The organism is uncultured Polaribacter sp. (genome assembly GCF_947503875.1).
Lineage (GTDB): Bacteria > Bacteroidota > Bacteroidia > Flavobacteriales > Flavobacteriaceae > Polaribacter.
In genome coordinates, this window is sequence record NZ_CANNFH010000005.1 from 57,672 (window position 1) to 399,522 (window position 341,851).

Annotated in this window: 276 protein-coding genes, 5 tRNA genes, 1 pseudogene and 1 riboswitch (1 of these 283 running past the window's edge); of the genes and pseudogenes, 159 read left to right on the forward strand and 123 right to left on the reverse strand. The window is 30.9% G+C overall.

The genetic code is table 11. From position 1 onward, the window contains the following. From Q0684_RS09260 to truB, 7 genes are all read left to right on the forward strand, one after another. Positions 1–1,498, forward strand: the 3' portion of a protein-coding gene (locus tag Q0684_RS09260) for a TonB-dependent receptor (protein WP_299015698.1). The gene continues 1,262 nt to the left of window position 1, outside the view; the window shows 1,498 of its 2,760 coding nt (coding positions 1,263–2,760); its start codon lies off the left edge, out of view; it ends in the stop codon at positions 1,496–1,498. A gap of 3 nt (positions 1,499–1,501) precedes the next feature. Beyond that, positions 1,502–2,941, forward strand: a complete 1,440-nt coding sequence (locus tag Q0684_RS09265) for a DUF5689 domain-containing protein (protein WP_299015701.1) — start codon at positions 1,502–1,504, stop codon at positions 2,939–2,941. 125 nt (positions 2,942–3,066) lie between these two features. Next, positions 3,067–3,480: a methylmalonyl-CoA epimerase gene (gene mce, locus Q0684_RS09270; RefSeq protein WP_299015704.1), complete on the forward strand. Its 414-nt coding sequence runs from the start codon at positions 3,067–3,069 to the stop codon at positions 3,478–3,480. Between the two features lie 279 nt (positions 3,481–3,759). Continuing rightward, positions 3,760–4,638, forward strand: a complete 879-nt coding sequence (locus Q0684_RS09275) for a permease-like cell division protein FtsX (RefSeq protein ID WP_299015707.1) — start codon at positions 3,760–3,762, stop codon at positions 4,636–4,638. A gap of 4 nt (positions 4,639–4,642) precedes the next feature. Further along, on the forward strand, positions 4,643–4,885 hold the full coding sequence (locus Q0684_RS09280) for a DUF3098 domain-containing protein (RefSeq protein WP_299015709.1): 243 nt from the start codon (positions 4,643–4,645) through the stop codon (positions 4,883–4,885). 5 nt (positions 4,886–4,890) lie between these two features. Next, positions 4,891–5,685 (forward strand): undecaprenyl-diphosphate phosphatase, encoded by a 795-nt coding sequence (locus tag Q0684_RS09285; RefSeq protein ID WP_299015712.1) that lies wholly within the window; start codon positions 4,891–4,893, stop codon positions 5,683–5,685. 51 nt (positions 5,686–5,736) lie between these two features. After that, complete coding sequence (gene truB, locus Q0684_RS09290; RefSeq protein WP_299015715.1) at positions 5,737–6,429, forward strand: tRNA pseudouridine(55) synthase TruB; 693 nt, start codon at positions 5,737–5,739, stop codon at positions 6,427–6,429. Positions 6,430–6,431: 2 nt separating this feature from the next. Here truB and Q0684_RS09295 read toward each other — a convergent pair whose 3' ends face one another. Together Q0684_RS09295 and Q0684_RS09300 are read right to left on the reverse strand one after the other, a co-directional pair. Then, positions 6,432–7,289: a DMT family transporter gene (locus Q0684_RS09295; RefSeq protein WP_299015718.1), complete on the reverse strand. Its 858-nt coding sequence runs from the start codon at positions 7,287–7,289 to the stop codon at positions 6,432–6,434. Between the two features lie 403 nt (positions 7,290–7,692). Further along, positions 7,693–8,166, reverse strand: a pseudogene (locus tag Q0684_RS09300) (TRCF domain-containing protein); the annotation flags it as partial. Positions 8,167–8,400: 234 nt separating this feature from the next. Here Q0684_RS09300 and Q0684_RS09305 point away from each other — a divergent pair. The 4 genes from Q0684_RS09305 to Q0684_RS09320 all read left to right on the forward strand — a co-directional run bounded on the left by Q0684_RS09305 (position 8,401) and on the right by Q0684_RS09320 (position 12,561). Further along, complete coding sequence (locus tag Q0684_RS09305) at positions 8,401–8,709, forward strand: hypothetical protein (RefSeq protein WP_299015721.1); 309 nt, start codon at positions 8,401–8,403, stop codon at positions 8,707–8,709. A gap of 29 nt (positions 8,710–8,738) precedes the next feature. Continuing rightward, positions 8,739–9,044: a hypothetical protein gene (locus Q0684_RS09310; RefSeq protein ID WP_299015723.1), complete on the forward strand. Its 306-nt coding sequence runs from the start codon at positions 8,739–8,741 to the stop codon at positions 9,042–9,044. An 83-nt stretch (positions 9,045–9,127) separates the two neighbouring features. Continuing rightward, positions 9,128–9,925, forward strand: coding sequence for a GLPGLI family protein (locus Q0684_RS09315; protein WP_299015726.1), 798 nt, complete (start codon positions 9,128–9,130; stop codon positions 9,923–9,925). Beyond that, entirely contained in the window at positions 9,925–12,561 is a 2,637-nt protein-coding gene (locus tag Q0684_RS09320) for a hypothetical protein (protein WP_299015728.1), read from the forward strand. Before Q0684_RS09315 ends, Q0684_RS09320 begins: the two co-directional genes overlap by 1 nt. Positions 12,562–12,592: 31 nt before the next feature. On the opposite strand, the gene mfd is transcribed toward Q0684_RS09320, so the two are convergent. The 3 genes from mfd to Q0684_RS09335 form a co-directional block, all read right to left on the reverse strand. Continuing rightward, complete coding sequence (gene mfd, locus Q0684_RS09325; RefSeq protein ID WP_299015730.1) at positions 12,593–15,964, reverse strand: transcription-repair coupling factor; 3,372 nt, start codon at positions 15,962–15,964, stop codon at positions 12,593–12,595. 112 nt (positions 15,965–16,076) lie between these two features. Then, positions 16,077–16,565, reverse strand: a complete 489-nt coding sequence (locus Q0684_RS09330; protein WP_299015733.1) for a DUF255 domain-containing protein — start codon at positions 16,563–16,565, stop codon at positions 16,077–16,079. A 10-nt stretch (positions 16,566–16,575) separates the two neighbouring features. Beyond that, on the reverse strand, positions 16,576–18,933 hold the full coding sequence (locus tag Q0684_RS09335) for a TonB-dependent receptor (protein WP_299015736.1): 2,358 nt from the start codon (positions 18,931–18,933) through the stop codon (positions 16,576–16,578). 148 nt (positions 18,934–19,081) lie between these two features. On the opposite strand from Q0684_RS09335, the gene Q0684_RS09340 reads away from it, so the two are divergent. Genes Q0684_RS09340 through Q0684_RS09350 form a run of 3 tightly spaced genes read left to right on the forward strand, consistent with a single transcriptional unit; the run spans position 19,082 to position 21,395 of the window. Next, positions 19,082–19,735 carry a metal-dependent transcriptional regulator gene (locus Q0684_RS09340; RefSeq protein ID WP_299015739.1) on the forward strand — a complete coding sequence of 218 codons (654 nt, stop codon included), beginning with the start codon at positions 19,082–19,084 and terminating at the stop codon, positions 19,733–19,735. Between the two features lie 6 nt (positions 19,736–19,741). Then, positions 19,742–20,650, forward strand: a complete 909-nt coding sequence (locus Q0684_RS09345) for a zinc ABC transporter substrate-binding protein (protein WP_299015742.1) — start codon at positions 19,742–19,744, stop codon at positions 20,648–20,650. 4 nt (positions 20,651–20,654) lie between these two features. After that, positions 20,655–21,395, forward strand: coding sequence for a metal ABC transporter ATP-binding protein (locus Q0684_RS09350; RefSeq protein WP_299015745.1), 741 nt, complete (start codon positions 20,655–20,657; stop codon positions 21,393–21,395). A 25-nt stretch (positions 21,396–21,420) separates the two neighbouring features. Here Q0684_RS09350 and Q0684_RS09355 read toward each other — a convergent pair whose 3' ends face one another. Then, positions 21,421–21,597 carry a hypothetical protein gene (locus Q0684_RS09355; protein ID WP_299015747.1) on the reverse strand — a complete coding sequence of 59 codons (177 nt, stop codon included), beginning with the start codon at positions 21,595–21,597 and terminating at the stop codon, positions 21,421–21,423. Positions 21,598–21,603: 6 nt separating this feature from the next. On the opposite strand from Q0684_RS09355, the gene Q0684_RS09360 reads away from it, so the two are divergent. The 12 genes from Q0684_RS09360 to Q0684_RS09415 all read left to right on the forward strand — a co-directional run bounded on the left by Q0684_RS09360 (position 21,604) and on the right by Q0684_RS09415 (position 35,294). Further along, positions 21,604–22,731 carry a metal ABC transporter permease gene (locus Q0684_RS09360; protein ID WP_299016421.1) on the forward strand — a complete coding sequence of 376 codons (1,128 nt, stop codon included), beginning with the start codon at positions 21,604–21,606 and terminating at the stop codon, positions 22,729–22,731. Continuing rightward, positions 22,724–23,884 carry a metal ABC transporter permease gene (locus Q0684_RS09365; protein ID WP_299015750.1) on the forward strand — a complete coding sequence of 387 codons (1,161 nt, stop codon included), beginning with the start codon at positions 22,724–22,726 and terminating at the stop codon, positions 23,882–23,884. Before Q0684_RS09360 ends, Q0684_RS09365 begins: the two co-directional genes overlap by 8 nt. Positions 23,885–23,922: 38 nt before the next feature. Continuing rightward, a complete protein-coding gene (locus Q0684_RS09370; protein WP_299015752.1) occupies positions 23,923–27,060 on the forward strand; it encodes a UvrD-helicase domain-containing protein in 3,138 nt (1,045 codons plus the stop codon). 253 nt (positions 27,061–27,313) lie between these two features. Next, positions 27,314–28,672 carry an OmpA family protein gene (locus Q0684_RS09375; RefSeq protein ID WP_299015755.1) on the forward strand — a complete coding sequence of 453 codons (1,359 nt, stop codon included), beginning with the start codon at positions 27,314–27,316 and terminating at the stop codon, positions 28,670–28,672. A gap of 175 nt (positions 28,673–28,847) precedes the next feature. Beyond that, positions 28,848–30,356: a F0F1 ATP synthase subunit beta gene (atpD, locus tag Q0684_RS09380; protein ID WP_299015760.1), complete on the forward strand. Its 1,509-nt coding sequence runs from the start codon at positions 28,848–28,850 to the stop codon at positions 30,354–30,356. A gap of 78 nt (positions 30,357–30,434) precedes the next feature. Continuing rightward, positions 30,435–30,713 (forward strand): hypothetical protein, encoded by a 279-nt coding sequence (locus Q0684_RS09385; RefSeq protein ID WP_299015762.1) that lies wholly within the window; start codon positions 30,435–30,437, stop codon positions 30,711–30,713. A gap of 320 nt (positions 30,714–31,033) precedes the next feature. Beyond that, positions 31,034–31,648, forward strand: a complete 615-nt coding sequence (locus Q0684_RS09390) for a hypothetical protein (protein WP_299015768.1) — start codon at positions 31,034–31,036, stop codon at positions 31,646–31,648. 307 nt (positions 31,649–31,955) lie between these two features. Continuing rightward, positions 31,956–32,300 (forward strand): hypothetical protein, encoded by a 345-nt coding sequence (locus Q0684_RS09395; protein WP_299015773.1) that lies wholly within the window; start codon positions 31,956–31,958, stop codon positions 32,298–32,300. After that, the gene (locus Q0684_RS09400; protein WP_299015776.1) at positions 32,279–33,028 is read left to right on the forward strand and encodes an ATP-binding protein; all 750 of its coding nucleotides are present in this window, start codon (positions 32,279–32,281) and stop codon (positions 33,026–33,028) included. Before Q0684_RS09395 ends, Q0684_RS09400 begins: the two co-directional genes overlap by 22 nt. Then, the gene (locus Q0684_RS09405) at positions 33,025–33,669 is read left to right on the forward strand and encodes a response regulator transcription factor (RefSeq protein WP_299015779.1); all 645 of its coding nucleotides are present in this window, start codon (positions 33,025–33,027) and stop codon (positions 33,667–33,669) included. The genes Q0684_RS09400 and Q0684_RS09405 overlap by 4 nt, the downstream gene beginning before the upstream one ends. Before the next feature lie 20 nt (positions 33,670–33,689). Next, entirely contained in the window at positions 33,690–34,085 is a 396-nt protein-coding gene (rbfA, locus tag Q0684_RS09410; protein WP_299015781.1) for a 30S ribosome-binding factor RbfA, read from the forward strand. Between the two features lie 39 nt (positions 34,086–34,124). Then, entirely contained in the window at positions 34,125–35,294 is a 1,170-nt protein-coding gene (locus tag Q0684_RS09415; protein WP_299015783.1) for an FtsX-like permease family protein, read from the forward strand. A gap of 3 nt (positions 35,295–35,297) precedes the next feature. On the opposite strand, the gene dusB is transcribed toward Q0684_RS09415, so the two are convergent. Further along, the gene (gene dusB / locus Q0684_RS09420; protein WP_299015786.1) at positions 35,298–36,299 is read right to left on the reverse strand and encodes a tRNA dihydrouridine synthase DusB; all 1,002 of its coding nucleotides are present in this window, start codon (positions 36,297–36,299) and stop codon (positions 35,298–35,300) included. 116 nt (positions 36,300–36,415) lie between these two features. Continuing rightward, positions 36,416–37,639 (reverse strand): M28 family peptidase, encoded by a 1,224-nt coding sequence (locus Q0684_RS09425; RefSeq protein WP_299015789.1) that lies wholly within the window; start codon positions 37,637–37,639, stop codon positions 36,416–36,418. Between the two features lie 125 nt (positions 37,640–37,764). Here Q0684_RS09425 and Q0684_RS09430 point away from each other — a divergent pair, with 125 nt between their 5' ends. After that, positions 37,765–38,040 carry an EF-hand domain-containing protein gene (locus tag Q0684_RS09430; RefSeq protein WP_299015792.1) on the forward strand — a complete coding sequence of 92 codons (276 nt, stop codon included), beginning with the start codon at positions 37,765–37,767 and terminating at the stop codon, positions 38,038–38,040. Here Q0684_RS09430 and Q0684_RS09435 read toward each other — a convergent pair. Then, a complete protein-coding gene (locus Q0684_RS09435; protein ID WP_299015795.1) occupies positions 38,037–38,798 on the reverse strand; it encodes a LytTR family DNA-binding domain-containing protein in 762 nt (253 codons plus the stop codon). The genes Q0684_RS09430 and Q0684_RS09435 overlap by 4 nt on opposite strands. Continuing rightward, positions 38,791–40,662 (reverse strand): histidine kinase, encoded by a 1,872-nt coding sequence (locus tag Q0684_RS09440; RefSeq protein ID WP_299015798.1) that lies wholly within the window; start codon positions 40,660–40,662, stop codon positions 38,791–38,793. The genes Q0684_RS09435 and Q0684_RS09440 overlap by 8 nt, the downstream gene beginning before the upstream one ends. Before the next feature lie 193 nt (positions 40,663–40,855). Between Q0684_RS09440 and lepA the strand changes: the two genes are divergently transcribed. Then, the gene (gene lepA, locus Q0684_RS09445; protein ID WP_299015801.1) at positions 40,856–42,652 is read left to right on the forward strand and encodes a translation elongation factor 4; all 1,797 of its coding nucleotides are present in this window, start codon (positions 40,856–40,858) and stop codon (positions 42,650–42,652) included. A gap of 422 nt (positions 42,653–43,074) precedes the next feature. On the opposite strand, the gene Q0684_RS09450 is transcribed toward lepA, so the two are convergent. From Q0684_RS09450 to Q0684_RS09470, 5 genes are all read right to left on the reverse strand, one after another. Next, positions 43,075–43,392: a type II toxin-antitoxin system RelE/ParE family toxin gene (locus Q0684_RS09450; protein ID WP_299015804.1), complete on the reverse strand. Its 318-nt coding sequence runs from the start codon at positions 43,390–43,392 to the stop codon at positions 43,075–43,077. After that, complete coding sequence (locus Q0684_RS09455; RefSeq protein ID WP_299015808.1) at positions 43,383–43,625, reverse strand: hypothetical protein; 243 nt, start codon at positions 43,623–43,625, stop codon at positions 43,383–43,385. The genes Q0684_RS09450 and Q0684_RS09455 overlap by 10 nt, the downstream gene beginning before the upstream one ends. Positions 43,626–43,725: 100 nt before the next feature. Continuing rightward, complete coding sequence (locus Q0684_RS09460; protein WP_299015811.1) at positions 43,726–44,226, reverse strand: hypothetical protein; 501 nt, start codon at positions 44,224–44,226, stop codon at positions 43,726–43,728. 74 nt (positions 44,227–44,300) lie between these two features. After that, entirely contained in the window at positions 44,301–44,525 is a 225-nt protein-coding gene (locus Q0684_RS09465) for a hypothetical protein (RefSeq protein WP_299015813.1), read from the reverse strand. Further along, positions 44,509–45,198, reverse strand: coding sequence for a zinc metallopeptidase (locus Q0684_RS09470; protein WP_299015816.1), 690 nt, complete (start codon positions 45,196–45,198; stop codon positions 44,509–44,511). The genes Q0684_RS09465 and Q0684_RS09470 overlap by 17 nt, the downstream gene beginning before the upstream one ends. 147 nt (positions 45,199–45,345) lie before the next feature. On the opposite strand from Q0684_RS09470, the gene Q0684_RS09475 reads away from it, so the two are divergent. From Q0684_RS09475 to Q0684_RS09500, 6 genes are all read left to right on the forward strand, one after another. After that, entirely contained in the window at positions 45,346–46,383 is a 1,038-nt protein-coding gene (locus Q0684_RS09475; RefSeq protein WP_299015819.1) for a type I asparaginase, read from the forward strand. Between the two features lie 201 nt (positions 46,384–46,584). Further along, positions 46,585–47,310, forward strand: a complete 726-nt coding sequence (locus Q0684_RS09480; protein ID WP_299015822.1) for a MotA/TolQ/ExbB proton channel family protein — start codon at positions 46,585–46,587, stop codon at positions 47,308–47,310. A gap of 10 nt (positions 47,311–47,320) precedes the next feature. Further along, positions 47,321–47,782: a hypothetical protein gene (locus Q0684_RS09485; protein WP_299015825.1), complete on the forward strand. Its 462-nt coding sequence runs from the start codon at positions 47,321–47,323 to the stop codon at positions 47,780–47,782. Between the two features lie 4 nt (positions 47,783–47,786). Then, complete coding sequence (locus tag Q0684_RS09490) at positions 47,787–48,413, forward strand: biopolymer transporter ExbD (protein WP_299015828.1); 627 nt, start codon at positions 47,787–47,789, stop codon at positions 48,411–48,413. An 18-nt stretch (positions 48,414–48,431) separates the two neighbouring features. Then, positions 48,432–48,893 carry a biopolymer transporter ExbD gene (locus Q0684_RS09495; RefSeq protein ID WP_299015831.1) on the forward strand — a complete coding sequence of 154 codons (462 nt, stop codon included), beginning with the start codon at positions 48,432–48,434 and terminating at the stop codon, positions 48,891–48,893. A 114-nt stretch (positions 48,894–49,007) separates the two neighbouring features. Next, complete coding sequence (locus tag Q0684_RS09500) at positions 49,008–49,688, forward strand: porin family protein (RefSeq protein ID WP_299015834.1); 681 nt, start codon at positions 49,008–49,010, stop codon at positions 49,686–49,688. Here the strand turns inward: Q0684_RS09500 and Q0684_RS09505 are convergent. From Q0684_RS09505 to rplM, 10 genes are all read right to left on the reverse strand, one after another. Further along, positions 49,683–50,285: a hypothetical protein gene (locus tag Q0684_RS09505; protein ID WP_299015836.1), complete on the reverse strand. Its 603-nt coding sequence runs from the start codon at positions 50,283–50,285 to the stop codon at positions 49,683–49,685. The two genes, Q0684_RS09500 and Q0684_RS09505, sit on opposite strands and share 6 nt — an antisense overlap. Continuing rightward, complete coding sequence (rpoN, locus tag Q0684_RS09510) at positions 50,285–51,742, reverse strand: RNA polymerase factor sigma-54 (protein ID WP_299015838.1); 1,458 nt, start codon at positions 51,740–51,742, stop codon at positions 50,285–50,287. Before rpoN ends, Q0684_RS09505 begins: the two co-directional genes overlap by 1 nt. 24 nt (positions 51,743–51,766) lie before the next feature. Beyond that, positions 51,767–53,200, reverse strand: coding sequence for an asparagine--tRNA ligase (gene asnS, locus Q0684_RS09515; protein WP_299015840.1), 1,434 nt, complete (start codon positions 53,198–53,200; stop codon positions 51,767–51,769). Positions 53,201–53,406: 206 nt separating this feature from the next. Then, on the reverse strand, positions 53,407–55,785 hold the full coding sequence (locus Q0684_RS09520; RefSeq protein ID WP_299015842.1) for an MMPL family transporter: 2,379 nt from the start codon (positions 55,783–55,785) through the stop codon (positions 53,407–53,409). A gap of 102 nt (positions 55,786–55,887) precedes the next feature. Next, on the reverse strand, positions 55,888–56,442 hold the full coding sequence (gene frr / locus Q0684_RS09525) for a ribosome recycling factor (protein ID WP_299015844.1): 555 nt from the start codon (positions 56,440–56,442) through the stop codon (positions 55,888–55,890). Between the two features lie 67 nt (positions 56,443–56,509). Continuing rightward, a complete protein-coding gene (gene pyrH, locus Q0684_RS09530) occupies positions 56,510–57,220 on the reverse strand; it encodes a UMP kinase (RefSeq protein WP_299015847.1) in 711 nt (236 codons plus the stop codon). A gap of 154 nt (positions 57,221–57,374) precedes the next feature. Further along, a complete protein-coding gene (gene tsf / locus Q0684_RS09535) occupies positions 57,375–58,340 on the reverse strand; it encodes a translation elongation factor Ts (protein ID WP_299015850.1) in 966 nt (321 codons plus the stop codon). Between the two features lie 48 nt (positions 58,341–58,388). Then, positions 58,389–59,171: a 30S ribosomal protein S2 gene (rpsB, locus tag Q0684_RS09540; protein ID WP_299015853.1), complete on the reverse strand. Its 783-nt coding sequence runs from the start codon at positions 59,169–59,171 to the stop codon at positions 58,389–58,391. A 179-nt stretch (positions 59,172–59,350) separates the two neighbouring features. Then, positions 59,351–59,737 carry a 30S ribosomal protein S9 gene (gene rpsI, locus Q0684_RS09545; protein ID WP_298767222.1) on the reverse strand — a complete coding sequence of 129 codons (387 nt, stop codon included), beginning with the start codon at positions 59,735–59,737 and terminating at the stop codon, positions 59,351–59,353. A gap of 2 nt (positions 59,738–59,739) precedes the next feature. Beyond that, complete coding sequence (rplM, locus tag Q0684_RS09550) at positions 59,740–60,195, reverse strand: 50S ribosomal protein L13 (RefSeq protein WP_299015856.1); 456 nt, start codon at positions 60,193–60,195, stop codon at positions 59,740–59,742. A 225-nt stretch (positions 60,196–60,420) separates the two neighbouring features. Between rplM and Q0684_RS09555 the strand changes: the two genes are divergently transcribed. Both Q0684_RS09555 and Q0684_RS13525 read left to right on the forward strand, forming a co-directional pair. Then, positions 60,421–62,673 carry a DUF5916 domain-containing protein gene (locus tag Q0684_RS09555; RefSeq protein ID WP_366140202.1) on the forward strand — a complete coding sequence of 751 codons (2,253 nt, stop codon included), beginning with the start codon at positions 60,421–60,423 and terminating at the stop codon, positions 62,671–62,673. A gap of 39 nt (positions 62,674–62,712) precedes the next feature. Then, on the forward strand, positions 62,713–63,069 hold the full coding sequence (locus Q0684_RS13525; RefSeq protein WP_366140203.1) for a hypothetical protein: 357 nt from the start codon (positions 62,713–62,715) through the stop codon (positions 63,067–63,069). A 333-nt stretch (positions 63,070–63,402) separates the two neighbouring features. Here the strand turns inward: Q0684_RS13525 and Q0684_RS09560 are convergent, their stop codons facing one another. From Q0684_RS09560 to polA, 5 genes are all read right to left on the reverse strand, one after another. Then, positions 63,403–65,070: an RluA family pseudouridine synthase gene (locus Q0684_RS09560; RefSeq protein ID WP_299015858.1), complete on the reverse strand. Its 1,668-nt coding sequence runs from the start codon at positions 65,068–65,070 to the stop codon at positions 63,403–63,405. Between the two features lie 24 nt (positions 65,071–65,094). After that, a complete protein-coding gene (locus Q0684_RS09565; protein WP_299015859.1) occupies positions 65,095–66,054 on the reverse strand; it encodes an L-threonylcarbamoyladenylate synthase in 960 nt (319 codons plus the stop codon). Between the two features lie 78 nt (positions 66,055–66,132). Next, positions 66,133–66,516 (reverse strand): hypothetical protein, encoded by a 384-nt coding sequence (locus Q0684_RS09570; protein WP_299015860.1) that lies wholly within the window; start codon positions 66,514–66,516, stop codon positions 66,133–66,135. Positions 66,517–66,524: 8 nt separating this feature from the next. Next, positions 66,525–67,499 (reverse strand): PDDEXK nuclease domain-containing protein, encoded by a 975-nt coding sequence (locus Q0684_RS09575; RefSeq protein WP_299015862.1) that lies wholly within the window; start codon positions 67,497–67,499, stop codon positions 66,525–66,527. Positions 67,500–67,985: 486 nt separating this feature from the next. Continuing rightward, on the reverse strand, positions 67,986–70,832 hold the full coding sequence (gene polA / locus Q0684_RS09580; RefSeq protein WP_299015864.1) for a DNA polymerase I: 2,847 nt from the start codon (positions 70,830–70,832) through the stop codon (positions 67,986–67,988). Positions 70,833–71,434: 602 nt separating this feature from the next. On the opposite strand from polA, the gene Q0684_RS09585 reads away from it, so the two are divergent. Both Q0684_RS09585 and Q0684_RS09590 read left to right on the forward strand, forming a co-directional pair. Further along, positions 71,435–72,655 carry a metallophosphoesterase gene (locus Q0684_RS09585; RefSeq protein ID WP_299015867.1) on the forward strand — a complete coding sequence of 407 codons (1,221 nt, stop codon included), beginning with the start codon at positions 71,435–71,437 and terminating at the stop codon, positions 72,653–72,655. A gap of 88 nt (positions 72,656–72,743) precedes the next feature. Continuing rightward, entirely contained in the window at positions 72,744–73,037 is a 294-nt protein-coding gene (locus Q0684_RS09590) for a thioredoxin family protein (RefSeq protein WP_299015870.1), read from the forward strand. 44 nt (positions 73,038–73,081) lie between these two features. Here Q0684_RS09590 and Q0684_RS09595 read toward each other — a convergent pair whose 3' ends face one another. Then, complete coding sequence (locus Q0684_RS09595; protein ID WP_299015873.1) at positions 73,082–73,693, reverse strand: polysaccharide deacetylase family protein; 612 nt, start codon at positions 73,691–73,693, stop codon at positions 73,082–73,084. 37 nt (positions 73,694–73,730) lie between these two features. Next, positions 73,731–76,877, reverse strand: a complete 3,147-nt coding sequence (locus Q0684_RS09600; RefSeq protein WP_299015876.1) for a DUF2723 domain-containing protein — start codon at positions 76,875–76,877, stop codon at positions 73,731–73,733. A gap of 168 nt (positions 76,878–77,045) precedes the next feature. On the opposite strand from Q0684_RS09600, the gene Q0684_RS09605 reads away from it, so the two are divergent. Further along, positions 77,046–77,117 (forward strand) — tRNA-Gln (locus Q0684_RS09605). Between the two features lie 57 nt (positions 77,118–77,174). Here Q0684_RS09605 and Q0684_RS09610 read toward each other — a convergent pair. The 3 genes from Q0684_RS09610 to dinB are packed head-to-tail and all read right to left on the reverse strand — an operon-like array spanning position 77,175 to position 81,713. After that, positions 77,175–77,342 carry a hypothetical protein gene (locus Q0684_RS09610; protein ID WP_299015879.1) on the reverse strand — a complete coding sequence of 56 codons (168 nt, stop codon included), beginning with the start codon at positions 77,340–77,342 and terminating at the stop codon, positions 77,175–77,177. A 59-nt stretch (positions 77,343–77,401) separates the two neighbouring features. Then, a complete protein-coding gene (dnaE, locus tag Q0684_RS09615; protein ID WP_299015881.1) occupies positions 77,402–80,449 on the reverse strand; it encodes a DNA polymerase III subunit alpha in 3,048 nt (1,015 codons plus the stop codon). Positions 80,450–80,498: 49 nt separating this feature from the next. Continuing rightward, on the reverse strand, positions 80,499–81,713 hold the full coding sequence (gene dinB, locus Q0684_RS09620) for a DNA polymerase IV (protein WP_299015884.1): 1,215 nt from the start codon (positions 81,711–81,713) through the stop codon (positions 80,499–80,501). A 52-nt stretch (positions 81,714–81,765) separates the two neighbouring features. On the opposite strand from dinB, the gene Q0684_RS09625 reads away from it, so the two are divergent. The 5 genes from Q0684_RS09625 (at position 81,766) to pdeM (ending at position 88,682) form a co-directional block, all read left to right on the forward strand. Continuing rightward, on the forward strand, positions 81,766–82,539 hold the full coding sequence (locus Q0684_RS09625; protein ID WP_299015887.1) for a LexA family transcriptional regulator: 774 nt from the start codon (positions 81,766–81,768) through the stop codon (positions 82,537–82,539). A gap of 118 nt (positions 82,540–82,657) precedes the next feature. Continuing rightward, positions 82,658–83,677 (forward strand): ligase-associated DNA damage response exonuclease, encoded by a 1,020-nt coding sequence (locus Q0684_RS09630; protein ID WP_299015890.1) that lies wholly within the window; start codon positions 82,658–82,660, stop codon positions 83,675–83,677. A 3-nt stretch (positions 83,678–83,680) separates the two neighbouring features. Then, positions 83,681–85,267: an ATP-dependent DNA ligase gene (locus Q0684_RS09635; RefSeq protein WP_299015892.1), complete on the forward strand. Its 1,587-nt coding sequence runs from the start codon at positions 83,681–83,683 to the stop codon at positions 85,265–85,267. Between the two features lie 300 nt (positions 85,268–85,567). Then, entirely contained in the window at positions 85,568–88,018 is a 2,451-nt protein-coding gene (locus Q0684_RS09640; RefSeq protein WP_299015895.1) for a ligase-associated DNA damage response DEXH box helicase, read from the forward strand. Positions 88,019–88,022: 4 nt separating this feature from the next. Beyond that, positions 88,023–88,682, forward strand: coding sequence for a ligase-associated DNA damage response endonuclease PdeM (pdeM, locus tag Q0684_RS09645; protein ID WP_299015898.1), 660 nt, complete (start codon positions 88,023–88,025; stop codon positions 88,680–88,682). Positions 88,683–89,109: 427 nt separating this feature from the next. On the opposite strand, the gene thrC is transcribed toward pdeM, so the two are convergent. The 3 genes from thrC to thrA (Q0684_RS09660) form a co-directional block, all read right to left on the reverse strand. After that, on the reverse strand, positions 89,110–90,396 hold the full coding sequence (thrC, locus tag Q0684_RS09650; RefSeq protein ID WP_299015901.1) for a threonine synthase: 1,287 nt from the start codon (positions 90,394–90,396) through the stop codon (positions 89,110–89,112). Between the two features lie 165 nt (positions 90,397–90,561). Then, a complete protein-coding gene (locus Q0684_RS09655; RefSeq protein ID WP_299015904.1) occupies positions 90,562–91,485 on the reverse strand; it encodes a homoserine kinase in 924 nt (307 codons plus the stop codon). 77 nt (positions 91,486–91,562) lie between these two features. Next, a complete protein-coding gene (thrA, locus tag Q0684_RS09660; RefSeq protein WP_299015906.1) occupies positions 91,563–94,001 on the reverse strand; it encodes a bifunctional aspartate kinase/homoserine dehydrogenase I in 2,439 nt (812 codons plus the stop codon). A gap of 532 nt (positions 94,002–94,533) precedes the next feature. Between thrA (Q0684_RS09660) and Q0684_RS09665 the strand changes: the two genes are divergently transcribed. Together Q0684_RS09665 and Q0684_RS09670 are read left to right on the forward strand one after the other, a co-directional pair. Continuing rightward, complete coding sequence (locus Q0684_RS09665) at positions 94,534–95,436, forward strand: DUF1338 domain-containing protein (protein WP_299015909.1); 903 nt, start codon at positions 94,534–94,536, stop codon at positions 95,434–95,436. After that, positions 95,433–96,494, forward strand: coding sequence for a saccharopine dehydrogenase C-terminal domain-containing protein (locus Q0684_RS09670; protein ID WP_299015912.1), 1,062 nt, complete (start codon positions 95,433–95,435; stop codon positions 96,492–96,494). Before Q0684_RS09665 ends, Q0684_RS09670 begins: the two co-directional genes overlap by 4 nt. 80 nt (positions 96,495–96,574) lie before the next feature. Here the strand turns inward: Q0684_RS09670 and Q0684_RS09675 are convergent, their stop codons facing one another. Continuing rightward, positions 96,575–98,134, reverse strand: coding sequence for a hypothetical protein (locus Q0684_RS09675; RefSeq protein WP_299015915.1), 1,560 nt, complete (start codon positions 98,132–98,134; stop codon positions 96,575–96,577). 129 nt (positions 98,135–98,263) lie between these two features. Between Q0684_RS09675 and Q0684_RS09680 the strand changes: the two genes are divergently transcribed. The 11 genes from Q0684_RS09680 (at position 98,264) to infB (ending at position 114,839) form a co-directional block, all read left to right on the forward strand. Further along, the gene (locus Q0684_RS09680; protein WP_299015918.1) at positions 98,264–99,439 is read left to right on the forward strand and encodes a 2-isopropylmalate synthase; all 1,176 of its coding nucleotides are present in this window, start codon (positions 98,264–98,266) and stop codon (positions 99,437–99,439) included. Between the two features lie 91 nt (positions 99,440–99,530). Next, positions 99,531–100,652 carry a 3-isopropylmalate dehydrogenase gene (gene leuB, locus Q0684_RS09685; protein WP_299015921.1) on the forward strand — a complete coding sequence of 374 codons (1,122 nt, stop codon included), beginning with the start codon at positions 99,531–99,533 and terminating at the stop codon, positions 100,650–100,652. A gap of 375 nt (positions 100,653–101,027) precedes the next feature. Beyond that, positions 101,028–102,704, forward strand: coding sequence for a dihydroxy-acid dehydratase (gene ilvD, locus Q0684_RS09690; protein ID WP_299015924.1), 1,677 nt, complete (start codon positions 101,028–101,030; stop codon positions 102,702–102,704). A 161-nt stretch (positions 102,705–102,865) separates the two neighbouring features. Continuing rightward, positions 102,866–104,599 carry a biosynthetic-type acetolactate synthase large subunit gene (gene ilvB / locus Q0684_RS09695; RefSeq protein WP_299015927.1) on the forward strand — a complete coding sequence of 578 codons (1,734 nt, stop codon included), beginning with the start codon at positions 102,866–102,868 and terminating at the stop codon, positions 104,597–104,599. 94 nt (positions 104,600–104,693) lie between these two features. Further along, positions 104,694–105,224 (forward strand): acetolactate synthase small subunit, encoded by a 531-nt coding sequence (ilvN, locus tag Q0684_RS09700; protein ID WP_299015930.1) that lies wholly within the window; start codon positions 104,694–104,696, stop codon positions 105,222–105,224. Between the two features lie 78 nt (positions 105,225–105,302). Further along, a complete protein-coding gene (gene ilvC / locus Q0684_RS09705; protein ID WP_299015932.1) occupies positions 105,303–106,778 on the forward strand; it encodes a ketol-acid reductoisomerase in 1,476 nt (491 codons plus the stop codon). A gap of 247 nt (positions 106,779–107,025) precedes the next feature. Further along, complete coding sequence (ilvA, locus tag Q0684_RS09710; RefSeq protein WP_299015934.1) at positions 107,026–108,288, forward strand: threonine ammonia-lyase IlvA; 1,263 nt, start codon at positions 107,026–107,028, stop codon at positions 108,286–108,288. Between the two features lie 128 nt (positions 108,289–108,416). Then, positions 108,417–110,009, forward strand: coding sequence for an NADP-dependent glyceraldehyde-3-phosphate dehydrogenase (locus Q0684_RS09715; RefSeq protein WP_299015936.1), 1,593 nt, complete (start codon positions 108,417–108,419; stop codon positions 110,007–110,009). 192 nt (positions 110,010–110,201) lie between these two features. After that, the gene (rimP, locus tag Q0684_RS09720) at positions 110,202–110,663 is read left to right on the forward strand and encodes a ribosome assembly cofactor RimP (protein ID WP_299015937.1); all 462 of its coding nucleotides are present in this window, start codon (positions 110,202–110,204) and stop codon (positions 110,661–110,663) included. Positions 110,664–110,674: 11 nt separating this feature from the next. Next, complete coding sequence (nusA, locus tag Q0684_RS09725) at positions 110,675–111,931, forward strand: transcription termination factor NusA (protein WP_299015939.1); 1,257 nt, start codon at positions 110,675–110,677, stop codon at positions 111,929–111,931. 73 nt (positions 111,932–112,004) lie between these two features. Further along, the gene (infB, locus tag Q0684_RS09730) at positions 112,005–114,839 is read left to right on the forward strand and encodes a translation initiation factor IF-2 (RefSeq protein ID WP_299015940.1); all 2,835 of its coding nucleotides are present in this window, start codon (positions 112,005–112,007) and stop codon (positions 114,837–114,839) included. 88 nt (positions 114,840–114,927) lie between these two features. Here infB and Q0684_RS09735 read toward each other — a convergent pair whose 3' ends face one another. Beyond that, the gene (locus Q0684_RS09735; protein ID WP_299015941.1) at positions 114,928–115,293 is read right to left on the reverse strand and encodes an SPOR domain-containing protein; all 366 of its coding nucleotides are present in this window, start codon (positions 115,291–115,293) and stop codon (positions 114,928–114,930) included. 193 nt (positions 115,294–115,486) lie between these two features. Here Q0684_RS09735 and Q0684_RS09740 point away from each other — a divergent pair, with 193 nt between their 5' ends. The 14 genes from Q0684_RS09740 (at position 115,487) to Q0684_RS09805 (ending at position 132,405) form a co-directional block, all read left to right on the forward strand. Then, the gene (locus tag Q0684_RS09740) at positions 115,487–116,788 is read left to right on the forward strand and encodes a c-type cytochrome (RefSeq protein ID WP_299015944.1); all 1,302 of its coding nucleotides are present in this window, start codon (positions 115,487–115,489) and stop codon (positions 116,786–116,788) included. 72 nt (positions 116,789–116,860) lie between these two features. Next, on the forward strand, positions 116,861–119,920 hold the full coding sequence (locus tag Q0684_RS09745; RefSeq protein WP_299015946.1) for a TAT-variant-translocated molybdopterin oxidoreductase: 3,060 nt from the start codon (positions 116,861–116,863) through the stop codon (positions 119,918–119,920). A gap of 21 nt (positions 119,921–119,941) precedes the next feature. Next, complete coding sequence (nrfD, locus tag Q0684_RS09750; protein ID WP_299015947.1) at positions 119,942–121,663, forward strand: NrfD/PsrC family molybdoenzyme membrane anchor subunit; 1,722 nt, start codon at positions 119,942–119,944, stop codon at positions 121,661–121,663. Positions 121,664–121,665: 2 nt separating this feature from the next. Next, positions 121,666–122,193, forward strand: a complete 528-nt coding sequence (locus tag Q0684_RS09755; RefSeq protein ID WP_299015949.1) for a DUF3341 domain-containing protein — start codon at positions 121,666–121,668, stop codon at positions 122,191–122,193. Between the two features lie 10 nt (positions 122,194–122,203). Next, positions 122,204–122,752: a cytochrome c gene (locus Q0684_RS09760; RefSeq protein ID WP_299015951.1), complete on the forward strand. Its 549-nt coding sequence runs from the start codon at positions 122,204–122,206 to the stop codon at positions 122,750–122,752. A 26-nt stretch (positions 122,753–122,778) separates the two neighbouring features. Continuing rightward, on the forward strand, positions 122,779–124,167 hold the full coding sequence (locus tag Q0684_RS09765) for a quinol:cytochrome C oxidoreductase (RefSeq protein WP_299015953.1): 1,389 nt from the start codon (positions 122,779–122,781) through the stop codon (positions 124,165–124,167). Between the two features lie 37 nt (positions 124,168–124,204). Next, positions 124,205–125,215 (forward strand): cytochrome c oxidase subunit II, encoded by a 1,011-nt coding sequence (locus Q0684_RS09770; RefSeq protein ID WP_299015956.1) that lies wholly within the window; start codon positions 124,205–124,207, stop codon positions 125,213–125,215. Between the two features lie 35 nt (positions 125,216–125,250). Further along, entirely contained in the window at positions 125,251–127,032 is a 1,782-nt protein-coding gene (locus tag Q0684_RS09775; RefSeq protein ID WP_299015960.1) for a cbb3-type cytochrome c oxidase subunit I, read from the forward strand. A gap of 72 nt (positions 127,033–127,104) precedes the next feature. Further along, positions 127,105–127,287 (forward strand): hypothetical protein, encoded by a 183-nt coding sequence (locus tag Q0684_RS09780; RefSeq protein WP_299015963.1) that lies wholly within the window; start codon positions 127,105–127,107, stop codon positions 127,285–127,287. A 132-nt stretch (positions 127,288–127,419) separates the two neighbouring features. Then, a complete protein-coding gene (gene ruvB, locus Q0684_RS09785; protein WP_299015964.1) occupies positions 127,420–128,442 on the forward strand; it encodes a Holliday junction branch migration DNA helicase RuvB in 1,023 nt (340 codons plus the stop codon). Positions 128,443–128,545: 103 nt separating this feature from the next. Further along, positions 128,546–130,270: a solute carrier family 26 protein gene (locus Q0684_RS09790; protein WP_299015968.1), complete on the forward strand. Its 1,725-nt coding sequence runs from the start codon at positions 128,546–128,548 to the stop codon at positions 130,268–130,270. An 84-nt stretch (positions 130,271–130,354) separates the two neighbouring features. Beyond that, positions 130,355–131,761, forward strand: a complete 1,407-nt coding sequence (locus Q0684_RS09795; protein ID WP_299015971.1) for a rhodanese-like domain-containing protein — start codon at positions 130,355–130,357, stop codon at positions 131,759–131,761. Positions 131,762–131,768: 7 nt separating this feature from the next. After that, a complete protein-coding gene (locus Q0684_RS09800; protein WP_299015974.1) occupies positions 131,769–132,134 on the forward strand; it encodes a rhodanese-like domain-containing protein in 366 nt (121 codons plus the stop codon). Position 132,135: 1 nt separating this feature from the next. Beyond that, positions 132,136–132,405 (forward strand): heavy-metal-associated domain-containing protein, encoded by a 270-nt coding sequence (locus tag Q0684_RS09805; protein ID WP_299015977.1) that lies wholly within the window; start codon positions 132,136–132,138, stop codon positions 132,403–132,405. Positions 132,406–132,612: 207 nt separating this feature from the next. On the opposite strand, the gene Q0684_RS09810 is transcribed toward Q0684_RS09805, so the two are convergent. The 10 genes from Q0684_RS09810 to Q0684_RS09855 all read right to left on the reverse strand — a co-directional run bounded on the left by Q0684_RS09810 (position 132,613) and on the right by Q0684_RS09855 (position 152,979). Next, complete coding sequence (locus Q0684_RS09810) at positions 132,613–133,476, reverse strand: RNA polymerase sigma factor RpoD/SigA (protein ID WP_299015983.1); 864 nt, start codon at positions 133,474–133,476, stop codon at positions 132,613–132,615. A 303-nt stretch (positions 133,477–133,779) separates the two neighbouring features. Then, positions 133,780–134,685: an ABC transporter substrate-binding protein gene (locus Q0684_RS09815; RefSeq protein ID WP_299015986.1), complete on the reverse strand. Its 906-nt coding sequence runs from the start codon at positions 134,683–134,685 to the stop codon at positions 133,780–133,782. An 11-nt stretch (positions 134,686–134,696) separates the two neighbouring features. Further along, positions 134,697–137,036, reverse strand: a complete 2,340-nt coding sequence (locus Q0684_RS09820; RefSeq protein ID WP_299015989.1) for a TonB-dependent receptor — start codon at positions 137,034–137,036, stop codon at positions 134,697–134,699. A 461-nt stretch (positions 137,037–137,497) separates the two neighbouring features. Then, positions 137,498–139,204: a T9SS type A sorting domain-containing protein gene (locus Q0684_RS09825; protein WP_299015992.1), complete on the reverse strand. Its 1,707-nt coding sequence runs from the start codon at positions 139,202–139,204 to the stop codon at positions 137,498–137,500. Positions 139,205–139,356: 152 nt separating this feature from the next. Then, positions 139,357–142,770, reverse strand: coding sequence for a T9SS type A sorting domain-containing protein (locus Q0684_RS09830; RefSeq protein WP_299015998.1), 3,414 nt, complete (start codon positions 142,768–142,770; stop codon positions 139,357–139,359). A gap of 95 nt (positions 142,771–142,865) precedes the next feature. Next, a complete protein-coding gene (locus Q0684_RS09835) occupies positions 142,866–145,622 on the reverse strand; it encodes a family 78 glycoside hydrolase catalytic domain (protein WP_299016001.1) in 2,757 nt (918 codons plus the stop codon). A gap of 85 nt (positions 145,623–145,707) precedes the next feature. Further along, positions 145,708–148,308 carry a glycoside hydrolase family 2 TIM barrel-domain containing protein gene (locus tag Q0684_RS09840; RefSeq protein ID WP_299016004.1) on the reverse strand — a complete coding sequence of 867 codons (2,601 nt, stop codon included), beginning with the start codon at positions 148,306–148,308 and terminating at the stop codon, positions 145,708–145,710. Positions 148,309–148,334: 26 nt separating this feature from the next. Beyond that, complete coding sequence (locus tag Q0684_RS09845; protein WP_299016007.1) at positions 148,335–149,777, reverse strand: alpha-1,4-L-rhamnosidase; 1,443 nt, start codon at positions 149,775–149,777, stop codon at positions 148,335–148,337. Positions 149,778–149,846: 69 nt separating this feature from the next. Further along, positions 149,847–151,238 carry a cellulase family glycosylhydrolase gene (locus tag Q0684_RS09850; protein ID WP_299016010.1) on the reverse strand — a complete coding sequence of 464 codons (1,392 nt, stop codon included), beginning with the start codon at positions 151,236–151,238 and terminating at the stop codon, positions 149,847–149,849. 1 nt (position 151,239) lies between these two features. Beyond that, positions 151,240–152,979 (reverse strand): sulfatase, encoded by a 1,740-nt coding sequence (locus Q0684_RS09855; protein ID WP_299016013.1) that lies wholly within the window; start codon positions 152,977–152,979, stop codon positions 151,240–151,242. 510 nt (positions 152,980–153,489) lie between these two features. Between Q0684_RS09855 and Q0684_RS09860 the strand changes: the two genes are divergently transcribed. From Q0684_RS09860 to nhaA, 5 genes are all read left to right on the forward strand, one after another. Continuing rightward, complete coding sequence (locus tag Q0684_RS09860) at positions 153,490–153,669, forward strand: hypothetical protein (protein WP_299016016.1); 180 nt, start codon at positions 153,490–153,492, stop codon at positions 153,667–153,669. An 81-nt stretch (positions 153,670–153,750) separates the two neighbouring features. Further along, entirely contained in the window at positions 153,751–154,596 is an 846-nt protein-coding gene (locus tag Q0684_RS09865) for an MBL fold metallo-hydrolase (protein WP_299016022.1), read from the forward strand. A gap of 8 nt (positions 154,597–154,604) precedes the next feature. After that, positions 154,605–156,248, forward strand: coding sequence for a S8 family serine peptidase (locus Q0684_RS09870; protein WP_299016024.1), 1,644 nt, complete (start codon positions 154,605–154,607; stop codon positions 156,246–156,248). 59 nt (positions 156,249–156,307) lie between these two features. Then, positions 156,308–158,158 (forward strand): M1 family metallopeptidase, encoded by a 1,851-nt coding sequence (locus Q0684_RS09875; protein WP_299016028.1) that lies wholly within the window; start codon positions 156,308–156,310, stop codon positions 158,156–158,158. Between the two features lie 90 nt (positions 158,159–158,248). Continuing rightward, the gene (gene nhaA / locus Q0684_RS09880) at positions 158,249–159,565 is read left to right on the forward strand and encodes a Na+/H+ antiporter NhaA (RefSeq protein ID WP_299016031.1); all 1,317 of its coding nucleotides are present in this window, start codon (positions 158,249–158,251) and stop codon (positions 159,563–159,565) included. 5 nt (positions 159,566–159,570) lie between these two features. On the opposite strand, the gene Q0684_RS09885 is transcribed toward nhaA, so the two are convergent. From Q0684_RS09885 to Q0684_RS09895, 3 genes are all read right to left on the reverse strand, one after another. Beyond that, positions 159,571–160,236: a LysE family transporter gene (locus Q0684_RS09885; RefSeq protein ID WP_299016034.1), complete on the reverse strand. Its 666-nt coding sequence runs from the start codon at positions 160,234–160,236 to the stop codon at positions 159,571–159,573. Between the two features lie 345 nt (positions 160,237–160,581). Next, on the reverse strand, positions 160,582–161,628 hold the full coding sequence (locus Q0684_RS09890) for a ferredoxin--NADP reductase (protein ID WP_299016037.1): 1,047 nt from the start codon (positions 161,626–161,628) through the stop codon (positions 160,582–160,584). Between the two features lie 110 nt (positions 161,629–161,738). Beyond that, positions 161,739–162,728, reverse strand: a complete 990-nt coding sequence (locus Q0684_RS09895) for an aspartate-semialdehyde dehydrogenase (protein ID WP_299016040.1) — start codon at positions 162,726–162,728, stop codon at positions 161,739–161,741. A 386-nt stretch (positions 162,729–163,114) separates the two neighbouring features. On the opposite strand from Q0684_RS09895, the gene Q0684_RS09900 reads away from it, so the two are divergent. The 13 genes from Q0684_RS09900 to Q0684_RS09960 all read left to right on the forward strand — a co-directional run bounded on the left by Q0684_RS09900 (position 163,115) and on the right by Q0684_RS09960 (position 176,008). Then, on the forward strand, positions 163,115–164,155 hold the full coding sequence (locus Q0684_RS09900; protein ID WP_299016043.1) for a rhodanese-related sulfurtransferase: 1,041 nt from the start codon (positions 163,115–163,117) through the stop codon (positions 164,153–164,155). Between the two features lie 36 nt (positions 164,156–164,191). Further along, entirely contained in the window at positions 164,192–164,440 is a 249-nt protein-coding gene (locus Q0684_RS09905; protein WP_299016046.1) for a type II toxin-antitoxin system prevent-host-death family antitoxin, read from the forward strand. Positions 164,441–165,702: 1,262 nt separating this feature from the next. Further along, on the forward strand, positions 165,703–167,124 hold the full coding sequence (gene ricT, locus Q0684_RS09910) for a regulatory iron-sulfur-containing complex subunit RicT (RefSeq protein ID WP_299016049.1): 1,422 nt from the start codon (positions 165,703–165,705) through the stop codon (positions 167,122–167,124). 22 nt (positions 167,125–167,146) lie between these two features. Further along, positions 167,147–167,599, forward strand: coding sequence for a gliding motility lipoprotein GldH (locus tag Q0684_RS09915; RefSeq protein ID WP_299016051.1), 453 nt, complete (start codon positions 167,147–167,149; stop codon positions 167,597–167,599). Positions 167,600–167,661: 62 nt separating this feature from the next. Next, entirely contained in the window at positions 167,662–169,971 is a 2,310-nt protein-coding gene (locus tag Q0684_RS09920; RefSeq protein WP_299016053.1) for a transglycosylase domain-containing protein, read from the forward strand. A 35-nt stretch (positions 169,972–170,006) separates the two neighbouring features. Next, on the forward strand, positions 170,007–170,708 hold the full coding sequence (locus Q0684_RS09925; RefSeq protein ID WP_299016055.1) for a CoA transferase subunit A: 702 nt from the start codon (positions 170,007–170,009) through the stop codon (positions 170,706–170,708). Between the two features lie 3 nt (positions 170,709–170,711). Further along, positions 170,712–171,368, forward strand: a complete 657-nt coding sequence (locus Q0684_RS09930) for a 3-oxoacid CoA-transferase subunit B (RefSeq protein WP_299016058.1) — start codon at positions 170,712–170,714, stop codon at positions 171,366–171,368. 1 nt (position 171,369) lies between these two features. Continuing rightward, positions 171,370–171,600: a hypothetical protein gene (locus Q0684_RS09935; RefSeq protein ID WP_299016063.1), complete on the forward strand. Its 231-nt coding sequence runs from the start codon at positions 171,370–171,372 to the stop codon at positions 171,598–171,600. 6 nt (positions 171,601–171,606) lie between these two features. Next, entirely contained in the window at positions 171,607–171,843 is a 237-nt protein-coding gene (locus Q0684_RS09940; RefSeq protein WP_299016065.1) for a hypothetical protein, read from the forward strand. Between the two features lie 220 nt (positions 171,844–172,063). After that, positions 172,064–172,825 (forward strand): exodeoxyribonuclease III, encoded by a 762-nt coding sequence (locus Q0684_RS09945; RefSeq protein ID WP_299016067.1) that lies wholly within the window; start codon positions 172,064–172,066, stop codon positions 172,823–172,825. Between the two features lie 42 nt (positions 172,826–172,867). Next, on the forward strand, positions 172,868–174,277 hold the full coding sequence (locus Q0684_RS09950) for a lytic transglycosylase domain-containing protein (protein WP_299016070.1): 1,410 nt from the start codon (positions 172,868–172,870) through the stop codon (positions 174,275–174,277). Positions 174,278–174,404: 127 nt separating this feature from the next. After that, a complete protein-coding gene (locus Q0684_RS09955) occupies positions 174,405–175,388 on the forward strand; it encodes a DUF4837 family protein (RefSeq protein ID WP_299016073.1) in 984 nt (327 codons plus the stop codon). A 119-nt stretch (positions 175,389–175,507) separates the two neighbouring features. Then, positions 175,508–176,008 (forward strand): DUF1761 domain-containing protein, encoded by a 501-nt coding sequence (locus Q0684_RS09960; protein ID WP_299016076.1) that lies wholly within the window; start codon positions 175,508–175,510, stop codon positions 176,006–176,008. A gap of 413 nt (positions 176,009–176,421) precedes the next feature. Here Q0684_RS09960 and trpS read toward each other — a convergent pair whose 3' ends face one another. Beyond that, the gene (gene trpS, locus Q0684_RS09965; protein ID WP_299016079.1) at positions 176,422–177,390 is read right to left on the reverse strand and encodes a tryptophan--tRNA ligase; all 969 of its coding nucleotides are present in this window, start codon (positions 177,388–177,390) and stop codon (positions 176,422–176,424) included. 294 nt (positions 177,391–177,684) lie between these two features. Here trpS and Q0684_RS09970 point away from each other — a divergent pair, with 294 nt between their 5' ends. Both Q0684_RS09970 and Q0684_RS09975 read left to right on the forward strand, forming a co-directional pair. Then, positions 177,685–178,278: a lysophospholipid acyltransferase family protein gene (locus Q0684_RS09970; RefSeq protein WP_366140205.1), complete on the forward strand. Its 594-nt coding sequence runs from the start codon at positions 177,685–177,687 to the stop codon at positions 178,276–178,278. After that, positions 178,275–178,913 carry a hemolysin III family protein gene (locus Q0684_RS09975; protein ID WP_299016084.1) on the forward strand — a complete coding sequence of 213 codons (639 nt, stop codon included), beginning with the start codon at positions 178,275–178,277 and terminating at the stop codon, positions 178,911–178,913. Before Q0684_RS09970 ends, Q0684_RS09975 begins: the two co-directional genes overlap by 4 nt. 165 nt (positions 178,914–179,078) lie before the next feature. On the opposite strand, the gene Q0684_RS09980 is transcribed toward Q0684_RS09975, so the two are convergent. Then, positions 179,079–179,603, reverse strand: coding sequence for a CYTH domain-containing protein (locus Q0684_RS09980; RefSeq protein ID WP_299016086.1), 525 nt, complete (start codon positions 179,601–179,603; stop codon positions 179,079–179,081). An 87-nt stretch (positions 179,604–179,690) separates the two neighbouring features. Between Q0684_RS09980 and Q0684_RS09985 the strand changes: the two genes are divergently transcribed. From Q0684_RS09985 to Q0684_RS09995, 3 genes are read left to right on the forward strand one after another with little or no spacing between them, the layout of a single operon-like run. Continuing rightward, the gene (locus Q0684_RS09985) at positions 179,691–182,015 is read left to right on the forward strand and encodes a two-component regulator propeller domain-containing protein (protein ID WP_299016088.1); all 2,325 of its coding nucleotides are present in this window, start codon (positions 179,691–179,693) and stop codon (positions 182,013–182,015) included. A gap of 1 nt (position 182,016) precedes the next feature. Then, the gene (recO, locus tag Q0684_RS09990) at positions 182,017–182,739 is read left to right on the forward strand and encodes a DNA repair protein RecO (protein ID WP_299016091.1); all 723 of its coding nucleotides are present in this window, start codon (positions 182,017–182,019) and stop codon (positions 182,737–182,739) included. Next, a complete protein-coding gene (locus Q0684_RS09995) occupies positions 182,739–185,225 on the forward strand; it encodes a TonB-dependent receptor (RefSeq protein ID WP_299016094.1) in 2,487 nt (828 codons plus the stop codon). The genes recO and Q0684_RS09995 overlap by 1 nt, the downstream gene beginning before the upstream one ends. A 1-nt stretch (position 185,226) precedes the next feature. On the opposite strand, the gene Q0684_RS10000 is transcribed toward Q0684_RS09995, so the two are convergent. The 3 genes from Q0684_RS10000 to Q0684_RS10010 form a co-directional block, all read right to left on the reverse strand. Then, positions 185,227–185,580 carry an SdpI family protein gene (locus Q0684_RS10000; RefSeq protein WP_299016097.1) on the reverse strand — a complete coding sequence of 118 codons (354 nt, stop codon included), beginning with the start codon at positions 185,578–185,580 and terminating at the stop codon, positions 185,227–185,229. A 186-nt stretch (positions 185,581–185,766) separates the two neighbouring features. Next, positions 185,767–186,636 carry an acyl-CoA thioesterase II gene (locus Q0684_RS10005; RefSeq protein WP_299016100.1) on the reverse strand — a complete coding sequence of 290 codons (870 nt, stop codon included), beginning with the start codon at positions 186,634–186,636 and terminating at the stop codon, positions 185,767–185,769. After that, on the reverse strand, positions 186,637–187,806 hold the full coding sequence (locus Q0684_RS10010) for a peptidogalycan biosysnthesis protein (RefSeq protein WP_299016103.1): 1,170 nt from the start codon (positions 187,804–187,806) through the stop codon (positions 186,637–186,639). It lies immediately after the preceding gene. 214 nt (positions 187,807–188,020) lie between these two features. Between Q0684_RS10010 and Q0684_RS10015 the strand changes: the two genes are divergently transcribed. The 4 genes from Q0684_RS10015 to Q0684_RS10030 all read left to right on the forward strand — a co-directional run bounded on the left by Q0684_RS10015 (position 188,021) and on the right by Q0684_RS10030 (position 194,069). Beyond that, on the forward strand, positions 188,021–189,136 hold the full coding sequence (locus Q0684_RS10015) for an HlyD family efflux transporter periplasmic adaptor subunit (RefSeq protein WP_299016106.1): 1,116 nt from the start codon (positions 188,021–188,023) through the stop codon (positions 189,134–189,136). Positions 189,137–189,182: 46 nt separating this feature from the next. Beyond that, entirely contained in the window at positions 189,183–192,515 is a 3,333-nt protein-coding gene (locus tag Q0684_RS10020; RefSeq protein WP_299016109.1) for an efflux RND transporter permease subunit, read from the forward strand. A gap of 10 nt (positions 192,516–192,525) precedes the next feature. Further along, positions 192,526–193,869 carry a TolC family protein gene (locus tag Q0684_RS10025; protein ID WP_299016111.1) on the forward strand — a complete coding sequence of 448 codons (1,344 nt, stop codon included), beginning with the start codon at positions 192,526–192,528 and terminating at the stop codon, positions 193,867–193,869. 65 nt (positions 193,870–193,934) lie between these two features. Continuing rightward, entirely contained in the window at positions 193,935–194,069 is a 135-nt protein-coding gene (locus Q0684_RS10030) for a hypothetical protein (protein ID WP_299016114.1), read from the forward strand. An 87-nt stretch (positions 194,070–194,156) separates the two neighbouring features. Here the strand turns inward: Q0684_RS10030 and cdaA are convergent, their stop codons facing one another. The 3 genes from cdaA to Q0684_RS10045 all read right to left on the reverse strand — a co-directional run bounded on the left by cdaA (position 194,157) and on the right by Q0684_RS10045 (position 196,647). After that, positions 194,157–194,933 carry a diadenylate cyclase CdaA gene (gene cdaA, locus Q0684_RS10035; RefSeq protein WP_299016117.1) on the reverse strand — a complete coding sequence of 259 codons (777 nt, stop codon included), beginning with the start codon at positions 194,931–194,933 and terminating at the stop codon, positions 194,157–194,159. 309 nt (positions 194,934–195,242) lie between these two features. Beyond that, the gene (gene folP / locus Q0684_RS10040) at positions 195,243–196,064 is read right to left on the reverse strand and encodes a dihydropteroate synthase (protein WP_299016120.1); all 822 of its coding nucleotides are present in this window, start codon (positions 196,062–196,064) and stop codon (positions 195,243–195,245) included. 1 nt (position 196,065) lies between these two features. Beyond that, complete coding sequence (locus tag Q0684_RS10045; RefSeq protein WP_299016123.1) at positions 196,066–196,647, reverse strand: TIGR00730 family Rossman fold protein; 582 nt, start codon at positions 196,645–196,647, stop codon at positions 196,066–196,068. 90 nt (positions 196,648–196,737) lie between these two features. Here Q0684_RS10045 and Q0684_RS10050 point away from each other — a divergent pair, with 90 nt between their 5' ends. Together Q0684_RS10050 and Q0684_RS10055 are read left to right on the forward strand one after the other, a co-directional pair. Further along, positions 196,738–197,271 (forward strand): DUF1599 domain-containing protein, encoded by a 534-nt coding sequence (locus tag Q0684_RS10050; protein WP_299016126.1) that lies wholly within the window; start codon positions 196,738–196,740, stop codon positions 197,269–197,271. Positions 197,272–197,402: 131 nt separating this feature from the next. Beyond that, positions 197,403–198,371: a BT_3928 family protein gene (locus tag Q0684_RS10055; RefSeq protein WP_299016129.1), complete on the forward strand. Its 969-nt coding sequence runs from the start codon at positions 197,403–197,405 to the stop codon at positions 198,369–198,371. On the opposite strand, the gene Q0684_RS10060 is transcribed toward Q0684_RS10055, so the two are convergent. Beyond that, positions 198,366–199,673 (reverse strand): voltage-gated chloride channel family protein, encoded by a 1,308-nt coding sequence (locus tag Q0684_RS10060; protein WP_299016132.1) that lies wholly within the window; start codon positions 199,671–199,673, stop codon positions 198,366–198,368. The genes Q0684_RS10055 and Q0684_RS10060 overlap by 6 nt on opposite strands. Positions 199,674–199,799: 126 nt before the next feature. Between Q0684_RS10060 and Q0684_RS10065 the strand changes: the two genes are divergently transcribed. Beyond that, the gene (locus Q0684_RS10065) at positions 199,800–200,501 is read left to right on the forward strand and encodes a crotonase/enoyl-CoA hydratase family protein (protein ID WP_299016135.1); all 702 of its coding nucleotides are present in this window, start codon (positions 199,800–199,802) and stop codon (positions 200,499–200,501) included. 400 nt (positions 200,502–200,901) lie between these two features. Here Q0684_RS10065 and metK read toward each other — a convergent pair whose 3' ends face one another. Beyond that, the gene (metK, locus tag Q0684_RS10070) at positions 200,902–202,191 is read right to left on the reverse strand and encodes a methionine adenosyltransferase (protein WP_299016138.1); all 1,290 of its coding nucleotides are present in this window, start codon (positions 202,189–202,191) and stop codon (positions 200,902–200,904) included. A gap of 463 nt (positions 202,192–202,654) precedes the next feature. After that, positions 202,655–202,779: riboswitch (SAM riboswitch) on the forward strand. Between the two features lie 192 nt (positions 202,780–202,971). Here metK and Q0684_RS10075 point away from each other — a divergent pair. The 3 genes from Q0684_RS10075 (at position 202,972) to Q0684_RS10085 (ending at position 208,996) form a co-directional block, all read left to right on the forward strand. Then, a complete protein-coding gene (locus Q0684_RS10075; protein ID WP_299016140.1) occupies positions 202,972–204,246 on the forward strand; it encodes an O-acetylhomoserine aminocarboxypropyltransferase/cysteine synthase family protein in 1,275 nt (424 codons plus the stop codon). A gap of 111 nt (positions 204,247–204,357) precedes the next feature. Next, positions 204,358–207,759 carry a bifunctional aspartate kinase/homoserine dehydrogenase I gene (gene thrA, locus Q0684_RS10080; protein WP_299016142.1) on the forward strand — a complete coding sequence of 1,134 codons (3,402 nt, stop codon included), beginning with the start codon at positions 204,358–204,360 and terminating at the stop codon, positions 207,757–207,759. Between the two features lie 76 nt (positions 207,760–207,835). Next, positions 207,836–208,996, forward strand: a complete 1,161-nt coding sequence (locus Q0684_RS10085) for an aminotransferase class I/II-fold pyridoxal phosphate-dependent enzyme (protein WP_299016145.1) — start codon at positions 207,836–207,838, stop codon at positions 208,994–208,996. A 97-nt stretch (positions 208,997–209,093) separates the two neighbouring features. On the opposite strand, the gene Q0684_RS10090 is transcribed toward Q0684_RS10085, so the two are convergent. From Q0684_RS10090 to Q0684_RS10110, 5 genes are all read right to left on the reverse strand, one after another. Further along, complete coding sequence (locus Q0684_RS10090; protein ID WP_299016424.1) at positions 209,094–209,588, reverse strand: regulatory protein RecX; 495 nt, start codon at positions 209,586–209,588, stop codon at positions 209,094–209,096. A 78-nt stretch (positions 209,589–209,666) separates the two neighbouring features. Continuing rightward, positions 209,667–213,146: an efflux RND transporter permease subunit gene (locus Q0684_RS10095; protein WP_299016148.1), complete on the reverse strand. Its 3,480-nt coding sequence runs from the start codon at positions 213,144–213,146 to the stop codon at positions 209,667–209,669. Positions 213,147–213,330: 184 nt separating this feature from the next. Then, positions 213,331–214,497 carry an efflux RND transporter periplasmic adaptor subunit gene (locus Q0684_RS10100; RefSeq protein WP_299016150.1) on the reverse strand — a complete coding sequence of 389 codons (1,167 nt, stop codon included), beginning with the start codon at positions 214,495–214,497 and terminating at the stop codon, positions 213,331–213,333. A 10-nt stretch (positions 214,498–214,507) separates the two neighbouring features. After that, positions 214,508–215,914, reverse strand: coding sequence for a TolC family protein (locus Q0684_RS10105; RefSeq protein ID WP_299016153.1), 1,407 nt, complete (start codon positions 215,912–215,914; stop codon positions 214,508–214,510). 2 nt (positions 215,915–215,916) lie between these two features. Continuing rightward, the gene (locus Q0684_RS10110; protein ID WP_299016156.1) at positions 215,917–216,516 is read right to left on the reverse strand and encodes a TetR/AcrR family transcriptional regulator; all 600 of its coding nucleotides are present in this window, start codon (positions 216,514–216,516) and stop codon (positions 215,917–215,919) included. A gap of 195 nt (positions 216,517–216,711) precedes the next feature. Between Q0684_RS10110 and Q0684_RS10115 the strand changes: the two genes are divergently transcribed. The 3 genes from Q0684_RS10115 (at position 216,712) to Q0684_RS10125 (ending at position 218,138) form a co-directional block, all read left to right on the forward strand. Further along, complete coding sequence (locus Q0684_RS10115) at positions 216,712–217,683, forward strand: polyprenyl synthetase family protein (RefSeq protein ID WP_299016159.1); 972 nt, start codon at positions 216,712–216,714, stop codon at positions 217,681–217,683. Positions 217,684–217,743: 60 nt separating this feature from the next. Next, positions 217,744–217,817, forward strand: a tRNA-Ile gene (locus tag Q0684_RS10120). A gap of 141 nt (positions 217,818–217,958) precedes the next feature. Then, the gene (locus Q0684_RS10125; RefSeq protein ID WP_299016162.1) at positions 217,959–218,138 is read left to right on the forward strand and encodes a hypothetical protein; all 180 of its coding nucleotides are present in this window, start codon (positions 217,959–217,961) and stop codon (positions 218,136–218,138) included. Between the two features lie 2 nt (positions 218,139–218,140). Here Q0684_RS10125 and Q0684_RS10130 read toward each other — a convergent pair whose 3' ends face one another. Continuing rightward, the gene (locus tag Q0684_RS10130; protein WP_299016164.1) at positions 218,141–218,725 is read right to left on the reverse strand and encodes a riboflavin synthase; all 585 of its coding nucleotides are present in this window, start codon (positions 218,723–218,725) and stop codon (positions 218,141–218,143) included. 57 nt (positions 218,726–218,782) lie between these two features. On the opposite strand from Q0684_RS10130, the gene pdxA reads away from it, so the two are divergent. The 9 genes from pdxA (at position 218,783) to Q0684_RS10175 (ending at position 225,290) form a co-directional block, all read left to right on the forward strand. Further along, complete coding sequence (gene pdxA / locus Q0684_RS10135; RefSeq protein WP_299016167.1) at positions 218,783–219,820, forward strand: 4-hydroxythreonine-4-phosphate dehydrogenase PdxA; 1,038 nt, start codon at positions 218,783–218,785, stop codon at positions 219,818–219,820. Positions 219,821–219,904: 84 nt separating this feature from the next. Next, the gene (locus Q0684_RS10140; RefSeq protein ID WP_299016170.1) at positions 219,905–220,447 is read left to right on the forward strand and encodes a DUF177 domain-containing protein; all 543 of its coding nucleotides are present in this window, start codon (positions 219,905–219,907) and stop codon (positions 220,445–220,447) included. A 1-nt stretch (position 220,448) separates the two neighbouring features. Continuing rightward, the gene (rpmF, locus tag Q0684_RS10145; RefSeq protein ID WP_299016173.1) at positions 220,449–220,643 is read left to right on the forward strand and encodes a 50S ribosomal protein L32; all 195 of its coding nucleotides are present in this window, start codon (positions 220,449–220,451) and stop codon (positions 220,641–220,643) included. Positions 220,644–220,797: 154 nt separating this feature from the next. Next, positions 220,798–221,793: a beta-ketoacyl-ACP synthase III gene (locus Q0684_RS10150; RefSeq protein WP_299016175.1), complete on the forward strand. Its 996-nt coding sequence runs from the start codon at positions 220,798–220,800 to the stop codon at positions 221,791–221,793. A 27-nt stretch (positions 221,794–221,820) separates the two neighbouring features. Then, entirely contained in the window at positions 221,821–222,306 is a 486-nt protein-coding gene (accB, locus tag Q0684_RS10155) for an acetyl-CoA carboxylase biotin carboxyl carrier protein (protein WP_299016177.1), read from the forward strand. A 75-nt stretch (positions 222,307–222,381) separates the two neighbouring features. Continuing rightward, positions 222,382–223,722, forward strand: a complete 1,341-nt coding sequence (gene accC / locus Q0684_RS10160) for an acetyl-CoA carboxylase biotin carboxylase subunit (protein ID WP_299016180.1) — start codon at positions 222,382–222,384, stop codon at positions 223,720–223,722. Between the two features lie 83 nt (positions 223,723–223,805). Then, positions 223,806–224,255 carry an Lrp/AsnC ligand binding domain-containing protein gene (locus tag Q0684_RS10165; protein ID WP_299016183.1) on the forward strand — a complete coding sequence of 150 codons (450 nt, stop codon included), beginning with the start codon at positions 223,806–223,808 and terminating at the stop codon, positions 224,253–224,255. A 37-nt stretch (positions 224,256–224,292) separates the two neighbouring features. Then, on the forward strand, positions 224,293–224,592 hold the full coding sequence (locus Q0684_RS10170; protein ID WP_299016188.1) for an Hpt domain-containing protein: 300 nt from the start codon (positions 224,293–224,295) through the stop codon (positions 224,590–224,592). Further along, on the forward strand, positions 224,589–225,290 hold the full coding sequence (locus Q0684_RS10175) for a LytTR family DNA-binding domain-containing protein (RefSeq protein WP_299016191.1): 702 nt from the start codon (positions 224,589–224,591) through the stop codon (positions 225,288–225,290). Before Q0684_RS10170 ends, Q0684_RS10175 begins: the two co-directional genes overlap by 4 nt. A gap of 283 nt (positions 225,291–225,573) precedes the next feature. On the opposite strand, the gene Q0684_RS10180 is transcribed toward Q0684_RS10175, so the two are convergent. From Q0684_RS10180 to Q0684_RS10190, 3 genes are all read right to left on the reverse strand, one after another. Further along, positions 225,574–225,659, reverse strand: a tRNA-Leu gene (locus Q0684_RS10180). Positions 225,660–225,680: 21 nt separating this feature from the next. Further along, positions 225,681–225,752: transfer RNA gene (locus tag Q0684_RS10185), tRNA-Gly, on the reverse strand. Between the two features lie 22 nt (positions 225,753–225,774). Continuing rightward, positions 225,775–225,848: transfer RNA gene (locus Q0684_RS10190), tRNA-Asn, on the reverse strand. A 188-nt stretch (positions 225,849–226,036) separates the two neighbouring features. Here Q0684_RS10190 and Q0684_RS10195 point away from each other — a divergent pair. The 11 genes from Q0684_RS10195 (at position 226,037) to Q0684_RS10245 (ending at position 243,918) form a co-directional block, all read left to right on the forward strand. Next, complete coding sequence (locus Q0684_RS10195) at positions 226,037–228,772, forward strand: 2-oxoglutarate dehydrogenase E1 component (protein ID WP_299016194.1); 2,736 nt, start codon at positions 226,037–226,039, stop codon at positions 228,770–228,772. A gap of 179 nt (positions 228,773–228,951) precedes the next feature. Beyond that, the gene (odhB, locus tag Q0684_RS10200) at positions 228,952–230,175 is read left to right on the forward strand and encodes a 2-oxoglutarate dehydrogenase complex dihydrolipoyllysine-residue succinyltransferase (RefSeq protein ID WP_299016197.1); all 1,224 of its coding nucleotides are present in this window, start codon (positions 228,952–228,954) and stop codon (positions 230,173–230,175) included. Positions 230,176–230,541: 366 nt separating this feature from the next. After that, the gene (locus tag Q0684_RS10205; protein ID WP_299016200.1) at positions 230,542–231,765 is read left to right on the forward strand and encodes an outer membrane beta-barrel protein; all 1,224 of its coding nucleotides are present in this window, start codon (positions 230,542–230,544) and stop codon (positions 231,763–231,765) included. A 34-nt stretch (positions 231,766–231,799) separates the two neighbouring features. Continuing rightward, the gene (locus Q0684_RS10210; protein ID WP_299016202.1) at positions 231,800–231,928 is read left to right on the forward strand and encodes a hypothetical protein; all 129 of its coding nucleotides are present in this window, start codon (positions 231,800–231,802) and stop codon (positions 231,926–231,928) included. A 212-nt stretch (positions 231,929–232,140) separates the two neighbouring features. Then, positions 232,141–232,791, forward strand: a complete 651-nt coding sequence (locus tag Q0684_RS10215; protein ID WP_299016205.1) for a hypothetical protein — start codon at positions 232,141–232,143, stop codon at positions 232,789–232,791. A gap of 245 nt (positions 232,792–233,036) precedes the next feature. After that, positions 233,037–233,597: a hypothetical protein gene (locus Q0684_RS10220; protein WP_299016208.1), complete on the forward strand. Its 561-nt coding sequence runs from the start codon at positions 233,037–233,039 to the stop codon at positions 233,595–233,597. 141 nt (positions 233,598–233,738) lie between these two features. Continuing rightward, a complete protein-coding gene (locus Q0684_RS10225) occupies positions 233,739–236,135 on the forward strand; it encodes a helix-turn-helix domain-containing protein (RefSeq protein WP_299016210.1) in 2,397 nt (798 codons plus the stop codon). Between the two features lie 275 nt (positions 236,136–236,410). Next, the gene (locus tag Q0684_RS10230; protein WP_299016212.1) at positions 236,411–238,012 is read left to right on the forward strand and encodes a phosphatase; all 1,602 of its coding nucleotides are present in this window, start codon (positions 236,411–236,413) and stop codon (positions 238,010–238,012) included. Between the two features lie 186 nt (positions 238,013–238,198). Beyond that, complete coding sequence (locus Q0684_RS10235; protein ID WP_299016213.1) at positions 238,199–240,052, forward strand: cytochrome c peroxidase; 1,854 nt, start codon at positions 238,199–238,201, stop codon at positions 240,050–240,052. 236 nt (positions 240,053–240,288) lie between these two features. Next, the gene (locus Q0684_RS10240; RefSeq protein ID WP_299016215.1) at positions 240,289–242,784 is read left to right on the forward strand and encodes a zinc-dependent metalloprotease; all 2,496 of its coding nucleotides are present in this window, start codon (positions 240,289–240,291) and stop codon (positions 242,782–242,784) included. Between the two features lie 180 nt (positions 242,785–242,964). Then, positions 242,965–243,918, forward strand: coding sequence for a tRNA-dihydrouridine synthase family protein (locus tag Q0684_RS10245; RefSeq protein ID WP_299016217.1), 954 nt, complete (start codon positions 242,965–242,967; stop codon positions 243,916–243,918). Between the two features lie 80 nt (positions 243,919–243,998). On the opposite strand, the gene Q0684_RS10250 is transcribed toward Q0684_RS10245, so the two are convergent. Further along, positions 243,999–245,657: a mechanosensitive ion channel family protein gene (locus Q0684_RS10250; RefSeq protein WP_299016218.1), complete on the reverse strand. Its 1,659-nt coding sequence runs from the start codon at positions 245,655–245,657 to the stop codon at positions 243,999–244,001. Positions 245,658–245,748: 91 nt separating this feature from the next. On the opposite strand from Q0684_RS10250, the gene Q0684_RS10255 reads away from it, so the two are divergent. After that, the gene (locus Q0684_RS10255; protein ID WP_299016219.1) at positions 245,749–246,138 is read left to right on the forward strand and encodes a hypothetical protein; all 390 of its coding nucleotides are present in this window, start codon (positions 245,749–245,751) and stop codon (positions 246,136–246,138) included. 191 nt (positions 246,139–246,329) lie between these two features. Then, positions 246,330–246,803, forward strand: a complete 474-nt coding sequence (locus Q0684_RS10260) for a hypothetical protein (RefSeq protein ID WP_299016220.1) — start codon at positions 246,330–246,332, stop codon at positions 246,801–246,803. Positions 246,804–247,038: 235 nt separating this feature from the next. Here the strand turns inward: Q0684_RS10260 and Q0684_RS10265 are convergent, their stop codons facing one another. The 3 genes from Q0684_RS10265 to Q0684_RS10275 all read right to left on the reverse strand — a co-directional run bounded on the left by Q0684_RS10265 (position 247,039) and on the right by Q0684_RS10275 (position 250,889). Further along, positions 247,039–247,554, reverse strand: coding sequence for a gamma carbonic anhydrase family protein (locus Q0684_RS10265; RefSeq protein ID WP_299016223.1), 516 nt, complete (start codon positions 247,552–247,554; stop codon positions 247,039–247,041). Between the two features lie 155 nt (positions 247,555–247,709). Then, positions 247,710–248,441: a LytTR family DNA-binding domain-containing protein gene (locus tag Q0684_RS10270; protein ID WP_299016225.1), complete on the reverse strand. Its 732-nt coding sequence runs from the start codon at positions 248,439–248,441 to the stop codon at positions 247,710–247,712. Between the two features lie 267 nt (positions 248,442–248,708). Then, the gene (locus Q0684_RS10275; protein WP_299016227.1) at positions 248,709–250,889 is read right to left on the reverse strand and encodes a histidine kinase; all 2,181 of its coding nucleotides are present in this window, start codon (positions 250,887–250,889) and stop codon (positions 248,709–248,711) included. Positions 250,890–251,098: 209 nt separating this feature from the next. On the opposite strand from Q0684_RS10275, the gene Q0684_RS10280 reads away from it, so the two are divergent. Further along, a complete protein-coding gene (locus Q0684_RS10280) occupies positions 251,099–251,797 on the forward strand; it encodes an SIMPL domain-containing protein (protein WP_299016230.1) in 699 nt (232 codons plus the stop codon). 5 nt (positions 251,798–251,802) lie between these two features. Here the strand turns inward: Q0684_RS10280 and Q0684_RS10285 are convergent, their stop codons facing one another. Both Q0684_RS10285 and Q0684_RS10290 read right to left on the reverse strand, forming a co-directional pair. Then, positions 251,803–252,642, reverse strand: a complete 840-nt coding sequence (locus Q0684_RS10285; protein WP_299016232.1) for a glucosaminidase domain-containing protein — start codon at positions 252,640–252,642, stop codon at positions 251,803–251,805. Beyond that, entirely contained in the window at positions 252,642–253,598 is a 957-nt protein-coding gene (locus Q0684_RS10290; protein ID WP_299016427.1) for a pyridoxal-phosphate dependent enzyme, read from the reverse strand. The genes Q0684_RS10285 and Q0684_RS10290 overlap by 1 nt, the downstream gene beginning before the upstream one ends. Positions 253,599–253,691: 93 nt before the next feature. Here Q0684_RS10290 and Q0684_RS10295 point away from each other — a divergent pair, with 93 nt between their 5' ends. From Q0684_RS10295 to Q0684_RS10310, 4 genes are all read left to right on the forward strand, one after another. Further along, entirely contained in the window at positions 253,692–254,180 is a 489-nt protein-coding gene (locus Q0684_RS10295) for a hypothetical protein (protein ID WP_299016235.1), read from the forward strand. A 109-nt stretch (positions 254,181–254,289) separates the two neighbouring features. Then, positions 254,290–255,306, forward strand: a complete 1,017-nt coding sequence (locus tag Q0684_RS10300; protein ID WP_299016240.1) for a T9SS type A sorting domain-containing protein — start codon at positions 254,290–254,292, stop codon at positions 255,304–255,306. 18 nt (positions 255,307–255,324) lie between these two features. After that, a complete protein-coding gene (locus tag Q0684_RS10305) occupies positions 255,325–255,945 on the forward strand; it encodes a Crp/Fnr family transcriptional regulator (protein WP_299016243.1) in 621 nt (206 codons plus the stop codon). A gap of 108 nt (positions 255,946–256,053) precedes the next feature. Next, positions 256,054–256,260, forward strand: coding sequence for a DUF2892 domain-containing protein (locus Q0684_RS10310; protein ID WP_299016246.1), 207 nt, complete (start codon positions 256,054–256,056; stop codon positions 256,258–256,260). Positions 256,261–256,606: 346 nt separating this feature from the next. On the opposite strand, the gene Q0684_RS10315 is transcribed toward Q0684_RS10310, so the two are convergent. Further along, on the reverse strand, positions 256,607–258,526 hold the full coding sequence (locus Q0684_RS10315) for an ATP-binding cassette domain-containing protein (protein ID WP_299016255.1): 1,920 nt from the start codon (positions 258,524–258,526) through the stop codon (positions 256,607–256,609). Positions 258,527–258,572: 46 nt separating this feature from the next. Between Q0684_RS10315 and Q0684_RS10320 the strand changes: the two genes are divergently transcribed. Continuing rightward, positions 258,573–258,983: a DUF983 domain-containing protein gene (locus Q0684_RS10320; protein WP_366140206.1), complete on the forward strand. Its 411-nt coding sequence runs from the start codon at positions 258,573–258,575 to the stop codon at positions 258,981–258,983. Here the strand turns inward: Q0684_RS10320 and Q0684_RS10325 are convergent. From Q0684_RS10325 to Q0684_RS10340, 4 genes are all read right to left on the reverse strand, one after another. Further along, a complete protein-coding gene (locus Q0684_RS10325; protein ID WP_299016257.1) occupies positions 258,980–260,020 on the reverse strand; it encodes an FAD-binding oxidoreductase in 1,041 nt (346 codons plus the stop codon). The two genes, Q0684_RS10320 and Q0684_RS10325, sit on opposite strands and share 4 nt — an antisense overlap. A gap of 58 nt (positions 260,021–260,078) precedes the next feature. Continuing rightward, on the reverse strand, positions 260,079–261,764 hold the full coding sequence (gene recJ / locus Q0684_RS10330) for a single-stranded-DNA-specific exonuclease RecJ (RefSeq protein ID WP_299016259.1): 1,686 nt from the start codon (positions 261,762–261,764) through the stop codon (positions 260,079–260,081). A gap of 123 nt (positions 261,765–261,887) precedes the next feature. After that, complete coding sequence (locus Q0684_RS10335; protein ID WP_299016262.1) at positions 261,888–262,856, reverse strand: hypothetical protein; 969 nt, start codon at positions 262,854–262,856, stop codon at positions 261,888–261,890. 30 nt (positions 262,857–262,886) lie between these two features. Beyond that, positions 262,887–263,318 (reverse strand): OsmC family protein, encoded by a 432-nt coding sequence (locus Q0684_RS10340; protein WP_299016264.1) that lies wholly within the window; start codon positions 263,316–263,318, stop codon positions 262,887–262,889. An 81-nt stretch (positions 263,319–263,399) separates the two neighbouring features. Between Q0684_RS10340 and Q0684_RS10345 the strand changes: the two genes are divergently transcribed. Together Q0684_RS10345 and Q0684_RS10350 are read left to right on the forward strand one after the other, a co-directional pair. Next, positions 263,400–265,574, forward strand: coding sequence for a T9SS type B sorting domain-containing protein (locus Q0684_RS10345; protein ID WP_299016267.1), 2,175 nt, complete (start codon positions 263,400–263,402; stop codon positions 265,572–265,574). Positions 265,575–265,589: 15 nt separating this feature from the next. Then, positions 265,590–266,192 (forward strand): carboxymuconolactone decarboxylase family protein, encoded by a 603-nt coding sequence (locus tag Q0684_RS10350; RefSeq protein WP_299016270.1) that lies wholly within the window; start codon positions 265,590–265,592, stop codon positions 266,190–266,192. Positions 266,193–266,279: 87 nt separating this feature from the next. Here Q0684_RS10350 and Q0684_RS10355 read toward each other — a convergent pair whose 3' ends face one another. From Q0684_RS10355 to Q0684_RS10370, 4 genes are all read right to left on the reverse strand, one after another. Then, positions 266,280–266,618 carry a HopJ type III effector protein gene (locus Q0684_RS10355; protein WP_299016272.1) on the reverse strand — a complete coding sequence of 113 codons (339 nt, stop codon included), beginning with the start codon at positions 266,616–266,618 and terminating at the stop codon, positions 266,280–266,282. A gap of 45 nt (positions 266,619–266,663) precedes the next feature. Further along, entirely contained in the window at positions 266,664–267,650 is a 987-nt protein-coding gene (locus Q0684_RS10360) for an aldo/keto reductase (protein ID WP_299016274.1), read from the reverse strand. Between the two features lie 18 nt (positions 267,651–267,668). Continuing rightward, positions 267,669–268,346, reverse strand: coding sequence for a 16S rRNA (cytidine(1402)-2'-O)-methyltransferase (gene rsmI / locus Q0684_RS10365; RefSeq protein ID WP_299016276.1), 678 nt, complete (start codon positions 268,344–268,346; stop codon positions 267,669–267,671). 90 nt (positions 268,347–268,436) lie between these two features. Continuing rightward, positions 268,437–268,796, reverse strand: a complete 360-nt coding sequence (locus tag Q0684_RS10370) for a cupin domain-containing protein (protein ID WP_299016278.1) — start codon at positions 268,794–268,796, stop codon at positions 268,437–268,439. Positions 268,797–269,130: 334 nt separating this feature from the next. Here Q0684_RS10370 and aspS point away from each other — a divergent pair, with 334 nt between their 5' ends. The 3 genes from aspS (at position 269,131) to Q0684_RS10385 (ending at position 273,517) form a co-directional block, all read left to right on the forward strand. After that, a complete protein-coding gene (aspS, locus tag Q0684_RS10375; RefSeq protein WP_299016280.1) occupies positions 269,131–270,885 on the forward strand; it encodes an aspartate--tRNA ligase in 1,755 nt (584 codons plus the stop codon). Between the two features lie 46 nt (positions 270,886–270,931). After that, positions 270,932–271,639: a DUF6503 family protein gene (locus Q0684_RS10380; RefSeq protein WP_299016282.1), complete on the forward strand. Its 708-nt coding sequence runs from the start codon at positions 270,932–270,934 to the stop codon at positions 271,637–271,639. A gap of 96 nt (positions 271,640–271,735) precedes the next feature. Further along, a complete protein-coding gene (locus tag Q0684_RS10385) occupies positions 271,736–273,517 on the forward strand; it encodes a chloride channel protein (RefSeq protein ID WP_299016284.1) in 1,782 nt (593 codons plus the stop codon). Between the two features lie 225 nt (positions 273,518–273,742). Here the strand turns inward: Q0684_RS10385 and glpQ are convergent, their stop codons facing one another. After that, the gene (glpQ, locus tag Q0684_RS10390; RefSeq protein ID WP_299016286.1) at positions 273,743–274,720 is read right to left on the reverse strand and encodes a glycerophosphodiester phosphodiesterase; all 978 of its coding nucleotides are present in this window, start codon (positions 274,718–274,720) and stop codon (positions 273,743–273,745) included. 74 nt (positions 274,721–274,794) lie between these two features. Here glpQ and Q0684_RS10395 point away from each other — a divergent pair, with 74 nt between their 5' ends. After that, positions 274,795–275,034: a hypothetical protein gene (locus Q0684_RS10395; protein WP_299016287.1), complete on the forward strand. Its 240-nt coding sequence runs from the start codon at positions 274,795–274,797 to the stop codon at positions 275,032–275,034. Here the strand turns inward: Q0684_RS10395 and Q0684_RS10400 are convergent. Further along, on the reverse strand, positions 275,031–276,005 hold the full coding sequence (locus tag Q0684_RS10400) for an endonuclease/exonuclease/phosphatase family protein (RefSeq protein ID WP_299016288.1): 975 nt from the start codon (positions 276,003–276,005) through the stop codon (positions 275,031–275,033). The genes Q0684_RS10395 and Q0684_RS10400 overlap by 4 nt on opposite strands. A gap of 137 nt (positions 276,006–276,142) precedes the next feature. Between Q0684_RS10400 and Q0684_RS10405 the strand changes: the two genes are divergently transcribed. From Q0684_RS10405 to hflX, 3 genes are all read left to right on the forward strand, one after another. Next, complete coding sequence (locus Q0684_RS10405; RefSeq protein ID WP_299016289.1) at positions 276,143–276,832, forward strand: DUF2490 domain-containing protein; 690 nt, start codon at positions 276,143–276,145, stop codon at positions 276,830–276,832. 20 nt (positions 276,833–276,852) lie between these two features. After that, the gene (locus tag Q0684_RS10410; RefSeq protein ID WP_299016291.1) at positions 276,853–277,605 is read left to right on the forward strand and encodes a carbonic anhydrase family protein; all 753 of its coding nucleotides are present in this window, start codon (positions 276,853–276,855) and stop codon (positions 277,603–277,605) included. 275 nt (positions 277,606–277,880) lie between these two features. Continuing rightward, positions 277,881–279,095, forward strand: a complete 1,215-nt coding sequence (gene hflX, locus Q0684_RS10415) for a GTPase HflX (RefSeq protein ID WP_299016293.1) — start codon at positions 277,881–277,883, stop codon at positions 279,093–279,095. Positions 279,096–279,374: 279 nt separating this feature from the next. Here hflX and Q0684_RS10420 read toward each other — a convergent pair whose 3' ends face one another. The 6 genes from Q0684_RS10420 to Q0684_RS10445 form a co-directional block, all read right to left on the reverse strand. Further along, complete coding sequence (locus Q0684_RS10420) at positions 279,375–280,493, reverse strand: CNNM domain-containing protein (RefSeq protein ID WP_299016295.1); 1,119 nt, start codon at positions 280,491–280,493, stop codon at positions 279,375–279,377. 187 nt (positions 280,494–280,680) lie between these two features. Further along, positions 280,681–281,583, reverse strand: coding sequence for a DUF3078 domain-containing protein (locus Q0684_RS10425; RefSeq protein ID WP_299016297.1), 903 nt, complete (start codon positions 281,581–281,583; stop codon positions 280,681–280,683). Positions 281,584–281,644: 61 nt separating this feature from the next. Next, positions 281,645–282,508 carry a DUF3078 domain-containing protein gene (locus tag Q0684_RS10430; RefSeq protein ID WP_299016299.1) on the reverse strand — a complete coding sequence of 288 codons (864 nt, stop codon included), beginning with the start codon at positions 282,506–282,508 and terminating at the stop codon, positions 281,645–281,647. Positions 282,509–282,556: 48 nt separating this feature from the next. Then, a complete protein-coding gene (locus Q0684_RS10435) occupies positions 282,557–283,066 on the reverse strand; it encodes a DUF2480 family protein (RefSeq protein WP_299016300.1) in 510 nt (169 codons plus the stop codon). Positions 283,067–283,169: 103 nt separating this feature from the next. Beyond that, positions 283,170–283,490, reverse strand: coding sequence for a DUF59 domain-containing protein (locus tag Q0684_RS10440; protein WP_298766987.1), 321 nt, complete (start codon positions 283,488–283,490; stop codon positions 283,170–283,172). Between the two features lie 46 nt (positions 283,491–283,536). Continuing rightward, positions 283,537–283,959: a SufE family protein gene (locus Q0684_RS10445; protein WP_299016301.1), complete on the reverse strand. Its 423-nt coding sequence runs from the start codon at positions 283,957–283,959 to the stop codon at positions 283,537–283,539. Positions 283,960–284,128: 169 nt separating this feature from the next. Here Q0684_RS10445 and Q0684_RS10450 point away from each other — a divergent pair, with 169 nt between their 5' ends. Next, complete coding sequence (locus Q0684_RS10450) at positions 284,129–285,055, forward strand: PfkB family carbohydrate kinase (RefSeq protein WP_299016303.1); 927 nt, start codon at positions 284,129–284,131, stop codon at positions 285,053–285,055. 65 nt (positions 285,056–285,120) lie between these two features. Further along, on the forward strand, positions 285,121–287,019 hold the full coding sequence (locus Q0684_RS10455; RefSeq protein WP_299016305.1) for an amidophosphoribosyltransferase: 1,899 nt from the start codon (positions 285,121–285,123) through the stop codon (positions 287,017–287,019). 275 nt (positions 287,020–287,294) lie between these two features. Here Q0684_RS10455 and Q0684_RS10460 read toward each other — a convergent pair whose 3' ends face one another. Next, positions 287,295–288,140 carry an OmpA family protein gene (locus Q0684_RS10460; protein ID WP_299016307.1) on the reverse strand — a complete coding sequence of 282 codons (846 nt, stop codon included), beginning with the start codon at positions 288,138–288,140 and terminating at the stop codon, positions 287,295–287,297. A 122-nt stretch (positions 288,141–288,262) separates the two neighbouring features. Between Q0684_RS10460 and Q0684_RS10465 the strand changes: the two genes are divergently transcribed. Together Q0684_RS10465 and Q0684_RS10470 are read left to right on the forward strand one after the other, a co-directional pair. Continuing rightward, complete coding sequence (locus Q0684_RS10465) at positions 288,263–289,255, forward strand: FAD:protein FMN transferase (RefSeq protein ID WP_299016310.1); 993 nt, start codon at positions 288,263–288,265, stop codon at positions 289,253–289,255. A gap of 73 nt (positions 289,256–289,328) precedes the next feature. After that, on the forward strand, positions 289,329–290,639 hold the full coding sequence (locus Q0684_RS10470; protein ID WP_299016313.1) for a hypothetical protein: 1,311 nt from the start codon (positions 289,329–289,331) through the stop codon (positions 290,637–290,639). A gap of 1 nt (position 290,640) precedes the next feature. Here the strand turns inward: Q0684_RS10470 and Q0684_RS10475 are convergent, their stop codons facing one another. From Q0684_RS10475 to Q0684_RS10505, 7 genes are all read right to left on the reverse strand, one after another. Continuing rightward, the gene (locus Q0684_RS10475; protein WP_299016316.1) at positions 290,641–291,408 is read right to left on the reverse strand and encodes a class I SAM-dependent methyltransferase; all 768 of its coding nucleotides are present in this window, start codon (positions 291,406–291,408) and stop codon (positions 290,641–290,643) included. Between the two features lie 38 nt (positions 291,409–291,446). Beyond that, on the reverse strand, positions 291,447–292,250 hold the full coding sequence (gene map / locus Q0684_RS10480; protein ID WP_299016319.1) for a type I methionyl aminopeptidase: 804 nt from the start codon (positions 292,248–292,250) through the stop codon (positions 291,447–291,449). Between the two features lie 58 nt (positions 292,251–292,308). After that, the gene (locus tag Q0684_RS10485; protein WP_299016322.1) at positions 292,309–292,707 is read right to left on the reverse strand and encodes a BT0820 family HAD-type phosphatase; all 399 of its coding nucleotides are present in this window, start codon (positions 292,705–292,707) and stop codon (positions 292,309–292,311) included. After that, positions 292,708–293,238, reverse strand: coding sequence for a thioredoxin family protein (locus Q0684_RS10490; protein WP_299016325.1), 531 nt, complete (start codon positions 293,236–293,238; stop codon positions 292,708–292,710). It lies immediately after the preceding gene. A 10-nt stretch (positions 293,239–293,248) separates the two neighbouring features. Further along, positions 293,249–294,766 carry a 2,3-bisphosphoglycerate-independent phosphoglycerate mutase gene (gpmI, locus tag Q0684_RS10495; RefSeq protein WP_299016328.1) on the reverse strand — a complete coding sequence of 506 codons (1,518 nt, stop codon included), beginning with the start codon at positions 294,764–294,766 and terminating at the stop codon, positions 293,249–293,251. A 248-nt stretch (positions 294,767–295,014) separates the two neighbouring features. After that, complete coding sequence (locus tag Q0684_RS10500) at positions 295,015–296,088, reverse strand: family 10 glycosylhydrolase (protein WP_299016331.1); 1,074 nt, start codon at positions 296,086–296,088, stop codon at positions 295,015–295,017. Positions 296,089–296,101: 13 nt separating this feature from the next. After that, positions 296,102–297,169 carry a carbohydrate-binding family 9-like protein gene (locus Q0684_RS10505; protein ID WP_299016333.1) on the reverse strand — a complete coding sequence of 356 codons (1,068 nt, stop codon included), beginning with the start codon at positions 297,167–297,169 and terminating at the stop codon, positions 296,102–296,104. Positions 297,170–297,286: 117 nt separating this feature from the next. Between Q0684_RS10505 and Q0684_RS10510 the strand changes: the two genes are divergently transcribed. Beyond that, a complete protein-coding gene (locus Q0684_RS10510; protein WP_299016336.1) occupies positions 297,287–299,029 on the forward strand; it encodes an aromatic amino acid hydroxylase in 1,743 nt (580 codons plus the stop codon). Between the two features lie 47 nt (positions 299,030–299,076). Then, positions 299,077–299,355, forward strand: coding sequence for a rhodanese-like domain-containing protein (locus tag Q0684_RS10515; protein WP_299016339.1), 279 nt, complete (start codon positions 299,077–299,079; stop codon positions 299,353–299,355). 140 nt (positions 299,356–299,495) lie between these two features. Here the strand turns inward: Q0684_RS10515 and Q0684_RS10520 are convergent, their stop codons facing one another. From Q0684_RS10520 to alaS, 4 genes are all read right to left on the reverse strand, one after another. Beyond that, positions 299,496–300,464, reverse strand: coding sequence for a GSCFA domain-containing protein (locus tag Q0684_RS10520; protein ID WP_299016342.1), 969 nt, complete (start codon positions 300,462–300,464; stop codon positions 299,496–299,498). A gap of 58 nt (positions 300,465–300,522) precedes the next feature. Next, positions 300,523–302,100 carry a DUF1501 domain-containing protein gene (locus Q0684_RS10525; protein ID WP_299016345.1) on the reverse strand — a complete coding sequence of 526 codons (1,578 nt, stop codon included), beginning with the start codon at positions 302,098–302,100 and terminating at the stop codon, positions 300,523–300,525. A 1-nt stretch (position 302,101) separates the two neighbouring features. Next, on the reverse strand, positions 302,102–303,724 hold the full coding sequence (locus tag Q0684_RS10530) for a DUF1800 domain-containing protein (protein ID WP_299016348.1): 1,623 nt from the start codon (positions 303,722–303,724) through the stop codon (positions 302,102–302,104). A 111-nt stretch (positions 303,725–303,835) separates the two neighbouring features. After that, on the reverse strand, positions 303,836–306,454 hold the full coding sequence (alaS, locus tag Q0684_RS10535) for an alanine--tRNA ligase (protein WP_299016351.1): 2,619 nt from the start codon (positions 306,452–306,454) through the stop codon (positions 303,836–303,838). Positions 306,455–306,625: 171 nt separating this feature from the next. On the opposite strand from alaS, the gene Q0684_RS10540 reads away from it, so the two are divergent. From Q0684_RS10540 to Q0684_RS10565, 6 genes are all read left to right on the forward strand, one after another. Next, positions 306,626–307,594, forward strand: a complete 969-nt coding sequence (locus tag Q0684_RS10540; RefSeq protein ID WP_299016354.1) for a M23 family metallopeptidase — start codon at positions 306,626–306,628, stop codon at positions 307,592–307,594. Between the two features lie 221 nt (positions 307,595–307,815). Next, positions 307,816–308,145: a MerR family transcriptional regulator gene (locus tag Q0684_RS10545; RefSeq protein WP_299016357.1), complete on the forward strand. Its 330-nt coding sequence runs from the start codon at positions 307,816–307,818 to the stop codon at positions 308,143–308,145. Positions 308,146–308,256: 111 nt separating this feature from the next. Beyond that, on the forward strand, positions 308,257–308,856 hold the full coding sequence (locus Q0684_RS10550; RefSeq protein ID WP_299016360.1) for a LemA family protein: 600 nt from the start codon (positions 308,257–308,259) through the stop codon (positions 308,854–308,856). Positions 308,857–308,859: 3 nt separating this feature from the next. Further along, positions 308,860–309,297, forward strand: a complete 438-nt coding sequence (locus tag Q0684_RS10555; protein WP_299016363.1) for a TPM domain-containing protein — start codon at positions 308,860–308,862, stop codon at positions 309,295–309,297. Continuing rightward, a complete protein-coding gene (locus Q0684_RS10560) occupies positions 309,294–310,133 on the forward strand; it encodes a TPM domain-containing protein (protein ID WP_299016366.1) in 840 nt (279 codons plus the stop codon). The genes Q0684_RS10555 and Q0684_RS10560 overlap by 4 nt, the downstream gene beginning before the upstream one ends. Positions 310,134–310,182: 49 nt before the next feature. Beyond that, positions 310,183–311,025: a hypothetical protein gene (locus Q0684_RS10565; RefSeq protein WP_299016369.1), complete on the forward strand. Its 843-nt coding sequence runs from the start codon at positions 310,183–310,185 to the stop codon at positions 311,023–311,025. A 5-nt stretch (positions 311,026–311,030) separates the two neighbouring features. On the opposite strand, the gene Q0684_RS10570 is transcribed toward Q0684_RS10565, so the two are convergent. The 12 genes from Q0684_RS10570 to msrB form a co-directional block, all read right to left on the reverse strand. Beyond that, positions 311,031–311,408 (reverse strand): DUF423 domain-containing protein, encoded by a 378-nt coding sequence (locus tag Q0684_RS10570; protein WP_299016372.1) that lies wholly within the window; start codon positions 311,406–311,408, stop codon positions 311,031–311,033. A gap of 5 nt (positions 311,409–311,413) precedes the next feature. Beyond that, positions 311,414–315,112 (reverse strand): metallophosphoesterase, encoded by a 3,699-nt coding sequence (locus tag Q0684_RS10575; protein ID WP_299016374.1) that lies wholly within the window; start codon positions 315,110–315,112, stop codon positions 311,414–311,416. A 13-nt stretch (positions 315,113–315,125) separates the two neighbouring features. Beyond that, positions 315,126–315,722 carry a nucleotidyltransferase family protein gene (locus tag Q0684_RS10580; RefSeq protein ID WP_299016377.1) on the reverse strand — a complete coding sequence of 199 codons (597 nt, stop codon included), beginning with the start codon at positions 315,720–315,722 and terminating at the stop codon, positions 315,126–315,128. A 3-nt stretch (positions 315,723–315,725) separates the two neighbouring features. Then, a complete protein-coding gene (locus tag Q0684_RS10585; protein WP_299016380.1) occupies positions 315,726–316,745 on the reverse strand; it encodes an XdhC/CoxI family protein in 1,020 nt (339 codons plus the stop codon). 115 nt (positions 316,746–316,860) lie between these two features. Beyond that, complete coding sequence (locus Q0684_RS10590; RefSeq protein ID WP_299016382.1) at positions 316,861–318,078, reverse strand: bifunctional alpha/beta hydrolase/OsmC family protein; 1,218 nt, start codon at positions 318,076–318,078, stop codon at positions 316,861–316,863. A gap of 12 nt (positions 318,079–318,090) precedes the next feature. After that, the gene (locus tag Q0684_RS10595; protein WP_299016385.1) at positions 318,091–318,609 is read right to left on the reverse strand and encodes a peptide-methionine (S)-S-oxide reductase; all 519 of its coding nucleotides are present in this window, start codon (positions 318,607–318,609) and stop codon (positions 318,091–318,093) included. After that, positions 318,600–319,544, reverse strand: coding sequence for an aldo/keto reductase (locus Q0684_RS10600; RefSeq protein WP_299016388.1), 945 nt, complete (start codon positions 319,542–319,544; stop codon positions 318,600–318,602). The genes Q0684_RS10595 and Q0684_RS10600 overlap by 10 nt, the downstream gene beginning before the upstream one ends. Positions 319,545–319,667: 123 nt before the next feature. Next, complete coding sequence (locus tag Q0684_RS10605; RefSeq protein WP_299016389.1) at positions 319,668–321,224, reverse strand: protein adenylyltransferase SelO; 1,557 nt, start codon at positions 321,222–321,224, stop codon at positions 319,668–319,670. A 2-nt stretch (positions 321,225–321,226) separates the two neighbouring features. Further along, positions 321,227–321,661 carry a PIN domain-containing protein gene (locus Q0684_RS10610; protein WP_299016391.1) on the reverse strand — a complete coding sequence of 145 codons (435 nt, stop codon included), beginning with the start codon at positions 321,659–321,661 and terminating at the stop codon, positions 321,227–321,229. After that, positions 321,662–321,859, reverse strand: a complete 198-nt coding sequence (locus tag Q0684_RS10615; protein WP_299016393.1) for a hypothetical protein — start codon at positions 321,857–321,859, stop codon at positions 321,662–321,664. It abuts the gene before it with no gap. A gap of 14 nt (positions 321,860–321,873) precedes the next feature. After that, complete coding sequence (msrA, locus tag Q0684_RS10620) at positions 321,874–322,416, reverse strand: peptide-methionine (S)-S-oxide reductase MsrA (RefSeq protein WP_299016396.1); 543 nt, start codon at positions 322,414–322,416, stop codon at positions 321,874–321,876. A gap of 33 nt (positions 322,417–322,449) precedes the next feature. Beyond that, entirely contained in the window at positions 322,450–322,896 is a 447-nt protein-coding gene (msrB, locus tag Q0684_RS10625; protein WP_299016399.1) for a peptide-methionine (R)-S-oxide reductase MsrB, read from the reverse strand. A 162-nt stretch (positions 322,897–323,058) separates the two neighbouring features. On the opposite strand from msrB, the gene Q0684_RS10630 reads away from it, so the two are divergent. Beyond that, positions 323,059–324,261, forward strand: coding sequence for a Pycsar system effector family protein (locus tag Q0684_RS10630; RefSeq protein ID WP_299016401.1), 1,203 nt, complete (start codon positions 323,059–323,061; stop codon positions 324,259–324,261). Here Q0684_RS10630 and Q0684_RS10635 read toward each other — a convergent pair. Continuing rightward, entirely contained in the window at positions 324,258–326,645 is a 2,388-nt protein-coding gene (locus Q0684_RS10635; protein ID WP_299016403.1) for a GAF domain-containing protein, read from the reverse strand. The genes Q0684_RS10630 and Q0684_RS10635 overlap by 4 nt on opposite strands. 64 nt (positions 326,646–326,709) lie before the next feature. Then, complete coding sequence (gene der / locus Q0684_RS10640; protein WP_299016405.1) at positions 326,710–328,020, reverse strand: ribosome biogenesis GTPase Der; 1,311 nt, start codon at positions 328,018–328,020, stop codon at positions 326,710–326,712. Positions 328,021–328,100: 80 nt separating this feature from the next. Between der and Q0684_RS10645 the strand changes: the two genes are divergently transcribed. After that, positions 328,101–328,619 carry a GTP-binding protein gene (locus tag Q0684_RS10645; RefSeq protein ID WP_299016407.1) on the forward strand — a complete coding sequence of 173 codons (519 nt, stop codon included), beginning with the start codon at positions 328,101–328,103 and terminating at the stop codon, positions 328,617–328,619. A 126-nt stretch (positions 328,620–328,745) separates the two neighbouring features. Here Q0684_RS10645 and era read toward each other — a convergent pair whose 3' ends face one another. Both era and Q0684_RS10655 read right to left on the reverse strand, forming a co-directional pair. Then, positions 328,746–329,630 carry a GTPase Era gene (gene era, locus Q0684_RS10650; protein WP_299016409.1) on the reverse strand — a complete coding sequence of 295 codons (885 nt, stop codon included), beginning with the start codon at positions 329,628–329,630 and terminating at the stop codon, positions 328,746–328,748. A 250-nt stretch (positions 329,631–329,880) separates the two neighbouring features. Next, positions 329,881–330,987 (reverse strand): AraC family transcriptional regulator, encoded by a 1,107-nt coding sequence (locus Q0684_RS10655; RefSeq protein WP_299016412.1) that lies wholly within the window; start codon positions 330,985–330,987, stop codon positions 329,881–329,883. Between the two features lie 410 nt (positions 330,988–331,397). Here Q0684_RS10655 and Q0684_RS10660 point away from each other — a divergent pair. Continuing rightward, positions 331,398–341,851 (forward strand): FG-GAP-like repeat-containing protein (locus Q0684_RS10660; protein WP_299016415.1); only part of this gene is annotated, 10,454 nt, incomplete at its 3' end.

Here is a 341,851-nt window from a genome sequence, read left to right on the forward strand (position 1 = left end):
AGATTGGAATTCCATCTTTGATGCAAACATTACCAAAGCCTCTCAAGGTAAAAACGCTGCTTACGTTTTGTATGAAGATAGAAATGACGATCAGCAATTTACAGCCAACACTATTTTTACTTCAGAAATTAATGATAACATAAGCATCAATGGAAAATTTGCTTACAGACAGTTAAATTCACACAATTTTGCAGAAGTTATTGATTTGTTAGGCGGTATTGGGTATTTAGATATCAATCCTTTTGCAGACAATACTGCTGCAATTGATAAAAGGCAAAATAACCTGCAAAATCCCAATAGAAGTGTTGGTGTTGGAGATGCTTTTAAATACAATTTTAAATTAACATCTACTGTGCTTAGTAGTTTTGCGCAGGCACAGTTTAAGTTCAAAAAAGTAGATTTTTATACAGCAGCTAGTTTTACGCAAACAAGCAGTCAAAGAGAAGGTTTATACCAAAATGGTAGGTTTGTAGATACTTCCTTTGGGAAATCTGAAGCAGTAAATTTTACCAATTATGGTTTAAAAGGAGGTCTAACTTATAAAATTAACGGTCGGAATTTAATAGATTTTAATGCAGGTTATATAACTCAAGCACCAACTATTAGAAATACCTTTTCTAATTCTAGAGAAAACAATACAGTTGTAGATAATTTACAAAGTGAAAAAATTAGCACTGCAGATGTAAGCTATATTTTTAGAAGTCCTATGATTACTTCCAGATTAACGGCTTACTATGCCAATGTTACAGATGCTACAGAAATTTCTTTTTATTTCGCAGACGGAGTTGGTGGAGATAACACAGCCTTTGTACAAGAAGTTTTATCTGGTATAGAAAGAAATAATTTGGGTTTAGAGTTAGGTATAGAAGCACAGATAACACCTACTATTAAACTAAAAGGAGCAGCTTCAATTGGGCAATTTACTTATGGTAACAATCCAAATTTGTACTTAACTTCTGATGTTGCCAATAATGGTGGTTTTGATAGTAATTTTAGGTCTAAAGATTATGTGGCACAATTAAAAAATTACAAATTAGCTGCTGGTCCACAGAATGCTTATTCTTTGGGTTTTGAGTATAGAGACCCAAATTATTGGTGGTTTGGTGCCACCACAAATTTCTTTTCAAACATTTATGTTGATGTTGCACCACTTACAAGATCCTCCAATTTTTATGAAGATGCAGACGGTTTGCCTTTTAATGATTATGATCCAGTTTTGGCTAGAGATTTACTGCAACAAGAACGTTTTGACGATTATATGGTGGTAAATGCAGTAGGTGGTAAATCTTGGCAAATTAATGGAAAATATATTAGTGTATTTGCAACTGTAAATAATTTATTAGGAACAGCCTATATATCTGGTGGTTTTGAGCAAGGTAGAAACGCAAATTTTAGACAATTAAGAGACGATAAAGCGCTAGAAAAACCTGTTTTTGGAAACAGATATTGGTATGGTAGAGGTACAACCTACTTTTTAAATCTAAATTTAAGTTTATAAAAAATGAAAAGATTAAAGAATAAAATAAAAATAGTGTCAGGAATTAAAATCTTATTAATTGCCTTAATTTCTTTTACAGCTTGTGTAGAAGATGGAGATTTTACCGTTCCTGAAAATTTAGGTGAAGCAGAAAATCAAAAATTAACGGTATTGCTAGATAGTATAGATCAAGGTTTTATTGAATTAAAATCTATTAAAGATTTAAAAAAATTATACATTTCTGGTAATAATCCAAAGGAAATAGTATCTAATATTGTAGTAAAAGGATACGTTGTTTCCGATGATGAAAGTGGTAATTATTTTAGAGAATTTTACATGCAAGACGCTCCAGAAAACCCAACATCTGGTATTAAAATTGTTCTAAATTTAAATAATATTCACACAAAATATAATTTTGGTAGAGAAGTATACATTCGTTTAAAAGGGCTGTTTATAGGTGAAACCAATTCTGGAGATGGAGTTACAGCAATAGGAGGTAAGGCTAAATTTTTTGATACTAGAGAAATTGATAATATTACTGGAAATCAATTAGAAAATCATTTTTTTAGAGCTAAAACAACAGCGGTTATTGTGCCTAAACTTATTACTTTGGGTGGACTTAATAGACCAGAAAATTTGGGTACTTATGTACGTGTAGAAAATTCTTTTTTTGCAGGTGAAGTTGATGGTAAAGCATATATAGATCCCATAGAAGATTTTGATACCAAACGCATTATAGCAACTTGTGAAGGTTTAGGTGTTGTACAAGCTTTTGTAGAAACAAGTTCTTTTTCAGATTTTTCAAATTTGGCTTTGCCAAAAGGTGGTGGTTCTATAAATGCAGTAGTTACCAAAGATTTTGGTGGTGATTTTACGGTTATGGTTTTAAATAATGCAACTGAAGTAAATATGAATGAAGAAAGGTGTACGCCAAAATCTATAGAAGATTTTCAAACAATTTTATTGGAAGAAGATTTTGAAGAAACCGCTGGAAATATAAATATTGAAGGTTGGACAAACTACAATGAAAAAGGTACTAAACTCTGGCGTTCTTATTTTGACGATGACTCACAAAGTAGAGCTGCAAATATTGGTTCTTTTCGTTCAAGGAACGATGAAACAATTTCTTGGCTTATAACAAAAGCAGTAGATTTAGATACAACTGCAGAAGAATATCTTTCTTTTGAAACGTCTACATCATTTGCAGATGGTAGCACTTTAGAAGTTTTAATTTCTGAAGATTGGGATGGATCAACAGCTAACATATCAAATGCAAATTGGGAAGTATTACCTGCAAGAATAGCTACTAATACAGATGATTTTTCGGCTTTTATAAAATCAACTTTTATAGATTTATCTCAATATAATGGCAGCGTTTCTATTGCTTTTAAATACGTAGGAAATGGCAATGAAGATTTTGATGGAACCTATGAATTAGATAACGTAAAAATAAATGCGCGATAGTTTTTTGAAAAATACTAGATAAGAAGCTAATTTTTATTTTTTAGATAATGTGTATTTAACAGTTTACTAATTTTAAGAATCGAAGTTGTATAAAATTATACTGTAAGAATTACTACTTTTACTACATGAATAAAATAGAACACATTGGCATTGCAGTAAAAGATTTAGAAGTTTCTAATCAATTATTTGCATCACTTTTTGGAGAAGCACATTACAAAATAGAAGAGGTAGCTTCAGAAGGAGTAAAAACTTCGTTTTTTAAAACAGGACCAAATAAAATAGAATTGTTGCAAGCAACAAATTCAGAAAGTCCCATTGCAAAATTTATCAATAAAAAAGGAGAAGGCATACATCACATTGCCTTTGCTGTAGACGATATATTATCAGAAATAAAACGCTTACAGAACGAAGGTTTTACGGTTTTAAATGAAGTACCAAAAAAAGGAGCAGATAATAAATTGGTTGCTTTTTTGCATCCAAAAACTACAAACGGAGTTTTAATAGAATTGTGTCAGGAAATTAGTGAAACTCAACTTTAAAATGTTGCAAAGCAACTTTTTAAAGTTGTAAGTTGAACTAATCCCGCTTTTACAGCGGGATCTCGTATTACAATTATCTAATTTTATAAGTATACACAAAGCATCTTTTTAAAGTTGTAAGTTGAATTCATCCCGATTTTTATCAGAATTTTTAAAAGAAATCACCAATTAGCATTTAAGATTTTTATAATCATCTAATGTTCGTTAAAATACTGCTAAGAGTTACTGCCAACTGCCTACTAATTATTATATTGCCAGCATTTAAAAATCAATCTAAAAATGGCTTCTAAATTTGAAAAATATCAAAAAAGACGCTTAGCATCTTCTTACATATCTGTTGTAATTAGTATTGCTTTGGTGCTTTTTATGGTTGGTATTTTGGGTTTAATCTTGTTAAAATCTACTTTAGTTTCTAACCGCATTAAAGAAAAAGTAGCCATTACTTTATTCTTAAAAGATAATGTAAGCAAGAAACAAATAAACAGTTTTAGGAAGACATTAGAAAAAGAACCTTTTGCAAAAAGAATTATTTATACTTCTAAAACGCAAGCGGCTAAACAATATAGCAAAGAAATTGGTGAGAATTTTATGGAGTTTTTAGGTGAAAATCCGTTAAAAAACGGAATAGATATTTACTTAAAAGCAGATTTTGTAACTACAGAGAAAATGCAAGTTTTAGAGGCTAAATTTATTAAAAATGCATTTGTAGCAGATGTTACTTATGATAAAGTTTTAATCGGTTTAATTACTAAAAATATTAAAAGAATTAGTTTTTGGTTGCTGGTAATAAGTAGTTTTTTTGCTTTAGTTGCTATTATACTCATCAACAGTTCTATTCGCTTATCTATTTACGCTAAACGTTTTAATATAAAAACCATGCAAATGGTAGGTGCAACAAAAGGTTTTATTAGAAAACCGTTTATTTGGCAAAGCATAAAACTAGGTTTTATTGGCGCATTAGTGGCGTTAATTGGTTTGGGAGCTGTAATTTTTTATCTAGATAAATTGGCACCAAGTTTAGGGCTTTTAAAAGATTATGTTACTTTAGGGTATTTAGTTGGTGGTGTTATACTTTCTGCAATAGTAATTACTTATTTAAGTACATTTTTAGCAACGCAACGTTTTTTAAATTTAAGAACAGACGAACTTTATTATTAATAACATGAAAGAAGAAAACACACAAAAACCAGAGTTTTTATTTGGTAAAAAGAATTATATAATTATGCTTATTGGCTTAGTTGTAATTGCTTTAGGCTTTATTTTTATGGCAGGTGGCGGTAGTGATGATCCTAATGTTTTTAATGAAGAAATTTACAATTGGCAAAGAATTAGGTTAGCACCAACTTTGGTTATTTTAGGCTTGGGAATAGAAATTTATGCCATTTTAGCAAATCCAAATAAGTAAAAATAATGGATATTTTAGAAGCCATAATTCTTGGAATTGTACAAGGATTAACTGAGTTTTTACCTGTTTCTTCTAGCGGACATTTAGAACTTGCAAAAGCTATTTTAGGAGACACTTCTGTACCCGAAGAAAGTTTAACGTTTACTGTAGTTTTACATTTTGCAACCGCTTTAAGTACCATTGTAATTTTTAGGAAAGAAATTTTAGAAATTTTTAAAGGATTATTCCAATTTAAATGGAATGAAGAGTTTCAGTTTTCATTAAAAATAATCATTTCTATGATTCCTGCAGTTTGTGTAGGTTTACTTTTTGAAGAGCAATTGGAATCTTTTTTCGGCGGAAAAATATTATTGGTTGGTGTTATGCTTTTAGTAACTGCTGTACTTTTATTACTAGCAGATAAAGCAAAAAATACCGATAAGAAAGTTTCTTTTGGAAATGCTGTAATTATTGGTGTTTCTCAAGCAATTGCTATGTTACCAGGTATTTCTAGATCTGGAGCAACTATTTCTACATCTGTTTTGTTAGGAATTGATAGAACAAGAGCTGCAAAATTTTCTTTTTTAATGGTAGTGCCATTAATTTTTGGTAAAATTGGTAAAGATGTTTTAAGTGGCGATTTAAATTTCCAAACATCAGAAATGTTACCGATTTCTTTAGGTTTTATAGCGGCATTTTTATCAGGTTTATTGGCCTGTAAATGGATGATTGCATTGGTTAAGAAAAGCAAACTATCGTATTTTTCTATCTATTGTGCAATTGTGGGTGCTATTGCTATTGGTTATGCTTTGCTAAGTTAATGGGTGTTTATAATCATAATTAAAAGATACTGAAACAAGTTCAGCATAAGAATGACAGAAGAAGATTACAAAAACGGACAAGTTTTACTAATTGATAAACCCTTAACTTGGACTTCTTTTCAGGTAGTAAACAAACTGCGTTGGGAAATAAAGCAACGCTTCAATATTAAGAAAATAAAAGTTGGGCATGCAGGTACTTTAGATCCTTTAGCAACTGGTTTGCTAATTTTGTGTACAGGCAAACAAACCAAACAAATAGACACCTATCAAGGGCAAATAAAAGAATATACAGGTACCTTTACTATTGGTGCAACCACACCAAGTTACGATTTGGAAACAGAAATCGATCAAACATTTCCTACAGCACATATTTCAGAAGAATTATTAAAAGAAACTACGCAACAGTTTGTTGGCGAAATTCAACAAAAACCACCCATTTTTTCTGCAATTAAAAAAGATGGCAAACGTTTGTATGAATTAGCTAGAAAAGGAGAAACTACAGAAATAAAGGCAAGAACAGTTACTATTACTGAGTTTGAAATCACAAACGTAAACCTACCAGAAGTAGAATTTAGAGTAGTTTGTAGCAAAGGAACGTATATTCGTTCTTTAGCGTATGATTTTGGTTTGGCTTTAAAGTCAGGAGCTCATTTATCTGTTTTAAGAAGAACAAAAATTGGTAATTTTTCTGTGGATAATGCGCTTTCTGTTGATGAATTTATAGCGAAAGTAAAATCAGAGTAACTTTATTTTTTACTTCGAATACTTTCAATTACCACTGTTAAAAGTATTAAACTACCACCAATATAAGTATTTACAGAAGGTATTTCATTCACAAATAGAAAAGCAATTATAATTCCAAAAATTGGCTGAACACTGCTAATAATACTTGCAGTTGCAACAGAAAAATGTTGTAGTGAATTTACAATCATTGTATGTCCAATTGCTGTAGTTAGCAATGCAATTAACACTAATAAAGGCAACTGACTTTGTATATTAGAAACATCACTTAAAAACAACACAGGCAATAATAAAGTAGCAACAATTATTAATTGGTATAGCATAATCATACTGCCATTGTAATTTTTTACGTGCTTTTTTGTGGTTAAATTTCTTAGGGCATAGCATAAAGCAGAAAACACACCTAGTAAAATTCCTTTAGCTTCATCATTTTCTAAAGAGAAGTTTGGTACTAAAATGTATACACCAATCAACACTAAAATACCCAATAAAACATGAATTCCGTTAAGTTTTTGTTTTGAGAAAAAAGGTTCTAGAAGTGCTGTCATTACAGGAAAAGTATACATAGAAAGCATACCTAAAGCTACATTAGAAAGTTTAAGTGCATAAAAATAAGAAACCCAATGTGCAGCTAAAAAAAAGCCACTAACTAGAAAAGAAGAAATATCTTTTTTAGATTTTATTTTTAAATCTACTTTTTTAAACCTGCAAAAAAGGTAGATAAATAATGCACCAAAACTACCTCTAAACCAAATAATTACTTCTGCAGGCAATGCAATATATTTTCCTAAAACACCAGAAGTACTTATAAAAAGTGTGGCTAAAAGCAATAATGCTAAATTTTTTATGTGTGAATTTTCCATTTATTTTACAGCGTTTGTCATTTCAACTTTATGGAGAAATCTCGCATAAATTATTTGGTTAATTTTAGATTTTCTTTTAAACTAGAATACTCTTATTTATTAATATTTTATAATGAATTTGTACGTGTTGAAAACCTACTTATTCGAGAACAAAAATAGAACACTTTAACAAGCTTAGTAAGTCTTTTTGATTTTTATTTTGAAGTATTAAGTCATTAAAATTCGTAATTAAAATTTTGATTTAGGAAAGCTTTATAAATAGTACCATAGTTAGTCTGAGCCTGTCGAAGACCACATTCTATTGATAACGTAATAAAAAGCACTTCGACAAGCTCAGTTTGAATGTAATCGTTTTAATTACAATTTGATGGGTATTAAAATTATGAGATTTTTTTATTGTCACTTAAACTTTCTGCAAAACAGACAAAGCTGTTTTTACAGAATCTATTCTAATAAAAGTAATTAATAAGCGCAATCCGTTTTTGGTTTGCTTTTCTTTCATTACACAACTTTTAGGATTGTTTTTTAAATAATTTAGCATACTGGAAAACGCTGCTGTTTGGTAAAAATCACTTTGCTGATCAGATACAAAGTAACCCAACATTCTTTTTTGCTTTAAAATAACTTTTTCTAAACCTAGCTTTTTTCCCAACCATTTTATTCTTACAGAATCTAATAAATCTGCCACTTGTGTTAGGTATTCTCCAAATCTATCTGTAATCTCAGTTTCAAAAACTTGCAATTCTTCTTCAGTTTCTAATGTACCTAATTTGTTATATAATGCTAATCTTTCTGTTATTGAATTGATATAATCATCAGGAAACAAAATCTCAAAATCGGTATCAATGGTTACCTCTTTTACATGTTCTTTTGGTTTAAATGTATTTTACATGGTTTATGATTACTCTAATATAAACTTAAATTACTTATAATAAATTTAAAGAAAACACTACTATTGCTAATTAATTTGCAATTAATTTAAATTTTATTAGGTAATTCTTTTTTTTTTTTTAAAATTTGTTTAAGTTAAGAAAAATTGCGCAAAATTTCTTCTATCTACCTCTATTAGGTAAGGTATTATCAACTTAATAACAATTTAAATTAGAGAATTATGAAAAAAATTATTTTTTCTTTTATCTTTCTTTTGGTCGCATCAGTGACTTTAGGAAACGAGAAGGAAATTAAACCAACTAACAAAGTAAAAGAAATTAAAGTTTCCAGTTTCGATTTTGATATTAATGGAGAAATCTTAAATTTTGATTTTGCCCGAGCATTTTGTACAGAAACACGTGATGGTGTGACCTATGAAGCAAATGTGGGGTGCTTTTTGTGTAGTCCCTCAAAAGCTAAACAGAGATGCGCAAGAGTATTAAGCAGAAGAATTGATGATATTAATCCTGTCGTTCAGGAGATTTATTAATATATTTATTAATCATTAAAATTTAAAAAATGAAAATTAACAAACTAGTCTACGTTTTTATTTTCTTGCTATTGTCTAGTATATCTATGATTGCGAATGAGAAAGAATTAAAAATTGAAAATAACAATACTATAGATTTTTCGGAACTAGAGTTCAGTGAACAGGGATATATAGAGGATATTTATTTTGCTCAAGCTACTTGTAAAGAGAAAAGAGATGGGGTAACTTACTCTACAACTGTAGGTTGTTTTTTATGTGGTGAAGAAAGATCACAAGCACGATGCGAAAAAGTTTTATCCAAAAAAATAGATAGGTTAAATCCCCAACGTTTATAAGTAGGGTTCACTTAAAAAAATTAATAAAAAGAAATATGAAATGATTTTATTTAAATCGTTTCATATTTTAATTTAAGATAAATATGAAATATTTTTTTATACTATTAAGTACTTTAACATTTGCCCAAAAAGGTGTAAATGTAGAATATCAATCTCAGATAAACAGAATTAATTCTGAATCAACAGAGAATGAAGTTTATATTTTAAATATTAATAAAGGAAAATCTCTTTACAAACCTAAGATTAGTAATAATACTAAAAAATATATAAATGCTTCCTCATTAGAAAAAAAATGGTACAGTAAGAAGCAAAGAATAACAGCATATAAAGTGTCTTCTCAAAATACCGTTTATTCTACTGATAAATTGGTTTATAAAGATCTTATAAATAATAACTTGTATACTAATAGAATATTAATAACCTCTAGAGCTGTTATAGATGAATCGGATATAAAGTTTTCTTGGGACATAGTTAGTAGTAAAGATTCTACAAGTATACTTGGTTTTAGCTGTCAAAAGGCATTTACCAATTTTAGAGGAAGAACTTATTTCGCTTATTTTACTACAGAACTTCCTTTTACAGACGGACCATACAAGTTTAACGGTTTGCCTGGTTTGATTTTGAAAATTGAGAGCACTGATGGATATTACAAAAATGAAGCTTTAAGAGTTAGTATTCCTAATGAGATTAACGTTATCAAAAACCCTTTTTCTGATGAAAGGATATTGTCTCTAGAAAAATATAAGGATATCTATAAATCTACACTTATCAAAAGGCTAAAAGCATCTAAATCACTTCGTGATGAAGACGAGGGTCCTTTAGTAATTAAGTTTGATGACAAATTAGAAGATATTGGGATGGGGATTATTACTGTTGAATAATGAGTATTTATAAATTTAAATTTATAGCCCTTTTTGGGCTATTATTTTTTATTGAAATTTGTTTTTCTCAAACCATACAGGGAACTATAGCAAATAAACCTTTAAATCTTAACGTTAGTCTTATTACAAAATTTGGAAGTTCAGAAAAAATCAAAGAATTCAAAATCATTAGAGAAAATTCCTTTGTCTTTAAGCTTAAAAATGAGTATGATACACTAAGAATATCTTGTAGCGTAAATGGCTATGTAAGTAAAGAAAAGATTTTTGTAAAACCCAAAAGGAATGAAACATTAAAAGTAAATTTTTTACTTATTAAAGATTCTATTCAGACTCTTGAAGAAGTTGTGGTTAAAGCGAAAAGAAGATTTTATCAAAAAAAAGATACCATAGGTTATATCGCATCAGAATATATGGATGGTACTGAACGTAAAGTAAAAGATTTGCTTAAAAAACTACCACAAATTGAAGTGAATGAAAGAAATGGTATAGTTAGATATAAAGGGAAAGAAATTGAAACGATAACTTTAGATGGTGATAATCTATTTGGTAGAAACTATGCAATTGCAACTAAAAATATAAATGCAGATATTATCAAGGCTGTTGAAGCTATAGATAATTATGAAGAAAATGTCTTAATGAAAGGCATTTCAAGTGGTGGCAAGGTATCGTTAAATTTGATTTTAAAAGAGAGAAAAACTGATATTTCTGGCAGTGCTGAAATTGCAGGAGGGAGTTTAGGTGAAAGTAAATTTGCTAAAGGTTTAAATGTTTCTTTGCTAGGTATTAATAAAAAACATAAAAGTTTCTTTACAGTAAGTAACAATAATTTGGGGGTTAACAATAGCCCTTTAGACTTGGAAAGTGGCAATGAAACCTATAATAGTTCAAAAGATAAAAAATACTTCGTTAATTCTTTATTTACTTCATCAAATACATTTTTAGATTTTGGTAATGAACGTGGAAATATAAATGATCAAACTTTTAGTAGTTTGAATACCTTAATTCCAATAAATAAGAAAGTAAAAATAAAATTAAATGGATTTTATTTAATAGACAAAATTAGAGGTGAAAATCTTTTTCAGCAAACGCTTTTTGGTTCTGAAGATAACTCTAATATTTCTATATTTGATAATACTAATTTCTTAAACAAACCTAAGGCTTCTAGTGGAGAATTTGATGTGAATTACAAAATAAATAAAAGGTCTTTACTTACGTATTTTTCAAAATACCAAAGTATAGGTTTTTCTGAAGTAAGAACTATAAATTCTAATAATGACAATTTTAATATTAATATAAATTCTAAAAATAGATTTCATAAAAATCAATTAAATTATACATACAAATTAAATGACAGTACATTGTTTCAATCTAAAATTCATTATTCATTTAATAATCAACCTCAAATTTTAAACCTAAAAAACGATACTTCACAAAATATTTTTTTAGAAAATAATCAGTTAAGTAATTTTTCAAATAAGTATTTTAGTTTTAGTAACCATCTCATTGGGAAAATAGGTAGATTTAAATATGGTACAGAGTTTAGCTTTTATTCTAATAAAATTAATTACAAATCGAATTTAATTGAAGATGACAGCATTGAAAAAACAAATATTAATAATGTAACGAGACAAAATATAGCGTTTTTAAATAGATCTTATATTGCTTTACAGTATAACCAATGGCGTTTTTCAATTAAAAACAAATTGGAGTATTTAAAACAAGAGTTAAAGGATTTTTCTGAAGAACCAAATTTTATAATTAACCCTTCTTTGGCTCTAGCCTATTCACTTGGTGAGGGTAAAAGTATTTCTTTATTTGGGGGTTTTAACAAAGCACCTACTCAATTAGAGAACCTGTTTTTAAAACCAGTAATAATTAATAATAGAACAGCACTTTTAAATACACCAAGCTTAGAATTACAAGAAAGAATTAATATTGGTTTAAACTACTTTAGTAATAATTTATATAAGCAGATAAGTATTACAAGTAGTATAGAATATTCACAAATACATGGGGATTATTTTCAAGATGTAAGTTTTGATTCTAGTAGAATACAAATCAGGAATTTTTATCTTGCAGAAAAAAGTGAAAATTATTCATCAAATTTCTCAATTCAAAATTATATAGATGGCTTAAATTCTAATATTACATTAAGTATAGGAGGTAACTATAGTCAATATTTCAATATAATAAATGCTTCTGATTTAAGAAATAATGAAATGTATAGTTTTAATTCAACATTAGAATTCAATACTACTTTTAATTTCCCAATAAATTTTGGTAGTGAAGTATCTTATTCTTATAATGAAAATAGATTTGAGAATATTAAGAATATATTTAAAACTTTCACCAATAGTGGAAAAATCATAATCAAACCAAAAGCTGGCATGGTTGCAAGTATTAGCTCAGATTTCTTTAATCCAAATCTAGATAATTCTTTAAACACAGTTAATTTTTTAGATTTTAGGTTTAACTATAAACCAATAAATAAAAATTTCACAATTGGGTTTATTGCAAATAATATATTGGATAATTCCGTTTATAACAGAATAGAAGTTTCAGATTTTTCTAGATCAAGATATCAAAATAAACTACAAGATAGACTTTTTTTAGTTTCCTTTGAGTTTTCTTTTTGATTCACAAACTAATGTTTAATTTTGATTTAAATTATATTTTTTTCAATATTTCTAAGGCCGTTTTTACAGAGTCTATTCGTATAAATGTAATTAATAAACGCAATCCGTTTTTGGTTTGCTTTTCTTTCATTACACAACTTTTAGAATTGTTTTTTAAATAATTTAGCATGCTAGAAAATGCTGCTGTTTGGTAAAAATCACTTTGTTGATCAGATACAAAATACCCCAACATTCTTTTTTGCTTTAAAATTACTTTTTCTAAACCTAGTTTTTTGGCCAACCATTTTATTCTTACAGAATCTAATAAGTCTGCTACTTGTGTTGGGTATTCTCCAAATCTATCTGTAATTTCAGTTTCAAAAACTTGTAATTCTTCTTCAGTTTCTAAAGTGCCTAATTTGTTATATAATGCTAATCTTTCAGTTATTGAATTGATATAATCATCAGGAAACAAAATCTCAAAATCAGTATCAATGGTTACCTCTTTTACATATTCTTTTGGTTTGCTATTGTCTGTAGGATATAAATCTGCGAATTCATTTTCCTTCAATTCTTCAATAGCCTCCTGTAGTATTTTTTGATAGGTATCAAAACCAATATCGTTTATAAATCCACTTTGTTCTCCGCCCAATAAATCACCTGCACCTCTAATTTCTAAATCTTTCATGGCAATGTTTATTCCACTTCCTAAATCAGAAAATAATACGAGTGCTTCTATACGTTTTCTAGCATCATCTGTCATCATATGGTAAGGTGGTGTTATAAAATAACAGAATGCTTTTTTATTAGAACGCCCAACTCTACCTCGCATTTGGTGTAAATCAGACAAACCAAAATTGTTGGCATTATTTATAAAAATAGTATTGGCATTTGGCACATCTAAACCACTTTCTATAATAGTTGTAGAAACCAAAACATCAAAATCTCCTGCCATAAAACCAAGCATTAATGCTTCTAGTTTTTTGCCTTCCATTTGGCCATGGCCAATTCCAATTTTTGCAGATGGTACTAATCTTTGCAGTAAACCTGCCACTTCATTTATGTTTTCTATTCTATTATGAATAAAAAATACTTGTCCACCTCTAGAAACTTCATAAGAAATAGCATCTCTTATCGTTTCTTCGCTAAAGCGGATGACGTTACTTTCTATAGGATGTCTGTTTGGTGGTGGCGTTTTAATAACCGATAAATCTCTAGCTGCCATTAAACTAAACTGTAAAGTTCTAGGAATGGGCGTTGCAGTTAAAGTTAAGGTATCTACATTTTCTTTTAACGTTTTTAATTTATCTTTTACTGCAACCCCAAATTTTTGCTCTTCATCTATAATTAAAAGTCCTAAATCTTTAAATTGTAAACGTTTGTTGGTTAATTGATGTGTACCAATAATAATATCTACAGAACCATCATTTACACCTTCTATTGCTGCCGTTTTTTGTTTCGCAGTTCTGAAACGGTTTAAATAATCTATTCTTACAGGAAAATCTTTTAAACGCTCAGAAAAGGTTTTGTAATGTTGAAAAGCCAAAATAGTAGTAGGTACTAAAATAGCAACTTGTTTGCCATTATCTACTGCTTTAAAAGCAGCTCTTACAGCAACCTCTGTTTTACCAAAACCAACATCTCCACAGACTAATCTGTCCATAGGTTGTTCTTTTTCCATATCGTTTTTTACATCTTGCGTAGCAGTAAATTGATCTGGAGTATCTTCATACATAAAACTACCTTCTAATTCATGCTGAATGTGTGTATCTGGCCCAAAAGCAACGCCTTTTTGTAGTTTTCTTTTGGCATATAACTGAATTAAATTAAACGCAATATGTTTAACTCTTGCTTTGGTTTTTTGTTTGATTTTTTTCCAAGCGCCAGAACCTAATTTGTAAATTTTAGGCGTTTTACCATCTTTACCATTAAATTTAGAAATCTTATGAAGCGAGTGAATACTTACATATAAAATGTCTCTTTCTCCATACACTAATTTTATAGCTTCCTGCTTTTTGCCTTGAACATCTATTTTTTGCAAACCACCAAATTTCCCAATTCCGTGATCCATGTGGGTTACATAATCGCCAATTTCTAATTTGTTAAGTTCTTGTAAGGTAATGGCTTGTTTTTTTGCATAACCATTTTTTAGACGAAATTTATGATAACGTTCAAAAATTTGATGATCTGTATAACAAACTAATCTATTGTCTACATCTACAAAACCTTGGTATAAAGGAAAAACAACGGTTTCATAATGTACTTTTTTTTCTGAATCGTCAAAAATATCTTGAAAACGTTTGGCTTGTTGCTCGTTTGCACAAAAAATATAATTGGTAAAGCCGCCTTTATGATATTCTTCTAAATTGTCTATTAATAAGTTGAATTGCTTATTAAAAGAAGGTTGAGGTATGGTGTTGAATTTAATACTATCTTCTGCGTTATTTAACGCCAATTCTTTAGAATCTGAAACAAGTTTAGCGTGTTGCTTTGTGCCAAGATTAACTAAACTAAATGCTTTTAATTGGTTGATGATAAAATCGCCATCACAAAACAATTCCGATGGTTTTGCATGTTTTATTTCTTTGGATAACTTCTCAAAAGCTTCATTCGATTTTTCATAAAACTTATCTAAATTTCCTTTTAATAAATCGATATTTTTGGTAAAAACGATGGTTTTAGAGGGAATGTATTTTAAGAAACTCTCTCTGTTTTCTTGTAAGGTTTTGTTCTCTACATTGGGCATAATAGAAACTTTTTTAAGTTTCTCTGTAGACAATTGTGTTTCCACATCAAAAGTTCTGATACTGTCTATTTCATCGCCAAAAAATTCTATTCTGTAAGGTTCATCATTAGAAAAAGAAAACACATCTATAATTCCACCTCTCACAGAAAAATCTCCGGGTTCTGTAACAAAATCTACTCGTTTAAATTTGTATTCAAACAAAACTTCGTTTACAAAATCTAAAGACAAATTTTCGCCAACAGTAACTTTTAAGGTGTTTTTGTCGAGTTCTTTTTTAGTAACTACTTTTTCAAATAAAGCAGTTGGATAGGTAACAATTACAGCAGGTTTTTTACGTGAATTTATACGGTTTAAAACCTCTGAACGTAATAAAACATTGGCATTGTCTGTTTCTTCTATTTGATAAGGTCTTCTGTAAGAACCAGGATAAAAAAGCACATTATTATCACCTAATAATTGCTCTAAATCGTTTAAATGATACGCAGCTTCTTCTTTATCATTAAAAATTAAAAGAAAGGGTTTTTCTGCTTTTTTAAAGGTTTCAGAAATCACAAAAGACAACGAAGATCCTACCAAATTCTGCATTTGAATTTGGTTTTTTTCTTGTTGTAGTTGTTGAATTAACTGCGAAACATTCGCAGACGTTTGGTATTGGTTTACAATATGCTGCTTGCTCAACTCGGTAATTTTTATGCAAATGTAATACCAATATCAGTAAAAACCCATTAAAAAGCACTTTCCAATTTTATTTAAAGTTAATTATTAGATTTCTTAACTTTAATTTTAAGATTTAATGGTTCGCTTCCTCTAAAATAGCAATCATTTTTTTAGAAGAAATGTATTGAAAATCTCTTTGAAGTACTGTAAAATCTGGATTTAAAATTAGAGTTAAAGGCAAAGAAAAATTTGCATTTGGTCTTTGGCCTAAAAGTTTTGGAATTTCGTGCGTTGGTCTTCTGCTTTTACCAATTTCTTTGTTTTTAAATACTTTTCCACCAAAGGAGATGTTTTCTTTGTATTCTGCATCCATTTTTACAGCGTAAAAATTAGTGTTTAGAAGATTAATAACCGTTTGATTTTTAAATGCAGCAGCATCCATTTTTTTACAATAGGCACACCAATCTGCATAAAAATTTATAAATACTTTTTTGGGTTTAACCGCTAAAGAATCTTCTAATTGCTCAAAAGTTAGCCAATTAATTTTCTGGTTTTGTGCTTTTATTTCATCCGAAGAAAAAATAACAAAACATAGCAAGAGAAAACCAAATGTAAATTTCATGGATTTGTGTTTAATGTAATTTACCAAATTTTATACCAATAAATACTGTTCTTGGAGCTGCAGGTCCATAAACATAGTCAGAATCTCTTGTTGGTCCTGTATCAAAATCGTCTTGAAAACTATTAAATATATTTTTTACACCACCAGAAAAAGTAATCATAAAATCATCAGAAAAATCGATATGAGATTCTAATTTTATATTTAAATCGAAAAAAGATTGGGTTTCATTTAACTGTAAAAAACCAGTATCGCTGACTACCAAAGGCACTATCATGCTACCTGTATAGGTACCTGTAAGATCTACATTAAATTTTTCTGAAGGAATATAAGTTGTGTTTACATAACCGTATAAATTAGGTGTTCTTGTAAATTCGTCTATAATAATATCTGTTTCTCCAATAGTTCCATCAGTTTCAAAAATAACTTGTGGCTCGTCATAAATAGCTTTTTGTAAAGTTCCACCCAATTGAAATTGCCATTTAGGATTAGGAGAATAACCAGCTTCAAAATTAGTACCATAAACTTTTGCGCCAGAACCATTTCTAACTTCTTCTAAAATAGAACCATTTGGCAAAACACTACCTGTGCTAACTAAGGTAAACGGATTTTCTAAAACCGTGTAAAAACCTTCCACTAAAAAATCCATTTGTGCCAAGCCTTTGGATTTAGAGTAATTGAAAGAACCTGTGTATGCGTTAGAATATTCTGTATTTAAATCGTCTGAAAGAATTACAAATTGTGGCTCGCCACCAACACTAGAAATGTGCAAATCTTCATTAAAAGCTTGTGGTGCTCTAAATCCACGAGCATAACCACCTCTAAATTTTAAAGCCTCTGTAAATAAGTAGGAAAAGGTAAGTCTTGGTGAAAGCGCAGTTTGATTTAGAGAAATTTCTCTTTCTACATTTCCAACAGTATATTCTCCATCTACATTTACATTGTCTAATCTTGCGCCCAATAAAGCTGTAAATTTTGTGGTTGGTTTCCACTCATATTGTGCATAGGTACCAAAAGCATTTACAGTTTGGTCTATTAATCTGTTATAACCTGCAATAATATCTTCTGTTGCAGTATGGTTGCCTTCTAAACCAACCGTTAAAACATCATTGGTGAAATTTTTTGTAAACTGTAAACCATTTACCCAAGCCAAATCTTTGGTGGTACCAAAAGCATTGTTTGCAGTTATGCTGTCTTGCCTTGTTCTTCCACCACCTAAACCGCCATAATAACTATCTCTATTGGTGTTGGATACAGAAGTGTACAATTGTAATTTCTTAGAATAATCTTTACTATTTAATTCATATTCTGCGCCACCAATAAAAGTATCATGACTTAATTCTTCTGTAATGTCTGTAAATTGCGGTGCTAAATCTAGGTTGTTTCCACCACGTCTATACTCATTAATTGCATTTAAATTTATAGAAATTTTACTTCTATCATTAGGTTTTAAAAAAGCTTTTGCACCAACAGTATTGTTTCTAAGTGCTACTAATTCTGTAAAACCATCGCCATCAAAATCTAAACTTTCTCTATTTCTGTAATTACCAAATAAAGTAAAGCCACTATTGAGATCGTCTGCCACAACAGAACTATTAAAAGTAAGTACTTTATCTGCTGCTTCACCATTAATTAATGCCAAATTAGAACCAACTTCCCAAGTATTTAAAATAGGATCTTTAGTAATAATATTTACAGTTCCTGCAATGGCATTTGAGCCAAAAAGGGCAGAACCACCACTTCTAACCACTTCTATTCTGTCTATAATATTTGTAGGAATTTGCTCTAAACCATAAACTCCAATTAGAGAAGAAAATACAGGTCTACTATTTAATAAAACCTGTGTGTAAGCCCCTTCTAAACCATTTAATCTTACTTGTGTAAAGCCACAATTTTGGCAGTTATTTTCTACTCTTACACCAGGTGCAAAATTTAAACCATCTGCTACAGAAAGCGATTGTGTTGCATTTAATAATCTTGGTTTTATAGAAGAAACAATAACAGGTGCATTGCGTTTTTCTACTCTATTTCTAGTGGCACTAACCACAACTTCATCTAAACCCAAACGATCTTCAATAAGTACAAAATCTATTTTTCGTTGCTCATTTTTTTTGATTGTTATTTTTTTTGAAATTTTTCGATACCCTTGAGAACTTACCTCTATTAAGATGTCTTTACCTGGTTTTAAATTTAGAGTGTATGCTCCATTAATATCTGTATTTGTGCCTTCTGCACCGCCTTTTACATAAACAAACGTAAACGGAATTGGTTCTCCTTTTGCAGTTACTGTACCAGAAATAGTAGTGTTTTGTGCAGTTAATTTTGCAGAAAATACTAATATAAATAAAGTTAAGAGTGTTTTAAGTTTCATTTGTTTGAATCAATTTTAAAATACTTTATTGTATTTATTTAGAATTAATAAAATTTATTTTCTGCAAATATAATAAAATTTTTAGGTTAGTCTAAAAATTATTTTTATAAGAATAAAAAGTTTATCTTTGTTATCTAAATAAAATTTGATGTTTACACATTCAGAAGAAAATTATTTAAAGACCATTTACCATTTAGAGTTAGATTCTAAAAAGGGAATTAGCACCAATGCAATTGCAAAAAGTTTAGCAACAAAAGCATCTTCTGTAACAGATATGGTTAAAAAACTTTCTGAGAAAGAAGTTGTGGTTTATAAAAAATACAAAGGGGTTACATTAACAGCTTTTGGAAAAAAAACAGCAGCTAATATTGTTAGAAAACATCGTTTGTGGGAGGTGTTTTTGGTGGAAAAATTAAATTTTTCTTGGGATGAAGTGCATGAGGTTGCAGAACAATTAGAACATATAAAATCGCCAAAATTAATTAATCAATTAGATGCTTTTTTAAGCTTTCCAACGCATGATCCTCATGGAGATCCAATTCCAGATAAAGATGGAAATTTAAAAACGATAGAGAAAAGTTTATTATCAACTTTACAAAAAAACGAAAGTGGTATTTGTGTTGGTGTAGATGATTCTTCGTCTGAATTTTTACAGTTTTTAGATAAAAAAGGCATTGTTTTAGGTAAAAAGATAGCTGTTTTAGAAAAAGAAGAGTTTGATGATTCTTTGTTGATAGTAATTGAAGATAAAAAATTGTCAATCTCAAATAAAATAGCAAACAACCTTTATATTAAGAAATAAATAAAGATGAAACAATATATAATTTTAGTGTTCTTGGTAACTTTTTTTTCTTGTAAACAAGAGGTAAAAAAGAATGGCAAATTACAAGTGGTAACTACAACTACCATGATTACTGATTTGGTAAAAAATATTGGTGGCAATAAAATTGATGTGCAAGGTTTAATGGGAGCAGGCGTAGATCCGCATTTGTATAAAGCAAGTGAAGGAGATGTAAGTAAATTATTTAATGCTGATGCCATTGTGTATAATGGCTTGCATTTAGAAGGGAAATTAGAAGATGTTTTTGAGAAAATGCGTCATCAAAATAAAAAAACAATTGCAGTTGCTGATATTATTGATAAAAATACCCTAATAGGTTCTGAATATTTTGCTTCTAATTATGATCCTCATATTTGGTTTGATATTAATAATTGGGAGTTGATTACCCAATTTGTGGTAGATCAATTAGTGGTTTTGGATGCTAAAAATGCTGCAACCTATAAAGAAAACGGTACAGAATATTTAAAAAAATTAGCAGCTTTAAAAGCTGAAATTCAGCAAGAAATAAACAAATTACCTGTAGATAAGCGAATTTTAGTAACTGCACACGATGCTTTTAATTATTTTGGGAAAGAATTTCAATTTAATGTTGTGGGCTTGCAAGGTTTATCAACAGCAACAGAAGCTGGCGTAAAAGACGTTCAAAAAATGGCTGCTTTTATTGAAGAAAATGAGGTGAAAGCAATTTTTGTAGAAAGTTCTGTGCCAAAAAGAACGGTAGAAGCTTTGCAAGAAGCTGTAAGGGCAAAAGGCAAAGAAGTTTTAATTGGTGGTACTTTATATTCTGATGCTTTAGGAAGTACAGGAACTTTAGAAGGTACTTATATTGGAATGTATAAACACAATGTAAATACCATTGTAAACGCTTTAAAATAACACTATGGAATCTCAAAAAATAGCGATTGCTGTAGATGATTTAACAGTTGCTTACAACTACAAACCTGTTTTGTGGGATATTGATTTGGTAATACCAGAAGGTGTTTTAATGGCAATTGTAGGGCCAAATGGAGCTGGAAAATCTACATTAATAAAGTCTATACTAGGAATTATAGATCCAATTGCAGGTAGTATTTCCATTTATGGAAAATCGTATGATAAACAACGAAAATTGGTGGGTTATGTACCACAAAAGGGAAGTGTAGATTGGGATTTTCCAACAACGGCTTTAGATGTTGTAAAAATGGGAACGTATGGAAGTTTAGGCTGGATTAAAAGACCAGGTAAAAAAGAACAAAAAACGGCTTTAGAATCTTTAGAAAAAGTGGGCATGTTGGCTTTTAAAGACCGACAAATAAATCAGCTTTCTGGAGGACAACAACAACGTGTTTTTTTAGCCAGAGCTTTGGCGCAAGATGCAGCTATCTATTTTATGGATGAACCTTTTCAAGGAGTTGATGCCATTACAGAAATTACAATTATAAATATTTTAAAAGAATTACGAAAAGCAGGAAAAACGGTGGTTGTTGTGCATCACGATTTACAAACCGTGCCAGAATATTTTGATTGGGTTACTTTTTTAAACGTAAAAAAAATAGCAACAGGTCCTGTAAAAGAAATTTTTAATGATGATAATTTAACAAAAACCTACGGAATTAATTATAAGGTTAGTGTGCAGCAGTAAGTTAATAATTATCAATTATGAATTGTTAATTACAAGTTTGGAGTTTTAATTTAATTATTTTAAATTCCATAAACCATAAACCATAAACCATAAACCATAAACCATAAACCATAAACCATAAACCATAAACCATAAACCATAAACCACAAACCACAAACCACAAACCACAAACCACAAACCACAAACTAACAGTCAAAACCAAAAAACCATCGATTTTACAGAATACATACAATTAGTTTTTACAGATTACACCTTAAGAACAATTACTTTAGGTACTGCAGTATTGGGTGCCATTTGTGGTATGTTAGGTAGTTTTGCTGTGCTAAGAAAACAAAGTTTGTTAGGCGATGCTATTTCACACGCAGCTTTACCAGGAATTGCAATTGCGTTTTTAATTACAGGCACAAAAGAAACCAACGTTTTGTTAATTGGAGCTTTAATTAGTGGTTTATTAGGTGCATTTTGGATTCGTGGAATTACAAAAAGAACACACTTAAAATCAGACACAGCTTTAGGTTTAATTTTATCTATTTTCTTCGGATTTGGAATGTTGTTGCTTACCTATATTCAAAAACAACCCGATGCAAATCAATCTGGATTGGATAAATTTTTATTTGGTCAGGCAGGAACTTTATTGGCAAGAGATGTTTGGTTTATGGCAATTGTAACAGCAATCTGTTTGGTAGTTTTATTGTTGTTTTGGAAAGAATTTAAAATTCTATTGTTTGATGCAGATTATGCAAAAACACTAGGTTTTAATACAGGTTTAATAGATATTTTAATCACCTCTTTTATTGTAATTGCAATTGTTTTAGGCTTGCAAACTGTAGGTGTTGTATTAATGAGTGCCATGTTATTGGCGCCAGCAGCAGCAGCAAGACAATGGACAAACAGTTTGGGAGTTATGGTGATTTTAGCGGCGTTTTTTGGAGCTATTGCAGGTGTAGTTGGCACAGGAATAAGTGCTAGTCAGAATAATTTATCTACAGGACCTGTAATTGTTTTGGTAGCAGCAGTTTTTGTAGGATTTTCCTTTATTTTTTCCCCTTCAAGAGGTTTGTTGTTTAAACAAATTCGGTTTATTCAGAATAGAAAAGATTTAGAACTGCATAAAACATTGGCTTTTATGTTTGAGATTGTAAAAGGTCATGAGAATATTTCACATCCACATGCTGTAAAAATATTGAATAATTTTCAAGGTTATACAAGAAAATCGTTAGGGAAATTAGAACAAAAAGAATACATAAATGTAGAAGGTGCAATGTGGTCTATGACTGCAAAAGGATATCATTTTGCAGCAAATTTATACAATCAACAAGCCAACGAAAATGAGTAGTGCACAAATAGAAATACAGTTAATTGCAAGTATGGTGGCAATTGCTTGTGCAATTCCAGGTACATTTTTGGTGTTAAGAAAAATGGCACTAATAAGTGATGCCATTAGTCATTCTATTTTGCCAGGTTTGGTGTTAGGTTTCTTTATTACGCACAATTTAAATTCGCCATTATTAATAATTATGGCAGCTATAACTGGTGTAATTACTGTTGTTTTGGTGGAGTTTATTCAGAAAACAAAATTGGTAAAAGAAGATACAGCTATTGGTTTGGTTTTTCCTGTTTTGTTTAGTATTGGTGTTATTTTAATTGCAAAAAATGCAAATGATGTGCATTTAGACATAGATGCTGTTTTATTGGGAGAATTGGCTTTTGCGCCTTTTGATCGCTTTTTAGTTGATGGATTAGATTTAGGGCCAAAATCTTTATGGGTTATTGGCACAGTTTTATTGATAACCATTGGTTTGTTATTGGCTTTTTTTAAAGAATTAAAAATTAGCACTTTTGATGCTGGTTTGGCAACCACTTTAGGTTTTTCGCCAATAATTATTCATTATGGTTTAATGAGTGTTGCTTCTGTAACCATTGTAGGTTCTTTTGATGCTGTTGGCGCAATTTTAGTGGTAGCTTTAATGATAGCGCCAGCTGCAACTGCCTATTTATTAACAGACAATTTAAAAAAGATGTTGGTATTGTCAGTTTTATTTGGTGTTTTTTCTGCCATTGCTGGCTATTGGCTGGCACATGGTTTAGACGCTTCAATTTCTGGATCTATGACCACAGTTTTAGGAATTTTATTTTTATTAGTCTACTTATTCGCTCCAAAAAAAGGTTTAATTTCTGTTTTGTATCGTAATAAACAACAGCAAATAGAAGTCTCTTTATTAACGTTTTTATTGCATTTAAACAATCATCAAGAAATAAAAGAGCGTCATATAAATCATTTAAATGAGCATATTAATTGGCAACGCGTAAAATCGAAGTCTGTGGTAGATTTGGCTCTGAAAAATAATATGATTACCATAGAGAAAGACATTATTTCTTTAACTAAAAAAGGAAAAAACTTTACAGATAAAGCAATTGATTACATCATAACAAATGATCATTCTAAAATAGAATCTATAAAAGATGATTTCTTTTTATTTAGAGGATAATACTTACTATATTTTGTATTTTGCATAAAAAATAAATTGTGCAAATACCTTCAAATTTTCAAGTCTATAATGCTTCTGCAGGAAGCGGAAAAACCTTCACTTTAGTAAAAAAGTACCTTACAGTATTATTAACTTCTGATGATATTTTTATGTTTCAGAAAGTGTTGGCAATTACTTTTACCAACAAAGCTGCTGGTGAAATGAAAGAAAGAGTTTTAGAAAACTTAGAAGCTTTTTCTGAAGGTAAAACCAACGATTTATTGCCACACATTATTAAGGAAACCAATTTAGACTTTAGTAAAATTGAAGAGCGAAGTAAAAAGATTTTAGATGCGATTCTTCAAAATTATTCGGCTTTTTCTATTACTACTATAGACAGTTTTACGCATAAAATTATAAAGAGTTTTGCTTACGATTTGGGTTTGTCGCTAAATTTTGAAGTAGAAATGGATGCAGTTTCCTTATTAAATGAAGCTGTAGATATTTTAATTTCTAAAATTGGTACAGATAAAAAGTTAACCAAATTACTTATAGATTATACTTTAGATAAAACCGATGATGACAAATCTTGGGACATTTCTAGAGACTTAAATGAATTTGCCAAAATTCTTTTAAATGAAGACGATACCAAACATTTTAGAAATTTAGCAGATAAGCAGTTAGATGATTTTACGAACTTAAAAAGTAAATTAAGTACACATCAAAAGGCGTTAAAAAAGAATTTGCAAGAAGTAGGGGCAAATGTTGGTGCTTTAATTGCTAATGAAGGCTTAGATCAAAAAGATTTTTTAAGAGGTACAATTCCTAAGTTTTTTAAGGAATTAAATGATGAAACTTTAGGTGGAAAATTTATTGGTAGAAGTGAAACTATAGATAAAGCTATTGAAAACAATCAATTTTATGCCAAATCTAAATCTGCAGAAATCGCAAATACTATTGATGGATTAATGCCAAAAATAATTGTTCAATTTGAAGAAAGCAAAACAATTTATAGGCAAATTTTAATGAATAATTTAGCGCTCAAAAGCATTATTCCTTTAGCGGTTTTAAATAATATTAATAGCGAGCTTAACCATATAAAAGAAGACAATAATATTCGATTAAATGCAGAATTTAATCAACTAATTTCAGACAATATAAAAGATCAACCAGCACCTTTTATATATGAAAGAATTGGGCAACGTTTTATGCATTATTTTATAGATGAAATGCAAGATACGTCTGAGTTGCAATGGCAAAATTTAATTCCTCTTATAGACAATGCTTTAGCGCAAGAAAACAGTAATTTATTGTTGGTTGGCGATGGTAAACAGGCCATTTACAGATGGCGTGGAGGAAAAGCAGAACAATTTATAGACTTAGGAATAACTGGAGATTTAGGTAAAAACCCTTTTCAAATTGATAAAAAAGTAGAAGAATTAGATACAAATTATAGAAGTTATTCAAAAATTATCAATTTTAATAATAATTTCTTTCAGCATACTGCTAATTTTCTTCAAAATGAAGCTTATAAAAATATTTATTTAGAAGGAAATAAACAAAAAGAGAACATTAAAAAGGGTGGTTATGTTTCTTTAGAATTTTTAGAGAAATTAGAAGATAAAGAAGAAAAAAAGCTAAAATACCCCACTAAAGTTTTAGAAACCATTCAAAATTTAGAGCAAAATAATTTCAGTTTAGGCGAAATTTGTGTGCTTACAAGAACTAAAAAAGACGGAATTGCAATTGCAGATTTTTTATCTGAAAAAGAGGTGCCTATTGTTTCTTCAGAAACCTTATTATTAAATAATGATGTTAAAATTAAGTTCATCATTAATATGTTACAAATTTTGCAAAATATGAATGATGAAGAAACAAGATTTGAAATTTTATATTTTTTACACGAGCACTTAAAAATCAAAGAACAGAAACATCAATTTATTCAAGCGCACATTAAATATGATAACGTTTTATTATTTACCTGTTTAGAAAAGTACAATGTAAAGTTTGATCTTTCTTATTTTTTTCAGCTTCCTTTTTATGAAAAAGTAGAAACTATTATTAGAAGTTTTCAACTGATTGAAACTTCAGATGCCTATGTTCAGTTTTTCTTAGATGTTGTTTTAGAGCAGCAACGTAAAGAAACCAGCATTCAAGATTTTTTAGATTTCTGGGATTTAAAAAAGGATAAATTGAGTATTGTTGCGCCAGAAAGTACAGATGCTGTGCAAATAATGACGATTCATAAATCTAAAGGTTTAGAGTTTCCTGTGGTTATTTTTCCTTGCGATGTAGATATTTACAGACAAATAAACCCTAAAGTTTGGTTAGATAGTTTGCCAGAAACCTACGAGTTTAAAGAGTTGTTAATCGATTTTAAAAAAGATTTGGGTTTTATAAACAGCAGAGGTTTAGAAATTTACAATCAACAAAGACAAGCGTTAGAGTTAGATAATTTTAACTTGCTTTATGTAGCCTTAACAAGAGCTGTAGAACAGTTACACATTATAACAGATTACAAAATATCTGCAAAAGGAGAAGAAAATATTAATTTTTATGCGGGTATTTTTATCAATTTTTTAAAACAACAACATCTATGGAATACAGATAAATTACACTATAATTTTGGGGATTCAGAAAGAGCAAGTAAAAAAGAAATCAACGCTAGTTGTACAGAAGAACATCAAAAATTTATAGCCACACCTTGGCAAGAACATAATATTGTCTTGTTGGCAAGTTCTTCTAAGCTATGGAATACAGAACAAGGTAAAGCAATAGACTTTGGTAATTTGTTACATGAGATTTTTGCAAAAATTAGAGTAGCTAAAGACGCAGCCTTTGTAGTTACTAATTTCTATAATCAAGGTTTTATAGAAAAGGAAGATTTAGAGTTTATAAAAAGAATTGTTTTAGCTGTTGTAAATCATCCACAATTGAAAAAATATTACACAGAAGAAGTGCTTACATATAATGAGCGTGAAATTGTGGACGTAGATAACCAAATTATAATTCCAGATCGTTTAGTTTTTAATCAGGACAAAGAACTAACTATTATAGATTACAAAACAGGTGCATCCTCAAAGGAGCATCATCAACAATTATTAAAGTACGAAAAGGTTTTAAATACTATGGGCTTTGTAGTAAAAGAAAAATTACTCTTGTATCTTGGAAAAGAACTAGAGATTGTTGAGGTTTAACTAGCAATACAAAATTTTCAAAAAATATTATTGTAGTTTCTAATTACTTAAAAAAAGTTAAAAACTCTCACCATTTAAAGAAAAATTGTTAAAAAGTAATACTATTTTTCTATTTTAAAAGATAGAAATCTAATTTAGAGTTGCTAAAAACTTGTGATTATTTTGAACTTTTTGTAGATTTGTCTTTGAAGATAAGTTAGAACAACTTACTTTTGCGCTTAAAATAACAAACTTTTAATTTAAAAATTTGATAATGAAACACTTAAAATTGGCTGTGATAGCTCTGTTTATGTTTGCTACAATGGGAAGCATAAATGCACAAGATGAGAACAATCCATGGGCTATTGGCTTTGGACTTAACAATGTAGATATTTATGGAAGTTCTGATTTTGGAACTCAAGTAGAAGATTTACTTGGTAATAGAGACTGGAATGTTTTACCTTCTATTTCTAGAATTACTGGAGAAAAGTATTTAGATAAAGGTTTTTCTTTACAGCTTGCAGGTTCTTTAAATAAGATTGAAACACTTATCGAGGAAAATGATTCTGATTTATTATATTGGGCTGTTGATGCGATCGTGAAGTATGATTTAAATACTTTGGTTGGAGAAACAGGTTGGTTTGATCCTTATGTATACTTAGGTGGTGGTTACACTGCTATAGATTCTGATGGAGAAGCAATGTTAAACGGTGGTGTTGGTTTTAATGCTTGGTTTAATGATAATTTAGGATTAAACTTTCAAACAGGAACTAAATATGGTTTTGCTGATAATATTAGAACACACTATCAAACAACTTTAGGTCTAGTTATTAGATTTGGAGGAAAAGATACAGATGGTGATGGAGTATATGATAAAGATGATGCATGTCCAGAAGTTGCTGGTTTAAAAGAATTCAACGGATGTCCAGATGCTGATGGTGATGGGATTAAAGATTCTGATGATGCTTGTCCAAATGTTGCTGGTTTAGCAGCAATGAATGGTTGTCCAGATTCTGATGGTGATGGAGTTGCTGATAAAGATGATATGTGTCCAAATGCTAAAGGAACAAAAGCTAATAAAGGTTGTCCAGATGCTGATGGAGATGGAGTAGTTGATAAAAACGATAAATGTCCTAATGTAGCAGGTCCTTCTTCTAATGGTGGTTGTCCTTTTAAAGATTCTGATAACGATGGTGTATTAGATAAAGATGATAAGTGTCCTACTGTAGCTGGTGTTGCTTCAAACAACGGATGTCCAGCAGCAGTTATTACTAAAGAAGCAGAAAACTCTTTAGGAGAATTCGCTAAAGCGATTTTATTTAATATAGGTAAATCTTCTTTCAAGCCAGGAGTTACTAATAAACTAAATGAAATTGTTAAAGTAATGAAAAATTACCCTAACGCTAATTTTGTAATTGAAGGTCATACAGACAGTACAGGTTCTGCTAGTACTAACTCTAGAATTTCTGATAGAAGAGCGAAAGCAGTAAGAGATTATTTAGTAAGTAACGGTATTTCTGTCTCAAGATTATCTGCAGTAGGTTATGGTGAAGATCAGCCAATTGCTTCTAATAAAACAAGAGCAGGAAGAGCACAAAACAGAAGAGTTGTTGTTAAAGTATCAAACAAATAATAGTACTCTTTAATTTATATTTTAAAACCTCATCTTTTAGATGAGGTTTTTTTATGCAATATTGTTTCGTTTTAGGGTCAAAATATTTTTTTAGTTACAATCAAAACATTTACCTTTGCCTCCTTAAAATGAGATGTTAAATCTCAAAACAATTAACAAATTTAATTAGATACAAATGTCTACAGCAACAGGAAAAGTTTCTCAAATTATTGGGCCAGTAATTGATGTTGAATTCAATACAGAGAATGAATTGCCAAAAATTTACGATTCATTAGAAATTAAAAAAGCAGATGGTTCTATTTTAGTTTTAGAAGTACAGCAACATATTGGTGAAGATACCGTAAGAACCATTTCTATGGATGCTACTGATGGTTTAAGTAGAGGTGCTGAAGTTATAGCTACAGGTAACCCAATACAAATGCCAATTGGTAATGATATCTATGGGCGTTTATTTAACGTTACAGGAGATGCTATTGATGGTTTAGGAAACTTAGCAAAAGAAGGTAAAGACGGTTTACCAATTCACAGAAGTGCACCCAAATTTGAAGATTTATCTGTATCTACAGAAGTTTTATTTACAGGTATTAAGGTAATCGATTTAATTGAGCCTTATGCAAAAGGTGGTAAAATTGGTCTTTTTGGTGGAGCAGGAGTAGGTAAAACAGTTCTAATTCAAGAGTTAATTAATAACATTGCAAAAGGTCATGGTGGTTTATCTGTGTTTGCAGGTGTTGGAGAGAGAACTCGTGAAGGAAATGATTTACTTCGTGAAATGTTAGAATCTGGAATTATAAAATACGGAGACGATTTTATGCACTCTATGGAAGATGGAGGATGGGATTTATCTAAAGTAGATAAGCCAGGTATGAAAGATTCTAAGGCTACTTTTGTTTTCGGACAAATGAATGAGCCACCAGGAGCAAGAGCACGTGTAGCATTATCTGGTTTAACAATAGCAGAATATTTTAGAGATGGAGCAGGAGATGGTCAAGGAAAAGATGTACTTTTCTTTGTAGATAATATTTTCCGTTTTACACAAGCAGGTTCAGAGGTTTCTGCCTTACTAGGTCGTATGCCATCTGCCGTAGGTTATCAGCCAACATTAGCAACAGAAATGGGTGCAATGCAAGAGCGTATTACATCTACCAAAAAAGGTTCTATTACATCTGTACAAGCAGTTTATGTGCCTGCAGATGATTTAACAGATCCAGCACCAGCAACAACGTTTGCGCATTTAGATGCAACAACTGTATTGTCTCGTAAAATTGCAGAGTTAGGTATTTATCCAGCAGTAGACCCATTAGATTCTACTTCTCGAATTTTAACGGCAGACATTTTAGGTGATGAGCACTATGATTGTGCACAGAAAGTAAAAGAAATCTTACAACGTTATAAGGAATTACAAGATATTATTGCCATTTTAGGTATGGAAGAATTATCCGAAGAAGATAAATTGGTAGTACATAGAGCAAGACGTGTACAACGTTTCTTATCTCAACCTTTTCACGTAGCTGAGCAATTTACAGGTATACCTGGTGTTTTAGTAGATATTAAAGATACTATTAAAGGGTTTAACATGATTATGGATGGTGAGTTAGATAAGTATCCAGAAGCTGCATTTAACCTTAGAGGTTCTATACAAGATGCCATAGATGCAGGAGAAAAAATGTTAGCTGAGGCGTAAACAAGTTTTGAGTTATGAGTTTTGAGTTATGAGTGAATAACTAAAGACTAAAAACTAAAGACTAAAAACCAAAAAAATATGTTTTTAGAAATTGTAACACCAGAGGCTATCTTATTTTCATCAGAAGTAGATTCTTTTTCTGCTCCTGGTACAGATGGTGAGTTTCAAATATTAGACAATCACGCACCAATTGTGGCAAACTTAATGCAAGGTAATATTGCAATAAAGGCGTTAAATCCTAATATTACAGAAAAGTTTAAAGAGAAGTTTACAAGTGAAGGAGATAAGTTAATTTTAAAGATTAACTCTGGTACTTTAGAACTAAACGATAACAAAGCAATTATTTTAGCAGATTAATTTGTTAAAATACTTAAATAAAAAAACCTCAAAACAATTTTGTTTTGAGGTTTTTTAGTTGTTATTAAAAATGATTTGCAATTTCCCCTAATAACTTTTTCTTAATTAATTCATGCCTCAAAAATCACAATTTTATTTGTTTTAAGATCAAGTATAAAGCTCCTAATGTTTAGGGGAAAAACACCCTTTTTTTTTACGAAATAATCATGTTTAAATATATAATCAACTTATTTTCAATTAGTTGTGATATTGTGTAAAGATGAAATATTGAAGTTCTAATTTAAATTGTATTTTTAAAGAATTAACTAAAACCTTATTTTATGAAACTTATTTTAAAATTTACCGTTTTTTTATTTGTATTATTTTTAGCAATTGGTTGTACTCCTGAGTGTGCTCATAAAGAGCATTTAGTAAATGATTCACGACCAGAAAATGCAATTACATATAAAGAAATGGCAGGTATGTTCCATCAATATGATGTTGGGCAGAAAAAGGTATTAGATAAGTATAGAAAAGAATTTACAAGAAACAAACAAGATACTATTGAAAGTATTTCTCATTTTTATGAAATTGCGCAACTAAAACAATACATTGCTTATTTAGAGAGATTGTCTAAAGAAAAAGATATTGAATTAACAGGCGTTAGAATTTTTTCTGCGGCATATCCTAGAGACCACAGTACTATAGCTAAAAGAGGAAGACAAACTTTAATTTTTATGCCAACTGCTAAAATTGGAAATAAAAATAGTGTAGCTTTTGAACCCTTATATTCTGAAAAAGGAACACCAATTAAGTTTACAGAATTTTTAAATAAATTTAGCAGTAATGCAACTAAACGAATACAAAGAGCTTCCTTTTTACCATTTCAAATATTAGATGGTGAGGATCTAGAAAGTTCTGGGACAAATAGATTAGAACACACACCACCTTATTAAAATGCTAAAGAGTTTATTTCTTTTATTATATTTAATAACCATAATAATATACTCACTAAAATATTTTAAGAAAAAGTTTGAGGTAAACTTGAAGTTTTTTCTTGGTTTTTTGGTTTCTATGCTTTTTTTTGAATTATTAGCTCATTTTGTTGGACCTTTTAGAAGGGCTCGTAATACTTGGGTTTATAACTTACTTACGTTAGCAGAATTCAATTTTTTATTGCTTTTTTTAAAAGAAATTTTGTTATTTAGGTTTAGTAAAAAAATAGTTAAATATTTTATAATTATTTTTAATATTATCTATTTCTTGTCAAGTTTCTACTACACTTATAAAGGTGTTTATTTAATAACTTATAACAGTCTAGCTTCAGTTTCTGGTGGTTTTATTGTTACAGTTGCTGTCTTTTTGTTTTTTAAGGATTTTATAAATTCTGATAGAGTTATGAATCTTAGAAGGTCACTACCATTTTGGATTTCCGTTGGTTTATTACTTTATTATCTAGACGCTATACCTGGTACTTTAATGATGAATGCCTTTTCTAAATTAGAAAAAAAAGATATTATTTTTATTAAGAATATAGCACCATTTTTAGCATTGGTAATGTATTGTGTTTTTATATTTGGAGCGTTATGGAGTCAGAAGAAAGAGTAATAATACTTTTAGTCACAACAATAATAATTGTTGTATTTGTTGTTTTTGTAGTATTGCTATTTGGCTTTTATCAAAAGAGAAAAAATACACTTTTAATCCAAAAGGAAGAAGATAAAAAACGTTTTGAACGAGAAATTTCAGAAACGCAAATTGAAATTAGAGAAGAAACGTTAAGAAATATTAGTTGGGAGTTGCATGATAATATTGGTCAGTTATTAACCTTAGCTAAAATTCAACTGCAAAATACATCTTCAGAAAATATACATGAGGTTTCTGAAACCATAACAAAAGGCTTAACAGAAGTTAGAGCATTATCTAAACTAATTAATCCAGAAGTTATTAAAAATATTCGTTTAATAGAAGCAATTCAATTAGAAATAGATCGTTTTAATCGACTGAACTTTATAAAATCTGTATTAAGAATAAAAGGAAAAGAATTTGCAATAGACAAAAAGGCAAGTATTATTATTTTTAGAATCTTACAAGAATTTTTTTCGAACACTATAAAACATTCAAAAGGAAAAAATTTAAATGTAGCTTTAGATTTTAAACAAAATGAGCTAGAAATTATTGCAAAAGACGACGGTATTGGTTTTGCTTCAGAAATTATTTCTAAAGGTATAGGTTTAGAAAACATAAAAAATAGAGCAAAATTAATTGGAGCAACCGCTGTTTTTACATCCGAAGAAAATAAAGGAACAACCTTAAAAATAACGTATAAATTATGATAAATTATACTGTAGTAGTGGTAGATGATCATAACCTGTTATCGCAAGCAATTGCAGGTATGGTAAATGGTTTTAGTAAGTTTAAAGTACTATATACTTGTGCAAATGGCCAGGAATTGGTAGATAAATTTACCAAATCACCAGAGTTTATACCAGATGTAGTTTTAATGGATATAAATATGCCCATTTTAAACGGAATTGAAACTACAGAGTGGATTACCAAAAACCACGAAACAGTAAATGTAATGGCGCTTTCTGTAGAAGATGAAGATCTTACCATTTTAAAAATGTTAAAAGCAGGTGCCGTAAGTTATTTATTAAAGGATACTAAAAAGGAAATCTTAGAAAAAGCACTAGTAGAAATTGTAGAAAATGGTTTTTACCACACGCAAAATGTTACTAATTTATTAATGAAGTCTGTTTCTGGTAATAAGACTAAAGAAATTGTTTTTAAAGATAGAGAACTTACCTTTATGCAATATGCTTGTTCTGAACTTACTTATAAAGAAATTGCCGATAAAATGTGTTTAAGCCCTAAGACAATAGATGGTTATAGAGATGTTTTGTTTACCAAACTAAATGTGAAAAATAGAGTTGGTTTGGTAATGTATGCTATTAAAAATAAGATTTATACTCCATAAAAATATTGTAAATTTGTACTATGGAAGAAACAAACAGACAGCGTAAAATTGCAGGAGTTTTACAAAAAGATTTGGTAGATGTGTTGCAAAAAGCAGCACAAGATGGAATGAAAGGAGTAATTATCTCTGTTTCTAAAGTACATGTAACTTCAGATTTGGGTATTGCTAAGGTGTATCTAAGTGTTTTTCCTTCAGAAAAAAGAGACGAAATAGTAAAAGGAGTGCAATCTAACACACCTTTAATTCGTCATGAAATGGCAAAAAGAACGAAAAATCAACTGCGTAGAATGCCAGAATTGTTGTTTTTTGGAGACGATACTTTAGATTATATTGAAGAAATTGACAAATCTTTACAAGGTAATGATGCAGATCCAATTAAAAACCCAGAAGTTTTACCAAGACGTCAAAAAAAATAAACACTCATTAATTTCTCTTACTACATCGCAAAGCGATACTTGTTTTCTAAAACAAGTAACAATGCCATAAATATAATTACCTTAATTGCATCTTTTGGTGTAATTGTAGGTGCTTTAGCTTTGTTTATTATACTTTCTGGTTTTTCTGGTTTAAGAACTTTTAGTGATGGTTTGTTAGAAGTATCTGACCCTGATATTAAAATAACTACAACAAAAGGCAAATCTTTTTTTGTTACAGAAGCAATTACTAAGATTTTAACTGAGAACAAAAGTATAAACGCAATTTCTAAAACCATAGAAGAACGTGTTTTTTTAGAGTATAATGAGAAAACAGAAATTGCTTATGTAAAAGGAGTAGATACTAACTTTACAAAAATATCTAAAATAGATTCTTCTTTGTATGTAGGTACTTGGTTGCAGCCTAGCTTAAAAAATATTGCAGTAATTGGTAGAGGAATCTCTAATAAATTATCTTTAGGTACTTATAATTATGGCAATCCTTTAAAAATTAGAATACCAAAATTTGGTACAGGTTTTATAAACCCTAGAAACCCTTTTTATACCTTAGAAACCCAAATTATAGGAGTTTATGCAGGTACAGAAGATTTTGAAAATAAGTTTGTATTTGTGGCTATAGATGAAGCTAGAGCATTACTAAAATTCAAGAAAAATCAGGTAACCAGTATAGAGGTTGATTTGGTAAATGGCAAGCGTGCAGATGAAGTTGCCAAAGTACTAAGAAATAGTTTAAACACAGATTTAAAAGTACAAACCAAAGAACAATTAAATGAAGTTTTTTATAAAGTGATAAATACAGAGAATTTTATCTCATATTTAATATTTACACTAATTGTAATTATAGCCTTGTTTAATGTTATTGGCGCTATTATTATGATGATTATTGATAAAAAAACCAACTTAAAAACCTTATTTAGTTTAGGCACTTCCCTAAAGGAAATTAAAAATATATTTGTTTTTCAGGGATTTTTACTAACTTTTATAGGAATGTGTGTTGGTTTATTTCTAGGAGTTTTACTAGTTTTTGTACAGCAAAAATTTGAATTGTTTATGATTGTGCCTGGTATCGCTTATCCTGTAGAATTTCAATTTGCCAATTTATTTATTGTAATTGGTACGATAACTGTTTTGGGCTTTATAGCCGCAAAAATTGCAAGTAGTAGAATTTCTAAAGACTTTATAGAAAAGTAAGATTTAACCGATTTCAGGAATTACAGCATTTCCAAATTTTGTTTCAACTTCATTAAAAGCTTCAAAAACATCTTTTGGATCATCAGAAGTTACCATTTTCATGCGGTAATCTTTAAAATGTGGTATTCCTTTAAAATAGTTGGTGTAGTGTCTTCTTGTTTCTACAACACCCAAACGTTCGCCTTTCCAGTCAATTGCCATTTGTAAGTGTCTTCTAGCAACTTGTGTTCTTTCTGCAATAGTAGGTTTTGCCAAATGCTCGCCAGTTTTAAAAAAGTGTTTTACTTCATTAAAAAACCAAGGATACCCAATAGAAGCTCTACCAATCATTGCGCCATCTAAACCGTATTTATCGCGCATTTCTATAGCTCTTTCTGGTGTGGTAACGTCTCCATTACCAAAAACAGGAATGTGCATTCTCTGGTTGTTTTTTACAGCTGCAATTGGTTTCCAATCAGCATCACCTTTATACATTTGGGCACGTGTTCTACCATGTATAGCAATGGCTTTACAACCTACATCTTGCAAACGTTCTGCAACTTCTACTATTCTTATAGAATCATGGTCCCAACCCAAACGTGTTTTTACGGTAATTGGCAAATTGGTATGTTTTACCATGGCTTCTGTAAGTGAAACCATTAAATCGATATCTTTTAAAATTCCTGCGCCAGCTCCTTTAGAAACCACTTTTTTTACAGGACAACCAAAATTAATATCAATAATATCTGGCTTTGATTTTTCTACAATTTCAATGGTTTTAAGCATCGAATCTAAATTGGCACCAAAAATCTGAATTCCAACAGGTCTTTCTTTTTCGTAAATATCTAGTTTGATAACGCTTTTTGCAGCATCACGAATTAAACCTTCACTAGAAATAAACTCGGTATACACAACATCTGCACCATTTTCTTTGCATAATGCTCTAAATGGTGGGTCAGAAACATCTTCCATTGGTGCTAATAATAATGGGAATTCTGGTAATTGTATGTTGCCTATTTTTGCCAAAACGGATTATTTTTTGGCAAAATTAATCATTTTTAATCAAACTTGGTTTTTTAAAATGAATGAAACCTTTACGAGGTGCATAACTTACTCGTTTTATTCATTTGAAAACGTAAAGTTTAAAAGTTGATTTTTTTCTCTAGTAGTACTTCTTTTCTTTTTACCACAACTTTAGTGGAATCTCCCTTTTTAAAAACAGCCAATGCACGCATATAACTCATCATATCTACAACAGTACTGTCTCCTAATTGTACAACAATATCTCCTTTTTGCAAACCTGCTTTTTGTGCGGGTTTTTCTTCGGAAACACCATCAATTCGCATGCCTTTACCACTAAAAAGATAATCTGGTACAACACCTAAACCTACCTTAAAACGCGGCGTTTCTTCACTTTCGTTTTTTGTTTGGGTAAAGGGTAGTTTTTCTTTTTTGTTTAAAGCACTAATAATATTAAAAATGTAATTAGAAATGGTTTCCATTCCTTCATAATTCAACTTTTCAGCGTCGTCTTCTGGTTTATGATAATCTTCATGCTGGCCTGTAAAAAAATGTAAAACAGGAATATCTGCCAAATAAAAACTAGTATGATCACTAGGTCCAACACCAGATTCTTTTTGAATAAGATTTAAATTTGTGTTTTCAGTTTTTAAAACTTCTTTAAAAACGGGTGAAGTTCCTGTGCCGTAAATGGCCAAGGTTTTATTTTCTCTTAGGCGGCCAACCATATCCATATTTATCATATAGGACACATTTTTAAGATTTATAGTGGGATTTTTTACAAAATAATTAGAACCTAAAAGACCCATTTCTTCGCCAGAAAAGGCGATAAACAGATAATTATTATTAGTGTTTTTAGTTTTTAATTTAGAAACTAAATTTAGCATAACAGCAACTCCAGAAGCATTGTCATCTGCACCATTATGTATTTTTTTTATAGAATCTCTGTATAAAGAATTTTTACCACCAAAACCTAAATGATCATAATGTGCGCCAATAATTATTGTGTTTTCTGCCTCATTATCTATGTAACCAATTACATTGTTGCCTGTAATTGCGCCATCTGCATTTACATTAAACTTTACATCATCATGCGGATTTGTTTTTTGTTTAAACGTAAATGGCTGCAAGTATTTTTTGGTTCCTTTAGGTGTTAGCTCTAATTTTATATAACGATTTGCAATATAATTAGCCGCTTTTTGCTCTCCTACTGTACCTGTTTGTCTGCCTTCTAAAGCATCAGAAGCCAAGAAAGTAACATCTTCTTTTATGGTTGTAGACTTGTTAGAGTTTGTTTTACAGGAGATTAGCGTTGCAATAAAAATTAAAAAAACGAAGTTGCGCATAAAAAGAGTATTTATGTACAAAGTTAATTAATAAAATAAGACGGTAAAAATTGTTTATCTGTTACTATTTTTAGGTTTTAACCCACTTTTTTTCTTAACTTTATAATTCAATCAAAAAAATAAAAATGGGAGCTAAAGAAAATGTACTAAGAAAAATTAGAATTTTAATTACAAACGAATTCGATTCGCCAGAAGAAGCGTTTCAATTTTTTGATTCTAATGAAGATGGAAGGTTAAACAAATCTGAAATTAAGAAGATGCTAAGATCTGCAGAAATAAACGGATTTATATCTAGTTTTGTTGCCAATGAGCTTTTAAAAGGATATGATAAAAATAGCGATGATACCATAAACTGGGAAGAGTTTAAAGTTGCTATTGCAGAGTTGGAGAGGGATGCTTAATTATTTATCCAACTTTTAATTACTTCATTATAACTTCTACCAGAAGTAACACTAGATTGTTTTTTATTATTTAGGGTGATGTTATATCTGCTGTTAAAATACTTTTGAATATCGTTTACAAATTCTTTATTAATAATAATGCCTCTATGAATGCGTAAAAAGTTATCGGGTAACTTTTGCGCTAAACTGCTAACGGTTTCATTACTTAAATACACTCCAGATGCTGTGTAAATTTTGGTGTAGGTATTGTCTGCTTCAAAATGAGAAACATCTGCTAACTTTATAAAAATTAAACGATCATTTTTCTTTACGGTAATCGAAGTCATTTTTTGCACTTCTTTTTTATTGGCAATATCTTTTAAAACACTTAAAATTTCTTTTTGAGATGTGTTTTTTTGAACAGCAGCTAATTTTTTAACTGTTTTTGCAATGCGTTCTTTTTTAACCGGTTTTACAATATAATCTATACTATTGGTTTCAAAAGCTTCTAATGCATATTGATTGTAAGCCGTACAAAAAACTACAATGGGTATTTTGTCTAGTTTTGCCAACAACTCAAAACCAGAACACTCTGGCATTTCAATATCTAAAAAAATAAGATCTGGTTGTAAAGTTTCAATTTTTTCTTTGGCTTCAAATGCGTTTTGTGCAGTTCCTAGAACATGAAAAGTCTCAGGAAATTCTAACAGTAAGTTTTGTAATCCTGCTCTTGCAGGCGCTTCATCATCAATAATTAAGGTGGTATATAAATTATGCATTAGATGTATTTTTAGGAATGGTAATAGTCATTGTTTTTTCTGGGGCGTTTGTCCAGTTTACAAAAGCATTTTCTCCGTAACTTAAACGCAGTAAATCGTAAACGGTTTGCAAACCATGGCCACTTACCAAACCTTCTGGAAAGTTAGGGCCATTATCTGTTACCTCTATTAATAAAGTAGTTGCTTTTGTAGTTATTTTTAATTGAATTTCTCCTTTTTCTCTATTTTTAGAAATGCCATGTTTTACAGCATTTTCTACCAAAGGTTGCATAATAAACAAAGGAATTTCGTAATTTAAAAGTGTTTCATCTACTTGAATTGTAAATTGTAATCGCTCACCAAAACGTATTTTTTCAATCTCTAAATAAGCTTGTACCATTTCTATTTCGTCTTTTACGGTACTCATTTTTTGTCCTTTTCTGTTGATGGAATATTTAAACAAATCCGATAAAGAATGGGCCATTTTCTGTGTTTTTTCAGCATCAATTGGCGCTAAACTCGCAATAGAATTTAAAGAATTGTATAAAAAATGTGGGTTTATTTGAGATTGTAGGGATTTTAATTCGGCTTTTGTTTTGAGTTCTCTAAGTGCAGATAATTTTAATTCATTATCTATAATAAGTTTACTTTCTTTAAAGTAGAAATAACTTACTAAAGTTCTTAGTGTAGCCAGTATCATTAAGAAAACAAAAATATTTGCTAAGGTTGCGTAAACTTCTTGTTTATTATTTTCGACAAAACTTGTAAGAAAAAACAATAAAAACATCAGCATAAAAGGTAAAAAACCTGTAGAAATAAAAATTAAGGCTGTTTTCTGTACAATTGAATTTACTTTTTTTTGTATTCTTAATTCTATAGCTCTCATTAAAAGTAAAATAGGCATAGAGAATAATGAGAAAACTACAGTTGTTAAAATAGTATCTTTTCTTATCAGAGGCACTTTACTGTAATCATCAGGAATGGTTAAAAAATCAAATGCAGAAATGGATAAAATAATCAAAACAGCAGTAAGAAATACAATGCCAAATAATAGTATTAAAAAACGAGCTCTACTATTTTTAATTTTATAAACTAAAAAGTTATTTATTTTTTTAAGTAAGTAGATTGAAAATAGAATAAAAAGTAACGCTGGTAAAATAATTATGGCTATTGGGTTTTTTACCCACCAAAGAGATTTATCTCTTCTTAAGGATTTAGCATTTTCCATATTTTCGATTACATATGAAAATTCTTTTTTAGCTAGTTCAAGTTTTTTTTCGAAATTAGGTTTATAAATTTCTTTAAGAATTGCAATGTCTTTTTCATCTAGAGTTTTTGTAGATTTCCCTTTTCCAAATATTGGGTTAAAAATACTTTTCCTTTTTGCTGGTTTTAGGTCCCTTATATGATAGAATTCAAAACTTCCTTGAATTAATTGTTGAGCAATTCTAGACTCTAAAGTGTGTAGGTAATTATTATTGGTATTATCAGTATTATGAATAAATAATTTTGTGCTTCTAATATATGTAGTTGTATTTGTAGGACTACTACTTGTTACCCTTTTGTAATTTTCTTTAATTTTATCACCATCTTTTAGAAATATGATTTTAAAATTAGGTTTATCATCGCTAGATAATTTAATTGAAATAGTTTCTGTAATACTATCTAATTTGTTAGCAATTCTTACAATAGCAATTGAGTCATTTTTTGAATAGTTGCCTATTAATTCAATTTTTATATCTGTATTCCATTTTAAAATTGGAAATCGTTCATTATGATTAATCTCAACAATTTCTTCCCAAACTTCTTTTGGTAATTTTTCTTCTTCTTGAGCAAAACTCAAAAAACTTAAAAATAAAACTAAGTAAACAATCAATTTCTTCATCAGTGGTAAATTTAAAATTTTATACCACAAAAGAACTGGTAAAGTTCAGTTTATAAAACTACTTTTTTGTAAACTGCACAAAATGGCTGTAAACTGCACAAAAAAGGCAATTATTTTTCTGTAGTTAAGTTTCCTAAAAAATAGCAACTATATCGTATCTTTGTAAACAACAATATCATTATACATTTAACGAATGAAGAATATTAGAAACTTTTGCATTATCGCACATATAGATCATGGTAAAAGTACATTAGCAGACAGATTGTTAGATTATACAGGCTCGGTAACTGAGCGCGAAAAGCAAAATCAGTTATTAGACAATATGGATTTGGAGCGAGAACGTGGTATTACCATAAAATCGCACGCCATACAAATGGATTATGAGTTTGAAGGCGAGCAATATATTTTAAACTTAATAGACACACCAGGTCACGTAGATTTTTCTTACGAAGTTTCTCGCTCAATTGCCGCTTGTGAAGGCGCATTATTAATTGTAGATGCAGCACAAAGCATACAAGCGCAAACCATTTCTAACTTGTATTTAGCTTTAGAGAATGATTTAGAAATTATTCCTGTTTTAAATAAAGTAGATTTACCAAGTGCAAATCCAGAAGAAGTTACAGATGATATTGTAGATTTATTAGGTTGCGATCCAGAAGAGGTAATTCACGCCAGTGGAAAAACAGGTTTTGGAGTAGATAATATTTTAAAGGCAATTATAAACAGAGTTCCTGCACCAAAAGGAAATCCAGATGCGCCTTTAAAAGCCTTAATTTTCGATTCTGTTTTTAATTCTTACAGAGGTATAGAAACTTATTTTAGAGTAATTGATGGTTCTATAAAAAAGAATCAGCAAATAAAATTTATGGCAACAGGCAAGCAATATGGTGCAGATGAAGTAGGTACTTTAAAGCTAGAACAAGTTGTTAAAAAAGAAGTAAAAACGGGTGATGTTGGGTATTTAATAACAGGTATTAAAACCGCAAAAGAAGTAAAAGTAGGAGATACCATAACCGATTTTGCAAACCCTACAACAGATTTAATAGAAGGTTTTGAAGATGTAAAACCAATGGTTTTTGCAGGAATTTATCCTGTAGATACAGAAGATTACGAAGAATTGCGTAATTCTATGGAAAAACTGCAGTTAAATGATGCTTCTTTAGTGTTTCAACCAGAAAGTTCTGCCGCTTTAGGTTTTGGTTTCCGTTGTGGATTCTTAGGAATGTTACACATGGAAATTATTCAAGAACGTTTAGAACGTGAGTTTAATATGACAGTTATTACAACTGTTCCCAACGTATCTTACCACGCCTTTACAAATAAAAATCCAAAGGATGTTTTAATTGTAAACAATCCATCAGATTTACCAGAACCAAGTAAATTAAATAGAGTAGAAGAGCCATTTATTAAAGCGTCTATTGTAACAAAAGCAGATTTTGTTGGGCAAGTAATGAGCTTGTGTATCGAAAAACGTGGGCAAATTGTAAATCAGACCTATTTAACAACCCAAAGAGTAGAATTAATTTTCGAAATGCCATTGGCAGAAATTGTTTTCGACTTTTACGATCGTTTAAAAACCGTTTCTAAAGGATATGCTTCTTTCGATTATCATCCAATTGGTATGAAAGAATCGAAATTGGTAAGAGTAGATGTACTTTTAAATGGAGATCCTGTAGATGCACTTTCTGCTTTATTGCATGCAGATAATGCCTATACAATTGGTAAAAAAATTGTAGAAAAACTAAAAACATTAATTCCAAGACAACAGTTTGATATTCCTATACAAGCTGCAATTGGAGCTAAAATTATTGCCAGAGAAACTACAAAAGCTTTGCGTAAAGATGTTACTGCAAAGTGTTATGGTGGAGATATTTCACGTAAACGTAAATTATTAGAAAAGCAGAAAAAAGGTAAAAAACGTATGCGTCAAGTTGGTAATGTAGAAATTCCACAAGAAGCATTTATGGCTGTTTTAAAGTTGAATGATTAATCCTATCTGTCACTACGTGACATCTTTCCAAAGGAAAGAAATAGGTTAGTTTTTATTAATTTTGGTTCGCATTAAAATCTAAATTTCATTCTGAGCATAGGCGATAAATTTTAGTAGTAGATTCTTGATTTTTTTAATTATTAAAATCAATATTAAAAGTGAGTTATTAATTAGTTTATCTAAAAAATAATTTCAATTTGTCATTTCGACTTTATGGAGAAATCTTAGTTTTATTTTGAAGCTAATTCCTGCTTTCCACTATATCTTTTTGTCGAAAAAGCCAAAAAGGATGTCGTTTCAATCAGGGCTAGACCTGTTTGCCAGCTTTTTGCTTTAAATTCTAGTTATTTTTGTTTCAGAAGCCTATTTGTGTAGGCCATTAATAGCAATAAAGTTTATACACTATTGGCAACTAGCTTTACTTATTTTGTTCGTTTGATTATAGGTGGATTTTGCCTTGTGTCAAAAACATCAGTTATTTCCACTTGATTTTTCTCAAAATTTATCCAATAAATTAATTTGTAATTTTTATGAACTAAATATCTAAACCCTTCTTTTCTTTTTTTTAATAATTCCTCAATTTGTCCTAATTCAGGTTGTTTTTCTAAAATTAGCGCTGCATTATAAATCTCCTTTACAATCTTTTTAGAAACTTTAATTCCTGCCTTTCTTTTAAAATATTTATAGATTTCTTTAAGCTCGTCTTGAGCAAATTTAGTCCAAAATATATTTAATTCCATTCTTCAATTTTGGCTTTCAATTCATTAGAACTTATAAGTCTGTCATTTTTTGAGTCATCCATAGACTGGTCAATTCTAGAATTTAATTGCTCAACACTCATTGGAGTAAATTCCGTTTGTATAGAACTCACACTTTCCTTTCTTAATATTTTTTCAAAACGAGATATAACTTCTTCGCTTTGTAGTTTAAGAAATTCTTGAACAAATTCTATTTTTCTCGTTTGTAAATCCATTGTAATTCCTTTTGATCAAAGATACTAAATTTCATTTTGTTATCTAAATTTTCATTGAATGACGAATTTTTATTTGTTTGTAGCCAACAGCTTTTAAAAATTAAATCCGTTTTAATAATTTTTGTTTCTTTTTAGGCTTTTCTTTTTTAGATAAATTACCAGGAAAAACTAAAGATGTGCTAGAAAAAGTAGTACCAAAATTAATATGAGCATAATATACTTGGCTCACTGCACTTAAAACTTGATTTTCTGTAAGTTCTTTTAAAGGATGCACAAAGATAGACCACAAAATATCATCTGAAATTGCATATTTTACGTCTAATGCTGTATGAAAATTAGCCATTAAAGTAGCTGTTTTTAATTCTTCAGTTATACGATTACTATCTAAAATTGGCGAAATAATACGCATTCTATTGTGAAGAGAATCTGCAATGCAAATAAAAGGAACCTGTTTAATTTTAAACTGCCATTGACTTTTATGGCTTACAATACTATCGCTAATTTCAGTTAGCATTTTATCTAGTTTATTTAAACTCATTTCTTGTGCAGACAAATGGTTTAATGATAAAATAAGTATGCAACTAAAAAGAAACTTTCTCATAATAATAGGGTTTATAAAAAAGTAGTCGTGTTATTTTAAAGATGCTTTCAAAAAGTAATTTTTAAATGAATTATCTATTTTTTAGAATGAAGAATTTGTATTTTAGATTTTTCATAAATTTTTATCACCAACGTATTGTTTTGAGTTTCAGGCTCAGCTTCCAAAGAAAAATAATTTAAAAGATAAATTTTAGACTTTAAATTTTTTGAACAAAAAAAATACTCTTGAAATTCATCAAGAGTATTGTAATTAGTAAGATTTTTAAAGCGGTTAATAGCAAAATTAATTTCTATTTCCAAGAATTTGCAATCCCCAATAAATTAGCATTGCCAAAGAACCTAATGCCGCAACTAAATACGTTCTGGCAGCCCATTTTAAGGCGTCTTCAGAGCCGGCGAATTCTTCTCTAGAAACTATGTTTTTATTTTTTAACCAAGCTAAAGCTCTATTACTGGCATCGTATTCTACAGGTAAAGTTATAAAGCTAAAAAGCGTTGCCATTCCCATAAGTACTAAACCTGCTACTGCAACATAAAACCCTAAACCAGAGGCTGCACCCAAAATTAATCCACCAAATACCAACCATTGAGAGAATTTAGAAGAAACGCTAACAATAGGTACCAATTGAGAGCGCATTTTTAAGTAACTGTAAGCAGTTGCATGTTGCACCGCATGCCCAACTTCGTGTGCTGCAACAGCGGCTGCAGCTGCGTTTCTTTGGTTGTAAACACCTTCACTTAAATTTACGGTTTTATTTTGCGGGTTGTAATGGTCTGTTAACATACCTGGCGTAGAAATTACTTTTACATCAAAAATACCATTATCAGCCAGCATTTTTTCTGCAATTTCTGCTCCAGACATTCCATTTCTAAGCTGAATTTTAGAATATTTTTTAAATTTACTTTTTAGTTTGTTACTTACTACCATGCTTACAACAGAGATAAGGCCTACTAGTACATAAAATCCCATCATAATTTATATTGTTTTAAATTTTTATATTGTTTTGTTTCATAAATTTACAACATAAAGTATTCCAATTTATTTTTTTGAGGTAAAAATTTAATTTTTGTCAGTAATAAAAATAAAAAATGTATTTACTTTTTTTAAAATAATGACAAAATGACAAGCAAAATAAACATACTAATAATATACACAGGTGGTACAATTGGTATGATTAAAGATTACAAAACCAATGCTTTAAAAGCATTTGATTTTAGTAGAATTGTAGAGAAAATTCCTGAGTTAGAGCAGCTAAAATGTAATATAAGTAGTATTTCTTTTGAAGAACCAATAGATTCTTCTAACATGAACACAGATTATTATGCTACTCTAGTTACAATTATTGAAGAAAATTATAAGAATTTTGATGGTTTTGTGGTTTTAACAGGTTCAGACACCATGTCTTATATAGCGTCTGCTGTAAGTTTTATGCTAGAGAATTTACAAAAGCCAGTAATTTTTACAGGTTCTCAATTACCTATAGGAGATTTAAGAACAGATGCAAAAGAAAACCTAATCACTTCTATAGAAATTGCTGCCTCTAGAAAGAATAACAAGCCTATAGTTAAAGAAGTGGGTTTGTATTTTGAGTATAAACTGTATAGAGCAAATAGAACTACAAAAATTAGTGCAGAGCATTTTGAGGCTTTTGCAGCTATGAATTATCCGCCTTTGGCGGAAAGTGGTGTACATTTAAAGTTTAATGAACACCTGTTGCTTGAAAATAAAAACCAAAAAGCACCTTTAATAGTAAGAAAAAAATTAGTTACAGATGTTGTTGTTTTAAAGCTATATCCTGGTATTACAGTGCAAGTTGTGGCAACTATACTACAAATAAAAAATTTAAAAGGTGTAGTTTTAGAGACTTATGGTTCTGGTAATGCACCAAATACATCATGGTTTTTAAATTTGTTAGAAAAGGCAATTCAGCAAAATATTAAAATTGTAAATGTTACACAATGTTCTGGAGGTAGTGTAATTTTGGGGCATTATGATACTAGTTTTGGTTTAAAAGAGATTGGTGTTATAAGTGGTTTAGATATAACAACAGAATCTGCCGTGGCAAAATTAATGTATTTATTAAATGAAGATTTAAGTACAGAAGCGTTTAAAACATATTTTCAAAAATCATTAAGAGGAGAGATTTCCGAGAAATAAATAAAAAAAAGTTGTGGCAATTAAAAAATCCTTATTTTTACCACAAATAAGGATTGTTTTTTTTTGAGAGACAAATTTTTTTTTGTTACTTGCCAATCCATTTCATAAAATAGTTATAAGACTGCGCTAGTATTTTTATCACTATGAAATTAAAATTTATATCTTTAACCCGTTAACTATTAAAAATTAATTACAACAACGATGAAAAAAGTAGTAAATGTCCTATCTGTAACAGGATTCATGTTTTTTGGAGCTATTCAATCAACTTTCGCACAAGATGCAGCTGAAACAACTGAAAAAACGTTTCACCAGATTTTAAAAGAAAATTTTATTGATGGTGGTCCAGGTTTTATGGGTATTGTATTAGTAGCATTAATTCTAGGTTTAGCAATTGCTATCGAAAGAATTATTTATTTAAACTTAGCAACTACAAATACTAAGAAATTAGTAGCAAATGTAGATGATGCATTAAGTTCAGGTGGTGTAGAGGCTGCAAAAGAAGTTTGTAGAAATACAAAAGGGCCAGTAGCATCTATTTTTTACCAAGGGTTAGATAGAGTAGACGAAGGTGTAGAAGCTGCAGAAAAAGCGGTAGTTTCTTACGGTGGAGTTCAAATGGGACTTTTAGAGAAAAATGTTTCTTGGATATCTTTATTTATTGCTTTGGCACCAATGCTTGGTTTCATGGGAACTGTAATTGGTATGATTGGAGCCTTTAATGATATTGCAGTTGCAAATGATATTTCTCCAGCGGTAGTAGCAGGTGGTATTAAAGTTGCCTTATTAACTACAGTATTTGGTTTAATAGTAGCAATTATTTTACAGATTTTTTATAATTACATTGTTGCAAAAATTGATGGAATTGTAAACAACATGGAAGATGCTTCTATTCAATTAGTAGATTTATTAGTTAAGTATAAAAAATAAAACCCAACCAATGAAAAGCAATAAAATATTAAATATTATTATAGCTGCAGTTGCACTGGTTGGTGCTTTTCTTTTCGTGAAAATTTTCATGGAAGATACAGAAGCAATAGAAACTAGTGTAGAACTACAAAATAGTGTAATTAGTCCTATTATTTATTATTCGACTTTTTTACTTATTGCAGGTGTAGTTATCGCAGTATTACTCTCTTTATGGAGTTTAATTAGAAACCCAGAAAACTTAAAGAAAACTTTATTAGGATTAGCTGTTTTAGCTGTACTTTTAATTGTAGCCAACTTCTTATCAGACTCAGAAGCTGTTATTAATGCTGCTGGTGGTATTAGTCCTGGTGGTGAAGAAGGTTCTTCTATTAACAAATGGGTAGGTACAGGTATATGGTACAGTTTAATTTTAGGAGGTATAGCTTCTTTATTTTTTGTGTACGATTTAGTTAAAGGCTTAATAAAATCTTAATAAAATGGCAAGAAGAGAGAATCCAGAAATTAATGCAGGTTCTATGGCAGATATTGCCTTCTTGCTATTAATTTTCTTTTTAGTAACCACAACTATGAATGTAGATTCTGGGGTTTCTAAAAAGTTAGCAGAAAAACCACCCAAAGATTACGTTCCTCCAATTATTAAAAAGAAGAACATTTTTGAAGTGAATTTAAACTTTAAAAACGAGCTTCAGGTAGAAGGAGAAAGAATGGAAATTAAAGATCTAAAAGAGGCTGCTAAAGCGTTTATAGATAATGGTGGTGGCGTTGGTAAAATTGTAGAAGGTGTTGTATCTGGTCCTTGTGATTATTGTAAAGGAGAAAGATTAGATGAATCTTCAGATCACCCAAACAAAGCAGTTATTTCTGTTTTAAGTGATAGAGGTACAGAGTATGGTGTGTATTTAAAAGTACAAAACGAATTACTTAGAGCCTATTCTGAACTTAGAAATAGATTGGCTAAAGAACGTTATGGTGTTACATATACTGAGCTAGAAGAAGCTTATAAAAATGCAAGAGATAACGAAAGCTTAAAAAGAAAGGTAGAAGATATTAAAAAAGCCTATCCTCAAATTATTTCTGATGCAGAACCAACTTCTGCAAATTAATTTTTAAAATCTAACAATATGTCTAAATTTAGAAAGAAGAAAAAAGGAATGCCAGCAGTAAATACTGCAGCTTTACCAGACATCGTTTTTATGTTGTTATTTTTCTTTATGGTTACAACAACTATGAGAGAAACTGATTTAAAGATAGAAAATCCAAGATTACCAACAGCAACAGAAGTTAAAAAGTTAGAGCATAAAAGCTTAGTGAGTACAATTTATGTAGGTAAATCAAATACTCCAGAAAAGCATGGTACTGGTTATAATAGAATTCAATTAAATGATAAAATTGCAAGTTCAGAAGATGTACCTGCTTTTATTATTAATGCAAGAACTAAAGTTTCTGAGGCAGAAGTACCTTTTATGACTACTTCTATTAAAGCTGATAGAGAATCTAATGTAGGTACTATTACAGATATTAGATTAAAACTTAGAGATGTAAATGCACTTAAAATAAGTTATTCTGCAGGTAAAGGAGAGTAATTTATAAGTAAACTATAAAAAAGGGATAATTCTTAAGAATTATCCCTTTTTTGTTTTTTAGTTTTTGTTTTTTAAAAACAGAAAATTGTATCTTTATAGTAAGTTATTATTGCTATGCATAAGATTTATATTGTTTTATTTACTTTTCTATTCAGTTCAGGTTTATGGGCTCAAAAAGATTCTTTACAATTAGGTGATAAGTATGCAGAAGATCAATTATATATTTCCCTTACTTACGGGCAACTAACTAATCAGCCTGCAGGTGTGCTTAAAAGTAATTTTTCTTATGCTTTTTCTACTGGTTTTATTAAAGATTTTATTCTAAATAAACGGGGTTCAGTTTCTATAGCAGGTGGTTTAGGTGTTAACTATAATTCTTTTAACCATAGCTTAAGGGTAGATGAGGTTAATGGCAATACTACAACGTTTAGTATAGACAATGCTATAACTTCTAATAGCTTTAATACTTTTAATTTAGAATTACCTTTAGAGTTAAGATGGCGCACATCTACAGCACAAAAGTTTAGTTTCTGGCGAATTTATACAGGTGTTAAACTGTTATATAACCTTAGCAATACGTTTTCTTTTGTAGATAGTAATGAAGCAGAGATTTCTTATAATAATGTAAGTGCTTATAATAATCTGCAGTTGGGTTTAACCTTATCTGCGGGTTATGACGCTTTTAATATACATGCCTTTTATGGATTATCTCCAATTTTTAAAGATGCCAATTTAAATGGAGTAGCAATTCATACAAAAATATTGCAATTTGGTCTAATTTATTATTTGTTATAAATAATGATAGACAGCAAACGGAGCGATAAAACCTATAAAATAGCCTAAATAAACTTCTATAGCAGTATGCGCTTTTAAGTGTAATCTTGCATTTCCTAATAATCCAGATAATAATAAGCTAGCTATAATAATACTATAGTACTGTTGATTATAAATAGATCCTATCAGTAGAAAAAACCCAGTAAAACAGCCTAATGAGAGTAAATGAAGGCTAGTTTTTATTTGTAGACTAAATAGTAAGTATACAACTACTAAGGCAATGCTAGTAGCGTAAAATAGGATTCCAATATCTATTAAGAAATAACTATTAATAATATTTTTACCCAATAAGTAAAAGACCACAATCATTATTAAAACAGGTATCTTTCGTTCTTTTATGGTTTTTGCGTTGAAACTTTTAATTAATTTTAAACGCTTAAAGAATATCAAAATTACTAATGGAATTAAATAAGTGAAAATAAAAATTAGACCAAGAAGTCTTAGTTTCTCGTTACTATTAAAAGGTGTTGGAATTAATAAGAAATAAAGCATTATACCTGCAGTAGGCACTACAATAGGATGAAAAATTATAGATATTGTTTTGTAAAATTTAAGCACTAAATTTCTTTTCTTAATCGGGCAACAGGTAAATCTAATTGCTCTCTATATTTGGCTACTGTTCTTCTGGCTATTGGATATCCTTTTTCTTTTAAAATTGCAGCTAATTTTTCGTCTGTAAGTGGTTTCTTTTTGTTTTCTTCGGCAACCACGTTTTCTAAGATTTTTTTAATTTCTCTGGTAGAAACGTCTTCTCCTTGATCATTTTTCATAGATTCAGAGAAGAATTCTTTTATTAGTTTTGTACCATAAGGTGTAGAAACAAATTTGCTATTGGCTACTCTAGAAACTGTAGAAATATCCATATTAATTTTATCTGCAATATCTTTTAGAATCATGGGTTTTAGCTTGCGCTCATCTCCCGTTAAAAAATATTCATATTGATAATGCATAATAGTATTCATGGTTACTAAAAGCGTTTGCTGACGCTGTTTAATAGCATCTATAAACCATTTAGCAGCATCTAATTTTTGCTTAATAAAGAATACGGCATCCTTTTGAGATTTTGTCTTTACAGTAGATTCTTGATAACCCTTTAACATGTTGTTGTATTCTCTAGAAACATGCAATTCTGGAGCGTTTCTAGAATTTAAAGTCAAGTCTAACTCGCCATCTATTAATTTAATAGAAAAATCGGGTACAATTTGCTCTGCTATTTTGTTATTCCCTGCATAAGAGCTTCCTGGTTTAGGGTTTAGTTTCCCAATTTCTGTATTTACTGCTTTCAGCTCGTTTTCAGAAATATGAAATTTTTCTTGTAATTTTTTGTAATGTTTTTTTACAAAATGATCAAAAGCGTTTTCTAAGATATCTATAGATAAACTTCTAATTTTATTTTCTTCTTTTGCCTTTAATTGTATAATTAAACACTCTTTTAAATCTCTTGCACCAACTCCTAAAGGATCTAAAGTATGTACTACCTTTTTAAGTATACCAACCACTTTTTCTTCGGTTGTAAAAACGTTTGCTGTAAAAGCAAGGTCGTCTACCAAATCTAAAATATCTCTTCTAATATAGCCACTATCATCTATACTACCTACCAAAAATTCTGCTATACTGCGCTCTTCTTCGTTTAAACGAAAAGTATTTAGTTGGTCCTTTAAAGATTGATGAAAACTTGTACCAGCTGCATAAGGCACATTTTTCTCTTCATCGTCGGCAGAATAGTTGTTGGCTTGCGTTTTGTAGGATGGTATTTCATCATCACTCAAGTATTCATCTATATTAATGTCTTCTGCCTCTATTTTTTCTGTACCAGCATCATCATATTCATCTGCTAAACTATCTTCAAAAGATTCTGGTTCTTCTTTACCTGTGTCTAATGCTGGGTTTTCTTCAATTTCTTGTTTTAAACGCTCTTCAAAAGCTTGTGTAGGTAACTGAATTAGCTTCATCAGCTGTATTTGCTGAGGAGATAATTTTTGAAGTAGTTTGTATTGTAAACTTTGTTTTAGCATGAAATTAAATGTACGAAATTTAGATTAAAATTCTGCGTTTTGAGGTGTTCTAGGAAAAGGAATTACGTCTCTAATATTACCCATTCCTGTAGTGAATTGCACCAACCTTTCAAAACCTAAGCCAAAACCAGAATGTACAGCTGTACCAAATTTACGCAAATCTAAGTACCACCACAATTCTTTTTCATCAATATCCATGGCTTTCATTTTTTCCACTAAAACATCATAACGTTCTTCACGTTGTGCGCCACCAACCATTTCTCCAATTCCTGGAAATAATACATCCATGGCTCTAACTGTTTTTCCATCATCATTTAAACGCATATAAAATGCTTTAATATCTGCTGGGTAATCAAATAAAATTACAGGACATTTAAAATGTTTTTCAACTAAATAACGTTCGTGTTCAGATTGTAAATCTACGCCCCATTCATTTACAGGAAACTGAAATTTTTTCTTTTTGTTGGGTTTAGAGTTTCTTAAAATATCAAAAGCTTCTGTGTAAGAAACGCGTTTAAAATTATTATCGGCCACAAACTTTAATTTTTCTAACAAGCTCAGATCACTTCTTTGCGCCTGTGGTTTGCTTTTTTCTTCTTGGGTAAAACGTTGATCTAAAAAAGCTAAATCGTCTTTACAGTTTTCTAAAACGTAATTTAAAACAGACTTTATAAAATCTTCTGCTAAATCCATATTGCCATCTAAATCCATAAAAGCAACTTCTGGCTCAATCATCCAAAACTCTGCTAAATGGCGTGTTGTATTTGAGTTTTCGGCTCTAAATGTTGGTCCAAAAGTGTATACTTTACCCAAAGCCATAGCATAGGTTTCTGCCTCTAATTGCCCAGAAACGGTTAAGTTGGTTTCTTTACCAAAAAAGTCTTTAGCGTAATCTATTTTACCATCTTCTGTAACGGGTGCTTTGTTGTCTTCAAAAGCAGTAACTCTAAACATTTCTCCTGCACCTTCTGCATCTGAACCGGTTACAATAGGTGTATTTACATAATTAAAGCCATTGTCTTGAAAGTATTTGTGTACTGCAAAAGATAATTTAGAACGTACGCGCATTACTGCACTAAACGTGTTAGTTCTAATACGTAAATGTGCATTTTCTCTTAAGAATTCAAAACTGTGTTTTTTAGGTTGAATAGGATATTCATCTGGATTAGAATCTCCAAGTATTTCTATTTCTGCTACTTTAACTTCTATAGCTTGCCCTTTTCCTTGGCTTTCTGCTAATGTACCTTTTATAGCAATTGCAGCACCTGTTGTTATTCTTTTTAAAGTTTCCTCTGCTGTGTTTTCAAAATCGATAACACATTGTATATTTTTAATGGTAGAACCATCATTTAAAGCAATAAAACGATTGCTTCTAAATGTTCTAACCCATCCTTTTAAATTTACTTCTTGTAATATTTTACCTGTTTCTAAAATTGCTGCAACGTTGTTGTTCATCATCATTTAAAAAAATAAAAATTTATAAAAAATAGTTGATTATAGTTTAAAACAAATATACTTTATTTGAAAGGAAATTATTCTTAAAAAAAGGAATATCTATATGTCTTAATTATATTGTAAAATGCTGCATACTAATTGAGTTTGGGCTTAAAAACTACTGTAGAGAAAAATATAGTTTAATACATAATACAAAAGAGAATCAAAGTTTAATGTTTATTCTCTTCTTCGTCATTTTTAGGAAATATAGCTATTTTAGGCTCTTTAAATACCTTTTTATTCGCAATTTTCTTTTCGAAAGTAAGCAGTAAAGATGGCAGTAAAAGCAAGTTAGAAACCATGGCTAAAAGCAAGGTTACAGAGACTAAACCACCTAAGGCAATTGTACCTCCAAAACTGGATAAGGTAAAGGTTAAAAACCCGAAAAATAACACAATAGAAGTGTAAAACATACTAACACCTGTTTCTCTTAAGGCAGCGTAAACAGAAGGTTTAATTTTCCATTTGTTGGCAATTAATTCTTGCCTATATTTGGCTAAAAAGTGAATGGTATCGTCTACAGAAATACCAAAAGCAATGCTAAATACTAAAATGGTAGATGGTTTTATAGGAATGTTTAAAAAACCCATTAAACCTGCTGTAATTAGTAAAGGTAATATGTTTGGTATTAAAGAAATTAGAATCATTTGTGGTGAGCGAAACATCCAGGCCATAAAAATGGCGATTAACAAAATGGCTAGTGATAAAGAAATAACTAAATTTTTAATTAAATAATTTGTTCCTTTTATAAAAACCAAGGCTTTACCTGTTATAGATACTTCAAACTTTTCTGATGGAAATTCTTTTGCAATAACCGTTTTTAAACGTTCCTGAATTACATCCATTTTATCTGTTCCAATGTCTTTCATAAATGTAGTTATGCGGGCATAACGTCCTGTAGAGTCTACAAAAGATTTTAGCATACCAGCATCACTATTAGAGTTTTTAGTGTAAGAAAAAATATAACTCTGCTCTTGATTTGTAGGCAACTGATAATATTTAGGATTTCCTTTATAATAAGCTTGCTTAGAGTATTTTACAATATTAGTTACAGAGATTGGTTTCGATAATTCTGGGAAACTTTCTATAGTTTCATTCAACTCCTCCATCTTTTTTAAGACAGAAAGTTTCATAACTCCTTTTTCTTTTTTGGTATCAATTAAAATTTCTAAGGGCATTATGCCTCCAAATTCTTTTTCAAAGAATTTAATATCTTTATAAAAACCAGCTTTTTTAGGCATGTCTTCTATTAAACTACCAGAAACTTTTATTTGATAAACACCAATAATACCTAAAATTATAACGATTACCGTAGCAAAATATACTCCAATTCTGTGGTTTCTCACCATTCTTTCCATCCAATCTACTACATTCTCAATCCATTTTTTTTCTAAATGATTCAAATGCTTTTTCTTAGGAAGTGGCATAAAACTGTAGATAATTGGAATAATTAACAATGCCAAAATAAAAATACTAATAATATTTACAGAGGCTAAAATTCCGAATTCTCTAAGTAAACTACTTTTTACAAAAACAAAAGTGGCAAAGCCAGAAGCTGTAGTAATATTTGTCATTAACGTAGCATTACCAATTTTTGCAATTACCCTTTGTAATGCTTTGGCTTGCATACCGTGTTTTTTTACTTCTTGTTGATATTTGTTAATAAGAAACACTGCATTAGGCACACCAATCACAATAATTAAAGGCGGAATTAAAGCAGATAAGACTGTGATTTCATAACGAAACCAGCCAATAAAACCAAAAGCCCAAGTAACACCAATCATTACCACTAAAAGCGTAATAAATGTGGCTCTAAAAGACCTAAAGAAAAAGAAAAAGATAATTGCTGTAATTAATAAAGCACCAACTACAAACAACATAATTTCGTCTTGTATGTTTTGTGCATTTAATGTTCTAATATAAGGCATACCAGAAACACGAACATCTAAACCTGTTTCTTTTTCAAATTGTTCTATAGTAGGTTTTAAATAGTTAAATATAAAATCTCTACGTTTTGGAGTGTTTACAATTTCTTTTTTAATGTAAATTGCAGTTTGTAAAGTACCCGTTTCTTTGTTGTAAAGTAAATTATCATAAAAAGGTAGTTTTGTAAAAAGCTCTTTTTTTATCGTATTTACTTCTGCTGCTGTAGTAGGGTTTTTCTCGTAAAGTGGTTCTAAAATGAATTTTCGTTGTTTTCTATCTGCTTTTAGTTTTTGTACGTCTGCAATAGAAACAGTAAAGTCAATTTCTTCTTTATTATTAAATTTTTCTACTAAATTATTCCAAGCATTAAATTTTTGTGGTGTAAAAACTGTAGTGTCTTTTATACCAAGAATTACTAGGTTGCCTTCTTCTCCAAAAATTTCTAAAAATTTGTTGTATTCTAAATTGGCTTCATGATCTTCTGGTAATAAATTAGCCTCAGAATAAGAGAATTGCATATACTTCATTTGTGTGGCTAACAAACCAGTAACTACTGCAATTAAAAATAAAACTAAAAAGCGATTTCTAAGAATTAAACCTGCTGCTTTTGGCCAGAAATTCATGTGTAAAAATTTGCGACAAAGGTAATTAAATTAGCAGGGTATTTCACAAAAAAAAGAGTGTTTTAAAAACACTCTTTTTTTAATTTTATAAATTAAAGAAGATTATATAGTCATAATTTCTTTTTCTTTAACGGCTAATTTTTCTTCTATGGTTTTTACAAACGTGTCTGTTAATTTCTGCACGTCATCTTCTGCAATTTTTTTCATATCGTCAGAAATATCTACTTTCTTAATATCGTTATTTGCATCTTTACGTGCGTTTCTTACACCTACTTTTGCATCTTCCGCTTCTGCTTTAGCTTGTTTAGCTAAACCTTTTCTGCGTTCTTCTGTTAAAGGTGGCACGTTTATCATAATTAAATCTCCATTATTCATTGGGTTTAGCCCTAAATTTGCTATTTGAATTGCTTTTTCAATTTCTTGTAGCATATTTTTTTCCCAAGGCTGAATACTTAAAGTTCTAGCATCTGGAGTATTTACATTGGCTACTTGCCCTAAAGGAGTTTGTGCGCCATAATAATCTACCATAACTGTGCTTAACATTGCAGGAGTTGCTCTACCTGCTCTAATAGAGACTAGTTCTTTTTCTAAATGTGCAATGGCTTTGTTCATTGCTTCTTTAGCAGTATCTAATATAAATTCAACTTCTTCGTTCATCTTAAAAATGTTTTGTGGTGCTCTTTTTACTTTCCCATTTACAAGAAAAGTATAAGAACATATTTACTTAAATATTATCAACAATAGTACCAATTTTTTCTCCAGAAACCAACCTTAACAGATTTCCATTGGTATTCATATCAAAAACAATAATTGGTAATTTATTTTCTTCACTTAATGTAAAGGCAGTCATATCCATTACTTTTAAGCCTTTAGAAATAACGTCTTTAAAAGAAATACTTTCAAATTTTATTGCATTTTTATCTTTTTCTGGATCTACATTGTAAATTCCGTTTACACGAGTACCTTTTAAAATAGCATCTGCATCTATTTCTATTGCTCTTAAAACTGCAGCTGTATCTGTTGTAAAGTAAGGGTTACCTGTTCCTGCACCAAAAATAACAACACGTCCTTTTTCTAGGTGACGAATAGCTTTTCTTTTAATATATGGTTCTGCAACTTCTTTAATTTCTAAGGCAGTTTGCAAGCGTGTATAAACACCTTCTTCTTCCAATGCGCTTTGCAATGCTAAACCATTTATACAAGTGGCTAACATTCCCATATGGTCTCCTTGTACACGGTCCATACCATTTGCAGCACCTGCAACACCTCTAAAAATATTTCCACCACCAATTACAATGGCAACTTCTATACCTTTTGCAACTACTTGTTTGATTTCTTTTGCATATTCTGCTAGTCTTTTAGGATCAATACCATATTGTCTATCACCCATTAAGGCTTCACCACTTAGTTTTAAAAGAATTCTTTTGTATTGCATAATTTATTTTAAGAGTTTGGCAAAATTACTGTTTCTTTTTTTGAAACACAAAAAAACCTCACAATTCTAAAAATAGAATGTGAGGCTTAAAATATTTAGATTCCTGCATTTGTACTGAACTTGATTCAGTATCTACAGGAATGACAAAATTGTCTTATCCTAAAGTAACTCTTTTAAAAGTAGAAACTTCTACATCACCATACGTTTTAACGTATTGTGCAACGTTTTTCTTTTCATCTTTAATAAAAGCTTGATCTAAAAGACACTGCTCTGTATCTAAGGTGGTGTTATCCGAAATAAATCTTTCCATTTTACCTGGTAAGATTCTGTCCCAGATTTGTTCTGGTTTACCTTCTGCTTTCAACTCTGCTTTTGCAGCTTCTTCAGCGTTAGCTAAAACTTCTGGAGTTAATTGAGACATAGAAATAAATTGAGGAACATTTTTTAATGTTTTTCCTAATCTACCTAACTCGATATTATCTTTTTCGATTACTGCAATTCTAGCTTCAGTTTCTGCAGCTACATAAGCAGGATCAAAATCTTTGTAAGATAAAATACTAGCACCCATAGAAGCAACTTGCATTGCAATATCTTTAGATAACTCATCTGCTTTATCAACTGCACTAGATAAACCTACTAAAGCAGCAATTTTACCAATGTGAGTATAAGCACCAACATAAGCAGCACTTACTTTTTCAAAAGCAGTAATTTCTAATTTTTCTCCAATAACACCAGTTTGTTCAACTAATTTATCAGCAACTGACATACCACCAAAATCTGCAGCTAAGAAATCTTCTTTGCTATCATAATTCAAAGCGATATCTGCAAATTCACCACCTAAAGCAACAAACTTTTCGTTTTTACCAACAAAGTCTGTTTCACAAGCTAATACTATTGCAACACCTTCTGTTTTTGCGTCGTTAATTCTAGTTACTGCAACACCTTCTGTAGATTCTCTATCAGCTCTTTTTGCAGCAATTTTCTGTCCTTTTTTACGTAAAACGTCTATTGCTTGATCAAAGTTACCTTCTGCCTCAACTAATGCCTTTTTACAGTCCATCATTCCAGCTCCAGTAGCTTCTCTTAATTTTTTAACATCAGCAGCACTTACTTTTACCATGTCACTTATATTTTTAAAGAAACGTAACGTTCCTAAATTGTTATTAAATTATTTTTTTTCTTCAGTAGCTTTTTCAGCAACTTCTGCTTTAACTTCTTCTTTTACAGGAGCAGCTTTAGCTTCTTTTGTTTTCTCTTTATCCGCTTTTCTGTCAGATAAACCTTCTGCGATAGCATCAGTAACAAAAGATAATACTTTGTCTATAGACTTAGAAGCATCATCATTTGCTGGTATTACAAAATCTACCTGTCTTGGGTCTGAGTTTGTATCTACCATTGCAAAAATTGGAATGTTTAATTTTTGCGCTTCTGCAACTGCAATGTGTTCTTTTTTAATGTCTATTACAAATAAAGCACCAGGTAAACGAGTCATATCAGAAATAGAACCTAAATTCTTTTCTAATTTTTCTCTCTGACGGTTAATTTGTAACTTTTCTCTTTTAGACAATGCGTCAAAAGATCCATCAGTCTTCATTCTATCAATTTGAGCCATTTTTTTAACAGCTTTTCTAATAGTAACAAAGTTAGTTAACATACCACCTGGCCATCTTTCTGTAATGAAAGGCATGTTTACAGCTTTCGCTTTTTCTGATACGATGTCTTTTGCTTGCTTTTTTGTTGCAACAAATAAAATTTTACGACCAGAGTTAGCAATCTTTTTTAAAGCTTCTGAAGTCTCTTCTATTTTTGCAGCAGTTTTATACAAATCGATGATGTGTACACCATTACGTTCTGTATAAATGTAAGGTGCCATGTTTGGATTCCACTTTCTTGTTAAGTGACCAAAATGTACACCACTGTCTAATAATTCTTGAATGTTTACGTTTGCCATTTTTTAAAATGTGTTTACTTTCTGTTTTTGAAATCAATAATTAAGTAGTCTTACGAGTCTTAATTATTTAGATACTAAACTGTTTAATATTAAAATAATGTAATAATAACAGTTCTCTATAAAGTTTAATAAATCTTGAAATACACTTCGACAAGCTCAGTGTGACTTTCAGAAAAATATTAACGCTTAGAGAATTGAAATTTCTTACGTGCTTTCTTCTGACCAAATTTCTTACGTTCAACCATTCTTGGGTCTCTCGTTAATAATCCTTCTGGTTTTAAGACTGCTCTATGGTCTGCATCTATAGCAACTAATGCTCTAGTAATTGCTAAGCGAATAGCTTCTGCTTGACCTGTAATACCACCACCATAAACATTAACTTTAATGTCATAAGACTCTAAGTTTTCTGTTAACATTAATGGCTGTTGTACTTTATATTGTAAAGTTCCTGTCGAAAAATAATCTTTGTAATCTTTCTTGTTTACAGTAATGTTACCTTTACCTTCATTTAAGTAAATACGAGCAACTGCTGTTTTTCTTCTACCTATTTTGTGAACTGTATCCATTGTTATATAAGATCGTTAAGGTTAATAGCTTTAGGCGATTGCCCATCTTGTTTGTGCTCTGTGCCTGCATATACATACAAGTTTCTAAACAAAGCGCTACCTAAAGTATTCTTTGGTAACATACCTTTTACTGCTTTTTCGATTAATCTTGTAGGATCTTTCTCAAACATTTCTGTTGCAGTTAATGATCTTTGTCCTCCTGGGTAACCTGTGTGACGAATGTAAGATTTGTCTCTCCACTTGTTTCCAGTTAGGTTAATTTTTTCTGCGTTGATAATAACCACGTTGTCTCCACAATCTACATGAGGAGTATAATTTGGCTTGTATTTACCTCTAATTAGTTTTGCAACTTTAGAAGCTAGACGACCCAACGTTTGACCGTCCGCATCAACTAAAACCCACTCCTTGTTTACGGTAGCGCTGTTTGCCGATACAGTTTTGTAACTTAATGTGTTCATAATTACACTTTTAGTTTTTGTTTATTAATAATTAATTTTTCCTTAAAAAAGGAGTGCAAATGTATAGCTTTTTATTTGATTGACAAATAGTGTTTTACAATAATTTCTTCATTAAAAATAATAGAGAAAATAAGAAAGCACGAATTAACATAACCTTAATAAAAAAGTAAACTACTTTTGTACCTTGTTTTCTTTGAAAAATTCATAAAAAAATAAGCTTTTACAATGAAATTTATACATTTTTCTCTGTTTTTAAGTATTTTCTTTGCATTAAATAGTGTTACTCAAGAGTTAACGGCTGTAGAAGATATCTTCATAGAAAAACGAATTTATACAACTAAAAAATTAAAGAAAACACCGATTATAGACGGTAGTATTAATGAAGACGCTTGGGAAGCTGTGTCATGGTCTTCAGACTTTGTAGAAAGAGTACCAGATGAAGGCACGCCACCTTTATATCAAACAAAATTTAAAATAATGTACGATGCTAAGTATTTGTACATTGCTATTCGTGCTTTTGATGGCGAGCCAGATTTAATAGAGAAAAGATTAAGTAGAAGAGATGGTTTTGCAGGAGATCGTGTAAACGTAATAATAGACAGTTACCATGATAAAAGAACTGCCTTTGTTTTTACAACAACTGCAGCAGGTGTTAAAGGTGAAGAATTTGTGTCTGAAAATGGTAATAATTGGGACGATAGTTGGAATCCTGTTTGGTACACAGATGCCAATGTAGATGACAAAGGCTGGACTGCAGAAATGAAAATTCCTTTTAGTCAATTAAGATTTGGGAAAGCGAAGGAACAAATTTGGGGTTTTAATATCAATAGAACTATTTTTAGAGTTCAAGAACGTTCTCTTTGGCAAAGAATACCCAATAATCAAGCTGGTTTTATTAGTGAAGCAGGTGAGTTGCATGGTTTGGTAGATTTGCCATCGCAAAAGCAATTAGAAATTCAACCTTACACGGTTTTACAATATGATAATTATCCAGCAGAAGCTGGAAACCCTTTTAGAACGGGTTCAGATTTTAAAGTAAATGTGGGTTTAGATGCTAAAATTGGTGTTACTAATGATTTAACTTTAGATTTAACTGTAAATCCAGATTTTGGTCAAGTAGAAGCAGACCCTGGAGCGATTGCATTAGACGGTTTTCAAATTTTCTTCAGAGAGCAAAGACCCTTTTTTGTAGAAAACAGAAATATTTTCGATTTTCAGTTTGCCAACGGACAAGACAATTTATTTTATAGTAGAAGAATTGGAGGAAGTCCCAATAGAAGAGCCAATTTAGAAGAAGGTGAATTTGCCAACGAACCTTTAAATTCTAGAATTTTAGGTGCGGCAAAATTTTCTGGAAAAACACAAGACGGTTGGTCTTTAGGTATTTTAGAAACGGTAACTGGCAATGAATTTGCAGAAATTAGAGAAGTAAATGGAGATACAAGAGAAGAAATTGTAGAACCTTTAACCAACTTTTTTGTGGCAAGAGCACAAAAAGATTTTAACGAAAGAAATTCTTTTTTAGGTGCAATTTTTACAGCAACCAACAGAAATTTAAATGGTAATTTTAACGAATTGCATAAGGCTGCTTATTCTGGTGGAATTGATTTTCAGCACAACTGGAAAAACAGAGATTACTTTTTAGATGGTAATGTAATTTTCAGTCATGTTTTGGGTAGTGCAGAAGCTATAGAAAGAACACAAAGATCTATAACACGTTTGTTTCAAAGACCTGGTGCAACACATGTTACTGTAGATCCTACTAGAACTTCATTATCTGGTTCTGGTGGTAGAATAGAATTGGGTAAAGCAGGAGGTGGAAATTGGCGTTACAATGGAGGTGTAATTTGGCGTTCTCCAGAGTTAGAGTTAAATGATGTTGGTTTTTTAAGAAATACAGACGAAGTAATACAATTTGCAAATGCCTCTTATTTGTGGCAAATTCCTACAGAAACGTATAGAAATGCAGGTGTAAATGCAGAGGAATTAACGGAATACGATTTTCAAGGGAATTTAAACAGACTGCGTTTTGAAGGTTCTGGAGATATTAATTGGATAGATAATTCAAGAACAAGAATTGGTTTTGGCGCTAATTTTAAACGATTTTCTAACTTTTTTTTAAGAGGTGGTCCAAGATGGAGACGTGCTAATAGTAGATACGTTTTTGCTTCTTTTGGTTCTGATAATAGCAAAATTTTTAGATATTCTTTAAACTATTTAAATGTACATTCAGACGAAAATGTATTGGGTAGAAATCGATACACAATAGGTTTGGCGTATCAACCTACAGATGCTTTCAATATTTCTTTTGAAAACGAATTTGAAGTCACTAAAGATAGATCTCAATATGTTACCGTTAGCAATTTTATGGGGAATAATAGATACATTTTAGGGAATATTAAAAATGATCAATTTACGTCTACATTAAGGTTTACTTACAGTATCAATCCAGATTTTTCTATTCAGTTTTATGGGTAACCTTTTATTTCTAGAGGAAGGTTTTCTAACTTCAATTTTGTGAATGAAGCCACTGCAGAAAAGTTTACAGATCGTGTAAATTTCTATGATGAAAATCAAATTCAGGAAATTACAAATACTTCTGGTCGTTCTATTTTTAGTGTTGATGAAAATAGAGATCAAATAGAAGATTACAGCTTTAATAATCCTAATTTTTCTTTTGCACAATTGCAAACCAATTTGGTTGTGCGTTGGGAATATATACCAGGCTCTGAGTTGTTTTTTGTTTGGGCAAGAGGTTCTGTTGGTAACAGAGATGCAGCAGATTCTTTAAGAGATGGTATTAGAGAACAGGTTTTGAATGCACCAGCAGAGGATACTTTTTTAATAAAAGCTACGTATAGATTTGTAAGGTAATATCTTTTTTCAATGCTTTTGTCGTTTCAAACAATAGATAGAAATCTTACAAGATTACAAACTTTATGTGAGCTACTTTATGCGACTTCTCATAAATTCGAAGTGACAAATTTTCTAGGATTACTGGCCTTTTAAACTTTTAACACTCGAATCCTGTCATTTCGACGTTAGGAGAAATCTCATAATTTTGGATTGTAATTCATACTCTTCTCTTAAGAAATGCAAATTGGTTTTTAAAATTTGAATATCATCATACAATGCAAAAGATTAAAAATATTTGATGTACTTGTGAGACTTCTCATAAATTCGAAGTGACACTTGAATAGAAGAATCCTAAAATTCTGGTGCAATTCTAAAACTCATTTTTTCTCTTGTTGATGGATGTAAAAAACAAATAAATTCTGCATGCAAATGTAGTCTATTTTGTTTTTTACCATACAAATCATCACCAATTATGGGCGAATTTAATCCGTTTTTGTGTGCAGCATGTACTCTTAATTGATGTGTTCTGCCTGTTATTGGATAAAAATAAATGCTGGTTTTGTTGTTTTTTCTTTCGATGACTTCGTAGTAGGTTTCTGCATTTTTACCATGTTCAAAACAAACGAGTTGTTTTGGTCTATCATCTAAATCTACGCGTAAAGGTAGTTTTATAGTGCCTTTTTCTTTGTTGATGTCGCCATCTAATAAAGCAACATAACGTTTTCTAACCGTTCTATTTATAAACTGACTTTGTAAAATCTTATTTGCTTCTTTGGTTTTGGTTAACACTAAAATACCAGAAGTAGACATATCTAAACGATGCACAATTAACGGGCCAGTTGCATTGGGGTATTTTTCTTTAATTCTAGAATATACAGAATCTGTCAATTCTTTTCCAGGAACTGATAAAAATTCAGCTGGCTTGTTCACTACAATTATGGCATCATCTTCAAAGATAATTTCTAATTCTAAATTTTCAGCAGCTTGTTGTAATAGTAAATTCTCATCCATTTTAATGCCTTTTAACATGTGATTTAAAATGGGTTTACATCTGCTTTGGCAAGCAGGATAATAGTTTTTGTGTTTTCTAATTGCTGAATTTGGCGAAATTCCCCACCAAAACTCTGCCATACAAATAGGCTTTAAATCGTTTAAAAAAGCAAACTGTAAAAGTTTTGGTGCAGCACATTCTCCAGCACCTGCAGGTGGTTTTATTTCAGGATTGTTAAAGATTTCAATTAATGCTTTAGATTCTTTTTGTTGATTTAGAAATTGAAACTTCTCAAATAACGTTTGTTGTAAATTCGCAGAAATTCTTTTGCGTTCACTTTTTAAGAAAGCAATTTTTTCTTCTAGATGGATGAGTTGTTTTTTGTCTTTAGCAATTTTATCGTCATAATAAGTAACCAATTCTTTATAAAAAAACTGGTCGTTAAAACTTTCTTGTTCTAATTTTTGAAGTAACAATGCAAACTCTTTTTTAGAAAGTGTATTTGAACCTTCTTTTTTTCTGAGTTTTCTATCTTTTTTAGCAACCTTCATTTTCTTGCGCTGAAATGCTAAATCTTCTTCAATAGCTTTGGTTAGTTTGTTAACCTTCTTTTTAAGTTTTAAATAATCAATATTACTTTCTAAGGATGCTAAATCTTCACTTAATTGCTCAATTTCAATTTCTCCCTTTCTATAGAAACTATTTTTACTTCTTAAATTAAAAACAGGTGGCACAAAATAATCAGGACAAGTTTCATCTGCTAATTTACCAGAAAAAGCGGCTAAAAACCCAAAATTATTATGGTTATCCTTAACCACTAAAACACCAAACATTTTACCAATAGCATTGGTTTTATCATCAAAAAAAACAAAATTGTGTTTAAAATCTTGCTGCTTTTCTAAATAATCTTGCAATTGTTTTGCTGCAATTTTTGCTAGTTGATGAGGTTGGTAGTAAAAAGGAAACGTAAAATTTTCTGGAGTTTTTATTCCAGAAAGATCAGTTGAAAAAGAATGCAATTGTTTCAATAAAAAGATATTAAGTAAAAAATACTAACTACTAAAAGTAGCTCTTTGCAAACGATCGTTTATCGATTTTCCTAAACCATCTTCTGCAAAACGCTCTGCAATAATTACATCTAAATTTAAATGGTCTAACGTATGCATGGTGTCGTATAATTTTGCAGCCGCTTCTTGTTTAGAGCCGTTTTTAGACAAAATAAATTCGGTAATATTTGTGTTGTTTGTGGATTTTTCAAAAACAATAACACCTATTTTTTTGCCAATATGTTTTGTAATTTCATTGGCAACATCATCAACCAAAAAAGTAGTAGTTTTTGGTGCGTAATGTCTTGCCAACATTCCAGGAGCATCTGGTTTGTCTTCTTTTTTGTTTTTCACTTCAATTTTGCCAATAACAACTTCAATATCTTCTAAAGCTAAAGCACCCAATCTGTAAATTATAGGTTTTTCACCTTCAAAACCAATTATGGTAGATTCTATTCCATTTTGGCAAGCACCACCATCTAAAACCATTTTAATATCGTTTTCAAAATAGTTTGCTACGTGTTTTGCTTTTGTAGGGCTAATACTCCCAAAGGGATTTGCACTTGGTGCAGCCAAAGGAAAAGGCAGTTGTTTTAATAATTCTAAAGTTACAGGATGATTAGGAACGCGAACTGCAACTGTATCTTTGCCAGCTGTAATTAAATCGGGTATATTTTTGTGTTTTTTTAAAACCAAAGTCATAGCACCTGGCCAAAAAGCTTTTGCCAATACTTTTGCTTTTTCTGGAATATGCGTTACAATTCCATCTAAACTTTCTATAGAAGGAATGTGCACAATTAAAGGATTAAAAAACGGACGTTTTTTAGTAGAAAAAATACTTTTTATGGCTTTTTCGCTAAAAATATTTCCTGCCAAACCATAAACGGTTTCAGTAGGAATTGCCACAACGTTTTCTTCGGTTAAAAGTGCAACTGCTTTTTGTATGTCTTTAGAAATAATGCTCATGATTCGGGCGCAAAATTACAATTAATTTAAAGAATTTTAAACAGATTGTATTTTATTCAATTTTAAATTTAAACTCATTTAAATAGCAGTTGCATAGGGCGCGAACAACAAATCTGTTGGTGTATCTAAATCATATAAATATTGATGTGCTTTAGTGTCTTTCACACAAAAAGGCGCTAAAAGGCGCAACATTTCTTTAAAACCGTTTAAAGTTAAAATGCAAAAAAAGGTTCTGTAGTCTTTGGTTAAAATTCCTTCATCTGTTTTAAATAAACCAAAAATTAAATTGTAATCTTCGGTATTTATAAAATCGATTTGAGACAAATCTAATTTCTGTTTTTGCTCAATAACTACATTCTGAATTAAATCTCTAAATTGTATGGCTTCTGCTTTATTAAAATCAAATAAGCGAACAATGTTTTCGTGTAAACCGTTGTAATTGTCTATGTAGTCTAATTCCATTTCGTTGGCTATTCTGAATCTGTAAATATTTTATGTAATTTTTCTTGTAGTAATTTTTTGTTCGGTAACTGGGTTTTGTATTCTGAAATCATAGTTGGTGATAGGCTTCTGCTTAAAGCATACTCAACAACTTCTTTGTCCTTATCCTTACAAAGTAAAATTCCTATACTTGGGTTTTCGTTATCTTTTCTAATATCTCTATCTAGCGCTTCTAGGTAAAAGTTGAGTTGCCCTAAATGTTCGGGTTTAAATTTATCGGTTTTAAGTTCGAAGGCAACTAAACATTGCAAACCACGATGGTAAAAAAGTAAGTCAATAAAAAAGTCGCTATTTCCAACTTGAATTTTATATTCTTTTCCAATAAATAGAAAGTCTTTACCTAATTCTAGAATAAAATCTTTCATTTGATTTACTAGAGCATTTTGTAAATCGCTTTCGCTATGCGTTTCCTTTATATTTAAAAATTCAAATACATAACTATCTTTAAAAGAGTTTAATACATTTTCATTAGATTCTCTCAACGTTGTTGAGGTTTTTAAGTTTCCAATTAAAGTTCTTTCAAAAAGACTTGCAGAGATTTGTCTTTCTAGCTCTCTAACACTATAGTTCTCTTTTTCAGAGATATTTAGGTAAAATTCTCTTTCTTCCTTTGTTTTACACCTAGAAAATATAGCTAAATTATGAGACCAACTTATTTGTCTCAATGCTGTGGAGAGTTTTGGAGTATTGTTGTAGGTTTCATAAAACTTCTTCATTCTCCAAATGTTTTTATCAGAGAATCCTTTTATTTCTGGCTCGTTTGTTTTTATATATTTTGCTAAATCTGCAACCACACCATCTCCCCACTCTGATTTTTCAATTTTTTGACTAACATATTTTCCAATATTCCAATATAGATTTATGAGTTCTGCATTTATAATTCTAATTGCACTAGCGCGAGATTGTTTAATTATTTTAACGATGTCTACAAAACGATTATCCATTATTTAAAATATTAAAAAGTAAAATTAAGTTGTGGTTTTTTGATGAAATCAAACAAACGTAGAATGTTTTCGTGTAAACCGTTGTAATTGTCTATGTAGTCTAACTGCATGTTTTTTTATTCTTTCACTTGTATTTACTTGTCATTTCGACCTTGTGGAGAAATCTCACACAACAAAAATAAAACAATTAAAACCAACATAGATTTTTCGGTTTCACTATCGTTTCACTCAAAATGACATACACCAAGGTAATTTCGTCCCTGTGTAAAAATCTCAAGAATGCAAATTTGCAATGTTTACATAATAGAGAATTTTAGGTTCCACTATCGTTTCTCTCAAAATGACATACGCCAAGGTAATTTTGTGCTTGTGTAAAAACCTCAAGAATGCAAATTTATAAAGTTTCCTTGTTAGAGATTTTTCGATTCCACTATCGTTTCACTCAAAATTACAATTTGTTTTGTTGTTGCTAATTTGTGGAGAAATCTAATGCGCCTCTAACCAATTTTGCCCAATTCCCATTTCAACATCTAAAGGCACGCTCATTTTAAAAGCGTTTTCCATTTCGTGCTTAATAATTGGTTTTATGGTTTCTAATTCGTCTTTATGCGCATCAAAAACCAATTCATCATGCACTTGCAGTAACATTTTAGATTTAAAATTTTCTGCTGTAAAACGTTTATGAATATTAATCATAGCTAATTTAATAATATCTGCAGCAGAACCTTGTATAGGTGCATTTACAGCATTACGTTCTGCACCAGACCTTACCATTGCATTTCTAGAATTAATGTCTTTTAAATACCTACGTCTGTTTAAAATGGTTTCTACATAACCATATTCTCTGGCAAATTCTACCTGTTTTGTCATGTATGCTTTCAACTTTGGGTAAGTTTCATAATAGGTGTCTATCAATTCTTTGGCTTCACCTCTAGATAAGTTGGTTTGGTTGCTTAACCCAAATGCAGAAACCCCATAAACAATACCAAAATTTACCGTTTTTGCATTGCTACGTTGCTCTCTAGTAACTTCTTCTAAAGGCACATTAAATACTTTTGCGGCGGTAGAAGCATGAATATCTTCACCGTTTTTAAAAGCATTAATCATATTTTCTTCTTCACTTACAGCTGCAATAATTCTTAATTCTATTTGGCTATAATCTGCTGCTAGTAACACATGATTTTCGTTTCTAGGCACAAACGCTTTTCTAACTTCTCTTCCTCTTTCTGTTCTAATTGGTATGTTTTGTAAATTCGGGTTGTTAGAGCTTAAACGGCCTGTTGCAGCAACAGCTTGCATGTATTGTGTATGCACTCTGCCCGTTTTTGGATTAATCTCATTAGGTAAAGCATCTACATAGGTGCTTTGCAGTTTTTTATACTGACGATATTCTTGAATATTTCTAATAATTTCGTGTTCTTTCGCTAAAGCGGATAAAATATCTTCTCCGGTTTTGTATTGCCCAGTTTTTGTCTTTTTTGGTTTTTTTACTAACTCTAATTTTTCAAAAAGAACAATTCCCAGTTGTTTTGGCGATGCAATATTAAATTCTTCACCAGCTTCATTATAAATACTTTTTTCTAGTCTGTTAATGTCTTCTGTGAGTGCTACAGAAAGTTGCTTTAGAAAATCGGTATTTAGATTAATCCCTTCAATTTCCATAGCCGTTAAAACGGATACTAAGGGCAACTCAATCTCATTAAATAATTTTGTAACGTTTCCAGATTCTAATTCTCTTGTAAATAATTGTTTCAATTGAAAGGTAATATCTGCGTCTTCTACTGCATATTCTGTTTGGTCTTTTATAGGAACAACACGCATAGAAAGTTGGTTTTTCCCTTTTTTACCAATCAATTCTGTTATAGAAACTGGTTGATAATTCAAATACGTTTCTGCTAAAATATCCATATTATGGCGCATATCTGGGTTAATCAAATAATGCGCAATCATGGTATCAAACAATTTTCCTTTTACTGGAATGTTGTAATTGGATAATACTTTAATATCGTACTTTAAATTATGTCCAATTTTTTCGATTTTAGATTCGAAGAAAGGTCTAAATTCTTCTAAAATAGCTAAGGTTTCTTCTTGGTTTTCTGGAAAAGAAACGTAGTAGCCTTTACCAATTTCAAAAGAAAAAGCAATACCAATTAATGCTACTTCTAAGGCTTTTAAACCGGTAGTTTCTGTATCAAAACAAACCGAAGTTTGTTGCATTAATTTCTGAATTAATAGTTTCCTAGAAAAAGGAGAATCTATATGTTGGTAAAAATGATCTGTATTTGCTATGGTTTTAAATCCGCTTGCAATTTCTGTTTCTGAAACATTACCAGCACCAGGAGCAGCAAATAAATCAAATTGACCTTCTGGGGCGTTTGTAGAAGACTTCTCGACTGCGCTCGAAGTGACATTTGGAGAATCTTCAACAGAATTTACTCTTGCTGCATTTTCTACTGCAAACGTTTTTAAGAAATTGGTTAATAAATTTCTGAATTCTAATTCGTTAAAAAGTTCGGTTACTTTTTCTGTGTTGGGTTGTTCTAGCTCAAAATCTTCAGCATTAAAAGTTACAGGCACATCTAGCATTATAGTGGCTAGTTTTTTAGAAAGTAAACCTAACTCGCCATTAGCTTCTAATTTTTCCTTCATTTTACCTTTTAGCTCATGTGTGTTTGCTAAAAGATTTTCCATAGAACCATAGGCTGCCAAAAACTTTTTTGCTGTTTTTTCTCCAACACCTGGTAAACCAGGAATGTTGTCTGCAGAATCGCCCATCATTCCTAAAAAGTCAATCACTTGTTCTGGCTTTTCTACACCAAACTTTTCTTGTACTTCTGGCACGCCCCAAATATCATAACCACCACCAAAACGTGGTTTGTACATAAAAATATTTTCAGAAACCAACTGTGCAAAATCTTTATCTGGTGTAACCATATAGGTTTTGTAGCCTTCTTTTTCTGCTTGCTTAGAAAGTGTACCAATAACATCATCTGCCTCAAAACCTTCTTTTACCATTATAGGAATATGCATGGCATTTAAAATCTCGTAAATGTAAGGCACTGCTAATTTTATAGCTTCTGGGGTTTCATCTCTATTGGCTTTGTAAGCTTCAAACATTTCTACTCTGTCTGTACTGCCACCTTTGTCAAAACAAACGGCTAATTTATCTGGTCTTTCACGTTTAATTACGTCTAAAAGCGAGTTCATAAACCCCATAATTGCAGAGGTATCTAAACCCTTAGAGTTTATTCTTGGGTTCTTTATAAAAGCATAATATCCTCTAAAAATTAATGCATAAGCATCTACTAAAAAAACTCTTTTTTGGTCTGACATTGTATTTTATGTTGAGATCGATAAAATTACGAAATATAACGTCCATATAAAAAAAAATGAGGAAATTTGAAACAAAGGAATCAAACCCAAATTGTATACTTTAATTATAAAAATTTTTTAAAAAATAGTAGTTGCTTTAATTCTAGTATTTTTAATAGGAGCAGGTGTTGCTGGTTTTGGGTGTATGGTAAAATAGTAAAAGTTGGTGTTTTGGAGATTGTTGCAAACAATTTTGAACAACAAGTGAAGCCTTTAAAAAACCAATTCTTAATAATGGTACACAATCTAGTTATGGTTTTGGATGGGTTATTTTAAATCCAGTTGCACATTCTCATGATTATGCTTGGTTAGGTGTAAGAACACTAATTATCAGAAATGAACAATTAAAAAATTGTTTGGTAATTCTTGATAATTCTTCTAGTTTGGCTATAAATAATATAAGTATAGAATTGGTAAAAGTTTTAAAATAAGAGACATACTAAAATTTTAAAGGCAATTATCAAATATGAAAAGCGCCTAATTTGAGTTCTTTTTTGTTAAAGTCTTCCAAAAATAAAATAGTTACGGGTTTATTAGAAGTAAATTTGTAAAAAACAAATTTTATGCCTCGTTGGTTAATTCCTTTATTGTTATTAATTGTACTTATTGTTGCAGTAGAATTTTACACATTTCAAGCTTTTAAAACCTTTTCTAAGAATAGATTTATTCGTTTTTCTTTTGTGGCGATAAGTATTGTAGTGTATCTCAACTTTTTTATCACTTTAATTACTTATGATAGAAGCAATGGGCAAACGCCACAATTTCAAATGGCTATGGGTTTGTTGCTTACCATTTCTATACCAAAATTGGTGGTTATTTTAGTGCTTTTTGGTGAAGATATTTACAGGGGAGTTTTAAAGTTGATAGCTGTAATAACAGGAGAAACAAAACCATTAGTAGGTAGAAGAAAGTTTATTTCGCAAATTGCTTTAGGTTTGGCAGCTATACCTTTTGCTAGTTTTATCTACGGCATTATACAAGGTAAATACAATTATAAAGTTATAAAATACCAGCTAAGTTTTAAAGATTTGCCAGATGCTTTTAATGGTTTTACAATTACGCAAATTTCAGACATACATTCAGGGAGTTTCACTAATAAAGAAAAAATACAATATGGAGTAGATTTAATTAATCAGCAAAAATCTGATGTGATTTTATTTACTGGAGATATTGTAAATAATAAAGCAGATGAAATGGACAATTGGTTGGATGTTTTTGACAAGTTAGAAGCGAAAGAAGGTAAATATTCTGTTTTAGGAAATCATGATTATGGAGATTATATGAATTGGAAGAACCCACAAGATAAAATAGATAATTTTCAGAAAGTAAAAGACATACATCAAAAAATTGGTTTCGATTTATTACTAGATGAACATAGATATTTAGAAAAAGACGGACAAAAAATTGCACTTTTAGGTGTAGAAAATTGGGGCAAAGGTTTTAATCAGGCTGGAGATTTGAAGCGAGCATCTTCTGGTGTGAATAAGGAAGATTTTAAAATATTAATGTCTCACGATCCTAGCCATTGGCAAGAAAAAGTAAAAAAAGATCCTTTAAATTACCAACTTACATTAAGTGGCCATACACATGGTTTGCAAATGGGTATAGAAATTCCGGGTTGGTTTAAATTTAGTCCTTCTCAGTTTGTGTACAAACAATGGGCAGGTTTGTATGAAGAAGCAGGTAGATATATAAATGTAAATCGTGGTTTTGGGTATCATGCATTTCCTGGTAGAGTAGGTATTTGGCCAGAAATTACAGTTATTGAGCTTAAAAAAAAATGATAATCAGGTTTTTAAATAAGAATTATTATCTTTACAACATAACCAAACTTTAGTTTTTAATGAATTCCCCATAAAAATTACAGTTTAAATGAAAAAATTTGGAGAGTTAATTAGTACACAAAAACCCGTTTTATTAGATTTTTATAAAGAGTTTGATGGTAAAAATGATAATCTTAAAATTTTAAGAAATCTTGCTGCCATTTTTGGGAGTAGGGCAAAGATTATTAAAATAGACATTTCTAAAAATGAGTTTTTAGCAGACGCTTTGGATATTAACACAAACCCCACTTTTATGATTTATAAAAATGGAGAAATGAAATGGCGTGAAACAGGGGTACAAGATGAAACTGCACTTATTAGTCTGCTCAACAAGTACATATAAAAAGACACCTTCTTTAAAGATATCGCCTTCTTGTAAGTGTTTTTTTAGGTATTAATACTCTTAAAAACATAACCTTTCTTGGAAAAGTAATCTAATACTTTAGGCAATACAAAGCGCAGTTTTTCTGAAGCTTTAATACTATCATGAAAAACAATAATACTACCGTTTTTTGTGTTTTTTAATACGTTTTTTAAGCACGTTTCTTTTGTTATGTTGGAGTCAAAATCTGCAGAAAGTACAGACCACATTATAATTTTGTAACCTTTTTTAATTAGTTGTTTTGCTTGCTTTGTTTTAATCTTACCATAAGGAGGTCTAAATAATTTTTGTGTGGTTGGGTTTTTGCTAAATTGTTGAATTGTTGCGTCACACTTTAAACAATTATCAATATAACCTTTAGTATTATTTGTCCAACCATTTACATGATTTTGAGTGTGATTGCCAATAACATGACCTTGTTCTATTAATTCTTTAAAAAGCTCTGGGTGATTTTTAATGTTTTTTCCAATACAAAAAAAAGTAGCTTTTGCATTGTGTTTTTTTAATTCTTGTAAAACAAATGGCGTAATTTGTGGAGTAGGACCATCATCAAAAGTTAAAAATATTTCTTTTTTTTCCATAGAAAAACGCCAAATATAATTAGAGAAAAATCTCATAATAATACTTGGCGTTTTTGGTAAATAAAATCTCAATTTATTCCTTTATAGGTTCAAATTCTGTAGGTATTTCTTCTTCCTCATCTGGCATTAAATCACTAAAAAGGTTAATGGTGGCCATAAATTCTTGTTGTATATTAGATACAAACTCCTTATCATTACTGCCGCTTTCTACTTGATCTATTAAATTTTTAAACATGTATAAAGAAGTATCTATTTCATCAAAAATCACTTCATTTTGTATGTCATCAAAAGTACTTAGCCACGCTAACTTTTCTTTAATTAAGCGCATTAAAGTATTTGTGGTTTGCTCTGCTTTTTCTACTTCACCTAGCTTGTAATACTTTTCTGGATAGCCTAAAGATAAACTGTAATGATCAAAATCTTCTATAGGCATTTTATCTAAAGATAAATCTAAAACTTCTATGGCTTTTATGGTGTCTCCTTCTTTTGAAAAAGCGTCAGACAAACGCATTAAACTATTTCTTAAAGAAATGGCATTTCTTTTGGTTTGTTCGTCTAAGTAAATTTCTCCACTATTTATATTTCTCCATTCTAATTTTTGAATGTTTGCATACATTTTTTGGGTATCTATTCTGCCAATATCAAACAAACTCACTTCTCTTGGTCTGCCATTTGCATCTAAATATTTGGCAGGTGTTCTAATAGGTACTAATTTAAATGCCAAACCGTCTAATTGCAGGTAGTCTTTTAACCAAATGTATTCTTCGTCTGCATTTGCACCACCTGTAAAGTAAATAGGCCTAACCCAATCATTATTTGCTAAAATATCTAGCATTAAAATTCGGTTTTTGGTTAAACCTCTATCAATAGTAATATCTATATAGGGTACAATTTTATCTGCATCTTCTGGTTTTACAACTCCGTTTTTTAATACATTTTCTTTGTTAACAGGAATCCTAATTTTATTTGCAGGTAATATTTTTTCTGGAATACCATTATCGTCTAAATCGTAAAAAGTACGTTTGTTATCACTTTCTATCCAACGCATAAAATCGCTAATAGAAATAACAGAATCTTTAGGCACTGCTTTTAATTCATCAAAATAATAAGCAACATCTAAACTACCATATTTGTACTTGTCATGCGTTAATTGTGATGGTATTGGAGGTGCATCATAAGTGGCACGTTTCATTTGATCTATGTACCAATCTGTTGCAAAAAGACTGGTGTTTACCAATTTTACATCGGTTCTAATACCTTCAACTTCTTGCATGTACCAAAGTGGGAAAGTATCATTATCTCCAATAGTAAACATAATGGCATTTTTGTCTGTGCTTTCTATATAAGCTTGTGCATTTAAACGTGTTGTATATCTTTCAGCTCTATCATGGTCGTCCCAATTTTCTGAAGCCATTAAAGTGGGTACTGCTAAAAGAGAAATTACACTTACTGCAATTGCTATGGTTTTTTTATTGGCGAAGTTTTTTAAATATTCATAAAGAGCAAGTACTCCAAAACCTATCCAAATTGCAAATATGTAAAAACTACCTACAACTGCATAATCTCTTTCTCTTGGCTCAAAAGGTTTAGGGTTGGTATAAAAAATAATTGCTGCTCCTGTAAACAGGAAGAAAAGTAAGAGCACAAAAAAGTTTTCTTTGTCCCATTTTATTTGAAAAAACAGACCAATTAGCCCTAAAATTAAGGGTAAAAAGTAGTATCTATTTCTTCCTTTATTTTCTAAAACCTGACTTGGTAATTGTTTTTGAGAACCCAAACGCAATTCATCTATAGCATCTATACCACTAATCCAATTTCCATTAAAAATGTCTAATCTACCTTGTATATCATTTTGTCTTCCTACAAAATTCCACATAAAATAACGCCCATACATGTAGCCAAACTGAAAGCTCATCATAAACTTAATGTTTTCTGCAAAAGTTGGTCTTCTTTTAGAATTGGCAGGAATACCAGCAATAGCCTTATACATTTTTTCTGAAGCAGGGTTTACCATTCTTGGAATAAAACCTTTGTGTTTGCTAGACCAATTTCTGTTTACATTTTTGTATTTGTTTACAATAACATATTTGCCGTTTTGTTTTTCATATTTTGGCTTATCATCTGTAAATGGTTCATCTGGATCTGTGGCATTATTGTAAGTGTTAGAGTAGTAGGTGTCGTAAAAAACGTTGGCATCACCATATTGTTCACGTTCATAATACGCTAATAGTTCTCTTGCACTAGAAGGGTTGTTCTCGTTTATTGTAGTGTTTGCGTTTGCTCTAATTGGTAGCATCATCCAAGAAGAGAAACCAATCATTATAAACAAAACAGATAAAATTAAAGTGTTTGCGTGTACCTTGTTTTTTTTGCGAGTTTGTTTTAAACCAAAGTAAAACAATGCAATTAAAATAAGCCCAGCAATTATAGAACCAGAATTGTAAGGTAAACCTACGGTGTTTATAAAAAATAACTCAGATGCACTAAAGAATTTTAAGGTAAACGGAAACAAAAACTTAAATACAAATGCCAATACAAAAACTGAAATTATAGTAGCTATTGCTGTAGTTTTAATATTGATGTTTTTATAAGTTTTAAAGAAATACAACATTACAATTGCAGGAATAACCAGTAAAGAAAGTATGTGTACACCAAAAGATAAACCTACTACAAAACTGATTAATATTAACCATTTGTTGCCTCTAGCACTAGTTATTTCGCTTTCCCATTTTAAGCCTAACCAAAATAATAAAGCCATTAAAAAAGAAGACATTGCGTATACTTCTCCTTCTACGGCGCTAAACCAAAAACTATCTGAAAATGTATAGGCTAAGGAACCTACAACGCTGCTGCCTAAAATAGCAATGGAAGAACCATCTGTTATTTTACCTGATTTTTTTGCTAGTTTTTCGCCCAAATTGCTAATAGTCCAAAACATAAATAATATGGTAAAAGCACTAGCTAAGGCAGACATGAAATTTACCATTTTAGCAATTTCAGAAACATCTGAAGTAAACATTGCAAAAAATGCACCTAGCATTTGAAAAAGAGGTGCTCCTGGAGGATGCCCAACTTGTAATTTAATAGCGGTTGCTATATATTCTCCCACATCCCAAGAACTTACTGTAGGTTCTATAGTTAAACCGTAAGTAATTAATGCAATAGCAAAAGTTAACCATCCTAAAATGATGTTCCACTTTTTAAAGTTGTCTGGTGTCATAAATAAACAAATAATGTGTGGCGAATTTAATAATAAATCTTAATAAAAGGTTGATTTAAGGTGCTATTGACTATAAATAGCTCACAAAACTTTGTTAAAGTCAAAATTTTTAAAAAAATGTTTGCAAGATTAAAAGAATAGATTAAATTTGCACCCGCATAAAAGCATTGGCCTATGGTGTAATTGGTAACACACCGGTTTTTGGTACCGACATTCAAGGTTCGAGTCCTTGTAGGCCAACTTTGAAACCTCGTAATCTTTTGATTATGAGGTTTTTGTTTTTTAAAGAAATTACGCTTATCGTTTCCAAGTACCTCCATAAGTATACAAAGGATTGTCTTTTTTTACTTTTACCAAGCAAGTTTTGCAAACAAACACCCAAGTTTTAGGGTTTTTGTGCTGTATGCGATACATGGTATCAAAAGCAGTATTACAAATTGCACAATCTTTGCTTCTTTTTTTCATTTGATTTGAAACGGTTTAAAATAGTTGATAAAGATAATAATTATTAAAAATTAATGGCACTACAAACCTCTAGGATCTCCTAAGATACTAACTTTCTTAGATTTTAAAACATTCATACTACAAAATCCAAATCGGTTGGTAATTTTACCATAACAAGCATAAATTCCCATTCCGTTTACGGGATATTGGTGTACAACATCTGTAAAATGAACTGCATCAAAATAATTACCTTCTGTATCTATAAAAGTGCTTAAACGCATGAGTTTACCTTGTGATGTTTTGTTGTAACGAGTGGTTACCAATTGCCCGTATAACAATACATTTTTATCTGCAAATTGCACCATTTCTTTTGCTTTTATATGCTTGCAAAACGTTTCTGAAACCAAAGAAAAATAATTATGAATAGTAAAGCCTAACAATTCCATTTCATCATAAATAATTTCTAACCAATGCGTTTGTAAATTAGGTAATGTAAATTTTTGACGTTGGATAGGAAATAACTTTTCTTGGTCGTGTCCTTTTTTATTTTTGGTTGCATTCAATCTAAAAGTAGCTTGCCATAACAAGTTTTTTTTAGGTTGATTTGTAAAGCGAAATGCATTAATACGTATTAAAATAGATAATTGTTCTATAGAAATTAAAATCCGATTTAGAAAATCTTCCAGAGAACTAAAAACTCCGTTTAATTGTCTTTCTGTTAAAATTCTTTGAATAACCAAAGCCTCTAAACTTTTTAAATAACCAAAACCCAGATAAATGGTTTTCCCCTTTACAATATTGGCATGATCGCTAGTGTTTATGCATGGCAACTCTACAATTGCACCACACATTTTTGCTTCATGTATATAATGTTCTGCACTATAAAATCCACCACCATTATTTAAAACTGCCACCATAAATTCTATTGGATAATAACATTTTAAGAACAAACTTTGGTAACTTTCTACGGCGTAAGATGCGGAATGTCCTTTGGCAAAAGCATAGCCTGCAAAGCTTTTAATCTGATTCCATACTTCAAAAATCAACTTATCTTTATATCCTTTTTTACGGCAATTGGCAACAAATTTGTGTTCTACGGCTTTAAATTCTGCCAAAGAACGGTACTTTCCACTCATTCCTCTTCGTAAAACATCTGCTTCACCCAAAGACAAATCTGCAAATTGATTGGCAACTTTTAAAACATCTTCTTGGTAGACCATAACACCATATGTTTCTGGCATAATTTTTAATAAAATAGGATGCGCTTCTTTTCGTTTTTCAGGAAACCGGTGTCTTTTTATAAATTCTTCTTTCATGCCAGAACCAGAAACACCGGGTCTAATTATAGAACTTGCAGCTACCAAACCTAAATAATCTTGAGTTTGCAGTTTTTGCATTAAGCCACGCATTGCTGGAGATTCTACATAATATGCGCCAATTGCACCACCTGTTTTTAAAAGGTTGTTAATATTTTTATCGTTTTTAAAACGCTCAACATCAGTAATATCAATTGCAGGTGCTTTAGGGTTGTTTTTTTTGATAATTTCTAAAGCATCTTTAATTTTTGCCAAACCTCGCTGGCCTAAAATATCAAACTTAAAAATACCCACATCATCTGCAATATTCATATCAAATTGAACGGTTGAAAAACCTTTTGGAGGTAAACTTGTTGCAGAAAAGTAATGAATAGGTTTGTCTAAAATTAAAATTCCTGCAGAATGTACACTCACATAATTGGGGAAACCTTCTATAAGTTTGCCATATTTTAACACCAACTGCGCCATAGAATCAAACTGATTTTTTGATGCCGTAATTTGTTGTGTATTTTCTGTTGATGAAAGGCTAAAAACACTGGTAGATTTTGGCGCAGAAGATTGGGTTTTCTTTTCTTTAATACCTTTGCTTAGTTTGTCTATTTCTTCTTTTGGCAAACCAAAAACTTTACCCAATTCTCTAACAACAGCTTTGTATTTAAAGGTAACATAGGTTGCCAATAACGCAACATTTTTAAACCGATTAAAAATATATTGTGTAACAGTATCTCTATCTTTCCAAGAAAAATCAATATCAAAATCTGGCGGAGAAGCTCTGTAAGGATTTATAAAACGCTCAAAATACAAATCTAATTCTATAGGATCTACATCTGTAATGCCAATAATATAAGCAACAATACTGTTGGCGCCACTTCCTCTTCCTACATGAAAAAAGTTGTTTTTTTTTGCATAAGAAACAATATCATAATTAATCAAAAAAAAGGAAACGAATTTTAAATCGATAATTACTTTGAGTTCTTTTTGAAGTCTGTCTTTTATTTTTTGCGTAATTACCTTGTAGCGTTTGTGAATTTTAGCATCGCAAAGTGCTACTAACTTTTTACAGTCTTCATTAAAACTATGGTAATACAATTGCTTATTTTGATTTTCTCTTTTTTCATCAAAATTAAAATGTATTTCGCATTGGGCTTGTATATTTTTGGTGTTGTTAATGCTATAAGGCATTTCTTTATAAACTTCTTCTAATTCTTTTGCTGTGTACATTACATCTGTTTTCAAACACTGTTCTGTAGCACATAATTTACTTAGCAATACATTTTTATCTATAGCACGTAACAAACGGTGTGCGTTAAAATCTTTTTTATTTCTGATGGTAACTTGCTGCTGTATTACAATTTTATCTTTTAAACGATTAAGGTGAGAAAACTTAAGTTTATGAACTTCAGCAACAGAAACACCAATAAATTCGTTTTTACAAAACGATGTAATCTCTAATTCTAAAACTTTTTCAAAAGGATAAATAACAAAAACATCTTCTAAAAAAGGAATTTTGTCTGGAAAATTAAGTTTTGACTCTAAATGATGTGATAAAAAAGTATTAATCTGCTGAAAACCATTATTATTTTTAGCAATAGCAACATATTCTTGTTTGTTTCCATTTCTAAAATCGACACCTAAAATAGGTTTAATATTGTATTTTTTTGATTGTTTTACAAAACGCATGCATGCAGATGTATTATTAATATCTGTTAAAGCAAGTGTTTTAACGCCATTTTTTACGGCAAGTTCTAACAATTCTGTTTCTGAAAACGTACCAAAACGTAAAGAATAATAAGTATGGCAATTTAAATACATTTAAAATATGGTTTGCAATAATTTTATTAAGAAGCATTGTAAAAAACAATTACTGTTTTCTGTGTGCCAAAACCAAAGGAGGTTCTCCACTAAACGGATTGCTAAATCTACCAATGGTTTTTGCGCCCATAGAAGTGGCTCGCATTACACTTAACTCGCCATATTTATTGCGAATAGTATCCATGGCATTATACAAATGCAACATTTGTTCAGTATCATCAAAAAGGTTAATTTGGTAATTTCCACTTACAATATCAGAAACCTTAACACCAACTAATCGTATTAATAAACGTCTGTTATATAACTTTTTAAAAAGTTCTAAAACCTTTGGTATAATAATATGATCTGCACTTGTGTATGGTATTTTAATCTGTTTGCTGTAGGTATTAAAATCTGCATATCTAATTTTTACACTAATTGTTCCTGTTAATTTATCGCCTTTTCTTAGCTGATAAGCTAAGTTTTCTGCCATTGCAAAAATGGTTTCCTTTAGTTTATTTACGTCTATGGTATCTCTATTATAAGTACGTTCTGTAGACAAAGATTTGCGTTCGTGAAAAGCAATAATTGGCGGATTATCAATACCATTGGCACGTTTCCAAATGGTTCTTCCATTGGCACCCAAAACGCTCATCATCATTTCTAAAGGCATTTCTTGTACTACTTTTACTTTATCTACACCTAAATTTCTAAGTATTTTGTATGTTTTTTCTCCTACGGATGGAATTTTACGTATAGATAAAGGCGCTAGAAAAGATTTCTCAAAACCCTGATCTATTTTTAATTGATTGTTAGGTTTGGCTTCTCCTGTAGCCACTTTAGAAACAATTTTATTTTGAGACAAGCCAAAAGAAATGGGCAAACCACTTTCTTTAATAATGCGCTGTCTTAATTCTGATGCATATTTGTAACTTCCAAAAAAAGCATCCATACCAGAAAGATCTGCATAAAATTCATCAATACTTGCTTTTTCAAAAACGGGTACTTTTTCTTTAATAATTTCTGTAACAATATTAGAAAATTTAGAGTACGTACCTGTGTTGCCTCTAATTACAGTAGCTTCTGGGCACAATCTTTTGGCTATTTTCATAGACATGCCAGAGTGTATACCAAAACGCCTAGTTTCATAACTACAAGCAGCAACAACACCTCTATCTCCTGTACCACCAACTAACAAAGGTTTTTTTTGCAACCTACTATCAATTAAACGCTCGCAGGAAACAAAAAAAGTATCTAAATCGAGATGTAATATATTTTTTTTCACGTTGTAAAATTAGCTACAAATTAATACATTTGTTGCTCAAAATTGTAGCATTATGATTAATTTATCAAAAAACATAAAACATTTAAGAAATCTCAAAAAGTTAACGCAAGAGGTTTTGGCAGAAGAATTAAAGGTAACAAGAAGTAGAATTAGCTCTTATGAAGAAAATAGATCTTCGCCTACAATTGAGTTTTTAATCGATTTTTCTAAATACTTTAAAATACCAATAGACATTATTGTTAAAAACGATTTAACCAAAGCTACCGATGTTTCTTTTATAGAAGTAGGTAACAAAAGAGTATTATTTCCTATTTCTGTAGATAGTGATAATGAAAATTTAATTGAAGTTGTACCTTCAAAAGCATCTGCAGGCTATTTATTAGGTTATGACGATCCTGAATATATAGAACAATTAGAAAAAATAAAACTCCCGTTTTTACCCACAGGAAAACACAGAGCTTTCCCTATAAAAGGAGATTCTATGTTGCCTATGAAAGATGGTTCTTACGTAGTTGCAGAATTTGTAGAAGACATTAAAAACGCAAAAAGCGGGCAATCTTATATTGTAATTACTAAAGATGATGGTATGACGTATAAACGGGTTTACAATCAAGTAGAAGAAAAGCAAACTTTTTTATTAAAACCAGACAATGCTGCTTACCAACCTTATGAAATTTCTGTTTCTGAGGTTTTAGAATTATGGCAATTTACCTGCAGCATTAACACACAAGAGTATGAAGAACACGAACTAAAAATTAGTAGCATTATACAAATGTTTAACGGTTTAGGTGTAGAGTTAGAAGCTTTAAAAAAGGCAATGCACTAGGTTTTTTGCTTGCTGTAATTTGTATGGAAATTAAAAACTTAAAGAATTACTAAATTTTTTAATAATAGATTCCATTCCTTTATAAACCTTTATTTTTATAGAAACAAAAAAACGTTTTTTGAAACTTATAAAATTCACAAAAAAAGGAATTTATTGCATACCAGGAAAGTTTTATTTAGATCCCTGGTATCCTGTAGATTATGCTGTTATTTCTCACGGTCATGCAGATCATTCAAGATGGGGAAATAAGCATTATTTATGTCAGAATGATTCTAAAGCCATTATAAAACACAGGTTAGGGCAAGATATTTCTATTGAAAGTTTGGCATATAATGAGCCAAAAAATATAAACGGAGTTCAAGTTTCATTTTTTCCTGCAGGTCATATTATTGGTTCAGCTCAAATTCGCTTAGAATACAAAGGCTATGTAGTTGTTTTTTCTGGTGATTATAAAACGCAATCAGATTTTTTAACCACACCTTTTGCCCCTGTAAAATGCCATACATTTATTACAGAAAGTACTTTTGGTTTGCCAGTTTACAAATGGAAAACAGAGCAAGAATTACAAACTGAAATTCAAGATTGGGTATTGCAAAATCAGCAAAATAATAGAACCAGTGTTTTTTTAGGCTATAGTTTAGGTAAAGCACAAAGAATGATGAGTTTGTTAGATGGAGTAGCTGATATTTATGTACACAATGCAATTAATCATTTAAATAATGCCATTACAAATTCTGGAATTGCGTTGCCCAAAACAACCTTACTAACGCCAGATTTTAAAAAGGCAGCTATTCAGAATAAAATCGTCATTTTACCACCAGCACTTTTAGGCTCTAAAATGTTAAAAAGAATACCAAATGCAGCTACTGCAATTTGCTCTGGTTGGATGCATATTCGTGGCAACAGACGTTGGAAAGGTGTAGATGCAGGTTTTGCTGTTAGCGATCATGCAGATTGGGATGGACTTTTACAAGCCGTAAAAGCCACAGAAGCCGAAAAAGTGTATGTAACACATGGTTCACAAGCCGTTTTTTCTAAATATTTGAATGAAATTGGCATAGAAGCACACGAACTAAAAACAGAGTTTGGTGATGATGAAATGACGAAAGAAGGTGAAGGTAAAAAAGAAACTGCATAACGTATGAAAGACTTTTCTAACTTAATTAGCGCCATAGAAATCACCAATAAAACCAATGCCAAAATAGAAGCTTTGGTTAATTATTTTAAAACAGCACCAAACAAAGATAAACTGTGGTTAATTGCTTTATTTACAGGAAAAAGACCAAGCAGACCCGTAAAATCTAATCTAATGAAAAGTTGGGTAATGGAGATTACCAAACTCCCTGAATGGTTGTTTTTAGAAAGTTACAGTTCTGTAGGAGATTTAGGAGAAACCATTGCACTTTTGTTACCAAATCCAGAAAATACAATAGAAAAACCACTACATGTTTGGATTGAGGAACTCATCAACCTAAAACCAAAAACAGACGAAGAAAAAAAAGCGTACGTTTTAGAGGCTTGGAATGGTTTGCAAGCGCAAGAAAGATTAATTTTTAATAAATTAATTGGCGGAAATTTTAGAATTGGTGTTTCTAAAAAAACTTTGGTAAATGCTTTGGCAAAATTATCGGGTATAGATGCCAATCAGCTTATGCACAGTATTATTGGTAATTGGACGCCAAATTCCATTTCTTTTGAAGATTTACTGAATGGGACACATATAAATTACGATAATTCTAAACCTTATCCGTTTTGTTTGGCCTATGCTTTAGAAAAAGAATTACCAGATTTAGGAGCTGAAAACGATTGGCAAGTAGAGTACAAATGGGATGGAATTCGCGGACAAATCATCAAAAGAAAAGAAGAGGTTTTTATTTGGAGTAGAGGTGAAGAGTTGGTTACACAGCAGTTTCCAGAATTGGTAGCAGCCATTGCCCAATTAAAAGGCGATTTTGTAATTGATGGCGAAATTTTAGCCATAAAAGACAGTGCAGTTTTACTTTTTAACGATTTGCAAAAACGTTTGAACAGAAAAAATGTAACCAAGAAACTGCTAGAAGAAGTACCTGTTGGTTTTTACGTTTATGATATTTTAGAGCTAAACACCATAGATTTACGCGAGTTTTCTATGGAAGAAAGACGCCGTAAATTAGAAGAATTATTTCAACAAGAGACAGACGAATTGTTACAACTTTCAGAAGTGATAAATTTTAAAAACTGGAACGAATTAGACGCACTAAGAAACGAAGCCAGAAGTTTTAATTCTGAAGGTTTAATGTTGAAGAAAAAAACGTCTTTATATCACGTAGGAAGAAAAAAAGGCGAGTGGTGGAAATGGAAAGTAGATCCTTTAACCATTGATGTGGTAATGATTTACGCTCAAAAAGGAAGTGGAAGAAGAAGTTCTAAATACACAGATTATACCTTTGCTGTTAAAAACGAAGACAAATTGGTAACAGTTGCCAAAGCCTATTCTGGTTTAACCGATAAAGAAATTACAGAGGTTTCTAAATGGGTAAATAAAAATGCAATCGAAAAATTTGGGCCAGTAAGAACTGTAAAGCCAGAATTGGTTTTCGAAATTGCTTTTGAAGGCATTGCCTACAGCAAAAGACACAAAAGCGGTGTTGCCTTACGTTTTCCAAGAATTAAACGCTGGCGACAAGACAAAACCGTAAAAGATATAGATACTATTGAGAGTGTAAAAGCGTTGATTGATGCTAATTAAGTGGGCAGTTTTCAGTTGGCAGTCTTCAGTTTTCAGTAGGCAGTTTAAAAATGAGGATAAATAATAATGAGTTAACAGTGAAAATAAAATATAATTAACGATTGTCATTTCGAAATGAGCCTTTTTATGCGATTGAGAAATCTCATAATTATATTTTAAAAATTATGAGATTTCTCCTATCGTCGAAATGATACTAAAAACCAACAACGAAACACAAAAAACCAACAAACAAAACCCAAACAATCCACAACAGTAAGAGTCCCTTCCCTTTGGGAAGGTTAGGATGGGAAAACACTTTTAATGAGCAACTTCAAACAAACCCAAGGCTATAAAATCATCCAAAATTGGATGGAAGAAAAAGGGCAAACGCCCTTTAGTTTTCAGGCGCAAACTTGGGAACGTTACCACAATAATTTTAGTGGAATGGTGGTGGCGCCAACAGGTTTTGGAAAAACATTTTCAGTTTTTTTAGCAGTGGTTATCGATTATTTAAATCAACCTGAAAAATACAAAAAGGGCTTAAAATTAATTTGGATTAGTCCTTTGCGTTCTTTGGCAAAAGATTTGGCAAAAGCAATGGCAACTGCTGTAGAAGAAATAGGTTTAGATTGGGAAGTGGCTGTTAGAAATGGAGATACACCAACCAACATCCGCAGAAAACAAGAACGTTTAATGCCAGATGTTTTGCTAACTACTCCAGAAACCTTGCACTTGTTATTTTCTCAAAAAAGAAACTCGCGTTGGTTTAAAAACGTAAACTGTATTGCAGTAGATGAGTGGCACGAATTGTTAGGTTCTAAAAGAGGTGTTTTAACTGAAATTGCTATTGCAAGAATCAGAAATTTATCAGCTAAAACAAGAATTTGGGGAATTTCTGCAACCATTGGCAATTTAGAAGAAGCCAAAAATGTGCTGATTCCTTATGATGTAAAAACAACCATGATTCGTGCCAAAGAAAAGAAGAAAATTAATATTACTTCTTTATTGCCAGATCAAGTGGAAGAGTTGTCTTGGGCAGGTCATTTAGGAAAAACAATGAGCTCTAAAATTATTCCTATAATTTATGAAAATACAACCACTTTAATTTTTACAAATACTAGAAATCAGAGTGAATTATGGTATCAAATTCTCATTGAAGAAGAACCAGATTTAATTGGGCAAATTGCCATTCATCATGGTTCTATAGACAAAGTACAGCGTAATTTTATAGAAGATGCCATTTCTAACGGTTTGTTAAAAGCTGTAGTTTGCACATCTTCTCTAGATTTGGGTGTCGATTTTAAACCTGTAGATTGCGTTATTCAAATTGGTTCTGCAAAAGGAATTGCACGCTTTATGCAAAGAGCAGGTAGAAGTGGGCATTCGCCTTTTGAAACCTCTAAAATGTACGCAGTTCCCACACATTCTTTACAATTGATAGAAGTTGCAGCCGTAAAAGAAGCCGTAAAACAACATCAAATAGAGTCTAGAACGCCAATGGTGTTAACCTATGATGTTTTGGTGCAGTTTCTAGTAACTTTAGCCGTTGGCGAAGGTTTTAAAACTGATGAAACTTTTGAAATGTTGCAAGAAATTCATGCGTTTCATTATCTCACTTTAGAGGAATTCAATTGGTGTATTCATTTTATCACCAAAGGTGGAAAAACGTTGCATGCTTATGAAGAATTTCATAAAGTAGTTTTAGATGAAGAAGATGGTTTGTACAAGGTAAAAAGCAGGCGAATTGCAATGATGCACAGAATGAACATTGGCGTTATTGTAAGTGAAGTAATGCTCTATGTAAAATTCTTTTCTGGCGGTTATATTGGCATGATTGAAGAGTTTTTTATATCTAAATTAAAAAAAGGAGATGCTTTTATTTTAGGCGGAAGAGTTTTAGAAGTAAAACAAATAAAAGACATGACTGTTTTGGTAAAACGAAGCAAAAAAAAGAAAGCGATTACACCAAGTTGGTTAGGTGGTAGATTGCCTTTAACGTCTTATTTAACTCATTTTTTAAGGTTGAAGTTAAGTGACGCTTTAACACCAAATAATAGAGAAAAAGAGTTGAAATTTTTACATCCTTTATTAAAAAGGCAAGAACGAAATTCACACATTCCAAAACACGATGAATTTCTGGTAGAAATGATAGAAACCAAAGAAGGTTTTCATTTGTTTGCGTATCCTTTTGAAGGAAGATTGGTGCACGAAATTATGGCCTCTTTAATTGCGTATAGAATTAGTCAAATTAAAAAGTTAACCTTTACAATTGCCATGAATGATTATGGTTTTGAGTTGTTAAGCGATCAAGAAATTCCCTTAAATGAAGGAAATATTACAGCGATTTTCTCAAAAGAAAATTTAATAAAAGACGTTACAGCAAGTATAAATGCTAGTGAAATGGCATCAAGAAAATTTAGAGATATTGCAGTGGTTGCAGGTTTGGTAATTCAAACACAACCAGGAAATAAAAAAACGAGCAAAAGTTTACAATCTTCCTCAGGTTTAATATTTAGAGTTTTAAATGACCATGAACCCAATAATTTATTGTTGAAACAAGCCTATAATGAAGTGTTTGATTACGAGCTAGAAAAAGTACGTTTGCAAGAAGCATTTCAACGGATTTCTGAGAGTAAAATCATTTTGAAAAAAGCCAATAATTTTACACCTTTGAGCTTTCCTTTAAAAGTAGATAGTTTAAGAGGAACCATGTCTAACGAAGATTTAAGTAAGCGAATAGAACGCATACAAAAGCAAGCGTTAAAAGCCTAAAAAAATGCAACCTTTAACTATAGTTACTAAAGAAATTACAGTAAAAAACGAAATTTTACAAGTTACTAATCAGCGTGTTTTGTATTGGGAAACCCAAAAAAGTTTAATTTTAAGTGATTTGCATATTGGTAAAGCTGCTCATTTTCAAAAAAGCGGAATTCCAATTCCTAAAAGCGTTTTAACAACAGATTTAGAACGATTAAAACAATTAATCATCCATTTTAAAGCAGAAAATTTAATTATTGTGGGCGATTTATTTCACGCAGGGTACAACAAAGATTTAGACGAATTTAAAACATGGTTGCAACAATTTAATAACCTAAAATTGCAATTGGTAAAAGGAAACCACGATCGTTTATCTAATACTATTTACGAGAAGTTTCATATTGAAGTTTTTCCTTCACAATTAAGCATTAACAATTTAAAATTTGTGCACGATGCTGTTGAAGAAAATGAAGAAGTTTTTACTATTTCTGGACACATTCATCCAGGAGTTTTTATAAAAGGAAGAGGAAAACAACGAATTAAATTACCCTGTTTTCAGATGAGTAAAAATCAGTTAATTTTACCTGCTTTTAGTTTGTTTACGGGTTTAAATACAAGAAATTTGTTGGCAAATTGTAAAAATTTCGCGTTTACAGATGATGGTGTTTTTGTGGTTTAGTTTGTCATTCCTGCGAAGGCAGGAATCCAAAGTATGCTAATTATAGATTTTTGCTTGAACAGGAATGACACGCACTCTAAAAGAAGTCATAAGTTTATTAAAAGACTTTTTTAAGCATCAAAAAAAAGACCTTACAGGTTTTGAAAACTTGTAAGGTCTGAGAATTTTAGTTTATATATTATTTCGAATAATAGTGAGAAATCTCACAAGAATTATAAAACGTTGTGTGAGCTAGGTTATGTGACTTCTCATAAATTCGAAGTGACAAATGTTGAAGGTTACAAATAATTTTAAGTTTTAAAACCCTTTACACTCGAATTCTGTCATTTAGACTTTATGGAGAAATCTTATAGTTTTTAGATTATAATGGTGAGATTTCTCGATTCCACTCCATTTCACTCGAAATGACAATCGTACTTTTTATTTATTATTCCTTCAGCAAAAAAGCTTTCAAATCTTCATAAGAACTTGCTTTTATAGCAACTTTCTTGTTGTCAATTACTTTTTGAATTTGTGGTGGAATGGCAACTGTTACTGGCAAAGTTTCTTCAACTACATCTAAAAACTTTACAGGATGTGCAGTTTCTAAAAACACACCATATTCGTTTTCGTTTAAGTTGTATTCTTCCAATCCTAAATAACCTACAGCTCCATGAGGATCTGCAACATAACCAGAATTTTTATAGATTTCTTTCATTTTTACACGCGTAGCATCATCAGAAAAACTAAACGAAGAAAACGTACTTTTTAAAGTTTCTAAATCGTTATTAAACAATTCTCTAATTCTAATAAAATTACTTGGGTTACCAACATCCATTGCATTAGAAATAGTTGCTTTTGATTTTTTTGGTGTGTATATACCATCTTTTAAGAAATTAGGAACTGTATCATTTACATTCGTAGAAGCTACAAAGTGCTTTACAGGTAAACCTAGTTTTTGTGCCATAATTCCTGCACAAATATTACCAAAATTTCCACTTGGTACAGAAAATACAATTTCTTTATTCAGTTTTTTTAGTTGCTTGTATGCAAAGAAAAAATAGAACATTTGTGGCAACCAACGTGCAACATTAATAGAATTTGCAGAGGTTAAGGTTTTGGTGATTTCTTCATCTAAAAAAGCAGTTTTTACCATGTCTTGGCAATCGTCAAAAACACCATCTACTTCTAAAGCAGTAATATTTTGCCCTAAAGTAGTCAATTGTTTTTCTTGAATATCACTTACTTTTCCTGATGGATATAAAATAACCACATTAATGCCTTTTGCGCCTAAAAATCCGTTTGCAACAGCACCACCAGTATCTCCAGAAGTGGCTACTAAAACCGTAACTTCCTCTTTATTTCCTTGGTTAAAATATTCTAAACATTGTGCCATAAATTTAGCACCAACATCTTTAAAAGCCATTGTTGGGCCATGGAATAACTCTAAAGAACCAATATTTTCTGATACAGAAACTACAGGAAAATCAAAAGAAAGTGTGTTTGCAATAATGTCTTTTAATTTTTCTGTCGGTATTTCATTACCTACAAATTGTTTTATGGCTTCATAAGCAATTTCATTGTTAGAATAATTCTCTATATTTTCAATAAAATCTTTAGATAAAGGTGTAATATTTTCTGGGAAATAAATTCCTCTATCTTTTGCCAAACCTTCTACAACTGCATTTTTAAAAGTTGTTTTTGGCGATTTATGGTGTAAACTGTAGTAGTTCATATTATATACTTTAATCCCATCCTAACCTTCCCAAAGGGAAGGGACTCTTACTCTTATAAAGAGCTTTGTCTTGGACTTTATTTTATGTTATTATAATTTTTTAGAATTAGGTTTTTAGTTTTTAGTTGATGAGCATACCAACAACCAAAAACTAATAACCAACAACTATTCTAATATTTTCATTCCTGCTGCATTTACTTTAGAAGTAAATAGGGTGAAATCTATGTTTGTTTTTTTATACGTTTCGTTTATGGCGTTGTATACGTTTTCTGTATTTTCTTTTCCTTCGCACAAGGCATAAATAGTTGGGCCAGAACCAGAAATTCCTGCACCTAAAGCACCTGCTTTTATGGCACTGTTTTTCACTTCGTCAAAAAACGGAATTAAAGCTTTTCTGGCAGGCTCTGCAACCAAATCTACCAAAGAATTACTTATTAATTGGTAATTATCTGTATACAAACCACTAACCAAACCACCTACATTTGCCCATTGTGTAATGGCATTTTTTAGCGGAATTTCAGTTGGTAAAACTGCTCTAGCGTCTTTTGTTTTTATTTCCACTTGTGGATGAATGGCTACAACTCTTAACTCTTTAGGAACTGGTAATTTAATAATTTCTAAAGGCTCGTAACTTCTAACCAATACAAAACCACCGTAAATTGCTGCAGCAACATTGTCTGCAATTGGTGTTCCACAAGCTACTTGTTCGCCAAACATGGCAAATTTGGTTAATTCTAGTTCAGAATACTTATGCTCTAAAAACTTATTTGCACCAAAAGCAGCACCAGCAGCACTTGCAGCAGAGCTTCCTAAACCACTTCCAGGAGAAAACCCTTTATGAATGGTTAATGCAATACCAAAATCTGCATTGGCGTCTTGTAACATTTTTTTTACTACAGCACTTGCAGCATTTTCATCAACATTATAAGTTAAATCAGCACCTGTAATATTTGTTATTTTTACTCCTTTTGCTGCTGTTTTTGTAAATGTCATTTCATCGCCAATTTCATCTACGGCAAAACCCATAGAATCAAACCCACAAGAAACATTAGCAACAGTTGCTGGAGAAAATATTTTTAAATAATCCATTTTTATTAGTTCTCAGTCTGCAGTATTCAGTAGGCGGTCAGTTTTTTACTGATTACTGCCAACTGAATACTGCCAACTTATTTATTAGCAATTCTAATCACATCAGCAAAAATACCAGAAGCAGTTACATCTGCGCCAGCACCAGCACCTTTAATAATTAGTGGGTTTTCTGGGTATCTGTCTGTAAAAAATAAAACAATATTATCACTTCCTTCTAAATTGTAAAATGGATGATCTGAGGCAATGTGTTGCAAGCCAACATTTGCTTTTCCATCTACAAATTCAGCAACATATTTTAGCCTGCAATTTTTGTCATTTGCGTCTTTAAATATTTGTTGAAAATGCACTTCGTTTTTAGTTAAAGAAGCATAAAAATCATCATTATTAGTTGTGCTTAAACTTTCTTCCGTTAAAAAAGAATTGTTGGCAATGTCTTCTAATTCTAATTGATAACCACTTTCTCTAGCTAAAATTAAAATTTTTCTAGCAACATCTACACCACTTAAATCTATTTTAGGATCTGGTTCTGTAAAACCTTCTTTTTGTGCTTGTGCAACAACATTATGAAAAGTTGATTTTTCATTAAAATTATTAAACACAAAATTTAAACTACCAGACAAAACTGCCTGAATTTTATGCACTCTATCACCAGAATTTATTAAATTTTTAAGCGTATCAATTATTGGTAAACCTGCACCAACATTCGTTTCAAATAAGAAATCTGCATTGTATTTTCTAGAAACTTCTTTTAAGGTTTTATAATTGTCATAATTAGAAGCACAAGCAATTTTATTACAGGTAACTACAGAAATGCTATCTCTTAAATATTTCTCATAAACCTCAGAAACTGCCTGATTTGCTGTGTTGTCTATAAATACACTATTTCTATGGTTTGCTTTTTTAACCTCGTTATAAAAATTATCTAAACTTGTTGGTTCTCCATTTTCTAAGGCTTCTTTCCAATTTTTTAAATCGATACCAGAATTGTTAAAAACCATTTTTCTAGAATTAGAAAGACCAATTACTCTAATTTTAAGTTTTAAGTTTTTCTTTAAAAAGCTTTTTTGTTGCTCTAATTGCGCTAAAAAGCGTTCGCCAACATTACCTACACCTGTTACAAACAGATTTAACTGTTTTGTTTTTTCTTCAAAAAACTGCTCGTGTAATGTGTTTAAAGCTTTTTTTGCATCGTATTTGTTAATTACTGCAGAAATATTTTTTTCTGAAGAACCTTGTGCAATTGCCCTAACATTTACATTGTTTTTACCCAAAGCGCTAAACATTTGTCCGCTTAAACCTTGGTAATTTTTCATGCTTTCTCCAACTACAGCAATAATTGCCAAATTGTTTTCTACATGAATGGGTTGTATTTTTTTACGATCTATTTCTATACTAAAAGTTTCGTTTAATAACTCTTGTGCTTTTAAAGCATCGTTTTCATAAACACCAACGCAAATAGAGTGTTCAGAAGACGCTTGGGTTATAAAAACTACATTTATTTTGGCTACTGAAAGTGTAGCAAATAATCGTTTAGAAAAACCAGGAATTCCAATCATTCCTCCACCTTCTAAAGTGATTAAGCTAATGTCTTCTATATGAGATATTCCTTTAACTTCGTTGCCGTTTTTAGGATTTTTACAAATTAATGTACCTACATTTTCTGGTTCAAAAGTGTTTTTAATACGAATAGGAATTTCTTTTCTTAAAGCTGGCTGAATTGTTGGCGGATATAAAACTTTTGCACCAAAGTGCGATAATTCCATTGCTTCTTCATAAGAAATCTCTGAAATGGCATAAGCCTGTTTTACAACTCTAGGATTTGCAGTAAACATGCCAGGCACGTCTGTCCAGATTTGTAATTCGTTAGTGTTTAAAGCTGCTGCATAAATAGCTGCAGAAAAATCAGAGCCACCTCTACCTAAAGTAGTGGTTTCTCCTTTATCGTTTGCAGAAATAAAACCACCTAAAAGGGTAACTTGATGTTTGTTTTCTTTAAAAAACGCCTCAATATTTTTGTTAGAACGCTCAAAGTTTACTTGTGCGTTTAGAAAATCGTCATTGGTAATAATTAACTCCCTACTCTCTTTATGTGTAGCATCTAAAGTTTCATTCGCTGCGTTTGCAATAATATAAGACGATAATCTTTCGCCAAAACTAGAAATTTTAGCCAATGTTTTGTCAGACAATTCTTGTAATAAAAAAACGCCTTCGTAAATAGAATATAAGTTATCAAAGAGGCTAGTTACTTTATCTATAACAGTTGTTTTGTTGTTTGGAATTAAATCTTCCACAATTTGGTTGTGTAAATCTTCAACTTCTGAAAGGTTCTCTTTTGCTTTTTTAACATCACTTAAGGCTAAACTTGCTCCTGCTAAAAGATTGTTAGTGGTTTTACCAAATGCTGAAACTACAACTGCAACTTTTTCTTTTTGAGATGCCTTTGCAACAATTGCCAATACTTTTTTTATGTTTTCTGAGTTTGCGACAGATGAACCGCCGAATTTTAATACTTTCATTTTGTATAATGTAAAATAATGAAAATTAATGTTTTATGAGTTTTATTTCGATTTTATCGAAATAAATGTAACCTGAGTTTGTATAATAATTGCGAAACCCCTAAAGGGTAATGGTAGTAGAAGTGCGTGTAATATTTCCCATAGGAATAGTAACTACAGTAGTAGTTTGAAAATTTTTTATGTTTATTTTTGAAATATCCACAAAGCAAAAATAATGGTATTAATTAAAACAACTTTAGGTATTAAAGATTTTTTTCAGGTTTGGGTTAATTAATATGAATTTAATAATATAAAGCATCTTAAATATAAAAAATTTATTTTTTAGGTATTTTATTTAAATTTCCTATAATGTCTAAAAAGCAAGCGTTTTAAGGATTTGTACATTTTTAAGAAACTTATTTTGTGTTTGTGTACGTTTTGAGAAGCTAATTTTAAGTTGTATGCGATAAGGGTAATAGTCCTATATTTTTGTTAAATATGATGAATTAATTACAAAATAACGATATTTTTATAAATAAAATTTAAATGATTTATGAGTGTATTAGAACAAGTTTTAGATAAGTTAATGACTACTTATAGAGAAAAGGTGCCAAGTGTTTCTATAATTAATAAGGCATTAATAGCAAAAGGTGTTATTGCAGTACCAGAAGATATTGAAAATGATCATATTGCTTTTCGTACAATGGGTGTTGCTCATTTAGGCATACAATCTTTAGAGAAAATTTTTCTGCATTATGGTTATAAAGCAGAAGATCATTATGTTTTTGAAAAGAAAAAACTAAAAGCGCGTTGGTATGCTCCGCCAGAAAATAAATTTCCTAGAATATTTATTAGCGAACTTAAAGTAGCAGAGCTTTCTGAGGCAACGCAACAAATTATTAAATCTTACACTAATGAAGTTAAGGCTGACCCTGTAGATGATCTCAATTTGAATGATGCAAATGCTGTAGGACAATTCTTGCATTCTCCTTTATGGAGAACTCCCTTATCCGCTGATTATAAAAGTTTACTTGCAGAAAGTGAATATGCTGCTTGGGTAATTTATAATCGATATTATTTAAATCATTATACTATAAATGTAGATAATTTACCTGAAGGTTATAATAACTTAAAAGATTTTAATACTTTTTTAGTGGATATAGGGGTTGTTTTAAGTGATGCAGGCGGAATTATAAAAGAAAGTAAAGACGGGTTGTTATTGCAATCTTCAACTGTATCAGAATTGTGTAATGCTACTTTTTCAGCAGGAGATCAATTTGAAATAGCTGGAAGTTATGTAGAATTTGCAGAAAGAAGAGTGTTACCTGAATTTAGTCATTTACCTAAAAATGAAATTAAAAGAATATATAGAAGAGAAGGTTTTGAAGCAGCAAATGCAGACAAAATTTTTGAAAGTACCTATACAAGTCAAACTAAAAACAACAAACTAAAATGATAAAAAAAATAGTAACCTTAGGTTTAGGAAAAGTAGGTACTTTAGTTGGTGTTTTATTAAGTGAAAAATATGAGGTAACAGGTGTAGATCTTAAAAAGCCACATTATGATTTTGAGATGCCTTTTAAGGTTCTTGAAGGAGATGTTACAGACGCATCTTTTATGACAAAATTGATTGCTGACCATGATGCTGTAGTATCTGCACTTCCCTATTTTTTGAATAAAGAAATTGCAAAAATAGCACACGAAAAAGGTGTGCATTATTTTGATTTAACAGAAGATGTAATCACAACAAATTACATAAGAGACTTAGCAAAAACAGCCACAGCAGCAATGGCACCACAATGTGGTTTGGCTCCTGGTGTTATTGGTATTATTGGTGCACATTTAGCCAACGATTTTACTAAATTAAGAGATATTGAACTAAGAGTTGGTGCCTTGCCAAAATACCCAAATGGCACGCTAGCTTATTCTTTTACTTGGTCTCCAGAAGGTGTGGTTAATGAGTATATAAATGATGCTGAAGCCATACATAATGGTAAAAGAAAAATGGTAACTTCTTTAGATAGCATAGAATATATTAATATTGAAGGAAAAGAATTTGAGGCGTTTACAACCTCTGGAGGTTTAGGCACTATGTGTGAAACTTACGAAGGTAAATTAGACACTTTAAATTATAAAAGTATTAGATATCCTGGCCATGGTAAGCTTATGAAATTTTTAATACATGAGCTTATTTTAAAGGATGATAAAAAAGCACTTACAGAAATTTTAAAGAACGCAAAACCACCTGTAGAAGAAGATGTTGTTTATGTTTATGCTGTAGTAGAAGGCTGGAAAGGAGAAAAATTAGCTAGAAATGAGTTTTACAAAGCCTATTCTCCAAGATCCATTAAAGGGGAAAAATGGAGAGCTATTTCTTGGACAACAGCAGCGTCTATAGCAGCAGTTATAGAAATGGTAGATCAAGGCACACTGCCATCTAAAGGATTTATAAAGCAAGAAGAAATTCCTTTTGATAAGTTTTTAGAAACAACGTTTGGTAGTTTTTACAGATAATTCGTTTAAACTAAATAAAGAAAAATTTTATTTCCTTTATTTAGTGTTCGTCGTTCTTTTTTTTCTGAAATTAAAAGTAATTATTTAATTCTGAGTCTATTTTTTTCTTTTATAATCTCAGCAATAGGTTTGTTTTGTATTTTACTCTCTAACCAAGACAAAATGTCTAAGTATAAAAATGCTCTTTTTTCATAAGGATGATTTTCGAAAACTTTTAATTTGGCATGAATTTTTTTGAATTCATTCTTAATTTCATGCGGAAAAACATCATTTAAATCTTTAATAGAAGTTAAAAATACTTTTTGTACCTCTTGTAAATTTTCCATTTTTAAAAGGTACTTATAGGTTTCTACAAATTGTCTTTCTAAATCATAATCTAAACCACACTCATAATGCGCAATTAAATTTAAAATACGTGCAAAACATTGTAAATCTTCTGCAGCACTAATGTTTTTTGAACGAATAATTTTCTGTAAATAAGCTATACAAAGCTTGTTTTTACCCATTCCAAAATACAAACAAGCAATTTTATAGTATAATAAAACTACATAATGATTGTCTAGTCTGTTCTTAAATTTGTCAATCTTATCATTAATAATACCTACTAAATATTCTCCTTTTTCAAAATTTCCTTTTAAAAAGTGAAGGTGTAACTTGTTAGAATACAAATACAAGAAAATTAACAATTCTGTATTGGTATTCATTGGTATTAATTTCTGATCAATCTCCTTCTCAAAATGAGTTAATTCTTGCGTAAAAACAGTTAAGTTTTTTACTAAAAAAGAGGCTTCTAAAAAGTAATTTTTAGATTTTAAATAAAATACAGGGTGTAAATTGATGAGTTTTGAATTGTCAAAAAGGTCTACACATTTTTTTGCGTATTTGTAACTCAATAAAAAATCTTGCACCAAAAAACTATGCCATAAATGCGCCTTATTTAGCCACAAACGCTCTCTAAAACCCAATTCTGTATAATTGTATTTTGGCATTCTATCACTAAAATAGGTGTTTACAAACTGCAACTCGTCTTCATTTTTAACATAACCATTTTGTAACAAGTGGCTGTATAGTTGTAATGATAAGTTAGAAAGTTTACTAGCAATTACATTATGCTGACTTAGTTTTTTTGCCTGTATAGATAGTTGGTCTGCTCTATTGCTTAGACTTCTGGTGATGTATTGCGTTTCTATTACTTTTTCTAATTCTACAATTTCGTAAGCAATATTTTTTTCTTCATTTTCTAAAGCCATGTTTTTGGCTTTGTCTAATAGCTTTAAACTTTGTTTATACAGTCCTTTTTGGTACAAAACTGTTGCAAAATCTAATTGTTCACGTATTTGAATTCGTACATTTTTATGAGCAGGATTTAAACGTAAACTAATTAATATTTGCTTGTATAAATGTGCTTTTAAATTAGAGAGTTGCTGTTTAGAAACAATACCTGTTCCAATAATAACCTTTTCGTCGTAAGCTTTTAGTTTTTCTAAAAACTTAAATAAGGAGAAAAATTTAGCATCAACATTGCCACCTAATCTACCTACATAAAGGTTAAATTGACGCTTTTCAGATTTGGTTAAAGATTTAATTAAAACAAAAAGAGCGTCATTTTGTTGATTGGCTGATGTAACATATTTACTCATAAAATACTGATAATAAAATACTTATATTTTCTATTAGGTTATTAGAAATCGTATGGTTTTGTAAAAATAACTAAATAATATTATCTATTTATATAGATTTGATTAATAATAAGATAATCTTTAAATATTATGCAAGATAATAAAGTGCAAATTTTTGATACTACACTAAGAGATGGCGAGCAGGTTCCTGGTTGTAAGTTAGATACTAAGCAAAAATTAGTAATTGCAGAAAGATTAGATGTATTAGGTGTAAATGTAATAGAAGCCGGTTTTCCTGTTTCTAGCCCTGGTGATTTTAATTCAGTTTCAGAAATTGCAAAAATTGTAAAAAATGCGACGGTTTGTGGTTTAACAAGAGCTGTAGAAAATGATATTAAGGTTGCTGCAGAGGCACTAAAATTTGCAAATCACCCCAGAATTCATACAGGTATTGGTACAAGTGATTCTCATATTAAGTTTAAATTTAATTCTACTAGAGAGGCAGTTATAGAAAGAGCAGTAAAAGCTGTTTCTTATGCAAAAACTTTTGTAGAAGATGTAGAGTTTTACGCAGAAGATGCAGGTAGAACAGATAATGAGTTTTTAGCTAGAGTTTGTGAAGCTGTAATAAAAGCAGGCGCAACTGTTTTAAACATTCCAGATACCACTGGTTATTGTTTGCCAGAAGAATATGGCGCTAAAATTAAATATTTACGTGATAATGTTAAAGGAGTAGAAAATGTAACACTTTCTTGCCACTGTCATAATGATTTAGGTATGGCAACTGCCAATTCAATTTCTGGAGTAATTAATGGTGCAAGACAAATAGAGTGTACTATTAATGGTATTGGAGAACGTGCAGGAAACACAGCTTTGGAAGAAGTAGTTATGGTACTAAAACAGCATCCTTACTTAAATTTAGAGACTTCTATAAATACCAAACTACTGTATGATACTTCTATAATGGTTAGAGAAAGTATGGGTATGCCTGTGCAGCCAAACAAAGCAATTGTAGGTGCCAATGCTTTTGCGCATAGTTCTGGTATCCATCAAGATGGCGTTATAAAAAACAGAGAAACTTATGAAATTATGGATCCTGAAGACGTTGGCGTTACAGAGAGTGCTATTGTTTTAACCGCAAGAAGTGGTAGAGCAGCATTGGCTTATAGGGCAAAAAAGATTGGTTACGAGTTAACCAAGGTGCAATTAGATACTGCTTACACCTCTTTTTTAAATACAGCAGATAAGCAGAAGGAAGTTAAAGATAAAGATATACATGCAATTATGGCAGAGGTAAATAAAATCTCTAAAATTGCAATGTTGTAAAATAAGATCAATCAGAGTACATTAAACCTATAATGGGTTATTTATTAAAGTTAAATATCCTCTTAGGTTGCTATACAAATGGTGCAACACAATGAAATATACAATTGCCGTACTTCCTGGAGATGGGATTGGTCCTGAAGTAACCAATCAAGCAAAAAAAGCGCTAGATGCAGTAGCAGAGGCGTATGACCATATTTTTTTATACAAAGAAGCACAAATAGGCGCTGTCTCAATTGAAGGTTCTGGAAATCCATTACCAGAGAAAACAATAGAAATTTGTAAAAATGCAGATGCCATTTTGTTTGGTGCTATTGGTGATGTAAAATATGATGAGGATCCTACATTAAGAATAAGACCAGAGCAAGGATTGTTAAAGTTAAGAAAAGAATTAGATCTTTTTTGTAATATAAACCCATCAAAAGCTTATGATCAGTTAATTAAAAACTCTCCTTTAAAAAGAGAAATTATTAAAGGAACAGATATTGTTATTTATAGAGAGCTAAGTGGTGGTAGTTATTCAGGTAAAAAAGAATTGAGCAAAGATGGTACAGTAGCATCTGATGTTTCTGTTTATTCTGTAGCACAAATATCTAGAATTACACATTTGGCTTTTAAAGCAGCGCAAACAAGAAGAAAAAAGGTGACTTTAATAGATAAGTCTAACGTTTTAGAAACTTCTCGTTTATGGAGAAAAACCGTTAAAGAAATTGCAAAGTCTTATAAAAAGGTTAAGGTAGAATATTTGTTTGCAGACAATGCTGCAAAAGAGCTCATCTTAATGCCTAAGAAGTTCGATATTATTTTAACAGATAATTTATATGGTGATTTGTTATCGGATGAAGCTGCTGTAATTACAGGTTCAATAGGTATGTTGGCTTCATGTTGTATTGGAGAAGAGCATGCTCTGTTTACTCCTGTTCATGGTACATATCCTAAAGCAGTTGGTAAAGATATTGCAAATCCATTAGCTTCTATTTTATCTGCAGCTTTAATGTTAGAACATTTAGGTTTGTTAGATGAGGCAGAGGCAATACAGAAAGCTGTAGAAAAATCTTTAGATTTGGGCATTACTACGCAAGATTTAAAAGGTAAAAATAAATATGCAGCTTCTACTTCTAAAGTAGGTGATTTTATAGCGGATTATATTTTAAATCAAGAAGATAGTAACATGAATTTTATTAACATTCATGCAGGGCAAAGTACAATTATTTAAAAGTAAAGGTTAATTTATAGATTTTTAAAGAAGTAATGGAGCATTAAATGTTCAGTAAAAATATAAAATTTTTGTATCAATAAATGAATTGTAATAGCGCACATATTAGTTCCGTTTTAAAAGTCATCGTAATTTTTACGAAATGATTTAGGAAGGGTTTTGCGAAATATTTAAAAAGAACCTTCCTATTATTGGAAGGTTTTTTTATTAAATTATTTTAAGCATTGGATATCATAATTAATTAGGTTTAAATAACTGTAAATAAATAAGTTAATTGTTTTAGTGAGTACCTGAATTTAAAGAATAGTATTGCGTTTTATGCAAAGAAATTAGAGAAATAGAATAATTTCGTCAATAATTTTAAGATTTTGATAAATGGAATTAAATAAACATAGCAAAAGGTTAACACAAGACCAATCTCAACCAGCTTCTCAGGCCATGTTGTATGCAGCAGGATTAACAGATGATGACATGCGAAAAGCGCAAATTGGTATAGCTAGCACAGGTTATGATGGTAACCCATGTAATATGCACTTAAACCGTTTAAAAGATGAAGTTAAAGTAGAGTGTAACATTGCAGACATGGTAGGTTTAGGGTTTAATACTATTGGTGTTTCAGACGGTATTTCTATGGGAACTTCTGGTATGAACTACTCTTTAGTATCTAGAGATATTATTGCAGATTCTATGGAAACTGTAATGAACGCCCAAAGTTATGATGCTTTAATAGCAATTGTTGGATGTGATAAAAATATGCCAGGTTCTATTATTGCCATGTTGCGTTTAAATAGACCTTCTATAATGATGTATGGAGGCTCTACAGCGTCAGGAAAATACAAAGGAAAAAAATTAAATATTGTATCTGCTTTTGAAGCTTTAGGACAAAAAGTTGCTGGAGAAATAGATGAAGCAGAATATAAAGAAATTATTAAAAGAGCTATACCAGGAGCTGGGGCTTGTGGTGGTATGTATACTGCAAACACAATGGCATCTGCAATAGAATGTATGGGTTTTGCACTGCCTTATAACTCATCAATTCCGGCAGAAAACCCTAATAAATTATCTGAGGCAGAAAGAACAGCAAGAGCCATAAAAAACTTGTTAGAACTAGATTTAAAGCCAAAAGATATTATTTCTAAAAAGTCTTTAGAAAATGCGGTTACTTTAGTAAACGCTTTAGGTGGTTCTACAAACGCAGTACTGCATTTTTTAGCCATTGCACACGCTGCAGATATCGATTTTACCTTGGATGATTTTCAAAGAGTTTCTGATAAAACTCCTTTAATTGGTGATTTAAAACCGTCTGGAAAATATCTAATGGAAGACGTTCATGGTATTGGAGGTATTCCTGCAATTATGAAATATTTACTAGAAAACGGATATTTACATGGAGATTGTATGACGGTTACAGGTAAAACCTTAGCAGAAAACTTGGCAGATATAGAAGCTATGGAGTTTGAAGAACAAGACATTATTTATCAAAAGGAAAACGCTTTAAAGAAATCTGGGAATTTACAGATTTTATACGGTAATCTTGCAGAGGAGGGTGCTGTAGCCAAAATTTCTGGTAATGAAGGTTTGTTGTTTGAAGGAAAAGCCGTTGTTTATAATGGGGAACAAGCTGCCAATACAGGTATTTCTAATGGAGAAGTAGAAAAAGGAGATGTAGTTGTCATTAGATATGTAGGACCAAAAGGAGGACCAGGGATGCCAGAAATGTTAAAGCCAACTTCTTTAATTATGGGAGCAGGTTTGGGTAAATCTGTGGCATTAATTACAGATGGTAGATTCTCTGGCGGAACACACGGTTTTGTAGTGGGTCATATTACACCAGAAGCAATTAGTGGTGGTGCAATTGGTTTAATAGAAACTGGAGATAAAATTAGAATTAGTGCAGAAGACAATTCTATTAACGTTTTAATTTCTGACGAGGAATTAGCAGAAAGAAAAGCAAAATGGATTGCTCCAGAACCCAAGCATAAAAAAGGAATTTTGTATAAATACGCAAAAACAGTAGCCTCAGCATCTAAAGGTTGTGTTACCGATTTGTAAAAAACTTTTTAAGTTTTTTCTACTGAAGTTTTTTCAGTGGGAGAATTTTAGAAAGTAAATTAAATAGACTAAAGACAAAAGAAGAAAGATAAAAGACAATAGACATAAGCCAAGAAAGTTTTAATTCTTCTGTCTCCAATCCTTCATTTAAAATTAAAAACATGGAAACACAAACCATAAAATCAACAGAAAATACTACCAAGATTACAGAGCGTATTTCTGGTAGTGAGGCAATTGTTAAATGTTTAATTGAAGAAGAAGTAAAGATAATTTACGGTTATCCTGGTGGAGCAATTATGCCTGTTTATGATGAATTGTATAAGTATCAGAATGAAATTCATCATGTATTAACACGTCATGAGCAAGGAGCTACACATTCTGCACAAGGTTTCGCTAGAATTTCTGGTAAAGTGGGTGTTGCTATTGCAACTTCTGGTCCTGGAGCAACTAATTTAATTACAGGTATTGCAGATGCTCAAATAGATTCTACACCAATGGTGTGCATTACAGGGCAAGTACCCTCGCATTTGTTGGGAAGTGATGCTTTTCAAGAAACTGATATTGTTGGTATTTCTACACCGGTAACAAAATGGAATTGCCAAGTAACCAAAGCAGCAGATATACCTGCAGCAATAGCTAAAGCATTTTATATTGCAAAAAGTGGCAGACCTGGTCCTGTATTGGTAGATATTACAAAAGATGCTCAATTTGAAGAATTTGACTTTTCTTACGAAAAATGCACAAAAATTAGAAGTTATAATCCCATTCCAAAAACAGATATAGAGGCTGTAAAAGAAGCTGCAAAATTAATTAATAGTGCTAAAAAACCATTTATTATCTGGGGACAAGGTGTTATTTTAAGTGAAGCAGAAAAAGAATTAATTGCTTTAGTAGAAAAAGCAGGTATTCCTGCAGCATGGACAATTTTAGGAGCCTCTGCAATACCAACTTCACATCCTTTAAACGTTGGTATGTTGGGTATGCATGGTAATTATGCGCCAAATAAATTGACTAATGAATGTGATGTTTTAATTGCCATTGGTATGCGTTTTGATGACAGGGTTACTGGCGATTTAAATAAATACGCAAAGCAAGCTAAAGTTATTCATTTTGAAATAGATCCTGCAGAGGTTAGTAAAAATGTAAAAGCAGACATTGCAGTTTTAGGAGATGCAAAGACTAGTTTAACTGCTATTTTACCTTTAATTCAAGAGAACTCTCACACAGCGTGGCATCAAGAATTTAAAGATTTATATGAAATAGAATATAATAAAGTCATTAAAAACGATATCCATCCAACCAAAGAAGGTCTAACAATGGGAGAAGTTATTAATGAAATTAACATACAAAGTAAAGGTGAAGCTGCAATTGTAACAGATGTAGGGCAACACCAAATGATTGCTTGTAGGTATGCAGATTTTAACAAAACCAAAAGTAACATTACTTCTGGTGGTTTAGGTACAATGGGCTTTGGTTTACCAGCAGCAATTGGCGCAAAAATGGCTGCGCCAGAAAGAGAAGTAGTTTCTATTTCTGGAGATGGAGGTTATCAAATGACGTTGCAGGAGTTGGGTACTATTTTTCAACAAAAAGCAGCAGTAAAAGTTGTGGTTTTAAATAATGAATTTTTAGGTATGGTGCGTCAGTGGCAACAGTTGTTTTTTGACAAACGTTACGCATCAACAGAAATGATAAATCCTAATTTTGTTGCAATAGCAGAGGCTTATTATTTAAAAGCTAGAAAAGTTGTTGAAAGAGCAGATTTAAAAGAAGCGGTAAAAGAAATGATGGAGAGTAAAGAACCATATTTTTTAGAAGTACGTGTAGAAAAAGAGGGAAACGTTTTTCCTATGGTGCCTTCTGGAGCAAGTGTTGCAGACATTAGATTAGAGTAATAAATAATAAAAAGAAAAGAGAAAAAAAGAGTAAAGAATATAAAGAAGCATAGTAGTTTTTAAACTTTATATTTTGAACCTTCAACTTAAAAGTATGGATACAGAAAAACAATTGCATGCAATATCAGTTTATACTGAAAATAATATTGGATTGTTAAATAGAATTTCAGCAATTTTTCAAAGAAGACACATTAATATAGAGAGTTTAAACACTTCACCATCAGAAATAGATGGGGTTTCTAAATTTACTATTGTGGTAAATATGAATGAAGTAGGCATAAAAAAAATTATAGGTCAAATAGAGAAACAAGTAGAGGTTATTAAGGCTTATTATCACGGTTTAGATGAAATTATATACCAAATTGCAGGCCTGTTCAAGATTAAATCTGAATTGCTATTCGAAGAGCGTCAAATTCAAAATATAATTAAAGAAAGTAACGCAAGAATAGTAACTGTAAATAAAGAGTTTTTTGTATTAGAAAAATCTGGAAAGAAAGAAGAAATTGTAGATTTATATGAGCAGTTAGCTCCTTTTGGAATTATGCAGTACACACGTTCTGGATTAATTTCTGTTACAAAAGACGAAATGAGAATTACAGATTTATTAGCAAAATTTAACAACTAAAATAAGATACAAAAGCATAGATTTAGAAAAAATCTTATTTACATTCTTTGCTTTTATCAACAAACTAAAATTAAAAAAATGTCAAATTATTTCAATACGTTACCATTAAGGAAACAATTAGAACAATTAGGAAAATGTAGATTTATGGATTCTTCTGAATTTGCAGAAGGAGTAGATGTACTTTTGGGTAAAAAAATAGTTATTGTAGGTTGTGGTGCACAAGGTTTAAACCAAGGTTTAAATATGAGAGATTCTGGTTTAGATATTTCTTATGCTTTGCGTCAAGCAGCCATAGATGAAAAAAGAGCATCTTATGAAAATGCAACTTCTAATGGTTTTACTGTTGGTACTTATGATGAGTTGATTCCTACTGCAGATTTGGTATTAAATTTAACACCAGATAAACAACATACCAAAGTAGTTAATACAGTAATGCCATTAATGAAAAAAGGAGCAACATTAAGTTATTCTCATGGTTTTAATATTGTTGAAGAAGGTACACAGGTTAGAAAAGATTTAACAGTAATTATGGTGGCACCAAAATGTCCTGGATCTGAAGTACGTGAAGAGTATAAAAGAGGTTTTGGAGTACCAACTTTAATTGCAGTTCACCCAGAGAACGATCCAGAAAACAAAGGTTGGGCTCAAGCAAAAGCATACGCAGTGGCAACAGGTGGAGATAGAGCAGGAGTATTAGCTTCTTCTTTTGTAGCTGAAGTAAAGTCTGATTTAATGGGAGAGCAAACTATTTTATGTGGTTTGTTGCAAACGGGTGCTATTTTATCTTTTGATAAAATGGTAGCAGAAGGTATTGATGCAGGTTATGCTGCAAAATTAATTCAGTATGGTTGGGAAACTACCACAGAAGCTTTAAAGCACGGTGGAATAACAAATATGATGGATAGATTATCTAATCCTGCTAAAGTAGAAGCATTCCGTTTATCTGAAGAATTAAAAGATATTATGCGTCCATTATTTGAAAAGCATATGGATGATATTATATCTGGTCATTTCTCTAAAACCATGATGGAAGATTGGGCAAATGATGATAAAAACTTATTAACTTGGAGAGCAGCAACAGGAGAAACTGCTTTTGAAAAGCAAGAAATTACAAGTGCTGAAATTTCTGAGCAAGAATATTTTGACCATGGTACATTATTAGTTGCTTTTGTTAGAGCTGGTGTAGAGTTGGCTTTTGAAGCAATGACAGAGGCTGGTATTATCGCAGAATCTGCTTATTATGAGTCTTTACACGAAACGCCGTTAATTGCAAACACAATAGCACGTAAAAAATTATTTGAAATGAATCGTGTAATTTCTGATACTGCAGAATACGGTTGTTATTTATTTGACCACGCTTGTAAGCCTTTATTAACAGACTTCATGAAAACGGTTTCTACAAATGTAATTGGTAAGCCATTTAGTTCGGATAATGGTGTAGATAATCAAGAATTAATTAAAATTAATAGCATTATTAGAAATCACCCAGTAGAAATTGTAGGAGCAGAATTAAGAGCTTCTATGACTGCAATGAAAGTAATAAAATCTGCATAGATTATTTTATAATAAATTATTATTTAAAAGGTACAGTTTTTTAAACTGTACCTTTTTTTTGATAAGACTGTATTCAAAAGATTGGTTAGTACCAGAAAGTCATTTAAAATATTCAACAGATTTATTGACTAAAAAAAAAGTAGAATCTATTTATTTCTGAAAATATCAAGAATAAATATTGTTTTTTATCTTTAAAAGAATGTACTTTGGTTATTAGAAATTTGAATAGTTATTATATATTTTTAATATGCAGACAAAAAAAGTTTATTTCCCAAGTTTAGAAAATGTAAAATCTGCTGTAAAAAAATTAGAAGGTGTTGCTTATAAAACTCCGTTAAATAACAATAGCACATTTTCTAAAGAATTCAATGCAAATATTCTTTTTAAAAGAGAAGATTTACAAGTAGTACGTTCTTATAAAATTAGAGGAGCTTATAATAAAATGTCTTCTTTAACTTTAGAGGAAAAACAAAAAGGTATTGTTTGTGCAAGTGCAGGTAATCATGCACAAGGCGTTGCTTTATCTTGTAAATTACTACAAATAAAAGGTACTATTTTTATGCCTTCGCCAACTCCAAATCAAAAAATAAACCAAGTAAAAATGTTTGGTGAAGATTTTATTGATATTGTTATAGAAGGAGATACTTTTGATGATGCTTTTAACGCAGCCAAATTAGAGTGTGACACAAAAGAAAAGACATTCATCCATCCTTTTAACGACGAAAAAGTTATAGAAGGGCAGGCAACAGTAGGTTTAGAGATTTTAGAGCAATCAAACGTAAAAATAGATTATGTTTTTGTAGCAATTGGAGGTGGTGGTTTATCTGCGGGTTTGTCTTCCGTTTTTAAATATTTATCGCCAGAAACAAAAATAATTGGTGTAGAGCCAACAGGTGCTCCTTCAATGCTAACTTCAATAAAAAACAAAAAAAATACAGCGTTAGAAAAAATAGATACTTTTGTAGATGGTGCTTCAGTAAAAAGAGTAGGCGATTTAAATTTTGAAATCTGTAAACAAAACCTAACTGATGTAATTTTAGTTCCAGAAGGTAAAGTATGCCAAACTATTTTAGACTTGTATAATAAAGATGCTATTGTAGTAGAACCTGCAGGTGCCTTAAGTATAGCTGCACTAGATTTTTTTGCTGAAGAAATTAAAGGTAAAAATATAGTATGTATTGTAAGTGGTAGTAATAATGATATTACTAGAACTGCAGAAATTAAACAAAGAGCACTTTTGTATGCCAATTTAAAGCATTACTTTATTGTGAAATTTCCGCAAAGGGTAGGGGCTCTTAAAGAATTTGTGGTAGAAATTTTGGGCCCAGATGATGATATTACACATTTTGAGTATACCAAAAAAACAAATAGAGAAAACGGAGCAGCAGTAGTTGGTTTACAGCTAAAATCTTCGGAAGATTTACTGCCATTAGTTCAAAGGATGAAAGCCCGTAATTTCTTTGGAGAATATTTAAATGATAAACCAGATTTGTTTCAGTTTCTGGTGTAAGCAAGGTATTGTTATTTTAATTTAAGCCGAAAACCTTTTCGTGATAAAAATTTCATTTCATTTAAGAATAGCTTAATTTTGTTAAATAAGTGTAATAATGGCAATAATGCCTATATGCAGATAGCAATATGAAAAAACAATTTAAAGAAATTCCTGAAGCTTATCAAATTAAAAACCTTTTGCACCAAAAGAGTTATTTAGTAAATGGCGAATTAAAAGAATGGAAAGGAGAGTTTACCGACGTTTATTCTACTATTTCTTCTACCAAAGAATATAAACCTACATTGTTAGGTACCGTGCCAAATTTAACAGAAGATGAAGCTTTAGAAGCTTTAAATGCAGCTTACAGAGCTTATGATAAAGGACAAGGTTTATGGCCTACAATGCGTGTTGCAGATAGAATAGAATGTATGGAAGAGTTTGCAGAGCAAATGAAAACCAAACGAGAAGAAGTTGTAAAGCTTTTAATGTGGGAAATTGGTAAATCTTTACCAGATTCTGAAAAAGAATTTGATAGAACTGTAGATTATATTTACGATACTATAGAAGATTACAAACAAATGGATAGAGATTCTGCTAAGTTTGAAAAAAATAGTGGGGTTTACGCACATGTTAGGCGTGGTCCTTTAGGTGTGGTTTTATGTTTAGGGCCTTACAACTACCCTTTAAATGAAACTTTTGCTTTATTAATTCCTGCATTAATAATGGGGAACACCACTGTTTTTAAACCAGCAAAGCATGGTGTTTTATTACTTTCGCCAATAATAGAAGCTTTTCAAAATAGTTTTCCAGAAGGTGTGGTAAACATTATATATGGAAGAGGTAGGGTTTTAGCAACTCCAATTATGAAAACCGGTAAAGTAGATGTTTTAGCATTAATAGGAAACAGTAAATCTGCAAATGCAATACAGGCCAACCATCCTTACAAAAATAGATTGCGTTTGGTATTAGGTTTAGAGGCTAAAAACCCTGGTATTGTATTGCCAGATGCAGATTTAGATTTGGCAATTAACGAGTGCATTACAGGTGCTACCTCTTTTAATGGTCAAAGATGTACAGCTCTAAAAGTATTGTATGTGCATGAGCATATTGTAGATAAATTTAATAAAAGGTTTGCAGAAAGAGTAGATGCTTTAAAATTTGGAAACCCTTGGGAAGATGGCGCTAAGTTAACACCATTACCAGAACCTGGTAAACCAGCATACATTCAAGAATTAATAGATGATGCTATTGCTAAAGGTGCTAAAATCATCAATAAAAAAGGTGGAGAAACTACAGAAAACTATATTTTTCCTGCTGTTTTGTACCCTGTATCTAAAGAGATGCGCGTTTATGAAGAAGAACAATTTGGTCCAGTAATTCCTGTAGTTTCTTTTAAAAATATTCAAGAACCTTTAGATGATATGGCAGAATCTAACTACGGACAACAAGTAAGTGTTTTTGGTAGCGAAGTAAAAACTTTAGCGCCATTAATAGATACTTTAGTAAATTTAGTGTGTAGAGTAAACTTAAATAGTGCTGCACAAAGAGGGCCAGATGTTTATCCTTTTACAGGTAGAAAAGATTCTGCAGTAGCTACTTTAAGTGTGCATGATGCTTTGCGTTCTTTTTCTATTAGAACCTTTGTGGCTTCTAAAGATACTCCGTACAACAATGCAATTTTAGAAGAATTATTAGATAAAAAATCATCTAATTTTATTAGTACAGATTATATTTTATAAAGTGTTTTTTTAAGTGTTGCAAACTTAGAGTTGTTCTATTTTAGCCATTGCTATTATGCTGATAAAAGATTGAAGTAAACATAACTTTGATAAATCATAAACAATTTGTATATTTGCATCGGAAATTAAGGTAAATGAAGAAAGAAGGGGACTAAATGTCCCCTCTTTTTATACTTTATTTTAAGGTGTAAAATGGATCAGAAAAAAGTAAAAAACTTAGTAGAGGAAGCGTTACAAGAGAATGATAGCTTGTTTTTAATAGATTTAAAAATCTCTGAAAACAATAAAATTCAAATAACGGTAGATGGAGATAATGGTGTTCCTTTAAGCGAATGTATTAGAATTAGCAGAAGTGTAGAAAATAATTTAGATAGGGAAGAAGCAGATTTTTCTTTAGAAGTTACCACACCAGATATTGCACATCCTCTTAAAGAAAAAAGACAGTATATTAAGAATGTAAATAGAATTCTTAAAGTTAAAACTGCTACAGAAGAATTAGAAGGTACTTTAGTAGAAGCAGACCAAAACCAAATCGTTTTAAAGTGGAAAGCTAGAGAACCAAAACCAATAGGTAAAGGAAAAGTTACTGTAGAAAAAACAGCAACTATAGCATACATAGATATTAAAGAAGCAAAAGTGAAGATTGTATTTTAAGCAAAAATGTAATGGAAAATATAGCGTTAATTGATTCGTTTTCAGAATTTAAAGATAATAAAAGTATAGACAGAGTAACTCTAATGTCTATTTTAGAAGAAGTTTTTAGAGCTGCCTTAAAACGTAAATTTGGTTCAGATGATAATTTTGATATTATTATTAACCCAGATAAAGGAGATTTAGAAATTTGGAGAAATAGAGTAGTAGTTGCAGATGGTTTTTCTGAAGATGATAATGAAGAAATTGAATTAGCAGAGGCAAGGTTAATAGAGCCAGATTTTGAAATTGGCGAAGACGTTTCTGAAGAAGTAAAGCTAATCGACCTTGGAAGAAGAGCTATTTTAGCATTAAGACAAAACTTAATTTCTAAAATATACGAACACGACAGCACTAATATCTTTAAACAATTTAAAGAATTAGAAGGTGATTTATACAGTGCAGAAGTGCACCACATTCGTCACAACGCAATTATTTTGTTAGATGATGAAGGAAATGAAATTGTTTTACCGAAAAGTGAGCAAATTCGTTCAGACTTTTTTAGAAAAGGAGATAATGTAAGAGGAGTTATTAAAACAGTAGAATTAAGAGGTAATAAACCTGCAATTGTATTGTCTAGAACTTCGCCAGCATTTTTAACCAAATTGTTTGAGCAAGAAATTCCTGAAGTATTTGACGGATTAATTACTGTAGAAGGTGTTGCAAGAATACCTGGCGAAAAAGCCAAAGTTGCTGTAGATTCTTATGATGATAGGATAGATCCTGTAGGAGCTTGTGTAGGTGTTAAAGGATCCAGAATTCATGGTATTGTGCGTGAACTAGGTAATGAAAACATAGATGTAATTAATTATACTAAAAATGAGCAATTGTTTATTTCAAGAGCCTTAAGTCCTGCAAAAGTGACTTCAATGGAAATTGAAATGTATGAAGAAGAAAAAAATGGTAAAAAAGGACGTGTTAGCGTTTTATTAAAGCCAGAAGAAGTTTCTAAAGCAATTGGTAGAGGTGGTGTTAATATTCGTTTAGCAAGTGAATTAACTGGTTACGAAATTGATGTTAAGAGAGAAGGTTTAGAAGAAGAAGATGTAGAATTAACAGAGTTTATAGACGAGATTGAAGACTGGGTAATTACAGAATTCAAAAAGATTGGTTTAGATACTGCAAGAAGTGTTTTAGATACAAGTGTAGAAGAGTTGGTAAAAAGAACCGATTTAGAAGAAGAAACTATTTTAGACGTTCAAAGAATTTTAAAAGAAGAATTTGAAGACTAGATAATTAGTTTAAAAGTATAGAGTAAACGTAAAAAGTGATATTTTTACAAAATTAAAGGCTAAAAAATAATATATGTCTGAAGGCAAAACAATGAGGCTTAACAAGGTTTTAAGAGAATTAAACATTTCTCTTGATAGAGCAGTAGAATATTTAGCAGATAAAGGGCATGAGATAGAATCTAGACCTACTACTAAAATTTCTGGTGGCGTTTATCAAGTGCTTCTTGATGGTTTCCAAACAGATGCAAGCAAAAAAGCGGCATCCAAGGAAGTTGGTGAAGAAAAGCGTAAAGAGAAAGAAGCAATTCGTTTAGAACTAGAAGCTAAGCAAGAGAGAAAAAAAGCAGAAGACGCTAAAAAAGAAGAAGTTCTTAAAGCAAAAGCCGAAAAATTAGAGTTTAAAACTGTAGGTAAAATAGATATAGATAAAGTTGGTAAACCTGATCCTAAGAAGGAAGTAGAAAAGCCTGCTGTTCCTGTTAAAGAAGCAAAGGAGCCTGTTGTTGAAAAACCAGAAGTGAAAGAGGTAGAGGTTGTTAAGGCGAAAGCTCCAAAACTAGATGGTTTAGTTATAAAATCTAAGTTAGAACCTAAGAAGAAAGAAACGCCTAAAGAAACTTCAAAAGAAGTTAAAAAAGAGGTTGTTGAGGTTGTAAAAGAACAAGTTGCAAAGCCAGTAGAAGAACCTGTAGCAAAAAAAGAAGAAGTAACTGCAGAAAATGCAGAAGCTATAAAAACACAATATAAAAAGTTAGATGGCCCTAATTTTACAGGTAAAAAAATTGACTTAAAGCAATTTGAAAAGCCGAAGAAGAAAAAGCCAGAGGTTAAGAAAGAAGGGAATTCAGACCCTAGAAAAAAGCGTAAACGTATTGTAAATAAAGCTAGTGGTCCAGGTAGTAGAACTGCTGGTAAAGGTTCAGGTAGCAGAGGTCCTGGTAATAATAGAGGTGGTTTTAAAGGTAGAGGAAACCAAAGACCTGCTAATGTTAAAAAAGAAGAGCCTACAGAAGCAGATATCCAAAAACAAGTAAGAGAAACCTTAGAAAAATTACAGGGGAAATCTTCTAAAGGGAAAGGTGCTAAATATAGAAGAAACAAAAGAGACGCTCGTAGAGAACAATCGGAAGCTGAACAAGAAGCACAAGCATTAGACAACAAAATCTTAAAAGTAACCGAGTTTGTTACAGTAAGTGAAGTTGCTACAATGATGGAGGTTCCTGTAACCAACATTATTTCTGCTTGTATGTCTTTAGGTATGATGGTAACTATGAATCAGCGTTTAGATGCAGAAACATTAGTTATTGTTGCAGAAGAATTTGACCACAAAGTAGAATTTATTGGTGCAGAAGTAGAAGAATCTATAGAAGAAGTAATAGATAAGCCAGAAGATTTAGTAACACGTGCGCCTATTATTACAGTAATGGGTCACGTAGATCATGGTAAAACTTCATTATTAGATTATATTAGAAAGGCCAATGTAATAGAAGGTGAAAGTGGAGGAATTACGCAACATATTGGAGCGTATTCTGTAAACGTGGGAGATCAAAAAATTGCATTTTTAGATACTCCAGGTCACGAAGCCTTTACAGCAATGCGTGCGCGTGGAGCACAAGTAACAGATTTAGTTATTATTGTAGTGGCAGCAGATGATGATGTGATGCCACAAACAAAGGAGGCTATTTCTCACGCTCAGGCAGCAGGAGTACCAATTATATTTGCAATAAATAAGATTGATAAGCCAAACGCAAACCCAGATAATGTGAAAACACAATTATCTTCTATGAATTTATTGATAGAAGAATGGGGTGGAAACATTCAATCTCAAGATATTTCAGCAAAAACGGGTCAAGGAATTGATGAGTTATTAGAGAAAGTATTGTTAGAGGCAGAGGTTTTAGAGTTAAAAGCAAATCCAGAGAAAAACGCAGTTGGTGCTGTAGTAGAAGCATTGTTAGATAAAGGTAGAGGTTACGTAACCACTATTTTAGTACAAGCAGGTACCTTAAAAATTGGAGATTATATCTTAGCAGGTAAACATAGTGGTAAAGTAAAGGCTATGTTTGATGATAAAGGTAATAATTTAGAAATTGCAGGTCCATCAACACCAGTGTCTATATTAGGTTTAGATGGTGCACCACAAGCAGGAGATAAGTTTAATGTATTTGAAGACGAAAGAGAAGCAAAACAAATTGCTTCTAAACGTTCTCAATTACAGCGTGAACAATCTGTAAGAACTCAGAAAACATTAACGTTAGATGAAATTGGTCGTAGAATTGCATTAGGAGACTTTAAAGAATTAAATATTATCTTAAAAGGTGATGTTGATGGTTCTGTTGAAGCTTTAACTGATTCTTTCCAAAAGTTATCTACAGAAGAAATACAAGTAAATATTTTACACAAAGGTGTAGGTGCAATTACAGAGAGTGATGTATTATTAGCAACAGCTTCAGATGCTATTATTGTTGGGTTTAATGTGCGTCCGCAAGGAAATGCAAGGGCAGTAGCAGATAGAGAAGAAGTAGATATTAGAACATATTCTATAATTTATGCAGCAATTAACGATCTTAAAGATGCTATGGAAGGTATGTTATCTCCAGAGATGAAAGAGGAAGTTACAGGAACTGTAGAAATTAGAGAAATTTTCAAAATATCTAAGGTAGGTAATATTGCAGGGTGTATGGTAATGTCTGGTAAAATCTTTAGAGATTCTCAAATTAGAATTATTAGAGATGGTATTGTAGTGCATGACGGAACTTTACAAGCTTTAAAACGTTTTAAAGACGATGTTAAAGAAGTTGCAAAAGGATATGATTGTGGGGTTCAAATTAAGAACTACAATGATATTTTAGAGGGCGATGTAATTGAAGCTTACAAAGAAGTTGCAGTAAAAAAGAAACTAAAATAAAAAGTTGATCACCAAATAAATAAAAAACCGAAATTCATTTAAATTTCGGTTTTTTTTATGTCTAATTTGTTTTTAGCCTAGTAAAAAGTTAGAAAGTTTTATTTCCCTTTGGTACAACTATAATACCCGAAAACTCTTTTTTAAATAATAACATTGCTCTATCTGCTTCTAGTCTAGATTTGTAATTTCCTACTTGTACCTTCCAGTCTGGTTCGTTGTAAACAAGCTTTGTTTTTACATTTGGATATAGCATTTGAAATTTAGCGCGTTTACTTTTTGCTGTCCGCTCATAACCGTTGTAAATTTGTACTGTAAATCCAAAATTATCAGCCTTGTTATAGGCTTTTTTTTTCTTTAGTAAATGAATTACATTATCACTAATTTTGGTTTTGTTTTGAGCATTTGTTATGGTTATAGCACCCAGGAAAGCCCCAATAAATAAGATATTTTTCATTTTTATCATATCGTACAAAAATAGATACTTAGTTGTTAATATAGTCATAAAATCCGTTATTTAGAATTATTATAAATTATTATTTAACTCGATATTCTCTTTCCTAAATTTAGCAATATGTAGTACTTTTGTGTAACTGTTTAAAATAAGAATTTAGACCAATTTATAAGATATTAAATTATAGTTTGTAAATATGAAAAGCGTAGGATTGTATAATAGATTGTTTTCAGTATTTCATAAAAGTTTTACATTACTTTTAGTTTTGGCATTTAGCATTTCTACTTATGCGCAAGATGTAGATGAAGCTCGTCAAAAAGCGGGAAAAAAATTATTTAAGTCGCAATGTGCTTCTTGTCACAAATTAGATAAGAAGTTAGTAGGACCAGCTTTAGGTGGTGTTGAAGAGCGTAGAGAAAATGCTTGGTTAAAAGCTTGGATTAAGAATAATGCAGAATTTCAAAAAGTAAATACAGAGGCAGCAGAAGCGGCTTTGTATGCAACTAGTGCAATGAATGCCTTTCCTCAGTTAAGTGATGCTGAGATTGATGATATTTTGTATTACACAACTGTAGGTGAAATTAAGAAAGCTGCTGTTGTCGGTGAAGTTGCTGTAGGAGGTCAAGTGTTACAGAAATCAGGCGCGCCTGAATGGTTAATATATTTATTGGCTGCAGCAATTGTAGTTGCGTTTTTAATGATTGCTAGTTTGTTGAAACAGGTAAGCGAATTAAAAGGTGGGGCAAAGCCAGGTGTTGAATCTAACTTGAAAAGAGATTTACAAGAACTATGGGTAGGTGCTAAAAATAATACTTTCTTAAAAGTTTTATCTACAATCTTTTTATTGTTGATTGGTGCTTATATTACCTTTGGAACGTTATTTAAAGTTGGTGTGGATCAGGGTTATCAGCCAATACAACCTATTGCTTTTTCTCATAAAATTCATGCTGGTGAAAATAAAGTAGATTGTCAATACTGTCACTCTTCAGCAAAACACAGTAAGCATTCAGGAATACCATCATTAAATGTTTGTATGAACTGTCATAAAGCAATTGCAGAGGTTGCAGAGACTACAGAAATCCAATGGAATGGACAGACTTATGGAAAAGCGCAATTAGATTTAGAAATAGATAAATTGTATGAGGCTGTAGGTTGGGATAAAGATGAATTGGTTTATACTGGAGAAGAAAAGCCAGTAAAATGGATTCGTTTACATAATTTACCAGATTTCGCGTACTACAATCACGCACAACACGTAACAGTTGCTGGTATTGCTTGTCAGAAATGTCACGGTCCTGTAGAGGAAATGGATGAAATGTATCAATATTCTCCATTAACAATGGGTTGGTGTATTAATTGTCACAGAGAAACAAATGTAGATCTAAAGAGTAATGAGTACTATGAAAAAATTCATGATCAATTAGCTGAAAAATACGGAGTAGAGAAAGTTACTATTTCGCAGTTAGGTGGTTTAGAATGTGGTAAGTGTCATTATTAAATAAAGAAGAAAGATAGTTTAGTTTAGGCGCAGGCTTTAAACAATTAACTAAAAACTAATAACTAAATATAAATGGCTTCAAACAAAAAATACTGGAAAAGTGTTGAGGAACTGCAAGGTAGTTCTGTTGTTGAAACGTTGGCTAAAAATGAATTTGTAGAAAATATACCTACAGATGATTTTTTAGGTGATAAAGAGACGTTAGAGAATTCTTCTACATCGCGTAGAGATTTTTTAAAGTACGTTGGTTTTACCACCGCAGCGGCTTCATTAGCAGCTTGTGAAGGACCAGTTGTAAAATCTATACCTTATGTAGTGCAACCAGATGATATTATTGCTGGTGTTGCTGATTGGTATGCGACTTCTATAGCAGATGGTTTCGATTATGCAAATGTATTAGTAAAAACGCGTGAAGGTCGTCCTATCCAAATCATGCCAAACAAAGAGGCAGATGGTTCTACAAGTGCTAGAGTACAAGCTTCTGTTTTATCATTATATGACGAGACTTTGCGTTTAAAAGAGCCAACTAAGAATGGTTCAGCTATTTCTTGGGCAGAAGCAAATAAAGAGATTGCTGCAGAATTATTAAAATTAAAAGACGCAGATAAGTCAGTTGTTTTATTAACAGGAACACTTGCTAGCCCATCAACGTCAAAAATAATATCAGAATTCATTGCTGCAAACCCTAATGTAAGTCACGTAGTTTATGATGCTATTTCAGAATCTGGAGCTGCAGATGCTTTTAAAGCAATGTACGGCAAAAGAGCATTGCCTAATTATAAACTAGAAAATGCTAAAACAATAGTTTCTTTTGGCGCTGATTTTTTAGGAGATTTTCATGGAGGATTTGAGAAAGCATATATAGCTGGTAGAAAGCCAGAAACTGGAGCTATGTCTTATCATGTTCAGGTAGAGAGTAATATGTCTTTAACCGGTGCAAATGCAGATAAGCGTATAGTGGCAAAACCTTCTGACGTTGTTTTCGCTCTGTTGAATTTGTATAAAGAAATTACAGGCAACGTTGTTGCATCAAAAGCAACGCCTGTAGATGCAGAAATTAAAAAATTAGCTAGGATTCTTAAAAGCGCAGGTAGTAAAGCAGTTGTAATGACTGGTGTTAATGATGTAAATGCACAATTAATATCTTTAGCTATAAATCAAGCTTTAAATAGTGAGATTTTAGATACCACAAATACAATTAATATTCGCCAAGGTAATTTTGAAGAAGTTCAAAATGTAATTTCAGATATGAAATCTGGAAAAGTTGGTGGTTTATTAACTTACAACATAGATCCTGCTTACACATTACCTAATGCTTCAGAATTTACAACAGCTTTAAGTAAAGTTTCATTAAAAGTAGGTTTATCTACAGAAAATAATGCAACTGTAGCCGCTATGGATTACGCATTACCAATTGCTCATTTTTTAGAATCTTGGGGAGATACCAATTTTTCAGAGGGTAAATATGGTTTAATGCAACCAACTATTCAACCTTTATTCAATACGAAACAAGTACAAGACGTTTTATTAAATTGGTCTGGTAATACTATTTCTTATTATGATTATCTAAAGAATTATTGGTCTACAGAAATTTTAGATGGCGCTTCTTGGAACAAAGCATTACACAATGGTTACCATTCAGCTAATGTAACTTCTAGTGCTACCGATTTTGTCTCAGAGGTTGTTATTAGTGATGTTGCTAATCAATTAAAGAAAAGTAATTCTTCTTCAGGAATGGAGTTGAACTTATATATAATGACAGGTTTGGGAGATGGTAGACAAGCGAATAATCCTTGGTTACAAGAATTTCCAGATCCTATTACAAGAACTTCATGGGATAATTACTTAACAATGTCTATGGCAGATGCCAAGGCGTTAGGTTTTTCTAATCCTGTTAAAGATAATGGCGCTATCAATGGAGATTACGCAAAAGTTTCAGTTAATGGGAATGATGTTGTAGTTCCAGTAATGATTCAACCAGGACAGGCCAAAGGTTCTGTTGGTTTATCATTAGGTTTCGGTAAAACATTTGGTTTAAAGGACGAAATGAAAGTTGGTGTTAACGCGTATCCTTTTTATAAGGATGGTAATAACGTCCAATATAATGTGAGTATAGAAAAAGTATCGGGAGTGCATAAGTTTGCTTGTACACAAGTACAAAAAACAATTGCAGGTCGTCATGATATTTTAAAAGTAGCTTCTTTAAAAGAATTTAAAACTGTGGATCCTAAAGATCATAAGAAAGGATGGAACAAGCCTGCTTATGTATCTTATGATCACCAAGAAGTAGAGGCAAATACCATAGATTTATGGGATGAGCACAATAGAGATATTGGGCATCATTTTAATCTTTCTATAGATCTAACATCTTGTACAGGTTGTGGCGCATGTGTAGTAGCATGTCATGCAGAAAATAATGTACCAGTTGTTGGTAAAAATGAAGTTAGAGTTGGTAGAGATATGCACTGGTTGCGTATAGATAGATACTACTCTTCTACAGTAGAAACAAGAGAAGATGCAAAGGAATTAGGCTTAAGTAGAGGAGATACTTACGAAGCATTAGAAACGGAGGCAGAAAATCCAGAAGTTACTTTTCAACCTATGATGTGTCAGCATTGTAACCATGCACCATGTGAAACTGTTTGTCCTGTAGCGGCAACAACTCATGGTCGTCAAGGTCAAAACCAAATGACATATAACAGATGTGTGGGTACAAGATATTGTGCAAACAACTGTCCTTATAGAGTACGCAGATTTAACTGGTTTGAGTATGCGAACAACAATGAGTTCGATTTCAATATGAACAACGAATACGGTAAAATGGTGTTAAACCCAGACGTAGTTGTTCGTGGAAGAGGAGTTATGGAAAAATGTTCTATGTGTATTCAAATGACTCAAGCTACAATTCTTAAAGCTAAAAAAGAAGGAAGAAAAGTAAACAAAGATGAATTTTCAACAGCATGTTCATCTGCTTGTACTACTGGTTCTTTAGTTTTTGGTGATGTAAATAACAAAGAAGACAAGGTTGCTGCTTTAGCAGTAGACAAAAGAGCATACAATGTATTAGATTACCTTCAAACGAAGCCTAATGTAATATATCAAGTAAAAGTAAGAAACACAAACGAAGCGTAATTAAATTTAAGATATAAAAATATGTCTCATTACGAAGCACCCATAAGGGAACCTTTAGTTTTAGGTGATAAAAGTTACCATGATATTACTGAAGATATTGCAAAACCTATAGAAGGTAAAGCGAATAAGCATTGGTATATAGCATTTGGAATTTCATTAGCAGCAATGCTATGGGGATTTGGATGTATTTTTTATACTGTAGGAACAGGTATTGGAGTTTGGGGTCTAAGCAAAAACATTGGTTGGGCTTGGGATATTACAAACTTTGTATGGTGGGTAGGTATTGGTCACGCAGGAACATTAATTTCCGCAGTACTTTTATTATTCCGTCAGAAATGGAGAATGGCAATTAACCGTTCTGCAGAAGCAATGACAATTTTTGCTGTATTTCAGGCAGGATTGTTTCCTATTATTCACATGGGACGTCCATGGAATGCGTTTTGGGTATTACCAATTCCAAATCAATTTGGATCTTTATGGGTAAACTTTAACTCGCCTTTACTTTGGGACGTATTTGCAATTTCTACGTATTTATCGGTTTCATTAGTATTCTGGTGGACAGGTTTATTACCAGATTTTGCAATGATTAGAGATAGAGCTGTAAAACCATTTCAGAAAAAGATTTATGCTTTATTAAGTTTTGGTTGGTCAGGTAGGGCTAAAGATTGGCAGCGTTTTGAAGAAGTGTCTTTGGTACTTGCTGGTTTAGCAACGCCATTAGTACTTTCTGTGCATACAATTGTATCTATGGATTTTGCAACATCCATTAATCCAGGTTGGCACTCAACAATATTTCCTCCTTATTTTGTGGCAGGAGCTATTTTCTCTGGTTTCGCAATGGTTCAAACCTTATTAGGTATTATGCGTAAAGTAACCAATATGGAGGATTATATTACTAGGCTTCATGTGGAATATATGAACATTGTAATTATTCTTACAGGTGGTATTGTAGCAGTAGCGTATGCAACAGAATTTTTTATTGCATGGTACACAGGTTCACCTTACGAATATTATACGTATTTATCTGTAGGGGCTGCAACAGGTCCTTATGCGTGGGCATTCTATTCTTTATTGTTTTTTAACATTTTAACGCCTCAGTTATTATGGTTTAAGAAAATAAGAAGAAGTTTTATATGGTCTTTTATCATATCAATTTTTATTAACATTGGGATGTGGTTTGAGCGTTTTGATATTATTGCAATTGTATTAAGTAAAGGTCATTTACCCTCAACTTGGTGGCGTTTTGAGCCAACTTTTGTAGATGTTGGTATATTTATTGGAACAATTGGTTTCTTCTTTGTACTATTTTTATTGTATGCAAGAACTTTCCCAGTAATTGCGCAAGCAGAAGTAAAAACAATTTTGAAATCATCTGGTGAGTTTTACAAAAAAAGAAGAGAACAAGGAATTCCATCTAAACCAGCTATTAATGTAACTTCAAGCACTCCTGAAATTAGTGTTGTGGTTTCAGAGGAAGAGAAAGAGGAAAAATTAAACAGTCTATTTAGTAAAGTAGGTATTTTTGACCCATCTACTCAAACTGCAGACGACTTAAAGAAGATAAGTGGTGTTGGACCTAAACTAGAGGGTGTTTTAAACGGTATTGGTTTATATACTTTTGAACAGGTTAGTAAAATGACAAAACAAGAATATGATTTGTTAGATTCAATTACGGGTTCTTTTCCTGGTAGAGCAGAGAGAGACAATTGGGCGGAGCAAGCTAAAAATTTATTAAACGGATAATTATGGAATCATCAAAAGTTATACATGCGTTTTATAATGATGACGAGGTTCTGATGGATGCAGTTAAGGCTGTAAAAGCAGATCATCATCATATAGAAGAAGTTTTTTGTCCTTTTCCTGTGCATGGTTTAGACAAGGCTATGGGTTTAGCACCAACAAAATTGGCTATCACAGCTTTCTTTTATGGTATTACAGGATTATCTGTAGCCATCTGGATGACTAATTATATGATGATTGAAGATTGGCCTCAGGATATTGGTGGTAAACCAAGTTTTTCATGGATGGAAAATATGCCTGCATTTGTGCCAATAATGTTTGAATTGACAGTATTTTTTGCGGCGCATTTAATGGTTATTACCTTTTACATGAGAAGTAGAATATGGCCGTTTAAAGAAGCAGAAAATCCTGATCCTAGAACAACAGATGATCATTTTTTAATGGAAATTCCTGTTAATAATAACGAAGAAGAATTGACTGAATTGTTGGCTAGAACAGGTGCCGTAGAAATTAATATAGTAGATAAGCACTAATATATAGATGATGAAGAATTTTAAATTAATTATTGCTTTAGTAGTTCTAACAAGTCTTGTAGCTTGTAATGATAAAACGAAGAGACAATATCAATACATGCCAGATATGTATGAGTCTATACCTTATGATGTAGATGCAGAAAATGGCTTAGGGGGTAAACCTGTAAATAGTAAACCGGTTTCAGGAACTATACCTAGAGGTGGAACGCCTGCATATGATATACCTGATACGATAGAGGGTTATGAATTGGCTAAAACAAGCTTAAAGTCTCCGTTAGAAAAAAATGAGAAAAATTTAGATAATGGTAAGAAGATGTATACGATTTACTGCATTTCCTGTCATGGTAAAAAAGGTGCTGGTCAAGGGTATTTAGCTACTTCAGAGAAATTTGCAGGTATACCAAGTTATAAAGATAGAGATATTACAGAAGGTAGTATTTATCATGTTTTAATGCATGGTAAAAACTTAATGGGGTCTCACTCAGGTCAGTTAACATATAAAGAACGTTGGCAAATTGCGCAGTATGTAGAAGTTTTGCGTGCAGATTTGTTAAAATAGAGTTATAAAGATAGAATATTAAAGATATGTATCAATTCTCAGGTAAATTAAAAACATTCTCAATAGTCCTAATTATTTTAGGTGTTGTTGGTATTGCATTAGGTTTTTATAATGGTTCAAATAAAACAATAGATGATGCTAAGCACGCTATTGAGGCTTCTCATGCAGGTGGTCATGGTGATAGTACGCACGCAGTGGCTAACAGTGGTGAAGCTGATTCACATTCGGCGCACACTGCTGCAGAGATAGCAAAACATGAAGAACATGTTTTACATCAAATGCACAACAGACCATGGTCTGCGTTTTATGTGGCTTTATTCTTTTCTTTAGGGCTTACGTTATTAGTTTTGGCATTTTATGCCATACAAAGAGTTGCGCAAGTAGGTTGGTCTGTGGTTCTTTTAAGAGTTATGGAGGCAATTACGGCTAATTTATTACCAGTATCTATTTTTATGATTATTATATTGGTATTGTCTGCAATGCATTGGAATCATTTATTTCCTTGGATGAAAGAGGGAACTTTTGATCCGACAAGCGAGAATTATGATGCGGTTGTTGCTGGTAAGGCTTGGTGGATTAACACTCCAGGATTCATTATAAGAAGTATTGTATATTTAGTAGTTTGGAATGTATACAGATTTTTCATTAGAAAAAGTTCTATTAAAGAAGATACTGCTAATGATGGACTTAAAACGTATAAGAAAAATTATAATGCATCAGTAATATTTTTATTCTTATTTATGATAACAGAGTCAATGATGGCATGGGACTGGATTATGGGATTTGACCCTCACTGGTTCTCAACTTTATTTTCTTGGTATGTATTATCTACTTTATTAGTAAGTGCTTTAACTGTTATTGCATTCTTCACAATCTATTTAAGATCTAAAGATGCTTTACCAGGGATAAATGATAGTCATATACACGATTTAGCTAAATTCATGTTTGGTTTCTCAGTATTTTGGACTTACCTATGGTTTGCACAGTTTATGTTAATATGGTACGCAGATATACCTGAAGAGACAACGTATTTCGTTGCGAGATTTACAGATTATAAACTTCCTTTTTTAGCAATGGTTGTTATGAACTTTGTTTTTCCAGTATTACTTTTAATTAATAGTGATTTTAAGAGTAAACCATGGTTTGTATTTATAGGAGGTGCAGTTATTTTGGCTGGACATTACATAGATGTCTTCATTATGGTTATGCCAGGTACAGTAGGTTCACAATGGTTTTTTGGTATTCCAGAGATTGGAGCAATTTGTTTCTTTATAGGGTTGTTAATTTACACTACTTTAAATGCATTCTCGAAGGCAAATCCAATTCCAAAAGCGAATCCATTCTTAAAGGAAAGTGAACATTTTCACTACTACAATATAGAACATACAGGAGAAGACTCAGGAGATCATCATTAATAAATAATTGAATAAAAATAATTAAGACAAGATAAATATGCTAGCTCTATTTTATATTTTCATAGGTGTTGCAATTGGTGTAAGTGTTTGGCAAATTACTAGGATTTTAAATCTTAGAGAATCTATTGCTACAGATAAGGATAATGCTGCTCAGGGTAAATATGCCATGGCATTTATGGCATTCTTTTATGCAATGATGATTTATTGCTTAATCTACATGAACGTAATAATGTTACCAGAATCTGCTTCAATTGAAGGAGAGCATGATGATAACTTATTTGATATAACTTTTTGGTTAATAGGTATTGTACAGTTTATTATGCAATTCTTAATTTTTTACTTCACTTTTAAGTACAGAGGAAGTAAAGATAGAAAAGCTAAATTTTATGCAGATAGTCATAAACTAGAATTTATATGGACTATAACTCCTGCCATTGTATTAGTAGGTTTAATTGGATATGGTTTATGGCAATGGAATAATGTTATGGATCTTTCTTCGGATGAAGATGATGCGATTGTTATAGAAGTTTACTCGCAGCAGTTTAGATGGGATGCTAGATATGCAGGCGCAGACAATACATTAGGTTTAGGTAATGTCAATTTTATTAAGGGTATTAACACTATGGGGGTAGATATGTCTGATAAAAATTCTGCGGATGATAAGCAGGTTACAGAACTATATTTACCCAAAGGTAAAAAGGTTCATTTTAAATTCCGTTCTCAAGATGTATTGCACTCGGCATATATGCCGCATTTTAGAGCACAAATGAACTGTGTACCAGGTATGGTTACGGAGTTTGGTTTTACACCAAAGTACACCACAGAAGAAATGAGAAATCAACCAGAGGTGATAGAGAAATCTATTGGTATCAATAAAATTAGAAGAGCTAAAGGAGAAGATCCTTATATTTTCGATTATTTATTGCTATGTAATAAGATTTGTGGAGCTTCACATTACAACATGCAAATGAAAATTACTGTTGTAGAAGAAGATGAGTATAATAAGTGGTTGTCAGAACAGCCAACTTTATCAGAGGTAATTCAATAAATTTAAAAAATTAAAATACAAATAAAATTAAGGTTATGTCAGATCATCATCATAAAGAGACGTTTGTAACAAAATATATTTTCAGTCAAGATCATAAAATGATTTCTAAGCAGTTCTTAGTAACTGGTATGTTTATGGGAATCATTGCAGTATTAATGTCAATGTTGTTTCGTTTACAACTTGCTTGGCCAGATACTTCATTTTCGGTAGTAGAAGCATTTTTAGGACCACATCAAACAGATGGTATTATGAACCCAGATATTTATCTGGCTTTAGTTACCATACATGGTACAATAATGGTATTCTTTGTACTAACAGCAGGTTTAAGTGGTACATTTTCTAATTTACTTATTCCATTGCAAATTGGAGCAAGAGATATGGCTTCAGGATTCCTTAACATGGTTTCTTATTGGTTGTTTTTCTTATCTAGTATTATAATGGTTATTTCACTATTTGTTGAAGCAGGTCCAGCATCTGCAGGATGGACAATCTATCCTCCATTAAGTGCATTGCCACAGGCAATACCAGGTTCTGGAACAGGTATGACTTTATGGTTAGTTTCTATGACAGTGTTTATTGCTTCTTCTTTAATTGGAGCTTTAAATTATATAGTTACTGTTTTAAACTTAAGAACAAAAGGAATGAAAATGACAAGATTGCCATTAACAATTTGGGCATTCTTTGTTACAGCAATTATTGGTGTAGTTTCTTTTCCAGTATTATTATCAGCAGCATTATTATTAGTGTTTGATAGAAGTTTTGGAACATCATTTTATTTATCAGATATTTTTATTTCAGGAGAAGTATTACACTATCAAGGTGGATCGCCAGTATTATTTGAGCACTTATTTTGGTTCTTAGGGCATCCAGAGGTATACATTGTATTGTTACCAGCTTTGGGGATTACTTCAGAAATTATATCTACAAATTCAAGAAAACCAATTTTTGGTTATAGAGCAATGGTAGGTTCAATTATGGCAATTGCATTTTTATCAACAATTGTTTGGGGTCATCACATGTTTATTTCAGGTATGAATCCTTTCTTAGGATCTGTATTTACATTTACTACATTGTTGATTGCTATTCCTTCTGCTGTAAAAGCGTTTAATTATGTAACTACACTTTGGAAAGGTAATCTTCAGTTAAACCCTGCAATGTTATTTTCTATTGGTTTAGTTTCAACATTTGTAACGGGTGGTTTAACGGGTCTTGTTTTAGGAGATTCAGCATTAGATATTAACATACATGATACTTACTTTGTAGTGGCTCACTTCCACTTGGTAATGGGTGTATCTGCTATATTTGGAATGTATGCAGGTATTTATCACTGGTTCCCTAAAATGTACGGTAGAATGATGAACAAAACATTAGGATATTGGCACTTTTGGGTTACAATAATTTGTGCTTATGGTGTATTCTGGCCAATGCACTTTATTGGATTAGCTGGTTTACCTAGAAGATATTATACAAACACAAACTTTCCTATGTTTGATGATTTAGCAGATATAAACGTTGTGATTACTATTTTTGCTTTAGTTGGAGGTATTGCACAGATTTTCTTCTTAGCAAACTTCTTTATCTCTATGTATAGAGGCGAAAAAGCAACACAAAATCCTTGGAAATCGAATACTTTAGAATGGACCACTCCTGTAGAACACGTTCACGGAAACTGGCCAGGCAAATTACCTGAAGTACACAGATGGGCTTATGATTATAGTAAGCGTGTAGATTCAGAAGATGATGATAGTGATTATTTACATGGTCAAGATTATGTGTTACAAACTACACCATTATTAGAAGGAGAAGAACCTTCGTAGTTAAAAGAATATTTATAAGAAAACCTTTCCATTATTGGAAAGGTTTTTTTGTTGTTAAAAGTTTTCTATAGTTTGTTTATATTCACTAGTGATTGGGATGTTACTGTAATTAGAAAAATTGTGGAGGAAGTGGCGGTTACCTCTAGATATTTAAATATTGATAGGCTGGTAAACATTATGATCTTTTATCATTTTGATGATCATTCTGTAATAAAAGTAGTAGTAAAGGCGTATGTTTTAGATTTGCGTAACTAAAACTATTCGAGGGTGATGTAATAGAAATTTATAAAAAAGGATTATCGCCAAATTAATTTACAATTCGTCACCAGCTTTTTTGAGTAATAAAAGTTGCAATAATTTAGCCTAAAATAAATTATCTTTGTTTGTATGAATGAAAACTTAAATCCTGATAACGAAAACTTATCCAACGAAGATTTGGACGTAGAAAAAAAATTACGTCCGCTCTCTTTCGAAGATTTTACAGGGCAAGACCAAGCCATTGAAAATTTGAAGATTTTTGTTGAGGCTGCAAATCAAAGAAGTGAGGCCTTAGACCACACACTTTTTCACGGTCCTCCAGGATTAGGTAAAACCACATTAGCACATATTTTGGCAAATGAATTGCAAGTTGGTATAAAAGTTACCTCAGGCCCAGTTTTAGACAAACCAGGAGATTTGGCTGGCTTATTAACTAACTTAGATGAAAGAGATGTGCTTTTTATAGACGAAATTCATCGTTTAAGCCCAATTGTAGAAGAGTATTTATATTCTGCTATGGAAGACTATAAAATTGATATTATGATTGAGTCTGGGCCAAATGCAAGAACAGTTCAAATACATTTAGAACCTTTTACATTAATTGGTGCAACTACGCGTTCTGGCTTGCTAACAGCGCCAATGCGCGCAAGGTTTGGTATAAGTAGTAGACTGCATTACTATAAAACAGAACTTTTAACTACTATTATACAAAGAAGTGCACATATTTTAGGTGTACCAATATCTATGGAAGGTGCCATTGAAATTGCAGGCAGAAGTAGAGGGACGCCAAGAATTGCAAATGCTTTGTTAAGAAGAGTAAGGGATTTTGCTCAAATAAAAGGAGATGGAAGTATTAATATAGAGATAGCAAAATATGCCTTAAAAGCTTTAAATGTTGATGCGCATGGTTTAGATGAAATGGATAATAAGATTTTAGCAACCATCATAGATAAATTTAAAGGAGGTCCTGTTGGAATTTCAACGATTGCAACAGCAGTTAGTGAAAATACAGAAACTATAGAAGAAGTGTACGAACCTTTTTTAATTCAGCAGGGTTTTATAATGCGTACACCTAGAGGAAGAGAAGTCACAGAATTAGCCTATAAACATTTGGGCAGAACTAAAGGTAGAAATCAAGGAGAGTTGTTTTAGGTTTAAGAGACAGGAGGCAAGACAATAGAAACAGGAGATCAAGAGTGATAAACCAACAGTAAGCGTCCCTTCCCTTTGGGAAGTTTAGGATGGGAAAGTATCAATGAATATAAAGAAACTAATTCCAATTTTAGAATGGTTACCCAACTACAATACCTCTTTATTTAAAGGAGATTTAGTTGCTGGTTTAACTGTGGGTATTATTTTAATTCCACAAGGTATCGCCTATGCACTAATTGCTGGTTTACCACCAATATATGGCTTATACTGTGCACTTGTTCCACAAGTTATGTACGCCATTTTTGGTTCTTCTAGGCAGGTAGCAGTTGGTCCTGTAGCCATGGATTCTTTAATAGTTGCCACTGGTGTATCTACTTTAGCAGTTGCAGGTTCAGAAAGTTATATTGCAATAGCCATTTTGTTGGCTTTTATGGTTGGCGCTATTCAGTTAATCATGGGTTTTTTTAGTTTAGGTTTTATTGTAAATTTTTTATCTAAACCCGTAATTACAGGTTTTACTTCCGCAGTTGCCTTAACTATTGGTATCAATCAATTGGGTAATTTGTTAGGTGTAAATTTTGTGCAAAGCGATAAAATTCACATTATTTTAAAAGATATTTGGATGCAAATATTAGACTACAATGGCTACACTACTATAATTGGTTTGGTAGCAGTTTTAATAATTATATTCTTTAGAAGCATTCATAAAAAAATACCAAATGCTTTAATTGTGGTAATTTTAGGAATTCTAGTTGTAAAATTCTTTCAAGAAACGCTTGTAGATGTTGCTATTGTAAAAGATATTCCATCTGGTTTGCCCAGTTTTAGTATACCAGCATTAGAATTTACCCAAATTAAACAACTATTACCTATTGCATTTACATTAGTTATGGTAGGTTATTTAGAAACCATTTCTATAGGTAAATCTTTAGAAGCCAAACAAGATGATTATAGAGTAAGACCAAATCAAGAATTAATTGCTTTAGGTTTTGCAAATTTATTTGGCTCTTTTTTTAAAGCTTTTCCTAGTACTTCTAGTTTTTCTAGATCTGCTATAAATCAAGAAAGTGGTGCAAAAACAGGTATGGCAGCCTTAATAGCTGTAATAATGGTAGTTTTTACACTGCTTTATCTTACACCCTTATTTTACTATTTACCAAAAACTGTTTTAGCCGCCATAATTATAGTTGCTGTTGTTGGTTTGGTAAATGTAAAAGAAGCAAAATTTTTATGGAAAGCGAATCAATTAGATTTTTACTTAATGCTAATTACCTTTTTAGCGACACTCATTTTAGGTTTAAAATACGGCATAATTGTTGGGGTTGGTTTGTCTTTGGTTGTTTTAATATATAGAACATCTAGGCCGCATATTGCGGAATTAGGTAAAGTACCAAACTCTTATTTTTATAGAAATAAAGTGCGCTTTGAAGATGTAGAAATTAAAGAAGATATTTTAATTTTTAGATTTGATGCCCAATTGTTTTACGCCAATTCTAGCTATTTTAGAGATAAGTTAGACGAGATGATGCATAGCAAAGGAGCACAATTAAAATTAGTGGTTCTTGATGCTGAGAGTATAAATAGAGTAGATAGTACAGGTATAGAAATGCTAAAAGAACGTGTAAAATATTGCCAAAAAAAGGGAATTACCTTTTATTTCGCAGGCGTAAAAGGTCCTGTTAGAGACGATTTTTTTAGAAGTGGTATGTTAGATATTATAAGTAGTAATCATTTTTTTATGCGTGTAAACCAGGCAGTAAAATGTTACAGAACTGGAGATAGATCTCAACAAGAAAAATTTGCAAAATACATACACCAAGCATATTAGCATTTATTACTCTGTAATAAATGTTACCAACAAAAAGTATTAATTAGCGTTACTTTGAAGTCTAATTATTAGTTTACAATTATTATGGTTATAGAACAAATTTACACAGGTTGTTTAGCACAAGGAGCTTATTATATAGAAAGTAAGGGTGAAGTTGCTATTATAGATCCACTAAGAGAAGTACAAGACTATATCGATAAGACACAAAAAAATAACGCTAAAATAAAATACATTTTCGAAACTCATTTTCATGCAGATTTTGTGAGCGGTCATGTTACATTAGCAGAAAAAACTAATGCACAAATTATTTTTGGGCCAACTGCAAAAACAAACTTTAATGCGATTATTGCCGAAGATAAACAAGTTTTTACTTTAGGAGAATTAACAATTACTGTTTTACACACTCCAGGACATACTATGGAAAGTACCTGTTATCTTTTAAAAGATGAAAACGGCAAAGATCATGCATTATTTAGTGGAGATACCTTGTTTTTAGGTGATGTAGGAAGACCAGATTTAGCACAAAAAGGAACTTTAACAGAAAATGATTTAGCGGGTTATCTTTTTGATAGTTTACGCAAGAAGGTTATGCCTTTGGCAGATGATGTTATTGTATATCCTGCTCATGGTGCAGGTTCTGCTTGTGGAAAAAACTTAAGTAAAGAAACTGTGGGCACAATTGGCAATCAAAAAGCAACCAATTATGCTTTAAGGGCAGATATGTCTAAAGACGAATTTATAAAAGAAGTAACAGACGGTTTATTGCCTCCTCCTGCATATTTTCCTTTAAATGTAAAGTTGAATAAAGAAGGATATCAAGATGTGGATAAAGTAATTGAAAGAAGTGCAAAACCTTTAAATGCTAAAGAATTTGAGGTGCTTGCAAATGAAACAGATGCAATTATTTTAGATGTAAGGCATCAAGAAGATTTTATAAAAGGATTTATACCACAATCTATTTTTATAGGAATTAATGGCGGATTTGCACCATGGGTTGGGGCTTTAATTAAAGACATTCATCAGCCTATTTTATTGGTAACGCCAGCAGGCAAAGAAGAAGACACAATTACCAGATTATCTCGTGTTGGTTTTGATAATGTTTTGGGTTATTTAGATGGAAGTTTTAACGCTTGGAAAAGTACAGGAAAGGAAATTGATGCTTTAGAATCTGTTTCAGCTTTAGCGTTAGCAGAAAAAATAAAGGAAAATGCTTTTGTCTTTGACGTTAGAAAACCAGGAGAATTCAATAGTGAACATATAGAAAATGTACCCAATACTCCTCTAGATTTCATAAATAATCACATTACAGAATTTCCAGAAAAAGCACCTTTTTATGTGCATTGTGCAGGTGGTTATCGTTCTGTAATTGCGGCTTCTATTTTAAAAGCTAGAGGTTTTCATAATGTTATAGATGTTGCTGGAGGTTATGCAGCAATTAAAAAAACAGCAATTAAAACAACTGCTTTTGTTTGTCCATCAACTTTAAAATAATAGTAGTATGAAATATTTTTTAAATTTATTTATTTGTAGCTTATTTTTTATGAGTTGTAATTCACAAGAAGATATAAAAACAATTACTACAGCGCAATTAAAAGTACTTTTAAAGAAAGAAAACATTCAACTTATGGATGTGAGAACACCGAAAGAAAGAAAATTGGGTGCAATACAAACTGCAATTTTCACTAATTATTTTGATGCTGATTTTTTAAGAAAAGCGACAAAAAAATTAGATAAAAATAAAACGGTTTATTTGGTTTGCAGAAGTGGAAACAGAAGTGGAAAAGCTTGTAAATTACTAAAAAAAGAAGGCTATGATGTGGTAAATGTTTTAGGAGGTTTTAATCAATGGAAAAAAGAAAATTAAGATGACAACAACAGCAATACAAATAGAAAATTTAAAATGTGGTGGTTGTGCAGCAACCATAAAAAAAGAAATTTTAACTATAGAAAACGTAAAAGAGGTATCTGTTAATGTTGATAAATCTTTAGTTATAATTACTCAAGAAAATGCAGATTTAGGTGTAATAAAAGAAAAATTATCTAAATTAGGTTATCCAGAAGTGGGACATAAAAATACCATTGTACACAAAGCAAAGTCTTTTGTAAGTTGTGCTATTGGTAAAATGGATGGCTAAAATAAGAGACTGTCTAAAAAGTGGTTTTAAATGGTCATTTTATTATTTAGTAGAAATCTAAACGATTTAATTTAAATTAAATCGTTTTTTGGGCTTTATCGCTAATATACTATTTGTTTTAAACGAAACACATTTGATTGTACTTATGCTAAAATGTAAAAATTCAACGCTTTTTAGACAAATTCTTTTTATTTATGTTAGTAATATTTAGCCTAAATATGTACGTAACATTTGTGTTTTAGATGTAGATCTTAAACGTATGATAGCTTTTTGTTTTACCTGCCTTACACGCTCTCTAGATAGGTTAATTTGTTCACCAATTTCTGTTAAGCTAGAAGGAGTTTCATTACCAAGTCCAAAAAACATTTTTAAAACCTTAGCCTCTTTAAAAGTAAGTGTTTGTAAAGCCCTATTTACTTCAATATCTAAAGATTGCTTCATTAAATTTTTATCTGGTTTTGGTGATTCGTCAGATTGCAGTACATTATATAAATTAGATTCTTCTCCGTCTTTAAAAGGAGCATCCATAGATATATGTCTTCCAGAATTTTTCATGGCTTGCTCTACATCACGCTCTGTCATGTCTAGTTTTTGCGCAATTTCTTTGTATGTTGGTTCACGTTCACCATTTTGCTCTAGACTAGCGTAAATTTTCTTTATTTTACTTATACTTCCTATCTTATTTAAGGGCAATCGCACAATTCTAGATTGTTCTGCAAGCGCTTGCATTATGGCTTGTCTAATCCACCAAACAGCATAAGAAATAAATTTAAAACCTCTAGTCTCATCAAAGCGTTTTGCAGCTTTCACTAAACCTAAATTACCTTCATTTATTAAATCAGATAACTTTAAACCTTGCCCTTGGTATTGTTTAGCCACAGACACTACAAATCTTAAATTTGCGCTTACTAAAGTATCTAAAGCACGGTTGTCTCCCTTTTTTATTTTTAAAGCAAGTTCCACTTCTTCATCAGCAGTAATTAAACCAATTTTACTAATTTCTTGAAAATATTTTTCTAAAGATTTTGCGTCTCTATTGGTTACTTGTTTAACAATTTTAAGTTGTCTCATGTGTTTACTATTTAAGTGAAATTAATTTAGAAGTAGAAGAACAAATGTTCTATGAAATAAAAAAATGGTACTAAAAAAGGATGAAAATAAATCGAGTTAGAAAGCAGAAATTCTAAAGGAATTTAACGACACTAAGAACGTGGTTAAATTAAACTGATACGTTTTTGTGAAAATAGATTGTAGTGTATTCATCCTATAATGTAAAAATACAAAAAACGAGTCATTTATACAAAAAATGACTCGTTTTATATGATTTTTAACCTTTTTTGACTAAAAATTGAAGTTTTTAAAGTAAAACCGTAATTATAGTAAATTCTGATATAAGTTTTGATTAAGAATTTTTTGATTTTCTAATTTACGAGAAACCAACCAGTTTAAAAAAGAACTTACTCTTTCAGAATTCATAAAACCACAGGTTTTTTCTGTTCCAAAATAAGCTTTTGTAGCAAGTATAGTTTCTTTTAAATTGATATTTTCTTTATCATAATCAGTTACGTATTTCTCTAAAATCTTTACAGATTCATCTATATGGTCACCTGCAAAAAGAAATCCTTTTTTAGTGGCTTTTATAAAATTAAGACAAGCTTCTTTTTTGCGTTCCAATACTTCTTTTTTTGCAAGAACTACAGGAGAATATCCGTAAGGAATATCACTATCTTTTAAAGACCATGTATGTAAAGCTATGTTTTTGCCTTTAGCCTCTATTCCTTCCCAATTGTCAAAAATCCAAGTGGCATCTGCTTCACCGTTTATCAATCTATTCCAAATGCCTAATTTATCTGGATATGTAATTTTAAAGTTGCCAGTACCACCATTATTTTTTACCAATTCTTGTATAATTTTATCTTCATAACGCGCTTTGTACGAAGCATAAATTTTACCATCTAATAATTTAGGACTTGTTAAATTATTAGATTTTAAAGAAGCAATACTGCTTAAATCTTCTTGTAAAATTGCATAAATTGCTACAGCATTTACTACATTTTGTTTGTTATTTAAACTAATAACGGTTTCAAATGGCGCAATTGCAAAATCTGCAATTTCTAATTCTAATTTTTTACCAGGTGTAAGTTTATAATTGTCATCTAAAGGGTTTATAATGTCTAAAGAAATACCTTCAGCATTATAAAACCCTTTTTCTTTTGCAATAAAGAAACCTATATGATTTACATTTGGTGTCCAATCTAAAGCTAGTTTTAAAGTAGTCATTCTTTTTAGCTTTAGAAACGTAAGTTTAAACCAACCAAAAAGTTTCTAGTTGCTTGCGGATAAAATCCTGCAAAGTCACCAGTAATTGTATTTCCATTTCCACCATCAAAATCAAACGTTCCATAATAACCTCTATCTACATACTCTTCACTAAAAATATTATTTATTAAAGCCGTAATTGTAATCGATTTAAAAATCTTTTTTGGATTAATTTGATAAACAATATTTAAATCACTTGTAAAAAAGTCTTCTAAAAGATCTGCATCTGAAACAGCACTGTTTAAATTACTCATAAACTGTTGTCCTACATATTTAGATAGGAAAGAGATTTGAAAATTATTTACGGGTTGATAAGTAAAAATATTACCAGCTACAATGTTTGGCGAAAAGGAGATGTTTGTACTTCCTAAATCTTCTAAATTTCCATTAATTGTAGATACAAAGTTTCTGTTTCTATTCTGACTAAAAGCTGCATTTGGTCTAATTGTAAATTTGTCTGAAATTTTAATATCTGCATCAATTTCTAAACCTAGTCTATAACTACTTCCAGAAGTAGCTCTAACAGGCTGACCAACATCATCAATAGCACCAGTTAACACCAATTGGTTTTTATAATCCATGTAATATAAATTGGTATTTATTTTTACATTTTCTTTGTTTAAACGCCATCCAAACTCATAATCATTTAAAGTTTCTGGTGTAGAAACTCCATTTTCAAAATCGTTTCTATTGGGTTCTCTATTGGCAACTGCAAAAGAGGCGTATAATTTATTATTGCTATTAATTTTAAAGTTTGCACCAAACTTTGGATTAAAGAAATCAAAATTTGCATCTACATCTACAGGTATTCTGTCTGAAGTTAAACCTGCCGTTTGGTAACTTACAAACCTTCCTTGTAAATCTAAATAACCAGAAAATTTTTCTGAGATTGCAAAAGTAGCTTTAGAAAAAACAGAAATATCGCTTTTTGAAGCATCAGAAAAATAATAACGATCTCTAATATTGGTGTTTGGCGCTAAATTTTCTCCCCAAATTACTTCTCCAAAATGATCTCCAGTATAACTAGAGTAAGAAACACCTGAAATTAAATTAATGTCTTCTGTTTTGTAATTGGTGTTAAAATTAATTACGTAAAAATCATTATCTAACCAACGTCTTACAATAACATCACTGCCTTCTTCAATTAAATTATTAAAGTCTGCAGCACTCTCTTCTTCTCTAAATTGTTCAAAAAAACCAGCACCTTTAGTATAATTTAAACCTAAATTTGTAGACCAGTTTTTGTTTATTTGCTCATTCCAGTGCAACTGATAATGGTCTTGTTGGTAATTATCCGTTTCATTGTCATAAGTATATGGGTTTTGCCTTCTATCTTCTTCCAATTGTTCTGCGGTTAAACCAAACCAAGCTTGGTAAGTTTGTTCTGTACCACCAAAAGTAATGGCTTTAATTAAGGTATTTTCATCTGTATAACTTCCTTGTAAAAAATAAGATTTTAAATCTGCAAAAGCTCTATCTACATAACCATCAGAATAAATATTAGACAAACGTCCTGCAATTTCTATATGATCGTTAATTTTACCTGTGCTAAATTTTACCGTATTTTTTCTGGTATTAAAAGAACCAAAAGAGTTATTAACTTCTGCATAAGCTTCTGTAGAAATGGCATCTGTTAAAATATTTAAACTTGCACCAAAAGCACCAGAACCATTTGTAGATGTTCCAACACCACGTTGCAATTGCAAGTTTTCTGTAGAAGAAGCAAAATCTCCTAAATTTACCCAAAAAGTACCTTGACTTTCAGCATCATTATAAGGAATACCATTAATGGTTACATTAATTCTTTCAGAATTAGAACCACGCACATTTAAATAGGTATATCCTATACCTGCGCCTGCATCTGATGATGAAACTACGTTAGGTAAGTAATTTAATAAGATAGGAATGTCTTGCCCTAAATTACGTTTGGCAATTTCTTCTTTAGATAAGTTAGAAAATGTTACAGGTACATCTGTATTTACACGAACCGCAGAAACTAAGATTTCATCTAAAACAGAAAATGCTGCGTTTAGTTGAATTAAATAATACTCATCTTTACCAATTGTAATTTTTTCAGATACTTTGTTGTAACCTAAAAAAGAAACTTCAACAGTATATGTTCCTTTTTGTAAGTTAAAATTAAAGTTTCCTAATTTGTCTGTAGAAGTACCTTTTCTAAGCTCTTTAACTACTATAGACGCGCCTGATAAAGGTTTCTTGTTTTGATCTACAACTTTACCAGAAAGTGTAAACTGTTGGGCGTTTGCAATAATGTTTGCAAACAAGAATAAAAGAAATGTAATTTTCTTCATTTTAAATGGTTTATTAAAACGAATAAAAAGAGGTAATTATTCTTGTAATTAATATTGAATAATTAGTTTTTGCAACTTAAAAAAGCTGCAGTTTTCCTAAACAGCATTACCTGTTCTAGGTTCAACGGGTATGATCTCAGCCGGTAAAAGTCTACAGTCTATAGTTTGCAGTTTACAGTTTTACTGCCTACTGCCCACTAACAACTGCTTACTAAAAACAGCACCCCTTTATGAGAACGGCGCAAAATTAAGTCGTATTATTTTAACGTGAAATAAAAAACTGGTTTATTTACTGAAACCACATTATTAATTTAGGGTTTACTTGAGAGGTATTTACATTTAATTGTATTGTAATTTTATTCGGTAAATTAAATGAAATTTATAAACAGTTGATGTCTAGTTGATAACATTAAAACGAACCAGATATATTGCCATAAAACTAATTGTTTTTAAGATTGTAATTAATTCTTAATAACTTTTACATAAACAGGTTTGTCTAAATTTAGTTTCACAAAATAAATACCTTTGGCAAAATTAGAAAGGTTTAAACTGATTTTATTGTTATCAGAAGCTTGCTGATTTGACGAAACTAACTTGCCTTTTATATCGTAAATTACGGAACTTACATTTTGATATTGCTTAGGAATATTAATTTCAAAGAAACCAGTTGTTGGGTTTGGATAAGCAAAAATAGATGTAGTGTTAAATACGTTATCGTTGGTAGATAAAGTTTCTACATTAAAGATTTGTGAAATTTTATTAACCGATAATGGAGGCAGTGTAATTGATCCTGAGCCTTCTTTAACGATTTCTAATTGGTTGCTATTGTAAGGAACACTATTTACCAAACCTAAATTGTCAAAAATTAACGCTTCGTGTTTAAAGTCTTCTGCATAATTCGCTCCATTAAAATTTAGTTGAAAACTTACGGGTTTATTGGTTAAATTAACGGCTATTACTTTTGTTTCTCCAGCTTCATTGGTAGTTGCACTTGCATTTACTGCGTTTACTGAGCCTCTAGAAACGGTTAACTTTGCAGAGGACGTAATTGTGCTTTGCAGCATTGTAGCATCTCTGTAAACGTCTTGTATAATTTCATAGGTTGATAAATAGCCTCTTTTTTGTAAGGGATAAACTGGTTGTCTTCTATCACCTACAACTACCATAGCATTTAAAACACGATTAAAACTAAACCAATTTGCTCTTTCATAAATATCTTGGTTTTCTGCCATAAACATAAATACATCTGCCATTCCTAAACAGGCTCCTCCATGTACATTACTACCTGCAGAAACTCCCCATTCTGTTAACCAAACCGGTTTTCCTGGCGCAAAACTTCTTACCCAATTTACATCTTCTGCCAATTCTAATTTTGCAGTTAACAAAGCACTATATGCATTATTACTTTCTCCAGGAATATCTGGGTCTGAACCTAAATATTTGTGAATGGTAATGGCATCAAAAAAATTACCATCACCTTTTATAGTATTGTTATAATCTTGGTGAGTTCTTCTCCAACTTAAGGGCAGTGATAATTTAATATCTGGGAATTCTGCTTTTAATGCTGATGAAACTTCGGTTGCAGCTGCTAAGTACATTTCTGGTGTTTCTGTTCTTAGTGCTCTTTGTCCTCTCCAAAAATGTTCGTTTCCTAATTCTATAGCTTTTACTTCTAAGCCTAAACCAATATCTTTTTTGGCTCTTGCAACACTGCTTGCTCCATCATCAAAATTAATGGTATAGGTCCACATCATGTCATAACCTTCGCCTCCTGTTCTGTTCTTTTTTCGGGTATTTAATGCTGCAATACCATTGATATGTCCTTTTATAAATTTAACGTAGTTATTTAATACTGCTTGATGATTTCTATTATCGTAACTGTCTTGTTGATAACCATCTGTTTCCCAATCGTAGAAATTTGCCCAAACACCATGAGGAAATCTGATGGTTACTGGGTTAACCAATTCTAAAAAATCTTTTTGAGTTCTCGTATCAAATCCTTCTATATTATAACCAATCAATTTATTGTTAAACACTTCTTTTTCAGCCGTATTTACATCTAAAGTAGCTGTAATTGTATTGGGTAAATTAAAAGGGTATTCCTGTGCGTTAGTTAAGTGAATAACAAAGCTAAAAAGAAAACATAAGACTATTGATTTATGTATCATATAAAAAAATTTTAATGCCATAATAAAGTTCTGCAAAATACTTCAACAAACTCTTATTAATATCCTGTACAGTACTGATTGATACTATGTAAACTAACAAATAGGTATTACTTTAGAAGTCTAGTGCTTTTTTTAATAAAGTTAATTGACAATTATTTTTTAATCACTTTTACAAAAACTGGCTTGTCTAAATTTACCTTCACAAAATAAATGCCTTTGGCAAAATTAGAAAGGTTTAAACTGATTTTATTGTTATTAGATACCTGGTGATTTGACGAAACTAACTTGCCTTTTACATCGTAAATTAGAGAACTTACATTTTGATATTGCTCAGGAATTTTAATTTCAAAAAAACCAGTTGTTGGGTTTGGATAAGCAAAAATAGATGTGGTATTAAATGCGTTATCGTTGGTAGATAAAGTTTTGTTAACCACTTCTAAATATGCTTTATTATTTGCATCTGTATTTAAAACTTCGTCTAAAAAAGTAAGTTGTTGTCCTTCGCCTATATACATAGAAACAGTTGCAGTTTCTTTATCTGCTGCCTCTTTTGTTCTTACAATGGCAAATCTTCCTGTAAATTTAATTCCCAAAGCAACAGATTCATAAGTACTCCAATTATATTCATTTGAAATGACATAATCCGTAATTAAAATATCATCAACTTTAGAGACTACTTTAACCCCAACTATTTTGTCTTCTTCATACAAATGCTCAGCTGATTGTATCGTACTTTCACTATTGCCAGAAGGTTCATATATGGCTATAAAAGGTTTATCCCAAGCTTCTCCGTATTTTCTTAAAACAAGTAGTTGTGTGTCTTTTTTATCATAACCATTTTTTACAGCTTTTGTTGGTGGCGCTAAAGCGGATGTATATTCTCTAGCTACACCTTTTGGTATAGTAACATGCAAGTATTTATTATCAAATGCTATATCAAATCTAGCAGAAATACTTGCATCTGTCAATCCAGAGGTTTTGGCTTCTGAAAACCAACGCCAACCTGGTTGTTTTCTAGAATCTCCAACATCATTTTGATAACGGTTTGGTGTACTTGTTAACATTAGTGGATTGTTTTCACTATTAATCTGCAAATCATCTCCTAATCCGTGAAATAAATAATCATGAAAATTATTAGATGCATATGAAAAAGATCTATACATATCAACATAATAGCCTGTTGTAGGGCTAGTTCTAATAATACTATTTGTTCTTTGTTGATTTACATTATTGATATTATCATCTAAAAATTGTGTAGCAAAACTAAAATTACTGCTAATAGGATCTTCATAAACTGCAGGTTCACTAGCTTTTAAAACAATAGGGTCTACTATATTTTGCCACGTACTGTTTCCATTTAATTTTGGTCCTCTACCTGATGCTCCGTTTACAATTATAGTGTTATGAGCAGCATAAGAAACTGCATATTGCTCGTGAATATCTGAACCATAATTAGAACTTCCATAATCTGGACCAATTACATAACCAGCTCCATAAATTTCCATATCTAAACCTGTTGCATGTGTATGCACGTAGGTACCACCACCTGTGTAATACATTAATCCGTAATCTATATTATTTGTTGCAACATCATTTCTTTGCATTACAACACCTGCATGTGTTGCTTTTGCAGTAGTATATATTTTATCTCCTGCATCACTTACAGTATCTTCTAAATTTATACCCCAAAGTAATTGTAAAGGATTATTCCATTCTAATCTTTGGGTTTCGATTACAGGAATGTAACCACCGTCTTTAGCATATATTTTTTTAAGTGTTGTTGCTGCTCTATTTTTTAAAGCTGCATATCCTTTTCTATCTGCAATTTTTAAAACGGTTCTAAAAATATGTGCATGGTCTGCAAAATCTCTGTTTATGTCTCCATAAGCCATAGTTGCTCCATTTGGATACAAGAAATTCTCATAAATAAAAATACTTTCTAAAAGATCTTTGTTGTTTTCTACGATGTTTAAATCAGGTTTATATTGGTCTACAGCATTCATCATTTGAATAAAAAGCGCGTGCGTAAATTTTGCATAACCAGCAGATTCTGGCCATAAACTTTCTTCACTAAATCTATCTATCATCCAATTGATGCCTGGTTGTCTAGAGTTTCCTGCACCATTTAGTAATTTATCAAACAAATTATCTCTTACAGTTTTATCTTCAATGGCTAATGCACTATACAAACCTCCTGGCAATTCTAAAACTGGATGATTGGAATTGTTACCTCCCACATTTATAACATTATTTGCCATAACTTCAAATGCTTTTTGGGCTGTATTAAAGTTGAAAGGAATATTTGTAGCTGTATCTAAATCATACACTTTAGTTTCTGATTTTGATAGAAAAGGTTGCACAAAATCGTAAATCATTGCAACTCTTGTAAACAATTCTCTACACTGAATTAAATGACTGAAATTTGGCTGATAAAATTGTAAAGTGCTAGGATTTTTATCACTTAATAATCCTACATAATGATGTAAAATATCTGAAGCAAATTGGGCATAAGTATCATCATCAGTTAAAAAATATAATATTCCAGCTTCTACAGCAGCATTTAAGGTTTCTCTGTAAATGGTTCTATCTCCTGGAATATCTGGAATGGTTGCTAATATTGCAGCTGGATTGCTAGTGTGATTGTTTTTTGCTGTTTCTTGTCTTGAGACTAATTGTGTGTATAAAGACAAAGCCCATTTGTGCTGGCGAATATTATCTACAATATCTTGCCTTTCTGCGTAAGAAGTCCAAATATTTGGAAACTTTCTGGTTACATATTCTTCTGGAGTATCTTGTAAATCGATGTTTGGTTTTGTTATTCCATCAGCTAACAAATCTAGCATTTCTATATTATCGAACTCAAAAATACCTAAACCTGATAGGGAAGTGGCTTGAAATTTAAAACCACTGATTGCTGCTTTGGGTAAAGCTGTGTTTTTTAAAGAAAAATCATTAATTACTCTGGTTGTTCCAACCCAAACATCCATTTTTTCATTGGGTACAAATTCTACACCTCCATCAGGAGAAATGTAAGTTTGATTCTCTCCAGAATTGTTAACTACAAATGTTATGGTTTGTTTTCCAGAAAAAAAGTTGGAACCACCAACTCCTCCAATATTGTCTACTGTAGATATTCTAAATTGATTAGAATTATCTTTTCCTATTAAACCAATTCTACTAGCATACGTAGAACTTTGCCCAAAAGAAGCAGTAGAAAAATTGGAACCTATAAATACGGTAAAAGATGGGTTTTGTGTGCCTTGTTGATAATTGTTTAGCTCAAAATCAAACTTTAGCTGAACAAATTTTGGGTCTGTTTCAAAGTCAAAATTGCGGTAAGCAAACATACTAGCTCTGCCAGTTCTTTCAAACTTTAAGGCTCCGTTTGCAATGCTATTTGTAGCACTAGAACCTGAACCTATATTATTAAACTGACCAATATTTGGGTTTGCACTTTCGTAGGCTGAAACAGCTGTTGAGCTTTCGAAATCTTGCGTAAATATTTGGGCTTCAATAGTTATTGAAGCAAATAGTAAAATTGCAATTAGAAGTATCTTTTTTTTCATATTAACAAAATATATCTAAAGATACAATTTTATGAACCCAAACTTATCCTGTACTATCCTTAATAAAAAAAGCATCTAGATACATCTTAATCGTGTTAATTTAATTTTACACTATACTTAAATGACCCCGATTTTATAATCTCCATTTTATTTGGCAATTGTACTTTCGCCGAACAATTTGGTGGAATAACAACAAAATATTCATAAGTAGTATCATCTATTTTTTTCCATTCCGCTTTAATTTCTCCGTGAATGGAGTTGTAACTTGCTTTCGCAAAATCCATCGCTTTTATAAAATTAGGTTTTAAGATGATATTTTGAAACCCAGGATTGGATTCATCTACATTAATACCAACTATATGTCTGTAAAAGAAATTATCTACAGCACCCATAAAATGATGAATGTTAGAAGAAGTGAACTTGTAACCTTCTGGCAATGTTGTCGCACCATTTTTAATCATCCACCCAAAAGATGGCCATTCTTCATTAACTACTACTTTATGCATCATATCTGCATATCCATTTTTTGGCAAATATTCATATGCAGAATGCACAGTAAATATGCCACCCCATATATGGTAGTCTTTATCTTTTACAATATTATTTACTACCTTTTTTTCTAACTGTTTTCGATATTTTTCTGGCACAATGGCGTAATTCAATGCCAAAATGTTGACTACTGGTAAAAATTCGTGAAACGGTTTTAATCCAACATATTCTACTTTTTCCTCATCAAAAGCCCATTTTTGAATGCCTTTGTGTATACGATTAACTTGTTGTTCTAATTGTTTTTTATCTTTCTTTTTGCCCAATTTATCAGCCATATAAGCCATACGTTTTAACACTAAATAGAAATTCATAGAAGCAATTACTTCATTTCCACCAGGCTTACCACCTCCTTTATACGTAGCATCATAAGGCGTAACCCAATCATTAAACCGTTCTTTAAACATACCGTCTTTTTCGGGAATATTATTGAATTCCCAAGAGCGTTTTATAAAAAGCATCATTTTATCCCAATACAAATCAAACAAACGTGTATCGTTATAATATTGGTACATATACCAAGGAATATGAATACCAGCAGATGACCATAAACTTGATTTTCCTGGACCATAATAATTAGCAGGAACTATTGCAGGAATTCCACCAAATTCATCTTGTCCATCAAAAATATCTCTGGTAAATTTGGTCATTAAAGCAGCTAAATCGTAATTCGCCATTCCAAATTCCATTCCTGTAACTGCATCACCTAGCCAGCCATTTTTTTCACGATGTGGACAATCTGTAGGAATGCTATGTAAATTAAAAATTAATGATTTTCTACAGATATCGTGTACTGCATTTACGGTTTTGTCAGACGATTCAAAATGTCCCACTCTTGGCACATCAGAATGCACATATTTTACTTCAACATCCTCTAATTTAAACTTTAGTTTTCTAAAACTTTTTACTTTTATATAGCGAAAACCTTTATATGAGAATCGACATTCCGCATATTCCACACCACCACCTTTACAAATATACGCCATTTGCTGAAGTCCTCCTGGTTGTTTTGCTGTAATAGGATCTTCATTTTCACCAAAATAAATAGTAATACGTTGCCCTTTTTTAGCATTTTTGATACGTAAACGTACCCAACCAGACATATTTGTACCTACATCAAACCATTGTCCTCTACTTGAATTTTTTGTAGCTATTGGATGAAATGTTTTGGTAACACGAATTGGCTCGTTCATTTGAGAAACCAATTCTCCTCCTGGATTTGGTGCAGGATTCACTGTATCCCAATTAGCATCATCTAAACCAACTTTACTCCAACCTTTAATTTCTTTAGAGGCATCGTAAATTTCTCCCATATGTGGACCATCATACACTACAGGGCCGCCTGTAACTTTCCAGCTTAAATCGCTAACAATGTCTTTACTAGTACCATCTTCATAATCTACCTTAATTCTACATATTAATTTTGGCTGACCAATCCAACTTCCTTTTTTGTAAAAGCCCCAATGATCGTAAGCCATCATACCATAAAAACCACGACCTAGCATAACACCAGCCATATTTGCGCCATTTTTTACCTGCGCTGTAATGTCGTGTGTAGCATATAAAATTGTTTTCCTATAATCTGTCCAACCAGGATCTAAAACAGAATTCCCGATTTTTTCGCCATTAATGTATAACTCATAATACCCTATTCCACTAATATATGCCTTGGCACTTTTAACCTTCTTTTTTACATTAAATCCTTTACGTAAAAGTGGGGCAGGGTCGTGTTTTTTGTCATTATAAAATTGATAACGTTCAAACATACTTAGTCTTGCTCCAAAGTAACTTGGTAATTGAAATTCTGTGGCTTGAGATTCGATATCTTTTTTTCGCCACCATTCTGTCTCCCATTCTTTTTGATTTTTCCAAGCAATCCATTGGGCGCCTTTCCAATCTTTTTTTTCTAATAAACCTGTTGAAAAATATGCAGCTTTGCTCCAAGACGACACTTTATTGTGCTTATCCCAAATCCTTACTTTCCAATAATATTCTGATGCAGCTTTTAAAGGTTTCCCTTTATAAACTATTTGAATATTATCTGAACTTTTTACTTTTTTAGAATTGAAAACGTCTCCAATATTATTATCAATATTTTCTTTTGAAGTTGCTACTATTATTTGATAAGCTTTTTGAAATTGACTAGATTCATCTGATTGTAATTTCCAAAAAAAACGTGGTGCTTCTGTATCAACTCCCTCTGGATTATTTCGATATTCAAGTTTTAAATCATAGGGTTCTATTTGTGAAAAACTGGAAATCGAAAAAAAGAGTACAAATGCAAAAGTTAAATATTTGTTTCTCATCTAAAATCTTTTTTAATTTAAAAAAGCTTCTTGATATATTGAATCAAGAAGCTTTTTATGTATTATTTATATCTAGTCAAATTTATTAATTTACCTTTCTCAACTTTACTCCACTTAATCTTGTTTTACCTTCTACAGCTTTAAAGTCGATGGTAATTCCATTGGCATCATCCACAGAAATTAAGAAACGTTTGGTAACACCTCTGTCATCTCCATAAGTTGCTTTTAAATTTAAATTAGACCAAACTTTTTTACCATTTACTAAAATATCCATACTGTTGTCTTTTTTAGATTTTAATTCTGCTAAAGCTAAAGACAACTCGTAAGTTCCTTTTGGTACATCAAATTTATAAGCTTCTATACCTATTAATTGTGTTTGATAAATAGGATCATTTTCTGTTCCTTTTACACTAACATCTGTACCAATAGTATTTCTTCTTTTACTTGGGTGTCTTAACAATTCGCCACCAACATAACCAAAACTACCTTTTGTGTACGCTTGATCTGGCATCCATAAATAATCTACATTATGAGATTCTATAAAGTAACAAGTAGAACCTACATTTACAGCAATTTCTTTAAACGGATTAGAAGTGCTATTTAAGTTTTTTGGCTGTAGTGTAAATTCTATATTGGCAAAATCTTTCACTGTTTTACCATCTTTTTTAGAAACTACTTCAATTAAATTTTCGCCTTGTTGTAAAGGCACATTAAAAGTTGTAGAAGCAAAATCAAATGCTTTTTTACCTAAAGATGTTCCGTTTACAAATAATTCTACTTCTTTTCCATTACCAACAACAACAATAGGTTGTGTTGCTACATTGCCACCTTCAGTATCTGCAATACCAGCTCTTTTTACCCAAGATTTAGAAGCAATTGCCAAAAATGGTGTTTTCTTTAATAATGCTTGATATAAATAATACGCATCTTTTTTCTCTCTAGTTGCAGAAACTAAACCTTTGTTATTTATGTGAGGTACAGCATCTTTTCTGTGTTCTACTTGAAAATCTGCGTAGTTCCAAACATTGGCACCTACAATTTCTGGCATGTCTAAAATTGTTTTCATGTATGCTTTATGCAAATCGAATTGATATTCCATACTAAAATCAAAACGAGTAGGATTGTAAGAACGAATTCTTGGATCTGCTCCACCACCATATTCACTTAAAATAAAAGGTTTGTCTGGGTCCAAAGCTAAAGAACGTTCTACTAAACTTCTTAAGTTTTTATCAATATCTTCTAACTCTTCTACATACCAACCAAAATATTTATTGTATCCAATAATATCTGTTATACGAATTCCAAAATTATCTTGGTATGCTGGTTCTCTAAAAAATACAGAGTACGAACTTCTGGTCTTATCTTCGTCTTTAATGGTTTTTGCTAAAACTTTGTGAGTTTCTACAAAATGTTTAATGTAATCTTCGCCTAATTTTTTAGGCTCTTTCATTGTGGTTTCGTTTCCTAAATTCCAAGCTACAATTGCAGGGTTGTTGTAGTTGTAACGAATAGCTTCTTTAAGCATTTTAATAGTATTTTGTTTACCAGCTTCATTTGCAGCAGCTTTGTCTACAAAAGGAATTTCTAAAGTAGCTACAAATCCCATTTTGTTACACATTTCTAAAATAGCTGGATCTTGTGGATAGTGGGCAATACGTAAAAAGTTAGAACCCATTTCTTTTAACAAACGCATATCGTTTCTATGCACTTCATCACTTACGGCATTTGCTTTTCCGTAAAAATCTTGATGTCTACACGTACCTAATAATTTGGTTGATTTTCCGTTGATAAAAAAACCTTTTTTAGCATCAAAACTAAACCATCTTAAACCTACAGGGTTTTCAATTCTGTCGTAAATAACTCCTTTTCTATCTACAATTTCTGTAATTAATTTGTACAAATATGGGTTTTCTGGAGACCATAATTTTGGATTTTCAACAGAAAAATCACTAAAAGTATCTTTACCAAACTTAGTCTTAGTTTTTACTTCTTTTACCAAATTATTATTCGCATCAAACAAAGATTGTTTTACATAATATGTACCTTTTTTTGGTCTTATCAATTTAGATTCTACAGAAACTTTTGCAGAAGCTTCAGAAACTTCTGGAGTTCTAATAAAAATAGCGTTTGCTCCTAAGTTTGCTACTTCAAAATGCACTGGTTTGGTAATAATTAAATGTAAATCTCTATAAATACCTCCATAAAAAGAAAAATCTGCTGCTTGTGGCACAATTTCATCATTATGTTCATTATTTACTTTAATGGCAATTTCATTTTTTCCTGCTTTTAAGGCAACTGTAATGTCTCTTGCAAAAGAGGTGTAACCACCAATATGATCTTCTCCAACAGGTTTCCCATTCACAAATAATGAAGTAACTTGATTTGCGCCTTCAAAAAATAAAAACACCTGCTGATTCTCATATACTTGTGGAATTTCCATAGTTTTTTTATACCAAGCTTCTCCTCTGTAGTAGCCATCTTCATCATCTAAAATATCTTCTGTATTCCAAGAATGAGGTATGGTTACTGTTTCCCAATTTACAGTGGTTGCAGGAGAAAATGGTTTTTCAACTTCACCTTTGTAAAAATGCCATGCATCGTTTATGGTTTCTATATGCCTTACTTGTTGAGCATGCATAATTGCTCCAAAATGAGCCATCAATAAAAAAACTACTATTTTTTTCATTTTAAAATATTTAATTTAGTTCGTGTTTATTTCGTTTTGAAAGATAAATCAACCTCATATTTTAGAAAAGAAAATACTGCTAAATCTTTATTAAATAGGATGGTAGATTTTTGTTTATAATTCCCTTTGGTAATGGTTTCTTGCCATTTAGACCAAGACACATTATTTTTTTCTTTATTATAGTTTGCTACTCTATATTTAAGTTTTGTATTTGGAGGAACATTAAAAGTGGCGCTAATTTTAAGAGACTCTTTATTTGTAGCATTTGGATTTGCATTATAGTTGTAGGCCAAAATATGATATCTATTTTTAGTTGTATCTTTTGCAAAAATAGCATCAATATAATTTTCTTCTGTTTCTGATTTACCTTGTTTTGTGTTTTCAAAATAAGTATCTCCTTCCATTGCTAATAACAATTTACTTGCTGGTGCATATGAAGCGCCATTGCCCCACTGAAAAACATTTTGCATATTATTTTGATAAAACATCTTCATTAACCCAACCATAAATGAATTTTGATGCGCGTTTGGAGCGCTTTCAAAAGCATTACCTGCTTTGCTTAGCTTTTTAATTAAAGAATATTCGTGCATTTCTAGTTTGGCATTTTTATTCCATTCTGGAGTATCTTTAATTACTGCAAAGTCTTTTGCATAAACTTCATTAAAATTTGTTCTTCCTGCTTGGTGGTAAAAAGGGTAATAGGAAACCCCAACAAAATCGTAATGTGCTTTGTTAATTTTTGCCCATTTTACAAAATCTCTTCCCCAAGCTTTTTTAGAGGTTCCCCAAAGAAAATGGGTACCTACTTTTGCGTTTGGAAGTACAGAATGTATAGCAGTTACAGAGGTTTTGTAAAACTTAAAAAACTGCTCTTTTGTGCCAGACCAATGCGTTGGTGTGCCTATTTCTCTACCAATATCAAACTGAATGTTCTGGATTTTATCTTCTCCATACGTAGTGATAAGAAATCGCATCACTTCTTTTAAATAATTCTCCCAAGCTTTATAATCTCTAGGTGGTTCTGCGTTTCCGTAAGTGGCTACTTTTAAAGAATCACCAACCAATTCTCCTTTTGCATTTCTTTGAAAAGCCCAAGAAGGATTGTCTAAAACAATTTGATGAATTCCTTTACCATCATTAAATATACCATCCAACTGCTTTTTTAGCAAGCTAAAATCTGTATAGAATTTTTTAGATTTAGCATTCCATTTGTAAGAGTCTTTACTTAGGTCTGCAACTCCTTTTTTGGCAATACCTCCCAAAGGTCTTACAATACAAAACTTTGCATTTTTATTATTTGCCGGATTTACGCCATTAATAGGTGTAATTCTATTGTACACATTTAAGTGATATGGCATTGCTTGTTTGGCATTAGCAACATCTGTAAAATCTGATGCTAATACAATTTGTGCTTTTGAAACACATGAGAATCCTACAAGAAGCAAAAGTAGTAATAAGCACTTTTTCAAATTTTTATACATTTTTATATTTTATCATTATTTTAAACTTCCTGTTATACATTGTATTTTAAAGAGGATTTAAAAATTACGAATTCCTGGCACTATTTTAATAGAATAATCTGCTTTGTCTTTTCCCCATTTTAAGACAATTAATTTTTGGGTTTTTGTATCCCAAATAAAATCTGCTGGATTTGAATGTTTAGTAGTTTTATAGACTTCTAGTCCCACATTTTTTAGCGGATTGTAATACATTACAAAGTCATTATTCACAATAATTGAAAATCCATCTGGATAGTGTCTGTTTGCGCCTATAAAAATTTTAGAAGCACCTTTTTTATTGTCTGATTTGAAATGTATATTCAATTCTCTTTTGGCAAAGTTGAATAAAAAGGATTGAATATCACCAGCAATGGTTTGTGGAAAAGGTCTGGAAATAACATCTGTAATGTATTTACGTTCAACAGTACCTGCATCTGTTTTATCACTAAAGATAGACCACGTTGATGGTCCTCCAGCAAGAAAATTTTGCATAGTTCTGTTTCCTAAAAACCAAGCTTTTATAGAACCTACACCCATTTGATCAAAAACTTCTGCCGTTTTTATATATAGTTTTCTATATTCTAATTGCCCTAATTTACCAACCATTGTGGTATCTGTTTTTGCAAACGTTGGAAAACCCCATTCTCCAATTAAAATGGGTGCTTTTAACATATCTGATTCCCTTTCAAAACGATCCATGTTTTTTTTGATAAAATCGACGTTATTTTGATAAATATGTGGTGCAAAAACAATGTTTTTACGATTTATGGCTGAAGTAATTTCCGAATACTGGTTGTTGTCTATTTTTTCTCCTTTATTCATAAAAATAGATTGAAATAAAATCTTTTTATCAGGATTTATTTTTTGACTTTCATCAATAATTCTTTGGTATAAAGGAACTAGATATTTATCCGTTAAATCGTTGTAAGATATTTTCATATCTAGTTTTCTAGGCTCATTAACCACATCATAGCCAACTACGTAAGGTTCTTCTGCAAATCGTTCCCAAATAACCTTCCAAGCATTTATGTAAGTAGTATATTGTTTGTCTTTTTTATTCTCCCAAAACTCTTCCCAAACAAATTTATCCACTCCGTAAACGGTCATTTTAAACACTGTTTTTATATCGTGATTTTTACCTAAGGCTACTAATGAATCTAATTTTAGCAAATAATTTGGCTCTAGTTTTCCGCCAGGAAACTTACTCAATTTACCTAATTCTAGACGAATTACTTGATGATTGGCTCCCATTCGAACCTGTCTTGCATAATCATCGCTATTAAAAAATACTTCACCTTTATGATCGTTTGTATTTATTACAAAACCTCTAGGTATGATATGCCTTCCTTGGTTATCTCTTAAACCATGTTTTATTTGAGAAAAGCCAGTAGTTGTAGTTGCCAATAAAAGGAATACTATAAAATTTTTCATATTATTTTTTTGATATTTCAGTAGTAATCGTTTTACTTGGTTCAAAGCCAATTCTGTGCGCTTTTACCATTATCTTGCTGTTAGCTGCTACCTGAAAAGGTTGGGTATATATTTGCCAAGTTTTAGCTTTTGGGTCTGTTTTGTATCCAATAGAAGCGCCTTCTGTGGGACAGTTAATAATAACTGTATCACTCTCAAAAGTTATAAGCGGATTTGCTGTTACTGGCTTTGTTTTTTTGCCATTCCATAATTTTGCTACCAATTCTTTTTCTGGTAAACTAGGGTTGTCTTTAATTTCTGCAAGCCATCTGTCCATTTCATTTCTTAACTCAACTAATTTTTCTTTATATTCAGGTTTTTCGGCTAAGTTATTCAACTCATAAGGATCATTTTTACAGTCAAATAATTCTTCTTTAGGTTTATTTTCTCTAAACCATTGCATTTGAATTTCATTCAATTTCCCTTCACTTTTCAACTTCAATAATTCTTGCATAGCCGGAATTTTTTCTCTGTAAGCTACTGGTAAATAATAACCTTGTTCTGGTCTGTAATTTCTAATATATTTGAATTGGTTATCTCTTACAGCTCTAATAGCATCTGTAAATCCATCAAAACGATCTGCGGCGGCATGTATATATTTACGAGGTTTTTTTGATTGATAATTGCCTAAAAAAGCTTCACCCTGCATATAACTTTTAGGTTCTTGGTTGATTAAAGAAAGTAATGTAGGTGCAAAATCTACAAAACTAACTAAATTATTAAATTTTGTTCCTGCTTTTACTTTATTTGGAAAACGAACGATCATTGGTGTGTTTAATCCTGAATCATAAATCAGTCTTTTTTCTCTTGGTAAAGGGCCTCCATGGTCACCATAAAACATAATTATGGTGTTTTCTAACAAGCCATCTTCTTCCAATTGTTTTAAAACAGCACCCACTTGCTTATCCATTTCTGCAATGTTATTGTACAATTTCCATAAATCTCTTTGGGTAACTTCATTATCCACTAAATAGGGTGGAACTTTAAATTTGGTGTCTCTTGAAATATGAATAGTTGTTTCAGTTTCTGTCATTCTTCCTTTTGCAGCAGAAGGCTTGGTTTTTGTTTTCCAAGAATAACTTCTATCTCCAGATTGGTAGTGTCTTGTTTCTATATTTCGATGACCATAAGGCTCAAACAAACCAGATTCGTGCGTATCTGTAAAATTAAATACTGCAAAAAAGGGTTGATCTTTTCCTCGGTTTCGCCAATGTGCATAAGGGCTACTTTCATCCCATGCTGTAATTGGCGCTGCAAATTGATAATCTGTTTTATAGTTATTTGTACAATAATAGCCATTCATTCGCATTAACTCACTAATCATTTTTACTTCAGATGGAGGAACAGCATCATATTTTGGTAATCCTGTTACTGCTGTATATGATGTTGTACGCATATGGTTTGCTCCAATGCTTGATGGGTACATACCTGTTGCTATTGCAGCTCTACTAGGTGCACAAACCCCAGATGTTGAATATAAATTCGGGTAAATGACGCCCTCTTTAGCTAGTCTACTTAAATTTGGAGTTGCAACTGTGTTGTCTCCAAAAGGAGGGATGTAAGCCCCCATATCTTCTGTAACCAACCAAAGAATGTTTAAAGGTTTTACTTGTGCCTCTTCTTTTTTTACATTTTTACATGCTACTAAAAAAACAATGGTAAGTAATAATGGTAAGTACGTTTTTATATGATTTGGTTTCATAGGTTTCAGTTGAAATTACTTTCTCAAAAATAGAAGAAGAAACAGGTAAAAGAATCCTGTACTGTTATGAGGTTTGTTTTTGATGAAAACACGTTTAGATTTTTTTATTCAATGCTTTTTTTGGGTTAAGAGGGGTTTTAAATATTTTAAAAACGGATATTAAACTTAAAGTTGAAATTTATTTCAGCTTTAAATTGCATTTTAAAAATAATAATTTTATATTGCAATCAATAACAATTGTAAATTTATTATTTTAAAACATTAACCCCTAAATGTATGTTTTTATCAAACCTCAGTGCAGATATTCTGCGAAATTTCAAACATTTTTTAAAATCAGCTTATTTTTTACTTTTTAGTAATCAAAATTTGAATACCAGCAATTTATCTAATACGTTTTAAATTAGACTCTAAAATTTGCTATTAGACGTTCGCTAAACGTCATTCGTCTTAAAAGCGCTTTAAGCTCTTTTTCATTAATTTAAATTTGATTGCTAACAAAACTGTACAAAAATGATTTTATCAATTTCACCCTCAAATAACCAAGTGCCTAAAGAAGCATCTCATGTAGACGCACAGTTAATTTTGGTTATAATTGGCCTAGCTATTGGTGTTTTTATGATTATTAAAATAGCTAAATTTTTTAGCAAAATGAAGGGGGTAAAAAAACCAAATTTTGCATCTTTCTTTTAGATAGTCTATTACGATACAAAACAGAAACCTTTAAAACTTTATTAACACAAATCCACTGTTTTTTCTTCATATTTGTGCAGTATGAAAATATATGCAATAGAAACAGGGAACTTTAAGTTAGATGGTGGCGCCATGTTTGGTGTTGTACCTAAAACAATCTGGCAAAAAACCAATCCTGCAGATGCTAATAATTTAATAGAGATGAGTATGCGCTGCATGCTTATAGAAGATGGCGATAGACTAATTCTTATAGATACAGGCTTAGGAGCAAAACAATCTGATAAATTTTTTGGCTATTACTACTTGTTTGGAGATTTTTCTTTGGAATTGTCACTGCGCAAACATGGTTTTCATAAAGATGATATTACAGACGTTTTTTTAACACATTTGCATTTTGATCATTGTGGAGGTGCTATAGAATACAATGCCTCAAAAACTATTTTACAACCTGTTTTTAAAAACGCCAAGTTTTGGTCTAATGAAAATCATTGGGAATGGGCAACAGCACCAAATGCCCGTGAAAAAGCATCATTTCTAAAAGAAAACATTCAGCCAATACAGCAAAGTGGTCAATTAAATTTTATTAATGAAAATTATAAAAATCAAATTGGTTTTGATGTTTTGTTTATGGACGGGCATACAGAAAAGCAGATGCTTCCAAAGATAACATATCAAGGTAAAACCATTGTTTTTATGGCAGATTTACTACCAACTATTGGTCATATTCCTTTGCCTTATGTTATGGGATATGACACAAGACCTTTGCTAACGATAAAAGAAAAAGAAGACTTTTTAAATTTAGCGGCAGATAACAATTATTATCTTTTTTTAGAGCACGATGCACAACATGAGCTTTGCACAGTAAAACATACAGAAAAAGGAGTTCGATTAAAAGAAACACACAAATTTTTAGACATATTTAATTAATCATAACAATGAACATAATAAAACCAATTTTATATACAGCCTTTGCAGGTGTATTATTAGCCAGTTGTAAATCAGTAAGCAACATACCTGTACCTTCAGGAACAGATAATTACATAAATATACCCGCAAAAAAAGGAGATTTATCACCAGATGAAATGAACAGATGGTCTCATGCAGATTTGGCAACTGATTCTATTCCTGGAATGAGTATTGATAAGGCTTACGAATTTTTGGCAGGTAAAACTGGGGTTGAAGTAGTTGTAGGTGTTGTAGATTCTGGAACAGATTTAACGCACGAAGATTTAAAGGATGTGGCTTGGGTAAATACCAAAGAGGTTGCAAATAATAATAAGGACGATGACAATAACGGTTATGCAGATGACATTAATGGATGGAATTTCTTAGGAAGTATTTATAAAGAAAATTCAGAAGAAGCTAGAATTTTAGACAATCCTGCTATAACTACTGCAGCAGAAGTGGCGAGGGCAAAAGCTGCTAAAGCTGAAAAAGTAGGTGCAGCTAAAATGAATAAAATGAGATATGAGCAAATGCTGCAAGCAGTAACCGGCTCTATAGATGAAATCTCTAAAGAACTAAATAAAGAGGAATTTACTAAAGAAGAGGTTTTTGCTATAAAAACAGAAAACCCAACTTTACAAAGAAGTATAGAAATTGCAAAACAGATGTATGGTTTTGGTGTACCTTCTTTAAACACTGCAAAAAAAGAACTAACCAATTTGGTTACAGATGCAGCAAATTTATTAAATAATAAAGCCATTACAAATTATAGAGCAGTGCTTAAAGATGATCCAAATACTATGGATGTTGTAGTTTATGGTGATGGTAATACTGGGCACTCTACAAAAGATGAAGCACATGGTACTCACGTTTCTGGTATTATTGCAGCGTCTAGAAATAATGGAAAAGGTGTAAATGGTGTTGCAAATAATGCTAAAATTATGGCAGTAAGAGCAGTGCCAGATGGAGATGAGTATGATAAAGATATTGCATTAGCAATTAGGTATGCAGTAGATAATGGCGCAAAAATTATAAACACTAGTTTTGGTAAAGGATACTCACCAAAAAAAGAATGGGTTTATGATGCAATTAAATATGCAGGAGCAAAAGATGTTTTAATTGTAAATGCAGCAGGTAATGATGGTAAAGATATAGATGTAGAAAAAACGTATCCAAATGATTCTGCAAATTTAGTTTCAGAAATTTCTGATAACGTCTTAACAGTTGGTGCTATGAGTGTAAATTATAATGAGAATTTACCAGCTAGTTTTTCTAATTACGGAAAAAGAAATGTAGATATTTTTGCACCAGGAGTTCAAATATATGCAACATTTCCAGAAAATGAATATCAATCAATAAGTGGTACGTCTATGGCAGCTCCTTCTACAGCTGGTGTTGCTGCTTTAATTCGTTCTTATTATCCAAAATTATCTGCAAGTCAGGTAAAACACATTATTATGAATTCTGGTGTAAAAATTAATTTTGATGTTGTTAAACCAGGGTCTCAAAGTAGAGAAAATCCTAATGGGGTAAAAGTACCTTTTGCAGATTTATCTGTTTCTGGTAGAATTGTAAATGCATACAATGCCCTTATTATGGCAGATAGAATTGCAAATGCAAAAAATAAAAAGTAAAAAACAGCGGTAATTTTTCTGCTGTTTTTTTAGTTTTAAACCAAACTAAATCCTAAAAAATGAAAAAAATATTTTTATCAATTTTTTCTTTAACCTTGTTGTTTGCTTGCGCAAATGCAAAAGATACTGCTGGTTATGTTTCTAAAACAAACAAAGATGCTGGTTCTACAACTTATTGGCAACAGCATATAGATTATACAATGGATATTGATGTGGATGCAAAAAAACATCAATATAAAGGAATACAAAAAGCGGTATACACCAATAATTCTCCAGACGAATTAGACAAAGTATATTATCACTTGTATTTTAATGCATTTCAGCCAGGTTCTCAAATGGACGTTCGTTCTTTAAATATTAAAGATCCAGATGGAAGAGTTAGAGACAGAATAAGTAAATTAAATGCAGATGAAATTGGATACATAAAAGTAAATTCATTAAAACAAAATGGTAGTGCTGTAAAATTTGAAACAGTTGGTACTATTTTAGAAGTTACTTTAAATAAACCTATCAAATCTGGCGAAAGCGTAACTTTAGATATGGTTTTTGATGCGCAAGTGCCTTTGCAAGTAAGACGTTCTGGTAGAGATAGCGCAGAAGGCGTAGCTTTATCTATGTCTCAGTGGTATCCAAAAATGGCAGAATACGATTTTGAAGGTTGGCATACACCACCTTATATTGCTAGAGAATTTCACGCAGTTTGGGGTAATTTTGATGTAAAAATTTCTATTGATAAAAATTATACAGTTGGTGGAACAGGATATTTGCAAAATCCGCAAGAAATTGGTCATGGTTATGAAGATAAAACCAAACCTTTAAATGTGCCAAATACAGATAAATTGACTTGGCATTTTAAAGCACCAAGAGTACACGATTTTATGTGGGCTGCAGACCCAGAATACAAGCATGATATTTTAACTATGGAAAATGGAAATGATTTACATTTTTTATATAAGAGGAATTTAAACGCAGAATTTTTACAAAACTGGAAAGATTTACAGCCTAAAACGGCTGAATTAATGACTTATTTTTCTGAAAATATTGGTCAATATCCTTACAAACAATATTCTGTAATACAAGGTGGAGATGGTGGTATGGAATATGCGATGTCTACATTAATTACAGGAAAACGTAAGTTTGGTAGTCTTTTAGGGGTTACAGCTCATGAATTGGCACATACTTGGTTTCAATTTTTATTGGCATCTAATGAAAGTAAACATCCATGGATGGATGAAGGGTTTACAAGTTATATTTCTGGAAAAGCTATGGCAGAAATTACAAGTAAAAACGATAAAAATCCAAATGCAGGACCATACAGAGGATATAATTATATGGTAAATTCTGGAACAGAAGAGGTTTTAACAACGCATGCAGATAGATACAATACAAATAGAGCATATGGCTTTGCGAGTTATGGTAAAGGAAGTATGTTTTTAGCACAATTAGAATATATTATTGGCCCAGAAAATACTGCTAAAGGATTAAAAAAATACTTTAATGATTTTGCTTTTAAGCATCCAACTCCAAATGATGTAAAACGTTCTATGGAAAAAGTTTCGGGTATTCATTTAGACTGGTATTTAAATGAATGGATACAAACGTTGCACACCATAGATTATGGCATTAAATCTGTTAAGGACAAAACAATTACTTTAGAAAGAATAGGGCAGATGCCAATGCCAATAGACTTAGAAGTAACCTATACAGATGGTTCAGTAGAAAATTTCAACATTCCTTTAAGAATGATGCGTGGCAGCAAGCCAACTAGCGCAACAGTTATAGAAGATTGGGCATGGGCAAATCCTGTATATTCTTTTACAACTAACAAAACTGTAAAATCTGTTGTTATCGATAAAAGCAATTTAATGGCAGATGTTAATGCTGAGAATAATATTTTTGAAGCAAAATAAAAAAGACCTAGTATAAGAGTAAACCTCTTTAACTGAAATGGATAAAGAGGTTTTTTTAAGTATTATCAACCCACTAAAACTCCATACAAAATGATTCAAAAGATTTTTCTTACTCCTTTTCAAAAATTTATAAAAATTGAAGGTTTTAGCGGTATTTTATTGTTGTTAAGTACAGTAATAGCATTGATCTGGGCAAATTCTGGTTTTGCAGATAGTTACACAAGCTTATGGGATTATAAATTAGGAATTACAGGAGAAAATTTTAAGCTAGAAAAGCCTTTATTACTTTGGGTGAATGACGGTTTAATGGCGATTTTCTTTTTCTTAATAGGTTTAGAAATTAAAAGAGAAGTTTTAATTGGCGAATTAAATTCTCTAAAAAAGTTGGCTTTCCCTTTATTTGGTGCTTTAGGTGGTGTTTTAATTCCGGTTGCTTTGTATATGCTTTTAAATCAGAATCCGGCTACTTTTAAAGGTTGGGGCATACCAATGGCAACAGATATAGCATTTTCTTTAGCTGTTTTAAATGCTTTAGGCAAAAGAGTGCCATTAAGTTTAAAAATATTTTTAATTGCTTTTGCAATTGTAGATGATATTGAAGCTGTTTTGGTAATTGCTATTTTTTATAGTGGTGCAATTAATACTACTTTACTGCTTATTGCTATGGCGCTTTTAGCGGGTTTATATGCATTGTCTTACAAAGGTTTTTATTCTAAATATTTATTGTTTTTTGTGGGAATTATTGTTTGGGTATTGTTTTTAAAATCTGGTGTACACCCAACTGTAGCAGGAATTTTATTGGCTTTTTCTGTGCCAATTAGACAAAAGATAAATACGTCTAAATTTTTGATACAATTAGATAAAATAAAAGATAAAATTGAAGAAGCTACCAATAAAAACAAACCAACACCTTCTAAAAAACAAATAGCACATATGGATACCTTAGAAGATTGGAGCGATAAATTTAGATCGCCTTTGCAGCATTTAGAACATGTTTTACATGGTTGGGTAGCCTATTTTATTATACCCATTTTTGCCTTGGCAAATGCAGGGGTTTTAATAGACAGTTCTGCAGGTATAGAAACCCAATTGGTAGTAAATATTATTATTTGTTTGGTTTTAGGTAAAGGATTTGGAATACCATTAGTCATCTTTTTAGCAAAAAAAGCGAACTTAATTCAGTTGCCAAAAGATATTAATTTTAAACAAATTGTAGGTGTTTCTTTTATTGCAGGTATTGGTTTTACAATGGCGATTTTTATTGCGAGTTTGGCATTTGCAACGTCACCAGAATATATAAGCTCTGCTAAAATTGGTATTTTAATTGGTTCTTTTATAGCGGCAATTTTGGGTTATTTAATTTTAAGATTTACTGCGAATCCTATAAAAGTAGAAACAGAAGATTAAAAAAATTAATTCATTAGTTGTTCAAGCTTGTTATTAGGTATAAACCCTTTTAACATTAAAAGAACACCAAAAACTATAAGTAGAATACCCATTATTCTTTTTACGCGATAAATAACTAAAGGCGTCATTTTTGTTTTTAGTTGTTTGGCTAATAAAATTTTACAGACATCTGTAATAAAGTAACCTAGAATAATAACACCAAAATAAGAAAAAATAGCACTTTGATTCATTTTTAAAGTAGGGCCAATTACCAAAACAGTGCCAAGCCAAAAAGCCAAAACACCCACATTAATAAAGTTTAAAAAAAAGCCTTTAAAAAAGAGTTTTACATAGTTATTTTTTAGAGAAACTTCTGGCACTTTTGCAGAGGCTAAAGCGTCTTTTTTATTCTGTTTGTCTAAATACGTAATTATGCCGTAAACAATTAATACCAAACCACCGATAAAGAAAAGTCTGGGATCGTCTTTAATTTTTTCTAGTAAAGATCTACTCCCATAATAAGCAATTAAAATAAAAGAAACATCGCCTAAAATTACGCCTAAATCAAAAGCTATGGCTGCTCTTGCACCTTTAAGAATACTAGTTTGAATTAACATAAAAAACACAGGACCAATCATAAAGGCCATAAAAAAGCCAATTAGAAATGCATTTTTAAAATCGTAAATATCCATAGGCTAAAGGTAAATGATTTGCTAGCAATTGCAAAAGACGAAATTGAATTGTTTTCTAAAAAGCTTTTTAGGTAGCAATATTTTGCGTTAGGGATTGCAATGAAAATCCTTTTGTGCTTTTTTGCACAAAAGATTGCAATGGAAAGCCCGTTAAAACGCCCAAATAAAAAATATTTTATTTTTAACGAATTGAAAAGTGGGGTAACTTAAATACAATATCCGTTCTTTTCTTTATGAGATTTCTCCACAAGGTCGAAATGAAAGTATTCAAGTGACTACTCTAAAACTCAACAGTTACACAATTCAACAGTTATACAATTACACAGTGAACAATTCAACAACAAATTAAACATCATCAAAATCTATGGTAACTTTTGGTGTTGTAGGATGCGCTTGACAGGTTAAAACCAAACCTTCTTCAATTTCGCTATCTGTTAAAATAGAATTTTTAACCATAACTGCTTTTCCCTCGGTAACTTTACCCAAACAAGAGCTACAAACACCACCTTGGCAAGAGTAGGGTGGGTCTAAATCGTTACGTAAACTTGCAGACAAAATATTGTCTGTTTGTTGCATAGCAAAGGTAGTTTCTTCATCATCTAAAACTACGGTAATTGTGGTTGTGCCTTCTTTTACATCTTCTAAAGCATCTTCATCTGTAGTAACTGTAAACAGCTCAAAATGTATGTTTTCTTCTGCAATATTATTGTCTTTTAGCTTTGCAGAAACTTCTTTAATCATTTCTTCTGGGCCACATAAAAAAGCTTCATCAAAAGAAGTTTCTTTGTACATATTTTTCACAAAGTAGTTGGTAACATTGGCATCTATTCTGCCACGTAAACCGTTTTTAACGTCTTCTCTACTGTAAATGTAATGCAGGTTAAAACGATCTCCAAACGTTTCTTTTAACTGATTTAATTCTTCAAAAAAGATGGTGTCTGCAATAGATTTATTACCGTAAACTAAAGTAAAAGTTGCAGTTGGCGCTGTTTCTAAAACCGTTTTTAACATAGAGAGTATTGGCGTAATGCCAGAACCTGCAGCAAAACCTAGGTAGTTTTTATTGGCTTTTGGCTCTAGTAAAAACCTACCTTCTGGCGCTGCAATTTCTATAGCATCTCCTTCTTTTAAAGCTGAAGTTGCATAGCCAGAAAAAACACCGTTTTCTACTGCTTTTATAGCCACTCTTAACGCGCCACTTTGCGGAGTTGAACAAATAGAATAAGCTCTACGTACTTTTTCTCCGTTAATTTCTTGCTCTAAAGTGATGTATTGCCCTGCAGTAAATTTAAAATCTTCTTTTAAATTTTCAGGAATATTAAAAACAACAGAAACCGCGTTTGCGGTTTCTTGTTTTATTTCTTGTATTGTTACTTTATGAAATGTTGGCATTAAATATTTTCTTTAATCAAAGTTAAATCATAAGATTTCTCAACTTCACTTCGTTTCATTCGAAATGACATCACAATTGTCATTTCGACCTTGTGGAGAAATCTCATTAATTATACTAATTTCTTATCTATTAAGTACTCTGCAATTTGTACTGTATTTGTTGCAGCACCTTTACGTAGATTATCTGCAACAATCCACAAATTTAAGGTATTTTCTTGAGATTCGTCTCTTCTTATACGTCCCACAAAAACTTCATCTTTATTATGCGCATTAATTGGCATTGGGTAAACGTTGTTTGCCAAATCATCTTGCACAATAACACCAGGAGTTTCGTTTAAAATGCTACGTACTTCTGCCAAATCAAAATCATTTTCAAACTGTACATTTACAGCTTCAGAATGTCCGCCAGCTGTAGGTATTCTAACTGCAGTTGCTGTCACAGAAAAAGAATCGTCTCTTAAAATTTTCTTAGGTTCTTTTACCAATTTCATTTCTTCTTTGGTGTAGCCATTTTCTAAGAAAACATCACAATGTGGCAATGCATTTCTACCAATTTTATGCGGATAAACCATTTCGCCATCAATACCAGCTTCTTCATTATCTAATTGTTGTACCGCTTTTACGCCAGTACCAGAAACAGATTGATACGTAGAAATTACCACACGTTTCATTTTATATTTTAAATGCAAAGGAGATAAAGCAGCCACCAACTGAATTGTAGAACAGTTAGGGTTTGCAATAATTTTATCGTCTTTAGACAAAACATCACCATTAATTTCTGGAACCACCAATTTTTTAGTTGGGTCCATTCTCCAAGCAGAACTATTGTCTATAACAGTAGTACCAACTGCTGCAAATTTAGGTGCCCATTCTAAAGAAGTTTCTCCACCTGCAGAAAATAAAGCAACATCTGGCTGTAATTTTACAGCATCTTCTAAAGTTACCACTGTATAATCTTTACCCTTATATTTTAATTGTTTACCCGCAGATCTTGCAGATGCTACAGGAATTAATTCTGTTATTGGTAAATTACGTTCTTCTAAAACTTGCAACATTACAGTTCCTACCATTCCTGTTGCTCCTACTACAGCTACTTTCATCACTTTAAATTTTTATGATATTTTATTAATACACTGCAAATATCTTAAAAAATATTAGGTTTAAAATTATCTAAAACCTTATAAATTAGGTAAAGTTTAAAATTGAAGCAACTAAATTTCTAATGTTTAAAATTAAACTTTTTGTTTTTAGAAGCTTAATCACGCTGTACGTTATATCTTTTTGCCGAAAAAGGCAAAAAGGATGTCACTTCCATCGTGGCTAAACCTGTTTGCCAACTTTTTGTGTTATTAGAAACATTTTTTAAAATTTAACTGCTGTTTCCCGAAAAAATGTAATTTTGTAGCTCAAATACATATCAATCAATACCTGATTTTTTTTTTGGTTTTATCACCAAAACAACTTCAGCTTAAAACATTAGTATAGCATGCAACTGTACAATAAATTAAGCGCCAAAGAACGCGCTGCCTTAATAGACGAAGCCGGTAAAGACCGCTTAACCATTTCTTTTTATAAATATTTTAAGATAGAAAATCCACAACTTTTTAGAGACAAATTATTCTTAGAATGGAACGCTTTAGACGTTTTAGGACGTATTTATGTTTCTTTTGAAGGCATTAATGCACAACTTTCTGTACCCTCAGAAAATTTTTATGCCTTAAAAGACCAATTAGATAGCATTTCTTTTCTAAAAGATATTCGTTTGAATGTTGCTGTTGAGCAAGACAACAAATCGTTTTTAAAGTTGAAGGTAAAAGTACGCGATAAAATTGTGGCAGATGGTTTAAACGATACCACTTTTGATGTTACCAACAAAGGCGTGCATTTAAATGCTAAAGAATTTAATGAAATGTTGGCAAATCCTGATACAGTTTGTGTAGATATGCGAAATCATTACGAAAGTGAAATTGGGCATTTTGATGGTGCTGTAACTCCAGATGTAGATACTTTTAGAGATTCTTTAGACATTATAGAAGCAGATTTAAAAGACAACAAAGAAGACAAAAATTTATTGATGTATTGTACAGGTGGCATTCGTTGCGAAAAAGCATCTGCTTATTACAAACACAAAGGTTTTAAAAACGTTTTTCAGTTAGAAGGTGGTATTATAGAATACACGCGCCAAGTAAAAGAAGAGGGAATAGAAAATAAATTTATTGGTAAAAATTTTGTGTTTGACCATAGAAGAGCAGAAAAAATTACAGACCATGTAATTTCTAATTGTCACCAATGTGGGAAACCTTGTGATACACACACCAATTGTGCTAACGAAGGTTGCCATTTGCTATTTATTCAGTGTGATGCATGTTCAGAAAAAATGGAAAATACCTGTTCTACAGATTGCCAAGAAATAATTCAGTTATCTTTTGAAGAACAAAAAGAACGCAGAAAAGGCAAACACGCTAGTAACAAAATCTTTAAAAAGGGTAGAAGCGAAGTTTTGAAGTTTAAGAAAGTAACTAATTAAGTACTTAATTAAGTTATTTTTCTGTAATTTTATAAGATGGAAACGGTAAATTACAAAGATTTTAGATCGAATTTAAAACATTGGTTAGACAAAGTTATTAATGATTTAAGTGACATTATTATAAAAAGAAAAGGCGGTAAAGATTTGGTATTAATATCTTTAGATGAATACAATTCGTTAAAAGAAACTACCTATTTACTAACCGGAAAAAATAGACAGGTTTTATTAAAATCTATAAAAGAGCTTGAAGGTGGTAAAAGTATAGCCAAAGAAATAATAGACTAAATGCAACTAATTTGGTCTACAACTTCTTGAAAAGGTTATCTGTATTGGCAAAAAGCAGATAGTAGGATTCTTAAAAAAAATAGTGTTTTCTGAGTTTATAAGTATTATGCTCCAGTTAAAAGAGGTATAATTTTTCGCTTTAACAGCGGTTTATCATCTCAGCAATCTTCACCTTTCAAATTATCTTTATAACTCGTTACCATTAAAACATTACCACTTTTGTCTAGTAAAATGTATTTGGACATATCATTTATATTCTTAAATTTTTTAGGTGTAATTTCAGTTAGAAAATTTTTGTAACGTTTTCTTTGTTTTTTTCCATAAATATTTTTTAAAGACATTACAGTAATTCCCTTTTTTTTGCTTTCTAACTATTTTTTACTGTAGGCGTAATTAGTTTCGTTTCTATCAATAACAAGTACTAATAATTTAAGATTATAATTTTCAGCTAAATCCAAAACATCTTTTAAATGTACTATACAAGGTTCACACCATAATCCAAAAGTATAAATTAGGGTAAATTCTTTATCATTTTTTGCGAGACATTTAATATCTGTAAAATCAACGTTTAAAAGACCATAATTGTCTTTTTTTATATCACAATTTTGACTGTGAACAAAACTATTGATTAGTAAAATTAGGGTAAAAAATATTTTTTTCATAAAAAAAAATGGGGTAATAGGTAATTAGCTCAAAACGAATAATTGTATTTTCTTATTATCACTATTGCTTAGAAAAGCAGTTTTATTAAGGCTTATGTTTTGAATTTTAAATATTTAATAGAAGATGAATTACATTATTAAATCTAGTTACAGAACCTAAAAAAAACAAACAAGAATATCTTCTTGTTAAGGTCAAATAAATTAAAAAAAGAATGTGCGCAATTTTTATAAACATTCTTTTTCTTTTGCTAGCAAGTTTCTAAAATAAAAAGATCAGTTTTATTTTAAAAACGAGTAAATGTAAAAAAAACTGAACTCGCAAATAAAAGGCATGTTTTCTTAATTTATGTTAATATGGTGAATTCATCATACCATTTTTGTTAATTCTATAAATTTTTAACAGTTGGTGTTTTTACCTTTCTATTCTCAATCCATTTTTATATATTTACTGATTAAGCAATAAAGCATATTTTTATTGCAAACAATTGAGTATCAATTTAAAATAAAGGTTTGTAGAGTTCGTTATTTAAAAGTTAGGTAAGGCTTTGTACAGTAAAACACTAACAATTAAAAACCAACCACTAAAAACTAACAATATATATGGCATGTGGTAGTTGTGGTACAGCAGAAAATGGAGTACCAAAAGGATGTAAGAGTAATGGTAATTGTGGTTCTGGAACCTGTGGAAGCGGCAGTCAAAAACTAGCCGTTTTTGATTGGTTGTCTAACATGACATTACCATCAGGACAAGAAAGATTCAATATTTTTGAAGTTCGTTTTAAAAACGGAAGAAAACATTTTTATAAAAATGTAGATAATTTACCCATAACAATGGGTGATATTGTGGCTGTAGAAGGAAATCCTGGGCACGATATTGGAACCGTTTCTTTAGCCGGAGAATTGGTTAAAGTGCAAATGAAAAAGCGCAAAATTACTGCAGATCATGAAGATGTAAAGAAAATTTACAGAAAAGCAAGCCAAAGAGATATAGATGTTTGGCAACAATCTAGAGCCAAAGAAGAAGAAACCCAACGCAGAGGAAGAGAAATCTTAGGCGGTTTAGGTTTGCAAATGAAACTATCTGATGTAGAATATCAAGGAGATGGTAACAAAGCTACTTTTTATTACACAGCAGAATCTCGTGTAGATTTTAGACAACTCATTAGAGATTTGGCAAGTGCTTTTTCTATTCGTGTAGAAATGAAACAAGTAGGTGCAAGGCAAGAGGCAGCAAGACTTGGAGGTGTAGGTTCTTGTGGTAGAGAGTTGTGTTGTTCTACGTGGTTAACAGACTTTAGAAAAGTAAGTACTTCTGCAGCACGTTACCAACAATTGTCTTTAAATCCGCTAAAATTAGCAGGGCAATGTGGTAAATTAAAATGTTGTTTAAATTTTGAATTAGACACGTATTTAGATGCTTTAAAAAGTTTTCCAAAACAAGATGTTGTTTTAAAAACAGAAAAAGGAGAGGCCATTTTTGTGAAAATGGATATTTTTAAAGGGCATTTATGGTATACTTATAAAGAAGAGCGTTTTAAATGGTTCCGTTTAACGCTAGAACAGGTTTTAGAAATTATTGAGTTGAACAAAAAAGGAGAAAAATCTGCAACTTTAGAAGAATATGAAGCTGATGTAGAAGTGGCTGTAAAAGTAGATTTTGAAGATGCAGTTGGGCAAGATAGTTTAACGCGTTTTGATGCACCAAAGAAAAACAAGCGCAGAAGAAACAACCGTAATAAAAAGAAACCGGTTAATGCGAATGCAAACAAAACAGCAGGTAATAACAAACCTAGTGGTAACAAACCTGCTAGAAAAAACACCAATAGAAAACCACAGGCAAAACAGCAAAATAACACACAACAAAAAAATAAGCCAAAACCAAAGCCTAGGCAAAATCCTAATGCAAAAGCAAACGAGAATAAGCCTAAAGGCGAAGTAAAAAAAACAAACAAACCAAGGCGAAACCCAAATAGAAATCGTAAAAATAACAACCCTAAAAATGGAGGCGATTCAGAAAAATAAATATTTTTTCTTACTGTTTTTAATGGGTTCATTGTTTGCTTGTAATGATAATGCTGAGTTTAATGCATACAAAAGCATTGCAAATAATGCGTGGAAAGCAGATGAGAAAGTAACTTTTCAGTTTGAAATAAAAGATACCATTTCACCTAAAAATGCATTCATCAACATAAGAAATAATAGTGTTTATGCTTTTAGTAATTTATATGTAATTACAGAACTTAATTTCCCAGACAAAACTATAGTAATAGACACTTTACAATATAAAATGGCAGATGCAAATGGGCGTTTTTTAGGAAATGGATTTTCAGAAATAAAAGAAAATAAATTGTTTTATAAAGAGCGTAAAATTTTTCCTGTTGCTGGCATATATAGTTTTACAATACGACAAGCAATGCGAAAAAATGGAGCAGTAGACCCAATAAATGCGCTGCAAGGAATACAAGATGTAGGTTTTAGCATCGAAAAAACAAAATAATTACCTCTTAAAAAAAGAGTACAAATAACTTCGTCTTTTTTAATACAAGACAACTTTTTATTATGGCAACAAAAAAAACAGAAACTACTAATTTTAAAAAATACCTAAAGTGGTTTTGGGGTATTGTTTTAGGCGGATTTGCATTACTATTACTGCTGTTTTTTATAGCTTCTGTAGGTGGATTTGGAGCTTTACCTACTTTTGAAGAATTAGAAAACCCACAAACCAATTTAGCTACAGAAGTTATTTCTATAGATGGTGAAACTATTGGAAAATATGCAACCGAAAATAGAACACCCATTCATTTTAATGAATTGCCACATAATTTAATAAAAGCATTAGTTGCTACAGAAGACGAACGTTTTTATGAGCACTCAGGAATAGATTTTAAAGGCCTAGCTAGAGCAGTTGCCAAACTTGGCGCAGGTGGTGGTGCAAGTACCATTACCCAACAATTGGCAAAAAACTTATTTACTAAAAAAGCTTCTTCTAATATTTTTGTGAGAATTGCACAAAAAATGAAAGAATGGGTGGTTTCTGTGAAACTAGAGCGTCAATATACAAAGCAAGAAATTATTGCAATGTACTTAAACACGCAAGGTTTCTTGTTTAATGCATCTGGTATACGATCTGCATCAAGAATTTATTTTGGTAAAGAAGCCAAAGATTTAGATTTGCAAGAATCTGCCATAATTGTAGCGATGCTTAAAAACCCGAGACAATTTAATCCGCACAGAAAAATCTCTAAAGCAAAGTCTAAAAGAAGGCGTAATGTAGTTTTTGCCCAAATGGAAAAAAACGGTTTTGTAAGTGAACAAGAAAAAGATTCGTTACAAAAACTGCCGCTTAAAATAAATTATACACCAGAAAATCATAACGAAGGTTATGCTACTTATTTTAGAGGGCATTTGCAAAAAGTAATGCGTACATGGGTTAAAAACAACCCAAAACCAAATGGCGAGCAATATGATATTTTTAGAGACGGTTTAAAAATCTTTGTAACCATAGACTCTAGAATGCAAAAATATGCAGAGGAGGCAGTAAATGAGCACATGTCTAATTTGCAAAGTTTCTTTTTTAAAGAGCAGAAAAAAAATAAAACAGCACCTTTTTATGATATTGAGAAAGAACAAATTAAAGGAATATTAGATCGTGCTAAGAAAAATTCTGATAGATACAAACGTTTAAAACGTGCTGGCAAATCTTCAAAATACATCAATGAAGTTTTTAAGAAGAAAACAAAAATGAAAGTATTTTCGTACAAAGGCGATTTGGATACCATAATGTCGCCTAACGATTCTATTCGGTATTATAAATATTTTTTACGTTCAGGCTTATTATCAATAGAACCACAAACAGGTCATATAAAAGCTTGGGTTGGTGGTGTAAATTATAAACATTTTAAGTTTGATGCAGTTGGGCAACAAAAAAGACAAGTAGGTTCTACCTTTAAACCATTTGTGTATGCTACTGCAATTAATCAATTAAGATTGTCTCCTTGTGATCAGTTTCCAAATGTTCATTATACTATTCCAAAAGGAAAATATGGAATCCCTGAAGAATGGATGCCAGATAATTCTAACGACAAGTACGGAGGAATGTTAACTTTAAAAGAAGGTTTGGCAGGTTCTATAAATACTATGTCTGCAAGGTTAATTGATATGGTTTCTCCTCAAAATGTGGTACGCTTAGCAAAATCTGCAGGTATAGAAAGTGATATTCCTGCAAATCCTTCTATTGCTTTAGGGGCTGTTGAATTGTCTTTATTAGAAATGGTAAGTGCCTACTCAACTTTTGCCAATAGTGGTTTGCGCGTAAGTCCAATGATTATTACAAGAATAGAAGATAAAAATGGAACTGTGTTAGAAGAATTTACACCAGAAACACAAGAGGTTTTAAGTGAAGAAGCTGCATATGTGGTAATCGATTTATTAAAAGGGGTTACACAATCTGGCTCTGGAGTAAGGTTAAGAACACCAAGAACTGGTTATCCTAAAATTGTAACAGGTTTTCCTTACTATTTTGATAATGAAATTGCAGGAAAAACAGGGACAACTCAAAATCAATCTGATGGTTGGTTTATGGGTATTGTACCCAATTTAGCAACCGGTGTTTGGGCAGGAGGAGAAGACAGAGCAACACACTTTCCAGGAATTGGTTATGGCCAAGGAGCAACAATGGCTTTGCCTTCTTGGGCTTTATTTATGCAGAAATGCTATGCAGATAAAAGTCTAAAAATTAGTAAATCTAAATTTGCAAAACCATCTAATTTGTCTATAAACATTAATTGTGACGAAAAAGATGAGACTGAGAATGGGAATGGTGAAGAAACAAAACCTAAAATAGATATTAAAGAGGATACAGATTTTTAATATCACTATTTTAAAAACACTTAAAACCTTGTAAGATGATAAATAAAACAGTTAAAAATGTTACGGAAGCCTTAGTTGGTGTTACAGATAATATGACGCTAATGTTGGGTGGTTTTGGGTTGTGTGGTATACCTGAAAACGCAATTAAAGAATTGGTAAAGCGTAAGGTTAGCAACGTAACTTGTATTTCTAATAATGCAGGTGTAGATGATTTTGGCTTAGGTTTATTATTACAAAACAAGCAAATAAAAAAAATGATATCTTCTTACGTTGGTGAGAATGATGAGTTTGAACGCCAAATGTTATCGGGAGAGTTAGAGGTGGAGTTAACACCACAAGGTACTTTAGCAGAAAAATGTAGAGCATCGCAAGCTGGTTTTCCAGCATTTTACACGCCAGCAGGTTTTGGTACAGAAGTGGCAGAAGGTAAAGAAACTAGAGAATTTGATGGGAAAATGTACGTGTTAGAACCCGCATTTAAATCAGATTTTTCTTTTGTAAAAGCATGGAAAGGAGATACCTCTGGAAATTTAATTTTTAAAGGTACAGCTCGTAATTTTAATCCGTGTATGTGTGGTGCTTCCACAATTACGGTTGCAGAAGTAGAAGAATTGGTTCCTGCAGGAGCCTTAGATCCTAACCAAATTCATATTCCAGGTATTTTTGTACAACGTATTTTTCAGGGAGAAAAGTACGAAAAGAGAATTGAGCAAAGAACGGTAACTCCAAAATCGTAAATTATGGCACTAACAAAAAATCAAATTGCACAAAGAATTGCACAAGAGTTGCGAGACAAATGGTATGTAAATTTAGGTATTGGCATTCCTACTTTAGTGGCTAATTATATTCCAGAAGGAATTGAGGTTGAGTTTCAGTCAGAAAACGGATTGTTAGGTATGGGACCTTTTCCAATAGAAGGTACAGAAGATGCAGATTTAATAAATGCAGGTAAGCAAACTGTAACGGTTTTAGATGGTGGTTCTATTTTTGATTCTGCCACAAGTTTTGCTATGATTCGTGGGCAACATGTACAATTAACAGTTTTGGGCGCTATGGAAGTTGCGCAAAATGGAGATATTGCCAATTGGAAAATTCCCGGTAAAATGGTAAAAGGTATGGGTGGTGCTATGGATTTAGTAGCCTCTGCAGAAAATATTATTGTTGCCATGATGCACACCAATAAAAGAGGCGAAAGTAAACTACTCAAAGAATGTTCTTTACCATTAACAGGTGTTGGTTGTGTTACTAAAATTGTTACGAATTTGGCTGTTTTAGAAATTAAAAATAATGTTTTTCACTTATTAGAAAGAGCTCCTGGAGTTACTGTAGAAGAAATTAAAAAAGCTACAGAAGGCACCTTGGTTATTGATGGACAAATACCAGAAATGCGTTTATAAAATGGAATTATTCAAGAAATTTTATTGGTTAATTAACCCAGTTTTAATTGTAATTTTTATGCTTTTGGCACAAAAGGTTTTTAAAATTGAAAACACTTTTTTAAACACAGGTGTTGCTTGTGCGTTGGCATTTATTTTATCGCCTAAAGTTAGGATTGTAGAAAAACAAACCGGAGAAGAAGAACAAATAAGATGGTTATTCTTTAAAAAAGTAATTAATAAAAAGATATAAGACAAAATGAAACTATTCAAAAAAATATATTGGATTATTTACCCAATTCTACTGATAACCTGCCTTTTTATTTTAGATAAAGTTTTTAATGTAGATAATTTTTTAATTAGAGCTACAATTGCTGGAGCTATTGGTTTTATTTTGTCTCCTAGAAAGAAAATAATTGAAACACAAACAGGAAAAGTGAAACAAATTACATGGATTTTATTAAAAAAACCAATTCTGTTAGATGAGCAAGAATAGTACAATTACCTTCAATGAGAATAAATCTAAACGACTTAATTTAGAAACTACTATAGCTGCGGATGAGGCAAGAAATTCAAAAAATTTTTAACCAATACTAAATTTAGTAAATTGGTTAAAAGAATTATAAAGTAAACACAAGAGTGTTTCTTCCCTAGTTTATATTGAGCGAAGTCGAAATAGGGAAGATTAAGATGGGATTAGGAATTAAAAGGGACATATGAAAATAATATCATACAACGTAAACGGAATAAGAGCTGCACTTAAAAAAGGTTTTTTAGATTGGTTAAAAGCTGCTAATCCAGATGTGATTTGCATACAAGAAACCAAAGCACATAAAGAGCAATTAAATTTAGAGGAATTTGAAGCTGCAGGTTATCCCTACCATTATTGGTTTTCTGCAGAAAAAAAAGGCTACTCTTCTGTAGCAATCTTTTGTAAGGAAAAACCAAATCATATTGAATATGGAACAGGAATAGAATCTATGGATTTTGAAGGTAGAAATTTAAGAGTAGATTTTGATGACGTTTCTGTAATGAGTATGTATTTGCCTTCTGGTACAAATACAGCAAGATTAGACTATAAGTTTAATTATATGGATGAAATGCTAGATTATTTATCAGCATTAAGAAAAACCATACCAAATTTAGTGGTTTGTGGAGACTATAATATTTGTCATGAACCTATAGATATTCACAACCCAAAAATGAAAGGTGTTTCTGGTTTTTTACCAGAAGAAAGAAATTGGTTAAGTAAGTTTATAAATAGTGGTTTTATAGATAGTTTTCGATTTTTAAATCCAGACAGACAAGAATATTCTTGGTGGAGTTACAGGGCAAATGCAAGAGCAAATAATAAAGGTTGGCGTTTAGATTATGCTATGGTTACAGAGCCACTAAAAGAAAAAATAAGCAGAGCGTATATTTTACCAGAAGCAAAACATTCAGATCACTGCCCAATTGCAGTAGAGTTAGATCTTTAAAATTAAAAATAGTTTTATCTTTATAAAACCGAAAAATACTTAATGAAAAAACTATTTCTATTCCTGCTAATTTCTAGCACTATTTTTTCACAGCAAAAAAAAGATACCATCTTTCAGACTAAAAAAGACACTATTTTTCAAGTTGAAAAAGAAATTTCTGAAAAAAATACACAAATAATTGAAACAAAATTAGATACGACAGTAACAACAAAAAACGCTGAATTTTTTACAAAGGCTTCAGATACTTTGGCTTTGAAAAAAGATAGCATACAAAACACGCTTTTTGCAGACAAAGACCTAACTAGAATAGATAGTTTATGGGTAAGTGCAAAATTTAAATCTGCTTTAGTAGATACGCTAAACTATGTTATTAATGATAAGGATATTATTGGCGAAGTAAAAACAGCAATTTCTTCGGATTTATTAAAGGTACGTTTGGCCAACTTAAACAAAACTACACCTTTTAATTTAGCCTATAATCTTGCTTTAGAAAAGGTAATTAATAGTTATTTGTTGCATAGAAAAAAATATTATCCGGCTTTAATGGCAAAGGCTGCTTATTATTTTCCAATGTTTGAACAATATTTAGACGAATATGATATTCCTTTAGAAATGAAATATTTGGCCATTGTAGAATCTGCTTTAAGACCACGAGTAAAATCTAGAGTTGGTGCAACTGGTCTATGGCAATTTATGTATGGTACAGGTATTCAGTTTGGTTTAAAAGTGAGTTCCTATGTAGATGAGCGCCAAGATCCTGTAAAAGCAACCATTGCTGCATGTAAATACTTGAGTCAGTTATACAGTATTTTTGGAGACTGGGATTTGGCTTTGGCAGCCTACAATTCTGGGCCAGGTAATGTTAGAAAAGCTATAAAACGTTCTGGAGGTTATAAAAATTATTGGAATATAAGACCATATTTACCAAGAGAAACTGCAGGTTATGTGCCTGCATTTTATGCAACCATGTATATTTTTGAACATGCAAACGCGCATAATATTTATGCAGAGGTGCCTGAGTTTTTTAATTTTCAAACAGACACTGTTCGTGTAAAAAGAACAATTGGTTTTGATCAAATTGCAGAAAAAATAGCAATAGATGAAGAGCTAATTGGAAATTTAAATCCGTCTTATAAATTAGATATTATTCCTTACATAAAAGAAAGAAATTATGCATTAAGGTTACCAAGTGATAAAATTATTGCTTTTTTAGATCAAGAAAATGCTATTTATGCCTTGGCAGATGAAGATGATGCCAAAAGAGAAAAACCTTTGCCTAAGTATTTTGAAATGGACCAAAGAGTGCGTTACAAAGTGAAAAGTGGCGATTATCTAGGTAAAATTGCAAAAAGATATGGTGTGCGAGTTAGTGATTTAAAAAGATGGAATCGTCTTAAAACGAGTCAGTTAAAAATAGGGCAAAAACTTTCTATTTATCCTAAAAGACTATAGTAAAAGCAAAGCCTATTTATTTTTTAAATTATTTCATTTTTTTTGATAAAAACTTTAATTTGGAATAATTGTTGCTAGTACTTGAGCTATAACAGAATCAAACTTTTAAAAATAATTCCATTCAATTATGAAAAAACTACTAGTTATTTGTGTGTTTTTTATCTTGTTTTCTTCTTGTAAAGGAGATGATAAGTTTGTGCTTAGAAACTCTATAGGATCGCTTAATAAAGTTATGGTAGTAACTAAAGCAAGTGATTGGAATGATGAATTAGGCAAAGAAATTAGAAATTCTTTTGGCGAATTGGTGCTAGGTTTACCACAACCAGAGCCACTTTTAAAAGTATCGCAAATTGCACCAAATGGTTTTGGTAGTATGATGAAGGTTTCTAGAAACATATTAATTATTGGAGAAGGTACAAAAAACGAGTTTTACGTAAAGAATAATGTTTATGCACAGCCACAAACTATTGTTTATGTATATGGTGAAGATGTTGCAAGTGCAATAGAAACATTTAAAAAAAATGAAGCAGAAATTATTAAAACTTTTATAGATTCTGATATAAAAATGACACAAAATGTGTTTGAATCTAGAAAAGTAGATAATGCCAATTATAGAACCCTACAAAATTTAGGAATAGGTTTTACCATACCAGATAATTATAGAACTGTAGATGATACAGGAGATTTTTTATGGTTAAGACAGCATTTAACAAGTGGTATTGCGAAAACAGGGAGCAATAATATTTTGGTATATTCTATTCCATTAAAAGAGGAAACTAAAGTTGCACAAAATATTGTAGCTGTTAGAGATAGTATTGGAGAAGCACACATACCAGGTTCTGACCAAGAAACCATGCATATGATTACAGAGGAAGCGTACACGCCATTTACAGAAGAAACTATTATTCAAGGCAATAAAGCTTTTGAAACTAGAGGTAAATGGGAAGTTAAAAATGATTTTATGGCAGGTCCTTTTATCAATTATTCAGTAATAGATCAAAAAAATAATAGAGTTATTGTTTTTGAAGGTTTTACGTATGCGCCCTCTGTAAATAAGCGGGCTTTTGTTTTTGAGTTAGAAGCTATAGGAAAGTCTTTAAAGATTAATTAATACGATTTACTTATAATTTTTAAACCCAAAAAGAGCCTCTTTTTGGGTTTTTATTTGTCTTTCTATGAGTCAAATTCAGATTTTATATCTTTGGAATTAACAACGCTAAAAACTTATATATGTTAGACATAAATTATTTTGCTTTTGTAATTGCCGCTTTTGTACCTATGTTGGTTGGTTTTATTTGGTATGGCCCATTATTTGGCAAAACTTGGATGCTTCAAATGGGGTTTGCCAAAGAAACTTTAGCAGGTACCAATATAATTAAAGTGCTTTTAATCTGTTATGTGCTTAGTTTTTTAATTGCATTTGCTTTAATGCCAATGACAGTGCATCAAATGGGAATGTATTCTACATTAGCAGGTGAACCAGATTTTACAAATCAGACGAGTGCAACTTACCTTTATTATGAGGATTTTATGACCAATTATGGAGACCGCTTTAGAACTTTTAAACATGGTGCTTTTCATGGTATAATTTATGGTTTTTTCTTAAGCATGCCAGTTTTAACTATTCAAGCTTTATTTGAAAAAAAAACTGTTAAGTATATTTTAATAAATGCAGGATATTGGTTGCTTACCCTCGCAATTATGGCAGGTATTGTATGCAAATGGGTATAATAATAGTTTTTAAAAAATGCCAAAGTTCGATTACAAAATAAAAAGTCAAACTGAGCCTGACCAAGTTCTTTTTACTCTTGATTTAATGTAACGCAAACTTTATGCAAACGTTAAAATTTAATTCAACATCAAATGTCAGACTGAGCTTGTCGAAGTCCGTTTTACTTTTAATTTAAAGCAACGCAAACTTCATGAAAAAGCTAAATTATAATTCAAAATAAAAAGTCAGACTGAGCTTGTCGAAGTCCTTTTTACTCTTTATTTAAAGCAACGTAAACTTTATGCATACGTTAGAACCTAATTCAACATTAAAAAGTCAAACTGAGCTTATCTAAGTCCTACTCAATAAAATAAACCTACAAAAAAACCATGCAAAACTTTGCATGGTTTTCTTATAAGATTTGTCGTAATATTTAATATCCAACCTTGCCTCTTACTCTTTTTAGAACTTCATTAGCTACTAAAGTTGCTTTTTCTGCACCTACCTTTAAAGCGTCATCAATTTCATTTTTATTTTCCATAAAATGATGATAACGAGCTCTAACTGTTGCAAATTTATCTATAATTAACTCGTATAAAGCTTGTTTTGCATGTCCATAACCGTAATTTCCTCCAGTATAATTGGCACGCATAGTTGTAATTTGTTCTTCGGAAGCCAATAATTTGTACAAGGCAAATACATTATCTGTATCTGGGTCTTTTGGGTCTTCCAAAGCTAAACTATCCGTTTTAATACTCATAATTTGTTTTCTCAGCTTCTTGTTAGGTAAGAAAATATTAATGGTATTATTTCTAGATTTACTCATTTTTTCGCCATCAATACCAGGCACTAATTTTGTATGCTCTTGTATTTTTGCTTGTGGTGCAATTAATGTTTCGCCAATACTATTATTTAAACGATTCGCAACATCTCTTGCCATTTCTAAATGCTGCAACTGATCTTTACCAACAGGCACAATTTCTGCATCGTACAATAAAATATCTGCAGCCATAAGCATTGGATAGGTAAATAAACCACTATTTACATCTTCTAAACGGTCTGCTTTGTCTTTAAAACTATGTGCCAATGTTAAACGTTGATAAGGAAAAAAACAGCTTAAGTACCAAGACAATTCTGTAACCTGAGCAATATCACTTTGTCTGTAAAATACAGTTTTGTTAATGTCTAAACCACAAGCGAGCCAAGTGGCAGCAGTGCTATACGTATTTTCTCTTAATAGATTACCGTCTTTAATTTGTGTTAAAGAATGCATGTCTGCAATAAATAAAAACGCTTCATTTTCTGGATTGTTCGCCATTTCTATGGCAGGCAAAATAGCGCCTAATAAATTTCCTAAATGTGGCGTTCCTGTGCTTTGTACACCCGTTAAAATTCTTGCCATTAATTTAAAATTTTATAGTTTTTGTGTTAGCCTTTTCAAATTTCGCTATGAAAGCGTAAAAATAAGGTTTTGATTAGATAAAATCTATAAACAAAAAGAATATTAGTAATATTGCAGTGTATGAAGTTTCTTAAAATTCCTTTTTTGTTCGTATGGCGTTTGTGGTTTTACCTCTTAATGTTTGCTAGCATTTTAATTTTGTCACCTTTTTTATTAATTTTCACAATAAATCCAAGTCAGTATCATAATTTTTGGAAAATTGCTAGAATCATCGCAAAGATTTTAATTTATGGTATGGGTTTTCGATTAGATTTTAAAGAAAATCAAAAAATAGAGGCAGATAAAAGTTATATGTTTTGCCCAAATCACACTTCACTTTTAGATCCGTTTGTTTTAATAGCCTTAAGTAAAAACCCAATAGTTTTTGTAGGGAAAAAAGAATTGGTGAAAATACCTGTTTTTGGTTTTTTCTATAAAAAGGTGGTTATTATGGTAGATAGAAGTAGTTTAGAGAGTAGAAAACGTGTTTTTAAAATGGCAAAAGAACGCTTACAAAACGGAGTAAGTATGGCTATTTTTCCTGAAGGATTAGTGCCAGAGGAAAATGTAGTTTTAGCACCATTTAAAAAAGGAGCTTTTAGTTTAGCTATAGAATTTGAAATACCAATTGTACCACAAACTTATTATGATTGCAAACGTTTTTTTTCTTGGGATATTTTTAAAGGAAGACCTGGTATTTTAAGAGTAAAACAACATGAATTTATAACGACTAAAAATAAAACGATAAAAGAAGATTTACTTGATATAAAGGAGGAAACGTTTGCAATTCTTAAAAACGATTTAGAAAATGATTTTGAGTATATGAAAGATACAAATAGAAAAAAATGAGTGAAAAACTAAATTATAAATACTCAAATACTGAAGAGCAGTTAAATATTTGGTCGCACGCTTTTGGCTTGCTAGTTAGTGTTATTGCTTTGCCATTTTTGTTGATAAAAGCTTTTAATTACAGTGGATTCTGGAAACCTGTAAGTTTTATCATTTATGGTATTAGTATGATTATTTTGTATGCAGCATCTACTTTTTATCATGCAGCAAAAGACCCTAAAAAAAGAAGAAAGTTAAATATTTTAGATCATGCAGCAATTTATGTTTTAATAGCAGGTAGTTATACACCTTATTGTTTGGTTGGTTTAGATTCTAGTTTGGGCAATTACATGGCAATTTTTGTGTGGCTTTTTGCGTTAATTGGTGTTATTTTAAAATTATTTTTTACAGGTAGATTTAGTAAAATATCTACAGCTATGTATCTATTAATGGGGTGGCAAGTTGTTTTTTTTATAGGCCCGTTAATGGATAGTATATCTTCGTTTAGTATAAACTTGTTATTTTTAGGAGGGGTATTTTATAGCATAGGCGCAATATTGTATATGATTAGGAAACTACCATACAACCACGCTATTTTTCATTTATTTGTATTGTTAGGCAGTTTTAGTCATTTTTTTTCGATTTACTATCTTTAAATTAAAAGAAATACTAGTAATTATTTTAACTTTAATTTTTTGGGATATTTTTTGCTTTTAAAGTAATGAAAACGAGAAAATTAGTAAATAAATTTGATATTTATAAAAAAAGATTTACTTTTACTCTGTTTTGACATATATATTATCGGTCAAAACAAAATAAATTTATTTAGGGGTAGGTTTATTAAATTTCCTCGAGCTTTTGTTCGAGGTTTTTTGTAACCAATTTTTAAATGGGTGTTTACTAATAGAAGAGTTATAATACTTCACTTCTCCTGTAACTTCTTTACCCAGCCAATTTGGTTTTTTAAAAGTATCATTTTCAGTATTTAATTCTATTTCTGCTACAATCAGGCCTTTGTTTTTGCCTAAAAATTCATCTACTTCAAAAATAAAATTATCATTTTTCACAAGAAATCTATTTTTTTCGATACTATTGTTTTCGCATAACAGCATTAATTGTTCTGCCTCTAAAATTGTAATTTCTTTTTCCCACTCAAATCTAGTAGTACCAGCTTTATTAGATTTTCCTTTTACTGTAATAAAAGCCTCGTTATCTGCAATTCTTACTCTTACCGTTCTTTCTTTATTGGAGTTTAAATACCCTTGTTTTAAATATTTTTTTTCAAAACTCTGCTCTTTAAAATTCATGTTTTTTACTAAAAACTTTCTCTCTATTTCTATACTCATAAAAACTACCTCTAAATTTGTACTAATGTACTACGTTTTAGCGTTATTGTAACAATAAATAAATATCTTTGAAACTAATTTTTTAAAATGAAAAAACTTTTTTCAATTTATGTGTTCCTTTTTTGTTTTGGTGCATTTTCTCAAGTAGATTTTAGCGATTCTTGGGAAGATTTTTACTCTTATAACAATGTAAAAGATTTTGTAAAGGTAGAAGATGTAATTTATGCATTGGCAGACAATGCCGTTTTTACCTACAATACACAAGATGGTAGTTTAGAGAAACTGTCTTCTGTACAAGGTTTATCTGGAGAAACAACTACAGCTTTATACTTTAATACTACCTTTAATAGGTTAGTAATTGGTTACGAGAACGGGTTAATAGAAGTAGTCGATGAAAATGGTGAAATAACAATTTCATCAGATATTGTAAATTTTAATCAATCTGGAGAAAAAAGTATCAATCATATATCAGAATTTAATAACAAACTTTATTTAGCTACACCGTTTGCAATTGTTGTTTATGATATTGAAAAATTAGAATTTGGAGATACTTATTTTATAGGCAACAACTCATCATCAATAAAAATTAACCAAACTATTATTGCCAATAATACAATTTATGCAGCAACAGAATCTGGTTTGTTTAAAGCAGATGTTTTAAGTAATCTTTTAATAGATTTCAATAATTGGGAACAGTTATTTTTTGGTAGAAATTTTACAGGCTTTGCCAATTTAGGCAACTTGTATGTTACAGAAAATTCTAGGTTATTTTCTTTTGATGGTGCTAATTTAAATGAAGTTCGTAATTTTTCTGAAGAAATTAAAGGGATTAAATCTTCAGAAAATAATATAAATATCACTTTAAATAAACGTGCAATTATTTTAGATGACAATACAAACCAAATTGGCCAGTACACTGCTACAGCAGCTTTTGATTATACGCTTAACAATGCTTTTTTTGAAGATAATTTGGTTTTCTTAGCAACAAAAGAATTTGGAATATTAGCAGCTACATTAAGTGCGCCAAATAATTATTTAGAAATTCATCCAGAAGGCCCATTATCTAATGAGATTTTTTCTATCGCGGTCAATAATAAAGACTTGTGGGTAGTTTACGGTGGTTACTCAGCAACATTTACACCTTTACTTAGAAGGCAAGGTTTTAGTCATTTTAACGGAGAAAATTGGATAAATACAATCTCTACACCAGAAACGCCGCTCACAGATTTAAATGCGATTACCATAGATGTTAATGCAGAAAATAAGGTATATATTAGTTCTGCAGGAGACACTAGAAATATTAATAGTTTAGAAACTGGCGGACTTTTAGTGGTAGAAGATGATGAAATTGTAGAATTTTATAACCAGAATAATAGCGATTTAGAAGATATTGTGGTAAACATACCAAATAGGGTTACTGTAAGAACCAGTGGTTCAGCTATAGATAGTCAAGGTAATTTATGGGTAACTAATATTGGTGTACCTAATGAGCTTAAAAAATTAGCAACCAATGGAAATTGGTCTGGTATAGATATGAGTAGCGTTAAAACAGACCCTTCATTTGGCTTAACAGAAATGGCAATTGATAGAAATAATACCATTTGGTATGGCTCTAGAAATAATGGTGTATTTATTTTTAATGAAAATGGAAATCAAAAAAAATCTTTTATAACCACACCCAATTTAGGTAATTTACCAGATGCGTCTGTAAACTCTGTGGCTGTAGATAATAGTAATAGAATATGGATAGGCACAAAAACGGGCTTAGTGGTTTACAACAATGCTGCAGGTGTTTTTCAAGAAACGGTTTCTAATGCAAACCCAATTATAATTTTAGATGATGGCGTTGCAAGAAGATTAGGAGGAGACCAAAATATACGGTCAATTTTTGTTGATGGTGCAGATAATAAATGGATTGGAACAGATAATGGTGGTGTATTATATACAAACCCAAGTGGCCAAACAACCATTGCTAATTTTAGTAAGCAAAATTCACCTTTACCATCTAATAGAATTTTAAAGATTAGTGCAGATAATGCTACTGGTAAAGTATTTTTTGCGACGGATAAAGGAATTGTAGCATACAATAGTAATGTTGCACCTTTTGGAGTAGTTTTGGGTGAAGTATATGCGTATCCAAATCCTGCGCTTAAAAACCATGAAACTGTAACCATTACTGGCAGAAATAATACAACTTTACCCAAAGGAACAAACGTAAAAATAATAGACGTTGCTGGTAATTTGGTGCATGAAACTAATGTAGTAGAAGGGCAAGAATTACAAGGAGGTAAAGTAGTGTGGAACAAAACAAATTTAGCGGGTACAAAAGTAGCTTCTGGTATTTATATTGTGCTCTTATCTAATGATGATGCCTCTGAAACAGCTATCACCAAAATAGCTATTGTAAACTAATATGCCAGCGATTACCACAAAGGCTATTGTTTTAAGTGCTTTAAAATATAGCGATACCAGTTTAATTGTAAGATGTTTTACAGAAGAAGCAGGGCTAAAATCTTATATAGTAAAAGGCGTTTTAAAATCAAAAAAAGGCGGTATTAAAGTGGCTTACTTTCAGCCATTAACGCAATTAACAATTGTTGCAAACCATAGCAATAAGAGTACATTACATACCTTAAAAGAAGTACAAATAGTTAATCCGTATAAAACCATTTATAAAGATATTATAAAACAGTCTGTGGTTTTATTTTTGTCGGAAGTATTGTCTAATAGTATACAAGAAGAAGAGCAAAATATTTCTTTTTATAATTATTTAGAAACTGCTTTTATTTGGTTAGATGTAAATGATACAGTAGCTAATTTTCATTTGTTATTTTTATTAAACCTAACAAAATACCTAGGTTTTTATCCCGATATTTCAGATGTAAATGGCAATAGTTTTAACTTATTAGATGGCAGTTTCTCGCAAAATATAACCACAAAAAACACAATTACAGGCAATCAATTTCATCAATTTAAAAAGCTTTTAGGCATAAATTTTGATGCCATAGAAAAAGTTTCTTTCGGTAAAAATGAAAGACAACTTGTTTTACAAATTATAATACAATATTTTCAATTACATTTGGACGGTTTTAGAAAACCAAAATCGTTACAAATATTAGAAACTGTTTTTAGTTAATGAAAAAATTATTTTTTATTATTACTCTTTTTAGTAGTGGTCTGCTCTTTTCTCAAAAGGTGAAAGTAGTCGATTTACAAACGGGTAAAGTGGTTAAAAATGTTTCTGTTTTTAATGATAGTGGCACTATAAACATTACTACTAATAAAAATGGTTTTGCAGATATATCTTCATTTAACGAGAATGAGGTAATTGTTTTTTCGCACCTTTCTTATGCTGTTTTAAGATTGAAAAAATCAGCAATTAAAATAAAAAATTACATAGTTTATCTAACAAAAGAATCAGAGCAATTAGATGAAATTGTAGTTTCTTTATTTAAAACAGACGAAAAATCAAAAAGAATTGCAGAAGAAATTGCAGTAATAACCGCAAAAGATATTCAAAAAGTATCGCCACAAACATCTGCAGATTTACTAGCGACTGTGCCAGGTATTAAGGTGCAAAAATCGCAATTTGGTGGTGGTAGTCCTGTAATTAGAGGTATGGAATCTAATAGAGTTTTACTTGTGGTAGATGGTGTACGTATGAATAATGCAATCTACAGAAGAGGACACTTGCAAAATTCAATTACGGTAACGCCTAATATGCTAGAAAAAACCGAAGTTGTTTTTGGCCCTTCTTCTGTAATTTATGGTTCAGATGCTTTAGGTGGTGTAGTGCATTTTTACACAAAAACACCAAAATTATCGGACAATAATGAAGTAAAAAGTCAGTTTTTTTCTAGATTTTCTTCTGTGAATCAAGAAATAACTACAAATATTTCTGCAGAAATTAGAAGAAAAAAATGGGCATCGTTAACAAGTATTACGTATTCAGATTTTGGAGATTTAAGAGCAGGTAGAAATAGAGCACATGGTTTTGCAGACTGGGGCAAAGTATTTTATTTTTCAGAAAATTTAAATGGAAATTACAAAGAAACGCCTACACTAAATTCCAATCCGAATTTGCAAAGAAATACAGGTTACAATCAAACAGATGTTTTGCAAAAGTTTTTTATTCCGCTTTCTAAAAATACAGATTTAAAGATAAATTTACAGTATTCTACATCATCAGATATTCCTAGGTTTGATAGACTTACAGAGCTTAATGATATTACAGAGGTAAGTTCTTTAAAATTTGCAGAATGGTATTATGGTCCACAAAACAGATTGTTAGTGTCCTCACAATTACTAATCAATCCCAATACCAGTTGGTTAGAAAAAGGAACAATTACAGCTGCTTATCAAAATATAGAAGAAAGCAGAATACAACGCAGGTTTGGTAGCTTAAATAGATCTAATAGAGAAGAAACTGTAGATGTATTTAGTGTAAATGGAGATTTTTACAAACCACTTACAGAAGATAAAACAAGAACACTTTCTTATGGTTTTGAACTAGCGTATAATGATGTTAAATCAAACGCTTTTGGTAGAGAATTAAATATTGTAAATGGAGCTATTGATGGTTTTTCTAACGAATTTAAAGTGCAATCTCGTTATCCAGATGGTGGTAGTAATTATTTTAGCAGCGCTGCTTATGTAGGTTACAGGCAAGATTTAAATAGCAAATCTACTCTAAATACAGGAATGCGTTTTACCAATACAAATTTAAATGCAAGGTGGATAGATCAAACCTTTATACAATTGGAAGATGCAGATATTACAGCAAACCATTCTGCAATTACAGCAACTTTGGGTTATGTGTATAAGCCCAATAAAAATTGGCAAATAAATAGTGTTTTATCTTCTGGTTTTAGAGCACCAAATATAGACGATGTAGGTAGAGTAAGAGAAAAAGCAGGTAATGTTACTGTGCCAAATATTAATGAAACACCAGAATTTGCTTACAATGCAGAGTTAGGAATTCTAAAATATTTTAATGATAAGAAGTTTAGAATCGGGGCAAATGTATACTACACTTTACTAAATAATTACATACAAAGAGATTTTGTTTTTAATGAAGATGGTTCTATACAGCAAGTAGAATTTGATGGTGAATTTGGTAATGCAGTTTCTAATCAAAATAAAGGAACTGCTTATATTACTGGGTTTACAGCAAATTATTTAGGCAGAATTTCTAAAGCATGGAAAACATCTGGTTTTGTAACCTACACCAAAGGTAGAACCTATGATACTAATGAACCAATGTCTTCTATACCGCCTTTATTTGGTCAGTTTGAGGTAAATTATAGTGTTAATAAATTGGCATTAGGTGCAGAAGTGCGTTTTAATGCCAAAAAAGATATTAAAGATTTTAATATTACAGAAGGTATAGATAATCATGATTTAACACCAATTATAAATCCTAATGGCACAATAGAAACTGATATTTATTTTGGTTCACCCAGTTGGGTTACTTTAGGTTTTAATGGTAGTTATGTGGTAAACGCTAATTTTACTGTACAAACAAGACTAGATAATATTTTCGATCAGCATTTTAGAGAATTTGCATCTGGTATAGCTTCACAAGGAAGAAACTTGTCAATTTCTTTAATTGCTAATTTTTAAGTTACTTTTTTTTTCGTTTTCCTTCATCTGTAAAGTTTTCATTTAAGCCGCGTTCTGTTTTTATAATAGATACTAAAATAGAAAGCATTACTAGCACCATAGGTTCCCAACTTAATACTTTTGTAGCAGTTGTGGCAAGCGCTAAAATACCTATAAAAGAAATACCAGTATATATTAAAAGTGCCCTATTAAAAGTTGCATTCGCAAAATCCCAGATATCTTGATTTTGCATTGCTTTTGGGGTTCTGTAACCGTACAAACTATTTATTTTTTTCGGTGGAAATTTCCAGAAAATAATACTTATTAAAAATAGTAATCCGTTTGTGGTAAAAATGTAAATTAAAGAATCGTTCATGTTTTTTATTTTATGAGATGTAAAGTTGAAAAGTTGAAAAGTTGAAAAAGTTTCAAAGTTAAAAATAGTTTATAAGTTTATTTTTTTATTCGCTTAAATCTAATTGTGTTTTTTTAATTTCTCTTGACTCTTGACTCTTGACTCTTGACTCTTGACTCTTGACTCTTGACTCTTGACTCTGAACACCTAACTCTTCTTAGGTCTCAACAAACCTTCTTGCGCAAAAGAGGCTACTAAAACACCAGTCCTTGTAAAAATATTTCCTTTAGCTAAACCTCTTGCACCATAAGCATTTGGCGATTCTGCTGAAAATAGCAACCAATCATCAAAATTAAAATCTCTAAAAAACCACATAGAATGATCTAAACTTGCTGTTTGCGTATTTGCAAAACTAAATTTACTTCCATTAGGATTAAAAGCCGCATTTAAAACATTATAATCTGAGATATAAGCCAATATTTCTTGTTTGGTTCTAAAGTCTAGTTTTTCATGATGATCTCCTTTTAAACGAAACCAAACCTGCTCATTGGCAGGTAAATCTTTTGGTTTTAAAGGATTTGGAACTCTAACAGGTTTAAATTCTATTGGCCTTTCAATACTTAAAAAAGCTTTGGTAGATTTTGGTAAAACATCTCCAAATTGTTGCAACATATCATCCCAAGATAATAATTCTTCAGGTTGTTTTATTTCTTTTTCAAACGCAGTTTGATGTTCAAAACCGTCTTCTTTAATGTGAAAAGAAGCTGCCAAAATAAAAATAGTCTTATTGTTTTGACTAGCAGTTACTCTTCTTGTTGAAAAACTGCCACCGTCTCTCATTTCTGTTACCTTGTAATTTATGGGAATGGTTAAATCTCCAGCCTCTAAAAAATAGGAATGTAAAGAATGTATAAACCTGTTTTCTGGCACAGTTCTATAGGCCGCATTTACAGCTTGTGCAACTACTTGTCCACCAAAAACATGTGGACTTCCAATAGTGTAACTATGTCCTTTAAAATTATGGTTCCCTAAATTTTCTAATTCTAAAAGGGCAATTAAATCTTTACTATTTTGCATTTATTTAATTTTTTTGAAAGGAAATTTTTGCTGAAAAGGAGTAGGTTGTACCTTTTGCAAAAATAACTTTAAAATTTTATTTGTAATTGTTTTTTTATGACGCAAATAAATGGTTAAATTTTGCGGAGTTGCTCCAACAGAACTCTTTATTTCGCTTGCTGTTCTTCCAAAATTAATAATTTTTAATTTTTTAGAAATAGCAATGTCAATATATTCATAGAGCATTCTTTGGTAAATGGCATGCGTTCTATTCAAATCATAATCAATACCCACAAAATGCGCATCTAATTCGTTTTTATTGATAATTCCAGATAAGAAACCAACCATTTTGTCTTCTAAATAAAACGTTTTTAAAATGTAGTTTTCCTTTAAGTGTTTTTTAAAATCTACATAGGTTTCTACATTAAATTTTGACAAATTAAAATCTGCTTGGTCAACTACTTTGTTGTAAAGCTTTGTTATTTCAGGTATTTGTGCTTCAATATTTTCTATTGTAATCTCTTTTATTTTAAGAGATTTACTAAGCTGAAATGCCTTTTTAGCCTTTACACGAAATTTAGTTTTCAGGGCATTTAAATAGTCATCAAATTGCAACCAATCTGTATTTATATTCAAATGCATATTAGGCTCTACAGAAAACGGATTGTAGTTAAATTGCTTTAATTCGTTAGTAATAATAAGCGATTCTTGTACAAAATCTTTAATTAAAAAGGCGTCTACACTGTTTTTTAAATCTCTATTGCTATTAATAAAATAATTAATTGCTTCACCTAAAGCTGTCATAACTTTTGGTTTGTCTTCATTTTTATGAATAAATAAACCATGTTCTCCACTAACAAAAGTGTTGCCAGATATTAATAGTTTTAAAGGTTTGTGCTCTTTTAAAAGGTGTAATTTAGTGCCTATGTTTTTTATAAACTCAAAATCATTTTGAATGGATTGTAAATAAAAATCCACAATTTGTAAGCTAGAAAATGCAATGGCGTTATCGTTTTCATTTACCAGAATAATGTAAGCAAACTTGATTTTCGGATGATTTTTTTCAATAGCTTTTAAAAATAGCGGATTAAAATAAATAGTGCCACTACAATCTAAATTTTCCCAAATTTTAGCCGGAATTTCATCAATAGAATTATAAAATAAGGAAGTATTTATGTTTTTACAAAGCATGTATAAAATCGAATTATAGTCGATATTTTTTTTGAGGTATAAAGGTCGCTAAAAAAACATGAACTAAATGAATGATTCTTAAAAAACGGAATTATAACATATATTTAACAAAGTAAAAGTGCTTAAAACTACTAGGGTTAAGGTGAAAAAGTATCTTTGTACGCATAATAAAAGAACTTTTTATACAGAGTTTAGAAAGTACAATCAATTCATTATGAGAAAAATAATTTTAGCAGCACTAGGCATTTTAGCCATTGCAGCTGCTGTATATTTTGGTAATATTTTAGTTGAAAAAAATAACAAACCAAGACCCACTTTTAAAAAACAAATTAAAACTGTTTTTGTAGAAAATGTTATAAATAATGAAGTACCAATAATTATTACAGCGAGTGGTAATTTAGTAGCAAAAAATAAAATTGCCATTTTTTCTGAAGTGCAAGGGATTCTAAAAAGGACCAACACGCCTTTTAAAGCAGGTGCTAAGTATTACAAAGGGCAAACTTTATTAGGTATTAATAGCGATGAATTTTACGCAACTTTACAATCTCAAAAAAGCAATTTATACAATCTAATTACGGCAATTATGCCAGATATTCGTTTAGATTATCCTAACGAATTTCCAAAATGGGAAAGCTATCTAAAAAGTTTCAATTTAAATAAAAGTGTACCTAAATTACCAATTTTTACTACAGATAAAGAGAAATATTTTATTTCTGGAAGAGGTGTTTTAACGGCATATTACAATGTTAAAAACTTAGAAGTACGTTTTTCTAAACACAATATAAAAGCACCTTATACGGGTATTTTAACGGAAGCTTTAGTTACGCCAGGTACTTTGGTGAGAGCAGGACAAAAGTTGGGCGAATTTATAGATCCAAGTATTTATGAAATGGAAGTTTCTTTAAATGCAGCGTTTGCAGATTTATTAAAAGTGGGTAATGCTGTACAATTAACCAATTTAGAAAAAACGAAATCTTATACAGGTAAAGTGGTTCGTGTAAATGGGAGAGTAAATCAAGTTTCACAGACCATACAAGCGTATATAGATGTAAAACATCCAGATTTAAAAGAAGGTATGTTTTTAGAGGGGAATTTAGTAGCAAAATCTGAGAGTAATGCTGTAAAAATCTCTAGAAAATTATTGGTAGATAATAAAGCAGTTTATACCGTAGAAAACGATAGCGTTTTAACCTTAAAAGAAATTAATCCGGTTTATTTTGGTGCAGAAAATGTCGTTATAAAAGGCCTACAAAATAACGATAAAATTTTAACCCAAACCCTGCCAGGAGCATTCTCAGGCATGGTAGTTAAAATTGGTAAAAAGAAGTAATTATTGAAGGTTGTAAAAATTATAGCACAATAAAATTCAGTACAAAATGAAAAAAATAATTACCTATTTTATAAAATATCCAGTTGCTGTAAATGTTATGATTTTAGCATTTATTATTTTTGGAGCAGTAGGTGCTGTTAGTATGAAATCTTCCTTTTTTCCTTTGGTAGATTCACAATTAATACAAATATCTTTAGTGTATCCAGGTGCTTCTCCTGCAGAAATGGAAGAAGGCGTTGTGCTAAAAATAGAAGACAATTTAAAAGGAATTGTTGGGGTAGAAAGAGTAACTTCTGTCTCCAGAGAAAATAGTGCAAACGTAAATGTAGAGGTAGAAAAGGGCAAAAATATAGACGTTGTTTTGTCTGATGTTAAAAATGCGGTAGATAGGGTGCCTTCTTTTCCAACGGGTATGGAGCCTCCTGTAATTGCTAAGGTAGAAAGTGTACGATCTACAATTAGTTTTACGGTTAGTGGAGACAATGTTTCGTTAAAATCACTAAAACAATATGCTAGAAATATAGAAAATGATATTCGTGGTTTAGACGGAATTTCGCAAGTAGCTATTTCTGGTTTTCCAGAGGAAGAAATAGAAATTGCGGTTCGTGAAAACGATTTGCGTGCCTATAATTTGTCTTTTACAGAGGTTTCTAATGCTGTTAGAAATTCTAATTTGTTAATTACAGGTGGTAATATTAAAACAGCAGATGAAGATTATTTAATAAGAGCAAGCAATCGTTCTTATTATGGTGTAGAATTGCAGAATATAATAGTTAGAACAGAGCAAAATGGTAATATTATTCGTTTAAAAGACATTGCTGCTGTAAATGATGTTTGGTCAGAAAACCCAGATAGATTGTTTTATAATGGTAATTTGGCTATAAATATTACGGTTAGTAATACCAACAATGAAGATTTAATTTCTTCTGCAGATAAAATTAAAGATTACATACACGAATTCAACCAAAAACAACAAAACGTACAATTAAATGTTTCTAGCGATGCTTCTATCACTTTAAATGGAAGAACAAAATTATTGTTAGAAAACGGAATTGTAGGAATTCTTTTAGTACTCTTTTTCTTAGCACTTTTCTTAAATTTAAGATTGGCAATTTGGGTAGCATTTGGGTTACCAGTTGCCTTTTTTGGGATGTTTATTTTTGCGGCTCAGTTTGATGTTACCATAAATGTATTGTCTCTTTTTGGGATGATTATTGTAATTGGTATTTTGGTTGATGATGGTATTGTAATTGGAGAAAATATTTATCACCATTATTACGATTTAGGAAAATCTAAAATAAAGGCAGCTATAGATGGTACTATGGAAGTTATACCACCTATTGTTTCTGCTATTTTAACCACAATTATTGCATTTTCTACCTTCTTTTTTGTAGATGGTAGAATTGGTAGTTTTTTTGGTGAAGTATCTACCATTGTACTCTTAACTTTAAGTGTTTCTTTAATTGAAGCATTGGTAATTTTACCTGCGCATATTGCACATTCTAAAGCTTTAAAGAGAAGAAATGAAGAGTTTTCGGTAAATAATTTTGATTTTAATCAGTCGAATATTTTTGTAATTGAAGAGAATAGTAGCGAAGTAATTGTTGAAAAGAATGGTGAAAGAATTGTATTGTTTAAAGAAAGTAAGTTAGATGTATTTTTTCGTAAAATAAATGGGAAAGCAGACAAGTATTTAAGCAAATTTAGAGATAAATATTACGTACCATTTTTAAAGTTTTCTTTAGAGAATAAAATTTTTATTTTTTGTGTATTTATAGCCACGTTATTAATTAGTTTTTCTGCGCTAAAAGGTGGTGTTATTAAAAGTTCTTTCTTCCCAAGAATTGCTAGTGATCGTATTCAGATTAATTTGAATATGCCACAAGGAACTAATGAGAAAATTACAGATTCTATTATTTCTGTAATCGAAGAGAAAGTGTGGCTAACAGAGCAAGAATATTCTGAAAAGCAAACAGGCGATATTTCTATTGTTGAGAATGTTATAAAAAGAGTGGGGCCAGGAAGTGCAAATGCTACGTTAACGGTAAACCTTTTACCAGGTGAAGAAAGAGATTTTTCATCACCAGAAATTACAAATTCTATACAAGAAAAAGTAGGTAAAATTTACGGTGTAGAAAGTTTAACTTTTGGTTCTGGTGGTAATTTTGGAGGCAGTCCTGTTGCAGTTTCTTTATTAGGAAACAATATTAGAGAACTAAAAGCTGTAAAAGATGAATTGAAAACGGTTTTAGAAAATAATCCTGTTTTAAAAGATGTGGCAGATAATGATCCTGCAGGAATTAAAGAAGTGCGCATACAATTAAAAGACAATGCTTACATTTTAGGGTTAAATTTACAAGCGGTAATGAGTCAAGTGCGAGCTGGTTTTTTCGGGTTTCAAGCACAACGTTTTCAACGTGGGCAAGATGAAATTAAAGTTTGGGTACGTTATGATAAAAAAGACAGATCTTCTATAAAAGATTTAGACGATATGCGCATTGTTACGCCAACAGGAAACAGAATTCCGTTTGCCGAAATTGCTACTTACATTATAGAAAGAGGAGACATTGCCATTAATCATTTAGAAGGAAAAAGAGAAATACAAGTTACTGCAGATTTAAAAGATTTATCTGCCAGCGAAACGGATATTTTAGACAATATTAAAACGGTAATTATGCCAGAAATTTTGTCTAAATACCCAACTGTAAAACCTATTTACGAAGGCCAGAATAGAGAAGCGAAAAAAACCACAGATTCCATAAATGTAGTTGGACCAATTATTTTACTTTTAATTTATATTGTAATTGCATTTACATTTCGTTCTTACAGTCAGCCAATTTTATTAATTATTATGATTCCTTTTAGCATGATTGGTGTTATTTGGGGACATTATTTTCACAGTTTTTCTATCGGAATTTTATCGTTTTTAGGAATTATAGCCCTAATTGGTATTATGGTAAATGATGGTTTGGTGCTTATTGGAAAATTCAACAGTTATTTAAAAGAAGGTTTTAAGTATGATGAAGCTTTGGTTAAAGCAGGTCAATCTCGTTTTAGAGCCATCTTTTTAACCACATTAACCACTATTGCAGGTTTGGCACCTTTAATTTTTGAGAAAAGTAGGCAAGCACAATTTTTAATACCAATGGCCATTTCTATTGCCTATGGTATTGCTATTGCAACCGTTTTAACCTTAATAATGTTGCCGTTAATGCTTTCTGTATCTAACAGTATTAAGGTGAAAATAAAATGGTTAAGAACAGGTGATGAAATTACTAAAGAAGAGGTAGAAAGAGCAATTATAGAATCTAAATTTGATGACGAAGAGCCTGCTGAAATAGAAAGTGCTAAAGAATCAAAATTACCATTAGATGTTTAAAAGAGAAACCATGAAACAGAAGAATGTTATTTTAATTTGTGTTGTTTTTTTAACGAATTTTCAGCTTTTTTCTCAAGAAATTTTAACCAAAGAAGCAGCTTTGGCAATTGCTTTAGAAAATAATTTTGGTGTAAAAATTGCAAATAACAATTTAAAAGTTGCAGAAAATAATACTAGTATTTTAAATAATAGATATTTACCAACAATTAGTTTAAATTCTGGCGCAGATTATAGAAACAACAACCAAAGTTTAACCTTTACAGACAGAGATACTGGTAATGATGCAGAAATTGCTGGAGATGGTATTATTACAAAAAGTTACAATGCTACATTGGGTTTAAATTACACTATTTTTGATGGTTTGGGTAGAAAATACAACTATCAACAACTAAAAGAAACGTACAATCTAACAGAAGTACAAGCAAGAGAAACTATAGAAAACACCTATTTGCAATTGTTTACAAGCTATTTTCAAATTGCACGTTTATCAGAAAATACAGACAATATAAAAGAGGCGTTAACCATTTCTAAACAGCGTTTAAAACGTGCTACTTATCAATATGAATATGGGCAATCTACAAAACTAGAGTTGTTAAATGCACAAGTAGATGTAAATAACGATAGTATTACTTTAATAAACGCAAAACAGCAATTAAGTAATGCAAAACGTGGTTTAAACGTAATTTTAGGAATAGAAAAAGATGTAAATTTTGTGGTAGAAACAGCAGTAGATTTTAATAAAATGCTTGTTTTAGAAGACTTGGAAGAAAAAACAATGCAGAACAACAGTTTGTTATTACAAAATGAAAAAAACATTGCTATAAGTGAATTTAATATTAAAATTAATAAGGCAAATTTTTTACCTGCTTTAAACTTTAACGCTTCTTATGGTTATAACAGAACTGTAAATGAAAATTTAATAAATCCTTTTGGTGCGCGTTTAATAACTTCTGATGGTTTAAATGCTGGTTTAACTTTGTCTTGGAATATTTTTGATGGTGGTGCAACAAAAACAAGAGTTGCCAACGCTAAAATTGCTTTAGAAAATCAGCAAATATTATTGGAGCAACAAAAAGTTACCATTGCAAATAATTTAAAAAATACTTGGGAGAATTACAAGAACCAATTATATATTTTAAAAGCGCAAGAAGCCAACGTTTTAACTACGCAAAATAATTTTGATAGAACCCAAGAACGTTACAAATTGGGGCAGGTAACTTCTATAGAATTTAGGCAAGCGCAAATAAATTTAATTAGTGCAAAAACAGCTTTTAACAACGCAAAATTTGATGCCAAATTAATAGAATTACAGTTGTTACAATTGAGTGGAGATATTATGAATGTAAAATTTTAAAACCTGACTTTTATCATACTACAGCTTATAAAATCAGTTTACTTTTACAGTAAAATTATAAGATTATGAGTTATATAAATTTACCTTTAGTTTCTTGGATAAATGGTACTATTATGATTGGTGTTTTTGCGCTAGTTGTTGTAGGTTTAGTAGTTGCAATATTTTTATTAATGAATAGCGATAAGAAATCTGCAAGCTAATATTTTACTGTATTTATGTAAAAAAAGATAGTTTTGGTTGAAATGTTTGGGCGTTATCTTAAAGTAATTAAAGAACTGATTTTTGCGTTACATTAAATCTTTCTTTAGTTTTTCGTTTAAATTATCGTAGTCTTTATAAAGCACAAAACCACCGTCTTTAATGTAAGAAATTTCTCCTGTTTCTTCAGAAACTAACAAACATACAGCATCTGTTTTTTCAGATACGCCTATGGCAGCTCTATGTCTTAAACCAAATCTTGCTGGTATTTTTGTACTATCAGAAATGGGTAAAACAACTCTTGTAGCTACTATATAATTGTCTCTAATAATTAAGGCGCCATCGTGTAAAGGGCTGTTTTTATAAAAAATACTTTCTAAAAGCGCTACGTTTAAAACAGCGTTCATTTTATCTCCTGTATTTATTAGAAAATCTAAACTATTGGTTCTTTCAATTACAATTAGTGCACCTGTTTTTGTTTTGGCCATTTTTTTACAAGCATTTAAAATAGGCTCAGTATCTATTTCTGTACTTATTTCTGTTTGTAAAAATTTTAATTGTTTTAAAAAACTACGTTTATTGGTAAAATTGGTAGTACCAATCATTAATAAAAACTTACGTATTTCTTGCTGAAACACAATAATTAAGGCAATCACACCTCCTGAAAGTAAATAACCTAAAATACCACTTAGCATTTCCATTTTAAGCGCCTGTGTAATTTTCCAGATAAAGAAAATAAAGGCAATACCAATAACAATATTAATGGCTACTGTTCCTTTTAAAAGTTTGTAAATGTAGTAGAGTAGTGTTGCTACCAACAAAATATCTAATACATCTAACAAAGAAAATTCAATAAAATCGAACATGGAAATGAAGTAACATTTTAGGCTAAAATACTAATAATTATTTTGGAGTACAATATCAATTTAGATTGGTTTTGTTTTTTTGAAGTTTGAAAGTTTGAAAGTTGAAAGTTTAAAAATTAAGGTGGTTTTTACAGAGTTTTATTTTTAGGTTGATGTAAAACATTGCACTTACAATTATGCACCAAGTTGGCAAACATGTTTAGCCCAGATTGAAGCCCTTCGACTACGCTCAGGACAGGCTTTTGTTTGAGCTCTCACGCTTTTGGGCGTGAAGCGAGTGCGTAAAGCTGGATATAGTTTCAAAAAAAATTACAATACCTGATTCACAATTTTTACAGCTTCCATAGCTTCTTTAACATCGTGCACGCGTAAAATATTTGCGCCGTTTAAAAGTGCAATTGTGTTTGCAGAGGTGGTGGCGTTCAGGGCTTCTTGTGCAGAAATATCTAGGGTTTTGTACAACATAGATTTTCTAGAAATACCAGCTAAAATGGGCACATCTAAACTTTTAAAGTGTGCTAAATTTTTTAAAATCTCATAATTGTGTGCAATGGTTTTGCCAAAACCAAAGCCCATATCTATAATAATATCGTTTTGTTTTAGTTGCTGTAATTTGAAGATTTGTTCGGCAAAAAAGGCTATAATTTCTTTATTTACGTCTTTATAAACCGGGTTTTTTTGCATGTTTTGTGGTGTGCCCAACATGTGCATTAAAATATAAGGCACTTGCAATTTAGCAACGGTTTCAAACATATTTTTGTCCATTTTTCCGCCAGAAATATCGTTAATAATAGCTGCACCTGCATGTATGGTTTCTTGGGCAATTTTACTGCGAAAAGTATCTACGGAAAGTATAATTTCTGGGAAATTTTTTACCAATAAATGAATTACAGGCACAATTCTTTGCAGTTCTTCTTCTTGGGTAATGTGTTTTGCTCCTGGTCTAGAAGAATAGGCGCCAACATCTATAAAAGTTGCGCCTTCTGTAAGCATTTTTTCGGTTTGCTGTAAAATGTCTGCTGCGTTTTTATATTTACCACCATCGTAAAAAGAGTCTGGCGTAATGTTTAATATGCCCATTACTTTTGGTGTGCTTAAATCTACAAGTGTTCCTTTACAATTTATGGTCATTTTATTTTACTACTTTGTTAATTACGTGGCTAATTTTTGGGGCTTTGTAGTTGCTCATTTTTTGCATTAATTCGTCTACAGAATTGGCAATAATTAGCAGTTTTTTGTTTATCGGTTTTATGTAACCTTCTGCAATCATTTTATCGATTTGTTGCAACATTGCATCAAAAAAACCATTTATATTTAATAAGCCAACTGGTTTTTGTTCTATCTGTAATTGATTTAAAGTAAGTGCTTCAAAAAGTTCGTCTAAGGTACCAAAACCTCCAGGCAATGTTATGTAGCCGTCTATTAATTTACTCATAATTACTTTACGATCGCTCATTTTGTCGCAAATAATCATTTCTTCCACGCCTGCATGCACAACTTCTTCCTTTTCTAATAATTTAGGAATTACGCCAATAACTTCACCTTTTTGGGATAGAATTGTGTCTGCAATGGCGCCCATCATTCCAATTTTTCCACCACCGTAAACTAAGCCAATATTGTTTTTAGCAAAATAATTACCCAATTCAACGGCAGCTTCTTTGTAAACGGAATTAAAACCTAGGCTAGACCCACAAAAAACAACAACTCTTTTCAAATTACTGGTATTTAAAATTCTTTTGTAAAAATAAAAGAAAAGCCTAGAGTATTTAGTATTTTTGAGCAAATACTTTTTTAATTTAAGAAAATGCAAGATACTGCAAAGCAATATGATGCTGTTATAGCGGAATGTAGAAGTTTATTTATAAATAAAATGAGCGATTATGGAAGCGCGTGGAGAATTTTACGATTGTCATCTTTAACAGACCAAATTTTTATTAAAGCAACTAGAATTAGACAATTGCAAGAAAATGAGGTTAGAAAGGTAGATGAAGGTGAAAAATCTGAATTTATTGGAATTATTAATTATTCGATTATGGCTTTAATTCAGCTAGAAAAAGGTGTTGTAGAAAATCCGGATTTAAATGTTGAAGATGCCACTATTTTGTATGATAAGCATATAAAAATTACAAAAGATTTAATGCTGAATAAAAATCATGATTATGGCGAAGCTTGGAGAGATATGCGTGTTTCTAGCTTAACGGATTTAATTTTACAGAAATTGTTACGCGTAAAACAGATTGAAGATAACAAAGGAAAAACCATTGTTTCTGAAGGAATTGATGCGAATTACCAAGACATGATTAATTATGCGGTTTTTGCGATGATACATTTGGGGTAGGTTAAAAGTAGTAAAGTTAAAAAGTTTGTAATTTAAAAGTTTCAAGTGAAGTTTTTGATTGTTTTAGACTAGAGCCACAAAAATAGCTAATAAGATTATTTTATTATAAATAAGAAAATAACATAACAAACATGATTTTAAAAATACTAGTACAACTTTCAAGAATAATAGTAGGCGCTTTGTTTATTTTTTCGGGCTTTGTAAAATTGGTAGATCCAATTGGTTCACAATACAAGTTTCAAGAATACTTTTCTGAGAGTGTTTTAAATATGGAATTTTTAGTTCCTTATGCATTACCTTTTGCAATTCTTTTAATCATTGCAGAAATTCTTTTGGGTGTTACTATTTTAATTGGTTACAAACCTAAAACTACAGTGTGGAGCCTATTCTTAATTACTTTAATTTTCTTGTTTTTAACTTGGTATTCTGCATATTATAACAAAGTTACAGATTGTGGTTGTTTTGGCGATGCTATAAAATTATCTCCTTGGGAAACCTTCTACAAAAACATAATTTTAATAGCGCTTATATTATTATTGGTTATTAAAGTAAACCTTATTAAACCAATTTTTGGTGGTAAAATAACACAGGCAATTACCTTTTTGTCTTTAGGAGTTTTTCTATTTATTGTGCAACATGTGCTGACGCATTTGCCAATTGTAGATTTTAGAGCTTATGCAGTTGGCAAGAATTTGCAAGAAGGAATGGAATATCCAGCAGATGGCTCAATTCCGCCAGTGCACGATTTTGTTTTAGAAAATGAACAGGAAGATTTAGCGCCAGTACTTTTAGAAAAAGAAAAACTAATGTTGGTAATTGTTTACAATCTAGAAAATGCCAACAAAGAAGGATTTGCCAACATTGAAAATATAACAGACAAAGCCATAGCAAAAGGGTATACAGTTTATGGTGTTTCTGCATCTTTTACAGATGATTTATTGGAAGCAAAAAAAGAGCACGATTTAGCGTTCGATTTTTTGTTTTGTGATGAAACTACATTAAAAACTATGATTCGTGCAAACCCAGGAATTATGGTTTTAAATAAGGGAACAGTTACCCAAAAGAAAAACTGGGTAGACGCAGAAGATATAGAACTATAAAGATTTCTTTTTTCGTTTTTCGGGTATTTCTGTAAGTTGTAAACCTTTTTCATCTTTAAAAAAGAGATGTTTTGGGCTACCAATAAATTGGGAAGCATAAATACTTGAATGCCCAGAAAATAGGTAAGAAGTGGTACATGCCAAGGCAATAAAAACTCCAGATTCTATTCCAAATAATTCAATACCCATAATAGTACAAGCAATTGGTGTGTTTGTTGCTCCTGCAAAAACAGCTACAAAACCCATTCCTGCTAATAAAGGCATTGGTAAAGGTATAAACCAAATTAACACATTACCTAAGGTGGCGCCAATAAAAAATAATGGCGTTACTTCACCACCTTTAAAACCTGCGCCCAAAGTAAAAGAAGTAAATAGTATTTTTAGTAAAAAGTCATAAGAATTCAGGTTGCTATTAAATGCATCTACAATTGTAGGTACACCTAAACCAATGTATTTTGTTGTGTCCATAAAATAAACAGCAACTGCAATTACAATTCCGCCAATTACAGGTCTAAGAGGCGGATAAGAAATGGATTTTTTGAATAATTTACTCCAAAAATGAGTAGATTTAGAAAACAACATACTTGCTAATCCAAAAATAATTCCGGCTAATAATGCCCATAAAATAGCAATAGGTGTTAAGTTTGCTACTTCTGAAATAGTATAATGTGTATGATGAGAAATTTGCCAAACATCACAAAAATAATTGGCAAAAACTGCGGCTAAAAAACTAGGAATAATCGCATCAAAACGCATACGCCCAATAATTAAAACTTCTAAAGCAAAAATAGCACCTGCCAAAGGTGTACCAAATACGGAGGCAAAACCAGCACTAATTCCGCAAATTAAAATAAGTTTTCTATCGAATTTAGAAAGTTTAAAAAGTTTGGTAAATTGGTCTGCAATTGCGGCACCTACTTGCACAGCAGTGCCTTCTCTACCTGCAGAACCGCCAAATAAATGGGTAAGAATTGTGCCTAAAAATACCAAAGGCGCCATTTTAAAAGGAATCACTTTTTTAGGTTCGTGATATTCGTCTAGAATTAAATTGTTTCCTTTAACAACACTTTTACCATAGTAATGATAAGGTAAACCAATTATAAGACCTGCAATGGGTAACAACCAAATAATCCAAATATTGGCTTCTCTATAATTGGTAGCCCATTCTAAAGACCATAAAAATACGGCAGAAGCACTACCTGCAAAAGCACCAATAAGTAAACAGATAAACGTCCATTTTAATAGAAAAAGTAAAGAAAAACTTTGTTCGATAGAGAAAAATAAACCTTTGATTTTATTCATGTTTTGTGTTGATGGGCAAAAATAAACAAATAAAAACAAAGCAGTAATTTATCTGCTGATTGGATTTTATAGAATACAATTCAAGTTTTTTAATTTATCTTGTAGCAAAATCAAAAAATAGATCGCATGAATTTACTTGTCACATATCAATCTGAAGAAAAATATGCAATAATTACCATAAATAATGGAAAGGCAAATGCAATTTCTCATGAAGTAATTGAAGGCTTACATATTGCGTTAGACAAAGCTGCCAAAGAAAATAAGGTCGTAATTATTACTGGACAATCTGGTATTTTTTCTGCTGGATTTGATTTAAAAGTGATGACAAAATCGCCAGAATCTGCAAAAGAATTGGTTACAAAAGGTTCTCAATTGTCTTTAAAAATGTTGTCTTTTCCACAGCCAATTATTATAGCTTGTTCAGGACATGCAATTGCCAAAGGTGCCTTTTTACTACTTTCTGCAGATTATAGAATTGGTGTAAAAGGCGACTTTAAAATAGGCTTTAATGAAGTGCAAATTGGTATGACCATGCACAATGCAGGAATTGCCATTGCAAAAGCACGTTTAAGCGAAGTGTATTTAAATAGAAGTGTAGTGAATTCAGAAATTTACAATCCTGAACAAGCTGTAAATGCTGGTTTTTTAGATTTGGTAGTGGAAGAAACACATGTATTACCAACTGCAATTAAAGTCGCAGAAATGTTTTCTACATTAAACAAAAAAGCACATGCAGCAACAAAATTGAAAGTAAGAAAGCAACATTTATTAGATTTGGAAAAGGCGATAGCTTTAGACCTAGAAAGTGATATTTCGATAAATTCGTAAATTCTACGGCTATTCATTTCCTTCCGACTGAAAGGAGAAAAAACTAAAAATATTAATTTTTTTAAAAAAAGAGTGTCTAAAAAGAAACTAATTTTGATTAAAACGCAGTGGAGCCGAAAAATCTATTTAGGTAAAACTTATCGTTTAGGTTTCTCTATAAAGAAATGACAACTAGAAAGTAATTTGCTAATCTTCTAACGATTTCGACAAGCTCAATCTGACTTCCGTAGTTTGAATTTAATGTTTTGTTTTATGATTGAGAAGTAGAAATATTTTTTGATAGAAAAGATTTTTACTAGTTCTCGACTGCGCTGGAACTCATATTTAAGTAATATTTATAAACAAAAAAACCTTTAAAATTAAATTTTAAAGGGTTTTTGAATACTTTATTTCAAAAAAATTATAGTGAGAATGCTGCTTTAATTTTGTCTACATAATCTAATTTTTCCCAAGTAAAGGTTTCTACTTCTTCAGAAACGGTCTCTCCCATTGGGTTTGTAAATGTTACTGTTTTTATTTCTGGTGTTCTTCCCATATGTCCATAAGCTGCAGTTTCAGAATAAATAGGCGTTCTTAATTTTAAACGTTGCTCTATAAAATAAGGACGCATATCAAAAATTGCTTCTACTTTTTTACTAATTTCTCCATCAGTTAAATTTACGGTTGAAGTTCCATAAGTTTCTACATTTATACTTGTAGGTTTGGCAACACCAATAGCATAAGAAACTTGTACTAAAACTTCTTTACACAAACCTGCAGCAACTAAGTTTTTAGCAATATGTCTGGTTGCATAAGCGCCAGATCTATCTACTTTACTAGGATCTTTACCAGAAAATGCGCCTCCACCATGCGCACCTTTACCACCATAAGTATCTACAATAATTTTTCTACCAGTTAAACCAGCATCTCCATGAGGTCCTCCAATTACAAAAACGCCAGTTGGGTTTATGTGATAGGTAATACTATCTGTAAATAATTTTTGAAGTTCTTCTGGAAGTTTTGCAACCATTCTAGGAATTAAAATAGTTTTTATATCAGAATTAATTTTTGCTAACATCTTATCTTCTGCAATCTTTTTATCTTCCTTACTTTCTGTTGTAGGCTTAATAAAATCGTCATGCTGTGTAGAAATTACAATGGCATCTATTCTTTGTGGTACATTATCATCAGAATACTCAATAGTTACTTGAGATTTTGCATCTGGTCTTAAATAGGTAATTTCTTTATTTTCTCTTCTTAAAAGCGCCAATTCAATTAACAATCTGTGAGACAATTCTAATGCTAAAGGCATGTAGTTTTCAGTTTCATCTGTTGCATAACCAAACATCATACCTTGGTCTCCAGCTCCTTGTTCTTCTGGAGAAGAACGATCTACACCTTGATTTATATCTGGAGATTGTTCGTGGATTGCAGACAAAACGCCACAAGAATTTCCATCAAACATATATTCGCTTTTTGTGTAACCAATTTTGTTTATTACATCTCTTGCAATTTGCTGAACATCTAAATATGTATTTGAGTTTACTTCACCAGCTAAAACCACTTGCCCAGTTGTAACTAAAGTTTCACAAGCTACTTTACTAGACTTATCAAAAGCTAAAAAATTATCAATTAAAGCATCAGAAATTTGGTCTGCAACTTTATCTGGGTGTCCTTCAGAAACACTTTCTGAGGTAAATAAATATGACATAAAATTATTCTTTTATATTAAATGTTATTCAAATTTTTATTGAATTGAAATTGGGTGAAAAAGGTAAACAGATTGCGTTGGTCGCCAAAAGAAGTAGATGCTTACTGCTTTAGCATTTTATCCTAAACTTGTTTTGGTATCTTTTAAAGTAATACCTTAATATAGTAAAGGGTGCAGAAATTAATCTAGCACGAGAGGTTGCAATCAGTTCAAATTTTTCCTCTTAATTGATTGCAAAGTTACGTTTTAAAATGAAATACAAATATTTTTTTGTTATAATTATTTCTGATGGTGTTATCAATTAAATAGTTTTAAGTAACTTTTAATTGTATCTAAATGGTTGTTTAGTATTTAGATTTGATTTTAAACTAGTTTTTGATTATAGAAAAAAGTGAAGTTTTATTTGGATTTTAATTTTTTCTATAACTATATTTGCACTCACAAAGTTCAATAACTTATTGAAATGTTATCAAGAAAGGCAGAGGGATTAGACCCATTGAAGCCTTAGCAACCCTTTTTGTGAGGAAAAGAAGGTGCTAAATTCTACTTAATTTCAGATTCATTTATCGGAAATTGGATAGATAACTCAAAAACAATTGCTTTTCGCTGTAATTGTTAAATTCTTAATAACATTTTTCTAGTAAGTCCATCAATATAAAATTGATGTATTTGACTTTTGTTTTAATCTCAAATTGTATCAAAATATAAAAATTTTGATGCTTTTGAAAAATGGAATTCCTGTAAAACAGGAGCTTTAATTAACTCAAAAAAAATAGAAAAATGAGTACACACAAATTAGCAACTAACGCGTTGCATGCAGGACACGATGTAACTACAAATGGAGGTGCTAGAGCAGTGCCTATTTACCAATCTACAGCTTATGTTTTTAACAATTCAGAACATGCTGCAAACTTATTTTCTTTAAAAGAATTAGGTTTTATTTACACCCGTTTAAACAACCCAACAAATCAAATTTTACAAGATCGTTTGGCAGCTGTAGAAGGTGGTATTGGTGCCGTAGTTTTTGCATCTGGTACAGCAGCAATTTCTACAGGTTTAATGACGCTTTTAAAAGCAGGAGATCATATAGTAGCCTCTAGTAGTTTGTATGGAGGAACGTATAATTTATTAAGTGTTACTTTACCAAGATTTGGCATTACAACTACATTTGTAGATGCTTCTGATCCAGAAAATTTTGGAAAAGCTGTACAAGAAAATACAAGAGCTGTTTTTGTAGAATCTTTAGGTAACCCAAAATTAGATGTATTAGATTTAGAAGCAATATCTGCACAGGCTAAAAAAGCAGAAGTACCTTTTATTGTAGACAATACAGTGGCAACTCCATCTTTATTAAACCCAATAAAACATGGTGCAGATTTAGTAATTCATTCTTTAACTAAATATATTGCTGGTCAAGGTACTTCTTTAGGAGGTGCAATTATTGATGCAGGAACTTTTAATTGGGCAAATGGAAAATTCCCAGAATTTACAGAACCATCTGCAGGTTACCATGGTTTAAAATATTACGAAACTTTAGGAGCAGCATCTTTTGTTTTTAAATTAATTTTAGAAGGATTACGTGATTTTGGTGGAGCATTAAGTCCAACAAACGCATTTAATATCATTCAAGGTTTAGAAACATTGCCTGTTAGAATTCAAAAACACTCAGAAAATGCATTGGCATTGGCAGAATGGTTAGAGCAACAAGAGGAAGTTGCTTGGGTAAATTATCCAGGTTTGGCTAGCAATAAATACAAAACGTTATCTGATAAATATTTACCAAAAGGACAAAGTGGAATTGTAACTTTTGGACCAAAAGGAGGTTTTGAAGCGGCAAAAACAATTGCAGATAAAACAAAATTATTCTCTTTATTAGCTAATATTGGAGACACAAAATCGTTAATTATTCACCCAGCAAGTACAACACACCAACAATTAGATGAAGCAGAGCAAGCAAGCGCTGGTGTTTCTCAAGATTTAATTAGATTGTCTGTTGGTATAGAAGATTTAGAAGATTTAAAAGCTGATTTAAAAGCATCTTTTTCTGAAATATAATTGATATGAAACTGTCATTTTGAGCGAAATGAAATGGAGTCGAAAAATCTTATTTTTTAGATTTCTCCACAAGGTCGAAATGACAGATTAATTTAAACATTTGTAAATTAATTGAAAGACCAACTACAACATATCAAAATAAAAAATTTCACTACAGAGGCAAGTGCAACTATAGCTGAACTAAATTTGAGTTATCAGGTTTTTGGGCAAGCATTAGGTACAGCTCCTATTATTTTAATAAACCATGCACTTACTGGTAATAGTGAAGTTGGTGGTGATAAAGGTTGGTGGTTAGATATTGTTGGAGAAAAAAAAGCAATTGATACAAATGTGTATACAATTCTTTCTTTTAACATTCCAGGTAATGGTTTTGATGGTTTTTTAATTGATAATTACAAAGATTTTATTGCTAGAGATATTGCAAAAATATTTTTAGAAGGTTTGTCTATTTTAAAAATCGATAAACTTTTTGCTTTAATTGGTGGTTCTTTAGGAGGCGGCATTGCATGGGAAATGATGGTGCTAAACAATAAGTTTACCCAACATTTTTTACCAATTGCAACCGATTGGAAATCTACAGATTGGTTAATTGCCAATTGCCAAATTCAAGAACAATTTTTGGTAAATTCTAGCAATCCTGTGCATGATGCACGTATGCACGCCATGTTGTGTTACAGAACACCAGAATCTTTTAAAGAACGTTTTAAGCGTTCTAAAAGAGAAGATTCAGATATTTTTAATGTAGAAAGTTGGTTGTTGCATCATGGTAAATCTTTGCAAGAACGCTATCAACTGTCTTCATATAAATTAATGAATCAATTATTAAAAACTATTGATGTAACTATTGGTGGAGAAAAATCTGAAAACATTTTAGATAAAATTGATGCTAACATTCATATTATAGGTGTTGATTCTGATTTATTTTTTACAGCTGAAGAAAATAGAGAAACGCATAAAAAATTGGCGTTAACAAAAGATAATGTCACCTACAACGAAATAAATTCGGTACATGGGCATGATGCTTTTTTAATGGAATATGACCAGTTAGAAAAAATTATTGGACCTATTTTTAATAAAGATTACAGAGAAAATAAAATGAAAATTTTAAAATTTGGTGGCAAATCATTAGCAAATGGTAAAGGTTTACAAAATGCCATAGAAATTATAGTTGATAAACACAAAAACGGAGATAAAATAGCCATTGTGGCTTCTGCTAGAGGAAATGCTACAAACGAATTAGAGGCTATTTTAAACCTTGCCAGTAGTAAGAAAGACTATAAACTAAAGTTTGAAGCATTTAAAAAAGACCAGCAACTGCCAAATATTGCCATAAATTTTGATGAAGAATTTACCAAATTACAAACTATTTTTGAAGGTGTTTCTTTATTAGGAGATTATAGTAACAAAATAAAAGATGAGGTTTTAGCACAAGGCGAATTGTTAGCCGTAAAATTACTAGCAAGTCTATTAGAAAAAGAAGGTATTAATGCAAATGCTGTAGATGCAAGAGCATTAATAATTACAGATGATAATTTTGGAAATGCACAACCAATTACTGCAGTTTCCAAAGAAAATACAAATAGATATTTTAAGAAAAACAAGAATGCAATAGCTGTTGTAACCGGTTTTATTGCTGCTAATAAAAAAGGAGAAACTACAACTTTAGGTAGAAATGGAAGTAATTATACTGCAGCATTATTAGCAAATTATTTAGATGCAGAAGAATTGCAAAATTATACCCATGTTAGTGGTATTTATACTGCAAATCCAGATTTGGTTGCAGATGCAAAAAAAATAGCACAATTGTCTTTTTCTGAAGCCAATGAATTGGCAAATTTTGGTGCTACTATTTTACATGCCAAAACCATTATTCCGCTTTTAGAAAAAAATATAGATCTTAGAATTTTAAATACATTTCACAAAGAAGATCAAGGTACTTTAATTACTGCAGCATCTTCTACAAAAGGCATCAAATCCATTTCAACATTAGATAATGTTGCACTTTTAAATTTTGAAGGAAGAGGTTTATTGGGTAAAGTTGGGGTAGATGCTAGAATTTTTAAGGTATTAAGTAATAAAAACATTAGTGTAAGTATAATTTCTCAAGGTTCATCAGAAAGAGGTATTGGTTTAATTATAGATGCAGATAGGGCATCAGAAGCTGTTTTAGCTTTAGAAAACGAGTTTGAAAACGACTTTTATTCGCAAGATGTAAATCAGATTTCTGTGGTTAAAAATGTGGCCGTAATTTCTATTATTGGGCAAGATTTAAGTGAATTTCACTTACCATACAATGCATTAATTAAAAACCAAATTGTACCTGTTTTATTTAACAATACAGTAACTGGTAAAAATGTAAGTTTAGTAGTTAAAAAAGAAGAATTACCAAAGGCTGTAAATGTAATTCATGGTCAGGTTTTTGGAGTTACAAAGAAAATAAATATTGCCATTTTTGGTAAAGGTTTGGTTGGAGGTACATTAATTGACCAAATTATAGAAAATACGCCTTCTGTTTTAGAGCGAAGAAAACTACAGCTGAATGTTTTTGCTGTAGCAAACTCTAAAAAAGTGTTGCTACGTAAAAACGGATTAGATAAAAATTGGGAACAAGATTTATTAGCATCAGGTAGTGAAAATTGTTCAATATCAGACATTATAGCGTTTGCAGAAAAACATCATTTTGAGAATTTAATTGCTGTAGATAATACTGCAAGTTCAAAGTTTGTAGCCAATTATATTCCTTTAATAGCAGCTGGTTTCGATTTGGTTTCTTGTAATAAAATAGCAAATACGCTATCTTTTGATTTTTACAAAGAAGTAAGAGCAAAATTAAAAGCATATAAAAAGCAATATTTGTACGAAACTAATGTGGGTGCAGGTTTGCCTTTAATAGATACAATTAGGTTATTGCATGAATCTGGAGAAAATATCACTAAAATAAGAGGTGTTTTCTCAGGAAGTTTAAGTTATTTATTTAATAATTTTTCTGAAAAAAACGAACCATTCTCGAAAGTTTTACAAGAAGCCATAGACAAAGGGTTTACAGAGCCAGATCCAAGAGAAGATTTAGGTGGTAATGATGTTGCTAGAAAGCTATTAATTTTAGCAAGAGAATTAGAATTGGAAAATGAATTGGATGAAGTGGCTATTAAAAATTTGATTCCAGAACATTTAAGAGACGGTTCTGCTGCTGATTTCTTAACAAAGCTAGCCTTGTTAAATGACGAATATCAGCAAATAAAAGAAGCGCAAAAACCAAATCATGTTTTGCGTTATATTGGAGAATTAAGTGGAGATTTATCTAAAAATAAAGGTATTTTAGAGGTGAAATTGGTTTCCACAGAAAAAAACACACCATTAGGCTCTTTAAAAGGATCTGATGCAATTTTTGAGATTTATACAGAATCTTATGGAGAACAACCCATTGTAATACAGGGAGCAGGAGCAGGAGCAAGTGTTACTGCAAGAGGTGTTTTTGGAGATATTTTAAGATTAGCAAAACATAACAACTAAAAGTGGTTTTTAGTTTATGGTTGTTGGTTATTTGTAAATGCCATCAATCAAAAACTATCAACCAAAAACCATAATAATGAGCAAACATTTTGAAACAGACGCGATTAGAAATCAAACAGAAAGAACACAGTTTTCTGAGCATTCTACACCATTATATTTAACATCAAGTTTTGTTTTTGAAGATGCAGAAGAGATGCGCGCTTCCTTCGCAGAAGAAAAGCAGCGAAATTTATACAGTAGATTTACCAATCCCAATACTACAGAATTTACAGAAAAAATTGTAAAAATGGAAGGTGCAGAGGCAGGTTATGCTTTTGCTACTGGTATGTCTTCTATATTTTCAACTTTTGCAGCTTTATTAAATGCAGGAGATCATGTAGTTTCTTGTCGTTCTGTTTTTGGTTCTACACATTCTATGTTTACCAAATATTTACCAAAATGGAATATAGAAACTTCTTATTTTAAGGTTGATGAGGTTGCTCTAGTAGAAAGTTTAATTCAAAAAAACACAAAAATTCTTTACATAGAAACGCCTACAAATCCTGCTGTAGATATTTTAGATTTAGAATTAATAGGTAAAATCGCTAAAAAACACAACTTAATTTATATTGTAGATAATTGTTTTGCAACGCCTTATGTACAGCAACCTATAAAATTTGGTGCAGATTTAGTAATTCATTCTGCAACAAAATTAATAGATGGGCAAGGTAGAGTTTTAGGAGGTATAACTGTTGGTAAAGCAGATTTGTTAAGAGAAATATATTTGTTTGCAAGAAATACAGGGCCTGCAATGTCTCCTTTTAACGCCTGGGTTTTATCTAAAAGTTTAGAAACTTTAGCAGTAAGAGTAGAAAAACATTGTGAAAATGCGTTAAAGGTTGCTGAATTTTTAGAATCGCATGAAAAGGTTGAGTTTGTAAAATATCCTTTTTTAAAATCACATCCTCAATATGAAGTTGCTAAGAAACAAATGAAATTGGGTGGTAATATTGTTGCTTTTGAAATTAAAGGCGGTATAGAGGCTGGAAGAACTTTTTTAAATAAAATAAAAATGTGCTCGTTATCTGCAAATTTAGGCGATACAAGAACTATTGTTACACATCCGTCTTCTACTACTCATGGGCGTTTGTCTGAAGAAGACCGTTTAGAAGTTGGTATTACCAAAGGTTTGGTTAGAGTTTCTGTAGGTTTAGAAAATGTAGCAGATATTATTGCAGATTTAAAGCAAGCTTTGTAATAAGTATTCGAGTAAACGTGAAAAACCGTAAGTTTCAATTACTTTTTATGTTTGATCTATTCTTGCAGAAAAGCAGTTACTAAGTTTAAAATTATAGCTATTTATTACTAATATTAGCAGTAGTTTCTTCTACAACCTTGTAAATTAATTCACTTTCAAAGCCTTTGCGCATTAAAAAATCGATGAGTTTGCGTTTTCGTTTGTAAAGATTAGGTTCACTAATTACCTCGTTTCTGTTTTCTGTAATGGTATAAATAGTGCTAATATAATCCTGCTCGTCAATTTCTTTTAGTGCAGTTTTAATGTTGTAAGCAGAAATATCTTTAAATTTTAATTCTCTAACAATGCGTTGTTTTCCCCATTTTTTAATGCGGAATTTTCCTCGTGCAAAACTCTTTGCAAAACGCTCTTCGTTTAAAAAATTATCTTTCATTAAATCTAAAAGAATCATTTCTTGGGCTTCTGGTATTAAATCATAATCGCGCATTTTTTGTGCTACCTCTTTATGACAGCGATCTTGATAGATGCAATATTGCTCTATTTTTCTTTTGATTTCGTTTACCGTAAAAACTTTCTTCTTTTTCTGAAACATTACTTCAAACATACAAAAAAGGTTGAAATCTTTGTGATTTCAACCTTTAACATTTTTAATAAATTAAACTTGATTATTTTATAAAGTTTCTATTTTTGTATTTAATTGACCTTTTAATCTCATTTTAAACTTAGTTATTAAGTAGAATAAAATAGGTACCACAATTAAGGTTAAAAAGGTTGCAATTAATAAACCATAAATTACAGTTTTTGCTAATGGGCCCCAAAAGATAACGTTGTCTCCTCCAATGTAAAAATTGGCATCAAACTCACTAAACAATGTAAAAAAGTTAATATTTAAACCAATTGCTAACGGAATTAAACCTAAAATGGTAGTAATTGCTGTTAATAAAACGGGTCTTAAACGTGCTTTACCTGCTCTTACAACACAGTCGTATAATTCATCTAAAGGTAAAAATTGTGTTTCATCTAAATTTAGATTTTCTTTTCTTCTATCTATTAAAAGTTGTGCATAATCTAAGAGTACCACACCGTTATTTACTACAATTCCTGCGAGAGATATAATTCCCATCATCGTCATCATAATAACAAAAGAACTACCAGTTAAAACAATACCACCAAAAACTCCAATAAAGCTTAAGAAAATAGCAATCATTATAATAGTTGGTTTTGATACGGAGTTGAATTGGAAAATCAAGATAAAAAAGATTAGTCCTAAGCCTTTAAAGAAAGCGCCGCCTAAAAAGGCTTGTTGCTTGTTTTGTTCTTCAATTTGTCCTGTATAATCTATTTTTATATTATCAGAAATGCCGTCATAATTTTTCATTTCTGCTTTAATTTGATTTACCACAGCAGCAGCATCTACATAACCAGGTGCTAATTGAGAATATACGGTTACCACACGTTTGGTATCTCTGTGTTTTATAGCACTAAAACCAGAACTGTTACTTTGCTTTGCAATTGCAGAAATAGGTATTGCTTTTACTTGCCCTGTATTGTCTCTAAACGTTATTTTCTGATTAAACAAAGCACTTTTGTCATATCTAGTGTCTTCATTAAAACGCACATTAATATCATAATCGTCTCCATCTTCTTTATAAATACCAGCTTTTGCACCAAAAATAGCATTACGCAATTGTTGCCCAACTTGCCCAGTTGCCACACCTAATTCTCCTGCTTTTTTACGATCTACAATTACCTTCATAGACGGTTTGTCTTTGTTTACGTCTATTTTTAGTTCGTCTACACCAGGTACATTTCTAGTGTTTACAAAAACACGCATTTTTTCTGCGGCAACAATTAATTCTTCATAATCTTCACCTTCTAATTCTATATTAATTGGTGCGCCTGTTGGTGGTCCATTTGCATCTTTTTCAACAGAAATTAATACCCCAGGATAAATACCTGTTAAGGCAGTTTGCACTTTTTGTCTTAGCACTTCACTATCTTGTCCTCGTCTGTATTTGTATTGACGCATAGAAGCCGTAATTTTTCCTTTGTGCGGCATTTCTGCAGCAGAACCACCATCTGTTTGCGGATTTCCTGCACCTTCACCAACTTGAGAAACCGAACTTTCTACTAAAAAATTATAATCACCATCCATATAAACATCTTCATTTAAAACGCTGGCAACTTTTTGTTCTATTTCTTTGGTAATTTTATTGGTTTCTACAATATCTGTTCCTTGTGGATATTCAATATAAACCACTACTTGATTTGGTTTGTTGTCTGGGAAAAATTCGATTTTGGTTCTTTGAATGTTACAAGAATAAACGAAAGCGCTCATTGAACCTATCAACAAGAAAAAAGAGGCAAAACTAATTCCAAAAGGTCTCCAAGTTTTTAACGATGCTTTTAAAATTCTTTCATAGAAGTTTTCTAAACTGACTAAGGTGTTTTTCTGAAAGTAATTTGCGGCTTTTCTTAAGATTAATCTGTATACCCAAAGCATTACAGCCGTAAATACCATTACAGAACCTAATCCTCTATATTCGCCACCAAAAACTAAAATTAGAATTCCAATAAAGGCAACTATAGACGATATGATTATGATCCTTTTTAAAGGCATGTCTTTGTCTTCAGTGGTCATAAACTGAGAAACTAAGACCGAGTTAAAGAAAATAGCTACCACTAAAGAAGATCCTAAAACTACAGAAAGTGTAATTGGGAAATAAATCATAAATTGGCCAAAAAGACCAGGCCATAACCCTAAAGGAACAAAGGCAGCCACTGTAGTTGCTGTAGAAATTATAATTGGATATGCAATTTCGCCAATTCCTTTTTTAGCGGCTTCAACTCTAGAGAGACCTTCTTCGTCCATTAAACGATATACGTTTTCTACAACCACAATTCCATTATCTACCAACATTCCCAGTCCCATAATTAATCCGAAAAGAATCATGGTATTTAAGGTATAACCCATTGCGCCTAAAATCATTAAAGACATAAACATAGACATAGGAATTGCAAAACCTACAAATAATGCATTTTTAAAACCTAAAAAGAACATTAAAACGGTTACTACCAATATAATTCCAAAGATGATGTTGTTTACCAAATCATCTACTTGTCCAATTGTTTTGTCTGATAAATCGTTTGTAATGGAAACCTCTAAGTTAGAAGGAAAATAGTTTTCTTTTGCTTTAGCAACAATAACTTTTACCTGATCTGCAGCAGCAACCATGTTTTTACCCGCACGTTTTTTAACGTCTAACATTACCACTTGTTTGCCATCTTTTCTAGCAAATGTAGTTTTGTCTTTTTCTCTAAAAGAAACAGTTGCCACATCTTTTAAATAGATAGCACTTCCTTTTTCAGATTTAATAACAAAGTCTTCTAATTCTTCTGGTTTTTCTATTTCTCCTAAAATTCTAATGGTTCTTCTTTGGCCGCTTGCAATTAAATTACCGGCAGAAGAAGTCATGTTACCATTTTGTATGGCGCCAACAATATCATTAAAGCTTACTTCCATAGCCATCATTTTATAAATGTCTACGGCAATTTCTACTTCTTTGTCTTGCACACCTCTAATATCTGCTTGTTTTACTTGTTCTAAATCTTCAATATCATCTTGTAAATACTCTGCAAATTCTTTTAATTTTTGAAGCGGAAAATCTCCAGAAATATTAATATTTAAAAAAGGTACTTCTTCAGAAATACTTAAATCAAAGGCATTGGGATCTACTTTTGCGCCATTAAATGTTGGCCAATCTTCAGATGCTTTTTCGGTGTCTAATTTGTCTTTTACACGTTGTTTGGCAACTTCAACATCCATATCATCTTCAAATTCTACAATAATCATAGAATAATCTTCTTGTGAGGTTGATGTAATTTCTACCAAACCACTGAGTCCTTTTAATTGGTCTTCTAAAGGATCTGTAATTAGTTTTTCTATATCTTCTGCGGTATTACCAGGATATAAAGTACTAATGTAAATTTTGGTTTCTTTTATTTCCGTAAAATCTTCTCTTGGCATACTAAAATAAGCAGACATACCTAGTGCAAGAATTAAGAAAATTAAAACATACATAGTGGTTTTATTAGAAATAGCCCACGAGGATAGTTTAAATTCTTTATCGGTTTTTTTGTTGTTAGTCATTAGTCTTTGGTCTTTAGTCTTTAGAGCTTTTCTATAGACATTAGTTATTTGTTAAATATTTTCTTAAACCTGCTATCATTTTAGATAGTTTAGTAAGTTGTAAGCTGAATTGTTTATTTTTTATTACTGAAATATAAATTTGATTTTGCTTAATTTTTAAAAATCTGAAAATTACCAGCTATAGTTATCCTCTAATCTCAACTTTCTGACCATCTTTTACACTTCTGGCTCCAGCTTCTATCAATTGATCTCCAGTTTTTATTCCGCTTAGAATTTCTATTTTATCTCCTTGTATTTTTCCAGTTTCAACAATAACTTGTTTTGCTATACCAAATGCCCCTTCTTTATTCTTAATTACATAAACATATTGCTTACCAACCGCGTTTTCAGAAATTACACTTTGCGGAATTAGAATTGCATTTTCACTTGTATAATCGTTAATACTTAGTTTGGCCGTTAAATTTGGTTTTATACTTTTATCTGTATTTGGCACGCCAACTTCTATTTTAAAAGTTCTGTTGGTTGGGTTTATGTAATTACCAGTTTGCCTTACAACCGTGTTTATTGTTTTTCCAAGAATTGGTAGTGTTACAATCACACTTTTTCCTTTAGAAACATTACCAATGTATGCTTCAGGTACATCAGTTTCTAAGTACATATTATTTAGATTAATAACTCTAAAAACCTCTGATCCAGGTCCTGGAGCAACCACTGTACCTTGTTCTTTCATTACAGCATCTACAATTCCAGAAAAAGGTGCTCTAATAGAGGCTTTATCTAACTGTTTTTTTAATTGCGCTAATGCGTTTTTTTGAGATTTAAATTGTGTTTCTGCTTGTAAATACTGTATTTCAGAACCAATTTTTTGAGCCCATAATCTTTTCTGACGTTCAAAAGTAGTTTGGGCAAGTGCAGTTGTTGCCTCTAATTGAGCTACTTGTTGCGCCATTCCTCCATCATCTATTTTTGCTAAGATTTGCCCTTTAGATACGCGTTGGCCTTCTTTTACAAATACACGTTCTAAGGTACCTGGCATTTCTGGGTACACCAAAACATTTTGCTTGGTTTGTACATTTCCTTGTAATTCTAAATAGTGTATAAATTTTTCATTTTTAATAGTAAAAGCAGTTACTAAAGGGTTTCTCTTTAGTGTATCTAACTCATCTATTGCGCTAATTAAAGTCTTAACCTTATCTGAAAGTTCTTGTTGTTTTTTGTCCAATTCGCTTTTCTTTGTGCGAATTTTTTTAATGTCTTTACTTGCAATTATTTCTGCTATTGTTGGTTCTTTTTTATCACCACAAGCATTTAAAACAAATGCAGTTATTAATAATAGATATATTTTTTTCATGACAAATTTGTTATTTAAGAGGTATATTTAATGCGTTTTCTAATGCTGCTTTTTTAGCAATTACATCTAACATAGATTGTATGTAATTTTGTTGTTGTGCGTACAATTGATTTTGTGCTTGTAAGAGATCAAAACTTGTAGAAATTCCTTCGAAAAACTTTATGCGTTGTTTCTTTTCTATACGTTCTGCCAAGCCAACGTTCTTTTTATTAGTTTCATAATTTTCTATACTCAATTGGTAATCGCTTTTAGCTTTTTGTGCTTGAAGTGATAAGCGCTGTTTGGTTTCTTCTAATTTTAAATCGGCATTTTCTAAGGCTATTTTGGCTTGTGCTGTTTTAGATTTTCTACTAAAACTGCTAAAAATAGGCACGCTTAAACTTACGCCTAAAAGTGATTGTTGAAACCATTGCTGATTGCTATTTAAAAAGGTAAACGATTCTGAAAAACCTTGCGTACCATAATTAATGAAGGCAGATAGACTAGGTAGGGCTTTACTTTGCTCTAGTTTTACCATTAATCTTTTGGTTTCCCTATCGTTTTCAGAAATTCTAAAATCAATATGATCATTTACATTAAAAGTTTCGCCAATTAAAGCTAGGTTTATGTTTGCTGTAGCTAAACCATCTAAAGTATCTGTTAATGTAAGGTTGGTTTCTATGCTGCTTCCCATGGCAAGATTCAACATTTGGTAAGCAATATCTTTTAAACGAATTACGCTATTTAATTGATTTTTTAAATTTCCCAAAGTTATTTCTAACTGCTCTACATCTTCCTCTTCATTTAAACCGTTTTCATAAATCTTTTTAGCATCATTGTAATTTTTTTCTAATATTTTTATATTATTTTTTACAATTGAAATGCTTTTTTCAGTTACTAAAACATTGCCATAGGCATTAATAACAGCCTCTCTAGTAAGTAAATCTGTTTTTTCCTCTGCTTGTTCAGATATTTTTAAAAAGGTTTTAGAAGCCTGTAAAGCAACCAGATAAGAACCGTCAAAAATTAATTGAGATAAAGTTACAGAGGCGTTTACGTTTTGTTCTGTTCCAAAAACAACAGGTATAAAGCCTTCTGGTACAGTTGGCGTTCTGTTGGCTTGTAAATCGAAAAAATCTTCAACGGTACTAACAGTACTACTTGTATTATCAAAAGCGGCTGCAGGTAATAAAGAAACAGGTTGCTTAATAAATTTTTGATAATCTATTTGTCCGTTTATTTGAGGTAAACCAGTTGCTGTAGTTTCCCAAACTTTTTCGTTTGCAGATTCAATATCATTTTTTGCAGCTTTGGTGTTGTAGCTATTCTCTAAAGCATAATCTATAGCTTCTTGCAGAGAAAGTTGCATGCTATTCTCTTGTGCATTCGCTAAAAGCGAACAGAAGAGTGTAAAAAATAGTAATCTTATTCTTTTCATTCTTATTTTTCTATTAGTTGTTTATTTAATTCTTTTACTCCTTTTTCTGTAGAAATGCCTCTTAAATGATATTCTAAATAGTTTAACGTTAATTCATTCATAGAAAAATTTGTTAGTGGAAAAACTTCTTGGTCTTTAATTCCATTAATACCATAAAAGTAAATGCGTGCAATAAAATCTACATTAATCTGTGCTCTAAACAAGCCTTGCTGTACACCTCTAGTTAAATTGTCTTTTATGGTTTCATGCATAATCTCCAATTGTTTCCTTTTTAAGGATGCATAAATTTTAGGATAGTATTTCTGCAATTGATATTGTGGTGAAGATTTCTCATCTTTTAAATGCAGCATCACCATTTTTTTTATGGAAAAGATTTCTTCTATAGGATTCAGTTTTCTTTCACATATTTCATCTATTCCTACACATATATTGTTAAACATGTAGTTTGTTACTGCTGTAACAAGTTCTGTTTTGTTTTTAAAATGTTTGTATATGGTTTTTTTAGAAACGCCTAATTTACTTGCAATTTCATCCATAGTAACACTTTTAAATCCTAAGTTTAAAAACAAATCTTTAGATATTTCTAATATTTTCTCAGTCATATTTGTGTAGCCAAATGTGTAGCTTTCTAATTGGTTTTTTTACAGTTTAATATAAATCGTATTAGTAATTAGTTTGCAAATGTACAGAAGGAAACTTTAGAAACAAAAATAGTTTCCAAAGTTTTAATGTTTTTTTAACATTTCATTTGAAACGGGTGCTTTGTTTACTTTTATTTTTACATAAAAAATAAAGATTTGGATATTTTACATTATCAAAAAGAATTTTTGACCTACTTAGAGTCGGAAAAATGGATTCAAGAACCAAAAAATTTATATGAACCCGTAGATTATATTTTAAAGTTAGGCGGCAAACGAATTCGTCCCGTTTTAACCTTAATGGCCGCAGATATTTTTTCTGGAGGTTTCCAAAATGCTTTACCTGCTGCATTAGCAGTAGAGGTTTTTCATAATTTCACTTTGGTGCATGATGATATTATGGATGCTGCGCCTTTAAGAAGAGGTAAAGAAACAGTTCATGAAAAATGGAACATAAATACAGGGATACTTTCTGGCGATGCAATGTTGATTTTAGCCTACCAGTATTTTGAAAATTATGAGCCAATTGTTTTTCAAAAATTAGCAAAATTGTTTAGTAAAACAGCCTTAGAAGTTTGCGATGGCCAACAATTAGATGTTGATTTTGAAACTAGAAACGATGTTACGATTGACGAATATATTAATATGATTCGTTTAAAAACATCTGTTTTAGTGGCTGCTGCCTTAAAAATGGGTGCAATTGTTGCTGAAACTTCAGATGAAAACGCCAACTTAATTTATGATTTTGGCTTAAACTTAGGTTTAGCATTTCAACTGCAAGACGACTTTTTAGATACGTTTGGTGATCCAGAAACTTTTGGCAAGCAAGTAGGAGGAGATATTATAGAAAATAAAAAGACCTATTTGTACTTAAAAGCCTTAGAAGTAGCTAATGAGGAAGATAGAGGGAAATTAAAGTATTTATACAGGAAAAAATTGAAAGAAAACACCGTTAAAATTGCCGATGTTAGACGTCTTTTTGAGTTAAATGATATTCCTATTTTAGTTAAAAATAAAATAGAAGAATATACAGAGAAAGCCTTTGGTAAGTTAGCTAAAATGGATGTTTCTGAAGAAAGTAAAACTAACTTAAAAAACTTTGGTTTGTGGCTAATGAATAGATCTGTGTAAGTTTTTTGTTTTTTGTTGGCATATTTTAAAATAAGTATTACATTTGCACCCAATAATTTTGGTCCCATAGCTCAGTTGGTTAGAGCACCTGACTCATAATCAGGTGGTCCTTGGTTCGAGCCCAAGTGGGACCACTTTATTTCTCACTTTTTTTGTTGCATTACAGTAGGTTTTTTCAAGTTAATTATTTGAATTTACTATTTTTTATGATAAAAAAAACATATATTTGTTGACGAAAATCAAATTTTAAATATTTTATTCTGGGGAGAAATAAAATGATGAAAAAAAGATTGTTAACACTGGTATTAGTGTTTTTTTTCGGTTCTACTTTTTACGTACAGGCTCAAGGGCCACCAGTACCACCACCGCCACCACCTGGTTTGCCAATAAACTTTGGCTTCTTATTCTTAATGATTGCAGGTTTAGTTTATGGAGTTAGAGTCTCAAATAAATAAATTTATTGTTTAGTTAACCTACTTACATACTTTCCTATTACATCAAATTCTAAATTAACAATTGAATTTACTTTTAAAAATTTAAATACTGTATTGTTCAAGGTGTAAGGTATAATAGCAACACTAAATTTATTTTCTTTAGAGTTTACAACAGTTAAGCTAACACCATTTACTGTAATAGAACCTTTTTCTATGGTAACATTGTTGTTGTTAGAGTTATATGTAAAGGTAAACAGAGTACTTCCATCTTGATTTTCTATTGCTGTGCAAATCCCGGTTTCGTCTACATGCCCCTGTACAAGATGGCCATCTAGTCTGTCGCCTAACTTCATACCACGCTCTAAATTCACCCGATCTCCTAAATTTAGATTGCCAATATTTGTTTTGTCGAGTGTTTCTTTTATAGCGGTTACAGTGTATTCATCTTTATCTATAACAACAACAGTTAAACAAACTCCATTATGAGCAACACTTTGATCTATTTTAAGTTCTTGTGTAAAATTACTTTTTACTGTTAAGTGAAGGTTTTCTTGTTCTTTTCTCTTGTTTGTAATTTCGCCAAGTGATTCTATAATTCCTGTAAACATTTCTTTAAATTTTAGTTACTTTTGTATCATATCAAAAATAAGAAGATTGCAAGAGTTATGGCAGATAAAACTGATAAAATTATTGTAGGAATATCTATAGGAGATTTAAATGGTATTGGCATAGAAGTAATTCTAAAAACATTTCAAGATAAAAGAATGTTAGATTTTTGTACTCCAGTATTGTTTGGTTCTACAAAAGTTGTATTGTTTCACAAGAAAGCTTTAAATGTAGATGTTACAGTTAATAGTATTACAGACTTAAAGCAGCTAAACCACCAAAAAATTAATGTTTTAAACATCTGGAAAGAAGATGTACCTGTAGAGTTGGGTAAGGCTACAAAGCAATCTGGCGAATATGCCGCAAAATCTTTAGAGTATGCGGTTAATTGTTTAAAAGATAAAACTGTAGATGTTTTAGTAACAGCGCCTATACACAAAGAAACCATACAATCAGACGTATTTAATTATCCAGGTCACACAGAATTTTTAGAAGATAGATTAGCCGGTAAAAGTTTAATGATTTTAATGACTAATCAATTAAGAATAGGTTTAATAACCGGGCATATACCAATTTCTAAAGTAGCAGAGACCGTTACCGAAGACTTGATAACAGAAAAGGTAAATACAATGCATGCAACATTGCAAAAAGATTTTGCTGTTGTTAAGCCAAAAATTGCAATTTTAGGGTTGAATCCGCATTGCGGAGATAATGGAGTAATAGGAAAAGAAGATGATGCTATCGTAAAACCTACAGTAAATAAAATAAGAGAAGCAGGTAAATTAGTTTTTGGTCCTTACGCTGCAGATGGCTTTTTTGGCTCAGAAACATACAAGCAGTTTGATGGAGTGTTGGCTACTTATCACGATCAAGGTTTAGCGCCTTTTAAAGCGTTGTCTTTTGGTAATGGTGTTAATTTTACAGCGGGTTTAAGTCATATTAGAACATCACCAGATCATGGAACAGGATTTGATATTGCTGGAAAAAATTCGGCAAATCCTTCTTCTTTTAAGGAAGCTTTATTTAGCGCCTTAAAGATTTTTAAAACAAGAAAAGAGTATAAATTACTATCGAAAAATAAGCTGAAAACGAAATAAAAATAAAATATGCTCTTTTTTTTATAGAAAAGAGTGTATAAACACAAATTTTTATATCTTTGCACGCTCAATTGATGTTTGATAATGAAACACTTGAAACAATTCAACATACCGTTTGTAGGATTAAAGGAAGGTAAACATTTGTTTGAATACACCATTGATAATACGTTCTTTAAGATATATAATTATGAAGAGTTTGATAAATCTTCATTAAATGTACAATTAGATTTTGTAAAAAAAAGTACCTTTTTTGAATTGGTTTTTGCAGTATCTGGTTCAGTAAACGTGCCATGTGACGTTACCAATGTAAATTTTGATTTAGAAATCACATCAGAATTACCATTAGTAGTAAAGTTTGGCCCAGAATTTAATGACGATAATGAAGAGATTCTAATCTTACCTCATGAGGCATATCAATTTAATGTAGCACAATTTATTTATGAAATGATTGTGTTAGCAGTTCCAAATAAAAGAGTACATCCTAAGGTTTTAGATGGTACAATGGAATCTGAAGCATTAAACAAATTACAAGAATTACAAATTAATAAAGATAAATTTGTTGCAGAAAAAGCAACAGACCCAAGGTGGGATAAATTAAAGAATTTAATAACAGAAAAAAAGAGATAAAATGGCACATCCTAAAAGAAAAATATCTAAAACAAGAAGAGATAAAAGGAGAACACATTATAAAGCTGCTGCACAACAGATTGCTACAGATCCTACAACAGGTGAAGCACATTTATACCACAGAGCACATTGGCACGAAGGTAAATTATATTACAGAGGTCAAATAGTTTTAGAATCTGCTGTCGCAGAAGCATAAACCCAATTTTACTAAACATGAAAAACCCTCATTTTTGAGGGTTTTTTTGCGTTTTTAAGTCAAAATTCATTGTTTTTGATAACTTTTAGTCGAAAAAGTGAAATAATTTTCATTTCTTTGACTTTCCTTAACGCTAGGATAATACATAATAATTATGACTAAAATTACTGCTGCAATTTCAGCTGTAGGAAAATATGTTCCTGAGTACGTTCTAACAAATAAAGAATTAGAGACTTACGTAGATACTAATGACGAATGGATCACTTCTAGAACAGGAATAAAAGAAAGAAGAATTTTAAAAGGAGAAGGCCTAGGTACTTCTTACATGGCCATAAAAGCTTCTGAAGACTTAATTCAAAAAAGAAATTTAGACCCTAAAGAAATAGACCTAGTTATAGTGGCTACTGCTACACCAGATTTACTTGTAGCTTCTACAGCAGCATACGTGGCTTCTGAGATAGGAGCAGTAAATGCTTTTGCATATGATTTGCAAGCAGCATGCTCAAGTTTTCTATATGGTATGTCTACAGCTGCAAGCTATATTGAATCGGGTAGATATACAAAAGTTTTGGTGATAGGAGCAGATAAAATGTCTTCTATTATAGACTATAAAGACAGGGCAACCTGTATTATTTTTGGAGATGGTGCAGGAGCAGCGTTATTTGAGCCGAGTTTAGAAGGTTTGGGCTTGCAAGATGAATATTTAAGAAGCGATGGTGTAGGAAGAGATTTTTTAAGAATAGAAGCAGGAGGTTCTATTATGCCTCCAACCCAAGAAACTGTAGCAAATAAAAAACATTACGTATATCAAGAAGGTAAAACGGTCTTTAAATATGCGGTTTCTAATATGGCAGATGTCGCAGAAAAAATGTTAACTAGAAATAACTTAACAGAACCAGATATTCAGTGGTTAGTTGCGCATCAAGCAAATAAAAGAATAATTGAGGCTACAGCAAATAGAGTAGGGGTTTCATCAGAAAAAGTTATGATGAACATTCAAAGATACGGAAATACAACATCTGCAACTTTACCATTGTTATTGGCAGATTATGAAAAAGAATTAAAAAAAGGAGATAATTTAATTTTTGCTGCGTTTGGTGGTGGTTTCACTTGGGGAGCTGCTTATTTAAAATGGGCATATAATTCATAAATACAAACAAACTAAATAATAAGAAATATGGATATTAAAGAAATTCAAAATCTTATAAAATTTGTAGCTAAATCTGGTGCAAGCGAGGTTAAGTTAGAAATGGAAGATATTAAACTTACTATTAAAACAGGTTCAGAAAAAACAGAAACAACTATAGTGCAAGCCGCTCCAATTCAGGGTGTGCCTCAGGTTCCAGCACCTATAATGCCAGCCCAGCCAGTGGCAGAAACAACTTCAACTCCTGCCAGTAAAGAAGCTTCTGAAAATTCAAAATATGTAACTATTAAATCTCCTATTATTGGTACATTTTATAGAAAGCCTGCTCCAGACAAACCTAATTTCGTAGAAGTAGGTACAGAAGTAGGTCTTGGAGATACAGTTTGTGTTATTGAGGCAATGAAACTGTTTAATGAAATCGAATCTGAAATTTCAGGAAAAATCGTTAAGGTATTAGTAGACGATTCTACACCTGTAGAGTTTGATCAACCACTATTTTTAGTAGATCCATCATAATTAGAGTATAATTTTTAGAGTTTAGACATGTCTAACTCAAAACAAAAAACTTATCATTTTAAAAACTCTTAAATTATGTTTAAAAAAATATTAATTGCCAACAGGGGAGAAATTGCACTACGTGTAATTAGAACTTGTAGAGAAATGGGTATTAAAACTGTGGCAGTGTATTCTACTGCAGATGCAGAGAGTTTGCACGTGAGGTTTGCAGATGAGGCAGTTTGTATTGGTCCTGCACCAAGTGCAGAATCGTACTTAAAGATGTCAAATATTATTGCCGCTGCAGAAATTACAAATGCAGATGCCATACACCCAGGTTATGGTTTTTTATCTGAAAACGCGAAATTTTCTAGACTTTGTGAAGAGCACAATATTAAGTTTATTGGAGCTACTGGAGAAATGATAGATCAAATGGGAGATAAGGCGAATGCTAAATCTACTATGATTGCTGCTGGTGTGCCTTGTGTACCAGGTAGTGAAGGCGTTATTGAAAATTTTGAGGAGTGCGAAAAATTAGCTGCAGAAACAGGTTATCCTGTAATGCTAAAAGCATCTGCTGGAGGCGGAGGTAAAGGTATGCGTGCTGTTTGGAAAGCTGAGGATTTAAAAGATGCTTGGGATTCTGCAAGGCAAGAATCTAAAGCTGCTTTTGGTAATGACGATATGTATATGGAAAAGCTTATTGAAGAGCCAAGACATATAGAAATTCAGATTATAGGGGATTCTTTTGGTAAAGCATGTCATTTGTCGGAAAGAGATTGTTCTGTTCAGAGACGTCATCAAAAATTAACGGAAGAAACACCTTCTCCGTATATGACTGATAAGCTGAGAGAAGATATGGGGCAAGCGGCTGTAAAAGCTGCAGAATATATCAAATACGAAGGGGCAGGAACTGTTGAGTTTTTAGTAGATAAGCATAGAAATTTTTACTTTATGGAGATGAATACTCGAATTCAAGTAGAGCACCCCATAACAGAAGAAGTTGTAAATTATGATTTAATTCGAGAGCAGATATTAGTGGCTGCAGGAATACCAATTTCTGGAAAAAACTACTATCCACAATTACATTCTATAGAATGCAGAATTAATGCAGAAGATCCTTTTAATGGTTTTAGACCAGCGCCTGGAAAAATAACAACTTTGCATACACCTGGAGGGCATGGAGTTAGAATGGATACACATGTATACGCAGGTTATATGATTCCGCCGAATTACGACTCTATGATAGCCAAATTAATTGTTACTGCACAAACAAGAGAAGAGGCTATTAATAAAATGAAAAGAGCTTTAGATGAGTTTGTAATAGAAGGCGTTAAAACAACGATACCATTTCATAGACAGTTAATGGAACACCCAGATTATGTTTCTGGTAACTATACAACTAAATTTATGGAAGACTTTGAAATGCAATCTTAGCATTTATTGTGGAAAGAAATTTTAAAAAAAAGAGAATACAAAATGTATTCTCTTTTTTTTTTCTTTAACCTTTATTTAATTTTATGAAGATTGACGGGATTGATAAAATCATTATTAAAAGACTAATACAAGATGCTAGAACACCAATTTTAAGCATTGCAAGAGAAGTAGGGGTGTCAGGTGCAGCTATTCATCAAAGAGTTAAAAAGTTAGAAAAATCTAATTTAATAGCGGGCTATAAATTGGTGGTTAATCCTAAAGCTTTGGGATATACAACAACTGCTTTTGTAGGTATTTATTTAGATGCTACAAATCAGATAAAACCTACTGTAAAAAGATTAGAAGAAATACCAGAAGTAATTGAAAGTCATTATACAACAGGAAACTATGCACTTTTTGTAAAAATACTATGTAAAAATAATTTAAGTTTAATGCATGTTTTAAACGAAAAAATACAAACAATAAAAGGAGTGTTAAGAACAGAAACTTTTATTTCTTTAGAACAATACACTAATCGTCAAATAAAAATCTAAAATTTTGGAAACCCCTAATCTAAGTTATATATCACAAATGTCTGGTGGAGATAAAGTGTTTGAACAAGAATTGTTACAAATTTTGAAATTAGAATTTCCAAAGGAACTCAAAGAGTTAAAATTAAATTTTAAGGCCAAAAATTTTGAAAAAGTTACTTTAGATATACATAAAATAAAGCATAAAATAGGACTGCTAGGGATGGCAGATAGTTTGGAATTTGCTAGTAAAGTTGAATACGACATAAAGAAAGGTATTACAGAAGAATACGATGATTTGTTATTAATTTTAGATAGAATAGCTGTATATTTATCCCATAAACAGCTAACCCTACTATGAATTGTATTGTTATAGATGACGATGCATCTGCTAGATTAATTATTAAGCAGATGTGTAAAAACACCTCCATACAGATTTTAGAAGACTTCTCATCAGCAATAGAAGCAATAAAATATTTAAATGCTAATGAAATAGACGTTATTTTTTTAGACATACATATGCCTACTTTTTCAGGCTTCGATTTTATAAAAACCTTAAAAAATCCACCAAAAATTATTTTAACTACGTCCGATAAAAATTTTGCTTTACAAGCGTTTGAGTTTGATTGTGTTGTAGATTATTTAGTAAAACCTATTGAGTTAAATAGATTTACAAAATCAGTAGAAAAATTATCTAAGTTTACTACAAAAGCAGTTGATGTGGTGACAAATAAAAAGCAAGAAGAAAGCAAATTTATATATGTAAATGTAGATAAAAGGCTAGTTAAATTAGATATACCTAAGATACTATTAATAGAGGCAAACGGAGATTATATTAGTATTAAAACAGATGGTAAAAGCTATATAGTGCACTGTACACTTAAAAAAATAGAAGAAAAGCTACCCTCTGCTATTTTTTTAAAAGTTCACAGGTCGTATATTATTAATACATTAGAAATTATAGATATTGAAGATAACAGTGTGCTAATAAGAAAATATGTTGTGCCAATTAGTAGGTCTAAGAAGGCTGAACTAATGGAAAGACTTAATTTATTGTAACACATCACCATCTACGAAATACGTTAAATTGTAGAGAATTTTGCACGGTTTATCGATTTTTTCTTAAAGTCGGCTTGTAATTATTCTACATTTACTTTATATTTATAGGTAAATACTGGTAATAGTTAGTAAAAATATAATGGAAAATAATCAGAATTCGGGGGGATTTATCGATTATTAGAAAGAGTTAAAACTTTATTGTTTTAGCTCTTTTGCTTTTTGTTATAATCCCTTAAAGTATGATACAAAAAAAAACCATAACAAATAAATGTTACGGTTTTAGTACTGAAGATGGGACTTGAACCCATACGAGCATTACTGCTCACTGGATTTTAAGTCCAGCGTGTCTACCAATTCCACCACTTCAGCATTGGTATTTTTTCATAATAGAGCGAAAGACGGGATTTGAACCCGCGACCCCCACCTTGGCAAGGTGATGCTCTACCCCTGAGCTACTTTCGCAGTCATTATTATTATGAAATTGCTCCTCTTCTTGGGCTCGAACCAAGGACCCTCTGATTAACAGTCAGATGCTCTAACCAACTGAGCTAAAGAGGAGTTTGCTACGGGTATTTCCGTTTTGCGAGTGCAAATATATATCTTTTTACAATATCACCAAACAAAAAGTAGAAAAAAAAATATTTTTTTTATTTTGCTTTTTATAATACAAATAAATTCTTGCTTTTATAGCAAATATTGTATTTTTGTTTATTCCTATAAGCTTATAAAAAAGCAGAAATTATAATATGGATAAATTTTCGTTTTTAAACGCAGCACACACAGGCTTTATAGCCGATTTATACGATAAATATTTAACAAACCCAGATACGGTTGAACCGAGTTGGAGAAGTTTTTTTCAGGGCTATGATTTGGCCAATGAAAATTATTCTTTAACAGATGAAGATGAAGCTACAGAAATTCCGCAAGAAGTTAAAAAGGAGTTTTTAGTAGTAGATCTTATTAATGGTTACAGAACACGTGGGCATTTATTTACCAAGACAAACCCAGTTAGAGAAAGAAGACAATATCAGCCTACATTAGATCTTGAGAATTTTGGTTTAACAGATGCTGATTTAGAGTTGGAATTTTCTGCAGGTGAAGTTTTAGGATTAGGTAAAGTGAAACTTTCTGAAATTATCAGTCACTTACAAAAGGTTTATTGTGACTCTATTGGTGTAGAGTACATGTACATGCGTAATCCAGATAAGCTGAAATGGTGGCAGAAACGATTGAATGAAAATTACAATCACCCAAGTTATTCTAATGACGCTAAGAAATATATTCTTTCTAAATTAAATCAGGCAGTAACTTTTGAGAGCTTTTTGCAAACAAAATATGTTGGTCAAAAACGTTTTTCTTTAGAAGGAGGAGAAGCTTTAATACCTGGGATTAGTGTAGCTCTAAGAGATGCTGCAGAAATTTATGGAGTTAAAGAATGTGTATTAGGTATGGCACATAGAGGTAGGTTAAATACCTTGGTAAACATTTTTAAAAAACCAGTTAGAGATTTATTTAGTGAATTTGAAGGAAAGGATTTTGAAGATGATGATATTGATGGAGATGTAAAATACCACTTAGGTTTAACTTTAAGTAAAACCTATAGAGATGGTAATGAGATAAAAATGAATTTAGTTCCAAATCCGTCTCATTTAGAAACTGTTGCTGCAGTTGCAGAAGGAATTACAAGAGCTAAAATAGATAGAAAATATAATGGAGACTCTGGTAAAATTCTACCAATAGTCATTCATGGAGATGCTGCTATTGCTGGCCAAGGTATTGCTTATGAAGTAGTGCAAATGGCAAAGTTAAATGGCTATAAAACAGGTGGAACCATTCATATTGTAGTAAACAACCAAGTTGGTTTTACTACCAATTATTTAGATGCACGTTCTAGTACGTATTGTACAGATGTTGGTAAAGTAACCTTATCGCCAGTTTTACATGTTAATGCAGACGATACAGAAGCTGTTTGCCATGCAATGCAAATGGCATTAGAATTTAGAATGCGTTTTAAAACAGATGTTTTTATAGATCTTTTAGGATATAGAAAATACGGACATAATGAAGGTGATGAGCCTCGTTTTACACAACCAAAACTTTACAAAACTATTTCTAAGCATAAAAATGTAAAGGAGTTATATGCTCAACAATTGCTAGATGAAGGAAGCATAGAAAAAAGCTACGTTTCTGAAATTACTAGTGAGTTTAAGGGGATGTTAGAAAGGGAGTTTGATGAATCTAAGAAAGTAGAAACATCAAAAGTAAAAGAATTTATGCAATCTACTTGGGAAGGTTTTGATAGAGAAGACCTGTCTACAATGTTAGAAAAAGTAGATACTTCTTATAAAATAGAAGGTTTAAAAAATATTGCAAAAGTTGTTTCTACCGTGCCAGAAGGCGCTAAGTTTTTAAGAAAAGCAGAGCGTATTTTAAAAACTAGAGATAAAATGGCTTTTGAAACCAATGAATTAGATTGGGGAATGGCAGAAAATTTAGCTTACGGTTCTTTGATGGAAGAGGGTTTTAATGTACGTATTTCTGGACAAGATGTAGAAAGAGGAACTTTTTCGCATAGGCATGCTATTTTAAGGGATGAAATTACAGAAGAAAGAATTAATTTGCTAAACACAAATCCAGACAATAAAGGGCAAATGTATATTTACAATTCTTTATTATCTGAATATGGGGTTTTAGGTTTTGATTATGGTTATGCCATGGCAAACCCAAACACGTTAACTATTTGGGAAGCTCAGTTTGGAGATTTTTCTAATGGTGCGCAAATTATGTTTGACCAATATATTTCTGCTGCAGAAGACAAATGGAAACTGCAAAACGGAATTGTGGTTTTATTGCCTCATGGTTATGAAGGACAAGGTTCTGAGCATTCATCTGCAAGAATAGAACGTTATTTACAATTGTGTGCAGAAGATAATATGACAGTTGCAAACTGTACAACACCAGCAAACTTTTATCATTTGTTGCGTAGGCAAATGAAACGTGATTATAGAAAACCTTTAATTGTATTTACACCAAAAAGTTTATTGCGTCATCCTAAAGTTATTTCATCTATGGAAGATTTGGCAACAGGAGAATTTCAAGAAATAATAGATGATACATTAAACCCTAAAAAGGTGAAGAAATTGGTGTTTTGTATGGGTAAATTCTATTATGATCTTTTAGAGGAAAGAGAAAATTTAGAAAGAGAAGATGTTGCCTTGGTAAGAATAGAGCAGCTGTTTCCTTTACATTTAGAAAAATTACAGCAGGTAATAGATAGATACCCTAATGTAACAGATTATGTTTGGGCACAAGAAGAGCCAAGAAATATGGGTGCATGGAGTTTTATGTTAGAACGTTTTGATTTGGTAAAATTAAATGTTTGTTCTCGTAAATATTATGCAGTGCCTGCAGCTGGTTCTAGTACGCGTTTTAAAAAGCGTCATAAAGCAGTAATCGATAGTGTTTTTAATACGTCTGAGTAAGTTGCGTTAAGGATTGAAACGGCATCCTTTTTACTGAGTTTGATTGATTACGCTTTTTTAGCGTAATTGTAGAAAACTTAGTAAAAAGATATAGTGGAAAGCCTGTTAAAACGCCCAAAAAATAAATAATAAAATAATTAAATGCTAAAATTAGTTTAGCGCAAGTAAATTTAGAAACCATGAGTGTTTTAGAAATGAAAGTTCCTTCTCCAGGAGAATCAATTACAGAAGTAGAAATTGCAACTTGGTTAGTTGAAGATGGAGATTATGTTGAAAAAGATCAACCAATTGCAGAGGTAGATTCTGACAAAGCTACTTTAGAATTGCCTGCAGAAGAAAGTGGAATTATTACCTTAAAAGCAGAAGAAGGTGATGCTGTGGCTGTTGGAGAGGTTGTTTGTTTAATAGACACTAGTGCTGCAAAACCAGCAGACAGTGAGGAGTCTTCAGCAAGCAGTGAGCAGTCAAAACCAGAAGAACCAAAAGCTAAAAGTGAACAGCCAAAACCTGAAACAGCAACTTACGCTACAGGAACTGCTTCTCCTGCTGCTAAAAAAGTATTGGCAGAAAAAGGGATAGACGCAAAATCTGTAAAAGGAACTGGTAAAGATGGTAGAATTACCAAAGAAGATGCTGTAAAAGCGGTGCCTTCTATGGGAACTCAGCCAGCAAATGGAACACGTGGTACAGCGCGTAAAAAAATGTCTATGTTGCGTAGAAAAGTTGCAGAGCGTTTGGTAGCTGTAAAAAGCGAAACAGCTATGTTAACTACCTTTAATGAGGTTAATATGCAACCTATTTTTGATTTACGTAAACAATTTAAAGAAGACTTTAAAGCAAAGCACGGTGTTGGTTTAGGGTTTATGTCTTTCTTTACTTTAGCGGTAGTTAGAGCTTTAAAAATGTATCCAGATGTAAACTCTATGATAGATGGAGATTACCAAATAAAGCACGATTTTCAGGATATTTCTATAGCAGTTTCTGGCCCAAAAGGATTAATGGTGCCTGTAATTAGAAATGCAGAAAACCTGTCTTTTAGAGGCGTAGAAAGTGAGGTAAAACGCTTGGCAATTAGAGCAAGAGATGGGCAAATTACTATAGATGAAATGACTGGTGGAACTTTTACCATTACCAATGGTGGTGTGTTTGGTTCTATGTTATCTACGCCAATTATTAATCCGCCACAAAGTGGAATTTTAGGAATGCACAATATTGTTAACAGACCAATGGCAGTAAATGGTGATGTTATTATTCAGCCAATTATGTATGTGGCTTTATCTTACGATCATAGAATTGTAGATGGTAGAGAATCTGTTGGTTTTTTAGTTGCTGTTAAAGAAGCGCTAGAAAATCCTGTAGAATTGTTAATGGATAACAATCCAACAAAAGCATTAGAAATGTAACCCAAAATTTGGGTTTATAAGTATGTAAAACTGCGCTTGGCAACGTTTCTCATAAAAATATTAAAATCCTGAGTTTTTACTCAGGATTTTTTTTGTTTGTAGCTTTTTCCTGCTTTACACTATATCTTTTTTTCGTTCCTCAAAAAAGGATGTCGTTTCAATCAGGGCTAAACTTGTTTGCTAGCTTTATGCTTCCAAGAATTTTGTAAATTACTGCATAATTACCTTTGCTATGAAAGTTACAGCAGAAAAATAGAACAACTGTGGTGTTTAAAAAAACATTAAAACAACGTTATATTTGTATGTAACGTTATGGCTTATTAAGAAACCACAATTGAACAAACTAATAACAGTAATAATTAAAATATGAAAAAGAAACTAATTCTTATACTAGCTTTACTTGTATGCACCTATTCCTATTCCCAAATTAGATTCGAAAAAGGATATTATATAAATAATGATGATGAAAAAATTAACTGTTTCATTAAAAATATTGACTGGAGAAGTAACCCAACAAAGTTTGACTTTAAATTGACCGAACAAAGTGACTCTAAAAAATTAAATATAAATTTAGTAAAAGAATTTGGAATTAATAACACCTCAAAATATATAAGATGTACCGTAAATATTGATAGGTCAACTGAAAATGTAAATAAATTAAGTAATGATAAAAACCCTATTTTCACTAAAGAACAACTTTTTTTAAAAGTATTAATAGAAGGTAAAAACGCTTTGTATGAGTATATTGATAATAATTTAAAACGATTTTTTTTCAAAAATAGTAATTTAAGTATTGAGCAATTAGTATTTAAAACTTATTCTACGGCTAGTGGTAATTATTATGGTGAGAATAATTTGTTTAGACAACAACTTTTAAATAACTTAAAATGTCCAAAATTTACAAGCAATAGATTTAAAAATTTGAAATACAAAAAGAAAGAATTACTAGATTTATTTATTGACTACAATGAATGCTTTAATAAGACAGATACAAATTTTGAAACAACAAAAAAGAGAGATATTTTCAATTTAAATATTAGACCTCGTTTAGTAAGTACCTCTTTAGAAATTAACTCAATTTTTGAATTCAGAAATGCAGATTTTGGAAATAAAACTGTTTTTGGTATAGGAGTTGAAGCAGAATTTATCTTGCCTTTTAATAAAAACAAGTGGGCTATTATTATTGAACCTACATATCAAAATTTAAAGACTGAAACAACTGTTAATACGCGTACTTTTTTTGGAGGAGAGTTAACCACAATAATTAATTATAAGACAATTGAATTTCCTGTGGGCGTTAGGCATTATTTATTTTTAAGTAATAATTCAAAACTTTTTATAAATGCTTCATACGTAACAGGATTTACATTGAATTCAACAAGCGAATACGAAAGAAAAGATGGGTTTGATTTAGAGCCTTTAGAAATTAAATCAAGAGATAACTTAGCCTTTGGATTTGGTTATAATTATAGAGATAGCTATAGTTTAGAATTAAGATACCAAACAAATAGAGATATTTTTAGTGATGATGTTACTGTAAAAACAGGCTACAATTCATTTTCAATAATATTGGGATATTCATTTTTTTAATAAGGTAAGCAAAATTCAAAAAAATATTAAAAGAATGGTAATTGTAGCACCAACAGGTGTTGCTGCAATTAATGCAAAAGGTGTAACTATTCATTCGTTTTTTCAAATGCCTTTTGGGCCTATTTTACCAAATCAGCCACCAAATAACCAACAATGTGTATAATTTATTACTATTATTGGCAACTTTGGGAAGTTTTTTTGCACTTCAAGTGTAGAGAATTTTTACTAACTTTACACTAAATCAACGCCAGAAAACATAGACAATTACTTTACTACGCCTATAACAGCACTTTACCTAATAGAAACGACAATTTCACTCATTTTGATTTTTTAATAAGATAAACTGACCTTAAATTCGTATGAAATAAGAACTAAATGAAAAAAGTGCTTTACATATTATTCTTTTTATTCATAAACATCTCTTTATTATTTGCTCAAGAGAATAAAAAAAGAACTTATGAAATTTCAGTTATTAGTCAACCTCAAAAAGTTGAATTAATCGAATACGAAAACGGAAAGTATGTTGGAAATGTAATTACAGTAATCACACAAGGAAAATGGAAAACAGGATGGTTAATCCGAACTTGGAGAGATATTTGGAATATTGAAGATGAAGAAATAGTTGATAAAAACCAGATAGACAAAAAAGTTGTAAAAAATTTAATGAACGAACTCAAAAAAAATGAAATTGAAACTATAAAAAAGTGCAGTAAAGATCAAGAATGTAATAAATACGGATTTCTTGACGGCGGAGAAGTTTCATTTAAAATTGAATCAACTCAAATTGAACGAGAATATGGATTTGTAGAGATCTACCCTTTAAAAGAGAATAATAAAGAGAAAATTGAATTACGCATTAAAGCACAGAATCTAATTACAATTGTTTATAAACACATTAATTTAGAACAAAAATTCTCTGAACTGTTCAAACGACTTCCAAGAGGTTATTATAATTGGTATCAAGCAAGTGGACATTCGATAGTGACAATAAAAAACAGAAAGCGAAAAAATAAATATGTTTGGTAATAGCGTATAAACTTTATTGCTATTAATGGCTTATTTTGGAAAAGTGTTTGCACACTTTTTATTCAGTAATTTTTACTAGCTTTACTACTAAATTAACGCAGTAAAGCTTATGTAAATAGGCTACCACACATTTTAAAAAACCAATGATTGAAAAATTAATAGAAAGAACAAATACGACCGAATTCTATCAAAATGGGCATTTACATTTGACTGAATTAAAAGGTCAAACTAGTCAATATAAAAAAATGGAATTCAATTTTGTGGTTGAAGAGCAAGACGATTTTGGAAAAATGCATAATATTGAGCATTGGAGATTAATTGCTCATGAAACAATAGATTTTAACGGAATTTACGCTGACTTGTATCTTCCCTACATTAAGCTGAAAATTTTAATTGACCATCCACTACTTTGGACTTATAATAAGGCAGAATTGGAATGTGAACTAATAAAGTATCCAGAAAATCCAAGCGAATTTATGGGCGATTTATTTTTTGAATATGAAAAAGTTGCTGGAAATTGGATTCCGCTTCACAAGAATTTTTGGGACCTGAATGAATATTATAAACAAAACGGAAAGCGGAATTTGTCAATACCAAAACCTTTAAAAGAATCGATTGAAAAAGTTTGTAAAAAACACGGAATAGATTTTAAAGTAAAAAAGGAAACAGATGGATATGATAAAGGTTATTCGAATAGACCAAATGCTAAACTTCTGATTTTTGGAAATGAAGATATTAGTCCAAACAATTTTAATTTAGGTCAACCATATATAATTGCCGATGAATTTATTGCAAATCGAAAATAAAAAGGGTACAACAACCCATATAACAAATAAAAAAATATTTTTTTACAATTTCTCAAATTCTCCATTCGATAAAAGAGCGTTTTACTAAAACTACTTAGTCAAAATAATTTTTAATTTTTTACCTTGCCATAAAAAGCTAAAATGTCAAAAAATCCTGAATTAGAACTTGCTTTAAATTTTATTGAAAAAACCGATAGAAACTTGTTTATTACAGGTAAAGCAGGCACAGGAAAAACTACTTTTTTACATAAAATTAAAAACGAGTCTTTAAAAAGAATGGTAATTGTAGCACCAACAGGTGTTGCTGCAATTAATGCAAAAGGCGTAACTATTCACTCATTTTTTCAAATGCCTTTTGGGCCTATTTTACCAAATCAGCCACCAAATAACCAACAACGTAGGTTTTCTAAAACAAAGATTGATATTATAAAATCTTTAGATTTAGTAATAATAGATGAAATTTCTATGGTTCGTGCAGATTTATTAGACGGTATAGACCAAGTAATGCGCCGTTATAAAAACAGAAATAAAGTTTTTGGTGGTGCACAAATTTTAATGATTGGAGATTTACAACAATTAGCACCTGTTGTAAAACCAAACGAATGGAGTTTACTGCAAAATCACTATGAAACTGTATATTTTTTTAGTTCTAAAGCGTACCAAGAAGCCAATGTAGTTTCTATAGAATTGAAACATATTTACAGGCAAAAAAACGAAGATTTTATTAAAATTTTAAATGAAGTTAGAACAGATACTTTATCAAACGAATCTGCAGAAATTTTAAATAGAAATTACAATCCGTCTTTTTCTCCAGACAAGGAAGAAGGTTTTATAACGTTAACTACGCATAATAATAGAGCCAATTTAATCAATAACTCAGAACTGAATAAACTAACAGATAAAAGTGTTTTTTTTAAAGCAGAAATTTCTGGTAAGTTTAATGAAAACGCTTTTCCTAATGATGAGAATTTAGAGCTTAAATTAGGCGCTCAAGTAATGTTTATTAAAAACGACTCTTCTCAAGAAAAAAGATATTTTAATGGAAAGATAGGTATTATTACAAAGATTTCTAAAGAAACTGTAACGGTTAAATGCCCAAATGATGCAGATGAAATTGTAACAGAAAGAGAAACTTGGTCTAATATTAATTATTCTATAAACGAAGAAACAAAAGCTATAAAAGAGGAGTTAATTGGCGCTTTTACTCAAATTCCGTTGCGTTTGGCTTGGGCAATTACTATTCATAAAAGTCAGGGTTTAACCTTCGAAAAAGCAATTATAGATGCAGAAGCCTCATTTGCACATGGGCAAACGTATGTTGCTTTAAGCAGATGTACTTCTCTAGAAGGTTTGATCTTAAAAACTAAAATTACAAGCAATGCAATTATAAATGATAGAACTGTAAGTGTATTTAATGAATCTGTAGAAGAAAATCATCCAGATGAAAACATATTAAATGCCTCAGAAACACAGTTTCAGCTTAATTTAATTGCAGAATTGTTAGATTATCAGCCTTTTTTGTATCCCATTACAAGGTTGATAGATATTTTTTACAAGAATAAAACAAGTATTAAAGGAGATGTAATAGATCATTTACAAACCATAAAAGATGATGGAGTAGTAGCACTTATGAAAGTAGCCAATGGCTTTAAAAATGAGTTGTTAAAACTCTCAGAAAATGGAGTTGTACCAGAAAATAGTACTAAAATTAAGGAAAGATTTGGCAAAGCAGTGGCCTATTTTTTAAATACAACCAAAACAAATATAGAAAAACCTATAGAGGCACTGCAATTTTCATCTGACAATAAAGCTGTAAAAAAAGACTTTTCGGCTCAATTTGATGCACTTCAAGAAAAATTAGAAGAAAAATTATTTGCTTTACAAAAAATGGAAGCTGGTTTTAATACCAAAAATTATTTGGCGGTTAGAGCAAATGCAGTTTTACAAAAATCAGCACCCAAAAAGAAAAAAACACTTTCTAAACGTGATCCTATTTTAGCACTTAAATTACGCGAGTTGAGAGATGAAATTCGCGAAGCAGAAAATATTGCTGCTTTTCAAATTTTTACACAAGAATCTTTATATGCAATGTGTGATACTTTACCAAGAACAACCCAAGAATTAATCAATATTAAAGGTATGGGTAAAACTAGAGTTGCTAAATACGGGGAAGAAATTTTAGCACTCATCAATACATATTGCGAAGAAAACGGAATTAACAGTTTTAATGAGCAAAACAAAGAAGGTAAAAAATCTACCAAACAAATTACCTTAGAACTTTTTAAGTCTGGCATGGCAATTTTAGAAATTGCAAAAGAACGCAAACTAACCACTGGCACTATAACCAACCATTTGGCAAGTTATTTAGAGTCTGGCGATGTAGATATTTTAGAATTAGTACCTATTAAAAAGTATCAAAAAATAGTAGCAGAAATAGAAAACGTAGACTTTAAAACTCTTACAGAGCTTAAAGAAAAGGTAGACCCAGATTTTACATATTCAGAACTTAGAATTGTTTTAAAATCAATGGAAAATTAATGTTAACTACTTTAATTTTTTGTAAATAAATACAACAAATTCAAATTGCTTATTTGGAAAACTAATTAGGTGTAAATCTCCTATTTTAATAAGCTTAAAGCAGTTTTTGTGCCTACTTCCGTTATTTGGACTAATTAGGTTTAGTAAGCTTTTCCTAACAATCTTAACATCTAATAAACAAAACTGTAACAAAAACGTTTCATTATTTTAATGTCTTAGAAGAAAGTTGAAGATAGATTTGTAACATCTAATTAACACTCAATAAAACAAAAAAAATGAAAAATTTATTTAAAATTACTTTTTTATCTGTAGTTATTGTCACCGGGCAACTTTTATTCTTTAGTTGTACGCAAGATGGTCTAAATGGTCTTGATGGCAAAGATGGCATAAATGGCCTTGATGGTCTAAATGGTATTGATGGTAAAGATCTAACCGTTTCAAAAATGATTCCTTTAGAAAAATCTTTAGTTCCAAATTCTGTATTTGAATTAAAAGGGGAATTTAGTTCGACAGCAAAATTAGACATGATTATGACGTCTCAAGATATTTTACCTTCAGACTCTACTTTTGTTTATGGCGCTTTTATGGATGGTGCAGCTCTGTATCCTTATGGAGATGGAACTTTTGCATTTATCAACAATTTAGAAGCAGATTACTCTATAGCTAGAATTCGTTTAAATGAAAAATTACAACCTTTAGAGGGAGATTATATTGTAAACTCTACAGCAACAGCATTTACAGCAATGTGTTCTGGTTCTTCTGTAACTATAGAAGAACATGGTTTTGGACCCTTATATCTTTCTGGAGGAGAATGGGGAGGTAATGCAAAAGGTGTCTACAAAGTAAATCCTTTTAGGTTAAAAGAAAATCGTGTTTCTGTTGATAGATTGCCAGCTTTAGGAGAATGGTCTACAGAAAACGCAGTAGTTATTGGTAAAGATGCTTACCCAAATAAAACAGTTGTTTTTATGGGAGATGATGATAGTAATAACGCTTACCCAGAAGCGCACTTTGCAATGTACGTGGGTAACAGAGGAGATTTAGAGTTTGGAGATCTATATGTATTAAGAGGTAAAAATGCTGTAGAAAGTGCTCCAGGACAAGGAGGTTTACTTTTTGAAATGGGTATGTCTGAAGATATTACGTATGATGTAGAATGGGTAAAGGTTAAAGAAAGAACTTTAAACGAGTTAAACCAAGAAGCAATAGATTCTCTTGCAATAGGTTTTCAAAGAATAGAAGATATAGATTGGCAAAAAGGTTCTGCTGCTGCAAATAGAAATGTATTTTTTAACGCAACTGGTAGATACAGAGCAAACAATCCAGATTTGGCAAATAGAGGTACTACTTTTGGTAGAGTTTATAAATTAGAATTAAATCCAGAAGATCCAATAGCAGATGCTAAAATAACGTTAGTGGTAGATGGTGATAAGGATGGTGGTATTGGAGACGGTATGCACTCTCCAGATAATATTTTAGTTACTGCAAACTATGCATATATTCAAGAAGATCCTAATGGCTATGCAGCTTTAAATAGTAATATAAATGGTTTTGCTAAACTTTGGCAATATAATATTAATACCAAAACACTTACAGAAGTAATGGAGTGTAACCAAACTGTAGCTAGTGGTTTAGATATTGGAAACACAAATAGTATGTGGGAAATTACTGGGCTTATAGATGTTACAGATATTGTTGGAGCCACAGAACCGACTTTTATTGGTGGAGCACAAGTACATGGTTGGAGGCCAGATGTAAACCCTAACAACGCACAAAGAGCAGATGGTAAATATTTCTTTGATGAAAATGCCATAGATGAAGGATCTGCTAGAAAAGAAGGTTCTTTCTTATTTAAAGTTACAGGCTTACCTAGATAAATAAAAAACTTAAATATACATAAGACTGTCTAAAAAGTCTTAGATTTTGTTATTTTGAGCGAAATGCAATGGAGTCGAAAAATCTATTTTATTAAATTTTAATAGTTTAGATTTCTCCATAAAGTAGAAATGACAAGTTAAAATTACTTTTTAGACAGTCTCTTTTAACACATAATTTTTTTTGCAATGAAAATATTTAAAAATCTTTTTGTAATTATATCTGTTTTTACCTGTTTTTTTTCTTGTAATACAAAAGAAGCTCATCAGAAATATACGCAATTATCGGCTACTAGACCTTCTTTATTTACAAAGCCAATAAAAGAGTATTATTTTAAAGTGTTAGATAGCGCAACCTTTTACATGCAAAAAATAGATACTTTAAAAAACTTAGAAGAGAATCAAAATTTGTTTTTGGAAACTAGAAAATGGTATAAGAAAGCAGAGCCTTTACTTATAGCTTATGATTATGAAAATTACCTTTCTATAAATGCCCCCAATTTATTAAAAGTAGAAATAGAAGATTACACAGAAATTAAAAAATTAAAACCCAAAAGTTACCAAGTATTAGAAGAGTATCTTTTTGGTGATGATGCAATTAATAATAAAGATTTGTTTAAAGTTTACAATTATTTAAGCGTAAGACTACCATTTATTAGAAAAAACCATATTTTAATTAGGCAAACAGATACCCACCATTTACAGATGATTAGAGATGCAATAGTAAATATAGCTACCAAAGGAATTACCGGTTTCGATTCTCCAATGCTTGCCAACTCTCTTCAAGAAGCAATTTATAATTATGAAACTATTGCTTCTATTATAGACATTTATGCAACTGGTTTTTTAGATAAGAATGTTTATAACGAATGGAAAATTGAAATTAATAAAACAATAGCAACTTTAAAAGGGAGTAATTTTAATGATTTTGATAGATATTCTTTTATTAAAAATCATACGAATAAGCAATTAACATTAATTAATAAAACAGCCTTAGAGTTTAAAATTAACTTAAATTCATCAAGACCTTTAAACCCGAAAGCAACAAATCTTTTTTCTAAAGATTTTTTTAATATAACACAATTTGGGCCACCAAATGCTCTAGAAATTACACCAGAAAGAGTTGCTTTAGGAAAGCAATTGTTTAATGATACCTCTTTGTCTAAAAATAATACTATTAGTTGTGCAAGTTGCCATAAAAAAGAGAAAGCTTTTACAGATGGTAAAACTTTAGCTATAGGTGAAAATGGTAAAATATTAAGTAGAAATACACCAACTTTAGCCTATACCGTATATCAAAAATCTTTTTTTTACGATGGTAGGTCAGGTGGTTTAGAAAATCAAATTGTAAGTGTTACTAATAATGAAAATGAGTTTCACACCGATTTAAATACTATTGTAGAAAAAATAAATAAAGAAAAAAAGTATTTAGATCAATTTAATGCACTTTATAATGGGCAAATTACCAATTTTAATGTTAGAAATGCAATTGCCACTTACGTTCGTAGTTTAACTCCTTTTAATAGTAAGTTTGATAGGAATTTGCAAAATAAAGAAAACACACTTACTTTAGAAGAACAAAAGGGTTTTAATCTTTTTATGGGAAAAGCAGCATGCGCCACTTGCCATTTTCCACCTTCTTTTTATGGTACAGTTCCTCCAAAATTTAACGAAACAGAATTTGAAAATTTAGGTGTAACAAAAAATGATGATTTTAGTGAGCCAATACTAGATGAAGATTTAGGACTTTATTTTCCTTTTAAAGTAGATGAAAGAAAACGTTTTTTTAAAACATCAACAGTTAGAAACGCAGAGTTAACAGCACCCTACATGCACAATGGTGCTTACAAAACTTTAGAAAAGGTTTTAGAATTCTATAACAATGGTGGTGGTGCAGGTATGGGTTTAGAGGTGCCTTATCAAACTTTACCAGTAGATTCACTTAATTTAGATGACACAGAAATTAAGGCTATTATACAATTTATAAAATCCTTAACTGATAAAGAATATGAAATAAATAACACTATCGCTTTAAATAAATAGATGCATTTATAAAGTAAAATTATTTATTTTGAAAATATAAGTAATGAGTGTATTAGATAAATTTTAAACAAGTAAAACCAATCTTAAGTAGTAAAGCGCAAAATAAATTTTTGTTTGAATGTCTTTAAAATCGTTAAATTATCTTTAATAAAACTGTATTCTGTTTAACAAATATTTAAGATTCCGTAGATAATGGTTTCCTTAACTTCGAAAACTATAATTCAAACAAATTTATCATGACTAAAAAGATACTAATTAAACTACTTTTGGTAGCTTTTGTTTTTGGTTTTTCAACAGAAACAACAGCACAATTCTGGAAGAAAAAGAAAAAAGAAGCGCCAAAATCAGCTGTAAAACCCAAGTCAAAACCTAAAAAAGGTGCTATGCAGCCTTATAGTAAAGTGGTTACAAAAGAGCATAAAACAGACGAAGGTTTGTTTAAAGTGCACAAAAAAGACGAAACGTATTTATTTGAAATACCAGATACATTACTAAAAAGAGAAATGTTAATGGTAACTAGAATAGCTAAAACTGCTAGTAATATTGGTTTTGGTGGTGGTAAAACCAATACACAAGTTTTACGTTGGGAAAGAAAAAATAAAAACATTCTATTAAGAGTGGTTTCTCATGATGTAGTTGCAGATACACTTTTGCCAGTGCACGAAGCTGTGGTAAACTCTAATCTAGAGCCTATTTTATTTTCGTTTCCAATAAAAGCCATTAATAAAGATTCTACTGCAACTGTTATAGATGCAACTTCTCTATTTTCTACAGATGTTAAGCCTTTAGGTTTTCCTAGCTTTTATAGAAGTCGTTATCAGGCTTCAAGAATGGATAAATCTCGTTCTTATATAGATAGAGTAAGCAGTTACCCAAGAAATATAGAGGTAAGACATGTAAAAACGTATTTTGCAAACAGAGCACCATCCAATAGTGCTGTAGGTTCTATTACATTAGAAATGAGTAACTCTATGGTTTTATTACCAAAAGTACCAATGAAACGTAGGTATTTTGATGAAAGAGTAGGTTGGTTTGCAAGAGGACAAACAGATTATGGTCTGCCAGATCAAAAAAGTAAAACAGTTACTTATTTAGATAGATATCGTTTAGAAGTTAAAGATGAAGATATTGAAAAGTTTAAAAGAGGCGAATTAGTAGAACCTAAAAAACAAATTGTGTATTATGTAGATAGAGCAACTCCAGAAGAGTGGGTGCCTTACATAATACAAGGTGTAAACGATTGGCAAGTTGCCTTTGAAGCAGCAGGTTTTAAAAATGCAATTATTGGTAAAAGAGCACCAACAAAAGAAGAAGATCCAGAATATAGCCCAGAAGATGTGCGTTATTCTGTTATTAGATATTTAGCTTCTCCAATACCAAATGCAAACGGACCTCACGTAAGTGATCCAAGATCTGGAGAAATTTTAGAATCAGATATCAATTGGTACCATAATGTAATGACACTATTACACAATTGGTTTTTTATACAAACTGCTGCTATTAATCCAGATGCTAGAGGTAATAATTTTAAGACAGAAACTATGGGGCGTTTAATTCGTTTTGTTTCTTCTCACGAGTTAGGTCATACTTTAGGATTGCCACACAACATGGGTAGTTCTGTAGCCTATCCTGTAGATTCTTTACGTTCTGCATCCTTCACCAAAAAATATGGTACAGCACCTTCCATAATGGATTATGCTCGTTTTAACTACATAGCACAACCAGAAGACAAAGGCGTTTCTTTAATGCCAAATGTTGGTATTTATGACAAATATGCAATTGCTTGGGGTTATAAACCAATTTTAGATAAAACAGCAGAAGAAGAAAAGCCAATTTTAGATTCTTGGATTTTAAAACACGCAGGAGATCCAATGTACAGATTTGGTCATCAACAAGCTGGTGGAGTTGTAGATCCTAGTTCTCAAACAGAAGATTTAGGAGATGATGCAATGAAAGCCTCTATGTATGGAATTAAAAATTTAAAAAGAATTTTGCCAAATTTAGAACAATGGACTTCTGAAAAAGGAGAAAATTACGATGAATTGTCTACAATGTACGGTCAGTTATTAGGGCAATTTAATAGATATATGGGCCATGTTTCTGCAAATATTGGTGGTGTTTATGAATACTATAAAACTTCAGATCAAGAAGGTGCAGTATATACACATGTAGCGAAAGCAAAACAAAAAGAAGCCTTACAGTTTGTTATTAATGAATTATTTAAAACGCCAACTTGGATGTTAGATGAAAATATTTTTAGCAAAACAGAATTTTCTGGTTCTGTAGAAAGAGTTAGAGGTTTACAAGCAAGAACGTTAAATAACATTTTAGATGCAGGTAGAATGGCTAGAATGATTGAAAATGAAACTTTAAATGGTTCTTCTAACGCCTATACTTTGGTAAACATGATGAGTGATTTACGTAAAGGTGTTTGGAGTGAAATTTACAAAGGACGTTCTATAGATACCTATAGAAGAAACCTGCAAAGAGCACATTTAGATAGATTAGATTTTTTATTAAATGAAGCAAGAGACCAAAGAGGTTTTAATAGTGGTTATTTAAAAAGAAGTGGTATTACTATCAACCAATCTGATGTGAAATCTGTAGCAAGAGGAGAGTTAAAACGTTTACAAAAAGATGTAAAAGCAGCATCTAGAAGAGGGAATACCTTAACACGTTATCACTTGCAAGATGTAGTAGATAGAATAGATATGATGTTAGATCCTAAGTAATTCTATATCATTTATATCGATAATAAAACCACGTCTTTTGACGTGGTTTTGTAATTTAAATCAACTTGGTTTTATAAATAAATCAAATGGATTTATTTTTCTGATAGTTGCTAAATCATTACAATTTTCAGTTTTAAATATTTTAAAAACTAACCTATCTTTGCAGCTCTAATTTAAGCAATGAATCACACACTTTTATCATCTCCATTACAAGGTTTTACAGACTTTAAATTTAGAAATGCGTTTCATCATTTTTTTGGTGGAATAGACACTTTTTATTCGCCTTACATTCGTTTAAATGGTAAAATGGTGATTAAAAACTCCTATCAAAGAGATGTATTGTTAGAAAATAATAAAACCTTAGAAGTGATACCACAAATTATAACCAATGATGCAGAAGAATTTCTGTTTGTGGCTAAATATATAAGAGAATTAGGGTATAAAGAACTCAACTGGAATTTAGGTTGCCCTTATCCAATGGTTACAAAAAGAGGTATGGGTTCTGGTTTAATTAGTGATGCAGAAAAAATAAATGTAATTCTTAAAAGAGTGCATAACGAGTCTGATGTGTTGGTTTCTATGAAAATGAGAATGGGTTATGAAAACGCATCAGAAATTTTAGAAACCTTTCCTGTTTTAGATAAATATCCGTTAAAAAATATTGCAATTCATGCAAGAATTGGCAAGCAATTGTACAAAGGTGGTACAGATTTAGATTCGTTTCAAAAATGTATAGACCATACAAAACACCTTTTATATTATAATGGAGATATTACTTCTGTTGCAGCATTTAAAAAGCTAGAAGAACGTTTTCCAACCATAAACCATTGGATGATTGGTAGAGGTTTAATTGCAGATCCTTTTTTACCAAGTATGATAAAAAAGCAAACCACAACGTATCCTAACAACAGATTTGCTATTTTTGAAGAATTTCATGAGAGAATTTACAGAGAATATGATGCTGCACTTTCTGGACCAACACCTATTAAAATGAAAATGTTAGGCTTTTGGGAGTACTTTTCACAAAGTTTTCAAAATCCGAAGAAAACATATAAAAAAATTAAAAAAGCTTCTAACGCAAAATCATATCAAATTGCCGTTAGAGAAATTTTTAATGAAGCGAAAAAGTTTTAGAATTAAGAGTTAGACTTCAGATTTAAGATTCTAGACTTAGGAGTCAAGAATCAAGAAACTAGACTCAAGACTTAGTAAAATTATTCCAATCTATTTTCTTCGTTTTTACCTTCTTTAATTTCTTGAGTAAATTCCCCTAATACTTTGGTAATGGCGTTATCAATTCTGGTTTTTTCGGTATTGTATTTTGGACTCAGATTTTGTTTGTCGGGAAATTGCTCAATAGTAACTGTTGTAGATGGAAACGCAAAATCTACACCCAATGCAGCAGCTAATTTTACAATTGCAATGTGTAATCTGTGTTTAGAAGATTGCTCTGCGCCCCAAGCCAAACTTTTAAAATATACATTTACCATTACTAATAATGCAGAATCTCCAAAACCTGTAAACTCTACATTATAAGAATCAGATCGTGTTTCTGGATGTGCAATAATAATTTCTCTGACGCCTTTTACAAAAGCCTCAATTAATTCTGGTGGCGTATCATAACGCAAACCTAAATTGGTGCTGTAACGTCTAAACAAACGCAAACCTTTGTTATTAATAACAATTTCAGACAATTTACTATTTGGAATTTTATACACAGATGTATCTGCAGCTCTAACACTAGTAGATCTAAAACCAACTTTTTCTACTGTACCAACAACTTCTCCAGCTTCAATCCAATCTTCTATATGAAAAGGTTTGTCTATAAAAATCATTATAGTACCAATAAGGTTTTTTACCGTGTCTTGTGAAGCTAACGCCACAGCCAAACCACCAATAGTTGCTCCTGCTAACATAGTTGTTGCATTTACACCAAATAGTAATAAAACTCTGAAAATACCCACAACAATTACAATTCCTGTTAAAAAACTATGTAAAATTGGTACCAATTGGTCATCTAATCTACCATGTGTTCTTTCTGTAAATTCTGCATAAATGCGCATTACTACTTGTACTAATTTTAAGAAAACATAAATCCAAAAAATAGTTTTTGCAATATTTAAGGCTAAAAAAACAAACTTGTTAATTTCTAAATTGAATTGTAAAGAAGGAAAAAATTTATCTAAAAAAGCGACAGTAACTAATAGACTAATAGGATGTGCTAATTTTTTAATGACCTTATTTACTTCTAAATTGGTGTTTTTTGTTATTTGATGTTGTATTTTTAATAAAATTGAAAACGCTATTTTTTTAGCAATTAAAAATAAAAGGTAGGTTAGTATTAGTAAAATTAAAAGTGCTATAAATTGCCAAAGTTCCACACCTAAAAACTTTTTATGACCAGAAACGGGTATAATTTTTTGTAGTTTTTGCACATACCAAGGAAAAACCTCTCTGTACATACTTTCTGTTTTGGCAACAGTTTCTGCCGAATAATACCATTTTCCGTTTATTCTTTCTACATAAACTTGTGGCATACGCTGTGGAAATAAAACATATCTAGAATATGCAGAATACCCTGTAGAATCTTTGTATTGTGGGTTTGTAGGTACTCTATTAACATCTACAAACAAACCTTTACCATCTAAAATTTGCTTAATTTTTATGGCTTTGTCAATTGCTTTTTTTTCTGAAATACCATAAATGGTTTTCGCTGCTTTTTTAGGTTCGTAAGAATCTGACTGCAGGAAAAATAAGTGCGTGTAAATGGTTGCGTGTGGGTTGCTTAAATCTACTTTTATAGAGTCTTGTTCTTGATTTTGAGCAATAACAAGAATCGGTGCAAATAATAAAAGAAATAATATATTTTTCATGTGCATTATTTAGAAGATTTTACCAAAACACAAATTTAAACCTTTTCACTTTTTTAAAGTCAAAGATTTATAAATATTAATTTTAAAAATAATGAAAAAAATAATTAGCGTATTTCTTTTGGTTGTATTTGTAAACTTAGGTGTAAACTCTCAAAACCAAAGAAAAAAGGTTTCTTTAAAACAACAGGTAGAAAGAACTTTAAAAAGAATGACTACACAATTAGAGTTGTCTAAAGACCAACAAGAAAAAATAAAGCCATTACTTTTAACTCAGTTAAAAGATAGAAGGAAAATGATGCAAAAAAGAAAGCAAATGCAAACTTCTGGAGTAAAACTTTCTAAACAAGAACGAAAATTACTTAGAGAAAATCGTTTAGAAAAGGAGCAAGATATGCAGAAAAGTATGCAAAGTATTTTAACAGAAGAACAGTATGCTCAATTTTTAAAAATGAAAGAAAAACAAAAGCAAAAAAGACAATAAAAATAGTGCAAGTTGTTTTTATAAGCACTTCTATTTAAAAAGTAGCTAAGGTTCTATTAAGAATCTGAGTTTTTTTTTATTAAATGCGGGTTTAAAATAAAATTTACAACATTTTATTTTAAACCTTTTTTGTTTACCTCAGTCTTAAGAGTGTAGTAATTAAAAAATATAAATTATTAAAACCATAAAACATGAAAAATTTAGCAAGCATTTTAGTATTCATTTTTGCATTTACTTTAAGTACAAATGCACAAAGAAAAGGGAACAAACAAAAAAGAGAGAGACCACAGTTTACAGTTGCACAACAAACAGATATTGCGCTTAAAAAAATGACCTTGGCTTTAGACTTATCTAATAAGCAACAAAACCAATTAAAGCCAATGATTGTTTCTAAGATAGAAGCTAGAAAAGCTTTTATGGAAAATAGAAAACAAGCAAGGCAAGAAAAGAAAAAACCTTCTGCAGATGAAATCTATGCAATACAAACTAAAAGATTAGATAACGCAATTGCTATGAAAGCGCAAATGAAAGACATTTTAGATAAGGAGCAGTTTGCAAAATTTGAAAAGATGCAGAAAAAAAGAAAAATGATGGTTAAGAAAAAAATGCAAAAAAATAGCAAGGGTAAAAAAGCACAGAGAAGAGGTGCTAAAAAAGAAAAATAAGAGTTGATTTATTTGATTTAAAGTCCTGTTTTTTAAATAAAACGGGGCTTTTTTTGTTAACGAATTTGCGTTAGCGATGGCAATGGCATCCTTTTTATGCTTTGCTTAATAAGTAATTGGTTAAAATTCATAAAAAAACAGCTTTAAGTAAAACAAATTCTAACATAGAGACTGTATAAAAAGATATAATGGAAAGCGCGGCCTTTTTAGGAACGCCCATAAAAACATAAAACTTCTACTCTTTAAACCAACTCGAATATTTTACGTAATTATTGGCAATTCTATCAATTTCGCCAGAAATAAGTTCGTTAGAAATGTCTTTCACTTTTTTGGCAGGTACACCAGCATAAATGCTGCCACTTTTTACATGCGTATTTTTGGTAACTACTGCACCAGCTGCAATAATTGAGTTAGATTCTATAATACAATCGTCCATAATAATGCTGCCCATTCCTACCAAAACATTATCGTGAATTGTGCAACCATGCACAATGGCATTGTGCCCAATAGAAACATTATTGCCAATTGTGGTTGGCGCTTTTTGATACGTTGCATGAATTACAGCACCATCTTGAATATTAACTTTATTGCCAATTTTTATAAAATGTACATCGCCTCTAATTACAGCATTGTACCAAATTGAGCATTCTTTTCCTAATGATACTTCACCTAAAATAGTAGCATTTTCTGCAACAAAACAATCTGCAGGTATTTGTGGATGTTTCCCTTTAACTGGTTTTATTATTGGCATATTTTGGTTTTTGGTTATTTGGTTTTTGGTGTTTATTTAACCACTTAATGGCATATCTTATATTTTCCAGTCAGTTTAAACACAATTCCCATACAGTTTTCCCTTCCCTTTGGGAAGGATAGGATGGGAATAGGAATAGGAATATCCATACTATCTCACTTAAAATAAGACAATAAATTACTTTTTTGCGAGGCAGAAACTAAAATTTCTTTTCCGTTAGAAACCACTACACTGCCACCTTTGCCTTTTTTGTATTTGGTAATGGCATTTACATTTACCAAATAAGATTTATGTATTCTGGCAAACGTATATTCTTTTAACGAATGTTCAAAATATTTTAGCGTTTTACTCACCAATTTTTTAGAATTTGCTAAATGAATTTCTGTATAATTATCATCTGCTTTACAAAAAACAATATCGTTAATATCTAAAACCTCAAAACCATCTTGTTGTGGAATTGTAATTTTACCTGTAGCAGAATTTGTGCTGGGTTTTAAAATTTTATGTTCTAATTCCTGCTCTTTTTCTTTAATTTCTGTAACAATATTTACAGCTTTTATAAGCTCGTCTATAGAGATGGGTTTTAACAAATAATAGCTCGCGTGGTTGTTTAAAGCCTCTATTGCATAATGGTCGTAAGCAGTTACAAAAACGGTTTCAAAAGTTCTATTTTCTACTTTTTCTAGCAAATCAAAAGCATTACCAAAAGGCATTTCTACATCTAAAAACACCAAATCTAAAGCGTGTTTTTGTATTAATTTTTCGGCATCCACTATATTGCTAGCTTCCCCTAACAAGTCTACATTTGGGCAATATTTACCTAAATAATTACGAAGAATTTCTCTGCTAATTTGTTCGTCTTCTACTAATATTGCTTTTAGTTTCATAGTTTTTTGTTTTTTTTTTTTTGAAGCTATCCTGCCTGCCGGCAGGCAGGTTCCTGCTTTACATTATATCTTTTTATGCTTCCTTTATTTTTACAACTTTCTATTTTTAAAAGTGTATTTATAAATTGTAGCCAATAACTTATTTAATTGCGCATAAAAAGGATGTCATTCCAATCAGGGCTAAGCGCAGTTGCCAGCTTTTGTACTAATAACTGTTTTTAGCATATTTACTAGCCAATTGTAAATGCTTATTTATAAAATAACAAACTATTCTTTTTTTAATAATAATTCCACTTTTGTACCTTCTCCATTTTCTAAAACATCAGACACTTTTACAGAAATTCTATCTTTATACATGGCATTTAAAATAGCAATTCTGTTTTTTATGGTACTCATTCCTTTAGATTTTTGTTTTAGCTGATTATCGGTTTTTAAAGCCTGTGAATTTGCTCTTCCAATACCATCATCAATAATTAAAATAGAGAGTGTTTCTTTGTCTTTTACATTTACAGAAATTGCTAAGTTTCCTATGGTTTTTCTGTACCTTAATCCGTGCCAAATGGCGTTTTCTATATAAGGTTGCAGCAACATTGGCGGAATTGTAAATGTTTCTAAATTTATACTTTTATCAACATGTATTTTATAATTAAACTTGTCTTTAAAACGGTTGTGTTCTAATTTTACATATAATTCTAACAAAGCAACTTCTTTACTTAACGATATAAAATCTTCATCAGAATTTTCTAAAACAGCACGCATTAATACCGAAAACTCGCTTAAATAACGGTTTGCATTTCGCTCATCATTTACAGCAATAAAACTATTTACAGAGTTTAGCGCATTAAATATAAAATGAGGATTCATTTGCGAACGCATAGATTTTAAAGCGAGTAAATTATTGGCTAATTTTTGCTGTTTGTTATTTTTATGCATAAAATAGGCTAATAAAGTCATTAATAAAAAAACACCTATTAATGCATAAATAATAATTCGTTGTTTTTGGTTGTTTTCTCTAGTTAATTCTTGGTCTTTATAGGCCAAATTTATTTTACTTTCCGCCAACTTTTTATCTTTTTCTAAACTTGCAATTCTATTTTGATTTTCTGCAATTTTTTTAGAAAAACGTTTTGCCTGTTGTATTTCTTGCTCTTTTCTTATGTATAAAGAATCTACTAGGGTTACATATTTTTCGTAATTTTTAAGTGCTTTGTCATATTCTCCTAAACTGGCAAAAACTTCCGAAATTTTTCTTGTAGCATCTTTTTCTACAACAATATCTTTGCTTTTTTCTGCAGCGGCTCTACTTTTTTCTAAAAACGGAATCGCCTCCTTATATTGTTCTTTTAAAAGATAGGCGTTTCCTATTTTATAATTTATTTTTTGTGAGGTAATTTTATTTTCATCTAAAATACGAGCAGTATCTTTTTTGATTTTTGCTGTTTTTAACAAGCTTTTTTTTCTAAGCGCTATTTCTTCATCGTATTTTTTTGCAGCATTTAAAAAATCTGCCACTTTTTCTTCTTCTTCTAAAACACGTTTTTCACTTTCTTTTTCGGCTAAATCTAAAGAAGTAGTAAACCTATTTTTTGCTTTAGAAATATTTCCTTCCGCAGAAAAAACAGTAGCCAATTTAGAATTGATATCTGTTATTTTAGAGGTAATTTTATTTTCTTGAGCAATTTTTAAAGCTTTGTTGTATTTGTTTTTGGCTTCTTTGTATTTTTTTTGTTCAAAATAAACATCTCCTAATCCCTCTAAAACAAACGTTTTAGGGTAATTTTTAAGTTTTTTGCTTTCTAGTTGTGCATATGTTTTTTCGCTATTTACATAGTCTTTTAATAAGAATTGAGCCTTAGCAAGTGCTATTTGTGTATCTGTGTTTTCAGAAATCTGATTGCTTAATTTATAGTTGTAAATGGCTAAATCATATTGTTTCCAATGCAAATAAATAGCAGCTAAAGTTTTGTAAGACGCTGCATTTCTCTCTTTTGTTTTGCCGTTTTTAAGTGCTTTTTCTACAAAATTTAAACTTTTATCTATGTTTTTAGCTTTGTAATATTTAGCAGAATCTAAATATTGTAAGTAAAAATCTTTTGGTTTTTTTGTTCCAAAACTTCCATAAGAACTGTTATTATCTGGAAAGTTTTCTACTAAAATCTTAATCTCTTCATTAGACAAAATTGTATAATAAACAGGCTCAAAATCAGGATGTGTTATTACTAATTCGTCATTTTTTTTGGCAGTAACTTTGTAATAGTCGTAAATCTGAGAAAACGGAAATTGTTTACCATTAATAGAAACATCTGCGTTTTTAATGGCAATATTTGTTTCTTTAGATACCACAACAACTTTTACAGAAAAAGAATTTTCTGTAGCAGAACTATTTTCTATTTGGGCATAGAATATAGTTTGTAAAAACAGCAACGCTAAAAAAAGGTATTTTTTCAAGTGACTTTTTACTTTTATTTACTGTAAACATACACACAAAAAAGCATGTAAAAAAACTAAAACTTTATGCAAATGCGCTTTAAACGGCTATTTTTTCGCTTTAACTAATTGTTTTATTTGGTTTACTCAATAAAAAGTAGTTTTCGCTCATTGTAGTTATTTTTTGCAAAAGGTTATTTCTAGTTTTATAGTATCAAAATATAAAAACCATGAAATCCAAAGCACTTTTACTCTTTTTATTTATCTCCATTTTTTCATTTGCACAAAGCAACAGTATTGTAAAACCTTTTATTGAAGTAGTAGGTACTTCAGAAAAAGAAATCATACCAGATGAAATTTATTTGGACATTTTTTTAAATGAACGCATGGAAAAAGGGCAAAAAGTAAATTTAGAATATTTAGAGAATCAACTAAAACAAGAATTAAAAAATCTAGGAATACCAGAAAACAATTTATTTATTGCTGATGTAAATGCTGTTATTGCTAAAACGGGTTGGTTTACAAAAGAGCAGTTGTCTAAAGCTAAATATAGTTTAAAAGTAAACAGTGCAGTAAAATTAAAAATGTTTTTTGATTGTTTAGACGATCTAAAAATTACGAAAGTAAATATTGCAAAAGCAACACACTCTAAAATAACAGAGTTAAGAGAAGAAAATAGAATTAATGCTATAAAAGCGGCAAAAAATAAAGCGATATACTTATTAAATGCAATAGATGAAAAAGTTGGGAAATCTCTGATAGTTAATGAAATAAATAATAAAAATAACCAGAATTTTGCAACTGCTAATACTTTGCAAGTTAATAATTACAGTGCTGGTATTTCTAAAATTAATAGAGGACAATCTATAATTCAGTTTGAAAAAATAGTAATTAAAACTTCTATTTATGTAAAATTTGCTATTGAGTAAAGTGTTTATTCGTTTTTAATTAATAGCTTTTGACCAATAGCAATATCGTTGTTTTTTAAATTATTAATCTGTTTAAGTAAGTTTATAGAAATATTATATTTTCTAGAAATGGCATATAGAGTTTCCCCTTTTTGTACAGTATGATAATTGTTTTTTACAATTACAGCAGGTTTTGTAATAGTATTTCTATTTTCTAGATCGTGTTTAAAAGTTTCGTTATTAGCAGTATCAAATTGATACAGTTGGTAGTCTTCTATAATTTTTATAAGCTTTACAGGGTATTTTTTATCTGTAGCATAACCTGCTTTTTTTAAGCCATAAGCCCATTTTTTGTAATCGGTAATTTGGTAGTTAAATAAAAACGCATAACGTCTCCTTTGAGATAAAAACAAAGAGTGGTCTTTGTAAGAAGTCTCTGGGTGTTTATACTTTCTAAAACATTCACCCTTTTCATCGTCATCATGATAAACACGTTTGCCTTGCCAACCACTATGGCATTTTATACCAAAATGGTTGTTAGATTTTAAAGCCAGTTCGCTTTTTCCTTTTCCAGATTCTAAAATTCCTTGTGCCAAAGTTATACTTGCAGGTATTTTATAGTCTTGCATTTCTTGTACTGCTATAGCTGCATATTTTCTTATATAAGCTAAGGTTTCTAAGTTAAGGTTGCTATTGTTTTTTGCTAACTTTTCCGTTAGCACTATAGCTTTTATATCAGGTGAATTTAAAGGTTTGTGTTTTACAATTTCACCACCGGTGTTTTTTGTTTTTATTGCCTTTTTTTTAGAACCACAACTCGCTAAGAATAATAGAAATACAATATAAAATACACTTTTTAACCTCATTATACATTAATTATTTGTTCTTGTTTTTCTTTTAAAGTTTTATTAAAACCTGTTATTCCTTGTATGCCACCTGTATGTATTGCTAATAATTTACTACCTGCTTTAAAGTTATCTTTAGCCACTAAATCTAAAATTCCAAAAAGCATTTTTCCAGTATAAACTGGGTCTAATAAAATACCAGTTTTGTTTTTAAAATCATTAATAAAATCAATCAATTCATTATTGTGTTTTGCATAACCACCAAAATGATAGTTTACATGTAATTTCCAATTTCTTTTTGTTGTGAACTTAGAAATTTCATCTTTTAAAAATCCACCTTTTAAGGCAGGAAATCCAATTATTTTTTGGTTTTTTTTAGAGGCATTTATTAAACCTGCAATTGTGCCTCCAGTGCCAATTGAGCTACAAATATAATCGAAATCTGTATCTTGTTTTGTTAAAATTTCTTGGCAACCATCTACAGCTAAGCAATTTGTGCCACCTTCTGGTATTAAATAAAAATCGCCATATCTATTTTTTAATTTTTCTATAAAGCCAAAAGAATTTTTTTGTCTGTAAATGGTTCTATCTACAAACTGAAATTTCATTCCGTTTTTATGGGCTTCATTTAAAGTAGCATTATTAGCTAGTGTTTCTTTTAGGTTTTTGCCTAATTCATCTCCTCTAATAATTCCTACAGTGGCAAAACCTTCCATTTTACCTGCAACAGCTGTAGCCACAATATGGTTAGAAAAAGCGCCACCAAAAGTAAGTATCGATTTTTTTTTCAATTTTTTAGCCTCAGCTAAATTGTATTTTAATTTTCTAAATTTATTTCCAGAAACAAAAGGATGTATTAAATCTTCTCTTTTAATAAAGAGTTCTATTTGTTTTTCTTTTAAAATTGGTAATTCTATTTGTTGATTTTCGGCAACAAAATCTTGACTAAAAAAGTTGTTTTCTATTGTTTGTAACATCATATGGTATATGTGCAAAAATACAGAAAGTAGTTGTAAAGTAAGGCTAATTTCATTTTAAGTATCTTTAACTTTCGAATAAAAAAAACAGCAATGAAATTAATATATAAACCAAGTAACACTTTATTTGCAATGCTTTTATTTCTAGCAAGTTATTTTGCAAATGCACAAACTAACGGAAACCAACAAATGGCAAAACTAAATTTTATGATTGGCAATTGGGTGGGTACATCTACAAGTTATAAAAATGGTAAAATAAACAAGCAAGTTCCTGCATCTCAAGTTATAAGTTACAAGGTAGATCAAAATATTATTACGATAGATTTAAATTCGGAAACATTAAAATTGCATACTGTAATTTATTATGATGATGAAAAACAAAGCTATTTGTACAATCCTTATTACAATAATGGTTCAGCAAAATATACTGCTATTTTAAAAGATGATAAATTTATAGTTTCTCCCAATCCTGAAAAACGATTTGTTTTTCAACTTTTAGAAGACGATTCTTTTAGGGAATATGGAGAGGTTTTTAAAGACGGAGTTTGGTTAGTTTATTTTGAAGATAACTTTAAGAAATAAACTAACAAGCTGTTTTTGTGGGGTTTTATAAACTATTTAACAGTAAAAGCATATTTTTTTATCTCTAGAAATGCTTAAGTTTGTAAAAACCCTTATACCTTTCATTATTATGAGAAATTTTTTTATACTATTTCTTTTTATCTTTTCTATTAAAGTAAGTGCACAAACTCCACCAAAAGTAAACCCTCTTTTTAGAAATTCTATAGTTTCTACAAATATAGATTTTATAAAAGCAACAGATATAGATGCTTTGGTAAATGTGCAGTTTTTAGGGCGAGAAACTAAAGAAATGCCAGATAGTAGAAACGATAATTTATTTGATAACAATACTTTTATTTTTAAAGCAAATTTTTCTGATAATACAGCTATTGAAATTTGGTGCCATAGTTCTTTTGGTAACACTTCTGCGGCCAAAGAATATGCAGATAAATTGGCGCCTAGACTTGGTAAATTACCAGATTTTATGAGAAATAATGTAAATCATGTAGTTGTGCATAAAGGTGATGCAGGCGCATTTGCAGAAAGTGAAGCCAACTTTTTTGTTTTGTATTCTGATAATATGGATGTAAGAATAGAAAATAACGATTTAGAAGAAACTGTTTTTCATGAGTCTGTACACGCTTCTTTAGATTTACTTCATTTAAATAAAAGTGGTTGGATGAATGCACAAACAACAGATGGTAATTTTATTACCAACTATGCATCAGAAAATGTTTTTAAAGAAGATTTTGCAGAAACAATGCTGTTTGTGTACACTATGGTAAGATATCCAGAAAGATTAACTACAGATGTAAAAGATTGGGTAAACACACACTTGCCAAATCGTTATAATTATATCGTAGATAATGTGTTACCTAAAACACTTTCTATAAATGATTTTGTTGCAGATAGCGCTGTAAGTGTTTTGAATATTTACCCAAATCCTAGTGATAAAGAGGTGCAGGTTGTTTTAAAAAATAGCACGAATAGTAAAGCACAAATACAGATTTACACCATTACTGGTAAACTTGTAAAATCTATTGATTTATTTAAAGAAAGTAATAAAATAGATGTTAGTGATTTAACTACAGGTGTTTATTATGTGCATGTAAAAGGGTATAAACTGGCAAAACTTCTTAAAAAGTAAGTTTATTTTAAACATTTTATGGAAGACATAAAAAAACAACTCTCTTTCTTAAAACCTGCTTTGGTAAATGTCTTGTTAGAAAATAGCACTTTAGCTAATTTTGATAAAGGCACAAAGATTTTACGGTTTGAGCAATATGTAAATGTTTTACCCATTGTTATAAGTGGCCTAGTAAAAGTTTTTGCAAAGTTTGAAGAAAAAGAATTGCTGTTGTATTACATACAACCCAACCAAAGTTGTGTAATGTCTTTTACTGCAGGTTTAAAAAATAGTACCAGTAAAATTTTTGCGGTTACAGAAGAAGACTCTAAAATTTTGCTGATTCCTTTTCAGAAAATTCCGCAACTTTTAAAAGAATATCCAGAATTTAATAATTTGTTTTATGCAGAATATGACTTAAGATATTCTGATTTATTAGGAACTTTAGAAGACGTTTTTATTAATAAAATGGACAAAAGATTAATAGATTATCTTACCAATAAAGCAAAATTTACCAATACAAAACAACTAAAACTAACCCATTTAGAAATAGCGAAAGAGCTAGGTACTTCTAGAGAAGTAGTAAGTAGAGTTATTAAAAAACTAGAAAACGAAGGCTTTTTATCTCAAAAAAACAAAGTAATCTATTTACACGATTAGTGACTTTAGTCACTGCACAGCTCTTTTTTTTAAAATACTTTTGTATCAGTTAGATTGTTGTTTTGCAATCTCTCTAAAATTTAACAATCATTTTAAAAATAAAGAATCATGAAAAAAAACGTAGGAAATCCAGATAGAATTATTAGAGTAATTCTTGCCATTGTATTAGCAGTATTATATTTTACAGGGGTTATTTCTGGAACGTTAGGTTTAGTATTGGTAATTGCAGGAGGCGTATTTTTAGCGACAAGTTTTGTAAGTTTTTGCCCTATTTATGCAGTTTTAGGTAAAAGTACTTGCGCTATAAAAAAGTAAGTATAAAAAGAGGCACTCTAAAAAGTACCAAAGTTTATCATTTTTTAGAACTACTTGCAATAAAACACATTTTATTGTAAGTAGTTTAAAATGCTAAAACTGAGTTAGAATATAATTCTATAAAATTTAAGAGTTTAGATTTCTCTCAAAAGATCCAAAAAACAAAAAAGCGCTAAAAATTGTAACACAACAGTAAGCCCACAAACTTGTCACTTCGATTTTAAGAGAAGTCTCATAAGAGTATGAACTGTGAACCTTACTTAAACGCTTGCTTTGCTTTATGGGATTTCTCCCAAAAGTGGAAATGACAGGTCTAATTGTACTTTTTAGACACTTCTTTTTTGTTTTAAGAAAAGTTAGCGATTTCTGCTTCAACTTTTTCCCAATCTTCCATTAAAGTATCTACTTTGGCTTTTTTAGCTTTGTATTTTTCAAAGAAATTTGGTCTTGCAGAAACTTCTGCATAATTGTTAGCCAATTCTAAATCTTGCTTTTCAATTTCTTTTTCTAAATCTGCAATTTCTGTTTCTATGTTAGACAGCTTATTGTTTAGCTTTTTCAATTGTTTTTCTTGATCTCTAGACAATTGTTGCGCTCCTTTTTTAGAAGAATCTTTAGTAACTTTTACAACCGTTTTCTTTTCAGCTTCACGTAAGCTTTCCATTTTGTGTTGCTCTAAGAAATAATCAATATCGCCTAAATATTCTTTAATTTCTTTGTCTTTAAAGCCGTAGACAGTTGTAGTTAAGCCTTGTAAAAATTCCCTATCGTGAGAAACTACAATTAAGGTTCCGTTAAAATTATTTAACGCTTCTTTTAAAACAGTTTTAGAGGCAATGTCTAAGTGGTTTGTTGGCTCATCCATTATTAAAACATTGAATGGTTGTAATAATAATTTACACAATGCTAACCTGTTTCTTTCTCCTCCAGAAAGTACTTTTGCTTTCTTGTCTACAGCATCTCCACCAAATAAGAAAGAGCCCAACATGTCTCTAACACGCATTCTATTAGTGTCTGTTGCAGCGTCTTCCATAATTTCTAAGACGGTTTTTTCTGGTGGTAAATGTTCAGATTGATTTTGAGCAAAATAACCAACTTCTACATTATGCCCCAATTTTAAATGACCTTCAAAAGGAATTTCACCAACCATCATTTTTGCCAAGGTAGATTTTCCTTGTCCGTTTTGACCAACAAATGCAATTTTGCTATTTCTTTCAATTAATAAATCAACACCATCTAAAACGTGTTTTTCTCCATAACTTTTAGATAAATCTTCGGCTTCAACAATAATTTTACCAGGTTCTTTAGAAATGTTAAAACGCACATTCATTGCCTGATTATCATCTTGGTCTACTTCAATCAATTCAACTTTATCTAGTTGTTTCATTAAAGATTGTGCCATAGAAGCTTTACTTGCTTTGGCTTTAAATTTATCAATCAATAATTTTTTCTGACGAATTTCTTTCTCTTGATTTTTTTGCGCTTGTAACTGCTTTTCTTTGATTTCTCCTCTTAATAATAAGAATTGCGAGTAAGGTTTTTTGTAATCGTAAATTTGCCCTAAAGAAATTTCTATGGTTCTATTGGTTACATTATCTAAAAACATTTTATCGTGAGAAACTAAAACTATCGCGCCAGCGTAAGACTTTAAAAAGTTTTCTAACCAAATAATAGATTCAATATCTAAGTGGTTTGTTGGCTCATCTAAAAGTAGAATATCATTATTTTGTAATAACAATTTTGCCAATTCAATTCGCATTCTCCATCCACCAGAAAAAGTATCGGTAAGTTTATCAAAATCTTCTCTTTGAAAACCTAAACCTTGCAGTATTTTTTCGGTATCTCCTTGGTAATTGTATCCTCCTAAAAGTTCGTAACGTTCTTGTTTGTCTGTTAATTCTTGTATTAATTCTGTGTAAGAATCGCTTTCGTAATCTGTTCTGGTGGTAAGTTGATTATTAATAGCATCTAACTCTAATTCTATTGCTTTTATTTCTTCAAAAGCTTGGTAAGCTTCTTCTAAAATGGTCCTTCCTTCTACAAAATCTATGTCTTGTCTTAAAAAGCCCATTCTAATATCTTTATCAAAAGCCATAGTACCACCACTGGTTTCTATATCTTTAGAAAGTACTTTTAAAAGGGTAGATTTTCCGGCTCCATTTTTACCAATCAAACCAATTCTATCTCCTTTATTTAGTTTAAAGGTTATTCCTGAAAATAAATCAGTTCCCATAAATGAAACTGTTAAATTATGTACGTTTAGCATGAAATGTAATGATTGTTACTGAATTAAAGTTGTAAAAAATTTACCTTTGCAAAAGTATATAATTTTTAAGGTTACTATGTTTAAAAAAGGAACAAAAATCTACAGTATTTTAAAAGGGAAGTGTCCACAATGTCATGAAGGTGATTTTTTTAAGCATAAATTTACATTTAACCCTGCAAAAATTACAACATTACATAGCAATTGCCCAAATTGTAATTTAAAATATATGATGGAACCTTCTTTTTTTTATGGCGCCATGTATGTAAATTACGGAATTACAGTAGCACTTTCTGTTGCCGTTTTTGTAATTGCCTCTGTATTTTTTGGTTTGGAATTATTACACTCCTTTTTAGCAATTGTTATTGCATTAATTGTTTTGGCACCTGTAAACTTGCGTTTGTCTAGAATTCTTTGGATAAATATGTTTGTTGGTTATAAAAAGGATAAGAAAAGTTAATTAAATCGCATTATATCTGCCTTTTCATCCAAAGCCTCATTTTTAGTAATATGATTGAATAAATTTTTAGCCATAGTTGGTGCTAACATTACACCTCTTGTGCCTAAACCATTTAAAATAGCTAAGTTTTTATGAGTTTTATGCAAGCCTATAAATGGTTTTCTATCTGCAGTTGCTGGTCTTATGCCTGCAGTTTGGTCAATAATTGTATAGGGAACATCAATTACCTTTTTTAATTTTTCTACCAGTTCTTCTTTCCCGTCTTCAGACGGACTAGAGGTTTTGTCTTTATGATTAAAAGTGGCGCCAACTTTGTAATGATGATCTCCTAAAGGAATTAAAAATAAAGCCGATTTTAATAAAAATTCGATATTAATTTCTGGTGCATAAATGGTAATTAATTCTCCTTTTACTTCATCTAAAGGTAAATAATTAAAAAACGGATTTTCTTTCATTCCAAAACCTTCACAAAAAACAATTTTTTTACAACTAATATCTTTGTAGGTTATTTTTTCTTCGGAAATTTCTAATTGTTGATGCTCAAAAGCTTCAAAGCGAATTGCGTTTAATTCTTTTAGGTAATTTCTGTAAGCACTTACCAATTTTAAAGTGTCTATTCTACCAGCTTCATTTACAATACCAAAACCAAAATCGCCAACAACACCAGTTACTTTTTCATGTGCTATTTTAGAATTCATAAATTGTTTTAGTTTTGGTTTATCAGAAAGTGCAAACCAATTGTTTTGTTCTTCAATAGACTTGAAGGCTCTTTTAATTTCGAATTTTTCATCGAATTTTTGATTTAGTTTTTTTTCTAAACCCTCATAAAAAGGCATTGCCAAATCTATTTGTTCTGCTGCATTCCAAACAGGTGTAAACCGTCTTAAAATAACAGGATTGTAAACGCCACCTGCAACCAAAGAAGAAGTTTGCGAAGCATCTTCAAAAACAATAAAGGTTTTTTTAGCAGTAATTAATTCTTCTGCAAAAGCCAACCCTGCCAAACCTAAACCAACAATTATGTAATCTACTTTCATAGTACAAAAATAATTAAGTTTTTTGTTGAAGTTAGCAATTGAACCGATAAAATAAAGACTATTTTAAATCTTTTAAAACTAACTGAATGGATTTGTGTCCATTCCATTCATTTTCATCTAAATTATAGGCAATATCAAAATCGTTTTGCGCGGTTTCTAATTTATCACCCAAATTAAAACCAATGGCATTGTAGGTTTTTTTATTATCACCTTGAAAAACATTTAATTTTAAGTGTGTTTTTTCTGCACCAACTTGTTTACCATAGCCATTATCTCTAACACAAGTTGTGGTAAAAGTAGGTTTCATATTCATAGGTCCAAAAGGCGCCATTTGCTGAATAATTCTAAAAAACTTTGGCGTAATTTCAGTGAAATCTATAGCAGCATCTATACTAATTTCTGGAGTTAGTAGTTTTTTATCTATGGTTTTAGAGACTACTTCTTCAAACTTGTTTTTAAAATTCTGGTAATTTTCTGGCAACAAAGTTAAACCTGCTGCATATTTATGGCCACCAAATTGTTCTATAAATTCGCTACAAGCCTCTAGCGCATTGTAAACATCAAAACCTTTTACAGAACGTGCAGAAGCTGCTAATTTATCGCCACTTTTAGTAAAAACTAAGGTTGGTCTGTAAAATTTTTCTATTAATCTAGAGGCTACAATACCAATAACGCCTTTGTGCCAATCTTCTTTATAAACAACAGAGGTAAATTTTTCTTCCTCTTTATTATCAATAATCTGAATTAAAGCTTCGTTGGTAATTTTTTTGTCTAAATCTTTTCTGTCTGCATTAAAAATTTCTATGGCTGCAGAAAATTCTACAGCTGATTCAAAATCCATTTCAGTAAGTAATTCTACAGCATAATTACCATGTTTCATTCTGCCAGCGGCATTAATTCTAGGTGCAATTATAAAAACCACATCTGTTATGGTAAGTTCTTTCTTTTTTATTTGATGAATAATGGCTTTAATTCCGTTTCTGGGATTTTGATTAATTACCTGCAATCCATAATAAGCTAAAACTCTGTTTTCCCCATTTATGGGTACAATATCTGCAGCAATTGCAGTAGCTACCAAATCTAAATATGGTACAAAATGTTCAATATTTTGATTTCTAGAAACACCCAAAGCTTGTATCAATTTAAAGCCAACGCCACAACCACACAATTCATCAAAAGGGTAGTGGCAATCTTCTTGTTTTGCATTTAAAACAGCAACGGCTTTTGGTATTTCTTTACCTGGTTTGTGATGATCACAAATAATAAAATCGATATTTTTCTCTTTGGCATAAGCTACTTTTTCAATAGCTTTAATACCACAATCTAAGGCAATAATTAAAGAGAAATCATTGTCGTGTGCAAAATCAATTCCTATATATGAAATACCATAACCTTCTGCATATCTATCTGGAATGTAAGTTGCTATATTTGGGTGAATTGTTTTTAAATAGGAAGCAACTAAAGAAACTGCGGTAGTTCCATCTACATCATAATCGCCATAAATTAAAATATTTTCATTGTTGGCAATTGCTTTTTCAATTCTAGCAACAGCCAATTCCATATCCTTCATTAAAAAAGGATCATGAATGTCGTCTAAACTAGGTCTAAAATAATTTTTAGCCGCTTCAAAAGTTGTAATATTACGCTGACAAAGAATTTTTGCAATACTTTTATCTACTTGCAATTCTTTGGCGAGTGCAATTACGTTTTCAGCTTTAGGCTCAGGTTTTAAAGTCCACCTCATAAATTTTTATAGAACGTGTTTATATATGGTTTGTTGCGTGGTTAAGCAACTAATTTACTAAATAAAAATTAACCAAGAAAGTTCGCGAGGATTTTCGCAAGTAAGCAAATATCTAGCAATAAATTATATATGGTGTTGTACATAGTTGTTTTGTCTTTCGTCTCTTATTTCTAAATCCACATCTAACAATTCTTTTTTTAAATTATTCCATATTTTTTTTGTGAAAAGATCTGCTCCAAATTTATATTGCTTATGATTATTTAAAATTATCCTCAAATGTTTTCTTTTCAAAATTTCAAAAAGCATTGCATCTTTTTCTATAACAATTTCTCTAATATTATTGATGTTAATACTTTTTTTTACCCAAAAGAAATTTTCATTTTTTATAGTTAATTGGTTGTTTTGAAAATTGAAATAATACATAAATTTTGATTGCCAAAACCAAATCAATAAACAAACAATAAGGACAAAGATTATTCCATTATTATTTATATTCTCAGATAAAAATAGGTTTTTGGTTAAAAGATAAAAAATAATTCCCCAAGTAGTTATACCACGTAATTTTAAGAACTGATTATTTCTAAATTCAATATTTTTAAAGTTAATATTTGGTCTTTTATTATTTTCTTGGAATTTTTCCTGTAAAAGTAATTTTAGTTCATTAAGATTCTCATAATATTCGTCAAAAAAGTGAAGGATTATTTCATTTTCTAATTCAATTTCCATTCCCTCTTTAAACATAAATTCTTTAATTCTGTACCTATTATATTGAAAAAAATATTTACCTGTAAGATTTATTCTTTTAATTTTATCTATCGAGTATTTCTTTTTATTAACTTGGATTTCAGTTTTAGAAAATCTAATTTTTGGTACTTTTTTCAGCCTGTTATATAATTCATAAATACCAACTAAAATGAATAAAAAGCACGCTCCAAAAGAAATAAAAAATTTATAATTTTGAGGTTCATTTTCGACTTTTAATGTTTCTAAAAATATTATAATTCCAAAAATTCCTATTGAAAATGTGAAAAGAATAATTAATATTGGTCGTAAATAAACTTGTAAAATGTTTCTTCTAATTTCTGTCATCAATTGTGCACAACTAGTTTTAATGTCTTTTTTTTACTTTTCTATAGCATGTAAATGGATTTCTGTTTCAATTGCTGCAAATTGTCTAAACATTTCCATTACTCCACAATACTTTGTAACTGATAAATTCACCGCTTTCTGAATTTTTTCTGGTTTTAAATCTGCATCTGTAAAGTGATAATCTACTTTTACCTTGTTGTAAAACTTTGGGTGTTCATCTGTTAACTCTGCAGTAACGATTACTTTAAAATCTGCAACTTCTGCACGCATTTTCTCTAATAAAGAAACCACATCTAAACCAGAACAACCTGCTAAAGAAGATAGCATTAAAGCTTTTGGTGCAAAACCAACAGTATCTCCATTATCTTGAGATTTATCAAACATAGTTAATTCGTGCCCAGCAGGATTGTCTGTTTTAAAATGAGATTTTCCTGTCCAAGTTGTAGTAATTATATTTTGTGTCATAAATTGTATTTTTAAGGATTGAAGTATTAAATTGTGCTTGGATTACAAAAATAGAAAAAAGACAACTAGTAATAGATTAAAATGAAATTATCTCGATTGTATAAGTTTAACTTATTTTTTATCTTTTATTTTGTTGTAATACAGCATAACTATAGTCAAGATGTTGCACCAGAACTTACTGCAAGTGGTAATCAAGTTTTTTGCCCTGGCACAGCTATACCAATTGTTACAGATTTTAATATAACAGATGATGATGATACTGGAACTGCAAATTTTTTTATTCAGATTTCTTCAGGTTATCAAGTAGGATTCGATTTTTTAGAATTAACAGGAAATCATCCTAATATTTCACAAAGTTGGAGTGGTAACGATGGGAAGTTAACACTTTCTTCCACCACAAATGGAGCAGAAATGCTTTTTCAAGATTTAATAAATGCTGTTAAAGAGGTAGTTTTTACTACAACAGCGACAGATATAAGCTTAGAAAAAACTTTTTCTTTAACAATAGACGATGCAAATTATTTACCAGCAACAGACCATTTTTATGAATTTGTTTCTAATGAGGGCATTACTTGGCAAAATGCTAAAATTGCCGCAGAAAATAGAACGTATTTTGGTAGAAAAGGATACTTGGCAACATTAACTAGCGAAGAAGAGGCAAATTTTGCCGGTAAACAGGTTTCTGGTGCAGGTTGGATTGGTGGTTCTGACGAAGAAACAGAAGGAGTTTGGAAATGGGTTACTGGACCAGAAGCAGGAACTGTTTTTTGGAATGGACAAGTTAATGGAACAACACCAAATTTTGCAAAATGGAATAATAATGAACCAAATGATTTTAGATTAGAAAACCCTGAAGGAGAGCATTATGCGCATATCACAGATCCGTCTATTGGAATAGTTGGTGCTTGGAATGATTTACCTAACGAAGGAGGAACAAATTTATATGTTCCTAGAGGTTATATTGTAGAATATGGTGCACCAGGAGATCCTGTTTTAAATATTGCTGTAAGTACTAGAATTTACATACCACAAATAATATCAACAGAAAATGCGATTGTTTGCGAATCTGGTCTTGCAACAATTACAGCTAATGCTTCTGAAGGAGAAATAGTTTGGTTTGATTCAGAAACAGGAGGTTTAGAGGTTGGAAGAGGTTCTAATTTTACAACACCAATCTTAACAAATTCCACCACTTATTATGCTACAATAGCGTTAAATGGTTGTTTAAATTTTGATAAAATACCTGTTTTAGTAGATGTAATAAATAGGCCGTCAATTACAAATGTTACAAACGATTTAGTTTGTTCTGGAACAGCTCTTTTGTCTGCAACACCTTCTTCTGGAAGTGTTTTTTGGTATGAAACTGAAACGAGTACAGAAGTAATTGCAACAGGTGTAAATTTTAGAACACCTGTTTTAACAGCAACTAGATCTTACTTTGTTGAAGCAAGTAGTTTTAATTGTGTTTCTTTTAATAGAACAGAAATTATTGCAACCTTAGACGCTACAGTGCCAACGTTTGAGATAGAACAAGAAAATTATGTTTTATGTAATAATGTTGGATCTGTAACTTTAAGAACCGTAAATGCTTTGGGCAGCTATAATTATTTTTGGACAAGAAATAACACAGTTTTTTCTGGAAATTCACCTGAAATAACAACAAACCAAATAGGTGAATATACTGTTAAAGCAGTGTCTGAAGCCGGTTGTGAATCTTTAGAACAAACGATTATTGTTAAAAATTCAGAAATTGCATCAGTTGTAAAAGAAGATGTTGTTATTATGGATTATGCTGATAACATTACTATAGAAATTGTAAATGATAATTTAGGAGTTGGAGATTATGAATTTGCTTTAGATAATGAGTTTGGAACGTATCAAGAAATTGGCTTTTTTGATAATATTACTACAGGAATTCATACTTTATTTATAAGAGATAAAGGAGGTTGTGGAGTAAAAGCTTACAAATTTTCTATTTTAGAATATTCTAAATTTTTTACACCAAATAATGATGGTATTAATGATTATTGGAATATTAAAGGTTTTGATAAAGATTTTTACACCATTTCAGAGATTTATATTTTTAACAGATTTGGAGTTTTAATTCATAAAATAGATATTGATAGTTTAGGTTGGGATGGAACTTATGAAGGAAAAATATTACCATCTGATAGTTATTGGTTTAAGGCAAAACTTACAGATATTAACGGATTTACAATAGAAAAAACAGGCAATTTTAGCCTATTAAGAAAATAACTAAAAAAAGAATACATGGCTTTAGTAACACCTTTAAGTGCAGCACACGATTTAGAAACCAAAGAATTGGCAGAGTTTTTTAATGAAACCTTAGGGTTTTGTCCCAATTCTGTATTAACCATGCAACGCAGACCTGCAATTTCCAAAGCTTTTATCAATTTGAATAAAGCAGTTATGGCAAATGAAGGGAAAGTAACGTCTGCTTTAAAAAGAATGATTGCTTGGGTTTCTAGTAATGCTACAGGTTGTAGATATTGCCAAGCGCATGCAATTAGAGCTGCAGAACGTTATGGAGCAGAACAAGAACAGTTAGATAACATTTGGGAATACAAAACGCATCCTGCATTTTCAGATGCAGAAAGAGCCGCTTTAGATTTTTCTTTAGCAGCATCTGTTGTGCCAAATGCAGTGAATGCAGCAATTAAAAAAGAACTATATAAATATTGGGATGAAGGTGAAATTGTAGAAATGTTAGGTGTAATTTCTCTATTTGGGTATTTAAATAGATGGAACGATTCTATGGGAACAACTATGGAGCAAGGTGCAATAGATTCTGGAAATCAATATTTAGGAAAACACGGTTTTGAAGTTGGTAAACACGATGGTTCTAAATATTAAGTAGGCTTTTTTTAATAGGTGAAAACCACGCTTTTTAAGCGTGGTTTTTTATTATAAGATAATGTTATTACAAATAACAAAATAGATCTACTTTAACGCTAATGCTTCTCCATTAAAATTTAGACCGTCAAAGCCAGTTTGCATAAAATTTCTAATATTTTGGTGAGCGTCTCCATTTGCATCTTCCAAAACATTTTGGTAATGCTCACCAAAACAAGCTAAAGTTTCTGCTTTAGATAATTTTTGAAGTTTTGCGAAAGCAAATAATTTACAAGAACCAGAATTTTCGCCAGCTTTATTTTCTATTGTACCATTTGTAAATGCAGTTGGTGTAAACTTGTAATTGTCTTCTATAACCTGCATTGTATCAGAAAATGCTACTGTTGTATTTTCTTGTAATTTTGTTTTAAATTCTTGAATTGTCATATATAAAAATTGTAAAATGATGTATAAATTATTTTGTTGAAAAAATTACCATAAATGATGTACCTCTTCTTTAATATAAGTATCGTAAATTGTTTTTACTTGTGTTAGTTGTTCCTTAGAAATTGGTTTTGCATTATTGGTTTTTATGTTAGATAATAATTGGTCTGTACTAGAAGCACCAGGAATTACACAACTAATTTCGTTAAAAGTTAAAATCCATTGTAAAGCTTTATGCACAAGGTTTTCATCTTCATTAAATATTGTTTTTAATGCTGCAACAGCTTGTAAACCTAAATTGTAATCTATTCCAGAAAAGGTTTCTCCTTTATCAAAAGCTTCTCCTTTTCTATTAAAAAAACGATGGTCTTCTTTACCAAAAGTAGTATCTGTATTAAATTTTCCTGTTAACAAACCACTAGCCAATGGAACACGTGCAATAATACCTACATTTTTCTGTTTTGCCTCATTAAAAAATAGTGCATTTGGTTTTTGACGAAACATATTAAAGATAATTTGTACGGTACTTACACCATTAAATTCTATTGCTTTTAAAGCTTCGTCTACCTTTTCTACACTTACGCCATAGTTTCTAATTTTACCTTCTTTTGTTAAATCGTCAAACAAACCAAAAATTTCTGGACGATTGTAAACTTCTGTTGGCGGGCAATGTAGCTGAATCAAATCAATTCTATCTAAACCTAAATTTGTTAAACTATCTTCTACAAATTTTCTTAAAGCGGCAGTTGTATATGCATTATTTGTGTGTGGATTCAATTGGCGCCCACATTTTGTAGCAATATAAACTTCTTCATTACTAGAACGAACAATTTCTCCAACTACTTTTTCGCTTAAACCATCACTATAAACATCTGCAGTATCTATAAAGTTAATACCATTATCTATAGCAGTTTTAATAATATTTTCTGCATTCTTAAAACTGAAATCACTTCCCCATTTACCTCCAACTTGCCAAGTTCCTAAACTTATTTCTGATATGTCTAAATTGGTTTTACCTAATTTTCTGTAGTTCATTTTTTTATTTTTTATTTTTTATTTGGAAGATTTCCCTTCAACAATAACCACAATTTCTCCTTTGGGTGCTTTTTTAGTAAAATGTGCTAAAACTTCTGTGGCAGTTCCTCTAATGGTTTCTTCAAACATTTTGGTAAGTTCTCTAGAAACAGAAACTTGTCTTTCTGCACCAAAATACTCAATAAAATGCCCTAAAGTTTTTACCAATTTATGCGGACTTTCATAAAAAATCATGGTTCTTTTTTCTTCGGATAAAAGTAAAAAACGTGTTTGACGTCCTTTTTTTACTGGTAAAAAACCTTCAAAGACAAACTTATCGTTTGGTAAGCCAGAATTTACCAAAGCTGGTACAAAAGCAGTTGCTCCTGGTAAACATTCAACATCAATGTTATTTTCTACACAAGCTCTAGTTAGTAAAAAACCAGGATCTGAAATGGCAGGTGTGCCAGCATCAGAAATTAAGGCGCAGGTTTCTCCGTTTTGAATTCTTTGCACAATTCCTTTTACAGATTTGTGCTCATTATGCATGTGATGCGAATGCATTTGTGTAGCAATCTCAAAATGTTTTAGTAGTTTTCCACTAGTTCTGGTATCTTCTGCTAAAATAAAATCGACTTCTTTTAAGATTCTGATTGCTCTAAAAGTAATGTCTTCTAAATTACCAATTGGAGTGGGAACTAAATATAGTTTGCTCATTGTATTTGGTTGTTGGTTTTTGATTGCTGGTTTTTGGTTTATTTATAGCTTATTTGACTAACCACTAAAAACCAAAAACCATTAACTAATTTAAATTTCTTCGTAATTCTCAACTGTAATATCTGCCTTTACATCTCCTGTATGTTTGGTGGTTAAAGGCTCAAATAACAAAATATGTACTTCTTCTTTTGCAACAGGTTTGTGTTCTACACCTTTTGGTACAACATAAAATTCGCCTTTGTTTATGGTGATGATTTCATTACGCAAATGCATTTCTAAAACGCCTTTTTGTACCATAAAAAGTTCGTCTTCATTATCGTGTTTATGAAAAACGAATTCGCCTTTTATTTTTGCTAATAAAATTTGTTGTCCGTTTAATTCGCCAATTTTTTTGGGAGACCATTGGTCTTCAAACAAATTAAATTTTTCTTGAATATTAATTACGCTCATAATTGCAAGTTTATAGAGTATGGGATCGCATTTTGCGTTACCGATTGAAACGGCATCCTTTTTATGCTCTGCTAAAATAGCTATTTGTTTGTTAAAGTAAATAGTTGTTTTGGAAGAAAAAATGTTTGAATAAATTTAGCATAAAAAGATATAGTGGAAAGCGGGGTATTTCTAATAAGAAATGAACGCCCAAAAAACTATTTTTCTAATGATTTTGATTAAATTTGCGCCAAGTTCTGAAAGAAATTCAGAATTATAGAAACGTAATAAAGATTCTGAATCATACTGAAACAAGTTCAGCATAAAAGTTCAGAATTACAAATTTTCAATTTGTATGTATAGAAGTCATTCTTGTGGCGAGTTAAACGCTACACACATTAATAAAGAGGTAACCTTAGCAGGTTGGGTACAAAAATCTAGAGACAAAGGTTTTATAATTTGGGTAGATTTAAGAGATCGTTATGGAATTACGCAACTTATTTTTGATGAAGAGCGCACGCCAGCAGAAATGATGGAAAAAGCAAGGTCTTTGGGAAGAGAATTTGTGATACAAGTTACAGGTACTGTAATTGAGCGTGAATCTAAAAGTACCAAATTGGCAACTGGCGCAATTGAAGTTTTGGTTTCTAAATTACAAATTTTAAACCAAGCTATTACGCCACCTTTTACTATTGAAGATGAAACTGATGGTGGAGAAGATATTAGGATGAAATACAGATATCTTGATATTAGAAGAAATCCTGTAAAAGACAGTTTAATTTTTCGTCATAAAGTGGCAATGGAAGTTAGAAAATACTTGTCTGATCAAGAATTTATAGAAGTAGAAACACCATATTTAATAAAATCTACACCAGAAGGTGCAAGAGATTTTGTGGTGCCTTCGCGTATGAATGAAGGGCAGTTTTATGCTTTACCACAATCTCCACAAACCTTTAAACAACTATTAATGGTTGGTGGAATGGATAAATATTTTCAGATTGTAAAGTGTTTTAGAGACGAAGATTTACGTGCAGACAGACAACCAGAATTTACTCAAATAGACTGTGAAATGGCGTTTGTTGAGCAAGAAGATATTTTAAATATTTTTGAAGGTTTAACACGTCATTTGCTAAAAGAAGTAAATGGAGTAGAGGTAGATAAGTTTCCAAGAATGTTGTACGATGATGCAATGCGTTTGTATGGAAATGACAAGCCAGATATTAGATTTGGAATGGAGTTTGCAGAATTAAATGCAGTTACACAGCACAAAGATTTTGGTGTTTTTAATAGCGCTGAATTGGTGGTTGGTATTGCAGTTCCTGGAGCAAATAGCTACACAAGAAAAGAAATAGACAATCTTATAAAATGGGTAAAGCGTCCGCAAGTTGGTGCTTTAGGTATGATTTATTGTAGAGTAAATGAAGATGGAACGTTTAAATCTTCTGTAGATAAATTTTACGATCAAGAAGATTTGGCAAAATGGGTAGCAGCAACAGATGCAAAACCTGGAGATTTAGTGTGTGTTTTATCTGGAGAAACCAATAAAGTAAGAGCACAAATGTCTGCTTTACGTATGGAATTGGCAGAACGTTTAGGTTTGAGAGATCCAAAAGTTTTTGCACCACTTTGGGTAATAGATTTTCCTTTGTTAGAATTAGATGAAGAAACAGGGCATTATCATGCAATGCACCATCCATTTACATCGCCAAAACCTGGGCAATTAGAATTACTAGACTCTAAACCAGGAGAAGTAAAAGCAAATGCGTACGATTTGGTTTTAAACGGAAACGAAATTGGTGGAGGTTCTATTAGAATACACGATAAAGCAACGCAAGCAACCATGTTAAAACATTTAGGTTTTTCTGAAGAAGAAGCCAAAGCACAATTTGGTTTTTTAATGGATGCTTTTGAATATGGTGCGCCACCTCATGGAGGTTTGGCTTTTGGTTTAGATAGATTAGTAGCTATTTTAGGTGGCCAAGAAACCATTAGAGATTTTATTGCATTCCCAAAAAATAATTCTGGTAGAGATGTTATGATTGATGCACCTGCTTTTGTAGATGATGCACAATTGAAAGAGCTGAGCTTGAAATTGGATATACAATCATAAAAATTTTAAATCCCGCTTTTGCGGGATTTTTTATTACATTTAAAGTATGAAAAATCGAACCACACTTTTATTACTTTTTATTTCAATAATTTCATTTTCACAAGAAATTACAGGAGACCAATTGCTAGAAAAAGCAATTAAATTTCACGACTCAAATAACAATTGGGAAACCTTTAAAGGAGAACTTTTTGTAACTATGGAAATTCCAAAACGTTCGCCAAGAAAAAGTAATATTCGTATAAATTTACCCCAACAATATTTTTCTGTAAAAGCACAAAGAGATACCATTATTACAGAATTTGCTGTAAACAAAACCGATTGCAGTTTCGCAATAAACGGAAATACAAATCCGTCTAAGGAATTGAAAAAGAAATACAGTTTGAACTGCGATAGAGCAAATATGTATAAAAATTATTACACCTATTTGTATGGTTTACCAATGAAGTTAAAAGACGAAGGCACTATTATAGACCAAAAAGTAACAAAGAAAACTTTTAAAGGTAAAGAATATTTAGTTTTAAAAGCAACGTATACAAAAGAAGTTGGTAAAGATACTTGGTACTTTTATTTCAATCCAAAAACCTATGCTATGGAAGTGTATCAGTTTTTTAAAGACACAAAAACTAGTGGAGAATATATTCTTTTATCAGGTTTAGAAACTATTAATGCTATTAAAATGCCAAAAACAAGAGCTTGGTTTTATAATAAAGACAATGTTTATTTAGGAACTGATATTTTATCAAAATCAAAATAATATTTAAAAATTGTCATTTCGACCTTGTGGAGAAATCTCAATAAAATATAGTAAACAAACCATCAAACTCCCCTAAAATTAACAATTAAACTATAAATGCCATCAACCAAAAATATATTCAAAAAAATACTCATTTGGCGTTACAAAAGTATTTCTGAACGTCAGTTTTTGTTTATCCTGAGTATCCTAGTTGGTTTTTTAGCAGGTTTTGGTACAGTTATTCTTAAAAACTTAACACACGCCATTCAGTTATTACTTTCTATAGATTTTTTAACAAACTATAAGAGTTCGCTTTATTTTATTTTTCCTATTATAGGTTTGTTTATTGTGGCTATTATCAAAAAAAAATGGTTAAAAAAACACATTGGTCATGGTATTTCTACCACATTATATGCCATCTCTAAAAAAAAGGGAATCATACCCAAATACAATATTTTTGCCTCTTTAATTACAGCACCTTTAACCGCTGGTTTTGGTGGTTCTGTAGGTTTGCAAGGGCCAGCTGTAAGTGCAGGTACAGCCTTAGCATCATACACATCGCAGTTGTTTCACATGTCTACAAAAACACGCATGTTGTTAATTGGTTGTGCAACTGCAGGTGCCATGTCTTCTATGTTTCAAGCGCCCATTGCAGGTATTGTTTTTGCTTTAGAAGTATTTAGTTTAGATATTGCATTTGTGTCTTTAGTACCATTGTTGTTGGCTTCTGTTTCTGCAATTATAACCTCTTATTTTTTCTTGGGTAATGATGTTTTATTGGGTTTTGAGTTGGCAAATAAATTCAAAATTTCAGAAATTTTTTTCTATGCCATTTTAGGCATTTTTACAGGTATTGTCTCTATCTATTTTTCTGTAGTTTATTTTGCTATTAGAAAATTCTTTTATCAGTTTGAAAAAAGATTTACCCGTTTTTTAATTGGTAGCATAGTTATAGGTTTTATACTTTTTTTAATGCCAGCTTTGTACGGAGAAGGTTATGGCTTAATAAATAATTTGTTAGAAGGCAACCATTTGGCTGCAATTGGAGATATGCCTTTCAATTTCGATAAGAACAACATTTGGTTAATCATACTTTTTTTACTGTTAATTACCATTTTTAAAGCCATTGCAATGAGTACCACTTTTGCAGCAGGTGGCGTTGGTGGTATATTTATTCCTACCTTGGTAATGGGCAGTGCAGTTGGTAATGCATTTGCAAAAATTATAAATAATATAGGTTTAGGTTTTCATGTTTCAGAAACAAATTTTACACTAATTGGCATGACAGGTTTAATGGCCGGAGTTTTACATGCGCCTTTAACTGCAATTTTTTTAATCGCAGAAATTACAGGTGGTTACGATTTATTTGTGCCTTTAATGTTGGTAGCTGCCATTTCTTTTGCCTTTACAAAATACTTTGTATCCAACTCCATTTACACCTATAAATTAGCACAAAGAGGAGAACTTATTACGCATAATAAAGACAAAAACGTAATGATGATGATGCAGATTGATGAACTTATAGAAACCAATTTTAAAACCATACAACCAGACATGTTCTTGGGCGATGTTTTAAAAAATGCAGTCGCTAAATCTTCTAGAAATATTTTTCCTGTGGTAGACAGCAAAAATCAGTTTTTGGGTATTGTTTTGTTAGACGATCTTAGACCTGTAATGTTTGATACCGTTTTGTACAAAAGCACCACCATAGAAACTTTTATGAAAGCGTCGCCAGAAACCATTGCTATAAATGATAATGTAGAAAAAGTAATGCAAAAATTTAAAACGAGTAAAGCGTGGAATTTGCCTGTTGTAAAAGATGGTGTTTACGTTGGTTTTATCTCTAAATCTAAGTTGTTAACAGCCTATAGAAATAAATTGGTAGAAGTAACCAATTAGTCGTATTAGAAGCTATTTCCTGCCATCACTACTCAATTTTTTTACCATAAAAAATGGTAAAAAAGATTTCAAACATTTAGCCTATCCTGAGCGAAGTCGAAGTGCTCTGTCAGGGCTAAACTTGTTTGCCAGCTTTTAGGACTAATTTTAAAGCCACTTATATTTAATCATTTTTACATAGCCCTTAAAGGGTTCAAAACGCTGTAAGGGCTGAACATTAATTGATTATTTGTTTAAAAAATCAACCATCAAATCAGGAAAATCTGTAAAAGCACCATCAATATTTGCTTCAATTAAAAGGGTTTGCATCAATTCATCAAAAGACGTAAACTCATCTAATTTATCTGCTCTAAACGTATAAGGATGCACTTGTAAACCCAATTTGTGGGCCTCAGTTACTAAAGAAGTAAACTCCCATTTTCCCGCAATTTTTTTATCTAAAATCTGTTTGTACCAAGGTCCAATTCCGTCTGCATAAGTGGCAAAATGTTTCAGATTTTTGGTCTCTTCTTCAAACTCAATTAACTGTACCAAGAACAATTCACTCTTTAATTCCTTACGAATACGTTTTAATTCTTTAGCATCAAAACATTGTAAAATACAATTATCTTCTTTAGAAGTATAACTGTAATCAGCTAATGTTTTTAATACGATTTCTGTGATTTTTTTGCCTTCGTTTTTATGAAATTTAGGTTCTTTAATTTCAGGATAAATCCCAATATTTTTACCTGTACTTTGGTTTAAGCCTTGTATAAAGGCTATTTCTTCAGCAAAAGAATGTATTTTAAAGTCTCCTATTCCTTTAGCAAATCTACTAGAAAAATATTGTTTACCAGTTTTAGGGTTAAAACGCTCTGTAACTTGCAGTGTTTTTAGTTCTTCAAAAGTAAAATCTACTACGTAATACCTACCATCTTCTCTTTTTCTATTGGTGTATTTTGTAGCAATATCAGTAACATCATCCAAATAGATATCATGTATTACAATAGGCACATCATCTTTACTTAATACCAAATCTTGCTCTATAAAATCTACATTCATTGCAAAAGCCATGGCTTTAGATTCCATGGTATGTTCAGGTAAATAACCAGAAGCACCTCTGTGTGCAATTACAACTTTTTTGTTCATGTTTTGCGAATTTATTTTAAGGGACTTACAAGAAACTAATAAGAATCCAATTAGAAGTAAATAAATTAATTTCATTAAATGCTTTATGTATTTTTAATTTTCTTTAGCAACAATAAAAAGTAAAGATATACTTTTTGTAATTTTGCAATATGAAATTAGCATTAAAAATACTTTTTATCATATTTATAGTTTGGATGTCTGTAGGTTTTTATCTAATCAACACAGAGCACGAAAAGGCACAAATAGTTATGGGTTTAGGTGTTTTATATCTTTCTTTTATATTTATGCCTATTTTTATTTATGCGAGGTATAAAGGTGGCAGGTATAAAAAGTATATTATAAATGACGAAATTTTAAGAAAAGCATTTAAGCAGCATGGTAAAAATTAATCTTTCTTCTTTAAAAAAGCATATACAGGAAAATGGTCTGAAAAACCACCTTGATACCATTTGCCAATATAAGTTCTAAACGGACTTCCCTTTAATTTTCCTTTAAAGTTTTTCAACCACTCTTTGTTAAAAACTTCGGCATGTTTAAGATATAGTTTGCCTTCTTTTTTCTCTTTAAAATTCTCAGAAAATAGAATTTGGTCAAATAAATTCCATTTGCCACTATAGGTTAATGTACCTGAGCTTTCTTTATCCCAAAGACTAATCATCGGATTTATAAAGCCAGCTTTTTCTATTAATTTTACACTTTTACTGGTTGGGTCGTCATTAAAATCGCCCATAATAATAATTTTGGCATCAAAATTTTTGTCTCTAATATTGGCTACAATGCTTTTAACTGTTTCTGCTGCAATAATTCTTTTAGGTTCAGTTTCTTTTTGTCCTGCTCTTCTAGAAGACCAATGGTTTACTAAAACATGAATTAATTCTCCATGCAGATTTCCAGTAACTTCTAAAATATCTCTAGTATAATCTCTTTTCCCTTCTTCATTTTTTAAATAAACAGGATGCGTTTTAGAATTTAAATATTCAAAAAAATGTTTGTTGTATAGCAATGCAACATCAATTCCTCTTTCGTCTGGCGAATCGTAATGCGCAAAACCATAAGGAAACTTTCTTAAATTAGAGGAGTTCACCAGATCTTCAACAACATTGGCATTTTCAACTTCAACTAAACCCACAATTGCTGGTGGAAATTTAGAGCGATTTAAACCCATTTGAGAAATTACAGAACCTAATTTTTTAATTTTTATACGATATCGTTTGTGGCTCCATTGTTTCTTGCCTTTTTGGGTAAAAGCATCATCTAAAGTATTAGGGTTGTCTTTGGTATCAAACAAATTCTCTACATTATAAAAACCAATAGTTGTAATTTTTTTACTTTGATTTTTAGACGAAATAGATAGAAACATAAAAGGCTTTTGTAGTTCAGGTAAATGTATTAAATATTAGGTTCTTATTTGTGTATTAAGTTAAATAGATGTTAATGTTAATTTTAAAACGCTTTATTAATAGTAATACTTTTATATTTACTTTATAAATGTTAAAAATGAAAAAAAACATCCTTTTAATTGTTGCAATTATTTTAAGCGGCAGTGCATTCTCACAAATAGATGAAAGCCAAACAGGGGCTTGGTATATGTATTTTTTTAATCATCAATTTAAAAATTCGCAATGGGGTATTCAAGGAGATTTACAACATAGAGATTGGCAAATTCTTGGAGATCAAGAACAATTAATGTTACGTTCTGGTATTACGTATAAGCCAAAAGACGCTAATATTTTGTTTACTGGTGGTTTTGCTAATATAACTACAGGTACTTTTGGAGATGATGATAGTACTACAAATGAAAACAGAATTTATCAAGAAGCATTAATACCTCAAAAAATAGGTAGCCGATTTTTACTAACACATCGTTTTAGATATGAGCAAAGATGGGTAGAAAACCAAGATTTTAGAACAAGATACAGATACAATCTATTTGTAAATGTACCATTTAATAGTAAAACTCTCAGTCCAAAAACAATTTACGGGGCTTTTTACAACGAGCTTTTTATAAATGGCGAAAGAAATATTGGAAATAATCAATCTGTAGAATTTTTTGATAGAAATAGAACTTATTTGGGTTTAGGTTATGTTTTAAACCCTAAAATTAGGTTTCAAGTAGGGTGGATGGAACAAACTACAAATAATTGGAGTAAAGGGCAGTTGCAGTTCAGTATGCATCATAATTTTTAATAACAACAAAAAACAATAAAATGAGAAAAGTATTTAATTATTTAGGTATTGTAGTAGTATCATTATCAATGTTAGCTTGTGCTACAGATAAAAAAGAAGTTAGTAAAAATGTTGCTACAGCAATAGAAAAAGCGCCAATTAAAAGCATTTTAACGGCAGAGGAACAAATCAATATGAGTCCAGATGAGATTATTGGGCGTTTAAAAAAAGGTAATGAAAATTTTGTAGCCAATAATTTAACGCAAAGAGACCATTCTGCGCAAAGAAGAGAAGCTATGATTGGGCAATATCCTAAGGCAATTGTATTATCTTGTGTAGATAGTAGAGTGCCCGTAGAAGATGTTTTTGATTTAGGTATTGGAGATATTTTTGTGGCAAGAGTTGCAGGTAATATAGAAAATGATGAAATTGTTGGTTCTATGGAGTTTGCCACAGCCGTTGCAGGTTCTAAATTGGTTATTGTTATGGGGCATACTGCATGTGGTGCAGTAAAACATGCCATAGACAATACAGATGCTGCTGCTATGGAAATGAATGCCTTACAAAATTTGTTAAATGAAATTAAGCCTTCTGTGGCAAAAACAGAAATTAAAGGAGAAGTTTCCTCTAAAAATACAGAGTTTACAAATAATGTAATACATAACAATGCTGTAAAAACGGTTGAAGATATTAGAATAGCTTCACCTAAAATGGCATCCTTAGAAAAAGAAGGTAAAATTAAAATTGTAGCAGCTGTTTATAATATGGCAACTGGTAAAGTACAATTTATATAAGCTAATTAATTTTTTGTTTGATTTTTAGTTGGTACCATAAAGAGCAATCTTTTAGTACCAACTTTTTTTTGCAGATTAAATAATTTCTTAACATAAAAAAAAGGATTTCTTAATAAATCATTAAGTAATTTATACAAATGAAAATATTAAATTTGTAATGCACAAAACGTAGTAAACTTTGTGTTTCATAATTTGAATTAATAAAATAATACCCGAATTTTAGTTCGGGTTTTTTTGTGCCATTTCCAATCTAAAACTTTGTATTTTTGCAACCTATGATAGACGCAAAAGAAGCCATTTCAGAAAAAGCTGTTTTAATTGGTATAATTACGCAGCAACAAAACGAAGCAAAGTCTGACGAGTATTTAGATGAGTTACAATTTTTAACAGAAACTGCTGGTGGAGTTCCTGTAAAGCGTTTTGTGCAAAAAATGGACAAGCCCAATCCTAAAACTTTTTTGGGAGCTGGTAAGTTAGATGAAGTAAAATCTTTTATTGAAGCAAAAGGTATAGGAACTGCTATTTTTGATGATGAGCTATCTCCAGCACAACTAAGAAATATAGAAAAAATATTAGACTGTAAAATTTTAGATAGAACCAATTTAATACTAGATATTTTTGCACAAAGAGCACAAACAAGTTCTGCAAAAACCCAAGTAGAATTGGCACAAAGCGAATATCTTTTACCACGTTTAACTAGACTTTGGACGCACTTAGACAAGCAAAAAGGTGGTATTGGAATGCGTGGACCTGGAGAAACAGAAATAGAAACAGATAGACGTATTATTAGAGATAAAATTGCTGTTTTAAAAAAGCGTTTAAAAACCATAGACAAACAAATGGCAGTGCAACGCAAAAACCGTGGTAAAATGGTGCGTGTTGCTTTGGTAGGGTACACCAACGTTGGTAAATCTACCTTAATGAATGTAATTAGTAAAAGCGATGTTTTTGCAGAAAATAAACTTTTTGCAACCTTAGACACTACTGTTCGTAAAGTAGTTATTAAAAATATTCCTTTTTTAATGACAGATACTGTTGGTTTTATTAGAAAATTGCCAACCCAGTTGGTAGAATCTTTTAAATCTACATTAGATGAGGTTAGAGAAGCAGATTTATTATTGCATGTGGTAGATATTTCACATCCAAATTTCGAAGATCATATTAGCTCTGTAAATTCTATTTTAGACGATATAAAGTGCGCAGACAAGCCTACACTAATGGTATTTAATAAGATAGATGCTTATGAACACGAAACCATTGCAGAAGACGATTTAGAAACAGAAAGAACTAAAGAACACTACACTTTAGAAGATTGGCAAAAAACTTGGATGAATGACAAAGACGTGGAATCTATATTTATATCTGCCCTAAACAAAGAAAACTTAAACGATTTTAAAGATAAAACTTACGAAGAAGTAAAGAAAATTCATATACAGCGTTTTCCTTATAACGACTTTTTGTATTACGAATACAAAGAAGAAGAACAATAGTATTTTATTTTTTTGGGCGCCTGCCTACCGCAGGCAGGTTTTAACGGGATTTCCGTACGCGCTTTGCACTTAAAAAAGTGCAAGAGCTAAAACAATACTGCAATCCCTAATACAAAATACATTAAGAGTAATTTAAACACTTATTTTATTTTGTAGAAGTTTAGTTTTAATTATAAACAAAAAAGTATCGGAGCTTTATTCTTTTATCTAGAAGTAATTAGTTGTGTAAACTAAAACTTAGTAAAAGATTTTTGAGCGAATTATTTTAAAAACAAAATTTTATATTTCTTTAGTATCATCACCAGCAATACCCATTCTTTTTGCACGGCTTTTCCAAGATTTTCTAGCATAAGATTGTAGGTCTGCAATATTATCAGATTCATCCATGATTTCTAAACCTAGTAAAGTTTCTATAACATCTTCTTGAGAAACCAATCCGCTAACAGAACCGTATTCATCTACAACCAAAGCAATATGCTCTTTTACTTTAATTAATTCATCAAACAAATCAGCAATAGATAAATCTCTATTAGTAACAGTAATATTTCTTTTAATACTTGCTAATTTTTCTGAACCTTTATTTTTAACTAATGCCTCTAGTAAATTATTTTTTAAGAAATATCCTGTAATTTCATCAGGGTTTTCTGCAAAAACCGGTATTCTAGAAAAACGTAGATTTTTATGGGCATCATAAAACTCTTTAATGGTTAAGTTTTCATCTGCAATTTCTATAACAGATCTTGGTGTCATTACATCGTTTACTTTTATTTCTTTAAATCCAAGCATATTACGAATTACCTTACTCTCATTTTTTTGAAAAACACCATCTTTTTCTGCCATATCTGTCATCACCAAAAAACTTTCTCTGCTTAAAACACTACCATGCCCTTTGCCACCAATTAGCTTCGTAGTTAGCTGTAAAACCCATAAAATGCCAGTGTACTTTAACGGAAAAATCATTACGTTAAGTGCTTTAGAGGTAAAGTTTGCCAATTGTTTCCAGTAAGTTGCGCCAATGGTTTTGGGTATAATTTCTGATGCTACTAAAATTAAAATAGTCATTACAGTAGAAACAACACCTACCATAACATCTTCTGTTACTTTAACGCCAAGTATGGTTTTTACTGCTGCACCATATATTTCTGCATAAGCAACTTTGGCTTGTACACCAACTAAAATTGCGCCAACCGTATGTGCAATGGTATTTATGGTTAAAATTGCAATTAAAGGCTTGTCTACATCTTTTTTTAGTATCTCTAAACTAGCGGCGTATGCTTCTCCTTCACTTTTTTTAAGATTAATAAAAGTTGGTGTTATACTTAATAAAACGGCTTCTAGTATAGAGCACAGAAAAGAGAAAAATATAGAAATAGTAGCGTAAATTATTAATAAAGTCATAAAACGTAAATTGAAATGTAAAAATAATTAAAAAATAGGATATTAGCTTTCTATATCTGCATTAATAGTGTGGTTTTTACTTAAAATTTGTTAATAATCCATAATTATTTTTCCATTATTTTGAATTAAAAAAAGCCTCAAAAAAATATTTTTTTTGAGGCTTTTTTTAATTCTATTTGTTTAATTCTTACAAGGAATAATTGATACCAAATAACCAGTAAGATTGTGTTTTATTATCTGCATCACTTAAAGCAACACCCTGAAAGTTTGCTGCTTCTTGCCTGTTACCTCTTAACCCTACTTCTAAACCTAAACCAATACCTTTGTATAAGGTGTAACCAAAAGAGTTTGTCCAAGTCCAGTTAGATAAATCAGAAGATTCATAACTTTGAAAAACAGATAAATTAGATTTTACGCTTAAGTCTCCGTATTGGTTTGTGTAATCTGCAACAATTTTTGCACCTAAAGAAGATTCAAAAACGCTGTTTCCATTACTAAAAACAAAATTGTAGTTTCCTGGGTGCATTACTACTACTAAATGGCTAGTAGGTGTCCAAGTTAAACCAGCACCTATGTCTAAATACCCTGGGTTATTAAAATTATCAATTATTGTAGTTCTGTATTCTGCTAATCCAGAAACTGCCCATGTTTTACTTAAATTTCTACCATATAAAGAAGTAATTGTAAAAACATCTGTAGCTGCTTCAAAATCTTCATCACCTTGTATTGTTTTATCATCTAATTTTACCCACCCAAGATTAACGTTTGCTGAGTTTCTCCAGAAAAATTTATCTTGAATTAAGTTAGCAAAACCATTTAAAGTTATTCCAATATTTCCTGCAGATGCATCTGGAGCAGTTCTTGCATACCAATTGTTAAAACCAGATAAACTAGCGCCAACTGTACCAAAAGCGCCTTTTCTCCAACCAGGTAACGCATCTAATTTTGCTTGAATTCCGTTAGCCTCTCCTTGTAATTTAGAAATAGAAGACTTTTTTTCGCTTAATTCTTTTTTTAGCTCTTCTTCAGTTTGAGCCTGAAAAGAAAAACTTATTAAAATTAAAATAAGTAAGATTGATGATTTTTTCATGTTTTTGATTTTTTAATTTAGCGAGCAAATGCACACTTTTTATAATTTAGACAAGAAAATTTTAATAAGTCACTTTTTCGTGGAAACTATAATTTAATCCCAGTCCAAATAATTGTCTAAACTGTATGTTAGGTGAAGCATTATCATCTATAATAGTGTGTAAAGTAATTAACATTTTAATGTTTTTATTTACTTTAAATCGTATGTTGGTTAAGTAGTCAACATCAATATTACCAACATTTGCCAAATAATCTGTGTATAAGGTTAAAATGTTTTCCATCTCTATATTAGAGGTTATCGTAAATTTATAATATCCAGATAGGTTAAAACCTAAACTAAAAGCGGTGGTTTTGCCTTCATTTACACCAAACTGACCTGCAAAATTTTTATTTACAAATGTATATCTTGCTGTGGCTGGTGCTATATTAAAATTTAAGTCGTCAGATTTTTTCCAGAGCATTCCAGGACCAAAGGTTAAATATGCAGGAGAAAAAAATTGAGATACTAATGTTCTAGGTTCGGTTCTATAATTAAAACCGTCTGTATATTGCGTTCTAAAATTACCAAGAAAAGATAAAAACCAATACTTACCAGTTTTGTAACCCATTAAGGTGTTTAGTTCTAGTCTATCGTCTGTTTTTCTATACCCCTTATCTTCTATATGGCTTAAACCATAACTGGTTATTAATCTTGTATCCCAGTTTAAATTATTTTTCTTGTAATTGAAATCGTAATTTAAATTCAAATTACCTGCAATGGTGTTTTCTCCACCAGAAGCCCAGTTTGTAAAAGAAGATTGATTGAAGATAAAAGCAAACCTCCCATGAATTTTCCATTTTGGTTGTGGTAGTGTGTCTTTTTTCTTTTTTTGCGCGTAACTAATGCAGCAGACGAAAAACAGTAAAAGAAGGAGTATCTTCTTCATTTATAGAATTTAAGCAGTAAAAGTACTATAATCTATAAAAAAATAAAATTATTTTTTAGATTTATAAAGTGGCACAGTAGAGCAAGCCTCACCAAACATAATAGATTTTGCTATAGGTTGTAATTTGTTAATTAAAAAAGCAAAAGCAGAATTTGGTATTGGTTTTTCTGCACATCCTTTTATGATTACTGGTTTATCTGTAAAGTCTCTAAAATCTACAAAAGTTAAAAGCTCTTGGTAAATTACGGTTTCTAATAACTCTAAATTGCCGATTACTACTTTTTTTGAGTGCGGATTAAGCTCTGACGCAACAAGCATAAAAGCCCAAGAAGGTATAATTGCATCTACAGAACAAGTAACTGCAACAAAACATTTTTTGTATTGAGACCAATCATGATTTTTAACAGAAACTCTAAAGTCTTGCTCTTTTAAAATAATTTCTTCAAAAAGCCAATCTTTAATATCAAAGACTACTCGTTTTCCTTCTGGATATATTTCTTCTAAATCGAATGTTTTTAAAACACTATTGGCAACTCTATTTATAATTTGTTTTTCCATTGTTCTTTAGTTTCAAAGTTTCAAAGTTTCAAAGTTTCAAAGTTGAGAAGTTTTTATATTTCTACTATAAACCAACAACCATCAACCAAAAATCAAAAACCAATTACAACATCCCTAACTCTAACTTTGCTTCTTCACTCATCATTTCTTGTGTCCAAGTAGGATCAAAAGTTATTTCTACTTCACACTCGTTAATTTCTTTAAGAGATTTTACTTTTTCTTCTACATCTCTTGGTAAACTCTCTGCAACAGGGCAGTTTGGCGATGTTAATGTCATTAAAATTTTAGCATTATTTTCATCAGAAACAAAAACATCATAAATTAAACCTAATTCGTAAATATCTACGGGTATTTCTGGATCGAATATTGTTTTTAAAACACGTACAATTTTATCTCCAATTTCGTCTAATTCTTTATCTGTCATCTTTTTATTTTTTTTGTTTGAATAGGGGTTTAAAATCTTAATAAACTTAATTTAGTTTAGTTTGTTGCGCAATGGCATACATTTTAATTTGCTTTAGCATAGAAACCAATCCGTTTGCTCTAGTAGGAGACAAATGTTCTTTTAACCCTATTTTATCAATAAAGCTAGTATCTGCATTTAAAATGTCTTCTGGTTTTTGTTCAGAAAAAACACGTAATAAAAGCGCTACAATTCCTTTGGTTAAAATGGCATCACTATCTGCAGAAAATTTAACTTTATCAGCTTCTAATTCAGAAAATAACCAAACTTTAGATTGGCATCCTTTTATTAAATTTTCTTCCAACTTGTTGGTTTCGTTAATCATGGGCAAAGATTTGCCTAACTCTATAATATATTCATAGCGTTCCATCCAATCATCAAACATAGAAAACTCGTCTATAATTTCTTCTTGTATTTCTTTGATAGTCATTTTTAAAACTTATTTTTGCGGTAGTTATTACTTCCTTTAGTCTAAGTACAAAAATACGACAAAAAAGGCGTAGAACCTGTAAAGTAAATAGAATATTAAAATAGTAAATAGGTTTTTATGATACCAATTACTAAAATAAATTCCTCTATTAAAAGAGGTTTATAAAAATATGAGTAAATTATTAGCAGTAGGTACTGTTGCGTTTGATGCCATAGAAACACCATTTGGTAAAACTGATAAAATATTAGGCGGTTCAGGAAGTTATATAGGTTTAGCAGCGTCTCAATTTGGTATAGAAACAGGTGTGGTTTCTGTAGTTGGTGCAGATTTTTTAGAGTCAGATTTAAAAATGATGAACGCCAAAGGAATTAATACAGATGGTGTAGAAATAGATAAAGACGGTAAAACGTTTTTTTGGAGTGGTAAATATCATAATGATATGAATTCTAGAGATACTTTAATCACAGAATTAAATGTTTTAGAAACTTTTACACCAGTTGTACCCAATAGTTTTAAAGATTCAGCTATAGTTATGTTGGGTAATTTACACCCGTTAACACAAGCATCTGTATTAGATCAAATGACAGAAAGACCAAAATTAGTAGTTTTAGATACTATGAATTTTTGGATGGATATTGCTTTAGATGAATTGCATGCGGTTTTAAAAAGAGTAGATGTAATAACGATTAATGATGAAGAGGCAAGGCAACTTTCTGGAGAATACTCTTTAGTAAATGCCGCTAAAAAGATTCATAAAATGGGGCCAAAATATGTGGTTATTAAAAAAGGAGAACATGGTGCTTTGTTATTTAATGAAGATAAAATGTTTTTTGCACCAGCTTTGCCTTTAGCAGAGGTTTTTGATCCAACAGGAGCAGGAGATACTTTTGCTGGAGGTTTTTGCGGATATTTGGCAAAAACACAAGATATTTCTTTCGAAAACATGAAGAATGCTATTATCTATGGTTCTAATTTAGCATCCTTTTGTGTAGAGAAATTTGGTACAGAGCGTATGCAAGAGCTAACATTGGCAGAGGTAAAAAATCGCTTAAAAGCTTTTAAAGAATTAACACAATTTGATATAGATTTATCATAATTTTAATCCGCGTTTATACACGCGGATTTTTTTTATTACAAAACATAATATAATACTACACAAAAATGAGTGACGCTATTAAGCATGAATGTGGAATTGCATTAGTAAGATTAAAAAAACCACTTCAATTTTACAAAGATAAATATGGTTCTGCTTTTTACGGAATTAACAAAATGTATTTGTTAATGGAAAAACAGCATAATCGTGGGCAAGATGGTGCTGGTTTTGCAAGTATAAAGTTTAATGTTGCACCTGGTACAAGATATGTAAGTAGAGTTCGTTCAAATCAATCCCAGCCCATACAAGATATTTTTGGACAAATAAATTCGCGTTTAAATGGTGTTTTAGAAGAAAACCCAGATAAAAAAAATGATGTTGCTTGGCAAGAAGAAAACATGCCTTATATAGGGAATTTATTTTTAGGTCATGTGCGTTATGGTACGTTTGGTAAAAACAGTATAGAAAGTGTGCATCCTTTTTTAAGACAAAGTAATTGGCGCCATCAAAACTTAATTGTTGCAGGTAATTTTAATATGACTAACTCTAAACAAATGTTAGAAGAGTTGGTAGAATTAGGGCAGCATCCAAAAGAGTTTACAGATACGGTTACTGTAATGGAAAAAATTGGTCATTTTTTAGAAGATGAAGTCGCTAAATTATATCAAAAAGCAAAGAAAAAAGGATTTAGTAAGAAAAATGCTTCTCCTTTTATTGAAGAAAATTTAAGTCTTAAAAAGGTTCTAAAAAGATCTTCTAAAAATTGGGATGGTGGTTATGCAATGGCAGGTTTAGTAGGTCATGGAGACGCTTTTGTGTTAAGAGACCCTAATGGAATTAGACCTACTTATTTTTATGAAGATGATGAAGTTGTTGTTGTAGCGTCAGAAAGACCTGTAATTCAAACTGTTTTCAATCTAAAAATAGATCAAATTCAAGAGTTAGAAAGAGGGCATGCCTTAATTATAAAGAAAAGTGGTGTAACTGCAATAAAAAAAGTTATAGAACCAAAAGAAAAAAAATCTTGTTCTTTTGAGCGTATTTATTTTTCTAGAGGTAGTGATGCAGGTATTTATGAAGAACGAAAAAATTTAGGAAAAAATGTTTTTCCTAAAATATTAAAATCGATAGATTCAGATATTTCAAATTCGGTATTTTCTTACATACCCAATACAGCAGAAACTTCTTTTTATGGAATGACAGAGGCTGCTGAAGATTTATTAAATCAGCAGAAAACGGCCAAAATTTTAGCCGGTGGTAAAAATTTATCAGCAGAAAGAGTAACCCAAATTTTATCTGAAAGACCGCGTTTTGAAAAAATTGCTATTAAAGATGCAAAACTAAGAACGTTTATTGCAGATGATAATTCTAGAGACGATTTAGTAGAACATGTTTACGACATTACTTACGGCGTTGTAAAACCAACTGATAATTTAGTAATTATAGATGATAGTATTGTACGTGGTACTACATTAAAGAAAAGTATTATTAAAATTTTAGATCGTTTAAGTCCTAAAAAAATTGTGGTAGTTTCTTCTGCGCCACAAATTCGTTATCCAGATTGTTATGGTATAGATATGGCAAGAATAGATGCTTTTATAGCATTTAAAGCAGCTATAGCATTATTAAAAGATACCAAACAAGAACACATAATTACAGACGTTTACAACAAATCTAAAGCTCAGCAAAATGCAAAAGATGAAGATGTTATTAATTATGTAAAGGAAATCTATAAACCTTTTGCAGCAGAAGAAATTTCTGCCAAAATAGCAGAAATGCTAAAAACGAAAGATATAAATGCAGATGTTGAGGTTATTTATCAATCTATAGAAGGTTTGCACAAAGCTTGTCCAGATAATTTAGGAGATTGGTATTTTACTGGTAATTACCCAACTCCAGGAGGAATGCGAGTTGTGAATCAGGCGTTTATTAATTTTTATGAAGGTAATGATAAAAGAGCGTATTAAGCAGTTTTATACGTGATTCAAATAAAAAAAACATCTAAAAAATAATTTTTAGATGTTTTTTTTTTTTTTTTGAATATTTTATACTTTCTTTCTTTTTAAAATAACGTTGTTATAATATTTTAAAATTATGCATTTTTATGCCAAGTAAAGCCTTTCTGTAAATTTAAATATTACTATCCTTATCCTTTTTTAGATTTAAAATATGCATCTGCAAAGACAAAAAAAAGAGATTACTTTAACAAGTAATCTCTTTTAGAATTATTGTGACTAAAAAACTATTTAGCATCTTGCTCTAACAAATCAAAAAACTGATTTAATTTAGGCATAATTATAATTTTTGTTCTTCTGTTTTTAGCGCGTCCTTCGACAGAATCATTTCCAGCTAAAGGTATATATTGACTTCTACCAGCAGCTATTAAACGCTCTGGCTTTACAGCATACTTATATTGTAAAATTCTAGTTATAGAAGTTGCTCTTAATGCAGATAAATCCCAATTATCTTGTATTAAATCTCTTTTAATTGGAGTAGCATCTGTATGGCCTTCAATCATAACTTCCATTTGTGGTTGATCGTTTACAACTTTTGCTATCTTTTCTAAAACTGTATATGCACCTTCAGTTACGTTGTAGCTTCCACTTTTAAATAGCAACTTATCCGAAATAGAGATAAAAACTACAGTTTTTTCTACATTTACCTCAATATCTTTATCTTGTATACCATCTGTTAAATTTCTTGTTAAGTGATATTTTATAGCTAAATTTAAAGAGTCTTTTTGCGTCATGGCTTTTCTAACCCCATTAATATACTTGTCTTTCTCACTTAATTGAGAAATTACATTTTTAATGTTATTAGAAGAAGATTGTGTTAAAACAGTTAAATTTTCTACTTGTTTTAGGGCTACTTTTTTATCTTCTTGTAAATATTTTACTTGTTCAGATAAGGCAAAAGCTTTTGCAGATTCTTTTTCATTTTCAATTAAACATTTTTGCAGATTAGTTTTAACTGCTAAAAGTTCATTTTCTGTTTTAGACTTTGCTTCTTGTAAGGCTACAAACTCTTTTTTAGAAACACAAGAGGTTACTAAAATTCCTGATAATAGTATTAACGATATTTTTTTCATTGTTATCTACTTCTAACTTTAATGTGAATTACAAATTTAATAAATTAGCCGAATTAAAATAAGATTTGTTTATTTTTTGTGAAATTTTTATGCACTATTTTTGTATTCTCTAACAATTTTTTATGAAACATCTTAAATACATCCATTTATTGCTATTTATTTTAATTTTATGTGCTTGCAAAGAACAGAAGGTTTCAAAAGATTATACTTTAAAAGGCTTTGTCTTTGGTACTACGTACAAGATTATTTATTTAGATGGAAAACAGAATTATCAAAAAGATATCGATCGTTTATTTCAAGATATTAACAATTCACTATCTACTTACATATCAACTTCAGATATTTCTAAAATAAATGCAGGAGATACCTCTGTAATTGTAGATGAATATTTTGTTGAGGTATTTAAAAAATCTAAAAGAATTTTTAAAGAAACAAATGGTTATTTTGATCCTACAGTGGGCAATTTAGTTAATGCTTATGGTTTTGGGCCAAAGAATGAAGAAAACAATCTTTCACAAGAGCAAATTGAAAAAGAAATGAAGTTTGTGGGATTAAACAATGTAGCCCTACAAAATAATAAAATTGTAAAAAAGTATCCAGAAGTTTATTTAGACTTTAACTCCATTGCAAAAGGGTATGCTTTAGATGTAATTGCACGTTTTTTAGAAAAGAATAAGGTTGTAAATTTTTTAGTAGAAATTGGTGGAGAAATTAGAACCAAAGGCACTAAAAAAGAAAACAAACCATGGGTAATTAAATTAATAGACCCAGTAAAGTCTGCAACAAATAACGGATTTAAAAAAATAAACCTCTCTAATAAAGCCATGGCTACTTCTGGAAATTATAGAAAATTTAGAATTCTTGATGACGGCACAAAGTATGTGCATACCATTAATCCTAAAACTGGCTATGCATTGCAGAGCAATTTATTAAGTGCATCTATTATTGGAGGTTTGGATTGTGCAGATTTAGATGCCTATGCAACTGCATTTATGGCTATGGGCTTACAATCTTCAATAGAATTTTTACAAAAACACCCAGAAATTCAGGCAATTTTAATTTATACAAATAATGAGGGTGATTTATTAGAATTTACTAATTATACCTATAATTAGGTAGGTTTTTAATAGGTCTAAAAAATATTTTTTCATTATCTTGCCAATCAAACAGTTAACTGTAAAATCTACTATGAAAAAAATATTGTTAATTATTGGTATTTTATCTTTAACACCTATTTTAGCGCAGTCAAATGCAGATTTTGCTAGAGTTTATCTAAAAAGGGCTAGAATTTCTGCAGCAGAAATTGATTTTAAAGGAGCTCGTGTTTCCTTTGAAAAAGCAATGACTTATATGGATGCTATAAAAGATAAAGAAGTTGCCTCTTTGGGTGCCACAATTTATTTTGATGAATTTGATAAACAAAAAACAGAAGAGTTACAATTAGATTTTTTAAATAAAGCGCTTTACTACTCTAAGCAATACTTTTTGTTGGATAAAAATAATAGAACAGAAGTGTTTTCAGAAAATTTAGACATGCAGCTGTCTATTATAGATGCCATTAAAGAAGTTGAAAAAAAAATAACTAAAAAAGAATTAGAACGAATTAGAAAGGAAAAAGAATTAAAAAAAATAGATTCTTTAAAAACTATTTGGAATAATAAGTCAAAAGCTTTGTCCATAGTTGCAGATACCATTTATAGCTTTAATTCTAAGAACTTTGCGCTCTTTACATTTAATGGTAATTATGGAATTGTAAATGATAGAGCAGAGGTTATTGTAAAAGCTGAAGAATATGGTTTTGGTGTAAGTTACGATGGTTATATTGTGCTGCAAAACACAGAAACGAGACCAACAAAAATCTATTATTTAAATACGACTAATGGATCTGGAAATACTTTACCACCGCCTTCTGATATTAATCCACTTTCTACACACTATGGTAAAGTAATGTTGCCTAGGGCAAATGGTAGATTAGTTACTTATCTTAATAATTCTTATGAACCTTTAGTATTTGATTTAGTGCAACATAAGGTAGTTAGACTTGCAAATTTAGAAGATGTTTTAAAAGCTTTGAAAAAGAATGATAGAATTAAGAAATACAATAATGATGGTGAAATTAAATTGGGTAAAGATTGGTATTTTTTTGGTGGTCATTTAGGAGGTGGTGTGCATCCAATTTACGCTAAAGGAAACTATAAAGTACATGGTTATTTGTTTTCTATTGATGGCACTATGCTTTTAGCATCAACTAATTTAGAATATATTGGAGCTTTTCACGAAAATAAATTACAAGCTTTTAAAGATGATACTGTTTGTTGGATTAACCAAAATGGAACAGAAATTAATGAACCTGTAGACCCGTTTAAAGTGTATGAAGGTAACTCTAAAATTGTAAAGTTAGAAGATGGAGTTTACCAGATTTTTAATGAAGGTAAGATTATTAAAGGTGAAGAAGAACTAGAAAAAATGGCTGACTTTCTTAGAAAGTTTCAAAAGTAAATTATTTATAACAAACAGGAAGAATCTCATTTTTCATCAAACAAAATCGTTCTAGTTTTTCTGGAGCGATTTTTTTTGTATAATCCACCTCATCTACTTTAAAACCAATTTGCCTTAATTTATCAAAGTAATCTCTTCCATACACTCTAACATGGTCATATTGCCCAAATATTTTAGTACGTTCTTTTTTATCTACAATAGAATGATCTTCAAAGGTTAGTGCTCTAGCTAAATCTTGCGGAATTTGGAAAATACCAAAACCGCCTTTTTTTAATACCCTAAAAAGCTCTTGCATTGCCTTAGTGTCGTCTTTAATGTGTTCTAAAACGTGGTTGCAAAAAACAACATCAAAAGAATTATCTTTAAAAGGTAAATCACAAATATCTGCTTTTACATCTGCAATAGGAGATTCTATATCTGATGTTGTATACTCTAAGTTTTTTTGTTTTTTAAACAGATCTAAAAAGCATTGTTCTGGTGCAATATGTAATACTTTTATTTTTTCTGTTGAAGTAAAAAAATCGGTTTCATCTTGCAAAAAAAGCCACATTAAGCGATGTCTTTCTAAAGATAGAGTAGAAGGTGATAGTGCATTTTCTCTTTGTTTGCTGTAGCCATAAGGTAAAAACTTTTTAAAAGATTTACCATCTATGGGATCTGTAAAATTGTCTCCTTTTAAATACCAAGTTATCAATGGTTTTATCCAGTAACTTGCTTTTATAAGTAAAGGTCTTGGTATGGTGTTTAAGACAGATTTAAATAGAGACATTTATAGTATACGTTATTAATATGCAATTTAAAACTGTTTTATTGTCTAAATTCATCTTCTTCATTGGTAACAATACCTAATGCATCATGTACGTATTTAAAGGTAGAGAGTAATTCTGGTTTTCCGTTTAAAATAGCAACATCATGCTCAAAATGGGCAGAAGGTTTATTGTCTAGGGTAGTTATTGTCCAACCATCTGCATGTTGTCTAATTTTGTGTGTTCCTAAATTTGTCATCGGTTCAATGGCAACAACCATACCTTCTACAAACTTTTTGCCTCGTCCTCTTTTGCCATAATTAGGCATTTCTGGGTCTTCATGCATTTCTCTTCCTAAACCATGACCTACTAATTCTCTTACAACACCATAACCATGTTCTTCGGTAAATTTTTGAATAGCAAAACCAACATCTCCTACTCTATTACCCGTTTTAAATTCTTTTATACCCACATATAAACTTTGTCTGGTAACATCTAGTAATTTTTTGGTTTCTTCAGCAATTTCGCCAACAGCAAATGTATAGGCATGATCTCCATAAAAACCATTTTTTTTAGCACCACAATCTATAGAAATAATATCTCCTTCTTTTAAAGGTTCTTTATTAGGAATACCATGTACTACCTGCGCATTAGGACTCATGCACAATGTGTTAGGGAAATCATACAGTCCTAAAAAACCGGGTATTGCACCTTCTGCTCTAATAAAATCTTCTGCTAGTTTATCTAAATATAAAGTAGAAACACCTGGTTTAACTTCTTTAGCAAGCATACCTAGTGTTTTAGAAACTATTAATGCACTTTCGCGCATAATTTCTATTTCTTCTTTGGTTTTTATTTTAATCATTTTAAAAAAATTGAACCACAAAGTTACTATAATTTAAGCAAATGGTTAGTGCTAATTGTTATTTGAAAAAAGATAAAAAACCTTTTTTTTTCTTTGGTTTAATATCATGATTTAGTAGTTGTCTGTAAACAGCTGTCCATCCAATAAAGCCGCCAATGTTTCTATCGTCAACAAAAATGTCTGCATTTATTTTTCTACTGTATTTTGGGTCAAATTCTTCTTCTGGAAAGCTTTTGTTTATAGCATAAAATTCTACACCATTTTCTTTACAAAAAGAAACAGCTTCATCAAGTTTTTGGCCACTTCTATATGTCCATAGCACTAATCTGTATCCTTCTAAATTTAACTTGCGTAAAGTTTCAAAAGCAAATAATTGGGGTTTCCCTATTTTAGGATAAGCATCTTTTACAACAGTGCCGTCAAAATCTATTGCTACTATTAAATTATTACTTTTCATTTATTTACTACTATCGTAAGCGTGTTTATAAGGTTTCCCTGAAACAATTTTTAAAATATCTTTTTCTAATGTTTCTATCGGTCTTTCTACAAAACGTCCAATTTCTGCGCCATCTTTATAAAAAATAAATGTAGGTACACGTAAAAGTTGAAAACCTTTTTCTAGTTTGTTTAGTGTTTTTTTATTTCTATTTACAGTAATTAATTCATGGTTTTTTAAGTTAAAATTGGCTGCTTCTAAGATTTTAAAAAAATGAGGAACTTCCTTTTTAGAATCTTTACACCAAGTACCCATAAAGCTTTTAATTTTAACACCTTTAAGGTTTTTTTCTATTGCAGTTATGGTAGTCTCGTCTACTTTAAAATTAGTATAACCTTTATTAAACCACACATTGTAAGGTGCTGCTTTTAAAGATTCTTTGTTAGCAACACCTACTAAATCCCCTTTTTTGTTTTTGGTAGCATTAATTACCTGCTTTGTGTTACTACAAGAGGCAAATACAATACATGATAAAATAAAATAAAATCTCATTTTTTGTAATTTACAAAAGCGACTTTTGAGTCATTTCCTTTGGTTGCGCTACATTTAATAAATCTAAAATAGTTGGCGCAACATCTCCTAAAATACCGCTTTTTATCGACTTTATTTCTTCATCAATTAAAATAAAAGGTACAGGGTTTGTGGTGTGCGCTGTATGAGGTGAGCCATCTGAATTCATCATCGTTTCACAATTTCCGTGGTCTGCAATTAATAATGTAGAATAGCCGTTTTTTAAACCTGTTTCTATTACTGCTTTTGCACATTCATCTACTGTTTCACAGGCTTTAATAGCTGCTTCCATAATGCCTGTATGCCCAACCATATCTCCATTAGCAAAGTTTAAACATACAAAATCTGCTTCTCCTTTTTCTAAATCTTCACACAAAGCATCTTTTAATTCGTAAGCAGACATTTCTGGTTTTAAATCGTAAGTTGCAACTTTTGGTGAGTTTCTTAAAATTCTAGATTCGCCTTTAAAAGGTGCTTCTTGTCCTCCAGAAAAGAAAAAAGTAACATGTGGATATTTTTCTGTTTCTGCAATTCTAATCTGTTTTTTACCAGCATTAGAAAGTACTTCGCCCAAAGTATTTTTAATATTATCATTATTATAAATCACATTAATTCCTTTAAAACTTTCGTCATATAAAGTAATAGTTGTGTAATATAAATCTAATTTTTTCATCCCAAATTCTGGGAAATCGTTTTGAGACAAAGCATTGGTTAATTCTCTTCCTCTATCTGTTCTATAATTAAAAAATAGTACAACATCGCCTTCTTTTATTTGGGTTTTTGGGCTACCATCTGCATTTGTATTTATAATAGATTTATGAAATTCATCTGTAATTCCTTCTTCATAATTTGCATTCATTTCTGCAATAACATCTGTAGTTTTTGTACCCACAGCATTTACCACACCATCATAGGCTTCTTTAACTCTTTCCCATCTATTGTCTCTATCCATGGCATAATAACGTCCTGTAACAGAAGCTAATTCTCCTGTACTTTCTTTCATATATTCCTGGATATCGTTTATAAAAAATGTGCCAGATTTAGGGTCGCAATCTCTACCGTCTGTAAATGCATGTAGGTAAACATTGTCTACAGCATTTTCTTTAGCAACATCTAAAATTCCCTTTAAATGATTAATGTGTGCATGTATGCCACCGTTAGAGACCAGGCCTAATAAGTGTACATCTTTATTGTTTTCTTTAGCATATTTTAAAGTATCTAGTAATACTTTTTCTTTACCTAAAGTTTTATCTTCTACTGCTTTGTTAATTCTCGCTAAATTTTGATACACTATTCTACCAGCACCTAAATTCATATGGCCAACTTCAGAATTACCCATTTGACCTTCTGGTAAGCCAACATGTAAACCATCTGTTCTTAATTCTGCATTTGGATATTTATTATATAAGCTATTTATGTAAGGTGTTTTTGCATTGTATATTGCAGATACTTTTGGGTCTTGGGTTATGCCCCAACCATCTAAAATCATTAAGATTACTTTCTTGTCCATTTTCTAAAATTAAGTGGTAAAAATAAGAAAGTTTTTTTGCTTTGTAATACTATTTTACGAAACCGATAACGTTAAATTCAAAATGTTAAATAACAGTTAAAATAATTAATTTTTTGAAATGTTTTTTAAAAAAAGAAGTCTATATAAATAGTTAACAATTTAAAAATCAGATTACTCTATTTTATAATTATTTGAATTAATTTATTAAAGAGAGATTAAAGACTATTCTAGTTTTAGGATAGTCTTTTTTATTTCTTGTTTTTTAATGCTACTAAAACTTGCTTCTGCTCTTCAGTTAAATCGTCTGCAGTATAAATAGAAATACCTTTTGTACCACTTTCTTTCGCTAGTTTTATAGCTTTTTCTAAATCTTTAGCTTTTCTTAGGGCAGGAGAATACAAGCCAGCAATAACTGGAAAATTAACATCTGAAACACCTTGTTTTGCAGCAAAACCAATCCAATTTATATTTTGTCGATAAAAATTTTGATATAACATTGGATAGGCAGCATCTAAATTCCAATCGTTCCAAGCTTGCCTAACCATTTGTCTAGACATTTCTGGGAAAGGAAAAACAGCCGCTGTTATTTTTTTGTTTTCAGCATGTGCAATTTCTGCAATTTCATTAACCAGATTAGTTATTGCGTTTAAACGATATTGTCTCCATTCTGTAGATAGTTCTGGATGTTTAAAATCTATTGGATCTTTACCAAATATTTTTTTAAAGCCTGCTCTTGCTATTGAATGGTAGCCATAATCATATTCTGGCATTTCAGTTTCTTGTACTAAATTATATTTTGGTTGCAAATCTGCACCCAGTATTACGTCTGGATATCTAACATAATCTAAATGTACAGATGCTAAACCTTCTATTTTTAAAAGTTTTTTAGCATTATTAATTATATATTCCTTTGCTTTGGGATGAAAAGGGCTTAACCATTGGTAATAATCTACATAGGCTCTGTATTCTAAAGAATTTTTACCATTTCTATTTACAGCATACCAATTTGGGTGCTTTTGAGCAATTGTATCATTGGGCCTGTTTAAAGTCCATAACCAACCATGAACTTTAATTTGTTTTTGATTTGCAAGAGGGATTATTTTTTTTAAAATTTCTGGAGGTGCTCCAACTAATATCTCACTTATACCCAAAGAATCATAGTAACTTAATTTTTCTTTCCAGTTGTTTTCTTCAAAATTATTTCCAGCTCCAACCCAAGTGCTTATAATAAATTTCTTTGTTTTAGCTTCTGTGTCTTTTGAATTGTTTTTACAAGAAATTATACATAGCATTAAGCAAAATAAACTAATATTTTTTATCATAATTTTAAATTTATTACTGGTCTTTTTTTAAAAAACCGCTTTCGTTAATTGTATATGTTGAATTTTCTGTAGTAACTTTTAAATTAAAACCAGAAAAGGTTTTTAAAAAGGTTACGTTAATAATCTTGTTTTCAATTTTAATTGGCTCAAAAACAGTTATTGTGCCAACTTTTTTGTTTTTTAGATACTGTAAATCTTTATATAAAATACTTCTAAAAAGGGTGTAAATAATTTGTTCTGTAAGTACATCTGTTTTGTGTTTAAATTGTATTGCATTTTTGGGTGTATTTTTAGAAAATTGAATATAACCCCATTTTTCTGGTAAATGCATGTTAATTTCGCCTTGGTTAGACCAAACCCAATTATATTCTGGTAGGTATTTATTGTCGCGTTTTTTTCTTGCATATGTGTTATTTATCAAATCAAAATCCCAATTAACGCGAGAAAAGTTAATACGCCATTGTTCTCCATCTTTAATTTTTGCTCTAGGTAAGTTTTTTAGCGCTACAAAAGATTTTAACGGAATTGCCATTTCTACAGACCAAAATGTGTCTATATCTTTAGCATTATTTAAAGTTCCTTCAATAAAAACTTTTGCTTTTAATTCTTCTAAATTCCACTCATTTTTGGGTTTACCTCCTAAAGAATAGGGTTTGTCTAAAAGTAAGTCCCAAACAGTTTCTAAGGCATTAATTTCTATTTCACCATAATTGTAAACATCATTAGATGGATTTATAAATACTTCAAAATCATTATTCAAAAAAATAACTTGGTCTCTTTCTGTAATATCTGCCCAAATGTGTTCTTCAAATAATTTGGCATAAATGTATAAATACTCATCATCCCAAAGCATTTTAACTTTGGTAACTTGCTTAGGTGTTTTTATGCCTTCTATATCTATAAAATTAGAGGTGTATTTTGTGTTTTTCCAAATATCTTCGTCATCTATACCATCAATAGTAAGTGGTTTGTCTGTTTTATAAACAACGTATGTTTTTGGTGTTACGAGATCTTTAAAAAAACTTGTTTCTAAATTTAAGCTTTGTTTTTTACAGGAAAATAGAATTGTAAAAAAAATCAAAAAATAACTTTTTTTCATTTTTAGTGTAATTGATGGCTAAGATAAAAAATAGCTTTTTATTATTTTAAATATTAACTATTAAAATGCGTATTTTTGTAAGAATAATTCAATAATATTATGGAAACACACTTCGAATTGAATAATGTCACAAAAAAGTTGCCAAAACACCTGCATAAATTTGTTGTAAAACAACCTTACAACGAATATACAGCACAAAACCAAGCTGTTTGGCGTTACGTAATGAGAATGAATGTGGATTATTTAAGTAAAGTTGCACATAAATCTTATTTAGAAGGACTTTCAAAAACAGGTATTTCTGTTGAAGAAATTCCACATATGGAAGGCATGAACCGAATTTTAAAAGACATTGGTTGGGCAGCAGTTTCTGTAGATGGTTTTATTCCACCAAATGCTTTTATGGAATTTCAGGCGTATAATGTTTTGGTAATTGCATCTGATATGCGTACTATAAATCATATAGAATATACGCCAGCGCCAGATATTATTCATGAAGCTGCAGGCCATGCACCAATTATTGCAAACCCAGAATATGCTGAATATTTAAGACGTTTTGGAGAAATTGGAAGCAAAGCAATATCTTCTGCAACAGATTACGAAATGTATGAAGCGATCAGGCTTTTATCAATCTTAAAAGAAAACCCAAATTCTTCTGAAGAAGAAATACAAAAAGCACAAGAAGCAGTAGAGTTTCTGCAAAATAATATGGGCGAATTGTCTGAAATGGCACAAATAAGAAACTTGCATTGGTGGACTGTAGAATACGGTTTAATTGGCACTTTAGAACAACCTAAAATTTACGGTGCAGGTTTACTTTCATCTATAGGAGAAAGTGCTTGGTGTTTAAAGGATAAAGTAAAAAAAGTACCTTACTCTATAGAAGCAGCCACAGTAAATTTTGATATTACAAAACCACAACCACAATTATTTGTAACTCCAGATTTTGCACATTTAAGTTTGGTTTTAGAGCAGTTTGCCAATAAAATGGCCATAAGAAAAGGAGGCTTAAAAGGCATACAAAAGTTGATAAATTCTAAAAATTTAGGAACTATAGAATTAAGTACTGGAATTCAAATTTCTGGTGTTTTTACTAATGTGATTTCAGATGAAAATAATAAACCTATTTATTTTCAGACAACAGGCGAAACTGCATTGGCAAATAGAGATAAAGAATTAATAGGCCATGGTGTAGAAACTCATAAAAATGGTTTTGGAAGTCCAATTGGTAAGTTAAAAGGCATAAATATTGCTATAGAAAACATGAGTCCTAGAGATTTAGAAGCTTACCAAATTTACGAAGGAAAAACAATTTGTTTAGAGTTTGAAGGAGGCGTTAAAGTAGAAGGAGATGTAATTACAGGTACTAGAGATTTAAGAGGTAAAATTTTATTAATTACTTTTAAAAATTGTACCGTTTCTTATGGCACAGAAATATTATTTAAACCAGAATGGGGTGTTTTTGATATGGCAGTTGGTAAAGAAGTAGTTTCTGCGTATTCTAATGCTGCAGATGTAAATTCTTTTTTAGATAAAAGTGAAGTTTCTAAAACAAAAACGCATAAAATTAAATATTCGGAAAAAGAGAAAGTTCTCTATAATTTATATGACCAAACTAGGCAATTAAGAGAAAGTAATATAGTAGTAGAAAAAAAACTAGAAAACGTTTTTAATCAATTAACAACAACATTTCCAAAAGATTGGTTGTTAACTTTAGAATTATATGAATTGGCCAAAAAATATAATTTTTCCCTTAAAAATGATATATTACAACACTTAGAAATTTTAAAAAGTAATAAAAGTTACACAAAATTAATTGAAAATGGATTAGCTTTGTGTAATTAACAAAACAATATAGCATGGGTTTATTTAGCATGTTTAAAAGAAAAAATATGAGTGTAGAGATAAAAGAATTTTTAGCAAAAGATGCCGTAATTTTAGATGTAAGAACTTTAGAAGAATGGAATGAAGGGCATATAGAAAATTCAAAACATATAGTTTTAAATACAATACCAACAGAGTTGGAACAAATAAAAGCTTGGAACAAGCCTGTAATTGCCGTTTGTAGAAGTGGCGCAAGAAGCGGACAAGCAACACAGTTTTTAAACCAAAATGGAGTAGAGGCTATAAATGGTGGACCTTGGGGAGATGTTGCCGCAGTTTTAGATTAGCATTAATTTCTGAAATATTTTCTTTAACAAGTTACGTTTAATTCAGAATTAAATTTTGAGGTTTAGTAGTAATTTCAATTGAAAATAAAGTAACCTATAAAAAAGCGCATTACTTTCTATATTGATTAGAAATAATGCGCTTATTTTTCGTTTAAATGAAAATCTATAGTGGGCATTTCTTGTTCTAATTCTAAGATTTTGGCTTTTAAATGTTTTAAAAACTTTTGGTGTTGTTCAGAATTTGGGTTAAAAGGTTTGTGTATAAGTCCTTTTTGAATAGTATCTACTTTTAGCATTGTTTTTTCTGCTGAAGTTGTAACCCAAGTAGCAACAAATTTTTCCCAAATATAATTGATAGCAACCTTATTTGGGTGAAGCATATCTTCTTTATAAAAACGATAATCACGCAATTCGTCCATCATAATTTCATAAGACGGAAAATAAAAAACATTTTTTGTTACTGTATTTATTGTTTTATGAATTCCGCTTATTAAATGAGATTTACTTAAGGTGTTCTCTATAAAACCATCTTTTAAATGACGAATAGGAGAAACCGTAAAAATTACATTTATATCTTTATTTATACTTTTTAAAAGTGAAATTATTTTTTGTAGACTAGTGGTAACTTCTTCAATAGAAAGCAATTCTTTAGTAAAGTTTTTTTGTGGTATTTTATGGCAGTTGGCAACTAATTGTTTAGATTCTAAAAAGCGATATACCCAAGCAGTGCCTAAAGTTATTACAACATGCGATGTTGTAGTTAATTCCTTAAATGTATCTGCTAATATTAAATTCAGGTTTTTTGAAAGTTCAGTTTTATCGCTATTGCGAAAGCTAGAGTGCGCATTAAAAGAATGCCAAAACTCATTACTAAAAACAAGCTCACTTTCCTTTGTTTCTGTTTTACTTATAGCTTTGGTAATAAAAGTTTCTATAGCCTTTGGATGAAACAATATACCAAACGGATTTATGGTGGTATCAAACTTATAATAGTGTAACTTACTCCCTATATTTTCAGAAAAACAAGATCCTAACAGTAAAATTTTAGACTGGTAACTAATTTGTTTTTCAGTCTGTTTTTTTAGGGTTAATTGTGTTTGAAGTTTCATCTTTTATTTTTTCGCTTAAGCGAAAGTAAGTAAAGGTTTTTGGAGCACCTTAAAATATTTAATATTTTAAAAACTTTTTAGTTTTAGAAACTCCTTTAGACTGGTAATGTACAAAGTAATTACCTTTTGCTAGATTACCCACATTTACAGTAACATTTTGTTGGTTAAAGGAATATTTTTTGTTGGTAACATGTTTTACTACAGCGCCAATACTATTGTAAATAGTAATGTTTACAGCGTTATTATTACCTAAAAACTCAATATTTAATGTGGTAGTTACAGGGTTAGGGTACACCTTTAAATTAAATTCTTCCTTTAAAAAACGCTCTGTAGAAAGTGCGGCAGAACAACCAGATTTAAATAGTGGTAAAGCTTCAAAATTATTAAATAATACATTAGTAGCTTCTTGTTTTGTTGCGCCTAACCAATCTGTTAAAATAGTGCTGTAAATATTTCTGAAATCAAACTGCATTTGCACACCTTCTTTTTCACCTACAGCTGTATCAATTTCTGGGGCATCACCTAAAATACTATTGTTTGCACAATTGCCAAACATAAATAGTGGTGCTGCACTACCATGATCTGTGCCAAGACCTCCATTAGAACGAATTCTTCTACCAAACTCAGAATACGTCATGCCAATTACTTTTTTATCAATATTTAGCAATTCTAAATCTTCTTGAAAAGCGGCAATTGCATCTGACAATTCTTCTAGTAAAACAGCCTGTCTTCCTGTACTTCTTTCTCCTTCTACAATTTGATTGTCATGTGTATCAAAACCACCAATTTGTACTACAAAAACTTTAGTTTTTATGCCTCCAGAAATTAATTTGGCAACATTTTTTAATTTTTCAGATAAGTCTGTACTCTTATATTTGTCAGATAAATTATTGCCAGAATCAGCTGCTTTTTTTATAATATTAGCGTACGCATTGGTTTGTGCAATAGTACTGTTTACAAAACTTAATGCGCTACCATAGCAATTGTCTGGTATATTTCCTGTGTTTGCAGCTAAAGCTGTGCCTGGGTTTTGTGGGTCTTCTAAAGCCATAGAAAAATTGGCTTGTGTTCCTTGGCAAGTTTCAGAAACAATTCTACCTATGGTAATTGCAAAAGGATCAGTTGCATTTTCATTCGGATAATTTTCTGGAAAAGTAGAATTATTTTCTTCAAAAAAACGTCCAATCCAGCCTGTAGAAATCAAATCATCTGCATCAGAGGCAGAATTCCAAATATCTGATGATCTAAAATGAGATCTATTTTGATTTGGGTAACCTACATTTTGTACAATTGCCAATTTTTCTTCGTTCCAAACTTTTTGCAAACCTGCCATAGCAGGATGAAATTTAGTAGTACTATTTACTGACAATAAATCTGTTTCAGGTATAATTATATTAGAGCGCACGCTTTGTAAATTATCATACTGATTCAAGTCAAAAACAGTATTTAAACCATCATTACCACCCTGTAATTGAATTAAAACTAATACATTTTCATTATCTGTTGTAAATTGATATTCCTTAGGTTTGTTATTTGCATATAATGGAAAACCACTTAAAGCGAAAGGTAAAGATGCAGAAGCAACAGAAGTTAGTTTTATAAAATCTCTTCTATTTAAAGTTTTTCTCTTTTTCATATTACATGATTTGAAATTCTGACATTTGTACCATTATCACTATTAGATTGCGCAGTTTTTTATCTACAGAAATTGCTATGGTTGTATTATTAGGGTTTTCTAAATATTTATCATATTCTATAGTCCATTCAAAGTCTGGTAAGCCATCTATTAAAACTGCTTTAAGGCTGTCTGTTTGAGATGGTGTAATCGCATAATTGAATAATCTATTTGCCAGTTCTGTAATTAAAATATTAGGGTCTAGTGCATTTGGTATGCTAGCTGCAATTTCTAAAACAGGCACCAAAGGTGGCACAGTATATTTTCTTTTATCTATAGTTAATTTACCACCTGTTACAAGAGTTTTACAGTAGTCTAACCTTTTAGGTAAAAAGAAGGTGTTTACCCAGGTTTTGTAATAAAGTGGCTTTTGGTAATAGGCTTTCCAGCCAGCAACATCTGGATGATGAAAAAGAGATTGACCTAAATCTGTGCAAGCCAAATACATAATGTAGGCAAAATTGTATTCTTCTTCTATAGTATTATTGGGTGAATTTGCGTTTAAGCTTTTTGTAGCAGAAAGCATTAAATCTAAAGGACTTTTAATCATACAGAAAGTAGTTTCAAAAAAGTGCTCAGATTTTAATAGAACTTTTAAGGCAGGTGCAATTTCATAATTATTATCGCGTATTATTTTTGCTAAAGGTTCTATAATATTAGTTTCAGTATTTTCTGTTATTTCTGCATTTATAAACCACTTATAAAGTTGTCTAGTAATAAAACGAGAACATTCATCTTGTTTAAAAATAACATCAATTACATCTTTATATTCTTCTGCTCCGTTTTCTTTAATAACGGCATTATTAAATCTATGAGATAGTATTTTATCTCCTTTAGTATGTCTGTTATTTGTAAAGTATGCCTCTAAAGGAGCTTCATGTCTAATCCATCTTGCACGCCAACCTGTTAATACTTTAGCAATTTGTACTACATCTTCTTCTGTGTAAAACGTATAGTCTCCATTACCAACAGGTTCTCCTTTACCAATAGTAAACAACTCTAATAATTCTCTTGAGTAGTTTTCGTTAGGTGCTTTGTTTGTGTTTTCATGCCCACTCAAATAAAGTAGCATGTTTTGATTAATTGTAATTTGTTTGGTTAATTCTTTAAAATTACCAAGTGCATTTTTTCTAAGAAGATTTATGTAAAAATACTCTCTATGCGGATTTGCGTTAACAGAAACAAAGTGATTGTGCCAAAATAGTGTTAGTTTTTCTCTAATACAAATTCCAGAATTTTGCATTTGTAGAAAAGACCAAGCATACAAAGACCTATTTCTATACCTAAAAACACGATTTCTTTCTTGAGATGTAGGTAAGTCTGGGTAAATAGGTGCACTAACCCATGTTTCTCCATATTTTACATCAGGATCATTTAATTGACCTCTATCATTGCCATCAGGCAAGTTTTTTAAAGGTGGTGCAGGTAATGCTTTTTCTTCAAAAAGTTTGGTAATTGTGGCTTCTAAACCTAAAGAAACAGCTTCAGATACCATAGTCTCAGTAATTCCAAAAGATGTTCTTTTTAATAAGTGATTTGCTCGTTTATAAGAAAATTCACCAGAAAAAGTATCTAAATAAGGCATAATATGTTGGCTAGTATATTAAAGTTACTTAGCTCTGTATCAAAGTTAAGTAAATTATTTTAATTGTTTACTAGCTATTTAGAATACAAAAAATGCTTAGAAATTTTAAACTCAAACTATATATGCTTGCGCTTTTTCTAAAACTTTTGGTATGCCACCAGGATTTTTACCACCAGCTGTTGCAAAAAAGTTTTGGCCACCACCACCTCCATGTATCAGTTTGCCTAATTCCCTAACTACTTTACCAGCATCATAACCACGCTCATTTGCTAATTCTTTAGAGATATAACAGGTAAGCATTGCTTTGTCTTTTTTAGGAGCAGATGCAAATAATAAAAATAAATTTTGATGTTCTTTACCAATACTAAAAGCAAGGTTTTTAATACCATTGGCATCTAAATCTACTTTAGTTGCTAAAAATTGTACACCATTTATTTCTTGCAATTGGTTTCTAATTTCGCCTGATAAGTTTTGTGCTTTTTCTTTTAAAAGTTGCTCAATTTGTTTTTGTAATTCTGTATTTTCTTCCTGTAATTTTTGCACTGCTTTTACAGGCTGTTTAGCGTTGTTTAGTAGGTTTTTTATTTCAGATAATGTAGTGTTGTTTTCGGTATAAAAGTCTTTAACAGCGTCATTTGTAATGGCTTCAATTCTTCTAATACCAGAGGCAACAGCTCCTTCAGATTTTATTTTAAAATGCCAAATATCACTCGTATTTTTAACGTGTGTTCCACCACATAATTCTACAGAACTCCCAAATTTTATAGCACGTACAGTGTCGCCATATTTTTCGCCAAATAAAGCCATTGCACCTTCGTCTAAGGCTTGTTGCATTGGTATATTTCTGTTTTCTACTAAAGGTAGTTTTCCTGCAATTCTGTTGTTTACAAAGTTTTCTACCTCTTGCAATTCTTCTGAAGTTACTTTAGAGAAATGAGAAAAATCGAAACGTAAATACTTAGAGTGTACTGCAGAACCTTTTTGTGCTACATGCGTGCCCAAAACTTCTCTTAATGCTTGGTGAAGTAGGTGTGTGGCAGTATGATTGCATTCTGTTCTATAACGTTGTTTCTTATCTACAACTGCTTTAAAACGGTCGTTTAAAGATTTGGGTAGGTTTTTAGTAAAATGAATAATTACGTTATTCTCCTTTTTGGTATCTAAAATATAAATTACATCTCCTGTAGCAGTTTCTAAATAACCTTTGTCACCAACTTGCCCACCACCTTCAGGATAAAAAGGTGTTAAGTTAAATACGAGTTGATACATTTCACCGTCTTTTTTAGAGGTTACTTTTCTGTATCTTGTTATTTTTACAAGTGCATCTAAACTGTCATAACCTATAAATTCTTCAACAGCATCTTCTTTTAAAACAGTCCAATCTTCTGTAGAAGATTCGCTAGCAGCTCTAGATCTATTTTTTTGGTTTTGAAGCTCTTCATTAAACCCTTTTTCATCTAAAGTATAGCCTTTTTCAGAAAGAATTAAAGCCGTTAAATCTACAGGAAAACCAAAAGTGTCGTATAATTCAAATACTTTTTCACCAGAAATTTCTTTGGTTTTATTTTGGTTGATAATTCCGTCTAATAAAATAAGACCTTTATCTAAAGTTCTTAAAAAAGAAGTTTCTTCTTCTTTAATCACATTTTCTATCAGTTGTTTTTGTGCTTTTAATTCAGGAAAAGCAGTGCCCATTTTCTCACTTAAAATAGCAACTAACCTATAAATAAAAGGTTCTTTTTTATTCAAAAAGGTAAATCCATAACGTATGGCACGTCTTAAGATTCTACGAATTACATAACCAGCACCTGTATTACTTGGTAATTGACCATCTGCAATAGAAAATGCAACCGCTCTTACATGATCAGAAATTACACGTGTTGCAATATCTTGCTTTTCATTAATACCATATTTTGTCTTGGTTATGGTGCTAATTTCTGTAATTATTGGCTTAAAAATATCGGTATCGTAATTAGATTGTACGTCTTGTAAAACCATGCACAAACGCTCAAAACCCATACCAGTATCTATATGTTTGTTGGGTAAATCTTCTAAAGTTCCGTTTGCTTTTCTATTGAATTGCATAAAAACTAAATTCCATATTTCTACAACCTGCGGATGATCTTCATTAATTAAAGTACGCCCATCAATTTTGGCTTTTTCTTCTGCAGATCTAATATCTACATGAATTTCAGAACAAGGTCCACAAGGGCCTTGCTCTCCCATTTCCCAAAAATTATCTTTCTTATTTCCTTTTAAAATTCGGTCTTCGGCAATGTATTGTTTCCAAATATCAAAAGCTTCGGTATCCATTTTAAGGTTATCAGCATCATCAGAACCTTCAAAAACAGTTACATATAAGATGTCTTTATCTATCTTGTAAACTTCTGTTAGTAATTCCCAAGCCCATGCAATTGCTTCTTTTTTAAAGTAATCGCCAAAAGACCAATTGCCTAACATTTCAAACAAAGTGTGGTGGTAAGTATCATAACCTACTTCTTCTAAATCGTTATGTTTCCCAGAAACACGCAAACATTTTTGAGAATCTGAAATACGATTATTTTTAGGTTTTCCGTTTCCTAAGAAATATTCTTTAAAAGGTGCCATACCAGAATTTACAAAAAGTAAAGTTGGGTCGTCTTTTGTTACCATAGGTGCAGAAGGCACAATTAAATGGTTTTTTTCTTTAAAAAAGTTTAAAAAAGTGGTACGAACGTCTTGAGATTTCATAGTAGAACTAAGTTGCTAACCGTAAAAAACGGATTGAAATTTTGTTAATATATTTTTAAAAAACTACTGTAAAAAAGCAGTTGTAAAACATTTTGTAAATTAGCGAGTTATTAAAATTGAAATTTATAATAATTTTGTTTCTAAAATAGCAAAAATAGTACATTTACAATTATGGCAAAAGTAAAATATTATTATGATGCAGATACGCTTTCTTACAGAAAAATTGCGGTAAAAAAAAGCGCTTACTATAAGAGAACTATTTTTGGTGCATTTGCAGTTTTGTTAATTGCATTTATTGGTTTTATTGTGTTTAGTCAATTTATAATGTCTCCTAGTGAACGCTCTTTAAAAAGAGAAAACGAGAATTTAAAATTAAATTACGCGTTGCTCTCTAAAAGAATAGAAGAAACATCTTCTATTCTAGGCAAATTGCAACAAAGAGATAATAACATTTACAGAATGTATTTTGAAGCAAATCCTATACCAGAAGAACAAAGAAAAGCTGGTTTTGGAGGTGTAAATAGGTACAAGCATTTAGATGGTTATGACAATTCTACCATGATAAAACAATTAACAAAAGGTGTAGATGTTTTGTCTAAGCAATTAGTAGTACAATCTAAATCTTTAGATGAAATTGTTGCTTTGGCAAAAGAAAAAGAGAAAATGTTGGCATCTATACCTGCAATACAGCCCGTAAAAAACGAAGATTTAAAAAGAATGGCATCTGGTTATGGTTTTAGAATGCATCCCATTTTAAAATACAGGAAATTTCATAAAGGAATGGATTTTACAGCACCAACAGGAACACCAATTTTTGCCACAGGAAATGGAAAAGTTATTAGAGCGCAAAGAAGTGCAACTTTTGGTAATGTAGTGTATATAGAACATGGTTATGGTTATAAAACCATTTATGCTCACATGAGTAAAATGAAAGCAAGAAAAGGACAAACCGTAAAACGTGGAGATTTAATTGGTTATGTTGGAAATACAGGCTTATCTGCTGCACCTCATTTGCACTACGAAGTCCATAAAAATGATAGAGCTTTAAACCCTATAAATTTTTACTACGGAGATTTAACACCAGAAGAGTTTGTGGCCATGCAAAAGGCGGCAGAAGAAGAAGGCCAGTCTTTTGACTAGCAAAAGTGTAACTGTTTAACTGTTGAATTGTTTAAAAGTGACAAATACAAATTATTACAATTAAAAAATAATACATCTAATAACAATTTTAATAAGTGTTCACAAAATCAGGCTAAGCTTGCAAAAGTCTTTTTATTTTTGAATACTGAATACTGAATACTGAATACTGAATACTGAATACTGAATACTGAATACTGAATACTGAATACTGAATACTGAACATGCACATAGATTTACCCGAAAAACGTTATTATAAGATTGGCGAAGTTGCCAAAGCTTTTAATGTAAATGCTTCATTAATTCGTTTTTGGGAAACAGAGTTTGCTATTATAAAACCTAAGAAAAATGCCAAGGGCAATCGTTTGTTTACTGCGGATGATATTAAAAACTTTAAACTAATTTTTAATTTAGTAAAAGAAAGAGGTTTTACTTTAGAAGGAGCAAAGCAAAAACTTAAAAAAAATCCTGAAAGTACCTTTCACAATTATGAAATTATATCAAAATTAGAAGGTGTAAAAGCCGAATTAATTAAAATTAAAAGTCAGTTGTAACTTTAAGCCTAAATTTGTGTCTAAATATTGTGTTTTTTATTCAAAATACATATTCATTTCAATACATATTTTTCCAACAAAAAAAATCAACTAAAATTTAAAATACAAATCATGAAAAAAAAGTTAATTCCAGTAATTGTAATTCTAGTAGTAGTATTTGCAATATACAAATGGGCAGTAGGTTTTAATAACACAGCTGTAGTTTTGCAAGAAGATGCAAAAACAGCATGGTCTAATGTAGAAAGTTCTTACCAACGTAGAAACGATTTAATTGGTAATTTGGTAAAAACAGTACAAGGCGCTGCAGATTTTGAAAAAGAAACGTTAACACAAGTAATAGAAGCACGTGCCAAAGCAACATCTACTACAATTAATACTGGCGATTTAACACCAGAGAATATGGCACAATTTCAAAAAGCACAAAGTGGTTTAGGTGGCGCATTATCTAGATTATTAGTATCTGTAGAACGTTATCCAGAGTTAAAAGCCAATCAGAATTTCTTAGAATTACAAAGCCAATTAGAAGGTACAGAAAACAGAATTAATGTTGCAAGAGATCGTTTTAATGGCGGTGTAAATAGTTACAATAAACATATTAGAATTTTTCCAGGGTCTTTACTTGCAGGTGTTTTTAATTTTGATGCAATGGCGCGTTTTAAATCAGATGCAGGTTCAGAAAATGCACCAGATGTAGATTTTAATTTCAAATAAGAAATGTCTAAAGTAGAAGCATTTTTAACACCAGCAGAAGAGCAAGAAATTGTAAATGCTATTAAAATTGCAGAGAAAAATACTTCTGGTGAAATAAGAATTCATATAGAAACATCTGCAGAGAAAGCGCATTATGAAAGAGCACTAGAAGTATTTTATCTTTTAAAAATGGACGCTACAAAGCACGCTAATGGTGTGTTGATTTATGTTGCTGTTCACGATAAAAAATTTGTAATTTATGGTGATAAAGGAATAAATAATGTGGTGCCAGATAATTTTTGGAATACTACAAAAAACATCATGCAATCTCATTTTAAACAAGGCAACTTTAAAGAAGGCATTGTGGCGGGTACTTTAAAAGCAGGAGAAGAATTAAAAAAACATTTTCCTTACTTAGAAGATGATACTAATGAACTTACTAATGAGATTTCTAAAGGATGATGAAAACAGTTTTTAGTGCTCGATTTTTAGGTTTGGGTAAACAAACACTTTTTTTACTTACATTTTTACTTTCGCTATCTTTATTTTCTCAAGGATTTAAAATACCAGAGAAACCAAAATTTCAAACCAGTGTTTACGATTATGTTAAACTTTTATCAGCTACTGAAAAGCAAAATTTAGAAAGAAAACTAGTTCAATATTCAGATACTACATCTACCCAAATCGTATTGGCTGTTATTCCTTCTACTGAAGGAGAAAATATTGGTTTTTTAGGAGCAAACTGGCTTTCTAAGTGGGGTATTGGACAAAAAGGAAAAGATAATGGAGTTTTAATTCTTTTAGCAAAAAATGATAGGAAAATTTTTATCAATACAGGTTACGGGGTAGAACATTTGCTAACTGATTTTCAATCGAAAAGGATTGTAGAAAGAGTAATATTACCTGAATTTAAAAAGGGAGATTACTATGCAGGCTTAAATAAAGGAGCTGATTATATTTTTAGGACTTTACAAGGTGAGTTTAAAGGAACTCGAAAAAGTAAAAATAGTTTTGACCCTAGCATTATCATATTTATTATTTTTTTTATAATACTCTTTATTTTAATTTCTAGAGGAAATAAAAATAATAGAGGAGGTGGAAGAAATTATCGAAAAAAAACTATTGTAGCAGACATTTTTGAAACTATTATTTTAACAAATTCAGGTAGACGTGGAGGTAGCTTTGGTGGCGGTTTTGGTAGTTCTTCTTCTAGAGGTGGTAGTTTTGGCGGTGGAGGCTTTGGTGGCGGTTTTGGCGGTGGTCTTGGAGGAGGAGGAGGAGCTGGTGGTAGCTGGTAAGATTGTATAATTATTTATCTTTCTTTTATTATTCAAATTAAAAATCATTTTGAAAAACGTATTATTTATTTTTGTTTTTACAATTTTTGTAGGTTGCCAAAATTTTGGTCAATTAAGGTTGCTTGCAGATTTGCCAAAGAAGTTAGAAGAAGTTTCAGGTATAGAAATTGTACCAAATTCTTCTTTAATTTGGATGATAAATGATAGTGGAAATAAACCAGAGTTATATGGTTTAAATAAGAGAGGGAAAATTAAAAAAGAAATTAATATTATAGCTAAAAATCATGATTGGGAAGATTTAACTTCTGACGAAAATGGCACTATTTATATTGGTGATTTTGGAAACAATGATAATAGTAGAAAAAATTTATCTATAATTATTGTAGAACAAAATGAGTTGGACGAGAAAAATGCTGAGGTAGATGAAATTGAATTTGAGTATCCTGATCAAAATCAATTTCCGCCTAAAAAAGCAAAACGATATTTTGATGCAGAAGCTTTTTTTTATTTTAAAAGCTATTTATACATATTTACGAAAAGCAGAGTTAAAGATAATTTTGGTAAAACTACATTGTATAAAGTTCCAGCACAAAAAGGTGAGTTTGTTGCAGAAAAAGTAGCTGAATTTGAATCTTGCGCAGCTATGGAATGTTGGATAACTTCTGCAGATATTTCTACAGATGGTAAAAAAGTGGTGCTGTTATCGCAAAAAAGCATACTAGTTTTTACAGATTTTAAGGCTGATAATTTCTTTTCGGGAAAAGTTAAAGTAGTAGATTTAGAGCACGTTTCTCAAAAGGAGAGCATAACATTTAAAGATAATAATACAGTTTTAATTACAGATGAACGTGCTTATGGAGCTGGAGGCAACTTGTATGAAATAAAGCTGTAAAATCTTTAAAATGAGTATTTGTAAATAATTAAGAACCAACCCAAAGCCAAAATTAAACCACCTAAAGGCGTAATTGGTCCTAAAAATCTTAATTTCTTATTTTTTGCAGAAGATATTACAAGTCCATAAATAGAAAAAGAAAATAAAACAGTACCAATTATAAACGCATTTATAATATAGTTGTCTATTGCTAATTTACTGCTTAGTTGAAAACCTAAAACGAGTAAAACAATAGCGTGATACATTTGATATTTTACACCCGTTTCAAAACTTTGTAATTGTTCTACGTTTAGTTTTTTCTTTAATAAATGTGCCCCAAAAGCGCCCAAAATAATAGAAAGAAAGCCAAAAATTGCTCCAAAAATAATTGCTGTAGTATTCATAATATTTAAAAATCGAAACCTAGCGTAAAGTTTATTCGTAAACCATCATCACTATTAAACACACCTAGATTTCCTGTTAACATATTTGCTGCGTTTAAAATAAAACCACCACCATAAGAGGTGTTAAAAGTTTGGTTTTCCCAGGGCAAAACCGTTAATATGTTTGGTGTACCCCAAACAGTGCCATAATCAAAACCAGCAAAAATACCCAAATGTATAGGTATAATAGCTGTTTTTAAATCTTTAAGATTATATCTAATATCTGTGGTTTGGTAAAAGGCATTTTTACCTGTAAAACGCTCATTTCTATAACCTCTTAATCCATTATTAGCACCAATTGAAGGCGCTTGATAAAATTCAAAATTTTCTCCAAATGTAAAATAACCATCCACTTTAGTGGCTAAAACTAATTTGCCATTTGGTGTTAATTTGTGTGTAACACCTAAAGCTGTATTTGCATAGGAAAAATTATTGTTGATTGCTATATTTCTAGTATGGCCTAACAATGCTTTAAAAGAAAGTGCTAAGGTAGGAAATGCTAAATTATCTGTATGATTGTATGTATAACTGGTTTCTACATTAAAAAAGTTTTGCGTATTAAAAACGCTGTTCTCTGGGCCAAATTGCTCTTCTAAAAATCTGTTTGGTGTATTTTCTATAGTAAAACGTTGAAAGTTTGCGCCTATTAAAAATCTTGCTCCCAATTCTCCTTTCCATTGTAAAAATGAACCAAGTTTTAATTGTTCTATTTTAACACGATTAAAATCTATGTTTTCTAGATTTTCTGCTTCTGGATTAAAACTGTTATTGCCATATCCAAAAAAGTTGGTAGCATAATTGGGACTATTAAATTGCGCATTAAAACCAAGGTTGAAATTTTTGATAACATTGGCAAATTCTCCATTATATTTTAATTCATAACCATTGGTAGCAAAAAAGTAAGCACCAGTTATGGTATGTTTTTGGCTAAAAGGATTTTGTTCTAAATTATTAATTATAAAGGTGTTTTTTATACCTAATTTTAAACCATCATCTGGATTGTAGCCTATTGCTGGCGCAATTAAATGAGTTTTGCTTTTTAATTTTCTGTAGTTGTAAGTATTTGTATTGTAATTATCGGTTAATTTTTTTGAGATTTTTTTTGTTTGAAATGTATTTTTCTTTGTTTTTTGATCGTAAATTCTAATATTTTTTGGTGTATTTATTTCGTAAACATCACTGTTTAAACCACCAATAATTTTAATTTTAATAGGCGATTTACCATTTTTTCCATTTACAACAAATACATCTTTATCGTCTAAACCATAAACCCAAATTTCTTTGGTAATGTTTCTGCTATATGTTCTTTCATGAAAAATTAAGCCTTTTTCACCATTTTTAATTCTGTAGCCTGTTATTTTAGTTTTGTTGTCCGAAAACCGTTCAATATCAAAATAATCATCTTTATTGGTGCCTGTAATTACCTGAAATTGGTTGAGGTATTTAAAATACTTATCTGAAATGTTTTGAAGATTTTTTCTTCGACCTTTTAGTTTTCTCTTAATATCTAAGGTAGTTTTGTCATTTATCTCTGTAGGAATTTTAGCAAAGGCACTTTCTATTACTTGATCTGTTATGTTATTCTGAATTAGCTTTACTTGCTCGTCCCAAATTTTCTTATCAGCTTCCTTAATAAAACGCATGTCTAGAGAATAGCCTGCAATATTAAAGTTTTCTGGTTTTTTAAGATCTTCTGTATACGATCGCATTCCTTTTAAAGCTGGTATTATTGCTGTAATTATATTTAGCAAAGGACCATCAGAAAAAACAGAAAATGCTTGATCTCTATCTCTAGGTACAGGTTTGTATATTATTTTATCTTTATTCTTAAATTCTGCCCATCTCCATTGGTCTTGGTGTCTGTCCCAATCTCCAATAAGCATATCAAATAATCGTGCTCTAATATAAGCAGTCTCATCCAATTGATATTTTTCATCTTTGGCTAAATTTTTTCGTAAATCGTCTGTACTTATAATTTTATTAGCAAATCCAAAGTTTTTTTTATCTCCATGATTATCTGCTGTTCGTTCTTCAATCATATACAATTCGTTACCAAAATCTGCATTATATGCTTGTAACCCTTTTTGCTTAGGCACATAAAACAGTATGGGTTTGGTGTGGTAAACATCTATAGCCTCTGCCAATTTATCTATGGTAAAAGGTGCATAAGGGTGAGACCCTGTATAAATATCTAAAAGCAAGTCTTCTGTAAATGTATCTGTAAATTCTTCCGCTATATATTGATTTTTAAAGGCAACAGCTTGTATGTATTGCACAGCATTTTTACGCAAAGCACGCATTACATATTCTCTGCCGTATTTGTCTAGTAAGCGTAAAGATTTAGATTGGTTACCACCTCCTTTTCTTATAGGTGTTAAGCCACCATAAAGTGTATCTAAATTTACAGTAGGTGCTATTATTTTTTTACCATAATATTTGCGAAATCTTTTTCCCCAAAGAAAATCGAAGATTTTACTTTTATTTGCCTCTTTTGGCTCGTAAATAGAAGCTTCTTTTACAGTTAGTTTTGCATTAGGAAACTTTGTAAACTTAGGTAAACTATCTTTTTGAAATACATTTGTTTCAAAAACTACTTTTTGATCTTTTGCAGCATAAAACTGTACTTTTGAAGCTCCATTTTTGTATATATCTAGTTTAGCAAAGCCTTCTGTTCCGTAAGAAAATATGCCTCCATTTACATTTTTTGTAGCAGATTTTTTAGAGCCAGAACCACTAACTATTTGCGGAATATTATTTTTAACAATGTATTGTAAGCTGTGTTCATGCCCAGAAACAAAAATTATTTTTTCATTTTGTTGCGCTAGTGTTAACACTAGTTTTCGCAATTCGTTATACTTAGTGTGTTGTTGGTCTGTATTAATGGTGCCTCCTGTTTTTCTAAGAACATTTTTTAAAGTACCTAAAATTGGTATAGGTTTTAAGTGGCTTTTAAACGAATAATAACCTCCATGAGGTCCGTTTGTAAAAATAGGATGATGTAAAGCAACAAGCGTAGTTTTACCTTGCGATTTTTTAAGCATTCCTTTTAGTTCGTCAAAAAACTTGGCTCTTGTTTTTATGGCACAATCATCATTTATTCCTGGGTGTTTGTTCCAGTTGGTAATGTACCAATGTGAGTCTATTACTATAATATTAATATGCTCATTTATTTCAATTTTTTCTAAAGGGCAACCATTTTCTGGTTGAAACGTGTTTTTACCTAAAGCTTTTTCAACTAATTTTTCTTGTCTTTTTAATCCTTTTAAGCCACTATACCAGTCATGATTTCCAGGAATTATAAGTGTTTTTCCTATGAAATTTTTACCCAAATCTGTTTGTACTTTTAAACGATGTTTGGCAAGTTTATATTCTTTTTTGCTTTTTTTAGGAATTCCTTTTTCATACACATTATCACCTAAAAAGACTAAAGTGCTGTTCTTTTTTGCTTTTTTTAATTCTTCCGCTAAATAAGATAAGGCAGTATCTCTTTCTTGTAAATTAGAGTTGCCTGCATCTCCAATTAAGTAAAAGGAATGTAAAATTTCAGAGGTATCTTGTTTTGCTACAAATTTATGGTCTTTTGCTACTTGCATTTTTAAAGTGGCGCAAGCAGAAACTAATAACAAGACCAAAAGTAAAACAAGAGTTTTCTGTATTATTTTCATGTTGTAAAAGTATCTAATTTAAAATAGAGTTTTTAAACGTATGTAAATCTTTTGGAGTATCAATATCTATAAGATTTGTAGTTATTAAGGGTGTAATAACATCTTTGTTATTTTGTATAATTTCTTTGGCGCCAAAATCGTTTTTTAATAAACTTAATTGATTAAAATAATTTTCAGGAAAAATTGCGGGCACACCTTTTTTATTTGGGTAGTTTGAAGCTATAATTTTAGACGGGTTTTTGCTATGTAAATCAATTAAATGAAACAGATATTTTTTTTCTAACGCAGGCTGATCTCCTAAAAGGATTAAAATACCACTATATTTTTTGGGCGTAGATTTTATGTGATTCACGCCACAAACTATGCTTGTACTTAAACCATCTTGGTAATTTGCATTGTATATAAAATGAATGTTTGCAGATGAAATTTCTCTTCGAATTAAACAGGCATTTGCACCTAAAACACAATATACATGGTTTCTGTTGATGGTTTTAGCCTTATTTAAAACAGTTTCTAACAAAAAATTATTACCAATTTTAACCAGTTGTTTTGGGCTTTTCATTCTAGATGATTGTCCGCCAGCCAATACCAAAATGGCAATATTTACCATGTTTTAAATATTTATTTTATTTGTTATTCTTCTCAGGGAAAAAGGTTCTTTTTTTCTAATAATAGCCAAAATTTCTGCAATAATTGAAACTGCTATTTCTTCTGGTGTTTGTGCGCCTATGTGCAAACCAGCAGGTGTATAAATACAGTCTAAAAACGTTTCTGTGGTTTCTGGTGCAAATTCTAAAAGCTCATTAAAAAGTTTCTCTCTTCTTTTTGGAGCGCCTAAAATACCAATGTATTTTGGTTTAAATTCCGATAATTTTACTAAGTATTTTAAATCTAAAACATAACTGTGATTCATAATAACAATTGCAGTATTGCTATCTATTTCAGTAAAATTTGCCATTTCTGGTGATGTACCAATTACTGCAGTTGCTCCTGGGAAATTGGCTAATTGTTTGCTTTCTTTTGCAGCTGTTATTACCTCTATTTGCCAACCTAAATTACTGGCTATATTGCATAATTTTACAGCATCATGCTCACCACCAATGATAATTAATTTAAAATTTGGCTTTAAGTTTTGAGTAAATTTTACTGTGTTTTCTTCATTTTTAATGGAGAAATTGTCTAAAAGCGCATATTTTTCTTGATTATTAAAAGTAAGTATAGAGCCAAAGTTGCCAAAAACTTCATCTGCTTTTGCATAATAACTGTCTATTTGTATGGGTAATCTATTAGCAGTTGACTCTAAAAAAGTACTTAAAAATTGTTCAGATATAATTATGGGTTCTATTAAGATATACAATATGCCTTCACAACCTAATCTATACCTGCCATCATAAGTAATAACTTTTGGTTTACTATCTTTAAAAACAGATGCACTTCTTTTTATGATTTCTTTTTCTACACAACCGCCAGAAACAGCGCCTACGCAAGCTAAATCTTTAGAAATTAGCATTCTTACTCCTGGTTTTCTGTAAGAAGAACCTTCTAAAAAAACTACAGTAGCCATAACATTTTTCAACCCTTTTTTTTGGTTGATGAATGCCTGATTGATAATTTCTTTAAGTTCGTGAATCATAGAATGTGCTACAATAAGGGCACTAAGATAAAACTTTATGTATTACTGTATGTAGGTAGAGCTGTTAGTTTTTATAGACAATTTTAGTTTGTCATAAAAATGATACTATTAAAAATTAAATTAACTCCGTGTCAATTAATATTTCACTTTGTAAGGTTTTGTGAACAGGGCATTTAGAGGCTATTTCTGTTAAACGTTTTCTTTGTGCATCGTCTAAATTACCAATTAACTTTAATTTTTTACTAAAATGATTGAAAAGTGTTGGTTTTTCAATTGCAATACCTAAATCAGCACTGTTTTTTCTAGAATAGGTAATATAAGTAAAAACCTCTTGTAAATCCCAGTTTTTACGTGCTGCATACATTTTTAAAGTCATACCTGTACAAGCAGCTAAACTAGCGCTTAAAAAGTCATAAGGCGAAGGCGCAAAATCATCGCCACCAATACTAGCAGGTTCATCTGCTAAAAAAGAGTGTTTTTTGGTTTGTATAGAGGTTGTAAAATTATCTTCTAAAACATTTAAATGTGCAACCAATTGTTCGCCCTTTGTAGATAGTATATTATTTTCTTCTGCAGGAAAATACTTATCTGCCCAAGTTCCAATTAGGTTTCCAACATAAATGCTATCTATTTTGTTAGATAATAAATGATCTGCATCATCTAAACTAATAAAACTTTTAGGGTGCATTGCGTTATGATAAATTTCATGTGCATTTTCTATTCCCACAACATTATCAAAAGGGGCGTGCATTACTAAAATTGGTTTTCTTAGGTCCTTTGTAATTTTTGGTAAATCTGTTTTGCTAAAATCATTCACAAAATCTTCATTAATTTTAAAAGGTCTACCACCAATTTTTACTTCAACTTCTCCTTTTTCTTTTACGTCTTCTATTGCGTGAGAAAATAAATGTGTAACATGATTTACAGTTGCAGGTGCACCAATTGTTGCTACTGCTTTAATGTTTTCTAATTTAGCAGCAGCAACAATTACAGCTGCACCGCCTAAAGAATGTCCAACTAATAAAACCGGACTTTTATAATTTTCGCTTAAAAAAGTATTTACAGCAATAAGGTCTTCTACATTTGCAGAGAAGTGACTTTCTGCAAATTCACCTTCACTTTTACCAAGTCCTGTAAAATCGAAACGTAAAACACCAAAACCATGATTAGATAAAGAACGACTAATATTTTTTACGGCATTAAAATTACTATTGCACGAAAAACAGTGTGCAAAAATGGCAAAATGGCTAGGATTTTCATTTGCAGGTAACTCTAAATATGCTTGTAAATTATGTCCTTTTTTATTTTTGATGTCTAGTTTGATTGTCTTCATACAGTTGATTTTTTAGATAGTCGAAATGAGATGTGAAACTTTACTTTTATCTACATGAAAAGCAAATTTTTCTATTAACAATTTTAGCTTTGGATTGATGTAGTTTTTACAAAATGGTTTTTTAGGATTAGATTGATAGTAATTTTGAAATACTACTGCTGAAGGTTTAAACTCATGAAAAGGTAATACTTGTGTGATAACTTTTTTGCTAAATGTAATTTGTAATTGATCTATAATCTTTTCACTAGCTCGTTTTTGCGAGTGGGAGAAATAATATACAGCAGATCTGTATTTTTTTCTCATAGAATGATTACTTGTACTTTTGTGGGTTAGTAAATGAATTTCAATTAACGTTTTTAAGTTAATTTTATCAGCGTCAAAAGATACAATTACAGCCTCTGAGAATGTTTTATTTTTTGCTATTGAAGCAACCCAACCTTGGTTAACTTCGCAAACACCTTTTAAGCTTTCAAAAACAGCTTCCGTACACCAATGGCAGCCACCACCAAAAGCAATTTTGGTTAATTCCACAGCAGTTTTTTTCTTTCTGCCCAATAGTTTTCTGGTAAAACTTTAAAAGACTTGAGCAGCGCAATTTCTTCTTCTGAAAGAAAAATATCAACCATTTTTAAATTTTGTTGCAATTGAGTTTTAGAACTTGCTCCACTTAAAACAACACTATTTGGTATAGTTTGCTTGCAAAATTGTAGTGCAATTGCATCTGCACCAACTTTGTGTTTTGCAGCTATTTTTTCTAATGCATTATATGCTTTTTGGTAATTTGGGTAATTTTTATTGAGTAAAACTCTACCATTTGCCAATGCTTCCTTAATTACGAGCTTTTTATTTTGCGCAATTAATTCATCAGAAATTTTTAATAAACTTTGCTCTAGAAAATTATAAGTTACCTGAAAAACATCAAATAAAGATTCGTTTTTTACCTTAACTTTTAATGCTTTTTTAATAACTTCTACTTGATTTGTGCCTGTTGTGGTTAAGCCAATTTTTAAGTTGAATTTTGTTTTTAAATCGCTTAAATAATTTAATACATCTGTATTTTCTAAAACGCCAGTTTCTAGAGTAGCAGAGTGTATTTGATACACTTTTAAATGTGGTAATAATTGTTTAGAAAATTGCCATTGCTCTTTTAATTTTGCTAAACTATGTTCTTTTACCTCGTGAATTTTTGCGTTTTTTTTAAAGTTTGCAGTATACGTATAACCCCATTTAGTGGCAATTTCAATATTGCTATCGTTTTTTGTTTGTAACCATTCTAGCAACAATTTTTCTGCCAAACCATAACCAGGAGCAGTATCAAAATAGCGTAGTCCTAAATTATAAGCTTCTTCTAAAACTTGAAAACTTTGTTTTCTGAAGATTTCTAAGTCAGAATTATCACAACTTTCTAAGCGTACATTAATATATTGAGGTCTTCCTAAGGCGGCTGTTCCTAATCCTAAATTCATGTGTTTTTTAATTTCAGACTTCACAGGTTTTAAAAACCTGTGTGGTCTTATTGATGGTTAATTAGATTGTGATATTATAATTTTCAGCGATTTTTCCACAAGGTGGAAATGACAGCATTGTTTTTAAGAACTACAAGAAAGCATGGAGCAACCTACTTTATTTCTTGCCCATTCTGGTCTCTTTGCAAACCATTTTTCATTTTCGGGTTGCTCTTCATATGGTTTTTTTAAGAGTTGAAATAAAGTATCAATTAAATCGTAATTACCCTTATCAGCATTATCAATTGCCAATTGTGCCATGTAATTTCTAAGTACGTATTTAGGATTTGCAGTATCCATTTTTTGTTTTCTTTCAGTATTGGAAATCGTTTCTAATAACAATCTTTCTTCATACTTTTTAAACCAAGAATTCCAACGTTTTTCTATCGGTTTAGAAATAGCAGTTAAATCATAAAACGCATCTTGCATTAGGGTTAAACCTAATTTAGCATTGGTAAAATTACTAAGATTTCTAAAGAAAATCGTCATGTCTGTTTCTACCAATTGTAAATCATCTTCCAATTGTTGAATGAGTTCTAAATCATTTTCATCATCTTTAAATAAACCAAGTTTCGTTTTCATCATTGCAAAAGATTTCTGCTGAAAATCAGTTTTATATTGCTCTAAAATTTCTTCTAAAGGTTTTGCATCTTCAATTAAAGGATACAAAGCATTGGCAAGTTGGTATAAATTCCAAAGCCCAATATTGGGCTGATTGCCATATCTGTAACGTTTATTTTGACGATCTGTGGTATTTGGTGTCCAACCAAAATCGAAACCTTCTAACCAACCATAAGGTCCATAATCTATGGTTAAACCAAGAATAGACATGTTATCTGTATTCATAACACCATGCACAAAACCAACACGTTGCCAATGAATTATCATATCTAAAGTACGAGTTGTTACTTCTTTAAAGAAGGATATATATGTGGTTTTAGAAGGAGCGCCTAAATGTTTAAAATGATGATTTATGGTATAATCTGTTAAGATTTTTAGATTTTTAAGATCGTTTCTAGCGGCAAAAATTTCAAAATTGCCAAAACGTAAAAACGATGGTGAAATTCTAGAAACTATAGCACCTTTTTCATAAGCAGGATTGCCATTGTACAATACATCTCGCAAAACTTCATCACCAGATAAACTTAAAGATAAAGAGCGTGTTGTTGGCACACCTAAATAAAACATGGCTTCCGCACATAAATATTCGCGAATAGAAGAGCGTAAAACAGCTAAACCGTCTGCAGTTCTAGAATAAGGTGTTTCGCCTGCGCCTTTTAGCTGTACTTTCCAATTTTTATTTTGATGGGCAACTTCAAACAAATTAATTGCTCTACCATCTCCTAATTGTCCTGCCCAATTGCCAAATTGATGACCAGCATAACACATGGCAAAAGGTTTTGTGTTGGGATATATTTCGTTGCCTGTAACAATGTTTTTAAAGAAATCGCTCTTTGTTTCTTCGATTGAAATTCCTAATTTTTCTGCCATTTCTGCAGAAACATGTAACACTTTTGGTGCTTGTGTTTGTTTTGGATTTGCAAAAGAATAGACTGCATTTTCTACCTGTCTTCTAGAATTTTCTAGATTCTTGTCAGCAGGTAAATTTTCTATAAATGTATTTTTAATGTTTAGTTTCATGTTTACTTGTATAACTTTTTTTGCAGTGCTTCTGTAGTAATACAAATATCATAACCTTTTTTAAGCAAACCTTTAATTAAAGCTTTGTCAGAGGTCCAGAGTTTATGTTTTTTATAGAAATGTAATGCAACAAATAAAAAATCATCAATATCAATATCATTGACTATTGAGATTGCTTTTTTTACATCTTTTTTAGGAATATCTATTCTGTTTATAATTGATACTCTATTTTTAAAGTTAGCTATTTCTAATAAAATTTCGCGTTTATTTTTATTGGAATGCTTAATGATTTTATCTAGGTGATTGTCTATTTCTTCAAATAAAAAATCAGGTACAAACAATTGGATATTACTTTTCGCATTTAATACTTCTGCAACTTTTCTATTTGGACTTATTAGTGCACTAAAAATGATGTTTGTGTCTGTGATTACAATCATCTATAAATATTCTTTTAAATATTTTTTAGTGATGTTTCTTTTAGCTGATTTTGAAAGTTCTTCAATAATTTCTTCTTTTGATTTTTCAATTTCCACAATTTCTACCCCTTTTTTACCAGATAAAAAGGTGTCTAACATGGCTAAAAAAACTTTGCCTGCTTTTGTACGTTCGTTAATATTTATGGTTATTGTCTTCATAATAACAAAGTTAACTAAATTTCTACTAATTTATCTGCATGCAATTGCCTTAATTTAGCTAATTTAGGTTCAATTACAAAAGAGCAATAGCCTTGCTGCGTGTTTTCTCTATAATAATTTTGATGTGCTGCTTCTGCCTCGTAAAATGTTGGTAATTCACTAAGTTCTGTTACAATAGCATCAGAAAAATGAGGTTGTAATTGTTTTAAAACTTCTTCTGAAATCAATTTCTGTGTTTCATTATGATAAAAAATTACAGAACGGTATTGTGTACCTCTGTCTGCACCTTGTCTGTTTAAAGTAGTTGGGTTATGCGTAGTCATAAAAATGACTAAAATGTCTTCAAAAGAAATAATATTTGCATCAAAAGTAATTTGTATTACTTCTGCATGCCCTGTTAAACCTGAGCAAATTTCTCTGTAAGTTGGTTTACCAGGAACATTGCCCCCTGCGTAACCAGAAACTACTTTTTCTACGCCTTTTACCTCTTGAAAGACTGCTTCTGTGCACCAGAAACATCCTCCGCCAACTGTTGCAATTTGTATATTTTTATTCATTATTATAATCTTCTTTGAAAGAAGTTTTTTTAGTTATTTTTTATTTAAAATCATCGATTCAGAGTTTATACAATAGCGTAAGCCACTTGGTTCTGGTCCATCAGGAAAAACATGTCCTAAATGAGCATCGCAAGTATTGCATAAAACTTCTACTCTTACCATACCAAAAGAAATGTCTTTGTGATATTTTATTGCATTTTCTTTAATAGGTTGGGTAAAACTTGGCCAACCAGAACTAGAATCGAATTTTATGGTAGAATCAAATAGAGGAGTATTGCAACAAACACAATTGTATTGCCCTTCATCATAAATAGAACAGAGTTCTCCAGAATGTGGTCTTTCTGTGCCTTTAAGCCTAGTAATTCTAAATTGTTCTGGCGTTAATAATGCTTTCCAATCTGTTTCTGATTTTTCTATTATTTTGTCTGGAGTAGGATTTCCCTTACTCGCAAAATGTATAACTTCTTTCCAAGTAATCATAGTATGGTTTTATCTTGATGTTGTCTTTTTTAGACGAAAAACGCTTTAAATGCTTTCAAAATTAGTTTTTTACATTCTTTTTGAAATCAATACCTAAATTTACGACAAATATGAAAATAAAGTAAACCGTTTTAATTGTTTATTTTTGTTAAAATTTACCCAATGAGCACAGTAGCTAAAGAAGTAGAATTATATGTTTTATCACTTTTAAGTGAGCAATTACACGCCAAGTATTTATACCATAATTTGGCGCATACGCAAAGAGTAGTGGAGCATACTTTAGAGATTGCTGCAAGTATGGAGTTATCAGAAGAAACTAAAGAAAATTTAGAAATTGCAGCTTGGTTTCATGATGTGGGTTACACTGTTAGTTGTGATAATCATGAAGAGGAAAGTGTGAAAATTGCAACAGTTTTTTTAAAGAATAAAAATTTTAGTGAAGTACGCATTAAGGTTGTAGCAGACCTGATTTTGGCTACCAAGCTAAATGTTTTGCCTAAAAATAGTTTAGAAGAAATTATTAAAGATGCAGATGCAGCGCATTTGGCAAAAAAGCAATACATAAATTTGGCTTCGCTTTTAAGAGAAGAATGGGATCTTTCTGAGGGTAAAAAATATACAAACGCTGAATGGTTGGCTATGAATTTGTCTTTTCTAACCAATAAGCATCGTTATTACACAGATTTTGCTTTAAAAAATTGGAGTAAAGGAAAAGAGAAAAATTTAGCAAGATTATTAAAAGCTAAAAAGAATTTAAAAAAGGAAAGTAAAAAATTAAAACAGAAAAAGGTAGCCTTAGATTTAAAGAAAAATAAAAGTTCTGTGCCAGAAAGAGGTGTGGAAACTATGTTTAGAGTGGCGCTTAAAAACCACATGACTTTAAGTAATATTGCAGATACCAAAGCCAATATTTTACTCTCTGTAAATGCAATTATTGTTTCTTTGGCACTGTCTAGTTTATTGCCAAAATTAGATAATCCGTCAAACTCTCATTTACTTATACCTACCATGATTTTTATATTTTTTACGGTAACTTCTATTATTTTATCTATAATTGCTACCAGGCCAAATGTAACCCAAGGGAAGTTTTCTAAAGAAGACGTAGCTAATAAAAAAGTAAATTTGTTATTTTTTGGTAATTTTCATCAAATGCAACTGAAAGATTTTGAATGGGGTATTTCAGAAATGATGACTGACAAAGACTATTTGTACGGTTCGCTTACCAAAGATTTGTATTTTTTAGGCTTGGTATTAAATAGAAAATATAAAATTTTAAGAATTACCTATGCTGTTTTTATGATTGGTATAATTGCTAGTGTAATTGCTTTTGGTGTTTCATTTAAATCGCAAGGTTTACCAATTTAAGCTTCAATTTCTTGTATTAAATCGTTTAAGGTAATTGCCTTTTTTTCGTCAAAGTCTTTCTGATAAATTACAGTTACACGTAATGCCTTTAAACCAGCAACACCTTGTAAATCCTCTAATTCTAAGAATTCAATTTTACCGAGTTGTTTTTTAGATTGTAAAAAATTAATGTACTTTATATACTCTAAAGCATCTTTATCTTGCGAATAAATGATAGCAATTTTACCGGGTTGTGTAACTCTTTCTGTTGTGCCTTTAACGTTGGCCTTATCAATTCGTTTCTTTATTATTTCATAACGAATATTGTAAGCACCATCCACATCAAATTGTTTTTCATCCATCCTAAATTTAATTGCCATAGGATTGCTTTGTACCAATATTAAAGAGGCAATTCTTAAAGGATGTTTTAAACTATCTTTTAAAGAAAATGCAATATTTTCCATTTCACAGATAGTTTGCAGCTGCCACAATCTTAAGTTATATAAATATAGCTCGTCAAAAGGTTTTTTATTAGCAATAGATTGGCCTATATATATATTAAACTCTACCCCATCTGTTTTGTAACGCTCAAAGTAATGAGGATACATTTCTTGCGCCTCTTTTTGTTTGGTATCTATATATTTTGCTAGTTTTTCATTAATTATAGTAACACTTTGCTCATATTCTTTACGTTTTTCATAGACTACTTGCAATTTGCTATCTAAACGTTGGGTGTATATAGTCACCTTTTTAGAAAGGTTTTTGTTGATGTTTTTTATATGCTTAAAAACTGGGTAAATTTCGCGTTGTAAAAAATCAAGAATAGTTATTTCATCACCTGCATTTAAACCGTTTTTAACCTCTTTTAAAAAGGTAGCAACCCTAAACATTAATTCGTTATATATAGGCAGTTTTTCTGTTTTACAGGCGTCTTTTAAAACACTTATAGCTAACGTTAATTGGGTTGTTAGATCTTCCTGAATAGCAATATTTCTTGCCAAAGAAGAACCTTTAATATCACTTTGCCCAAAAAGTGGATAAACATTATGAAATACAATTTCCTCTAAATTGGCATTTTCATTGGTTTGAGATTCTGCGTGAAATTTTTCTGCGGCTTCATAAAAGCGCCATTTTACAGAATTATGTATAGCTGTGTAGTTTTCTTGAATTGTAGCTTCTAAAACATTTTGCCTTTCTTCTGAAGTTCGTTTTACAGCAGCTTCAAATACAGGAATAATATCTTTTAGTTTGGTTATGTTTACAGAATTAAGATCATAAGCTGTTTGAGAAGCAATTTCTAAGAGCGCTAAATCTTTATTTGTATTTGCTTTTATTGGAATTAAAATAATACAGGCAATACCAGCGTTATGTAGGTTTTTATAAAAGCTATTGTAATTCGAACCTTTCCCATAAGCCTCAACATCTGCAATTACAAAGGTTTGCTGTTGTTTAAATACCTTTTCTAAGACGCTATTACAAAAATAGCCTGAGGAACAATCTATACTTTCTTCTGTACCTAAAATAATACTATTGGATCTATTTCCAATAGTTTCACAAAGCTTATGGTTGGTATTGTCAAAAATAGAATACCCAAGTTTTAAGTCTTTTAAACTATAAAAATCTCTTAAGTTGTTTTGTAGTTTAGAAATTAATTGATCTCCGTCTCCAAGTAAATTTGCTTTTATAGCAGAGAGCGTTTCTTCGGAAGTAACGTCAAATAAATTAATAATACCAAAGCCTTTAAAAATATAGCTATTTGGCGGGAATTTTTCTTTCCAAGCATTTATATCATCAAAATTATTAAGAAGGTTTTTAAAGTCTTCTTCTGTAATTTTGGGAGCATTTTTTGTGGGTGTAATTTCAGAGAAATCTGCATTAAAAGCAGCTCTGTAATACTTCATGGTTCCAGTTCTTTGGTCTGGAATATCAAAATAAAAAGGTCTTTTAATGTCTACAGTATACCCATAAACTCTGGCTAAAATAAAGGTACATGCTGTAATATACATGCCTTCGTCTTCAAAATTTCTAACCGAAAGCTCATAATCTTCTCCTGCATTATTTAATATATTTTGAAATCTTTGGGAAAACCGAAAAGAAGTAAAAGAAAATGGTATACTAGCTGCTTTAATTTCGTTTAATTGTAAAGCCTCTGGAAAAAGAGGATCTAAAATTAAATCTATTTTATCTTTATGTTTGTCTAATAAAGTATAATCAGAAAAACCATCTTTAAACTCAGGATTATCTTCAAACAATTTAATCATCTCATTAGCAGCAGTGTAGTAAGGGTGATTTTTTAAAACAGGGTTTGCATATTTTTTAAAAAGATTATAAACTTTATTAAAAGATATATTAAGATGTAAAGGCAACTCTCTGTTTGAAACACTTTTACTTACAAAACTTTTCATGGGAGACAATTTACAAAATACTAAGCTATTAGTCTTTTAAATAACACTAAGCTTACGTTAAAACTTATTTCTGCCTAAAATAAATGGTAATGGGTACACCAGAAAAATCGTAAATTTCTCTTAGTTTATTCTCTAAAAAACGTTTGTATGGGTCTCTTACATATTGTGGTAAATTACAGAAAAAAGCAAACTGCGGCGTTTGTGTTGGCAACTGCATACAGTATTTAATTTTTACAAATTTACCTTTTGTAGCTGGTGGTGGGTAGCTTTTTATCAAGTCTAACATGGCATCGTTTAGCTTGCTAGTTGGTATTTTCTTTTTTCTTTTTTCAAAAACTTCAACTGCAGTTTCTATAGCTTTAAACAAACGTTGTTTGGTTAATGCAGAAATAAAAACAATAGGCACATCTGTAAAAGGTTCTATTTGTTTTTTAACCATGGCTTCAAAATCACGCATTGTGTTGGTTTCTTTTTCAATTAAATCCCACTTATTAATCAAAACAACAACACCTTTTCTGTTTTTTTCTGCTAACCAAAAAATATTTTGATCCTGCCCTTCAAAACCTCTAGTAGCATCTACCACTAAAACAATTACATCTGAATATTCAATAGAACGCACTGCACGCATTACAGAATAAAACTCTAAATCTTCTTTAACCTTAGATTTTTTACGGATTCCTGCAGTATCAACTAAATTGAAATCGAAACCAAAACGATTGTATTTAGTATCAATAGAATCTCTTGTGGTACCAGCAATATTGGTAACTATGTTTCTATCTTCACCAATTAAAGCATTTATAAAAGAAGATTTTCCTGCGTTTGGTCTACCAACTACAGCAAATCTTGGTAATTCGTCTTTTTCTAAATCTACAGGTTCTGGTTCTGGCATTTTTATCACTAACGCGTCTAGTAAATCTCCTGTTCCACTTCCGTTTATTGAAGATATAGTATGGTAATCTCCCAAACCTAGGTTGTAAAACTCTACAGCATCTGCTTCTCGCATTGCATTGTCTACCTTATTAACCGTAACAAAAATTGGTTTTTTTACTTTTCTAAGTAATTTGGCAACTTCAGCATCCATAGGTGTTATACCTTCTTCAACATCTACCACAAACACAATAATATCTGCTTCTTCAATGGCTAAAGCTACTTGTTTTCTAATTTCTTCTTCAAAAATATCATCAGAACCAATAGCATAACCACCTGTATCTATCACAGAAAAATCTTTTCCATTCCAGTCAGATTTTCCATAATGTCTGTCTCTAGTAACACCACTTACAGAGTCTACAATTGCTTCTCTACGTTGTACTAATCTGTTAAAAAGTGTAGATTTACCAACATTTGGTCTTCCTACAATGGCAACAATACTATTCATTTGGTTGAAATTTTTTGCAAAGATACAATTAACTGAACGATAAATTATTGTAAATTGAAACACTTCTAAATTCCGTATTTATGAATGATGAAAAGCAACTTTTAATTGAAAAAAGAAATAGCGAATTGTTTTTAAGACCAAGATTTTCTATTGATTTACAAGAAGATCATCAACAATTATTAAATAGGTTTCAATCGGTTTTACAAAGCGGTGCAAATACTTTTCGAGGGAAGGTTGTTGATGGGCATGTTTTTATATCGGTTCCCAAAAATAAAGAACATTTTTGGTCTCCTCAATTGCATTTAGAATTTTTAGAAAAAGAAAATAATACAACAGAGTTAAAAGGGCTTTTTGGTCCTAAACCACAAGTTTGGACGCTTTTTATGTTCGTTCATTTTGCAGTTGCTATTGCTTTTCTTGGTTTCTGTGTGATGTTGTATTCTAAACTGTCTTTAAAAGAATCATTTGTTTTTCCTATAATTATGATGGTAGTTTTACCCTTAATTTGGTTTTTACTTTATTTTTTAGGAAAAATAGGGAAAGATACTGGTACCCCCCAAATGAAGCAATTGCACGAATTTATGATAGCTAATATTTAGGCTTTTTTAGAGAATGAGTAAGCGCGTTAGGGATTGAAATGGCATCCTTTTTGGCTTTTTTGCCAAAAAGATACAATGGAAAGCCCGTTAAAACCTGCCTACCGCAGGCAGGCGCCTTAAAAAAAATTACTTCTGATTGTAACCAAAACGTTTCAATTGGTTTTTATCACTTCGCCAATTTTTATTCACTTTAGCAAAAAGTTCTATAAATACTTTTTTCTCAAAGAATTTTTCTAAATCTTTTCTGGCCTCTGCGCCAACTCTTTTAATGGCCGTTCCTTTATGCCCAATAATAATGCCTTTTTGAGTGTCTCTTTCTACCATAATTACAGAGCGAATACTTACAATATTCTCTTCCTCTATAAATTCTTCGGTTTCTACTTCTACAGAATAAGGGATTTCTTTTTTGTAATGCATTAGAATTTTTTCTCTAATTTTTTCGTTTACAAAAAAGCGCTCGGGTTTATCTGTTAATTGGTCTTTAGGATAAAAAGCTGGTCCTTCTGGTAATAAAGCTTTTATTTTATCAAAAACTGCAGATACATTAAAGCCTTCTATCGCAGAAATTACAAAAACATCTGCATTGGGTACTTTGTTTTTCCAATATTCAATTTTTTCCTCAACTTGTTCTTGAGACGACTTGTCAATTTTATTTAATAAAAGAATAATAGGGATTTCACTATGAATTATTCGGTTGAAGAACGCCTCATTTTTTAATTCTTTTTCGCCAACTTCTACCATATAGATTAAAATATCGGCATCTTCAAAGGCAGATTTTACAAAATCCATCATAGAAGATTGCAACTCATAGGCTGGTTTTATAATTCCAGGTGTGTCAGAAAATACAATTTGATGATTTTCATCATTTACAATACCTAAAATACGATGTCTTGTGGTTTGCGCTTTTGGCGTAATAATGGATAGTTTTTCGCCTACCAAGGCATTCATTAAAGTTGATTTACCAACATTAGGATTACCAATAATATTTACAAAACCTGCTTTATGTGTCATGCTGCAAAGGTAGTGAGATTTTTAAGTAGATTAAGGTATAGTTGAACGAAAAATAAATGAAATAGCTTGTGATTTATATTTGATAGTAAAAATTAAAAATTAGTAAGCAAAGCCAATGATACATATAAAGTACAGCGAAAAGACAAAAGAAATAAGTTAAAGCATATTAAAAATATTTAGGAGATGGTAAACCTTTAACAAAACATATTTTAGCTATAAATTTTTATGAATGGTTAGACTTCATAAACAGTTATTTGTTTTTTAAATACTCTCTTGGTGTACAATTTTCATACTTCTTAAAAATAGAGAAGAAATTTGATCTAGAGTTAAAACCAGCTTTTTTTGCTACATAATCTAAATTATAGGTAAGCTTAGTTTCTTTTAATATTTTTTTAGCAAAATCCAATCTCACTTTATTCTTTATATCAATGTAACTTGTATTTTCTGATTTTAAATAGGCTCTAATTAAATAATCGGGATAATTAATTAAAGCAGCGAAGTCATTAAAATTATTTTTAGGATCAGTAAAAAATGAATGATTTTCTTGAATCTTTTCTAGTCTTAGTTTTATCCTTTTTTTATGATCATCTTTAATCATTGTTTGAGTTCTTGAATAAACATAAGGTGACTCTCCTAAATAAGATTTTCTCATTTTTTTATAACTTAAATAAAGCTCTGGAGATTTAATAAATTCAAAAATAAGCACAAATAATAAAACAAGATCTACAGCTATAATTACTTTAATTATTATTGAATTGTAAATGCCTTGAGACATAATTAAGAGCAAATGCAGAGAGTATAATAAAATTATAGCAATCATAATTTTTGTTACCCTTTTTAATTTTACAACCTTTTTGCATTTTTTTTCTTTTTTTAAAAGAAAAAAAGAAATTATAAAGTAGCTTAATAAATGAATAAATCGAATAGTATAATTAGTTTGAGAGCTAAAGAATATATTTACATTAATTCCTGCCTGTATTGCTGGATTTTGATAGATACTACCAACAATTTGCATTTTATCTGCCCAAGGACTCAAGGTATATTTAGATATCGCAATAATTTGAATGACAAACGGTATCAAGTGAAATAAGTGTTTCTTTTTAAACTCAAAACGATCATTTATAGCTATTTTAATAAAAAAATAAAAACTTGGCCCTGCCAATAGATATAGTGGTGTGCAATGGTTAAATAATATAGTTTTTAGTATGCTATATCCTGAAGAGTTAACTGATGTATGCGCTATGGCATATAACAGAAAAATACCTACCGAGGTGCTTAAAAGTCTAATTTTTAAATTTTTATATTTTCTCGAAAAAATATAAAGACACAAGAATAGTGCCAATATTAGAAATTCCATTAGTTACTGTATTGGGGGATTATAGGTTGCAAAAGTAGTACTTTTTTTTAAAAACAAGAGTACTGTTTATTAAAAAAAGTATTACTAGCTCATACAAACTAGTGCACACTGTTGTGTGGAATTGTTATTTTGCTTGTTAATTGTCTTTTAAGAAGAAAAATCGTTTTCGCAATGCTTCTATTAAAGTATGTTTTTTTAAAAAAAGAATTACAAAAATTTCAATTAGAAAAAAGCAATAGTGTTTGCAAGAAAAAGAAATGTTGTTAAGTAAAATGCAAAAATGTTTACAAATAAATCCAACAAACTGTAACATTATTTTAGGTAATCGAATTCCTATAAAACTAAAAAAATCGAACAAAATTTAATTATAACCCGGATTACTAAGAATATAATCACCATAGAAATAAATTATGATGGAAAAGCCATTTAGAAAAACAAAAAAAAATGTTGTAATAAAGAAATACATTTTTCAACTTGTTGTTGTTTTTTTACAGTTTACTACAAGCATTTCTTACGGTCAATGGAAAACAAAAACTAGTGGCGGCTCAAAGGGTTATCATAATGCTGTGAGTTACAAAGCTACTGGAGAAGTATACTCAATATTGCAAGATGTTGATAATGGAAATAAAGCAACTGTGCAAAAATCCAATGGTGTTTCATGGGATGTGGTCGGTTCTGCAGGTTTTTCAGATTTTCAAGTTTACAGTCCAAATATTGCAATAAACCAATCAAATGGTGATTTATATGCTACATATATAGAGTCTGTTTCAGGTGTTTACAAACTTTCTTGTAAAAAATTTAATGGCAGTAATTGGGTTGATGTAGGTTTGCCAGGATTTATAGTAACTGGTGGTCAAGGCAAACCAGGAATTACAATTGATAATTCGGGAAATCCTGTTATTGTAACGCCATGGGGTGGTAATTTTTCTTCTGGATTTTATGTTTATCAATTTGATGGAATAAGTTGGAATAATTTAACATTGAACCCGCCAAATGCAACCCCGGCCACAACTCCTTTAGATATTTTATATCAGCAAGGAGATAGAGGAGCCACAATACTTAATAATTATTTTCCATTAGTTAATTCTTCTGGGGATATAATTATAGCTGTCAGTTCTCCATACATAGGTAATGACGGAGTAATTGTAATGAAATATGCTTCGGGAAGCTGGACTCAAATGGGTAATAATTTACCAGGAGGAACAAGAGTTAGAAATCAGAGGGTAGTAAATGCTCCAAATGGAGATATATATGTTGCGTACTCTCAAGTTTCAAACTCTGAAAACATTTGTAAAGTTTTTGTACATAAATGGAATGGTTCAACTTGGGTTGATTTAACCAATTCCGGGACTAAGATTTTTAATAGTACGTATAATAATTTCAATAGCTTTTCATTTGATATTTCGTTTGATAGTGATAATACTCCTTTTGTTGTATATCAGAATACGGGAGTAGATTGGAGAGCTTACCTAAAAAAATATAACGCTTCAACATCCAATTGGGATTTATATAGAAGTGGCCAAGTAGGAGGTGTTTTTGTAGAAGCTGGAATGAGACTTTTTATTGATACTGCAAATAGTAACGTTCCAAGTTTTGTGGCAACAAGTTCAAGGTCTGAGCCTAGGTTATATATCCCTAATTATGAACCAATAATTTCATCTTTTAATCCAAGTGTAATTACTGCAGGTTCAACTATAAATATTTATGGCGGTAACTTTAGTAATGCATCTGCTGTTAAATTTAATAACGTAAATGCTGCCTCTATTGATGTAGTTTCTGATACATATTTAAAAGCAGTTGCACCTGCAAACACTACTGCTGGAAATTTAAGTGTAACAAATTCTTTTGGTAGCACCTTGTCTTCTAGTTCATATACAGTTCCGGTTTTACCACCAACAATTACTTCTTTCTCTCCAACGAGCGCAGAGGTAGGTGACACAGTAACGATAAATGGTACAGGTTTTGATGCCACTGCAGCAAATAATGTAGTTTATTTTGGAGGAATAAAGGCGGCTGTTACAAGTACTTCTGGAACTCAAATAGTTGTTACGGTTCCTCCAGGAGCAAATTATTCAACTATTTCAGTTTTAAATATTAGTTCTGGTTTGTATGCTAGTTCTTCTAATAAATTTATTGTTTCTAAAAGTGGAGATCAAGGAGAATTGGGCAGGAACTTCTTTGATAAATTTGATATCACATCTTCCACTAACCCTTCTTCCGTATCTTCTGCAGCATGGAATTCTGCCATTCACGTAGGTGTACCAAATGATTTTAATTTAGATGGTAAGATCGATTTTGCGAAAGTAGACAATTTGCAAGGAGCTGTTAAAATATTTAAGAATGATATTTCTACGACAGAATTTTCAGTATCCGATTTTACATCTTCTACATTTTCTGTTAATTCAGCTCCAATAAATATTGTATCTGCCGATTTAAACAATGACGGTAAACCAGACTTAATAACTACTCATAGCAATACAACAGTATCAATTTTAGTGAACAACTCGTCATTATCAACAATTTCATTTAATGCCTTACAAACAATTACCTTTAATAGCGCTTCTATTATTGAAATAGCTGACATTAATAATGATGGCAAGCTAGACGTAATGTCTTCAACTAGAGGTGGAAGCGTTTTAGATGTTTATTTAAATAATACTGTATCGGGTACAAACACCATATTGTTTGATTCTCCTATTTCAATAACAACAACCGCTGCAATTAATGATATTGAAGCGGCTGATTTAGATGGGGATGGTGATAAAGACATCTTATTACCAGGTACTTACAATGGTACTGGTATGGTAATCATAGATAATACTTCTATAAGTGGTAATTTTACATACAACATTATAAATATTCCAAATCTTTCTAAAACTGGTTTTTCAATTTCAACAGCAGATTTAAACCATGACAATAAACTAGACATAGTATTGGGAGTAACTAATGGAATTGTTATCTTCGAAAATGCTTATTCCTCAGGGTCATTAGCTGCTTCTCACTTTACAAACAACTTTTACTTCAATAGTGCGGGCTCCAATTATGTGTGGCAATCTGCTGTTTCTGATTTTGATGGTAATGGAACTTTAGATATTGTTACAGGAGATTTTAATGGAGGTTCTGCTATTAGAATAATTAAGAATGAGACATTAACTAGCGGTCCTATTTTAAGTACTAATTTTGATCAAACCTTATTTCTAACCTCTGCAGATTCTTATTCGGGTATATTTTCGGTTGATTTTAACAATGATGGTAAAGGAGATTATTTAGGTTTTTCTAGAAGTAAAATTCATATAGGTAGAAATATAATTGGTGACCCCCTTGATTTTTTTCCTCGATACTCATCTAGTTTAGATTTTCACGGAAGATGGTTTTTAGATCAAGGCGTTTGGGCTCAAGGAGGGTTTGGAGATGCTGCTTTTACATTTACTAACGCAACCTTTAATTTAAAAGGATTTCCTAGTGGTTATAGCATGAATAATCCAATAACCATTTCAGGAAAATTGAAATTTTATGATGGCAAATTTAATATAGGCGCTACCTTATACGTTCAAGGAGATATTTTAGATTTTTCTGCTTCAAACTATGTAAGTATGTCTTACATTGGCCCAACTCTTAAAAGAGATGTTCCATCTGGTCAAGTAGTAGAATTTCCTGTTGGCGAGACTACATTCAACCCCGTTAAAATAACTAATAACGGAAGCACTTTAGATTCGTATTCCGTTGCTGTTATAGACGATGTTGCTAATGATGGTAATAGTCCCTCTCGTTCCTTTTCAAGATCTAAAAACGCTTTACAAAAATTGTTTTTGATTTCTAAGACAAATACAAATAGTAGCGACTCATCAACGATAGAATTTAATTGGAATAGTGATGATTTAGTAACTGGAATTTTAACAAATCCGGCCTTATACTTTTTTGATACTACAACCTCATCTTGGGAGAAGATTACAACTGGAGTAGCTGTAAACGGAACAACGCTAACATTAACTAATTATACAGAACCATTAAATACTCAAAAATTTGCAATTGCAGATTCAGAATACGGATTTGCTACTCCAACTGTTAATATTACGGAGAATTTAAACAATTTCACAAAATGTATTAATAATCAAGCTTCTGTTCAATTTATTGAAATAGAGGGGATTGCCCTAGATAACGACTTGATTTTATATCCTCCTAGAGGTTTTGAAATATCAGAAAGTGAAAACTCTGGATATACTACTTCTTCTCTAACTCTTACGAGAACAAATGGTAATATATTCAATAAAAAAGTATACGTACGCTTATCTTATAATAGCTCGGGTAATTTTTCAGGAAATCTTAGATATAGAAGTTATCCTGTTGATAGGTCTGATATTTCACTTTCAGGTTCTATAAATGCCTCTCCTACAATAACGATGAGTTCTTCAATTAAAGAAGTGTTAGGTGCAACAAGTTTTAATATTCCTTTTACTTCGGTAACAAATTCCCCTGATGCCTATTCGGTTGTAACAGGTTCAAATGCAATGCCTAATTTTACAGCAATAACAGATGCAGCTTTTACGGGTAATTCAGGTAATTTAGCTGTAGCTATACCAGCTGGTTCTGCACCTGGTGCATATGACTTTAATGTAACTGTAAAAAACACATCTGGTTCATGTGAGAGCCAAGTTTACAATATAACTTTTACTATTAGTGATCCAGCACCAACAATTACTTCTTTTAGTCCAACTAGTGCAGAGGTCGGTGATACAGTTACAATTACCGGAACTCAATTTAGTAGTAATACAGATGAAAATATTGTAAGACTTAATGGTATGAAATGTACTGTGACTGAAGCAACTGCTACGCAGTTAAAAGTTACTATACCTTCAGGAACTGGTTATGGAAAATTACTAGTAACAAATATCGCTACAAATAAAAGCGTCCATTCAAATAATAAATTTTTAACTACAGCTTCTTATTCTAATGAGTTATTAACTTCTTCTTCATTTGGTGAAAATATTTTGTTAACAAATTCCTTTAGATCAACTAGTTATAATAAATCAAATTCACATTTGTTTGGTGACTTTAATGATGATGGGAAAATGGATATTGCTTATTATGAGAAAAATGGTACCCTTAATATTTATAAAAATATTTCAACGCCCGGTACATTGTCTTCATCTTCTTTTGTGAAAGAAAGTTTCAGTAAGGCAATATCAGGTTGGTATGATTCAAATGGTGCAATGTTAACAATGGACTTTAACAATGATGGAAAACTAGATTTTGCATTATCTAATGGCGGGCATAGTGACGGTATGGTTAATATTAATAATTCATCGCCTGCTTCGCTTGAATTTGATAATGGATATGATATTGCTCCATTAGGTTATAATGTAAATACCCTTGCAAGTTATGATGTTAACGGCGATGGGTTATTCGATTTAATTGGATTCTACAACAGTGGTTATTTTTTGTATAATTCAGTAAATACTTCTTCAGGAGACTCTTTTTCGATGGATAGTGGAAATGGATCTTCTTCAAATTATAATTCTAACGATAGAAATTATCCTCATTTACCACTTGCTACGGTTATTTTTGATGCTGACGGGGATGGTTTAGTTGATATGCTTTATGGAACTAATACTACTTTTTATGTTTATCATAATCAAACATCATTTGGATCAAATCAATTAAACTTTAATAGCGCAGCAGTTTCAATTCATACTTCAGCGGGAGACGTAAAAGGAATTGGTAGTGTAGATCTTAATCAAGATGGAAAATTAGATATTGTTTACTCAACATCATCAAATTTAAAAATTTATCTAAACACTTCAACAAACGGATCTCCATCATTTTCTATGCAAAACTCAATTGCAATGAATAATTCTTTAGATATTACTTTCGCAGATTTAGATGGTGATGGCAATGTTGATATTATTGCAAGTGATAATGATGGCGTAAAATTTATTAAAAACATAACAACCTCTTTATCTACATCCACTAACTTTGAATCACCTCTTATAATCAGTACTCTTGATGATTTAAATGATATTAATGTTTTAGATTTCGATAATGATGGAAAATTAGATATTATTGGTAATGATAATTATTCATTTTATTTAATTAGAAATAAAGTTGGTGAAATACCTGTTATTACTGTTACACAATCTTTGTCAGATTTTGAGACATGTGCAGGCAGAACTTCGTCTTCTCAAAGTTTTACGGTTGAAGGTTCAAATTTAACAAGTGATATAAGTATTTCTTCTAACGATAATTCTTATATAGAGTTTTCCTCGGATAACACAACATTTTCGAATTCTTTAACAATAAATCAATCTTCTGGTAGTATTGAAGAAACTACAGTTTATACTAGATTAAAAGCGAACGCTACAGCAGCAGCCTCTGCCTCTAAGACTATCACAATTTCTTCTACAGGTGCTACTTCAGAAACGTTTAATGTTACAAGAGCGGTGAACGCTAGCCCTTCAATTACTTTAGCAGCTATAGATAGCGGATTTTTAGGAGCTACTTCCTTTGCAATTCCTTACACTTCTGTTTCGAATGCTCCAGATTCCTATTCTTTAACCACGGGTACAAACGCATTAGAAAACTTTACAGAAATTGTAGATGAGGTTTTTACAGGTGCTTCTGGTAACCTCTCAATAACAATACCCTCTAATACAGTAGCAGGAACTTACGACTTTGTTTTAACTGTTAAGAACAGTAGTACTAGTTGTATTAGTGAAGTTTATAACTTAACATATACAGTAAAGCGCCCGGTGCCAACTATTACGCCTTTCACTACTACAAATGCAGTTGTAGGAGCTACGTTTACTTTAACAGGAACAGGTTTTGATTCTTCTATTTCTAATAATATTGTCTTAGTTAGTAAAACTAAAGCACAAATTCTTAGTGCTAGTAGTACAAGTATTCAATTTAAAATTCCAAAAGGAACAAAAGGAATAAACACTATTAGTGTAATTAATTTAACAAACAAACAACAAGTTGTTTCCTCAACTCAATTAGCAATAACCAATTCTTTAACAGATAGAACTCTTGGCTCTTCTACTTTCTCTGAACCAATTAATCTTAGTGGGGTAAATACTAATTATAACTCTTTTGCTCAACTTGGATATACAACTAATAGAGAAGCATTAGTTTATGCGGACTTAAATAACGATAGTAAGCCAGATCTTCTAGTAGGAGGTGAAGACGGAACACTTCATATCTTTATAAATTCTAATTCTACACCAGGTCAGATTTCAGCAAGTGATTTTTCAAATACAGCAATAAATGTTGGTAATAAAACAATTGCTTCGGTTGTAGTTGAAGATTTTAATAATGATGGTAAAATTGATTTTGCAGTGCAAAATAGCGATCAGAATATTTTCATCTATACAAATACTACCTCGGATGGTACGTCTACCTTTTCTTACGACAGCACTCCTTTAACGATTAGTTCAGGTGGTTTTGGTTTGATAGCTGGAGATATGAACGGTGACGGTTTGATTGATTTACTAACGCACAATGGTTTTTCTGGGCAAGTAAAAATATTTGAGAATTCTTCTCCTGGTACAGGTGTAATTTCTTTTAATACTTCAGCCGCACATACTTTCACTAAACGTATGGGGTCAAGAGAATTTCCGAAACTAGCAGATTTAAATAATGATGGTAAAGCCGACATTATTTTTGGTGGTGATTCTAGTCCACGTTTAGATATTTTTATGAACACGTATAGTTTAGGATATACTTTTAATGATTTAAATGTTGTTACTTTTAGTAATAGGGTTCGTAGTATTGATATAACAGATATAGATCGTGATGGAGATTTAGATGTAATTGCATCTCATGGAAGTAGTAGGCTTTCTGTATACAGCAATAATTCAGGTTCAATTGCGGCAACTTCATACACTGGGTCCTCTTTTTCAAGGACAGATTATTCTAGCAATAATTCCGATTCAGACTTTACAGTTGCCGATGATTTAAATGGAGATGGCTACCCTGACATTTTATCTGAGAATAGGCTTCATCAAAACGATGGTAATGGTGTTCTAAATAGTTTGGGGTACCTTTCTACTGTTCCAACTCCCAGTTATCCTACTGCGCCTATAACTATAGATATCGATTTAGATGGGAAACCAGATATAGTTGCAGGTGCTAATGGTACAGGAATAAATATTTATAGAAATACACTTTCAGATCCACCAACAATAAATGTAACATCTAGCTTAAACACATTTGAGTCTTGTGAAGGTATATCATCATCAGTTCAATCTTTTACAATTTCTGGTAACTTATTGACTACTGATATTACAATAAATGCACCTAGTAATTATGAAATATCTACTTCAAGTTCATCTAATTTTTCTGCTAATCTTACACTAGCTCAGTCAAATTCAGTAGTTTCTCCTAAAATTATTTACGTAAGGCTTAAAGATTCTACCACTGGAAATTTGTCACAGAATATTTCAATTTCATCTACGGGAGCAACTACAAAAACTATAGCTGTTTCTGCAACAGTAAATGCAATACCATCCTTACCGATTGTATCTAACGTTTCTTACTGTGTAAACGAAACTGCAATTTCATTAACTGCTTCGGCTACATCTGGAAACACGTTGAATTGGTATTCAGCTGCTACAGGAGGAACAGCTAGTACTACAGCGCCTATTCCAGTTACAACTGCAGCAGGTACAACAATTTACTATGTTTCTCAACAAAGTAATGTAACAACTTGTGAGAGTGATAGAGTTCCAATTGAGGTAACAGTAGTATCTCTTCCTACAGTGTCTGATTTTACGTATTGTGATGGGGATGTAGCTAGTCCATTAGAAGCAATTGAATCAGTAGGTTATACATTACAGTGGTATACCACTGCTACAGGAGGCACAGCAAGTACAACAGCACCAACTCCAAATATATCTACAGTTGGTACAACTCGATACTATGTAAGTCAAAAAAATGATGTTACAGGTTGTGAAACTCCTAGAGCATCCATTGTTGTAAAAGTTAATAATTTACCAACGGTTCCAGCTGTAAGTGATGTTTCTTATTGTGAAGGAGAAACAGCGAGTGCTTTAACAGCAACAGCTTTATCTGGCCATACATTACAATGGTATACAGCTGAAACAGGTGGAATACCTAGTACAACAGCGCCAATTCCTGATTCTTCAACAGCAGGCACTACTACTTATTATGTAAGTCAAAAAGAAGAGTCAGAATTAATTGAAATAAAGAATTCTAGAGGTTCATTAGCAACAAGTGATTATATTTCTTCGAGTGGTAGTGTTGGTCAAACGTTTACAGTTTCCGATAACTTTACATTAAAGCAACTTGTTGTTAGAAACTATACTTTTTCAGGTTCAGTTAACATTACTGCTAAGATTTATGATTCTCCATCTAAGACAACTCTTTTAGGACAAGGAGATTCAGATTATCTTGAGTCCGGAGGTACAGCAAATTCACCTGTTTTTACATTTAGTAATTCTAATATTTTATTAACTGCAGGATCTGAATACTATTTTGAACTTACAAAAACAGGTTCAGGAAGTTTAAGATTTTATAAAGGTAGTGCTATTTCAGGAAATCGTTATTTGAACGGAGTTCTTAAGTCAGATGATATGTATTTTGAATTATCTGGAGATTCATCTTCAAATCCTTGTGAGAGTCCAAGAGCAGCGATAGTTGTAACAGTTAACAATATACCAACAGCGCCGGTTGTGAGTGACGTTTCTTATTGTGCAGGGGATACTGCTTCAGCATTAGATGCAACAGCATTAGCAGGCCATTCATTAAATTGGTATACAACTGCAACAGGTGGAACTGCAAGTACAACAGCTCCAACCCCAGCTATTTCGTTAGCAGGAACAACAACCTATTATGTTTCTCAGATGAATGATACTACAGGATGTGAGAGTAATAGAGCTACAATAGATGTTACTGTTAAACCTACACCAGTTATTTCTGGTGACACTTCAGTTGCAGCTGGTGAATTCGTAACATTTTCAGCAACCACAACCCCTGCAACTTCAAATGCATGGGTTTCTTCTAGTCCAACAAACGCGACTGTTGATGCAAATGGTGAAGTTAGTGGTTTGGTTCCAGGAAACACAGTTATTACGTATACGAATATAAACGGTTGTAGTGTAGATTATCCAATTACAGTTACTGTTGGTAATACTCAAGAGCCATTACTAACATTACCAGCTACAGATACAACAGGTGCTACTACATTACAAGTAGCTTATACTTTACCAGAAGCACCATTAAGTGGTTCTGTATCATTAACCTTCTCCCCAACAGACGGAAGTATGGCTACAGTTTGGACTATGACAGATGCTACTTCAGCTACATTTAATTATGAAGTTGGGTCAGACCCAACAACAATTACAAATGTAACTTCGGGTGCAGCGCTTTCATTTACAGTCTATAATGTAACAATAAGCTATCAAGATGTATTTAGTAACCCTATAGCTTCTGCTACAAATACAAATATTCAAACACTAGCTCCACCAGCTATTACTTCAAGTCAATCTGATTACAATGGTGTAATTAATGTTGCCTTAACCACAATTAGTACTACAAATTCTGGAGGTACAATTGTCTCATATGCTATTTCACCAAGCTTACCTTCTGGTTTAAGTTTTAGTTCTACAACAGGTGTTATTACAGGTACTCCAACAGTTGCTTTAGCGCAAACCCAGTTTACTATAACAGCTACGAATGCAGCAGGATCAGGTACTGTTAATTTTAATTTATTCATAGATATTGATACGGATAATGACGGTGAAGGTGACTTAACAGACGATGACATTGATGGCGATGGTATTCCAAACGATGAAGATGCCGATGTTGATGGTGATGGAACCAACGACAATGGAGAAGATACCGATGGCGA

Coding starts and splice junctions, on each gene's coding strand:
- Q0684_RS10075 (WP_299016140.1), top strand. CDS start 202,972: ATGAGTACACACAAATTAGCAACTAACGCGTTGCATGCAGGACACGAT.
- Q0684_RS10355 (WP_299016272.1), bottom strand. CDS start 266,618: ATGACAATTCAAGAATTTAAAACAAAATTACAAGAAAATACAACAGTA.
- Q0684_RS09675 (WP_299015915.1), bottom strand. CDS start 98,134: ATGAGTAAATATGTTACATCAGCCAATCAACAAAATGACGCTCTTTTT.
- Q0684_RS10260 (WP_299016220.1), top strand. CDS start 246,330: ATGAAAAATTTAGCAAGCATTTTAGTATTCATTTTTGCATTTACTTTA.
- hflX (WP_299016293.1), top strand. CDS start 277,881: ATGATAGACGCAAAAGAAGCCATTTCAGAAAAAGCTGTTTTAATTGGT.
- Q0684_RS09345 (WP_299015742.1), top strand. CDS start 19,742: ATGAAACAATATATAATTTTAGTGTTCTTGGTAACTTTTTTTTCTTGT.
- Q0684_RS10350 (WP_299016270.1), top strand. CDS start 265,590: ATGGCTTTAGTAACACCTTTAAGTGCAGCACACGATTTAGAAACCAAA.
- Q0684_RS10500 (WP_299016331.1), bottom strand. CDS start 296,088: ATGATAAAAAATATTAGTTTATTTTGCTTAATGCTATGTATAATTTCT.
- recJ (WP_299016259.1), bottom strand. CDS start 261,764: ATGAGGTGGACTTTAAAACCTGAGCCTAAAGCTGAAAACGTAATTGCA.
- Q0684_RS09890 (WP_299016037.1), bottom strand. CDS start 161,628: ATGCCAACATTTCATAAAGTAACAATACAAGAAATAAAACAAGAAACC.
- Q0684_RS10000 (WP_299016097.1), bottom strand. CDS start 185,580: ATGAACGATTCTTTAATTTACATTTTTACCACAAACGGATTACTATTT.
- Q0684_RS09340 (WP_299015739.1), top strand. CDS start 19,082: ATGTTTACACATTCAGAAGAAAATTATTTAAAGACCATTTACCATTTA.
- Q0684_RS10060 (WP_299016132.1), bottom strand. CDS start 199,673: ATGAATAAAATCAAAGGTTTATTTTTCTCTATCGAACAAAGTTTTTCT.
- Q0684_RS10610 (WP_299016391.1), bottom strand. CDS start 321,661: ATGATTGTAATCACAGACACAAACATCATTTTTAGTGCACTAATAAGT.
- Q0684_RS10230 (WP_299016212.1), top strand. CDS start 236,411: ATGAAAAATTTATTTAAAATTACTTTTTTATCTGTAGTTATTGTCACC.
- pdxA (WP_299016167.1), top strand. CDS start 218,783: ATGGCAGATAAAACTGATAAAATTATTGTAGGAATATCTATAGGAGAT.
- Q0684_RS09265 (WP_299015701.1), top strand. CDS start 1,502: ATGAAAAGATTAAAGAATAAAATAAAAATAGTGTCAGGAATTAAAATC.
- Q0684_RS09755 (WP_299015949.1), top strand. CDS start 121,666: ATGGAATCATCAAAAGTTATACATGCGTTTTATAATGATGACGAGGTT.
- Q0684_RS10420 (WP_299016295.1), bottom strand. CDS start 280,493: ATGACTTTATTAATAATTTACGCTACTATTTCTATATTTTTCTCTTTT.
- rplM (WP_299015856.1), bottom strand. CDS start 60,195: ATGAACACATTAAGTTACAAAACTGTATCGGCAAACAGCGCTACCGTA.
- Q0684_RS09350 (WP_299015745.1), top strand. CDS start 20,655: ATGGAATCTCAAAAAATAGCGATTGCTGTAGATGATTTAACAGTTGCT.
- Q0684_RS10425 (WP_299016297.1), bottom strand. CDS start 281,583: ATGAAAAAATCATCAATCTTACTTATTTTAATTTTAATAAGTTTTTCT.
- Q0684_RS10305 (WP_299016243.1), top strand. CDS start 255,325: ATGGAAGACATAAAAAAACAACTCTCTTTCTTAAAACCTGCTTTGGTA.
- rimP (WP_299015937.1), top strand. CDS start 110,202: ATGGATCAGAAAAAAGTAAAAAACTTAGTAGAGGAAGCGTTACAAGAG.
- Q0684_RS09775 (WP_299015960.1), top strand. CDS start 125,251: ATGTCAGATCATCATCATAAAGAGACGTTTGTAACAAAATATATTTTC.
- Q0684_RS09315 (WP_299015726.1), top strand. CDS start 9,128: ATGAAATATTTTTTTATACTATTAAGTACTTTAACATTTGCCCAAAAA.
- Q0684_RS09790 (WP_299015968.1), top strand. CDS start 128,546: ATGAATATAAAGAAACTAATTCCAATTTTAGAATGGTTACCCAACTAC.
- Q0684_RS09740 (WP_299015944.1), top strand. CDS start 115,487: ATGAAAAGCGTAGGATTGTATAATAGATTGTTTTCAGTATTTCATAAA.
- msrB (WP_299016399.1), bottom strand. CDS start 322,896: ATGATTACTTGGAAAGAAGTTATACATTTTGCGAGTAAGGGAAATCCT.
- pdeM (WP_299015898.1), top strand. CDS start 88,023: ATGCAACCTTTAACTATAGTTACTAAAGAAATTACAGTAAAAAACGAA.
- Q0684_RS10485 (WP_299016322.1), bottom strand. CDS start 292,707: ATGAAAAGTAATAATTTAATAGTAGCAATAGATTTTGACGGCACTGTT.
- Q0684_RS09470 (WP_299015816.1), bottom strand. CDS start 45,198: ATGATGGGATTTTATGTACTAGTAGGCCTTATCTCTGTTGTAAGCATG.
- Q0684_RS10130 (WP_299016164.1), bottom strand. CDS start 218,725: ATGTTTACAGGAATTATAGAATCACTTGGCGAAATTACAAACAAGAGA.
- Q0684_RS09305 (WP_299015721.1), top strand. CDS start 8,401: ATGAAAAAAATTATTTTTTCTTTTATCTTTCTTTTGGTCGCATCAGTG.
- Q0684_RS09330 (WP_299015733.1), bottom strand. CDS start 16,565: ATGAAATTTACATTTGGTTTTCTCTTGCTATGTTTTGTTATTTTTTCT.
- Q0684_RS09625 (WP_299015887.1), top strand. CDS start 81,766: ATGATTAATTTATCAAAAAACATAAAACATTTAAGAAATCTCAAAAAG.
- Q0684_RS10270 (WP_299016225.1), bottom strand. CDS start 248,441: ATGAAACTAAAAGCAATATTAGTAGAAGACGAACAAATTAGCAGAGAA.
- rsmI (WP_299016276.1), bottom strand. CDS start 268,346: ATGAGCAAACTATATTTAGTTCCCACTCCAATTGGTAATTTAGAAGAC.
- Q0684_RS09590 (WP_299015870.1), top strand. CDS start 72,744: ATGAAAAAATTTGGAGAGTTAATTAGTACACAAAAACCCGTTTTATTA.
- der (WP_299016405.1), bottom strand. CDS start 328,020: ATGAATAGTATTGTTGCCATTGTAGGAAGACCAAATGTTGGTAAATCT.
- Q0684_RS10205 (WP_299016200.1), top strand. CDS start 230,542: ATGAAAAAGAAACTAATTCTTATACTAGCTTTACTTGTATGCACCTAT.
- folP (WP_299016120.1), bottom strand. CDS start 196,064: ATGACCATAAATTGTAAAGGAACACTTGTAGATTTAAGCACACCAAAA.
- Q0684_RS10295 (WP_299016235.1), top strand. CDS start 253,692: ATGAAATTAATATATAAACCAAGTAACACTTTATTTGCAATGCTTTTA.
- Q0684_RS09975 (WP_299016084.1), top strand. CDS start 178,275: ATGAGTGAAAAACTAAATTATAAATACTCAAATACTGAAGAGCAGTTA.
- Q0684_RS09405 (WP_299015779.1), top strand. CDS start 33,025: ATGATAAATTATACTGTAGTAGTGGTAGATGATCATAACCTGTTATCG.
- Q0684_RS10395 (WP_299016287.1), top strand. CDS start 274,795: ATGAAATTAGCATTAAAAATACTTTTTATCATATTTATAGTTTGGATG.
- Q0684_RS10090 (WP_299016424.1), bottom strand. CDS start 209,588: ATGTTTCAGAAAAAGAAGAAAGTTTTTACGGTAAACGAAATCAAAAGA.
- Q0684_RS09815 (WP_299015986.1), bottom strand. CDS start 134,685: ATGACTACTTTAAAACTAGCTTTAGATTGGACACCAAATGTAAATCAT.
- thrC (WP_299015901.1), bottom strand. CDS start 90,396: ATGAACTACTACAGTTTACACCATAAATCGCCAAAAACAACTTTTAAA.
- Q0684_RS10440 (WP_298766987.1), bottom strand. CDS start 283,490: ATGACAGATAAAGAATTAGACGAAATTGGAGATAAAATTGTACGTGTT.
- nusA (WP_299015939.1), top strand. CDS start 110,675: ATGGAAAATATAGCGTTAATTGATTCGTTTTCAGAATTTAAAGATAAT.
- Q0684_RS09915 (WP_299016051.1), top strand. CDS start 167,147: ATGGGTTCATTGTTTGCTTGTAATGATAATGCTGAGTTTAATGCATAC.
- metK (WP_299016138.1), bottom strand. CDS start 202,191: ATGTCATATTTATTTACCTCAGAAAGTGTTTCTGAAGGACACCCAGAT.
- Q0684_RS10140 (WP_299016170.1), top strand. CDS start 219,905: ATGAAACACTTGAAACAATTCAACATACCGTTTGTAGGATTAAAGGAA.
- Q0684_RS10545 (WP_299016357.1), top strand. CDS start 307,816: ATGCACATAGATTTACCCGAAAAACGTTATTATAAGATTGGCGAAGTT.
- Q0684_RS09900 (WP_299016043.1), top strand. CDS start 163,115: ATGCAACTGTACAATAAATTAAGCGCCAAAGAACGCGCTGCCTTAATA.
- Q0684_RS10450 (WP_299016303.1), top strand. CDS start 284,129: ATGAGTAAATTATTAGCAGTAGGTACTGTTGCGTTTGATGCCATAGAA.
- Q0684_RS09520 (WP_299015842.1), bottom strand. CDS start 55,785: ATGAATTTCTGGCCAAAAGCAGCAGGTTTAATTCTTAGAAATCGCTTT.
- Q0684_RS09365 (WP_299015750.1), top strand. CDS start 22,724: ATGAGTAGTGCACAAATAGAAATACAGTTAATTGCAAGTATGGTGGCA.
- leuB (WP_299015921.1), top strand. CDS start 99,531: ATGAAATATACAATTGCCGTACTTCCTGGAGATGGGATTGGTCCTGAA.
- ilvC (WP_299015932.1), top strand. CDS start 105,303: ATGTCAAATTATTTCAATACGTTACCATTAAGGAAACAATTAGAACAA.
- Q0684_RS09440 (WP_299015798.1), bottom strand. CDS start 40,662: ATGAAGAAATTGATTGTTTACTTAGTTTTATTTTTAAGTTTTTTGAGT.
- Q0684_RS09500 (WP_299015834.1), top strand. CDS start 49,008: ATGCATAAGATTTATATTGTTTTATTTACTTTTCTATTCAGTTCAGGT.
- Q0684_RS10240 (WP_299016215.1), top strand. CDS start 240,289: ATGACTAAAAAGATACTAATTAAACTACTTTTGGTAGCTTTTGTTTTT.
- Q0684_RS10150 (WP_299016175.1), top strand. CDS start 220,798: ATGACTAAAATTACTGCTGCAATTTCAGCTGTAGGAAAATATGTTCCT.
- Q0684_RS09425 (WP_299015789.1), bottom strand. CDS start 37,639: ATGCGCAACTTCGTTTTTTTAATTTTTATTGCAACGCTAATCTCCTGT.
- Q0684_RS10250 (WP_299016218.1), bottom strand. CDS start 245,657: ATGAAAAATATATTATTTCTTTTATTATTTGCACCGATTCTTGTTATT.
- Q0684_RS10370 (WP_299016278.1), bottom strand. CDS start 268,796: ATGAGCGTAATTAATATTCAAGAAAAATTTAATTTGTTTGAAGACCAA.
- Q0684_RS10435 (WP_299016300.1), bottom strand. CDS start 283,066: ATGGAAAAACAAATTATAAATAGAGTTGCCAATAGTGTTTTAAAAACA.
- Q0684_RS09450 (WP_299015804.1), bottom strand. CDS start 43,392: ATGGAATTAAATATATTTTGGACTAAATTTGCTCAAGACGAGCTTAAA.
- Q0684_RS09840 (WP_299016004.1), bottom strand. CDS start 148,308: ATGAAAAAAATAGTAGTTTTTTTATTGATGGCTCATTTTGGAGCAATT.
- Q0684_RS09860 (WP_299016016.1), top strand. CDS start 153,490: ATGATTTTATCAATTTCACCCTCAAATAACCAAGTGCCTAAAGAAGCA.
- Q0684_RS10540 (WP_299016354.1), top strand. CDS start 306,626: ATGGCAAAAGTAAAATATTATTATGATGCAGATACGCTTTCTTACAGA.
- infB (WP_299015940.1), top strand. CDS start 112,005: ATGTCTGAAGGCAAAACAATGAGGCTTAACAAGGTTTTAAGAGAATTA.
- nrfD (WP_299015947.1), top strand. CDS start 119,942: ATGTCTCATTACGAAGCACCCATAAGGGAACCTTTAGTTTTAGGTGAT.
- rpsI (WP_298767222.1), bottom strand. CDS start 59,737: ATGGATACAGTTCACAAAATAGGTAGAAGAAAAACAGCAGTTGCTCGT.
- mce (WP_299015704.1), top strand. CDS start 3,067: ATGAATAAAATAGAACACATTGGCATTGCAGTAAAAGATTTAGAAGTT.
- Q0684_RS09460 (WP_299015811.1), bottom strand. CDS start 44,226: ATGAGAAAGTTTCTTTTTAGTTGCATACTTATTTTATCATTAAACCAT.
- Q0684_RS09680 (WP_299015918.1), top strand. CDS start 98,264: ATGCAAGATAATAAAGTGCAAATTTTTGATACTACACTAAGAGATGGC.
- Q0684_RS09670 (WP_299015912.1), top strand. CDS start 95,433: ATGATAAAAAAAATAGTAACCTTAGGTTTAGGAAAAGTAGGTACTTTA.
- Q0684_RS09280 (WP_299015709.1), top strand. CDS start 4,643: ATGAAAGAAGAAAACACACAAAAACCAGAGTTTTTATTTGGTAAAAAG.
- Q0684_RS10520 (WP_299016342.1), bottom strand. CDS start 300,464: ATGAAACTTCAAACACAATTAACCCTAAAAAAACAGACTGAAAAACAA.
- Q0684_RS10455 (WP_299016305.1), top strand. CDS start 285,121: ATGAGTGACGCTATTAAGCATGAATGTGGAATTGCATTAGTAAGATTA.
- Q0684_RS09555 (WP_366140202.1), top strand. CDS start 60,421: ATGAAATTTATACATTTTTCTCTGTTTTTAAGTATTTTCTTTGCATTA.
- Q0684_RS10245 (WP_299016217.1), top strand. CDS start 242,965: ATGAATCACACACTTTTATCATCTCCATTACAAGGTTTTACAGACTTT.
- Q0684_RS09275 (WP_299015707.1), top strand. CDS start 3,760: ATGGCTTCTAAATTTGAAAAATATCAAAAAAGACGCTTAGCATCTTCT.
- Q0684_RS10580 (WP_299016377.1), bottom strand. CDS start 315,722: ATGGTAAATATTGCCATTTTGGTATTGGCTGGCGGACAATCATCTAGA.
- Q0684_RS10310 (WP_299016246.1), top strand. CDS start 256,054: ATGAAAAAAAACGTAGGAAATCCAGATAGAATTATTAGAGTAATTCTT.
- Q0684_RS09895 (WP_299016040.1), bottom strand. CDS start 162,728: ATGAAAGTAGCTGTAGTAGGAGCAACAGGAATGGTAGGAACTGTAATG.
- era (WP_299016409.1), bottom strand. CDS start 329,630: ATGACACATAAAGCAGGTTTTGTAAATATTATTGGTAATCCTAATGTT.
- Q0684_RS09970 (WP_366140205.1), top strand. CDS start 177,685: ATGGGTTTTCGATTAGATTTTAAAGAAAATCAAAAAATAGAGGCAGAT.
- accB (WP_299016177.1), top strand. CDS start 221,821: ATGGATATTAAAGAAATTCAAAATCTTATAAAATTTGTAGCTAAATCT.
- rbfA (WP_299015781.1), top strand. CDS start 33,690: ATGGAAGAAACAAACAGACAGCGTAAAATTGCAGGAGTTTTACAAAAA.
- ilvN (WP_299015930.1), top strand. CDS start 104,694: ATGGATACAGAAAAACAATTGCATGCAATATCAGTTTATACTGAAAAT.
- Q0684_RS09760 (WP_299015951.1), top strand. CDS start 122,204: ATGAAGAATTTTAAATTAATTATTGCTTTAGTAGTTCTAACAAGTCTT.
- Q0684_RS09655 (WP_299015904.1), bottom strand. CDS start 91,485: ATGGATTATTTAAAAATATTTTCTCCAGCAACTGTTGCTAATGTTTCT.
- Q0684_RS09310 (WP_299015723.1), top strand. CDS start 8,739: ATGAAAATTAACAAACTAGTCTACGTTTTTATTTTCTTGCTATTGTCT.
- Q0684_RS09770 (WP_299015956.1), top strand. CDS start 124,205: ATGCTAGCTCTATTTTATATTTTCATAGGTGTTGCAATTGGTGTAAGT.
- Q0684_RS09570 (WP_299015860.1), bottom strand. CDS start 66,516: ATGGAATTAGACTACATAGACAATTACAACGGTTTACACGAAAACATT.
- Q0684_RS10515 (WP_299016339.1), top strand. CDS start 299,077: ATGAGTGTAGAGATAAAAGAATTTTTAGCAAAAGATGCCGTAATTTTA.
- Q0684_RS09665 (WP_299015909.1), top strand. CDS start 94,534: ATGAGTGTATTAGAACAAGTTTTAGATAAGTTAATGACTACTTATAGA.
- Q0684_RS09810 (WP_299015983.1), bottom strand. CDS start 133,476: ATGAGACAACTTAAAATTGTTAAACAAGTAACCAATAGAGACGCAAAA.
- Q0684_RS09800 (WP_299015974.1), top strand. CDS start 131,769: ATGAAATATTTTTTAAATTTATTTATTTGTAGCTTATTTTTTATGAGT.
- Q0684_RS09610 (WP_299015879.1), bottom strand. CDS start 77,342: ATGAAAAAAAGAAGCAAAGATTGTGCAATTTGTAATACTGCTTTTGAT.
- truB (WP_299015715.1), top strand. CDS start 5,737: ATGACAGAAGAAGATTACAAAAACGGACAAGTTTTACTAATTGATAAA.
- Q0684_RS10015 (WP_299016106.1), top strand. CDS start 188,021: ATGAGAAAAATAATTTTAGCAGCACTAGGCATTTTAGCCATTGCAGCT.
- alaS (WP_299016351.1), bottom strand. CDS start 306,454: ATGAAATCTCAAGACGTTCGTACCACTTTTTTAAACTTTTTTAAAGAA.
- asnS (WP_299015840.1), bottom strand. CDS start 53,200: ATGATGAACAACAACGTTGCAGCAATTTTAGAAACAGGTAAAATATTA.
- Q0684_RS09995 (WP_299016094.1), top strand. CDS start 182,739: ATGAAAAAATTATTTTTTATTATTACTCTTTTTAGTAGTGGTCTGCTC.
- trpS (WP_299016079.1), bottom strand. CDS start 177,390: ATGGCAAGAATTTTAACGGGTGTACAAAGCACAGGAACGCCACATTTA.
- Q0684_RS10410 (WP_299016291.1), top strand. CDS start 276,853: ATGAGAAAAGTATTTAATTATTTAGGTATTGTAGTAGTATCATTATCA.
- Q0684_RS09335 (WP_299015736.1), bottom strand. CDS start 18,933: ATGAAACTTAAAACACTCTTAACTTTATTTATATTAGTATTTTCTGCA.
- Q0684_RS09930 (WP_299016058.1), top strand. CDS start 170,712: ATGGCACTAACAAAAAATCAAATTGCACAAAGAATTGCACAAGAGTTG.
- Q0684_RS10085 (WP_299016145.1), top strand. CDS start 207,836: ATGAGCAAACATTTTGAAACAGACGCGATTAGAAATCAAACAGAAAGA.
- Q0684_RS09735 (WP_299015941.1), bottom strand. CDS start 115,293: ATGAAAAATATCTTATTTATTGGGGCTTTCCTGGGTGCTATAACCATA.
- ilvA (WP_299015934.1), top strand. CDS start 107,026: ATGCAGACAAAAAAAGTTTATTTCCCAAGTTTAGAAAATGTAAAATCT.
- Q0684_RS09475 (WP_299015819.1), top strand. CDS start 45,346: ATGACAAGCAAAATAAACATACTAATAATATACACAGGTGGTACAATT.
- Q0684_RS09885 (WP_299016034.1), bottom strand. CDS start 160,236: ATGGATATTTACGATTTTAAAAATGCATTTCTAATTGGCTTTTTTATG.
- Q0684_RS09875 (WP_299016028.1), top strand. CDS start 156,308: ATGAAAAAAATATTTTTATCAATTTTTTCTTTAACCTTGTTGTTTGCT.
- Q0684_RS09490 (WP_299015828.1), top strand. CDS start 47,787: ATGGCAAGAAGAGAGAATCCAGAAATTAATGCAGGTTCTATGGCAGAT.
- Q0684_RS09920 (WP_299016053.1), top strand. CDS start 167,662: ATGGCAACAAAAAAAACAGAAACTACTAATTTTAAAAAATACCTAAAG.
- Q0684_RS10195 (WP_299016194.1), top strand. CDS start 226,037: ATGGATAAATTTTCGTTTTTAAACGCAGCACACACAGGCTTTATAGCC.
- Q0684_RS10615 (WP_299016393.1), bottom strand. CDS start 321,859: ATGAAGACAATAACCATAAATATTAACGAACGTACAAAAGCAGGCAAA.
- rpsB (WP_299015853.1), bottom strand. CDS start 59,171: ATGGCAAACGTAAACATTCAAGAATTATTAGACAGTGGTGTACATTTT.
- Q0684_RS10110 (WP_299016156.1), bottom strand. CDS start 216,516: ATGACTGAGAAAATATTAGAAATATCTAAAGATTTGTTTTTAAACTTA.
- Q0684_RS10215 (WP_299016205.1), top strand. CDS start 232,141: ATGAAAAAAGTGCTTTACATATTATTCTTTTTATTCATAAACATCTCT.
- map (WP_299016319.1), bottom strand. CDS start 292,250: ATGATTAAAATAAAAACCAAAGAAGAAATAGAAATTATGCGCGAAAGT.
- Q0684_RS10630 (WP_299016401.1), top strand. CDS start 323,059: ATGAGCACAGTAGCTAAAGAAGTAGAATTATATGTTTTATCACTTTTA.
- Q0684_RS10380 (WP_299016282.1), top strand. CDS start 270,932: ATGAAAAATCGAACCACACTTTTATTACTTTTTATTTCAATAATTTCA.
- Q0684_RS10575 (WP_299016374.1), bottom strand. CDS start 315,112: ATGAAAATAATACAGAAAACTCTTGTTTTACTTTTGGTCTTGTTATTA.
- Q0684_RS10255 (WP_299016219.1), top strand. CDS start 245,749: ATGAAAAAAATAATTAGCGTATTTCTTTTGGTTGTATTTGTAAACTTA.
- Q0684_RS10280 (WP_299016230.1), top strand. CDS start 251,099: ATGAAATCCAAAGCACTTTTACTCTTTTTATTTATCTCCATTTTTTCA.
- Q0684_RS09855 (WP_299016013.1), bottom strand. CDS start 152,979: ATGAAACCAAATCATATAAAAACGTACTTACCATTATTACTTACCATT.
- lepA (WP_299015801.1), top strand. CDS start 40,856: ATGAAGAATATTAGAAACTTTTGCATTATCGCACATATAGATCATGGT.
- glpQ (WP_299016286.1), bottom strand. CDS start 274,720: ATGAAATTAATTTATTTACTTCTAATTGGATTCTTATTAGTTTCTTGT.
- Q0684_RS10105 (WP_299016153.1), bottom strand. CDS start 215,914: ATGAAAAGAATAAGATTACTATTTTTTACACTCTTCTGTTCGCTTTTA.
- rpoN (WP_299015838.1), bottom strand. CDS start 51,742: ATGCTAAAACAAAGTTTACAATACAAACTACTTCAAAAATTATCTCCT.
- ilvB (WP_299015927.1), top strand. CDS start 102,866: ATGGAAACACAAACCATAAAATCAACAGAAAATACTACCAAGATTACA.
- Q0684_RS10265 (WP_299016223.1), bottom strand. CDS start 247,554: ATGCCAATAATAAAACCAGTTAAAGGGAAACATCCACAAATACCTGCA.
- Q0684_RS10550 (WP_299016360.1), top strand. CDS start 308,257: ATGAAAAAAAAGTTAATTCCAGTAATTGTAATTCTAGTAGTAGTATTT.
- Q0684_RS10010 (WP_299016103.1), bottom strand. CDS start 187,806: ATGCTTTGTAAAAACATAAATACTTCCTTATTTTATAATTCTATTGAT.
- Q0684_RS10300 (WP_299016240.1), top strand. CDS start 254,290: ATGAGAAATTTTTTTATACTATTTCTTTTTATCTTTTCTATTAAAGTA.
- Q0684_RS10345 (WP_299016267.1), top strand. CDS start 263,400: ATGAAATTATCTCGATTGTATAAGTTTAACTTATTTTTTATCTTTTAT.
- Q0684_RS10635 (WP_299016403.1), bottom strand. CDS start 326,645: ATGAAAAGTTTTGTAAGTAAAAGTGTTTCAAACAGAGAGTTGCCTTTA.
- Q0684_RS09390 (WP_299015768.1), top strand. CDS start 31,034: ATGAAACTTATTTTAAAATTTACCGTTTTTTTATTTGTATTATTTTTA.
- Q0684_RS09865 (WP_299016022.1), top strand. CDS start 153,751: ATGAAAATATATGCAATAGAAACAGGGAACTTTAAGTTAGATGGTGGC.
- Q0684_RS09295 (WP_299015718.1), bottom strand. CDS start 7,289: ATGGAAAATTCACACATAAAAAATTTAGCATTATTGCTTTTAGCCACA.
- Q0684_RS09795 (WP_299015971.1), top strand. CDS start 130,355: ATGGTTATAGAACAAATTTACACAGGTTGTTTAGCACAAGGAGCTTAT.
- Q0684_RS10460 (WP_299016307.1), bottom strand. CDS start 288,140: ATGAAAAAAATATCGTTAATACTATTATCAGGAATTTTAGTAACCTCT.
- Q0684_RS10055 (WP_299016129.1), top strand. CDS start 197,403: ATGATTTTAAAAATACTAGTACAACTTTCAAGAATAATAGTAGGCGCT.
- Q0684_RS10165 (WP_299016183.1), top strand. CDS start 223,806: ATGAAGATTGACGGGATTGATAAAATCATTATTAAAAGACTAATACAA.
- Q0684_RS09385 (WP_299015762.1), top strand. CDS start 30,435: ATGTTTTTAGAAATTGTAACACCAGAGGCTATCTTATTTTCATCAGAA.
- recO (WP_299016091.1), top strand. CDS start 182,017: ATGCCAGCGATTACCACAAAGGCTATTGTTTTAAGTGCTTTAAAATAT.
- Q0684_RS09455 (WP_299015808.1), bottom strand. CDS start 43,625: ATGGATTTACAAACGAGAAAAATAGAATTTGTTCAAGAATTTCTTAAA.
- ilvD (WP_299015924.1), top strand. CDS start 101,028: ATGGAATTAAATAAACATAGCAAAAGGTTAACACAAGACCAATCTCAA.
- thrA (WP_299015906.1), bottom strand. CDS start 94,001: ATGAAAGTATTAAAATTCGGCGGTTCATCTGTCGCAAACTCAGAAAAC.
- Q0684_RS10590 (WP_299016382.1), bottom strand. CDS start 318,078: ATGAAGACAATCAAACTAGACATCAAAAATAAAAAAGGACATAATTTA.
- rpmF (WP_299016173.1), top strand. CDS start 220,449: ATGGCACATCCTAAAAGAAAAATATCTAAAACAAGAAGAGATAAAAGG.
- Q0684_RS09715 (WP_299015936.1), top strand. CDS start 108,417: ATGAAAAAACAATTTAAAGAAATTCCTGAAGCTTATCAAATTAAAAAC.
- atpD (WP_299015760.1), top strand. CDS start 28,848: ATGTCTACAGCAACAGGAAAAGTTTCTCAAATTATTGGGCCAGTAATT.
- Q0684_RS09375 (WP_299015755.1), top strand. CDS start 27,314: ATGAAACACTTAAAATTGGCTGTGATAGCTCTGTTTATGTTTGCTACA.
- Q0684_RS10525 (WP_299016345.1), bottom strand. CDS start 302,100: ATGAAAAAGAGAAAAACTTTAAATAGAAGAGATTTTATAAAACTAACT.
- Q0684_RS10325 (WP_299016257.1), bottom strand. CDS start 260,020: ATGAAAGTAGATTACATAATTGTTGGTTTAGGTTTGGCAGGGTTGGCT.
- polA (WP_299015864.1), bottom strand. CDS start 70,832: ATGTCAGACCAAAAAAGAGTTTTTTTAGTAGATGCTTATGCATTAATT.
- Q0684_RS10600 (WP_299016388.1), bottom strand. CDS start 319,544: ATGAATTTAGGATTAGGAACAGCCGCCTTAGGAAGACCTCAATATATT.
- Q0684_RS09985 (WP_299016088.1), top strand. CDS start 179,691: ATGAAAAAACTTTTTTCAATTTATGTGTTCCTTTTTTGTTTTGGTGCA.
- msrA (WP_299016396.1), bottom strand. CDS start 322,416: ATGAATAAAAATATACAAATTGCAACAGTTGGCGGAGGATGTTTCTGG.
- Q0684_RS10285 (WP_299016232.1), bottom strand. CDS start 252,642: ATGAGGTTAAAAAGTGTATTTTATATTGTATTTCTATTATTCTTAGCG.
- Q0684_RS09400 (WP_299015776.1), top strand. CDS start 32,279: ATGGAGTCAGAAGAAAGAGTAATAATACTTTTAGTCACAACAATAATA.
- Q0684_RS10050 (WP_299016126.1), top strand. CDS start 196,738: ATGCAAGATACTGCAAAGCAATATGATGCTGTTATAGCGGAATGTAGA.
- aspS (WP_299016280.1), top strand. CDS start 269,131: ATGTATAGAAGTCATTCTTGTGGCGAGTTAAACGCTACACACATTAAT.
- dnaE (WP_299015881.1), bottom strand. CDS start 80,449: ATGTATTTAAATTGCCATACTTATTATTCTTTACGTTTTGGTACGTTT.
- accC (WP_299016180.1), top strand. CDS start 222,382: ATGTTTAAAAAAATATTAATTGCCAACAGGGGAGAAATTGCACTACGT.
- odhB (WP_299016197.1), top strand. CDS start 228,952: ATGAGTGTTTTAGAAATGAAAGTTCCTTCTCCAGGAGAATCAATTACA.
- Q0684_RS09745 (WP_299015946.1), top strand. CDS start 116,861: ATGGCTTCAAACAAAAAATACTGGAAAAGTGTTGAGGAACTGCAAGGT.
- Q0684_RS10235 (WP_299016213.1), top strand. CDS start 238,199: ATGAAAATATTTAAAAATCTTTTTGTAATTATATCTGTTTTTACCTGT.
- Q0684_RS09600 (WP_299015876.1), bottom strand. CDS start 76,877: ATGACACCAGACAACTTTAAAAAGTGGAACATCATTTTAGGATGGTTA.
- Q0684_RS10290 (WP_299016427.1), bottom strand. CDS start 253,598: ATGTTACAAACAATAGAAAACAACTTTTTTAGTCAAGATTTTGTTGCC.
- Q0684_RS10530 (WP_299016348.1), bottom strand. CDS start 303,724: ATGCCTTATTTAGATACTTTTTCTGGTGAATTTTCTTATAAACGAGCA.
- Q0684_RS10430 (WP_299016299.1), bottom strand. CDS start 282,508: ATGAAGAAGATACTCCTTCTTTTACTGTTTTTCGTCTGCTGCATTAGT.
- Q0684_RS09485 (WP_299015825.1), top strand. CDS start 47,321: ATGAAAAGCAATAAAATATTAAATATTATTATAGCTGCAGTTGCACTG.
- Q0684_RS09320 (WP_299015728.1), top strand. CDS start 9,925: ATGAGTATTTATAAATTTAAATTTATAGCCCTTTTTGGGCTATTATTT.
- Q0684_RS10005 (WP_299016100.1), bottom strand. CDS start 186,636: ATGCAAAATAGTAAAGATTTAATTGCCCTTTTAGAATTAGAAAATTTA.
- Q0684_RS09435 (WP_299015795.1), bottom strand. CDS start 38,798: ATGCATAATTTATATACCACCTTAATTATTGATGATGAAGCGCCTGCA.
- Q0684_RS10555 (WP_299016363.1), top strand. CDS start 308,860: ATGTCTAAAGTAGAAGCATTTTTAACACCAGCAGAAGAGCAAGAAATT.
- Q0684_RS09825 (WP_299015992.1), bottom strand. CDS start 139,204: ATGATACATAAATCAATAGTCTTATGTTTTCTTTTTAGCTTTGTTATT.
- Q0684_RS09640 (WP_299015895.1), top strand. CDS start 85,568: ATGAGCAACTTCAAACAAACCCAAGGCTATAAAATCATCCAAAATTGG.
- Q0684_RS09495 (WP_299015831.1), top strand. CDS start 48,432: ATGTCTAAATTTAGAAAGAAGAAAAAAGGAATGCCAGCAGTAAATACT.
- Q0684_RS09870 (WP_299016024.1), top strand. CDS start 154,605: ATGAACATAATAAAACCAATTTTATATACAGCCTTTGCAGGTGTATTA.
- Q0684_RS10445 (WP_299016301.1), bottom strand. CDS start 283,959: ATGACTATCAAAGAAATACAAGAAGAAATTATAGACGAGTTTTCTATG.
- Q0684_RS10225 (WP_299016210.1), top strand. CDS start 233,739: ATGTCAAAAAATCCTGAATTAGAACTTGCTTTAAATTTTATTGAAAAA.
- Q0684_RS09575 (WP_299015862.1), bottom strand. CDS start 67,499: ATGGATAATCGTTTTGTAGACATCGTTAAAATAATTAAACAATCTCGC.
- Q0684_RS09285 (WP_299015712.1), top strand. CDS start 4,891: ATGGATATTTTAGAAGCCATAATTCTTGGAATTGTACAAGGATTAACT.
- Q0684_RS09585 (WP_299015867.1), top strand. CDS start 71,435: ATGCCTCGTTGGTTAATTCCTTTATTGTTATTAATTGTACTTATTGTT.
- Q0684_RS10175 (WP_299016191.1), top strand. CDS start 224,589: ATGAATTGTATTGTTATAGATGACGATGCATCTGCTAGATTAATTATT.
- Q0684_RS10385 (WP_299016284.1), top strand. CDS start 271,736: ATGCCATCAACCAAAAATATATTCAAAAAAATACTCATTTGGCGTTAC.
- Q0684_RS10560 (WP_299016366.1), top strand. CDS start 309,294: ATGATGAAAACAGTTTTTAGTGCTCGATTTTTAGGTTTGGGTAAACAA.
- Q0684_RS10585 (WP_299016380.1), bottom strand. CDS start 316,745: ATGATTCACGAACTTAAAGAAATTATCAATCAGGCATTCATCAACCAA.
- Q0684_RS09635 (WP_299015892.1), top strand. CDS start 83,681: ATGAAAGACTTTTCTAACTTAATTAGCGCCATAGAAATCACCAATAAA.
- frr (WP_299015844.1), bottom strand. CDS start 56,442: ATGAACGAAGAAGTTGAATTTATATTAGATACTGCTAAAGAAGCAATG.
- Q0684_RS10645 (WP_299016407.1), top strand. CDS start 328,101: ATGAATGATGAAAAGCAACTTTTAATTGAAAAAAGAAATAGCGAATTG.
- pyrH (WP_299015847.1), bottom strand. CDS start 57,220: ATGCAATACAAAAGAATTCTTTTAAAACTAAGTGGTGAAGCCTTAATG.
- Q0684_RS09830 (WP_299015998.1), bottom strand. CDS start 142,770: ATGAAAAAAAAGATACTTCTAATTGCAATTTTACTATTTGCTTCAATA.
- Q0684_RS09850 (WP_299016010.1), bottom strand. CDS start 151,238: ATGAAAAATTTTATAGTATTCCTTTTATTGGCAACTACAACTACTGGC.
- Q0684_RS09805 (WP_299015977.1), top strand. CDS start 132,136: ATGACAACAACAGCAATACAAATAGAAAATTTAAAATGTGGTGGTTGT.
- gpmI (WP_299016328.1), bottom strand. CDS start 294,766: ATGGACAAGAAAGTAATCTTAATGATTTTAGATGGTTGGGGCATAACC.
- Q0684_RS09765 (WP_299015953.1), top strand. CDS start 122,779: ATGTATCAATTCTCAGGTAAATTAAAAACATTCTCAATAGTCCTAATT.
- Q0684_RS10100 (WP_299016150.1), bottom strand. CDS start 214,497: ATGAAAAAAATATATCTATTATTAATAACTGCATTTGTTTTAAATGCT.
- Q0684_RS09905 (WP_299016046.1), top strand. CDS start 164,192: ATGGAAACGGTAAATTACAAAGATTTTAGATCGAATTTAAAACATTGG.
- Q0684_RS10475 (WP_299016316.1), bottom strand. CDS start 291,408: ATGTCTCTATTTAAATCTGTCTTAAACACCATACCAAGACCTTTACTT.
- Q0684_RS09925 (WP_299016055.1), top strand. CDS start 170,007: ATGATAAATAAAACAGTTAAAAATGTTACGGAAGCCTTAGTTGGTGTT.
- Q0684_RS09430 (WP_299015792.1), top strand. CDS start 37,765: ATGGGAGCTAAAGAAAATGTACTAAGAAAAATTAGAATTTTAATTACA.
- Q0684_RS10405 (WP_299016289.1), top strand. CDS start 276,143: ATGAAAAAAAACATCCTTTTAATTGTTGCAATTATTTTAAGCGGCAGT.
- ricT (WP_299016049.1), top strand. CDS start 165,703: ATGGCATGTGGTAGTTGTGGTACAGCAGAAAATGGAGTACCAAAAGGA.
- Q0684_RS10315 (WP_299016255.1), bottom strand. CDS start 258,526: ATGCTAAACGTACATAATTTAACAGTTTCATTTATGGGAACTGATTTA.
- Q0684_RS10570 (WP_299016372.1), bottom strand. CDS start 311,408: ATGAATACTACAGCAATTATTTTTGGAGCAATTTTTGGCTTTCTTTCT.
- Q0684_RS10400 (WP_299016288.1), bottom strand. CDS start 276,005: ATGTTTCTATCTATTTCGTCTAAAAATCAAAGTAAAAAAATTACAACT.
- Q0684_RS10025 (WP_299016111.1), top strand. CDS start 192,526: ATGAAACAGAAGAATGTTATTTTAATTTGTGTTGTTTTTTTAACGAAT.
- Q0684_RS09935 (WP_299016063.1), top strand. CDS start 171,370: ATGGAATTATTCAAGAAATTTTATTGGTTAATTAACCCAGTTTTAATT.
- Q0684_RS09595 (WP_299015873.1), bottom strand. CDS start 73,693: ATGAGATTTTTCTCTAATTATATTTGGCGTTTTTCTATGGAAAAAAAA.
- Q0684_RS10490 (WP_299016325.1), bottom strand. CDS start 293,238: ATGAGATTTTATTTTATTTTATCATGTATTGTATTTGCCTCTTGTAGT.
- Q0684_RS09940 (WP_299016065.1), top strand. CDS start 171,607: ATGAAACTATTCAAAAAAATATATTGGATTATTTACCCAATTCTACTG.
- Q0684_RS09945 (WP_299016067.1), top strand. CDS start 172,064: ATGAAAATAATATCATACAACGTAAACGGAATAAGAGCTGCACTTAAA.
- Q0684_RS10065 (WP_299016135.1), top strand. CDS start 199,800: ATGAATTTACTTGTCACATATCAATCTGAAGAAAAATATGCAATAATT.
- Q0684_RS10095 (WP_299016148.1), bottom strand. CDS start 213,146: ATGACTAACAACAAAAAAACCGATAAAGAATTTAAACTATCCTCGTGG.
- Q0684_RS09480 (WP_299015822.1), top strand. CDS start 46,585: ATGAAAAAAGTAGTAAATGTCCTATCTGTAACAGGATTCATGTTTTTT.
- Q0684_RS10605 (WP_299016389.1), bottom strand. CDS start 321,224: ATGAAACTAAACATTAAAAATACATTTATAGAAAATTTACCTGCTGAC.
- Q0684_RS10360 (WP_299016274.1), bottom strand. CDS start 267,650: ATGAACTACAGAAAATTAGGTAAAACCAATTTAGACATATCAGAAATA.
- Q0684_RS10340 (WP_299016264.1), bottom strand. CDS start 263,318: ATGACACAAAATATAATTACTACAACTTGGACAGGAAAATCTCATTTT.
- Q0684_RS10170 (WP_299016188.1), top strand. CDS start 224,293: ATGTCTGGTGGAGATAAAGTGTTTGAACAAGAATTGTTACAAATTTTG.
- Q0684_RS10220 (WP_299016208.1), top strand. CDS start 233,037: ATGGAATTCAATTTTGTGGTTGAAGAGCAAGACGATTTTGGAAAAATG.
- tsf (WP_299015850.1), bottom strand. CDS start 58,340: ATGGTAAAAGTAAGTGCTGCTGATGTTAAAAAATTAAGAGAAGCTACT.
- Q0684_RS10510 (WP_299016336.1), top strand. CDS start 297,287: ATGGAAACACACTTCGAATTGAATAATGTCACAAAAAAGTTGCCAAAA.
- Q0684_RS09820 (WP_299015989.1), bottom strand. CDS start 137,036: ATGAAGAAAATTACATTTCTTTTATTCTTGTTTGCAAACATTATTGCA.
- Q0684_RS10655 (WP_299016412.1), bottom strand. CDS start 330,987: ATGGAATTTCTAATATTGGCACTATTCTTGTGTCTTTATATTTTTTCG.
- Q0684_RS09565 (WP_299015859.1), bottom strand. CDS start 66,054: ATGAGCATTATTTCTAAAGACATACAAAAAGCAGTTGCACTTTTAACC.
- Q0684_RS09955 (WP_299016073.1), top strand. CDS start 174,405: ATGAAAAAACTACTAGTTATTTGTGTGTTTTTTATCTTGTTTTCTTCT.
- Q0684_RS09960 (WP_299016076.1), top strand. CDS start 175,508: ATGTTAGACATAAATTATTTTGCTTTTGTAATTGCCGCTTTTGTACCT.
- Q0684_RS10125 (WP_299016162.1), top strand. CDS start 217,959: ATGATGAAAAAAAGATTGTTAACACTGGTATTAGTGTTTTTTTTCGGT.
- Q0684_RS10020 (WP_299016109.1), top strand. CDS start 189,183: ATGAAAAAAATAATTACCTATTTTATAAAATATCCAGTTGCTGTAAAT.
- Q0684_RS10210 (WP_299016202.1), top strand. CDS start 231,800: ATGGTAATTGTAGCACCAACAGGTGTTGCTGCAATTAATGCAAAAGGT.
- ruvB (WP_299015964.1), top strand. CDS start 127,420: ATGAATGAAAACTTAAATCCTGATAACGAAAACTTATCCAACGAAGAT.
- Q0684_RS10470 (WP_299016313.1), top strand. CDS start 289,329: ATGAAAAAAATATTGTTAATTATTGGTATTTTATCTTTAACACCTATT.
- Q0684_RS09835 (WP_299016001.1), bottom strand. CDS start 145,622: ATGAGAAACAAATATTTAACTTTTGCATTTGTACTCTTTTTTTCGATT.
- cdaA (WP_299016117.1), bottom strand. CDS start 194,933: ATGTTCGATTTTATTGAATTTTCTTTGTTAGATGTATTAGATATTTTG.
- Q0684_RS10030 (WP_299016114.1), top strand. CDS start 193,935: ATGAGTTATATAAATTTACCTTTAGTTTCTTGGATAAATGGTACTATT.
- Q0684_RS09980 (WP_299016086.1), bottom strand. CDS start 179,603: ATGAGTATAGAAATAGAGAGAAAGTTTTTAGTAAAAAACATGAATTTT.
- Q0684_RS09950 (WP_299016070.1), top strand. CDS start 172,868: ATGAAAAAACTATTTCTATTCCTGCTAATTTCTAGCACTATTTTTTCA.
- Q0684_RS10465 (WP_299016310.1), top strand. CDS start 288,263: ATGAAACATCTTAAATACATCCATTTATTGCTATTTATTTTAATTTTA.
- nhaA (WP_299016031.1), top strand. CDS start 158,249: ATGATTCAAAAGATTTTTCTTACTCCTTTTCAAAAATTTATAAAAATT.